Origin of the sequence: Streptomyces sp. NPDC000348 (assembly GCF_042898795.1) — a bacterium.
Lineage (GTDB): Bacteria > Actinomycetota > Actinomycetes > Streptomycetales > Streptomycetaceae > Streptomyces.
Genome location: NZ_JBIAZD010000002.1, coordinates 226,485 through 656,417 on the forward strand (window position 1 = coordinate 226,485; position 429,933 = coordinate 656,417).

Below are 429,933 nucleotides of genomic sequence, written 5' to 3' on the forward strand. Positions count from 1 at the left end.
GGTGTGGGCGACCAGCGCGGCGATGTCGGAGGCGACGAACATCTCCTTCTCGCCGATGCCGAGCACGACCGGGGAGCCGTTGCGGGCCACCACGATGCGGTCCGGGAAGTCGGCGTGCAGCACGGCGATGCCGTAGGTGCCCTCGATGAGGCGCACGGTCTCGCGGACCTTGTCCTCCAGCTTCTCGGCCGTCGAGCGGGCGATGAGGTGGACGAGGACCTCGGTGTCCGTCTCGGAGAGGAACTCGACCCCGTCCGCCTCCAGCTTGCGGCGCAGGTCGGAGGCGTTGTCGATGATGCCGTTGTGGACGACGGCGACCCTGCCCCCGGCGTCCAGGTGCGGGTGGGCGTTCACGTCGGAGGGGGCGCCGTGGGTGGCCCAGCGGGTGTGGGCGATGCCGGTGGTGCCCTTGAAGCGCGCCGGAACCTTCGCCTCGAGGTCGCGCACCCGGCCCTTGGCCTTGACCGTCTTCAGGCCGGACGCCTTCGGCGACGTGACGGCGATGCCCGCCGAGTCGTAGCCGCGGTACTCCAGGCGCTGCAGGCCCTCGAGCAGCAGGGGGGCGACCTCACGCCTGCCGATGTATCCGACGATTCCGCACATATGTGTAGTTCCTAGCCGTAGACGATGCGGCGCAGTTGCCGGAGCGAGAGCTCGGGCGGGGCCACCGCGCGGTATCTGAGGTCCGCCTCGATCCGTTCGAAGATCGTCGCGTTCACCAGGCCCTGGGCCTGGAGCTCACGGTGGCGGCGACGGACGTACTCCTCGGTCGTCTCGTCGAAGTAGGCGAGCACGTCCTGGACCACGCGCAGCGCCTCGCCCCGGCTGAGGGGCGTGGACCGCGTCAGATGATCAACGAGTTCGTCGTGCACCCGATGATCCTGAGGTACCGGCCGCGGTTTCGCAAGAAACGTGCCCGATTTCGGGCAGGACTCACAGTCGGGGCCCAGGTTCGGCTCACAGGCGCTTGAGGATCGCCTGTTTGGCGAGGGTGAACTCCTCGTCCGTCAGCACCCCGGACCGGTGCAGCCCGCCCAGCTCCCGCAGCCGGCGCAGCAGGGCGTCGTGGCCGTCCTCGGCCGGGGCGGGGGCCGCCTGCGCCGGTGCGGCCCCGAGCTCCCGCGGGCGCTCGTCGGCGGGTGCGGCCGGGTGCGGCAGACGGGCCTGGACGGCGGCGGCGACGAGCGCCATCAGCGGGTCCTTCCTGAAGCCCCACAGCTCCACCGCGTGGGGGTCGTACTTGGCGGGCGCCTTGGCGGGGGAGTGCCGCACGAAGAAGCGGAGGTGGCCGTTCTCCAGGCCGACCGCCGGCTGCCACTCCACACCGGTCAGGTCCGCCACCGCGAGGGTGCGGGCGCCGGCGGCGGCCTTGGCGTCCTCCGTCTTCCAGTTCCACTCCAGCCGGAGGCGCTCGCCGTCGAAGCTCACCGTGCCGTCCCCGGCGGAGACGGACAGCGGCACGGACGGGCCGGGCAGCAGGTACCCGGTGACCGGGTCGGCGGGGACCTGGTCCAGCAGCAGGGCGGTGCGGACCTCCTCCGCGAAGTACTCGGCGACGCCGTAGCGGTCGGCGTCGACGATCAGCTGGTAGGGGTCGTGCGGCTCGGTGAGCCGGCCGCCGGCCGCGTGCAGCAGGGGGTCGGCGCCGTCGCGCAGCCGCAGCCTGAGCCGTCCCGACTTCTTGCCCTGCTCCAGGGAGATGCCCGCCAACGCCTTCAGCGGCACCACCAGCTCACCCAGGGTCCTGCGGAGCAGTCCGACGCTCTTGTCCCGGCCGGGGGTCAGCCGCAGGGCTTCCCCGTCGAAGGTCCAGGTGCCGTCCTTCTGGATGATTTCCGCCATGGGGGGATTGTTCCACCACGGCTGCGGGGGAGTGGCCCGTACCGCGTCCGGATTCCCTTGCGGGGCAGCGGAGTTCGCGGGTGTTCATGCGGACGGGCGCCCCGGAGGACCGTACTCCGGGACGCCCGTCGGCAGGTGGGGGGCGGTCACCGCCCCGCGATCGGGTTCCTCAGGGTGCCCACCAGCTGGAGCGCGCCCGACGGGTCCGCGAGGTCCACCATCTGCCTGTTGTTGCGGAGCTGGAGGCGGTTGAGGCAGGACAGGGCGAACTCGGGGGCGAACATGTCGTACCGGGCGAACTTGTCGGCGAGTTCGGGCACCGACGCCTGGTACTCGCGGGTGACCCCGGCGACCGTGCCCCAGAAGGCGTCCTCGTCCAGGACGCCCTCCTCGGCGAGGTTCGCCGCGAGGAAGCGGAAGAAGCAGTCGAAGACGTCCGTGAAGATCGACAGCAGCTTGGTGTCGTCCGGGACCTCCACCCGGATGCGGGAGACCTCAGGCGGCAGCACCGCGTCCGGGTCCATCACCGCGATCTCCTCGGCGATGTCCTTGTAGACCGCCCGCTTCACCACCCCGTCCTCCAGCACGAGGATCACGTTCTCGCCGTGCGGCATGTACACCAGGTCGTAGGCGTAGAAGCTGTGCAGCAGCGGGACGTAGTACGCCCGCAGGTAGCGCCGCAGCCACTCGGCCGGAGCGAGCCCCGACCGCTCGATCAGCGCGCCCGCGAAGGACCTCCCCTCGTGGTCGACGTGGACCAGGGAGGCCATGGTGGCGAGCGACTCCCCGCCCTCCAGGGACGGCACCGGGCTCTCCCGCCACAGCGCGGCCAGCATCTTGCGGTACGGCGAGTAGCGGTCCGTGGCCTGCTCGTACTCCAGGTGCCGGTAGCCCACGGCGGCCCGCTCCCGGATGATCGTCAGCCCCGTGGCCCGCAGCACCGGGTCGCTGTCGACGAGCCGGGCCAGCCAGTCGTTGATCGCCGGGGTCGCCTCCATGTAGGCGGCGGACAGTCCGCGCATGAACCCCATGTTGAGGACGGACAGGGCCGTCTTCACGTAGTGCTTCCCGGGGTGCGAGGTGTTGAAGAAGGTACGGATGGACTGCTGGGCCAGGTACTCGTCGTCGCCCTCGCCCAGGCAGACCAGGTGCCCGCGCGCCACCTCGGCGGCGAAGGTGACGGACAGCTTGTTCCACCACTGCCAGGGGTGGACCGGGACCAGGAGGTAGTCGTCGGGGTCGAGTCCCCGGTCGCGCAGGACGCCGTGGAAGCCCTCGACGGTCTCCTCGCCCAGCTCCTGCCGGATGAACGACTCGTACTCGATCCCCACCCCCGCCGTGAACGCGGCCCGCGAGCGGTGGGCGGCCAGCCACACCAGCTTCACCGGGTTCGCGGTCTCCGGCGCGTACGCCAGGTACTCGTGGACGCCGAAGCCGAGCCGCCCGTTGTTGGCGACGAAGCAGGGGTGGCCCTCGGTCATGCCGGTCTCGATCGCCTGGAAGCCGGCGTCGACCAGCTCGGCGACCGGGACCTGCGGCTTGGTGAGCTTGTAGCAGGTGCCGGAGAGGGTGGAGGAGACCTCCTCCAGGTACACCGGCAGGATCTCCTCGCTCAGGCCCAGCGACTTCTGCAGCTCGATGAAGAAGTCCAGGGCCGCGAGCTCGAGTTCGGTGTCACCGCGGTGGCGGGTGATCGAGTCGGCGTCGACCTGCCAGTGGTCCAGCGCGCGGAGCGTGGCCGTGAAGGCGTACCGGGTCAGGCCGTCGTCGCTGCGGACGACGTACCCGCCGTCGCCGGTGGCCTCCGGCGTGAGGAGCCGCTCGTGCGCGAACTCGGCTAGTGCCTTGCGGACCAAGAGGCGGTTGGCCCGCGCCCAGCGGTGGGGGGACAGGTGCGCCACGGCGTCGGACGGGGTCATACGGATGCTCCTCGGGCGGCCTCGAACTGTTCGCGGGTGCAGAAGCTCAGCAGCGCGCGCTTCTCCGGCTTGTCGATCTCACGCTCGGGGACGAAGCCGACGGCCTCGTTCAGGGCGTGCACGGCCTTGTTGGACACGTCCGGCTCGACCACGACCCGCCGGGTGTCCGGGTCGGCGAACAGCTCCTCCATCACGGCGGTGATGACGGCCCGGGTGAAGCCGTGGACCGGCCGGTCGGTGGGGGCGACCAGGAAGTGCATGCCGACGTCGCCGGGCTCGGGTTCGTACAGGCCGACGAGTTCGACGTACCGGGGGTCGTACTTCTCCATCAGGAAGGCCGGTTCCCCGTCGTGCAGACCCAGGTAGGCGTGGTGGTGCTCGTGGGCGGCGATCCGCATGTACTCCCGCTCGACGTCCTGGAGCGCGGCGTCCTGCATCATCCAGAAGGCCGCCTTGGGGTCGGTGACCCAGCGGTGCAGCAGCTCGGCGTCCTTCAGCGGGTCCAGCGGGCGGACGGTGAACGTACCGATGCTCGTCCTGCTCGTCCTGCTCATACGGCGAACTCCTGGAACGCGATGGTCTTCTCGACCGGGTAGTACTCGGTGCCCAGCAGCTCGCGGATGATGGTCGCGTTCCGGTACGGGCCCATGCCCAGGTCGGGGCTGGTGACGCTGTGCGTGTGGACGCCGGCGTTCTGCAGGAAGATGCCGCGGCCGGTGACGTCGATGGCGTAGTCACGGCTCACGTCGAAGCGGCCGTGCCCGTCGAAGCGGATCCGGTCGCGGACCGGGTCGAGGAAGGCCGGCGGCTCGTAGTGGTAGCCGGTGGCCAGCACCAGGCCCTCGGTGCGGATCTCGAAGTCCTTGTCCTGCTCGTCCTGGTGGAAGCCGAGCGTGTAACCGCCGTTCTCGTACCGGGCGGTGGTGAGCGAGGAGTTGGTGAGCAGCCGGGTGGGGACCGGCCGGTCGCCGCTCTCGACGCCCTTCTGGTACAGCAGGTCGAAGATCGCGTCGATCAGCTCCGAGTTGATGCCCTTGAACAGGCCCTTCTGCTGCTTCTCCAGCCGGTAGCGGGTCTCCTCGGGCAGCGCGCGGAAGTAGTCGATGTAGTCGGGGGAGGTCATCTCCAGGGTCAGCTTGGTGTACTCCAGCGGGAAGAACCGCGGGGAGCGGGTGACCCAGTTGAGCCGGTAGCCGTGGACGTCGATCTCGGAGAGCAGCTCGTAGTAGATCTCGGCGGCGCTCTGCCCGCTGCCGACGACCGTGACCGACTCCTTCTCCAGCAGCTCCGCCTTGCGGTGCACGTACTGCGAGGTGTGGAAGAGGCCGCCGTCCAGCCCGCGGCACGGCTCGGGGACGAACGGCACGGTCCCGGTGCCGAGCACCAGGTGCCGGGCGCGGTACGTCCCACCGGCCGCCGTCGCCACGGCGTACAGCCCGTCGCCCTCGTCGTACGTCACCTCGGTGACCGTCGTGCCGAAGCGGATGCTGCTCAGCTTGGCGGCGGCCCAGCGGCAGTAGTCGTCGTACTCGACCCGCAGCGGGTAGAAGTTCTCGCGTATGTAGAACGAGTACAGCCGCCCCTTCTCCTTCAGGTAGTTGAGGAAGGAGTACGGGGACGTCGGATCGGCCAGGGTGACCAGGTCCGACATGAACGGGGTCTGCAGGTGGGCGCCGTCGAGGAACATCCCGGCGTGCCACTCGAAGTCCGGCTTGGACTCCAGGAAGACGCCGTTCAGTTCGGCGATGGGCTCGGTGAGGCAGGCGAGGCCGAGGTTGAAGGGGCCCAGCCCGATCCCCACGAAGTCGTAGGTCGTGTCCGTGGTGCTCGTCGGGTCAGGAAGCGCGGTCAAGGGACTCTCCCAGGTACTGCTCGGCGTGGCCGGCGATCAGATCGAGGACGGCGGCGATGTCGGACGTGGTGGTCTCGGGGTTCAGCAGGGTGAACTTCAGGTAGTGGCGCCCCGCCACCTTGGTGCCCGCGACCACCGCGTCACCGGAGGCGAACAGGGCCTTGCGGGCGTAGAGGTTGGCCCGGTCGATCTCGGCGGGGTCGGTGACGGCGGCCGGGACGTAGCGGAAGACCAGGGTGGACAGGCTCGGCTCGACCACGACGTCGAAGCGGGGGTCGGCGGCGAGCAGTTTCCAGCCCTCGGCGGCCAGGTCGCACACCTCGTCGAAGAGCTGCCCAATGCCGTCGGCACCCATCACGCGCAGCGTCATCCAGAGCTTGAGCGCGTCGAAGCGGCGGGTGGTCTGCAGGGACTTGTCCACCTGGTTGGGGATGCGCTCGGTCACCATGCGGCGCGGGTTGAGGTACTCGGCGTGGTAGGTGGCGTGCCGCAGCGTGGCCGCGTCGCGGACCAGCACGGCCGACGAACTGACCGGCTGGAAGAAGGACTTGTGGTAGTCGACGGTGACGGAGTCGGCGTGCTCGATGCCGGCGACGCGGCCGCGGTACTTCAGCGAGGCGAGCAGGCCGCAGCCGTAGGCGGCGTCGACGTGCATCCAGGTGCCGTACTGCGCGCACAGTTCGGCGATCTCCGGCAGCGGGTCGATGGAGCCGAAGTCGGTGGTGCCGGCGGTGGCGACGACGGCCATGGGGATCAGGCCGGCCGCGGCGCAGCGCTCCAGCTCGTGGGCGAGGGCGACGGTCTGCATGCGCTTGTCGTGGTCGACGGGTATCGCCACCACGGCGTCCTGGCCGAGACCGAGGAGTTTCGCGGACTTCTTCACGCTGAAGTGGCTGGCCTCGGAGGCGAAGATCCGCAGTTTCGCCAGGTCGGCTCCCCCCTCCCACCCGTCCCGTCCCGGCTTGGCCTCCTCGCGGGCCAGCAGCAGCGCCTGGAGGTTGGACTGGGTGCCGCCGGAGGTGAACACGCCGTCGGCGGCCGGGCCGAGGCCGATGCGGCCCGCCGTCCAGTCGATGAGCTTCCGCTCGATGAGGGTGCCGCCGGCCGACTGGTCCCAGGTGTCCAGGGAGGAGTTGACGGCGGAGAGCACGGCCTCGCCGAGCACGGCCGGGATGACGACCGGGCAGTTGAGGTGGGCGAGGTAGCGGGGGTGGTGGAAGTAGACGGCGTCCCGGAGGTAGACGTCCTCCAGTTCGTCCAGCACGGCGGTGGTGTCGTGCAGCGGCTGGTCGAGGTCGATGCCGTCGATGCGGGGGGAGAGCGCGTCGACGGTGACGCCGGTGAACGGCCGGTCGGTGGTGGCGAGTTTGGCCGCCACCCGCTCGACTCCTTCGGTCACGGAGCGGCGGTAGTGCTCCGCGGTGGTGTCGTTGAGCAGGTGCGAGCGCATGTGGGGGTCCTCCGGTGGGGACGATCCGGTGCGGGAAGGGGCCGGTGGTGAAAACTTAGGTGAGCCTAACCTAAGTTTTTCGGGCTTAAACCTGCCTCGGCCGTGACTGTTGTCACTTTCATGTCAGGAGTAATCGGGGTCATGTCCCTTTTGGCGCGGCCCTGTTCGCGCTGCTGCTCCTGTGCCGGTCCGCGGCGCCGGCGGCCCATGGCGCCGGTGGCCCGTGGCACCGGCGGCCCACGGGCGTCACCCGCCCGCGGTCGGTGCCCCGACCGCCCGCGAAGTGCCGCCGCGGCTCCGCCTCGCCCGGCCCGCCTCCTCGGCGAACCGGACGTACGGCCGCCCGGCGGACGGGAGCCCGGCGGCGCGGAGGGTGTCCGGGGCCGTGGGGGAGCCCCGGTCGTGCGCGCCCCGGACGGACCGCGTGATCTCGGCGCCGGTCGCCGGGTCCTGGTCCTCCCCGGAGTGCGGCACCTCCAGTCGGGCCCGGGTGCGGGGGCCGGCCGGTGGGGTCTCCGGGACGGCCTCGGTGGCCGGCGGGGCGGTTCCGTCGGCCCGGAGGGGGCGGGCCGGTGTCCTCCGGCGGGCGGAACCGGATCGCGCGGTCGCCTGCGATCGCGGGGCCGGGCGGCGGCACCCGGTCGCCGACGGCGGCGCGGGCGGCCCGGCGGGCGACCGGGCCCGTCCCGGCGGACGCACGGCCTTCCCGGTGGACGCACGGCCTTCCCGGTGGCGCCGTGCGGCCTCCCTGGTGGCGCCACGCGGCACGACGGCGACGCGGCGGGAACGGCGACCGGGGCCGGTCACGCCCGTCGGAGCGGAGGTCCCGTGGACCGGGGCCCGTGAAGGCGACCCGGACCGGGGACGGGCCGAGCCGCCCCCGCCGGCACGCCCCGGAGGGCGGGGAGACGGGACGGGGCGGCTGCGGCGCGGGGCGCGTACGGGTCGGGGAGGGCTTCCGGCGGGTGCGGTCAGCCGACCTTCTCGGCCTTCTCGATGGCCTCGGCGAGGTTGTCGAGCAGCGGCGTGCACTTGTCGTAGGACAGGATCGGCTCGGGCGAGCGGGCGATGACCTGGCCGGCCTTGACCGCGGGGAGCTTCTTCCAGGTCGCCTCGGTGATGTCGGCGGGCTGGATGGTCGAGGCGCGGTCGTCCATGATGATGACATCGGCCGGGTACTTGTCGACGTTCTCCCAGCTCAGCGTCTCGAACCAGCCGCCGGTCGCCTTCTTGGCCTCCTCCGGGGGCTCCACGATGTTCACGCCGAGGGCCTTGAAGTACTCCAGGTCGATGGAGAAGTTCGAGCCGGAGACGTAGAAGACGTCCTGCGCGGCGGAACCCGCCAGCACCCTGATCTCCGGGCGGGCCTTGGCGGCCTTGCGCAGCCGCTCGGCGGCGGCCTCGAACTTCTTCTTCGCCTCGACGACCTTGGCGGCCTTCATGTCGGCGCCCAGCGACTCGGCCAGCTCGGCCATGCGCTGCAGCGGCTCCGGCATCTGGCGGTCGTAGACGGAGACGGCCACGCTCGGGGCGAGCTTGGCGATCTTGTCCTTGGAGGCCTCGGGCACGTACCAGAGCGTCCCGGCGTCGTCGAACGTCGTGCTGAGGAGCACCTCGGGCCGGAAGGCCGCGTACTGCTCGACGTTGAAGCTGTCGAACTTGTTGCCGAAGACCGTCAGCTTGCTGACGTCCATGTCGCCGGCCTGGACGTCGGCCTTGCCGTCCGTCGTCGTGGTCGGCCCGAAGACGCCCTCGACCTCGATGCCGTAGTCGTACAGCGCGGCGGCGACGCCGGTGAACGCCACGATCCTCGTCGGGACCTTGTCGAGCTTCACGGTGGTGCCGCGGTCGTCCTTGAAGGACCACGGGCCGGACGCGGAGTCGCCGGCCCCCGTCGCGTCCGAGCCGCCGCTCTTCGCGTCGTCGTCCCCGCAGGCGGTGAGCACGGCGCCGAGTCCGAGGGCGCCACCGGCGGCGAGCAGTCCCCGACGGGAGAAGCGGGCGGTACTGGCGTTCGACATGGGTGGGTCTGCTTTCGTGCGTGAGGAGCCGGCCGTGACTGGAAACAGGCTTAGGTTAGCCTAACCTCATGATCTGTCCAGAGGGTGCCCGGTGTCCATCACCTCACGTCCGGCCGGCATGCCGTTCCCGCACCGCGATCCGGTCCGCCTGAGCGATCCGGTCCGCCCGAGCGATCCGGCCCGCCCGAGCGATCCGGGCCGCCCGAGCGATCCGGGCCGCCCGAGCGATCCGGGCCGCCTGAGTGGACCGGTCCGCCCGAGCCGGACCGACGGCCCGCGTCACGGCCGACGCGGGCCGGTTGACGGCGTTTCGGGGCTCAGCCCGCCAGCCCCAGCTCCCGGGCGATCAGCATCCGCTGGACCTCGCTCGTGCCCTCGCCGATCTCCAGGATCTTGGAGTCGCGCCACATGCGGGCCACCGGGTACTCGTTCATGAAGCCGTAGCCGCCGTGGATCTGGGTGGCGTCGCGGGCGTTGTCCACGGCGACCGTGGACGAGTACAGCTTGGCCAGGGCCGCCTCCTTCTTGAACGGCTCGCCGGCCACCAGACGGCTGGCCGCGTCGCGCCAGGCGAGGCGGGCCGTGTGGGCCTTCATCTCCATGTCGGCGATCTTGAACTGGATCGCCTGGTTGGCGCCGATCGGCCGGCCGAAGGCGTGCCGCTCCCGGGCGTACTTCACCGACTCGTCCACACAGCCCTGCGCCAGTCCCGTGCCCAGCGCCGCGATGGCGATGCGGCCCTCGTCCAGGATGCGCAGGAACTGCGCGTAGCCGCGGCCCTCTTCGCCCAGGAGGTTCGCCGCCGGGACGCGCACGTCCTGGAAGGACAGCTCACGCGTGTCCGAGGCGTTCCAGCCGACCTTCGAGTACGGGGCCGCCACCGTGAAGCCCGGCGTGCCCGACGGGACGACGATCGCCGAGATCAGCGGCCTGCCGTCGGGCCCCCGGCCCGTCACCGCCGTGACCGTGACCAGGCCCGTGATGTCCGTGCCCGAGTTGGTGATGAAGCACTTGGTGCCGTTGACGACCCACTCGCCCGTCGACTCGTCCAGCCGGGCCGTCGTACGGGTCGCGCCGGCGTCGCTGCCGCCGTCCGGCTCCGTCAGGCCGAACGCGCCCAGTATCTCGCCCGAGCACAGCCGGGGCAGCCACGTGCGCTTCTGCTCCTCCGTGCCGAAGAGGTGGATCGGCATCGCGCCCAGGGAGACGCCCGCCTCCAGGGTGATGGCCACCGACGAGTCGACCCGCGCCAGCTCCTCCAGGGCCACGCCCAGCGCGAAGTAGTCGCCGCCCATGCCGCCGTACTCCTCCGGGAACGGCAGCCCGAACAGGCCCATCCGCCCCATCTCCCGCACGATCTCGTACGGGAACTCGTGCCGCTCGTAGAAGTCGCCGATCTTCGGCGCCACCACGTCGTGTGCGAACTCCTCGACCGTACGGCGGAGTTCTTCCAGTTCGGGGGAGAGCTTGTGGTCCATGTCGTTCACTGCTCCTGGTGGGAGAGGGCTCGTACGGTGCGGGACGGGCTGGGTCGGCCCAGGTGGGCGGCCATCCAGACGCTTGTGGCGACCAGACGGTCGAGATCGACTCCGGTGTCGATGCCGAGGCCCCGCAGCATCCACACGAGGTCTTCGGTGGCGAGATTGCCGGTGGCGGACTTCGCGTACGGGCAGCCGCCCAGTCCGCCGGCGGAGGCGTCGACCGTGCCGACGCCCCGCTGGAGCGCGGCCAGCGTGTTGGACAGGGCCTGGCCGTAGGTGTCGTGGAAGTGCACGCCGAGCGCGGACACGGGGACGTCCGCCTCGGCGAGGGCGGTGAGCAGGGCCGTCACATGCCCCGGGGTCGCCACCCCGATGGTGTCGCCCAGGCTCAGCTCGTCGCAGCCCATGCCGAGCAGGGCCTTGCAGACCCGCACCACCCGGGGGACCGGGACCGCGCCCTCCCAGGGGTCGCCGAAGCACATCGAGAGGTAGCCGCGGACGTGGACGCCCTCCGCCTTCGCCCGCCGCACCACCGGCTCGAACATCGCCAGCGCCTCGTCCACCGTGCGGTTGAGATTGGCCTTGGCGAAGGACTCCGTGGCGCTGGCGAACACCGCGACCCGCCGGGCGCCCAGCGCCAGCGCGCGGTCCAGTCCGCGCTCGTTCGGCACCAGGACCGGCAGGGAGACGGGCAGGTCGGACACCGCCTGGTACAGGTCCTCGGCGTCCGCCAGCTGGGGGACCCACCGGGGGTGGACGAAGCTCGTCGCCTCGATCGTGGTCAGACCGGCCCCGGCCAGGCGGCGGACGAACTCCGCCTTGACGGCCGTCGGGACGGTCGCCTTCTCGTTCTGCAGTCCGTCGCGCGCGCCGACCTCGTGGATGCGTACCCGCGCGGGCAGGCCCTCGGCCGGCACGGCCATGGGCAGGCCCAGGTCCAGGTCGTTCATGCCGTCTCCTCCTCCACGGGCTCCACGGGGGCGATGACCGCCAGCACCTGGTCCATCGCGACCGTGGTGCCCGGGGCCACGTCCAGTTCGGTGACCGTGCCGGCGTGCGGGGCGGAGACGACGTGCTCCATCTTCATCGCCTCCACCACCAGCAGGCTCTGGCCCGCGCTCACCTCGTCGCCGACGGCGACCTTCACCACTGTCACCGTGCCCGGCATCGGCGCGGTCAGCGAGTCGGCGCCCGCCCGGCCGGCGCGGGTGAGGGACGCGGCGACCGGGTCGTGGTCCCGCACGTGCCAGGCGTCACCGTCCCGGCCCAGCCAGGTGCCGTCCGGCAGGGCGGCGAAGGTGTGGGTGACACCGTCGAGCGCGAGGGTGAACCGGTGCCCGCCCACCGGGCCCGCGGACGCCCGCAGCGGGGTGTCGGATCCGGGGAGCAGCAGTTCCGTACCGCCGTCCGGTGTGCTGCGCACGCGCACGGTCACCGGGTCGTGGCCCGCCACCCGGAGGTGGTGCGCCGTCCACGCCCGCGTGCCGCCCAGACGCCATCCGTCGGCCGCGTCGAAGGGGTCCGCCCAGCCGGACGCGCCGACGGGCGTGAGGGAGGCCTGCCGCAGCAGCGCCGCCGCCGCGTACGTCTCCGCCGGCACCCCGTCCGGTACGAGCCCGGCCGCCTCGCGCTCCACCAGCCCGGTGTCCAGGTCGCCGTCGACCACCGCCGGATGCGCCAGCAGCCGGCGCAGGAACCCGGCGTTGGTCTGCACGCCCAGCGTCACCGTCTCCGCGAGCGCCGCCCGGAGCCTGCGCAGCGCGGTCGCCCGGTCGGGGCCGTACGCGATCACCTTGGACAGCATCGGGTCGTAGAGGCTGCCGACCTCCGTGCCCTCGCTCAGCCCGGAGTCCGTGCGGACGCCGTCGCCCTGCGGCTCGCGCAGCGTCAGCACCGTGCCGCCGGAGGGGAGGAAGCCGCGTGCGGGGTCCTCGGCGCAGAGGCGGGCCTCCACCGCGTGACCGGTCAGCGTGAGGTCGTCCTGCCCGAAGCCGAGCGGCTCGCCCGCCGCCACCCGCAGCTGCCACTCCACCAGGTCCAGTCCGGTGACCAGCTCGGTGACCGGGTGCTCCACCTGGAGGCGGGTGTTCATCTCCATGAAGTAGTACGACGAGGGGTCGTCGCCCGGGACGATGAACTCCACCGTGCCCGCGCCCCGGTAGCCGCACGAGCGGGCCGCCTGGACCGCCGCCTCGCCCATCGCCGCCCGGGTCGCCTCGTCGAGGAGCACACTGGGCGCCTCCTCGATGATCTTCTGGTGGCGCCGCTGGAGCGAGCACTCGCGCTCGCCCAGGTGGACGACGCCCCCGTGGCCGTCGGCCAGCACCTGGATCTCGATGTGCCGGGGACGGTCGATCCACCGCTCGACCAGCAGCGTGTCGTCACCGAAGGAGGCGCGGGCCTCGCGCCGCGCGGCGGCGATCCCGTCGGCCAGCTCCGCCGCGTCCCGCACCAGGCGCATGCCCTTGCCGCCGCCGCCCGCCGACGGCTTCAGCAGCACCGGCATGCCGATCTCCCGGGCCGCGTCGGCGAGCTGCTCGTCGGTGAGGCCGCTGCCGCTGGAGCCGGGGACCACCGGGACCCCGGCCGCCCGCACCGTCTCCTTCGCCCGGATCTTGTCGCCCATCAGGGCGATCGCGTCCGCCGGGGGCCCGATGAACACCAGCCCCGCCTCGGCGCACGCCCGCGCGAAGCCGGCGTTCTCGGCGAGGAAGCCGTACCCCGGGTGGACCGCCCGGGCGCCGGTGCGGGCGGCGGCCTCCAGCAGCCGCTCCACCGACAGATAGCTCTCCGAGGCCGCCGCCGGGCCGATCCGCACCGCCGTGTCGGCCTCCCGGACGTGCCGGGCGCCGGCGTCCGCGTCGGAGTGCACGGCCACCGAGCGCACCCCCATCGACCGCAGGGTGCGGATCACCCGGACGGCGATCTCGCCCCGGTTGGCCACCAGTACCGTCTCGAACATCTTCGTCCGTCCCCTCACATCCGGAAGACGCCGAACTGAGGGTCACTCAGTGGCGCGTTGGCGCACGCGGTCAGGGCCAGGCCCAGGACCTGCCGGGTCTCCATCGGGTCGATCACGCCGTCGTCCCAGAGGCGGGCCGTCGCGTAGTAGGCGTTCCCCTGACGCTCGTACTGGGCGCGGATCGGGGCCTTGAAGGCGTCCTCGTCCTCCGCCGGCCACTCCTCGCCGCGCGCCTGGAGCTGGTCCCGCTTCACGGTCGCGAGGACCGAGGCGGCCTGCTCGCCGCCCATCACCGAGATCTTGGCGCCCGGCCACATCCACAGGAAGCGGGGGGAGTACGCCCGCCCGCACATCGAGTAGTTGCCCGCGCCGTACGACCCGCCGACCACCACGGTCAGCTTCGGCACGCGCGTGCAGGCGACCGCGGTGACCATCTTGGCGCCGTGCTTGGCGATGCCGCCCGCCTCGTAGTCCCGGCCCACCATGAAGCCCGAGATGTTCTGCAGGAACACCAGCGGGACGCCGCGCTGGTCGCACAGCTCGATGAAGTGGGCGCCCTTCTGCGCCGACTCGGAGAACAGGATGCCGTTGTTGGCGACGACGCCCACCGGGTGGCCGTGGATCCGGGCGAAGCCGGTGACCAGGGTCTGCCCGAACTCCGACTTGAACTCCGCGAAACGGGAGCCGTCCACGACCCGCGCGATGATCTCCCGCACGTCGTAGGGGGTGCGGGGGTCCACCGGCACCGCGCCGTACAGCCCCGCCGGGTCCACCTTGGGCTCGACGGCCGGCTCGACCCGCCAGGGGAGGGGGCCCCGCGCGGGGAGCGTGGAGACGATGGTGCGCACGATCCGCAGCGCGTGCGCGTCGTCCTCCGCGAGGTGGTCGGTCACGCCCGACACCCGGGAGTGGAGCTCACCGCCGCCCAGCTCCTCCGCCGTGACCACCTCACCGGTGGCCGCCTTCACCAGCGGCGGGCCGCCCAGGAAGATCGTGCCCTGATTCCGGACGATCACCGCCTCGTCGCTCATCGCCGGGACGTACGCCCCGCCCGCCGTGCACGAGCCGAGCACCGCCGCGATCTGCGGGATGCCGGCGCCGGACATCCGGGCCTGGTTGTAGAAGATCCGCCCGAAGTGGTCCCGGTCCGGGAACACCTCGTCCTGCATCGGCAGGAAGGCGCCGCCGGAGTCCACCAGGTAGACGCAGGGGAGCCGGTTGTCGAGGGCCACCTCCTGCGCGCGCAGGTGCTTCTTCACCGTCATCGGGTAGTACGTGCCGCCCTTGACGGTGGCGTCGTTGGCCACGACCACGCACTCCCGGCCGGTGATCCGCCCGATCCCGGCGATCACACCGGCCGCCGGGGCCTGCCCCTCGTACATCCCGTCGGCCGCCAGCGGGGCCAGCTCCAGGAAGGGGGAGCCGGGGTCGAGGAGGGTGTCCACCCGGTCGCGCGGGAGCAGCTTCCCGCGCGCGGTGTGGCGGGCCCGCGCCCTTTCGCCGCCGCCGAGCGCCGCCGCGGACAGCTTGCCGCGCAGCTCCTCGACGAGCGCGCGGTGCGCCTCCTCGTTGGCCCGAAAGGCCTCCGACGCGGGATCGGCCGCGCTGTGAAGCTCCGGTGCCTCATGCATCCTGCGGGTCCCCTCACCTTGTTAATGAGCGTTAACGCATTTCCTCCAGGTTAACGACCGCTAACCTCCCTGTCTAGAATCGTCTTCATGGCCACCAGAACCGACGCCCCCACCCGCCGCGAGCAGATCCTCAAGGAGGCCGCGCGGCTCTTCGCCGAACGCGGCTTCCACGGCGTCGGGGTCGACGAGATAGGCGCCGCGGTCGGCATCAGCGGGCCCGGGCTCTACCGGCACTTCGCGGGCAAGGACGCGATGCTCGCGGAGTTGCTGGTGGGGATCAGCGGCTCGCTGCTGACCGGCGCGAAGCGGCGCCTGGAGGAGGCCGACGGGGTGACCCCCGAGGCGGTCCTCGACTCGCTGATCGAGGGGCACATCGACTTCGCGCTCGACGACCGCCCCCTCATCACCCTGCACGACCGTGAGCTGGACCGCCTCCGGGACACCGACCGCAAGCTGGTCCGCCAGCTCCAGCGGCAGTACGTCGAGCTGTGGGTGGGAGTGGTGCGCGAGCTGTACCCGGAGCTGGCCGAACCGGCCGCCCGCTCGGCGGTCCACTCGGTGTTCGGCCTGCTCAACTCCACCCCGCACCTGACCCGCCCCGGCTCCCTGCCCGGCCGCGCGGGCACCGCCGAACTGCTGCACCGGATGGCCCGGGGCGCGTTCGCGGCGGCGGGCTCGCCGTGACCCCGGCGGAGTGACGAGCGTTACGGGACCTCCGCTCTGGACGGCTGTGGATACTCGCCGGTACCTTTGCTCTGAGCAAGCGCTTAGACATGCCCAGGTACTGGAGGTGGCGGACAGTGCGCCGTACGGTTTTCAACGAGGATCACGAGGCGTTCCGGGAGACCATCCGCGCCTTCATCGAGGCCGAGGTCGTCCCCGTCTACGACGAGTGGTTCGCGGCGGGCCAGGCGCCCCGCGACTTCTACTACAAGCTCGGTGAGCTGGGCATCTTCGGCATCAGCGTGCCCGAGGAGTTCGGCGGCGCGGGCATGGACACCCACAAGTTCGAGGCCGTCCTCTACGAGGAGACCGCCCGCGCGGGCGTCCAGTTCGGCGGCTCCGGCGTGCACGTGCTGCTCGCCCTGCCCTACCTCAAGATGCTGGCCACCGACGAGCAGAAGAAGCGCTACCTGCCGAAGTTCGTCACCGGCGAGGAGATGTGGGCCATCGCGATGACGGAGCCGGGCACCGGCTCCGACCTCGCGGGCATGAAGACCACCGCCAAGCTCAGCGAGGACGGCACGCACTACGTCCTCAACGGCGCCAAGACCTTCATCACCGGCGGCGTCCACGCCGACAAGGTGATCGTCTGCGCCCGCACCGCCGCCCCCACGGCCGAGGACCGCCGCCACGGCATCTCCCTCTTCGCCGTCGACACCAAGTCCGAGGGCTACTCGGTGGGCCGCAAGCTCGACAAGCTCGGCCTGAAGACCTCCGACACCGCCGAGCTGGCGTTCGTCGACGTCAAGGTCCCCGTCGAGGACCTGCTCGGCGAGGAGAACAAGGGCTTCTACTACCTCGGCCACAACCTGGCCTCCGAGCGCTGGGGCATCGCCTTCGGCGCCTACGCGCAGGCCAAGGCCGCCGTCCGGTTCGCCAAGCAGTACGTGCAGGAGCGCACCGTCTTCGGCAAGCCGGTCGCCCACTTCCAGAACACCAAGTTCGAGCTGGCCGCCTGCCAGGCCGAGGTGGACGCCGCCGAGGCCGTCGCCGACCGCGCCACCGAGGCCCTGGACGCCGGGGAGCTCACCCCCGCCGAGGCCGCCAGCGCCAAGCTGTTCTGCACCGAGGTCGCGCACCGCGTCATCGACCGCTGCCTCCAGCTGCACGGCGGCTACGGCTACATGAACGAGTACCCGATCGCCCGCCTGTACGCGGACAACCGCGTCAACCGCATCTACGGCGGCACCAGCGAGATCATGAAGACGATCATCGCCAAGGACATGGGCCTGTAAGCCCCGCGAAATCCCTGCCGTATACAACTGACCCCATGAGTCAGGCACTACAGGACCTCCTCGATCTGCTCGACCTCGAGCAGATCGAGGAGGACATCTTCCGCGGTCACTCCCGCAGCGCCGTCGTCCCCCGTGTCTTCGGCGGGCAGGTCGCGGCGCAGGCGCTGGTCGCCGCCGGGCGGACCGTCCCCGAGGACCGGCCCGCCCATTCCCTGCACGCGTACTTCCTGCGCCCCGGCGACCCCGGCGCCCCGATCGTCTACACCGTCGACCGGATCCGCGACGGCCGCTCCTTCACCACCCGGCGGGTGGTCGCGGTCCAGCACGGAAAGCCGATCTTCCACCTCTCGGCGTCCTTCCAGACGTACGAGGAAGGCCTGGACCACCAGGCCCCGATGCCGCCGTCCCCCGACCCGGCCACGCTGCCCACGTCGCAGGAGCGCCTGCGCGGGTACGCCCACCTCGCGCCCGAGGTGGTGGAGCGCTTCCTGGAGGCCCGCGCCGCCGTCGACCTGCGCTACGTCGACGAGCCGCCCTACGGCCGCTTCGGCGAGCCGCGCGAACCCCACTCCCAGGTGTGGTTCCGCACCAACGGCAAGCTGGCGGACGACCCCCTGCTGCACGTCGTCCTCGCCACGTACGTCTCCGACATGACGCTGCTGGACTCCGTCCTCCTCGCCCACGGCCGCGGCGGCTGGGCCGTCGGCGACGTCGTCGGAGCGTCCCTGGACCACGCGATGTGGTTCCACCGCCCGTTCCGCGCCGACGAGTGGCTGCTGTACGACCAGCAGTCCCCCTCGGCCCACGGCGGCCGCGGCCTCGGCCAGGCCCGCATCCACACCCAGGACGGCCGCCTCGCGGTCTCGGTCGTCCAGGAGGGCGTCGTCCGGGTCCCGCGCTCCTGAGCCGGCTCCGGACGTCCTCGCTCCTCCCCTCCGCGACGCACGGAAGCGGCGCCCGCACGTGTCCCGCGTGCGGGCCGGCCGGCTGTCCGCGTCCCCTCACGTGTCCCGCGTGCGGGCCGGACACGACTGTCCGCGTCCCAGTGGACCGTTCCATGCGGTTGGTATCCGTGCTGGTCAGCGGCCATTCCAGCGTTCCGGCGTCCCATGATGGGCGTCCGATGTGGCGGGTGGGACGGATCACGGCACACGCTGCGGTCATGCCGGCAGCCCGCCGGCCGAACCACCACGCCACACCAGGGAGACCCCTCATGCGTTCACGCTTCACCACCCGCTCCGCCCGCCTGGCCCTGGCCGCCGTCGCCGCGCTCGCCCTCGGCGGCGCCGCCACCGCCACGGCCACCGCCGACAGCGGCCGCTCCACCACCCGGCCCTGTGCGACCGGCGACCTGAACTTCAAGGTCACGTCCAAGACGCAGGCGGGCGGCTACTACCTGATCACCGCCAAGGCCAAGTCCGGCGTCGTCTGCCACCTGGAGGGCGTGTTCCCCTCCGCCTCCTTCGGCTCCTCCCCCGACACCGAGGTCTCGCCCGCCGAGCAGAGCGTCAGCGACGACGTCGTCCTCTCCGGCTCCACCGCCGCCTACGCCGGCATCAGCCCCAAGAGCACCGACAACGACCACGGCATCCAGTTCGACCGGCTCCACCTCTCGGTCGCCGGCGACGAGGAGAACTCCGTCACGCTCCGCCTCCCCGACACCGCCACGGTCGACCGGCCCATCGCCACCAACTGGCACGCCGACCCCGCCGACGCCGTCCCGTTCACCAGCTGACCCCCGCCTCCACCGGCCGCCCCGTCGGCCGGGCGCGTTCCCCGCGCCCGGCCGACGGGGCGCCTCACCGCGCCAGACCGGCCTCCGCCAGCAGGTACGCCGTCATCGGGTCGTAGTGGCGGGGGCTGGTGACGTGGTCGTCGAGAGGGACCGTGACCTGGACGGTGCCCTCGGACTCGGCGACGAACAGGGCCGGGTCGTTGCAGTCGGCGTAGCCGACGCTGTCCACGCCGTACTGCCCCGCGGCACCCGCCCAGCCGTGGTCGGCGACGACCAGGTCGGGCAGCGGGCGGCCCGCGCGCTCCAGGGCGGTCAGAATGGCCTTCATCGGCTCACCGGAATGGGTGTGCCACAGCGTGGCGCCGTGCTCCAGCACCGCCACGTCCGCGAACTGCATCACGTACCCCTCGTCCGTGGTCAGCCCGTCCGGGATGACCACGATCTCGCAGCCGGCGGCCCGCAGCGCGGCGGCCGTCGCACGGTGCACGTCCAGCAGCCCGCCCGGGTGACCGGTCGCGAACAGCACCCGCTGCCGCCCGTCCGCCGCCTTGCGCAGCCGCCCGGCCATGCGCTCGAGCCCGGCCACGGTCAGCTCCGGGTCGATGGTGTCCTGCCCGTACCGGTACTCGGGGTCGTCGTTGACGCCGACCCGCTCCGCCATCACCGCCAGCACGTCCTGCTCGTCGGTCCAGCGGTCGCCGAGCTCCAGGCCGAGCCAGAAGTGGCGGTCGCCGTTCGCCAGTTTGCGGTAGTGGGAGAGGTTGTTCTCGCGCGGCGTGGCGACATCGCCCGCGATGCGCGTGGCGACCAGGTGTTCGACGAGTTCGGCGCGGCTGGGTGTCCCGGATATCGGCATGCCCCCCATTGTGGAGCAGCGCCCTGTGGGCGTCCCTGGCGTATCGCGCGCTGGGACGTGCGTCACGTACTCGGCCGACTCCGTACGGCTACTCCCGTACGGCTGCTCAGGCCTTCATGTGCGCCGCAGCGCGAACCACAGTTCCATCCGTACGTCCGGGTCGTCCAGGTCCGCCTCCAGCAGCGCCGCGCACCGCGCGATCCGCTGCCGCACGGTGTTGCGGTGCACGGACAGCGCCACCGCCGTACGGTCCCAACTGCCGTGCAGGGAGAGCCAGGTGCGCAGGGTGTCGGTGAGGGCGGGGGTGGCCGCCAGCGGTGCGAGCAGCGTCCGGGCGTGGGCGTCCGCGTCGCGCGGCGGGACGAGGTCGGCGAGGGCCGGGCGGTCGCCGTGCCGGAGCAGCGGGGCGCGGGTGGCGCGGGCCCGGGCCAGGGCGCGGGCGGCCTGGGTGTCGGCGTCCGGCCAGTCGGGCGGGGCGGCGGCGGTGCTGACGCCGAGGGTCCAGCCCGGCAGCGGCTCCACGGGCCGGTCGGCCGGCACCAGGACCCGTACGACCTCGCCCGCCGGGTCGACCAGGGACGACCCGAGCGCGGTGCCGAGCGCGGAGGCGGCCAGGGGGTCCGGTGCGGTGTGGCCGTCCGGCCGGGCGTGCACCACTCGCCACCGCTCTCCGCCGAGCAGCGGGGCCACGTCCTCGGGCGGGCCGCCCAGGAGGAGCCGTACGAGCGCGGAGGTATGGGCCGCGGTGGTGCCGCTCTGTCGGCGGCCGGTGAGGAGGGTGAGCAGCGCGGCTGCGACGGAGGCGATGGTGTGGTCGCCCGGGGTGCGGTGGGGGGAGGCGACGCCGAGTACGAAGCCGTGTCCTGGGCCCAGCGCGTAGGCGGCGAGGTGGGTGCCGCCGACGGTGTCGCTGGCGGAGGTGGGGGAGGCACGACTGCCCGCAGCCGGGTCGGCTGGGGTGGCACGACTGCCTGCGGCCGGGTCGGCTGTGGGGGGTCGTACCACCTCGGCCAGGGCGGTCAGGGCCTGCCTTGCCTCGGGGGGCGGGGTGGGGCCCGCGGTGGCGAGTTCGGTGGTGTCCGGGGCGAACAGGACGGCCCAGCCCCCGATCCGCTGGGCCAGTTGGTGGAGCACCGGCCGGAGCGGATCCGGGCGGGCGGCGGCGGTGGCGAGGCTCTGCTGGGCCTCCGTGACCCGGCGCAGCTCCGCCAGGCGGGCCTGCGCCATCAGCTGCCAGACCGCCCGCGCCACCGCCGAGAACGTGGTCCGCGGCGGCACCTCCAGCAGCGGCAGCCCGTGCATCTCACACGCCTCCACCAGCTCCTTGGGCACCGCCTCGTGCACCGGCGCCACGCCGAACCCGAGCGCCGCCCCGCCCGCCGCCACGATCCGCGAGACGTACGCGTCGAAGTACCCCGCGCCCGCCCCCTCCGGGACGTGCACCCCCGCCGACAGCAGCAGCTCCCCGCCCAGCAGGTACGGGTACGGGTCCGCCATCTCCGAGGCGTGCGCCCAGTGGACGACGGTGCCGGGATCGTCGGGCCCGGCGATCCGGCGCAGGCCCAGGTCCTCGCGCGCCAGGAGCGCGTCCAGGCGTACGGGCGGCGTGGGTGGCGTGGGCGGAACCATGGGATCCGGCATGCTGGACACTTCCTCCATTCCGTGTCGCGGGAATGGATGAAACGTACACTTCGCAGATGCTTTCCGCCCCTCTATGGTCGGGGACGGACCGGCAGCCCGCGGGTGCGGGCGGACGTACGGGCCGACGCATGAGCCAAGGCGAAGAGCAGGAAAGAAGGCAGTCCCCATGAGCAGCAACGAGACGCCCCGCGGCCCCGTCGACTCGTCCCGCGTCCCGCGGTACGCCGGTCCCGCGACCTTCGCCCGGCTGCCCCGTCTCGACGAGGTCGGCCGCGCCGACGTCGCCGTGGTGGGCGTGCCGTTCGACTCGGGCGTCTCCTACCGGCCGGGCGCACGCTTCGGCGGCAACGCCATCCGGGAGGCGTCCCGGCTGCTGCGCCCCTACAACCCCGCGCAGGACGCCTCCCCCTTCGCCCTCGCCCAGGTCGCGGACGGCGGTGACATCGCCGTGAACCCCTTCGACATCAACGAGGCCGTGGAGACGGTCGAGGCCGCCGCCGACGACCTCCTCGGCACCGGCGCCCGCCTGATGACCCTGGGCGGCGACCACACCATCGCCCTGCCGCTGCTCCGTTCGGTCGCCAGGAAGCACGGCCCGGTCGCGCTGCTCCACTTCGACGCCCACCTGGACACCTGGGACACCTACTTCGGCGCCGAGTACACCCACGGCACCCCGTTCCGCCGCGCGGTGGAGGAGGGCATCCTCGACACCTCGGCCCTCTCCCACGTCGGCACCCGCGGCCCGCTCTACGGCAAGCAGGACCTCACCGACGACGAGAAGATGGGCTTCGGCATCGTCACCTCCGCGGACGTCTACCGCCGGGGCGCCGACGAGGTCGCCGACCAGCTCCGCCAGCGCATCGGCGACCGGCCGCTGTACATCTCCATCGACATCGACTGCCTCGACCCGGCCCACGCCCCCGGCACCGGCACCCCCGAGGCCGGCGGCATGACCTCCCGCGAGCTCCTGGAGATCCTGCGCGGACTGGCGTCCTGCAACCTGGTCTCGGCGGACGTCGTCGAGGTGGCCCCCGCGTACGATCACGCCGAGATCACCTCGGTGGCCGCGTCCCACACGGCGTACGAGCTGACCACGATCATGTCCCGCCAGATTGCAGAGGCCCGCGCGAAGTGACCCACGACCACGACCTGGTGCTCCGCCCGACCGCCGCCCAGACGGAGGCCGCGCTGAATCCTCCCCCCGGCCGCAACGGCGGGGACCTGGTCGTGGAGACCCTGGCCGGGCTCGGCGCGACCACCGTCTTCGGCCTGCCCGGCCGGGACGCCCCCGGCGTGTTCGACGCCCTGCACCGCTCCGACCTGCGGTACGTCGGCCTGCGGATGGAGAACAACGCCGCCTTCGCGGCGGACGCGTACGGCCGGATCACCGGCGAGGCGGCCCCGCTGCTGCTGTCCGCGGGCCCGGGCGCCCTCACCTCCCTGGCCGCGCTCCAGGAGGCGGCGGCGGCCTCCGCCCCCGTACTGGCGATCTGCGCCCAGGTCCCGACGGCGGGCCTGGACGGCGGCCGCCACGGCTACCTGCACGAACTCCCCGACCAGTCGGCCTCGTTCCGCGGCGTCGTCAAGTCCGTCCACACGGCCCGTACGCAGTCCCAGATCCCGTCGGCGATCGCGGAGGCCTGGAAGTCGGCGCTGACCGTCCCGCACGGACCGGTGTGGGTGGAGATCCCGCAGGACGTGCTCCTCGCGGAGACGGCCCTGCCCGTGGTGACGGCGATGGACGCCACCCCCGACGAGCTGCCCCCGCGCCCGGAACTCACCGCCCTCGCCGCCCACCTGCTGGCCAACGCCTCCCGGCCGGCGATCATCGCGGGCGGGGGAGTGGTCCGCGCGGACGCCTCCGGCAAGCTGCGGCAGCTCGCCGAGCGGATCCAGGCCCCGGTCGTCACCACCCCCGGCGGCAAGGGCGCCTTCCCCTGGACGCACTCGCTGTCGCTCCAGTCCTGGCCTGCGGACCGCCACACCACCGACTTCCTGGAGGACGCGGACGTCCTGCTGGTCGTCGGCTCCGGTCTGGGCGAACTCTCCTCGAACCAGCACACGTTCGAGCCGCGCGGCCGGGTCGTCCAGATCGAGGCCGACCTCGGCAAACTGGAGTCCAACCACCCGGGCCTCGGCATCCACGCCGACGCCCGCCTCGCGCTCCAGGCGCTCCTCGAGACGGTGGAACGGCGCGAGGACGCGACCGCGCCCGAGCGCGTACGGGGTGTGCTGGACCGCGTCCGCGAGCGCCTCGCGTCCCGGGAACCCGCCCTGGAACAGCAGGTGCTGACGGCCGTTCGCCGCGCACTCCCCACGCGGGCGCCGTCCTTCTGGGACATGACGGTCCTGACCCACTGGGCCTGGTGCGCTTTCGACGCCATGGGCCCCAACCACCTGCACTCCGCGCAGGGCGCCGGCGGCCCCGGCTACGGCTTCCCGGCCGCCCTGGGCGCGGCGGTCGCCGACCCCACCCGCCCGGTGCTGGCGGTCTCGGGAGACGGCGGCGCCCTGTACTCCGTCGCCGAGCTGGCCACGGCCCGCCAGTACGACCTCGACGTCACCTGGCTGATCGTCGACGACGGCGGCCACGGCGTCCTGCGCGCGTCCAGGACCGACGCCTCCGGTGAACCCGCGGCGACGGCACTGATCCGCCCCGACTACGTGGCCCTGGCGGAGTCCTTCGGCGTCCCCGGCCTGCGGACCACTCCGGAAAACCTGGAACGGGACCTCGCGAGGGCCCTGACGACACCGGGCCCGGCGGTGGTCGTGCTCCCCGCCGTGCTGCGGATGTTTGCCCCGGCCCCCGTGAAGTGATCCTCGCGCCGAGCGACCGGCGAGGGCCCGCCCCGGGTTCGGACGTGCGCCGGGTCCCCGTGCCTACCAGGGGTACATGATCACGTGGTTGCCTTCCCGCACGCAGCTGAAGCCCGTCAGCAGCCCCTGCTGCGCGGCCTGGTTGCCGAGGGTCTGGCACTCCAGGAAGGAGTCGGTTATGTGCGGGAGCAGGTTCGTCTCGGCGGCGGCCGAACCGGCCAGCGGAAGCGCGAGTGCCGCGGAGGCCATGGCCCCGATGAGTGCGACCTTGCCGGTGTGCGGTTTCCTCACGGTTCTACCCCTTCATGTGTCCGGTGACGGGGGAAACCCCCGATGACCAGTACAGCGGCGTCTCCGCGAGGAAGGATCACGAACCACTGATCGTTAAGGGTTCCGCCGCCGGGACGTCGCCGGCGCGTCGCCCGGTGACGCCCGGGTGTCCGCGGCCCCTCGTCGCCGCCGTCACCGCCGCCCTCCGGACCGGCGATGGGCCACGGCCGTCGTCGGCGGGACCGGCCGTCGGGACCGGCCGGCGGGGACGCGCGGTGACCCCGGCGTGCGGCCGCTCGCCCGCTCCCGGTCCGGTTCCGCCGGTCAGCAGCCGCCCGGGCCCACCCCGTCGATGCGCCCGCCGAAGTCGCCGAGGTAGCGGGAGCGCCAGTCGCCGTTGAAGACGTCCCGCTTCTCGGTCGACTGCCAGTTCACGAAGCAGGCCCGGGTGCCGGAGACGAACGAGCCGACGTGGTCGTGGAGGCGGGGCGGCATGTCGCGGTAGCCGCTGCGCGCGGTCCACTCCCAGGAGTCGCCGCCGAAGCCCTCCTTGCTCCAGAAGCACACCGAACCGTCGGGACAGGACGGGGGTGCGGCCGGGGCGGCGGACGCCGCGTGGGCCGGAAGCAGGAGCGCGGTCAGGGCGAGGACGGCGGCGAGGGACCAGGAACGAGTCTTCACGGCACTCTCCATCAAGGCGTCGTCGAAGCACGGAATCGCCCCGGCGTCCGTGCCGGGGCGATTCCATGCTTGCCGGTGGCGCGGGGCCGGTCGGCCCGGGCCACCGTCCACACCACCTGATGGAGCGAACCGGAGGCTCGGCGAGGGTGCTTCCCGCCGGGCGGCGGGCTCCGCACGCGCGGGGCGTGCGGGGCGCGGTGCCCCTGGGGGTGACGCGCCGTCCCGCGGGCGCCGCACGCGGGACCACGGGTCCGGGACACCGGCGCCCCGCGCCATCCGGATCGGCTCTCCTGGGTCCTCGGGCGGGGACGGCTCGTCCACGGCTGTCCTGCGCGACCTCGCCGGCACCGGCCGGCCGGCCACTGGCGGTCCGGGACGGACGCCCGAGCCTCCGCTGAGCGATGTGGACACGGTGAGGGCCCACATGCCCACGCTTTTCACATGGGTGGGTCAGTTCCTGAGCGCGGCGACGAACGGCATCCACCCGGCCACGGAGGAAACCACCGCCGGCCCGTCCGCCGCCTTCAAGTCCCGAACCGCCGCACCGGCCCGGTGGTCATCGACCACTTCGAGGCGACGGCCCGCCTCGTTGCCGCTGTACGACGACGGCCGGGGCGTCATGGATCCTGACCACCCGCACACCCTCCGAATAAACCACGGGGGTCGGTCCTCGAACTGCACCAGGCTCACCATGCCCCGCATGACGGGGCAGGCGACCGTTGCGCGAGGCATCACATGAACGCGGATCCGACCCCGCCCGACCATGCGCACAAGGCGCACGAGCTGCTCCGCCACGACATCGGGACCGCCCACCGGACGATGCGGCAGGCCTTCGTCCCACAAGGGCCGGAGGCGGGCGCCGTGGGATCGGCGGCACCTTCTTCGAGAGGAACTCCCCGGGGTCGGGAGGTGACCCCTCCGACGTGGCGAGGAGCCGTAACGTCCAGACCGCGGCGAGCAGCCGTCCCGAAAGTGTGTGATCGCCCGGTGTCGCGTCAGCCATGAGGAAGTCTGCCCCGGTTCCGGCACCGGCCACCGCGGCAGCCGGTGCCGGTGTTCGGTCTACCAGATCGACTCGACCCACTCCGGGTGGTCGATGAACGGGTTGCGGTTGTGCTGGTAGGAGGTGTAGATGACGTCGTTGCGGCGCTCCTCGAACGCGCTCGGCGGGTCCTCCTGGTGCCACTGCTTCAGGACCGAGAGGCGGCCGTGGTACGGGTTGCCGCCGTTGGTGACGGAGTCGTTGGGCTCCAGGTCGGGCCAGCCGTCGGTGCCCTCGTAGCGGACGGCCATGTAGAGGATCATGCGGGCCACGTCGCCCTTGACCGCGTCGCGCGGCTCGAAGGAGTTGGAGTCGGTCAGGCTGCCGCCGCTGTTGGTGAACGAGCTGCCGCCGTTGTCGAAGTCCTTGTTGCCGCGGATCGAGTTGACCTGGACGTCCTCGGGGCGCAGGTGGTGCAGGTCGGTGCCGGGGCCGGTGGAGGTGCCGAAGTCGCCGTGCGACTGGGCCCACACGTGCTCGCGGTTCCAGTCGCCCGTGTCGCCGCCGTTGAGGGACTTGCCGCGGGAGATGCCCGAGTACAGCAGGATCACGTTGCCGCTGTTGTTCGGGTCCTGGTCGGTGACCTTTAGCGCCTCCCAGACCGCCGAGTACGAGATCTTCGTCTGGTCGCTGATGATCGTGTTCAGGGAGTCCTTCAGCGCGGTGCCGGACTTGCCGATCGCGGCGGCGTAGTACGTGTCGTCGTACGCGGTGGTCGTGGCGCCGGCGGGCGGTGCGGTCAGGGCGGGGACGGTGAGCCCGACCAGGACGGCCGAGGTGGCCAGGGCGAGGCTCTTCCAGTGGCGGCGTATGGGTGTCACGGGCATGGGGGACGTCCGATCTACGCGGGTTGATTGAGCGGCCGAGGGGAAGCGTGACATGGACATGCGTACATGGGGGTGAAGGAGAGGTGTCGGTCATGTGTCGGTAAGCGGTGACCGGCCGTCACCCGGCCGCCCTACGGTGGCGGCATGCGCCTGAGAACCCTCCTCGCCACCGCCACCGCGGCCCTCGCCGCCGCGACCTGCCTGACCGCCGCCGGGCCGGCCGGCGCCCGGCCGAACGGGACGCCCCACGCCTGCTCCCCGTCCGTCTCCGTCGACCGCTTCTCCGACGCGCTCGACAAGACGACGTACGAGGGCACCTACGTCGGCAACCTCTCCGCCCTCGCCCCGGACCGCCACCGCACGCTCGCCGCGCTCTCCGACCGGTCCGCCCTGTTCCGGCTGGACGCGCGGACCCTGCGGCCCGAGGGCGTGACGCCGCTCGCCGACGAGAACGGGGCCGCGCTCGACGCGGAGGGACTGGTCGTCGACCGGGACGGGACCTACCTCGTCTCCTCCGAGACCGAGCCCTCCGTGCGCCGGTACTCCCGCGACGGCGAGATCCTCGGCCGGCTCCCCGTGCCGGACGCGCTGCGCCCCGCCCCCGCCGGCCCCGCGCGGGCCAACGGCACCTTCGAAGGGCTGACCCTCCTCCCCGGCGGCCGCACCCTGCTCGCGTCCATGGAGTACCCCGTCGCCGGCGACCCCGCCGACCAGGTGCGCCTCCAGACCTGGCGGCGCACCGCCCGCGGTGACTTCCGGCTCGGCGCCCAGTACACCTACCGGACCGACCCGGGCCTCGGCGTCTCCGAGGTCACCGCCACCCCCGGCGGACGGCTGCTCGTCCTGGAACGCGGCTTCACCTCCGGCGTCGGCAACACCGTCCGGCTCTACCTGGCCGACCGGCACCGCACCGCGTACGACAAGACCCTGCTCGCCGACCTCGCCGACTGCCCCTCCCTCGGCGCCACCGCCAAGCAGCCCCAGCCCAACCCGCTCCTCGACAACATCGAGGGCATGGTGGTCACGGGCCGTGACCGCGGCCGGCTGAAGGTGCTCCTGGTCAGCGACGACAACCAGAGCCAGAACCAGACGACCCGCCTCTACGCTCTGCGCGTACGCCCCTGAATGTTGCGGAGGGATGAAATCCGCCGCTGACCGCGTTGGTGCCTTCCGGTAGATCAGGACGATCGGAGGGCACCGCGTGACACCGCAACGGGGATGGGCACGGCGACTGGCCGGATACGCGTGGCGTCATCCCAAGGACGTCGTCCTCGCACTGGGCTCCTCCCTCGGCGGCATGGCCGTGATGGCGCTGGCCCCGCTGATCACCAAGGTGATCATCGACGACGTCATCGGCGCCGGGACCAGGTCCATGACCACCTGGGTCGGTCTGCTCGTCGCGGCCGCGCTCGTCGTCTACGTCCTCACCTACATACGCCGCTACTACGGCGGCCGGCTCGCCCTCGACGTCCAGCACGACCTGCGGACCGAGATGTACGGGACGATCACCCGGCTCGACGGCAGACGCCAGGACGAGCTGTCCACCGGTCAGGTCGTCGGACGCGCCACCAGCGACCTCCAGCTCATCCAGGGCCTGCTCTTCATGCTGCCGATGACCATCGGCAACCTCCTGCTGTTCCTGATCTCCCTGGTGATCATGGCGTGGCTGTCGCTGCCGCTCACCGCCGTCGCCCTCGCCGTCGCCCCCGCCGTGTGGTGGATCGCCCGGCGCAGCCGCGCCCGGCTGCACCCCGCCACCTGGTACGCCCAGGCGCAGGCGGGAGCCGTGGCCGGGGTGGTCGACGGCGCGGTCAGCGGCGTCCGCGTGGTGAAGGGCTTCGGACAGGAGGAGCAGGAGACCGGCAAGCTGCGCGAGGTGGGACGGCGGCTCTACGCCGGGCGGCTGCGCACCATCCGGCTGAACTCCCGGTACACCCCGGCCCTCCAGGCCGTACCCGCCCTCGGCCAGGTGGCGATGCTGGCGCTCGGCGGCTGGCTCGCGGTGCGCGGGCACATCACGCTGGGCACGTTCGTCGCCTTCTCCACCTACCTGGCCCAGCTCGTCGGGCCGGTCCGGATGCTCGCGATGGTCCTCACCGTCGGCCAGCAGGCCCGCGCCGGCACCGAACGCGTCCTGGAGCTGATCGACACCGAGCCGTCCCTGACCGACGGCACCAGGGAACTGCCCGCCGACGCCCCGGCGACCGTCGAGTTCGACGACGTCTCCTTCGGCTACGACCCCGGCCGGCCGGTCCTGGACGGCCTCTCCTTCGAGATCCGCCCCGGAGAGACCCTCGCCGTCGTCGGCGCCTCCGGCTCCGGCAAGTCCACCGTCTCCCTGCTCCTGCCGCGCTTCTACGACGTGACGGGCGGCGCCGTCCTCGTCGGTGGCCACGACGTGCGCGAGCTGACCACCGAGTCCCTGCGGGCCGCGATCGGGCTGGTCCCCGAGGACTCCTTCCTCTTCTCCGACACCGTGCGCAACAACATCGCGTACGGCCGCCCGGACGCCACCGACGAGCAGATCACCGCCGCCGCCCGCGCGGCCCAGGCGGACCGCTTCATCAGCGAGCTGCCCGACGGCTACGACACCACGGTCGGCGAGCACGGCCTGACCCTCTCCGGCGGCCAGCGCCAGCGCGTCGCCCTGGCCCGCGCCATCCTCACCGACCCGCGCCTGCTGGTCCTGGACGACGCGACCTCCGCCGTGGACGCCCGCGTCGAGCACGAGATCCACGAGGCGCTCAAGGGCGTCATGCGCGGCCGTACGACGCTGCTGATCGCCCACCGCCGCTCCACCCTCAACCTCGCCGACCGCATCGCCGTCCTCGACGCCGGCCGGCTCGCCGACATCGGCACCCACGAGGAGCTCCAGCGGCGCTCCGCGCTCTACCGCAGGCTGCTCACCGACCCCGACGAGCTCGGCGCCGTCTCCCCGGGCCACACCCCGCCCGCCGGACCGCGGGAGGAGGACACCTCGGTCCGCGCGGAGCTGGACGCCGAATTCGACGCCGAGCGCGGGGTCACCCCCCGGCTGTGGACCGGCGACCGCGAGCCCAAGGACACCGCCCTGGCCGGCACCCCGGCCACCCCCGAACTCCTCGCCCTGGTCGAGGCGCTGCCCCCGGCGGACGACGTCCCCGACGTCGACGAGGCCCAGGCCGTCCGCCCCGAGGAGTCCTACGGCCTGCGCCGCCTCCTGCGCGGCTTCCGCACCCCCCTCCTCATCAGCCTCGGCCTGGTCGCCGTGGACGCCGGCATGGGCCTGCTGCTGCCGGTGCTGATCCGGCACGGCATCGACCGGGGCGTGACGCAGACCGCCCTCGGCGCGGTCTGGGCGGCCGCCCTGCTGGGCCTGCTCGCGGTGTTCGCCCAGTGGGCGGCGCAGACCGGCGAGATCCGGATGACCGGACGCACCGGCGAACGCGTCCTGTACGCGCTGCGGCTGAAGATCTTCGCCCAGCTGCAGCGGCTCGGCCTCGACTACTACGAGCGCGAGCTGACCGGCCGGATCATGACCCGGATGACGACGGACGTCGACGCGCTGTCGACGTTCCTGCAGACGGGACTGGTGACGGCGTTCGTCTCGGTGGTCACCTTCTTCGGCATCATGACCGCCCTGCTGGTCCTCGACGTCGGGCTCGCCCTGGTCGTCTTCGCCACCCTGCCCCCGCTGGTCGTCGCCACCTACTTCTTCCGCCGGGCCAGCGTGAAGGCGTACGAGCTGGCGCGGGAACGGGTGTCGGTGGTCAACGCCGATCTGCAGGAGTCGGTGGCGGGACTGCGGATCGTCCAGGCGTTCCGCCGCGAGCGGGACGGCGGACGCCGCTTCGCCGGGCGCAGCGCCGACTACCGCGAGGCGCGGATACGGGGCCAGTGGCTGATCTCGGTGTACTTCCCGTTCGTGCAGTTCCTGTCCTCGGTCGCGGCCGCGGCCGTGCTGGTGGTGGGCGGGGGCCGGGTCGACGACGGGACGCTGGCGATCGGCTCGCTGGTGGCGTACCTGCTCTACATCGACCTGTTCTTCGCGCCGGTGCAGCAGCTCTCCCAGGTCTTCGACGGCTACCAGCAGGCGTCCGTCTCGCTGGGCCGCATCCAGGAGCTGCTGCGCGAGCCGGCCTCCACGGGGGCCGCCGACAAGCCGCTCGACGTGCCGTCCCTGCGCGGCGAGATCGCCTTCGAGGGCGTGCACTTCGCCTACGGCGACGGCGAGGAGGCGCTCGACGGCATCGACCTCACCGTCCCCGCCGGGCAGACCGTCGCCTTCGTCGGCGAGACCGGCGCCGGGAAGTCCACCCTGGTGAAGCTGGTCGCCCGGTTCTACGACCCGACGGGCGGACGGGTCACCGTCGACGGCACGGACCTGAGGGACCTGGACCTCACCGCGTACCGGCACCGGCTCGGGGTCGTACCGCAGGAGGCGTACCTCTTCCCGGGCACCGTCCGCGACGCCATCGCCTACGGCCGCCCGGACGCCACCGACGCCGAGGTGGAGGCGGCGGCCCGCGCGGTCGGCGCACACGAGACGATCGCCACGCTGGACGGCGGCTACCTCCACGAGGTCGCCGAACGCGGCCGCAACCTCTCCGCCGGACAGCGCCAGCTGATCGCGCTGGCGCGTGCCGAACTGGTCGACCCGGACGTGCTGCTGCTCGACGAGGCGACGGCCGCGCTCGACCTGGCGACCGAGGCCCAGGTCAACCAGGCGACGGACCGGCTGGCCGGCCGCCGTACGACGCTGGTCGTCGCCCACCGGCTGACCACCGCCGCCCGCGCCGACCGGGTGATCGTGATGGACCACGGCAAGATCGCGGAGGACGGCACGCACGAGGAACTGCTCCGGCGCGGCGGCACGTACGCCCGGCTGTGGCGGACCTTCGTCGGGGAGGACGTGCCGGCGCCGGCGTGAGGCGCGCCCCGGGCGCAACCAACCGGCCCACGTCGTGCGTCCGTACACGCGTACGCCGCCCGGCGCGGCAGGCGCGGTACGGGAGGACGACTGTGGGCAGTGGAGCGGTACGCCGGCGACTCGCGCCGGTCCTTGCGGTGTTGACCGCCTCGGGACTGCTCGCCGTCGCCGCGCCGGCCGACGCGCACGCCGCCGCGTACTGCGCCGGGCGCAAGGTGCGCACGCTGCCGTTCTCCACCGGCTCGGTGGTCGTCTACAAGCGGGGCGGCTACGTCTGCGCCGTCACCCTCGCCGAGAAGCCCGGCACCAGGCGGAAGATGTCGGTGAGCGTGCGGGCGCGCGGGGGCCGACCGGTCGTCGACGAGGGCAAGTTCAAGCACCACGCCGGACCGGTGACCGTGCACGCCGGCCGCCGCTGCGTGTGGGTGAAGGGCAGGGTCGGCGGCGGGTCCGTCAGCTCCGGCTGGATCCTGTGCTGACCCCCGGCCGACCGAGGGTTATCCCCATGTCCCCTGGTGCTGGGTGGAGTTGGTCCAGTAGCTTCCGGCGCACATCTGTCTCACAGGGGAGTGCGCATGCGCAAGGCGCTCAGATGGCTGCTGGCGCTCACGGTGCTCATAGGCACACTGAGTACGGCCGGGGCGGCCACCGCCGCCGAGCCGGAGGCCACCGGCACCACTGACATCAAGGAGAGACTGCTCTCCGTACCGGGCATGAGCCTGATCGAGGAGAAGCCGTACACCGGGTACCGCTTCTTCGTCCTCAACTACACCCAGCCGGTCGACCACCGCAGGCCCTCCGAGGGCACGTTCCAGCAGCGGATCACCGTGCTGCACAAGGACACCGCGCGGCCGACCGTCTTCTACACCAGCGGCTACAGCGTCTCCACGACGCCCCGCCGCGCCGAGCCGACCCAGATCGTGGACGGCAACCAGGTCTCCCTGGAGTACCGCTTCTTCACCCCGTCCCGGCCCGCGCCGGCCGACTGGTCCAAGCTGGACATCTGGCAGGCCGCCAGCGACCAGCACCGCGTCTTCGAGGCGCTGAAGGGGATCTACTCCGAGAACTGGATCTCCACCGGCGGCTCCAAGGGCGGCATGACCGCCACCTACTACGAGCGCTTCTACCCGCGTGACATGGACGGCGTGGTCGCCTACGTCGCCCCCAACGACGTGGTGAACAAGGAGGACTCGGCCTACGACCGCTTCTTCGCGGGCGTCGGCACCGAGGAGTGCCGCGACCGGCTCGACGCGGTGCAGCGCGAGGCGCTGGTGCGCCGGGCGCCGCTGGAGGAGCGGTACGAGGCGGTCGCCGCCGAGAACGGCTACACCTTCGACACCATCGGCAGCCTGGACCGGGCGTACGAGGCCGTGGTCCTCGACTACGTGTGGGGCTTCTGGCAGTACAGCACGCTCGCCGACTGCGAGCAGATCCCGGCGGACGCCAAGAACGCCACCGACGAGGAGATCTGGACCTCGATCGACACCGTCTCCGGCTTCTCGTTCTACACGGACCAGGGCCTGAGCCCGTACACGCCGTACTACTACCAGGCCGGCACGCAGCTGGGCGCGCCGACCATCCGGTTCCCGCACATCGAGAAGAAGTACATCCGCTACGGCTACCAGCCGCCGCGCAACTTCGTGCCCCGCTCGATCGACATGGAGTTCGAGCCGTGGGTCATGCGGGACGTCGACACCTGGGTCCGCCACCACGCCCGGCACATGCTGTTCGTGTACGGCGAGAACGACCCGTGGGGCGCCGAGCCGTTCCGGGTCGGGCGCGGCGCGCGTGACGCGTACGTGTTCACCGCGCCCGGCATGAACCACGGGGCGAACGTGGCCGGGCTGGTCGCCGAGGAGAAGGCGCTGGCCACGGCCCGCATCCTGGACTGGGCCGGCGTCGCGCCGAGCACGGTCCAGGAGAACCCGGCGGCGGCGAAGCCGCTGGCGAAGTTCGACGCCGGGCTGGACAAGCGGGACGTCGAGCGGCAGCGGACGCTGCGGCCGTGAGGGCCGCGCGGGACTACACCGGGCGGGCGCAGCCCACCGGTGACGTCCCGCCGAGCCTGACGTAGAGGGCCGTGGACGCCGGGCACTTCGACCGGGCGTCCACGGCCTTCGTCACCTCGAACTCCGGTGCCCGCTCGCCGCTGCCGTCGCACGCCGTCTCGCGGACCTCGCCGCCGCCCAGGTCGTAGACGCAGTCGCCGACGATGGTGCGCGGCCCGCCCCCGCCGCCCGGGTCCCCGGGGTGCGGCGGCTGGAGGTGGCGCATGCAGGCGTAGCCGCGCGGCACCCTCCCGTCGCCGTCCTCGTCGAGGGAGGGGCGCTGCTCGCTGATGTGCAGCACGAAGTCCGTGGTCGCCGGGCAGCGCGGTCCGTCGCGCACGGTCCCTTCGTGGCGGGCGACGACCCGGGCCGCCGCCCGTTCGCTCCCGCACGACACCTCGGTGAAGTCGGCCCGGCCGAAGGAGCTGCACTCGTCGACCGCGAGGAACACCGCCCCGTACCCGGAGGGCGGGGCCGCCGTCGGCGTGCGGGACCCGGCCGGCCGGCCGTCCTCCCCGGCGCCGCCCGGCGCGCCCCGGCAGCCGGTGAGCAGCACCGCGACCGCCGCCGCGCACCCGGCGAGCGCCCCCCACCCACTTCTCACGTGCATCGTCATCCCCCGGACATCCCCGTCCAGCGTGGCCCGGTCCGCCGGGCCACGCCAGGAATGTGCGGTGCTTTCACCGTATCGGGGAGGGTGCGCCGGGTGTGTGACGTACGGGCGCTACGTCCGGCACGGTAGGAGTGGCGCGCCTGTGCGACCTGCTAGTACGTCAGTCCGTGTCCGACCGGGTACAGCACCGTCGCCGGGTCGTCCGCCCGCTGCACCGGCACCGGCAGCGTGCCGCGCGGGGCCGCCTTCCCCGCGATCACCCGTGCCGCCGCGCGCAGTTCGACGTCGGTCCAGGAGTACGTCGCCAGGCACGCCGGCACGCCGGGGAGGTGGGCCACGTCGTAGGGGTTGCGGAGCGCCACCGCGACCACCGGCCTCCCGGTCGCCAGCAGCTGCTCGACCAGCGTCTTCTGACTGCTGGTCGCCCCGACGTTGTACGTCCCGACGACCACCGCGTCGGCGTCCCGGGCCGCCGTGACCGCCTTGGCGACGGTGGCGGCGGACGGCGCCGTGCCGGTGGACAGGGCGGTGGCGGTGAAGCCCAGCCCGGTCAGGGCGTCCGCGAGCACCCCGGTCGGCGGTCCCGTCGTACCGGACGGGGAGGCCGGGTCGGCACCGACGACCAGCAGCTTCGGCCGGCTGCGCCGGGACAGCGGCAGCAGGCCGCCCTCGTTGACCAGCAGGGTGGTGGTGCGCTCGGCGATCCGGTCGGCGGCGGCCAGGTGGGCACGGGTGCCGACGGTGCGGTCGACTCCGGCGTGCGAGACGTAGGGGTCCTCGAACAGGCCCAGCTTCGCCTTCAGCCGCAGCACCCGCAGGACCGACTCGTCGAGCCGGGACTCGGTCAGCTCGCCGTCGCGCACGGCGTTCAGGACCGCGTTCCAGGCGACGTCCAGGGACGGGGGGTTGAGCAGCTGGTCCACGCCCGCCTTCAGCGCCAGCACCGGCACCCGGTCGTCGCCGTACTTCGTGCGGACGCCCTCCATGCCGAGCGAGTCGGTGACCACCACCCCGTCGTAGCCCAGCTCCTCGCGCAGGATGCCGGTGAGGACGGGCCGGGAGAGGGTGGCCGGGTCCTCGGCGGGGTCGAGCGCCGGGACGACGATGTGCGCGGTCATGAGGGAGTCGATGCCCGCGTCGATCGCGGCCCGGAACGGCGGCGCGTCCAGCTCCTCCCACTGCTCGCGGGTGTGGTGGATGTACGGCAGCTCGGCGTGGCTGTCGGTGATGGTGTCGCCGTGTCCCGGGAAGTGCTTGGCGGTCGCGGCGACGCGGGACGCCCGGTAGCCCTCCACCTCCGCCGCGACGAGACCCGCGACCGCCTCCGGGTCGGAACCGAAGGAGCGGACGCCGATGACGGGGTTGGCCGGGTCGACGTTGACGTCGGCCACCGGGGAGTAGTTCTGACGGATGCCCAGCGCGCGCAGTTCGCGGCCCGCGATCCGGCCGAGGGTCCGCGCGTCGGACCGGGAGCCACCCGCTCCGAGGGCCATCGCGCCGGGGAACAGGGTGGCCGGCTCGCCCACGCGGGCCACGACGCCGTGCTCCTGGTCGGTGGAGATGAGCACGGGCAGTCCGCGCTCCAGCCCGAGGGACGCCTTCTGGATGCCGTTGGACAGGTCCGCGATCTGGTGCGGGTCGCGGGTGTTGTGCGCCCAGGCGAAGTAGATGATGCCGCCGACCCGGTACCGGGCGAGCAGTTCGGCGGCCGTGCGGACGCCGATCTCCTCGAGGTTGGCGTCGATGTCGGCCTGGTCCGGGTCGGTGGCGGAGTGGCCGTGGACCCGCATCACGAACAGCTGGCCGACCTTCTCCTCCAGCGTCATACGGGAGATGAGGGCGCGCAGTGCTCTGTCGTCGTGCGTGGACGGGCCGGTGGCCGCGTGGACGGCGCCGCCGGCCGCGAGGGCGGTGGTGACCCCCGCCGTGGCGGCGAGGACGGCGCGTCTGGACGGACGTGCGGTGCTTCCCGTGCTTCCGGTGCTGCTGTCGGGCACGTGCGCTCCTTTGGGAGGTGATCCGCGGGGACCGGGGATCCGCTGAAGGAAACTGCCGGGAAGTCACCAATATCCGGGAAGTTTCTGCCAGTCAAGGGAGTGCGCGGCAACCGGTCGGGGGCCGTCACCGGCGCGACGGGAGGGGGACGCGCCGATGACGGCGCGCTGCCGGCCACGACGCGGCGGAGGGGAGCGGAGGGGACCGGTCGGCGCTCGCGGCCGGCCGCGAGCGCCGGCGCCGCACCACGGGGACCCGTCCGGCGGCCTGTCCACGGGACGGGCGGAGGCGGAGACGGGGTTCCCGCCCGGACCGGGTTTCCCGCCCGGACCGGGTTTCCCGAAGCCGGGACCGGCGGTTCGGGCAGGATCAGCGGGGCGAGTGCGCCGACACCTCGGGCCAGTGCCCGCACAGCGTACGGACGGTCTCCGCGATCGCCGGGCGGCGGGCCGCCCCGGTGCGCCACAGCGCGTACAGCCGTCGTACGGGCACGGGGTCGAGCGGCACCTCCACCACGCCGGCGGGCAGCGGCCCGCGCCCCAGCCGGGGGATCAGCGCGATACCGAGCCCGGCGGCGACCAGGGCGACCAGGGTCGGGTTCTCGTCGGCCTGGTGGACGATCTCCGGCTCGTGCCCGGCCGTGCGCAGGGTGCGCACCAGCCACTCGTGGCAGACCCGCCCCGGCGGCTGGCAGATCCACCGCTCACCGCCCAGCTCCTCCCGCCGCACCGCGCCGCGCCCCGCGAAGGGATGGTCCCGCGGCACCAGCAGATCGCACAGGTCGTCGCCGATGACCGCCTGCTCCACCCCCACCGGGGCCGGCAGCGGCGCGATGTCCCAGTCGTGCGCGACGACGAGATCGACCGCGCCCTTGGCGACCAGGTCCACGGAGAGGTGCGGGTCGACCTCGGTGAGCCGGGTGTCGAGCGCGGGGTGCCGGCGCGCCAGGTCGGCCAGCACCGGCGGCAGCAGCCCGCGGGCCGCGGAGGCGAACGCGGCGATCGTCAGCCGCCCGGCCGGCACCCCGCGCCGCTCCTCCAGCTCGGTCTCCGCCCGCTCCACGATGGCGATCAGCTCCCGGGCGGCACGCACCAGCTGGTGCGCCTCGTCGGTCAGCCGCACGCCCCGGCCCTCCCGCTCCAGCAGCACGGTCCGCGTCTCCCGCTCCAGCTTGGCGATCTGCTGGGAGACGGCGGACGAGGTGTATCCGAGCGCCGCGGCGGCGGCGCCGACGGTGCCGTGGACGGAGACGGCGTGCAGGGCGCGCAGCCGCTGGAGGTCGAGCATGACGGCTCCCCGATCGATTAGCGGTGCTTCATCCAACCATGCAGGAATCATCGCTGGTGCTGAAGTGTGGCGGGCGGTGATCCTCGACGCATGCGACCTTCCCACCTGTTCCTCGCCGTCCTCGTCACCGCCGTGTGGGGGGTGAACTTCACCGTCATCGAGATCGGGCTCGGCCACTTCCCGCCGCTGCTCTTCTCCGCCCTGCGCTTCCTGGTGGCGGCGCTGCCCGCGGTGTTCCTCGTGGGGCGGCCCAAGGTGGCGTGGAAGTGGATCGTGGGGGTGGGACTCGCGCTGGGGGTGGCCAAGTTCGGGCTGCTGTTCGTCGGCATGGACGCGGGGATGCCGGGCGGACTCTCCTCGCTGGTGCTCCAGGTCCAGGCGGTGTTCACGGCCCTGTTCGCCTTCGTGCTCCTCGGCGAACGCCCCTCCCGGGTGCGGCTGGTGGGCATGGCGGTGGCGCTGGCCGGGATCGGCGTGGCCGCCGTCGACGAGGGCGCCTCGGGCCCGATGGGCGGCTTCGCCCTGGTCGTCGCGGCGGCGGCCTGCTGGGGCGTCTCCAACATCCTCACCCGCAAGGCGGCGCCCCCGGACGCCCTGAACTTCATGATCTGGGTGAGCACGGTGCCGGTGCTGCCGCTGCTGGGCCTGTCGCTGCTGCTGGAGGGCCCGGCGCGGGACCTGGACGCGCTGCGCGGCCTGGACTGGCAGGGCGCGGGCACGGTGCTCTTCGTCGCCTGGGTCGCCACGGTGTTCGGCTTCGGCGCCTGGGGGTGGCTGCTGCGCCGCCACCCCGCCTCCACGGTCGCGCCCTTCTCCCTGCTGGTCCCGGTCTTCGGGATGTCCTCGGCCGCGCTGTTCCTGGGCGAGTCGGTGACCCCGCTGCGGTGGTGCGCGGCGGCCCTGCTGGTGGGCGGGGTGGCACTGGCCTCGGTGACGCCGCGGCGGCCGGCTGCGGGGGCGGTGGAACCCGCCCCACGGGCGGGGGCGCTCGCGGAGGACTCCCCGGCCGTCCGGTGAGGGAGACCGCCTCCGGGAGCGCGGAGCCGTGACGTGTGCGGCTCCGCCGCGCGGGCACACACGACCACGACGCCCCCGCCACCCGGTGTCACGCCCCCGGATCCCGCGGCGCGCCCGTACGAGCCGCTCGGTGTCACGGTCCTGGATCCTGCGACGCCCCCGCCACCCGGCGTCACGCCCCCGGATCCCGCGGCGCCCCGCCCCCGCCACCCGGTGTCACGCCCCCGGATCCCGCGGCGCGCCCCCCGGAGGGTCACGGTGCAGCTCCGGCGTGCTCGCGCCGACGTACACCACCGCCAGCAGGCACAGCAGCCCGCCGGTCACCAGGGCCGCCGCACCGGAGGTCGCGCCCGCCACCAGCCCCGCGCGCATGTTGCCGAGGTGCGGGCCGGCCTGCCCGACGATCTGCTCGGCGGCCGTGACCCGGCCCAGCAGGGCGTCGGGCGTACGGGTCTGCACGATCGTGGTGCGGGAGAGCACCGACAGGGCGTCGGCCCCGCCGGCCACCACCAGCAGCCCCAGCCCGGTCCAGGGGCTGCTCATGAGCCCGAACGAGGCCAGCGCGGCACCCCACACGCCGGCCCCGCACAGCATCACGAGGCCGGGACGGCCCAGGTGGGTCACCGCCCCGGACAGCGCGGACGCCAGCACCCCGCCGATCGCGACCGCCGACAGGAACAGCCCCAGCGTGCGCGGATCACCCCCGAACCGCTCGTCGTTGATCAGCGGGAACAGGCTGACCGGCATCGCCAGGACGGTGGCGGCGAGGTCGGTGACGAGCGCGCCGCGCACCACCCGGTGGCCGGCCAGGAAGCGCAGCCCGTCCAGCACCCCGTGCAGCCCGGCGCGGGACGGCTCGCCCTCGGGCGGCAGCGCGGGCAGCCCGAACGCGCCGTAGAAGGACAGCAGGAAGCTCAGCGCGTCGAGCAGGTAGCAGACGCCGATGCCGAACCAGCCGAGCAGCAGGCCCCCGAGCGCGGGTCCGAGGAGCATCATCGCCTGACCGGTGACCTGGTAGAGCGCGAGCCCGGAGGCCACCTGCTCCTTGGGCAGCAGCCGGGGGACGAACACCCCGGCCGCCGGACCGCCGACCGCCCCGCAGGCGGACTGGGCGGCCACCAGGGCGAGCACCCCGGCCACCGGTACGTTCCCGGCGAACCCCTGGACCGCCAGCAGCAGCGAGCACAGCGCCTGGCCCACCGTCGCCGCCAGGAAGATCCGGCGCCGGTCGCCCCGGTCGGCCCACGCACCGGCGAACAGGCCGAAGCACACCAGCGGCAGCGCCTGCACGAGACCCACCGCGCCGCTCCAGGCCGCGCTGTGCGTCATCTCCCAGACCTGGTACATGACGGTGACCATGGTCATGAAGCCGCCGAGCGTGGACACCGTCCGCCCGATCAGCAGACGCCGGAAGACCGGCGAGGTACGCAGTGGACGCACGTCGATGAACGTGCGCGACAGGCTCATGAGGGCATGGCGGGGGAGCGGCGGGCGTACGGGGGCACGGCGGGGACGCTATCCGGCCGCCGGCCGCCCCGGCCAGTGAATTTCCCGTGCGGTCAGGCCGACTCGGCGAGCAGCCGGGCCAGGTGCTCGCGGCCCGGGGTGAGGAGGCCGGGCAGCGGGGCGGCGTCGGCGTACCAGCGCTTCTCGTACTCCCAGCAGAGCCAGCCGTCCCAGCCGTGCCGGGAGAGGACCTCCACGACGTCGGCCAGCGGCAGGACGCCGTCACCGAGCGGGAGCGGGGTCGTGTCGTCGGCGGAGGCGATGTCCTTGACCTGGACGTAACCGAGGTGGGGGGAGAGCGCCGCGAAACTCTCCACGGGCTGTTCGCCGCCGAGCCAGGTGTGCATCACGTCCCACAGCGCGCCCACCTGGCGGTGGCCGACCAGACCGAGGACCCGCATCGCGTCCGCGCCGGTGCGGTGCGAGTCGTGGGTCTCCAGCAGGATGCGCACGCCCAGGTCGGCGGCGTACTCGGCGGCCGTGCCCAGCCGGCGGGCGGCCGTCGCGTCCGCCTCCTCGGGGCTCTGCCCGGTGCCGCCGCCGGGGAAGACCCGGACGAAGGGGGCGCCGAGGTCCCGGGCGAGGCCGAGGAGGGCACGGATCTCGTCGACCACGGGTCCGTCCTCACCCGGCGCGGCGACCCGGGCGTACCCGGCGAGGCCCAGGATCTCGACGCCGGCGGCCTCGAACCCGGCGGCCACGTCGGCGCGTTGCGCGGGAGTGAGACCGGGGTGGACGGGTTCCTCGGGGTGGGCGCGCAGCTCGACGCCGTGGTAGCCGTGCGCGGTCGCGAGGGCCCGCACGTCGGCGAGGGGCAGGCCGGGGACGCCGAGGGTGGAGAACGCCAGCTTCATGTCATCGGACCCTACCCGCGACCCCCGGTGTCACTCCCCCTCGTCACTCGGGTGTCGCGGCCCGGCGGTAGACGCAGACCTGCGCGCCCGTCTTGGCGGCGGTCGTCGACACCAGCTCGAACGCACGCCTCGCACCGTCCGCGGGGAAGACGGACTTGCCGCCGCCCAGCAGCACCGGCATGACGATCAGCCGCAGCTCGTCCACCAGGTCCTCGCCCAGCAGGGTGCGGACGAGGCCGGTGCTGCCCATCATCGCGAGGTCGCCGCCCTCGGCCGCCTTCAGCTCCCGGATGCGGGCGGCGGCCTCCCCGGCGGGGATCAGCCGGCTGTTGTTCCAGGTCAGGTCGGACTCGCCCAGCGTCCCGGAGACGACGTACTTCGGCAGGCCGTTCATCCGGTCGGCGAAGGGGTCCCCCGCCCGCTGGGTCCAGGCCCCGGCCATGGTCTGCCAGGTCCGCCGCCCGAACAGCAGCGCCTCGGCCTCGGCCAACCCCGCGTCGAAGGCACCGCCGAGCACCTCCGGGTCGAAGTACGGCTGCGACCACCCGCCGTGCGCGAACCCTCCGTCGGTGTCCTCCTCGGGCCCGCCGGGCGCCTGCGACACGCCGTCAAGACTGATGAACTCGGTGACCACGATCCGCATGACCGCTGCTCCTGTTGCCTCACTGGATACCTGACGCGACTACAGACGGTCCCCGCACCCCGAACTCATCGATGACCCCCTCCGAAACTTGGGCACGGACACCCCAGGGGCGCGGGGCCGTAGGGAGGTGCGGCTCCGCCGCGCGGGCGCGGACAGCCCCCACGACCCCGCACCCGGCAACGCACCTCTCAGGGGCACGGGCCCGCGTCGACGTGCGGCCTGCATCGATATGCGGCCCGCGTCGACGTGCGGCTCCGCCGCGTGGGCGCGAAAACCCACCGACCACCCGCACCGGCGGTGCAGGCCCCGGACCCCCGGTCCGGTCAATCCCGCGGCGCCGCGGTGGAGCCCCGCACCATCAGCTCCCCCCGCACCGAGGCGATCCCGCCGGGCGGGGCCTCCTCCCGCCCCCTCGCGATCCGTCCCGCCCGGGCCCCCGCCTCCGCCAGCGGCAACCGCACCGTCGTCAGCGCCGGCACCGCGTCGATGCTGAACGGCAGGTCGTCGAACCCGGCCACCGAGACGTCCTCCGGAATCCGCAGCCCCGCCTCCCGCAGCGCCGCGCACGCCCCCAGCGCGACGGAGTCGTTCGCGGCGACGATGGCCGTCAACGACGGGTCCCTGCGCAGGAGTTCGAGCGTCGCCTCGTACCCCGACCGCCGGTCGTACCGGCCGTGGACGGTCCAGCGCGGGTCCTCCTCGATGCCGTGCGCGGCCAGCGCGTCCCGGTGCCCCTCGAGCCGGTGACGGGTGGTGGTGCGTTCCTGGGGACCCGCGATGTACCCCAGCCGCCGGTGCCCCAGTCCGATGAGGTGCTCGGTGAGTTCCCGCCCGCCGCCGCGGTTGTCGAAGGTCAGCGCGATCGCCCCGGTCTCCGGCGCCGGCGGCCGGCCGCACAGCACCACCCGGGTCCCGGCGTCCGCCAGTTTCCGCAGCTTCGCGTCCATGGCCGCCTTGTGCGGAGCGTCCTCGATCGCGCCACCGGTCAGCACCACGGCCGCCGCCCGCTGCCGCTGGAGCAGCGTGAGATAGGTCAGTTCACGTTCGGGCGAGCCGCCCGTGTTGCACACGACCGCGAGTCTCTCCCCGCCCGCGCGCCCGCCCGGCCCCCCGATCTCCGCCTGGATCGCGCTCGCCATGATCCCGAAGAACGGGTCGGCGATGTCGTTCACCAGGATGCCCACCAGGTCGGAGGTGGCGGCGGCCAGGGCGCTCGCGGGGCCGTTGAGGACGTAGTCCAGCTCGTCCACGGCCTTCAGCACCCGTTCACGGGTGGACGCGGCCACGGGGTAGTTCCCGTTGAGCACCCGCGACACCGTCGCGGGGGAGACCTGCGCGCGAGCCGCCACGTCCGCCAGGGTCACCGTCATGTCTCGTCCTCCGCCTCGCGCGTCCCGCCGTACGCCGTCGTCCACACCCACACACGTGCCCGTGGTTCCGAGCAGACCCTATGGCCATCCGCGCGGCCGTTCGCCCGCTCGAACAACTCGGGGTCCGCCGCGGTCTTGTCCGCACCCCCGTTCAGAGGCTAGCTTCTACATACATAGAAAGCGCTTGCTGTCACGCTCACCAGTGGGGCGTACGCGGCGCGAACCGCGTACGAAGGGAATGACGTGACACGCAAGACGGTGCGTATCGCCATGAACGGTGTGACCGGGCGCATGGGCTACCGCCAGCACCTCGTCCGCTCCATCCTGGCCCTGCGCGAGCAGGGCGGCCTCGACCTCGGTGACGGCACCGTGCTGTGGCCGGAGCCGATCCTGGTCGGCCGCCGCGAGCACGCGCTGAAGGCGCTTGCCGAGCGGCACGGACTCGAGCACGTCTCGACGGACGTGGACGCGGTCCTCGCCGACGAGAGCGTCGACATCTACTTCGACGCACAGGTGACCTCGGCCCGCGAGGAGGCGATCAGGAAGGCGATCGCCGCGGGCAAGCACATCTACACCGAGAAGCCCACCGCCACCGGCCTCGACGGCGCCCTGGAACTCGCCCGCCTGGCGAACGCGGCCGGCGTCAAGCACGGCGTCGTCCAGGACAAGCTGTTCCTCCCCGGCCTGCTCAAGCTGAAGCGCCTCATCGACGGCGGCTTCTTCGGCCGCATCCTCTCGGTGCGCGGCGAGTTCGGCTACTGGGTCTTCGAGGGCGACTGGCAGGAGGCCCAGCGCCCGTCCTGGAACTACCGTTCCGAGGACGGCGGCGGCATCGTCGTCGACATGTTCCCGCACTGGGAGTACGTGCTGCACGAGCTGTTCGGCCGCGTAAGGTCCGTCCAGGCCCTCACCGCCACCCACATCCCGCAGCGCTGGGACGAGAACGGCAAGCCCTACGACGCCACCGCCGACGACGCCGCCTACGGCGTCTTCGAACTCGACGGCGGCGCCATCGCCCAGATCAACTCCTCCTGGACGGTCCGCGTCAACCGCGACGAACTGGTCGAGTTCCAGGTCGACGGCACCGAGGGCTCCGCCGTCGCCGGACTGCGCAACTGCCGCGTCCAGCACCGCTCCGCCACCCCCAAGCCGGTCTGGAACCCGGACATCCCCGCCACCGAGGTCTTCCGCGACCAGTGGCAGGAGGTCCCCGACAACGGCGAGTTCGACAACGGCTTCAAGGCCCAGTGGGAGCTCTTCCTCAAGCACGTCTACGCCGGCGCCCCCTACCACTGGGACCTGCTGGCCGGCGCCCGCGGCGTCCAGCTCGCCGAGCTGGGCCTGAGGTCCTCGGCCGAGGGCCGCCGCCTCGACGTGCCGGAGATCGCGCTGTGACCCTCCACCTGCCCGACGCGAACGGCGCCCTGCGGGCCTACGAGCCCCGCACCGAACCCCGCGCCGTCACCCCCGGAAGCGCTTTCACCTCCCGTACCGTCTTCTCGGCCGCGCACGTGGTCGCCGACCCGTACGCGGACGTGTCGCCCGACTCGCCGGCGGCCGTCGACTGGGACGCCACCCTCGCCTTCCGCCGCCACCTGTGGTCGCACGGCCTGGGCGTCGCCGAGGCCATGGACACCGCGCAGCGCGGCATGGGCCTGGACTGGGCGGGCGCGGCCGAGCTGATCCGCCGCTCCGCCGCCGAGGCGAAGGCCGTCGGCGGCCGCATCGCCTGCGGCGTCGGCACGGACCAGCTCACCGGCGGCACCCTCGCCGAGGTCCGGGCGGCGTACGAGGAACAGCTCGCGGTCGTCGAGGAGTCCGGCGCGCAGGCCATCCTGATGGCCTCCCGCGCCCTCGCCGCGACGGCGCAGGGCCCGGACGACTACCTGGAGGTCTACGGCCACCTGCTCCGCCAGGCCGCCGAGCCCGTGGTCCTGCACTGGCTGGGCCCGATGTTCGACCCGGCGCTGGAGGGCTACTGGGGCTCGTCCGACCTCGACGCGGCCACCGACACCTTCCTGGAGGTCATCGCCGCCCACCCCGACAAGGTCGACGGCATCAAGGTCTCCCTCCTGGACGCCCAGCGCGAGATCGACCTGCGCCGCCGCCTGCCGCAGGGCGTGCGCTGCTACACCGGCGACGACTTCAACTACCCCGAGCTGATCGCCGGCGACGAGCAGGGCTTCAGCCACGCCCTGCTCGGCATCTTCGACCCGCTCGGCCCGCTGGCGGCGGAGGCGGTCCGGGTGCTCGACACCGGGGACACGGAGGGCTTCCGCGCCCTCCTCGACCCCACCGTCGAACTCTCCCGCCACCTCTTCCAGGCCCCGACCCGCTTCTACAAGACGGGCGTGGTCTTCCTGGCCTGGCTGGCCGGCCACCAGTCCCACTTCACGATGGTCGGCGGCCTGCAGTCGGCGCGTTCCCTGCCGCACTTCGCCCGCGCCTACGAACTCGCCGACGGCCTCGGCCTGTTCCCCGACCCCAAGCTCGCCGAGGAACGCATGAGGACCCTGCTGCACCTGTACGGAGTGACCCCATGACCGCCGACCTCGCGCGTTTCAGCATCAACCAGATGACGGTCAGGCAGCTGTCGCTGCCGGAACTCGTCGACGCCTGCCGGGAGCTGGGCGTGCCGGGCGTGGGCCTGTGGCGCGAACCCGTCCAGGCGTACGGCGTCGAGGCGGCGGCCAAGCTGGTGCGCGACGCGGGCCTGGCGGTGACGACGCTGTGCCGGGGCGGCTTCCTCACCGCGACCGACCCCGGCGAGCGGGCCGCCGCCCTGGCGGACAACCGCCGCGCCGTCGACGAGGCGGCCACGCTCGGCACCGACACCCTGGTCCTGGTCTCGGGCGGCCTGCCGGCCGGCTCCAAGGACCTGCGCGGCGCCCGGGAACGCATCGCGGACGCGCTCGCCGAACTCGGCCCCTACGCCGAGGAGCACGGGGTGAGACTGGCCATCGAGCCGCTGCACCCCATGTTCGCCTCCGACCGGTGCGTGGTATCGACGCTCGCCCAGGCCCTGGACATCGCGGAACGCTTCCCCGCCCACCAGGTCGGCGTCACGGTCGACACGTACCACATCTGGTGGGACGACCAGGCCCCCGCGCAGATCGCCCGCGCGGGCGCCCAGGGCCGCATCCACACCTTCCAGCTCGCCGACTGGACCACCCCGCTGCCCGAGGGCGTCCTCAACGGCCGCGGCCAGATCGGCGACGGCGCGATCGACATGCGGGAGTGGAAGGGCTACGTGGAGGCGGCCGGCTACACCGGCCCCATCGAGGTCGAGCTGTTCAACGACGGACTCTGGGCCCGCGACGGCCGCGAGGTCCTCGCCGAGACGGCGGCACGGTTCGTGGAGCACGCGGGGTGACGAACCGGACGGGCTGCTCGTACCGGAGCAGCCCGTCCGTGCCCCGTCCGCCGAGGCACCCGTGCCGGACGGCGGTCCCGGCGGGGACGCCCTCCCCGGCCGTGCCGGCGAGCCCTTCGCGGAGCGCCGCGTGACCGGCGCGCGACCGCGCCGGCCGCCCCGGCGGCGCGGCGGGTCCCGCGGGACGAGAGGGCGGGGCGCGAGGAGCGGGGCACGGCCGCCCCGGCCCGGGCGTGGCGTGTGGTGCGGCCGGCCCGTCACCTGCCGGCGGGGCAGCTGGTCCTGAACGGCACCCCCGACGCGTACCTCGCCCACTCGTCCCGGCTGAGTCCTCCGTTCGCCAGTCCGCACGCGGTGCCGACAGGGTCGGCGCTGAGGGCGGGGAGGGACGCCAGGTCCCAGATCTGGAACGTTCCGTCGCTGCGGGCGGTGACCGCGAGGCGGCCGTCGGGGCTGAAAGTCAGCATCGTCAGTGTCTCGGTGGGGAAGGTGAGCCTGGCGGGGAGGTGGATCCGGCGGAGGTCGCCGATGTCCGCGAACACGACGTCGCCGGAGTCGGTGACGGCCGTGAGCAGGTTCCCGCCGGGATGGAAGACGGGGGCGGTGGTGGAATCCCACTCCTCGCCGGTCACCTTGCCGACCTCGCGCCGCCTGCCCGGGGAGCCGATGTCCGTGAGGCTTATCCCGTCGGCTGTCAGGGACACGTCGGCCACCAGGCGGCCGTCTCCGGAGAGGCCGGCGCCGAGGGGGACGCCCACCAGTTCTCCGTCGGGGGTGAACGCCGCTCTTCCCGCCGACGAGAAGCCTTTGGTCATGCGCAGTCGCTTCGGGTGCCTGCGGTCCGCCAGGTCCCATGTCGCGAGCCACCCTTCGGACCAGAGGGTCTCGCCGCCGTTGGCGACCAGAGTGGTGCCGTCGGGACTGAAACCGATGTGCATCACGTAGCCCGCTTCCCCGCGGTCGATGACGGACAGCTCGCGGGGCCGGGCCGGTACGGTGATGTCCCAGAGTGTGATCCTGCCCCTCCTGTCCGCGCAGGCCAGGGTGGTTCCGTCGGCACTGAGGGCCAGGTCCTGGACGAACGTCCCCATGTCCATGGACGCGAGACGCCTCGGACGGCCCGGTTCCCCGGTGCTCCACAGGTTGACGGTCTGGCCGGAACCGGCGGTGGCCAGCGCCGTGCCGTCGGGTGTGAAGACGGCGGACTGGACGGCGCCGCCTTCGACGAGGGTCGCCAGCAGCCGGGGGCGGCCGCGGGGCGTCAGGCGCCAGCGCATGGTCGCCTGTCCGTCGGCGGACGTGAGGGTGTCGTCGCCGCGGCCGAAGACCAGGTCCTCGGGGGCGCGTTTGTGCCCGCCCAGCGTCGACTGCTTCTTCGGTCTCGCGGGGTCGCGGACGTCCCACACCGTGATCAGTTCGTCGAACGACGCCATGGCGAGCCTGGTCCCCGCCCGGTCGAAGGCGAAGGCGGTGATGAAATCCTTGTGGCCGACCCAGGCTGCCCGCCGCCTGGGCCGGGAGGGGTCGGCGACGTCCCACAGGACGACCTCGTCGGCGCTGCTCTCGGTGGCGAGCAGCCGACCGTCGGGGCTGAACGCGACCTCCTCCTTGACCTCGTCCAGGCGCGCCAGCCGTCGTGGACGCGTGGGCGCGGAGACGTCCCACAAGGTGGCCCCCGAACTGTGGGTGCGGGAGTCGCGGTCGACGGGTTCTTCCTTGTACTGGACCATGCCGGTCGAGCTGACCAGGGTCCGGCCGTCCGGACTGAACGTCACCGCGTGGCCGTCGTACACGCCCCGTTCCACCGCGATCTGCCGGGGAGCCTTTCCGGCGGAGAGCCGCCAGAGCACCATGGACCGCTGGGAGACGGGATCGCCGGCGAACCCCCATCCGACGGCCGCCAGAAGGTCACCACGGGGGCTGAACGCCACCGCGGCGGGATCGTTCTCGAGCCCTTCCGCACGCAGGACGGCCGTGCGACGCGGACGCTCACGGTCGGCGAGTGACCACAGCATCACGGCTCCGGTGTCGCAGGCGGCGGCCAGGGAGCGGCCGTCGGCGCTGAACGCCAGGCCGTTCGGGTACTTCCCGCATCCCGACAGCGAGGCGATCGGCCTGCGGCGGTTGGCGTCCGACACGTCCCACAGCAGGACCCGGCCGTCATGCTCGGCGGCCTGCGTCCGGCCGTCCTGGCTCAGCACGACGTGGTCGGCATCGGTGTCGCCGAGGGAGCCGCCGTTGTACCGGGTGTGTGCCAGCGTCCCGAACACCGCTGCCCGCGACACGGCGGACGGGCGCAACCGGTGCGCGGCGAGCCCCAGCCGCAGGGACAGCCGGGGATCCTCCTCGCGCAGGTTCGCGGCCTCGGCCTCCAGCGCCCGGACCGTGCTGTGCAGCCGTTGCTGCTCGGCGCTCTTCCGCTGCCGGTCGGCGACGGTGCGCTGCCGGTCGGCGACGGTCCGCTGCTCGTCGGCTTCCGTGGACTGCTGGAAGGCGTAGCCCGTCGCCATCAGCGCCAGGCACAGTGCCAGCAGCGCGGTCCGCAGGCGCCAGGTGAGACGCCGGTTCAGCCGTACCTGCCGCTCCCGCCGCGCCAGGTCCGCCGCGAGGCCGGCGTCCACGAACTCCTGCTCGACCGTGGGGAGCCGGCGTTTGCGGCGCAGCTCCTGGGCGGCGTCCAGCTTGATGCCGGTCAGCAGCAGATCCGGGTGGCGTCCCCGGGCGTCCCACTCGCCGGCGTCGTCCGCCAGCCGCTGCCGCTGGACGAGCAGGTCCCCGTCCTCCCTGATCCACTGGCGCAGTTGGGGCCATGCCCGCAGCAGCGCCTCGTGGGAGATGTGCACGTGGTCCCGGTCGGCGCTGATCAGACGGGCCGCGGCAAGCCGCTCGCGTACGGATTCGGTGGCTTCCCGCTGTGTGTCCGACAGGCCGTCCAGCAGACTGTGGACGGGAACCCGCCGCCGTACCACCACTCCGTCCTCGGTCAGGTGAACCAGGCGGAAGAGCAGTTCGCGCAGCGCCTCCCGCTCGGCCGGGGCGAGTCCGTCGTGCAGCCGGTCGGTCGTCGTCGTGACCGCTTGCCAGATGCCGCCCGTCGACTCGTATCCGGCGAGGGTGAGCGTCGTCCCGCTGCGCCGCAGCCAGGTCTCGCGCAGGGCGTGGGCCAGGAAGGGAAGCGCGGCGTCGCGGTCGTGGCCGGTGTCACCGTGGTGCAGATCGTGCAGCAGACGGTCGGTCAGCCCCTCCTCCAGGGTGAGGCCGGCGGCCCGTGCGGGATGTTCGACGCAGACGCGCAGCGCTTCGTCGTCCATCGGACGCACGTTGAACTGTCCGTGCTCCAGGGCGCGGGCGAGTCCGGGGTGGGTCAGGCAGTTGCCGTAGTGGTCGGCCCGCAGGCCGAGCACCACCCGCGGTGGGTCCGCGGTGCCCCGGGGGGACGTCAGGACGTCGATGAAACGGGAGCGTTCCGTCACGTCCGTACAACGGGTGAAGACCTCCTCGAACTGGTCCACGATGAGCAGTCGGTGGCGTTCCCGGCCGGGCAGCGGCTCCGGCAGGCGCCCCTCGGACACGGCCGCGTGCACCTCGTCGGCCGGACGCCCGGTGGCCCTGCCCCAGGCTTCGGCCAGGGCGTGCAGGGGACGGGGTCCGGGCGCGGGCAGCAGCACGGCAGGCCACGGCGGACGGCCGGGCCCGGACCGTTCCGCGCGCCGCCGCTCCAACCCGGCCAGCAGCCCCGCGGTGAGCAGCGACGTCTTGCCCACGCCTGATCCGCCGACGAGGACGACCGGGCCGGTGGCGTCACCGGCGCACACGGTGTCCAGCAAGCGCCGGGTGAGGTCCTCCCGGCCGAAGAAGTGACGGGCGTCCGTGGTGGCGAAGGGCTCCATGCCGGGGTAGGGGCAGGGCACGTCGGTGGGTGGGTCGGCGGCACGGGGCGGCTCGGTGTAGGCCCGGTTGCGGACCAGCCGCAGTGAACCGAGCGTGCCCTCGCTCTGCCTCCAGGGGCGGATCGGACCTCCCTGGAAGGCACGGTCCACCGCGGCGTACAGCCCGTCCAGGGTGAGCCACGGGGAGCCCGCCGGGTCGCCCTCGGTCAACACGTCGAGCAGCCGCCCGCCGAACAGGGTGTGTCTGCGCCCCTCGGGCGCGTACGACAGGTCGTACCAGGAGGCCGAACTGAGGAGATGGCTCCCGCCGGGGCGGGTGACGACGAACGGCGGGGGTCCCGCCGCCCGTCCGCCGGGCGCCTTCGCCCGGCCCGAGTAGCAGCAGTCGAGGATGACGACGCTGCCCCCGGGCGCTTCGGTGAGCAGGTTCCTGACGGTGCTGTAGGGGACCGCGTCGGCGACCGACTCCGGCGACCGGCTGGCCCGGGTGGCGAGGTACAGCTCGTCCGAGGGGCCCAGGATGCCGTGGCCCACGTAGCACAGCAGGATCGGCCCGGCCGCCTCGCGGACGGCGCCTTCCACCGCCGCGACGACGGCTCCCTGAGTGGCGTCGGCGGGCAGGCGGTGCACGCGCCCGCGCAGGCCGCAGGCGTCTTCCAGGACCGTCGCCCAGTCGTCGAGGGTGGTGGCGACCGCCGGGAGGGCGGGCAGTGTGGAGCCGGGAGCGTGATCCGGCGTGCCGACGAGGATCGCGTGCGCGCCCAGTGCCGCGAGGTCACCGGTGTCGTCGTCGGCACCGCTCCTGCCCGGTGCGGGATCCGGCGTCGGCACGGTCTACTCCCGCTCCGGGCCGTTCTCGTCGAGGGACGCCGTGATCTCGCGGACGAGGTCCGCCCGTTGCCGGGGCGTGAGGTTCCTGGCCCGCGTCGAGGTGACGGTGACCTGGGTGCCGTCGGGGCGGGTCACGGTGACCGTGCACTCGGTCCGGCGGGCCGCCAGCCAGGTGACCAGGCCCGCGGCGAACGTGGTGAGGACTCCGCCCGGTTCGAGGAGGGCGAGCAGGGCCTCGCCGGGCAGTCCCATGGCACCCGGCGGCAGCGGTGCCGAGCCGTCGGTACGGACCCGGCCGCGCAGCTCCGGCTCCGTCGCGAGGTGTCTTCGCAACTCGTGCACGCCGCCCTCCGCCGCCGTGCCGCCGACGCTGATTCCCACCCGCACTTCCGTCACCCCCGTACCCTGCCCACCGGGGCAGTCCCTCGTCCTCCGCGGACGGCGCGAGCCGTGCGGTGCCGGGCCGGACGCCGACATCCGCCGGCACCGCACGCCGCTTCCCCCCGTTCCCCCGTGCGTGCGCAGCCCCCACTGCGCACAGGCACCAGCATGCGTCCGCCGGACGCCCGGATCCTTGACCGTCCGTGCAGGGATCTTGTCGATTCCGGCAGGGACGGGACGGCGCCCTACCGGCTCGCGTGGTGTCGGTGGTCCGTCGGCGTCATGCCGTACGCGCGGCGGAAGGCGCGGCTGAAGGTGGCCGCGTCGGTGAAGCCCCACCGCGCGGCGATCGCGTGGACGGAGCGGCCCCGCAGCCGGGGGTCGGCCAGGTCACGGCGGCACCGCTCCAGCCGGCGGTGGCGGATCCAGGCCGCCGGGGCCTCGCCCTCCGCCGCGAACAGCTGGTGCAGGTGCCGTACCGAGATGCCGTGGGCCGCCGCGACGGTCGCCGGGGACAGCGACGGATCGCCCAGGTTCCGGTCGATGAAGTCCCGGATCCGGGTGCGCAGGGCGCGCCGGCGGGACTCCGGCGGCAGCGCGTCCTCGGAGTCCACGCAGTGGCCGAGCACGGAGGCGAGCAGATCCGTGGTCACCGAGGCCAGCGCCGGCACGTCCGCCTCGGTGAACTCGTCGGCCCGCCGGGCGACATCGGCCAGCCAGCGCCGCAGCGCGCCGCCCATGCCCCGGTCCACCGGCACCGGCACCGCCAGCAGGCGGCGCATCGCGCGCGGCGGCAGCGGGAGCCGGGACCGGGGCATGCTGACGACCACCGTCGTGGACCGCTGCGACGTCCTGTTGATGCGGACGTCGTACGGCAGGCTGGTGTCGGCCATGATGAGCTGCCCCACCCCGAACACCGCCTCGGTGCCGTCCTGCGCCATACCGCCGTCGCCGGCGAGCTGGCAGTTGATCTGCAGGGACTCGGGGTCGAAGCGCCGGATGGTGCGGGGCGTGCGCACGGTGTCCAGGTGCGGCAGGCTCAGCTCGGCGATCTGCAGGTCCCCGAGCGGCAGGACCCGCATCGTGGCCCGGAAGTCGTCGCTGCGCTCACTGCGCAGCAGGTTCGGCACGTGCGTCCGGGTGGCGACGTCCTGCCACAGATCCCACCGCTCGGCGGGAGGCACCACCTCGGTCCGGAACTCCTGTACCAGCATCCCCACACGCCCCCACCGCGTACCGGACGACCGCGTCCTGCCCAGGGGGACATCGTAGGGAACCGGGCCGGAAAAATTCCGGGGAGACCGTGCAACCCTCCCCGCACCTCGCGGGTCGTACTCGGCGTCAGGACTTCTGGGAGGGGACCCGGGGGGGATCGAGGGGTTCTGACGGGGGAGGGACGAGGGGGCCCGGTCGACGGACCGGGCCCCCTCGAAGTGTCCGCGCCCCCGTGCGTACGGCCGGCCTCAGAAGAACACGCCGCAGCGCAGCAGCACGTTCGCGTACGGCCGCGCCTCGCCGGTGCGGACGACGAGCCGCGTGCCGGCGCTCAGCTCCTTGAGCCGCTCGTGCGGGACCAGCGCGAGACCGGGGAAGCGGTCCGCCAGCAGCCCGGCGGCCGCCGGATTGGCGTCCCGCACCTCGGCGGCGGCCGTGGCGCCCTCGACGACCAGCTCCTCCAGCAGCCCCTCCAGCACCTCGGCGAACGACGGCACCCCCGCGCGGAACGCCAGGTCCACCACGCGCGGCCCGTCGGGTATCGGCATCCCGGCGTCGCACACCAGCACCCCGTCCCCGTGCCCGAGCTCGGCCAGGGCGCCGGCCAGGTGCCGGTTCAGGATTCCGTGCCTCTTCACCGGACGCCTCCTTCCGGGCCCACGCAGGACGCGCCGTCCGGTCCCGGGCCGGGGGTCCGGGGGCCGTCCCCCGGGCCAGCACCGCACAGCGCCGCGACCTCCGCCGCCGTCGGGAAGGACACCTGCGCGCCCTCCCTGGTGACCGTCGCCGCCCCCACCCGGGCCGCGTACGCCGCCGCCCGCGCGAGCGGCTCGCCCGCGCCCAGCCGCCAGGCCAGCGCGGCGGTGAACGCGTCACCCGCCCCGGTGGTGTCCACGGCGTGCACCGTGACGGACGGGACGCGGTGGACGCCCTCCGCGGAGGCCACCAGCGCGCCCTCGCCGCCCAGCGTCACCACCACCGAACGCGGGCCCTCCGCCAGCAGCAGCCGCGCCCAGTCCTCGGGCCCGTCGCCCACCCCGGCGGTGTCGCCCAGGATCACCTTCGCCTCGTGCTCGTTGACGATCAGCGGGTCGCAGGCCGCCAGCACCTCCGCCGGGAGCGGGCGCGGCGGGGACGGGTTCAGCACGAACCGGCTGCCCGGCGCCAGGCTCCGCACCGCCTCCACCACCGTCTCCAGCGGGATCTCCAGCTGCGCGGAGACCACCCGGGAGGCGTGGAACAGGCTCCCGGCCGCCCGCACGTCCGCCGGCGTCAGCCGGCCGTTGGCGCCCGGGGAGACGACGATGCTGTTGTCCCCCGACGGGTCCACCGTGATCAGCGCGACCCCGGTGGGCGCCCCGCCCACCAGCACGCCCGCCGTGTCCACCCCGGCCGTCCGCTGCGAGTCCAGCAGCAGCCGCCCGTGCCCGTCGTCGCCGACCCGCGCCAGCAGGGCCGTACGGGCGCCGAGCCGGGCGGCCGCGACCGCCTGGTTCGCGCCCTTGCCGCCCGGGTGGACGGCCAGGTCGGAGCCGAGCACCGTCTCCCCGGCGCCCGGCCGGCGCTCGACCCCGACCACCAGGTCGGCGTTGGCCGATCCCACGACCAGGAGGTCGTAGTCGTACATGAATCGCTCCCCGATCCGAGTGAATCCGAGTAGTCCGAGTAGTCCGAGTAGTCCGTGTAACGCGAGTGGTCCGGGTGGACCCGAGTGGGGGCGGGCGGTCGACGTGACCGCCCGCCCGTGTGCCCCGGGGCCCGGGGACCGGCGTCAGCCCTCGAAGCCGGCCACGTTCTCCCTGGTGACCACCTTCACCGGAACCTTCACCGTGTCCTCCACCTTCTTGTCCTCGGCGGCCCGCAGCGCGTTCCGTACCGCGATCCTGCCGAGTTCCGACGGCTGCTGCGCGACGGAGGCGTACAGCGTGCCCGCCCCGACCGCCTTCAGCCCGTCCGGCGTGCCGTCGAAGCCGACGACCTGGACCGACTTCCCGGCCTTGGAGCCGAGCGCCTTGATCGCGCCGAGCGCCATCTCGTCGTTCTCCGCGAAGACGCCGTCGACGTCGGGGTGCGCCTGGAGCAGGTTCGTCATCACGTCCAGGCCCTTGGTGCGGTCGAAGTCCGCGGGCTGCTTGGCGACGACCTTGATGCCCGGGTAGTCCTTCAGGCCCTCGGCGAAGCCCGCGCCGCGCTCGCGGCTGGCGGAGGTACCGGCCTGCCCCTGCAGGATCACGATCGTGCCCTTGCCGCCGAGCTTCTCGGCGAGCGCCCTGGCGCCCAGCGCGCCGCCCTCGACGTTGTCGGAGGCGACCAGCGCGGCCGTGTCCGCCCCGTTGACCCCGCGGTCCACGGCGACGACCGGGATGCCGGCCTTGTTGGCGCCGCGCACCGAGGGACCGGCCGCGTCGGAGTCCACCGGGTTGACGACGACCGCGGAGAGCGAGCCGCTGGTGAAGTTCTGCAGCTGGTTGGCCTGCTGGGAGGCGTCGTTCTGCGCGTCGGTGACGGTCAGGTCGACGCCCAGCTTCTCCGCCTCCTCCTCGGCCCCGGCGCGGATCTGCACGAAGAACGGGTTGTTGAGCGTCGACAGCGACAGGCCGATCCTCTGCGTCTTCGCGGCCGAGGAGTCGTTGTGCAGCAGCGAGGTCGCGCCGACGACGGCCACCGCGACGACCGCGGCGATGACGTACGTCAGTGCCTGCCTGCCCCTGTTCCCGCCCCCGGACGCCCCGGCCGCCGGGGTGGCCGCGCCCGCCTTGCGGCGCAGCGTGTCGAACAGCACCGCCAGCGCGATCACGACGCCGATGACGACCTGCTGCCAGAACGCGGAGACGGAGAGCAGGTTGAGGCCGTTGCGCAGCACCGCGAGGATCAGCGCGCCGATCAGCGTGCCCGACGCCTTGCCGGTGCCGCCCGCGAGGGAGGCGCCGCCGATGACGACGGCGGCGATCGCGTCCAGCTCGTAGCCCTGCGCGGCCTGCGGCTGCGCGGAGGAGAGCCGGGAGGCGAGCACGATGCCCGCGGCGGCGGCGAACAGGCCGGAGAACGCGTAGATGGCGAGCTTCTGCCGCTTCACCCGCAGGCCCGACAGCCGCGCGGCCTCCTCGTTGCCGCCGATGGCGTACATGGAACGGCCGATGTACGTCCGTCCGAGCACGAAGGCGGTCAGCAGCCCCATGACGACCATCACGAGCACCGGCACCGGCAGCCAGCCGCCCAGCGTGTCGCCCAGGTGGGAGACGGAGTCCGGGAAGGGGATCGGGGAGCCCTGCGAGATCACGAGCGACAGACCGCGCCCCACCGACAGCATGGCCAGCGTCGCGATGAACGGCGGCAGCTTCCCGTACGAGATGAGGAAACCGTTCACCAGACCGCAGGCGATGCCCGTCGCGACGGCCAGGAGGACCGCCAGGGCGACCGGGATCCCGGCCTCGGTCGCGCTCCACGCCAGCACGGTGGCGGAGAGCGCGGCGACCGAGCCGACCGACAGGTCGATGCCCGCCGAGACGATCACGAAGGTGACGCCGAAGGCGAGGATCGCGGTCACGGCGGCCTGGACGCCGACGTTGAGGAGGTTGTCGGCGGTCAGGAAGTCCCCGGACAGCGCCGACATGGCGATCACGAGGACGATCAGCGCGGTCAGCGCGCCGTTGTCGAGGAGCAGGCGGCGCAGGCCGGCCGTGGCGCCGCCCTGCGCGCCCGGCGTGCCCTTGAGCGTGTCAGTGGCCACGGGAGGCCTCCGTTCCGTTGGTGTGAGTGCTGACGGCGAGGGCCATCACGGCGTCCTGGGTGGCCTGTTCGGCGGTGAGTTCGCCCGCGACGCGCCCCTGCGCCATGACCACCACCCGGTCGCTCATGCCGAGCACCTCCGGCAGATCGCTGGAGATCATGAGCACGGCGGCTCCGGCGGCCGTCAGTTCGTTGATGAGCTGGTAGATCTCGACCTTGGCGCCGACGTCGATGCCGCGCGTCGGCTCGTCGAGGATCAGCACCTTGGTGTCCGCCAGCAGCCACTTGCCGATGACGACCTTCTGCTGATTGCCGCCGGAGAGCGTCCGCACGTGCTGCCCGAGCCCGGCCATCCGCACGCCGAGCTGCCCGGCGATCCGCTCGGCGGCCTCGTGCTGCCCCTTGAGGTCGACGAGCCCCGCGCGGGAGGCGGACCGCAGGGTGACCAGGCCGAGGTTCTCCTCGACGGAGGCGTCGAGCACCAGCCCCTGCCCCTTGCGGTCCTCGGGCACCAGCCCGATCCCGGCCGCCATGGCGGCGTTCACGTCGTGGCGCCGCAGCGGCGCCCCCGCGACGTGCACGGCCCCGGCGTCGTACGGGTCGGCCCCGAACACCGCCCGGACCACCTCCGTCCGCCCGGCCCCGACGAGCCCCGCGATGCCGACGACCTCACCGGCCCGCACCTCGAAGCCCACGTCGTGGAAGACGCCGTCGCGCGTCAGCCCTTCGACCCTGAGCAGCGCGTCACCGGCCTCGGCGCGCTCGCGCGGGTACTGCTGCTCGATCGACCGCCCGACCATGAGCCGTACCAGCTCGTCCTCGGGCGTGGACGCGGGCACCTGGCCGACGCTGCGGCCGTCCCGGATGACGGTGACCCGGTCGCCGAGGGCGGCGATCTCCTCCAGGTGGTGGGTGATGAAGACGATCCCGACGCCGTCCTCGCGCAGCCGCCGCACGATCGCGAACAGCTTCTCGACCTCCTCGGAGGTCAGCACGGCGGTCGGCTCGTCCATGACGAGCACGCGCGCGTCCAGGCTGAGCGCCTTGGCGATCTCGACCATCTGCAGGCGCGCGATGCCGAGTTCACGCACCCGCGCGCGGGGCGGGACGTCCACCCCGACCCGCTTCAGCAGCACCTCGGCGTCCGCGTCCATCCGCTTCCGGTCGATCATCCCGAACCGGCGCGGCTGCCGCCCGAGGAAGATGTTCTCGGCGACCGTCAGATCGGGGACCAGGTTGAACTCCTGGTAGATGGTGGCGATCCCGAGCCGCTCGGAGTCCTGCGCACCGTGGATGCGCACCTCCTCGCCGCCGACCACGATGCGGCCGGCGTCGGGCGTGTAGGCGCCGGAGAGCATCTTGATCAGCGTGCTCTTGCCGGCGCCGTTCTCGCCGAGGAGCACGTGCACCTCGCCCCGGCGCAGGTCGAAGTCGACGCCGTCGAGCGCGACCACGCCGGGGAAGGTCTTGCGGATGCCCTCGATGCGCAGCAACTCGTCCGGGTTGCTCACGACGTACTCCTTCGTACGGGGGACGGGGACGGGGTGGGGGCCGGCTCGCCGCACGAGCGGCGTACGACGAGCCGGGCGGGCAGGGTCACGGACTCGCCGGGCCGGCCCTCGACACGGTCGACCAGCGCGCGCACGGCGGCCCGCCCCAGTGCGCCCGTGGGCTGGGCGATCGCGGTGACCGGCGGGTCGGTGTGCACGAACCAGGGGATGTCGTCGAACGCGGCCAGCGCGAGGTCGTCGGGCACCCGCAGCCCGCGCGCGCGTACGGCGTCCAGCGCGCCGAGCGCCATCAGGTTGTCGGCGGCGAACACGACCTCGGGCGGCTCGGCCAGGTCGAGGAAGCCCTCGGTGACCCGGCGCCCGCTGGCGGCCTGGAAGTCGCCCTGGCCGATGTAGGCGTCGGGGAGGGCGAGCCCGTACGCGCCGAGCGCCTCCCGGAAGGCGTCCACGCGCTCGCGGCCGGTCGTGGTGGCGGCCGGCCCGGCGATGATCGCGAGCCGCCGGTGCCCGAGCCCGTACAGGTGCGCGACCAGGTCCCGCACCGCGCCGCGCCCGTCCGACCTGACGACGGGCACGTCCACACCGGGGATCCACCGGTCGACGAAGACCATGGGCGTGCCCGCGCGGGCGGCGTCCAGCATGCGCGGCGAGCCGCCGTCGGTGGGGGAGACGAGCAGACCGTCGATGCGGCGGTCCAGCAGGGTGGTGACGTGGTGGTCCTGGAGGTCGGGCCGCTCGTCGGCGTTGCCGATGATCACGCTGTACCCGAGCGCGCGGGCCTCCTCCTCCACGGAGCGGGCCAGCTCGGTGAAGTACGGGTTCATCACGTCGCTGATGACCAGCCCGAGGGTGCGGGTCTGATCGGTGCGCAGGGACCGGGCGACGGCGTTCGGACGGTAGCCCAGCGCCTCGACGGCGGCCAGCACGCGCCTGCGGGCGTCCGCGCTGACCGACGGATGGTCGTTCAGGACGCGCGACACCGTGGCGACGGACACCCCGGCCTGCGCGGCGACGTCCTTGATACTCGCCATCGCCGCTCCACCTCCTCGTGGAATCGATTACACGGAGGATTGGAATCGATTACACGAGGGGCTGACAAGGGGGTGGGGGGTGGCCGAAATCGAATCGTGATCGGGGTGGGGGAGTGCCGCGGGGGTCGGCCGTGGGGGGCGCCCGCTGGAACTGTGGCCGTTGGGCCACTCGCTTCTTTGCCAGTGTCGTGCTTCCGCGAGCCGCGTCAAGGGCGCTGCGTTCCGCTGCGCTCCACTCCGCGTCGGCTGCGCCGATGGCCCTGCGGGCCACCCTTGACCCGGCTCGCTCCAGCACGGGGGAGAAGCGAGCGAGCGGCCCGGAAGAACGGGTGGCCGACGCGTGCCTGCGATCCGAGGCCCGCCGGTCGGTCACCCGGGGCCGGCGGTACGCGGTCGCGCCTCGCCCGCACGCCGGGCCGTCTCGGCGGTGAGCGGCGGGTGGGAGGCGGGCCGTTTCGGCGGTGAGCGGCGGGTGGGAGGCGGGCCGTTTCGGCGGTGAGCGGCGGGTGGGAGGCGGGCCGTTTGGGCAGTGAGCGGCGGGTGGGCGGAGCGGATGTCGCACCGGGTGTGGTGGCGGGTGTCGCACCGGGTGTGGTGGCGGCACGCCGGCCGGCTTGGCGGCCATCGCCCAGTCGCACGGCCATGCCGGACGACTGACGACCTGCCGATCGGCTCGGCAGCCACCGCTGAGTGGAGAAACGCTCCAATCACCTGACCGCACACCGGACTGGGCCCAGTAACTGCCGGTCAGCGAGCGCCTGTCGAGTGCTGATGAGGTACTGATTGGAGCGAATCTCCACCGCCGAGCCGCCAGAAGCCAGAAGGCAGGGGTCTGGAGTGGTGGCGAAAAGCGTGAACACTTGGGCCCGAAGTGTTCACGCCTTCAGAGGCGGGGTCCGGACCCCGCATTATCGCGCTGCCGGTCGCCGGTCGCCCGTCATCCGTACAGCTCACGCGCCATTGCACCGCCAGTCCGCCACGCCCCACCGACCGTAAGTCGCTGAGCCTGCCCGGCGTGCAGGCGAGGCGCGAGCGCGCATCCCGCACGCCGGGTGACCGACCGGCCGACCGAAGGGCCGACGCGGGCAGGCCACCCGTTCTTCCGGGCCGCTCGCTCGCTTCTCCCCCGTGCTGGAGCGGGCCGGGTCAAGGGTGGCCCGAAGGGCCATCGGCGGAGCCGACGCGGAGTGGAGCGCAGCGGAACGCAGCGCCCTTGACGCGGGTCGCGGAAGCACGACACTGGCAAAGAAGCGAGTGGCCCAACGGCCACTTGCACAGGCTCCGGCCCCGTCAGGCCGCGGACAGCTCGCACCACACGTACCTGCCCCGGCTGCCCCGGCTGCCCCGGCTGCCCCGGCTGCCCCGGCTGCCCCGGCTGCCCTGTCTGGCCAGCGGTTGCCACCCCCACACGTCGGCGCAGGCCCGCACCAGCGCCAGCCCTCGCCCGTCCTCCGCCTCACCTTCGAACGGCCTCGGCGGCTCCGGAGGTTGGGGATCCGCGTCCCACGCCCCGATCCGCAACGTCCCCGGCGGCGACCAGTGCACGCGCAGGCCGGCGGGGCCCTTGGTGTGCCGTACGGCGTTGGAGACCAGCTCGGTGGCGAGCAGTTCGGCGACGTCGACGAGGCGGATCAGCCCGTGCATGGTCAGGATCAGGCGCAGGGTACGGCGGCTGACGGTGACGGCGCGCAGGTCGTTGGGGATGTACAGGGAGTACTCCCACGGTTCGTTTTCGGACATGCGGGACTCCGTTTCGAGTGCGGGGGGTTGGGGGCGGCTCCGGTGTCATTGCCGCAGCCGCCATGGCAGGACGGAGCGGTGCGCTTCCGGCGGACCGGTGTCGCACGGTGTGCGTCGCGTCACTGACGGTAGGGGTTAATCTTTCGGTTCAGCAAGCCCGTCCCGTAATCTGACGTCGAACGAGTCATGTTTCCCTGCCCGTTCAACGAGGAGTGGTCGATGACGACCAGGCGTGAACCAACGGCCCGTCAGTTGCGCCTGGCGGTGGAACTCAGACGACTGCGCGACGCGGCAGGTCTGAGCGCACGACAGGCGGCAACACTGCTCGGGGTGAGTCCGGTACAGGTCAGTCACATCGAGTCCGGCCTCTCGGGAGTGAGCGAAGAGCGGTTGCGCCGCCTCGCCTCCCACTACGCCTGCACGGACGCCGAGTTCGTGGACGCCTTGGTGGCGATGGCGACCGACCGGACACGTGGGTGGTGGGAGCAGTACCGATCTCTGCTGCCGACCCCTTTTCTCGACCTCGCCGAGTTGGAACATCACGCCACGTTTCTGCAGGAGGTCCAGTTCCTGTACATCCCCGGCCCGATCCAGACAGAGGACTACGCCCGCTCCGTCTTCGCCTACCGTGTACCCGAGTTGCCCGCCCAAGAGCTTGAGCTACGTGTTCGGCACCGCATGCAGCGCAAGGTGATCCTGGAGGGGCCCGAGCCCACTCCGTACGAGGCGGTCATTCACGAATCAGCGCTCCGGATCATGGTCGGAGACCGCACTGCCTCGCGAGCGCAACTGTCTCGCCTTCTGGAGGTGTCCGAGGAGGACCACATCACCGTGCGCGTGATCCCTTTCGACCTCGAAGGGTTCGCGGGTGCTGCAAGCGCCATGGTGTACGTCGGAGGCATGGTGCCGAAACTCGACACCGTGGTACGTGACACACCTGTCGGTACCGCATTCATTGACGCGGAGGCCCAACTCGGTTCTTTTCGAACTCTCTTCCGTAAAGTGGAGGCTGTGTCGCTCGACCCCGTGCGGTCACGTGACTTCATCCGCAGGCTGACGAAAGAGTTGTGAGGCATCCCATGGGCACCCCCCGCGTTTGGCGAAAGTCCTCCTACTCGGGCCCCGGTGACGGCAACTCGTGTCTTGAGATCGCACACACCCGCACCCTGGTGGCCATACGTGACTCCAAGGCTCCCGCGCACGGAACACTCGCCTTCCCCACGGAAGCCTTCGGTGCTTTCGTGCGAGCGATCAAGGGGACGGCAGGAAGGCTGTGAGGGACCCCCATGGAGAACTGGCGTAAGTCGTCCTACTCCGGTGGCGGCGACGGCAACAACTGCGTGGAGATAGCGACCTCACCCACCCACACAGCCGTCCGCGACTCCAAGGCCCCCGCCCGGGCCACCCTCACCTTCCCAACCGCCGCCTTCACGCGCTTCCTTGAGGGGCTGAAGGAACCCGGACCGGCGGGAACCGGCATGATGTCCCCCGGCTGACATCCCTGCCGGACACGATCCCGTGGATCGGACCGGACCGGACCGCTCCGGAACGGCACGGACAGCCGTCCCGCCCGGCCCTCATCCTGGAGCCCGCTTTGCCTTTACGGACAAGTACCACCCGCCCCGTGCTCCTGCTCCTGTCGACCGTGCTCGCGGCCGGAACGCTCACCGGTTGCGCGCTGCAGGAGCTCACCATGGACTGTGAGGGGACCGACGGCCGGGTGAAGGAGATGGCCGGGCTCGGCATCCTCGACTCCCGGCCCGCCGGGGCCACCGTCGCCCGGGGCTTCGAGGAGGTCGACGCCGGCTGCTGGGCGGACAGCGGCGACGTCTCGGTGTACGCCGGCCGGACCTACGCCTTCCCCGGCACGGAGGCCGAGGTAGCCGCCCACTACCGGACGGCGGCGGTACGGGACGGGTGGGACCCGGACCCCGAAGCCCCGTCCGGTGACCTGTGCTTCGTCAAGGAGGACATGACCCTGCGGGTCGTCTTCCTCACCGCCGAGGGCCTAGCGGAGGACGGCCACGAGAACCGCCCCGACCTCACCACCGGGGCCGGCTACTCGATCGACGTCGACTCGTTCATGAACAGCGGCGTCGAGCCGGGCTGCTAGAGGCGGCCGGCCCGCGCGCACCACCAGCCGGTGTCCACGCACGGGCGGCGCGGCGCACCGGGGGCGGCCATGACCGTCACGGTCGCCGGAGCCGGGCCGGCCGGACGGGGCACCCCCTGTCACACCCCACGGGTACCGTCGGACCATGCCCAACCAGTCCGCCCCGTCCGCAGCCGCCGCCCCCGGTGAACGCCGGCTCGCCACCCTCGAAGGCGTCCTGGAGCGGATCACGTACGCCAACGAGGAGAACGGCTACACGGTCGCCCGCGTCGACACCGGCAGAGGCGCCGGCGATCTGCTCACCGTCGTCGGCGCGCTGCTCGGCGCCCAGGTCGGGGAGTCCCTGCGGATGGAGGGGCGCTGGGGGTCGCACCCGCAGTACGGGAAGCAGTTCCACGTCGAGAACTACACGACCGTCCTCCCCGCCACGGTGCAGGGCATCCGCCGTTACCTCGGCTCCGGCCTGGTCAAGGGCATCGGCCCGGTCTTCGCCGACCGCATCACGCAGCACTTCGGCGTCGACACCCTCACCATCATCGAGGAGGAGCCCAAGCGCCTCATCGAGGTCCCCGGGCTCGGCCCCAAGCGGACCAAGAAGATCGCCGACGCCTGGGAGGAGCAGAAGGCGATCAAGGAGGTGATGCTCTTCCTCCAGACCGTCGAGGTCTCCACCTCCATCGCCGTCCGCATCTACAAGAAGTACGGCGACGCCTCGATCTCCGTCGTGAAGAACCAGCCCTACCGCCTCGCCTCCGACGTCTGGGGCATCGGCTTCCTCACCGCCGACAGGATCGCCCAGTCCGTCGGCATCCCGCACGACAGCCCGGACCGGGTGAAGGCCGGCCTGCAGTACGCCCTCTCGCAGGCCACCGACCAGGGCCACTGCTACCTCCCCGAGGAGAAGCTGATCGCCGACGCGGTGAAGCTGCTCCAGGTGGACACCGGACTCGTCATCGAGTGCCTCGCCGAGCTCGCCGCCGAGCCGGAGAACCCCGACGAGGACCCCGGTGTCGTACGGGAGAAGGTGCCCGCCCCCGACGGCGGCGACCCCGTCACCGCCGTCTACCTCGTCCCCTTCCACCGTGCCGAACTCGCCCTCTCCGCCCAGGTGCAGCGCCTGCTCCGCACCGACGAGGACCGGATGCCGGCCTTCCGGGACGTGGCCTGGGACAAGGCGCTCGGCTGGCTGAAGGACCGTACCGGCACCGACCTCGCCCCCGAACAGGAAGCCGCCGTCAAGCTGGCGCTGAGCGAGAAGGTCGCCGTCCTCACCGGCGGCCCCGGCTGCGGCAAGTCCTTCACCGTCCGCTCGATCGTGGAGCTGGCCCGCGCCAAGAAGGCCAAGGTCGTCCTCGCCGCCCCGACCGGCCGCGCCGCCAAGCGGCTCGCCGAGCTGACCGGCGCCGAGGCCTCCACCGTCCACCGCCTGCTGGAGCTCAAGCCCGGCGGCGACGCGGCCTACGACCGGGACCGCCCGCTCGACGCCGACCTGGTGGTGGTCGACGAGGCGTCCATGCTGGACCTGCTGCTCGCCAACAAGCTGGTCAAGGCGGTGCCCCCGGGCGCCCACCTCCTCTTCGTCGGCGACGTCGACCAGCTCCCCAGCGTCGGCGCGGGGGAGGTGCTCCGGGACCTCCTGGCGGAGGACGGCCCCGTCCCCGCCGTCCGGCTCACCCGCGTCTTCCGCCAGGCCCAGCAGTCGGGCGTGGTGACCAACGCGCACCGGATCAACGCGGGGCAGCACCCCGTCACCGACGGCATGAAGGACTTCTTCCTCTTCGTCGAGGACGACACCGAGGAGGCCGGCCGGCTCACCGTCGACGTCGCGGCCCGGCGCATCCCGGCGAAGTTCGGCCTCGACCCCCGCCGGGACGTGCAGGTCCTCGCCCCCATGCACCGGGGCCCGGCCGGCGCGGGCACGCTCAACGGGCTGCTCCAGCAGGCCATCACCCCCGGCCGCCCCGACCTCGCCGAGAAGCGGTTCGGCGGCCGGGTCTTCCGCGTCGGCGACAAGGTCACCCAGATCCGCAACAACTACGAGAAGGGGGAGAACGGGGTCTTCAACGGCACCGTGGGCGTGGTCACCGCACTCGACCCGGTCGACCAGCGCCTGACGGTGCTGACCGACGAGGACGAGGAGGTGCCGTACGACTTCGACGAACTGGACGAGCTGGCGCACGCCTACGCCGTGACCATCCACCGTTCCCAGGGCAGCGAGTACCCGGCGGTCGTCATCCCGGTGACCACGGGCGCCTGGATGATGCTCCAGCGCAACCTGCTCTACACGGCGGTCACCCGGGCCAAGCGGCTGGTCGTCCTCGTCGGCTCCCGCAAGGCGATCGACCAGGCGGTGCGCACGGTCTCGGCGGGCCGCCGGTGCACGGCGCTGGACTTCCGCCTCGCCGGCTCCCGCCTCCCGGGGGTCTGAACCACCGGGCGCGCGTCACCGCCATCACCGGGCGCGCGGCACCACTGTGAGCGGCCCGTCACCAAAAAATGATCGATCAAATGAGTCACGAAGGTCACAGAACCCTTCCGGATGGGGAACGCAAGGGGCAGGATGGGCAAGTTGGCGGCACTCAGTGCCGCCGATAGGCCCGATGGTCGACCCCGAGTGCACTCTCCTGCGCCGAGTGGGGGATGGTGGAGACAGTCAGGGCACCTCGAAGATGAGGCACTAGGTCGGTGAGGGAAGACGTGAGCGACAACTCTGTAGTACTGCGGTACGGCGGCAGCGAGTACACCTACCCGGTGATCGACAGCACCGTCGGCGACAAGGGCTTCGACATCGGGAAGCTCAGGGCCCAGACCGGTCTGGTGACACTGGACAGCGGCTACGGCAACACCGCCGCCTACAAATCCGGGATCACCTACCTGGACGGCGAGGCCGGCATCCTCCGGTACCGCGGCTACCCGATCGAGCAGCTGGCCGAGCGCTCCACCTTCCTGGAGGTCGCCTACCTGCTGATCAACGGCGAGCTGCCGACCGTCGACCAGCTCTCCGCGTTCAAGGGCGAGATCACCCAGCACACCCTGCTGCACGAGGACGTCAAGAACTTCTACCGGGGCTTCCCGCGTGACGCCCACCCGATGGCCATGCTGTCGTCGGTCGTCTCCGCGCTGTCGACGTTCTACCAGGACAGCCACAACCCGTTCGACGAGGAGCAGCGCAACCTCTCCACCATCCGCCTGCTCGCCAAGCTCCCGACGATCGCGGCGTACGCGTACAAGAAGTCGGTCGGCCACCCGTTCGTCTACCCGCGCAACGACCTCGGCTACGTCGAGAACTTCCTGCGCATGACGTTCTCGGTCCCCGCGCAGGACTACGAGCTCGACCCGGTCGTCGTGGCCGCCCTGGACAAGCTGCTCATCCTGCACGCGGACCACGAGCAGAACTGTTCGACCTCCACCGTCCGCCTGGTCGGCTCCTCGCAGGCGAACATGTTCGCCTCGATCTCCGCGGGCATCTCCGCCCTGTGGGGCCCGCTGCACGGTGGCGCCAACCAGTCGGTGCTGGAGATGCTCGAGGGCATCCAGGCCGCCGGCGGCGACGTCGACTCCTTCATCCGCAAGGTGAAGAACAAGGAGGACGGCGTCCGCCTGATGGGCTTCGGCCACCGGGTCTACAAGAACTTCGACCCGCGCGCCAAGATCATCAAGGCCGCCGCGCACGACGTGCTGTCCGCCCTCGGCAAGTCCGACGAGCTGCTGGACATCGCGCTGAAGCTGGAGGAGCACGCGCTCTCCGACGACTACTTCGTCTCGCGCAGCCTCTACCCGAACGTCGACTTCTACACCGGTCTGATCTACCGGGCCATGGGCTTCCCGACCGAGATGTTCACGGTCCTGTTCGCCCTCGGCCGCCTTCCGGGCTGGATCGCCCAGTGGCACGAGATGATCAAGGAGCCGGGTTCCCGCATCGGCCGCCCGCGCCAGATCTACACGGGCGTCGTCGAGCGCGACTTCGTCCCGGTCGAGGAGCGCTGACCGCCGCTCCGAGCCGCGCACGCGCCGGGCCCCGCACACGCTGGTCGTGTGCGGGGCCCGGCTGTCGTGCGCGGGAGAACGGCGCGGGAGAACGGCGCGGGAGAACGGGGTGAGGGAAAAGGCGCCCCGGCCGCCGGTCCCCCCACGGGCCGACGAACCAGGGCGCCTTCCCATGTCCCGGTGCGGATTCCCCCCACGGGATCCGGCCGGGCGTCTGTGAGGACAGCGCCTGAATCGCTGTGCGAGCGCGGACGGGCCTGAATCCGCCGCACTCGTCGGTGTGCGGTCTGCCGGGACAGCGCACGTGCGGGAGGGCCGCTCAAAGCTCCCCGCTGGGTACGTGCCCCGGCAACGCAATCTCCGGAGAAGGTCCCCCAAGACGTTCTCCAGATGTCAGGAAGCGCCCCCCAAGACGCTGCCCGACATCGCCAACTTAGACCTTCGAACCCCTTCGATGGTTACGTTCAGATCACTGTGATCCGCGTCTCTTGCATATCTCCCCAAGGTACGCAAGCGTCCGCAAACCACTCACGGGACCCAAGCGTAAGGATGATGCGCGAGCCTTGTGAAGAGCTTATGTGAGGGTCGTACCGGACGACAGGGGTACACCCCAACTCGAGACCTCAGCGGAACGCCCTCAGGCGCAGGCTGTTCGTCACCACGAAGACCGAGGAGAACGCCATCGCCGCACCGGCGATCATCGGGTTCAGCAGCCCGGCCGCGGCCAGCGGCAGCGCGGCCACGTTGTAGCCGAAGGCCCACACCAGATTGCCCTTGATGGTGCCGAGCGTCCTGCGGGAGAGCCGTATCGCGTCCGCCGCCACCCGCAGGTCGCCGCGGACCAGGGTCAGGTCGCCCGCTTCGATCGCCGCGTCCGTGCCGGTGCCCATGGCGAGACCCAGATCGGCGACGGCCAGCGCGGCCGCGTCGTTGACGCCGTCGCCGACCATGGCGACGCTGCGCCCCTCGTCCTGCAGCCGGCGCACGACGTCGGCCTTGTCCTCGGGCAGCACCTCGGCGATCACCCGGTCGATGCCCACGGTCCGCGCCACCGCCTCGGCCACGGTCCGGTTGTCACCGGTCAGCAGCACCGGCGTGAGCCCCAGGGCGCGCAGCTCGCGCACCGCCTCGGCACTGGTCTCCTTCACGGCGTCGGCGACCGCGAGGACACCGCGCGCCACCCCGTCCCAGCCGGCCACGACCGCCGTGCGCCCGTCCCGCTCGGCCTCGTCCTTCGCCCGGGCCAGCTCCGGCGGCAGTTCCTCGAAGAGGCGTCCCACGGCCACCTCGTGGCCCTCCACGCGCCCGCGTACGCCCCGGCCGGGCACGTTCTCGAAGTGCTCGGCGCCGGGCAGCGCGCCCACGCGCTCCTCGGCGCCCGCGGCGATCGCCCGCGCGACGGGGTGCTCGGAGGCGTGCTCCAGGGCGCCCGCCAGCCGCAGCAGCCGCTGCTCGTCGGTGCCCTCGGCGGCGTACACCTCCTGGAGGGTCATCCGTCCGGTGGTGACGGTGCCGGTCTTGTCCAGGACGACGGTGTCGACGCGGCGGGTGGACTCCAGGACCTCGGGGCCCTTGATGAGGATGCCGAGCTGGGCGCCCCGCCCGGTGCCGACCATCAGCGCGGTCGGCGTGGCCAGTCCGAGGGCGCAGGGGCAGGCGATGATCAGTACGGCGACGGCGGCGGTGAACGCGGCGACGGTGTCCCCCGTGGAACCGAGCCACATCCCGAAGGTGCCGATCGCGATCAGCAGCACCACGGGGACGAAGATCCCGGAGATCCGGTCGGCGAGGCGCTGCACCTGCGCCTTGCCGTTCTGCGCCTCCTCGACCATCCGCGCCATCCGCGCGAGCCGGGTGTCGGCGCCGATCCGGGTCGCCTCGACGACGAGCCGTCCGCCCGCGTTGACCGTGGCGCCGGTGACGGGGTCGCCGACGGTGACGTCCACCGGGACGGACTCGCCGGTCAGCATGGACGCGTCCACGGCGGAGAAGCCCTCCAGGACCGTGCCGTCGGTGGCGATCTTCTCCCCGGGCCGTACGACGAACCGGTCGCCGACGGCCAGCCGCTCCGCCGGTATCCGTACCTCGCGCCCGTCGCGCAGCACGGCGACGTCCTTGGCGCCCAGCTCCATCAGCGCCCGCAGGGCCGCTCCCGCGCGACGCTTGGAGCGGGCCTCCAGATAGCGGCCGAGCAGGATGAAGGCGGTGACGCCGGCGGCGACCTCCAGGTAGATGGTGGAGGCGCCGTCGGTGCGGGCGACGGTGAGTTCGAAGGGGTGCCGCATGCCGGGCATGCCCGCGTGGCCGAGGAACAGCGCCCACAGGGACCAGCCGAACGCGGCGAGCGTACCGACGGAGACCAGCGTGTCCATGGTGGCCGCGCCGTGCCGGATGTTGGTCCAGGCGGCCCGGTGGAAGGGGGCGGCGCCCCAGACCACGACCGGCGCGGCCAGGGTGAGCGAGAGCCACTGCCAGTTGTCGAACTGCAGGGGCGGGACCATCGCCAGCAGGACGACGGGGAGGGCGAGGAGCGCGGAGACGGTGAGGCGCCCGCGCAGGGCGGCCAGCTCCGGGTCGGCCTCCGCGGCGGGCGTCCCCTCGCTCTCGCCCCGCGGGGGAGCGGGTTCCTCGGCGGTGTAGCCGGTCCGCACCACCGTGCCGATCAGGTCGGCGACCTCGATGCCCGGCGGGTAGGTGATCCGGGCCTTCTCCGTCGCGTAGTTCACCGTGGCGGTGACGCCGTCCATGCGGTTGAGCTTCTTCTCGACACGGGCCGCGCAGGAGGCGCAGGTCATCCCGCCGATGAGCAGCTCGACCTCCGAGCGGGCCGCCTCTTCGGCGGCCGGTGCCTCGGTGGTGGTGGTGCTGGTCATGTCCGTACTCCAGGGACGTCCGGGGCTGCGGGAACGGTGGCGTGTCGGGCCGACGGTGCCGGACCCACGGTGGCGGACCCACGGTGGCGGACCGCGGGGAACGGGTGGCCGGTGCGGCCCGGTTCACGCCGTGCGGAAGCGGGAACTCCCGGCTCAGGCCTTGCCGACCAGCTCGAAGCCGGCCTCGTCGACGGCGGCGCGGACGGCCTCCTCGTCCAGCGGGGCCGCGGAGACGACGGTCACCTCGCCGGAGGAGGCGACCGCCCGCACCGAGCCGACACCGGAGAGCCGGGAGATCTCGCCGGAGACGGCGCCCTCGCAGTGCCCGCAGCTCATCCCGCTCACCTTGTAGACGGCGGTGACGGAACCCTGGGTGTCGGTCTGGGAGGTCATGTCGTTGCTCCTCGTCGAGGCGTGTGGGGTGCGTGTGGCCATGGCCACGACTCCAGGTTATACCCCTAGGGGGTATGAATCCAAGTAGGGCGGCCGGGGTGGCGCGGGACGGGACCGGGGACGCCGCGACAGGACGGGACCCGGGGGATAACGTTCCGCCGGAAGCGACGATCGCCGGAGGGCGGGACCAGACATGCGGGCAGTGGTGTTCGAGCGGTACGGGGAGCCGGCCGAGGTGCGGGAGGTCGCGGACCCGGAGCCCGCGGACCACGGGGTCGTGGTCCGCGTCGAGGCCACCGGCCTGTGCCGCAGCGACTGGCACGGCTGGCAGGGCCACGACCCGGACATCACCCTGCCGCACGTCCCCGGGCACGAACTCGCCGGGACCGTCGAGGCGGTCGGGGACCGGGTGACCGGCTGGCGCGCCGGGGACCGGGTCACCGTCCCCTTCGTCTGCGCCTGCGGTTCCTGCCCCGCCTGCGCGGCCGGCGACCAGCAGGTGTGCGAACGCCAGACCCAGCCCGGCTTCACCCACTGGGGCTCCTTCGCCCAGTACGTGGCGCTGGACCACGCGGACGTCAACCTCGTCGCGGTCCCCGACGGGATGTCCTTCGCGACGGCCGCCTCGCTCGGCTGCCGTTTCGCCACGGCCTACCGGGCGGTGGTGCAGCGGGGCCGGGTGGCGGCGGGGGAGTGGGTGGCCGTGCACGGCTGCGGCGGGGTGGGGCTGTCGGCGGTGATGATCGCCGCGGCGGCCGGCGCGCGCGTCGTCGCCGTCGACGTGTCGCCGGGGGCCCTCGACCTGGCGCGGAGGTTCGGCGCGGCGGAGTGCGTGGACGCGGCGGCCGTACAGGACCCCGCCGAGGCGGTCCGCGACCTCACCGGCGGCGGCGCCCACCTCTCCCTGGACGCCCTCGGCGCACCCGCCACCTGCGCCGCCTCGGTCGACGGCCTGCGCCGCCAGGGCCGTCACGTCCAGGTCGGCCTGCTGCCCTCCCCGACGGGCACCACGCCCGTCCCCATGGCCCGCGCCATCGCCCTCGAACTCGAACTCCTCGGCAGCCACGGCATGGCCGCGCACACCTATCCCCCGATGCTGGAACTGGTCCGCGCCGGCGTGCTCCGCCCCGATCTGCTGGTGACCTCCACCATCGCCCTGGACGCCGCCCCGCCCGCCCTCGCGGCCATGGGCGGGGCGGCGGCGGGGGCGGGCGTGACCGTCATCGAGCCCTGGAGCTGACCGGGCTCCCGCCCGGAGGGGCGACGGAGGGTCAGCCGTCCCTGCGGCCCCGGTTGCCCGGGCGGGAGGCGACCCACCTCCGGACGGTGTCGGCGTACCAGTAGGGCTTGCCCGCCTCCACGAGGTCGGGCGGGGGCAGCAGTCCGTGTTTGCGATAGGAGCGGACGGTGTCCGGCTGCACCTTGATGTGGGCCGCGATGTCCTTGTAGGACCACAGCGATCGGTCGGTCATGGTGGCACCTCCCCGTGCGCACCGCGGCGACGGCCGGGGGCGGCCGTCAGGGGGAGCCGGGTGCGCGCTGGTGATCGGGCATGCGTTGTGCCCGGTCAACGAGCCCTGCCGGCGGCAGGGCAGGGGCTGTGCGCCGGGTGTGACGGAAGGCCCGCGCAGGTGTGACGCCCGTGACGCCACGGGAGTGTTTGTGACAGGGATGCCACACAGGCGCACGCCGGTCCGTCGGCGGGGCGCGTTGACTTCTCCCGCGACTTCCCCCGCGACTTCTCCCGCGGCGGCGGGCCCGGGTAAGACCCCGGCAAGATCTGGTCCGAATGTCCGGACAAAACATTGACAGGGCTTCACGCGCAGGGCTAGAACCGGGGGGAGCCGTGGAGGCGAAGACGCCCCGCAGCCGTACGAAGGGGACGCGATGGCGTACGACGTGATCACCGTGAGGCGGACCGGGGTGGACCTCCACCCGCTCCGGGCGGGCGTACCGCTGCCGCGGGTCACGTCCTCCGGCGAGTTCCCCGGCGGCTCGCTCCGCCACGGCCGGCCGGGACCCGGAGCGGACCGTGCGGCACGCCGACGCCGCCGGGGCCGTCGTCGCCTCCCGCCCGGAGTGCTCCTCCGCGATGCCCACCCCCGGCGAGACCGCCGCGGCCCTCACCGCGGGGGCCGCCACATGACCGAGCCGCACGTCCCCCGGGGTGCCGCCACCGGCGCCCCACCGATCGCCTCCGGCGCGGGAGGCCGCTTCGCTTTGGCAGGAGCGAAGCGCGAGCGACGACTCCCCGCCCGCCGCGGCCCCGCGCCGGAGGTCCCACCGAAGTCCCATGTGTCCACTCGCGGACCCGAACGGCCGACACTGTGTCGGGCCCGTCCGGCGGCCCGGTCCTGGTGGGATGGAGCCGTGGCCGGGGCCGCGGCGCGTCCGCCCGCGGCCGGGGCACACGAGCTGTACGAACGGCACGTCTCCACCCGTCGCCGCCATCTGTGAAGGAGTTCTCGGTCATGACGAAGATCGTCAACCACTGGATCGGCGGCAGGACCGCCGAAGGCGCCTCGGGTACGTACGGCCCGGTGACGGACCCGGCGACCGGCGAGGTCACCACGAAGGTCGCGTTCGCGTCCGTCGAGGAGGTCGACGCCGCGGTCGCCGCCGCCAAGGAGGCGTACCTGAGCTGGGGCCAGTCCTCCCTGGCCACCCGCACCTCGATCCTCTTCAGGTTCCGCGCGCTGCTCGACGCCCACCGCGACGAGATCGCCGAGCTGATCACCGCCGAGCACGGCAAGGTGCACTCCGACGCGCTCGGCGAGGTGGCGCGCGGCCTGGAGATCGTCGACCTGGCCTGCGGGATCACCGTGCAGCTGAAGGGCGAGCTGTCCACCCAGGTCGCCAGCCGCGTCGACGTGTCCTCCATCCGCCAGCCGCTGGGCGTGGTCGCCGGCATCACGCCGTTCAACTTCCCGGCGATGGTGCCGATGTGGATGTTCCCCATCGCCATCGCCTGCGGCAACACGTTCGTGCTGAAGCCGTCCGAGAAGGACCCGTCGGCCTCGGTCCGCCTCGCCGAACTGCTCTCCGAGGCCGGCCTGCCCGACGGCGTGTTCAACGTCGTGCACGGCGACAAGGTGGCCGTCGACCGTCTCCTCGCCCACCCCGACGTCAAGGCGGTCTCCTTCGTCGGCTCCACCCCGATCGCCCGCTACATCCACACCACCGCCTCGGCGCACGGCAAGCGCGTCCAGGCCCTCGGCGGCGCCAAGAACCACATGCTGGTCCTGCCCGACGCCGACCTCGACGCGGCGGCCGACGCGGCCGTCTCCGCGGCCTACGGCTCGGCGGGCGAGCGCTGCATGGCGATCTCCGCGGTCGTCGCCGTCGGCGCGATCGGCGACACGCTGGTGGAGAAGATCCGCGAGCGCGCCGAGAAGATCAGGATCGGCCCCGGCAGCGACCCCGCCTCCGAGATGGGCCCCCTGATCACCAAGGTCCACCGCGACAAGGTGGCCTCCTACGTGGCCGGCGCGGCGGACGAGGGCGCCGAGGTCGTCCTGGACGGCACCGGCCACACCGTCGACGGTTACGAGAACGGCCACTGGATCGGCATCTCCCTCCTCGACAAGGTGCCGGTCACGGCGAAGGCCTACCAGGACGAGATCTTCGGCCCCGTCCTGTGCGTCCTGCGTACGGAGACCTACGAGGAGGCCATCGACCTCATCAACGCCTCCCCGTTCGGCAACGGCACCGCGATCTTCACCCGGGACGGCGGCGCCGCCCGCCGCTTCCAGCTGGAGGTCGAGGCCGGCATGGTCGGCGTGAACGTCCCGATCCCGGTCCCCGTCGGCTACCACTCCTTCGGCGGCTGGAAGGACTCCCTCTTCGGCGACCACCACATCTACGGCAACGACGGCACGCACTTCTACACCCGCGGCAAGGTCGTCACCACCCGCTGGCCCGACCCGGCCGACGCCCCCACCGGCGTCGACCTGGGCTTCCCGCGCAACCACTGACGGCGCGGGCCGTCATCCCGGCCGGCCGGGACCGTGCCCACCACCACGGTCCCGGCCCGCAGGGCCATCGGCCGGACGCAACCGCTCCGGGGGAACGGCCCACTCCCGGCCCCCGCCGACGGGACGCACGAACGCGGTCGAGCGCGGGCGCTGATCGCCCTGCCAGGGAGGGACGTACGCGGTGACGTCCTGGAGGATCCCCACACGTCCGGATTCCGGGTCCTCGACCAGGCTGCCGCGCGGGAGGTCTTCCGTACCCTGCGGCGGTCCGAGCCAGTCCACGTCCGACGGCCGCCCGGTCACCGCAGCCCGCCCTGGTGACTGCTCCAGCGGTTGAGCTCCCGAACCCGCGTGCTCAACGCCCGCGCGGACGACGGTGACGCCTCGTCATCCGGCCGCCGCTGCTCGCCGTCGCGCACCAGACCGTCCCTCAGACAGGCCAGCACCCGCAGCATCAACAACCACTCCTCAGCCGCGAGCGGCCGCGCCCGCTCGCTCACCGCGCCGTTCCGGCGGCCCGCAGCACGGCCGCGAGCTCCCGGGATCTCAGGAGCCTTCCACGAAGCGCGCGCCCGGTCCGGGGGTGCGGCACACGTCTTCCGGGGCGAGGTGGCTGTGCCCCGCAGCGCACTCGAGGACGACCTTGACCGGCTCGTCGCAGGAGCTCGCATCGTCGACGGGCCGGTGCCGGACGATGACCGACGGGCCCTGCGGGTCGGCGAGGTACGTGTCGCCCCATTCCAGGAGCGCCACGAGCGTGGGCCGCAATGCCCGGCCCTGCTCGGTGAGTTCGTAGGCGAAGCGCTGCCGATCGCCGGGCTCCTGATAGGGCACGCGGCGCATCACTCCCGCGGTCACCAAGGTCTCCAGCCGAGTCGCCAGGAGATTTCTGGCGATCCCGAGGCGGGAGTGGAACTCTCCGAACCGGCGTGCGCCGTCCAGCGCTTCACGGACGATCAGCAGCGACCAGCGCTCCCCCACCACCGAGAGGGCGCGCGCCACCGAGCAGTTCACCGGGTCGATTCGCCGCGTCTCCATGGGACGAGTGTACCCGCCTGGGTTTACAAGCTGAACTCAGTCCTCGTAGGCTCCGGCCTGAGTTGAAGAACTAAACTCACAAAGGAGATCGGCCATGCCCATGCTCGACGTGTACATTCCCGACGGCGCGCTCCAGCCGGACGCCGAGGCGGCGCTGCTGAACCGCATCACCGAGATCCTCGTCCGCAACGAGGGATTCGACCCCGCCGACCCGGTGAGCCGTTCCGTCTCCTGGCTCTGGCTGCACCGGCCGGCCGGCGTCTACGTCGGCGGAGAACCCGCGGACGCGCCTCGCTACAAGGTCGTCCCGTCCGTCCCCGAGGGCCAGCTCGACGAGCAGAAGCGTGCGAGCGTCATCGCCGAGGTCACCGAGGCGATCCTCGACGCGGAGAACGGCGCCTGGCCGCGTGACGCCAGCCGGATCTGGGTGTTCCCCACCGAGATCCCCGAGGGCCACTGGGGCGGCCGGGGCCAGATCAGGCCGCTCGCGGCGATCCTCGCCCGGCTCACCGGCGGCGACACCAGGCAGGCCCGTACGCTCGCGCGTGAGCGGATCGCTGCCAGCCGAGCCGAACACGCCCGCCTGCCCTGATGAGCGGCGAACGAAGTGGGGATCGACGCGGCCGGTGACACGGTCGTCAGGATCACTCCGATTCGGGCGACGTCGGCCTCGGCCACGGGTGGAGACCGCGCAGACAGCGGCAGCATTCCAGGAACCTGGTCCGGTGCCTCCTCGGCTTGATGTGGCCGTAGAGCTTGTCCTTGCCCAGGTCGCAGGCGGCGAACAGGTGCCTGACCCCGTGCGGGCGGGTGCAGGTCGCCCCGTAGGCGTCGCCGTGGTCGGCGCACATGATGACCAGCCACCGGCCCCGGGGGCGGAGCCCATCGAGCAGTCGGCCCACGTACTTATCGGCGTAGGCGAGTGCTGCGGCCTGCGAGGCGGTGCTGTCCTTGCTGCTGCCGAGGTGGTGTGCGGGAGCTGTTCGGCCGGGTGCGTGAGGTCGCGGTGGCCAAGGCCTGAGAGCGGTGGCGCCTCCGGGGAGCTGTCGGCAACCCCGGAGGCACCACCCGAGATACGGACGTCCCGACCCGGCCGACGCCCCCACCGGCGTCGACCTGGGCTTCCCGCGCAACCACTGAGCGTCACCGAACGCCCCCGGGGGCCGTCCGCTTATGCGGGCGGCCCCATTTTTTTGCGGTGCCTCCCTGCGGTTACCGCAGGGAGGCAAAGCCGCCCCCTCAGCGCCCTGTTGTGTCCGGATGGCCATGAACAGGACCCGAAGGCAACGGATTCCGTAGGCAAACACCCATTGACGTCACGGTTTCCGTCGGATTCCATTCTGCGCAACCGGGAGCGGACACACGACGTACGACCTGATCCGCCGGAGGCGATAGCGCTCCCGGCCCTCACTCCTCGTCGCACGAGTCGATCGGAACCGCCGCATGACCGACACGCTCCGCCCCGCCGAGACCGCCGTCCCCCCGGCGGTCCCGGACAGCCCCCAGAAGCTCAAGCGCTCCATCGGGGTCGTCGGCGGCACACTGCTGACCCTCTCGTGCGTGACACCGGCCTCGACGCTGTTCGTGGTCGTCCCCGACCTGTTCGGCTCCCTGGGCACCGCCACCGCCCTCACCATCGCCATCGGCTCGCTGCTCTGCGTCGCCGTGGCGTTCTGCTACTCGGAACTGGGCACCCTCGTCCCCAGCGCGGGCGGCGAGTACGCGATGGTCTCCACGCTCGCCGGACGGCTGGCGGGCTGGCTGGTCTTCGTGCTGTCCCTGCTGGTGGTGATGATCGTGCCACCGGTGATCGCGATGGGCACCGCCGACTACCTCGAACCGGTCGTGCGCCTCGACCCGTCCCTGGCGGGCGCCGCCGTCATGCTGCTCGCCACCCTCGCCGGCCTGCTGGACCTGCGCGCCAACGCCTGGATCACCGGCGTCTTCCTGGTCCTGGAGGTCGTCGCGGCGGCCGTGGTCGCGGTGCTGGGCTTCGCGCACGGCCGGCGCGGCCTCGACAGCCTGGCCTCCCTGGAGGTCGCCGGCGCCGACGGCGGCCCGGACGCCGTGACCGCCCTGCTGGTCGTCTCCGGCCTCGCCATCGCCCTGTTCATCACCCAGGGCTTCTCCACGGCCGTCTACCTCTCCGAGGAACTGGAGAACCCGCGCCGCAACGTGGCCCGCACGGTGCTGGCCACCCTCGGCATCTCCACCGTCGTCATCCTGGTCCCGGTCGTCGCGATCACCCTCGGCGCCTCCGACCTCGCCGAGCTGACCGGCGGCGACATCTCCGCCATGGTCACCGCCTGGTCCGACTCCGCCGTCGGCACCTTCGTCAGCCTCTGCGTGGCGCTCGCGATCGTCAACGCCGGCATCGTCATGGTCATCCAGAACTCGCGCGTCCTGTTCGCCTCCGCCCGCGACCGGGCCTGGCCCGCGCCGGTGAACGCCGTCTTCTCCCGGCTCGGCCGCTTCGGCTCCCCCTGGGTCGCCACCCTCGCGGTCGGCGTCCCCGGCGCGGCCCTGTGCTTCGTGGACCTGGACACCCTGTACGGGGTCACGGGCGTCTCCGTCACCGGCATGTACCTGCTCGTCGCCGTCGCCGCCCTGCTCTCCCGCCGCGGCGCCCACCGCCACGCCCGCGCCTGGCGCATGCCGCTGTGGCCCGCCGTACCGGTCCTCCTGATCGTGGTCCTGGGCTACATCCTCACCCAGCAGGAGCCCGGCCACCTCCTGTGGACCGGCGGCATCACGGCGGCCGCCACCCTCTACTGGGCCCTCTACCTGCGTCCCCGCCCCACCACCCGCTGGCTGGTGACCCTCCCGGAGGACGCCCGGTCCTGAGCCGCCCGCGTACCACGGACGCGGTACGCGGCGGCGGCCCCGTACGCCCGCGGGAGGTCCCCGGTCTCGGTCCGCGGTCGACATCGCGGCGACAGGTTGACGCCGTACGGTTGACGCATGGATCTTCGACTGCCCGGATCGCGGTGGCTGCGGTCACGGCGGCCGCGACGGATCACCGCCGCCGCGGCCGCCGTCGTCGTGCTCGCCGGTGCCGGTACGTGGACCGCCGTCGCCGCCGACGACGCGCCCGCGGTCCGCCGCGCCGACCGGGTCATGAACGTGGACGACGGGGTGCGGATCGACACCTCGTACTTCACCGCCGGACCCGGCGGCCGCCGCCCCGCCGTCCTGCTCGGGCACGGCTTCGGCGGCAGCAAGGACGACGTGCGGGAGCAGGCCGAGGACCTCGCGCGCGACGGATACGCGGTCCTCACCTGGTCCGCGCGCGGCTTCGGCGGGTCGACCGGGAGGATCGGGCTGAACGACCCGCAGGGCGAGGTCGCCGACGTCTCCCGGCTGATCGACTGGCTGGCGGACCGGCCCGAGGTGCGGCTCGACAAGGACGGCGACCCGCGGGTGGGCATGGCCGGCGGCTCGTACGGCGGCGCCATCGCCCTGCTCGGCGCCGGGTACGACGACCGGGTCGACGCCATCGCCCCGGCGATCACCTACTTCGACCTCGCCGACGCGTTCTTCCCGAACGGCGTCCTCAAGAAGCTGTGGGCCGGCGTCTTCGTCAACTCCGGCGGCGGCTGCGAGAAGTTCCAGCCCGCCCTGTGCGAGATGTACCAGCGGGTCGCCGAGTCCGGCGTCCCGGACGCCGCGGCGCGCGAACTGCTCCAGGCGCGCTCGCCGTCCGCCGTCGCCGACCGCATCGACGTGCCCACGCTCCTGGTGCAGGGCCAGACCGACTCCCTCTTCCCGCTCGGCCAGGCCGACGCCGCCGCGAAGGCGATCCGCGCCAACGGCGCCCCGGTCGACGTCGACTGGATCGCGGGCGGCCACGACGGCGGTGACCTGGAGAGCGCCCGGGTGCAGGGACGGGTCGAGGCGTGGTTCGACCGGTACCTCAAGGGCGACGAGAGCGCCGACACCGGCCCCGCCTTCCGCGTCACCCGCACCGGAGGCGTCGACTCCACCGACGGACAGGCCGTGCTGAGCGGCGCGAGCGCCGACGCCTACCCGGGCCTGACGAACGGCGGCCGGTCCCTCCCCCTCACCGGACGCGAACAGAGCTTCGCCAACCCGGCCGGCGCCAGTCCGCCCGCCGTCTCCTCCCTGCCCGGCCTCGGCGGCTCCGGCGGACTCGCCCAGCTCTCCTCGCTCGGCGTCGGCGTCTCCCTGGACTTCCCGGGCCAGTACGCCCGCTTCGAGTCCGCCCCGGTCGGCAACGACCTGCGGATCACCGGATCGCCGACCGCCACCGTGCACGTGAGGTCGACCAGTGACGACGCCGTCCTCTTCGGCAAGGTGTACGACGTCGGCCCGGACGGACGGCAGCAGGTGCTCCCCTCGCAGCTGGTCGCGCCCGTCCGCGTCGAGGGCGCCAGGTCCGGCAAGGACGTGACGCTCACCCTCCCGGCCGTCGACCACGAGGTCCAGAAGGGCCACCGGCTGCGCCTGGTCCTCGCCTCCACCGACCTCGGCTACGCCTCCCCGGCCGCCCCGGCGACGTACACCGTCTCCCTGAAGAGCGACCTCACGGTGCCCACCGCACCCGGCGTGACCACCGCCGCGGCCCCGCTGCCCGGGTGGGTGGTGTGGCTGCCGGTCGCCGGCGCCCTGATCGCCCTCGCCCTGCTGCTCACCGGCCGCCGCCGCACCACCGCACCGGCGCCCGACCCCGCACTGGCCGAGGTGCCGCTCCAGATCACCGGCCTGAGCAAGCGGTACGCCCGCTCCTCGGACCGGTACGCCGTGCGGGAGCTCTCCTTCCGGGTCGAGAAGGGCCAGGTGCTCGGCCTCCTCGGCCCGAACGGCGCGGGCAAGACGACCACCCTGCGCATGCTGATGGGCCTGATCAAGCCCGACGGCGGCGAGATCCGCGTCTTCGGCCACGCCATCCGCCCCGGCGCCCCCGTGCTCTCCCGGGTCGGCGCCTTCGTCGAGGGCGCGGGCTTCCTGCCGCACCTGTCCGGCCGGGAGAACCTGGAGCTGTACTGGCGGGCCACCGGACGCCCGCCCGGGGACGCCCACCTGGAGGAGGCCCTGGAGATCGCGGGCCTCGGCGACGCGCTCGCCCGCGCGGTGCGCACCTACTCCCAGGGCATGCGCCAGCGCCTCGCCATCGCCCAGGCCATGCTCGGCCTCCCGGACCTGCTCATCCTCGACGAGCCGACCAACGGACTCGACCCGCCGCAGATCCGCGAGATGCGCGAGGTGATGATCCGGTACGCGGCCGCCGGACGCACCGTGATCGTCTCCAGCCACCTGCTGTCCGAGGTCGAGCAGTCCTGCACCCACCTCGTCGTCATGGACCGCGGGCGGCTGGTCCAGGCGGGCCCGGTGCACGAGATCGTCGGCTCCGGCGACACCCTGCTCGTCGGCACCGTCACGCCCGTGGACGAGCCGGTCGCCGGGAAGATCGCCGCGCTGCCGGGCGTCGCCTCCGCCGTCCGCACCGACGAGGGGCTGCTGGTCCGGCTCGACGCCGACGGCACCGCCCCGCGCCTGGTGGCCGAGCTGGTCCGGCTGGAGGTGCCCGTGGCGTCCGTGGGCCCGCACCGCCGTCTCGAAGACGCCTTCCTCACCCTGATCGGAGGTTCCGCATGAGCACGCTCACCGAGCGAGGCGGGCAGACCGGGCCGGCCGGCCCGGCCGGACCCGTGGAGGTCGCCGCCGGCTACCGCGCGGGCCGGACCCTGCCGCTGCGGGTGGAGCTGGTCCGCCAGCTCAAGCGCCGCCGCACCCTCGTGATGGGCGCGGTCCTCGCCGTCCTGCCGTTCGTGCTGGTGGTCGCCTTCGCGATCGGCGGCGAACCGGACGGCCGGGGCGACCGCGTCAACCTGATGGACACGGCCACCGCGTCCGGCGCCAACTTCGCCGCCGTGAACCTCTTCGTGTCCGCGGGCTTCCTGCTGGTCATCCCGGTCGCCCTGTTCTGCGGGGACACGGTCGCCTCGGAGGCCGGCTGGTCCTCCCTGCGCTATCTGCTCGCCGCGCCGGTGCCCCGGATGCGGCTGCTGTGGTCCAAGCTGATCGTCGGACTGGGGCTGAGCCTGGCCGCGATGGTGCTGCTGCCGGTGGTGGCGCTCGCCGTCGGCACGGCCGCCTACGGCTGGGGTCCGCTGCAGATCCCCACCGGCGGCGCGCTCGACCCCGGCACGGCGGCGCAGCGGCTCGTGGTGGTCGTGGCATACCTGTTCGTGTCGCAGCTGGTCACCGCCGGGCTCGCGTTCTGGCTGTCGACCCGCACCGACGCCCCGCTGGGCGCGGTCGGCGGCGCGGTCGGCCTGACCATCGTCGGCAACGTCCTGGACGCCGTCACCGCCCTCGGCGACTGGCGGCACTTCCTGCCCGCGCACTGGCAGTTCGCCTGGGCGGACGCCGTCCAGCCGGACCCCGAGTGGTCCGGCATGATCCAGGGCGCCTCGGTGTCCGTGACGTACGCGCTGGTGCTGTTCGCGCTGGCGTTCCGCGGGTTCGTCCGCAAGGACGTGGTGTCGTAGCCGGTGGTCCCTCCCGGCCGCAGAGCGGGCCAATCGGGTGAAACCGCGCAACCGATCCTCCCGCGCCGGGTTGATGAAGCAGTAGGGCAGGGCGTGAACCGGAGCTCTTGCAGCAGCCTTTCCGGCCATGTCCCGGCCGGCCCTGGGGTGTCGATCTCCGTGTCACGGCCGGCCTTCCCAGTACTGCAAGCAGGAAGATGACCACATTGCGACAGACCATGACCAGGGGAGTGTTCGCGGCGGCCGCCGCCACGGGCATTCTGTCCCTGTACGGCACCCCCGCCGTCGCCGACTCGTTCGGGGCGGGCGCCGCGGACGAGCTTCCGAGCGTGCTGACCAAGAACAGCGCCGAGGCACCGGTCGAGGCCCCGGTGAACGCGTGCAACAACGCCTTCGGCGCCGTCGCGGTGCTCGACGAGGCGTACGGCAACTCCTGCGGCACCGCCTCGCACCAGGCCGAGGGCCGGTCGTCCGAGGCCGGGCGCGGCGGCTCCGCCGGCCACGACGGGAACAAGGCCGACGGCGGCGAGCGCTCCTCCGAGTTGCTGAGCGGGAACAAGGTCGAGGCACCGGTCACGGCGCCGGTGAACGTGTGCCACAACTCGGTCAGTGCCGTCACGGCGCTCGACGAGACGTACGGCAACGCCTGCGGCACCGCCTCGCACCGGACCGAGGGCTCCGGGTCCGCGCACGGGGGCTCCGCCGGCCACGACGACGAGAAGGCGGGCGAAGGCTTCGAGGACTCCTACGGAGCGCTGGGCGGGAACGAGGTCCGTGTCCCGCTCCACGTGCCGGTGAACCTGTGCGACAACGAGATCGACCTGATCTCGCTGTTCAACGACTCCTACGGCAACTCCTGCGCGGGCGGTTACGGCGAGGAGGACGAGCCCGAGAAGGAGAAGCCGACTCCGCCCACCAAGATCAAGACGCCTCCCACGTACGAGGTCGAGAAGCCCCCGGCCGAGGAGGAGGAAGTGCCCGGCAACCCGCCGCACCTGGCCGAGACCGGAAGCGACGGCCTGATCGCCGCCTCGGCGGCCGGCGCCGTCCTGATCACCGGCGGCGCGATGCTCTACCGCCGCGGCCGCCTCGCCTCCCGCCGCTGAGCAGCCGGCTGCCGGGCCCGCCCCACCCGGCAGCCGGACCCGTACGACGACGCGTCCCCCGGACCGGCCCGGTCCGGGGGACGCGTCGTCGTACGGGGTCCGTCAGCCGCTCACCGGCGACGGCGCCCCGCTGCGGCTGCCGCCGCCCGGGACGGGAACCGTCCCGCGCACCGGCGTCGACCTCAGCCGCCGGCGCACCCCCTGGACCAGCGTCGGCGCCGTGAACGTCGCGCCGTGCACGAAGCGCATCGCCGGACCGAAGCCGGACGCGGTCACCAGGCCCGCCAGGAACAGCCCGGAGTGCGACGACTCGAAGCCGTGGCCGAGCACCGGGGAACCGTCCGGCAGCGCCGCCATCGCCCCGCGCAGCTCGGCGGAGAGCAGGCCGAGCCGGTCGCGGTGCGCCTTGAACCCGGTGGCGGCGATGACGTGCTCGGTCTCCAGGGAGCGCCGGGACCCGTCACGGCCGGTCAGGTCCAGGCGCAGCCCGCCCGGCACCGCGGCGGCCGCGGTGACCTCCTGGCCCGGCAGCAGGTCCACCGCCCGCTCCACCCGGTCCCGCACCCACCACGCGCCCGCCGGACCCAGTGCCGTGGCCGCGATCCGCGACCGGGTCGACTGGGGCAGCCGCCGGTACAGACCGGGGCGCTCGGAGTAGAACCAGTTCCGCCAGCCGGGCCCGAGACCGCTGTGCGGCGAGCGGACCGACTGCCACCACGGACGCTCCCAGGGCGGCGGCACGTCGTTCCACCGCAGCCGCTCCGCCCGCGCCAGCACCCGCACCCGGGTGCCCTGTTCGGCGAGGAGCGCGGCCGTCTCCAGGGCCGCCTGGCCACCGCCGATCACCGTGACGTCCTTGCCCTGGAAGTGACCCAGGTCGCTGTGGTGGCTGCTGTGCGTCACCAGCGTGGGGTGCAGCCCGCGCAGCGCGGCCGGCACCTCGATGAACGGCATCACCCCGACCGCCAGCGCCACCGTCCGCGCGTGCAGCGCCTGCCCGTCCTCGGTGACCGCCGTGAAACCGCCGGGACCGGACGCCACCCGGGTGATGGTGCGCTCGTCCACCTCCGGCACCGCGTTGCGGGCGAACCACAGACCGTACGAGGCGAACGCCTCCACCGGGATCGGGTGCGCATGACGCGCCGTCAGCCCCTGTTCGGCGCAGTACGCGTCCAGCCGCCAGCGCCCGCCCGGGTCGGACAGGTTGGACGCCCACGGCTCCGACTTCAGGAACATGCCGCCGGGCATGTGGTCCCGCCAGGACGCCATGGGCCGGCCGAACACCCGCAGGTTCAGTCCGGCGGCCGCGGCGTGGGCCGCGATCGACAGACCGTACGGACCGGCGCCCACCACCAGGAGGTCGTACATCATCAGCTGCTCGCTTTCTCGTTGTCGGTCGGGCAGGTCGGGGAGGGCGTGGCCGCCCGGGGGGCCGGGCGGGGCGCCGGCACGGAGGCCGCCGTGCCCAGCCGCTGCCGCAGCCGGCCGGAGACGTGGCGGGCCCACAGGGCCCACATCGCCCATCCGGGGACGCGGTCGTCCCTGGCGTACCAGGCCAGTTCGCGTCCGCCGGACGCCGTGCGCAGCGCGGCGAACGGCGCGTAGTTCTCCACCACGAACGACCGTCCGGCCACCGGATCCCCGTCCGGCAGCGGCCGTCCGGTCAGATCCAGGTGCAGGGCGCGTACGACGTCCAGTCCCGCGCTGTCCGCGAAGAGCCGGAACTGGGCGCCGGGGCGCGGGTTGAAGTCGAGGAGGTGGTAGCGGCCACTCGTGCCGCAGCGGCGGAAGTCGAGGTCGAAGACGCCGCGGTAGCCGAGTTCGCCGGTGAGCCGTTCGGCGAGCGCCCGGACCTCGGGGTTGGGCGTCCAGCGGCCCACCGCGGTCAGTCCCGCGCCGCGCGGCCAGGACAGCTGCTTGCGGCCCGGGCCGCCGGCGCGCACGGCGCCCGCGCGGTCGGCGTACCCGTGGAAGAACCAGTCCCGGTCCTCGCCCGGCGGCAGGTACTCCTGGAGCAGCAGCGGGCTGCCCGCCTCCCCGGTGCGCGCGTGCAGCTCCCGGGCCTGCTGTTCGGTGTGCACCAGCTGGGTGCTGCGCAGTCCGCCGCCGGCCGGCAGCAGCCAGGGCCGGCTCCACTTCGCGACCAGCGGAAGTCCGAGCCGGCGGGCGTCCTCGGCGGCCCGCCGCGGGCTGTCCGGGACGAGCGTGAGCGGGTGCGGAACGTCCGCGCCGGCGCACACGGCGGCCAGTTCCGCCTTGTCGGCGACGCGTTCGGGCAGGGTGGCCGGCATCTCGGGCAGCAGGTAGGAGGGCGCGAGGTCGTCCCGCAGCCGGCCCGCGGCGATCGCGGTCGCGTCGTCCAGCGGGATCAGCACGGCCGGGCGGCCCACCCGGCCGGCCACCCGGCGCAGCACGGCGAGGATCTGCTCCGTGGATGCTCCCGGTGGCGGCGGGGCATGCATGCGGTGGACATAACGCGAGCGACGGACGGGACTTCCCGTGGAATCGGCGACGACATGCACCTCCGCCCCCGCCCTGCCGAGCGACCGCACGGCCCCCAGCGTTCCGTGGTGAAAGGGATTCCGGTCGGTCCGCAGCAATACGGCGGGGACACGGGTGTCGAGCAGCGACACGAATACTCACTTTCCTCTGGTGCCGGCTCACCCGCACGGGCGAGTACGGCACTCGAAAGCCGCAGTGGCATTGGCACCGTCGTATGTCCTGTGCCTGAATTCATATGACTGTTCGTCAAAAGCAGGTAATTCAGGCGGAAGGCGAACGCGAATGAGAAGAGGAGCAGCCAATGGCCCCACAGCACAGGCGGGTCCGGGCCCGCGCGATGGCCGTGGGCGCGGCGGCGGTCGTCGTGTCCGCCGCCCTGGCGGCCGGTCCCGTGGCGGGGACGGGAGGGACCGACGACTCCCGTCCGGCGGCACCGGCCCCGGGTGATCCCGCGGCCACCCCCGCCGTCCCCCCGGTCCCCTCGGTCCCGGCCGTCGCCGTCCCCCCGGTCCCGGCCGTCGGTGTTCCGTCGGTCCCCGTGCCGGCCCTGCCGGTGCCGCGCCGCGACGTCCCGGCCTTCGGTGCCTTCCTCGCCTCCGACGAGCGCGGAGTGGCCCGCATGGAGCAGTTCAGCCGCTGGCTGGGCGGCGCCGAGCTGCGCGTCGGCCACACCTACCTGCCCGGCAACCACTGGAGCGACATCGAGGGGGACATCGGCTTCCTCGAGTCCTGGGCGCGCTGGCGCAACGCCGAGGACGACCGGATGCTCGTCCTCAACGTCCCCCTGCAGGAGCGCAACGAGGAGGGCGTCCCCGACGACGAGGTCCGCCGGCTGCTGCGCCGGGGCGCGGCCGGGGAGTTCGACCATCACTTCCGTGCCCTCGCCGAGCGGCTGGTCGAGCTGAAGGTGCCGGACACGGTCCTGGTGCTCGGCTGGGAGATGAACGGCGTCACCTACACCCACCGCTGCGGTCCCGACCCGGAATCCTGGAAGAGGTACTGGAACCGGATCGTGAGAACCATGCGCGCGGTGCCGGGCCAGGAATTCCGGTTCGACTTCACACCGAGCCGCGGCCGGGACGCCGTTCCCTGGACCCGGTGCTACCCCGGGGACGACACGGTCGACATCGTCGGCATGGATTCCTACGACCAGCCGGCCGGGCGTTCCTTCGACGAACAGGTGAAGGAGCCGTACGGACTCCAGGCGCACGTGGATTTCGCGAAGGCCCACGGAAAACCGATCTCCTATCCCGAATGGGGGCTCTTCCGCAACGGCGACAATCCCGCGTACATGCGGCGCATGCTCGCGTGGATCGACCGGCACAAGCCGCTCTACAACACGATCACCGACTACTGCCCGCACGGCGTGTGGCAGTGCGACGACAACCCGGACGCCTCCCGCGTCTACCGGAACGTGCTGCACGGCCGCACCCACGAGGAGGAGCCGGACACCACGCCGGGGACCCCGACGCCCACTCCCGCACCGACCACGCCCGACGCGCCGCCGCCGGAGGACTGCTCGCCGCTGGACCTGGGCCGGTGGGTGGAGTACTGGCTCGGCGGGAAACTCTGCCTCCGCTTCGACTGGTGGTCGCGCACCCGCTAGCGCCACCCCGGCCGGGTCACCGCTGCACATCGGCGGCGGTGGCCGGGCCGGGCACCGAGGCGGCGGGGGCGGGGCCGTCGCCCCGGCCGGTCCGCCTCGGCCGGGCGAGCAGCACCAGGCCGCCCAGCAGGCCGCCCGCGCTCGCCCCCACCAGCGCGGTCACCTCCGGCGCCGCGGACGACGGCTTGCCCGGCCGCACCGCGCGCGAGAACCGCACGAGCCTGACCTGGGTGCTGCCCTTGGTGTGCTCGGCGTGCCGGGTCAGCGCGCGCGCGACCGCGTCGGCCATGTCGACGGCCAGCCCGGGCTGCGCGGAGGTGGCCGTGACGGCGACCATCGGCGCGTCCGGCGAGGTCGCCGTGCGGACGCTGTCCCGCAGGGTGCGCACCGGCACCCCGGCCCACACCTGCGCGTCGCCGAGCACCGCGAGCTGGGTGGCGACCCGGCCGTACGCCTGCGCGAAACCGCGGGCCGCGTCCGGGGACGCCTTGTCGGTCGGTACGGCGACGACGTAACTGGTGGCCGTGTACGCCGGGGGCGTGAGCAGGCCGTACGCGCCGCCGAGCAGACCGCCGAGGAGCGTGCCCGCCACCAGCGCGGACCAGGCCGGCAGCTTTCTGGCACGGTCCAGGAACGGACGGAGCCGACGGATCGGGGTGTCGGTCATGACGGGCTTGCTCCCTCGGAGGTACGGCGGACGGCTCACGGCGCGGCGGACGACGACGAGCCGGTGACGGCCGCCGTGTACACGTCCATGAGGCGGGCTGTGCTGCGGGTGATGCTGTAGTGGTGCGCGGCCCGGCCGGCCGTGCGCGGTCCGGGGCCCGCCGTACGGACCTCGGCGATCGCGCGGGCGTACGCCCCGGGGCCGCCGCGCACCCGCCGGGCGTCGGCGCAGGTCTCGGGGGGCAGGTCCTCGATGGCCGGGCAGGAGGCGTAGAGCACGGGCAGTCCGGACGCCAGCGCCTCCACGGCGGCCAGACCGAAGGCCTCCTCCGGGGACGGGGAGGCGAACAGGTCCATCGCCGAGGTCAGCGAGGGCAGGTCGGGGCCGGGGGTGCCGTCGGGGACCACGGGACGCTCGCCGGTGAACAGGACCCGTCCGGCCACCCCGGCCTCGTGCGCGGTGCGGCGCAGCACGTGCTCCTCGGGGCCGCCGCCCACCAGCAGCAGCCAGTGGTCCTCCGGCAGCAGGGCCAGCGCGCGGACGAGGACGTCGAACCGCTTGCCCCGGGCGAGCCGGCCGACGCCGCCGACGACGAACGCGTCCCCGGGCAGGCCGAGGCGCCGGCGGGTGCGCTCCCGCCGCTCCGGGTCGAAGCGGAAACGGTCCAGGTCGATGCCGTTGGGGACGACCTCGATGCGGGGGGCGGGCACGCCCCAGCGCTTCAGCCGGTCGGCCACCGTCGGGGAGACGGCGACCGTCGCCGACCCGAGCCGCTCGCTGGCCAGGTACAGCGCGCGCACCCCGGCCGTCAGCCTGCGGCCCTCCATCTGGGTGTCGCCCAGCGAGTGCTCGGTCGCCACGACCGCACGGACCCCGGCGACCCGGGCGGCGAGCCGGCCGTAGACACAGGCCCGGTACAGATGCGTGTGCACGAGGTCGTAGCCGCCGGCGCGGATCAACCGGACCAGGCGCGGCAGCGCGGCCAGGTCGCGGTTGCCGCCCATGCCCAGGTGCACGACCCGCACCCCGTCGGCGCCGAGCCCGTCGGCGACCGGGCCGGGGTTGGTGAGCGTCACCACGTCGCAGTCGACCGGCAGATGGCGCAGCAGCAGCCGCAACTGCTGTTCGGCACCGCCGACACCGAGCCCGGTGATGATGTGCAGCGCCCTCATCACACGCCCTCCACCGGAAGCCGGCGCCACCGGTGCAGCCGGAGCTTGAGGTGCAGGCGCCACGCCGTGTCGTTCTGCCCGACGTGCGCGCGCGGCAGGGCGTGCGGGCCGGTCAGCGGGCCGGGGTCGATGGCGCAGGCGTAGGTGTAGCCCGCCTTCCGTACGGCCTCGACGGCGCGCGCGTCGACCGTGCCGTACGGGTAGCAGAACCCGTCGACCGGGGCGCCGGTCAACTCGGCGAGCAGGGCGCGGCTCTCGGCGACCTCGGCGGTGAGCGTGGCGTCGTCCGCGCGGGTCAGGTCGACGTGGGTGAGCCCGTGCGAGCCGATCTCCACGCCCCCGTCGGCGGCGCGCCGGATGCCGTCCGCGGTCAGCAGCGGCTTGCGCGGGCCGAGCGGGTCCCAGGCGTTGTCGCCGCCGAGCCGTCCGGGCAGGACGAAGAGCGTGGCGCCGCAGCGGAAGCGCCGCAGCAGCGGCAGGGCGCCGGTGAGGAAGTCGGTGTAACCGTCGTCGAAGGTGAGGCCGACCAGGTCCCGGCCCCCGCCGCGGGCGCGCGCGGCGAGGAGTTCGGCGACGGACACGCCGCGCAGCCCGCGCCGGCGCAGCCAGGCCAGCTGCCGCTCCAGCCGCCCGGGGGTGACGGTGATGCGGTACGGATCGTCCGAGCAGTCGCCCACCGAGTGGTACATCGCCACCCAGGGGACGGGGCCCGGACGGGGCGCGGAGGGTCTGCCGGTGGCGGCGGAATCAACGGGAGCGGCCATGTGTGAGCCTTCGTGTGACGGTGCGTACGGAGCGCAGTGCGGATGCGGAGCGCCGGGCGCCCAGGACGGACAGGGCGAGCGGCACGAAGACGGCGGCCACGGCCGTGCAGCCGGCCGTGAGGGCGGCCACCGGGGAGCCGAAGCGGCTCGCGGCGAACGCCCCGGCGGCGACGGCGAGGACCGAGACGAGCACGGGCCGGCCCAGCCGGGCCAGGACCTCGCGGACGCCGACCGTGACGCCTGCCGTGCCGCCGTGGCCGGCCGTGCGCAGGCCGGTCAGCAGCAGGACGGCCGTGAGGGTGATGCCGAAGGCGTTGGCGGCGGCGATCCCCGCCACCCCCCAGCGGCCCACGGTCGCGGCGCCGATCAGGGACGTGACGACGATGCCGGCCGCCATCACGCCGAGGGGGTACCAGCGGGGGCGGCCCGTCGAGAAGTAGCAGCGGACGAGGGTGCCCACGAGTGTCTGGCCGAGCAGGCCGAGGGCGTACACGCGCATGACGTTCGCCGTCGCGGCGGTGTCGGCGGCGGTGAACGCGCCCCGCTGGAAAAGCAGTTCGATCATCTGCGGGGCACAGGCGATCACCGCGCACATGCCCAGCAGCACCACGCAGGAGGCCAGCACCAGGTCCCGCTCCACCCGGGCGCGGGCCCGGCGGGTGTCGCCGTCGGCGAGCGCCCGCGCCACCACGGGGAAGGTGACGGTGCACACCATCAGCGACAGCGTCATCGGGATCTGGGCGACCTTCTGCGCGTAGTTGAGGTGCGAGATGGACCCGGCGGGCAGGGAGGACGCCAGGAACCGTTCGACGAGGACCTGCGACTGGCGGCACAGCGCGAACAGCAGCACGGCGGCGATCAGGGCGAGGCGCACCGGCCGCTCCTCGTCCGCCGGCCCGGTCGCGGCGGGCGCGGGCCCGCGCGACGCCAGCTGCCGCCACAGGGAGGGCAGTTGCACCGCCACCATCAGACAGCCGCCCACCGCGACCCCGACGGCCGCCGAGCGCACCCCCCACTCCCCGCCGAGCAGGAACATCGCCGCCACGATGCCGGTGTTGTACGCGACGTAGATCGCCGCCGGCGCGAAGAAGCGGCGGTGCGCCCGCAGGGCGGCGCTGCAGTACCCGGCGAGCCCGAAGGCCAGCAGGCTGAGCGCGGTGAGCCGGGTGCAGTCGACGGCGAGACGGGAATCGGACAGCCCCGGCGCGAGGGCGCGGACCAGGTACGGGGCCCCGGCGGCGACCAGCGCCGTCACCGCGGCGAAGGCCAGGCAGAGCCGGGGCAGGGTGGCCCTGACCAGATCGCGCACCGGGTCGCCGGGCACGCCCCGGGCCCGGCGCGCCAGCGCCATGCTGAACGCCGGGATCAGCGCGATCGCCAGCCCGTCCTCGATCAGCAGCGTCGCGGCGATCTCCGGCACGGTCCACGCGACCAGGAAGGCGTCCGTGTCGCTCCCGGCCCCGAACAGCCGGGCCAGCGACTGGTCCCGCACCAGCCCGAGCAGCGACCCGGCGATCGACAGCACCGCCGTCCCCAGCGCGGCCCGGGCGAGGAACCTCCGCGACGCGCCGCCGTCCGCCGCCGGCCCGGCGGGTCCCTCGCGCGGGGGGCCGGCCGGTGCGGGGACCTTCGTGCCGGGGCCGGCGGAAGGGGTCATGGTCATCGGGTCGCGGCCTCCTCGAGGCGGGCGGGCGCTCCGTCGCGCGGTGCGGTGTCCGTCCGGTCGTCGCGGGACAGGGCCCACCACGCCGTCAGGCCCAGGGCCACGCCGGTCAGGACGGTCGAGGGGCCGCCGATGTCGCCGTACACGAAGTCGGTGAGCAGCCAGAGCAGGAGGCCGACGGCGGTGAGCGCGCAGTCGAGGCCGGGGCCGCGGCGGCGGACCCGCAGCAGGCGCCGCAGCGCGCACACCAGCAGCGCCAGCCAGCCCCCGGCGAGCGCCAGCAGTCCGATCAGGCCCTGCTCGCTCAGGACCAGCAGGTACATGCTGTGCGGCGACAGCAGCGCCTGCTTGTGGAACTCCTCGCCCGCGCCCTCGATGTCGCTGCCCGAGGACAGCGCCAGCGTGGAGTGCCCGTCGCGGTACTCGGGGAAGCTCTTCAGCCCCACACCGGTCCACGGGTGTTCGCGCCACATGCCGGTCGCCGCCGCCCACAGGGTGTACCGGTCGACGACGGACTGGTCGGGCGCGTCGGCGACCTGCGTGATGCTGTCGATCCGCTCCTGCAGCATCGCCGTGCCCACCCCGAACCCGCCCGTCAGGACGACGCCCGCCGCGACCACGGCCGCCGCCACCTTCAGCGCGCGCCGCAGTCCCGCCAGCGCCAGCTGCACCGCGCACGCCAGCGCGGTCGCGATCCAGGCGCCCCGGCTGAAGGACAGCGCCAGCGGCAGCAGCAGGACCAGGGCGCACCCGGCGGCGGCCGCCCGCTGCTGCACCGGGGCCCGGCCCAGCGCGACCCCCGCCGCGCACACCAGGCCCAGCGACACCACCGTCGCCATGCCCATCACGTCGGTGGCCCCGAAGGTGCCCACCGCCCGGACGGTCTCGCCCTGGTAGGAGGCGCCGGTCCCGGTGACGTACTGGTGCACCCCGACGGCCCCCTGCCACAGGGCGAGTCCCACGAACGACCAGGCCACCGCCCGGAAGCCGGCCCGGCCGCGGAGCAGCACCAGCACGGCGGCCGGGACGAGCACGAAGACCTGCAGGTAGCGGAACAGGCCGCCGAACGCCGCCTGGGGCGAGGCCGCCCCCATGGCGGAGAGCGCCACCCCCACGACCGGCAGCCCCAGCACCACGGCCGCGCGGGGCGACAGCGGGCGCCGCCCCTCCCGCACCAGCAGGATCACGCAGTACCCGACCACCAGCGCGGACGCCGCGTCGGCGGGCCCCGCGCCGTCCCCCGTCGGCGGCAGGCCCGCCAGGGCGACCACCGCCACCGGCGGCAGGGCCGGCGCCAGGGCGGCGGCCCGGCGCGGCAGCGGGACGAGGGCGTGGCTCACGTGACGTCAGCTCCCCGTCGGACGGACCAGCGTGCCCGCGGTGCGCAGCAGGATGCAGACGTCCCCCCACAGCGACCAGTCGTCGATGTAGGCGTTGTCGAACCGGCACCGGTCCTCGATCGAGGTGTCGCCGCGCAGCCCGTGGACCTGCGCCAGACCGGTGATACCGGTGCGCATCCGGTGCCGGGCCGCGTACCCGGGGTACGTCTGGCTGAACTGCGCCACGAAGTAGGGCCGTTCGGGCCGGGGGCCGACCAGGCTCATGTCGCCGCGGAGCACGTTCCACAGCTGGAGCAGCTCGTCCAGCGAGGTGCGCCGCAGCATGCGGCAGAACCAGCGCATCTCGTGCTCGCCCGCCACGCTCCACCGGGTCGCCGACTCGTGCTCGTCGACCGGGCGGTGGGTGCGGAACTTCAGCAGCGTGAACGGCCGCCCGTTCCGGCCGATGCGCTCCTGCCGGAACACCACCCCCGGTCCCTCGGAGAGCCGCAGCGTCACGGCGCACACCAGCAGCAGCGGGCTGACCAGCAGCAGCAGCGTCCCCGAGACCAGGACGTCGAGCATCCGCTTGCCGAGGCCGCCGCCGCGCGCCGGGGCGAAGTCCAGCCGCCGGCAGGAGAACCCGGCCAGCCGCTCCCGCGTCGGGTACGGCGCGGGGTCGGCGTCGACCTCCCAGACCACGCAGCCCGACTCGGCCAGCGTCCGCAGCAGCGGCCCCTGTTCGGCCCGTACCGAGGGATGGACGGCGAGCACCGCCCGCACCCCGTTCTGGATGACGGCCCGCTCCACCTCCTCGTCCGTGCGCAGCACCGGCACGCCCTCGGCGCCGTCCGGCTGACCGGCGACGATCCCCACCGGCCGCACCCCGCAGCGCGGGTGGCGCAGCACGGCGGCGGCCACCCGCTGCGCGGTCGCGACCGGCCCGACGACGAGCGCGGCGTGCGGGTGGCGCAACAGCGCGGCCCGGCGCCGGCCGTGCACGGCCGCGCGCAGCGCGCAGGCCGCCGCCGCCTGCACGGCGAGGCCCGCCAGCACGGTGCCGGCGGACAGCGGCTGTTCCGGCCGGTACGCGGCCCACAGCACCGCGCCGGCCGACCAGGCCACCGCGATCCGGCCGCACACGGCGGGCAGTTCCTCCAGCAGCCCCGGCACCAGCGGCCGGGTGTCACGCGGGCGCAGCAGCAGCGACACCGCGATCAGCAGGGCGACGAACAGCGGATGGCGCTGGCCCCCGGACAGCACCAGCGCGGCGGGCAGGACGGCGGCACCGTCCGCGACGAGCAGCGGCAGCGGTGAGGCCGGCCGGGGCCGCGCGGCGGGCAGCCGGGGGCGGGTGTCGGTGCCGCGCGGCGGCATGACGGAGACGGACGAGGAGAATCCGTGCTCCCTCGGCGGTACGCCGGGGGAGGGCACGGTGCGTTCGGCGGTCACGAGTGGATGGACTCCCTGTGCTCGAAGGGCTCGACACGCGATGCCGTCCGGTCGCCCCCGGCCGTCCGGCGCGGGCGCGCCCCGGTCGCGGCGGACCGGGTGCCGAGCAGGTCGTGGTAGACGTCGGCGACCGCCCGCGCGGTGTGCCGCACGTCGTGGAGGGACAGCACGTGCCGGCGGCCCCGGTCGCCGAGGGACGCGCGCAGCGCCGGGTCGAGCAGCAGCGCGCCGACCGCCTCCGCCAGGGCCCGGGGGTCCTCCGGGGGCACCACGCACGGGGCGGCGAAGGAGCGCGGCAGGCTCTCGCGGGCGCCGTCGACGTCCGTGACGACCACGGGCCGCCCGCAGGCCATCGCCTCCAGCGGGGCCAGCGCCATGCCCTCCCAGCGGGACGGCAGGACGACGAGATCGGCGGCCTGGTACCAGGGGGAGGGGTCCGCGACGGCCCCCGCGAACAGCACGGACCCGGGCGCGGCCGCGCGCAGCCGGTCACGGTCCGGCCCGTCGCCGACCAGCACGAGACGGGCGTCGGGCACCCGGCGCAGCACGGCGCTCCAGGCCCGCAGCAGGACGTCCTGCCCCTTCTGCCGGCACAGCCGGCCGACACACACGGCGAGCGGCGCCCCGGCGCGCAGCCCGGCCAGCGGCGCGAGTTCGGCCCGTACGGGGCCGGCGGGCGCCGGGCGGAAACGGTCGGGGTCGATGCCGTTGGGCACGACGGTCCAGCGGCCGGCGATCCCGGCGTGCACGCCGGTGGCGCGTTCCGCCTCGCTCACGCACACCACCCGCGCGGTCCAGCGGACCGCCCACCGCTCCCAGCGCAGCGCGAGGGCCGCCGTGCTCCCGTCCACCGCCTCGAACGACCAGGCGTGCGGCTGGAACACCGTGGGGATGCGCCCGCGCACCGCGAGCCGCCCGGCGAGCCCGGCCTTCGCGCTGTGCGCGTGCACCAGATCGGGGCGCACCTCGTCGATCAGCCCGGCCAGGTGCCGTACCTCCCGCGCCAGCGAGGCCCCCGGCGAGCGCGTCGCCCTCCAGTGCCGCACGTGCGCGCCGAGCGACCGCAGCCGGCCGGAGAGCGCGCTGTCGGGGCAGATCACGGTGACGTCCAGGCCGTCCGCGAGCTGGGCCCGGGCCAGGTCCGTCACGACCCGCGCCACCCCGCCGTCCACCGGCTGGGTGAGGTGCAGGACCCGTGGCCGGCGGCCGGCGGACGACGGGTCCGCGGGCACGGCTTCCTCGCTGCCGAGGACACTCGGCGTGGACGCGTTCACCGCCGGGCGTCGACGGCGGCGAAGAGCACGCCCGCCCATGCCGCGTCCCGCTGGGACGTGAGCCGGAAGGACGCCCGGTCACCGGCGTGCGTCAGACCCCCGGAGAGGTCGAACACGTCGGAGTCGTAGCCGAGGGTGTTGGCGTACGCCGGCACCCGCGCGGGGGGCGCGCCCCCGGGGTCGGCGATGGTGGAGTTCAGGACGTCGTCGAAGGGGTTGGCCCGGTCGGTGAACGCGGTGGGGGTGGGCCCGTCGGCGGTGAGGACGAGCGAGTCGCCGGTGGTGCCGCGGTCGCCGTTGTACGCCACCAGCCCCGCCCGGCCCCCGGCGCCCGCCGCGAACGGCAGGTCGCGCAGCGGCATGTCGACCCCCGCGCGGCCGCCCAGGGGGGCGAAGCCGTCCCAGAGGGCGAGGTGCCGCAGCGGTTCCGCCGGGTTCTCGTACGCCACCACCAGCGTCCAGCCGCCCCAGGTGCCGGCCGCCGACCTGCCCATGGCGACATTGACCTGCGCCACCGTGTACAGACCCGGCGCGCTGTCCCGCACCAGTGCCGTCACGTCCGCCGAGGCCTGGAAGGCGTCCGCGCCGTCCGCCACCCGGTGCCCCACCACCGTGTCGGCGAGCAGCTCCTTGTACTCCCCGCCGGGCTCGGCGATCAGCACCCGCCCGTTGTCCTGCCAGGGCTTCTGCTCACCGGCGAGCAGGTTGCCGCCCCAGTACAGCCGGGCGTACGTCACCCGGGAGCCGGCGGGCAGACGGACCTCCGCGCGGGAGGAGTTGTAGGTGTTCGGGTCGCTGTCGACGTCGACGTAGAACATGTCGAAGTCGCCGTTCACCCCCTGCGCGCCGGCCTGCACGTCCCGGCACGAGGAGGCCTGGGCGCGGCAGGTGGCGGAGGCGTTGGCGGCCCGCACGATGCCGCCGTGCTGGACCGCGCGGTACCGCTCGGAGAAGGCGAGGCCGTCGGCCTCCGGGGCCGGCGCGGCGGCCGCGAGGCCGCAGGGTGCCCACATCGCTGCGAGGGAGAGGACGCCCACCGCCGCGTGGCGAAGCATCTGACCCGGGGATTGACGCATGACCGTCGGAGCCTTTCGGAGCGGGGTGGCGGTGGCCGGCAGCGGGGGACGAGTGCGGTGCGGCCGCCCATGAAGGTGCTTCGGGGTTCGCAACTCTAGCCATCAAACGGACAAACTCATTGAAATTCAGTGAAACCAGGCAAGTGTGTTGGAATCGTGAAACCTTCCGGGAGCGGCCGGTCCGGCCCACCGCCTCGCCGGGGATCCTCCGGGCGGGACGCACGACGGGGGTGAGGGGCGGGGAACTGAATGGCGTACGTCCGGTTGCCGGGGCTCCCGGGTGCTCCCACGGTGGGTTCCAAGATCCGAAGCCCGCGAAAGGAACCTCCATGCGCGCTCTGCCCGCCCGGCGCATCGCACTCGGCGCCCTGTGCGCCGCCCTTCTGGCCGGCCTCACCGGACCGGCCGCCGTGGCGGCCGACACGGCCCCCGAGCGCCACCGCGCGACGTCCTCCGCCGCGCTGCTCGCGCAGGTCAGGACCGTCGACGCGGACGAGCACGGACTCACCCCGGTCGTCGACCTGCTGAAGGCCGCGCTCGAGGCGGACGGCGGCCGGCTGCCCGCCGCCGAGACCAGGAAGCTCGGTGACGCGGCGAAGAAGGCCCTGGCGAAGGCGGCCGACGACGACCCGGTGGTCACGACCGGGTCGTCGGTCACGGTCACGGTGACGGGCGACACGGAGCCGACCGTCCTCGAGGACGGCCTCACGGGCGAGGAACTGACCGCCCTTCAGGAGGCCGTCGACAGCCTCCTGGACCTGCTCCTGAACGGCCCCGGGGCGAACGAGGACACGGACGCCGACGCGGACGCCGAAACCGGGGCGACGGAGGAAACGGACGAGGCCGAGGAGACCGACGCGGACGAGGCCGAGGAGACCGACGCGGACGAGACCGAGGAGACCGAGGAGACCGACGCGGACGCGGACGACACCCAGGTGTCCTCGCTGGTCGACGAGTTGCTGGCCCGCGTGGACGAGCTCGTCGACGCGCTGCTCGGCACCGAGCCCCAGACGGTGACGCTGCCCGCGCCGGCCGACCCCGCCCGGACGCCGCTGCTCCCGGGCGTCCTGCTCCCCGGGTTCGCGCCGCTGACATCGGTGCTGGTGCCGTCGTGATCCCCGAAAGGCCCTGACGTCCTCGAAAAACTCTCATATGAGGACTTGCCGATTTCTGGCTTCACGGTTTCCGCTCCGGCCGGGGATCGTTAGGCACGGCGACAGAATTCCCCTCCGGTGACCGCCCCCGCGTTGCCGAAGAAAGGAACACGATGAAGTCCCTGAAGGCTGCCGCCCTCCTCGCCGGAACCCTGATCGCCGCCGGTGCCGCCACACCCGCGTCCGCCCAGGAGTCCACCGACCTGGCGTCCACCGGCCTCGACACCGGCCTGCGCACCGCGGTCCCCTTCGATGTGATGCCGGTGCACGAGTCGAAGGTGCTCAACACCGACAAGGCCACGGTGCTCGAGACGACGAAGGAAGCGGCGGCCGTGGTGAACGAGGCCAAGCCGGTCCACGGCGACCTGGGGCTGCACGCCTGAAAAGCACCCCTGAGAAATCCGGCCCCCAGTTTCCACTGGGGGCCGGATTTCGTTCGTTTCCATGGACAACCGTACGGACAAGGGAGCTGGACCGATGGCCATCGGAATCGACGGAACCCCCGAAGGCGCGCAGCCGCCGCCCGCACCGGGGGGCAGAACGCGGCGGGAGGTGACACGCGGCCTGCGCGCCGGGGCGCTCGCCGCGGCCCTGGCGCCCCTGCTCGGCGCCTTCCACGCACCGCGCTCCGCACCCGGACGGGCCCCGGAGAGCCCCTCCTTCGACCGGACGCACCGCGGTCGCCACATCCGGGGGGAGCGGACCGCGGACGGCCACTGGCACGTCACCCTCGACGGCCGTCCCCTGCACCTGATGCGCCGGGCCGACGGCACCTGGCTGAGCATGGTCGACCACTACTGCTCCCACCCGACGCCGCTCGCCGCCGCCCGCGCCGCCGCGGACGCCCTCGCCCCCGGCGAGCGACTGCGCGCGGCGGGCACGGAACCGCGGCACGACCACCGGGGAGGCCGGCATGGCGTACGTGCGTAAGGACGCCGCCACGCTCACGGCGGCCGAGAAGCGCCGCTTCGTGAACGCGCTGCTCGAGGTCAAACGGCGCGGTGAGTACGACGAGTTCGTGCGCACGCACATCGCGTACTACGCCGCCGACGGCGAACGAGGGCTGCGCACCGCCCACATGACGCCCTCCTTCCTGCCCTGGCACCGCCGGTTCCTGCTCGACCTGGAGGAGGCCCTGCGCCGGACGGACGACTCGGTGACCCTTCCGTACTGGGACTGGACCCGCGACCGCACGGCCCGCTCCGCACCGTGGACCGCGGACCTGCTCGGCGGCAACGGGCGCCGTTCCGACCACCGGGTGATGACCGGCCCGTTCGCCCATCGGGAGGGCAACTGGGCCATCAGGGTGGGCGTGACCGACAGGGAGTTCCTCACCCGGGACCTCGGCCGCCGGAGCGCCCCGATCGACCTGCCCACCAGGAGTGATGTGGAGTGGGCGCTGAAGGACCCTGCCTACGACGCGGCGCCCTGGGACTCGACGGTCACGAAAGGCTTCCGCAACAAGCTGGAGGGCTGGGGCACCGGCCGGGGCAGCGCTTCGTGGCGCAATCACAATCGGGTGCACCGCTGGATCGGCGGCGTCATGCTCACCGCCGCCTCCGTCAACGATCCCGCCTTCTGGCTGCACCATGCCTTCGTCGACCTGCAGTGGTCCCGCTGGCAGCGCCGGCACGGCGGGGCCCGGTACCTCCCCGCGGCACCGCCGGGCCGAGGCGACGAACAGCGCGGCCGGATCGTGGCACGGCACGAGAAGCTGCCGCCGTGGGACGTGACACCGGACGAACTGGAGGATGTCGGAGACATCTACCGGTACGCGTGAGGGGTTGCGGCTCACGATCCACGGGGGAGAACCCGGCGCTCGCACGCGCCGAGGCTCTCGGCCGGTCGTCACGCGGGACGTCGGTGGCCTTACCCCTTCGCGGCGATGCGGTTCACCGGGATCGGCGCGCCGTCCAGGATGACGCGGTCACCCTGGCCCCGCCCCGGCCAGGGCCTCGTGCAGACCGGGCGCCCACGAGGTGAGGCCGTGCACGACCTCGTCGGCGTAGCGCCGGGTGGTTGCCTCCGGGACACCGAAGCCGGCACCGAGCCGGACGAACGCCTCGTCCTTCCGCGGGCCCGCCGGGGCGAGCAGGGACCGCTCGAATCGACCCGGCTCGCACTACGGCGCGTTCGGTTCACGCCTTCGTGCGCGGATCAGCCGGGAGACACGCCCGACCGGCTCGTGCGGGGTGTCGAGCACGGCGGGACACGGAACCGGCAGGGCCCCTCCGGCCGCCGGTGTGCCGAGTGGAATCACCCTGCGGACGACGAGCCGCCCCGCCGTGTCGTCGCCCCTGCCGACCGGGCCCCTTCACCTCCCCGGCGCAGGAGGGAGGGGGCCACCGACTGGTGACCGGACGGCGCGACGCGCGACCCGTTCGACACCTGGGCGGTGCACCGGCCGAGGCACGCGTCTCGGGATCGCCCGCTGAAGAAGGGGCCGCTGCCGGACGAGCGGCGGTTCTCGTCCGGCAGCGGCCGAAGCGGCGCGCCCCGCTCCGGCTCGGGCGGAGCGGGGCGCCTGACGCGCGCACCTGATGCCCGGGTGACCCCCACGACATGCGACTTCAGAAGAAACCACCACATATGGGCGTTTCTCCCGTCCAAAGTCGCAAAACTCACTTACATTTGCCACTGAAAGTGACCAGCCCGTCGCGGACTGTGTCCACTCGAGAAACGGAGAGGTAATGCGTAAGTACCAGAAGGCTGCCGTCGTCATGGCCATGCTCGGCAGCGTCGGCTTCCTCGGTGCCGGCGTCAGCCACGCCGGTGACAAGCCCGAGTTCGACCTGAACAACAAGCAGTCCACCGTCTGCGCCCAGGACAACTCGACCGAGGGTCTCGTCAACGTCGACGACGTCAACGTGGGCATCAGCGCCCTGCTCGGCTTCACCAAGAACGAGGCCAACGACGCCAACACCGTGGCCTGCGCCACCGGCTTCAACATCGGCGGCAAGCACTGATCACTGACAAGTGATCCGGGTGGGTTCCGGGGCTCGGAACCGCGTATTCGGGCCCCGGGCCCGCCCGGCCGAAGCGGCCGGTTCGGCCGGTCCGGTCATGTGGAACGGCTTCGCCGCTCGGCGGCGGGCCGACCGTCAAGGAAACAGGTAGATGTTCAAGTCGAAGAAGATCGCAGCGGTGGCGGGAGTCCTGGGAGGCTTCGCCCTGATCGGTGTCGGCGCCGTCCAGGCCGTCGGCGCCGAGGGTCCGGGTGACTGCGTCAAGGACGGCAAGGGCAACATCCGCTGCGAGCAGGTGAGGCAATACCAGCTCCCGTCCGACCGGAACGGAAAGGTCCGCCTCGTCAACGAGTCGGCCCTGGCCTGCTCCGGTTCGGCGCCCCGGCTCTCCTGTGTGAACGGCGTCGACGGGTGACGGGAAGCCCTGACGCCTCCACCTGCCATGCACGGTGACCCTTTTCCACAAAAAGGCGCATTTCGGCGTTTCACCTAACAACTGCCGCAAAATGTCGCCTAGATTCGCGACTGTCGGTGATGCGGTCAATGCAGACCGTGTCCAGATGAATGGAGAAAAGATGCGCAAGTACCAGAAGGCCGCCGTCGTCATGGCCATGCTCGGCAGCGTCGGCTTCCTCGGTGCCGGTGTCAGCCACGCCGGCGACAAGCCGGAGGTGGAGCTGAACAACAAGCAGAGCACGACCTGCGCCCAGGACAACTCCACCAAGGGGCTCATCAACATCGAGGACCTCAACGTCGGCGTCTCCATCCTGGGTATCACCCAGAACGAGGCCAACGACCTCAACTCCGTGTCCTGCGCCACCGGCTTCAACATCGGCGGTAAGTGATCACCGCTAGGTGATCCGGGCAGGTCCCGGGGCTCGGACCAGGTGTTCGAGCCCCGGGCCTGCCCCGTTCGTCGACCGGGGTGACCGGTTCGGGCAGCAGGAGCGACTCCGTCGTTCGGTCGCGGGGTCGACCGTCAAGGAAACAGGTAGATGTTCAAGTCGAAGAAGATCGCAGCGGTGGCGGGAGTCCTGGGAGGCTTCGCCCTGATCGGCGTTGGCGCCGTCCAGGCCGTCGGCGCCGAGGGTCCGGGTGGCTGCGTCAAGGACAGCAAGGGCACTGTTCGCTGCGCGCAGGTGACCGAGTACGAGGTCACCTCGGATGAGCACGGAAGGATGCGCGTCGTCAACGACTCGACGCAGACGTGCTCCGGCGGGAACGAAGTGTCCTGCACGAGCAGCTTCGTCGTCCCGGGCGAGAAGTCCTGACGTCCCGTACGGCGGAACTCCCCCTGTACCACCGGAGAGTGGCCGGAACCCGATACCGGGTTCCGGCCACTTTTCGTATGCCGGTCATCGGCCCGGCGCCGCGCCGGCGAGTTCGGCCGCCGGCGACTCCACGGGGCCGCAGTACGGCAGGCCGTCGACGGGAAGGTCGGTGCAGAACCGGGCGATCAGGTCCGCCGACTCCTCCCTGCGCTCGACCGTGACCAGGTGGTCCGCCTCCTTGACGGTGGTGAACAGTGCTCCTGGCATCGTCGCCGCGAGTTCGCGGCCCATCCGGGGGGTGCACAGGGTGTCGTACTCCCCGGTGAACACCAGGGACGGCACGGCGGGAACCGGCAGCGGCCGGTAGCAGCCGTGTGTCACCAGCCTGGTGTTGTGCTCGACGGCCTTACGGATGTCGTCCGGGGTCTGGTTCATGAACTGGCGCTGGAGCAGCCGTGCCACGGCCGCGTGCCTGCGGACCCTGCCGGCTCCCGGGCCGGACATGAACAGCCGCACGAGTCCGTCGGCGGCCTGTTCGATGTCGCCCCGCTCCAGGGTCCGCGAAAGCCGCGGGACGGCCTCGCTGTACAGCTCGGGGAGCCGGATCGCCGCCGCCGCGAAGACGATGCGCTTGACGGACTCCGGGTGGCGCTGCGCGAACCGGAGGCCGACGACCTCACCGAAGCAGCCGCCGAACAGATTCACCCCCGGCACACCGATCTCCGTCAGCATGTGCTGGACCGCGTCGGCGAGGAAGTCGATGTCGTAGCGGGCCGGGAGGAAATCCGAGCTGCCGTAACCGGGAAGGTCCACGGTGATCAGCGTGCATAGCCGACCCAGCCGCTTCTCGTGGCCCTGCCAGGAGTACCGGTCCTGGGACGAGCCCCCGAGCAGCAGCAACGGAGCCGTCCGCGGGGCACTTTGATGAACGATCCGGCAGGTGTACGCGAAACCTCCGAAAGCGAGCCTCCGTTCCTCCACCTGCCCCGGCGCCGGAGGGAGGGGCGCGGACCTGGTGCGGGGTGACTCCTGGGCGGCGATGACGGCGGTGCGCATGAGCGGCTCCGGGGAAGGTGGAAGACGGAGAACCGCTCCATGATTACCAGAAACCCCTTTATTTAGGGCGTAATCACTCAGACATGGGCGATGCGTCAAAAGTGGGACATTCGACGGAAAAGGGATATCCCGCAGCGGTGGGTGGGTGTGCGGCCGTACCGGCCCACCCTTCCGGGCCGGCCTGTGGCCGTGGCCTTCCGCCCCGTCCGTCGGGGCCGCGGCGCGCCCGGTGCGGCGGCGGCGCTTGACGCCGGCTCCGACCGGCGGAAGCCCTCCCCGTGGGAAGGGGAGGACTGGCGCCCCCGGCAGGACTCGAACCTGCGGCCAAGCGCTTAGAAGGCGCCTGCTCTATCCACTGAGCTACGGGGGCCGGTGTGGTGGCCTGTCGTCGGGGCCCGGGTCCGGGCCGGTCCGTGACGTCGCCGGGGACAAGGATAGGGCTCCCGCATCCTTGCCCCTGCCGCCTCGCCTCCGTGGCTCGATGTGGAGGTTCGGTGAAGCGGTCCTGATAATCGCAGGCAGGTACGAATCGTGCACCGCTTTTGGTCTCTCGCGCACCGGGTGTTGTGCACTCGTTATGCCTGGGGCGCCCACGCGCCGCGGTCGTCCCTTCCGTCCCTTGTGCCGTGTCGGCGCGCAGGCATGCTCATATGCTTCAGAATTCCCCCAAAATTGGGCATTCTTCGCATGTGGTGACCTTGGACGTACGGCCCCAGCTGCTCGACGCACTCTCCGCCCTGCGCGACCGTGTCGCCGCCGCACGCTTTCCGCTGCCCCTGGCGGGGGCCGCACGCGCGCGTGCCAACCGCGACGAACTGCTCGCGCAGCTCGACGACTATCTGGTGCCCCGGCTGAGAGATCCCGAAGCGCCCCTGCTGGCCGTCGTCGGAGGGTCCACCGGAGCCGGGAAGTCCACCCTGGTGAACTCCCTGGTGGGCCGCCGGGTCAGCGAGGCGGGCGTGCTGCGGCCCACGACCCGGACACCGGTGCTCGTCTGCCACCCCGAGGACCACCACTGGTTCAGCGGGATGAGGGTGCTGCCCGACCTCACGCGCGTGTGGGTGCCCCACCACCGGGACCCCGCGGACGACCTGCTCCTCCCCGGCGAGAACCCCGCACGGGTGCTGCGTGTCGAGACCGCCGACACCCTGCCGCCCGGCCTCGCCCTCCTGGACGCGCCCGACGTCGACAGCCTCGTCTCCGACAACCGGGTCCTCGCCGCCGAACTCATCAGCGCCGCGGACATCTGGGTCATGGTCACCACCGCCGCCCGCTACGCCGACGCCGTGCCCTGGCACATGCTGCGCACCGCCAAGGAGTACGACGTCACCCTGGTGACCGTCCTGGACCGCGTGCCCCACCAGGTCGTCTCCGAGGTGTCGCGGCAGTACGGCGCCCTGCTCACCAAGGCCGGACTCGGCCACGTACCGCGCTTCACCGTGCCCGAGCTGCCCGAGTCGGCCTGGGGCGGCGGCCTGCTGCCCGCCACCGCCGTGGCCTCGCTGCGGACCTGGCTGGTCCACCAGACGCTGGATCCCGCGGCCCGGCAGCACGTGATGGCCCGCACCGCGTACGGCGTCCTCGACTCCCTCGACACCCGCATGCCCGAACTGGCCGGTGCCGCCGCCGCGCAGTACGCGGCCGCGCTGCGGCTCACCGCCGCCGTCGACGGGGCGTACGACGGCGAGCACGCGCGCGTGCGGGGCCGGCTGCAGGCCGGGGCCGTACTCGCCGGCGACGCGCTCAAGCGGTGGCGCGCCTTCCCCCTGGACTGCACCCCGGGCGAACTCCTCGACGCCCTGGTGGAGAGCCTGAGCGCGCTGCTGCTGTGCGCCGTCGCCGCCGCCGACGAGCGCGTCGACGACGCCTGGCGGCGCGAGCCCGCGGCGGCCGCCCCCGAGCTCGCCGGCCGCGGCACCGCGCCCGAGAGCGCCGAGCACCGCATCGGGCTGGCCGTACGGCGCTGGCGGCGCGAGCTCGAGGAGTACGCCGAGGACGAGGTGCGGGAGCTGGACCGCAGCACCGCGCCCGACCCCGAGACGGTCGCCGCGCTGGTCGCCACGGCCCTGCTCGGCGGCCGCCGGGCCCGGACCGCCGGGGAGGGGCTCGCCGAGCGGATCGGCGCGCACGGCGCGCTGCGGCTGCGGGACCGGGGCGGACGGCTGCTCGTCGCGCACGTGGACCACGTCATGCACGCCGAACGCGAACGCCGGCTCGCCCCGCTCGACGCGCTCGAGGTGCACGCGGAGCCCCAGGCCGAACTCATCGCCGCGTTGTCCGTACTGCAGAAGGAGAGGTGACCGGTGACCGCCGTCACTGACCAGGACCACACCGAGCACCCCGAGCACCCCGACCGCGACCCCGGAGGGCCGCCCCGTACGGACACCGCGGGCCCCTGGGGCGACGGGCTGATCGCGCGCCGGGCGAACGGGGGCGCCGGCGAGGAGCAGTGCGGTGCGGCGGCGGCCCGCACACCCGCGCAGCAGACCGTGGCCCCGCTCGCGTACGACCCGTGGCTGCGGTCGCGGCTCGACGCGCTGCGCGAGCTGGTGGGGCTCTCCCGCGCCCGGCTCGACAACCGGACCCTCGCACAGGCGGGCCGGGTCCTCGAAGAGTCCACCGCGCGGCGCCGGCTCTCCGGACAGCACACCGTCGTCGCCATCGCGGGCGCCACCGGCAGCGGCAAGTCACAGCTGTTCAACGCACTGGCCGGGGTGCCCGTCTCGGAGACCGGCGTACGGCGGCCGACCACCGCCGCGCCCATCGCGTGCAGCTGGAGCGACGGCGCGGCCGGTCTCATCGAACGCCTCGGCATCCCGCCCAGGCTCAGACGGCGCCCCCTCCAGGCGACCGCGGACGCCGACGAGCGGCTGCGCGGGCTGGTCCTGGTCGACCTGCCCGACCACGACTCGGCGGCCGTCCAGCACCGGGAGCAGGTGGACCGCGTGCTGGGGCTGGTCGACGCGGTCATCTGGGTCGTCGACCCCGAGAAGTACGCCGACGCCATGCTGCACGAGCGCTATCTGCGGCCCATGGCGGCCCACGCGGAGGTCATGTTCGTCGTCCTCAACCAGATCGACCGGCTGCCCGGGGAGGCCGCCGAGCAGGTCCTGGACGATCTGCGGCGGCTGCTCGACGAGGACGGCATCGTCCTGGGGGAGTACGGCGAACCCGGCACGACCGTGCAGGCGCTGTCCGCGCTCACCGGGGACGGGGTCGGCGAGCTGCGGGAATCGCTCGCCCGGTTCGTGGCCGAGCGCGGGGCCCCGGCCCGGCGGATCTCCGCGGACGTGGACATCGCGGCGGCCCGGCTGTGGCCCGTGTACGCCACCCGGCAGCGCACCGGGCTCAGCGAGGAGGCGCGCGAGGAGTTCGCCGACCGGCTCGCGGACGCCGTGGGGGCCACCGCCACGGGCGAGGCGGCCGAACGCGCGTGGCTGCGCAACGCGAACCGCGCGTGCGGCACGCCCTGGCTGCGGCTGTGGCGCTGGTGCCAGGAGCGGAGCGAGCCGCCCACCGGCCGGGTCGTCCCGCGCGGTCAGCCCGACGAGGAGACGACGGCCCGGCAGCGCGTGGAACAGGCGGTGCGCACGGTGGCCGACCGCGCCTGTGCCGGACTGCCGGCGCCGTGGGCGCAGGCGGTGCGGGAGGCGGCCGTGCGCGGCTCCCAGGGCCTGCCGGAGGCGCTGGACGAGCTGGCCGTACGCGCGGGACTGCCGCCGGGGCGGCCGCCGCGGCCCGGGTGGTGGCCGCTGGCCGTGTTCGCCCAGGTGTCGATGACGGTCCTTCAGTTCGTCGGCGGGCTCTGGCTGCTGGCGCAGATCATCGGGGTCATGGCGCCGAACCTGGGGGTGCCGGTGCTGCTCATGGTGATCGGCATCGTCGGCGGCCCGATCGTCGAGTGGAGCTGCCGCATGGCGGCCCGGGGGCCCGCCCGGCGGTACGGGCAGGAGGCGGAGAGACGGCTGCGGGAGGCGGCCGCGGGGTGCGGCCGGGCCCGCGTCCTGGATCCCGTGGCGGCGGAGCTGCTGCGGTACCGGGAGGTGCGGGAGCAGTACGGGCGGGTGGTGGGGGCGGGGGCCGGCCGCGCTTGACGGCGAGGCGGGGAGGGCGAGGGCCGGGAAGAACGGGGCCGGGGAGGGCGACGGCCGGGAAGAGCGGGCGGTCTTGGGGCGGAGCGCCTCGTTCGGGTGGCGGGGATGTCCACAGGCCGGAGGTGGTCCACAGCGCTCAGCGGGCCCGGCCCGACGGAGGCAGTCTGGCTTCACGGCGATCGCGGGACGGTCCGCGGTCGCCCTGCCGGACGGCAGCCGTACGGGACGGGCCCGTACGCGTACCAGCCCGGCGCCGGCGTCGTGGCCGGCGGGCGGGCGAGGGAGGGAAACACGATGAACGAGACGATGGTGTGCGTGGTGGGCAACGTGGCGACGCGGCCGGTGTACCGGGAGACGGCGTCCGGCCCCGCGGCCAGGTTCCGGATCGCGGTCACGTCCCGGTACTGGGACCGGGAGAAGAGCGCCTGGGCGGACGGGCACACCAACTTCTTCACGGTGTGGGCGAACCGGCAGCTCGCCACCAACGCGGCGGCGTCGCTGTCGGTGGGCGAACCGGTGATCGTGCAGGGCCGGCTGAAGGTGCGCACGGAGACGCGCGAGGGGCAGCAGGGGTGGATGTCGGCGGACATCGACGCGGTGTCGATCGGCCACGACCTCGCCCGGGGCACGACCGCCTTCCGGCGCGCGCAGCGCCCGGAGCAGGCCTCGGTGCCGGAGCGCCCCGAACCCAACTGGGAAAGCGAACCCGCGAGTTCGGTGACCGCGGACGGAGCCGAGCACCAACGGCATCCGGAAGCGGCGGCGGTGACATGAGGTCAGCGATCCGGCCTCGGCGCCGGAGCCGGCCGAACTGAGGCTTGTCAGTGGATACCTACCGAACCGTCCCGGTTGGATTTGTCGACAAGCCCCGCGCGCAACGGCTTCCGCGATAACGATTCCGATTCGGATCACTCCTCCGACGCGATCACCGGCAAGCGCGCATCGCCGTCTCCTTAGGATGCCGGGCATGGCTCCCGGCACTCTCGGGGCCGGTGATTCTGCTGGTGGGACCGTAAACCCCCCACGTCAACGGGTCCCGCCCGGGAAGGATTTCGGTGTTTGTTTCGTTCTCCGCGGGGCCCGCGCGCGGACGCGGGCCGGCCCGCCTCGCCGCAGGGGCGCTGGTGTCCGGACTCGTCACCACAGCCGTACTGGCCGGTGCCGGGACGGCAGCCGCCGCCGACGAGGAGACGGCACCGGAACACAGCGGGGCGGCCGCGACCATAGGCGGACTCAAGACCTACGGCACCGCCGTGATGCACGGCGCCGCCGGGGACCAGCAGGTGTCGGCGGGACTGTTCGAGATGTCCGTCGAGGGCGGCGGCATGCTGCAGACGTACTGCGTCGACATCCAGACGCCCACGCAGAAGGACGCCAAGTACCACGAGACCGACTGGAGCGGGACCTCGCTCGGCACCAACAAGGACGCCGGCCGGATCCGCTGGATCCTGCGGAACTCCTACCCACAGGTGAACGACCTCGCGGCCCTCGCGAAGAAGGCCGGCGTGCGCGGCCGGCTCACCGAGCAGGACGCGGCGGCCGGCACGCAGGTGGCCATCTGGCGGTACTCCGACGACGTCTCCGTGGACGCCGTCGACCCCCAGGCCGAGCAGCTCGCCGACTACCTGCAGAAGAACGCCCGCGGCCAGGCGGAGCCGGAGGCGTCGCTGACCCTGGACCCGCCGGCGGTCTCCGGCCGCCCGGGTGAGCTGGTCGGTCCGGTGACGGTGCGCACCGACGCGCGCAGCGTGACCGTCTCCCCGCCGACGGACGCCGCCACGAGCGGGGTGCGGATCGTGGACAAGGACGGCGAGCCCGTCACCACCGCGGCCGACGGCAGCCGGATCTTCTTCCAGGTGCCCGAGGACGCGGCGGCGGACACCGTCGAGCTGACCGCGCAGGCCTCGACGACGGTGCCGGTCGGCCGCGCCTTCGTCTCCGAGAGCCGGAGCCAGACGCAGATCCTGGCCGGGTCCAGCGAGTCGACCGTCTCGGCGACGGCGAGCGCCACCTGGGCGCTCAAGGGCGCGATACCCGCGCTGTCCGCCCGCGAGAACTGCGCCAAGGGCGGTGTGGACGTCACCGTCACCAACCAGGACGACGAGCCGTTCACCTTCGAACTGGCGGGTGCGGAGCACACCGTCGCGGGCGGCGCCTCCCGGACGGTGACGGTCCCGCTGAGCGAGGACCGGCCGTACGACTTCACGGTCAAGGGCCCGGGCGGCTTCGAGCAGCGGTTCACCGGCATGCTCGACTGCCTGACCCGAGCCGCCGAGATCGGCACCACCACCCACACCCTCACCGGTCCGGGCCCCACTCCCGTCACCGACACCCCCACCGACACCAACCTCGCCGAGACCGGAGCCTCCGGCGCCACCCCGTGGCTGGCCGGCACCGCCATCGCCCTGGTCGTCCTCGGCGGCGCGGGCCTGGTCATCACCCGCCGCAGGAACACCTCCGCCGGCGACTGAGCGTCCCCCGATCCACCCGGCGTGGAGGGCCCGGACGACGGCCTTCTCCACGTGGAGATCGTCGCGGACCACGCGAAGTCGCAGTGGTGCCGAACACCGGCGACGGCGGACACCGCCACGGGCCGCCGTTCCCGGTCAGCCGCTGACCGCCCGCACGATCGCCGCGACGTCCTGGCGGCTCATGGGTTCGGTGTCCATGGAGTTGTGGATGCTGAGCCCTTCCACCAGCGCGTCCAGGGCCCGGGCCGTCCTGGCGTCGAAGTGACGGCTCAACGACGTGCGGCCGGCCTTCGTCCAGGACCGTATGACGTCGAGCAGCGCCGGGTTGCGGGAGGCGAAGGCGTACAGCTCGTAGCTGAGCACCAGCTCCCGGGGACTGCTCCGGAGCGTGCCGCAGATGATCTCCACCACGGCGGCGCGCGCCTCCTCCACGGTTTCAGCCGCCTCCAGCGGCTCACGGCAGCGGGCGGACATGGATTCCGCGAGCCGGGTGAAAGCCTCGACGAGCAGCTGCTGCCTGCCCTCGAAGTAGTACGTCATCGATCCCAGGGAGACCCCCGCGGCTTCGGCGATGCGCCGGTGCGTGGCGCCCGTGACCCCGTGCTCGGCGATCACGTCGAGGGCCGCCTCGACGATGCGGTCCCGACGCCCCGGGTCATTGGGTCCGCGCGAGCTGCCCGACATGGGTATCCCTTCCTTCATCGCCCCGCAGACATGTACGTTCGTACATACTCACTCCGTGGGCGGCCACGTCCTCGGCCGCCTCACGTCCGGATCGGGCCCCGCAGTGACAGACCTGGCCACACGCCGCCGCCGCACGGCATTGTTCCTCTTCTTCCTCATGCCCGGCCTGTCGATCTCCTCCTGGGTGACCCGCACCCCCGACATCAGGGACCGGCTCGGCGCCTCGACCGCGGAAATGGGGATCGTCCTGTTCGGTCTTTCCGTCGGTTCGATGCTCGGCGTCCTCGGCTCCGGAGCGCTGGTGGCGAGGTTCGGGACCCGCCCGGTCATGGGTGTGGGAACCGCGCTCGTCATCCTCAGCATGGCCGTGATCGGCTGCGGAGCGATGTGGTCGTCCGCGCCGGCCGTCATGGCGGGGCTCTTCCTCTTCGGTGCCGGGATGGGCGGCGGCGAGGTCGCGGTCAACATCGACGGCGCCGAGGTCGAACAGATCACCGGCCGCACGGTCCTGCCCACGCTGCACGGATTCTTCAGCCTCGGAACCGTCGTGGGGGCCTCGCTCGGCATCCTGTGCACCGCCGTCGGCTTCCCCGTGCACGGGCACCTGGCAGCCGTCGCCGTCGTCACCGCCGCCACCTTCGCCCACGCCCTGCGGGCCATCCCCCACGGCGTCGGCCGGACCCGCGACCACCAGCAGACCCGCGGGGAGGGAAAGCCCCGGCGGCCCGCGGTCCGGAAGGACCGTCGCCTGCTGCTGATCGGCGGCATCGTCCTGACCATGGCCCTGGCCGAGGGGGCGGCCAACGACTGGCTGCCCCTGCTCATGGTCGACGGGCACGACATGGACCCGGCCCTGGGATCAGCCGTCTACGCGGGCTTCGCCGCCGCCATGGCGATCGGCCGCTTCGGCGGCGGATTCTTCATCGACCGCTTCGGCCGCGCCCCCGTCGTCCGCGCCAGCGCGGTCTCCGCCGCACTCGGCCTCGCCGTCGTCATCTTCGCCGACAACGCCTTCCTCGCCGGAGCGGCCGTGCTCCTGTGGGGACTGGGAGCGTCGCTCGGATTCCCCCTCGCCCTCTCCGCGGCCGGGGACTCCGGGCCCGACCCGGCCGCCCGCGTCAGCCTCGTCGCGATGATCGGCTACGTCGCCTTCCTCGTGGGGCCTCCCGGCCTGGGCTTCCTCGGCGACCACTACGGCCTGCGCACCGCGATGACCGTCGTCCTGTCCTTCGTGGCCGTGGCGATCCTCCTCGCCCCCGCCGTCAGCACCCGCCGCGCGACCCTGACGACCTCCGCTCCGGGCTCCGAGCCGTCAACGGCCGAAGAGCACCTCGACCGCCCCGGCCGCTGACCACCCGCCCACGCCCGCGGCGACCGACGGTGACGGGCGACGTGCGGTCGCCGTCCGTGAAACCCCAGGTCGGCGCCCCCGGGCCGGACGCGTTTCCGCGCAGGGGTGGCGGTACGGCAAGATGGGGTGTATCTGCCCACTGCCAGATTTCAAGCTGCCGGACGGTTTCTCTTGGCTGAGTACATCTACACCATGCGCAAGGCGCGCAAAGCGCACGGCGACAAGGTGATCCTCGACGACGTCACCCTGAGCTTCCTGCCGGGGGCGAAGATCGGTGTCGTCGGTCCGAACGGCGCCGGTAAGTCGACGGTTCTGAAGATCATGGCGGGGCTGGAACAGCCGTCGAACGGTGACGCCTTCCTCACTCCCGGTTACACCGTGGGCATCCTGCTCCAGGAGCCCCCGCTGAACGAGGACAAGACCGTCCTGGAGAACGTCCAGGAGGGTGTCGCCGAGGTCAAGGGCAAGCTCGACCGGTTCAACGAGATCGCCGAGCAGATGGCGACCGAGTACACCGACGAACTCATGGACGAGATGGGCAAGCTGCAGGAGCAGCTCGACCACGCCAATGCCTGGGACCTCGACGCCCAGCTGGAACAGGCCATGGACGCCCTGGGCTGCCCGCCCGGCGACTGGCCGGTCGCCAACCTCTCCGGCGGCGAGAAGCGCCGCGTGGCGCTGTGCAAGCTGCTCCTCGAGGCGCCCGACCTGCTGCTCCTCGACGAGCCCACCAACCACCTCGACGCCGAGTCGGTGAACTGGCTGGAGCAGCACCTCGCCAAGTACGAGGGCACCGTCGTGGCCGTCACCCACGACCGGTACTTCCTGGACAACGTCGCCGGGTGGATCTGCGAGGTCGACCGCGGCCGGCTGCACGGCTACGAGGGCAACTACTCCAAGTACCTGGAGACCAAGGCCACCCGTCTCAAGGTCGAGGGCCAGAAGGACGCCAAGCGGCAGAAGCGGCTCAAGGAAGAGCTGGAGTGGGTGCGTTCCAACGCCAAGGGGCGGCAGGCCAAGTCCAAGGCGCGTCTGGCCCGCTACGAGGAGATGGCCGCCGAGGCCGACAAGATGCGGAAGCTGGACTTCGAGGAGATCCAGATCCCGCCGGGCCCGCGCCTGGGCAACGTGGTCGTCGAGGTCAACAACCTCACCAAGGGCTTCGGCGAGAAGCTCCTCATCGACGACCTGTCGTTCACGCTGCCGCGCAACGGCATCGTCGGCATCATCGGACCGAACGGCGCGGGCAAGACCACGCTGTTCAAGATGATCCAGGGGATCGAGGAGCCCGACTCCGGGTCCATCAAGGTCGGTGACACCGTCAAGATCTCCTACGTCGACCAGAGCCGCGAGAACATCGACCCGAAGAAGACCCTGTGGGCGGTCGTCTCCGACGAGCTCGACTACATCAACGTCGGCCAGGTCGAGATGCCCTCGCGGGCCTACGTCTCCGCCTTCGGGTTCAAGGGCCCGGACCAGCAGAAGCCGGCCGGCGTGCTCTCCGGCGGCGAGCGCAACCGGCTGAACCTCGCGCTCACCCTCAAGCAGGGCGGCAACCTGCTGCTCCTCGACGAGCCGACCAACGACCTCGACGTCGAGACCCTCTCCAGCCTCGAGAACGCCCTCCTCGAGTTCCCCGGGTGCGCCGTGGTCGTCTCCCACGACCGGTGGTTCCTGGACCGGGTCGCCACGCACATCCTCGCCTACGAGGGCGACTCCAAGTGGTTCTGGTTCGAGGGCAACTTCGAGTCGTACGAGAAGAACAAGGTCGAGCGGCTCGGGCCGGACGCCGCGCGTCCGCACCGCGCCACCTACAAGAAGCTGACCCGGGGCTGATCTCTTGCGGCATATCTACCGCTGCCCGCTGCGCTGGGCGGACATGGACGCGTACGGCCACGTCAACAACGTGGTGTTCCTCCGCTACCTGGAGGAAGCCCGTATCGACTTCCTGTTCCGCCCGGAGAAGGACTTCCAGCAGGGGTCCGTGGTGGCGCGCCACGAGATCGACTACAAGCGGCAGCTCGTCCACCGCCACCACCCGGTCGACATCGAGCTGTGGGTCACGGAGATCAGGGCGGCGTCCTTCACCCTCACCTACGAGGTGAAGGACGACGACCTCGTCTACGTCCGCGCGTCGACGGTGATCGTGCCGTTCGACTTCGAGGCGCAGCGTCCGCGCCGCATCACCGCTCAGGAGCGCGAGTTCCTCCGGGAGTACACGGACGACGCCGAGGAGGAGGCCGTCGCCGCATGACGGTGCTCCACCTCGCCGACGAGGGGGAGGCCGCGGATCTCGCGGCCTTCCTCACCCGGCTGCTGCGCTACGACCGTTCCGCCGCGGTGCGGTTGCAGGCGGCCGGCACGGCGCTCGCCGTCTTCGGCCGGCCCCCCTCCTTCGAGGTGCTCGCCATCCGCGCCGTACGGCTGGCGAAGCCCTACGAGAACGGGCTGGACGTCACCCTGGACGTGACCGTGTCCGCCGGTGAGCTGCTGGAGTCGGTGGAAGAGTCCGCCGCCACGGCCGTCGTGCCGGGCGCGGTGACCGGGCCGCCGTGGGCCGGGGTGCTGCCGCCGCGCGGCGGCTGGCGGGCCGAGCCCGGGCTGCCGGCGCCGCAGGAGCTGCGCGGACTCGTCGCCGCCTCGGTCGCGGAGTTCCGGTCCCGTACGGAGGAGCTGGCGCCCGAGCGGCGCACCCGCGCCGAACTCGACCGGATCGGGCGGGAGATCTGGTCCCGCACGGTCGCGGAGACCGGGCTTCCGGTGCGGGCGGTGCACGCCGCCCAGTCGTTCGGATTCCTGCGGGGCGGTGACCAGGGACTGTTCTCCTCGGGGGCCTGGCTCCGGCTGCGCACGCCGTACGGATCGGTCGCCGTGCGCCGGGCGGGCCTCGGGGCGCTGGGCCTCAGCGTGCGCTGAGACCGGCCGCTCACCGTCCTTCGCCGTCGTCCGGGCGGACGGCGATGTGGTCGGGTTCCAGCTCCAGCGCGACCCGGTCGCGCATGTGCAGCGCCTTCGTGTACTCCGCGGGCGGCTGGAGGCGTCCGGCGCGGGCCGGCATGGCGTACTCGCGGGCCACCACGGTCTCGCGGCCGGTGGCCGCGTCGACCTCGCTGCGGCGCAGCACCTCGGTGGAGGTACGGCCGTCGCGGATGGCGACCGTGCGGCGGACCTCGTCCGCCACCGCCCGGTCGTGGGTGGGTTTTCCCCGCCCCGCCGCTCCTTCCCGTCCGTTCCCAGGGGGCCCTGGACCCCCGCTCCCCGAACGCCGAAGGGACTGTCGGGGGAAGGGCGGTTCTCAGTCCGGGGAGTTGATCATCGACGCCGCCGCGTAGGTCAGGTACTTCCACAGGGTCTGTTCGTGTTCCTCGGACAGGCCCAGTTCGTCGACGGCGTCGCGCATGTGCTTCAGCCACGCGTCGTGCGCCGCCCGGTCGACCTTGAACGGGACGTGGCGCATCCGCAGCCGCGGGTGGCCGCGGTTCTGGCTGTAGGTGGTCGGACCGCCCCAGTACTGCATGAGGAACAGCACGAGCCGCTCCTCGGCCGGGCCCAGGTCCTCCTCGGGATACATGGGCCGCAGCAGTGGATCGTCGGCCACCCCCACGTAGAAACGGTGGACGAGCCGGCGGAAGGTCTCCTCCCCGCCGACCTGCTCGTAGAAGGTCTGCTCCTGAAGCGTGCCGCGCCGAATCTCTGTCACGCCGTCCATGGTCTCAGACGCGACGGCGTAGGACTCGGGGCCTAGGACCGCCCTACCGTGGAGACATGGGCGGACAGGACCGTGAGGCGCGGGCCGCGCTCGTGCGGGAGATCGGTGCGAGCGGGGCGTTCGACGCCGACCCGGTGTGGCGGGAGGCGTTCGCCGCCGTGCCGCGCCACCTGTTCGTGCCGTCCTACCACGTGGGCGTCGTCGGCGGCTACGAACGCCGGTGGGGCGAGGACCCCGACCCCGGGGCGCGCGAGCGGTGGCTGCGCGGCGCGTACGAGGACACTCCGCTGGCGATCCGGCTGCGCGACGGCGAGCTGCTCTCCTCCAGCAGCCAGCCCTCCCTCATGGCGCTGATGCTGGCCGGCCTGGACCTCCGGGACGGACAGAAGGTCCTGGAGATCGGCACGGGCAGCGGCTACAACGCCGCCCTGCTCGCCCACCGGCTCGGCGACGACGACCTGGTCACCACGGTCGACCTCGACCCGGACATCACCGAGTCGGCCCGCCGGCACCTCGACGCGGCCGGGCATCACCCGGTCGTCGTCACCGGTGACGGCGCGCGCGGAGTGCCCGCACGCGCCCCCTTCGACCGGATCATCGCGACCTGCGCCGTGCCGTTCGTCCCGCGCGCCTGGCTCGCCCAGTGCCGCCCGGGCGGCCGGATCCTCGCCCCGTTCGCCACCGGCCTGGTCGCGCTCACCGTGCGCGACGCCGGGCACGCCGAGGGGCGCTTCCTGCACACGCCCGCCTACTTCGTCCCGCTGCGCGGCGCGAGCCGGTCGTGGCAGGAGCGGCCCGACCTGGAAGGGCTGCCGGCCACGGCCCGGGGAAGCGATCTGTTCCGGTTCCTGCTGGCGCTGACCGCCGGCGCCCTCGGCCCGTGGGAGGCGTACCGCCTCTGGGAGCGCGAGGGCAGGCCGCAGCGCGAACGCTACGGCCTCACGGCCGGCGCCGAGGGCGACCGCGCCTGGCTGGACGACCCCGGGGGGCCGCACGTCTGGCCGGTGCCCGCCGCCTAGGGCCGCGGCTCAGCCCCGGCGGATGGTGATCGTCGTCCAGGCGCCCACGTGGACCCGGTCGCCGTCCTGGAGCGGGACCGGGACGAACGGCTGGATCGGCTCGTCCGAACCGTTGACCGTCGTGCCGTTCGTCGAGTTCTGGTCGACGACCGCCCAGGTGCCGTCCGGCTGCTGCACCAGCACCGCGTGCTGGTGGGAGACGCCCGGGTCCTCCGGCGGGGTGGACAGATCGATGTCGGGGGTGTCGCCGGTGGAGTGGCGACGGCGCCCGATGGTGATCTGGTTGCCGGTGAGCGTGCGCTGCTGCTCGGGCGAGTACGCGGGCAGGTTCAGGCCCGCGGCCTCGGGGCCGGAGCGCTGCATCATCGCCATGAAGTACTCGCGGTCCGGACCGATGGTCGCGGTCCAGGTGGCCGGGCCCTGCGGCGGACGGGGCTGCTGCGGGAAGCCGCCGGGTCCGGGCGGCGCCTGGGTCGCACCGGGCTGCGGGTAGCCGTAACCGCCGCGCGCACCGGGTCCGTTCGGACCGCCGGGACCGGGACCGGGGCCGGGGCCGGGGCCGTTCGGGCCGCCGGGTCCACCGGCCGGCGGGGTGATCACCCAGTCGTCGTCACCGCCGCCGAAGGGCTGCCCGCCCTGCTGGGGGTGGCCGGTCTCCTGCGGGTATCCGGGCGGGGCCGTCGGCCCGGCCCGGAACGCCTGCGCGGCACCGGGTCCGTTCGGACCGCCGGGACCTCCCGGTCCGCCGGGTCCGTTCGGACCGCCGAAGCCGCCGGGGCCACCAGGTCGGCCGGGGCCGTTGTTGGGCCCACCAGGGTTGCCGAAGCCGCCGGGACCGCCGGGACCGCCGGGATCGTTCGGACCGCCGGGTCCGCCGAAGCCGCCGGGGCCATCAGAACCGCCGGGACCGCTGGGGCCGCCCGGCTCACCGGGTCCGCCGAAGCCGCCGGGTCCGCCGGGTCCGTTCGGGCCGCCAGGCCCACCGAAGCCGCCGGGACCGTTGGGCCCGCCGGGGCCTCCCGGTCCGCCAGGCCCGCCGAAGCCGCCGGGACCGCCAGGCCCGTTCGGGCCGCCGGGACCACCCGGTCCACCGGGGCCGTTCGGGCCGCCGGGTCCGCCGAAGCCGCCGGGGCCACCAGAGCCGCCGGGTCCGCCGGGACCGTTGGCCCCGCCAGGTCCGCCAGGTCCGCCAGGTCCGCCGGATCCGCCAGGGCCACCGGATCCGCCCGGGCCGGGCGGGGGCGGTACGGGGCGTGAGGGGTCGCCGCCGAAGCCGGGCGGGCCCGGCGGGATCGGCTCGGCGGGGCGGTTCACCTGCGAGGGACGCGAGCCCTGGTAGTCGTACGAGTCACCGCCGTACGACGGCCCGCCGGGCGGCTGCTGGAAGGGCCCGCCCGGGCCGGGGGCCGACGGACGCGGGGCGGCCGGGGTGTACGAGGTCGCCGTGTTCGTCAGGAAGTTCCACCGGCACTCCTCGCAGAACGGCGCCGCGCCCTCGCGCGGCGTACGGCACTGCGGGCACAGCTCCGGCGGCCGGCCGCCGCCGAAACCACCAGGGCCGCCAGGGCCGCCGCCGGGACCGCCGGCCGGGCCGCCGGGCGGCGGGAAGCCGTAGCCGCCGCCGGGTGCGGGCGGTGGGGGAGGAGGTGGGGGCACGGCACCCGCCATGCGGTGACCGCACACCTCGCACCAGTCGTCGGAACCCGACTGGTGTCCGTTCGGGCAGGTCGGCATGTCGGCGCTTCCCCCTCTCCTTGTCCGGCCGGTTCCGGCCGGTTTCTCCCACCCCGAGGGGTCGGGCTCGACTACTTACGGATCACTTCTTTACACGAACAGTCTTTGTCGACCGAGTCTCGAGCGTCATCTCGTCGGCCTCCTCGACCTTCGCCTTCAGTCGCACAGTACCTGTCGCGGCGTCGACCACGTCCACCACCTTCGCAAGCAGTTTCGCAGTGTCCGCGTTGCCGGACGCGTTCGCGAGCTGCACGGCCCGGCCCAGTTTGGCCGTGGCTCCGCCGACATCCCCCTCCTTGCGGAGATCCAGACCCTTTTGGATGACTTCCGCCAGTTCCGCCTGCCCGGTGTAGTGGGCGACCTGGGGGTTGATCGACGTCGAGGCGGTCATGTCGTCCGTCCACACGGCCCGGACCAGGCCCTGCGCCCCGAGGTTGCGCACGCCGCCGTCGGACGGCCGGGGAATCACCAGCGACAGCCGGGCCGCCAGCATCTCCTGCCCGATGCCCGCGGGCGGGACCTCGACGCAGACGTGGTAGTCGCGGGACTCGTCGCCCCAGGAGCCCAGCGGGTAGTCGCCGGCGCGCGGACCCGCCTGCGTGCGGCGGCCGGTCAGCTCCTCGACCGTCGGCGCGACCTGCTTGACGAACCTCACCGTCGTGCCGACCGGGGTCCACAGCCGCAGCGAGACGTCCGCGACCTCCTTGCCCATCGCCGTCTCCATCATCCGCGTGAAGTCGGCGGCGAGACCGGCCGGGTCGGCGACGATGTCGGCGGTGCCGAGGAGGGCGGAGGCGATGGCTGTGACTTCTTTCACTTCCCAGTCGGTGCCCACGCCGCGGGCGTCACAGGTGAAACGTCCGGCGCAGGCGTCCAGGGCCGCCCTCAGGTCCTCGGGCGACTCGTGCTCGTTGCGGCCGTCGGTGAGCAGGATGCCGTGCCGGATCGCCACGTCCGCCGACGCCAGCAGCCGGTCGGCCAGCCGCAGCCAGGTGCCGATCGCCGTGCCGCCGCCCGCGCTCAGCCTCCGCAGCGCCTGCTTGGCCTGCTCACGGGTGCCGGCGTCGGCGACCGCCAGACCGCCGTCGCCCGGATACACCTCCTTGGCCACGTGCGTGCCGCCGATCACCGCGAAGTCCACGCCGTCGCGCAGGGCGTCGATCGCGGCGGCCGTCGCGTCGCGGGCGTTGCGCATCTTGGTCGGCGGGTAGTCCATCGAGCCCGAGCAGTCGACCATGAGGACCACGGCCGCCGACGGGCCCTCACCGGGCGAGTAGAGGTGGGGCGCCGCCACCGCGCTGCCGATGGTGCCGCCGCCGGTCGCGGTCACCGTGACGATGGCGTTGACCTCGCGGCCGCCCTCCGGCAGGTACTCGTTCTGGTACACGTCCACCGAGAACTGCGGCACGTTCGATTTCGAGAAATTGGCCATGCCTGTTTCGCTCCCCCTTGGACGCCCCGGCGACGCGGGGCGACGACGGATGACGGACCGGTCCCCTCCGGTCCGTCGGCTTCCCCGCGAGAGGCTCCCCGTGAGCGGCCCCTCAGGCCGATCCTGCCCCCTGCGGGACGGCCGGGAACGGCACGAGGGCCACTGTTACGTTGTCGTGGCCCCCGCCGTCGAGGGCGTGACCGACGAGGACCCGGGCACCGTGCAGCGGTCGTACGGCCGCGTCCACGGGCACGACCCGGGCCATCTCGTCGGCCGACTCCGCGTAGTTCCACAGGCCGTCCGTGCAGACCACGACCACACCGGGCCGGTCCGGCTTGAACGACGCGGTGTGCGGCTCCAGTTCGTACGCGTCGGCGCCGAGCCAGCCGGTGATCGCGTGCGCGCGCTGGTCGGCGTACGCCTCGGCCTCGCCCATCAGGCCCGCGGCGACCATCTGCGCGGCCCACGAGTCGTCCTCGGTGAGCCGGGCCGCCGGGGCGGAGCGGTCGACCGGCACCCAGTAGACGCGGCTGTCGCCGACCCAGCCGACGACCAGCAGACCGGCCGTCACCACGGCACCGACGATCGTGCACGCCGGGGCGTTCTGGTGCGGGGCGTGCTCACGGGCCGCCGCGGGCTCGTCGGCCAGCGCGTTGACCGCCTCGGCGGCGGCGACGATCGCGTCGTGCATCGCCTGCTGCGGGTGCGTGCCGCGCGGCAGGGCCGCGAGCAGGGACTCGTTCGCCGCACGGGAGGCGGCGAGTGACGCCTCGTCGGGGCGGGTCGCGGAGGAGACGCCGTCGCAGACGATCGCCACCGAGGCGGGGGAGCCGTCGGGCAGCGCCGTGGTGCTCACGGCGAAGGCGTCCTCGTTGCGGTGGTGGCGCAGGCCGCGGTCGCTGACCGCGGCCACGGGGCCGCGTTCCTGTTCCATGTGGTCCCGTTCGCGCGGCTGGGCGTGGCCGCAGTTCTCGCAGTAGCCGTCGTCGTCGACCCGGCCCGCACGGCAGGCCACGCACACCGCGGCGCCACCGGTGGCCGTCCCCCGCTCCGCCGCCACCCGCGGGTCCGGCGCCTGGAGCGGGTACTCGTCGGGCTGCGCGGGCGACGGAACGGCGGCGGCCGGCGACTCCGGCTGCGCACGCCGGTCGAAGCGCACCCCGGACGACGGCGCGGGGGACGCCGAGGGCGGCGGCTGCGGTACGGCACCCTGCGCCGAGGCCGGTGACACGGGGGTGCCTTCGGCCCCGGACGGGGGCGCCGCGGTGTCGGGCGGCGGTGCCGGGGTGCCCTGAGGGGCGGGCGGCGGCAGGTGGGCGGCGGCTGCCGGAGACGGGGGTGCGGGGGGCATCTCGGCCGGGGGCGGGGGAACTTGGGTGCCGGGCGGGGATGCCGGGGTGTCCTGGGCCGGTGTTCCGCGGCCGGCCGAAGCGTCGGGCAGGGGGGAGCCGTCCGCGTGCGTGCCGGGCAGGTCGGCCGGGTGGTGGACCGGCGGGGCGGCGGGGCCGTCCGGCGCGGGCCAGGCCGGGGCGGCGGGCGGGGCCGAAGGCGGCCGGGGCCGGTCACGCTCCGCCGGGGCCTGCGACGGCACCGCGCCGTTCATGGCGATCGTCGGCTCGTCCCGCGGCCGTGCGGGGACCACGGACAGGTCGTATCCGCACGCACCACAGAAACGGTCACCCGACTCGAGGGGTTCCTCGCAGCTCGGGCACTTCGACAGAGCGGCCTGCTGAGGCATCTGCGACATCAACTACACCCATGTCCGGGGGCGGTAACGATTGGCACGTTCCACCAGGTCGATCCTCTCCTCGCCGCTGCGCGCCAGCCGGGCCAGCGTGCGGTACGAACGCTCCAGGCCGAAACGGAGGCCCCGCTCGTCCAGGCCGCTGCCGAGCAGCGTCCGCCCCCCGGCGGCGGGAGGGACGGAACCCCGGCCCCCGGAGAGTACCCAGTCCAGCCCGCAGCCGAGGACTTCGGCCGACAACGACTCGCGCCGCGCCGGGTCCAGACCGTACGCCTCCAGGGCCTCGACCTGCCCGGCGGCGGCGGTCAGGTCGTCCAGGAACGGTACGTCACCGGCGGCGGCCGCACGCCCGCGCAGCCGCGCCCGGACGGACGCCACCCGCGCGGCCGTGTAGTGGATGGAGGACTCCGGCACCGACAGCAGCGTCCGTACGGCGCCGCCGCGGTCCCCGGCCGCCAACTGCACCCGGGCCAGCCCGAACGCGGCGCTCACATGGCTCGGGTCGGTCGACCACACCAGGCGGTAGTACTCGGCGGCGTTGTCCAGCTGGCCCAGCACCTCCGCGCACACGCCGAGCGCCAGCTTCGGCGCGCTCTCTCCGGGGAACGCGTCGTAGACCGCGTCGAAGGCGAGCGCGGCGCCCTCGTGGTCGCCGGTGACGAGCGCGGCCACCCCCCGGTACCAGACCACCCGCCAGTCGTCGGGGTCCCGCTCCTCCAGTGCGGCCAGCGCCGCCAGCGCGGTGGACCACTCGCCGGTCTCCAGCCGGGCGCGGATCCCGCGCAGCCGGGTCTCCGTCGAGGGGGCGGGCGCGGCGGCGAGCGCGTTGATCAGCTCACCGGGCGCGGACGTCAGCAGGCCCGCGAGGAAACCGGCGTTGGGGTCCGAGGGGTCCACGTGCGGCACGGGCAGGGCGAGCGCGGCGGCGGCGCAGTCGACGGGCTCGACCAGGGCGGCGCCGGCGGGTGGGAGCGGGTGCGGCCTCCCCTTGCGGGAGCGGCCCGGGCGGGAGCCCAGCCGGGACACGTCCCCGTTCAGCGCGGGGAACAACTCCGTGTCCGTCACGCGCAGTTCCGGGCCGAAGAGCGTGGACAGCGCGGGGCGGGCACGGCCCGACTGCAGGGAGACCACCTCGCGCAGCACGCCCGTCAGCTGCTCGGTCATCTCCTGCGCGGAGGCGAACCGGCGGGCCGGGTCCGGGTCGGTGGCGCGCACCAGGAGGCGGTAGAAGGACTCGTACCGCCGGAAGACCTCGATGGTGTCCGGGTCGGGCAGCGAGTCCGCGTAGACGTTCGTGTAGCCCTGGAAGTCGAACGTGAGGACGGCGAGCGTACGGGCCACCGTGTACAGGTCCGACGCCACCGACGGCCCGACGTCGGCGACCTCGGGCGCCTGGTAGCCGACCGTGCCGTAGATGGCCGACTCCTCGTCGTCCATCCGGCGCACCGCGCCCATGTCGATCAGCTTCAGCTGGTCCTCGGTCTGGATCGCGTTGTCGACCTTGAAGTCGCAGTACAGCAGGTTCCGGCTGTGCAGGTGGCCGAGCGCCTCGAGGGCCTCGATGCCGTAGGCGCAGGCCTGCTCCACCGGCAGCGGATCGCGTCTGCCCTCCGGTGTGCGGCGGCCGTTGGCGATCTCCTTCAGCGACCTGCCGCCCAGGTACTCCATGACGATGTAGCCGTCGAGGGAGCCGGTGCGCTGGTCGAGGTGCTCCACGAAGTTGTAGATCCGCACGATGTTGGCGTGCTCGATCTCCGCGAGGAAGCGCCGCTCGGAGATCGCCGCCGCCATGGCGTCCTGGTCGCCCGTGTCCAGCAGGCCCTTCAGCACCACCCAGCGGTCCGAGACCGCCCGGTCCACGGCGAGGTAGATCCAGCCCAGACCGCCGTGCGCCAGACAGCCGGCCACCTCGTACTGGCCGTGCACGACGTCGCCGCCCCGCAGCTTCGGGACGAACGAGTACGGGTGGCCGCACTTGGTGCAGAAGCCCTCCGTGCGCCCCGGCCGGCCGCTGCGGGCCCGGCCCACCGGCGCCCCGCAGTCCGAGCGCGAGCAGAACCGCTTCCGCTCGGGCACCTCGGGGCCGTCCAGCACCATCGCGCGCGGATCGGGGCGCGGGATCGGCGGCACCTCGACCAGCCCGGCACCGAGGCGGCCCCGGCCGGACGAACCGGCGCCCGCGCCGGAACTGCGCACCGACAGCGAACGGCCCGTGGCCCGGCCCGACAACGTGCGGGAGAGCCGTCCGGAGACCGAACGGCGGGACTTCGACGACTGGGACGACGTGCGGGAACTGCGGCCGCCGGAGCGCCCGCCGCCCGCCGGGCCGCCCGAGCCGCGGCCGCCCGCCGTGATGCCGGTCGGGGCCGAGCCGACCATGCCGCTCGGCGACACCACCGGGGCCAGGCCGCAGGTGTCGCAGTACAGCTCGCCGCCGCCGACGTCCTCGTACGCGCCGCCGCACGCGGGGCGCTGGCACCCGGTCCCGGCCGCCCGGTTCTCCGGTTCGCTCATGCCGCGGCCTCCCCCTCGTCGCTCATGCGCCGGACCCCCTCCGGTCGTCGGGCACGCCCTGGCCCGGGAGCCGCGGCGCCGTGCCGAGGACTTCCGCGGCCGCCTGCTGGTAGCGCAGCACCGCCCGGTCGGCGGCGCGCAGGTCGCAGGGCGCGCTCCACAGCATGCGGCGCGCCTTCTCGTACCGCTCCACCAGGACGGGGTCCTCCGCCAGGCCGTGCCGGGCCACCTTCGCCCTGTACGCGTCCAGCCGCCCGCGCAGCTCGGCGCGGACCGCCAGCGGCGCCGTCACCGCGGTCAACGACTCGCGGGCGCGCAGCAGTTCGTCCTCCGCCTGCTGCTCCAGCGACTCCAGGAGCGGGGACAGGCGGTGCCACTGGGCGTGTCTGCGGTACTCCGCGGCCGTCGACAGCTGCTCCTGCAGCGCGGTCGGCGGTCCGCTGACCACCGGCACCTCCGTCGCGGCGATCTTCGCCAGCACCTCGCCGCGCGCGGTGCGGGCCTCGGCGAGCGTGCGGTCGGCACGGGACAGCAGGTCCCGCAGTCTGATGATGCGCTTCTCCGCGTCCTGGCGGACCGTCAGCACCGCGTCGATCTCCCGGCGCACGTCCTCCAGCGCGCGCGCCTCACGGTCGTAGACCGTGGTGTCGGGCCGTCCGCCGCCGGGCGCCGAACTCCCCTCCGCCCGCTTCCAGTACGCCAGCGGGTCGGACACCACCCGCTCGCGCAGCCGGGTCAGCGTACGGGTGATCCGCTCCAGGTCGTCGCCCGCCGGATGCTCGCCCGGGCGCACGCCGACCGAGTGCGCGAGCCGGCCGGTGCGCTGGAGCTCGGCGGCGAGCAGATCGATCCGGGCGGGCAGCGCCGACCACACCGCGTCGGCGGCGACCACCATGTCCAGCGAGGTCGCGTACAGCTCGTTCATACGGTCGACGAGGGTGGCCAGCGAGTGGCGTTCGCTGAGTTTCCCGGAGGCGGCGTCGGCCGTCGCCGCGCCCGCCACCGTCACCGCGTCGCCGCGCAGCAGCTCCGTCAGCTCCACCAGGTCCTCACGGCTGGACCAGCGGCGGCGGGACCGGATCTCCCGGGCCGTGCGCAGCGCGTCCGTGTACGCGTCGAAGTACGTCCACAGCAGCGTGATCGACGCCTCCGTGGCCGTCCAGCGCTCGGCGGTGACGCCGGTGAGCCGCGCGCCCTCCAGGAGTCTTCGGCCCGCGTGGTCCTGCAGGGCGAGGAGCGAGGTCTCGATCGCCTCGTGCTCCGCGCCGAGCCGCGCCAGCGCACGGTCCACCTCGTCCCGGTCCATCACCGGCCCGGTGGGATCCGTGTCGGCCATCGATCACCTCTCGCTGGGGGGTTGTTGACGGTTGGGGTCGGGGTCAGCTCGCGCGCAGGTACTCCGGGGCCGGGGGCTCCGACTCGGAGGAGTCGTCGCCCAGCGTGGCCGAGAGCCACTTGGCGTAGGAGTCCTGCCAGCCGTCCGTGGTGTCCCCGCGGAAGTCCACCAGGATCCGGTTGACCCGGCGCACCAGGTCGTCCGCGTCCTTCTTCATCGCCACGCCGTAGTACTCGGTCGTGAAGGCCCCGCCCTTGAGCCGGACCGTCGGGTCCTGCGCGGCCTGGCTGGCCGCGAGCGCGCCGTCGGTGACCACGGCGTCGACCTCGCCGAGCTGCAGCCGCACCAGGCAGTCCAGCTGGTTGGGGACGGTGGTGCGGATGTCGGTGGAGGCCGGCAGCCTGCCCGCCTCCTTGTCCGCCGCCAGCTTCGCGTACGCGGTCGAGCCCGCCGCCGTGCAGACCTCCTGGCCCGCGAGCGTCCCGTCGTACCCCTCGACCGGTGAGGACTTCGGGGCCAGGACCTGCTGGCCCGTCTTGAAGTACGGCGCGGAGAACGCCACGTCCCGGATGCGGTCGCAGGTGATCGTCATCGTGCGGACGACCATGTCGACCCGGCCCGCCTTGATCGCCGGGATGCGCTGGTCGGTCGGGATCGCCTTGAACTGGACCGCGTCCCGGTCGCCGAGTATGTCCTCGGCGATGCGGTGCACCAGATCGATGTCGAAGCCCTCGAGGGTGCCGCCCTCCCCGCTGTTGGGGTCGCGGTAGCCCCAGCGATAGCTGTTCTGGTCGACTCCCACGACCAGCTTGCGCTTCTCGCCCCGACGGTTCTTGATCGCCTCGATGGTGGGGCCGTCGGCGGCGGAGGGGGAGAGGGTCTGCTTCTCCGGGGCCGTGCAGTCCTCGTCCGCCCGGGCCCCCGCGGCGTGGGACACGGTCTGGCCGGTGGTCCCCGAGGGGGCGCCGGCCGGGGCGCCGGCGCAGGTCAGTAGCAGCGCGAAGACCAGTGCCAGGGCGCAGGCGGTCGCCATCGCGCCCACTCCGCCCCAGCCCTTCAGGCGGGCCCGCAGGTGTCGTGCGATCATCGTCATGGCCCCCTTCGGCTCTTCCACGCGACCGTTCATCGGTACTCCGACAGCCTGCGGCCGATGCCCAGCACCGCGCCGGCCGCGCCCAGTACGGCGAGGACGGCCGCGCCGGCCGGCAGGCCCGTCAGCGCGTCCCGGCCGGCGCCGGCCGCCCGTTCGAACTCGAGTTCCTCGTGCGTGAGCGCCGTGGCCAGGTTCCTGTCGACGCCGTCGAAGCACTCGCCGGTCGCGCCCTTCGCGCCGATCACCATGTCCAGCGCCTGCTGGTAGTTGCCGTTCTCGTCCTGCTCACGGGCCGCCGTGTGGCGCTTCTTCCACTCCGTCATGGCGCCCACCGCCGAGGAGACCGGCTCGGTGCCGCTGTCGTCGTCCGCGAGGCGCTCCGCCCGGGCCAGGCCCTCGGCGAGGGCGTCCATGTCGCGGCCGAAGTCGTGGTCGTAGGCGTCGAACGTCGTGTCGCCGACCTTCGTCGTCTCGGCGCCGCGGGCCACCAGCGTCAGGTTCTCGTTGCCCCTCGCCCTCAGGGAGGCGATGCGGGCGTCGTGCAGCACGTCGAGCGAGCGGACGCCGTGGTCGTAGGAGTCGTCGAGGTGCGAACGGGCGAGGGTGTGACCGGCCGTCAGCCACAGGAGGGCGAACGCGGCCGCCGCCGTCGCCGCCACCAGGCCGTGGTTGAGGACCCTGTTGGTGTGCAGGTAGGTGCGGCGCATGGCCCAGGCGAGGGCGGCGAGGGCGAGGACGCCGAGGGCCATGGCGGGCCAGGGGTAGGGGGTCGCGTCCGCGTAGTCGTCGCGCAGGCGCTGGTTCTCCTCGGTGTAGAGGTCCTCCGCCGCCGGGAGCATCTCCTTCTGCATCTTCTCGTTCGCGTACCGCAGGTAGGCGCCGCCCACGGGGAAACCCTGGCGGTTGTAGGTGCGGGCGCGTTCGACCAGGCCCTTGTACTCGGGGAGCAGGCGGTTGAGTTCGGTGATCGTCTTGGCGGAGGGGGAGTCGGGTTCCGAGTTGGCCGCGGCGTTGACGAGCTTCGCGGCGGCGGTGCGGATGTCGTTCTCGTAGCGGTCCCGGGAGGCGGCGGTCTCCTGACCGCCGGCCAGGAAACCGCTGGAGGCGGCGGTGTTGGCGTCGGCGAGGGAGCGGTAGATGTCGGCGGCGTCCGAGCTGAGGGGCTGGCTGCGGGTGAGGACGTCGTCGGCGGCCGCGGCCCGGCCGGTCATCTGCCAGGCGGTCACCGCGCCGAAGGCGACGACGAGGGCGGCGAGGACCGCGCCGATGATGCGGAGGCGGCCGGGTTCGGTGGTGGCGGCCCTGCGGAGGCGGTCGGCGCCCTCGGCGAAGGCGGTGCGGCGGGCCTCCGGCGGGGGCGCGGTGCGGGCGGGGGTGGGCTGGGGCGGTACCGCCGGCAGCGTGGGCGGGGGCGTGGTGGTGCCGGGCGGCGCCGTGCTGCGCGGTATGTGTGTCATGTGACCTCCCCCGTGGTCATCCCCGGCGGCAAGTATCGCCGCCGGGGCCGCCCTGTGCACCGGCCTTGGCGCGATCTTGATCCGATCGCAGCGCGATCGCCGGGGATCCCGCTCCCACCCTGCCCACGAACACGTCCGGGAAATCAGTTCGGTTCCCGAGCGGCCTCCGGTCCGGCGGGGGCCACCGCGCCGTCCAGGGCGTCGGCGGCCTGCCGGACGACCGGGGAGCGTCAAGGGGCGGAGACGGGAAGGGGCGGCACCCGGGAGTTCCGGATGCCGCCCGTGGTCCTCTCACTTCATGGTGCTCGGCGGGGACAGCGGGGACGCCGTCACCGACTGAGGGGAGGCCGTGTTCGAGTAGACCGACGGAGGCGCCATGCCCGCCGTCGGGTCGGCGGTCTCCACGTCCTCCACGGCCGTGGCGCCGCCGACGATGCGGATGCCCCTCGCGTCGAGGGCGCGCTTGATGCGCCAGCGCAGCTCCCGCTCCACGGTCAGGGACTTGCCCGGCATGGTCTTCGCGGAGACGCGGACCACCATCGAGTCCAGCAGCACCGAGTCCAGGCCGAGCACCTCGATCGGGCTCCACAGGAGCTCGTTCCAGGGCTCCTCCTTGCCCATCTTCTCGGCGACCTCGCTCAGCGTGGCCTTCACCCGGTCCAGGTCCTCGTCGGAACGGACCGTGACGTCGACGCCCGCGGTCGCCCAGCCCTGGGAGAGGTTGCCTATGCGCTTGACCTCGCCGTTGCGGACGTACCAGATCTCGCCGCCGTCACCGCGCAGCTTGGTCACCCGCAGGCCGACCTCGATCACCTCGCCGGACGCCACCCCCGCGTCGACGGTGTCGCCCACGCCGTACTGGTCCTCCAGGATCATGAAGACACCGGAGAGGAAGTCCGTCACCAGGTTGCGGGCGCCGAAACCGATCGCCACACCCGCGACACCCGCCGAGGCCAGCAGCGGGGCCAGGTTGATCTGGAAGGTGCCGAGGATCATCAGCGCGGCCGTGCCCAGGATCAGGAACGACGCCACCGAGCGCAGCACCGAGCCGATCGCCTGCGAGCGCTGCCGGCGCCGCTCGACGTTGACCAGCAGACCGCCGAGCGCGGTGCCGTCCACCGACTGGCCGGTCCGGGACATCCGGTCGACCAGCTTGGTGATCGCCCGCCGCACCATGACTCTCAGCACCATCGCGATCACCAGGATCAGCAGGACCCTGAGCCCGATCGCGAGCCACGTCGACCAGTTCTCCTCGACCCAGCCGGCGGCGTTGCCGGCGGTCTCCTGGGCGTCCTGGAGCGAGGGCACCCGTGGTGTCCCGGACTCCGAGGGCGTCGGTGACGGGTCGGCGGCCGACAGGACGGCGGACAAGGACACGGCAGGTACCTCCAGGTGCATGTCTGCCCCCGGTGCGGCGGTCAATATCTTCAAGGTCACGAAAGGATCACCGGTACGGGCAGAACCACCACACTAACGGGGCATTGTGAGCGGATCGGCGGCATGTGTGAAGAAGAGACCGTCCTCACCTGCGCTTGAACCGGCCATGATCCTGGGGATGAATCGGGATGTGGTCGAAAACACTCCCAGCCCGTTACCGGCACATGGTGGCGCGTCCACCAGGCATGAGGAGAGACTGACTACGGATCGTCCCGGCGCGAGCCACGCGCCGCCGGCGTACAAGGAGGCCGTCCGTGCCGCATGTCCTGGTCCTCAACGCGTCGTACGAGCCGCTCGGCGTCGTACCGCTCCGCCGCGCGCTCGTGCTCGTCCTCGAGAACAAGGCAGTCTGCCTCGAGGAGACCGGCGCCCATCTGCACAGCGCGACCGTCACAGTCCCCGCACCCAGCGTGGTCCGGCTCAAGCGTTTCGTGCGGGTCCCCTACCGGGGGCCCGTTCCGCTCACCCGCCGGGCGCTGTTCGCCCGTGACGGGGGCCGGTGCATGTACTGCGGTGGCGTCGCAACCAGCGTCGACCACGTCATCCCGCGCAGTCGCGGGGGCAAGCACGTCTGGGACAACGTGGTGGCCTCGTGCCGCCGCTGCAACCACGTGAAGGCCGACCGCCATCTGTTCGAGCTGGGCTGGCGCCTGCGCCACAAACCCGCCCCGCCCACCGGCCTGGCCTGGCGCATCATCGGCACCGGGCACCGGGACCCGCGCTGGCTGCCGTACCTGCAGCCGTACGGCGCGGACGACGCGCTGGCCCGGATCGACGGCATCTCCGCCTGACGCCGCCACTCCGGGTTTTTACGCGGTGAGGGCTCCGCTCCGGGATGCCCCGCGAAGGCGCGAACACGTCGGCATCGCGTGTTCACGCCTTCTCCGGCGGGTCCCGGGGCGCGGGCGTGCCTTCCGCTGCCCCGGTGCCGTACCGGGTGAGTCCTTGGGCCTCGATGGCGAACATCGGGGACGGACCGGCAGTCACGGGCTTCGGCGTGGACGACCTCCGGCCGGGGAGGTCCCACTCGGCGTACACCGTCTCACCGACGGTCCGCGGCTCCCGGCCCCACCGCGCGGCGATGGCCTCGACCCGTAGGAGTCCCCGTCCGAACCGATCGTCGGCGCCGCCCCCGGCCGGGCGCGGCCTCGGCGGCGGCTCACCGCGCGGGTCGGTCACCTCGACCCGCAGGGTGCGGTGACTGAGGGTGACGTGGACGCGGATGAGCCGTCCCCGGACGCTGCCGTGCAGCAGGGCGTTGGTCATCAACTCCGACACGACCAGGGCGACGTCCCCGGCGAGTCCCGGCTGCCCCCCCTCGGCGACGAGCCGCGCGGCCCGGCGCCGGACGAGGGGGAGGCATCACGGGCCCGTTCGCCACCTTGTCGTTCAATGAGGACGAGGCGGTGGACGTGGTCCGGGCCGACACCATCGCGTCCAGCGTGTGGGTGGAGAACGAGGCGACGAGCAGCGCCTACGGCGACCTCTTCGATCGCACGGCACGACGGAGCCTTGCTCGGCGTGACTCCATCCGACTCATCGAGGCCGTCCGACACCGGCTGAACCACCCGGCGGGACATGACCCCCCGAGGGCTCGTGACACCTCCCCCTGCCGAAAGGAGTGAGCATCTGGCGGGCGAATGCAACTCGCGTACTCAAATGAGCGGAACATGGACATCGGAGGCCGAGATGCTCCCGCTTTTCAGAGGGGTGCATGCCTTCCGGCGGGGCGGCGAGGGATCGGGCCCACGAGGTGGTGCAGGCGGTCAAGGCCTTCGCGTCCCCGGTACCGGGGACGTGGCGGCCTCCGGGGAAGCGGCGGTCCGCGAAGCCTCCCGTGCTGCCGGGCCGGATGCCCGACCCGGCAGCACCGACCGTCCCACCTGTGCGTTCCGACGCCGTGAACCGCCGCGCCATGTGACGGAACGCCGTCCCGAGGAGCCTGTCGTGCGCGAACAAGAGGATCCGACGCCCGCTCAGGACGACGAAACAGCCCGGTCCCGGGGGAACCCCCGTTCCCCCGGGACCGCGGCGAGCACCTCGCGCGGCTCGTCAGTCGCGCCGTCCCTCGGGCCGCGCCCCGTGCACGGCGTACAGCGCCGAGCCCGCCACCAGGAGCACGGCTGCGGTCACCCAGGCGATGTGCTGCGCGGCGGGCTGCACCGGCCACGCCCACACCGGGACCAGACGGCCGCGTGCACCCGCCGACCCCACGTACACGGCACTGACGTAGCCGAAGACCGGCAGCCAGCTCAGCCGGGCCCCCAGCAGGGCGGCCGCGCCCGCGGTGAGGCCCGCACACCCCAGGGTGTTGCGGATCATGGCCGCAGGGCCGAACGGGGAAGGATGCCCGTACACGGTCGCCGCCAGCAGCAGCGCGGCGCAGCCGGTCAGCGCCAGCAGATGGGCCAGGCGCCGGCGCCACCAGGGACGTACGGCGGTGCGGTCCAGTGCGTCGGACGCGCTGTGCAGACCGGTGCCGATCGCCGCCGCCGCGAACAGGGGGGCCAGCGCGACGACCGGGACCTGCCGGGACGGGTCCAGATACGCGTCCAGGTTCCGCGCGCCCGCAACGGTGACCGCGGCGGTCGCGGCGAGCACCAGCACGGTGCGGGGCAGAACGCGCGAACGGGCGTACAGGAGGAAGCCGTACGTCACAGTGCCGGCACCCCGTCCCGGCCGCACTCGTCCCGCGTCGCGAAGTACGCCGACAGCCACGCGCGGCGCTCCTCGTCACCCATCGACGCCAGCCGCTCGCGCGCCGCGAGCCGTGCCCTGAGCTCGGCGCGTTCGGCCTTGCCGCCCCGCGCGTACTGCTCGTCGAACTGCCGCCGCAGCGGGCTGGGGGCCAGGTAGTGCTCGACGGCGTCGTCCACCGTGACCACCCGCGGCGCCGTCTCGTCGCAGTCCCCGCGGCCCTGCAACGCCATCCCCGCCGCCCACGCGTACTCTTCGGGATCGGCGAGCCGCCCTCGTACGACGGACCAGCCGATCGGTGTGATCATCGGCAGCTCCACCTCGTCCGGTCCCGGCCGGCCCGGCAGGTCCTCGAAGCGCACCGGCAGGTTCTCCACGCCCTCCAGACGGCCCGTCATCCCGGACAAGGCCTCGGTGATCCGGGGGAGCAGATCCTTGTAGCGGGCGTTCACGCAGATCTGCGGGGTGGTGGAGGCCTCGCACACCTGACGCCGCGTGAGCGGATCGGTGTGCCACAGACCGTCGCCGGTCTGGACGAGCAGCGTCCCGGAGGTGGCCGCGGCCACCAGCGGCAGCAGGGCGACCGTGCGGCGGCGCCCGGTGTACGCGAGGACCGCGGCGGCCGTGAGCCCGCCCGTCCACGCCACCGACACCAGGGGCTGCCACCACACCGGTACCGAGGTGGACGAGGTGTCGACGAAGGGCGACAGGTGACGGACGGAGCCGTGGTGGGCGTACCCGGCGACGCCGAGCACGGCGTACCCGGCCGCCGCCAGCAGCGGCGCCGCCAGCCGCCAGGCAACCAGGCGGCCCACGACCTGGCCCGTCAGCGCGGCGCACGCCAGGACGGCGGCGTCCGCGAGCGGTGTGCCCAGGTGGGGCCGGTCCCCCATAGGGCGGTACCAGGTCGCGAGCAGTGCGAGCGCGGTCGCGACGGCGTACCCGGCGACCAGCCACACCACGACCGGCAGGGCCGACGCGAGGAACGCCGCCGTCCGGCCGCGTACGGCCGTCGCCAGCAACTCGTCCGTGCCGCGCCTGCGTTCCCGGCCGCCCTGCCAGCAGCCGGCCGCCAGGGCCAGCGGGACGCCGAGCAGCATCGCCGCCGCGTGCACCCGGTCACGGGTCTCCGCCCAGCCGCCCTGCCACCGCTCCGACCCGGCGGCCAGCGCCACCACGAGCGTGAGCAGCATCGCTGCCCCGGCCCAGGGGGCGAAACCGCGCACGGCCTCCGCCCGCAGGGGGTGCCGGGCGAGGGGCGGGCGCGGCGGCGCACCGCGCTCCTCGGGCATCCGTTCCGTCAGGAGGGTCATCGGGCCGCCCCTCCGGGAGCCGACGGCCGGTCCGCCCGCGCCGCGGACGCGCGGTGCGCCCGCAGCGCCGCCGTGTAGCCGCGCTCGATCGGGTGGTCGCCGGGACCGCCCGCCGACTCGCCGAGAGCGGCGAGCGCCGGGGGCGTCCCGCGGTAAGCGACCCGGCCCGCGTCGACGAGGGTGACCTCCGTGCAGGCCGCCGCCACGTCCTCCACCAGGTGTGTGGAGACGACGACGGTGGACGAGGCGCCCAGTTCGCGCAGCAGTTCACGGAACTCCACGCGCTGTTCCGGGTCCAGGCCGGCGGTCGGCTCGTCGAGGAGCAGCACCCGGGGATCGTTCACGACGGCCTGGGCGATGCCGACGCGGCGGATCATGCCGCCGGACAGTCTGCGCACCTTCGCGTCGATGCGGTCGGCCAGGCCGACGCGGGCGACTGCCCGTTCGACCGCGGCCGGGATGCCGCTCGCCGGCATCTCCTTCAGCCAGGCCACGTAGGCGACGAACTCCCGCACCGTGAAGCCCGGGTAGTAGCCGAAGTCCTGCGGCAGATAGCCCAGGTGCCGACGGACCTCGCCGCGCCGCCGGTGGTCGCGGGTGTCGTGGCCGAGGATCTCCACCCGGCCGCCGGACGGTTCGGCGACCGTGGCGAGGACGCGGATCAGCGAGGTCTTGCCGGCACCGTTGGGACCGAGCAGACCGTGCACGCCGGGGCCGAACTCCAGGTCCACCGAGTCCAGGGCGACGGTTCTGCGGTGCCGCACGCGCAGGCCGGTGGTCCGGACGATGGCGGCCGGTGCCTCGGGCACGGGGCGGGAAGCGGTGTGCGGAGACGTACTCAACTCTTCTCCAGGGAGTGGAAGGCGGAGCGGCGCGCGGCCAGCAGGGCGGCGGACAGGAGGGCCGCGGCCGCCCAGCCTCCCTGCGCCGGGGCGCCGCCGAGGTACGAGGACAGCAGCAGGCCCAGCTCGTCGGTGGGCCCGCCAGGCGCGACGAGCACCGGACCGAGGACGGCGCACAGCCAGCCGCCGCCGGTCACGGTGGTGGCTGCACGCAGGCCGACGTATCCGGCGAGGGCCAGTGAGGCCAGGGTCAGCGCGAGACCGGGCAGCAGCCAGGCGACGGCGCTCGGTGCGTCCGTGGACGGCAGCAGCGCCCCGGAGAGGGTCAGCAGCGGCAGACTCACCGCCAGCACGGCGGCCGTGCGCATCAGGACCAGTCGCAGCCCGGCCGAGGGCGTGGCCGCGGTGATCTCGTGCATCGGGTCGGCGTGCGGCCCGTAGGACAGGGCGACCCCGGCGACCGGTACGACCGGGGCGAGGGCCAGCAGCCAGGGCCGCGCGTTCGCGATGCCGCCCCCCTGGGCGAGCGCGACGGCGCCGACGGCGACGAGCAGCACGGCCGGCAGCCAGGCACCGCGCACGGCCGGCCCCAGGGCCCACAGCACGCGCACGGCTCCCGAGCCGGCGGACGGCCACCGGTGCGCCCTCGGCCGGGCCCGGACCGGGAATCCGGCGGAGCGCGCGGGAACCGGCGCCCCGGAGACCGGGCCGTGCGCCGGCGAGACCGCCGGTACGGTCTCCGGGGCTGCTCCGGGCGCACCGGCCGGCGTCGCCTCGTGCGCCTCGGCGCGGGCCACCGTGCCGAGGCCGGCCCGCGCCGCCTCGTGGACGTCGGCCAGGACTGCCTCACGGATGCCGGCCAGAACCGCTTCCGCCGCCGTCGCGCGCACCGCCCGCGAGACCCGCAGCGCGCAGTCGCCGCAGCACTCCAGGTGTTTCTCCAGCGACCAGGCGTCCGACTCCGGCAGGGAGCCGTCGGCGTAACGGGTCACGAGGTGGTCGGACGCGTGCCAGCCGGTCATGCCGGACCTCCCAACGGCGACGGGTTCATCTGGGCGAGGACCGCGCGGAGCTCGGCGCGGGCGCGCATCGCACGGGATTTGACGGTCCCCTCGGGGATGCCGAGCAGCCGCGCGGTCTCACGGGTGCTCAGCCCGTCGACGACCGTGGCGCGCAGCACCTCCCGCAACTCGGGCGAGATCCGGTCGAGGGCGGTGCCCACATCCCCGTACTCCAGCCCCGCCAGCACCCGGTCCTCGGCGGACGGCGACGCGGCCCCGGCCGGCGTGCCGCCGTCCCACGCCTCCTCCATCGGCGCCGTGCGCAGCCGCGCGGCCCGCTCCTGCGCCCGGTACGCGTCGACCAGTCGCCGCGCGGCGATGGTCCACAGCCAGCCGCCGGCCTGCTCGCCGCGGTGCGCGTCCGCCGACCGCCACACCGTGACGAACGTGTCCTGGAGCACCTCCCGGACGGTCTCGGGATCGGCGCAGCGCCTGCTCAGCCGCGCGTACAGCCACCCCGCGTGCCGGTCGTACAACGCGGCCATCGCCGCCGGGTCTCCGCCCGCGACCGCCCTCAGCAGCGCCGCGTCGGAGTCCCCCTCGTCCTTCTCCCGATGGCCCCCCACGGGGCGGAACAGTCTCACGCCCCGTCTATCGACGGCCGTGGGGACGCCGGTTCACGGCACCGGCCGGTCCGATCACCGGGCGACCGCGTACGCCTCCACCGACCACAGCGAGTAGCCGTACCGCGTGGCGCGCTGCTCGCCCTGGACGCGGATGTGGCGCACGCCGGGCTCGTCCATGCGGACCGTCTCCCGGCCGCCCCGGCTGTCCCGGACCTCCGCCGCCGTGCGCCAGGTGCGGCCGTCCGCCGACACCTCCACGCGGTACGCCGACGGGTGCGCCTCCTGCCAGTGCAGCGCGACCCTCCCCAGCCGCACCGGGCGCTCCAGCTCCACCTGCCACCAGGCGTCGTCGTCGACCGGGGACGACCAGCGCGTCTCCGGGTCGCCGTCGTTCGCCGCCGGGGCCGGGAAGTCGGGCGTCTCGTCGGCCGAGGAGGCCGCCCGTCCGGTACGGGCCAGGTCGGGTCCCGCGGTGCGCGGAACGGCGTGGACCGTCAGCGTGCGGGTCGCCCCGCCGAAGCCGAGCCGTACGCCGTACGACCCGGTCGGCGTGCCCGGCTCCACGGTCACCTCGACCGGCACCTCCACCGGGGTGCCGCGCGGGACGGTCAGCGCGTCCTTCGGCACCCGGACCTCGATCCCCTCCGGCGCCGTCGCGGTCAGCCTGCCGCGCACCTCGTCGGGGCGCGGCGAGCCGACCCGGACCGTCAGCCGCCGGGTGCCGCCGATGTCGGTGTCCGCGCGGTCCTCGGGCAGCTCCAGGGAGGCGGCGGGCGCGTCCGCGTACCAGGGGACCAGGTGCCGCACCCGGGAGGCGTCCGCGCCGGTGACCCGGACGGCGTCCACCGGGGCGTCGCCGGGCGGCAGCTCGGTGGCGCCCGTGGCGGACAGCGCGCCCAGGCGGCGCCACCCCTCGCCCGGTACACGGACCTCCACGGTCCCCCGCGTGCCCGGCTCGGTGAGCACCGTCACGGCGTGCATCGCGCGGGCGCGCGGAAGCAGGAGCGTGCGGTCGCCGCCGGGGCGCGCCGGCGGCTCGTGGTCGATGCCCGCCCAGCTCTCGTACGCCTTCTGCGCCCGGCTCAGGAACGGATCCAGCACGCCCTCGCCGACCGTCACCCGGGAGGAGTCCAGCCGCGCCCGCTGCCCGCCCAGCCGCCGGTACGCCGTCCAGGCGGCGCCCGCGTCCCCGTCCCGCTGCGCGCGGAGCAGGTCCAGGGCCGTGGCGCCCGCCTCGCCGTAACGGGCCAGCCGCTGGGACCACGGGCCGGTCTCGGCGGCGAGCCCGGTCCCGGACAGCCGCTCCGGCAGCTCGCGCAGGACGGTGAAGGCCGCCCGCAGCCGTTCGGCCTCCTGCCTCCCGTCCGTGTCGCGGGCGGCCGTGCGGGTCCGCCAGAACGCCTCCATCAGCGGTCGCAGGTACGCCGACTCCTCGCCGCCCAGCACCGAGGACGCGGTGTTCCCGGCGAGCGCGGTCAGGGCCTCCCGGCGCCGGGCGTCACCGGCGGCGAGGTCGGCGATCGCGGCCCGCCAGGACTCCTGGGGGCGGTAGCCGCGCGGGTTCCAGGCGAAGTCGGCGGCGGTGAACAGCGGGATGCGGGACGCCTCGGGCTGCTCCATCGCGTTGGCGAGCAGCGCGGCCGAGCCCGCGGCGACGGCCGGTTCGCGGCCCTGGTAGGGGCCGAGGAAGATCCGGCCGGGGGCGTAGTCGTTCACCGGGTAGTTGTCCATGGTCACCAGCGGATGCCCGAACACCTTCCGCGTCTGGGTGAGTTGGCCGCCCGTGATGGTGCTCGGCACCACCCCGACCCCGGTCCACGCGACCTCGACGCCCGCGTCCAGTTCCCTCGCCAGCGCCCGCCGGTACGCCGTCGAGCCCTCCTCGTAGAACTCGGTGGGCATCAGGGACAGGGCGACGGAGTCCGGGTGGCGCTCCGTCAGGTGCCGGGCCACCGCGTTCGCCACGCGCGCCTGGGCGCGGGCGGCGGCACCGGGGCCGGAACCGAACCGTTCGGCGTCCGCCCCGCAGTGCCACTCGCTGTAGCTGACGTCCTGGAACTGCAGCTGGAAGGCGCGGAAGCCCAGCGCCCACATCGCGTCCAGCTTGCGGGTCAGCGCCCGCAGGTCGTCGTCCGAGGCGAAGCACATCGCCTGCCCCGGCGCCACCGCCCAGCCGAGCGTGACGTGGTTGCGCCGCGCCCGCTCGGCCAGCTCCCGGAACTCCGCCCGCCGCCCGGCCGGGTACGGCTCGCGCCAGCGGGCCTGCCGGTAGAGGTCCTCGCCGGGTGCGTAGAGGTACCGGTTCTGCTTGGTGCGGCCCATGAAGTCCAGCTGCGCCAGCCGCTGCCGGTGCGTCCACGGGGTGCCGTAGAAGCCCTCGGTGACGCCGCGCACGGCGGTGCCGGGCCAGTCGCGCACGACGGCCGCGGTGATCGTGGTGCCGTCCGGGCGCAGCAGTTGGCGTAGCGTCTGCACCGCGTGGAACAGGCCGTCGCCGTCCGCGCCGGAGAGGGAGACGGTCCCCTTGCCGACGGTCAGCGCGTAGCCGCCGGCGGGCAGGGCGTGCAAGGGGTCGGCCGAGGCGCGTTCCCTCCCCACGCGCACTACGAGCGCTCCCTCGGGCACCTGTGCGCCGGGGGCGGTGAACCGGCGTGCGCCCGCTTCCCGCAGCAGCGCGCGAAGCGCGTCGAGGGCGTACGCGTCGGCCGTCGCGTCCGCGGTCAGGGCGACCTCCTCGGTCACCGCGACCGGGGCGCCGTTCGCGCGCAGGGAGTGGGGCCGCGGCCACACGGACGCCTCCGCCGCGCGAGCCGTGCCGATGGCCGGGGAGGCGGTGGCGTCCGGGGAGGCGGTGGCGCCCGGCGCGGGCGGCGCGGCCACGGCGGCGGGCGCGGCGCCCAGGGTTCCGGTGAGGACGGCGAGGACGAGAGCGGCCCTCCCGGCGTTCGCAGTCCTCCCGCGCCGCAGTCGCACAGGTCCCCCTGGTTGTTCGACGGGCCGTCCGGCCCGGTGGCCGGTGCGGCCGTGTCCATTCCGTTATCGAGCGATCCGAGCCCACCACTTCTGCGGTGAACGTGTCAATGAGGGTGGACGTTGTGGCGGGTTTGTCCCACTGCACGAGGAGGGGGCGGGAGGAGAATGTGAGCAGGAACACGCGGGAACGCTTTGTGCGTCTGGCCCCGCGCCCACGGGGTAGGGCTGCGAGATAACCCGCACGACCCGCACGACCCGCACGACCCGCACGACCCGCACGACCCGCACGTCCCGCGTGATCCGCGCGCCGTGCCCGACGAGGAGGCCATCCGTGACTGCACCCGCCTGCGTTCCTTCCCCCGCCCTGTCCAAACCCGCGGCGGAGCCCTCCGCCGACTTCGAGGAGCCCCACCTCTGCGTCTTCAGCGCGGAGGGCCCCTGCGCCGAGGTCCCGCTGACCAGCGAACCCCCGCTGCCCGACGCCGAACCCCTCACCAGCGAACCGCCGCTCGCCGACGCCGCCCCCCTGACCAGCGAGTCCGACGCCTTCCTGGACTCCTCGGACTCCTCCGGACTCGACTCCTTCCCGGCCCAGTACCGCCCGGAGCCCTGAGGTGACCGCGCCACGGCCGGCCGAGCCCCCTTCCGAGGACCTGTCCCGGCTCGCCGCCCTGCACGGCGTCGCCACCTCCTACCAGCCCTCCCCGGACCGCACGGTCGCGGCCTCGGCCACCGCCGTCACCCTCGCGCTGGCCGCCCTCGGCGTGGACGCGGCCACTCCGCGGGCCGTCCGCGCCGCCCTCACCGCCCGCGAACGGGAACTCGGCGAGCGGCTGCTGCCCCCCACCGTGGTCGGCTGGGACACCCGCACCCCCGCCGCCCTGGCCGCCCTCCCCGAGGGCACCCGGCTGCACGTGGTCACCGAACAGGGCGAGACCCGCGCGTCCGCCGCGCACCTCCCGCCCGGCGTGCACCAGGTGACCGCCACCGCCCCCGACGGCCGCACCGGCCGCGCCCACCTGATCGTCGCCCCGCCCCGGCTGCCCGCGCCGCCGGGACGCTCGTACGGGCTCCTGGTCCAGCTCTACTCCCTGCTCTCCCGCCGCTCCTGGGGCATGGGCGACCTCGCCGACCTCGGTGAGCTCGCTGGCTGGGCCGGACGCGCCCTCGGCGCCGGATTCGTCCAGGTCAACCCCCTGCACGCGGCCGTCCCCGGCCCGCCGACCGACCCCTCCCCCTACCGCCCCTCCTCCCGCCGCTTCCCCGACCCCGTCCACCTGCGGATCGAGGACGTCCCCGAGTTCGCGTACGTCGGCGACCGGGACCGCGTCCACGCCCTGCTGGAGCGGGCCGGACGGCTGCGCGAGGCGGTGCTGGGCGAGGGCGCGCTGATCGACCGGGACGCGGTCTGGGAGGCCAAGCGGGAGGCGCTGGAACTGGTGCACGAGGTCCCGCTCGGGCCCGGCCGCCGCGCCGCCTACGAGGACTTCCGCGCCGGACAGGGCCGGGCGCTGGAGGACCACGCCACCTGGTGCGCGCTCGCCGAGGTCCACGGCGCCGACTGGCACCGCTGGCCCGCCCCGCTGCGCGACCCGCGCTCACCCGACACCGCCCGCGCCCGGCGCGAGCTGGCGCACCGCGTCGACCTCCACTCCCGGCTCGTCTGGCTCACCGACGCCCAGCTCGCCGCCGCCCAGCGCGCGGCGCGCGAGGCCGGGATGCCGGTCGGGATCGTCCACGACCTCGCCGTCGGCGTCCACCCCGGCGGCGCCGACGCCTGGGCGCAGCAGGAGTACTTCGCGGCCGGCATGTCCGTCGGCGCGCCCCCGGACGCCTTCAACGCGCGCGGCCAGGACTGGGGCCTGCCGCCCTGGCGCCCCGACCGGCTCGCCGACTCCGGGTACGCCCCGTTCCGCGCCCTGCTCCGAGGTCTGTTCCGGTACGCGGGCGCCCTGCGCATCGACCACGTCATGGGTCTGTTCCGGCTCTGGTGGGTCCCGGAGGGCCATCCGCCCACGGAGGGCACGTACGTCCGCTACGACGCCGAGGCGATGCTCGCCGTGCTCGTCCTGGAGGCGTCCCGGGCCGGGGCGACGGTGATCGGCGAGGACCTGGGCACCGTCGAGCCCGGCGTACGCGAGGCGCTGCGCGAACGGGGCGTGTACGGCACGTCGGTGCTGTGGTTCGAGCGGGACTGGGACGGCGACCGGCGCCCGCTCCCGCCGGACGCCTGGCGCGCGGACTGCCTGGCGACCGCGACCACTCATGATCTGCCGCCCACGGCCGCCCGGCTCGGCGGGGAACACGTGGAGCTCCGGGACAGCCTGGGGCTGCTCACGCGCCCGGTGGCGGAGGAGCGGGCGGAGGCGGCGGCCGACACGGCGGAGTGGCGGGAGCTGTTCGGGCGGCTGGGGCTGATGGGGGCTGGCGCCTCCGAGGAGGCCGAGATCCAGGCCGTCCACCGGTACCTGCTGCGGACGCCGGCGCGGATGATCGGGGTCTGGCTGCCCGACGGGGTCGGGGACCGGCGCCCGCAGAACCTGCCCGGGACGTGGGACCAGTACCCGAACTGGCGGCTGCCGGTCGCCGACGCGCGGGGGAGGCCGGTGACGCTGGAGGAGCTGGCGGGATCGGCGAGGCTCAGGGCACTGATGGACGTGCTGAGGGAACGTTCGTAACCGCGGGCAGTCGTGCCGCAGGGCGGCACGGGTGGGCGCGACGGCACCCCGCAAGCGCCGGGCCGCGCGACCACCCCCGGCCGGCACCGACCGAGCCCCTTAGGACACCCCGCGCGAGCCGACCCCGACCGCGTTGGATACTTTGGGACCGTGGACAAGAAGAACGCCCTGCGCGCCGGCGCCCTGGCAGCCGGTACGACGCTGATGATGCTGCTCATGTCGTCCCCCGCGCTCGCGCTCACCCGCGACGATGGTGACGACCCCGGCACGGGCCTGAGCGTCATCGAGACGCTGGGCCTCTACGTCGTGGCCCCGATCGCGCTGTTCGTGGTCATCGCCGGTCTGGTGATGATCGGCGACAAGTCGCACAAGAAGAAGGACACGACCAGCTCCAACATCGCCACCAAGGCCGAAGCCAAGGCCTGACCCGGGGCAGGCCGCTCACGAGCGGCCCCGCGCACTCCCACGAGGGCGCCGACCCTCCCGTACGTACGGGCATCCGCCGTACGGGACGAGGGCGGCGCCCTCGGTGTGTTCACCGGGCGGTGAGGCGGCGGGCCCGGGCGACGCTCACCGCGGGTACGGCGCCGTCAGACAGCGCTGCACGGCGGGCGCCAGCCACGCCACGGCCTCCTCGGTGTCCAGCGCCACGGCCGGCGGGAACCGCAGGACGTAACGCGTCAGCGCCAGCCCGAGCAGGTGCGACGAGACCAGCGCGGCGCGCACCGGTACCTGCTCGGGGTCGGGGCAGAACCGGCGGGCGAGCGGGAGGACCTGGTCCCGGAAGACGCCCCGCATGCGTTCGGCCCCGGCCTCGTTGGTCGCGCCGGCCCGGAGCAGGGCCGTGAGCACGTCACTCTCCTCCCACATGGCGAGGAAGTGCGTCACGAGTGCCCGGCCGACCTCCTCCCGGGACAGCGACGACGGGTCCGGCAGCCTCAGGTCGATGGTGACGGCCGCCGCGAACAGGCCTTCCTTGCTGCCGTAGTAGCGCATGACCATCGACGGATCGATGTTCGCGTCCCGGGCGATGGCGCGGATGGTGGCGCGCTCGTAGCCGTCGGCCGCGAAGCGCTCGCGGGCGGCGTCGAGGATCGCCGTGCGCGTGGCCTCGGAGCGGCGTCGCGGTGCGGAGGGCTTGCTCGATGTCATGCCGGCCACCGTATGCCAACGTCCGTAGGCCAACAAGTGTTGACGTTTCGGGCGGGGCCGTCCTACGGTTGCCCACAGATGTTGGCCAACATGTGTGGGCCAACGATCGTTGGCACCCAGGAGGCCCCCATGAGCGGCACCGGCACCAACCCCACCCACCCCGGCTCCGAGCACTCCGGCTCCACACCTCCCGTGATCGTCGTCGGCTCCGGCCCCACCGGCCTGCTCCTGGCCGGTGACGTCGCGGCCGCAGGCGTCCCCGTCACCCTCGTCGAGAAGCGCCCGCACGGAATCAGCAATCTCTCCCGCGCCTTCGGCGTACACGCCCGCACCCTGGAACAGCTCGACGCCCGCGGCCTCGCCGACCGGCTGCTCGCCACCGGCACCACCATCACCGAGCTGCGCCTCTTCCGCCGTCTCACCCTCGATCTGGGCACGCTCCCGTCCCGCTTCCCGTTCCTCCTCATCACCCCGCAGTACGAGGTCGAGCGGCTCCTGGAGGAAAGGGCGCGCGCGCTCGGCGTCGAGTTCCTCTTCGGGCACGAGGTCGTGGGCCTGCGGCAGGACGGCGGCGGCGTCGACCTCGACATGCGGGGCCCGGACGGCGCGGCCGTCACCCGCCGCGCGGCCTACGTGGCCGGAGCCGATGGCCACCGCAGCGCCGTCCGCCGGGCGGTCGGCCTGCCCTTCCCCGGCGCCTCCGTCATCAAGTCCCTGTTCCTGGCGGACGTCCGGCTCGCCGAACGGCCCGGGAGCGTGCTCACCGTCAACGGCACGGGTGACTCCTTCGCGATGATCGCGTCCTTCGGCGACGGCTGGTACCGGGTCATGGGCTGGAACCGCCGCCACGAGGTGCCCGACGACGCCCCGCTCGACCTCGACGAGGTCAAGGAGGTCACCCGTCGCGCCCTCGGAACCGACTACGGCATGCACGACGCCCGCTGGCTCTCCCGCTTCCACAGCGACGAACGGCAGGCCCCCGAGTACCGGGTCGGACGGGTCTTCCTGGCCGGTGACGCCGCGCACGTCCACTCACCGGCCGGCGGTCAGGGGATGAACACCGGTCTGCAGGACGCGGCCAACCTCGGCTGGAAGCTCGCCGCGGTCGTCGGGGGCCGGGTGCCCGAGGACCTCCTGGACACCTACCGGGCCGAGCGTCACCCGGTCGGCAGGGCCGTGCTGCGCAGCAGCGGCGGGCTGGTCCGGCTGGCGCGGGCGCGGCACCCGGCGGTGCGTGCCGTGCGCGCCCTGGTCTCCGCGTTCGTCAACGCCTCCCGGCCCGCCCGGGCCAAGGCCCTGGCGCACATCTCGGGCATCGGTTACGCGTACGCCGCCCCGCGCGGTGCCCACCGCCTGGTCGGCACCCGGGTCCCCGACGTGGCGCTGGAGGGCGGCCGCCTTCACGAGGCCCTGCGCGGCGGCCGTTTCGCGCTGATCACCCCGGAGCCGTACGACGACGGGGGCGCGCGCGAGCAGCGGCTGGCGGTGGAACGCTGGGCGTCCGGGAGCCGCCGTACGACCGTGCTGGTGCGCCCCGACGGATATGTGGCCTGGGCGTCGGACTCCGCCGGCGCGGCCGACGTCGAGGCCGCGCTCGCCGCGTACGTCGGCTGAGGAGGTGAGGAGGTGAGGAGGAGGGCGGTCCCTACCTCTCGGTCGCGGACAGCAGTTCTCGCAGCAGGCCGGCCAACTGCCCCGCCCGTTCCCCGTCCAGGGTGGACAGGGCCTCCGTCTGGACGGCGAGGCCCGCGCCGACCGCCGCGTCGATCAGGCGCAGCCCCTCCTCGGTGAGCGTGACCTGGAGCCCGCGCCGGTCGTGCGGGTCGGGGGAGCGGCGGAGCAGTCCCGCGCGCTCCAGTTTGTCGAGGCGGCCGGTCATCCCGCCGGTGGTGAGCATCAGCGTGGCCGAGAGCTGGCGGGGGGAGAGGGCGTAGGGCTCCCCGGAGCGCCGCAGGGTGGCGAGGACGTCGAACTCGCCGCGTGAGATCCCGTACGGGGCGTACGCCTGCTCCATCCGGTCGCCCATGGCGCGCGCGAGCCGGAAGACGCGCCCGAAGACCTCCATGCCGGCGGTGTCGAGATCGGGCCTCACCCGGGCCCACTGCTCGATGATCGCGTCGACGGGATCCTGGGCGCGCTGTTCTGCGGTCATGGCAGGAGTATCCGCCGCGAGTGGGTCACCCGCAAGAAAGTAGCTTGACGAAAAGTAACTTGCGACTAAGCTACTTGTTATTGACCTATTCGGAAGAGGTGCGCCCGTCATGGCCGCGAACCGCGCCACCCTCATCGCGCTCACCGCCCTCGCCCCCGTCTCCTGGGGCACCACCTACGCCGTGACCACGGAGTTCCTCCCGGCCGACCGCCCCCTGTTCACCGGTCTGGTGCGCGCCCTGCCGGCCGGCCTGGTGCTGCTCGCGGTCGTCCGGGTGCTGCCGCGCGGGGCCTGGTGGTGGAAGGCCGCGGTGCTCGGCGCGCTCAACATCGGCGCCTTCTTCCCGCTGCTGTTCCTCTCCGCCTACCGGCTGCCCGGGGGCATGGCGGCGGTGGTCGGCTCGGTCGGGCCGCTGTTCGTGGTCGGCCTCTCGGCGCTCCTGCTGGGGCAGCGGCCGACGGCACGGAACGTCCTCACCGGGATCGTGGCCGCGTTCGGCGTCGGCCTGGTGGTCCTGAAGGCAGCCGGCGCGCTGGATCCACCGGGTGTGCTCGCGGCCCTCGCCTCCACCGCCTCGATGTCCGCCGGCACCGTCCTCACCAAGCGCTGGGGCCGCCCGGAGGGCGTCGGCCCGCTCGCCCTGACCGGCTGGCAGCTGACGGCCGGGGGCCTGCTGATCGCGCCCGTCGCCGTCCTGGCCGAGGGCGCGCCCCCCGCCCTGGACGCCCCGGCGCTCGGCGGCTACCTCTACCTCGCCCTGGCGAACACGGCGATCGCCTACTGGCTCTGGTTCCGGGGCATCGGCCGCCTCACCGCCACCCAGGTCACCTTCCTCGGCCCGCTCTCCCCGCTCACGGCGGCGCTGGTCGGCCGGGCGGCCCTCGGCGAGACGCTGACCCCGCTGCAACTGGCGGGCATGGCGCTGGCGTTCGGGGCGACGGTGGCGGGGCAGACCGGCCCGCTCGCCCGGACGGCCCGCACCGCGGGATCATCGGGGAGACCCGGCGGAACGGTCACGCTCCCCTGCCCGGCCCCGGCGAACGCCCCTTCGCGGCGGGGGAGCGCGTGACGGTCCGCCGCCCCGGACGAGGAGAGGCACGACATGCGGTGGACGGTGCACGGCGAACGCACGCTCCATGACACTTCCTGGGTGCGGCTGCGCTCGCTCGACGTGGAGCAGCCGGACGGCACCCGGACCGACTACCACGTCGTACGGCTGCGGGACCTCGCCGTGGTGGCGGCCGTGGACGACCGGCGGCGCGTGCTGATGATGTGGCGGCACCGCTTCGTCACGGACACCTGGGCCTGGGAACTGCCCATGGGACTGGTCGAGGACGGCGAGACGCCGGCCACCGCCGCCGCCCGGGAACTGGAGGAGGAGACCGGATGGCGCCCGGCGTCGGTGCGGGAGCTGGTCTACGCGCAGCCGGCGGCCGGGATCACCGACTCCCAGCACTTCGTGTTCCGCGCGGACGGGGCGCGGCGCGTCGCCGAGCCCACCGAACGCAACGAGTCCGACCGGCTGGAGTGGATCCCCCTGGACGAGGTGCGCGGCATGATCGCCCGCCGGGAGATCGTCAGCGGCGCCACGCTCGTCGGTGTGATGGCGCTGCTGCTGGACCCGGCACGGGGCTGACGCGAGCGGCCGGGTCCGGGGCGGTGCCTCAACCGCGGTCGACGGAGCCCTCGATGAGGGCGACGGTGGCGCGGGGGTCGTCGACCTCGACGACGAGGCGGTCGTAGGTCTCGGCGTCGGCGAGCTCGATGACGACCGCCTTGTCCGGGTTCTTCACGTCCCAGAAGAGGCGCTCCCCGTCACGCCGGAAGCGGCCGGCGGTGATGACGCCCGGGACGTGCGTGCCGGCGACCCGTATGCCCTTCGGCTCGCGCGCCATCCCGGGGTCGTGGGTGGCGCCGCGGACATGCGCGAGGGGGATCTCCAGGCGGCTCTTGAGCGTCCAGAGCTTGTCGAGGCCCTGGAACTCGACGGTCAGCATGCCGCGTTCGCGGTCGACGGAGATCAGGGCCATGGTCAGTGCTCCTTGGGGGCGGTCGGCGGCAAGGCGCGCAGCCGCAGGCGGGCGCCGAGGACGGTGGAGGCGAGCCGGGGGGCGGCGTCGCCGTGGGAGGGGCGCAGGGCGTCCTCCAGCGCGGTGATGCCCTCCGCGACCAGCGCGGCGACCTCCGGATCGAGGGGTGCGCGCTCGGCGGCTGCGAGCAGGAGCAGCCCGGCGGCCGGCCCGTTGTCGTACGAGGCGATGGCCGTCGTCAGTGCCTGCTCGGGGTCGGTGAGGGCGGCGATGACGGCGGTGGCCGGACGGATCTCGTGGTCGAGGTGGTTGCGGAGCGCGGTCAGGTGCAGGCTCCGCTTCGACCCGAACACCTTGTAGAGACTGCCCCGGTGGACGCCGGTGGCGGTGACCAGGTCGTCCACGGAGGTGCCCTCGTAGCCGTGGGTGGCGAAGAGGGCGGCCGCGGCGCCGATCGCCCGGTCGGTGTCGAAGGTGCGTGGTCGTCCCATGGCCATGACGGTACGCGATACAAGAACGATCGGTCAAGAACGACCGTTCTTTTACGGCTCGGGGAGGCGCCCGGACACCCCCGGGGAACGCCGAGGGCGCCCGGCGGTGACACCGCCGGGCGCCCTTCTGCGTACCGGGGGCTACCGCGCGGCCGTACCCGCCGCCGCGTCCGCCGCCTGGGCGCGCAGCGCGCGCTCCACTCCCGCCCGGGACTCCGAGACCAGGCGGCGCAGGGCCGCGCCCGGTTCGGCGGAGGTCAGCCAGGCGTCCGTCTTGTCGAGGGTCTCGCCGGAGACCTGGACGGTCGGGTAGAGGCCGACCGCGATCTGCTGGGCGATCTCGTGCGAACGGGACGCCCAGACGTCCGCCAGCACCTCGAAGTACCGGTCCGTGTACGGCGCCAGCAGCTCGCGCTGGTCGGTCTGGACGAAGCCGGCGATGACCGCCTCCTGGACGGCGTTCGGCAGCTTGTCGGACTCGACGACCGAGGCCCACGCCTCCGCCTTGGCCTCCGGGGTCGGGCGGGCCGCGCGGGCGGTCGCGGCGTGCCGCTCCCCGGCCGCCGTCCTGTCCCGCTCGTACTCGTCCGCGATCTCCGCCTCGTCGAACCGGCCCACCGCCGCCAGCCGCTGCACGAACGACCAGCGCAGCTCCGTGTCCACGGCCAGCCCCTCGACGGTCTGCGTACCGGCCAGCAGGCCCTCCAGCAGGTCCAGCTGCTCCGGCGTGCGGGCCGTCGCCGCGAACGCCCGCGCCCACGCCAGCTGGTGGTCACCGGCCGGCTCGGCGGACCGCAGGTGGGCCAGCGTGGCGTCGGTCCAGCGGGCCAGCAGGGTCTCGCGGGCGCCGGGGTCGGCGTACAGGTCGATCGCCAGCTTCACCTGGCGGTGCAGCGACTGCACGACGCCGATGTCGGACTCCTTGCCGATGCCCGACAGCACCAGGGACAGGTAGTCGCGGGCGGCGAGTTCCGCGTCCCGGGTCATGTCCCAGGCGGAGGCCCAGCACAGGGCGCGGGGGAGGGACTCCGCGAAGTCGCCGAGGTGCTCGGTGACGACGGCGAGCGACTGCTCGTCCAGGCGGACCTTGGCGTAGGAGAGGTCGTCGTCGTTCAGCAGGACGACCGCCGGGCGGCGCTTGCCGACCAGCTGCGGCACGGCCGTCAGCTCACCGTCCACGTCCAGTTCGACGCGCTCGCCGCGCACCAGCCTGCCGTCCGCGTCGAGGTCATAGGCGCCGATCGCGATGCGGTGCGGGCGCAGCGTCGGCTCGCCCTTCGCGCCCGCCGGGAGCGCCGGGGCCTCCTGACGGACGGCGAAGGAGGTGACGACACCCTCGGCGTCCGTCTCGATCTCCGGGCGCAGCACGTTGATGCCGGCCGTCTCCAGCCACTGCTTCGACCACGCCTTCAGATCGCGCCCGGAGGTCTCCTCCAGCGCGCCCAGCAGGTCGGACAGCCGGGTGTTGCCGTACGCGTGGCGCTTGAAGTACGCCTGCACGCCCCGGAAGAACTCGTCCTCACCGACGTACGCGACGAGCTGCTTCAGCACGGACGCGCCCTTGGCGTACGTGATGCCGTCGAAGTTGACGAGTACGTCGTCCAGGTCGCGGATGTCCGCCATGATCGGGTGCGTGGACGGCAGCTGGTCCTGGCGGTAGGCCCAGGTCTTCATGGAGTTGGCGAAGGTCGTCCACGAGTGCGGCCACTTCGAGCCGGGCGCCGCCGCCTGGCAGGCGATGGACGTGTACGTGGCGAACGACTCGTTCAGCCACAGGTCGTTCCACCACTCCATGGTGACCAGGTCGCCGAACCACATGTGGGCCAGCTCGTGCAGGATGGTCTCCGCGCGCACCTCGTACGCCGCGTCCGTCACCTTCGACCGGAAGACGTACTGGTCGCGGATGGTCACCGCGCCCGCGTTCTCCATCGCGCCCGCGTTGAACTCCGGCACGAAGAGCTGGTCGTACTTCTCGAACGGGTAGGCGTAGTCGAACTTCTCCTGGAACCAGTCGAAGCCCTGCCGGGTGACCTCGAAGATCGCGTCCGAGTCGAGGTACTCGGCCAGCGACGGACGGCAGTAGATGCCGAGCGGGACGGACTGGCCGTCCTTCTCGTAGACGCTGTGCACGGAGTGGTACGGGCCGACGATCAGCGCCGTGATGTACGACGAGATGCGCGGGGTCGGCTCGAACGTCCAGACGTTCTCCCGCGGTTCGGGCGTGGGCGAGTTGGAGATGACGGTCCACCCCTCCGGCGCCTTCACGGTGAACTGGAAGGTCGCCTTCAGGTCCGGCTGCTCGAAGCTCGCGAAGACGCGGCGGGCGTCCGGCACCTCGAACTGGGTGTAGAGGTACGCCTGGTCGTCGACCGGGTCGACGAACCGGTGCAGGCCCTCACCGGTGTTGGTGTACGCGCAGTCGGCGCTCACCCGGAGGATGTTGCGGCCCCTCAGCAGGCCGGGCAGGGCGATGCGGGAGTCGGCGAAGACCTCGGCGGGGTCGAGGGAGTCCCCGTTGAGGGTCACCTCGTGCACGGTGGGGGCCACCAGGTCGATGAAGGACTCCGCGCCGCCGCCGTCCTCGGCGACGTCGAAGCGCACCGTGGTCACGGACCGGTAGGTGCCGCCCTCCTGCGCGCCGGAGAGGTCGAGATCGATCTCGTACGAGTCAACGGTCAGCAGCTTCGCCCGCTGCCGCGCCTCTTCGCGAGTCAGGTTTGTGCCAGGCACGCGGTCATCTCCTCGATATGTGTGGGTTGCGCCATCCTTCCACGCGACATCGGGATGAGGCGATGACCGAGCCGGATCATGGGGATACCCCTGTGTCGGTCCGGGCCTCGGGGTCCGGAGAGAGGGCGGAGCGGGTGGCCGTGGTGTTCCCGGACCCGCCGCACGCGGGGGACCGCGCGGGCCGCGGCGTGCCCGCGGTGGTGCCGGTGACGTCCGGCGCGGTTCACGTACGGACGTTCCCGGACCTGCCGCACGCGGGGGACCGGGCCCCGGAGCGCGGCTCCGGGGCCCGGTGCGGGCGGGCCCGGTCGCTCGGCCCCTCCCGGCCCGGGCACCGCGTCGGGACGCTGCCGCCGCAGGCGGGGAGGGGCACCGGCCGGGTGCCGAGGCGGCGGCCCGGCACGGTGGACGCGGCGCGGGGGGGGGGGGCGCGGGGGGGGGGCGGGGGGCGGGGGGCCCCCCCCGGGGGGGGCCCCCCCCCCCCCCCCGCGTCCGCTGCCGGCCGGCTCAGCCCTTGAGCTCCGCCGCCACCAGCTCCGCGATCTGCACGGCGTTCAGCGCCGCGCCCTTGCGGAGGTTGTCGTTGGAGACGAACAGCGCGAGGCCGTTCTCCACCGTCTCGTCGGGGCGGATCCGGCCGACGTACGACGGGTCCTGGCCGGCGGCCTGGAGCGGGGTGGGGATGTCGGTGAGGACGACACCGGGGGCGTCCGCCAGCAGCTCGGTCGCGCGCTCGGCGCTGATCGGGCGGGCGAAGCGGGCGTTGATCTGGAGGGAGTGCCCGGAGAACACCGGGACGCGCACGCACGTGCCGGAGACCTTGAGCCCGGGGATCTCCAGGATCTTGCGGGACTCGTTGCGCAGCTTCTGCTCCTCGTCGGTCTCGTTCAGACCGTCGTCGACGAGGTTGCCGGCGAAGGGCAGCACGTTGAAGGCGATGGGGCGCTTGTAGACGCCGGGCTCGGGGAAGTCGACCGCCGCGCCGTCGTGGGTCAGCCGGTCGGCCTCGTCGATCACCTTCTGCGCCTGGCCGTGCAGCTCCGCTACGCCCGCGAGGCCGGAGCCCGACACCGCCTGGTACGTGGCGACGACCAGCGCCTCGAGGCCCGCCTCCGCGTGCAGCGGACGCAGCACCGGCATCGCGGCCATCGTGGTGCAGTTCGGGTTGGCGATGATGCCCTTGGGGCGGTCCGCGATCGCGTGCGGGTTCACCTCGGAGACGACGAGGGGGACCTCGGGGTCCTTGCGCCAGGCGGAGGAGTTGTCGATCACGACCGCACCCTGCGCGGCGACCTTCTCGGCCAGCGCCTTCGAGGTCGCGCCGCCCGCGGAGAACAGCACGATGTCCAGGCCGGTGTAGTCGGCGGCCGACGCGTCCTCCACCGTCACGCCGTCCAGCTCCGTGCCCGCCGACCGGGCCGAGGCGAACAGGCGCAGCTCCGTGACCGGGAAGTTCCGCTCCTTGAGGATCCTGCGCATGACCGTGCCCACCTGACCGGTGGCTCCGACGATTCCGACCCTCACGGCGACTCCCTACTGTGTCCTGGTTTGTTCCTGAATGCCTGGCCGAGGCTCTTCCATCATGCGGCCGACCACGGCCCGCCTGTCCAATTCTTTGCGGACCCTGCCCGCGGAGTGGGACGACCCGGCGGCGACCACCGGTTGCGGACCTTCGGCCGTCACGCCCCTGAGCTGCAGAAATTCAGCCTCCGGGGGCCCTGGACCGCAAGGTCCCCTGCCCGGTCGGGTCCCGGCCACACGGAGGTGTGACGTACGCCTCGGCCGGATCCGGAGGACCCCGCCGAACGTTCCGGGCGGGAGCGGCGTCGTAGGGGAAACAGCGTGAGGGGGGTGGCCGGTGCTGCGCGGAAGGATCCGGCGCGGCCGGGGGGCGTCGTACGTCGTGACGGACGACGACCCGCTGGACGCGGCGCAGGAACGCCGGGTGCGGGCGGTGCTCGCCCTGGGCGGGGTACCGCAGGCGGACCTGCCGGACGGGGTGCAGCAGGTCCGCCTGCGGCTGCTGGAACGCGCCGCGAGCGGGCGGGAGGCGCCGCGGGACGTCTCGGCGTGGGCGGCGGTCGTCGCCTCCAACCTCGCCATGGACTGGCACCGGGCCAAGCGCCGCCAGGAACGGCTCGGCGAGCGACTCGCGTCGCTCCGTCCGGCACAGGCCCCGTCCGGCGAGGAGACCAGCCTGCTCTCCCTCGCCGTCGCCCGGGGCCTGGAGGAGCTGCCCGACGCGCAGCGCCAGGTGGTGGTGCTGCGCTTCTACGCCGACCTGCCGGTGCGGTCCATCGCCGAGCAGCTCGGCGTCCCGGAGGGCACGGTCAAGAGCAGGCTGCACACGGCGGTACGCGCCCTGCGCGCCCGCCTGCACGAGGACGAGGTGGTGTGACATGCCCGCCCACGACGAGCACCGGGACCCCGAAAACGCCGGGAACCCCGGGAGCACGGAGTACGACGGTACCGAGTACGACGGCATGGACGCCCTGATGGCCGCCATCCTCGACGAGCCCCTGCCCGGGCCCGCCCGGCAGGACCCGGAGTTCCTGGCCGCGCGTGGTGCCGCCGTCGCCGACCTGGCCGTCCTGCGGGAGCAGCTGGTGGTGATCGGGGACGCGCTCGCGGCCCCGGCCGGTGAGGGCGTCCCCGCCGGCGCGGAGGACGGCGCCCCGGCGGGGCGAGGCGGGGCCGCCCGGTCCGGGGAACGGCCGGAGTCCGGCGACGGGCCCGGGCGGACCACGGGGGCGCGCTCCCCGGGCGGCGCGCTCCCCGGGACCGGGACCGGCCACCCGCCGGCCGCCCCCGCCCGGCTGAGGGCGCTGCCCTCCCGTGGCCCGCACCGCGCCCGCCGCCGTCCCCTGAAGGTCGCTCTGGGCGCCCTCGCCGCCGCGGCCGCCGCCACCGTCGTCGTCGGCACGGGATGGCTCGTGACGCAGCCGGGCGGAGTGTCCGACTCGGCCGGGGGGAGCGCCGCCGCGCAGGCGGACTCCAAGGAGGCGGGCGGGGCCGCCTTCGGCAGCCCCCGCTACCTCGCCTGCGCCCGCCTCGTCGCCGAGGGCACGGTGCTGGCGGTGGACCCGGTGCCGGAGGACGGGACGGAACGCGTCACGCTGGGGGCGAGCCGCTACTACAAGGGCGAGGGCGAGGTCGCCTTCCTCCGGGACCCCGCCGGCGACCCCCCGCTGCGCGAGGGCGACCACGTGCTGGTCGGCATGCCCCCCGACGGCGTCCACCCGGACACGGTGATCGTCGGAGAGGCGGACATCGCCCCCGAGCGGGCCCGGATCACCGCCTCGCTCCCCGAGTCGCGCACCCTCGCCTGCGGCTGAGCACGACGAAGGGGCGGGCGCCCGTAACGGACGCCCGCCCCTCGGGTACCGCCGGTGCCTACGGGACGACCTTCCCGATCGCCACGCTGCCGACGCCCGCGACCGTGCCGCGCGCGTTGACGAGCTGGACGCGCCCGAAGAACGCGCGTCCCTCGGGGGCCGCCGCCGCGACGGTGACGTCGCCGGAGACGGTGGCCGAGTCGCCCGTGCCGAGCTTCACCGACGCGGAGCCGTCGACGCCGACGGACCCGAGCGAGGCGGAGAAGAACACGTCCCGGTAGTCGTAGTCCGTGGAACCGGCCGGGACCGAGTAGCCCACGACCTCCACGGTGTACGTGCCGGCCGCCGGGGAGGCGAGGGAGACCGACTCCTCCGAGTCGCCGTCGGCGGACTGGCCGACCTGGTTGCCGTCCTCGTCGTAGACCGTCAGGTCCAGGTCGGCGGCGGCGTCCGAGACGTTGCCGATGGCCACGTCGAGCGAGGTGGCGCCCTCGGGCACCTCGACCGTGGTCGTCCGCGTGTCACCGGTCCCGATGGCCGGCCGGTCCGTCTTCGAGGAGCCGAGCGGGCCGCCCACCAGCTTGCCGTCCAGCGCGGCGAACTCGTTGGTCACCGTCCACGAGGCGGCGGCCGGCGTGCCCACCTTCGCCTCGGGCACGGTCACGGTCTCCGGGGCGAAGACCGCGCCGAGGACGGCGACGTCCAGCTGGTACGGGTTGTCGAGCAGCGGCGAGGTGCGGCGCGACTCGACCTCGATCTCCCAGACGCCCGGCTGCGGGTTCGCGTACGAACGCACGTCGGGGCGGCAGGTGTTGGCCGGGTTGGTGTAGTTCGGGTAGCAGTTGACCGTCGACGTCGGGTCGGCCGGCACGCCGTACGGGTGGATGGCGATGAACCGGGTCTGGCTCTTCTCCTTCAGCCCGCTCATCGCGATCTCCAGCGTCTTCGCGCCCTCGGGCACGGTGACGAAGTAGGAGGTGGCGCTGTTGCGCTGGGCCGTGCCGGACGCGGAGAAGGTGTGCGCCAGCGGCGCGGAGACGACCACGGTGCTGAGGATCTGCTGGTCGACGCCCTCGGTGCGCGGGTCGTCGACCTCCAGGATCGCGCTCTTGATGCCGGCCGAGCCGGGCGCCGCCTGGACCTTCACGGTCACCGGCTCGTTCAGCGGCAGCGCGATGTCGTCGTCGCCGAGGACGCGGAAGGTGCGGCCGGCGTTGTTCTCGATGTCGAGCTCGTGCCGGACCGCGCGGTCCGGGCCGGACGTACGGGTGATCGTGATGTCGTACGTCTTCTTCTGCCCGGCCTTCAGGCCGCCCTCGCGGTCGTAGAGACCGGTGCCGGAGCCCGGGGTCTCCAGGAACTGGTCGATCGCCGTGTCGACCGGCGCCTTCACCGTGTAGGTGTGCGCGGTGGCGCCGTCGCGGATGGCGTCCCAGGCGTCCTCGACGTCGATGAGGCCGGCGCCCTCCTCGTAGGCCTGCACACCGCTGATGTGCTCGGCGGTGGAGGTGAGGGCGGTGCGCAGCTTCGCGGGCGTGAGCTCGATGCGCTTCTGCTTCGCGGCGGACAGCAGCAGCGCGGAGGCACCGGCGGCCTGCGGGGAGGCCATCGAGGTGCCCTGGAGCATGCCGTAGCCGGCCGGGAGGCCGTAGCCCGCCTCGGCGACCGGGGCGCCCGGCAGCCAGGTCTGGATGGTGTTGATCGCCGCGCCGGGCGCGACCAGCGTCGGGGTGAAGCCGCCGTCCTCACGCGGACCGCGCGAGGAGAACGGCATCATGGCGTACTTCTTCTCCACCACGGAGCCGTAGTTGGCCGCCCAGGTCTCCTTGGAGGCGGACGCGCCGACCGAGATGACCTTGTCGGCGAGCGACGGGTCGCCGATGGTGTTGGCGCCGGGGCCGGAGTTGCCCGCGGAGATCACCAGCTGGACGCCGTAGGTGTCGATCAGGCGGGTGTACAGCTCGGCGCGGGCGTTGTTGCCGTCGTTGAGCGCGGGCAGGCCGCCGATGGACATGTTGACGATGTCGACACCGCGGTTGGTGACGAGGTCGATCATGCCCTCGGTGAGCGCGACGTTGGTGCAGCCGCCGGACCAGGTGCAGGCACGCGAGGAGACGATCTTCGCGCCGGGGGCGGCGCCGTCCATCCGCCCGCCGAACAGGCCGTTGGCGGCGGTGATGCCGGCGACGTGGGTGCCGTGTTCGGACTCGATGACACCGATGTTGACGAAGTCGGTCTTGGCGCCGGCCGCGTTGTAGACGACGTCCTTGCGGATCTCCACGACGAACGGCTGGCGCTCGGCGACGTCGGTGGACGGGTCGTCGGTGCCGAAGTACCCGATCTGGAAACCGTCCTTGTACGGCTTCATCGGGGTGTCGTCGCCGAAGTCCTGGTTGTTGTTCAGGTCGACGCGGACCGTGCCGGCCGCCGCGTCGTAGAGGACGCCCCAGGAGTCGGTGGTGTCGCCGTCGCGGTTGGCGTCACCGGCCGCGTCGCCGCCGGTGGTGTACGACTCCAGGAACGTGCTGATCCGGTAGGAACCCGCCGGGGCCCGCCAGGTCCTGTCTCCGTAGGAGAAGGACGGCCCGGAGACGGAATCGATCATCGGTCGCCAGGTCTCGTCGCCGTCGACGAGCGGGTCGGTCGCCGTCACCCAGTCGACGATCTTGCGCTCGCCGGTGGTGGTCCTCTGCAGCGCCGGGTGGCCGAGGTCGACTCCCGAGTCGAGGATGCCGATGGTGACCCCGCGGCCGTCCGCCGTCGGGTGGTCCTCGACGAAGTCGACGGCACCGGTCTCGAAGGACGGGTTGTACGGGTTCTTCGCGGGCGTCCGCTTCCCCGGCGCCGGGTACGTGGCGGTGCCCGTGCTCCCGGCCTTCCCGGCGGTGTCCGCGCTGGGCGTCGGGTCGTCCAGCGGGATCTCCTCGCGCAGGTCGACGCCGTGCACGGAGGAGAGCTTGACGGTGGCGGCGATCGCCGCGTCCGCCTTGCCGGTGGGGACGGTGGCGCGGACGTAGCCGAGCTCGTCGTGGGTCCGGCCGACCGAACCGCCCTTGACCGCGTCCAGCTGCCCGGCGACCTGCTCGGTCTTCCCGGGAGCGGTGGCGATCATCATCGTGACGTTCTTGGCGCCGTCGGCCTTGGCCTCGGCGAGCAGGTCCGCGTCGTCCGCGCCGAGCTTGTCGTGCGCGGACTTGACGTCCGCGTCGGCGGGGGCGGCGGGCGGCGCGTCGGCGGCCATGGCCAGGGGGATCGGCCCGGCCGCGGAGAGCGCGGCGACGAGCCCGGCGGCCACGGCGATACGGGCCGCGCGTCTCGCACCCGGTATGGGTTCGCGCTGGGGGGAGTGGGTCATCGGCATCCCTTGTAAGTAAAGGAACGATCGTGGAGCGACCGGAGCCGATCGACCCTGGCCGCGACGGTCCGGAATGCGATTCCGGATGATCGCTGAGCCTTACGCAAGAGGCACGCGTTTGGGGAGAGTTGACCGAGCCGAAACAGATGTATGGGGAAAACCCCCGATGTCCTTATGGGTGGATGAGGGTCGGAAGGCGACAAGTCGCCCCTGCGCGACCCGTGGTACCGGACGCCGGGTTAACGTCCCCGGATGCGAAGGAATCTGAGGGTGGCGGCCTACGCCGTGGTGGTGCGCGACGGACAGTTCCTGCTCGCCCGGTCGCCGGGCCCGGGCGGTGTCCCCGAGTGGGTGCTGCCGGGCGGGGGCATGGAGCACGGCGAGGACCCCTACGACACCGTGCGGCGGGAGGTCGAGGAGGAGACCGGCTACCGCATCGAGGTCACCGGACTGCTCGGCGTGCACTCCACCCGCCGTACCTTCCCCGCCCGCTTCGGACGCTCCGTCGACCACCACGGCGTACGGCTGGTCTACGAGGGCCGGATCACCGGCGGCGAACTCCGCGACGAGATCGGCGGTTCCACCGACCTCGCCGCCTGGCAGCCCCTGGACGCCGTCCCGGACCTGGTCCGCGTCCGCATGGTCGACATCGGGCTGCGGCTGTGGCGGGAACGCCCGGCGGCCGGACGGGTGGAGACGCTCTGAAGCCGGCCGCTGCCCCGTGAGATGAACGCGGAGTGACCGCTCCCCGGCCGGCGCGGGAGCGGTCGTCGACGCCCGCGGCGGTGCGGGAGCGGTCCGCGGCCGACGTACGGCGATCGGCGTCGCGCGTTGCCGTCTCGTTCACGCACAGGCCATCCCCGGTGCCAAGCATCCAGTACGAGCGGGACGTTCGCCCGGCGGGCGCCCCGCGACCACTGCCGACGCGTTCGCACCCGGGGAGACAAGCGCCATGTCGCGCATACGCTCAGCCGCCGGCTCCACTGGACCCCACCGTCGTTCCCTCCTCGCCGCCACCGGAGCGGTGGCCCTCTCCGCCGGCGCCGGCTACGCGCTGTGGCCCGGCGAGGGCCGGGCCGCCGCGGCGGGCCCCGGTCCGGGCGCGGAGGAGGCCGTGCTCGCCTCCTCCCGCCGGGCGCCGGCCGCCCCGCTCGCCCCGTACACCCGCGGCACCACCGTCGCCGCCGCGGCGGCCCCGCGCCGCGGCCCGCACTACCGGCGGCTCGCCGAAGGGCCGGGCTGGGGCCGGACGGTGCGCGGCGAGCTGGCCGGGCCGCGGTCCGGGCGGGACGGCCGCCGGACCGCGCTCGCCGCGTTCGTGCACCTCACCGACCTGCACATCATCGACACCCAGCATCCGCTGCGCCTGGAGTACCTGCGCTCGGCGGACGTCCACGCCTGGCGGCCCCAGGAGGCCCTGACCGTCCAGGGCGCGGTCGCCCTCGTGGAGCGGGTCAACGCGCTGCGCGGCGCCCCCGTCACCGGATCGCCGCTGCACTTCGCGATGACCACCGGCGACAACACGGACAACAACTGCCGCTCGGAGCTGGAGTGGTTCCTGACGGTGATGAGCGGCGGCCGCGTCACCCCGAACACGGGGGACCCGCGCCACTACGAGGGCGTCCAGAACAGCGGCCTGGAGCACTACTGGCACCCCGACACCACGCTCCGCGACGCCGACAAGCGGCTCGGCTTCCCGCACCTGGACGGCTTCCTCGCGGCGGCCGTCCGCGAGGTGAACAGCCCCGGCCTCAACCTGCCCTGGTACTCCACCGTCGGCAACCACGACTCGATGCCGCTCGGCTGCTACGCCTCCCACGGCGACTCCCGCCTCACCGAACTCGCCGTCGGCGGGCGGAAGCTGATGGACCTGCCGGCCACCGAGGCGCACCGGCTCCAGCAGACCATCAAGAAGGCCACGGACCCCAGGGGCGTGCGGTACGGCGACTTCCTGGCGGCCCACGCCCGCTCCATGCGCCCCGTCACCCCCGACGGGAAACGCGCCCCCTTCACCCCCGCCGAGTACCTCCGGGCGCACCTGGACCCGGCGTACCGCGGTGCCGGCCCGGTGGGCCACGGCTACTCCGCCGAGAACCTCGACGCGGGCACCCAGTACTACGCCTTCCGCATCGCCGACGACGTCCTCGGCGTCAGCCTCGACACCACCGACCCGGGCGGCCACTACAACGGCTCCCTCGGCACGGCCCAGCTGCGCTGGCTGGAGCGGACGCTGAAGGAGAACCGGGACTCCCACACGATCGTGTTCAGCCACCACACGAGCACGTCGATGAACAACACCCACCGCGACCCGGCCCGCCCCGACGAACGGCGCCACACCGGGGAGGAGCTCGTCGCGCTCCTCGGCCGGCACCGGAACGTGGTCGCGTGGGTCAACGGGCACATCCACCGCAACGCGATCACCCCGCACACCGGGTCCGGCGGCGCCTTCTGGGAGATCTCCACCGCCTCCCACGTCGACTTCCCCCAACTGGCCCGCGTCATCGAGCTGGTGGACAACAAGGACGGCACGCTCTCGCTCTTCACCACCCTCGTCGAGTCGGCGGCCCCGCACCGCACGGACTTCACCGACCTCTCCCAGACCGGCCTGGCCGCCCTCTACCGCGAACTCTCCTTCAACGCCCCCGGCGCCCGCACGGACCTGGCCGGCGACCCGGAGGACCGCAACACCGAGCTGGTGCTCAGGAAACGCTGATCCGGCGCACGCGCGGGGAGGGGCCGCCCGGCGGCCCCTCCCCTCCCCTCCCGTCCCGGCGGCGCCGCCCCGGCCCCCTTACCGCGGCAGCACCACGACGTACGCCGACGGGTCACGGTCGGCCGAGGCCACCAGCGCCGTACGGACCACCGCCGCCTGCTGCTCCATCGCGTCCCGGAGCCCCCGCGGGGTGAGGTGGACGACCGTGATGCCGAGGCGCTCCAGGTGCTCGCGCTTGCGGGCGTACCGCGACCACTCGGCCTCGTCGTCGGGCCGCCGGCCCGGGCGCGGCGCGCGGGTGTCCAGTTCCACCGCCACCGCGTGCTCCGGCCAGTACGCGTCCAGGCCGCCGAGGTGGGGGCCGCCCGGCAGCCGCAGGTCGACGTTCCAGCACGGGTCGGGCAGGCCGTGGTCGCGCACCATCCGGTACAGCCGGGCCTCCGCCAGCGTCCGTCCCTCGGCCAGCAGCGAGTCCACCGCGTCCACCACGTGCGGGCGGTTCAGCAGCTTCGCGGCGGTCAGCTCGCGCACCACCGCCGCCGGGTCGCAGAAGCCGCCGCGTACCGCCTCCGTGAGCAGCCGGCGCACCGTGTCCGCCTCCTGGAGGCCCGCCACGGCGTCGGCCAGCGCGCGCGGGACCGGGGCCACCGGCAGGCCCGTGACCTGCTCCGGGACGGGCAGGTCGGCGGTGCGGACGATACGGGCGCAGCCCGTCGAGCGCAGCCGGCGCAGCCGCGGGACCAGGACGTCGAAGGCCTCCAGGGACGGCAGCGGGGGAGCGGACGGGAAGCCGTGCAGGGTCAGCGCGGCCAACCCGGTGATCATCGCCTCCCCGTAGGGGGACGCGGGTGGACCCTCCGTGCCGGGCTGGACGGGGACGCCCCCGGTCCGCTCCCGTGCCGCGTACATCAGCACCGCGTGCAGCCGCTCCTCGCTGGTCGGCGGGCCGGGGTGGAGCAGGACGACGCCCGGGAGCAGCTGCTGCCAGGGTCCGCCGGGGCGGCACTGCTCGCCGGCCTTCGCGGCCGGGACGCCGTGGGCGCGCAGCTGCGCGTGGGTCAGCACCCGGCGCCCGGCACCGGCGGCGAGGTGGTGCAGGGGGCGGGGGGAGAGCGGGGTGTTGTGGTTCATGTCCGGCAATTTCCCGCCTCCGGCCCGGCTCCGAACCCCTGTTACACGTCCGTCGACAAACGAGGACAAGCCGGTACTGAAGGACATGTGTTCGGATACCGGAAACCCCTGGTCCGTCCGGAGGCGGACCAGGGGTCACGGGTGCGGTGTAACGACGGCGGAACGCCCGGCCGGGGGCCGCCGGCCGCCCCTCAGCGGCCGGCGGCGGCCGCGTCGCAGGCCTGCCCGCGCAGCGCCCGGGCCAGGTCGTCACGGGACTCCAGGACCAGGCGGCGCAGGGCCGGGGCCGCGTCCTGGTGGGACGCCAGCCACGCGTCCGTCGCGTCCAGCGTCGCCCGCGAGTCCTGGAGGGAGGGGAACAGGCCCCGCACCACGTCCATGCCGATCTGGATCGACCGCTCGGTCCACACCCGCTCGATCGCCGCGAAGTACTTCTCCGCGTACGGCGCGAGCAGCTCCCGCTGGGACGCCTGCGCGAAGCCCGAGATGGTGGCCTCCACCAGCGCGTTGGAGAGCGCGTCCGACTCCACGACCTGCGCCCAGCACTGCGCCTTGACCGCCGCCGACGGGCGGGCGGCCAGACAGCGCACGTGGTGCCGCTTGCCGGACGCGGTGTCGTCCCGGGCCAGTTCCTCGTCCAGCCGCTTCTCGTCCGCCGCCCCGTGCGCGGCCAGCGGCTCCAGGAACGCCCAGCGCAGCTCCTGGTCCACCTCCAGGCCCGGCAGGGTCACGGTGCCGTCCAGCAGCGAGGTCAGCAGCTCGACGTCGGCCGGCGCGTCGGCCACGTGGGCGAAGAACCTCGCCCACGCCAGCTGGTGCTCGCTGCCCGCCTCGGCGGCGTACAGCAGCTCGCAGGCGCCTTCGGCGAGCCTGCGGCCGGCCTGCTCCCGCCGCTCGGGCGCGGTGTAGTGCACCGCGGCGGACCCGGCCCACGCGTGCAGCATCTGCAGTACGCCGATGTCGGACTCCCGGCCCGCGAACCGCAGCACCAGCTCGATGAACTCCCGGGCCGGCAGCAGCGCGTCGCGGGTCATGTTCCACAGCGCCGACCAGCACAGGGCGCGGGCGAGCGGGTCGGTCAGCGAGCCCAGGTGCTCGCGCAGCGTGGCCAGCGACGTCTCGTCGAAGCGGGTCTTGCAGTACGTCAGGTCGTCGTCGTTGACCAGCACCAGCTCCGGCGCGTCCGCGCCCGCCAGCTCCGTCACGACCGCGCGCGCCCCCTCGACGTCCGTCTCGGCCTGCGCGTACCGCTCCAGCGTGCCGGCGTCCGTGCGCCGGTACAGGCCCACCGCCACCCGGTGCGGGCGCAGCTCGGGGTGCGACTCGGCGGCCTCCTGCACGATCGCCAGCTCGTCGATCCGGCCGTCCTCACGCAACAGCACCTGCGGGGTGAGGGAGTTGACCCCGGCCGTCTGCAGCCAGGACCGCGACCACGCGGCCATGTCCCGGCCGCTGGTCTCCTCCAGCACCGACAGCAGATCACCCAGCCGGGTGTTGCCGTACGCGTGCCGCTTGAAGTAGCGCCTGGCGCCCTCCAGGAACGCGTCCTGACCGGCGTACGCCACCAGCTGCTTCAGCACGGAGGCGCCCTTGGCGTACGTGATGCCGTCGAAGTTGAGCTTGGCGTCCTGCAGGTCGCGGATGTCCGCGGTGATCGGGTGCGTGGACGGCAGCTGGTCCGCGCGGTACGCCCAGGCCTTGCGGCGGTTGGCGAAGGTGATCCAGCCGTCGGTGAAGCGGGTCGCGCCGACCAGCGAGAACGCGCCCATGAAGTCCGCGAAGGACTCCTTCAGCCACAGGTCGTCCCACCACTCCATGGTGACCAGGTCGCCGAACCACATGTGCGCCATCTCGTGCAGGATGACGTTCGCCCGGCCCTCGTACGACGCCCGTGTCACCTTGCCCCGGAAGATGAACTCCTCCCGGAAGGTGACCATCCCCGGGTTCTCCATCGCGCCCAGGTTGTACTCGGGCACGAAGGCCTGGTCGTACTTGCCGAACGGGTACGGGTAGTCGAAGTGGTCGTGGAAGAAGTCCAGGCCCTGCTTGGTCACCAGGAACACGTCGTCGGCGTCGAAGTGCGGCGCGAGACCCTTGCGGCACATCGCGCCGAGCGGGATCTCCAGGCGCGTGCCGTCCTCGAGGACCCGCTCGTAGGAGTCGGTCACGTAGTGGTACGGGCCGGCCACCACGCACGTGATGTACGTGGAGATCGGCTTGGTCTCCGCGAACCGCCACACCCCGTCGGCGAGTTCACCGGACCCGTTGCTCCACACCGTCCAGCCCTCGGGGGCGCGCACCTCGAAGCGGTAGGGCGCCTTGAGGTCGGGCTGCTCGAAGCCCGCGAAGACGCGACGGGAGTCGGCCGGCTCGTACTGGGTGTAGAGGTACACCTCGCCGTCCTCGGGGTCGACGAAGCGGTGCAGGCCCTCGCCGGTGCGGGAGTAGGCGCACTGCGCGTCGACGACGAGTTCGTTCTCGGCGGCCAGGTCCTCCAGCGCGATCCGCGCGCCGTCGAAGACCTGGCCGGGGTCGAGGTCCCGCCCGTTGAGGGAGACGGCCGTCACGCCCGGCGCGATCAGGTCCGCGAAGCTGCTCGCGCCCGGCTCGGCGCAGCGGAACCGGACGGTGGTGACGGAGCGGAAGGTGCGCGGCCCCTCGCCGCTGTGCTCGCCGACCGCCGAACGCAGGTCCAGGGACACCTCGTACCCGTCGACGGACAGCAGGGCTGCCCGCTCCCGGGCCTCGTCGCGGGTCAGATTCTCACCGGGCACGGGCGGCACTCCTCAAGGCGTCGTCGACAGGGATGAACAGGACCGATCCTGCCATGCGCTCCTGACACGGGGCAGCCGGGAATGGCCGGGGCCGGCCACGTTGTTCCCACGGACACACTTTCCCCTCTCGAGGAGCGACATGTCGGACAAGTCTCCCGCCACGCCCGTCGACTTCTGGTTCGACCCCCTGTGCCCCTGGGCCTGGATGACCTCCCGCTGGGTGCGGGAGGTGGAGAAGGTGCGGGACATCGAGGTCCGCTGGCACCTGATGAGCCTCGCCGTCCTCAACGAGGACAAGCTCGACGAGCTCCCCGCGGAGTACCGCGAGATGCTCGAGGTCAAGGCCTGGGGTCCGGTCCGGGTGGTCATCGCGGCCCAGCAGGAGCACGGCGCCGAGGTGCTCGGCGACCTCTACACCGCGCTCGGCACCCGCATCCACAACCGGGACGAGGGCCCGGGCCGGGAGACGGTCGCCGCCGCCCTGAAGGACGTCGGCCTGCCCGAGTCCCTCATGGAGCACTGGGACTCCACCCCGTACGAGCCCGAGCTGCGCGCCTCCCACAAGGAGGGCATCGAGAAGGTCGGCCAGGAGGTCGGCACCCCGGTCATCGCGGTCCCCGGTCCCGACGGCGAGGAGATCGCCTTCTTCGGCCCGGTCGTCACCCCGGCGCCCCGGGGCGAGGAGGCCGCCCGCCTGTGGGACGGCACCCTCGCGGTGGCCTCCGTCCCCGGCTTCTACGAGATCAAGCGCACCCGGACGAAGGGGCCGGACTTCAGCAACCTGTGACGGTCACTCGATCACGGGTACCTTGATCGGCGCGGCGAACGGCTTCTTGTTGAAGCCCGTGCGCAGGTTGCGGCACTGCTTCCCGGTGTCGGGGTCGAGCACGTTCACGCAGAGCCAGAACTCGCCGACCCCGGACCGGCCCAGCCGTTCCTTGAGCCAGTCCTCCTCCTTCTCGTCCAGCCTGCGGTGCTGCTGGTCCCCGCCGCAGGTCCAGCAGTAGTCCTTCATCGTCCGCTGTGTCGCCATTGCGCAACCATGGCCCGGATTGCCGCATACCGGAAGCCCCCGCGAGCCGCGTCCTCGCGGGGGCTTCCCTCTTTCCGCCTCCCGGGTGAACGGTGAGAAGGCGATCACGGGGCGGAACTCTTGTTGCGAACCACTTGCACCTGCACGCCAACAGCGGAAAGGGCTGTCCATGAGCCCCGGGCGCGGGACACGGTCCCCGTGTGTTCACGCGGGGACCGCCGGGGGCGGGCGTCAGCCCCGGGCGCGCGCCCGCTGCCGGGCGTATCCCCAGGCCGCCAGGAGCAGCGTCATCGCGCCCGTCGAGTACAGCTGCACCCGTGTGCCCGGCTCCCGCGCCATGAGGACGAGGACCGCCGCCATGCCGGCCAGCGCCACCCCGGTCAGCCACGGGAACGCCCACATCCGCACCGCGAGCCGCTCCGGCGCCTCGCGCTCCAGCCGGCGGCGCAGCCGCAGCTGGGAGACGGCGATGAAGATCCAGACCACCAGGATCACCGCGCCGATGGTGTTCAGCAGCCAGGCGAAGACGTCGTCCGGCCGCCAGCGGCTCAGCAGCACGCACAGGAAGCCGAAGACCGAGGAGGCCAGTACGGCGGTCCGCGGCACCCCGCCCGACACCCGGCCGAGCGCCTTCGGGCCCTGCCCGCGCTCCACCAGCGAGTAGCCGATGCGCGAGGCGCCGTAGACGTTGGCGTTCATCGCGGACAGCAGCGCGACCAGGATCACGGCGTTCATCACCTGGTCGGCGCCCGGGATGCCGAGGCGGTCCAGGGCGGCGACGTACGGGCCGTCCTCGACCACCGCCGGGGAGTCCCACGGGACCAGGGTGACGACGACCGCCATCGAGCCGATGTAGAACAGCGCGATCCGCCACATCGCCGTGCGGACCGCGCCCGCCACGCCCCGGACCGGGTCCCGTGACTCGGCCGCCGCGATGGTCACCGTCTCCAGGCCGCCGTACGCGAAGACGGAGGCGAGCACTCCGATCACCAGGCCCTCCGCGCCGTTGGGGAGGAAGTCGGTGAGGTGGGAGGCGCCCGGGGAGTCCGTGCCGGGCAGCACGCCCGCGACGGCCAGCGCGCCGAGCACCAGGAACAGGGAGATCGCGCCGACCTTGAGGGCCGCGAACCAGAACTCGAACTCGCCGAACCTCTTCACCGCCGCGAGGTTCGTCCCGCAGAACACCACCATGAACAGCGCCACCCACGCCCACTCGGGCGTGCCCGGCAGCCAGCCGGTGACGATCTCCGCGGCGCCGAGGGCCTCCAGGCCGACCGCCGTGCACAGCAGCACCCAGAACGACCAGCCGACGGTGAACCCCGCCCAGGGCCCGAACGCCCGCTCGGCGTGCGCCGAGAAGGAGCCCGACGACGGGTGCGCGGCGGACATCTCGCCCAGCATCCGCATCACCAGCATCACCAGGAGACCGGAGAGGGCGTAGGCGACGACGACGGACGGGCCGGCGGCGGCGACGGCCTCCCCGGAGCCGACGAACAGCCCGGCGCCGATCACCCCGCCGAGGGCGATCATCGACAGATGGCGTTGCTCCAGACCGTGCGAGAGGGAGACGCCGTCCGCCTCGGGAGGCGTCCCGGCCGGGGACGCCCCCTGGCCGGGTGAAGCCGGGAGCTCGGGGGAGGTGCGGGGCATGGGCGCGGCTCGTCCAATGCGGGAGACGGCAAAAACGCCACCCAGTCTGCGTGGCCTCCCCGGGTGCGGGGACGGCCGCCCGGCATGTGGACGCGCGTCATGCGGAGGGTGATGTTCCGGTTACCTGGCGGTCGTCGCACGGTGCGGGACGTCGCCCGGCCCGTTTGGTGGATCCCCACAGCCGCCGTTCCCGGACCGCGTGTCGGCGAAACCACGTCACCTCAGTGACCGGTGTCACCTCGCGCCCCTCGTCACCCCGTCCTTTGTCCGGAGCCCACCAAGTCCGCGGCGGCGCCTTTGTCGACCGCTGACGGTGATCGGCGCGCGGACGCCGGTATAGCGTCGCGGTGTCCCCCACTGTCCCCAACCCCGCGGAGACCCCATGAGCACCGCTACCGTCACGTCCGCCCGATCCGGACAGGTCCTCGCGGACCTCATCCCGGCCTCCCGTGTCCGGGACGCCGCGCTCGTGCTCGGCGGCGCCGCGCTCACCGGCCTCGCCGCCCAGATCGCGGTGCCCGTCCCCGGCTCCCCGGTGCCGGTGACCGGCCAGACCTTCGCGGCGCTCCTCGTCGGCACCGCCCTCGGCGCCCGCCGCGGCTTCGCCTCCCTCGCGGTGTACGCGCTGGTGGGCGCGGCCGGCGTGCCGTGGTTCGCGGAGGGCGGGTCGGGCCTGGGCATGCCGTCCTTCGGCTACGTCCTCGGCATGCTGCTGGCCTCCGTCGTCGTGGGCGCCCTGGCCCGCCGCGGCGCCGACCGTTCCGTCTGGCGGACGGCGGGCACGATGGTGCTCGGCTCGGCGGTCGTCTACGCCGTCGGCGTGCCCTACCTGGCCCTCGCCACCGGCATGTCCGCCTCCGCCGCGATCGCGGCCGGACTCACCCCGTTCCTCCTCGGCGACGCCCTGAAGGCGGCCCTGGCGATGGGGGTCCTGCCCACCGCCTGGAAGTTCGTCGACAAGCGGTAACCGCCCGGGTGCTGCGGCAGGAGGCCCGGTGGGCGCCCCATGGCGCCCACCGGGCCTCCTGCCGTGGGGACGAGTGCCTCAGCCGGCCGGGATCCCGTCCCGGTCCTCCGCGCGGCGCCCGGCCACCCGCTGCTTGACGAAGGCGATGACGAGCACGATCGCGGCGACCAGCAGCGACAGCAGCATCGTCGTACGCCCGTCGTGCTCGGTGTCGGTCAGCATGTAACCGAGCACGAACACGATCAGCGCGGCGCTGGCCCACGTCAGGTACGGGTACAGCCACATCCGCACGACCAGCTTCTCCGGCGCCTCGGCCTGGATGATCTTCCGCATGCGCAGCTGCGAGAAGCAGATCACCAGCCAGACGAACAGCGCGACCGCTCCGGAGGAGTTGACGAGGAAGAGGAAGACGGAGTCCGGGAACTTGTAGTTGAAGAAGACGGCGACGAACCCGAAGACCACCGACGCGATGATCGCGGTCTGCGGCACGCCCCGGCGCGTGGTCCGGGCGAACGCCTTCGGCGCGTCCCCGCGCCGCCCCAGCGAGAAGGCCATCCGGGAGGCGGTGTAGAGGCCGGAGTTGAGGCAGGACAGCACGGACGTCAGCACGATGAAGTTCATGATCTGACCGGCGTGCGCGATGCCGAGGGAGTCCAGCGCGGCGACGTAGGAGCCGTCCTCGGTGATGGACTCGCTGTCCCACGGCAGCAGACAGACCACGACGAAGATCGAGCCGAGGTAGAAGACGCCGATCCGCCAGATGATGCTGTTGGTGGCCTTGGTGACGGCCCGCTGCGGGTCCTCCGACTCGCCGGCGGCCAGCGTGGCGATCTCGCTGCCCATGAAGGAGAAGACGACGAGCAGGATGCCGGTGAGGATCGCGCCGGCGCCGTTCGGCAGGAAGCCGCCGTGGTCGGTGAGGTTGGCGAGCCCCGCCCGGTCGCTGTCGACTCCGGGCAGCACCCCGAAGACGGCCAGCCCGCCGACGACGATGAACGCGGCGATCGCGACGACCTTGATCCCGGCGAACCAGAACTCGAACTCGCCGTAGGAGCCGACGGACACCAGGTTGGTGGCGGTCAGCACCACCATCACGATGAGCGCCCAGCCCCACTGCGGAACGGCCGGTATCCACCCTTCGAGGATCGCCGCGCCGGCGGTCGCCTCGACCGCGAGGACGACGACCCAGAAGAACCAGTAGAGCCAGCCGATCGTGAACCCGGCCCACGGCCCGAGCGCCCGGTCGGCGTGCGCGGAGAAGGACCCGGACGTCGGGTTGGCCGCGGACATCTCACCGAGCATCCGCATCACCAGCACCACGAGCGTGCCGACGAGGGCGTACGACAGCAGGATGCCGGGGCCGGCGGTCGCGATGCCGGAGCTGGAACCGACGAAGAGGCCGGCGCCGATCACGCCGCCGATGGCGATCATCGACAGATGGCGGTTCTTGAGCCCGGCCTGGAGCCCGGCGTCGTGCTCCGGGGGGCCGCCGCCGGACTCCTCGGGGCCTCCGGGCCCGCTTCCGGCTGTCTTCAGGGTCGGCTGCGAGGTCATGGAACAGATTTCCTTTGTGCCGTGAGGGGAGCCGCACTTCGTACGGGTCTCCAGGTCGGACCAGTGAAACGGAGGCCGAAGGATCGAGGAACCTTTGAATTCAAATCTTTACTCGAGCTTTTCCTGAGGTTCTGTAATCCTGCTCACAGTTTCGGCAGCGGCACCCCACGCGCCTTCCCGTGAACCCCCGTGTCACACTCGGACCATGCGCGTGTATCTCGGCTCGGACCATGCGGGCTACGAACTCAAGAACCACCTCGTCGAGTGGCTCGAGGCGGCGGGCCACGAGGCCGTCGACTGCGGCCCGCACATCTACGACGCCCAGGACGACTACCCGCCCTTCTGCCTCCGCGCCGCCGAGCGGACCGCCGCGGACCGGGGCGCCCTCGGCATCGTGATCGGCGGCTCCGGCAACGGCGAGCAGATCGCCGCGAACAAGGTCGAGGGCGTACGGGCGGCCCTGGCGTGGAGCGAGGAGACGGCGGCACTGGGCCGCCAGCACAACGACGCCAACGTGATCGCGGTGGGCGCGCGCATGCACACCCGGGACGAGGCGACGAAGTTCGTCGAGACCTTCCTGAGCACCCCGTTCTCCGGCGACGAGCGCCACATCCGCCGGATCGACATGCTCGCCGCCTACGAGACGACGGGCGACCTCCCGCCCGTCCCCGCACACCACCCGCAGCAGTAGCACCGCCAGGCCTTCCCCCGGGGCACGGGCCCCGGGGGAGCGAACCGGGCCGCCCGGCCGGCCGGGCGGTGGGCGCACGCTTGGAAGGACACCCCGTGCCGGAAGGCCACACCATCCACCGGCTGGCCGAGGACTACGCCGCCGCCTTCGCCGCCGGCACCCTCCTCCGCGTCACCAGCCCCCAGGGCAAGTTCGCCGACGCCGCCGCCCTCCTCGACCGCACACCGCTGCACACCACCGACGCGCACGGCAAGCACCTGTTCCTCGGCTTCGGCGACCCCGAGCCCGCCGAGTGGGTCCACATCCACCTCGGCCTCTTCGGCAAGGTCACCTTCGGCCCGGCCCCGGCGCCCCCGCCCACGGACACCGTCCGCCTGCGCGTGGCCGACGACCTGTCGTACGTCGACCTGCGCGGCCCCACCACCTGCGCCCTGATCACCGACCCCGAGAAGCGGGCGGTCCACGACCGCCTCGGCCCCGACCCGCTCCGCCCGGACGCCGACCCCGCCCTCGCGTACCGCAGGATCAGCCGCAGCCGTACGACGATCGCCGCCCTCCTCATGGACCAGAAGGTCATCGCGGGCGTGGGCAACGTCTACCGCGCCGAGGTCCTCTTCCGGCACGGCATCGACCCGTACCGCGCGGGCCGGGACATCACCCCGGCCGAGTGGGACGCCGTCTGGGCCGACCTCGTCGCGCTGATGCGCGAGGGCGTCCGGAACAACCGCATCGACACCGTCCGCCCCGCACACACCCCGGAGGCCATGGGCCGCCCGCCGCGCGTCGACGACCACGGCGGCGAGGTGTACGTCTACCGCAGGGCCGGCCTGCCCTGCCACGTCTGCGGCGGCGAGATCCGCACCGCCGGTCTCGCCGCCCGCAACCTGTTCTGGTGCCCGGCCTGTCAGCGCCGCTGAGGCTCAGAACCCGTGCGGCAGCCACGGCGCCGGGTCGCTCCCGAACGCCAGGGACGCCTCCGCCAGCGCGCCCCGCCGCAGCTCGTCCACCCGCCCGGCCGCCGCGAGCGCCGTGAGGCTCACCCCGCCCAGATACGCCGCGCCCAGCTCCCTGACGGAGAGGGCGAGATCGGCCGCATCCTCCGTACGCTCGCAGGAGGCGCCCTTCGCGTCCCCGCTCAGCCGCCAACGCCCCGTGTTCCAGGGGCAGAAGCCGTCCTCCACCGCGAACACGACGTCCACCGGCGCCCGGTACGTCCGCGCCCGGAGCGCCGCCCCGACGTCGACCAGCCGTACGTACAGCGAGTCCCGTATCTCCGGACGGCACCGGCGGATGTCGGACACCATGTACTGCCACGCCTCGTCGACCGGCCGGCCCCGCACCACCAGCGTCGACGTGAGGTCGACGCCGAACAGGAACCGCCACAGCGCGGCGTCCGCCGCCGGGTCCAGCGCGGCCAGGGCGCTCAGGACCACCGAGCCCTCGTGCCCCGCCGGACCGTACTCCGTCTTCACCCGGAACCACGCGTACCCGACGGTCTCCCCGTCCCGTTCGGCGACGACGCCCTGCAGCGGCGACGCCCCGCCCCGGCCGCTCGCCGGATCCAGCGTCCCCAGCCGCTCCCAGCCGGGCCGGCGCGCGAGCATCCCCGGCCGGCCCGGCACGAGCCGGGCGTACACCGCCTCGCACGCGTCGAGCACGTCGGCGGGCGCCGCGTACCGCACCCGTACGCCGTCCGTGCCGGGCGGGACCGACAGAACCGTACGGCTCGTGTCGATCTCGGCGTTCAGCTGGAACGCGGCCGCCCCGTACCCGAACCGGCCGTAGATCGCCGGCTCGGACGCGGTGAGCACCGCCAGCGGCTCGCCCCAGGACCGGACGTCGTCCAGCTGGCGCCGCATCATCGCCCGCAGCAGGCCGCGCCGCCGGTGCGTGGCGGCCACGCCGACGCCCGTGATGCCCGCGGCCGGCACCGGGTCACCGCCGGGCACGGTCAGCCGGAACGAGAACGCGCCCGCCGTCCCCACGCACTCGTCGCCGTCCCAGGCCCCCAGGAAACGGTCGTGCTCGGTGAGCGCGTTCCACAGCTCGCGTTCCTCGTCCGCCTCCTCGCCGCCGCCGAACGCACGGATCAGGTTCGCGTACCACTTGTCCCAATCATCCGGTCGCAGCACTCGAAGTCCGATTGCGGGGCCCGCTTGTTCGTTCGCCATGGGTCATGCCTACCAGGGCCGTTCGGGACGGGCGAGGAAATTTCTCCCGCGCGGCCCCACGACGGCGTCCGGTGAAGTTCACTGTGAAGTCCGTCCCCGACAAGGGGACAACCAGGACCTCCCGTGCCAAGTGGCCGGTCCGATGGATAGGGTCCCGAACTAATGGCAGCAGGACGAGAGCGGCGCGCGGAAGCCGACACGTTCACGGCCCGGTTGAAGAAGCAGTGGCACCGGGCCCGCGTCGGCATGCGCCGGAGCGCGGTCGACTACTTCCGCGGGGACGGCTCCGACTGGGTCGCGCTCGCCGGACTGCTCCTCACCGTCCCGCTGATCGCGGCCGGGACACTCGCCAACTCCGTGTGGTGCGCGCCGTCCGCGCTGGTCGTCCCGATCGTCGCCGGCGGCCTGCTGCTGCGCCCGGCGAGCCTGCTCGGCCTGTACGCCGCCGCGGCGACCGCGCTGATCGTGGAGTCGGTGTGGCTCGGCCCCTACACCGAGGGCGCGGCCCGGGTCACCCCGGGGGTGGTCCTCACCGTCGCCGCCTGCGGCTTCTTCGGGCTGCTCGTCGCCCAGTTCCGCAGCCGGGTGGGCGTGCCCTGGCGGCGCGGCGGCACCATGCTGTTCGACCTGCGCGAACGCATCCGGGTGCAGAGCAAGCTGCCGAAGCTCCCCGACGGCTGGCACCGCGAGATGGCCCTGCGCCCGGCGGGCGGACAGTCCTTCTCGGGCGACTTCGTGGTCGCGGCCCGCACCAACGGCGGACGCACGCTGGAGGTCGTGCTCACCGACGTCTCCGGCAAGGGCATGGACGCCGCTTCGCGCGCCCTGCTGCTCTCCGGTGCCTTCGGCGGTCTCCTCGGCAGCCTCCCGCCGCACGCCTTCCTCCCCGCCGCCAACGGCTACCTGCTGCGCCAGGACTGGGACGAGGGCTTCGCCACCTCCATCCACCTGGTGCTCGACCTGGACTCCGGCGACTACGAGCTCTACTCCGCCGGGCACCCGCCGGGCCTCCAGCTCAGCGCGGGCAGCGGCCGCTGGGAGGAGAAGGCGGCCGACGGCCCGCTGCTGGGCGTGTACGACGGCGCCCAGTTCGACTCGGTGAAGGGCTCACTGCGCCCCGGGGACGTGCTGATGCTGTTCACGGACGGTCTGGTGGAGACCTCCGACCGGGACATCGTGGAGGGCATCGACCGCCTCACCGGCGAGGCCGACCGCTATGTCGCCGGCGGCTTCCACGGCGCCGCCTGGCACCTCATCGAGGCGGTCGCCAAGGACGTCAACGACGACCGGGCGCTGCTGCTCATCTGCCGGGAGGGTCCGACGGCCGCGGCGGCCCGCTGACCCCTGCACACTGGACGGGTGACCGAGACGACACCGCTGACCCCGGACCGGGTCGAGGCCACCGCCCGCGCCGCGCACGCCGGCCAGACCGACAAGGCGGGCCGGCCCTACGCCGAGCACCTCCGGGCCGTCGCCGAGGGGGTGCGGGCGCGCGGCGGCGACGAGGAGCAGATCGCGGCGGCCTGGCTGCACGACGCCGTCGAGGACGACAGGCTCACGGAGCAGTGGCTCGAGGGGGCCGCGCTGACCCGGCGGACCAAGGACATCGTCCTCGCGCTGACCAAACGGTCCGGGGAGCCCTCCGAGGCGTACGCGGCCCGGATCCTCGCCACCCCCGGAGCGCTGCTGGTGAAGGAGGCGGACCTGGCGCACAACGCCGACCCGGCCCGCCTCGCCGTGCTGGACGGGCCCACCCGCGCACGGCTGACCGAGAAGTACGCGCGGATGCGCGCCCTTCTCGGTCTGGTGGGGGACGGGAGCTAGGCGGAGACCTTCTCGCGGGTCTCCCGCCGCTCCGCCCGCTCGCGTGCGCGGGCCGCCTCGGCGGCGTCCCGCTTGAACGCCCACTCCATCCTCGGTTCCATCACGCACCGGAAGACCCGCCGCACGGGGGCGGTGCACAGCAGCGTCACCATGGCCGCCGCCAGGACGCTCACGGCGATCTCGCCGAGCGGCCGGTGCAGCACGGAGTGATCGAACCAGCCCCGGTAGTCGCCGGCCTTCACCACGAAGCCGTGCAGCAGATAGCCGTACAGCGTGCCCGCGCCGAGCGCCGTGAACCACATGCGGCGGCCCGGCACCCAGGCGAAGAAGCAGGCGGTCAGCAGCAGCGAGCAGCCGAACATGGCGAACACCATGACCGGGCCGGTCCACCAGGGCGCGCCCAGCTCCTGCGCGGCGTCACGGTGGTAGAACCACGCGGTGTTCATCCGCGGCACCGCCCACCAGCCGAAGGCCAGCGCCGCCGCGAACACCGGCACCGCCGCGATCCGTACCGACCGGCGGCGCACCCGGTGGAAGTGCTCCGGCTTCATGCACAGACCGAGCACGAAGTACGGCAGGAACTGCAGCACGCGCTGCAGGTCGAGGTCGTCGCCGATCCCGGGGGTGACACTGGCCAGCACGGCGATGCCGAGGGCCAGCGGCAGCGGGTGCCGCACCGCGTTCCAGATCGGCGTGGTCAGCCGCCACACGAACAGCGCGACCAGGAACCAGGTCAGGTACCAGGGGTCGAGCAGGCTGATCTCCTGCTCGGGGGCGTTGTCGACGACCCGCCTGAACAGGGGGTAGGCGGTCTCGAACACGAGGTACGGCACGGCGACGCCGGTGATCAGCCGGCGCAGCCGGTCGGGCCGCATGTCGAAGCTGCGCGAGAAGAAGCCGGAGATGATGATGAAGGCCGGCATGTGGAACGAGTACACGACCGTGTACGCCGCCTCCAGGACCCGGCTGTCGCCCTTGAGGGGCTCCCAGGCGTGGCCGACCGCCACCAGCACGATCGCCAGGTACTTGGCGTTGTCGAAGAACGCGTCGCGCTGCCTTCCGGACGGCGCCGGCCGGTCGCCGCCCGGGCTCTTCGTGCGCGGACTCGGCACCCCGGGTGCCGGTGACCGTGCCGGGGGGAGGGGCGTCCTGCGGTTGCCGTACGGTCGCTGCGAGTCCGTCACTGACCCTCCCGGCGGGAACTCGGGGAGTCGATCGGTGAGCTCGCTGCGCTTGCGGGGGACGAGGCAGCGTGGAACATCTGAGGCACCCTAGCGTTGTCCGCGGGATTTCGTAAAACGCCCGACGTCGTTCCTGGTATTCGGCTCGGGTACCCCGGATCGGGGAAAGCGTGCGACGCGGCCGGCGTGATGGTCAACACGCTCCGCGGGCGAGCGGCTTGGCCGTCGTGCGGGCCGCTCTTGTCATGATTGTTCCGGACTGATCCCCGCATGGGACCGGCAGGCGACTCCGGTGATATGTCCGGCTTCGGCACGTCTTTCCCGTCTTGCTCCCGGGCCCGTTGGGACACCTGCGACGGCAATTCGAATGAGCTGCGAACGCGTTGTGTGAAGACGGAAATGATCCGGTTGAATTCCCTGTGCGGGTGTTCTTTCGAATTGCCGTGCGGCGCAATGCCGTTGGCCCGCCCGGACGGCCGCGTGCGCGCGGGGCCGGCCGCGCCGGGACGGATAATGCGTCAGCCGTCGCATAGGGCGGCCGTGTTGGTGGCACGATGGTTCTGGCGGGGTGCGCGGGGTCGCGTCGCCCGGGCCGGGGAAGCGGAACCGACCGAGGGTGTGATCAGTTGTGGCCATTTCACTGTCCGTGGTGCTCCTGTTGGCGATCATCCTGGTGGTGCTGATGAGGAGCGGCTCCATCAAGGCCGGGCCGGCGATCGTCGCGATCCTCTTCGGCTTCTTCCTCGCCTCCACCGGCATGGCCGACGACATCCAGCGGTTCCTGGACTCGATAGCGGAGACGATCAACTCCATCAGCTTCTGACCCCGCCCGCCCCGCGCGGAGACGATCCGCGGAAACGCCTCAGGGCCGGACCGGAGAGAGGTCTCCGGTCCGGCCCTGAGCCGTATGGAGCGGGCGACGGGAATCGAACCCGCGTAGCTAGTTTGGAAGACTAGGGCTCTACCATTGAGCTACGCCCGCACGGAACGCGCCGCACGTCGGCGACCGCGGCACTGACAGGCATCGTAGCGGGTCGTGCGCCCTCGTCGCACACCCCGTTTCCGGGCCGCCCCCGGCGCCGCACCGCGCCCGTGGAATACGGCGGCCGTTTCGCCCGGGTGCATGTACCCTACGTGTCGCACCAGACGGGGTGTGGCGCAGCTTGGTAGCGCGTCCGCTTTGGGAGCGGAAGGCCGTGGGTTCAAATCCCGCCACCCCGACCAGCCACCTGCTCACGCACCGGTGATCGCCTTTTGGGTGCCGTAGCCGCTGCCGTTACTATGCAAGCTGCACGCCCGTGTGTCTCTGAAGTCCTCCGGGCGGCGAATCGGCCGGGCCGCTCTGGTCCCGGCAGAACCCGAGAAGTCAGCCACAAGGAGACCGAACCGTGAAGAGCGCCGTGGAGACCCTGAACCCGACCCGGGTTCGGCTCACTGTCGAGGTGCCCTTCGAGGAGCTCAAGGACAGCCTCGACGCGGCGTACAAGAAGATCAACCAGCAGGTCACGGTGAAGGGCTTCCGCAAGGGCAAGGTCCCGGCCCGGGTCATCGACCAGCGCTTCGGCCGCGGTGCGGTGCTGGAGGAGGCCGTCAACGACGCCCTCCCGAAGTTCTACACCGACGCGGTCAACGAGGCCGAGCTGAGCCCGCTGGGCCAGCCCGAGGTCGACATCACGGAGCTGAAGGACGGCGAGACGCTGAACTTCACCGCCGAGGTCGACATCCGCCCGGCCATCGAGATCCCGGACTACTCCGGCATCGAGGTCGAGGTCGACGCCGTCGAGGTCACCGACGAGGACGTCGAGAAGTCGGTCGAGCAGCTCCGCGAGCGCTTCGCCTCCACCTCCCCGGTGGAGCGCGCCGCCGAGGAGGGCGACGTCGTCACCATCGACCTGGAGGCCAAGGTCGACGGCGAGGTCCTCGAGGACGGCGTCGCCAACGGCGTGTCGTACACCATCGGCTCCGGCGAGCTGCTGGACGGCATCGACGACGCCGTGAAGGGCCTGGAGGCCGGTGGCGAGGCCACCTTCACCTCCGAGCTCAAGGGCGGCTCGGCGGCCGGCAAGGAGGCCGAGGTCACCGTCAAGGTGTCCCAGGTCGCCGCCCGTGAGCTGCCGGAGCTGGACGACGAGTTCGCGCAGCTCGCGTCCGAGTTCGACACCCTCGAGGAGCTGAAGGCGGACAGCCGCAAGCGCCTGGAGAACATGAAGCAGTACGACCAGGCCACGCAGGCCCAGGAGCGCGTCCTGGAGAAGCTGCTCGAGCTGGTCGAGGTCCCGGTCCCCGAGAAGCTGCTCGAGGACGAGATCAACACCCGCAAGCACAACCTCGAGCACCACCAGCTCGGCCAGATGGGCCTCGACCTCGCGAAGTACCTGGAGATCCAGGGCAAGACCGAGGAGGAGTTCGAGACCGAGACCCGCGAGGCCGCGGTCAAGGGCATCAAGACCCAGTTCGTGCTCGACGAGCTCGTCAAGCAGGAGAAGCTCAACGTCAACCAGGAGGAGCTCACCGAGCACCTCATGCGGCGCGCCGCCTCCTCCGGCATGTCCCCCGACCAGTTCGCCCAGGCCGTCGTCGAGCAGGGCCAGGTCCCGCTCCTCGTCGGCGAGGTCGCCCGCGGCAAGGCCCTGGCCTCCGTGGTCGAGAAGGCCACGGTCAAGGACACCAACGGCGAGATCGTCGACCTCGAGGACGAGGAGGAGGACGAGGCCGCCGAGGCTGCCGAGACCACCGAGCCGGCCGAGGCCGAGGCCGCCCAGGCCCCCGCCGAGGAGAAGACCGAGGGCTGACCCTCGCGTCACGCACGACCGACGTACGAAGGGCCCCGGAGGATCGCACCGGGGCCCTTCGCCGTCCGGCGGGACGGCCCCCGGGGGGCGCGGGGAACCGCGCGGGGGACCACGGACGGCCCGCGGCCGCCCGACGCGCACGGGCCGCCACGGCGGGAAGGCCCCCGGCGCTCCCGCGGAGCCCGCCGCCGAGTACACCCCTCTACGCCCCCGGCGAACACCCCGGTTACCGGGATTCCCCGGCGGAGCCACCGCGTTAGGGTCCATGAATACGGGGCCGGAATACCACGGCGAAACCGCCGGAGGCCCCCCGCAGGGAAACGTGAGACGGCCCGGCGCCGTCGTAAGACGAGCAGGTGGATACGTGACGAATCTGATGCCCTCCGCCGCCGGCGAGCCCTCCATCGGTGGTGGCCTCGGCGACCAGGTCTACAACCGGCTGCTCGGCGAGCGGATCATCTTCCTCGGCCAGCCGGTCGACGACGACATTGCCAACAAGATCACCGCACAGCTGCTGCTCCTTGCCTCCGACCCGGAGAAGGACATCTACCTGTACATCAACAGCCCCGGCGGCTCCATCACGGCCGGCATGGCGATCTACGACACCATGCAGTACATCAAGAACGACGTGGTGACGATCGCCATGGGCCTGGCGGCCTCCATGGGCCAGTTCCTGCTGAGCGCCGGCACCCCCGGCAAGCGGTTCGCGCTGCCGAACGCCGAGATCCTGATCCACCAGCCGTCCGCCGGCCTCGCCGGCTCGGCCTCGGACATCAAGATCCACGCCGAGCGGCTGCTGCACACCAAGAAGCGCATGGCCGAGCTGACGTCCCAGCACACCGGCCAGACGGTCGAGCAGATCACCCGCGACTCCGACCGTGACCGCTGGTTCGACGCCTTCGAGGCCAAGGAGTACGGCCTCATCGACGACGTGATCGCCACGGCCGCCGGTATGCCGGGCGGCGGCGGCACCGGGGCCTGAGCGGCCGCACGGAGCCCTTGCGGCCCCGTGCGCGCCCCCGGGCCCCCGGGCCCGGCCGAACAAGCCCCAGCAGCCCCAGCCGACCGCCTCAGCCCCTTTCAGGAGACACCGTGAACAGCTTCCCCGGCAGCGGCCTGTACGACCGCACGCCCGCCGCCTCCGAAGGCCGGTACACCGGCCCCTCGGCCGAGTCCCGCTACGTCATCCCGCGCTTCGTGGAGCGCACCTCCCAGGGCATCCGCGAGTACGACCCGTACGCGAAGCTCTTCGAGGAGCGCGTGATCTTCCTCGGCGTCCAGATCGACGACGCCTCCGCCAACGACGTCATGGCGCAGCTGCTGTGCCTGGAGTCGATGGACCCCGACCGGGACATCTCGGTCTACATCAACAGCCCCGGCGGCTCCTTCACCGCGCTCACGGCGATCTACGACACGATGCAGTACGTGAAGCCGGACATCCAGACGGTCTGCATGGGCCAGGCGGCCTCCGCCGCCGCCGTCCTGCTGGCCGCCGGCACGCCCGGCAAGCGCATGGCGCTGCCGAACGCGCGCGTGCTGATCCACCAGCCGTACAGCGAGACCGGCCGCGGTCAGGTCTCCGACCTGGAGATCGCCGCCAACGAGATCCTCCGGATGCGGAGCCAGCTCGAGGAGATGCTGGCCAAGCACTCCACCCGGCCCCTCGACAAGATCCGCGAGGACATCGAGCGCGACAAGATCCTCACGGCCGAGGACGCGCTGGAGTACGGCCTGATCGACCAGATCATCACCACCCGGAAGATGGACAACTCCAGCCTGCGCTGAGGCGGGGCGGGGGTGTAACGTCTGCCGCCCCTTGGCACGGTTTGGCACGGTCCACGTCAAAGTGAACCGTGCCAAGGGGGGCCCGGACGGGGGGCTCGGCAAGGTACCGTCGGACATAAGGCAGCACCAGGAGCCGCCGGACGCCTGCGTCCGCGTCTCCCAGGCGAAGGGGAAGCACACCGTGGCACGCATCGGTGACGGCGGCGATCTGCTCAAGTGCTCGTTCTGCGGCAAGAGCCAGAAGCAGGTCAAGAAGCTCATCGCAGGGCCCGGTGTGTACATCTGCGACGAGTGCATCGATCTCTGCAACGAGATCATCGAGGAAGAGCTCGCGGAGACCAGCGAGGTCCGCTGGGAGGAGCTCCCGAAGCCCCGCGAGATCTACGAGTTCCTCGAGGGGTACGTGGTGGGGCAGGAGGCGGCCAAGAAGGCCCTCTCCGTCGCCGTGTACAACCACTACAAGCGCGTCCAGGCCGGCGAGAACGGCGGCGCGCAGGGCCGTGACGACGCCATCGAGCTGGCGAAGTCCAACATCCTCCTGCTGGGCCCCACGGGCTCCGGCAAGACCCTGCTGGCGCAGACCCTGGCCCGCATGCTGAACGTCCCGTTCGCGATCGCCGACGCCACGGCGCTCACCGAGGCGGGCTACGTCGGCGAGGACGTCGAGAACATCCTGCTGAAGCTGATCCAGGCGGCCGACTACGACGTCAAGAAGGCCGAGACCGGGATCATCTACATCGACGAGATCGACAAGGTCGCCCGCAAGAGCGAGAACCCGTCGATCACCCGTGACGTCAGCGGCGAGGGCGTGCAGCAGGCCCTGCTGAAGATCCTCGAGGGCACCACGGCCTCGGTCCCGCCGCAGGGCGGCCGCAAGCACCCGCACCAGGAGTTCATCCAGATCGACACGACGAACGTGCTGTTCATCGTGGGCGGCGCCTTCGCCGGACTGGAGAAGATCATCGAGGGCCGGGCCGGCGCCAAGGGCATCGGCTTCGGCGCGACGATCCGCTCCAAGCGGGAGAGGGAGTCCAAGGACCAGTTCGAGGAGGTCATGCCGGAGGACCTGGTCAAGTTCGGCATGATCCCCGAGTTCATCGGCCGGCTCCCGGTCATCACGAGCGTCCACAACCTCGACCGCGAGGCCCTGCTCCAGATCCTCGTCGAGCCGCGCAACGCGCTGGTGAAGCAGTACCAGCGCCTCTTCGAACTCGACGGCGTGGAGCTGGACTTCGAGCGCGAGGCGCTGGAGGCCATCGCCGACCAGGCCATCCTCCGCCAGACCGGCGCGCGCGGCCTGCGCGCCATCATGGAGGAGGTCCTCCAGGGCGTGATGTACGAGGTCCCGTCCCGCAAGGACGTCGCCCGCGTGGTCATCACGGCCGACGTGGTCCTCTCCAACGTCAACCCCACCCTCATCCCGCGCGACGCCCGCGGCCGGGGGCCGGGGGAGCAGAAGACGGCCTGACGACGGCGGACGCACGGAGAAGGGGCCCGGTCACCGGGCCCCTTCTCCGTGTGCGGTGCCGGCGTCAGAGCTTGACGCGGACCTCCTTGCGGAACTTGGCGGTGATCTCGGCCGCCTCGGCGGGGTCGGCCTTCTTGCCGCCCGCGATGTCCAGGAGGTTCATCGGCATGACGAAGCCGAGCGTGCTGTAGTCGCTCCAGATGCAGTACGTCATGGTCATCGACTTCGGCTCGTTCGCGCCGCCGTCGGAGTTGTCCACCTTGGCTTCCTGGCACTTGATGACGGCGCCTTCCAAGGACTTGGGCTTGTACTCCTTCGGGTCGCCGACGAAGCTGACGTCCTCGTCGCTGCCGCCCTCCTGGCTCTCCTTCTCCATGTGGGCGAACATCGCGTCGATGACCTTCTCGGGGTCGTCGATCGTGCCGTAGACGCCGCCGAACGACAGCATCTTCCCGGCCAGCGGGTTCTGCTCGTCCTTCAACTGGTACCCGGCGCTGACGTCCTTGGGGTTCTTGACCCCCCACGCCTCGGCGTCCTTCATGTCGCTGTCGGTCATGGTGTTGCTGTCGCTCTCGGACTTCTCGTACCCGCCGAGAACCGTCGCCGGGGTCGTCAGCTTGTGCGGTCCGTCGTCCTCCAGGGCGCCCGCGCCGCCGCCCCCGCCGATCACGAAGTAGGCGCCCACGCCGATCGCCGCGACGACCGCGACCGCGCCGACGATGATCGCGGCCTTCTTGCCGCCGCCGCCCGGGGCGGGGGGCTGGGGCGGCATGCCGTACGGGGCCTGGCCGTAGGGCGGCTGCTGGCCGTAGGGGGCCTGCTGCGGCGGGACGCCGGGCTGCCCGGGCTGCTGCGGGTAGCCGTAGCCGGGCTGGCCGGGCGGGGGAGCCTGCTGGGGGTAGCCGTAGCCGGGCTGCGGAGCCTGCGGCGGCTGGCCGTAAGGACCCGGCTGGCCGTACGGTCCGGGCTGCTGGGGCTGCCCGCCGTACGGGCCCGGCTGGTTGTAGCTCATTACGGGATTCCCCCTCCAGATGTTTATGCGTTGCCGACATCCTGACTCAGGGGTGGCGCGTTCAGGTCGGCGGGGGCCGCACCGTTACAAAGGAAACGCGTTTCGGGACAGGCCCGTGACGCCTCTAAACTGAGCCCCGTGACCGAGAACGCTCAGCAGCAGCCACCAGCGCCCACGACCGAACTGCCGACCCAGTACGCGCCGGCCGATGTAGAGGGCCCGCTGTACGAGCGCTGGGTAGAGCGCGGTTACTTCGAGGCGGACGCGGGGAGCGGGAAGCCGCCGTTCACCGTCGTCATCCCGCCGCCGAACGTCACCGGCAGTCTGCACCTCGGGCACGCCTTCGAGCACACGCTCATCGACGCCCTCACCCGCCGCAAGCGCATGCAGGGCTTCGAGACGCTGTGGCAGCCCGGCATGGACCACGCCGGCATCGCCACGCAGAACGTCGTCGAGCGGGAGCTCGCCAAGGAGGGCAAGTCCCGGCACGACCTCGGCCGCGAGGCGTTCATCGAGCGGGTCTGGCAGTGGAAGGGCGAGTCCGGCGGCCAGATCAGCGGCCAGATGCGCCGTCTCGGTGACGGCGTCGCCTGGACCCGTGAGCGCTTCACGATGGACGAGGGCCTGTCGAAGGCCGTCCAGACCATCTTCAAGCGGCTCTACGACGACGAGCTGATCTACCGCGCCGAGCGCATCATCAACTGGTGCCCGCGCTGTCTGACCGCGATCTCCGACATCGAGGTCGATTACCAGGACGACGACGGCGAGCTCGTCTCCATGAAGTACGGCGACGGGGACGAGACGATCGTCGTCGCCACCACCCGCGCGGAGACGATGCTCGGTGACACGGCCGTCGCCGTCCACCCCGAGGACGAGCGCTACAAGCACCTCGTCGGCAAGCTCGTCAAGCTGCCGCTGACCGACCGCTCCATCCCGGTCGTCGCCGACGAGCACGTCGACCCCGAGTTCGGCACGGGCGCCGTCAAGGTGACGCCCGCGCACGACCCGAACGACTTCGAGATCGGCCGGCGGCACGACCTGCCGTCCCTCACCGTGATGGACGAGCACGCGGTCATCACCGCCCACGGCCCCTTCCAGGGCCTGGACCGGCTGGAGGCCCGCTCCGCCATCGTCGCCGCGCTGCGCGCCGAGGGCCGGATCGTCGCCGAGAAGCGGCCGTACGTCCACTCGGTCGGCCACTGCTCGCGCTGCAAGACCACCATCGAGCCGCGGCTGTCCATGCAGTGGTGGGTCAAGGTCGGCCCGCTGGCGAAGGCGGCGGGCGACGCGGTCCGCGACGGCCGCGTCAGGATCCACCCGCAGGAGATGGAGAAGCGGTACTTCGACTGGGTCGACAACCTCCACGACTGGTGCATCTCGCGGCAGTTGTGGTGGGGCCACCGCATCCCGGTCTGGTACGGGCCCGGCGGCGAGGTCGTCTGCGTCGGCCCCGGCGAGGAACCGCCGGCCGGCGAGGGCTGGCACCAGGACACCGACGTCCTCGACACCTGGTTCTCCTCGGGCCTGTGGCCGTTCTCCACGCTCGGCTGGCCCGAACGGACCGAGTCGCTCGCGAAGTTCTACCCGAACTCCGTCCTGGTCACCGGCTACGACATCCTCTTCTTCTGGGTCGCCCGGATGATGATGTTCGGCCTGTACGCGATGGACGGCACCCCGCCGTTCCACACCATCGCCCTGCACGGCATGGTCCGCGACCAGTTCGGCAAGAAGATGTCGAAGTCCTTCGGCAACGCGGTCAACCCGCTGGACTGGATGGACAAGTACGGCTCCGACGCGCTCCGCTTCACCCTCGCGCGCGGCGCCAACCCGGGCGTCGACGTGCCGATCGGCGAGGACTGGGTCCAGGGCTCGCGCAACTTCGCCAACAAGATCTGGAACGCGACGCGTTTCGCGCTGATGAACGGCGCGACGGTCGAGGGTCCGCTGCCGGACGCCTCGGAGATGTCGCCGACCGACCGCTGGATCCTGTCCCGGCTGAACTCGGTGGTCGCCGAAGTCGACGCGCACTACGACGACTTCCAGTTCGCCAAGCTGTCGGACGCGCTGTTCCACTTCGCCTGGGACGAGGTCTTCGACTGGTACGTCGAGCTCTCCAAGACGACGTTCCAGGCGGGCGGCGAGCCGGCCGAGGTCAGCAAGAGGGTCCTCGGTGAGGTCCTCGACGTCACGCTCAGGCTCCTCCACCCGATCGTCCCGTTCGTCACCGAGACGCTGTGGACGACGCTGACGGGGGGCGAGTCGGTCGTCATCGCCGAGTGGCCGTCCGACAGCGGCTTCCGGGACGCGGACGCCGAGCGGGAGATCGGGACGCTCCAGTCGGTGATCACCGAGGTCCGGCGGTTCCGCGCGGACCAGGGGCTGCAGCCCGGGCAGCGGGTCCCGGCCCGGCTGACGCTGGACGGTACGGCGCTGGCGCGGCACGAGGCCGCGATCCGGCAGCTGCTGCGGCTGCAGCCGGAGGGGGAGCCCTTCACGGCCACGGCGACGCTGCCGGTCGCGGGCGTGGAGGTCGCGCTGGACCTGTCCGGTGTGATCGACGTCGCGGCGGAGCGGAAGCGGCTGGCCAAGGACCTCGCGGCGGCGGAGAAGGAGAAGGCCCAGGCGACGGCGAAGCTCGGCAACGAGGCGTTCCTGTCGAAGGCGCCGGACCACGTGGTCGACAAGATCCGCACCCGTCTGGCCAAGGCGGAGGAGGACATCACCCGTATTCAGTCCCAACTGGACCGCCTCCCTCCGGCGTAACCGCGGTCAGCCGCAGGTCCGGGGCGGCGTCCCGCAAGCGCGGGTGAATGGAACAACCGACCGAAGGCCCCCCGAGCCGAACAGCTCCGGGGGTCTTCGGCTGCCGGGGGTGGGGGCGCCGGCGAGGTGCCGCCGGCGCCCACCCGTGCCGCCCTGGGGACACCTCCCAGGCCCTCGAGGCACTGGGGGAGGCACGACTGCCCGCAGGCCGCGGCGGCACGAGGGGTGCGGGCCGCGGGGTACGTAGACTGGTCCGCGTGAGTGAGCTCCCCCCGAACGACAGCGACTCCTTCGACGAGATCGTCGAGGCCGAGACCGACCGCGACCCCGACCTCGCGGTGATCGAGGCCGGCAGCCGCACCCTGCGCACCCAGGGCGGCCCGCCCCAGGCGGACGTGCCCGCCCGCCCCGAGGACCCCGAGGTCGACAAGGCCCTGCGCGAGGTCGAGGCGGAGCTCGCCACCCGCTGGGGCGAGACCAAGCTCGAGCCCTCGGTCGCCCGGATCGCCGCGCTGATGGACGTCCTGGGCGAGCCCCAGCGCTCGTACCCCTCGATCCACATCACCGGCACCAACGGCAAGACCTCCACCGCCCGCATGATCGAGGCCCTGCTCGGCGCCTTCGAGCTGCGCACCGGCCGCTACACCTCCCCGCACGTCCAGTCGATCACCGAGCGGATCAGCCTCGACGGCGCCCCGGTCTCCGCCGAGCGGTTCATCGAGACGTACCGGGACGTCAAGCCGTACGTCGAGATGGTCGACTCCCGGCAGGAGTACCGGCTGTCCTTCTTCGAGGTGCTCACCGGCATGGCGTACGCCGCCTTCGCCGACGCACCCGTGGACGTGGCGGTCGTCGAGGTCGGCATGGGCGGCAGCTGGGACGCGACCAACGTGATCGACGCCGGCGTCGCCGTGGTGACGCCCATCGACCTCGACCACACCGACCGGCTCGGCACCACGCCCGCCGAGATCGCCGGCGAGAAGGCCGGCATCGTCAAGCGGGACGCGACGGTGATCATGGCGCAGCAGCCGGTGGACGCGGCGCAGGTGCTGCTGAAGAAGGCCGTCGAGGCGGACGCGACGGTGGCCCGGGAGGGCCTGGAGTTCGGGGTCGTCGCCCGGCAGGTCGCCGTCGGCGGCCAGCTGGTGACGCTGCGCGGGCTCGGCGGCGAGTACCCCGAGGTGTACCTCCCGCTGCACGGTGAGCACCAGGCCCACAACGCGGCCGTGGCGCTCGCCGCCGTGGAGGCGTTCTTCGGCGTCGGCGCCCAGCACGCCCAGCCGCTCGACATCGACACCGTGCGCAAGGCGTTCGCCGCCGTCGCCTCCCCGGGCCGGCTGGAGGTCGTACGGCGTTCGCCGACCGTCGTCCTGGACGCCGCCCACAACCCGGCGGGCGCGCGGGCGGCGGCCGCGGCGATCGGGGAGGCGTTCCAGTTCAGCCGGCTCATCGGGGTGGTCGGCGCCAGCGGCGACAAGAACGTGCGCGGGCTGCTGGAGGCGTTCGAGCCGGTGTTCGCCGAGGTCGTCGTCACGCAGAACTCCAGCCACCGCGCGATGGACGCCGACGAGCTGGCGGGTATCGCCGTCGAGGTGTTCGGCGAGGACCGCGTCCAGGTCGAGCCCCGGCTGCCCGACGCCCTGGAGGCCGCGATCACGCTGGCCGAGGAGGAGGGCGAGTTCGCGGGCGGCGGTGTCCTCGTCACCGGTTCCGTCATCACCGTCGGCGAGGCCCGACTGCTGCTGGGGAGGGGCTGAGATCCCGTGCGTACGCTCTGTGCCTCGACGCTGATCGGCGAGTTCTTCATCATCGGTTTCGCCGGACTGGTCGCGATGAAGGACGCGGACCTGTCCACCGGCACGGTGTGGACGGTCTGCGGCATCGCGATGTTCCTGTGCGTGGCCCTGTGCGGGGTGATCACCCGGCCCGGCGGGGTGGCCCTCGGCTGGGCGCTGCAGGTCGCCCTCGTCGCCTCCGGCGTCTTCGTCCCGATGATGTTCTTCATGGGCGCGCTCTTCGCGCTGCTGTGGTGGGCATCGGTGCACTTCGGCCGAAAGGTGGACGAAGCCAAGGCCCGGTTCGCCGCGCAGGCGGGCCGGCCTGACGCTGCGTGACAGGCGTCCCGACACGCCCGGTAACCTCGTCCTCCCGCACAACCTCACGCACAAGGAGCTCCGTCGTGACCCAGCGCACCCTCGTCCTCCTCAAGCCCGACGCGGTCCGTCGTGGCCTGACCGGCGAGATCATCAGCCGTATCGAGCGCAAGGCCGGCTGGCGGATCACCGCGCTGGAGCTGCGCACCCTGGACCAGGACACGCTGGAGCAGCACTACGGCGAGCACAAGGGCAAGCCGTTCTACGAGCCGCTGGTGGAGTTCATGGCCTCCGGGCCGGTCGTGGCGATGATCGTCGAGGGTGAGCGGGTCATCGAGGGGCTGCGCCAACTGGCCGGTCCCACCGACCCGATCGCCGCCGCGCCGGGTTCGATCCGCGGCGACTTCGGTGTGATCGTCCGGGAGAACCTGATCCACGCCTCCGACTCCGAGGAGTCCGCCGAGCGCGAGGTGAAGATCTTCTTCCCGGGTCGCGCGTAACCTCGCGCATAACGATCACGTCGCGGCCACGTCCAGCGCGTTTGGCCGCCTCTCGGACGGTCTGGGGGCTTTGCCCCCGGACCTTTTCTGGCATATGCGCGGCGTTCGGGGGAACGGATGCCCCCGATGGCCCGTCTCCAGGAGCAGGGCGACGCGCCGTCTGATGACATTGGCGAAGACCCTCGCGCGGTGTTCGCGAAGGCGCGTCTACGATGGAAGCATTCACGTCACCGCACCCACCTCGCCGACCTGAAAAGCCCTCAAAAGCTCGTGGGAAGGCCAGACGAATCCTGATGGGGAACTCAATGTCGTTCATCGGCCGTGACATGGCTGTCGACCTCGGGACCGCCAACACGCTGGTGTACGTCAGGGGTCGTGGGATCGTACTCAACGAGCCGTCCGTCGTCGCGATCAACACCAACACCGGTGGCATCCTCGCGGTCGGCGCCGAAGCGAAGAAGATGATCGGGCGCACGCCCGGCAACATCGTTGCCGTACGTCCGCTGAAGGACGGTGTCATCGCGGACTTCGAGATCACCGAGCGGATGCTCCGCTACTTCATCCTGAAGATCCACAAGCGGCGCTACCTGGCTCGTCCGCGGGTCGTCGTCTGTGTGCCCTCGGGCATCACCGGCGTCGAGCGCCGCGCCGTCATCGAGGCGTCGTCCCAGGCCGGTGCCCGCCAGGTGCACATCATCGAGGAGCCCATGGCCGCCGCCATCGGCTCCGGGCTGCCGGTCCACGAGGCCACCGGCAACATGGTGGTGGACATCGGCGGCGGCACCACGGAGGTCGCGGTCATCTCCCTCGGCGGCATCGTCACCGCCCAGTCCATCCGCGTCGCGGGCGACGAGCTGGACAACGCGATCATCCAGCACATCAAGAAGGAGTACTCCCTCCTGCTGGGTGAGCGGACGGCCGAGCAGATCAAGATCACGATCGGTTCGGCGTACGACCTGGACACCGACGAGCACACCGAAATCCGCGGCCGGGACCTCGTCTCCGGACTGCCGAAGACCGTGGTGATCTCCGCCACCGAAGTGCGCAAGGCGATCGAGGAGCCGGTCAACGCCATCGTGGACGCCGTCAAGACGACCCTCGACAAGTGCCCGCCCGAGCTGTCGGGCGACATCATGGACCGGGGAATCGTTCTGACCGGCGGCGGAGCCCTGCTGCGCGGCCTCGACGAGCGGCTGCGCCGGGAGACCGGCATGCCGATCCACATCGCCGAGGACCCGCTGGACAGCGTGGCGCTCGGTTCCGGCAAGTGCGTCGAGGAGTTCGAGGCGCTTCAGCAGGTGCTCGACGCCCAGCCGCGCAGATGACCCACCTCTTCGATTCCGCCGTACGGGACGACCCTTCCGTACGGCGGATCGTTGATATAGAGGCATGAAATCCCCCATAACGCCTCGAAACGGCTCTGACGCACCCCCGACACACCTGAACAGACCCCCACCTCATACCCGTTCTCGACGAGGAAGGCACGGCCGCCGCACGTGAGGGACACACGAGAGAGCCGGCTGCTCCTGGTGCTGCTGATCGCCATCGCGTTCGCGCTGATCACGGTGGACATCCGCGGCGGGGAGGATTCACCGGTCGACGGTGCCCGGCAGGCCGCGGCGACCGTCTTCGGCCCGATCGAGAACGGCGTGTCCGGCGCGGTCGACCCGATCGGCAACGCCGTCTCCGCCGTCCGCGAGTCCGGCGACCGGCACGACCGGATCGCCGAACTGGAGCGGGAGAACGCCGCGCTCAAGGCCGAACTCGGCAGCGACGACCGCGGCCGCAGCCGCCTCGAGCAGCTCGACAAGCTGCTGAAGATCTCCGGCCAGGGCCAGTACGGCATCAAGGGCGCCCAGGTCATCGCCATAGGGGCGGCCCAGGGCTTCTCCTGGACCATCACCATCGACGCCGGCGCCGACGACGGCATCGAGCGCGACATGACCGTCCTCAACGGCGACGGACTCGTCGGCCGCGTCACCACCGTCGGCCCGGACACCGCCACCGTGCTGCTCGCCAGCGACCCCGACTTCACCGTCGGCACCCGGATGGAGGCCAGCGACGAACTCGGCTTCGCCTCCGGCCAGGGCGACCGCCCGCTGCGCGTCGAACTCCTCAACGGCAAGGCCGAGATCAAGAAGGGCGACCGTCTGGTCACCTTCGGCTCCCAGGCCGACAAGCCGTTCGTGCCCGGCGTTCCCGTCGGTGTCGTCTCCCGCGTCGACCCCTCCGGCGGCGACCTCACCCGCACCCTCTACGTCACGCCGTTCGTCAGCTTCAGCAAGCTCGACGTCGTCGGCGTCGTCGTCCAGGCCCCCGAGAAGGACCCGCGCGACACGGTGCTGCCCAAGAAGCCGAAGCCGACCCCCACGCCGACCGTGACGGTGACCGTCACCCCCTCGGCCCCTGCCGACGGCCTGAACCAGCAAGAGCAGTAGGAGCTGTCACCCCATGCGCGTCAACCGGATCCTGCTCTCCAGCTCGCTGATCGTCGTCGCCCTGGTGATCCAGGTGAGCGTCCTCGCCCGCCTCCACCTGCCCGGCGCCGTCCCGGACCTGCTGCTGCTGGTCGTCCTCGGCCTCGCCCTGGTCTACGGCCACGTCGGCGGCGCCCTCGTCGGCTTCGCCGCCGGACTCCTCGCCGACCTCGCCCCGCCCGCCGACCACGCCGCCGGGCGCTACGCCCTCGTGCTGTGCGTCATCGGCTACCTCGCCGGACTCGTCAAACCCGAGAGCGGCCAGGTCAGGTCGGCCACCGGCCCGATGGTCGTGGTCGTCGCCGCCGCCGTCGGCTCCACCCTGCTCTACGCCGGTGTCGGCGCCCTCGTCGGCGACACCGCCGCCCGCCATGTCGGCCTGAGCGGGCTGCTGTTCACCGCCGCCCTGTACGACCTGCTGCTCGCGCCGTTCGTCGTCCCCGGCATCATGGCCCTGGCCCGGCGCGCCGAGAACGACCCGCTCGCCGAGACCAACCCCGCCAAGTCCGGCGACATCGCCTCCGGCTGGCTCTCCGGCGGCACCGGACTGCGCATCGGCGGGCAGCGGGGCGGACTGCGGGTCAAGGCGGCCCGCGCCCGGGTGGCCCGCGCCGGACGCATCAAGGGGGTCAAGCGCCTGTGACCTCCCACAACTTCACCGGAACGAGTGAATGGCGACGGAACGCGGGCCCACGGCCCGGTCGTTCACCACTCGTACCCGCACACGCGTACGCACTGTGAGAGAGGAGGAAGCCGCGTGACCAACATCCCCGAGACCGGCCGCAGCCCGCGGGTCCAGATCCGGCTCGTCGTCATCCAGGTCCTCGTCATCTCCCTCCTCGGCACCCTCGGCGGGCGCCTGTGGTACCTCCAGATCCGCGAGGGCGACCAGTACGCCAAGGAGGCCTCCGGCAACCACGTCCAGCAGGTCGTCCAGCCCGCGGTCCGCGGCTCCATCCTGGACGCCCGCGGAGTGCCCCTCGCCGACAACGAGACCCGCCTGGTCGTCTCCGCCTCCCGCACCGACCTGCTGAAGATGAAGGACGACGGCAGGGCGGTCCTCACCAAACTCGCCGGCGTCCTCGGCATGGACGCCGAGGAGGTCCTCCGGAAGGTCCGCCTCTGCGACGCCGAGACCCCCCAGCCCTGCTGGAACGGCTCGCCGTACCAGCCCATCCCCATCACCGACGAGGCCACCGCCAAACAGGCCCTGCAGATCCGCGAGCGCGCCGAGGACTTCCCCGGCATCACCGCCGAGCCGCAGGCCCTGCGCCGCTACCCGAGCCCCGGCAAGGCCAACACCGCCCAGGTCCTCGGCTACCTCTCGCCCGTCACCGACGAGGAGATCCAGCAGGCCGAGGACACCAGTTCGCCCTACCTGCGCTCCGACATGGTCGGCCGCTCCGGCCTGGAGCGCCAGTACGACAAGCAGCTGCGCGGCAAGGCCGGCGTCACCCGCTACGAGGTCGACAACCTCGGCCGCGTCATCGGCGAGGCCGAGGCCGACCCCGCCCAGGCCGGCGCCAACCTCGTCACCAGCATCGACTCCCGCGTCCAGCGCATCGCCGAGTACGAGCTCAACGAGGCGATGAAGGCCGCCCGCAAGGAGATGGACCGCAACACCAACCGCACCTACGAGGCCGACTCCGGCGCCGTCGTCGTCATGGAGGCCAAGACCGGCCGCGTCGTCGCCATGGCCTCCAACCCCACCTACGACCCCAACGCCTGGGTCGGCGGCATCTCCGCCAAGGACTACGCCGCGCTCACCGGCAAGAAGTCCAACTACCCCCTGCTCAACCGCGCCATCCAGGGCCAGTCGGCACCCGGCTCCATCTTCAAGGTCATCCCCACGGCCGCCGCGATCAACGCCGGCTACTCCTTCGAAGGCCCCTACAACTGCTCCAGCTCGTACTCCATCGGCGGACAGGTCTTCAAGAACTTCGAGTCCCAGAACCACGGCCCGATCAGCCTCGGCCGCGCCCTGGAGGTGTCCTGCGACACCGTCTTCTACGCCCTCTCCCACGAGGAGTGGAAGCGCGACGGCGGCAACAAGCCGAAGAAGAACGCCGACGACTGGTTCTACAAGACCGCCCACCAGTTCGGCCTCGGCGAGGAGACCGGCATCGACCTGCCCAACGAGGTCACCGGCCGCGTCCCCGACCGCCAGTGGAAGCTGGACTACTGGAAGGCCAACAAGGACGCCTGGTGCAAGTACGGGAAGAAGGACGGCAGCTACGCCGAGAAGATCGCCTACGAGAACTGCCTCGAAGGCAACCGGCTGCGCGCGGGTGACTCCGTCAACTACTCCATCGGCCAGGGCGACACGCTCGTCACCCCCATCCAGATGGCCACCATCTACGCGGCCATCTCCAACGGCGGCACCCTCTACGACCCCACCGTCGGCAAGGCCGTCATCAGCCCCGACGGCAAGACGGTCACGGAGATCGAGCCCCGGGCGGACGGCAAGCTGCCCATGTCGAAAAAGACCCTCGCCCAGATAGACGAAGCCCTCGAGGGAGTCGCCACCCGCGGTACGGCCGCGTGGCGATTCGGGGGCTGGCCGCAGGACGAGATCCCGATGCACGCCAAGACCGGTACCGCCGAGGTCTACGGCAAGCAGACCACCTCGTGGTTCGCCACGTACACCAAGGACTACTCGATCGTCATGACGATCTCCCAGGGCGGTACCGGCTCCGGCGCCTCGGGCCCCGCCGTGCGCAACATCTACAACGCCCTGTACGGCGTCTCCGAGGACGGCGAGATCGACAAGAAGAAGGCGCTGCTGTCCACACCGCAGAAGGACCTCCCGAAGGTCCGCACGGACGGCACCATCACCTCCCCGAAGATCTCCAAGGACCCCGCCAAGGACCGGGCGACCCCCTCGCCCGGCGCACAGGCCACCACACCGCAGCAGGACCCGGCCGACCCGCAGCAGGCGGGCACCGTCCCCTCGCCGGAGAACACCAACCGCGACACCCGCCGCCGCCACCGACGACGACGCGGCGGCACCGGCACCGGAAAGGGACCGCGGAGGGCAGCGTCATGACCGGCGGAGTCAACAGCTTCCAGGTCTCCGGATACGGACCGGAGCGGGCCGGCTGGACACGGGTCTTCGCCCGTGACTCCCTGGCCCGGCGCCTCGACTGGCCGATACTGTTCTCGGCGCTCGCCCTCTCCCTGCTGGGCTCGCTCCTGGTCTACTCGGCCACCCGCAACCGCACCGAACTCAACCAGGGCGACCCCTACTACTTCCTCGTCCGGCACTGGCTCAACACCGGCATCGGACTGGCCCTGATGATCGGCGTCCTCTGGCTCGGCCACCGCACCCTGCGCACGGCCGTGCCCCTGCTGTACGGCGCCTCGGTCTTCCTGATCCTGCTCGTGCTCACCCCGCTGGGCTCCACCATCAACGGCGCCCACTCCTGGATCAAGCTCCCCGGCGGCTTCTCCCTCCAGCCCTCCGAGTTCGTCAAGATCACGATCATCCTGGGCATGGCGATGCTGCTCGCCGCCCGCGTCGACGCCGGCGACAAGCCGTACCCCGATCACCGCACGGTCCTCCAGGCCCTCGGACTGGCCGTCGTCCCCATGCTGATCGTGATGCTCATGCCCGACCTCGGGTCGGTCATGGTCATGGTCGTCATCGTGCTCGGCGTACTGCTCGCCTCCGGCGCCTCCAACCGCTGGATCTTCGGCCTGCTCGGCGCGGGCGCGACCGGCGCGGTCACCGTCTGGCAGCTCGGGATCCTCGACGAGTACCAGATCAACCGCTTCGCCGCCTTCGCCAACCCCGAGCTCGACCCCGCCGGCGTCGGCTACAACACCAACCAGGCCCGCATCGCCATCGGCTCCGGCGGACTGACCGGCTCCGGCCTCTTCCACGGCTCCCAGACCACCGGCCAGTTCGTCCCCGAACAGCAGACCGACTTCGTCTTCACCGTCGCCGGCGAGGAACTCGGCTTCGTCGGCGGCGCACTGATCATCGGCCTGCTCGGCGTCATCCTCTGGCGCGCCTGCCGCATCGCCCGCGACACCACCGACCTGTACGGCACCGTCGTCGCCGCCGGCATCGTCGCCTGGTTCGCCTTCCAGGCCTTCGAGAACATCGGCATGACCCTCGGCATCATGCCCGTCACCGGCCTGCCCCTGCCGTTCGTCTCCTACGGCGGCTCCTCCATGTTCGCCGTCTGGCTGGCCGTGGGCCTGCTCCAGTCCATCCGGATACAACGGCCGATGTCCGCGTGAACCGCCGTGGGCGCGGAGCGGCGGGACCCACGGCCGCTCCGCGCCCACGACGACTAGATTCACCCACGGCGGATAGAGGCATCTCATGGCGGACACCAAGCGCGAGATCGAGCGAAAGTACGAGTCCGACGACGGCGGACTGCCCGACCTGACCCGCGTCCCCGGCGTGGCGACCGTACTCGACCAGGGCGTCACCCACCTCGACGCCACCTACCACGACACCGCCGACGGACGCCTCGCCGCGTCCTCCGTCACCCTGCGCCGCCGCACCGGCGGCTCCGACGCGGGCTGGCACCTGAAGTTCCCCGTCGCCCCCGGAGTGCGCGACGAGATCCGCGCCCCGCTCTCCGACACCCTCCCCGACGAGCTCGCCGCCCTCGTCCGCTCCCGCGTCCGCGACAGCGCGCTGCTGCCCGTCGTCCGGCTCCGCTCCGACCGCGACGTGCGCCACCTGGTCGACGCCGACGGCCGGCTGCTCGCCGAGGTCGGCGTCGACACCGTCCACGCCGAACGCCTCACCGGCGACGGCGGCACCGCCCGGTGGACCGAGATCGAGGTCGAACTCGCCGACGACGGCGACCCCGCCTTCCTCGACAAGGTCGAGAAACGCCTGCGCAAGGCCGGCGTACGCCCCTCGGCCTCGGCCTCGAAACTGGCCAGGGCACTGGCCGACACGGCACCGCACGCCACCCCGGCCGCAGCGACGGCACCCGCGCCCGCCACGGCACCGGAGGCGGCCCCGCGGCGGAAACACCGGCCACGGACGACCGGGAAACCCGTCACCGCCGGCGACCACGTCCTCGCCTACGTCCGCGCCCAGCGCGACGCCCTCGTCGAACTCGACCCCGCCGTGCGCCAGGACGTCCCCGACTCCGTGCACCGCATGAGGGTCGCCACCCGCCGCCTGCGCAGCACCTTCCGCTCCTTCCGCACCGTCCTCGACCGCGAGGTGACCGACCCCGTCGGCGCCGACCTGAAGCGGCTGGCCGCCGAGCTGGGCCGGGACCGCGACCAGGAAGTGCTCGCCGAACGCCTCCGGTCCTCCCTCGCCGACCTGCCCGACACCCTCGTCACCGGCCCCGTCGGCCACCGGCTCACCACCTGGGCCGAGGTCCGCCACTCCAAGGCCCACGGCCACCTCACCGGCATCCTCGACTCCCGCCGCCACCTCGCCCTCCTCGACACCCTGGACGCCCTGCTCGCCGACCCGCCCCTGCGCAAGAAGGCCGGAGCCCGGCCGGACAAGGTCCTCACCCAGGCCGTACGCAAGGACCTCGGCAAACTCACCGGCCTCATCACCCGCGCCCTGGACCTCCCGCCCGGCCCCGACCGCGACGTCGCCCTGCACGAGGCCCGCAAGAAGACCAAGCGCACCCGCTACGCCGCCGAGGCCGCCGCCCCCGCACTCGGCAAACCGGCGGACGACCTCGTCAAGGCCATGAAGTCGCTCCAGGGCCTGCTCGGCGACCACCAGGACAGCGTCATGGCCCGCCAGACCCTCCGCGAGCTCGCCGCCGTCGCCCACGCGGCGGGCGAGAGCGCCTTCACCTACGGCGTCCTCCACGCCCGCGAGGAACGCCGCGCGGAGCTCGCCGAGGCCGCCCTCCCCGAAGCCTGGGCGTCGATCACCAAGGACCTCCGGCCCTGGACAACGTAGGGAACACCCCTCCGGCCGCGTTACGCTGAATGGTCACCCCACTCAGCACACAAAGGTTCGCGAGATGCCTGCCGAAGCCGCCGAGTCTGTGTTCCCACAGCTCGAAGCTCTGCTCCCGCATGTGCAGAAGCCGATCCAGTACGTCGGCGGAGAGCTCAACTCCACGGTCAAGCCGTGGGACAGCTGCGACGTCCGCTGGGCGCTCATGTACCCCGACGCCTACGAGGTCGGACTGCCCAACCAGGGCGTCATGATCCTCTACGAGGTCCTCAACGAACAGGACGGCGTCCTCGCCGAGCGCACCTACAGCGTCTGGCCGGACCTCGAGGCGCTGATGCGGGAGCACCACGTTCCGCAGTTCACCGTCGACAGCCACCGCCCGGTGAAGGCCTTCGACGTATTCGGCCTGAGCTTCTCCACCGAGCTCGGCTACACCAACATGCTCACCGCCCTGGACCTGGCCGGCATCCCGCTGGAGGCCAAGGACCGAGGCCTCGACGACCCGATCGTCATGGCCGGCGGCCACGCCGCCTTCAACCCCGAGCCGATCGCCGACTTCATCGACTGCGCGGTCATCGGCGACGGCGAGCAGGCCGTCCTGGAGGTCACGCGGATCGTCCGCGCCTGGAAGGAGGAGGGCCGCCCCGGCGGCCGCGAGGAACTCCTCCTCCGCCTGGCGAAGACCGGCGGGGTGTACGTCCCCGGCTTCTACGACGTCGAGTACCTCCCCGACGGCCGCATCGCCCGCGTCGTACCGAACCGGTCGGGCGTCCCGTGGCGCGTCTCCAAGCACACGGTCATGGACCTCGACGAGTGGCCCTACCCCAAGCAGCCCCTCGTCCCGCTCGCCGAGACCGTCCACGAGCGCATGTCCGTGGAGATCTTCCGCGGCTGCACCCGCGGCTGCCGCTTCTGCCAGGCCGGCATGATCACCCGCCCGGTCCGGGAGCGCTCGATCACCGGCATCGGCGAGATGGTCGACAAGGGCCTGAAGGCCACGGGCTTCGAAGAGGTGGGCCTGCTCTCCCTCTCCTCCGCCGACCACTCGGAGATCGGCGACATCGCCAAGGGCCTCGCCGACCGCTACGAGGAAGACAAGATCGGCCTCTCCCTCCCCTCCACCCGCGTCGACGCCTTCAACATCGACCTGGCGAACGAGCTGACCCGCAACGGCCGCCGTTCGGGCCTCACCTTCGCCCCCGAGGGCGGCTCGGAGCGCATCCGCAAGGTCATCAACAAGATGGTCTCCGAGGACGACCTCATCCGGACCGTCGCCACGGCCTACGGCAACGGCTGGCGCCAGGTGAAGCTGTACTTCATGTGCGGCCTGCCCACCGAGACCGACGACGACGTCCTCCAGATCGCCGACATGGCCACCCGCGTGATCGCCAAGGGCCGGGAGGTCTCCGGCTCCAACGACATCCGCTGCACGGTCTCCATCGGCGGCTTCGTCCCCAAGCCGCACACCCCGTTCCAGTGGGCCCCGCAGCTCTCCGCCGAGCAGACGGACGAGCGCCTCGCCAAGCTCCGTGACAAGATCCGCGGCGACAAGAAGTACGGCCGCTCGATCGGCTTCCGCTACCACGACGGCAAGCCCGGCATCGTCGAGGGCCTGCTCTCCCGCGGCGACCGCCGCATCGGCGCGGTCATCCGCGCGGTCTACGAGGACGGCGGCCGCTTCGACGGCTGGCGCGAGCACTTCTCGTACGACCGCTGGATGGACTGCGCCGACAAGGCCCTCGCGCAGTTCGGCGTGGACGTCGACTGGTACACCACCCGCGAGCGCACCTACGAGGAGGTCCTCCCCTGGGACCACCTCGACTCCGGCCTGGACAAGGACTGGCTCTGGGAGGACTGGCAGGACGCCCTCGACGAAACCGAGGTCGAGGACTGCCGCTGGACCCCGTGCTTCGACTGCGGCGTGTGTCCTCAGATGGACACGGCCATACAAATCGGCCCCACCGGCAAGAAGCTGTTGCCGCTGACGGTCAAGAAGCCGGCTCCGGCCGGCTGAGACGGGCGGGGGAGCGGAGAGTGACCGGGCCACTGCGGCGTACCGCTGAGGCTGTGGCGGACGCACCACGGAGGACGAGGTGGTCGCGGTGCTCGGTCCACTCCGGTCCCCGAAGGCACGGCGGGCGGCCCGGGACGTTCCACGGACGCTCCTGGCGCGCATGCGGGCATCCGGTCCGAGGCGGAGTGGGGCCAACCGTCATGTGAGAGCCTGGGCGCCATGGGGGACGCGTCGGTGGATCCGGTCCTCAGGAGCTTTCTGACACCGATCCAGGCCGGTGACCGCTGTAGTGGCATGGTGGCGGCCGTCACCCGGTCCGAGGTGACCGTGACCCTGGACGGGTGCACCGCTCGTCCGCACGGGGTGGTGGGGCCGCTGGACGTCTCCTGGCAGCGGCGCAGGGCGGATGCCGCTGTGGTCGGACAGCGGGTCACCGCCGAGGTGCTCGCGGTGGACTTGGAGGAGGGCCGAGTACGGCTGTCGATGGCGGCCACGGAGAACCCGGAACTCCAGGCGTTCCTCAAGCGGCTCCGCCTTGGCCGACGCCTGACCGGCACGGTGGCGGCGATCGAGCGGTTCGGCGTGTTCGTGGCGCTTGACGAGGGCCCCGACCACCCGGTCCATCCCGGTGTCGGCCGTCCCTTTCTCGGCGACAGGTCTGAGCGTTTGAGGGACGGGCGATGCCCTCGGGTATCGGCCGCGCGGTCGCCGGCTCAAGCAGATCCGGTACCGTCCCGATCCGGTGGATGCCTGCCTCGCCGCCACCGGACCGATCCCGGACGGCTGATGCGCAGTGGGTCACCCGGACGCTCCCGGGCGGGAGTATTCGATGGCAGACCGCGACTCCTGGTTGACAGGCTGTGGCCATGAGTCCCGAGTCCCACGGCATGTCCGGCACTTCCTGGCTGGGTGACCCGATCGACGCGCGTGCGCTGTTCGGTCCGGAACTCAGGTCGCTGCTCGACACCCCGCGTGGTCTGACACCCTCCGACTGGAGCGGGACGGCAGCCGGGCACTGGACGGTGCACGACGTCGCCGCCCACCTCCTCGGCGACTACTACGGCCGCCTCGGCCACGACCACCGCAACGGCTTCGCCGATGGTGAGACGGTCGAGGCGTTCATCCACCGCACGAACCAGGAATGGGTCGACCTGCACGCGGACGACAGCCCTGCCTCGCTCATCGACGCCCTGGCGGCGGCAGGCACCCGGCTTGTCCGGCGATTCGCCACAGCCGACCTTGACGCGGTCGCCCTGGGCGTGTCGTGGACGGCGACCGCCACCGCGGACCGGTGGTCGTTGGCCGAAGCGCCGAGCGGCCGACCGACCGCGGCCGTGCTACTGGATACCGAAACCGTCTGGCGACTGTCCACGCGGAACATCGATCCTGCGGATGCCTTGTCCCGCGCCCAGGTGCGAGGGGACCGGCGGCTCGCCGAAGCAGCGTGCCGGATCGTGTCCATCGTCTACTGATCCGACGCCGGCCTCACCGGCTTCCACCGAGCCCGGCGCCTGCACCGACAGCGCCGGCGAGGGGCACCTGCATCACGCGTTCAACCGACGACGGGCTCATCCACGAGGCGTCCTCCGATGCCGGGAGCGTCCCTCCTGCGGGTGCGGACCCCCGGCCCGTGTGGTGGTGGCGCCGTGGTCGCCCCATGCCGTGAGAGGTGACCGCTCACGGGCGCAGCGCCCCGGTGCCGTTCTCCTGTGACGCACCGTTGTCAGGCGGGAAATGTCCGCGAGGGGTGCCGCGTTGGGCCCGCAAGGCCGTCGTCCGCCCGGACGGGAGAACCTGGCCGATCGGACGGGAAGCAATGGCCGACCGGCCGACGCGGAGCCGGAGGACGCGGTCTAGCGTCCTTCTCGGCAGGCGACACCACGGAGAGGAAGGCAGCACGATGGACCAGCGAACATCCGACCGCGGCGCCGGCGTGACCGCCGAGTTCGAGAGGGACGTCGTCAGGCTCTTGCTGGAGGCGATGCGCGCGGTGGACAAGCAGGAACGCGAGGACGTCGGTACGGAGAGCGTGCTGTACGCGCTCGTGTCGGGAGACTCGGCCGCGGGTTCCGCGATCGCACCCGGGATGAGGGCCTCCGGCTCGCTCGGCGGTTCGATCGGGTGCCGGGGGACGTCCGTGTGGGTCAGTGAGGACGCGGGTGACGGCATGGCGGGAAGCCCGGACGACGAGCGGGAGATCGACGCCTTCTGGCGGGAGGTCCGGCTGGAGGAGGCCAAGAGGCTGCGCTGGGCGAATCGGAAGCAGAAGGGAAAGCAGGGGCAGGAACGCCTTGAACTCCCGCCGATGACCGGCGCGTTGCGAACCTGTCTGCGCAAGGCGCTGGAGGCCGCGCGGGAGGAGGGCACCGTTTCCGTGCGCGTCCGGCATGTGGCGCGTGCACTGGTCGGGCTGCCCGATACGCGTGCCCGTGAGGCCATGGTGCTGGAGAAGGTGGACGTCCCGGCTGCCTCGATGGCGCTCGACGCGTTGCGGGGGAGTGACGAAGTTCCGGAGTCCGGCTCGGTGTTGATCCTGCGCAAGGCGGGGACGTTCGGGAAGAGCGGGAATCCGCTGACCCGGAGGTTCACCGCCTGGATGTTCGGGGGCGGCGCCGGGTTCGGTTCCGCAGTCGTGGGTGCGGTGCGCACGGAGGCGTCACGGGGGGCGGTGCGGCGCGGGGCGTCGGAGAAGGGACCGGTCGATGTGCTGCTGGGGATCCTGGCGCTGGAGCGGTCGTTGACCGTCGCGGGGCGTGAGCTGCCCGAGGAGCTGAGGGGAGCGAACCAGGGGGCCGCACTGCTGCGCCGGCACGGCGTACGGCAGGATGCCGTCACCCGGGTGCTGCTTCCCGCTACCGGGGTCGCGGAGGAGGAGCCCCGGGAGGTCCGCGGTGACGTCGACTTCGAACGGCGGCTCCTGCACGTCACCCAGTTCACCGCCGCCGCTCAGGGCTCGCCCACGGTCGGCACGACCCACCTGCTGGCCGCGCTGCTGGACGAGGGGACGGACGCGGAGTCCGCGGCGGAGATCGAGCGTGTGCTGACCGAGAGCGGGGCGGACGTCGCCGGGCTGCGGGCGGAGCCGGAGCTCCGGGTCCCGGGCGGAGCGGCACAGGCGTCCTGACGCGTCCGCAGCCGCAGTGGTCCGTCGACACACGGAACGAGAGCAGCCGTTGAGAACGGCGCCCACAGGGAGAAGACATGAGTCCGGCAGTGCGAGCGTGCGGACGGGCGCGCCGCGAGGCCGCCGCGATCCGGGAGGCGGTGCGCGCCGCGCCCCGGCGGACGGTCGTGACCGAGTCCGTACTCGCCGGCCTGGTCCTGCTGTGCTCGCTGGCGCCGGTTCCGCTGATTCCGCCGGCCCACCCGGTGGCGGTGGCCCTCCTGGGCGTGTGGGCGGCACTGCTCGTGCCCGCGCGGCGGATGTACCCGGCACTCACGGTGCTGGGCTGTGTGCCGGTGATCGCCGGGAACAACGTGTGGGCGATGGCGGTGGTGCCGTGCGTCGTGTGGTCCGCCGTGCGCCGCATCACCCCCGTACGGCGTGCCTGGGGAGTCGTCGGGGCGGGCAGTGCCGGTGCCGTGCTCATGTCGATCGCCGCCCCGTCCCTCAGCGGACTCCCGGCGATGCCGTACCTGGTCGCCGGCGCCGGCGTGGCCGCACTGTTCGTCCTGCTGCCCGCGCTGTCCGGCATGATGATGGGGCGGCGCCGTCCGCTGACGGGGCTGCTGCGGGAACGCAACGCCTACCTCGAGCAGACCCGTTTCCTCATCGACGAGGCGGCCCGCATGGAGGAACGGGCGCGCATCGCCGCCGAGATGCACGACCTGCTCGGCCACCGCATCAGCCTCATCTCGGTGCACGCCGGAGCTCTCCAGCTCGCCGCCGAACGACAGGCGCCCTCGCTGGCCTCCCAGGCCGAACTTCTGCGCACCACCGCCGGAACGGCCATGGACGAGCTGCGCGGCATCCTCGGCGTCCTCCGTCACCAGTCCGGCGAGGACAGCGGTGAACGGGGAACCCGCGAAGATCTCTCGGCTCTGGTCGCGGATTCCCGGAAGGCGGGGGCCGACGCCGAACTGCACTGGAACGCGACCGGGCCGACGGACGCGGACGCCCGCACCCGGCAGGCCGTCCACCGTGTGACCCGCGAAGGACTCACCAACGCGCTGAAGCACGCCTCCGGCGCACCGGTCCGTGTGACGTTTCAGGACGAAGGGGACACGGTGGTGGTCGCCGTCATCAACGATGCCCCGCCGGTGCCCTGTCCGCCCGGGGACGGGAACCGCAGTGGACTCGTCGGCCTCCAGGAGAGGATTGGCCTGCTCGGGGGTGCCCTCCACGCCGGACCGCGCCCGGAGGGCGGCTTCGTCCTCTCCGCCCGTATACCCGTCCGGCCCGACGCGCCGCCCGTGTACGCCACTTCACCCGGGCCGGTGTCCGGCGGGGCGGGCTCCCGGCCCCCGCTGTCCACGGAGGTCCTCACGTGGCCCCGCCTTCTGGGAGGCGGCTGCGCGGCTCTGCTGGTGTTGCTGCCGACGATCGGCGGCACCATCGCCCTGCTGATCACGGCGGTTCTACACTGAACCGATGATCCGAGTCCTGATCGCCGACGACGAGGCGTTGATGCGCGCCGGGATCCGCCTGATCCTGGAGAACGACGGCGGGATCCGCATCGTGGCCGAGGCGCAGAACGCCGCTGAGGCCGTCGAGGTCTGCCGCGCCCACCCCGTCGACGTCGCCCTCCTCGACATCCGCATGCCCGGGGACGGCATCACCGCCGTCGCCGGGATCGCCCGGCACTCGCCCCGTACCCGAGCGGTGATGCTGACGGCCTTCGGCGAGGAAGCGACCGTCACCAGCGCCCTGCGCGCCGGAGCCCACGGCTACCTCCTCAAGGACACCGGCCCCCACGGCCTCATCGACGCCGTACGCCGCGCCGCGGACGGAGAACCCGTCCTCGCCCCGCAGGTCACCCGCCAACTCGTCGACTTCCGGACCCGGTCGGGCCACGGCAGCGACGTCGCAGCACGTCGGACCGCGGACCTGACACCGGCTGAACGGGACGTCCTCCGGCTGCTGGGCACCGGCCTCTCCAACGCCGAGATCGCCGCACGGCTCCACCTGAGCTCCGGCACGGTCAAGGCCCACATCAGCAGCATCCTCACCCGCACCGACTGCACCAACCGGGTCCAGGCGGCGGTGCTGGCACAGGAGGCGGGCCTGCTCGACTGAGGCCCGGCAGGCCGCGCAGTCGCACACCCGTCCGCCACGAGAGCCGCCCGGCACGCTCCCGGACACGGTTGGCCGCCCCGGGGCGATGGCTTGCCACTCCCCGACGTCCTCTGTGCACCGGCGTGCCTCCGGACGGACACGTCCGTGCGGATCGGTCCCGCCGGCCACACGCCGAAGCCCCCTTCGCACGCGAAGGGGGCTTCGGCGTGTGGCCGGGGTTACGGGAGGCCGCGGCCGTACTGGCGTACGCGGTGGCGGGGGGCGGTGCGGCGGGGCGGGCGGGTCAGGGTGATCTGGCGGACGAGTTGCTGGAAACAGGCCAGGGCGGCCACGCCCGGGAGGGCCGCGGCGGCCGTGTCGGTGACCGTCCGGGGGGCCTGGGCCACGCAGAGCATGACGGCGACGGACGAGAAGAGGAGGACGACGAACCACGAGTGCAGGGCGCGCCGTTGGTGCAGCGCCGCGCGCAGGACCGACAACGAGCCCGCCAGCCAGGGGCCGTAGACCAGTACGGGCCACCAGGCCGAGGAACTGCCGCTGCTGTGGGCCGTGGTGACGAGGAGCAGGGGTTCGTAGGTGACGACGCCGCTGAAGACGCTCACCATCGACACGGTGACCGCGGTCAGGGCGGCGACGGCGTAGCTGGCGAGGCGCAGCGCGTCGGGGCGTCTGCGCGGGGGTTTGCGGTGGCCGCGCGGTGCCGCGCGCAGGGGCGGCAGTTCCGCCGTGATCTCCCGCAGGTTGTCCATGGGGCTGCCGGCCGGGGGAGCGGTGACCGAGGTCTCCTCGCGGGGCCCCGGGACGGTGGCCCTGGAGGACTCCTCGCTGCGGGCCTCCTGGAGCAGATAGGCGAGTTCCTCGGCCGGGTCCCAGTGCGGCACGGACGATTCCATGGGCTCCGCGTAGACGAGAGGGTCGTAGCGTTCGTCATTCATGTCAGCCGGCCTCGCCGATCCAGCGGCCGGCGAGATCGGATTCCCACGAATTCCCCCCGTCGGACCTGATGAGCCCGAACCTGCTTGCCTTCGTCATATAGCGACTAACGGCGGCTGTTTCACTTGGATGTGTGGCGAATGAGTGAACGGCCGTAGGGAAAATTGTTTTACATAAATCTCGGAATTCTTATGTCCGACCGGTGTTCAGCATATGAGGTCAACAGCATCACGGGCGTGGGATCCGGACGGGCGGCGCCTGCGTCCTGACGGGTATGGATCTCGAGAAGCCGGCCGGTCCGCCGGCCGCCGCGCCCGCGGGTGAGGGGTGTCTCGTCGTGGCGATCCGCGTCCCCCTGCGGATCGTGGTGCTGGTGCTGGTCGTGCCGGTGCGGATGGTGTGGGACGCGCTGGCCGCCGCCGGGCGGTTCCTGAACGGCACGCTGCTGCGGCCTCTCGGGAGGGCGCTGCTGTGGGTGGGGCGGGCGGTGTTCGTGTGGCCGTTCGTGGGGCTGTGGCGGTATGTCCTCGTGCCGTTCGGCAAGGGGCTGGCGTGGCTCGGGAGGGTGCTGGTGGTCCTTCCGGCCGTCGCGTTCCACCGCCATGTGCTGACTCCCCTCGGTCATGCGGCCGTGTGGCTGTACGCGCATGTGCTGACGCCGGTCGGTCACGTGCTCGCTGCGATCGGCGCCGGCGTGTGGGCGGGAGCGGTGTGGCTGGGGCGGTACCTCGTCGTCGTGCCCTCGGCGTGGCTGTACCGGTGGGTCCTGACGCCGGCGGGGCGGGCGGTCGCCTGGTGCGTGAAGGGCCTGCTGTGGCTGGTGACGACGGTCGTCACCGGGATCGGCACGGGGCTGTACTGGATCACCCGGATCCTGCTGGTGCTGCCCGCGCTCGCGGTGTGGCGCCGGGTGCTGGTGCCCGTCGGCCGTGTGCTCGCGGTCGTCGCGCGGGAGGCCGGGGACGCCCTCGGGCATGCCTGGCGCGTCGCCGGGCGCCTCTCGCTCGCCGTCGGACGGTGGCTGGGAACGCTCCTGCGGTGGGTGTTCGTGGAGCCGGTGCGGTGGGTGTACCGGAGCGTGCTGACTCCGGTGGGGCACGTGGTGCGCGACACGGTGCTGCGGCCGCTCGGGGACGCCGCCCGCGCGGCGGGCCGGGCCACCCGGCAGGCCCTCGCCGCCGCCCGCGCCTCGGTGCGGCGGGCACGCGCCGACTTCCGGCGGACGCTGTTCGGCGCACCGGCCGGTGCGCCGAGGAAACCGCAGCTCACGCACCGGCGGGAACCTACCGGCCCGGAGGCACGTACTCTTGGTGGTAGTACGACCGCTCTCACGAAGGACTGAACAACACTGGGCAAGCGACAGCCCGAAGGCCCGCCGCCCGCACCCGCGGTGCAGCGCATCCGACTGCGCTACACCAAGCGCGGCCGCCTCCGGTTCACCAGCCACCGTGACTTCCAGCGCGCCTTCGAGCGTGCGCTGCGCCGCGCCGAGGTGCCGATGGCGTATTCGGCGGGGTTCACACCGCACCCGAAGGTGTCGTACGCCAATGCCGCACCCACCGGCACGGGCAGCGAGGCGGAGTATCTGGAGATCGCGCTCACCGAGCCGCGTGACCCGGAGCGGCTCCGGGGCCTGCTCGACGAGTCGATGCCCGCCGGGCTCGACATCGTCGAGGCGGTCGAGGCCCGTACCCCGGGTCTCGCCGACCGGCTGACGGCCTCCGTGTGGGAGCTGCGACTGGACGGAGTAGGCCCCGAGGACGCCCGCCGCGCGGTGGACGCCTTCAACGCGGCCCCGGCCGTCGAGGTCCAGCGCCGGACCAAGAACGGCGTCCGCACCTTCGACGCCCGCTCGGCGGTCGTGGGGCTGGAGAGCGTAGAAGTGCACTCGTCGCATCCCGGCGCGGGTGCCGGCTCCACCGGAGAGGCTGTCGCCGCGCTCCTTACTGGGCCGACCGACCACCCCTGTGCGATACTGCGGCTGGTTGTTCGGCACGTGACGCCTGCCGTACGACCCGACGACGTCCTGTCCGGTCTCCGCGCCGTGGCCGACCTGGCGCCGCCGGTCCCCGCAGCGGTGACCAGGCTGGCGCAGGGGCTGCTCGATGAAGAGACCGGCACGGTGACCGACCCGCTCGCGCCCGACCGCGAGGCAGCAGCGACCGAGCCGCAACCGGCCGGCGCCACTGCCGCCGCGACGGCGCCGGCGTAAGGAAGGTCCTGCGAAGGGACGCACGTCGTAAGCGCCGCCCTCGACCTCGGGAGCCACCTGGGTCGGGCAGCGCACCGACCAGAAGACTTTCGCCAGGCCGTGCGCATTCGGCGTACGGAACCGGCGAGACAGGACACAGAGTGCTCCCGTGCGGCGCCCGCGCCCCGGACGGCGGCGATCGCGCACCGCGCGCGCCGCGGACGTCACCGGCATCGCCGGACCAGGTGCGGCGCCCGGGAGCCTGACGGGAGAAACGCCCGCATGCTCGAACCGATCGAGCCCGTCGAGGGCTCCGAACCGAACACTCCCAGCGACACCCTGCCGCCGAGGCGGCGGCGCCGTGCCGCCTCCCGCCCGGCGGGCCCGCCCGCCGGGGCGCCCGACACGACGGCGGAGACCGTCGCGCCGGCCATACCGGCCGTGGAGGCGCCCGAGCCCGACGGGCTCGTGGAACAGGAGGGCGCCGAGGCGGAGAAGGAGGCCGAGCCCGTCGAGGCCCCGGCCGCCGCGCCCCGGCGTCGTCGTGTGGTCCGCCGCGCGGCCGCGCCGGCCGGGGCACCCGAGTCGGCGGAGGCCGCCGAGACCGTCGTCCCGGTGACGCCCGCCGCACCCGAGACCGCTCCGGCTCCCGAGCAGCCCGCCGTCGCCGTGGACCCGGCCGAGGACGCGGCCCCGCGCCGTACCCGGCGTCGTGCGACCCGCAGCGTGACCTCGCCGACGGCGACCGCCGAAACCCCGGAGACGGCCCCCGCGGCCTCGGAGACCACTCCCGAGGCGGCTGCCGGCGCGGCTGAGGAGGCGGCTCCGCGCCGTACCCGGCGCCGGGCCACGCGCAGTGTGACCTCCCCGGAGGCCGCCGAGACCACCGCCGAAACCCCGGAGACGGCCCCCGCGATCCCGGAGACCACTCCCGAGGCGGCCGCCGGCGCGGCTGAGGAGGCGGCTCCGCGCCGTACCCGGCGCCGGGCCACGCGCAGTGTGACCTCCCCCGAGACCGCCGGGACCACCACCGAGGCCGCCCCCGAGGTCGCCGAGACGGTGGAGGCCGCCGCAGGCACGGCCGAGGACGCCGCTCCGCGCCGCACCCGGCGCCGGGCCACACGGCGCGCCGACGCGCCCGCCGCCGAGGAGGCCCCGGTGACCGAGACTCCCGAGCCCGCGCAGGCCCCCGAGCCCGCGCAGGCCCCCGAGCCCGCGCAGACCCCTGAGCCTGTGCAGACCCCTGAGGCCGTCGCCGACGAGGCCGCTCCGCGGCGCCGGCGCCGGGTGGTCCGCAAGGCCGCCGCCGGCTTCGCCGAGCCCGCCGAGTCCGGCGAGGCGGAGACCTCGCGGCGGCGCCCCGCGCGTCCGGCCGTCGCCGTGTTCCAGCCGCCGGTGTTCACCGAGCCCCGCTTCCAGACCCCGGAGCGGGCCGCCGCCGAGGCGGCCGCCGAGGTCGCCCAGCCGGTGGCGGAGCCCGAGCCGACCGAGGAGTTCCCGGAGGAGCAGCCCGCCGCCTCCCGCCGCCGTCGCCGGCGCCGGGGTGCGGGCGACGAGCCCGAGGCCGCTCCCGTGACCCGCGCCGAGGACGAGACCGAGGAGGCCGAGGAGCAGTCCGAGGACCACGCCGAGGCCGACGACCAGGACGACAGCGAGGCCGCCGGTTCGCGCCGTCGCCGCCGCCGTGGCGGCCGCCGCCGTCGGCGCGGTGACTCCGCCGAGGCCGACATCGAGGACGGCGAGTCCGCGGACGTCGGCGCCGAGCAGGCCGCCCAGGACGCCGAGGACACCGCCGAGCAGGTCGAGGAGGACGAGGAGGAGGACGCGGAGTCGGCCGAGGACCGCGAGGACTCCGGGTCCAGCAGCAGCCGGCGTCGTCGCCGCCGTCGTCGTCGCGCCGGTGACAGCGGCGGTGAGCCCGAGGCGGCCGCCGACGATCCCGAGCGCACCGTCGTCAAGGTCCGCGAGCCCCGTCCGAAGGCCGAGCCGTCGGACGAGGTGCAGTCCATCAAGGGCTCCACGCGTCTGGAGGCGAAGAAGCAGCGCCGCCGCGAAGGCCGTGAGCAGGGCCGCCGCCGGGTGCCGATCATCACCGAGGCCGAGTTCCTGGCCCGCCGCGAGGCCGTCGAGCGCGTCATGGTGGTGCGCCAGCACGGCGACCGGACGCAGATCGGCGTCCTGGAGGACGACGTGCTCGTCGAGCACTACGTCAACAAGGAGCAGGCGACCTCGTACGTCGGCAACGTCTACCTCGGCAAGGTGCAGAACGTGCTGCCGTCGATGGAGGCCGCCTTCATCGACATCGGCAAGGGCCGCAACGCCGTGCTGTACGCCGGTGAGGTCAACTTCGAGGCGCTCGGCATGTCGGGCGGCCCGCGCCGCATCGAGTCCGCGCTGAAGTCGGGGCAGTCGGTCCTGGTGCAGGTCACCAAGGACCCGATCGGGCACAAGGGCGCCCGCCTCACCAGCCAGGTCTCCCTCCCGGGCCGCTACCTCGTGTACGTCCCCGAGGGCTCGATGACCGGCATCAGCCGCAAGCTGCCCGACACCGAGCGGGCCCGGCTGAAGACCATCCTCAAGAAGATCGTCCCCGAGGACGCGGGCGTCATCGTGCGCACCGCGGCCGAGGGCGCGAGCGAGGACGAGCTGCGCCGGGACGTCGAGCGGCTGCAGGCGCAGTGGGAGGAGATCAAGAAGAAGTCCAAGAACGGCGGCAGCGCGCCGACGCTGCTGTACGGCGAGCCGGACATGACCGTCCGGGTCGTGCGGGACATCTTCAACGAGGACTTCTCCAAGGTGATCGTCAGTGGTGACGAGGCCTGGGAGACCGTCCACGGGTACGTGTCGCACGTGGCACCGGACCTGGCCGGGCGGCTGTCCAAGTGGACCAGCGAGGTCGACGTCTTCGCCACGTACCGGATCGACGAGCAGCTCGCCAAGGCGCTGGACCGCAAGGTGTGGCTGCCCAGCGGCGGTTCGCTGGTGATCGACCGGACCGAGGCGATGGTCGTCGTCGACGTCAACACCGGCAAGTTCACCGGCCAGGGCGGCAACCTGGAGGAGACGGTCACCAGGAACAACCTGGAGGCGGCCGAGGAGATCGTGCGTCAGCTGCGGCTGCGCGACCTCGGCGGCATCATCGTCATCGACTTCATCGACATGGTGCTGGAATCCAACCGGGACCTGGTGCTGCGGCGCCTGCTGGAGTGCCTGGGCCGCGACCGTACGAAGCACCAGGTCGCCGAGGTGACCTCGCTGGGCCTGGTCCAGATGACCCGCAAGCGGGTCGGCCAGGGCCTGCTGGAGTCGTTCTCGGAGACCTGCGTCCACTGCAACGGGCGCGGTGTCATCGTGCACCTGGACCAGCCCGCCGCCGCCGGTGGCGGTGGCAAGCGCCGGAAGCGGGCGCGGGCCGGTGCGGCGGAGCAGCCGCACGAGCACGAGGCGGTCGCGGGCGTCGAGACGGCCGAGCAGGAGGCGGAGACGGAGACGGCGGCCGAGGTCGCCGCCGAGGCCGCCGAGCCGGTCGCGCTCCCGGCGCCGGAGTTCGTGCCGGACGAGGAGCTGTACAGCAGCGCCGCCGAGGCGGAGGCCGCGGCCACCCGTGGGCGTACGCGCCGCCGGGCGAGCCGGCGGGTGTCGGCCCCGGCGGGCGCGCCGAGGCGGGAGACCGCCAGGGCCGCCCGGCACAGGGCCGGGGAGAGCGAGCGGGCGGAGGCCGAGGCCCCGACGGCGCAGGACGTGACGGCCGCCGAGGAGGCCGCGCGTCCGGTGCGGCCGGAGCCGGCCGCCGAGGCGCTGGCCGAGCCCGCGGCCGTCGAGGACGCGGTGGTCCCGGGACCGGTCGCCGAGCCGGCCGCCGGACCCGCCGAGGAGGCCGCGCCCAAGGGCCGTACGCGTCGCCGGGCCACCCGCAAGGTGTCCGCGCCGGCCGGTTCCCCGGCGGGGGCGGAGGCCGCGGTGGTGACGGTCGCGGAGCCCGCGGCCCCGGTCGCCGAGGCGCCTGGGCCGAAGCCCGAGGAGGTCCCGGCCGAGGCACCCGCCGAGGCACCCGCCGGGACCGAGGCCCCGGCCCGCCCGCGCCGCCGCGCGGTGCGCAAGCCGAGCACGCCGACCGCGTCCGAGGAGGCGGCCGTCGTGGTCGTCCCGTCGACGGCGGCGGAGACGGCGCCTGCCGGGGAGCCGGCCGAGGCGGCCGAAGCCGCCGAGGAAGCCGGAGCGGCCGAAGCCGCCGAAGCCGCCGAAGCAGCCCCGGCCAAGAAGACCGCCCGCAAGGCGGCCAAGAAGGCCACGGTGAAGAAGGCCGCCACGAAGAAGACGGCGGCCAAGAAGACCGCCGCCAAGAAGACGACGGCCAAGAAGGCGGCGGCGAAGACCACCAAGTCGGCCGCCACCAAGACGACCGCGAAGAAGACGGCGTCGAAGAAGACCGCGGCGGCGGCCCAGCAGCCGTCGTCATCGGTGACCGCGTCCACGGAGGACTGACCTCCGGATCGTTCGGTGATCTCGATCCGCCCCCGGTTCCACCGGGGGCGGATCATTTTTTGGCCATTAGGGGGCCACTCGGGGGTCGAATGTGTGAATGGCCGGTGAATCGTTGTTCCTGACGGGTGGTTATGATGTGCCCAAAGATCTACTGCGAAGTCAGACGAACGGGGGCTTTCTGCCCCTATCAAGGTCCACAGTATTGGGGCGCCACACGTGAAGGCTCTCGTGCTTTCCGGGGGAGCGGGGACCCGTCTCCGTCCGATCACCCACACCTCCGCCAAACAGCTCGTGCCGGTCGCCAACAAGCCCGTGCTCTTCTACGGCCTGGAGGCGATCGCCGACGCCGGGATCACCGAGGTCGGCATCATCGTCGGTGACACCGCGGAGGAGATCCGCGAGGCGGTGGGCGACGGTTCCCGGTTCGGCATCGAGGTCACGTACATCCCGCAGGAAGCGCCCCTGGGACTCGCGCACGCCGTGCTCATCGCCCAGGACTTCCTCGGCGACGACGACTTCGTCATGTACCTCGGCGACAACTTCATCGTCGGCGGCATCACCGGCCTGGTGGAGGAGTTCCGCACCGAGCGGCCCGACGCGCAGATCCTGCTGACCAAGGTCCCCAACCCCACCTCCTTCGGCGTCGCCGAACTCGGCGCCGACGGACGCGTGGTGGGCCTGGAGGAGAAGCCGAAGCAGCCGAAGAGCGATCTGGCCCTCGTCGGCGTCTACCTGTTCACCCCGGCCATACACGAGGCCGTCCGCTCCATCGAGCCCTCCTGGCGCGGCGAGTTGGAGATCACGCACGCCATCCAGTGGCTGATCGACGAGAAGCGGGACGTCCGCTCCACCACGATCTCCGGCTACTGGAAGGACACCGGCAACGTCACCGACATGCTGGAGGTCAACCGGTCCGTCCTGGAGACCCTCGAGCCCCACGACGCGGGCACGGTGGACGAGGCCAGCGAGATCATCGGCCGGGTGCGCATCGAGGAGGGCGCCCGCATCAGCGGCAGCCGGATCGTCGGGCCCGCGGTCATCGGCGCCGGTACGGTGGTCAACGACGCGTACATCGGCCCCTTCACCTCGGTGTCCGAGGGCTGCCGGATCGAGGACAGCGAAATCGAGTACTCCATCGTCCTGCGGGGTGCGTCCGTGACCGGCGTGCGCCGGGTGGAGGCCTCGCTCATCGGGCGCGACGTCGAGGTCACGCCCGCCCCCCGTAACCCCAAGGCCCACCGGCTCGTGCTCGGTGATCACAGCAAGGTGCAGATCTCCTCATGACGACCAGGATCCTGGTGACCGGCGGCGCCGGCTTCATCGGCTCGCACTACGTCCGTACGGTGCTCGGCCCCCAGGGCCCCGGTGACGTCGCGGTCACCGTCCTGGACAAGCTGACGTACGCGGGCAACCCGGCCAACCTCGACGAGGTGCGCGAGCACCCCGGGTTCGCCTTCGTGCAGGGCGACATCTGCGACCCGGAACTGGTCGCCGAGCTGATGGCCGAGCACGACCAGGTGGTGCACTTCGCCGCCGAGTCCCACGTCGACCGGTCCATCGACGGCGGCGCGGAGTTCGTCCGCACGAACGTGGTCGGCACCCACACGCTCGTCGACGCCGCGCACCGGGCCGGCGTCCAGACCTTCGTGCACATCTCCACCGACGAGGTCTACGGCTCGATCGACGAGGGCTCCTGGCCCGAGACCCACCCGCTGGAGCCCAACTCGCCCTACTCCTCGGCGAAGGCGTCCAGCGACCTGATCGCGCTGTCCTACCACCGCACCCACGGCCTGGACGTCCGCGTCACCCGCTGCTCCAACAACTACGGGCACCACCACTTCCCCGAGAAGGTCATCCCCCTCTTCGTCACCAACCTCCTCGACGGCAAGAAGGTCCCGCTGTACGGCGACGGCGGCAACGTCCGCGACTGGCTGCACATCGACGACCACGTCCAGGGCATCGAGCTGGTCCGCACCAAGGGCCGCGCGGGCGAGATCTACAACATCGGCGGCGGCACCGAGCTCTCCAACAAGGAGCTCACCGGGCTGCTCCTCGAGGCGTGCGGCGCCGACTGGGAGACCAGCGTCGAGTACGTCGAGGACCGCAAGGGCCACGACCGCCGCTACTCCGTCGACTGCACCAAGATCCGCGAGGAACTGGGCTACGAGCCCCGCAAGGACTTCCGCGAGGGCCTGGCCGAAACCGTCCAGTGGTACCGCGACAACCGCGGCTGGTGGGAGCCGCTGAAGGAGCGCGCGGCGCTGAGCTGACGCGCCACCCGTCTCGCGCGGGCCCGGGACCGTCCCGGGCCCGTTCAGGCATTTCCGGCGCGTCCCGGACTCCGCCCGGGGCCCGCGCCGTCCGGCACGGAGGACAGGAAGAGGGATGAACCCGACAGAGGAACAGGTGGACACGCCGGCCGGCTGGCTGGTCACCGGGGCGGGCGGGATGCTCGGCCGGGACGTGCTGGCCCGGCTGGCCGAGGCGGGCGAGCGGGCCGCCGCCCTGGACCGGGCGGCGCTGGACCTCACGGACGCCGACGCCGTGCGGCGGGCGCTCGAACACCACCGGCCGGCCGTGGTCGTCAACTGCGCGGCCTGGACCGCCGTGGACGACGCCGAGACCCGGGAGGCCGAGGCGCTCGCGGTCAACGGCGACGGCCCCGCCCACCTCGCGGCCGCCTGCGCCCGCACCGGCGCCGTCCTGCTCCACGTCTCCACCGACTACGTCTTCGCGGGCGACGCCACGACGCCGTACGCCGAGGACGCCCCCACCGCGCCGCGCAGCGCCTACGGCCGCACCAAGCTGGCCGGCGAGCGGGCCGTCCTGAAGACCCTCCCCGACAGCGGCTACGTCGTGCGCACCGCCTGGCTGTACGGAGCGGGCGGAGGCAATTTCGTCCGTACGATGATCAAGTTGGAGGGGCTCAAGGACACCCTCGACGTCGTCGACGACCAGCGCGGCCAGCCCACCTGGAGCGCCGACCTGGCCGGCCTGCTGGTCGAGCTGGGGCGCGGAGCCCTGGCCGGCACCGCCCCGGCGGGCGTCTACCACGGCACCAGCTCCGGCGAGACCACCTGGTACGGCTTCACCCGCGAGATCTTCCGCCTGCTCGGCGCCGACCCGGACCGCGTCCGCCCCACCACCAGCGAGGCGTTCGTCCGCCCCGCCCCCCGCCCGGCCTACAGCGTGCTCGGCCACGAGCGCTTCGCCGCGGCCGGCATCGAGCCGCTGCGCGACTGGCGCGCGGCCCTCACCGAGGCGTTCCCGGAGATCCACCGGGTCCACGAGAAGGAGAACCCGGCGTGACAGTCAAGGTCAGCGTCGTCATCGCGGTCTACAACCCGGGCAAGTACGTCGAGGACTGCGTCAACGGTCTGCTCCGGCAGAGTCTCTCCCCCGACGAGTTCGAGGTCTTCTTCGTCGACGACGGCTCGACCGACGAGACCCCCGCCCTGCTGGACCGGCTGGCGGCCGAGCACCCCCACTTCCACGTCGTCCACCAGGAGTCCTCCGGCTGGTCCGGCAAGCCCCGCAACACCGGCATCGACGCCGCCCGGGGCGAGTACGTCATGTTCGTCGACCACGACGACTGGCTCGGCGACGAAGCCCTCGAGCGGATGTACGACTACGGCAAGGCGAACGACGCCGACGTGGTCGTGGGCAAGATGGCGGGCATCGGCCGCCCGGTCCCGCAGGAGCTGTTCCGGGTCAACCGGCCGCGCGCGACGGTGGAGAACGCGCCGCTGATCGACAGCCTCACCCCGCACAAGATGTTCCGGCGGGAGTTCCTCCGGCAGCACAACATGCGCTTCAAGGAGGGCCGCCGCCGGCTGGAGGACCACGTCTTCGTCGTCGAGGCGTACCTGCGGGCCAGGAGCGTCGCCGTCCTCGGCGACTACCTGTGCTACTACCACATCACCCGCGACGACGGCTCCAACGCAGGCTTCCAGCGCTTCGACCCGGTCGGCTACTTCGCCAACCTCCGCGAGGCCCTCGACGTGGTCGAGGAGCTCACCGAGCCCGGCCCGCTGCGCGACAAGCTGTTCAGCCGCTGGCTGCGCAACGAGATGGTCGAGCGGCTGCGCGGCAACCGGCTGCTCAGCCTCCCCGAGGACTACGCCGAGGAGCTGTACCGCGAGATCCGCGGCGTGATCACCGAGCGTTTCGGGCCGGGCGTGTTCGCGAAGGTCGCCCCCACCCAGCAGGTGGTGGCCGGACTGGTCGCCGCCGACCTCTACGAGGACGTCCGCGCCCTCGCCCGCTGGGAGGCCGGGATCCGGCCCACCGGCACCCTGGATTCCCTGACCTGGGAGGACGGCGTCCTGAACATCGGCTTCACCTCCGAGTACCAGGTCGACGGCGAGCCGATGACCTTCCGCCGGGACGGCGGGCGCGACCTGCTCGGCCTGCCGCTGTCCGACGAGGCGCTCAAGGCGCTGGACGACCAGGGCATCACCCTGGAGGCCCCGGTCGACAGGAGCGACGTGGACCTGGTGGTCCGTCACCGGGAGGACGCCAGGCAGTTCTACCTCCCGGTCGAGTGCGAGCCGCACCGCCTGGACGCGGGGGACGGCTCCTTCCGCCAGCGGATCACCGCGCGCGCCGTCCTCGACCCGGAGACGGCGGCCGCGGGCAAACCCCTGGAGAAGGGCCTCTGGGACCTGCACATGCGCATCAAGTCCTGCGGCTGGAGCAAGGAGACCCGGCTCGGCGCGGTGCGCGGCGAGGACGTGGACGCCGGACGGCTGGCCGCGCTCACCGGTGAGCCGAGGCGGCTGGTCCTGCCGTACTGGACCGACGGACCGGGCAACCTCTCCCTCGACGTCGACCAGCACACGAACAAGCTGGAGCGCGAGGCGGTGGCCCTGATGGACCCGGCCCGCGCCGTGGTCGAGGGCTCCACCGTACGGCTCCCGCTGCCGCTGCACGGCGCGGCGCACGCCGGGGACCCGGTGCGGCTCCGCTTCGAGCGCAAGAACGTGGGCAAGTACCCGGCCGACGCCGTGACCGACGGCCGCACCGTGACCGCCGCGCTGCCGCTGGACGAGCTCACCGGGAAGCGCTGGGCGGTCCGGATCGGCGTGCCGTCGGCCGGCCGCGGCGAGGCCAAGTGGACCCGCCTCCCGGTCGACGTGGTGGTCGCCGAGGACGGCACCGCCCGGGTGATCGACCGGCACACCCCACCGGCCAAGCCCGCCGGGCAGAAGCCGGCGCCGAAGAAGCCCGCCCCGCCCCGCCCCCTGTGGCGCCGGGCCGCCGGCCGGGTCAAGCGCGCACTGACGAACCAGAAGAAGAGCTGAGGACGGACCCTTCCATGCGACCCCTTTCCCTCTCCGGTGCCTGGGTGCACGAGCCGAAGATCTTCCCCGACGGCCGGGGCAGCTTCCACGAGTGGTTCAAGGCCCCGGTCTTCACCGAGGCGGCGGGCCACCCGCTCACGCTCGCCCAGGCCAACATGTCCGTCTCCAGCCGGGGCACCCTGCGCGGCATCCACTTCGCCGACGTGCCGCCCGGCCAGGCCAAGTACGTCAAGTGCGTGCGCGGCGCGGTCCTCGACGTGATCGTGGACATCCGGACCGGCTCGCCCACCTTCGGCCAGTGGGAGGCGGTCCGCCTGGACGACCGGGACCACCACGCGGTCTACCTCTCCGAGGGCCTGGGCCACGGCTTCATGGCGCTCACCGACGACGCCACCGTGGTCTACCTCTGCTCCGAGGGCTACGCCCCCGAGCGCGAGCACGGCATCCACCCCCTCGACCCGGCCCTCGGCATCGACTGGCCCGACGGCCTCACCCCGCTCCTGTCCGCCAAGGACGAGCAGGCCCCCACCCTGGCCGAAGCCCGGGACCAGGGCCTCCTCCCCTCCTACGAGGCGTGCGTGGCCTACCGGGAGAGCCTCGGCGGCTGAGCCGGGCGTCCGGGTCGGGCCGGCTCTCCCGCGGGGCCGGTTTGACCCGTTCGGCCACGGCCCCGTAACCTTGACCGTCGGCGTGTCCATCGGGGCCGCCACATCCCCGTAAACCTCTTCCTTCCGGGTGCTCCGGCGGCCGGGAGAGGTCGTCCGTGTTCTTGGCCGGGCGGCTGGCCTGCGGGGGTGCCGTTCTTCGAGTGAGAGTGAGATCCGCGTGTACGCCATCGTGCGCAGCGGTGGTCGCCAGCACAAGGTTGCTGTCGGCGACATCGTTGAGGTTGACAAGATTTCCACCGCCAAGGTGGGCGACACGGTCGAGCTCTCGACCCTGCTCGTCGTCGACGGCGACGCTGTGACCAGCGACCCGTGGGTGCTGGCCGGCATCAAGGTCCAGGCCGAGGTCGTGGACCACCACAAGGGCCAGAAGATCGACATTCTGCGCTACAAGAACAAGACCGGCTACCGCCGTCGTCAGGGCCACCGCCAGCAGTACACGGCGATCAAGGTCACTGAGATCCCCGCGGCTGCGAAGTAAGGGACTGAGGAGACATGGCACACAAGAAGGGCGCATCGTCCACCCGGAACGGTCGCGACTCGAACGCCCAGCGGCTCGGTGTGAAGCGCTTCGGCGGTCAGGCCGTCAACGCGGGTGAGATCCTGGTCCGCCAGCGTGGCACCCACTTCCACCCGGGCGCCGGCGTCGGCCGTGGCGGCGACGACACGCTGTTCGCCCTGCAGGCCGGTGCGGTGCAGTTCGGCACCCACCGTGGCCGCAAGGTCGTGAACATCGTTCCGGTCGCCTGACCGGACACTTTCGCGAGGCGGACCTCACTTCCCCCCACGGGAAGCGGGTCCGCCTTTCGCATGTTGGACAAGAGACAACCCCGTAGTAACTGGAGGCACATCCCATGACCACCTTCGTGGACCGCGTCGAGCTGCACGTCGCCGCGGGTAACGGAGGCCACGGCTGTGCCTCCGTCCACCGTGAGAAGTTCAAGCCGCTCGGCGGGCCCGACGGCGGCAACGGCGGACGCGGCGGCGACGTGATCCTCACCGTCGACCAGTCCGTGACGACCCTCCTCGACTACCACCACTCCCCGCACCGCAAGGCCACCAACGGCAAGCCCGGCGAGGGCGGCAACCGCAGCGGCAAGGACGGCCAGGACCTGGTCCTCCCCGTGCCGGACGGGACCGTCGTCCTGGACCGGGCGGGCAACGTGCTCGCGGACCTGGTCGGGCACGGCACGTCGTACGTCGCCGCCCAGGGCGGACGCGGCGGGCTCGGCAACGCCGCCCTCGCCTCCGCGCGGCGCAAGGCGCCCGGGTTCGCGCTGCTCGGTGAGCCGGGGGACCTGCGGGACGTCGTCCTGGAGCTCAAGACCGTCGCCGACGTGGCGCTGGTCGGGTACCCGAGCGCCGGCAAGTCGTCGCTGATCTCCGTGCTCAGCGCCGCCAAGCCGAAGATCGCCGACTACCCCTTCACCACCCTCGTCCCGAACCTCGGCGTCGTCACCGCCGGGTCGACCGTCTACACCATCGCCGACGTGCCCGGCCTCATCCCCGGCGCCAGCCAGGGCAGGGGCCTCGGGCTCGAGTTCCTGCGGCACGTCGAGCGGTGCAGCGTGCTCGTGCACGTGCTGGACACCGCCACGCTGGAGTCCGACCGCGACCCCCTCTCCGACCTCGACATCATCGAGGAGGAGCTGCGGCAGTACGGCGGTCTCGGCGACCGTCCCCGCGTCGTCGTCCTCAACAAGATCGACGTCCCCGACGGCAAGGACCTCGCCGAGATGGTCCGTCCCGACCTGGAGGCGCGCGGCTACCGCGTCCTCGAGGTGTCGGCCGTCGCGCACACGGGGCTGAAGGAACTGTCCTACGCGCTCGCCGAGCTGGTGGCCCGGGCGCGGGCCGCCAGGCCGAAGGAGGAGGCGACGCGGATCGTCATCCGGCCCAAGGCCGTGGACGACGCCGGCTTCACCGTCACCCGCGAGGACGTCGACGGGGAGCTGCTGTTCCGCGTGCGCGGCGAGAAGCCCGAACGCTGGGTCCGCCAGACCGACTTCAACAACGACGAGGCCGTCGGCTACCTCGCCGACCGGCTCAACCGCCTCGGCGTCGAGGCGGAGCTGATGAAGGCCGGTGCCCGGTCCGGTGACGGCGTCGCCATCGGCCCCGAGGACAACGCGGTCGTCTTCGACTGGGAGCCGACCGTCACCGCCGGCGCGGAGATGCTCGGCCGGCGCGGCGAGGACCACCGCTTCGAGGCACCCCGCCCGGCCGCCCAGCGCCGCCGTGACAAGCAGGCCGAACGGGACGAGTCCGAGCAGGAGTACGACGGCTTCGAGCCGTTCCAGTCGGAGTGACTCCGGGTGAAGTCGTGGTGAACACCCGGGCAACCAACGGGTGTTCCGGCCAGTCGTACTGAACGGCAAACCGACCGGTTCTACGACAGGACGCCCGCCATGGCCGCGCCTTCCCCGCACCACAGGAACCTCACCCGCACCACCCGGATCGCGCTCGCGACCGGTGTGGCCCTCGTCGTCGCCGGGACCCTCGCGGTGCCCGGCGCGCACGCCGCGCCCGATCGGAAGCCGGCCGCCGGCACCGCGCAGCCGCGCGACGACTTCAACGGCGACGGCTACGCCGACCTCGCCGTGGCCGCGCCCGGCGCGACCGTCGCCGGCAAGGAGGGCGCCGGGTACGTCGCCGTGCTGTACGGGTCGGCGAACGGGCTGCGTCCCGCGAGCAAGCAGGTGTTCCACCAGAACACCGCCGGTGTCCCCGGCAGCGCCGAGACGGACGACGAGTTCGGCAGCGCGCTCACCACCGCCGACCTCGACCGGGACGGCTACGCCGACCTCGTCGTCGGCGTCGCCCGCGAGGACACCGAGGACGGAGGGGAGAACGCCGGGCTGGTCGAGGTGCTGTGGGGCGGACCCCAGGGGCTCTCCGGCGGCACCGCGCTCGCCTCGGGACGCAGCGCCCACGACGCGCTCGGCGCCGCCGGCCACCTGACCGCCGGCGACGTCAACGGCGACGGCGGCCCGGACGTGGTGACCGTCGAGAACCTGCACGACCTGCGGATCCTGAGGGGCCCCTTCGGCCGGGACGGCGCCGGCCCGGGCGGCGAGCAGGTGGTGAAGGACGTGTACGACAGCCGCGTCCTCGACCTCGCCGCCGGCGACGTCAACGGCGACGGCCTCACCGACGTCGTCGCCACCGAGAACGACGGCGACGAGTACGACGCCCGCCGGGTTGTGTACTGGCTGGGCGACCGCACCGCGCTCAACCCCTTCACCCTCGTCTACGACATCGACGGCGCCGGCCTCCAGGGCGGCGAGAACCTCGACGTGGGGGACGTGAACGCCGACGGGTACGACGACATCGTGGTCGGCCGGGCCGTGGACGGATACGACAGCGACCTCGACAACCCGTACGTCAAGGGCGGCCGGGTCGCCTGGATCCCCGGCACGCCGGAGGGCCCCGACGGGGTGAGGGCCGTCTTCCTCAACCAGGACCGCCCCGGCGTGCCCGGCACCGCCGAGGCCGGCGACGCCTTCGGCACCGACGTCCACATCGGCGACGTCGACGGCGACGGCTACCAGGACGTCGTCACCGGAGTGCCCGGCGAGGACCTCGGCGGCGTGTCCGCGGCCGGCGCCGTCGTCGTGCTGCGCGGCACCGCGAACGGGCTCACCGGCGCCGGCGCCCTGACGGTCACCCAGGACACCGCGGATGTGCCGGGCACCGCCGAGAAGAACGACAGGTTCGGCCGGGCCGTCCACCTCGCCGACACCGACGGCGACGGACGCGCCGACCTCGCCGCCGGCGCGCCGGGGGAGAACTCCGGTGCCGGGTCGGTGTGGTACTTCCGCTCCTCCCCGACGGCCGTCGCGGGCGGCGCCGGGACCTTCGGCGCGGGCACCCTCGGCACGGTGGCCACCGGGGCGCAGCTGGGCATCGCCTTCACCGACTGACGACCGCGGGCCGCGTCGCCCGCCGCTCACCCGACGGACCCGTCGTGGCAACGGGGCGTTCCCGTGCCGCGACGGGTTTCCCGTTGTCCCCCTGCTTGTCATGAACGCGAACCGCGGTGTTCAGCGGACGGACCGACCGGACCGCGAGCTTCCCAGTGTCCGAGTGCCACACGAGGCAGGGGAGTTCGCCGATGACCGGAGCAGTTCAGCCCGACCGCCGCCGTGTCCTGACCGCCGGCGCCGCCGTACTCGGCGCCGCCGCCTCCGCCCAGCTGTGGCTGCCGGCCACCGCGCACGCGGCCGAAGTGAAGCTGCCCGACGGCGTGTTCAGCCTGGGCGTGGCCTCCGGCGACCCGCTGCCCGACGGGGTCGTCCTGTGGACCCGGCTCGCCCCGGACCCGCTGAACGGCGGCGGCATGCCCGACCGCACCGTGGCCGTGGAGTGGCAGATCGCCCGGGATGCCCGCTTCAAGAAGGTCGTCCGCCGGGGCGTCGCCCCGGCCCGGCGCGCGTACGGGCACAGCGTCCACGTGGACGTCCGCGGGCTGAGCCCGGACACCACGTACTGGTTCCGCTTCCGCGCCGGCGGACAGCTCTCGCGCGTCGGCCGCACCCGCACCGCGCCCGCCGCGCACAGCTCCGGCGGCCGGCTGAAGGTCGCGCTCGCCTCCTGCCAGAACTGGCAGCACGGCTACTTCACCCCGTACGCCGACATGCTGGACCAGGACCCGGACGTCGTGGTGTTCGTCGGCGACTACATCTACGAGTCCACCCCCTCGGCGACCGGCGTACGGCGCCACGAGGGCACCGGTGAGCCGTACGACCTCACCCAGTACCGCAACCGGTACGCCCAGTACCGCTCCGACCCGGACCTCGCGGAGATGCACGCCAACGCCCCCTTCGTGGTCACCTTCGACGACCACGAGGTCGACAACGACTTCGCCGGCGAGATCCCGCAGGACCCCGACAAGCAGGCGCACGACCCGTTCGTCGCCCGGCTCACCGCCGCCTACCAGGCGTACTACGAGCACATGCCGGTCCGCGCCACCGCCGTGCCGAACGGGCCGCACATCCGGATGTACCGCCGGCTCGAGTTCGGCCGGCTGGCCCGGCTCAACGTGCTGGACACCCGCCAGTACCGCAGCGACCAGGCCACCACCCAGGAGGGCGCCCAGGACCCGTCGCTGACCATGCTCGGGGCCGCGCAGAAGCGCTGGCTGGTCGACGGGCTGCGCCACTCGCCCGCCCGCTGGAACCTGATCGCCTCCCAGATCATGATGGCCGAGACCGACCTCCGGATCGGCGAGGGCAAGCTCTGGTACTACGACGCCTGGGACGGCTACCAGGTCGAACGAAACGCGCTGCTCCGGGAGTTCCGGCGGGTGAGCAACCCCGTCGTGCTCACCGGCGACCGCCATCTGACGATGGTCAGCGACCTCAAGGCGGACTTCGCCGACCCGAAGTCCGCGGTCGTGGGCGCCGAGTTCGTCGGTACGTCCATCTCCAGCAACGGCGACCAGGACCAGGCCGCGTTCCGCGCGCAGTGGGACCCGCGGCGCGCGGACAACCCGCACTGGAAGCTGCTCGACGCCCACCGCGGCTACCACCTGTTCGACATCCGCCCGGGCGGCATCGACGCCCGCGTGCGGGTGGTGGACACCGTGCTGAAGCCGCGGGCCACGCCGAGCACGCTGGCCAGGCTGCGGGTGGAGGCCGGCCGGCCGGGCGTCCACCTGGTCTGAGCCGGCAGCCCGGGGGTGTCGCGCAGCCCGGCGCTTGCAGGGTGCCGTCGCGCCCACCCGTGCCGCCCTGCGGCACGATTGCCCGCGGGGAGGGGCGGGCGGCACTCAGGCGGGTCCCAGGCTCCTCTCACGGCATCCTCAGCGAGCCGTCCTACCGTGCCTCGGCATGGACACCGACTGTACGAGAGAAGAACTCCCGGCCACCGGCGCCGCGATCCCCCCGCTGCCCGCCGGCACCCGGCTGCTGCACATCGGCCCCCACAAAACCGGCACCACCGCCGTCCAGGGCGCGCTGTTCGCCGCGAAGGAGGAGATGGCGCGGCACGGCGTCGACTTCCCGGCGCACAGCCGGCACCCGATCGAGGCCGTCCTCGCCGCCTGCGCCCGGCCCGCGATGATGGGGGACACCGTCCCCACCGAGCGGCACTGGCAGCGGCTGCTGGACCGGGTGCGGGCCACCGGGCGGCGCACCTCCGTGATCAGCAGCGAGTTCTTCGCGGACGCCGAGGACGGGGCGACGATCGCCCGGATCGTCGAGCAGCTCGGCGGTGACCGCGTGCACGTCCTGGTCACCCTGCGGCCCCTGGCCCGGATCATGCCCTCGCAGTGGCAGCAGTACGTGCAGAACGGGCTGCGGCTGGGCTACGAGCCGTGGCTGGAGCACATGCTCCGCCGGCCCCCGTACGACCGGCCCACCCCCAGCTTCTGGCGCCGGCACCGGCACGACCGGCTGGTCGAGCGGTGGGCCGGGGTGACCGGTCCCGGCCGGGTGACCGTCGTCGTGGTCGACGACCGCGACCGGGACGCGCTGATGCGCACCTTCGAGGCGCTCCTCGGACTGCCCGGGGGGCTGCTGCGGCCGGTCCCGGAGACCGCGAACCGTTCCCTCACCCTCGCCGAGACCGAAATGCTGCGGAATCTTAACAAGGAATTCCGCGGCAATGAGCTCCCGGAAGAGCTGTATTCGCGGCTGGTGCGGCACGGCGCGATCGCGCATATGAAGAACGCGTGCAGCCCCACCCCGCAGGACGTGAGGATCAGCACCCCGCAATGGGCCCTGGAGGCCGCCGCCGGGATCGGCGCCGAGGCGGCCGCGCGGATCGCCGGCACGGGCGTACGGGTCCTCGGCGACCTGGAGTCGCTGTCCCGCGTGCCGGCGTCCGGGGGGCCGGCGGGTGAGCCGCGGCTCGCTCCCGAGGCGGCCGCGCAGGCCCTGTTCGGGATGCTCGCCACGGTCGCCGCGACGAACGGCACCGGCAAAGGGCGTACCGTTCACCGGACATCGTCGAAGGAGCTCGTGAAGGTCCTCGGTCACCGCTGCCTGAAACGGCTGCGCCTGCGCTGAGCCGACCGGGTGGTGTCACGCCTGTCACGCACGGCAATGACATAACTCCTGTGGAGTTACTCACAAGAATTCACCGTGCGTCCCGGGAACCCTCACCGGGCGCCAGGAGTCCTGGGTGAATGACAGGTTGCGCGCACATATGCGGCCGTGGTCGCTCACCTTGCACTGCGGTAACCACAAGTGGGACCATTTCGAAGTTCCCTGTCGCCCCAAGGTAGGTCACCTGTGTCCCAGCACATAGCCAAGCCCCGTACCACCGCAGTGATCCTGGCCGGCGGCACCGGTCAGCGGGTGGGTCTGTCGATCCCCAAGCAGCTGCTGAAGATCGCCGGCAAGGCAGTCATCGAGCACACCCTGACCACCTTCGAGAAGGCCGACTCGATCGACGACATCATCGTGCTGATGGCGCCGGGGTACGTGCCCGACATCGAGAAGATCGTCGCCAAGGCCGGGTTCACGAAGGTCGCCAAGGTCATCGAGGGCGGCTCGACCCGGAACGAGACCACCGAGCGGGCCATCGCCGCGCTCGGCGAGGGCCTGGCCGAGGGCGAGGACCGCAACGTCCTCTTCCACGACGCCGTGCGCCCCCTGCTGTCGCAGCGCGTCATCGACGACTGCGTGACCGCGCTGGAGCGCTACCAGGCCGTCGACGTGGCCATCCCGTCCGCCGACACCATCATCGTCACGCGCACGCACGGCGAGGACGGCGAGTTCATCACGGAGATCCCGGACCGCTCCCGGCTGCGCCGCGGCCAGACCCCGCAGGCCTTCAAGCTGTCCACCATCCGCCGCGCCTACGAGGTCGCCGCCGGCGACCCCAACTTCCAGGCCACGGACGACTGCTCGGTCGTGCTCAAGTACCTGCCGGACGTGCCGATCCACGTCGTGGCGGGCGACGAGTACAACATGAAGGTCACCCAGCCGGTCGACGTCTTCATCGCCGACAAGCTCTTCCAGCTCGCCTCCACCGCCGCCCCCGAGCAGGTCTCCGAGGAGGCCTACCGGCAGTTGCTCACCGGCAAGACCGTGGTGGTCTTCGGCGGTTCGTACGGCATCGGCAAGGACATCGCCGAACTCGCCGAGTCCTACGGCGCCACCGTCTACGCGCTGGGCCGCTCCACCACCGGCACCCACGTGGAGAACCCGGAGGAGGTCGACGACGCGCTGTCCAAGGCGTACGGCGAGACCGGCCGCATCGACTACGTCGTCAACACCGCGGGCGTGCTGCGCATCGGCAAGCTCGCCGAGACCGACAACGCCACCATCGAGGAGGCGCTGAAGGTCAACTACCTGGCCCCGGTGCAGATCGCCCGCTCGGCCTACAAGTACCTCGCCGAGACCAAGGGACAGCTGCTGCTGTACACCTCCAGCAGCTACACCCGCGGGCGCGCCGAGTACAGCCTCTACTCCTCGACCAAGGCCGCGATGGTGAACCTCACCCAGGCCCTGTCCGACGAATGGGCCGGTGACGGCGTCCGGGTGAACTGCATCAACCCGGAGCGCACCGCCACGCCGATGCGCACCAAGGCTTTCGGGCAGGAGCCCTCGGGCAGCCTGCTGTCCTCCGAGGCGGTGGCCCGGACCTCGCTGGACGTGCTGTTGTCCGAGCTCACCGGCCATGTCATCGACGTGCGGCAGCAGGACCCGACGGCGGGTGCGGCGCGGGCCACCGGGTTCGAGCAGGCGCTGGCCGCGGTGCTGGACCGTCAGGACGGCGTGTAATAATTGCCGTCAAATAGTCTTCCGTAATTCAGGCCTCTGCGGCCTCCTGTTCACGCGGTTAGTCGACGGGAGTTCGCGGGGGCCTGAATCCGTACCTCCCGAATTGCGCACAGGCACAAAACCGGCACCCCCTCCAAGAGCAGGTTATCCGTGATATCCACCGCTATTCGCGTCGCCCGGGTGGGCAGCGCGGCCGAGCTGGCCGCGGCGGTCCTCATGTTGCTGGGCTTCCCCTGCCTCATGCTGGCCGCGCTCGTCCCGAGCATCCCCGCCTTCGCGGCAGCGGCCGCCGTGACGTACCTGGCGGACCACTATCTGCACCGCAAGGGCAGCTACCTGGTCAGCCGCCTCAGCAAGGTGCGGGCCGGCCTGTCGATCCGCTTCCTGATCCGACAGCTGCTGCTGATCCTGCTGCTGGCCCGCCTGTCCCTCGCGGACAACCTGATCTACTACGGGGCGATCGCCTGCTTCATCGCCTTCTACGGTCTTCAGGCCCCGCACGGCGCGCTCACCACGCTGATCCGCAACCGCCGCCGGATGCCGGTCGCCACCCGCAACGTCGACCTGGCCGCCCGCATCCGCATCCCGGACGCGCCGCCGCGCGCGCTGCTGAACCGGTCCGCGGAGAAGATGCTCCACCTCGACCTCGCGGCGGTCTTCGGCATAATCGCCGGCGCCTCCCTGGAGTCGGCCGCCATCGGTTACACCGGCATCGGCCTCACGGTGGCCGCGGGCACCCTGTACGTCCTCGCCCTGCTGCCCTATGCGCGCGGCCGGAAGACCCCGCCGCGTCCGGAGAAGGTGCTGGAAGCGATCGACGACTGGCTGCGCGAGTACCGCCCGGAGACCGTGCTGTACTTCTCCGGCTCCCGGGACTCCGCCTACCAGGTCAACATGTGGCTGGAGACCATGGAGCAGCTGGACACCCGTCCGCTGGTCGTCCTGCGCGAGCGGGTCATCCTGCAGAACCTGGCGCCCACCACGGTCCCCGTCGTCTGCGTGCCCGGAGGGGTGCACCTGATGAACATGGACCTGTCCACGGTGCGGGTCGCGCTCTACGCGGCGAACGTCGGCAAGAACATCCACATGCTGCGCGTGCCCACCATGAAGCACGTCTTCATCGGCCACGGCGACAGCGACAAGCTCGCCAGCGTCAACCCGTTCAGCAAGGTCTACGACGAGGTGTGGACGGCGGGCCGCGCGGGCCGCGACCGCTACGCCATCGCCGACGTCGGCGTCCGCGACGACGACATCGTCGAGGTCGGCCGCCCGCAGCTGGCCCCGATCCAGACCTGGCGGGGCGTCCCCGGCGACCGCATGCCCACGGTCCTGTACGCCCCCACCTGGGAGGGCTGGGACGACAACCCCGGCAACACCTCGATCCTGCTGGCCGGCGAGAACATCGTGAAGAAGCTGGTCGAGGCCGAGCCGGCGGTGCGGGTGCTGTACAAGCCGCACCCCTTCACCGGCACCCGCAGCGCGCAGGCGAAGGCCGCCCACCAGCGGATCACCGCGCTGATCGAGAAGGCCGCCGCCCGGCGCGCCGCCGACCCGCGCTTCACCGCCGACAGCGCCGCCCAGTCCGAGGCCCGGGCCGAACTGGCGCGCATCGAGGCCCGGCTGGCCGAACTGACCGGCGGCACCGAGAAGGGCGACGAGGCCGAGGCCTCCCGCGACGGGGTGCTCGACGCGGCCCGGCACGAGGAGACCGCCCGGCTGCGCGCCGAGTGGAACACCGCGTACTGGCGCTCCTTCCCCGACTGGGAGCACCGCGTCATCACGGGCGCCGAGCCGCGGCTGTACGACTGCTTCAACGTCTCCGACGCGATGGTCTCCGACATCTCCAGCGTGGTCTCCGACTTCATCGCCAGCGGCAAGCCGTACGCCGTCACGGACTCCGCCGAGCTGGGCGTGGAGGAGTTCAAGCGGCAGAACACGGCCGTGCGTGCCGCGGTGATCCTGTCCAACGGCGCCGAGGAGCTCGGCGGGCTGCTCGACGCGGTCCGCGACCCGGCCGGCGACCCGCTGGCCGGGGACCGGAGCGAGCTCAAGCGCTACCTGCTCGGCCCGGACGAGCCGAAGTCCATCGACCAGTTCAACACCGCGGTCGGGCAGCTCGCGCTGAAGGCCGAGACCCGCAACCTCGGCCAGGAGTCCCGGATCACCACCGGCGGCCCCGACGTGGAGCTGGCGGACGCGGTGCCCGTGCCGCGGACGTCGGCGGCCGGTGAGACGGACGGCGTCGACGCCGGCTGACCGGCCCGGCGCACCCGACAGGGCCCGGCCCCCCGAGGATCAACTCCGCGGGGGACCGGGCCCTTTCGCGTGCCCGACACGGCGGCGACGACCCTGTGACGTGAACCACGGAAAGAGGCGTCCGAGGCAACCCCTCGCCTCGAACTGCCGTCTAACAAATAAAGAATGAGGCGATACGGGGGAAACGCCCCGTAGCGAGGGGGAAAGTGACCGTGGCGCAGCCTGATGTCACCGTGGTCATCGGGGCGTACGAGGCGATGCCGTATCTGGTCGAGTGCCTCGCCTCCGTCGAGGCGCAGACCATCGGCCCGGAGCGCGTCGAGGTCGTCGCGGTCGACGACGGCTCGACCGACGGCACGGGGGAGTACCTGGAGGAGTTCGCGGCCCGCGCGCCCATGCGGGTCACCGTGGTGAGGCAGGAGAACTCGGGCGGCCCCAGCGGCCCGCGCAACGTGGGCCTGGGCAGGGCCGCCGGGCGCTACGTCTTCTTCCTGGACGCCGACGACCGGCTGGGCCCCGAGGCCCTCGAACGGATGGTCGACATGGCCGACCGGGCCGGCACCGACGTCGTGCTGGGCCGGGTCGAGGGCGTCAACCGGGGCGCGCCGAAGTCCATGTGGGGCAGGACGCTGGAGCGCACCGACGTCTACTCGTCCAACATCAAGTACACGCTCAGCGCGCAGAAGCTGTTCCGCCGCTCGTTGCTCGACCGGCACGGCATGCGGTTCGACGAGTCCCTGTTCACCGGCGAGGACGCGCTGTTCACCATGGAGGCCTATCTGCGGGCCGACGGCGTCTCCGTGATCGCCGACCACACCTGCTACTACCTGGTGGGCCGCGACGACGGCAAGCACGTCACCAGGAGCGGAAGTTACACCCTGCGGTTCGACTCCGCCCGCGCCCTGATGAACCTGATCGCCGGCCTCGTCCCCGAGGGGCCCCGCCGCGACCTGCTCATGGTGCGGCCCTTCACCGTCACCCTGCTGCCCCAGTTCGGCCCCCGGTTCCTCAAGGACACCGACGACGTCCGGCGGCGCAAGCTGGAGCTGGCACGGCCGCTGATGGACGTCCACTGGACCGAGGGCGTCGCCCGGCGGCTGAAGGTCGAGGAGCGGCTGCGGCTGCACCTGGTGGCCGGGCAGCGGCTGGAACCCCTCCTGGACGTCCTGCGGTTCGTCCAGGAGAAGAAGCGGCCGTCGGCCCTGCTGGAGCGGCGGGGCCGCCGCGTCTACCTCGCCTACCCGCACTTCCGCGACCGCGCGGCCGGCATCCCCGACTCCGTGTACCTGGCCTCCCCGCGCGAGGCCCGCACCGTCCCCGGCCACCGCGCGGACGGCACGGACTCCCTGCTGCGCCGAGTCGCCCGCAAAGCCCGCCGCCTCCTGCCCCCGGCGGCGGCCTGAACCCTCCTCGCCCCCGCCGCCCCCTCCCTTCCCGAACCTGGGGTTCCGCCCCGGACCCCGCTCCTCAACCGAAACTCAGCCCCTCCGGCGTTTGAGGAGCGGGGGTCCGGGGGCAGCGCCCCCGGGGGACGGGAACGGGAAGGGGTGGCGGGGGCGAAAACCCTCCTGTGCCTCGCCCGTGGTGTTACGCGGGGCGGGACGGCCGGTGCGGGAGGAGTGTGACGGGCGCCGGCGCGCCGGCGGTCTGATGGCGCTGACCGGGAAGTTCCGCGGCGAGGCGGCGGGTCGCACGGCTGCGATGGGCCTGCGCCGCCGTGCACAGGGCCCGGACGGCCGCGGCGAAGCGCCGCTGGGACGGCGGATCGGCCGGGCCCAGCAGGCGGAGCTTCAACTCCGCCCGCGCCACCGCGAGGTGGTCCTTCTCCGGGTCGCGGACCGACTCCAGCAGGGCCGGCACCCCGGCCGCGTCCGGCGTCAGCACCGTCGCCGCCGCCACCGTCGGGAACGCCGCGCGGAACGCCTCCTCGGGCAGCCCGCCGGTGTTCGCCACCGCGTACGGCTTCCCGCTCGCCAGGAAGTCGCTGATCACGCTCGACACATCACTGATCAGCAGGTCGGCGACGTTGAAGCAGGCGTACAGCTCGGGCCGGGCGTCCGTGACGACCTGGTGCTCCCACTCCGGCAGCGACGCCCAGTACGCCTCCTCCCAGGCCGCCGTCGCCCGCGCCACCGCCCGCGCCCGGCCCGGCTCCGGCGCGGACTGCACCAGCATCCGCTCGACCTGGTCGGCGCCCGCCCGGAACGCGGCCGCGGTGAGCCGGTCCAACTCCGCCGTGCACCGGGCCAGTTCCCCCGACGGCGCGGGACGCGGCCCGGACCGCTCCCGGTTCGCCGCCCGGATCAGCTCCCGCACGCGCCGGTCGGCGGCGCCCGCCCGCGGGTCCACCGAGCCGGTCAGCGGATGTGGCTTGTACAGCAGCCGCACCCCCGGGTCGGCGAGCAGCGCCCGCACCAGGTTCTCACCGGCCGCGACCACCGACGTGTTGCCCGGGTTGCCGTCCCAGCCCTCCCAGGTCGGCGCGTACAGCACGGTCACCCGGGCCCCGGCGGGCGGACCCGCGTACGGGCGTACGGCGTCCAGCTGCGGGCGGCCGATCTCCACCACGTCCTTGTCCTCGACCCCGACCTCGGCCAGCGCGTACCGCTCGCGCGCCGCCGGACCGGCCACCCACACCTCGTCGTACGCCTTCGCGTACGGGTTGCAGGACGACAGCTTGTCGCTCTCGCCGTGGTTGACGAAGGCGTGCTTGATCGTGGGGATCCGCAGCACCTGGGAGGTCTTGCCGGAGTTCGACGGGTGGATGAGCACCTGGAGCGTGGACTGCTCGAGACGCATCAGCGTGGACACCTTCGGCAGGCACACGACGGGGATGTCGGTCGGCGCGATCCTCGGCACCATGAACCGCTCCCGCAGCACGATCACCGGCCGCCCGCCGAGCCCGGCCAGCGGCTCCAGCCACATGTTGGCCTGGTAGACGGAGGACGGACCGCCGGAGAAGTACAGGCCGACCGTCGGCCGGTACTCGGCCAGCCACGCGTCGAACCAGTCGAGCACCTCCCGCTCGCCCGCCGGACGCCGCCCCGGCAGCAGCCGCAGCAGCAGCGCGCACAGGCCCGCGGCGGTGAGCAGCAGCGCCAGCGCGACACCGGCCGCCGCGTACCGGGCGTCGCCGGTGACCGCCGTCGCCGTCAGCCCGGCCGTGGCGGGCAGGCCGAACACCAGCAGCCGGTGACCGGGCCGGCGCAGCAGCGCGGCCGGCGCGGGGGACAGGCGCAGCGCCGAGGCGTCGATGTTGCGGGTCAGCACCGGCAGCGTGCGGGTGCGGCGGACCAGCACCGACACCGCCTGGACCGCGCAGTGCAGTGCGTAGAAGGCGAGCAGCCCGGCGACCAGCGGGGCGTACTGCGTCTCCCGGTGCTGCTCGCCGAGCCGCAGCAGCCCCACCACCAGCAGCAGATCGCGCAGCACGTGGCGGACGGTGACGTCCGCGTGGGACTTGGCGAACAGCGACACCATGCCGGGCTGCCACCGGTACAGCACGCCCTCGACCGCCAGGGACACGGCGGTCGAGACGAGCAGCAGCGGTACGTGGGGGCGCAGCGCGGCGACGGCCTGCGCGACGAAGGCGGCCGACGCGGCGGCGAGGACGAGCAACTGGGCGGCGGTCCGCCGCCGGGGGGACGAGGGTTCGGGCACTGCGGTCACTCCAGGGTCGACGCAGAACGGGCGCCCGGGTTAACGCGCGCCCACCTCCGGACGACACGCGGGTGTCCTCGCCGTGTGGAGTGACCAGGGGGGCGTGCCCCCCGGAACCCTAGTTACGGCCTCCCTGCAGTGCCCGGCGCAGGGGAGCGCCCACCACGCGGCGGGCCCGGCGGTACACCGACGTGGTCGCCGGCGCGGCCGCGGACTTGCGCGCACCGGCCTTCGCCCGGGCCAGGTCCCGCCGCAACCGGGTGTTCTCCTCGGTCAGTTCGCCCACCCGGCTGTTCAGCCAGCCCATGCGGGAGGTGAGGGAGGCGAGGTCGGTGTCGTTCCAGGGGCGCACTCCCGCGGGGAAGTCCAGCGAGCGCAGCTTCTTCTCGAAGGCCGCGCCGCCGTCGCCGTGCGAGAACGTGTTCTCCAGGCCGTTGCGGTCCAGGAACGCGGTGAACCGCTCGAACCGCTCGTGGTGGTTGCCCGTCAGCGCGCCGAGGTCCGTCTCCTCGTACAGCCGCGCCGGGTCGACGTCCTCGGGCAGCTCGTCGATCCGGCGGTGCGGGATCTCGAAGTAGCGGCACAGCTCCAGCGTCCGCGAGTCCGCGCACAGCACGGTCGCGGGCGTGCCGGCCAGCAGCGCGGCGATGTTGCCGTGGATGCGCGAGCCGAAGGAGTAGTCGAAGTCCCTCAGGTCGTCGATCCAGGTGACCGGGTCGACGTAGACGCGGGCCTTGCCCTCCCGGTACATCGGGTGGTCGGGATGCGTCGGCATCGCGGTGACCTTCCCGTTCGGGTCGGACAGGTCCCGCCAGTGCAACTGCCTGGCGTCGCTGAGGTTCTGGCCTATGAACCGCAGGTTCGGGTACCGCGCGTGGGTGCGCGAGATGATCCGCCCCATGCCCGACTTGCGCACGGCGCTGTGCGAGCCGTTGATCGCTATGCGCGAGTCGGCGGTCAGCGCCTGCGTCCGCTTCCGCACGTCGAGTTCCTTGCCGTACATGAACAGCGACGGGCAGCCGATCACCTCGACGTCGCGGAAGCCCATGTCGTTGAGGTACTTCTCGGTGAACTCGCCCCGCACGCCGATCGAGGCGCTGTGGTCGAGCACCGCGGAGACGAACGCGCGCACGGACGCCTCCATCGGCTTCAGCCGGTCCGGGTTGTAGCTCAGTCCGGTCTGCGCGCCGACCCCGAGGACGACCACGGGGATCCGCAGCCGGCCGATCAGCCGGGTGAGCCGCTTCAGGCCCGGTTCGAAGGACGGGCGGAAGGCGTTGGCGAGCGGGACGACGAAGGCGTCGTACTCCTCGTTGATCCGTGCCGCCTCGGCCACCTCGGTGCGCATCTCGTTCGAGATCACCTCGGTGCCGGGCGTCTCGAGGATCTTGTGCGCGGCGTCGCTGAAGATCAGGTTGCCGGAGTTGGTGGCGATGACGTCGCGGTGGAGGGCTTCCTCCACGGACAGGACGTCGTAGGGGCTCTTCCCCGATCTGAGGAGAATGCGCTTCGTGCGGCGAACGTTGTGTGACACACCGTTCAAAATACGTTTGCGGAACGTTTGATTTCTATAGGTGCCGGGCGCAACCTTTTCGCTGGGTGCGGTGCGTGAGTGAACGGTCACGGTGCGCGTGTCCGGGGGCTGGAACGAACGAGCGCCGTGCGACCCGCTTCGCGTAGATTGCCTGACGGGCGGTCGATCGACGTGAGGGGACGGGCGGCAAGGTGGCAGGGGCAAGGCGGGCCGTGGGCGAGGCACGCAGGATCGTCGTCAAGGTCGGCTCCTCGTCGCTGACCACCGCGGCGGGCGGTCTGGACGCGGATCGCGTGGACGCGCTCGTCGATGTGCTGGCCAAGACCCGCAGTGGCGGGGAGCGGGAGATCGTCCTCGTCTCGTCCGGCGCCATCGCCGCCGGTCTGGCCCCGCTCGGGCTGCGCCGCCGCCCCAGGGACCTGGCCCGGCAGCAGGCCGCCGCCAGCGTCGGCCAGGGGCTGCTGGTCGCCCGCTACACCGCCTCCTTCGCGCGCTACGGCGTCCGGGTCGGCCAGGTGCTGCTGACCAGCGACGACATGAGCCGCCGCGCCCACCACCGCAACGCCTCCCGCACCCTCGACAAGCTGCTGGCGATGGGCGCGTTCCCGGTCGTCAACGAGAACGACACCGTCGCCACCGACGAGATCCGCTTCGGCGACAACGACCGGCTCGCCGCCCTCGTCGCCCACCTGGTCCGCGCCGACCTGCTGGTCCTGCTCTCCGACGTGGACGGCGTCTACGACGGCGACCCCGCCCGTCCCGGCACCTCGCGGATCGCCGAGGTCAGGGGCCCCGGGGACCTCGCCCACGTCGAGATCGGCAGCGCCGGCAAGGCGGGCGTCGGCACCGGCGGCATGGTCACCAAGGTGGAGGCCGCCTCGATCGCCGCCGCCGCCGGCATCCAGGTGGTGCTGACCAGTGCGGTGCACGCCGCCGACGCCCTCACCGGCGGCGACACCGGCACCTGGTTCCACCCCACCGGCCGCCGCTCCGCCGACCGGCTGCTGTGGCTCCAGCACGCCTCCGCCCCGCAGGGCTCGATCACCCTGGACGACGGCGCGGTCCGCGCCGTCGTCCAGGGCCGCAAGTCGCTGCTGCCGGCCGGGATCGCGGGCGTCGAGGGCGAGTTCAGCGCGGGCGACCCGGTGGAGCTGCGGGACCGCGAGGGGCGGGCGGTGGCCCGGGGGCTGGTCAACTTCGACGCCAAGGAGATCCCCCTCCTGATCGGCCGCTCGACCCATGAACTCGCCCGGGATCTCGGACCGGAGTACGAACGTGAGGTCGTACACAGGGACGATCTGGTGGTCCTGCATCCGTAATGTGCCGAAACATCCGCCCTCGGTGGTGGACGTTCCGTAAAACCGCTCCGTGAGCCCCGGCGGCCTGCTCAACTTTGTTGCGAGGACACATCCGCCCGACCACCGGGTGGGTCCGCGCCTGAAGGAGGCCGTCGTGAGACGAGTGCGCCCGGGGACGACGTCGTCTCGCGGTGCCGGCTCCCGTGCGGCCGGCGACGAGCGCGCCCTGAGCAGCGTCGCGGCCGGTGACCGGTTCCGGGGCGGCGGCGACCCCGGGGACCTGCCGCGCCTGTGGCACGTCACCCTCAGCGTCTCCGGCGAACCGGCCCCGGTCGCGGAGGTCCGGCGGGCGCTGGAACAGCTCGCCCACGACCACCCCTTCCTGCTGACCAGCCGCTACGCCGACGACCACGCGGAGATCCGGTACTGGGAGGAGGCCCGCGACCTGCACGACGCGGCCGCCGTGGCGCTGCGGCTGTGGGGCGAGCACCGTCGGACCGCCGGCCTGCCGCCCTGGGAGATCGTCGGCCTGGAGGTCATCGACCGGGCCACCTACCACCAGCGCGTCGCGGCGGGGTACGGGCCGGTCCTGGCGACGCCCGTCGGCGTGCATCCCTTCTAGCGCGCCCGAACGCGCCCGGACCGGCGCGGCTCCCGCGGACCCGCTCACGCCCTGTCGGAGTCCCTTGGCCGACGGCCGCGGCGCACGGGGGCAAAAGCGGCGAGCGGCGCATGTCGATTCCGTCTCGGGAGGTGGGACGACGGCCGGGCGCCGGGGGCCGGCGCACTACCCTTTCCCCATGACCACGCTCTCGCCGTACGACTCGATGTCCCCGGTCAGCCAGGCCGCCTACCGCGCCAAGGGGGCCGCCGCCACCCTCGCGCCGCTGCCGCGGGCCGCCAAGGACGACGCGCTGCTCGCCATCGCGGACGCGCTGGAGGTCCGGACGAGTGAAATCGTCGAGGCCAACGCCCAGGACGTGGCCAGGGCCCGCGAGGCCGGCACCGGCGAGGGCATGATCGACCGGCTCACCCTCACCCCCGAGCGGGTGCGCGCGATCGCCGCCGACGTGCGGGACGTGGCCGCGTTGCCCGACCCGGTCGGCGAGGTGGTCCGCGGCTCCACGCTGCCCAACGGCATCGACCTGCGCCAGGTCCGGGTGCCGCTCGGCGTCGTCGGGATCATCTACGAGGGCCGGCCGAACGTGACGGTCGACGCCGCCGCCCTCTGCCTGAAGTCCGGCAACGCGGTCCTGCTGCGCGGCTCCTCCTCCGCCTACCGGTCCAACACCGCCCTCGTGCGCGTCCTGCGCGACGCCGTGCACGGCGCCGGACTGCCCGCCGACGCCGTCCAGCTGGTGCCCGGCGAGAGCCGGGACAGCGTGCGCGAGCTGATGCGCGCCCGCGGCCTGGTCGACGTGCTCATCCCGCGCGGCGGCGCCTCGCTGATCAACACGGTCGTCCAGGAGTCGGTCGTCCCGGTCATCGAGACCGGCACCGGCAACTGCCACGTCTACGTCGACGCGGCCGCCGACCTCGACATGGCCGTCGAGATCCTGGTCAACTCCAAGGCTCAGCGGGTCGGCGTCTGCAACGCCGCCGAGACCCTCCTGGTGCACCAGGACATCGCCGCCGAGTTCCTGCCGCGCGCCCTGGACGCCCTCGCCGACGCCGGGGTCACCGTGCACGCCGACGAGCGCGTGATGGCGTACGCCAAGGACTCCCGCGCCACCGTCGTGGAGGCCACCACGGAGGACTGGGAGACCGAATACCTCTCCCACGACATCGCCGCGGCCGTCGTCGACTCCCTCGACCGGGCCGTCGAGCACATCCGGCTGTGGACCTCCGGCCACACCGAGGCCATCGTCACCACCTCCCAGCAGGCCGCCCGCCGCTTCACCCAGCTGGTGGACTCCACCACGGTCGCGGTGAACGCCTCCACCCGGTTCACCGACGGCGGCCAGTTCGGCTTCGGCGCGGAGATCGGCATCTCCACGCAGAAGCTGCACGCCCGGGGGCCGATGGGCCTGCCCGAGCTGACCAGCACCAAGTACATCGTCACCGGCGACGGTCACGTACGGCGCTGACCCGCACGGGGAGGGGACCGTCTCGGCAGACGGATGAATTTCCCCGCCGTCTGCCCAAAACGACCACCCAGGTCTACTCTGGATCCGTGCCGGAGGACGTGGGGGGCACGCCGTTCCCTGACGGCTGGGAGCCCGACGACGACCACGACCGCGGGGTGTCGGACGAAGAGTTCGCCTCCGTGGTCTTCGACGAGGCCTTCGTACGGGCGGCCGCGGTGCACGAGCCGACCGCCGTCGAACGCCTCCTGGCCGCCGCGCGGGCCAGAGCCGAGGCGTCCGAGGCCGAGGCCCACCGGGCCCGTGCGCGCGGCGAGCGGTACGACGACGGGTACGGCGGCTACCGCGGCGGTTCCGGCTACGACGACCCGGACGACGACGAGGACGCCCTGGAGGACGACCACGGCTCCCCGGGCCCGTACGGCAGGCAGGTGCGCTGGCACCGTCCCGTCGCCTGGATGCTCGCCCTGGTGATGGGCGTCGGCATGGTCGCGCTCGCCTTCTCGGCCGTCTACCGGGGCGCCTCCTCCGGCCGCCAGGACCCGGCCCCGCCGCACAGCACCACCGGCGTGGAGCAGGGCGGCGCGGCGGCGCCCTCCGCCTCGGCCGAGTACTCCCAGCCGACCGTCCCGGTGATCCCGCACGGCGGCCCCTGAGACCGGCCGCCGGCCTGGCGGGAACCTGTCAGAACTTCTGTCCCGGCAAGGCGTTTACCGGGACCTCCCCGGACCTACCCTTGAAGATATGGGAGGGCCTTCGGACCCGCCCGAGGGGACGCCCGAAGGAGCCCCCGGAGGCGGAGAGGACGAGTACAGGTCCGTCGTCTTCGACGAGTCCTTCGTCCGTGCTGCCCGGCTCCAGGAGTACTCCGCCGAGCAGCGCCTCACCGACCACGCGCCCGCCGTGCGCCGCCGTCCGCCGCCGCGCCGGAGCGGCCTGTCCCGGCAGGCGCTGATCCTGGTCATGCTGATCGCCGTGGCCTTCGGCACCGCCGTCTACATGGGCCTGCGCCACCCCTACCGGAACCCCGCCGCGGAGCACCCCGCCGAGCCGCTGCGGATGACCGTCGTCCCGCTCGCCCCGCAGGGCGAGGTCCCCGGCACCGCCGACGTCGAACGGCTGTACGCGCACAGCCCGGCGGCGCAGTTCCGGCCCGGTGCCGAGGGCGTGCCGCTCCCGGCGTCCCGGAGCACCGCGCACTTCTCCGACGGCCAGGTGGTGACCGCGCTGCTCACCGCCAAGGACTACATCGTGCGGTCCGCCCTCGACCCGGGCGTGCTCACCGGCGGTGAGACCCGGCCCGTGCGGGTGCTCCTCGACTCCGGCCAGCTGGACCAGTTCGACCAGAGCTTCGACCGGCCCGCCGCCGACGGACGGCACGCGCCCACCGGATGGCTGGTCCGCTTCGACCCCGCCCGGGTGCGGCTGGCGGACCGCGGGATCCGGGTCCAGGGCACCATGCAGGCCGCCGAGACCGACTCCGCCACCCTCGAGGTCACCACGGACCACACGTTCGTCTACGCGCTGCGCCCGGCCGGCGCCGGCCGGGACGCCGAGGCCTCCCTGTTCACCGTCCGGCGCGAGCTGCACTTCCGCTTCGACCGCGACGACCTGCGCCTGCACCGGGCGGAACTCGTCGTCGCCCACGTCCAGGCCGGCCCCCTGTCCTGCGCCGAGGACTCCGCCGCCCGGCTGCGCCCGCTGCTGGCGGGGCAGACGGTGAAGGGGACCGCCCCCACCGGCACCGACCCGTACGCCACGGGCAGCACCCCGGCCCTGTGCGGCTCCCTCGCCCCGGGCGCCCAGCCGAAGCTCTGAGCGCGGGCGGCGCCGCGTCGTTCCGGCGGGGCGCCGCCGCTCGGCCTTCGGCGGGCGGCGCCGTGCCCGTCACGCACCGCCCGCGCCCGTGCGGTTCCCACCCGCCGCCTTCGCCGGGGGCACCACGCGCGGGGACGGCGGGACACCCCGCGGGGCCGGCCCGGGCCGGGCGGAAAACGCGAATCCCGCCCGGCCGTCCGCCGGCCCACGGCCCCCACGGCCCACGCGGCCCTACGCGCCGTCGCGCGGCGGCGCTTCGTCCTCCGCGCCCGACGGCGTTCCCGGCCCCCCGGGCCCCGGCTTCGGCGGCCTCGGCTCCGAGGACGTGAAACCGCCGAAGCCCCGGCGGACCCGGCCGCCCAGGTCTCCGGCGCCCCCCGCGATGTCGCTGACCAGCTTCATCAGCGGGTCCTTGGAGGTGCGCACCTCGTCCGCGTAGCTGCTCGCCGACTCCCGCCAGGAGTCCCGCACCGAGGTGTCCTTGTCCTCGTCGCGGCGCGGGTAGTGGCCGTCCATGATCCGCTGGTAGTCGCGGGAGGCCTCCCACCTCCTCAGCTCGGCCGCCCGCACGGTGGTGAACGGGTGCGAGCGGGGCAGCACGTTGAGGATCTTCAGCACGGAGTCGCGCAGATCGCCCCCGGCCTCGTACTCCTCGGCCTGCTCCAGGAACGCGTCCACGTTCATCTCGTGCAGGTGGTTGCCGCCCGCGATCTTCATCAGGCCGCGCATCGAGGCCTGCGGATCCTGGCCGACCAGCAGCCCCGCGCGGTCCGCGGACAGCTCCGACTTGCGGAACCACTCCCGCAGCGCCGTCACGAGCGCCATGATCGCGACGTTGCCGAGCGGGATCCACGCGACCCGGACCGCGAGCGAGGTCAGGAACAGCAGGATCGTCCGGTACACCGCGTGCCCGGACAGCGCGTGCCCGACCTCGTGCCCGACGACCGCCCGCATCTCCTCCTCGTCGAGCAGCTCCACCAGACCCGTGGTCACCACGATGATCGGCTCGTCCAGGCCGATGCACATCGCGTTCGGGTTCGGGTCCTGCTTGACGTACATCGGCGGGACCTTCTCCAGGTCCAGGATGTGGCAGGCGTCCCGCAGCATGTCGTTGAGGTGCGCGAACTGCCGGTCCGAGACCCGCACCGAGTCGGACAGGAACAGCAGCCGCAGGCTGCGCTCGGGCAGCAGGCCGCTCAGCGTCTTGAAGACCGTGTCGAAGCCGCTCAGTCTCCGCAGCGCCACCAGCGCCGAGCGGTCGGCCGGATGCTCGTACGCCCGCGAGGAGATCCCGGGGAAGCGCCTGCGCTGCCTGCTCGGCACGCTCTCGCGTCCGTTGTGCTGATGGCCGTCGGACATGTGTCCCCCAGGTGCGTCTGAGCGACCCTTGTGCGGCCCTTCGCTCCCCCGGGGCGGCCGGGGAGGTGCGGGGGTTCCGCTCCGGGTGCTTCCGATCGTGGTGGTGGCGGGCTCCGTGCTCACCGCGTGGTTCCTGTCGCGCGGCTCCAGTCGGAAGGACGACCGGGAGGCGGGGAAGGTTCCTTCCGCCCGTCCCCGCGCCCGCAACGGCGGAGTCGGCGTGATCGTCGCGAAGGCGCCCGCTTACGATGAGCCGACGTCTTTGTCCCGCCCACACGCGATAGGTCCTGCCGAAGATGAGCATCCCCAGCACCGCTGCCCAGTTCGCCACCCTTGCCGCCGAGGGGTCGGAGCACGGCGGCAACCACGAGAGCCTCAGCCCCTACCTCACCGGCGGCGGCGCGCTGTTCGTCCTGCTGCTCCTGCTGTGGATCACCACCCGTTTCAACCGCGACCGCTGAGCCTCCCGCCGGCCGCCCTGGCGGACGGGGTCCTCAGGCCGGGCCGGTAGGGTCTGCACGCATGGGAGAGCAGGACATGCCTACCGGTCCCGGCAACGGCCCGGCGCGGCAGGGCAGGCGCCGTCTCGGCGTGATGGGCGGCACCTTCGACCCGATCCACCACGGGCACCTGGTGGCCGCCAGTGAGGTCGCCGCGCGGTTCCACCTCGACGAGGTGGTATTCGTCCCCGCCGGCCAGCCGTGGCAGAAGAGCCACCGCGCGGTCTCCGCCGCCGAGGACCGCTATCTGATGACGGTCATCGCGACGGCCGAGAACCCGCAGTTCTCGGTGAGCCGCATCGACATCGACCGCGGCGGCCCCACCTACACCGTGGACACCCTGCGCGACCTGCGCGCGCTCAACCCGGACACGGACCTGTTCTTCATCACCGGCGCCGACGCCCTCGCCCAGATCCTCACCTGGCGCGACACCGAGGAACTGTTCTCCCTGGCGCACTTCATCGGCGTGACCCGGCCCGGCCACCACCTGACCGACGCGGGCCTCCCCGAGGGCGGTGTCTCGCTCGTCGAGGTTCCCGCCCTCGCCATCTCCTCGACGGACTGCCGTGCGAGGGTCGCCAAGGGGGAACCCGTCTGGTATCTGGTGCCGGACGGGGTCGTGCGCTACATCGACAAGCGCGAGCTGTACCGCGGCGAGTGAGCCGAGAGGGGCACCGGTGAACGACCGATACGACGCGGGGTACGGGGCCGACGGAGGCGCTCCGTACGAACTCGTCGGCTACGACGAGTACGGCCGGCCTGTCTACCGCCAGGCCACGGACCAGCAGGCCCAGCAGTACGACGGATACCAGCAGCAGGGCTACGGCTACGACCCGTACGGCACGGGCGGACACCAGCAGCCCGCGTACGACCCCTACGGGACCGGGACCGGGACCGGGGCCGGGGCCGGGGCCCCGCAGCAGCCGCAGGCGCCGTCCTACGACTCCTACGACCCCTACGGCGCCCAGCAGGGCGGCCAGGACACCCCGTACGACCCCTACGGGCGGACCGCGCACACCGGGCAGCAGCCCCGCGTCGCCGAGCAGACCGCGCACATCCCGCAGCAGCCCGGCCCGGCCGACGACGAGCCGGGCACCGACGGGACCGCACCGGAGTACCGCACCGAGCAGTTCGCCTTCGTCGAGGAGCCCGACGGCGACTCCGAGGACGTCATCGACTGGATGAAGTTCACCGAGAACCGCACCGAGCGCCGGGAGGAGGCCAAGCGCCGCGCCCGCAGCCGGATCGTCGCCCTCGTCGTGGTGCTCGCCCTGGTCGCGGCCGGTGGCGTCGGCTACCTCTGGTACGCCGGGAAACTGCCGGGCCTCTCCGACTCCGGTTCCGGCACGGGCACCACGACGGCCGCGGGCGCCCAGAAGCGGGACGTGATCGTCGTCCACCTGCACGACACCGCCAACGGCGGCACCGCCACCGCCCTGCTCGTCGACAACACCACCACCGAGCAGGGCACCACCGTCCTGCTGCCCAACTCGCTCACCCTCACCGCCGACGACGGCGCCACCACCACGCTCGCCAAGTCGGTCGAGGACGACGGTTCCGAGGGCACCAGGACCGCCCTCGACACCGTCCTCGGCACCGACATCGAGGGCACCTGGCGGCTGGACACCCCGTTCCTGCTGACCCTCGTCGACCTCGTCGGCAACATCGAGGTCGACACCGACACCGACGTGCCCGACCCGGACGCCGAGAAGAAGGGCCAGGCGCCCCTGGTCAAGAAGGGCAAGGGCCAGACCCTCAGCGGCAGGATGGCCGTCGCCTACGCCACCCACCGCGGTTCCGGCGAGTCCCAGAACGCCCAGCTGGAGCGGTTCGGGCAGGTCCTGCACGGCGTCCTGCGCAAGATGACCTCCGACCCGGACGCCGCCACGACCACCGTCCAGACCCTCGGGCAGATCATCGAGCCGCCGCTCACCGACAAGGACCTCGGCTCCTTCCTCGCCCGGCTCTCCGACCGTGCCAAGGGCGGCGACCACAAGAGCGCGCTGCTGCCCGTGCAGGACGACGGCACGCTCACCGCGGAGGCGAGCGACAGCGTGGTCAAGGACGTCCTCGGCGGCACCGCCAAGAGCCCCGACCCGGACGCCGCCGTCAGCGTCTCCGTGCGCAACGCCACCGGGGTGGCGGACCGCACCGAGAAGGCCCGGGTGGTCCTCCTCAACGGCGGCTTCACCTTCCGGGAGGCCGGCACCGCCGCCGCCACGGAGGCGGCCTCGAAGGTCGTCTACGCGGACGCCGCCGACAAGGAGAACGCCACCGAGGTCGCCAAGACCCTGGGGCTGCCCGCCGGCTCCGTCACCAAGGGCGAGGTCTCCGCGAACGCCCGGGTCTCGGTCGTCCTCGGCCAGGACTACGAACCCGGCTCGTAGCGCGTTCCGGGCGCACCCCCGGTCATCACGTGGGGTGCGCCCGGCGGTCCGTGAGACCCTTGAGGGCAAGTGCCCACCGACCGAAAGCCTCGCAGTGACCGCAACCGACCGTTCCCTCGAGCTCGTCACCGCCGCCGCCCAGGCGGCCGCCGACAAGCTCGCGCACGACATCGTCGCCTACGACGTCAGTGACGTGCTGTCCATCACCGACGCCTTCCTGCTGGCCTCCGCGCCCAACGACCGTCAGGTCAAATCGATCGTCGACGAGATCGAGGAGCGGCTCAGCAAGGAGCTCGGCGCCAAGCCGGTCCGCCGCGAGGGCGACCGCGAGGCCCGCTGGGTGCTGCTCGACTACGTCGACATCGTCGTCCACGTCCAGCACAGCGAGGAGCGCGTCTTCTACGCTCTGGAGCGGCTGTGGAAGGACTGCCCCGAGCTGGAACTGCCCGAGGACGCCAAGGCCACCCGCGGCAAGGCCGCCGAGCACGCCAAGCTGCAGGAGACCGAGGAGGCGGCGGAGCCGGGCGGTGACTGGCGGTGAGCGCCACCGGTGAGGTGAGCGGGCCCGCGCGCCGGGGCCGCCGCGTCATCCTGTGGCGGCACGGCCAGACGTCCTGGAACGTGGAGCGCCGCTTCCAGGGCTCCACGGACGTGGACCTCACCGAGACCGGCGTCGCCCAGGCCCGCCGGTCCGCCCGTCTCCTCGCGGGGCTGAAGCCCGACGCGATCGTCGCCTCCGACCTGAGGCGGGCCGCGGCCACCGCCGCCGAGCTCGCCGCGCTCACCGGCCTGGACGTCACCCTCGACGAGGCCCTGCGGGAGACCTACGCGGGCGTCTGGCAGGGCCTGACGCACGACGAGATCATCGCCAGGTACGGCGACGAGTACACCGCGTGGAAGCGCGGCGAGCCGGTCCGCCGGGGCGGTGGCGAACTGGAGACCGAGGTCGCCGACCGCGCCGCCCCCGTGGTGCTGCGGCACGTCGAGAAGCTCCCGGAGGACGGCACGCTCGTCGTGGTCAGCCACGGCGGCACCATCCGCACCACCATCGGCCGGCTGCTCGGACTCGACCCGCACAACTGGGAGAGCCTGGGCGGTCTCACCAACTGCTGCTGGTCCGTCCTCGGCGAGGGCGTCCGGGGCTGGCGGCTGCTTGAGCACAACGCCGGCACCCTGCCGGAACCGGTGCTCGGCGACGACGACTGAGAGCGCTCCGATCCGGCCCCGGGACGTCCCGGGACCCGGATTTCACTTTCCGGCAGGTCGCAGGCTAAAGTTCTTCTTGTTCGCCCCGCCGAGCGGGACGGAACACCAGGAGGTCACCTCGTGTGGCAACCAGGGGCTATAGCTCAGTTGGTAGAGCGCCTGCATGGCATGCAGGAGGTCAGGAGTTCAATTCTCCTTAGCTCCACATGACGAAGATCCCGCCTCCCTCAGGGGAGGCGGGATCTTTCGTTGTCCGCCGGTGAGCGGCGCGGTCCTGGCACGCGTATAGCTCTGCGAGGCGTCGAGCCGTGTCCCGACCGGTACCACGGCGTCGCTGACCGTGTCGGCCCGGCCGTGGCAGAATCAAACGGCCGGAAGGGGGCGTGGCCCGACGGGAGGGAGTTGTGATGCCTGCGAGCATCCTCGAGGAGGTCGACCACCTCCTCGGAGCGGTGTCGACGCGACGGACCTCGACCCGCCTCGGCCGCCCTTCCCGCGGCTCCGCGCACGTCGCCCGGATGCTCGGCGACGACGGCGGGACCTCCTCCGCGTGCACGGCCTGCGGCCACAGCCGGAGCTGAGCGATGGGTGCACACAGGCGGAAGTGCGACTGGTGCGGCAGCGGGACGCCGATCGTCCGGGACATGGAACCGCTCAATCCCGACTACCAGTACTGGTGCGAGGAATGCGCGCGGGCGCTGATCATAAAAGGCGACCCCATCGAGACGTACCGCGAACTCGAGGGGGAGCCGATCTACGGCCGGCTGCTGGAGGAGCACTGCACGCTCAAGCGCTTCTACTCGTTCGTGACCGCGTAGCCCCCGGCGGGGGCAATTCGGGACACGGACGGGCGAAGCGAAACCGATTTGGTGTTGGCCCGGGTGGACCGTGTAAAGTTGGCGTCGCCGCCGGGGAAACCGGGCGGACAAAGCAAGGGGCTATAGCTCAGTTGGTAGAGCGCCTGCATGGCATGCAGGAGGTCAGGAGTTCAATTCTCCTTAGCTCCACAGAAGTAGAGGGCGGATCATCCGAACGGATGGTCCGCCCTCGCTGGTTGTGTCCGGCCTCGCTCGGTCGTGTCCGGTGGGGTCCGCCGGTGTCCGGTGGGGTCCGCCCCCGCCGGTCGCGGGGGCGGACCCGTGTCAGCGGCCCAGGGCGCGCCGGCCGCGCCCTGGGGAGAGCACCGGCAGATTGCGGGACGGCGCCTTGGCCTGGGGCGCCTCGTCCTCGATGCGCAGGGCCAGGGCCGGGCAGCGGCGCACCGCCCGCAGCGCCTTCGCCTCCGCGAAACGCGGCACCTGGGCCTGAGCCACCGTCGGGAAGCCGTCCGCGCCGAGCTGGAAGACCTCCGGGAGGATGTCCGCGCACAGGCCGTGGCCCCGGCACAGCGTCCAGTCGACGTAGATCTTCTGGCGGCTGGGCCCGTTCTCCTCCCCGCCGCCGCCCGGGATGCCCGTGGGGGCCCTGCCCCCCTCGAAGAGCGGCAGGACGCCCGCCACCGGCCGTCCGCAGCCGTTGCCGAGGACGTGCGCGGCGAGGTCGTCGGTGAACGCCTTGACGGTCGACTCCAGGAACATCGCGGAGCCGTCCGGGTGCGAACACGCGCCGCGCCGCTTCACGTTCTTGGCGACCTGCTTGACCGCCTCCAGGGCGGCGGGACCGCCGCCCTGGAGGATGTCCTCGAGCCCGCGCGCCGCGGCCGGCAGCCCCAGGTAGCAGGGGCCGCACTGGCCCGCGCTCTCCTCGGCCAGCCACTGCGCCACCCGCAGCGACTCACCCAGCGGGCAGGTGTCCTGACTGATCGGCAGGATCGCCCCCGCGCCCAGCGAACCGCCCACCGCGTCCAGGGAGTTGCGGGAGACGATCGCCTCGTTGACGGTCGCCGCGTCGATCCACTTGCCGTGGTAGCCGCCCGTCAGTACCCCCTGCGGCACCGGCGGCGCGCCGGCGAGCTGCAGGACGTAGCGCAGTGGCACGCCCGTCGGGACCTCGATCACCATGGGGCGGGCCACCGCGCCGGACACCGTGAGCATCACGGTGCCCGGCTCGTCGTACAGGCCGGTGTTGCCGTAGCGCTCCGGGCCGATGCGGGCGGCGATGGCGAGCTGGGCGAAGGTCTCGGCGTTGGACAGCAGCGTGGGCGCGCCGCCGACACCGCTCCTGGAGGCGCTGACCTTGCGGCCCGGCGGGACGGCCGGGCCGCCGTCGATGGAGCGGATCAGGGAGGCCGCCGCGCCGGTGACCATGCGGACCGGGTTGCGCTGCACGCGGGCGCGCAGCGCGGAGCGGCGTCCGTTGTTCAGGCCGCGTTCGGCGAGCGCGGCCTCCATGGAGCGCTGGGTGGACTCCCGGGTGACCCCCACCACGAGCGTGCGGGCGCCCATGGCCTCGGCGCACAGCAGCGCGCCGTCCAGGATGAGGTGCGGGGCACGGTTGATCAGTACCGTGTCCTTGCGGCAGGCCGGCTCGTCCTCGCTGCCGTTGACGACGACGACCGGCCGCACGCCGCGCTTGATCGCCGATTCGGCGACCGAGCGCAGCTTCTTGTGGAAGGGGAACCCCGCGCCGCCTCGGCCCCTGAGGTTGATGCGTTCGGCGAGCTGCGCGAGCTGCTCACCGCCCAGGGGTTCGAGCGGCCCGTGCACCTTGAGGTGCATGGGCAGATCGAGCCGGTCGACAAGGTCGAAGCCCGACGTGAGCTGGGGAAGCCCGACCACGCGGACTTCGGGTACGTCGGGCAGGGCCTCGTTCACTTAAAGCCTCCGGAAGGCGCGTTCCAAGGTTCGCCCGAACCCGGTGCGCCGAAGTCGTGGGACGACGGGGGCGACGCACCGGGGAGTGGTTCATTGGCGGGACCGCTGTTGTACGTGTCACCCGGGTTGTACGTGGCGTGGAGGCCGTTCGTCTCACCGGTGTCGTACACATCACGTGAACCGAACCCGGAGCCGGCCGAATTGTCATAGGCCGGGATGGTGTATCCGGTGTCGTTGAGCGGGTCGTACGCCGACGGCGGGGCCTCGCCGACCGGCGGTGGGGACGGGATCGGCCAGCTGCCCGAGGTGCCGGAGGAGCCGTCCACGCGCGGGACGGCCTCCGTGGGCCGCATGTCCGGCGGCAGTTCCATGCGGGCGGTCGCGTCGGTGAGGGGCGTCTGCCCGGCGGGCGGGCGGCCGGGCGTCGACACCGCGCGGTAGGCGGCCGCGAAGCCGTTCGCCGGTTCCGGGGCGGGGGCGCGTTCGGCGGTCTCGTACAGCGGGCGTTCGCCGCGCGGGCGCTCGCCCCGCGGGCGCTCGCCCCGCCACTCGGCGTCCCCGCGCGGGCGCTCGCCCCGCGCGGAGCCGCGCCCGCCGCCGTATCCCGGCAGGGGGGACCCGGCCGCCCGGGACCTGCTCTCCTTCAGCTGCTCCCCGCGGCCCCGCTGCTGGTCGGCGGTGCCGAGCAGCGCGGTGATCCGGTCGGCGATCCTGCGCTTCACGCGGGGCGGGGAGGCGCGCACGGCGAGGGCCGCCGTGACGCCGACCACCGACAGCCCGTAGAGGACCAGGAAGACCGGCTTCGCCGCCCGACCCGCGTAGAGGCCGTGCACCAGCGCGGCGCACCAGGCCGGATAGGCCAGCATGTGCATCGCCCGCCAGCGGGCCGCGACCGGCGCCGGGGAGGCGAAGCGGTTGCGCAGCACACCGGTGACGCCCACGAAGGACATCAGCAGGCCGGCGAGGGTGCCGAGCCCGATGAGGAAGGACCTGCCGGTGACGGCCTCGTCGTCGGTGAGGAGCAGCCCGAAGGGGATCACCGCGGCGATCCACGTGGTGTGCTCCTGCAGCAGCTTGACGACGATGTGCACCAGCAGGAAGGCGACCGAGGCGACCGCGGTCGTCCGGTGCACCGCCTGCGCCAGGATCCGCTGGCGGGGGCCGAGCAGGATGCGGTCCTGGGCGACGAGTCCCCAGATCACCGAGCAGCTCAGACAGACCAGGGACAGGACACCCGCACCGAAGCTGAGGAACTCGACGAGCCAGTCGTCCGCCGTGCTGTCGTCCGGCCTCACGACCTGCCTCCCGGCGTCACGGCGCGCAGCGGGCACGGCGGAGCCGCAGCCGACCGGCCCCGGGCGGGGGGTGGGCTGCTGTCTGGGCGAGGGTTCATGGGGCAACTCCGAAGGTTCGGTAAAGCGGTCCCGCTGCCGAACTCTAGGGCTCGTCATACCGATGAGTACGAGGTTTGAGTTATTGCGCTGTTACCAAAGGGCGACGAGACCGGTGTGATGCCCCCTTAGCGGTCGTTACGCGAAGTAACCTTTGGCCTTGGGTCAGTGTGCCGGGGAAGCGCGTCGCGGCCGGATCGGCGGCTGCGGTACCCTGGCGCCATGCGTGCCGTACGCCTTCTGCTTAGCGAGCCGCGCTGATCAGTCCCGACCACCGGTGACCGGCAGGTCGGAATCGGCGCGGCGTCCCCTCCTGTGCGAGGGGATTTTTCATTTCCAGGAAGCCGCAGCAGCAGGCAGAGACGATCGATGGAGCATTGAGGACCATGAGCGAGACGAACCCCGCAGCCGCGGAGGCCGCGCCGCACCGCTACACGGCCGCCCTGGCGGCCGAGATCGAGGCACGCTGGCAGGACTTCTGGGACGCCGACGGCACCTACGCCGCCCCGAACCCATGGGGGTCCCCCCGCTCGAGCGAAGCCGGGAGTGGGGGAGGCGACCTGTCGGGTGATCCGGAGACGGTCGCCAGGCCCAAGAAGTTCATCATGGACATGTTCCCGTACCCCTCCGGTGCGGGACTCCACGTGGGACACCCGCTGGGCTACATCGCCACCGACGTCTTCGCCCGCTTCCAGCGCATGACCGGGCACAACGTCCTGCACACCCTGGGCTTCGACGCCTTCGGCCTGCCCGCAGAGCAGTACGCGGTGCAGACCGGCACGCACCCGCGCGTGTCCACCGAGGCCAACATGGAGAACATGAAGTCCCAGCTGCGCCGGCTGGGCCTGGGCCACGACAAGCGCCGCTCGTTCGCCACGATCGACCCGGACTACTACAAGTGGACCCAGTGGATCTTCCTGCAAATCTTCAACTCCTGGTACGACGACGAGGCCAGGCGGGCCCGCCCGATCTCCGAGCTGGTCGAGCGGTTCGAGTCCGGTGAGCGCGCGCTGCCCGGAGGCCGTTCCTGGGCCGAGCTGACCGAGGCCGAGCGCGCCGACGTCCTGGGCGAGCACCGTCTGGCCTACGCCTCCGACGCGCCGGTCAACTGGTGCCCCGGCCTGGGCACCGTGCTGGCCAACGAGGAGGTCACCGCCGAGGGCCGCTCCGAGCGCGGCAACTTCCCCGTCTTCAAGGCCAAGCTGCGCCAGTGGAACATGCGCATCACGGCTTATGCCGACCGTCTGCTCGACGACCTGGACGCGCTGGACTGGCCCGAGGCCATCAAGCTGCAGCAGCGCAACTGGATCGGCCGCTCCGAGGGCGCCCGCGTCCACTTCCCGATCGACGGCGAGAACATCACCGTCTTCACCACCCGCCCCGACACCCTGTTCGGCGCGACCTACATGGTGCTGGCGCCCGAGCACCCGCTGGTCGAGAAGTTCACGCCGCGGGAGTGGCCCGAGGGCACCCACGGGGTGTGGACCGGCGGGCACGCCACGCCCGCGGAGGCCGTCGCCGCCTACCGCGCGCAGGCCGCCGCCAAGTCCGACGTGGAGCGGCAGGCCGAGGCCAAGGACAAGACCGGCGTCTTCATCGGCGCGTACGCCACCAACCCGGTCAACGGCGAGCGGGTCCCCGTCTTCATCGCCGACTACGTCCTGATGGGCTACGGCACCGGCGCGATCATGGCCGTCCCGGCGGGCGACCAGCGCGACTTCGAGTTCGCGCGCGCCTTCGAGCTGCCGATCCGCTGCATCGTCGAGCCGACCGACGGCCGCGGCACCGACACCGGCACCTGGGAGAACGCCTTCGCCTCGTACGACGCGAGGATCATCGCCTCCTCGAACGACGAGGTCTCCCTGGACGGCCTGGGCGTCGCCGAGGCCAAGACGCGCATCATCGAGTGGCTGGAGCGCACGGGCCACGGCGAGGGCACCGTCAACTTCCGCCTGCGCGACTGGCTGTTCAGCCGTCAGCGCTACTGGGGCGAGCCCTTCCCGATCGTCTACGACGAGGACGGCGTCGCCCACGCCCTGCCCGAGTCGATGCTGCCGCTGGAACTGCCCGAGGTCGAGGACTACAGCCCCCGCACCTTCGACCCGGACGACGCCGACACCCAGCCCGAGACGCCGCTGTCCCGCAACGAGGACTGGGTCAACGTCACCCTGGACCTGGGCGACGGGCCGAAGAAGTACCGCCGCGAGACCAACACCATGCCCAACTGGGCGGGTTCCTGCTGGTACGAGCTGCGCTACCTGGACCCGCACAACGACGAGAAGCTGGTCGACCCGGCGATCGAGCGGTACTGGATGGGCCCGCGCGAGGGCATGCCGCACGGCGGCGTCGACCTGTACGTCGGCGGCGCCGAGCACGCCGTGCTGCACCTGCTGTACGCGCGCTTCTGGTCCAAGGTGCTGTACGACCTGGGGCACGTGTCCTCGGCGGAGCCGTTCCACAAGCTGTTCAACCAGGGCATGATCCAGGCCTACGTCTACCGTGACAGCCGGGGCATCGCCGTGCCGGCCGCCGAGGTGGAGGAGCGCGACGGCGGCTACTGGTACCGGGGCGAGAAGGTCTCCCGGCTGCTGGGCAAGATGGGCAAGTCCCTGAAGAACGCGGTCACCCCGGACGAGATCTGCGCCGAGTACGGGGCCGACACGCTGCGCCTGTACGAGATGGCCATGGGTCCGCTGGACGTGTCCCGGCCGTGGGACACCCGTGCGGTGGTCGGTCAGTTCCGGCTGCTGCAGCGGCTGTGGCGCAACATCGTCGACGAGGCGAGCGGTGACGTCACCGTCGTCGACACCACCACCGCCGACATCGACGAGGAGACCCTGCGCGCCCTGCACAAGGCGATCGACGGCGTGCGCGGCGACCTGGAGGGCATGCGCTTCAACACCGCCATCGCCAAGGTCACCGAGCTGAACAACCACCTGACCAAGCGGGGGGGTGCGCTGCCGCGCCCCGTCGCGGAGTCCCTGGTGCTGCTGGTCGCTCCGCTGGCCCCGCACATCGCCGAGGAGCTGTGGCGCAGGCTGGGGCACACGGACTCGGTGGTGCACCAGGACTTCCCGGTGGCCGACCCGGCGTACGTGGTGGACGAGACCGTCACCTGCGTCGTGCAGATCAAGGGCAAGGTCAAGGCGCGGCTGGAGGTGTCCCCGGGCATCGCCGAGGACGAGCTGGAGAAGGCCGCGCTGGCCGACGAACGGGTCGTCGCGGCGCTGGACGGCGCCGGGATCCGCAAGGTGATCGTCCGGGCGCCGAAGCTGGTGAACATCGTCCCGGCGTGAGGTGAGCGTTCCGGGGTCCGGCCGGTGTGATCCGCCGGACGGGCTTCGGGCTTCAGGACGCCCGGTGGTCCGGGTGGTCCCCTAAGGGCAGGTTCGGGGTTTTCCAGGAACTCCGGACCTGCCCGCTGCGTTTACCGTTGAAGAGCGGCGCGAAGTGCGCCGGGACAGGCCGGAAGGGCCCGGAGGAGGAGCTTCGTGGAGACGGTGTTCGCAGTGGTCGCCCTGCTCTTCGTGCTCTTCGTCGTGCTCGGCGCCTACGCCACGGTGAAGGTCGTCGGCGCCGCCAAGCGCAGCGCGGACCGCCACATCACCCAGGCCCGCCGCACGGTCGAGGACCACACTCTGAGGGCCAAGGCCTTCGCACAGCCCGGTCCGGCCGGCGAGATCGCCCAGCTCCGGCTGGGGCTGCGCACCTCCGTGCGGGCCACCCAGGACGCCCTGGAGGCCGCCGTCGCCGAGGACGAGTCCCTCAAGGAGTCCCTCGGCCTCTTCCAGCGGCTCAGCGCGCACGGCCACGAACTGGACGGCGAACTCAGGCGCCTGGAGTCCGAACCGGACCGCACCACCCTCGCCGCCCGGCTGCCCGAGCTGCGCGAGCGCACCGAGCGCATCACGAGCGCCGCGGACTCCCTGCGCTGGGCGGCCCGCGACCGCGCCCGCCGTTTCGCCTCCGACGACCTGGACTCGCTGAGCGAGCAGATCGACATGGAGGCCGGGGCCCTGCGCCACTGGACCACCACGGAGCAGCACCCGGCACCCCCGCCCTGGCCCGAGGCCCCCGCCGCCGACGCCCCGGCCGCCGGGCGGACCCGGCCGGGCACCCCCGGTCCCGCCCCGGCGAAGGAATCGGAACAGCGGTCCGACCGCCCCGCCATCACCCCGCCGTCGCCGCGTCCCGCCTACCCCTGGCAGAAGAAGGCCCGCCCCGAGAGCACCACGTGAGCACCCCCTGATCCGGCCACCGTCGAACCCGCCCCGCGAGGCCGGGCTGCCGCACGGGCACTACGGCAGGTAACCTCCAGCTCATGTCCCGCCATGTCGCGATCGTCACCGATTCAACGGCCTACCTGCCGGCCCGGACGATGGAGCGGCACCGCATCACGGCGGTCCCCCTGACCGTGGTCCTCGGCGACCGCGCGCTCGAAGAGGGCACCGAGATCTCCACCCGCTCCCTCGCGCAGGCCCTGCAGAAGCGGCGCCCGGTCACGACCTCGCGGCCCGGCCCCGAGGTGTTCGCCGAGACCTACCGCAGGGCCGCCGGGGCCGGTGCGACCGGCATCGTCTCCCTCCACCTCTCCGCCGAGCTCTCCGGCACCTACGACGCGGCGGTCGTCGCCGCCCGCGAGGCGCCCGTGCCGGTACGGGTGGTGGACACCGGCATGATCGCGATGGCGCTCGGGTTCTGCGCGCTGACGGCGGCCAGGACCGCGGAGGCGGGCGGCACGGTGGACGAGGCGGTCACGGCCGCGGAGAAGCGCGCGGCGGACACGTCCGCCTACTTCTACGTCGACACGCTCGACTATCTGCGCCGGGGCGGCCGGATCGGCGCCGCGCAGGCCCTGCTGGGCTCGGCCCTCGCGGTCAAGCCACTGCTGCAGCTGGCGGGCGGCCGCATCGAACCGCTGGAGAAGGTGCGCACGGCGTCGAAGGCGATCGCCCGCCTGGAGGAGATCGCGGCCGAGCGGGCGGGCGGGGCGGAGGTCGACGTCGCCGTCCACCACCTCGCCGCGCAGGAGCGCGCGTCGGCCCTCGCGGACCGGCTGCGGAACCGGCTGCCGGGACTGGCCGACCTGCACGTCAGCGAGGTGGGCGCGGTGATCGGGGCGCACACGGGGCCCGGACTGCTGGGGGTCGTGGTCTCGGCCCGGTGAGGCCGGTGCGCCCTACGGGTGACGGAGTTGTCCACAATCGAGCGGTGATCCACGGAAATCGAGCAAGATCATCGCGGATGTGGTGATGTGCCGGATCCTCCTCGCATGGCACTTCGATCACGTTCACGCACAGCGACGGCGACCAGCGGCCCGGGCCGCCCACCCGCCTCCGACGGCCGCGCCCGCCACCGCCGGCCGGCCGGGCCCCGCGGCCGGACCCCGCACCGGCACCGCCGGGCGGCGGCGGAGGAGCTCCGCCGCCGGGCGGAGTCCCTGTTCGACGACGACCACTTCGCGCACAGCAGGCGACCACCGGCCTGGGCCATGACCGGCACCCGCCGCATCAGGCGGGCCGGCCCCCCGGCGACCGTGGACGGGCCGACGGCCGTGGACCGGCAGGCCGCGCGGGGGCGGGAAGCGGCCGCGGGCCCTCCCACGGCGGGGCCCGGTGGTGGTGCGGGCGCGGTGGACGACGAGGGCTGTGCCGCGGGCCCGCAGGAAGCCGGCGACGGGTCCGTACGGGGATGGCGGCGGGAGAGGGCCGGGCTCGCGCTGCGGGAGCGCCTGCCGTTGTGGGTGCGGGCGCGGTGCGGGATGGAGCGGCGGAGCGTGGCCGCGCTGTCGGTGCTGCTCGTGGTCGCCGTGGGATTCGCCGTCCAGCACTTCTGGGCCGGGCGGACCCAGCCGGTGCGGGCGCCGGAGGTGGTGCGGGCGGCGGCCGTTCCGCACGGGGAGCACGTCAGGGACGCGGCGAAGGGGGAGGCCGCGCCGGGCGGTGCGGTGAAGCCCGGCGGCTCGGCGGGGCCCGTGATCGTGGTCGACGTCAGCGGCAAGGTGCGCGACCCGGGAATCCACCACCTGCCCGCCGGTTCACGCGTCGAGGACGCGCTGCGGGCAGCCGGCGGAGTACGGCCCGGCACCCGGACCGACACCCTGAACCGCGCCCGGTTCCTCGTCGACGGCGAACAGGTGGTCGTAGGCGGCCCGGCACCGGCCGGAACAGCCCCCGGCGGCGCTCCCGGTACGGCGGGGGCCGGCCCCACCGCACCGGTCTCCCTCAACACCGCCACCCCGGACCAGCTCGACACCCTGCCCGGAGTCGGCCCCGTGCTCGCCCAGCACATCGTCGACCACCGCACCCGGCACGGCGGTTTCCGCTCGGTGGACGAACTCCGCGAGGTGAACGGCATCGGCGACCGCCGTTTCGCGGAGCTGCGGAACCTCGTACGGCCATGAGGACGGAGGCGACGGACACGGCGGCACCACCGCCCGCGGAGCCCACCGCCCGGCGGCACGTCCACGCCGCCTCCGGGAAGCGGCTCGGCGCCGCGCACCCGAGACAGGAGGGACCGGCGGACCTGCGCCTGGTCCCGCCCGCCCTGGCCGCCTGGGCCACCGCCGCCCTGCTGCTGCACGCCCCGCCCGGCCGGGCGGCGGGCACGGTGATCGTCGCCCTGCTGACAGCCGGCGCCCTCCTCGCGGCGCGCAGCAGCCCGACCGGCCGGGGACGGGCCACCGCCCACGCCGGCGCCGCCGCGCTGCTCTGCGTCGCCGCGGCCGCCGGATCGGCGGGACTGCACGGCGCGGACCTGCGACGGGGCCCCGTGCCCGCACTGGCGCGGGAGTACGCCCCGGTGACCGCCGAGGTCGAGACCACCTCCGACCCCCGGCTCACCCGGCCCAGGGTCAGCGGCAACCACATGGCCCCGACGTCCGTACTGATCGAGGCGGACGTGCGGCGGGTGGAGCGGGCCGGCGGCGCGGCGGAGACGACCCGCGCGCCCGTACTGCTGATCGTCGACCCGCGCCGGGGCGGCCGAACCGCGCCCGGCCGCCCCGGGGACTCCCCCTGGCTCGCCCTCCTGCCCTCCACCCGCATCCGCGTCGAGGCCCGGCTCGCCCCGGCGTCCGCGGGCGGCGACCGGTTCGCCGCCGTGCTGCGGGTGAAGGGCCGAGGCGGCCCGGAGACCGTCGGCCGGCCGTCGGGTCCCCAGCGGCTGGCGGGACGGCTGCGGGCCGGACTGCGGGAGGCGACCGACGGACTGCCGGCGGACGCGCGGGCGCTGCTGCCCGGCCTGGTCGTGGGCGACACCGCCAGGATCACCCCCGAACTGGACGAGGCGTTCAGGGAGACCGACCTCACCCACACGCTCGCCGTCTCCGGCGCCAACTTCACCATCCTCCTCGCCCTGCTCCTCGGCCCGCCCGGCCTGGCGCAGCAGGCCGAGCGACGCGGACTCGCGCCCCGCCTCGGCATCCCCCTGCGGGCCACCGCACTCCTCGGCGCGGCGCTCTCCCTCGGGTTCGTCGTCGTGTGCCGGCCCGATCCCAGCGTGCTGCGGGCCGCCGCCTGCGGATCCGTCGCCCTGCTCGCGCTCGCCACCGGCCGCCGCAGATCACTGGTCCCGGCGCTGGCGACGGCCGTCCTGCTCCTGGTGCTCTACGACCCGTGGCTGGCCCGCAGTTACGGCTTCCTGCTCTCCGTGCTGGCCACCGGCGCGCTGCTCACGCTCGCGCCGCGCTGGAGCGCGGGACTGCGGCGGCGCGGGGTGCCGCCCCGGCTCGCGGAGGCGCTGGCCGCCGCGGGCGCCGCGCAGGCGGTGTGCGCGCCGGTGGTCGCCGTGCTGGCGGCGCGGGTGAGCCTGGTGGCGATCCCGTGCAACCTGCTCGCGGAGTTCGCACTCGCGCCGGCCACGGTGCTGGGCTTCCTGGCCCTGGCGACGGCGCCGGTGGCGATGCCGGCGGCGGAGGCACTGGCCTGGTGCGCGAGCTGGCCGGCCCGGTGGCTCGCGGGGGTCGCCAGGACCGGGGCGGCGCTGCCCGGCGCGGGAGTGGACTGGCCCGGCGGCTGGGCCGGCGCGGCGGCACTGGGCGCCGTCACCCTCACCGTCCTGTTCGTGGGGCGGCGGCTGCTGGGACACCCCTGGTGGTGCGCCGCCTGCGCGCTGCTGCTGGTGCTCCTGGTGGTGCAGCCGGCGCCGCTGACCCGGGTGGTCACGGGCTGGCCGCCGCCGGGCTGGCGCATGGTGATGTGCGACGTGGGCCAGGGCGACGCGCTGGTGCTGGCGGCGGGCGAGGGCGCCGGCGTGGTCGTGGACGCCGGCCCCGACCCGGCCCTCGTCGACCACTGCCTGCGCTCCCTCGGCATCAGCAGGGTCCCGCTCGTCGTCCTGACCCACTTCCACGCCGACCACGTGGCGGGCCTGCCCGGCGTACTGCGCGGACGCGCGGTGGGCGCCGTCGAGACGACGTCCTTCGAGGAACCCGCCGACCAGGCCGCGTTCGTCCGGAGACTCGCCGCCGCCCGGCACATCCCGGTGACGCACGCCGCAGCCGGTGAGGCGCGGCGCACGGGGCAGCTGTCCTGGGAGGTGGTCTGGCCGCCCCCGAGCACCCCGCCGGCCGCGGGCTCCCCGTCCTCGGGCCCGGTGCCGGAGGGCCCGAACGACGCCAGCGTGGCCATGCTGGTCCGCACGGGCGGCCTGCGCCTGCTGCTCCTGGGCGACCTGGAACCCCCGGCCCAGCGGGCCCTGGCGCGATCCCCCGCCGCCCGGCGGCTGGCCGGCGTGGACGTCCTCAAGGTCGCCCACCACGGCTCCGCGTACCAGGACCCGGACCTCGTACGCCGCGCGGCCCCGCGGCTGGCGCTGATCAGCACGGGGGAGGACAACACCTACGGGCACCCGGCACCGGGCACGGTCGCCGCCCTGCGCGCCGGGGGAGCGACGGTACTGCGCACGGACCGGGACGGGGCGCTGGCGGTGACCGGAGGGGAGGACGGGGGCGGGGAACTGCGGGTGTCGCGACACTGAGAGGTGGTGGAACGGAGGGCAACGAGCCCGGGGCGGCGCCACACTGGGGGACATGACTGACCGCATGAACCCCGCGGCGATCGACGCCTACCTGCGCCGCCTGGGCGTCGAACAGCCCGCCTGGCCCACCGTGGACGCGCTGCGCGAGCTGCACCTGCGGCACCTGCGGGCCGTGCCGTTCGAGAACCTCTCCGTCCACCTCGGCGAGGAGATCGTGCTGGACGAGAAGCGGCTGCTGGACAAGGTGGTGGAGGCGCGGCGGGGCGGGTTCTGCTACGAACTCAACGGCCTCTTCGGGGCGTTGCTCGCCGCCCTCGGCTACGACGTCCAGCTGCTCGCGGCGCGGGTGTACGGCGACGGCGGCCGGCTCGGCATCCCGTACGACCATCTGGCGCTGCGGGTACGGACGGTGGACGGCGGCGACTGGCTGGCCGACGTCGGCTTCGGCGCGCACTGCCACCTGCCGCTCGCCTTCGGGGAGCGCGGGGAGCAGGAGGACCCCGGGGGCACGTTCCGGATCACCGAGGCGGGCGCCGACGCGGCCGGGGTGCGCGGCGGGCACGACCGGGTGGAGGCGGCGGACCTGGACGTGAGCCGGAACGGGCGGCCGGTGTACCGGCTGGAGGTCCGGCCGAGGGTGCTCGGCGACTTCACGGCCGGGGCGTGGTGGCACAGCACCTCGCCGGCCTCCCACTTCACGCGGTCGCCGGTGTGCTCGCGGGTCACCGGGGACGGGGGCAGGATCACGCTGAGCGGCCGGCGGTTCACGGTCACCGCGCCGGACGGGACGCGCCGGGAGCACGAGGCGGGAACGGACGAGGAGGTGCTCGCGCTCTACCGGGACCGGTTCGGGATCGCGCTGGACACGGTGCCGGCGGTGCGCGGCACCGGGGAGAGCCGCTGACCCCGGTACCGGGAGAGCCGCTGACCCCGGTACCGGACAATGGCCCGTGTGAGTGATGTGCGACATGTGCTGGTGCTGCCCGACCGTGATGCCGCGGAGGAGGTGGCCGAGGCCCTCGGGGAGCGGTTCGGCGTGGACGAGGAGCCCCGGCTGGTGCGGGACGCGCTCGCCGGTGAGGACGACGCGGAGGACGCGCAGTGGCTCGTCGTGCTGCGGGACGAACCGGGCCGGCTGGACCCCGCGGAGCTGAACGAGTTCGTGGCCGGGTGGGACGGCTGGCGGGAGGAGCCGTAGGGGGATCGCGGCCGGCGCGGCGTTGTCGGTGGCGCGTGGGATGCTTGTCGCGATGGCCAGGAAGACCGCATCCGACGACCCTCTCGCCCCGGTGACGCTCGCCGTGGGCCAGGAGGACCTGCTGCTCGACCGTGCCGTGCGGGAGGTGGTGGCCGCCGCGAGGGCCGCCGACGCCGACACGGACGTGCGCGACCTGACACCGGACCGGCTCCAGCCCGGCACCCTCGCCGAGCTGACCAGCCCGTCGCTCTTCGCGGAGCGCAAGGTCGTCGTCGTGCGCGACGCGCAGGACCTCTCCGCCGACACCGTCAAGGACGTGAAGGCGTATCTCGGCGCGCCCGCCGAGGAGATCACACTGGTCCTGCTGCACGCGGGCGGTGCCAAGGGCAAGGGGCTGCTCGACGCGGCGCGCAAGGCGGGGGCGCGCGAGGTGGCGTGCCCGAAGATGACGAAGCCGGCGGACCGGCTGGCCTTCGTGCGGGGCGAGTTCCGGACCACCGGCCGGTCGGCCACGCCGGAGGCGTGCCAGGCGCTGGTCGACGCCATCGGCAGCGATCTGCGGGAGCTGGCCTCGGCGGTGTCCCAGCTGGTCGCGGACGTCGAGGGCACGATCGACGAGGCGGTCGTCGGCCGGTACTACACCGGGCGGGCCGAGGCGTCGAGCTTCACGGTCGCCGACCGCGCGGTCGAGGGACGGGCGGCGGAGGCCCTGGAGGCCCTGCGCTGGTCGCTGTCGACCGGAGTGGCCCCGGTCCTGATCACCAGCGCGCTGGCCCAGGGCGTACGGGCGATCGGCAAGCTGTCGTCGGCGCGCGGCGGCAGACCCGCCGATCTCGCCCGCGAGCTGGGGATGCCGCCCTGGAAGATCGACCGGGTCCGGCAGCAGATGCGCGGCTGGACCCCGGACGGCGTGGCCGTCGCGCTGCGTGCGGTCGCCGAGGCGGACGCGGGCGTGAAGGGCGGCGGGGACGACCCGGAGTACGCCCTGGAGAAGGCGGTCGTCACCATCGCCCGCGCGGCGCGGTCGAGGGGACGGGCGTAGCGGAGCGGGAAAGCCGGAAGGCCCCGCCCCACCCGGGGAAGGGTGGGGGCGGGGCCTTCGGCTGAAGCGTGTGAGCCCGTACCCGCGTGGCGAACGCAGGCCGCGTACGGGCTCGGGGTGCCGGCCGGGGGCGGATGAGAGAGGGCCCGCCCTGAGTCCCGCCGACGGTCAGATCAAAGGGTGGTTCAGCCCTTGACGGCCGCGACCTTCTGAGCCAGCGCCGACTTCTTGTTGGCGGCCTGGTTCTTGTGGATGACGCCCTTGGAGACGGCCTTGTCGAGCTGGCGCGCGGCGGCGCGCTGGTACTCGGTGGCCTTCTCGACGTCACCCGCGGCGGCGGCCTCACGGGCCTTGCGGATCGCGGTCTTCAGAGAGGACTTGACGGCCTTGTTGCGCAGCCGGGCCTTCTCGTTGGTCTTGTTCCGCTTGATCTGGGACTTGATGTTCGCCACGAATGAGCCTCTACAGGTTCTGGCACGGGCCGCTCGGGTCCCGTGCCGGTGATTTCTTGGGGTGTGCCTCGCGCTGAGAGGGCATGAGACACAGCCCCCCACACTACCAGCGGCCCATTCGCTGGCCCAAACCCGTCTCCGGTCGCCGCCCGTGGGACCATGGAGGCTACGTATCGATCCGACCCGAGACCGCAGACGCACAAGCACACGTATGCGGACGCCTCAAGAATCAGGACCCTGCGTGCCCGCGATCCCCAGCCATGTGCCCGAGCCGAGCCGTACCGACCCCGCGCTGATCCGCAATTTCTGCATCATCGCGCACATCGACCACGGCAAGTCCACGCTCGCCGACCGGATGCTCCAGCTGACCGGAGTGGTCGAGCAGCGGCAGATGCGCGCTCAGTACCTCGACCGCATGGACATCGAGCGTGAGCGCGGCATCACGATCAAGTCCCAGGCGGTGCGGTTGCCGTGGGCGCCCACCCACGACCAGGGCAACACGCACATCCTCAACATGATCGACACGCCGGGGCACGTCGACTTCACGTACGAGGTCTCCCGCTCGCTCGCCGCCTGCGAGGGCACGATCCTGCTGGTCGACGCCGCCCAGGGCATCGAGGCCCAGACCCTCGCCAACCTCTACCTGGCGATGGAGAACGACCTCACGATCATCCCGGTGCTCAACAAGATCGACCTGCCGGCCGCGCAGCCGGAGAAGTTCGCCGAGGAACTGGCGAACCTGGTCGGCTGCGACCCCGACGACGTGCTCAAGGTGTCCGCGAAGACCGGTCTGGGCGTCGAGGCGCTGCTGGACAAGGTGGTCGCCGAGATCCCGGCCCCGGTCGGCGTCAAGGACGCCCCCGCCCGCGCGATGATCTTCGACTCGGTCTACGACTCCTACCGCGGTGTCGTGACGTACGTCCGTGTCATCGACGGCCAGCTCAACAAGCGCGAGCGGATCCGGATGATGTCCACCGGCGCCACCCACGAGCTGCTGGAGATCGGCACCAACTCGCCGGAGATGCTGCCCGCCGACGGGCTCGGCGTCGGCGAGGTGGGCTACCTGATCACCGGTGTGAAGGACGTCCGCCAGTCCAAGGTCGGTGACACCGTCACCAGCCAGCACAAGGGCGCCGAGGAGGCGCTCGGCGGCTACAAGGACCCCAAGCCGATGGTGTTCTCGGGCCTCTACCCCCTGGACGGCTCCGACTACCCGGAGCTGCGCGAGGCCCTGGACAAGCTCCAGCTCAACGACGCCGCCCTGGTGTACGAGCCGGAGACCTCCGCCGCCCTCGGCTTCGGCTTCCGCGTCGGCTTCCTCGGCCTGCTGCACCTCGACGTGATCCGCGAGCGGCTGGAGCGGGAGTTCGGGCTCGACCTGATCGCGACCGCGCCGAACGTGGTCTACCGCGTGGTGATGGAGGACGGCAGCGAGCACACCGTCACCAACCCGAGCGAGTTCCCCGAGGGGAAGATCGGCGAGGTGTACGAGCCGGTCGTGCGCGCCACCATCCTGGCGCCCAGCGAGTTCATCGGCTCGATCATGGAGCTGTGCCAGACCCGGCGCGGTGTCCTGCTCGGCATGGACTACCTCTCCGAGGACCGGGTGGAGATCCGCTACACCCTCCCGCTCGCCGAGATCGTCTTCGACTTCTTCGACCAGCTGAAGTCCAAGACCCGCGGCTACGCCTCCCTCGACTACGAGCCCACCGGCGAGCAGACCTCCAGCCTGGTGAAGGTCGACATCCTGCTGCACGGCGACAAGGTCGACGCGTTCTCCGCGATCACCCACAAGGACCAGGCGTACGCGTACGGCGTACGGCTCGTCGCCAAGCTCAAGGAGCTCATCCCGCGGCAGGCCTTCGAGGTGCCGGTGCAGGCCGCCATCGGCTCCCGGGTCATCGCCCGCGAGACCATCCGCGCCATCCGCAAGGACGTCCTCGCCAAGTGCTACGGCGGTGACATCTCCCGCAAGCGGAAGCTGCTGGAGAAGCAGAAGGAGGGCAAGAAGCGGATGAAGATGGTGGGTTCCGTGGAGGTCCCGCAGGAGGCCTTCATCGCCGTCCTCTCCAGCGACGACAGCGCGGGATCGGGCAAGGGCAAGAAGTAACCGGGGGAGCACCCCGGGGTTACCGCGGGTCACTCTGCAAATCGGGCGGAACGGGGGCCCGTCGCGCGAAAGCGCGGCGGGCCCCGCGCGTTCACCGGGTAGCCGTCTGTACGAAGTGACAGGCCGCAGGCCCTTACGCCATCGCCGGTCGGCCTCTACTCTGATCTCTGCTCGATAGTTACTCGCCAGTTAAACAACGGCGCGAGGAAACCCCAGCCGCAACTGAGCCGGCCGCACCGTCGCGGGCCCCGGAGGATGTCGTGAGCGACACACAGACACTGATCGAGAACCGTCCGCCGAGCGTGGCGACCCTCTTCCTGGAGCGTGTGGCGGCCACACCGGACGCCGAGGCCTACCGCTACCCGGTCCCGGCGGCCTCCGGCGAGGGCCCGGACCACTGGAAGTCCCTCACCTGGGCGGGCACCGCCGAGCGGGTCCACGCCATCGCGGCCGGCCTGATCGAGCTGGGCGTACAGCCGGAGGAGCGGGTCGCGCTGGCCTCCTCGACCCGGGTCGAGTGGATCCTCGCCGACCTCGGCATCCTCTGCGCCGGCGCCGCCACCACCACGGTCTACCCGCAGACCAACGCCGACGAGTCCGCCTACATCCTCTCCGACTCCCAGAGCCGGGTGCTCATCGCGGAGGACGCCGAGCAGGCGGCCAAGGCGGTCGGGAAGCGCGCCGAACTGCCCGAGCTCACCCACGTCGTGGTCGTCGACACGGCCGGCGTCGAGACCGACGACTTCGTGATCACCCTCACCGAACTGGAGAAGCGCGGCGCCGCCCGGCTCCGGAAGGAACCGGAGCTGATCAAGGAGCGGGTCGCCGCGATCACCAGGGACCAGCTCGCCACCCTGATCTACACCTCCGGCACCACCGGCCGCCCCAAGGGCGTCCGCCTGCCGCACGACTGCTGGTCGTACATGGCGAAGGCGATCGCCGCGACCGGGCTGGTCAGCGCCGGGGACGTGCAGTATTTGTGGCTGCCGCTCGCGCACGTCTTCGGCAAGGTGCTCACCTCCGGGCAGATCGAGGTCGGTCACGTCACCGCCGTCGACGGCCGCGTCGACAAGATCATCGAAAACCTTCCGGTGGTCCGGCCGACCTACATGGCGGCCGTGCCCCGCATCTTCGAGAAGGTCTACAACGGCGTCGCCGCCAAGGCGAAGGCCGGCGGCGCCGCCAAGTACAGGATCTTCCAGTGGGCGGCGGGGGTCGCCCGCGAGTACGCCAAGGTCACCCAGGACAACTTCCGCCGCACCGGCACCGCGAGCGCCCCCTTCGGCCTCTCGGCGAAGCACGCCGTCGCCGACAGGCTCGTCTACGCCAAGATCCGCGAGGCCTTCGGGGGTAACCTCCGCGCCTGCGTCTCCGGCTCCGCGGCCCTCGCGCCCGAGATCGGCTACTTCTTCTCCGGCGCCGGCATCCACATCCTGGAGGGCTACGGCCTCACCGAGTCCTCCGCCGCCTCCTTCGTCAACCCGGGCGAGGCCTACCGCACCGGCACCGTCGGCAAGCCGCTGCCCGGCACCGAGGTGCGCATCGCCGACGACGGCGAGATCCTGCTGCGCGGCCCCGGCATCATGCAGGGCTACCACAACCTGCCCGAGAAGACCGCCGAGGTCCTGGAGGAGGACGGCTGGTTCCACACCGGCGACATCGGCGAACTCTCGCCCGACGGCTACCTCCGCATCACCGACCGCAAGAAGGACCTGATCAAGACGTCCGGCGGCAAGTACATCGCCCCCGCCGAGGTCGAGGGCCAGTTCAAGGCGGTCTGCCCCTACGTCTCCAACATCCTGGTGCACGGCGCCGACCGGAACTACTGCACCGCCCTCATCGCCCTCGACGAGGCCGCCCTCACGGCCTGGGCGGCCGAGAACGGCATGGCGGGCAAGCCGTACGCGGACGTCGTCGCCGCGCCCGCCACGGTCGAGATGGTCGACGGCTACGTCAGGCAGCTCAACGAGGGACTCCAGCGCTGGCAGACCATCAAGAAGTTCCGCCTCCTGCCGCGCGACCTCGACGTCGAGCACGGCGAGATCACCCCGAGCCTGAAGCTGAAGCGCCCGGTGGTGGAGCGCGAGTACAAGCACCTCATCGAGGAGATGTACGAGGGCACGCGCGAGGCGTGACCACCACGGTGTGACCGCGGGGGCGGGTTCCCGGGCCGGTGCGGCCCGGGAACCCGCCCTTCTTTTCACGATGACCGGAACAAAACGGCTTTCTGTTCGTTCCTGACCACCCATGGAGCACTGTTCTCACCCCTGGCGGTTCACTTCGGTGACTCGGTGCTTATGACCGGGTCCGGTCTGTCACCCTGTCGGCAGCGATCGAGTTCTCTTCGTACGAACTGCCCGGGGAGCCGCCCATGAGGGCCATTCCGACCCAACGGGAGACCGCCTCGTGCGCCCCCGGCGCGCGGGAGCGCACGTGGGTGGACGCGACCCTGCCCGGGAGCCCCCTCGCGCCGGGCGCCGCACGCGCCGTCCTGCGCAAGGCGCTCACCGAGTGGGCGGAGCTCGCCCTGCCCGGCGCCGAACACCTCACCGGCCGCGTCGGCGACGACGCCACGCTGATCGCCAGCGAACTCGTCACCAACGCCGTCGTGCACGCCGGCACCGAGGTGCGCGTGGCGTGCAGACTGGAGGAGGAGACCGGCGCGCTCGTCGTCGAGGTCGCCGACCGGCACCCCTCCCGCGCGCCGCGCGGCAACGAGCCGGAGGGGTCGCCGTACGACACCCCCGAGTACGGGCGCGGCCTGCGCCTCGTCGCCACGCTCTCCGAGGCCTGGGGGATCACCTACCGTCCGGGCACCAAGACGGTGTGGGCGCGGCTGGCCGCCGGGGGATGCGCGGCGGGCGACCAGGCCGAGGCGTACGCGGAGGAGCGCACGCTGGCGCGCGATCTGCGGGTGGCGGAGATCCTCGCGCCGGAGCCGCCCCGGGCGGAGCAGGGCGTCCCCGATCCGCTGGACGCACTCGACCCGCCGGCCCCCCGGCGCCCGCCCGGCCACCGGGAGGCACCCGGTCCCACCCGTGACACCTCGCGCGGCGGCTCGTACGGCGACGACTGGCTGGCCCGCCGGCACGGGCGGGACGGGACCTGGCTGGGGCGCGGCGCGCTGTCCTTCCTCGCCGAGGCCTCCGACCTGCTCGCCGGGCAGCTCGACGAGGACCTGGTCACCTCGCTCACCGGGCAGCTGATCGTGCCGCGGCTGGCCGACTGGTGCGCGGTCTGGCTGGAGGACGAGGCCACCGGCCACGGCGGCGGCTGGAGCGAGGAGAACCGGGCCGGCGGTCCCCGCCTCGCCCGGGTCTGGCACGCCGGTGAGGACCGCATCGAGGAACTGAGCCGGGCCCTGGAGCAGAACCCGCCCCGCCCCGGCGACCCGTTGTGCCCGGGGCCCGCCCCCTACCGGTGGCCGGCCGGGGCGCCCGGCGTCCCGGCCGACGGCGCCCGCGGCACCGCCCTCGCCTACCGCCTCGTCGCGGGCGGCCGGCCGCTCGGGACGCTGGTGATCGGACGGGGCGGGATCGACCGATTCCCCGACGAGGTCACCGGCCTCGTGGAGGACCTCGGCCGCCGGGTCGCGCTCGCCATCGGGGCCGCCCGGCAGTACTCCCGCCAGGCCACCATCAGCGCCGTGCTGCAGCGCGGGCTGCTGCCCGGCGCCGTCGCCGAGATCCCCGGCGTGCGCAGCGCCCTCGTCTACGAGCCCTGCGACAAGGGCGGACCGAGCGGTGACTTCTACGACCTCTTCCCGGCCGGCCGGGGCCGCTGGTGCTTCGCCGTCGGCGACGTCCAGGGCAAGGGGCCGGAGGCCGCCGTCGTCATCGGCCTGGTCCGGCCCTGGCTGCGGCTGCTCGCCCGCGAGGGCTACCACGTCGCCGACGTCCTGGACCGCCTCAACCAGCTCCTCCTCGACGACGCCACCGAGGCCGCCGACGCCGCCGCCCGCGCGCTGGTGGCCGCCGGTGCCCGCCCCACCGCCCCCGGCGACGGTCCCCAGACCCGCTTCCTCTCCCTCCTCTACGGCGAACTCGTCCCCTTCGACGGCGGCGTCCGCTGCACCCTCGCCTCCGCCGGACACCCGCTGCCCCTGCTGCTCGCCCCCGACGGCTCGGTCCGTGCCGTCGCCCAGCCGCAGACCCTGCTCGGCGTCGTCGAGGACGCCACCTACACCAGCGAGACCTTCGAGATGTACTCCGGCGACACCCTGCTCTGCGTCACCGACGGGGTCACCGAGCGGCGCTCGGGCTCCCGCCAGTTCGACGACGGGGACGGGCTCGCCACGGCCCTGTCGGGGTGCGCGGGGATGGACGCGGAGCCGATAGCGGAGCGGATCACGCAGCTCGTGCACGCGTTCGGGGCCCGGCCGCCCGCGGACGATCTCGCCCTGCTGGTTCTCCAGGCGGAGTGACCCGGCCGGTGCGGGACAATGGAGCACATGCCTTCCGCACTCCCCGACGGCGAGCCCGTCCCCGCCGACGGCGCGCTGCCCGCGTCCGCGCTCGCCGGGGCCACGGACCGCCCCCTCGGGTTCTACCTGCACGTCCCGTACTGCGCGACCCGCTGCGGCTACTGCGACTTCAACACCTACACCGCGACCGAGCTGCGCGGCAGCGGCGGCGTACTGGCCTCCCGCGACAACTACGCCGGGACCCTGACCGACGAGATCCGCCTGGCCCGCAAGGTGCTGGGCGACGACCCGCGCGAGGTCCGCACGGTGTTCGTCGGCGGGGGCACGCCGACGCTGCTGGCCGCCGACGACCTCGTACGGATGCTGGGGGCGATCCGGGAGGAGTTCGGGCTGGCGGCGGACGCCGAGGTGACCACGGAGGCGAACCCGGAGTCGGTCGACCCGGCCTACCTGGCGGCCCTGCGGGCCGGCGGCTTCAACCGGATCTCCTTCGGCATGCAGAGCGCCCGGCGGCACGTGCTGAAGGTCCTCGACCGCACCCACACCCCCGGCCGCCCCGAGGCCTGCGTCGCCGAGGCCCGCGCGGCCGGATTCGAGCACGTCAACCTCGACCTGATCTACGGCACGCCGGGGGAGTCCGACGACGACTGGCGGGCCTCCCTGGACGCGGCGATCGGCGCCGGCCCCGACCACGTCTCGGCGTACGCGCTGATCGTCGAGGAGGGCACGCAGCTCGCCCGCCGCATCCGGCGGGGCGAGGTCCCGACGACCGACGACGACGTGCACGCGGACCGGTACCTGATCGCCGAGGAGATGCTGTCGGCGGCGGGCTTCGACTGGTACGAGGTGTCGAACTGGGCCACCTCGGAAGCCGGCCGCTGCCTGCACAACGAGCTGTACTGGCGCGGCGCCGACTGGTGGGGCGCGGGCCCCGGCGCCCACTCGCACGTGGGCGGGGTGCGCTGGTGGAACGTCAAGCACCCGGGCGCGTACGCGGCGGCGCTGGCGCAGGGGCGGTCGCCGGGGGCGGGGCGGGAGGTCCTGACGGACGAGGACCGGCGGGTGGAGCGGATCCTGCTGGAGCTCCGGCTCGAGGAGGGCGTGCCGCTGTCCCTGCTGAGGGAGGCGGGGCTGGGGGCGTCGCGGCGGGCCCTGACGGACGGGCTGCTCCGGCGGGGCCCGTACGAGGAGGGCCGTGCGGCCCTCACCCTGCGGGGGCGGCTGCTCGCCGACGCGGTGGTGCGGGATCTGGTCGACTGACCTTTCCTCGCCCCCGCCGCCCCTTCCCGTCCCGTCCCCTGGGGGCTGCGCCCCCAGACCCCCCTTCGGCCCTTCGGGCCTCGTCCTCAAACGCCGGACGGGCTGTCTCCAGCCCGTCCGGCGTTTGAGGAGCGGGGTCCGGGGCGGAGCCCCGGGGTCAGGCCGGTGCGGTCACGAAGTCGATCAGTTCCTCCACGCGGCCCAGGAGCTGGGGCTCCAGGTCCTTGTACGAGCGCACCGAGCCGAGGATCCGCTGCCACGCCTCCCCGGTGTTCGCCACGCGCCAGCCCAGCGCCGCGCACACCCCCGTCTTCCAGTCCTGCCCCCGCGGCACCCGCGGCCACCCGGCGATCCCCACGGACGCCGGCTTCACCGCCTCCCAGATGTCGATGTACGGGTGGCCCACCACCAGCGCGTGCTCACTCGTCACCGCCTCCGCGATCCGCCACTCCTTCGATCCCGGCACCAGGTGGTCCACCAGGACGCCCAGCCGCGCGTCCGGCCCCGGCGCGAAGGACTCGACGACCGACGGCAGGTCGTCGACGCCCTCCAGGTACTCCACGACCACGCCCTCGACGCGCAGGTCGTCGCCCCACACCTTCTCGACCAGCTCCGCGTCGTGCCGCCCCTCGACGTAGATGCGCCCCGCGCGGGCCACCCGCGCCCGCGCGCCGGGAACGGCCACCGAACCGGACGCCGTACGGGTGGGCCGCGCCGGACCGGCGGCCGGCCGCACCAGCGTCACCGCACGGCCCTCCAGCAGGAAGCCCCGCGGCTCCAGCGGGAACACCCGGTGCTTGCCGAAGCGGTCCTCCAGCGTCACGGTGCCCGCCTCGCAGCGGATCACCGCGCCGCAGAAGCCGGTGCCGGGTTCCTCCACCACCAGGCCGGGCTCGGCCGCGACCTCGGGGACCGGCTGCGGTTTCTTCCACGGAGGGGTCAGATCGGCGGAGTACTGGCGCATTCCGATGACGATACGAGGATCCCGCCCGCCGCGATCAGTCCGACACGCCGAAGCGGGCCGCCAGGGCGTCGCGCTGGGCCCGTACGAACGCCGCGTCCACCACCGCGCCGTGGCCGGGGACGTACCGCGCGTCCTCGCCGCCCCAGTCCAGCAGCCGGTCCAGGGCGGCCGGCCAGTGCGACGGCACGGCGTCGGGGCCGGCCTGCGGCTCGCCCGACTCCTCGACCAGGTCGCCGCAGAAGACCACCTCCGGGTCGCCGGGGACCAGGACCGCGAGGTCGTGGGCGGTGTGCCCCGGTCCCACGTTCGCCAGCAGCACCTGCCGGCCGCCGCCCAGGTCGAGCGTCCACTCGCCGGACACCGCGTGCCGCGGCGGGACCAGCGCGTCCACGGCCTCCCGGGCCACGCGCGCGTCCAGCCCGTGGCGCACCGCGTCCGCGCGCAGCTCCTCGCGCCCGCGGCCCGTCAGCACCGTCTCCATGCCCACCGCGCCAAACACCTCCGCGTCCGCGAACGCCGCCGCCCCGAGGACGTGGTCGAAGTGGGGATGGGTGAGCGCGAGATGCGTCACACGGCGACCGGTGAGCGCCCGCGCCTCCGCCCGCAGCCGCGCGCCCTCGCCCGGGCCGGAACCCGCGTCGACGAGCAGGACGCCGTCCGCGCCCACGACCAGCCCCGCCGTGCAGTCCCACACCGGCAGCCGGCACCGCCCCACCCCGGCGGCCACGTGCTCCCATCCCGGCTCTTCCCAAGTCACGGTCATACCGGGACGCTATCGGGGACGACGCCGCCCGGCGCGGGGGGCGCGGGGACCGGCCTTGCCCGGGGTGCACCCCCCGGCCGTACACTGGGCGGGGAAGTCTGGCACTCGCGTACGAAGAGTGCCAGGCGGACAGGGAAGGTACCGCGCGGAAGGCTTCTGGAGGTGTGCGCGATGCTCAGTGAACGCAGGCTCCAGGTGCTGCGCGCCATCGTCCAGGACTACGTGGGCACCGAGGAGCCCGTCGGCTCCAAGGCCCTCACCGAGCGGCACAACCTCGGCGTCTCCCCGGCCACCGTGCGCAACGACATGGCGGCCCTGGAGGACGAGGGCTTCATCGCCCAGCCGCACACCAGCGCCGGGCGCATCCCCACCGACAAGGGCTACCGCCTGTTCGTCGACAAGCTCGCCGGCGTCAAGCCCATGAGCCCGCCCGAGCGGCGGGCCATCCAGAACTTCCTCGACGGCGCGGTCGACCTCGACGACGTGGTGGCCAGGACCGTGCGGCTGCTCGCGCAGCTGACCCGGCAGGTCGCCGTCGTGCAGTACCCGTCGCTGACCCGCTCCACCGTGCGGCACGTGGAACTGCTGTCCCTCGCCCCCGCGCGGCTGATGCTGGTGCTGATCACGGACACCGGCCGGGTCGAGCAGCGCATGGTCGACTGCCCGGCGCCGTTCGGCGAGTCCTCCCTGGCGGATCTGCGGGCCCGCCTGAACAGCCGGGTCGCCGGCCGCCGGTTCGCCGATGTGCCGAGCCTGGTGGAGGACCTCCCCGAGGCGTTCGAGGCCGAGGACCGCGGTACGGTCTCGACGGTGCTCTCCACCCTCCTGGAGACGCTCGTCGAGGAGAACGAGGAGCGGCTGATGATCGGCGGCACCGCCAATCTCACCCGCTTCGGACATGACTTCCCCCTCACCATCCGGCCCGTCCTGGAGGCGCTGGAGGAGCAGGTCGTGCTCCTCAAGCTCCTCGGCGAGGCGGGGGATTCGGGCATGACCGTGCGCATCGGGCACGAGAACGCCTACGAGGGACTCAACTCCACGTCCGTCGTGTCGGTGGGCTACGGTTCGGGCGGCGAGGCAGTCGCCAAGCTCGGCGTGGTCGGACCGACCCGCATGGACTACCCGGGAACGATGGGAGCGGTACGCGCAGTGGCACGGTACGTCGGACAGATCCTGGCGGAGTCGTAGTGGCCACGGACTACTACGCCGTACTCGGCGTGCGCCGCGACGCGTCGCAGGAGGAGATCAAGAAGGCCTTCCGGCGGCTCGCCCGCGAGCTGCATCCGGACGTCAATCCTGATCCCAAGACGCAGGAGCGGTTCAAGGAGATCAACGCCGCCTACGAGGTGCTGTCGGACCCGCAGAAGAAGCAGGTCTACGACCTCGGCGGAGACCCTCTCTCGCAGTCCGGCGGCGCCGGCGCGGGCGGCTTCGGGGCCGGTGGCTTCGGCAACTTCTCCGACATCATGGACGCGTTCTTCGGCACGGCGTCGCAGCGCGGGCCGCGCTCGCGCACCCGCCGGGGCCAGGACGCGATGATCCGCATCGACGTCGAACTCGACGAGGCCGCGTTCGGCACGACCAAGGACATCCAGGTCGACACGGCCGTCGTCTGCACGACGTGCAGCGGCGAGGGCGCCGCTCCGGGCACCACCGCGCAGACCTGTGACATGTGCCGGGGCCGCGGTGAGGTCTCGCAGGTCACGCGGTCCTTCCTGGGCCAGGTCATGACCTCCCGCCCCTGCCCGCAGTGCCAGGGCTTCGGCACCGTCGTCCCCACCCCGTGCCCGGAGTGCGCGGGCGACGGCCGGATCCGTTCCCGGCGCACCCTCACGGTCAAGATCCCGGCCGGTGTCGACAACGGCACCCGGATCCAGCTGGCCGGCGAGGGCGAGGTCGGGCCCGGCGGCGGCCCCGCCGGTGACCTGTACGTGGAGATCCACGAGCTCCCGCACGCGCAGTTCCAGCGGCGCGGCGACGACCTGCACTGCACGGTCACCCTCCCGATGACGGCGGCGGCCCTCGGCACCAAGGTGCCGCTGGAGACGCTGGACGGCATGGAGGAGGTCGACATCAGGCCCGGCACCCAGTCCGGCCAGTCGATCCCGCTGCACGGCCGGGGCGTCACGCACCTGCGCGGCGGCGGCCGGGGCGACCTCATCGTCCACGTCGAGGTCCAGACCCCGACCAAGCTCGACCCCGAGCAGGAACGCCTGCTCCGGGAACTGGCCAAGCTCCGCGGCGAGGAACGGCCCACGGGCCAGTTCCAGCCCGGTCAGCAGGGTCTGTTCTCACGGCTGAAGGACGCCTTCAACGGGCGCTGACCGGTTGGCGCCGCTCGGGCGGTGGTCTGCTGCCGGGGGTCCGGGGGTCGTCCCCCGGGCGAGCACGGTCAGCCCGGTCAGCAGGGTCTGTTCTCACGGCTGAAGGACGCCTTCAACGGGCGCTGACCGGTTGGCGCCGCTCGGGCGGTGGTCTGCTGCCGGGGGTCCGGGGGTCGTCCCCCGGACGAGCACGGTCAGCCGGGTCGGCAGGGTCTGTTCTCACGCCTGAAGGACGCCTTCAACGGGCGCTGACGTCCGTGCCCCCGCCCCGCCGAAAAGTGGCTTATGCCAAGAGGAAGGGCGGATTCGGAGTTGGTCGGAGGACGTGACAACATGCCGTCATGTCCTCCGTACTGACCGACATCTGCCCGCACCCGATCGTGCAGGCACCCATGGCGGGCGGTGTCGCCGTGCCACAGCTCGCCGCCGCCGTGTCCGAGGCGGGCGGACTCGGTTTCCTGGCCGCCGGGTACAAGACCGCGGACGGGATGTACCAGGAGATCAAGCAGCTGCGGGGACTGACCTCCCGGCCCTTCGGCGTCAACCTCTTCCTGCCGCAGCCGGAGACGGCCGACCCGGCCGCCGTCGGCGTCTACGCCCACCAGCTGGCCGGTGAGGCCTCCTGGTACGAGACCGCGCTCGGCGACCCCGACGGCGGCCGCGACGACGGCTACGACGCCAAACTCGCCGTGCTGCTGGACAACCCGGTGCCGGTGGTGTCGTTCCACTTCGGCGTGCCGGCCCGCGAGGTCCTGGAGTCCCTGCGCCGCGTCGGTACGTTCACGCTGGTCACCGCCACCACCGCGGAGGAGGCCCGGGCCGTGGAGCGGGCCGGCGCGGACGCGGTGGTCGCGCAGGGCGTGGAGGCCGGCGGCCACCAGGGCACCCACCGCGACGTCCCGGAGGCGGACGGCTCCGGTGTCGGACTGCTGTCCCTCGTCGCCCAGGTCCGGGAGTCCGTCGGCATCCCGGTCGTCGCCGCCGGCGGCATCATGCGCGGCGGCCAGATCGCCGCCGTCCTCGCGGCCGGTGCCGCCGCGGCCCAGCTCGGCACGGCCTTCGTCGCCGCCCACGAGTCCGGCGCGCACGCCCTGTACAAGCAGGCCCTCACCAACCCCCTGTACGTCCGCACCGAGCTGACCCGCGCCTTCTCCGGCCGCCCGGCCCGCGCCCTGGTCAACCGCTTCCTGCGCGAGCACGGCCCGTACGCGCCCGCCGCCTACCCGGACGTCCACCACCTCACCGCGCCCCTGCGCAAGGCCGCCGCCAAGGCCGGCGACGCGCAGGGCCTGGCGCTGTGGGCGGGGCAGGGCCACCGGATGGCCCGCGAGCTGCCCGCCGGGCAGCTGGTGGAGGTGCTGGCCGCCGAACTGGCCGCCGCCCGGACGGCGTTGTCGGCGGGAGGTGCCCGATGACCGCGCCGGTGTTCGTCGTCGACCACTTCGACGCGGGCGGCGGGGGCCGTTACGTGCTCGACGGCCCCGAGGGGCGGCACGCCGTCTCCGTGAAGCGGCTGCGGGCGGGTGAGGACGTCGTCCTCACCGACGGCGCGGGCCGCTGGGCGGACTGCGTGGTGCTCGGCACCGAGGGCAAGGACCGTCTGATCGTCCGACTGGACTCGGTGTCCGAGGAGCCGCCGGAGGAACCCCGGATCACCGTCGTCCAGGCCCTGCCCAAGGGCGACCGGGGCGAGGTGGCCGTGGAGACGATGACCGAGGTCGGCGTCGACGTGATCGTGCCGTGGTCGGCGTCCCGCTGCATCACGCAGTGGAAGGGCGAGCGCGGGGCGAAGTCCCTCGGCAAGTGGCGGGCGACGGCCCGGGAGGCCGGCAAGCAGTCCCGCCGGGTGCGCTTCCCGCGGGTCGCGGACGCGGCGACGAGCAGGCAGGTTGCGTCACTTCTCGCCGAAGCGGACTTCGCGGCCGTGCTGCACGAGAGCGGTACGGAGTTCCTGGCGACCGCCGAACTCCCCGCTTCCGGGGACATCGTGCTGGTCGTCGGACCCGAGGGCGGTGTCTCCCCCGAGGAGTTGGCGCTCTTCGAGGAGGCCGGCGCGCGTGCGGTGCGGCTGGGGCCCAGTGTGCTGCGCACGTCCACGGCGGGTACGGCCGCGGCGGCGCTGCTGCTCGGCCGTACCGGGCGCTGGTCCTGACCCGAGGGTTTTTCGCCCCCGCCGCCCCTTCCCGTCCCGACCCGGGGCTCCGCCCCAGACCCCGCTCCTTAAACGCCGGAGGGGCTGAAGATCAGCCCCTCCGGCGTCTGAGGAGCGGGGACGGGAAGGGGGGCGGCGGAAACCCAAGTGGCCGTATGCGCCCTACCGTCCCGCCTGTGACGGTGGCAGTCTGCCGTCCATGGGGGCGATGAGAAAGGTTCCGCAAGGGGCGCGCCGGTGGCGGCGGCAGGCGCTCGCCGTCGGATTCGCCGTGGCCGCCGTGGCCGGTGCCACCGCGTGCGAGGGCGGCGGACTGAGCTCCGCGGCCGTCGCGTTCACGACCGACGAGACCGTGACCAAGGAGCTCAACCGGCAGAAGGCCGAGGTGCGCTGGCTCAGCTGCACCGCGTCCTTCGGGGACGAGGACCGCTCACCGTCCGCGGCCGAGGACACCGTCGCCTCCGTCGACTGCCAGGGCGAGACCCAGGACGGCAAGGAGATCACCGTCACCGGGAGGATCACCCACGCCGTCAACGGCGCCTGCGTACGCGGGGACCTCACCGCGAAGGTCGGCGGAAAGCGGGTGCTCCGGGTCGACGGCCTGGGCGACTGCGACTCCACCAGCCCGCCGCGCGTGGGCGAACCGACGCGACGCGGCCCGGATCCCACCGTCACCGTGACCGTCACGACGACCGTGTGGTGCGAGCGGTACCCGTCGTGTCGCCCCGTCGAGGGCAAGTGATCCAAACCCCTGTCCAGGCCGCTTCCTCGTGCATAGGGTGATCGGGTGACACAGCCCGCATCGGTCGCATCCGCCGCTTATCTCCGGTTTCCGCATCTGCACGGCGAGTTGGTCGCCTTCACCGCCGAGGACGACGTGTGGCTCGCCCCGCTCGACGGCGGCCGGGCCTGGCGGGTCAGTGCCGACAACGTGCCCGTGACCCGGCCCCGGATCTCGCCCGACGGCACCACCGTCGCCTGGACCTCCACCCGCGACGGCGCCCCCGAGGTGTACATCGCGCCCGTCGACGGCGGCCCCGCCAGACGCCTGACCCACTGGGGCAGCCCCACCACCCAGACGCGCGGCTGGACGGCGGACGGCCGGGTCCTGGTGACCAGCGCCCAGGGCCAGGCCAGTTTCCGCCGCACCTGGGCCCGCGCCGTCCCCCTGGACGGCGGCCCCGCCGAGACCCTGCCCTACGGCCCCGTCGGCGACGTCGCCCAGGGACCGCACACCGTGCTGCTGTCCGCGCCGATGAGCCGTGAGGCCGCCTGGTGGAAGCGGTACCGGGGCGGTACGGCGGGCAAGCTGTGGATCGACCGGGAGGGCGACGGCGAGTTCGTACGGCTGCACGAGGACCTCGACGGGAACATCGAGTGCCCGCTGTGGGTGGGGACGGGGGTCCCCCCGCTCGAGCGGAGCCAAGAGCGGGGGAGGATCGGGTTCCTCTCCGACCACGAGGGCACCGGCGCGCTGTACTCCTCCCTCGCCGACGGCTCCGACCTGCGCCGGCACACCCCGCTCGAGGGCTTCTACGCCCGGCACGCCGCCACCGACGGCACCCGCGTCGTCTACTCCAGCGCCGGTGAACTGTGGCTGCTGGACGACCTCGACGGGGACGGGCCGCGCCGGCTCGACATCCGGCTCGGCGGGCAGCGCGTCGACCTCCAGCCGTTCCCGGTGAACGCCGCCCGCTGGTTCGGCTCCGCGTCCCCCGACCACACCGCGCGCGGCAGCGCCGTCTGCGTCCGCGGCGCCGTCCACTGGATCACCCACCGCGCCGGCCCCGCCCGCGCGCTCGCCGCGACCCCGGGCGTACGGGCCCGGCGGCCCCGCACCTTCCGCGTGGACGGCGAGGAGTGGGTGGTGTGGGTGACCGACGCCGAGGGCGACGACGCCCTGGAGTTCGCCCCCGCCACCGGACTCGCCCCGGGCGCCACCCCGCGCCGGATCGCCGCCGGGCGGCTGGGCCGCGTCGTGGGACTCGCCGTGGCCCCCGACGGCGGTCGTGCCGCGGTCGCCTCGCACGACGGCCGGGTCCTCCTCGTCGAGCGGGAGACCGGTGAGGTCCGGGAGGTCGACCGCAGCGAGGACGGCGACGTCTCCGGGCTGGTCTTCTCGCCCGACTCCTCCTGGCTCGCCTGGTCCCACCCAGGCCCGCGCCCGCTCAGCCAGCTCAAGCTCGCCAACACCACCGACCTGTCGGTCACCGAGGCGACCCCGCTGCGCTTCCAGGACTACGCGCCCGCCTTCACCCTCGACGGCAAGCACCTCGCGTTCCTGTCGACCCGCTCCTTCGACCCGGTCTACGACGAACACGTCTTCGACCTGGCCTTCGTCGAGGGCGTACGCCCGTACCTGATCACCCTCGCGGCGACCACCCCGTCGCCGTTCGGCCCGCAGCGGCACGGCCGTCCCTTCGAGACACCGGACCGCGACGAGACCCCCGACAGCGAGGGCACCCCCGCCACCCGCATCGACCTCGACGGCCTCGCCGACCGCATCGTGCCGTTCCCGGTGGAGGCCGCCCGCTACACCAACCTGCGCGCCGCCAAGGACGGCGTGCTGTGGCTGCGGCACCCGGTGCGCGGCGTGCTCGGCGCGTCCAGGGCCACCCCGGACGACCCCGACCCCAAGACCGACCTGGAGCGCTACGACCTCGACCGGCAGCGCGTCGAGCACCTGGCCGTGGACGCCGACCACTTCGAGGTCAGCGGCGACGGCAAACGGGTGCTGCTGTGGACGGACGGGCGGCTGAAGGTCGTCCCCAGCGACCGGCGCGCCTCCGGCGACGACGACAGCGACACCAACATCACCGTCGACCTGGACCGGATCCGTCAGTTCGTCGACCCGGCCGTCGAGTGGCGCCAGATGTTCGACGAGAACGGCCGCATCATGCGGGACAACTTCTGGCGCCCCGACATGAACGGCGTGGACTGGGACGCGGTCCTGGACCGGTACCGGCCCGTGCTCGACCGGCTCGCCACCCACGACGACCTGGTGGACCTGTTGTGGGAGGTGCACGGCGAGCTCGGCACCTCGCACGCCTACGTCATCCCGCGCGGCGGCCACGGCGACGGCGCGCGGCAGGGGCTGCTCGGCGCGGACGTCTCCCGGCACGAGGACGGCAGCTGGCGGGTCGACCGCATCCTGCCCACGGAGACGTCCGATCCGGACGCCCGGTCGCCGCTCGCCGCGCCGGGGGTCGCCGTCCGGCCCGGTGACGCGATCGTCGCCGTCGCCGGGCAGCCGGTCGACACGGTGACCGGACCGGCGCCGCTGCTGGTCGGGACGGCCGGGAAGCCGGTGGAGCTGACGGTGTCGCCGGCGGGGGGCGGTGAGCCGCGGCACGCGGTGGTGGTGCCGCTCGCCGACGAGGAACCGCTGCGGTACCACGCGTGGGTCGCGGACCGGCGGGCGTACGTGCTGGAGAAGTCCGGCGGGCGGCTGGGGTACATCCACGTCCCCGACATGCAGGCGCCCGGGTGGGCGCAGATCCATCGCGACCTGCGGATGGAGGTGCTGCGGGAGGGGCTGGTCGTGGACGTGCGGGAGAACCGGGGCGGGCACACGTCGCAGCTCGTGGTGGAGAAGCTGGCGCGACGGGTCGTGGGGTGGGACCTGCCGCGGGGGATGCGGGCGGAGAGCTATCCGCGGGACGCGCCGCGGGGCCCGGTCGTCGCCGTGGCCAACGAGTTCTCCGGGTCCGACGGGGACATCGTCAACGCGGCGATCCGCGCGCTCGGCATCGGACCCGTGGTGGGCACCCGTACGTGGGGAGGCGTGATCGGCATCGACAGCCGGTACCGCCTGGTCGACGGAACGCTCGTCACCCAGCCCAAGTACGCCTTCTGGCTGGAGGGTTACGGGTGGGACGTGGAGAACCACGGGGTCGATCCCGATGTGGAGGTCGTGCAGCGGCCGCAGGATCACGCGGCGGGGCGGGACGTGCAGCTGGACGAGGCGGTGCGGCTGGCGCTGGCGGCGCTGGAGTCGACGCCGGCGAAGGTGCCGCCGGTGCTGTCCTGAGCGGGGTCCGTCGTCCCGGGGGTACCTCCCGGGCCTTCAAGGCAGCGGGGGAGGCACGACTGCCCGCGGGTACGATGATCCGTACGTGATCGGCTGGCTTGAGGAGGGTTCATGGCTGGGGAGCCTCAGGACGACTGTCTCTTCTGCAAGATCGTCGACGGGAGCATTCCGGCGACGATCGTCCGGGAGACCGACACCACCATCGCGTTCCGTGACATAAACCCCCAGGCGCCCACCCACGTGCTGGTGATCCCGAAGGCGCACCACCGGGACGCCGCCGCCCTCGCCGCCGCCGCGCCCGGACTCGCCGCGGACGTGCTGCGGGAGACGCAGGCCGTCGCCGACGAGGAAAAGCTGGAGAGCTACCGCATCGTCTTCAACACCGGCAGCGGCGCCGGCCAGACCGTCTGGCACGCGCACGCCCACGTCCTGGGCGGTCGCGGTCTCGAGTGGCCCCCCGGATAAGCCGCCTTGTCCGCACGCGAACTGGTGGTCCTCGGCACCGCCAGCCAGGTCCCCACCCGGCACCGCAACCACAACGGCTACCTGCTGCGCTGGGACGGCGAGGGCATCCTGTTCGACCCCGGCGAGGGCACCCAGCGCCAGATGCTGCGCGCCGGGGTCGCCGCCCACGACCTGAACCGGATCTGCGTCACCCACTTCCACGGCGACCACTCCCTCGGTCTCGCCGGGGTGATCCAGCGCGTCAACCTCGACAAGGTGCCGCACGAGGTCACCGCCCACTACCCGCGCTCCGGGCAGCGCTTCTTCGACCGCCTGCGCTACGCCACCGCCTACCGCGAGACCGTCGCCCTCACCGAGGCCCCGGTCGACACGGACGGTCCCCTCGCCCGCACCCCCGGATACACGCTGGAGGCGCGGAAGCTGTCCCATCCGGTCGAGGCGTACGGCTACCGCCTGGTCGAGCCCGACGGCCGGCGCATGCTGCCCGAGCGGCTGGCCGCGCACGGCATCAAGGGCCCGGACGTCGGCCGCCTCCAGCGCGAGGGCACGCTCGGCGGGGTTTCGCTGGAGGAGGTCAGCGAGGTGCGGCGCGGGCAGCGGTTCGCGTTCGTCATGGACACCCGGCTCTGCGACGGGGTCCACGCGCTCGCCGAGGGCTGCGACATGCTGGTCATCGAGTCCACGTTCCTCGACGAGGACGAGGAACTCGCCGTCGACTTCGGCCATCTGACCGCCGGTCAGGCGGCCCGGGTGGCGCGGGAGGCGGGCGTACGGCACCTCGTCCTCACCCACTTCAGCCAGCGCTACACCGACCCGGAGGAGTTCGAGCGGCAGGCGCGGGCGGCCGGATACGAGGGCGAGCTGACCGTGGCACGCGATCTGCAACGGGTGGCGCTTCCGAAGCGTCGGTGAAACCGCCGTACGATATTTCGATGCCCGTACCGAAAGCCGAACTGCACCTTCATATCGAAGGCACCCTTGAGCCCGAGCTGGCCTTCGCCCTTGCCGCGCGCAACGGTGTCGAGCTGCCCTACGCCGACACCGACGCGCTCCGTGAGGCGTACCGCTTCGAGGACCTGCAGTCCTTCCTGAACCTGTACTACGAGCTCATGGCCGTCCTGCGCACCGAGCGGGACTTCGAGGACCTCGCCGACGCCTACCTCGCCCGCGCCGCCGCGCAGGGCGTGCGGCACGCGGAGATCTTCTTCGATCCGCAGGCGCACCTGGCGCGCGGTGTCGGCATGGGCACGGTGGTCGAGGGGCTGTGGCGGGCGCTGGGCCGGAGCGAGCGCACGCACGGGGTCTCCACCCGGCTGATCATGTGCTTCCTGCGGGACGAGTCCGCCGAGTCGGCCCTGGCCACCCTGGACGCCGCGAAGCCGTACCTGGACCGGATCACCGGCGTCGGGCTCGACTCGGCCGAGGTCGGGCACCCGCCGGTGAAGTTCCGCGAGGTGTACGAGGCGGCCGCCGCGCTGGGCCTGCGGCGCGTGGCGCACGCCGGTGAGGAGGGGCCGCCGGAGTACATCACCGAGGCGCTGGACGTCCTCGGCGTGGAGCGGGTCGACCACGGGCTGCGCTGCGTCGAGGACCCGGCGCTGGTGGAGCGGCTGGTGCGCGAGCGCGTGCCGCTGACGCTGTGCCCGCTGTCCAACGTGCGGCTGCGCACCGTGGACACCCTCGCCGACCACCCGCTGCCGGTGATGCTCGAGGCGGGGCTGATGTGCACGGTCAACTCCGACGACCCGGCGTACTTCGGCGGCTACGCCGGGGACAACTTCGACGCGGTGCGCGAGGCGCTGGGCCTGGACGCGGAGCGTCTGCGCGAGCTCGCCCGCAACTCCTTCCTCGCCTCGTTCCTGGAGGACGACGAGGAGCGGCGGGCGCGGTACCTGGCCGAGGTGGAGGCGTACGACTTCGGCTGACCGGGGTGTTGTGCTTGCCGGTGCTTGCCGGGTGGCGCAGCCGTCCCGCTCACGCGGGCAGTCGTGCCGCAGGGCGGCACGGGTGTGGGCGCGCCGGCACCCCGCAGACGCCGGGCTGCGCGACACCCCCGCTCAGGCCGAAGCCGCGCGCTCGCGTCGCTTCAGCCGGCACCCGGTGCCCGGGTCGCCGCCGCCGTGCCGTAGGCGCGCCGGGCCGGGGCCGGGGTGCCGTCGAGGGGGATCTCCACCACCGGCTGTTCCGGGGCGCCGACCTCGGGGACCGCGCCCGTCGGGGTGCCCGTGGCCGCGGCGACCACGGCCGCCGGGTGGCCGCCGCGGCGGCGGACCGCACCCGGCAGCAGCGGACGTCCGCCGGTGTGCAGGGCGACGGCGGTCATCGGCAGCGCGACCAGCAGCAGACCGGTGCCGAGGACCGCGCCCATCACCGGGAACCCGGCCTGCGCGGACAGCACGCTGCCGGTCAGCGGCCCCGCGGCGGTCCCCAGGGACGACGCCGAGCCGACCAGCACGGCCCAGCGCCCCCGCGGATCGAGCGAGGCCGCCAGCCCGATCAGGTACGACAGCACGACCGGGTAGATCGTGTTCCAGGCGATCTCACCGGCGGCGAAGCTGCCCAGACCGGTCGCGGAGGCGCTGAGCGCGATGCAGCCGGCGATGAGGACCGTGCCGCCGCCGATGGGCAGCGCCCGCCCCAGCCGCGACCCCAGCGCGCCCGCGCCCAGGACGCCCAGCAGCCCGGCGCCCAGCGCCAGCGCGAAGACGACGCCCACGGTCGGCTCGGAGAGGTGTGCCTGGCCGACCCCGATGCGTCCGCTCACGCCCCACAGCGCGTTCTGGGCGAGCGACCACAGCAGCATGGTGCCGGCGAGGACCGCGCCCGAACGCCGGTGCGGCAGACGGGCGGCGCCCTCGGGTCCGGTGCGGCGCGGACCGGGCGTGCCGGCCGGCAGCCGGGACGTCAGCGGCCACACGGCCAGCGCGGTGAGGGCGATGGCGGCCAGGGTCAGTCCGTGCCCCGGCAGGTGGGGCACCGTCAGGTACACCACGCCCGCGAGCGCGGAGACGCTGAGCAGTCCGAGGGTGGAGGCCCGGTGCGGGTCGGGTGCGGCGGCGATCCGGGTGGCGGCGACCGTCGTGGCCGTGCCCGAGCCGAATCCGCCGATCATCGCGCCGGCGACGACGGCCGGTACGGCGGTGGTGAGGGCGGCCCCGCCGTAGCCGACGGCGGCCAGCAGCAGGCCCAGCCGGGCCAGGGTCCGTGCCCCGACCCGCTCCACGCGCGACGCCAGCAGGAACCCGGCGGTCGCGGAACTCAGCAGCAGCGCGCTGCCGACGGCTCCCGCCTGGGTGGCGGAGAGGCCGAGGCCGCGTTCCAGCCGGCCGACGGTGGTCGGCAGCAGGTACGGGGCCAGGTACCCGGCCGTGAAAAGGGCGACGAGGGGCCAGGGGGCGGTGCGAGGGGCGAACACGGGCGTTCCCGGGGCGTGCGGAAGGGACGGTGCGAGGACCGTGGGAGAGGGAGGGGGCGACGACCGTCGACGGACAGGAACGCGCGGGCAATTTGTATCAAGTGAGGGGACGGCAACGGGAGCGCGCAAGGTGTGATCTGGACCACTCTCGCGTTTGAGGTCCCAGAGGTCGGGAAGAAGGGTTCGCCACCGTCGGTGGATGGCCGTGCCACCTGCGGGAATCGTCGTCGCCGACGACCTCCCCCGGTGGCGACATGGAGTGACGTCCGTCACTCTGTCAGGGGTGTGGTGCACACTGGCCTGAACCGCACCACGTCAGGGAGCGCACCGTGATCGCGTCCACCGGGAAGGCACGCGTCGAGGGATCGCACTGCTCGCCCCAGGTCGATCCCCTCGCCGCCCTGCGCACACCGGACGACCCGCCCTGGGACGTCTACCTCACCGGCACCGTCTTCCTCGACATCGTCTTCACCGGGCTCGACTCCGCCCCGGTGCGCGGGACGGAGTCCTGGGCGCGCGGGATGGGGTCGAGCCCCGGCGGCGTCGCCAACATGGCCACCGCCCTGGCCCGCCTCGGCCTGCGCACCTCCCTCGCGGCGGCCTTCGGCGACGACCACTACGGCGAGTACTGCTGGGACGTGCTGGAGCAGGGCGAGGGCATCGACCTCTCCCCGTCGCGCACCGTGCCCGGCTGGCACTCCCCGGTCACCGTCTCCATGGCCTACGACGGCGAGCGCACGATGGTCTCCCACGGCCACGAACCGCCCCCCGAGCAACCGGCCCGCCCGTCGCCCACCACCACCCTCAAACGGCATCCCCCGGGCGCGGACCTGCCCCCGTGCCCGCCCCGCGCGCGGGCCGCCGTCGCCTCCCTCACGCCCGGCCGCGGCGCGCCCTGGATCGAGCGGGCCGCGCGCGAGGGCGCCCGCATCTTCGGTGACGTCGGCTGGGACGACACCGGGGCGTGGGACCTGGCCGCGCTGCCCGACCTGCGGCACTGCGAGGCGTTCCTGCCGAACGCGCAGGAGGCGATGCGGTACACCCGCACCGACTGCCCCCGCGCGGCGGCGCACGCCCTCACCGAACACGTGCCGGTCGCCGTGGTCACCCTCGGCGCGGAGGGCGCGTACGCGGTGGACCGGCGTACGGGGGAGACCGCGTCGGTGCCGGCGATCGAGGTGGAGGCGCTCGACCCGACCGGGGCGGGGGACGTGTTCGTCGCCGGGTTCGTCACCGGGACGCTGGCGGGGTGGCCGCTGGCCGACCGGCTCGCCTTCGCGGGGCTCACGGCGGCGCTCTCCGTCCAGGAGTTCGGGGGGTCGCTGTCGGCGCCGGGGTGGGCGGAGATCGGGGCGTGGTGGCGGCGGGTGCAGTGCGCCGAGGGGCAGGACCCCTCGGCGCTGCGGCGGTACGAGTTCCTGGCGGGGCTGGTTCCGGGGGAACTGGTGCGGCCGTGGCCGCTGCGGCGGGCGGTGCCGACGATCGGCTTCCGCCGGTCCGCCTGACACGGGGGCCCACCCCCGTATCCCCGGGTGGGGGCCCGTCCCCGCACTCCCGCAGCAGGGGCTCCGCCCCCGCCCCCGCCAAGGGGCTCCCGCCCCCTGGACCCCCGGCCTATGCCCACCCACCACCCGACCCGGTCGGCTGGAAAGCGGACCACGGGCCCGGGTGTCGTTCCGACTCGGTGGGCCGGGGCGCGGGTCACCGAGCCCGGGGTGTGGGGTCGGCTCGGTGGATGAGAGGCCCCGTAAAAGTCCTACGGGCTTGTCACCCCTCCGTCGTACCCTGGGAATCGTGAGGCCGCCCTCCGCTGAGCGGCCGTGACGAGGAGGATCCGCAGGCCTTCAGAGCCGGCCCATGACTCAGACACCCACAGCTCACACCCCCGCGCAGGGGCAGGCGAGAGTGCAGCTCACCGTCCCCGCCCAGCACCCCATGGTGACCGTGCTGGGTTCCGGGGACTCCCTCCTGCGCGTGATCGAGAAGGCCTTCCCGGGGGCCGACATCCACGTCCGGGGCAATGAGATCAGCGCGGTCGGCGACGCCACGGAGGTCGCCCTCATTTCGCGCGTGTTCGACGAGATGATGCTGGTGCTCCGCACCGGGCAGCCGATGACGGAGGACGCAGTGGAACGCTCGATCGCCATGCTCAAGGCGAGCGAGAACGGGGAGAGCGACGGCCAGGAGACCCCGGCCCAGGTGCTCACGCAGAACATCCTGTCCTCGCGCGGCCGCACGATCCGTCCCAAGACGCTCAACCAGAAGCGCTACGTGGACGCGATCGACAAGCACACCATCGTCTTCGGCATCGGCCCGGCGGGCACCGGCAAGACGTACCTCGCCATGGCCAAGGCGGTGCAGGCCCTGCAGTCCAAGCAGGTCAACCGCATCATCCTGACCCGCCCCGCGGTCGAGGCCGGCGAGCGGCTCGGCTTCCTCCCGGGCACGCTCTACGAGAAGATCGACCCGTACCTGCGCCCGCTCTACGACGCCCTGCACGACATGCTGGACCCGGACTCGATCCCCCGGCTGATGGCGGCCGGGACCATCGAGGTCGCGCCGCTGGCGTACATGCGCGGCCGCACGCTGAACGACGCGTTCATCATTCTCGACGAGGCCCAGAACACCAGCCCCGAACAGATGAAGATGTTCCTCACCCGCCTCGGCTTCGACTCGAAGATAGTGATCACCGGTGACGTCACGCAGGTCGACCTGCCCGACGGCACCAAGTCCGGACTGCGGCAGGTCCAGGACATCCTGGAGGGCCTGGACGACGTCCACTTCTCCCGGCTGTCGTCCCACGATGTCGTCCGGCACAAGCTGGTGGGCCGTATCGTCGACGCGTACGAGCAGTACGACAGCCGGCACGGCACCCAGAACGGCACCCACAAGGGCGGCCGGGGCAAGTCCGGGCACAAGGGGAAGTAGACCGAGCACCAGATGTCGATCGACGTCAACAACGAGTCCGGAACCGAGGTCGACGAGCAGGCGATCCTCGACATCGCCCGCTACGCGCTCGCGCGGATGCGCATCCACCCGCTCTCCGAACTCTCGGTGATCGTCGTGGACGCCGGCGCCATGGAGCAGCTGCACATCCAGTGGATGGACCTGCCCGGGCCGACGGACGTCATGTCGTTCCCGATGGACGAGCTGCGGCCCCCGTCCAAGGACGACGACGAGCCCCCGCAGGGGCTGCTCGGCGACATCGTGCTCTGCCCCGAGGTCGCCGCCAGGCAGGGCGAGGAAGCGCCGACGCGGCACACCATGGACGAGGAGCTCCAGCTGCTCACCGTCCACGGTGTGCTGCACCTGCTCGGCTACGACCACGAGGAACCGGACGAGAAGGCCGAGATGTTCGGTCTGCAGGCCGCCATCGTGGACGGCTGGCGCGCGGAGAAGGGCCTCACCGGCCCGTCCCCGGCCCCGACCGTGTCATGAGTCCGACACTCGTGCTCGGGGCGATCGCCCTGGTCGTCGTCGCCTGGCTGGCCGCCTGCGCGGAGGCCGGCATCGCCCGCGTCTCCAGCTTCCGCGCCGAGGAGGCCGTGCGCTCCGGCCGCCGGGGCAGCGCCAGGCTCGCGCAGATCTCCGCCGACCCCACCCGCTACCTCAACGTCGCGCTGCTGGTCCGCGTCGTCTGCGAGATGGCCGCCGCCTCACTGATCACCTACGGCTCCCTCCGGGAGTTCGACGGGACCGCCGAGGCGCTGCTGATCGCCATCGCGGTCATGGTCCTCGTGTCGTACGTCGCCGTCGGGGTCTCCCCGCGCACCATCGGCCGCCAGCACCCGCTGAACACGGCCACGGCCGCCGCGTACGTCCTGGTGCCGCTCGCGCGGATCATGGGCCCGATCCCCTCGCTCCTCATCCTCATCGGCAACGCGCTCACCCCCGGCAAGGGCTTCCCGCGCGGCCCCTTCGCCTCCGAGGCGGAGCTGCGCGCGCTGGTGGACCTGGCGGAGGCGGAGTCGCTGATCGAGGACGAGGAGCGCCGCATGGTGCACTCGGTCTTCGAACTGGGCGACACGCTCGTGCGCGAGGTCATGGTGCCGCGCACCGACCTCGTGGTGATCGAGCGGTACAAGACCATCCGCCAGGCCCTCACCCTCGCCCTGCGCTCCGGTTTCTCCCGGATCCCGGTGACCGGCGAGAGCGAGGACGACATCGTCGGGATCGTCTACCTCAAGGACCTGGCCCGCAAGACGCACATCAGCCGGGACGCCGAGAGCGAACTGGTCTCCACGGCGATGCGCCCGGCGTTCTTCGTGCCGGACACCAAGAACGCCGGCGACCTGCTGCGCGAGATGCAGAAGGAGCGCAACCACGTCGCCGTCGCCGTCGACGAGTACGGCGGCACCGCGGGCATCGTCACCATCGAGGACATCCTCGAGGAGATCGTCGGCGAGATCACCGACGAGTACGACCGTGAACTGCCGCCCGTGGAGGAGCTCGGCGAGGACCGCTACCGGGTCACCGCCCGCCTCGACATCGGCGACCTGGGAGAGCTCTACGGCCTGGAGGAGTTCGACGACGAGGACGTGGAGACCGTCGGCGGACTGCTCGCCAAGCACCTCGGCCGGGTGCCGATCGCGGGCGCCTCGTCCGTGGTCGCCCTCCCCGACGCCCGCGAGGTGCGGCTCACGGCCGAGGCGGCGGCCGGACGCCGGAACAAGATCGTGACGGTGCTGGTGGAGCCGGTGGGCCCGGCGGACCCGCCCGCCGACGAGGAGGAGAAGCCGGAGTGACCCCGCGGGAGCTGCGCGCCCTGTGCCTGTCCTTCGACGCGGCCGTCGAGGAGTTCCCCTTCAACCCGGAGACCTCGGTCTTCAAGGTCGGGGGCAGGCTCTTCGCGCTGACCGCACTGGACGCGCGGCCCCTGAAGGTCAACCTCAAGTGCGACCCCGAGGACGCCGTCCGCCTCCGCGCCGGACACCCGGACCTGATCGCCCCCGGCTACCACATGAACAAGCGCCACTGGAACACGGTGACGGTGGACGGCGCCCTCCCGGACCGCCTGGTCCGGGAGCTGGTCGAGGACTCCTACGACCTGGTCGTGGCCGGTCTGCCGCGAGCGGACCGCCTCCGCCTCGACCGCCCCTGAACTCCCTCTATGCTCGGATCATGACCGACAGCAGCGCGCTCGACCCCGAGGACCGCAAGATCGTCACCCTGGCCCGCTCCGCGCGGGCCCGCAACGGCGTGCCCGAGGGGGCCGCCGTGCGCGACGAGACCGGGCGGACGTACGTCGCCGGGACCGTCGCGCTGGACTCCCTGAAGCTCAGCGCCCTGCAGACGGCGGTGGCGATGGCCGTGGCGTCCGGCGCGAAGTCGCTGGAGGCGGCGGCCGTGGTGACGGAGGCGGAGTCGGCGTCGCCCGAGGACCGCGCGGCCGTGCGGGACCTCGGCGGCCCCACGACACCCGTGCTGGTGGCCGGTACGGACGGGACGGTCCGCGAGACGGTCACCGCGGGCTGAGACCGCGGCGGTCACCTGTCCGTCACCGGTGGTGAGTAGGCCGGATTCCCACCTTGTCGCGCACTGCCTCCCGCGCATCAATGGAAACGCCGGACCGACGGGACGCCGGCCGGCGTGACACCCGGCCCGTTCGTCCTCGACCGATCCGGCCGTGCGCACGGCCGGGCGGGACCCGCACGGGCGCCCCGCCCGGCCCGTTCCGGACGGTGGTGCGGCGAGGTCTCCCGCATCAGGGAGAATGGGCGGCATGAGCGTTCGTACCCAGTCATCCGAGCAGCCCGCCGAAGCTGTCCACCGGGCCGGCTTCGCCTGCTTCGTGGGCCGCCCCAACGCGGGCAAGTCCACCCTCACGAACGCTCTGGTCGGGCAGAAGGTGGCGATCACCTCGAACCGGCCGCAGACCACCCGGCACACCGTGCGCGGGATCGTGCACCGCGAGGACGCGCAGCTGATCCTGGTGGACACCCCCGGACTGCACAAGCCGCGCACCCTGCTCGGCGAGCGGCTGAACGACGTGGTCCGCACCACCTGGGCCGAGGTCGACGCGATCGGCTTCTGCATCCCCGCGGACCAGAAGATCGGCCCCGGCGACCGCTTCATCGCCAAGGAACTGGCCGGGATCAAGAAGACCCCGAAGATCGCGATCGTCACCAAGACCGACCTGGTGGACGGCAAGGCGCTGGCCGAACAGCTGATCGCCGTCGACCAGCTGGGCCGGGAGCTGGGCATCACCTGGGCCGAGATCATCCCGGTCTCGGCGACCGCGAACCAGCAGGTCGACCTGCTGGCGGACCTGCTGATCCCCCTGATGCCCGAGGGCCCGGCGCTCTACCCCGAGGGCGACCTCACCGACGAACCCGAGCAGGTCATGGTCGCGGAACTGATCCGCGAGGCGGCCCTGGAGGGCGTCCGCGACGAGCTGCCGCACTCCATCGCCGTGGTCGTCGAGGAGATGCTCCCGCGCGAGGACCGCCCCGCCGACAAGCCCCTCCTCGACATCCACGCCAACCTGTTCATCGAGCGCCCCAGCCAGAAGGGCATCGTCATCGGCCCCAAGGGCAAGCGCCTGAAGGACGTCGGCATCAAGTCCCGCAAGCAGATCGAGGCCCTCCTCGGCACGCCCGTGTTCCTGGACCTGCACGTGAAGGTCGCCAAGGACTGGCAGCGCGACCCGAAGCAGTTGCGGCGTCTGGGCTTCTGATGGGGGTGGGCGTCGGCATCGAGTTCCGCGAGCGGATCGAGGTGCTGCGCGGAACGCCCGCCACGCGGCGGTAGCCGCATGTCGGTACAGCCTGGACCTGCACGTGAAGGTCGCCAAGGACTGGCAGCGCGACCCGAAGCAGTTGCGGCGTCTGGGCTTCTGAGCTCACCGGCGCTGTTCGCGCAGCAGCTTCCTGAACCAGCCGTACGACGCCTTCGGGGTCCGCACCTGCGTGCCGAAGTCGACGTGGACCAGCCCGAAGCGGCGGGCGTAGCCCTCCGCCCACTCGAAGTTGTCCATCAGCGACCACACGAAGTAGCCGCGCACGTCCACGCCCGCCTCCACCGCCCGGTACAGCGCGCGGATGTGGCCGTCGAGGTAGGCGATGCGGTCCCGGTCGTCCAGACCGTCGTACGCGCAGCCGTTCTCGGTGATGAGCACCGGCGGGAGGCGGTCGCCGTACCGGGCGCGGAAGGTGGTGAGGACCTCCGTCAGGGCCTCGGGGACCACCGGCCAGCCGAAGTCCGTCACCGGGTGGCCCTCGGTCTCCCGCACCGAGAAGGGGAGGCCGGCCGGCATCCGGACACCGCCGAAGTCGATCTCCGTGCCCTGCGGGGCGCCCACGCTCGTCGGCGCGTAGTAGTTGATCCCGTACCAGTCCAGCGGTTCGGCGACGATCTCCAGGTCCGCCTCGACGTCACCCGGCATCAGCTCGCCGATGCCCTCCGGGTAGCGGCCGAGCAGCAGCGGGTCGGCGAAGAGGCGGTTCAGCAGGAGGTCGTAGAGACCGGCCGCCGCCACGTCCGCCTCGTCCTCGGAGGCGGGCCAGACCGGACCGTGGGAGTTCGCGATCCCGATGTCGCCGGCCCCCGACGCCCGCAGCGCCCTCACCGCCAGGCCGTGCGCGAGGAGCTGGTGGTGGGCCACGGGAAGCGCGTCGAACAGCAGTCTCCGGCCGGGGGCGTGCACGCCCAGCGCATGCCCCAGCAAGGTGTGCTCGGCGGGCTCGTTGAGGGTGATCCACTTCGTCACCCGGTCGCCGAGCCGCCCCGCGACCTCCGACGCGTACGCGGCGAACCGCTCGGCCGTGTCCCGCTCCAGCCAGTCCAGCCCGGCCGGCAGATCCCAGTGGAACAGCGTCGGCACCGGCCGTACGCCCGCCGCGCACAGCTCGTCGACCAGCCGGTCGTAGAAGTCCAGGCCGCCGCGCGACCGCACCCTCGGCCAGGAGACCGAGAAGCGGTACGCGTCCACGCCCAGGCCGGCCAGCAGCGCCACGTCCTCGCGGTGGCGGTTCACGTGGTCGCAGGCCACCGCCGCCGTCGAGCCGTCCCGCACCCGCCCCGGCCCGTCCGTGAACACGTCCCACACGGACGCCTCACGCGTGTCCACCGCCCCCTCGATCTGGTGCGCCGAGGTCGACACGCCCCACAGGAAACCGGCCGGGAAACGGGGGATCGGGTTCGTCGTCGCCATGGCCCGGATCATCGGCACCCGAACCGGACCACGTCAACGCCCCTGCCGCAACGGCCTGTTACGCGCCCTCCTTCAGCACCCTCCTGATCAACTCCCGCTGCTCCTCGGTCAGCCGGGGATCCGCGCAGTACACCGACCTCCCGTCCACCGTGATCCGGTAGCCGAAACCGTCCGGCACCCCGGCCGGAGGCGTGCCCCGGCCGGAGGCCATCACCCGCTCGGCCAGGGCGTGCCACTCGTGGGCGTCGGCGCGGCCCGAGGTGTCCACCTCGGCCCGCCGCTCGATCCCCGCGAACCCGCCCGTGCGCCGCACCTGAATACGCATGGGTCCGTGTCTAGTACGGAACTACAGCGTCCGCACCCCCACCCGCTCCCAGGCCTTCGACACCGCCTGGAGCTCCCCGCCCTCCCCGTACCGGGCGCGCGCCGCCTTCACCGTCAGCGTCGCGAAGTCCGTGAACCGCGCGTCCTGTTCCAGCTCCCCGCCGGTCAGCACGTCGTACCAGACCTGCCCCGCCCGCTCCCAGGCGTGCCCGCCGAGGGTGGTGGCCGCCAGGTAGAAGGCGTGGTTAGGGATGCCCGAGTTGATGTGCACGCCGCCGTTGTCCCGGCCGGTGTGGACGTAGTCGTCCATCGTCGCGGGCTGCGGGTCCTTGCCGAGGACGTCGTCGTCGTACGCCGTGCCCGGCTCCTTCATGGAGCGCAGCGCCTTGCCCGTGACGCGCGGGGCGAGCAGCCCGGCCCCGATCAGCCAGTCGGCCTCGTCGGCGGTCTGGCCGAGCGAGTACTGCTTGATGAGCGCGCCGAAGACGTCCGACACCGACTCGTTGAGCGCGCCGGACTGGCCGAAGTAGTCCAGGTTCGCGGTGTACTGCGTGACGCCGTGGGCGAGTTCGTGGCCGATGACGTCGATGGGGATGGTGAAGTCGAGGAAGATCTCCCCGTCCCCGTCGCCGAACACCATCTGCTCGCCGTTCCAGAAGGCGTTGCTGTAGTCCTCGTCGTAGTGCACGGTCGCGTCCATCGGCAGCCCGTCGCCGTCGATCGAGTCGCGGGAGTACGCCTTCAGGAACAGCTCGAACGTGGCGCCGAGACCGGCGTAGGCGCGGTTGACGGAGGCGTCCCGGCCGGGCGCGTCGCCCTCGCCGCGCACCTTCGTCCCCGGCAGGCGGGTGCCGTGCCGGGCGTCGTACACGGTGCGCCGCGGCTTGCCGGGCTCGGCCTCGGCGAGCGCGGCGACGGCCGGCGCGCCGACGACCGTGGTCAGCCGGCGCCGGGTGCGCTCGTAGGCGTCGCGCCGCAGGGTCCGGCGCGCGGGTCCGTGGAGCACGGGGTCCTCGGCCTGCGCGAGCCGGTCGAGGACGTGTGGCGGGACGATGGTGCAGAAGACGGGCTCGAAGCCCCCGTTCTCGGTCATGTCCGGCACCATCGCACCGTGTTGCCCCGATGTCACTAGGAGCGATATTGATCGGATGAAATGTCGGGAATCAACTGTCGTGGGGGTGGCGGTGTGTTATCAGTGCGAGTGGTTTGTGACCGATTGCGCAGTTCCCCAAGCCCCTTTCGAGTGGCGCGGTCCCGCATACTGATACACGCGGCCCGCGTCCGGGAAAGCTCGGCTAGCATGCTCTGCATCATGCGTTTCGGGCTGCTTCTCCTTAGCTGCCGCGGTGAGGGTCTGCAGTAGAGGCCGACCCCCTCCCCGCGGAGTTCGGCGCTGCGCCGTCGGCCGTCCATCAGGACACACCGAGGAGCCCTCGCACCATGGCGAACCGCCAGCAGCCCAGTCCCATGCCGATCCACAAGTACGGCCGCTACGAGCAGGTCGACATCCCCGACCGCACCTGGCCGCAGCAGCGGATCACCACCGCCCCCCGCTGGCTCTCCACCGACCTGCGCGACGGCAACCAGGCCCTGATCGACCCCATGTCGCCCGCCCGCAAGCGCGCCATGTTCGACCTGCTGGTCAAGATGGGCTACAAGGAGATCGAGGTCGGCTTCCCGGCCTCCGGCCAGACCGACTTCGACTTCGTCCGCTCGATCATCGAGGACCCGGACGCCATCCCGGACGACGTCACCATCTCCGTACTGACCCAGGCCCGCGAGGACCTGATCGAGCGCACGGTGGAGTCCCTGAAGGGCGCCAAGCGCGCCACCGTCCACCTGTACAACGCCACCGCCCCGGTCTTCCGCCGCGTGGTCTTCCGCGGCTCCAGGGACGACATCAAGCAGATCGCCGTCGACGGCACCCGGCTGGTGATGGAGTACGCCGAGAAGCTGCTGGGCGACGAGACGGAGTTCGGTTACCAGTACAGCCCGGAGATCTTCACCGACACCGAGCTGGACTTCGCGCTGGAGGTCTGCGAGGCGGTGATGGACGTCTACCGGCCGGGACCGGGCCGCGAGATCATCCTCAACCTGCCCGCCACCGTAGAGCGCTCCACCCCGTCCACCCACGCCGACCGCTTCGAGTGGATGGGCCGCCACCTGTCCCGCCGCGAGTACGTCTGCCTGTCCGTCCACCCGCACAACGACCGCGGCACGGCGGTGGCGGCGGCCGAGCTGGCGCTGATGGCCGGCGCCGACCGCGTCGAGGGCTGCCTGTTCGGGCAGGGCGAGCGCACCGGCAACGTCGACCTGGTCACCCTGGGCATGAACCTGTTCTCCCAGGGCGTCGACCCGCAGATCGACTTCTCCGACATCGACGAGATCCGTCGCACGTGGGAGTACTGCAACCAGATGGAGGTCCACCCGCGCCACCCGTACGTGGGCGACCTGGTCTACACGTCCTTCTCCGGCTCCCACCAGGACGCCATCAAGAAGGGCTTCGACGCCATGGAGGCCGACGCGAAGGCCAAGGGCGTCACCGTCGACGACATCGAGTGGGCGGTCCCGTACCTGCCCATCGACCCCAAGGACGTCGGCCGCTCCTACGAGGCCGTCATCCGCGTCAACTCGCAGTCCGGCAAGGGCGGCATCGCGTACGTCCTGAAGAACGACCACAAGCTGGACCTGCCGCGCCGGATGCAGATCGAGTTCTCGAAGATCATCCAGGCGAAGACGGACGCCGAGGGCGGCGAGATCACCCCGGCCGACATCTGGGCGGTCTTCCAGGACGAGTACCTGCCCAACCCGGAGAACCCCTGGGGCCGCATCCAGGTCGCCAACGGGCAGTCCACCACCGACCGCGACGGCGTGGACACCCTCACCGTCGAGGCCACGGTCGACGGCGCGGAGACCACCCTGGTCGGCAGCGGCAACGGTCCGATCTCGGCGTTCTTCCACGCGCTGCAGGGCATCGGCATCGACGTGCGGCTGCTGGACTACCAGGAGCACACCATGAGCGAGGGCGCCTCCGCGCAGGCCGCCTCCTACATCGAGTGCGCGATCGGCGACAAGGTGCTGTGGGGCATCGGAATCGACGCGAACACCACGCGGGCCTCGCTGAAGGCGGTCGTCTCGGCCGTCAACCGCGCGGCGCGCTGACCAGCCGAATCAGCGGTTCGGGGCCCCGCTCGCCGGAAATCGGCGGGCGGGGCCCCGTCGTATACCGGCCATCTCCGTGTGCGGGTCACGGAAAGGTCTCGTCCCGGGTGCTGACTCCGCCTCGTGGATGTGGCTAACATCACGCAAGTGCGGCGATGACGCCGTGGCGGTTATGGAGGTGCGACGTGCTGCCAGGACGGGGACCCAACGGCCGTGCCGCTGCCGCCAGACTGTCGCGCCTGCTGGGCACCCGGACCGCGTGGACGGCCGTCGGCGACGGGGAGTTCTTCTGCCCCGGCTGCGGCGGCGACCGCAACTACCAGCGGCTGACCGGACACCGCCGCTTCGCCCTCCTCGGCGTGCCCGTGCTGCCGCGCGGCGAGACCGGGCCGGTCGTCGAGTGCGCGGCCTGCCGCCGCCGCTTCGGCACCGACGTCCTGGACCACCCCACCACCACCCGCTTCTCCGCGATGCTCCGCGACGCCGTCCACACCGTCGCCCTCGCGGTGCTGGCCGCCGGCGGCACCGGCTCGCGCGCCTCCCTGGAGACGGCCGCGGCCGGGGTGCGCGCCGCCGGCTTCGACGACTGCACCGAGGAACAGCTGGCCGCGCTCGTCGAGGCGCTGGAGGCGGACACCGGCCGCTTCACCGGCGAGCCCTGCACGGCGGGTCTGGCGATCGAGCTGCACGAGGCACTGGACCCGCTGGCCCCGCACCTCGCCGCGCCGGGCCGTGAGTCGATCCTCCTGCAGGGCGCCCGCATCGCCCTCGCCGACGGCCCCTACACCCCCGCCGAGCGCGATGCCCTGGCCACCGTGGGCGCGGCCCTCACCATCTGCTCGGACGACGTCACCCGTCTGCTGACGGCGGCACGCACCCCCTCCTGATGCGGCGGCGGGCCGGCCGCTCCGGGACGGCCCGGTGCGCCTCACAGCACGAGGCACATCACCTTGCGGTCCTCACCCGGACCGAAGTAGTCCCGGCGCAGTCCCCCGTCGGGCGGCTCCGGACGGAACCCCAGGGAGTCGTAGAGCAGGATCGCGGCGTCGTTGGCGGGCTCCACGGTCAGCCGGACCCGTTCGGTCCCGCTGCGGCGCAGGCGCGCCAGGACCTCCACCATCAGCTCCCGGCCCAGCCCGTGCCGGCGCCGGTCCTCGGCCACGCACAGACCGAGGATCCAGCTGTCCCGGCCGATCGCCGTGGTGGCCGCCAGGACGTAGCCGCGCAGACGGCCGTCGCCGTCGTCGAGGACGAGCAGATGACCGGCGTGACCGGCGTACAGGTCGAAGAGCTGCCGCAGCAGGAACGCCGGATAGGCGACCTTCTGGAAGACCTCCTCGTCGAGCCGCTGCAGCTCGGGCAGGTCGGACTCCCGTGCCGTCCGCAGCAGCGGGGGCCGTGATTCCGGTAGAGGTGTCGGCCGGGTGAGGCGCTTCTCGTGGTCCAGGGCGCGCTCAAGCGGTTCGGCGGTCATGCCACCCCCAGTCGGGACGTGAGACGTCAACGCGGCAGCCGTGGCCGCCGTTCACACGAAGGGGGGAACGGGGCCCCGGTGGCGGCCGGTGGCTGCTCCTGGCTAGAGTGAGCGTCCAACTCGCCGTGTGCAAGGGCGAGTTCAGGTGTGACAGGACTGTGCTGGCGTGCGCCCGACGTGCGCCCGGGCACGGAGGACTGGCGTGTTCCTGGCTGTCTCCGGGTGCCGGGCGGGCTTACCGTGCGAGCACCGGAGCCGCCTCTTCGTCCGCCGGCGGCCACCGCTGACTCGTGCGCTGGGCACACGGTCTTGTCCGACACCGAATGGAACCTGGCAGGGTGATGATGGATCGCAACGCCGACGCACCATGGTCGAAGTTCGATCCGGAGGTGTACGTCGACCTCAATTACCGCACCCCGCTCGAGGTCGATCTGCTGATCGTGGGCCTCATGCGCGACTATTTCAGCCGCTGCTACGAGCGGGGGGTCCCGGCCTCGGTCCGCGGGGTCGACGTGGGCGCCGGCGCGAATCTCTATCCGGCCCTGTCGATGCTGCCCTGGTGCGAGAAGATCCTCCTTCTGGAATATGCGACTCCGAATGTCGAGTACCTGGAGAAACAGGCGTCCGGCGGGGGGTACGACACCGCGTGGGACGCGTTCTGGGACGTACTGGGCCAGGCTCCCGCCTACCGGGACGTCGATCCGAGGAACCGGTTCGGCGAGATCGTCCGGGTGGAGCGCGCCAACCTGCTGGACCTCGACGGACAGCGGCGCTGGGACATCGGCACGATGTTCTTCGTCGCCGACTCGATGTCCGAGTGCCCCGACGAGTTCCAGCGGGGAGTGGAGTGCTTCATGGACGCGCTGAACGGGGGAGCCCCCTTCGCCGCGGCGTTCATGAAGGAATCCCGCGGATACCAGGTCGGCGCACACAGATATCCCGCCTGCCGGGTGAACGCGGACCGGGTCCGGGAGAGCCTGGAACCCTTTGCCGCAGAGCTGGAAATCCACGACATGGACCACATGGTGCGGCCGGGTCACGAGGGAATGATTCTCGCGCTGGGGCGGCGGAATCCGGCGATTGCCACCCGTTAGGAACGGGGACCATGCCTGAACACAGGGCAACGAGATCTGTACGAGGGGTGCGGGGATGCAGATCAAGCCACGGCAGCACATGCTGGAGATCTGGCGGGCCATGGCCCGCCATTCGTTCGACGGCGGAAAGCTCGTCTGGGAGGACACCGACGGGCTGAGCAGCGTCGCCGACGCCGAGCGGCTGCTCTGCCTGCTGTACCCCGCCACCGAGGTCCCCGCCTTCCGCCTCGACCAGCCGGACACCACCGAACGGGACGTGCTGCGCGCGCTGGAGGGGGTCGGCAGCCGGCTGGAGATCCCGCCCAACCTGATCACCGCGCTCTCCCAGTTCATGCGCAGCCACACCGGACCCGACGACAGCCCCACCTTCGCCGGCGGACACTACTTCAGACCGGCCGAACCCCAGCAGAAACTCACCCACGAGCAGTACCAGCTGGGCGTGGTCGACTCCTACTCCATGTCCGTCACGCTCTGCCTCGCCACGCTCGGATTCCTCAAGGTCTACGAGCCCAGCACCACCCGCCCCGACGTGCGCAAGGCCCTCGGCGAGCTGAGGGAGGCCACGAACACCCGGCTGACCGCCGCGATGATCAGCCTCCTGCGCTCCTTCACCGTCAACGTCTTCGACGCCGAGTCCGAACAGGGCCGGCGGCTCATCCAGGTCATCGGCCAGGACCGGCAGTCCGACCGGGCCGTCCTCCAGCAGTTCTCCCGCCGGTTCCGCCCGCTGCGCGCCACGATCATCGAAAGCCTCAGCCGCGGCATCCAGGTCGACGAGAGCATCCGCGACGAGAGCCAGCTCTTCGAGTGCGGCTGGGCCTGGGGCGTGGTCAAGGACGCGCCGACCATCACCGACCTGGACGGCCGGATCCCCGGCCAGCCCGACGGCATCGCCGACCGGCTGCCGTACGTGTACTTCACCGTCATCGCCCTGGACGGCATCCAGGACCTGTTCTCCGACCGCACCCTCACCCTGGGGCTGCTCGACGCCGACCAGCAGAAACTCGCCGAGGCGTTACGCCTGCGCTGGGAGCTCAGCCAGCAGTACTGGTCGGCCGTCGCCCGGTTCGGCAGCGAGCGCTGGCCCCTGGAGGACCTGCCCTGGCAGACCACCGGACTGCGGCTGGAGTCGGAGTACTTCTCCCTGACCGTCGCGGCCATCCTCGTCCACGACCTGGTCCGCCGGAAGGCCACCGACGACGACCTCACCCGCACCGTCGCCATCATGGAGCGCCTGGCCGACCGGGGCCGCGTCACCAGCCGCATGACCAGGAACGACCCCGTCATCGAGCTGCACAACCCGGGCGTCACCATGCCGCTCGCCGGATCCGAGCGCTCCGGCGGACCCCTGCTGTGGCGGATGACCGACTTCTCGGCCCAGCTGCTCAAACGGATCATCCAGCTCGCGGAACTCTCCCGGAACATCGAGGCACAGGACCGGCTGCTCCGCCTGGGCGAGCAGGCGTTCGAGCACCTGTGGAACCGGCGCATCGAGGACGGCGAGGGAGCCGGCCTCTGGGACAACGCACGCGCCGTCTACCCGGACACCCGCGTCGGCCGGCGCCTCTCCTGGAGCATCACCGAACGCGTCACCGAGTGCCTGGTCGCCGCCCGCAACCTCTACGAACAACAGCCCATCCGCAGCCCCGAACTCGCCCAGCTGGCCCGGGACCTGCTCAGCGAGGCCACCCACCTCTTCGGCAAGGAACAGCTGGAGGCCTCCGCCGGCGCCGACGGAAGCCGGGGCCGGGCCATGCGGAGCATGGAAAGCCGGCTGGACCACGCCCGCAGCCTGGTCGACGAGCGGCCCGCGACCGCGTTCGCCCTGGCCCTGCCGGTGCTCCAGGAACTCGACACCCTGGCCCAGGCCCGAGGCGCCGCCACGCAGGAGGTGTGAGCCGTGCTCGTCTTCGCCGCCTCCGACAAAGGAGGCACCGGCCGCTCGGTGACCAGCGCCAACCTGGCCTACCAGCGCGCCCTCACCGGCGACCACGTGGCCTACGTGGACTTCGACTTCGGCTCGCCCACCGCCGCCGCCGTCTTCGACGTGCCCGGCGCGATGCGCGGCACCGAGGAACGCGGCCTGCACTCCTACCTGGAGGGCACGGTCACCGAACCGGCCAGGATCGACGTCTGGCGGCAGACCGAGCACCCCCAGCTGCGCGCCCGGCCCAACCAGGCCGGCCGTCTGGTGCTGCTCCCCGGCGACGCCGGCGGCGGCGAGTTCGCCACCGGCGAGGACTCCCTCGAACGGTGCGTCGACCTCCTGCTGCGGCTGCACGGCGAGTTCGACCTGATCGTCGTCGACCTCAGCGCCGGCCGCAGCTACGCCGTCGACATGGTCCTCGCCGCGACCGCCCACCCCCGGATGCGCTACGTCCCCTTCCGCTGGCTGGTCTTCCACCGCTGGACCCGGCAGCACGTGATCGCCGCCGCCGGACTCGTCCACAAGGACCACGGCATCATCAGGGGCGGCGTCGAACGCGGCCACGACGAGGAGGCGCTGCTGGGCGCCCTCCGCCTCGTCCGGGCCGCCGTACCCGATCCGGACTCGCCGCTGTGGTCCCAGGGGACGCCCGCCCAGGCCGCCTGGATGCAGTCCTGCGACGAGACGCTGCGCCGGCTCGCCGCCGAACACCGCATCGGCGACAGCGTGGTGCTCGGCGTCATCCCCCTGGAACCCATCCTGCAGTGGCGCGAACAGCTCATCACCGAAGAGGACGTCCTCTCCACACAGATCGCCAACAAGGAGACACTGGAGGCGCTGGAGGAGATCGCGCGACGTCTCACCGACGACGACTGCTGGGGGCGGCCATGACGGAAGCGGTGTTCCGCGAGACGGCCGCCGAACCACGCACCCGGGCGGTGCCCCTGTCCCACCTCTCCCTGGAGCTCGGCCACCTCTACATGGAGGACTTCGAGGCCGGGCCGGAACACCTGCGGCGGCACTTCGAGCGGGTACGCCCCTGGGCGGAGGCGGCCCGCGCCGGCGCGGCCGCCGCCACCGGCGGCACACGCCCCCGGATCAGCACCTGCTTCCTCGTCGACGACTACTTCACCCGCTTCTCCGGTCCCGCCGACGTCGTCCCCATGCTGCTCCGGGAGGCCGACCGGGCGGGACTCGTCGTCGACTACCTGGCCCGCGAGTCCGGCTGCGCCGTCGCCGGCAAGGTACCGGTCGCCGAGGCCGTGGCCGGACGCATCGTCGAGGAACCGCCCCCCGGCAGCCACGGCCTGCGCCCGCCGGCCGCGCAGACCGGCTGGCTGGCCAACGGCGAGCGCAGCCCCGTCGCGCGCGCCCCGCAGGCCATGAAGCCGGCCACCGCCTGGCAGCCGCCGAAGGAGACCGCCGCCCGCCGCCACTCCGTCTTCCTGGACGTCGAACTCTGGGACGACGGCCCCGACGGACACCGCACCTGGTCCTGCCCCTTCCTCGCCGCGGTGTGGCAGCTCGCCCGCCTCGGACTGCTGCGCAACGACGGCGAGGCCGTCCTGGTGCCCCAGCCGCACACCGCCCCCGCCTTCCCCGAGGACTGGGACGAACTGCCCCCGCTGCTCCGGCTGAACCCGCGGGCGGACCCGTTCGCCGCCTACCGGACCTGCTCGGTGCTGCCCAACCGGTTCTTACCCGTCGAGCACGCCGTCCGCGTGATCCTCGACCAGATCGAGGTCGACCCCGGAGCACTGGACCAGGCCGCCGGACGCGCCGCCCGCGAGAACGCGGCCGTCCCCGACTCGGTGGCCGACCGCGTCTCCTACGTCTTCTACGCGGGGCAGTGACATGACGCCGCAGGAGACCCCGCCCCCCGTCGTGCTCGCCTGCGGCGAGGTCCGCACCTGCCTGCTGCCGGCCCTCCAGGCCCTCGACAGCCGCGCCGCCGCCCAACTCCTCGGACTACGCGCCGACGAACGCGTCCTGCTCTCCGAGCGCCCCAACCTCTACGGCCGCTCCCCGGACACCCTCACCGGCGTCGACTGCCCCCTGCCCAGCGCCAACGGCGCCAGGATCCGCGCCGTCGGCACCGTCGCCGCCCGGGCCTCGCTCACCGAGGGGCGTGTCCTGCAGAGCTCCGCCTACTTCCGGGTGCCCGCCGCGGGCCCCGACCACCGACGCCCCTGGGGCCACTACCTCGTACGGCCCGGAACCCTCGAGCCGTTCGGGAGACTGCCCTGCGAGGCGGTCGCCCAGGGCCTGCTGAACGGCGGGCGGCACGGCGAACTCGACGTCGGCCTGATCGCCGACGGACTCCTCACCCGCCTGCTGCGCCACCCCCTGCTCGACCAGCGCCCGCCCCTGAAGTCCCGCCCCACCCGGCTCCGCTGGGTGGCCCTGCCCACCGGGCGCGACGAGGAGCCGTCGATCGAGCGGTTCACCCTCGCCGAGGACGAGCTGCGCACCGTACGGCTCCGCGTCCCCGCCGGCACGCCCGCCGGCGAGATCGCCGGGCTCTGCGACGACCTCGCCCTGCACGACTGGCTGCTCACCACCGTCGTCCGCATCCTGGACGGCATCCGGCTGGGCGCCGTGGAACCGTCCGCCCGGCCGCGGTCCCGGGCCGGCGAGGACCGCCCCGCCGTCGTCACGGCACTGCGGCCCGCCGTCGACCACCTGCTGCACCTGTGGATGCCCCGGGCCCGCGTCGCGCACGGACTCGCCCCGCTCTGGGAGGCGCTGGAGGACCGTCCCGGCTTCACCCGGCAGTGGCGGACGCTGGTGCAGCGCATCCGGGACCAGCTCGCCCTGCACGCGATTCCCCCGCCCCACCGGGAGGCCGAGCTAACTCCCTGACCGCGGGCCCGGCCCCGCACCACCCCGACGCACATCCCCGCACCTCGATCCGACGCGCATCCCAACGGGGGGAGAAGCGAGATGAGCACGGCACAGTCACCCCAGCCCGAGAACACGGCACCCCTGCCCGGCGCGGGGGGCGCGCCCGGACGCGAGGGCGGTCCGGCGATCCCCGGCCCGGCCCGGTCCCGGCCGCCCGGCGTCCCGGACGGCACACCCCCACGCCCCTGGACCCGCTTACCCGACCGGACCGAGTGGACGCGCGGACTCCTGACCGGCCTCACCGCCGGCCTCGCCGTCTGGGGCGTCGCCGCCCTGCTGAGCCCGGAGGCCGGAGCGCTCCGGCAGCTCGCCGCCGCCGCGCTCTGCGCCGCCGCCACGGTGGCCGCCCGCCTCCTCCTCGCCCGGGACCGGGGACCCGACGAACAGGCCCTGCGGACCCAGAGCGTCCTCACCGAGACCGCCGCCACCGTGCGGGACGGGCTGCGGCGGCACGACGACGACCTGCGGACCGGCCTGGCCCGGCACACCGAGGACATCCGGCAACTCGTCGAGAACCGCCTCGCCCAGCAGGCCCAGGCCCCCGAGTCCTACCCGCCGCTCGACCGCGTCCGCACCGACGGCGTACCGGAACTGGCCAAGCGCTTCGCCGAGGCCCTCGCGCCCGGACCGTCCATCCTCTACACGTTCGTCCGCCTGGAGATGCAGCGGGTGGTCGGGCACATGGCGGCGCTCACCAGCATGAGCGTGGAGTGCCACGGCGAGAACCACGACTGGATGCTCAGTCTCACCCACGCCGCGGAGCAGTCCATCTGCGCCATCAGCACCTCCGTCGACCGCGAGTTCTGGAACAGCGAGCCCGCCAGCCGCTACCTCGACGCCCAGCGGGAGGCGATCGAGGAACACGGGGTGCCGGTGCGGCGGCTGTTCCTGCTGGCGAGCGCGCGCGAACTCGACGACCGGCTGCTGCGGCTGTGCGACGAGCAGAAGGCGCTGCACATCGAGGTCCGGGTGGCGGTGCTGCCCGAACTGCCGCCGCACCTCCAGCGCGGCACCACCGACGACTTCATCGTCTACGACGAGGAGGTCTCCTTCGAGATCGAGCAGGACCTGCGCGACGTCAACGTCAGGACCCGGCTCATCGCACGACGGGACCACGTCCAGGACCGGATGAAGCGCTTCAGGGAACTGTGGGAGGCGGGCATGAGCATCCGCGAGCTGGAGGTGCGGGTCGACGACGAGGAGGACGGCACCTGGATGGTCGACCGGGCGTAGCGTCCTTGTCCTCGGCGCCTACGACACCGACGAGAACACCTTGACATCCTCCCCTTCCTCGAGGGAGGGGGGATGTCAACCTGGGTGGGTCGGGGTTCACGGGCGTTCGAGCGGCTGGTGGCCGCCTTCCTGGTGAAGGACACCCGGCCCGCCGAACTCCTGGACGCCATCCGCACGGTCGCGGCCGGCGAGGCCCTGCTCTCACCGGGCCCCGCGGCCCGGCTCGTCGAACGTTTCCTGCGCGGCCCGTCCGCGCCGGTCGCCGCCGGTCCCGGTGCCTCTCCGACCGCGAGCGCGAGGTGCTCACGCTCGTCGCGCGCGGCCTGAACAACGCCGAGATCGCCGAGTCGCTGGGGCTGAGCCCGCTCACCGCGAAGACCCACGTCAGCCGGACCATGGGCAAACTCGCGGTGCGGGACCGGGCGCAACTGGTGATCGTGGCGTACGAGCCGGGGCTGGTGGCGCCGGGGGCGCCGTGAGGCCGCCGTCTCAGAGGGTGTGGTGCAGCCAGCGCTGGATGGTGCTGTTGATGCTGCCGGACAGGGCGCTCAGGCTCTCGATGGCCTCACGGTCCTCGGGCCGGGGCGGGATGCCGGCGGCGGTCAGGGCGGCGTGCAGCTCCAGCCGGCGGCGGTCGCGCGGGCCGATGGCGGTGTCGAGGCGGTCGGCCGGGTGGGGCGGGGCCAGCAGGTAGTCGCCCTCCAGCGTGAACGCGGTCGCGGTCATAGCGGTCTCCTCACCAAGAGGTGTCGGTACTGCAGGACAGGAGGCCGACTGCGGGAGCCCCGGTTGCGCACGGGGCGAAACCTCACGCCAACGGCGTCATCGACAGCTCATCGTCCGGTCGGACGAACGGCCCGGAGAGCGCTTGAACACCTGTCGTCAGCGGCAGTACACGTCCCGGCCGGGGCGCTCGCCGGTGGCGAGGAAGCGGGAGACCGTGCGGTCGCCGCACTCGTTGCCGTTGGCGAGATAGGCGTCATGGCCGGTGGAGTTCACGGTGACCATGACCGCCCGCCGGCCCAACGCCTCTCGCAGCTTCAGCGCGCCGCTGAGCGGGGTCGCGACGTCCCGTTCGTTCTGGACCAGGAGGATGTCGGACGGTCCCCGGCCGGTGATCCGTACAGGTGCCTCGCGGGGCGGGTACGGCCAGGCGGCACACGGCATCGCGTTGCGCGGCATCCCTGCGGTGAGCGGGTACGCGGCCCGGCTCTCCGCGACGCCCTTCTCGTACACGGCGGCCGACTTGGGCCAGGCCACGTCGTTGCAGAGCGTCCCCACGCCGACAGCGGTCACGTTCTGCAGCACCGACTCCGGCGGGGCGGACGGCGCGGGCGGTACGGTGCCCTGCCGGGCGGCCAGCATCAGCTTGGCGAGGGCCGGGTAACCGCTCGGCCGGTAGAGGCTGTCCAGCAGGGTCTGGCGCAGGACGTTGCCGTTCAGCTCGTCCGGGTTGGCGCCGGGCCAGGGGAGCGGCTCACGGTCGAGACGGGCGGCGAGCCGCAGGAACAGCGGACGCACCTCGGCGGCCGTGTCCGCGATGCGGTCCGGGTTGCCGGGCGCCGACGCCCACGCCGCGAAGTGCGGGAACGTGTCCTCGACACCCCGCTCGTGCCCGGCGAGCCAGGCGCGGGCCACCCGGGTGGGGTCGGGGTCGTCGTTGCTGTCCAGCACGATCCGGTCCGTCCGGTGCGGGAACATCTGGCTGTACACGGCACCGACGTACGTCCCGTACGAGACACCCCACGCGGAGATCTTCCGCTCGCCCAGCGCGGCCCGGAGGCGGTCGAGGTCGCGGGCGTTGTCGCGTGTGCTGATGTGGCGGATCAGCTCACTGGCGTTGCGGACGCAGGTGGTCGAGATGCGCTCGGCGGTGGCGATGTTCCCGTCGATCGAGCCGTCCGGCGCGGGCCAGGGGCGCAGCTTGGAGGTGGCGAGGTCGGCGCGGTCCAGCCCGCAGCCGACGGAGGTGGAGGGGGCGACACCGCGGGGTGCGAAGCCGATCAGGTCGTACTGGTCGCGTACGTCCTGCGGCAGCTTCTGTCCCTTGCCGGAAGGGTCGTTGAGGCTGGAGCCACCCGGTCCGCCGGGGATGAGGAAGAGGGCGCCACGGCGGGATGCGGGGCTCTCGGCGGGGACACGGGAGACGGCGAGGGAGATCTGCGGGCCGCCGGGGTCGGCGTGGTCCATGGGGACCTGCAGGGTGGCGCACTCCTGGCGGGGGTCGGCGCCGGCCGTGCCCGCGCAGGGGCCCCAGTCGAGGGACGCGGGTACGGCCTGGGCGGTCAGGGGTGGGAGCAGGGCGACGAGGAGGGCGGCGGGTACGGCGGTGAGGGCGAGGGTGCGTGTGGTTGACGGCATACGTACGAGCTTTGCTGCACCGCGGCCTTGCTCACATCCGGGCAACGCCCCTGTTCTTGCTGGGGTTTACCCCTGGGGGTCGTGGTGGACGCCTGCTTCCACGTGGCCGTGGGGCCGCCCGCTTCTTCGTCAGTGTCGTGCTTCCGCGGTCCGCGTCAAGGGCGCTGCGTTCCGCTGCGCTCCACTCCGCGTCGGCTCCGCCGATGGGCCTGCGGCCCACCCTTGACCCGGCCCGCTCCAGCACGGGGGAGAAGCGTGCGGGCGGCCGGAGAGGAACGGGTGGCCAGGCATGTCGGCGGCCTGCCGTCGGCTGCGGGGTGAGCGGGGTCCGCGGGCGCGCTCGCGCCTCGCCCGCACGCCGGGTCGGTTCAGCGGCGAACGGTGAGTGGGTGGGGCGCACTCGCGCCTCGCCTGCACGCCGGGTGGGCTTGGCGGCGAATGGTGGGTGGCGGGATGATTGGAGCAGTTCTCCCGTGGCGGGCAGGCAAGACGGAGGTCAGGGGCCATGAGGAGGGGCGGGGGATTGGAGAATTGCTCCAATCTCCCCCTTTCCCCTTGTTCCGCCACCGGCAAGACACACTCCGCCAACGCCACCACCGCCCTCCTCCTCTCCCCCCCACTCGGCGCTCGCCGCTGAGCCGACCCGGCGTGCAGGCGAGGTGCTGGTGCGCGCCCCCCACCACCCACTCACCGCTCGCCGCCAAGCCCACCCGGCGTGCCGGTGGGGTGCGAGTGCGTCCGTGAACACCGTCGGCCTGGCAGCGGACGGCAGGCCGCAGGCGTGCCCGGGCCCCCGCTTTTCTCCGGGCCACTCGCTCGCTTCTCCCTCGTGCTGGAGCGGGCCGGGTCAAGGGTGGCCCGCAGGGCCATCGCCGAAGGCGACGCGGAGTGGAGCGCAGCGGAACGCAGCGCCCTTGACCCGGGTCGCGGAAGCACGACACTGGCAAAGAAGCGAGTGGCCCAACGGTGGGGGTGAACTCCGTCCAGGTACACGCTCCGGCCGACGGTCACGCCTCGACGGGCTTCCCGTACGGTCCCTCGGTCACCTTCAGCCGCTCCAGGGCCGCCAGCCGTACCGCGAACACCACGGCGGCCCCGGCGGTGGCGGCGTACAGGAGGTCGACCGCCAGGTACAGCGTCACGGCGTCGTCGATCCCGCCGAGCGAGTCGGCCGTGTCGAAGCGCGTGGCGGTGTACCGGCCGAGCAGGGTCGTCCCGGCGAACAGGCCCCACCACAGGTTCACCGGCCACATCGGCACCCGGCGCTGCTGCCCCTCGGTCGGCAGGGGAGAGCAGGCCCCCCACATGTCGACGGCGACGCGGTAGGGCAGCCACAGGTTGGCCACGGGGACGAACCACGCGCCGATCGCCCACCCGGCCCCCATGCGGAACCGGTCCGGTGCCAGGAGCCCGGTGCGGCGGCGCGTCAGGAAGAACCAGGTGATGAAGAGCACCGCGCAGAGCAGGCTTGTGGCCACCTGGACCTGCCCCGCCCTCTCGTACAGCGAGTACGCGGACTCCAGGCTCGACGCGGTCGTGACGGTCACGTCGCCGTCGACCACCGAGCGGAGCCGGACACCGGTGTACACGGCGAACAGGTCGCCGAGCGCGGCGGCGGCGAACGCCGCCACCACGGCGATGAGGAGGCCGCGCGAGGCGAGCGACGGCACGCTGCCGGGCAGCGGGGAAGGCGGGCGGAGCCCACTCTTGGATGCGAACATGACGACGGCCCCCCACGGGCGGTAAGACGATGATCACCCGCGGAAGATCGCGCGCGGACGCACGATATGCCGGACGGTGAAAGCCCGTCCAGAACAATTCGCCGTCAGACGGTGCGGATGAAGTCCGCCCAGGCGACCGACCCGACGACGATCACCGGCCCGTCGGTCAGCTTGCTGTCCCGGACGGGCACGACGCCCGCGACTGTACCTGCACCAACACCGCTCGCTTCGGCGCGAGCGCCGCCAGGTGTTCCAGCTGCCGCGTCGTCGCAGCGGCTCCGCCGACCGGGACATGCAGCACGTGCTCATGGAGGACGACCCAATGGACGGGCCGTGTCGCGTCGCCGGGGATGCGCCGGCGCTCCATTCGGCCGGACACCTTGTCCTCTTGTCCTCGATGTACGCGTCCGAGGCGAATGGGTTCATCGCAAGCGTCACCGCCCGCGCGTACTCCGGAGTCTGCAACAGGCCGGGTACAAGTGCGGGCGCGAAGTCGCAGATCTTCGTCGCCGGCTCTTCCGGATCCGCCGCCTTCGCGAAGCAATCCGCGTACCGCCGATCGTCAATCAGCTTCCTGCACAGCCGCTCGAAAATACCGTCGGTTTGCAGCGCATCGTCGATCCGCTGCGCCACATCCCATTGCGGCTTGCGAATCGCCTGTTCGAACTGGCCGATGCAACCGCCGGACACGAACACCCGTGCACCCGGCTCCACCTGCGTGAACCCCGCGTCCTCGCGCCGCTGCTTCAGTTCCGCGCCGAAGAAATCCCACACCGCTTGACGCGAACCATTGGCCATAACCAATCCCCTTGTGCTGACTCGCACTTGTAGTGCACAGCCTCCTGTCGAGTGCAGGCAGGGCACGGCATTCTGGAGGCGCGAAGAGTGAAACCGGAAAAGCGAGGGGATCACCGTGGAGGCACGACACCCGGCGCTCTGCGCCGAAGAAGCGGAGGAAGTGGTGAAGGAATTGCGGGCGGCACTAGCGAAGGCAGGAATTTCCCTGCCGTCACTGGGGCTGGACCCGGTGAGTCTTGCGCGGGAGGCGCCCTGTCCACTCGTCGAACTGGGGCGGTGTTCCGTGGAGACCGCGCGGCGGATCGCGGCGGCGGTGGTGCGGTGAAGCCGCCCGTCGGCGCGCATGTCGTGGACACCCGGACCGAGCGGATCGGCGTGGTCATGGGGCATGAGGGGCCCTACGTCCAGCTGAGGCCGTACGGCGGAGGCCGGGAGTGGGACGCCGACCCCGGTGTCGTACGGAACGCCACGCCCGCCGAGCGGCTGCGCGCGGCGACGGCGTACGCCAATGCCCGGAGCCGGGGGGAGGTGCCGTGAACGTGGGCGACAATGGATGCCATGAGTCTGTTCCGCGACGACGGCATCGTGCTGCGCACCCAGAAGCTGGGTGAGGCGGACCGGATCATCACACTGCTCACGCGCGGTCACGGACGGGTACGCGCGGTGGCGAGGGGCGTGCGCCGGACGAAGTCGAAGTTCGGTGCGCGTCTCGAACCGTTCTCGCACGTGGACGTGCAGTTCTTCTCCCGGGGGAGCGAGCTGGTCGGCCGCGGTCTGCCCCTGTGCACGCAGAGCGAGACGATAGCCCCGTACGGGGGCGGGATCGTCACCGACTACGCGCGCTACACCGCGGGCACCGCCATGCTGGAGACCGCGGAGCGGTTCACCGACCACGAGGGCGAGCCGGCGGTGCAGCAGTACCTGCTGCTGGTCGGGGCCCTGCGGACGCTGGCGCGGGGCGAGCACGCGCCGCACCTCGTGCTCGACGCGTTCCTGCTGCGCTCCCTCGCCGTCAACGGGTACGCGCCCAGCTTCACCGACTGCGCGAAGTGCGGCATGCCCGGGCCGAACCGGTTCTTCTCGGTCGCGTCGGGCGGTTCCGTCTGCGTCGACTGCCGGGTGCCCGGCAGCGTCGTACCCTCACCGCAGGCCCTGGGACTCCTCGGAGCGCTGCTTACGGGAGACTGGGAGACCGCGGACGCGTGCGAGGCACGGTACGTCCGGGAGGGGAGCGGGCTGGTGTCCGCCTACCTGCACTGGCACCTGGAGCGCGGTCTGCGCTCACTGAGGTACGTCGAGAAGTAGGCACGAGGAGACGAGAGACACATGGTGGTACGCGGGTTCCTGGGGCGTCAGCGCCGGGAGTACAGGACGCCGGAACCGCACCCGTCCGGCGCGCGGCCTCCGAAGATCCCCGGGGAACTGGTCCCGAAGCATGTGGCGATCGTCATGGACGGCAACGGGCGGTGGGCGAAGGAGCGGGGGCTGCCGCGCACCGAGGGGCACAAGGTCGGGGCCGAGCGGGTGCTGGACGTGCTCCAGGGCGGGATCGAGATGGGGGTCGGCGCGATCTCGCTGTACGCCTTCTCCACCGAGAACTGGAAGCGGTCGCCGGACGAGGTGCGCTTCCTGATGAACTTCAACCGGGACTTCATCCGCAAGACGCGTGACACGCTCGACGAGCTGGGTGTGCGGGTGCGGTGGGTCGGACGGATGCCCAGGCTGTGGAAGTCGGTGGCCAAGGAGCTGCAGGTCGCCCAGGAGCAGACGAAGGACAACGACCGGCTGACGCTGTACTTCTGCATGAACTACGGCGGGCGGGCGGAGATCGCGGACGCCGCGCAGGCGCTGGCGGAGGACGTGCGGGCGGGGCGGCTCGACCCGTCGAAGGTCAACGAGAAGACCCTCCAGAAGTACATGTACTACCCGGACATGCCGGACGTGGACCTGTTCCTGCGGCCGAGCGGTGAGCAGCGCACGTCGAACTACCTGCTCTGGCAGAGCGCGTACGCCGAGATGGTGTTCCAGGACGTCCTGTGGCCGGACTTCGACCGGCGTGACCTGTGGCGGGCGTGCCTGGAATTCGCCTCCCGGGACCGGCGGTTCGGCGGGGCGATCCCGAACGAGGAACTGCTGGCCATGGAGGGCACGCAGCCCGACGGCTGACGCCGGGCCGCGGGACGCCGGGTTCCGCCCCATGGACCACCAGGGGCGGGACATCGCTCAGGACGGCGGCACCGACGCCGTCGAGCCGGCCCACCGGCCGACGGCACCGACGTCCTCCGGGGCGTCCGGGTCCCGGAGGACGGACCCGAGCGCGGCCCGCGCGGCGAGGAGGACCTCCAGCGGCTGCGGGACCCGCTCGACCGGCACCTGTCCCGGGTGTGGCGGGCGAGCGCGGTTACGCCGCCGCCGCGCAGTCCGCGCAGGTGCCGAAGATCTCCACCGTGTGCGCCACGTTGACGTAGCCGTGTTCCGCCGCGATGGCCTCCGCCCACTTCTCCACCGCCGGGCCCTCCACCTCCACCGCCTTGCCGCAGTTGCGGCAGACCAGGTGGTGGTGGTGGTCGCCGGTGGAGCAGCGGCGGTAGACGGACTCGCCGTCCGCGGTGCGCAGGACGTCGACCTCGCCGGCGTCGGCGAGGGACTGGAGCGTGCGATAGACCGTGGTGAGCCCGACGGAGTCGCCCTTGTGCTTGAGCATGTCGTGGAGTTCCTGCGCGCTGCGGAACTCGTCGACCTCCTGGAGGCAAGCCGCCACGGCGGCACGCTGCCGGGTGGAGCGGCCCTTCACGGGCGGTCCTGCGGTCGTCACCGGATTGCCTCCTCACATCTGGCCTCTGCCGGGGCCATTGTGCCAGTCCGGGCACGGGACGGTCAGGCGCCGACCGTGCCGCCGGTCGTGCGACTGGCCGGAATGGTGCACTCGGCGGGGTCGCCGCCGGGCTGCGCGGCGGCCAGCGCCCGGGCGCGGCGGCGGGCCAGCGGGGCGGCCAGCGCGGTCAGCGCGATGAACGCGGCGATGGTCAGCAGCACGATCGTCGCGCCGGGCGGCACGTCCTGGTAGTACGAGGTGACCGTGCCGCCGATGGTCACGCTCACGCCGATCGCGACGGCGATGGCGAAGGTCGCGGCGAAGCTGCGGGTGAGCTGCTGGGCCGCCGCGACGGGCACCACCATGAGCGCGCTCACCAGCAGCAGGCCGACCACGCGCATCGCGACGGAGACGGTCACCGCGGCGGTGACCGCCGTGAGCAGGTTCAAAAACCGCACCGGCAGGCCCGTCACCCGGGCGAACTCCTCGTCCTGGCTGACCGCGAACAGCTGCCGGCGCAGTCCGACGGTGGTCACGACCACGAAGGCGGCCAGCAGGCAGATCGCGGTGACGTCGGACTCGGAGACCGTGGACAGGGAGCCGAAGAGGAACGAGGAGAGGTTCGTGGTGGAGCCGCCGGGAGCGAGGTTGATGAACATCACGCCGCCGGCCATACCGCCGTAGAAGAGCATCGCGAGGGCGATGTCGCCCCGGGTCCTGGCGTACCAGCGGACCAGTTCCATGAAGACGGCGCCGAGGACGGAGACGAGCGTCGCCATCCACACCGGGGACCAGCTGAGCAGGAAGCCGAGGCCGACGCCGGTCATGGCGACGTGGCCGATGCCGTCGCCCATCAGGGCCTGGCGGCGCTGGACCAGGTAGATGCCCACGGCGGGGGCGGTGACGCCGACCAGGACGGCGGCGAGCAGCGCCCGCTGCATGAAGGCGTAGTCGAGGATTTCCATCAGCTGAGCAGTCCCGTGCGGATCGGTTCGGTGCCCGCCGGCGCGTGCGGGTGTACGTGGTCGTGGCCGGGCAGCGCGTGCTGGCCGACGGCCTTCGGGGGCGGGCCGTCGTGCAGGACGCAGCCGTCGCGGAGGACGACCGCCCGGTCGATCAGGGGCTCCAGGGGGCCCAGCTCGTGCAGGACGAGGAGGACCGTGGCGCCCTCGGAGACCTGGTGCCTCAGGGTCTCGGCGAGGACCTCCTGGCTGGCCAGGTCGACGCCCGCCATCGGCTCGTCCATGATCAGCAGTTCGGGGGCGGCGGCGAGCGCGCGGGCGATCAGGACCCGCTGGTGCTGGCCGCCGGAGAGGGCGTCGACGGAGTCCTTCGCCCGGTCCGCCATGCCGACCAGGTCCAGGGCGTGGCGCACGGCCTCGCGGTCGGCCTTGCGGAACAGGCCGAAACGGGTGCGGGCCAGGCGGCCGGAGGAGACCACCTCGGTCACCGTGGCCGGGACGCCGCCCGCGGCGGTGGTGCGCTGCGGGACGTAGCCCACGCGCGCCCAGTCGCGGAACCGGTGCCGCGGGGTGCCGAACAGCTCGATCTCGCCGGCGCCGACCGGCACCTGGCCGATGACGCTGCGCACGGCCGTCGACTTGCCGGAGCCGTTGGCCCCGAGCAGGGCGACGACCTCACCGCGGTGCACGGTGAGGTCGATGCCGCGCAGGACGGGGCGCGAGCCCAGCTCGGCGCGGACGCCGCGCAGGGATATGACGGGCTCGGTCATGCCGTCCTCCGGTGGTTCGTCGGTCACTTGGCTCCCAGAGCCGTCTGCAGGGCCCCGAGGTTGGCCTCCATGACCTGGAAGTAGTCGTCGCCGCGGGACTTGTCCGTGATGCCCTCGATCGGGTCGAGGACGTCCGTCTTCAGTCCGGCGTCGCCGGCGAGGGTCTTGGCGGTCTTGTCGCTGACGAGCGTCTCGTAGAACACGGTGGTGACGCCGTCGGCCTTGGCCATCTTCTCAAGTTCCTTCACGCGTGCCCCACTGGGCTCGGACTCGGGGTCCAGGCCGCTGATGGCCTCCTCGGTCAGTCCGTAGCGCTCGGCGAGGTAGCCGAAGGCGGCGTGCGTGGTGATGAAGACGTCGGTCTTCCTGTCCTTCAGGCCGGTCTCGAAGGCGGTGTCGAGGTCGTTCAGCTTCTCGACCAGGGCCTCGGTGTTCTTCCTGTAGTCGGCGGCGTGGTCCGGGTCGGCCTTCTCGAAGGCCTTGCCGACGCCCTCGGCGACCTCGGCGTACTTGACCGGGTCGAGCCAGACGTGGGGGTCCTTGCCGCCCTCGTGCTCGTGGGCGTGCTCCTCCTCCGCGGCGTGCTCGTCCTCCGCGGCGTGCTCCTCCTCCTCGGCGTGCTCGTCCTCGGCGTGCTCGTCCTCGTGGCCGCCGGCCTCGGTGCCGTGCTCCTCCAGCGTGGTCAGGGTGGCCGCGTCGATCTTCGTCTTGACCTCGGACTGGCCGATGGCCTCGTCGACGGTGGGCTGGAGGCCCTTGAGGTAGAGGGCCGCGTCGGACTCCTGGAGCTGCGCGGTCTGCTTGGCGCTGATCTCCAGGTCGTGCGGCTCCTGGCCGGGCTCGGTGAGACTGGTGACGTTGACGTGCTCGCCGCCGATCCGCTCGGCGAGGAAGGCCATCGGGTAGAACGACGCGACGACGTCGAACTTGTCGGTGTTGCCCGCGGCGGCGCTGTCGGAGGAGCAGGCGGTCAGGGTGCCGAGACCGAGGGCGGTGACCGCGGCCAGGGCGGCCGCGGATATGTGATGTCGTCGTACGTTCATGACAGTCATTTTCAACAAATATGGAAACCGTTGTCAACAAAGCACGTGAGAGGGCTGTAGGGGACACCGAATTGGTCGCGGGGCAGGCCGCGCCGGTAGCCTGAGGGCTTCGCTGGAAGCAATCTCGCTTCGTCGCCCGTCGTCGTAATGAAGAGAGCACCGTGGCCGCCGACAAGATCGACACCATCGTCAGCCTGAGCAAGCGCCGTGGCTTCGTATTCCCCTGCAGTGAGATCTACGGTGGCCAGCGGGCCGCCTGGGACTACGGACCGCTGGGTGTCGAGCTCAAGGAGAACCTGAAGCGCCAGTGGTGGCGCTACATGGTGACGTCGCGCGAGGACGTGGTCGGTATCGACTCGTCCGTGATCCTGGCCCCCGAGGTCTGGGTGGCCTCCGGTCACGTCGCCACGTTCACGGACCCGCTGACCGAGTGCACCTCCTGCCACAAGCGGTTCCGCGCGGACCACCTGGAGGAGGCGTACGAGGAGAAGAAGGGGCACGCCCCGGAGAACGGCCTCGCCGACCTCAACTGCCCCAACTGCGGCAACAAGGGCACCTTCACCGAGCCCAAGCAGTTCTCGGGTCTGCTCTCCACCCACCTCGGCCCGACGCAGGACTCCGGCTCCATCGCCTACCTGCGCCCCGAGACCGCCCAGGGCATCTTCACCAACTTCGCCCAGGTGCAGACCACTTCGCGCCGCAAGCCGCCGTTCGGCATCGCCCAGATGGGCAAGTCCTTCCGCAACGAGATCACGCCCGGCAACTTCATCTTCCGCACCCGCGAGTTCGAGCAGATGGAGATGGAGTTCTTCGTCAAGCCGGGCGAGGACGAGAAGTGGCAGGAGTACTGGATGGAGCAGCGCTGGAACTGGTACACCGGCCTCGGCATGCGCGAGGAGAACATGCGGTGGTACGAGCACCCGAAGGAGAAGCTCTCCCACTACTCCAAGCGCACCGCTGACATCGAGTACCGCTTCCAGTTCGGCGGCAGCGAGTGGGGCGAGCTGGAGGGCGTCGCCAACCGCACCGACTACGACCTCGGCGCCCACTCCAAGGCCTCCGGCCAGGACCTGTCCTTCTTCGACCAGGAGGCCGGCGAGCGCTGGACGCCGTACGTCATCGAGCCGGCGGCCGGTGTCGGCCGGGCCATGCTCGCCTTCCTGCTCGACGCCTACGTCGAGGACGAGGCGCCCAACGCCAAGGGCAAGATGGAGAAGCGGACCGTGCTGCGGCTCGACCACCGCCTCGCGCCGGTGAAGGTCGCGGTGCTCCCGCTGTCCCGCAACCCGGAGCTGTCGCCGAAGGCCAAGGGCCTGGCGCAGTCGCTGCGGCAGAACTGGAACATCGAGTTCGACGACGCCGGCGCCATCGGCCGCCGCTACCGCCGCCAGGACGAGATCGGTACGCCGTTCTGCGTGACCGTCGACTTCGACACGCTGGACGACAACGCGGTGACCGTGCGCGAGCGCGACACCATGAAGCAGGAGCGCGTCTCGCTCGACCAGATCGAGGGGTACCTGGCGGCCCGTCTGATCGGCGCCTAGCCGCTTCGCGGACCGTCCCGGGCCCCCGGTACCGGATCACTCAGTGGTCCGGTACCGGGGGCCTCGCCGTGGACGCCCGCCGGTTCGCCGGGTCCACCGTCGCCTGGTGCGCCTCCGTCAGGTGCTCCTGCGCCCTGAGCCACGGCAGGAAGGGGGCGCCCCTGTGCCAGCCGCAGGTGTCGCACCGGAGCGTCCGCTGCAGGCCGGTGCGTTGGACGCGCACGACGTGTGCGCGGCCGTGCAGGTCCCAGCGGCTGATCTTGCTCGTGTCGATCTGCGGCATGACGCCTCCGGCGGTCCGCGAGTGGGTGTCGCCGTTTCTACTGCCCCTCGCTCCCGCGGGCAGTCGTGCCTCCCCCAGTGCCTTGAAGGCCTGGGAGGTACCCCCAGGGCGGCACGGGTGGGCGCTGGGGGTACCCCTCTGGGGGAGGCACCCCGCAAGCGCCGGGCCGCGCAACCCCACCCCCGGCCCACACCGGCACCGGGCCCTGTGAAGCCTCGCTGAACCGCTCAGGCGCTGACGCCCGTGCTCCTGCGCATCTCCGGCGACTCCAGCCGCTCCGCCGTCCGCTCGGCGGTCCCGCGGGCCCAGCGGCCCGAGGTCAGCGCGCCCACGGCCAGCACCGAGAGGCCGCACCCCACGAGGATCCACCAGGCCGGCCGCGCCGCCGCCACGAACGTGTCCGCGTACGACGACGAGCCCACCCCCGCCGCCAGCACCGCGCCGATCACCGCGACGCCCAGCGCCTGGCCCAGCTGACGGCTGGTGGACGCGACCGCCGAGGCCACTCCCGCCTGCGCGGTCGGCATGCCGGAGACGGCGGTGTTGGTGATCGGGGCGTTGACGAAGCCGAAGCCGACGCCGAAGAGGACGTACCCGGTGAAGAGCGTGGCGTTGGACGTCTCGGCCTCGAAGAGGGCGAAGAGGAGCCCGCTGACCGTCATCGCGCCGCCGGCGACCAGCAGCGGCAGACGCGGGCCCCGGCTGCCGACCAGCCGGCCGGAGAGCGGGGCGCACAGGAAGGTCGGGACGGCCATCGGGAGCATCCACAGGCCCGCGTGCAGGGCGCTCAGGCCCCGTACGTTCTGCAGGTACAGCGTGGACAGGAACAGGAAGCCGCCGAGCGCGGCGAACGCGCCCACGGCTATCACCGTGGCCCCGCTGAACGGAGCGGAGCGGAAGAAGCGCAGGTCGATGAGGGGTTCGCGGCGGCGGGGCTCGTACCACAGGAGGGCGAGCAGGGCGATCAGGGCGACGACGGCGAAGGGCGCGGTCACCGGGAGGGAGGCGTGCGGGGCCTCGATGATCGCGTACGTCAGGGAGCCGAACAGCACGATCACCAGGAGCTGGCCGACCGGGTCCGGGCGGCGGGCCCTCGGGGCGCGGGACTCCGGGACGAAACGCCAGGTGAGCAGCAGCGCGGCCAGGCCCACCGGCAGGTTGATCCAGAAGATGGAGCGCCAGCCGACCGACTCCACCAGCAGCCCGCCGACCAGCGGTCCCGCGGCCATCGAGATGCCGACGACCGCGCCCCACGCGCCGATCGCGCGGGCCCGCTCGCGGGGGTCGGTGAAGGTGTTGGTGATGATCGACATGGCGACCGGGTTGAGCATCGAGCCGCCGACCGCCTGCACCATCCGGAACACGACCAGCCAGGACAGGTCCGGTGCCAGTGAGCACAGCACCGAGCCGAGGGTGAAGACCACCAGGCCCGCCATGAACACCCGTCTGCGGCCGATCCGGTCGGCCGTGGAGCCCGCGAGCATCAGCAGGGAGGCCAGGACGAGCGTGTACGCGTCGATGGTCCACTGCAGACCGGAGGTGCTCGCGTCGAAGTCCCTCTGCAGGGCGGGCAGGGCGACGTTGAGGACCGTGTTGTCCAGGCTCACGATCAGCAGGCTCATGCAGCAGATCGCGAGCACCAGCATGCGTCGGCCGTGGCTGAGCTCGGGCATGGGTGCCATCGTACGCGCATGTCGATAGTGCGGTTAACTAATGACCGTTACACGGTCTCCGGACGCCGACGTACCGGGTACCCCTCGGCATGCGGGACAATGAGGGAATGTCCACGACCACGCCCACCGTGAACACGACCCTGAGCATCGGCCCGCACGCGGTGCGGCCGCCCGTCGTGCTCGCCCCCATGGCCGGGATCACCAACGCGCCCTTCCGCACCCTGTGCCGGGAGTTCAGCGGCGGCAAGGGCCTCTTCGTCAGCGAGATGATCACCACCCGGGCGCTGGTCGAGCGCAACGACAAGACCATGCAGCTGATCCGGTTCGACGAGAGCGAGAAGCCGCGCTCCATCCAGCTGTACGGCGTCGACCCGGCGACCGTCGGCAAGGCCGTCCGCATGATCGCGGAGGAGGACCTCGCCGACCACATCGACCTCAACTTCGGCTGCCCGGTCCCCAAGGTGACCCGCAAGGGCGGCGGCTCGGCCCTCCCGTACAAGCGGAACCTACTGCGGTCCATCCTGCGCGAGGCCGTGAGCGGCGCGGGCGACCTGCCGGTGACGATGAAGATGCGCAAGGGCATCGACGACGACCACCTGACCTACCTGGACGCCGGCCGGATCGCCGTCGAGGAGGGCGTGACGGCCATCGCGCTGCACGGCCGCACCGCCGCCCAGCACTACGGCGGCACCGCCGACTGGGACGCCATCGCCCGGCTGAAGGAGCACGTCCCGGAGATCCCGGTGCTCGGCAACGGCGACATCTGGTCGGCCGAGGACGCGCTCAGGATGGTGCGCGAGACCGGCTGCGACGGGGTGGTCGTGGGCCGCGGCTGCCTGGGGCGGCCGTGGCTGTTCGCGGACCTGGTCGCGGCCTTCGAGGGGCGCACGGACTCCTTCGTACGGCCCACGCTGCGCGAGGTCGCCGACGTCATGGTCCGGCACGCCGCGCTGCTGGGGGAGTGGATCGGCGACGAGTCGCGCGGGGTGATCGACTTCCGCAAGCACGTGGCCTGGTACCTGAAGGGCTTCGCGGTCGGCTCCGGGATGCGGAGGCGGCTCGCGGTCACCTCCTCGCTGGAGGAGCTGCGGGCCGGGCTCGACGAGCTGGACCTCGGCCAGCCCTGGCCGTCCGGCGCCGACGGCCCCCGCGGCCGTACGTCCGGCAACAACCGGGTGGTGCTGCCGGACGGCTGGCTGAAGGACCCGTACGACTGCGCGGGCGTCGGCGAGGACGCGGAACTGGACACCTCCGGCGGCTGATCAGCCCCTGGTGGGGCGCGGGACGGAGCCGTAGGCCGTCAGGAAGCGGTCGCGGAACGAGCTCATCCGCCACACGGGCGCGTCCTCGGCGGGGGTGAGCCCCTCGGTCCAGTTCCAGGCGTCGGTCCGCTCCAGCACCTCCGGGTCCTTGGCGACGATCGACACCGGCACGTCCCGGCTCGCGCGGTCGCCGCTGACGCGGGCGATGGGCTGGTGGTCGCCGAGGAAGACCAGGACGGTGTCGTCGGTGCCGTAGCGCTCCAGCCACTGGGTGAGGGCGGTGACCGAGTACTGGATCGATCTCCCGTACTCCCGCCGGGACTCGGTGGAGTCGGCGACGACGTCGGCGGGTTTCCTCCCCGCCCGCCGGATCGCGTCGAAGACCGAGCCGTCGCCGAGTTCGTCCCAGTCGACCAGTTCCGGGACCGGGGCCCAGGGCTGGTGGCTGGAGGTGAGGATGATCTCCGCCATCAGCGGCCGGTCGCGCCCGCGGCCGTGCTCCAGGCGCTGGAAGGCCTCCAGGGCGTACTGGTCCGGCATGGTCGACCAGCTGAACTTCGGCCCCCGGTAGCCGAGGTCGAAGGCGTCGTAGACCTTGTCGAGGCCGTACCACTCCGCCTCCGGCCAGGCCTTCCGCACCCCGGGCATGATCCCGACGGTGTCCCAGGCGCCGGTCTCGCGGAACGCCCCGGTGAGGGTGAGGCGGTCGCCGGAGGTGACGGTGCGGTAGCGCTGCTGGTTGTCGACCCAGAGGCCGGACAGGGCCGTGGAGTGGCCGAGCCAGCTGCTGCCGCCGTACGTCGCCGAGGTGAGCCAGCCGCTGCGGGCGTGGTAGCCGGCCCGCGCGAGCGCGGCGGTGCGCGCGTCGAGGGTGCGGGTGACGCCGGGGGCGATCAGCGGGTCCTCGACGGCCGTGCGGCCGTAGCTCTCGATGAAGGCGAGGACGACGTCCTTGCCGCGCAGGTCCGGGACGAGCCGGCCGGGGGGAGTGGCGCCGAAGGCGTCCGCCCGTGCCTCCCGCGCGAAGGCCGCCTCGTCGCGCAGGGTGTCCACCACGCGCCGCGTCTGTCCCTTCAGGGCGCCCGCGGCACGGTCGGAGGCGACCGGCACGCCGGAGACCTGGATACCGAGCGCGGCGCAGGCGACCCACGCCGTCCCCGCGATCAGCGCGCCCCGGGTGGCGCGGACGCGGTGCCGGGCCAGCAGGTTGCCGAGCCGGACGGTGGCCAGCGCCGTGACGGCCACGAGGAGCAGGGCGAGGACGACCGCGCCGACGGCGGCGGCGGTCGCGGCCGTGGAGCCCGTCGAGTCCGCGACATAGCTCTGCGCGTCGTCGAGCAGCCCCCAGTCCAGCAGGACGTTGAAGCCGCGGCCCAGATACGCGGTGAACCCGATGTCCAGCAGGTTCAGCACGGTCAGGACGCCGATGCCCGCCCCGTACAGCGCCGCCACGACGATCCGCGGCCGGCGCGGCAGGGCGAGCAGCAGGACGGCCCCGATGATCGCCTCCGCCGGTATCCGGGTGAACCGGCCGGGCCGGAGCCCGGGGGCGGTGTTCGGCATCAGGAGGGCGCCGACGACGAGGGCGGCGGCGAGGACGTGCAGCGTCCGGTGGAGCACGCGGGCGGCTGCGGGGTGGGCGTCGCGCGCGTCGCGCAGGCGTGTGAAGACAGGCAACCCGGAGGTCCCTTCCGTACCGAGCCCGGTGGGAGGCGGACCCGGCGTGGGGGTCCGGGTCCGCCGCCGTTCCGTACGGGTGGAGCGGCGGGTGTGTTCATCTGACCGGGGATTTTGGATGCCGGGGCCGGGTCCGGGGCCGGGTCCGGGGGAGCGGGGCGCCGGATGTAGTCCGGATGGTGGAATCCGGCTCGCCACGGCAGCGTGATTCTCGCCACCCTTGATAAGGGTTGCGCTCAGATGAGCGAATCGTGGGCGCTTGCACTTCTCAAAGGACGGCACTCAGTGCCATCTCTTGATCGTTCATCGAGCGAAATCAAACGTGGTAATTGCCGCTCAGGTGAGCACTCAAGGGGTCGATCGGGAGGCTGGTGCGTTCAAGAGGTGAAAACATTCGGCCGCCATGACTTGCCAAGCTTTGACTTTCGATCCGCTGGCGGACGAGTGGTTACAGGCGCATGACGCACAAGTGGACGTACCCAGACGCCTTTGATCTGGGTACATTCCTCGCCGTCAGGGCAGCCACCGCGTCCTCGAGGAGTCGAGACCCGTGTCGGAAAACAAAGATCCCCACGTAGCTCAGTCGGGCACGAGCGTTGAGGGCGTGAAGTTCGTCTACGACTTCACCGAGGGCAACAAGGACCTGAAGGACCTGCTCGGCGGCAAGGGCGCCAACCTCGCCGAGATGACCAACCTGGGCCTTCCCGTCCCGCCCGGCTTCACCATCACCACCGAGGCCTGCAAGACCTACCTCGACAGCGGCGAGGAGCCGGCGGCACTGCGTGACGAGGTGAGTGCGCACCTCGACGCCCTCGAAGCGACCATGGGCAAGAAGCTCGGCCAGGCCGACAACCCCCTCCTCGTGTCGGTCCGCTCGGGCGCCAAGTTCTCCATGCCCGGCATGATGGACACGGTCCTCAACATCGGCCTCTCCGACAAGTCCGTGCAGGGCCTGGCCGAGCAGGCCGGCGACGACCGGTTCGCGTGGGACTCCTACCGGCGCCTCATCCAGATGTTCGGCAAGACCGTCCTCGGCGTCGACGGCGAGCTGTTCGAGGACGCGCTGGAGGCGGCGAAGGCGGCCAAGAAGGTCACCGTCGACACCGAGCTGGAGGCCGCCGACCTCAAGAAGCTCGTCACCAGGTTCAAGAAGATCGTCAAGGCCGAGGCCGGCCGGGACTTCCCGCAGGACCCGCGCGAGCAGATGGACCTCGCCATCAAGGCCGTCTTCGACTCGTGGAACGGCGACCGCGCCAAGCTCTACCGCCGCCAGGAACGCATCCCGCACGACCTCGGCACGGCCGTCAACGTCTGCTCCATGGTCTTCGGCAACCTCGGCCCGGACTCCGGCACCGGCGTCGCCTTCACCCGCGACCCCGCCTCCGGCCACCAGGGCGTCTACGGCGACTACCTGCAGAACGCGCAGGGCGAGGACGTGGTCGCGGGCATCCGCAACACCGTGCCGCTCGCGGAGCTGGAGTCGATCGACAAGAAGTCGTACGACCAGCTGATGCAGATCATGGAGACGCTGGAGAACCACTACAGGGACCTCTGCGACATCGAGTTCACCATCGAGCGCGGCCAGCTGTGGATGCTCCAGACCCGGGTCGGCAAGCGCACGGCGGGCGCGGCCTTCCGGATCGCCACGCAGCTGGTGGACCAGGGCCTGATCGACGAGGCCGAGGCGCTCACCCGCGTCAACGGCGCCCAGCTCGCCCAGCTGATGTTCCCGCGCTTCGACGAGGACGCCCAGGTCGAGCAGGTCGGACGCGGTATCGCGGCCTCGCCGGGCGCGGCGGTCGGCAAGGCGGTCTTCGACTCGTACACCGCCGTCAAGTGGTCGCGTTCCGGCGAGAAGGTCATCCTGATCCGCCGCGAGACCAACCCCGACGACCTGGACGGCATGATCGCGGCCGAGGGCATCCTCACCTCGCGCGGCGGCAAGACCTCCCACGCGGCCGTGGTCGCCCGCGGCATGGGCAAGACCTGTGTCTGCGGCGCGGAGGAGCTGGAGGTCGACACCAAGCGCCGCCGGATGACCGTGCCCGGCGGGCACGTGGTGGAGGAGGGCGACGTCGTCTCCATCGACGGCTCGTCCGGCAAGGTCTACCTGGGCGAGGTCCCGGTCGTCCCCTCCCCGGTCGTGGAGTACTTCGAGGGCCGGATGCACCCGGGCGCCGACGACGCCGACGAACTGGTCGAGGCCGTGCACCGGATGATGGCCTTCGCCGACCGCAAGCGCCGGCTGCGGGTGCGGGCCAACGCCGACAACGCCGAGGACGCGCTGCGCGCCCGCCGCTTCGGCGCCCAGGGCATCGGCCTGTGCCGTACCGAGCACATGTTCCTCGGCGACCGCCGCGAGCTGGTCGAGCGCCTGATCCTGGCCGACACCGAGGCCGAGCGCGAGGAGTCCCTGAAGGCCCTGCTGCCGCTGCAGAAGCAGGACTTCGTGGAACTCTTCGAGGCGATGGACGGCCTCCCGGTCACCATCCGCCTGCTCGACCCGCCGCTGCACGAGTTCCTGCCCGACATCACCGAGCTGTCGGTCCGCGTCGCCCTCGCCGAGTCCCGGCAGGAGCCGCACGAGAACGAGCTGCGCCTGCTCCAGGCCGTGCACCGGCTGCACGAGCAGAACCCGATGCTGGGCCTGCGCGGCGTCCGTCTCGGCCTCGTCATCCCGGGCCTGTTCACCATGCAGGTGCGGGCCATCGCGGAGGCGGCGGCCGAGCGCCGGGCGGCCAAGTGCGACCCGCGCGCGGAGATCATGATCCCGCTGGTCGGCACGGTCCAGGAACTGGAGATCGTCCGCGAGGAGGCCGACCAGGTCATCGCCGAGGTCGAGCGGACCACCGGCACCTCGCTCAAGCTCGCCATCGGCACGATGATCGAGCTGCCGCGCGCCGCGCTGACCGCCGGCCAGATCGCGGAGGCGGCGGAGTTCTTCTCCTTCGGCACCAACGACCTCACCCAGACGGTGTGGGGCTTCTCCCGGGACGACGTGGAGGCCTCGTTCTTCACGGCCTACCTGGAGAAGGGCATCTTCGGGGTGTCGCCGTTCGAGACGATCGACAAGGACGGCGTGGGCTCGCTGGTCGCCGCCGCCGCGAAGGCCGGCCGCGCCACCCGCCCCGACCTGAAGCTCGGCGTCTGCGGCGAGCACGGCGGCGACCCGGAGTCGGTCCACTTCTTCCACGAGGCCGGCCTGGACTACGTCTCCTGCTCCCCGTTCCGCATCCCGGTCGCCCGCCTGGAGGCCGGCCGCGCGGCCGTCACGTCGACGGGCAGCGACCACCGGTAGGGGCACGCGAAGCCCCGGAGCCGTTGCCTGTCACCCGACCACCCTCACCGATCGGCAGCGGCTCCGGACCACGAGAAGAGGGCGGCACCCGTGCGGGGGTGCCGCCCTCCCGCGTGTGCGGGGGCCGGTCCCGGAACGTACGGACCACCACGACGGGGAGGGCGGGGACCCGGTGCCACTCGGTGTGCGCGGGAGCGGCATCGGGCCGCTGAGCGGTCCGGCCGGTGCCCTCGCGGCCCGGGCGCTCCCGGCGGTCCTCGCCGGTCGGCGCGGGGGCGGGAAGACCGGCTCCCTGCTGCTGTCCTGGTGAGCCGGGAGCCGGTCTCCGTACGGGGGCGGCAGCGGGCGGAACCGGTGTGGCCCGCCGGACCCGCCCATCGGCCGGCGCGCGACCCGGACGCGCGCCGGCCGATGGGCGGCTATGCCGCCTTCACCTCGTACGCCGTCACCCGTACCGTCTCGTCGTCCAGGCACTGGCCCGACTCCAGGTCGAAGCGCTGCTTCAGGAGCGGGGAGGCGACGAAGGGGCGGCCCCGGTGGGTGCCGGTCAGGCCGCGGGAGAGGACGGCCGCGCCGGTGAAGGGGTCGCGGTTGTCGATGGCGTACAGGCGGCCGGTGCGGTCGGCGAAGACGGCGACCTGGCGGCCGTCGGGCAGCAGGGCGGCCACCCCGCGGCCGGGGAGCAGCGTGCTCAGGTCGCAGACCGTGAACCAGTCGTCGGCGAGGCGGAGCCGGACCTTCAGATCGGTGGTCTCGAGTGCCAGGGTCATCGCGTGGCGCTTCCTTCCAGGATCTCGTCGGCGGGGCGGAGGCCGATGTTCAGCAGCGGCAGGTCGGGCTTCATCTGGTCGCGCTCGGGGACGAAGGCGACCACCGGGTCGGGGGTGTCGGGGGCGTTCACGAAGGACACGAAGCGGGCCAGCTTCTCCGGGTCGTTGATGGTCTCGGCCCACTCGTCGCGGTAGTGCGAGACGTGGGCGGCCATCAGGGCCTCCAGCTCGTCGCAGATGCCGAGCGAGTCGTGGACGACGACGTCCCGCACGTGGTCCAGGCCGCCGGGGATGCGGTCCAGCCAGACGCTGGTGCGCTCCAGACGGTCGGCGGTGCGGATGTAGAACATCAGGAACCGGTCGATCAGGCGGATCAGTTCGGCGTCCGAGAGGTCCTGCGCGAGCAGGTCGGCGTGGCGCGGGGTGGCGCCGCCGTTGCCGCCGACGTAGAGGTTCCAGCCGCCCGCGGTGGCGATGACGCCGAAGTCCTTCGACTGGGCCTCGGCGCACTCGCGCTGGCAGCCGGAGACCGCGGACTTGAGCTTGTGCGGGGAGCGCAGGCCCCGGTAGCGCAGCTCCAGGTCGATCGCCATGCGCACGGAGTCCTGGACGCCGTAGCGGCACCAGGTCTGCCCGACGCAGGACTTCACCGTGCGCAGCGACTTGCCGTAGGCGTGGCCGGACTCGAAGCCGGCGTCGACCAGGCGGGCCCAGATGACGGGCAGCTGCTCCACCCGCGCGCCGAACATGTCGATGCGCTGGCCGCCGGTGATCTTCGTGTAGAGGCCGAAGTCGCGGGCGATCTCGCCGATCACGATCAGCTTCTCCGGGGCGATCTCACCGCCGGGGATGCGCGGCACGACCGAGTACGAGCCGTTCTTCTGCAGGTTGGCCAGGAAGTGGTCGTTGGTGTCCTGGAGCGCCGCCTGCTCGCCGTCCAGGACGTGCGTGCTGGCGCCGATCGTCGGGGCGAGGGAGGCGATGATCGAGCCGACCGTCGGCTTGCAGACCTCGCAGCCGTCGCCGCCCCGGGCGGACTCCCGGCCGTGCCGGTCGAGCAGGTCCCGGTAGGAGGTGATGCGCAGGGCGAGGACGATCTCGTACAGCTCCTCGCGGGTCTGGGAGAAGCAGCCGCACAGGCCCTTGTCGACCTCGACGCCGCTCGCCTCCAGCTCGGCGTTGATCAGCTGGCCGAGGACCTTGACGCAACTGCCGCACGTGGTACCGGCCTTGGTGCACTTCTTCACCTCGGGCACGGTGGTGCACCTGTGTTCGGTGACCGCTTCGCGGATCGTGCCCTTGCGGACGTTGTTGCAGGAGCAGATGATCGCGTCGTCCGGCAGCGCGGACGGGCCGAGCTGGACGGGAGCCCCCGCGCCGGCCGGCAGCACCAGCGACTCGGGCGGGACCGGCGGGACGGAGCCGGTGAAGGCCTTCAGCGTGCCGTACGCCTCCGCGTCGCCGACCAGGATGCCGCCGAGCAGCGTGCCGTCCCGGCCGATGACCAGCTTCTTGTACAGGCCGGCGCGGGAGTCGGAGTAGACGACGTCCAGGCAGTCGCCGGCGGTGCCGTGCGCGTCGCCGAAGGACGCCACGTCCACGCCGAGCAGCTTCAGCTTGGTGGACAGGTCGGCGCCGGTGAACGCGGACTCGTCCTCGGCGATCGTCGCGGCGGCCGTCTCGGCCTGCTCGTAACCGGGCGCGACCAGGCCGTACACCCGGCCGTCGGCGGCCAGCGCGCACTCGCCGATCGCGAACACGTGCGGGTCGGTGACCGTGCGGCACTGCTCGTCGACCGCGATGCCGCCGCGCTCGCCGACGGTGAGCCCGCAGTCGCGGGCCAGCTGGTCGCGGGGGCGGACACCGGCCGAGAACACCACCAGGTCGGTGGTGAGTTCGGAGCCGTCCGACAGCTTCATCCCGGTGACCGCGCCGTCCTCGCCGACCACGATCTCCTGGGTGCCGACGCCGGTGTGGACGGACAGGCCCATGTCCTCGATGGTGCGCAGCAGCGCCGCGCCGCCGCCCTCGTCGACCTGGACGGGCATCAGCCGGGGCGCGAACTCCACGATGTGGGAGGTGAGTCCGAGGCCCTTGAGCGCACCCGCCGCCTCCAGGCCGAGCAGACCGCCGCCGACCACGGCACCGGTCGTCGACTTCCTCGCGTACTCCTCGATCGCGAGCAGGTCCTCGATGGTGCGGTAGACGAAACAGCCCTCGGCGTCCTTGTTCGGCACCGGCGGCACGAACGGGTAGGAGCCGGTGGCCAGGACCAGGACGTCGTAGCCGACGACCAGCCCCGAGCGGGCCGTCACCGTGCGCGCCGCACGGTCGACCGTCTCCGCCGGGTCACCGACGTGCAGCTCGATGCCGTGCTCCTCGATGAACGCCATGTCCGTCATGGACAGGTCCTCGGGCGTCCTCCCCGAGAAGTACGAGGTGAGCTGGACCCGGTCGTACGCGGGGCGCGGCTCCTCGCACAGCACGACCACGCGGTGCGTGGCGGTCAGGCCGCGTCCGGCGAGGGCCTCCAGGAAACGCTGGCCGACCATGCCGTGGCCGACGAGCACGATCGTGGGGGATGCCCCGGGAGTGGCGGTCATCAGGAGCCTCCATCGTTGGTGAGCAGGTGGAGCAGGGGCCCGCCGTCGGAGGGGAGCGGCTCTGCTCCCTCCCAGGCGCGCGCGAGGGCGCCGACGGTGCCGAGTTCGCCGACGAGGACCCCGCCGACCAGGCGGTCGTCGCGGACGACGACCTTGCGGTAGGTGCCCCGGGTGGCATCGGCGAGCTGGACGACGTCGTCGCCCGGCAGCGCCTCGGTCTCGCCGAAGGCGGCCAGGTCGAAGGGGCTGTCCGGCCCGGTGAGGGTGAGCCGGGTCAGGGAACGGGTGCCCGTGTAGCGGGAGTCCGCGTCGCCGGCGAGCAGCGCGGCGAGCGCGTCGGCCTGTTCCAGCGCCGGGGTGGCCAGCCCGTACACCGTGCCGGCGTGCTGGACGCAGTCGCCGACGGCGTGGACGTACGGGTCGGAGGTGCGCAGCTCGTCGTCGACGACGATGCCCTTGCGGACCTCGATTCCGGCGGCCTGCGCCAGCCCGACGCGCGGGTGCACCCCGCAGGCCAGGACCACGAGGTCGGCGTCGAGGGCGTACCCGTCGGCCATCTCCACCGAGCGGACCGCGCCGTGGACGCAGCGCACGTCCCGCACCCGGCACTCGGTGTGCACCTCCACGCCGAGGCCGGTCAGGTGCCGCTCGACGAGCTTGGAGGCGGCCGGGTCCAGCTGGCGTTCCATGAGCCGCTCGGACTGCTGGGCGAGGACGACCTGCGCGCCGCGCACGGCGAGCGCGCGGGCCGCGGAGACCCCGAGCAGCCCGCCGCCGATCACCACCGCCCGCACCCCCGGCCGCACCGCCTTGGCCAGGCCCAGGCAGTCGTCCAGGGTGCGGAACGCGTGCACGCCCTCGGGCAGCTCGTGGTCCTCGGTGAACAGGCCGCGCAGCGGCGGCAGTACGGGGTTGGAACCGGTGGCCAGGACCAGCCTGTCGTATGCGATCACCGAGCCGTCCGCGCAGGCGACGGTCCGCCCGGCGCGGTCGATGCCGGTGACCCGGGCCCGGATCAGCTCCGCGGGCGCCGGCAGGGCGATCACCTCGGGGCTGTAGCGTCCGGCCAGCACCTCGGCGAGCAGCACCCTGTTGTACGGGCGGTGCTCCTCCTCGCCGACCAGCGTCACGGGCGTGCCGAGCTCGCCGAGCCGCCGAGCGAGTCGTACGCCCGCGAGGCCGGAGCCGATCACCACCACACGCTTATTCGAGGTCATGTCCTTGAGCGTGCGGTGCGGGTGTTACCCGGTGGCATCACCTCTGTTTCCCGCACGGAACGCTGCCCTCAGCGGTGGACGGGGAGGGATGTGAGGGTTCCGGGCACCGGCCGGGCGGGCGTGTGAGGGGGCCAACCTCAATAAACGCTCATCTCGATGGACGCAGCATCTACCCCGTCCCTAGGCTCGCGGCCATGCCCGACATCCCCCTGACCACGGTCGTCCTGCTCTGTCTGGCCGCCCTCGCCGCCGGCTGGATCGACGCCGTGGTCGGCGGCGGCGGGCTGCTGCTCCTGCCCGCCCTGCTGCTCGGCCTGCCCTCCGGCACCCCCGCCGCGCACGCGCTGGGCACCAACAAGGCGGTCGCGATCGTGGGCACCACGGGCGCGGCGGTGACGTACGCCCGCAAGGCGCCGGTCGACGTGAGGACCGCCGTGCGCATCGGCCTCGCGGCCCTCGCCGGATCGTCGGCCGGGGCCTTCTTCGCGGCCGGGATGAGCACCGAGGTCCTCAAACCGGTGATCATGGTGGTGCTGCTCGCCGTCGCCGCCTTCGTGATCCTGCGCCCCGCCTTCGGCACGGCCCCCGCCACCGGCCCGGCCACCCGCCGCCAGATCCTCGCCGCGATCGGCCTGGCCGGACTCGGCATCGGCTTCTACGACGGTCTCGTCGGCCCCGGCACCGGCACGTTCCTCGTCCTGGCGCTCACCGCCGTGCTCCACCTCGACCTGGTCACCGCCTCCGCCACCGCCAAGATCGTCAACTGCTGCACCAACGCCGGCGCCCTCGCCACCTTCGCCTGGCAGGGCGCGGTGCTGTGGCAACTGGCGGCGCTGATGGCGGTGTTCAACCTGGCGGGCGGCACGCTCGGCGCGCACACGGCCCTGAAGAAGGGCAGCGGCTTCGTCCGCGTCGTCCTGCTGACGGTCGTCTTCGCACTGGTGGCGAACCTGGCGTACGAGCAGTGGCTGGCCTGAGCGGCACACGGTGGTCGACCCGGCTGACGTGATCCGCCCGCGGGAGTTCGGGCGGCGCGGCCCCGCTCAGCGGCTGTCCGTCAGGTGGGCGTACACGACGACGTTCCCCCGGTACCCGGTCGTCCGGGAGTAGCCCCCGCCGCAGGTGATGACCCGCAGCTCGGGGCGGTGCGCCGCGCCGTACACCTTCGCGTCGGGGAAGGCCCGCGCGTCGTGCACCTCGACGGCGTCCACCACGAACACGGCGACGGTGCCGTCGCGGCGGTCCACCTCGATGGTGCTGCCCTTGCGCAGGGCGCCGAGGGAGTAGAAGACGGCGGGCCCGTCGGCGTTGTCGACATGGCCGGCGACGATCGCGGTGCCCGTCTCGCCCGGGGTGGCGCCGGCCTCGTACCAGCCGGCCAGGTTCGCGCGGTCGGCCGGGGGGACGTCGAGGCTGCCGGTGTCCGTCAGGCCGAGGCCGGTCAGGGGCGCGTCCACGTGGATCGCGGGGATGCGGACGCGGGCGGGAGGGGAGGGCGGCAGGGCGGGGGCCGGGGCGGGGGCCCGGCCCGCGCTGCGGTCGTCGTCCGTGTGCGCCTGGGCGGCGGACGGCTGCGGCGGCGCCTGCGTCCGGATCCCGTCGCGCAGCAGCCAGGTTCCCGCACACAGGGCGCACACCGTGACGGCGGCTATCGCTGCGTTGCCCGGACCCCCGGTCCGGTGGAACCTGTGGAGCATGGCGGACTGACCTCATCTCGAGTCGGCCCCGTACCCCCCTCCGGGCCGCGAGGGGCGTCGGACCCGGAGGGGGAGGGGACATGCGGTACCGGCGGGACGGGCAGCGGAGGGTGCCCGTCAGATCCCGTCGCCTCTCGCCCGGCGATGCAGGAGCCAGGTACCGCCCGCGGCGGCGACGGCGAGAGCCGTCACACCGCCCGCGGTCTGCACGGGGTCGGGGCCCAGCGCGCCCCCGACCCCCGTCTTCACACTTCCCCGGGGAACCGTCCGCCGCGCGTCGGGCGTCAGCGTGACCACCAGGTCGCCGGCCACCCGCCGGCCGCTCCCGTCGCACGCCGCGACGATCTCGTACGTCCCCGGCTGCGCGCTCGGCGGCACCCTGAACTGTCCGATCGCGTCCCGTTCGTGCGCGCTCGGCGCCAGCGTGAACCGGCCGGAGCCCACGGCGGTGGCGTCGCCCGCCGCGGTCCCGTCGTCGCCGCACCCCGCGGTGTTCACCGTGACGTGCGATCCGGGGACGACCGAGGACGGGTACACCTCCAGGCTCCCGGCCGGCTCCCCGGCGTACGCGGGCGTGGCGAGCGGCCCCGCGGCGGCCACGGCGAGCACGGTACCGGTCAGCAGCCGGACGGTACGTCGCATCGATGCTCCCTAGAGCGGTCCACGGCCCGCGGCACCTCCATGTGCCGCCGTCGGACGCGTCCCTGCCCCTTTGAGGTAAGTGCCACCGGGCCGCCGCCGCTTCCTGAGGGAGCGTCAGGAGACTGGCTGAACGGGTATCAGGCACACCCGAACGGCCCTCCTCTTCACGGCGTTTCAGCAGGTCACCGGTGCCGCGACGATCCGCTCGCGGTAAAGCGTCCGAAGGGGGCGGCGCATGGGGTGAACGGGTGACCGGCGCGTCGGCGAGGACCGCCCGCGGGGCCGCGTCCAGGGCGTTACCCCCGCCACTCCCCGCCCTCGACCGGCTTCCCCCGCGCCCGCAGCCGGGCGGTCACGGCGGGGGCGGCGACGTACACCCAGGCCCGCACCGCCGTGCCGTCGCCGGTCCGGACGACGTCCCGCGCCACCCGCTCGTAGAGGTTGCGCGGGTCGCCCGGCACGTACTCCTCCAGCCGGTCCAGCTCGGCGAGCAGCCCCGGGTACGCCTCCGGCAGCGCGGTCACCAGCTCCCCGCTCACCACACCGCCCGGCTCCTCGACGGCGTACGGGTACCCGGGCCCCTCGTACAGCACCGCGCCCCGGAGCCGGCCGGGTTCCTCGCGCAGGGTGCGGCCGCGCAGGAAGAGGTCGTGGTTGCGCTCGCCGGGGCGCAGCGTGCCGTAGACGAAGAAGGGGAGGACCACTGGTTCACCTGCGCGGACGGTCGGGGGAGCCTGGCGGGGACGATTCTCGCCCGCGCGCACCCGTGGCCCCTCGACCGGCCCCGCTACGCCGAGGCGGGCGCGGGCCGGCCGGCCTCCACCGTCTCCAGGCGCACCGCGCACGCCTTGAATTCCGGCATCCGGGAGGTCGGGTCGAGGGCGGGGTTGGTGAGGGTGTTGGCGCGGCCCTCACCGGCCCAGTGGAACGGCATGAAGACCGTGTCCGGCCGGATCGCGGACGTGATCCTGGCCGGCGCCACCGCCCGCCCCCGCCGGGACACCACGGCCACCGGATCGCCCTCGGCCGCGCCGAGCCGCTCCGCCAGCCGGGGGTGCAGCTCCACGAACGGGCCGGGCGCGGCGGCGTTCAGCTCGTCCACGCGCCGGGTCTGGGCACCGGACTGGTACTGCGCCACGACCCGCCCGGTGGTCAGCAGCACCGGGTACTCGTCGTCGGGTTCCTCGGCGACCGCCCGGTGCGAGACCGGCGCGAAGCGCGCCCGCCCGTCCTCGGTGGCGAACCGGTCGAGGAAGAGCCGGGGGGTGCCGGGGTGGACGCCGGCCGCCGGGTCCCCGGGCGCCGGGCACGGCCAGAACACGCCGTTCTCCTCCGCCAGCCTGCGGTAGGTGATCCCCGAGTAGTCCGCGGGGCCGCCCGCGCTGGCCCGGCGCAGCTCCTCGAAGACCTCCTCGGGATCGGTCGGGAACCTCTTCTCCGGGCTCCCCTCCCCACCCAGCCGCGCGGCCAGCTCGTGCATGACCTCCAGATCGCTGCGGACGCCCTCCGGCGGGGTGATCGCGCGCCGCCGCAGCAGCACCCGCCCCTCCAGGTTGGTCGTCGTCCCCGTCTCCTCCGCCCACTGCGTCACCGGCAGGACGACATCGGCGAGCGCGGCCGTCTCCGACAGCACGACGTCGCACACCGCCAGGAAGTCCAGCGAGCGGATCCGCTCCTCGACGTGCGCGGCGCGCGGCGCCGACACCACCGGGTTGGAGCCCATCAGCAGCAGCGAGCGGATGTCCGTGCCGAGCGCGTCCAGCAGCTCGTACGCGCTGCGCCCCGGGCCGGGAAGGCTGTCCGGGTCCACGCCCCACACCCCGGCGACGTGCGCCCGCGCCGCCGGATCGGTCAGCTTGCGGTAGCCGGGCAACTGGTCGGCCTTCTGGCCGTGTTCGCGCCCGCCCTGCCCGTTGCCCTGCCCGGTCAGGCACCCGTACCCGGACAGCGGCCGGCCCGCCCGCCCCGTCGCCAGGCACAGGTTGATCCACGCGCCCACCGTGTCCGTGCCCTTGGACTGCTGCTCGGGCCCGCGCGCGGTGAGCACCATCGCGGCCTCGGGCTCGCAGAACAGCCGCACCGCCTCCCGCAGCCGGGGGACGGGCACGCCGGTGATGCGCTCCACGTACTCCGGCCAGTGCGCCATCGCGGCGGCCCGGGTCTCCTCCCAGCCGCTGGTGCGCTCCCGGATGTACGCCTCGTCGGTGCGCCCCTCGGCGACGATCAGGTGCAGCAGGCCCAGCGCCAGCGCGAGATCGGTGCCGGGACGCGGCGCCAGGTGCAGATCGGCCTGCTCGGCGGTCTTCGTGCGGCGCGGGTCGACGACGATCAGCGTGCCGCCGTTCTCCCTCAGCTCGGTGAAGTACCGCAGCGACGGCGGCATGGTCTCCGCCGGGTTCGACCCGACGAGGATCACGCAGCCGGTCCTCGGGATGTCCTCGAGCGGGAACGGCAGCCCCCGGTCAAGACCGAACGCCCTGCCGCCCGCCGCCGCGGCCGACGACATGCAGAACCGCCCGTTGTAGTCGATCTGGGAGGTCCCCAGCACCACCCGCGCGAACTTGCCGAGGCTGTACGCCTTCTCGTTGGTCAGCCCGCCCCCGCCGAACACCCCGACCGCGTCCGCCCCGTACTCCGCACGCGTCCGCCCCAGCCCCGCGGCGACCCGCTCCAGCGCCTCCTCCCAGGAGGCCGGCACCAGCGCGCCCCCCTCGGACCGCACCAGCGGCGAGGTCAGCCGCACGCTCGACGACAGCACGGCGGGCGCCGTGCGCCCCTTCCCGCACAGCGCCCCCCGGTTCACCGGGAAGTCCGCGCGCTCACTGACCTCGACGGCTCTCCCGTCGGGGGCCGGCGTCAGATTCATCCCGCACTGCAGGGCGCAGTAGGGGCAGTGCGTGGGCGTCACGGTGTCTCGCATACGGCCCAGGCTGCGCCGCCGGTGTTACACACCGCGCCGGCCGCTGTTACACCCCGGGTACGGCGACCTCCCCGCCGGCCGGGGCCCGCGGTGAGGCGTCGGCGGAGTCCCGTTCAGACGCCGACGAGCCGGATACGGTCACCGCACAGCCGGGACATGCCATCGATGTCGGACGTCAGTATGACCACCGGGCCCGGCTGGCGCAGCGCCATCTCGGCCACCGTCGCGTCGATCGCGTACGTGTGCCCGTGCAGGCCGGCGGCCTTGAGCAGCTCCGCCGCCGCTTTCGCCGCCTGCTCGGTCACCGGCTCGACCTTGACGCGGGACAGCGCCCACCGCAGCCGGGCCGTGTTCACCCGCGCGTGACTCACTTCCACGATGGTGTTGGCTCCGACGACGAAATCGGCACCCATCGCATGGAACACCTGGAACATCGCGGCGATCTTGCGATCCTGGGCGATCCAGGCGGAGAGGCCCTCGGAGTCCAGGACGACGGTCTCGACGTGCCCGCTCACGCCGCGCCCGCCGACCCGTCGGCATCGGTGTTCCCGAAGATCCGGGAGCGGGCCTTTGCGAGCTCCTCCTCGGTGAAGGCTCCGTACTCCTCCTGGTGGTGCAGCAGATCGGCCCCGAGCAGCTGGTGCCGCAACTGACGCGCCACCGCTTCGGCGACGTAGCCGGAGACGTTGTCGGTGAGCTTCTTCAGTTCGGCGACCTGCTCCGTCGGGAGCGTCACCGTGATCCGCGTCGTGTCCGCCACGGAAGCGAGCATGCTGGAGTATGCGTGACACGTCAGTCCGGCGTCCCCGGGCCGTGGACGCCGGCCAGCGCCCGCTCCACCCCCCGCTCCCGCGGCCCGAGGAAGCGCGGATCCGGGCGGAACACCGCGTCCAGCGCCGCCTTCCCCGCCGCGAAGAGCTCACGGACGCCCCCGTAGTACCAGGTCACGTCGTGGCGGTCGGCGACGCCGACGCCGTACGAGGCGACCCCGGCCGTCCGGCACAGGGCCACCGCGCGGCGGATGTGGAAGCCCTGGCTGATCAGCACCGCGCGGTCCACGCCGAAGACCTTCTTCGCTCGGACGCAGGAGTCCCAGGTGTCGAAGCCCGCGTAGTCGCTGACGATCCGCGCGTCGGGGACGCCGTGCCGGATCAGGTACGCGCGCATCGCGTCCGGCTCGTCGTACTCCTCGCGGCTGTTGTCGCCGGTGACCAGGACCACCTCGATCCGTCCCGCGTGGTACAGCTCCGCCGCCGCGTCCAGCCGGTGCGCGAGGTACGGCGACGGCTCCCCGTCCCACAGCCCCGCGCCGAAGACCACGGCGACGTCGGTGCGCGGCACGTCGGCGGTGGTGCGCAGCCGGTCGTCCGTCGTCAGGCGCAGCCAGGTCGCCGGCAGCAGCGCCAGCACGCACACCGCGACCACCCCCCGCACCAGCCGCCGCCACCCCGTACGGGTGCGCGGCAGACGCGGACGGCGGACTCTGAGACGGCGCATCGGACGGGTCCTCCCCGGTCGGTCCTCGACCGGGAGAGACGCCCCGCCGAGCCCTCCGGTTCGCCTCACGCTCCGTGACCGGCTTCACGCGCGGGGCGGAACGCCAGGTCGACCCGCCTCACATCCACCGCCGCCCCCATGGTGAACCGCTGGAAAACACCCGTCACGCCCGCGCAACGGGAAGGCAACGTGCCGCCTTCACGATCGGTGCATGACGGCGTACCCCCCGAACGACCACGACACCCGGCCCGCCCTCGTCGTCGTGGCCCACGGCAGCCGCGACCCGCGAGCGCTGAGCACCGTACGGCGGCTCCTGGACCGCGTCCGCGCGCTGCGGCCGGACCTGCCCGTGCACCTGGGGCACATCGAGCTGAACGCGCCCCTGCTCCCCGACACCCTCTCCGAGCTGGACGCGCGGGGCACCGGGGCCGCCGTCCTCGTGCCGCTGCTGCTCAGCCGGGGTTACCACGTCAAGCGGGACATCCCCGAGATGGCCGCCGAGGCGCGGCTGCACGCACGCGTGGCCGCCCCGCTCGGCCCGCACCCCCTGCTCGTGGACGCCCTGCACGCCCGCCTCACCGAGGCCGGCTGGCGCACCCCGGCGGACGCGGCGGCCCGCCGCGCGAGCGGGATCGTGCTCGCCGCCGCGGGCTCCCGCGACCCCGAGTCGGGCATCGACACCGGCCGCACCGCGCGGCTGCTCGCCGAACGCCTCGGCGTCCCCGTGGTCCCCGCGTACGCCTCCGCCGCCGCCCCCACGGTCCCGGACGCCCTGCGCGCCCTGGCCGCCCGGGGCCGCCACCGCGTGGCCGTCGCCTCCTACTTCACCGCCCCCGGCCGCTTCGCCACGGAGTGCGCGGCGGCCGCGCCGGGCATCGCGTCCGCCCCCCTGGGCATCCACCCCGCCATGGCCCACCTCGTCCTCCACCGCTACGACCAGGCCCTGAGGACCCCGTCCACCGCACCGCTGGAGATGGCGTCGGCCGTCTGAAGGGGTGCGGGGCACCCAAGGGGCGCAGGGGCACCCGAGGGGCACGGGGAACTGCGCAAAAAAGGAGTCCGGGGGCGCAGCCCCCGGGGAAGGGACGGCAGGGGCGAGGAAGACCGGACGCGTAAGTCACCCCCGCTGTCACACCTCCCCCGTACTGTCATGGCATGGAAGGCACCGCACCCCCCGCCGCATACGACCCGACGTCGGTCGCCCGCTGGGCCCCCGAACCCGACAAACGCCCCGGCCGCACCGCCTTCCAACGCGACCGCGCCCGCGTCCTGCACTCGGCCGCCCTGCGCCGCCTCGCCGGAAAGACCCAGGTCGTCACCCCGGGGGAGCACAGCCAGGTCTGGGACGCCAGCCCCCGCACCCGCCTCACCCACTCCCTCGAATGCGCCCAGGTCGGCCGCGAACTCGGCGCGGCCCTCGGCTGCGACCCCGACCTCGTGGAGGCCGCCTGCCTCTCCCACGACCTGGGGCACCCGCCCTTCGGCCACAACGGCGAACAGGCGCTGAACGAGTTCGCCGAGGACTGCGGCGGCTTCGAGGGCAACGCCCAGTCGCTCCGCCTCCTCACCCGCATCGAACCCAAGCGGTTCACCCCCGAGGGCTCCGTCGGCCTCAACCTCACCCGCGCCGTCCTCGACGCCGCCACCAAGTACCCCTGGCCCCGCGGCGCCCACCCCACCGACCCGGCCTCCCCGAAGTTCGGGGTCTACGAGGACGACCGCCCCGTCTTCGACTGGATCCGCGAGGGCGCCCCCGGCACCCGCACCTGCTTCGAGGCCCAGGTCATGGACTGGTCCGACGACGTGGCCTACTCGGTGCACGACGTGGAGGACGGCCTGCACGCCGGGCACATCGACCCCAGCTGCCTGCACGCCGAACCCGAGCGCCGGGCGGTCTTCGCCGTCGCCGTCGGCCGGTACGTCCCCGCCGGCACCGACCCCGCCGAACTCGAGGAGGCCCTCGACCGCCTCCTCGACCAGGAGTGGTGGCCGCACGGCTACGACGGCACCGCCGTCGCCCAGGCCCGCCTCAAGGACGCCACCAGCCAGCTCATCGGCCGCTTCTGCCTCGCCGCCGAGGGCGCCACCCGCCAGGCATGGGGGTACCGCCCAGGCCGTTCAGGCACTGGGGGAGGGGGCGGGCGGCTCACCCGGTACGGCGCCGAGCTGGTCGTACCGCGCGGCATCCGCATGGAGTGCGCGGTCCTCAAGGCGGTCGCCGACCGGTACGTCATGCAGCGCGCCGAGCAGGAGCTGCTCCGCGCCGACCAGCGGATCGTCGTGCTGGAACTGGCGGAGGCGCTCACCTCCCGCGCCCCCGACGGCCTGGACCCCCAGTTCCGCACCCTGTTCGACCGGGCCCCGGACGACCGAGCCCGCAAGCGCGTGATCGTCGACCAGATCGCGTCGCTCACCGACGCCTCGGCCCGCTCGCTCCACGCCCGTCTCACCGGGCAGGCGTGAGCCGTATGGCCTGATCGGCTCACTCCCCCTTCCGGCAGCACCCTGCGTGCGGGACGCTCGCAGGTGGCGACACCCTTACGAGGAGGCAACGACGTGGTCGACGCGGATCAGACATTCGTCATCGTCGGAGGCGGCCTGGCCGGCGCGAAGGCGGCCGAGACGCTGAGAGCGGAGGGCTTCACCGGCCGCGTGATACTGATCTGCGACGAGCGCGACCACCCCTACGAGCGTCCGCCCCTCTCCAAGGGCTACCTCCTCGGCAAGGACGAGCGCGACAGCGTCTTCGTCCACGAGCCCGCCTGGTACGCGCGCCACGCCATCGAACTGCACCTCGGCCAGACCGTCGACGCCGTCGACCGCGGCGCGAGGACCGTCCGCTTCGGCGAGGACGGCACCGTCGTCCGCTACGACAAACTGCTGCTCGCCACCGGCGCCGAGCCCCGCCGCCTGGACATCCCCGGCACGGACCTCGTCGGCGTCCACCACCTGCGCCGCCTCGCCCACGCCGACCGCCTCAAGGGCACCCTGACCTCCCTCGGCCGGGACAACGGCCATCTGGTGATCGCCGGCGCCGGCTGGATCGGCCTGGAGATCGCGGCGGCGGCCCGCGGGTACGGCGCGGAGGTCACCGTCGTCCACCGCGGCGAGACCCCGCTGCACTCGGTCCTCGGCCCCGAGCTCGGCCAGCTCTTCGCCGAACTCCACCGCGAGCACGGCGTCCGCTTCCACTTCGGCGCCACGCTCACCGAGATCACCGGCCAGGACGGCATGGTCCTCGCCGCCCGCACCGACGACGGCGAGGAACACCCGGCGCACGCCGTCCTCGCGGCGATCGGAGCTGCCCCGCGCACCGCGCTCGCCGAGGCGGCGGGACTGGAGCTCGCCGACCCCGCGGACGGCGGCGGCGTCCTCGTCGACGAGCGGCTGCGCACCTCCGATCCCGACGTCTACGCGGCCGGCGACGTCGCGTCCTTCCCGCACGCCCTCTTCCGCACGCGGCTGCGGGTGGAGCACTGGGCCAACGCCCTCAACGGCGGCCCGGCGGCCGCCCGCTCCATGCTGGGCCGGGAGGAGATCCACGACCGCGTCCCCTACTTCTTCACCGACCAGTACGACCTGGGGATGGAGTACTCCGGATGGGCGCCGCCCGGCTCGTACGACCAGGTGGTCATCCGTGGTGACGCGGGCAAGCGGGAGTTCATCGCGTTCTGGGTGAAGGAGGGGCGCGTGCTCGCGGGCATGAACGTGAATGTGTGGGACGTCACGGAGCCCGTCCAGGGGCTGATCCGGAGCGGGGCCCCGGTGGACACGGAGGCCCTGGCGGACCCGCACGTGCCGCTGGAGAGCCTCGTCGCCTAGGCGTCCGCCGGGTTCTGCCGCGCGGCGCGTGCGGGAAGCGCCGGGCTTTCCCGCGCCCACGCGGCCGAGCCGCACACGTCACGGCCCGGCGCCCCTCCGGCTCCCCGGGGTGTCGGTCCGCACCCGTAGAATTCACGCGTGGCTGGGCGGATCAACGATGAGGACGTGAAGGCGGTTCGGGACGCGGTTCCGATCGACGCCGTCGTGTCCGAGTACCTCCAGCTGCGGAACGCGGGCGGCGGGAACCTCAAGGGGCTCTGCCCCTTCCACGACGAGAAGTCGCCCTCCTTCCAGGTCAGCCCGGGCAAGGGACTCTTCCACTGCTTCGGCTGCCAGGAGGGCGGCGACACCATCACGTTCGTGATGAAGATCGACCACCTCTCCTTCTCGGAGGCGGTCGAGCGCCTCGCCGGACAGGCCGGCATCACCCTGCGCTACGAGGAGGGCGGGTACAACCCCACCCACCAGCGCGGCGAGCGCATCCGCCTGGTCGAGGCCCACAAGATCGCCGCCGAGTGGTACGCGGAGCAGCTCGCGACCTCCCCCGAGGCGGACACCGGCCGGGTCTTCCTCGCCGACCGCGGCTTCGACCAGGCCGCCGCCGTCCACTTCGGCGTCGGCTACAGCCCCCAGGGCTGGGACCACCTCACCCGCTTCCTGCGCGGCAAGGGCTTCAGCGACAAGGAACTGATCCTCTCCGGCCTCTCCCAGGAGGGCCGCCGCGGCCCCATCGACCGCTTCCGCGGCCGGCTGATGTGGCCCATCCGCGACATCGGCGGCGACGTCGTCGGCTTCGGCGCCCGCAAGCTCTACGAGGCGGACACCGGCCCGAAGTACCTCAACACGCCCGACACCGCGATCTACAAGAAGTCCCAGGTCCTCTACGGCATCGACCTGGCGAAGAAGGACATCGCGAAGTCCTCCCGCGCGGTCGTCGTCGAGGGCTACACCGACGTCATGGCCTGCCACCTCGCGGGCGTGACGACCGCCATCGCCACCTGCGGCACCGCCTTCGGCGGCGACCACATCAAGATCCTGCGCCGGCTGCTCATGGACAACGGCAGCGCACGCGTGATCTTCACCTTCGACGGTGACGCGGCCGGCCAGAAGGCGGCCCTGCGCGCCTTCGAGGACGACCAGAAGTTCGCCGCCGAGACCTACATCGCCATCGCCCCCGACGGCATGGACCCCTGCGACCTGCGCCTCGCCAAGGGCGACCAGGCCGTCGCCGACCTGGCCGAACCCCGCACCCCGCTCTTCGAGTTCGCCCTCCGCCAGATCGTCCGCCGCTACGACCTCGACACCCCGGCCGGCCGCGCCGCCGCCCTCGACGAGGCCGCCCCGATCGTCGCCCGCATCAAGAACAGCGGAGCCCAGCACGAGGTCGCGGTGCAGCTCGCCGGGATGCTCGGCATCCTCGACACCCAGTTCGTCGTCAAGCGGGTGGCGCAACTGGCCCGCTGGGCCCGCGAACGCGGCGGCAAGGGCCCCGCCCCCGACCGCCGGCAGCACGGCGGCGGCCCCCAGCAGTACGCCCCCGCCCAGGCCGCCCCGCGCGGTCCCGCCCTCAACCTCCGCAACCCGGTCTTCGCCACCGAACGCGAACTGCTCAAGCTCGCCCTCCAGCGCCCGGAGCTGGTCTCCCCGGCCTTCGACGCGTACGGCGTCGACGAGTTCACCGCCCCGCCCTACGCGGCCGTACGGCAGGCGATCCTGGACGCGGGCGGCGCGGAGTACGGCACCCAGGACCCGCAGGAGTACCTGATCCGGGTCCGCGAGGCCGCCCCCGACGACACCGTCCGCGCCATGGTCACCGAACTCGCCGTCGAGGCGATCATGCTGCACCGGGGCGTCAAGGAGGTCGACGAGACCTACGCGGGCGCCCAGCTGGTCACCGTCCGGCGCCGCGCGGTCGAGCGCCGCATCCGTGACGTCGCCAGCCGCCTCACCCGCCTGAGCACCCACGGCGACCCGGGGGAACTGGCCGCCGTGCAGAACGAGTTGTGGGTGCTCCAGCAGTACGACCAGGCCCTGCGGGAGCACGGCGCGGCCGCGCTGTGAGGGCGGCCGGGGGCGGGCCCGGGTAAGCGGCCGGTCACCGGCCGGACGCAAAAAGTCATCGCACGCCCCTCGTGGGGACGATGTGTCGTACCCCACACTGGACCCGGTGCCCGAGTCCTCGGAGCGCGGCCGATCCGTCACCGACGGATCCCGGACATCCGCGGTTCCGCTCATCGCGTACGGGACGGACAGCGGCGAGGCCGCCGGCTCCGTCCCCGAAGTACCGCTGCCCCACCCCCCCGGCAGCGATCATCCTGGAGGTCGCCCCCGTGCAGACCCAGACCCTCACCCAGCCCGACGCCGACGTCCTCGTCGCCCTGCCCGCGCAGAGCCGCGTCGCGCACCACCCCGAGACACCGCCCGAGCCGTCCGAGCCGACCGAACCCGTCGAGCCGGCCGCGCCCGTCCGCACCGAGACCGGGGGGCCCTCCTCGGACCTGTTCCGGCAGTACCTGCGCGAGATCGGGCGCATCCCGCTGCTGACCGCCGCGGAGGAGGTCGAACTCGCCCGCCGTGTCGAGGCCGGGCTGTTCGCCGAGGAGAAACTGCGGCTGGCTCCCGATCTGGACAGCCGGCTCGCCGTCGACCTGGACCGGCTCGTCGTCATGGGCCGGATGGCCAAACGGCGGCTGATCGAGGCGAACCTGCGGCTCGTCGTCTCCGTCGCCAAGCGGTACGTGGGCCGGGGGCTGACCATGCTGGACCTGGTCCAGGAGGGGAACCTCGGGCTGATCCGGGCGGTGGAGAAGTTCGACTACGCGCGGGGGTACAAGTTCTCCACGTACGCCACGTGGTGGATACGCCAGGCCATGTCGCGGGCGCTGGCCGACCAGGCCCGGACCATCCGCGTGCCCGTGCACGTGGTGGAGCTCATCAACCGGGTGGTGCGGGTGCAGCGGCGGATGCTGCAGGAGCGCGGGTACGAGCCGACGCCGGAGGAGGTCGCCGCGCACCTGGACCTGCCGCCCGAGCGGGTGGGGGAGGTGCTGCGGCTGGCGCAGGAGCCGGTCTCCCTCCACGCGCCGGTGGGCGAGGAGGAGGACGTGGCGCTCGGTGACCTCATCGAGGACGGGGATGCCGCCAGCCCCGTCGAGTCGGCCGCGTTCCTGCTGCTGCGGGAGCACCTGGAGGCGGTGCTGTCGACACTGGGGGAGCGGGAACGGAAGGTCGTGCAGCTCCGGTACGGCTTGGCCGACGGGCGGCCCCGTACGTTGGAGGAGATCGGCCGCCTCTTCGGCGTCACCCGTGAGCGCATCCGCCAGATCGAGTCCAAGACGCTGAACAAGCTCCGCGACCACGCCTTCGCCGATCAGCTGCGGGGGTACCTGGACTGAGTCTCCTCGCCCCCCGCCGCCCCTGCCCGTTCCCATCCCCCGGGGGCGCTGCCCCCGGAGCCCCCGCTCCTCAAACGCCGGAGGGGGTGACTCCAGCCCCTCCGGCGTTTGAGGAGCGGGGTCCGGGGCGGAGCTCCAGGTTCGGGACGGGTAGGGGCGGCGGGGGCGGAGAAATCTAGTCGACCTCCGCCACCGCCTCCGCGAACTGGGCCTTGTAGAGGCGGGCGTACGCGCCGTCCGACGCCAGGAGCTTCTCGTGGGCGCCCTGTTCGACGATCGAGCCGTTCTCCATGACCAGGATCGTGTCCGCGTCCCGGATCGTGGACAGCCGGTGCGCGATCACGAACGACGTACGCCCGTGGGCCAGTTGCGCCATCGCCTTCTGGATCAGCACCTCCGTACGCGTGTCCACGGAACTCGTCGCCTCGTCCAGCACCAGGATCACCGGGTCGGACAGGAACGCCCGCGCGATGGTGATGAGCTGCTTCTCGCCGGCGCTGACCCCGCTGCCCTCGTCGTCGATCACCGTGTCGTACCCGTCGGGCAGCGTCCGGACGAACCGGTCGGCGTGCGCCGCGCGGGCCGCCTCCTCGATCTCCTCCCGGGTGACCTCGCGCGCCGCGCCGTAGGCGATGTTCTCCGCGATCGTGCCGCCGAACAGCCAGGTGTCCTGCAGCACCATGCCGATCTGGGCGCGCAGTTCGTCCCGGGACATCCGGGCGATGTCCACCCCGTCGAGCGTGATCCGCCCGCCGGACACCTCGTAGAACCGCATCAGCAGGTTCACCAGCGTCGTCTTGCCGGCGCCCGTCGGGCCGACGATCGCCACCGTGTGGCCCGGCTCGACCGTCAGCGACAGGTCCTCGATCAGCGGCTTCTCGGGGTCGTACCGGAACGACACGTGCTCCAGCGCCACCCGCCCGCGCGGCTCGGCCGGCCGCTCGGCCGGCGAGGCGTCGGCCCCCTGCTCCTCGGCGTCGAGCAGTTCGAAGACCCGCTCCGCCGAGGCGACCCCCGACTGCACCAGGTTCGCCATCGAGGCGACCTGCGTCAGCGGCATGGAGAACTGCCGCGAGTACTGGATGAACGCCTGTACGTCACCGATGGACAGCGAGCCCGACGCGACCCGCAGGCCCCCGACGACCGCCACCAGCACGTAGTTGATGTTCGAGACGAAGAACATCAGCGGCTGCATGACGCCGCTGTTGAACTGCGCCTTGAACCCGGCCTCGTACAGCGCCTCGTTCTCCTCGGCGAACGTGCGCGCCGACTCCTCCTGACGCCCGAACACCTTCACCAGGGCGTGCCCGGTGTACATCTCCTCGATGTGCGCGTTGAGGGTGCCGGTGCTGCGCCACTGCTGCACGAAGTGCGGCTGCGACCGCTTGCCGACGCGCGTGGCGACGACGAACGACAGCGGCACCGTCACCAGCGCGACCAGCGCCAGGATCCAGGAGACGTAGAACATCATCGCGAGCACGCCGATGATGGTGAGCAGCGAGTTGATCAGCTGGCCCATCGACTGCTGGAGCGTCTGCCCGATGTTGTCGATGTCGTTGGTGGCGCGGCTCAGCACCTCACCGCGCTGCCGCTTGTCGAAGTACGACAGCGGCAGCCGCGACAGCTTGGTCTGCACGTCCTCGCGCATCCGGAACATGGTGCGGTTGACCGCCCGGTTCACCAGCCGGGTCGCGACCGCCATCAGCAGACCGGCGACCAGGAACACCGCCAGCGCGAGCAGCAGGACGTGGCCCACCGCCGTGAAGTCGATGCCCTCGCCGGGGGTGAAGTCGGTGCTGCGGAGCATGTCGGCGACATCGCCCTCGCCGCGCTCCCGCATCGAGTCGAGCACCTGTTCCTTGGTGGCGCCCTCCGGCATGTCGCGTCCGACGATGCCCGCGAAGACCAGGTCGGTCGCCGCGCCGAGGATCTTCGGCCCGATCACGCTGAGCCCGACGCTCAGTACGACACAGGCCAGCAGCCCGTGGATCGTCACGCGTTCCGGCCGGAACCGCGCGATCAGCCGTCTGCTCGACCCCTTGAAGTCGATCGTCCGCTGGTCGGGGCCGCCCCCGGCCATCATCCGTCCTCCGGGCCCCGCCATCAGGCAGCCTCCGCTTCCGTCAGCTGGGAGAGCACGATCTCCCGGTAGGTCTCGTTGTCCGCCATCAGTTCGTGGTGCCGGCCGGTGCCGACGACCCGGCCCTCGTCCAGGACCACGATCCGGTCGGCGTCGCGGATGGTCGCCACCCGCTGGGCGACGATCACCACGGTCGCCTCGGCCGTCTCCCGTCCGAGAGCCGCCCGCAGGGCCGCGTCGGTGGCGTAGTCGAGCGCGGAGAAGGAGTCGTCGAAGAGGTAGATCTCCGGGCGCTGCACCAGCGTCCGGGCGATCGCGAGCCGCTGCCGCTGACCGCCGGAGACGTTCGTCCCGCCCTGGGCGATCGGCGCGTCGAGACCGCCCTCGAGCCGCTCCACGAACTCCTTGCCCTGCGCCACCTCCAGCGCGTGCCACAGCTCCTCGTCGGTGGCGTCCGGATTGCCGTAGCGCAGGTTCGTCGCCACCGTGCCCGCGAAGAGGTACGGCTTCTGCGGCACGAGTCCGACCGTCCTCGCCAGCAGCGCCGGATCCACGTCCGCCACGGGCACCCCGTCCACCAGCACCTCGCCCTCGGTCGCGTCGAACAGCCGGGGCACAAGGCCGAGCAGCGTGGACTTGCCGCTGCCGGTGGAACCGATCACGGCCGTGACCTCGCCGGGCCGCGCCACCAGGTCGACGGCCTTCAGTACCGGCTCCTCGGCACCCGGATAGCGGAAGCCCGCGCCCCGGATCTCCAGATGCCCGTGCCGGCGCAGCTCGGTGACCGGCGCGAGAGGCGGCACCACGCTGGAGGAGGTGTCCAGCACCTCGTGGATGCGCTCGGCGCACACCTCGGCGCGCGGCACCATCATGAACATGAAGGTGGCCATCATCACGGACATGACGATCTGCATCAGATAGGCGAGGAAAGCGGTCAGGTCGCCGATCTGCATCCCGCCGCCGTCGATGCGGTGCGCGCCGAACCACACCACCGCGATCGACGACAGGTTCACCACCGTCATGACCACCGGGAACATCAGCGCGAGCAGATTGCCCGTGCGCAGCGACATGTCGGTCAGTTCGGTGTTGGACTTCCGGAACCGCCCCTGCTCGTACGCGTCCCGCACGAAGGCGCGGATCACCCGGTTGCCGGTGATCTGCTCGCGCAGCACCCGGTTCACCGTGTCGAGCCGCTCCTGCATGGTCCGGAACAGCGGACGCAGCCGCCGTACGATCAGCGTCACGCAGACGCCCAGCACCGGCACCACGGCGACCAGCACCCCGGAGAGCGGGACGTCCAGGCCGAGCGCCATCACGATGCCGCCCACACACATGATGGGCGCCGACACCATCAGGGTGAACGTCATCAGGGCCAGCATCTGCACCTGCTGGACGTCGTTCGTCGTACGGGTGATCAGCGAGGGCGCGCCGAAGTGACCCACCTCACGCGCGGAGAACGACTGCACCCGGTCGAACACGGCGGCGCGCACGTCCCGCCCCAGGGCCGACGCGGTCCGGGCGCCGTAGTACACGGCGCCGATGTTGCACACGACCTGGACCAGCGAGATGCCGATCATCAGGGCGCCGTGGCCCAGGATGTAACCGCTGTCACCTTCGACGACGCCCCGGTCGATGATGTCCGCGTTGAGCGTGGGCAGGTAGAGCGAGGCGCAGGTCTGCAGGAACTGCAGCAGCACCAGCAGGGTGATGGGTCTCTTGTAGGGCCTCAGATGGGTCCGCAGGAGTCGTATGAGCACGCTGAATCTCTCGAAGTGGTCGGCGGGGGGCGTTGGTTGCCCGTGGCCCCTATCGTCGAACACTCCACCCGCGTTACCTCAACCGAATTAATCGGTCCGGTCCCCGCTGTCGCGCTACGGGCGGAACGCCCCCGGATGTGTCTGCTCGCGCACCGACACGTACTGCTGGCGCACCGCCTGGCCCACCGCCAGCTCCTCCCCGGGATCCAGCACCTGCGCCACCGGGCCCGGCCAGACCGGCGGGGTGCGCGGATCGAGGGCGCTCTGCGACACGCCGAGCGCCCACGCCGCCTGCCGGGCCGCGCCGATCGCCGCGTAGTCCGCGGGCTGCGGCACCACCACCTGCGCCCCGAACAGCGCGGGCGCCGCCGACTGCACGGCCGGCAGCTCCGCGGCCGGGCCCAGCAGGAAGACCCGCCGCACCTCCACGCCCCGGCCGCGCAGCACGTCCAGCGCGTCCCCGAGCCCGCACAGCATCCCCTCGAACGCCGCCCGCGCCAGGTGTTCCGGCCTCATCGACTCGCGCCGCAGCCCCGCCAGCGTCCCGGCGGTGTGCGGCAGGTTCGGGGTGCGCTCACCCTCCAGGTACGGCAGCAGCACCAGTCCGTGCGCCCCCGGCGTCGACTTCATCGCCAGGTCGGACAGGCTCTCCAGATCGGGCACCCCGAGCAGCTCGGCGGTCCCGCGCAGGGCGCGCACCGCATTCAGGGTGGTGACGACGGGCAGGTGCATGCCGGTCGCGTCCGCCAGGGAGGTGATCATCCCGTACTGGTCGACGAGCGCCTCGGGGTGCACGGCCATCACGGACCCGGACGCGCCCAGCGACACCACCGCGTCACCCAGCCCGATCCCCAGCCCGAACGCCGCCGCCATCGTCTCGCCCGTACCGGCGGAGATCAGCAGCCCCTCCGGCGTCGTGCCGGCCGCGTCCGCCGGGCCGATCACCTCGGGCAGCATCGCCTGGTGGCCGAGCGCCAGCTCCACCAGGTCGGGCCGGTAACCGCCGGTCGCGGCGGCCCAGTAGCCGGTGCCGGACGCGCCGCCCCGGTCGGTGGTGCGCCGCACCGGCCGGCCGAGGAGCTGCCACACCAGCCAGTCGTGCGCCTGGAGCAGTACGGCGGTGCGCGCCGCGTTCTCCGGTTCAGTGCGGGCCATCCAGCGCAGCTTGGTCACCGGCTGCGCGGCCCCCGGCACACAGCCCACGGCCTGCGCCCATGCCTCGCGTCCGCCGAGCGCGTCGACCAGATCCGCCGCCGCGACCTGCGCCCGCTTGTCGCCACCGGTCATCGCCGGCCGCACGGTGTTGCCCTGCGCGTCCAGCGGCACCAGCGCGTTCGCCTGCGCGGAGACGCCGATGGCCTGCACGCCCTCCAGCAGGCCGCCGCCCGCCGCCTCGCCGAGGGACAGCAGCCAGGCCTGCGGGTCGACGTCGGAGGGACGGCCGCCGCCGTCGGCGCCCTGCACCGGATGCCGGGCGTATCCCTGCCTGAGCACGGCTCCGGTGTCCGTGTCACAGACGACGATGCGAGTGAAATCCGGTGCGCTGTCCAGTCCGGCGACTATCCCCATGCGGCCGATTTTGCCGCATGGGGAGGGGTGGGTGGGGCGTGGGCGCCCTGGAGCGGAACAACCATCAGGTGTTGCTCGTGCCCCAGTCGTCCTCCGCCGGGCCGTGGGCGGTGCGTTCACGGAGGGTGCGGACCCGCTGGGCGACCGAGTCGGGCATCCGGTCGCCGACCTTGTCGCTGACCGCGTGGTACGCCTTGTCCGCGAACTCGCGGCCCTGCTGCGCCGCGCTCTCCGCGGTGTTGCGCACGGCGGGGTTCCGCGTGAACTGCTGCGCGGACCTCTTCAGCTGCTCGTAGCGCTCGCGTCCGGCTCTCGTGCCCAGCACGTAACCCAGGACGACTCCGGTGACGAACGTGAGCCGGTAACGCATGGCGGCCACCCTTCCCGTTGTTCCAGTCTGCGTAGGCATCACGGCGCCGCGACAGCGCCGGGGAGTACTGATTGGCGGAGCACCCCCCTGCTTGCGCTAATGTATGTGTCGCAGCGAGCGCGCGCCCCCTGGCGAATACCCAGGCGGATGCGTTCGATGCAGCGAGTCATTCCTCCGTAGCTCAATTGGCAGAGCAGCCGGCTGTTAACCGGCAGGTTACTGGTTCGAGTCCAGTCGGGGGAGCTCGGTCCTCCGTAGCTCAATTGGCAGAGCAGCCGGCTGTTAACCGGCAGGTTACTGGTTCGAGTCCAGTCGGGGGAGCACGCTGAACAAGGACCCCGTAGGGGTCCTTTTTCATGTCCGGGGGAACCGTACGGGGCTCGGCGAGGTCTCCATGGTCACGAAGACCGTACGCGGCCGACCATCCGAAGCAGGAGATCGTATGAGCGGCTATGCTGCGGCAGACGGCGCGCACACATGTACGCGACACGCCGTTATGGGGCGGTAGCTCAGCCGGTTAGAGCAGCGGACTCATAATCCGTCGGCCGTGGGTTCGAGTCCCACCCGCCCCACCACCGACCGCGGCGGAGCACGCCGCGGGAAGGCGTGTCCGGCCCGCCCCCTCGGGACGGGCCGGCGGAGTCGGCCGCGGCGGCCGGGGCTCAGCCGCCCCCGCCGTCGTCGGACGGGCCGGGGGTGTCCGACGGTTCGCGTTCGCCCTCCGCCTGTGACGGGGTGGAGTGCGGGACGTCGGGGGTGGTCCATTCGTCGTCGTCCCGGTCGCCCTCTGCCTGGGACGGAGTGTGTTCGATCGGCTCGCTCATGGTGCTGCCTCCCGATCGCGGGGCCGGTGGTCGTCCGTCGCCGGGTACCCCGTGCGGGCCGGACTCACCGCGACGAACGGCGGGCGAGGGCCCGGGACAGGGCGGCGCGGACCTCCTCGGGCGGGGGAGCGCCCTCCGCCTCCGCGGAGACGGTGAGCGCCTCCGCCACCGCGCGGAGCTTGGTGTTGGACAGCTGGGACGCCTCCCGCAGGATGTGCCAGGCCTCGTCCGGGGTGCAGCCGTACGTGGCCATCAGGACGCCGCGGGCCTGGTCTATCACCGGGCGGGAGACGATCGCCCGCCGCAGCTGCTCGATCTCCTCCTGGAGCATGTGCAGCCGCTCCTCCCGCTCCAGCGCCACCGCCGAGACGGCCCCCGGCGGCGCGCCCTCCGGCGCCGGGGAGCGCAGCGGGTCCGTGGTGTCGAGGCCGGCGAGTTCCAGGATGCGGCGCGGCTGGCCGTTCCAGCGGGTGGCCGTGACCGGCACCGACCGCCGCCGGCCGTGGTCGCGCAGCACCTCCAGGAACTCCAGCCCCGCCGTGTCCATGAAGTACACGCCGCTCATGTCCACGTCGACGCGGGCCGTGCCGGCGGGCAGCCGCGCCAGCTTCTCGGCCAGGGCCTGGGCGCACCCGCGGACCAGCTCGCCGCGTGGGGCGAGCAGCGCCCGGTCCGCCTCCGTGCGACCGCCGATGACCAGGGTGGCCGGCCTTCCGGGGGGAGGGAGGGATGCCGCGGAGGTCATGTCACCGCCTTGTCGTCCTCATGGGGGTCGGGGCGTTCGGGTGGGGCCCGGCCGCCGCCGGCACCGGAGCGGTAGGCTGCGCAGGGTCCCGGCCGCGCTGGGGGTGCGCCTGCCCACCCTGCGGCGTACTACACACCGTGCCGGGGAATGGCGGGGAGCCGACGGGGTACTCAGGGGCTCGGGAGCGTGGGGAGACGGGTGTTGGGCGATCACCACCGTACGCCGTGCGGGCCCGGGACTCCGGCGCCGTGTCTGACGGTGCGCCCGCTGGAGGACGGCCGTGGGGTCCGGGCGGCCGGGGAGATCGGCCTGGCCACGCATACGATCTGGGAGCGCGTACTGGAGCAGGCGGTGCGCGAGGGTGAAGCCGTGTACTACCTGGAACTGTCCGAGGTGACGTTCGTCGACGTCGCGGGCGCCGGAGCGCTCGCGGCGGCCGCCGGGCGCCTCGGGGACGGCCGCCGGTTCGTGGTACGCCGTCCACCGCCCGCCCTGTGCCGGGTACTGGACATGTTCTGGCCCGGCCTGCCGGCGATCGAGGTGTCGAGGTGAGTGCCGCGGCCGAACCCCTGGGCGGCTCCCCCGGTCCCTTCGTCCACCCCGCCCTCTTCTACCGGGACGACCAGGAGTACCTGGAGGGCACCGTCCCCTTCGTGCGCGAGGGGCTCGCGGCCGGCGAACCCGTGGCGGTCGCCGTACCCGGTGACCGGCTGCGGCTGGTCCGGGACGCGCTCGGCGACGACGCGGACGCCGTCCGCCTCCTCGACATGCGCGAGGCCGGACGCAACCCCGGCCGGATCATCCCCGGCGTGCTGGGCGCCTTCGCCGACGCCCAGCCGGCCGGGCGGCGGGTGCGGATCATCGGCGAGCCCGTCTGGGCCGGCCGCTCCGCGACCGAGTACCCCGCCTGCGTCCAGCACGAGGCGCTGATCAACACCGCCTTCCGGGACCGCGCGATGACGATCCTGTGCCCCTACGACGCCGTACGCCTGCCCGCGCACGTCCTCGCCGACGCCCACGCCACCCACCCCACCGTCATCCCCGCCGGGTCCCGCCCGGTGCGGGGCAGCGAGGCGTACGCCCCCGACGCGGTCGTCGCCCGCTACAACGAGCCGCTCCCCCTGGTGACGGACGCGATGACCTTCCCGTTCGTCGCCGAGTCGCTGACCCCGGCCCGGCACGCCGCGTCCGACGAGGCACGGCGGCTCGGCCTCACCGGCGTCACCCTGGGGGACCTGGCGATCGCCACGGCCGAGCTGACCACGAACAGCGTGGTGCACGGCGGCGGTTCGGGGGTGCTGCGGATCTGGGCCGAGGACGGCCACGTGCTGTGCGAGGTGCGCGACGGGGGCCGGATGACCGACCCCCTCGCGGGGCGCCGCCCCTCGTCCCGCGACCAGCGCGGCGGGCGCGGCCTGCTCATGGTCAATCTGATCGCCGACCTGGTCCGCGTGCACACCGGGGACGAGGGCACGACGATCAGGTGCTGGTTCCCCCGCTGACGGACCCCCGGCCGCCCGCGGGCGCGCACCGGGGACGGGGCGCGCCGGCCCGTCCGCCGACGCCCGCCCGGCTCAGGCGCGCAGCGGGTCCAGCACGATCGGTGCGATCCTGCCCTCCAGCATCTCGCCCAGCCCCTGCACGGCGCAGAGTTCCGGCCGCTCGGCGATGTGCACCGGCATGCCCGTCGCCTGACGCAGCATCTGGTCCAGGCCCGGCAGCAGGGCGCTCCCGCCGACCATCATGATCCCCCGGTCGACCAGGTCGGCGACCAGATCCGGCGGGCACTCCCGCAGCACCTTGCCGATGCCGTCGAGGACGGCGGTGAGCGGCGTCTGGATGGCCCGGCGCACGGCGGCCGTGTCGACCTTCACGGACCGGGCCAGACCGGTGGCCACGTCCCGCCCGTGGATCTCCGTCGACGCCGGGCCCTGTGGGGTGAGCCCGTTGCCGTGCAGGGCGAGCTGCAGGGGCCGTACGGACTGGCTCGGCAGCATCAGCTCGTGCTGGTGGCGCAGGTGCTGCACGATCGCGTTGTCCACGGCCTCGCCGCCGACGGGGACGCGTTCCGCCGTCACGATCGCCCCGAGGGAGAGCACGGCCACCTGCGTGGCCGCCGCACCGCACACCATGATCATGGTGGCCTCGGGCCGCTCCACCGGCAGACCGCAGCCGACGGCGGCGGCGATGAGCGTGTCGACCAGCTCCACCCGGCGGGCGCCGAGACCGACCAGGGTCTCGATGGCGGCGCGCCGGGCGAGCGGATCGGCGTCGTGCGGGACGCAGGCCGCGGCCCGCAGCCGGGGCCTGCGGCGCAGCGTGCGGCGCGTCTTGTCGCCGATCAGGTGCCGCAGCATGCGCTGGGCCATCTCGATGTCGACGACCGTGCCGCCGGAGACGGGCCGTACGACGTGGATGTAATCCGGCGTGCGGCCCGTCATCTTCTCCGCGAACTCACCGACCGCGATCAGCGCTCCGGTGCGGGTGTTCACGGCGGCGGTGGACGGCTGGTCGACGACGAGTCCGGCGCCCTTGACGTACACCCGGGTGCGGGCCGCCCCCAGGTCGACGGCGAAGTGGCAGCGGCGCAGCTGCTCCAGACTGGCGGTCACGGCAGATCCTCCCGAGTGCGCGCCCAGCGGCCCGCCGGGCGGCGGACCTCTCAGGCATCGTGCGCGGCGGGCGGGGGCGGGCGCCTTTCCTGGGGGGCCGGGTGGGGGGCCGCCGAACGGGGCCTCTCAGGCACGGGGGGTGCGGTCCGCCGGTCCCACGACCCCCCGGACCACCCCCAGTTCCACCAGGTCCTGCGGGCGGAGACGGAGTCGGTCGGCCGTCTGCTCCGTCTCCTCGGGCGGGCGCTTGAGGATGGCCGCCGCGAGTTCCGGGGCGATCACCGAGAAGTAGCTGTCGGGGGTGGCCCAGGTGTTGCCGGGGGCGGCGAGGGCCAGCGCGCCGCCGGAGCCGCCCTCGCCGACGACCAGCGTGGTGACCGGCGTACGGGCGGCGGCCACGGCGCCGAACAGGTCGGCGATGGCGGGCCCCGCGCCCTGCCGCTCCGCCTCCGCGTCGTTCGCCGCGCCCGGCGTGTCCACCAGCGTCAGCACCGGGATGCCGAGCCGGTCCGCGAGCCGGACCAGCCGGGCGGCGGTGCGGTACCCGGCGGGACGGGTGGCCGTCCCGGTCTGCGCCGCGTAGGCGACCGTACGGCCCCCGTGCTCGCCGAAGCCGCAGAGCATGCCGTCCGGGTCCGTGCCGCCGCAGCGGTCGCCGCCGAGGGTGACGCGGGAGGTGAGGAAGGCGTCCAGGTACGCGGCGGCGCGCGGGCGTTCGCGTGAGCGGGCGCGGCGGACGGCGTCCCAGCCGGTGGCCGGGAGGTCCTCCGCGCCCAGCGGGGGCGGCGGCGGGAGCGGCGCGGTGGAGGGACGGGTCAGCAGCCGCAGCCAGCGGCCCAGCGTCCCCCGCAGTTCCTCCGGCCGTACCAGCGCGTCCGCCGAGCCCGCCGCCACCTGCGCCTCGGCCGTGTAGGCCGCCGGGTCCGCGTCCGCGGGCCGCACCCGTGAGCCGGCGAAGCCGACCTGCGCGCCGGGCAGGGCGAGGACGACGTCGGCGCCCGCGCCCAGGGTGGCCCATCCGCCGCCGGTCGTCGGGTCCCGCACCACCGCTATCTGCGGCAGCCCGGCCTCCCGGGTGAGCGCCGACGCGCGGGCCACCCGCTGGAGCTGGGTGAGGGCGAGCATGCCCTCCTGCATCCGGCTGCCCCCGGTGGCGACCAGCGGCACCACCGGCAGCCGGTGCGCGCGGGCGTGGGCGTACGCCGCCACCAGCCGGTCGCCGGTGCGTTCGCCGAGCGAGCCGCCGAGGAAGCCGAACTCGAACGCGACGAGGACCGCCCGGGTGCCCCCGACGCCCGCGGTACCGCAGACCACGGACTCCTGCTCGCCGGTGCGCTCGGCGGCGCGGGCGCGGGCGGCGCCGTAACCGGGCCAGCCGAGCGGACCGTCGGGGGAGGGCTCCCCGGCCGGGTGGCCGAGTTCGGTGAAGTCGTCCGCGACGAGGGCGACGGCCTGCCGGGCGGACAGCCGGTCAGCCACGCGACAGCGCCCGCTTCATGATCTTCCCCATGTCGTTGCGCGGCAGGGAGCCGAGGTGGTGGACCACGCGCGGGCGCTTGTGCGGGGCGAGGCGCCCGGCGACATGACCGGCCAGCTCCTCCAGACCGGGCGGCGACTGCGGATCCGCCGGCACCACCCACGCCACGATCCGCTCGCCCAGATCGGCGTCCGGCTCCCCGGTGACCGCGGCCTCCCGCACCCCCGGGTGCTCCAGCAGCGCGTTCTCGATCTCACCCGCGCCGATCTTGTACCCCCCGCTCTTGATCAGGTCGGTGGCCTTGCGGCCGACGATCCGGACGTGGCCGTCGGCGTCGCGCACCGCCACGTCCCCGGTGCGGAACCAGCCGTCGGCCGTGAACGCGGCGGCCGTCGCGTCCGGCCGGTTCAGGTACTCCGTGAACAGGTTCGGCCCGCGCACCTGGATCTCACCGACCGTCTCGCCGTCGTACGACGTCACCGGCGACCCGTCCTCCTCCACCAGCCGCAGCTCCACGCCCGGCAGCGGCACGCCCACCGTGCCGGGGCGGGCCTCGCCGTCCGCGCGGACGGCGGTGTTCATCAGCGTCTCCGTCATGCCGTACCGCTCGACGACCCGGCGCCCGGTCGCCGCCGCGATCCGCTCGTGGTCGTGCACGGGCAGCGCGGCGGAACCCGACACCAGCAGCCGCGCCCCGGCCAGCGCCCGGGCCAGCTCCGGCGCGCCGGGCAGCGCCTGAGCGAGGCGGTGGTACATCGTCGGCACGCCGAACAGCACGGTCGCGCCGTCGTTCAGCTCACGTGCCACGCCCTCGGCGGTGAACCCGCCCAGGTGGCGCAGGGAGCCGCCGAGGCGCAGCGGGCCGAGGGTGCCGAGGACGAGGCCGTGCACGTGGAACAGCGGCAGCCCGTGCACCAGCACGTCGTCGGCGGTCCACCGCCAGGCGTCGGCGAGGGCGTCCAGGGTGGCGGCGATCGCGCGGCGGGGGATGACGGCGCCCTTGGGCGGGCCGGTGGTGCCGGAGGTGTAGACGATCAGGGCGGGGTCCTCCGCGTCCCGTTCCCGGTCGTCCGGGAGCACACCCCGTGCCGCCGGGTCCACGTCGAGGCGGGGCAGGTCTCCCAGCGGGGCCGGGAGCCGCTCACCGGGCGCGGTGAGCAGCAGGTCGGGGGCGCTGTCGGTGAGGATGTGGCCGAGTTCCTTCTCACCCGACCTCGGGTTGAGCGGCACCACGGTCACCCCGGCGAGCAGCGCCCCGGTGACCGCGACCGCGGTCTCCAGTGTCGGCGTGGCCCACACGGCGGCCCGCCGCGCCCGTGCCAGGCCCCCGGCCACCGCTCCGGCCGCCGGGGCGAGTTCCCCGTACGTCAGTGAGCGCTCGCCGAAGCGCAGGGCGGCCCGGCCGGCCGGGCCGTCGGTCAGGGCCGGGAAGAGAGAGGACACGTGTCGTACTCCTTGATTCGCGGGCGTGCGAAGACCGCCGGTGCTCGTGCCACCCGGAACCTACCTCCGCCGGACGGCCACCGCCACGGGCCCCCGCGTCCGCACGCCGGCCGGGGCGCGCCCCTGGACCGGGGCCCGGAGGGGAGCGCCGGCCGCCTCCCGGCCGCCGAGCGGCCTGTCGCGGTACCCGGCGCGGTTGCTAGCCTGCCCGTCGATCAGCTGTTCGTACGAGGAGGGAATCGCCGTGCCCCGTATCGCGCTCGTGACCTGCCGGCCCGGCCCCGAGGTCGCCGAGGACCGGGACCTGCCGGGACTGGTGCGGGCGCTGGAGGAGGCGGGGGCCGAGGCGTCCGCGGAGGCGTGGGACGACGACTCCGTCGACTGGTCCGGCTTCGACCTCGCCGTGATCCGCTCCACCTGGGACTACAGCTGGCGGACGGCGGAGTTCACCGCGTGGGCCGAGCGGTGCGGCGGGGCGACCCGGCTGGCCAATCCGGCGGACGTGGTGCGGTGGAACACCGACAAGCGGTACCTCGGGGACCTCGCCGGAGCCGGGGTGCCGGTGGTGGACACCCGGTACCTGGCGCCCGGGGACGCCCTCGACCTCCCCGACGGCCACGAATACGTGGTCAAGCCCACCTCCGGCGCCGGCGCCCGGTTCGCCGCCCGCTACACGCCCGAGGAGCACGACACGGCCGTACGGCATGTGCGGCGGATGCACGCCGAGGGGTTCACCGCGATGGTGCAGCCGTATGTGCGCGGCATCGACACCGCCGGCGAGCGGGCGCTGCAGTTCTTCGGGGGGAACCTGCTGCACGTGAGCCGCAAGGGGCCCGTACTCGCCCCCGGCACGCCCTACGACCGGCGCAAGGTGGCCCACCCCGGACTGACCGGCTGGACCCCGAGTCTCGTCGACACCGCCCTCGCCAGGAAGGCGCTGGCCGCCGTGCCGGGCGCGCCCGAGCTGCTGTACGCGCGGGTCGACGTCGTGGACGGGGAGGACGGCCAGCCCCGTGTGATGGAGCTGGAGCTGGTCGAGCCGAACCTGTTCCTGTGGCTGCACCCGCAGTCGGAGCCGCGCGTGGTGGAGGAGATCCTCAAGGCCGCGGCCCGCTGACCGCCGTACGCTGCGGCAGGCCCCGGGTGAACTCCGCGACCACCTCACGCCGTGCGCCGGCCGCCGGCGCCAGTACCTCGAAGCGCAGACCGGGCCGGAGCGGGACCGGTCACCGCCACGCCTCGCACTCCGGGGCGCCGACCCTGCGCGGGGTCCGGGACTCCGGTCCGCCGAGCACGGAGCGGTACCGGGAGAGGGCCGGGCGGGAGCGCGGCGAGCGGGTCACCGCCGGCCGGCGCCCGCTGGCCTCGCGCCGGTCCGCGGGGGAAACGCCCGGGTCGCGCCGCGCGTCCTGCACCGGGCCAGGATGGTGGCCGGCCGTGCGGCGCGGCGGCACGAGCGGGAAGCCGAGCGGGGTGAACGGACCGGTGGGGCGTTCTCCGGTGGGCGTGCGCACGATCGCCCCCCCCACCGGCGGCGCTCCGGGGCGGCGCCGTCCGGCAGGAACGGCAACGGCACCGGGCCGGCGTGGCGCGGGCCCCCGAGCGGCCGGACGGCGGCACCCGGCGCAACGGTCCGTACGGGACGGCGTACTCCGCGGGGGACGGCGTCCGTGGCGCGGGCCCGGCGGCTTCGCGGTGGGCCGGGGGTTCCCCGCATGCGACGGTGATCGTGACCGTCCCATTGCCCGGATACGCCCGGCTGGCTAGCCTGTGTGTTCGCCATTCCGATCGCCTGTTGAAATCTCGAACGACCGCAGGCGCCTGAGACACATAGGGAGGGGGCCGGTCGTGGGACGCCTCGTACCAGCCGTGACCCGGGCTCTCGACATTCTCGAGCTCTTCCTCGACGGGGACGGGACGCTCTCCGCCCCCGACATCGTGCGCAGGCTGCAACTGCCGCGCACCACCGTGCACGAGCTGGTGACCACGCTCGCCGCCCGGAAGTACATCGTCCCGGTGGCGGGCCAGCCCGGCCGCTACCGGCTGGGCGTGCGCCCGTACCAGCTCGGCGCCCGCTACGCCGAGCACCTCGACCTCGCCGCCGAGGGCCAGCAGGTCGCCCGCTCGGTCGCGGAGACCTGCGACGAGACGGTGCACGTGGCGATCCTGGAGGACACCGACGTCATCTACATCGCCAAGGTGGACTCCACCCACGCGGTGCGGATGGTGTCCGCGGCCGGCCGCCGGCTGCCCGCCCACTGCACCTCCGTCGGCAAGATGCTGCTGGCCTCCCTCCCCGAGCACGAACTCGCCGCGCGCGTCCCCGACGACGCCGGGCTGTCCGCGATGACCCCCAACAGCATCACCGACGTGGCCGCCCTGCGCGAGACCCTCGCGGAGATCCGCGCCCGGGGCGTCGCCGTGGAGAACCGCGAGTCCAACCCGGACGTCTCCTGCGTCGCCGCCCCGGTGCGCGACCGCACGGGGCAGGTGGTCGCCGCGCTGTCCATCTCCGTACCGATGATCCGCTGGAGCGACGAGCGGCTCGGCGAGCTGGAGCGGCTCGCCGTGAAGGGCGCCGCCGAACTGTCCGAGCGACTGGGCCACCGGAGCATGCCATGACCCGCACCCACGACACCTATGACATCGCCGTCCGCGCGGAGGCGGCCCTGGGCGAGGGCCCCACCTGGGACCCGGCCACCGGCCGCCTGCTGTGGATCGACATCCTCGGCTCCCGCGTCCACACCTACGACCCGGCCACCGGCCGGCGCACCCTGCGCCGCACCGACCAGCACGTGGGCGCCGTCAAGCCGCGCGCGGGCGGCGGCCTCGTCCTCAACCTGCGGGACGGCGTCGGCCTGCTCGACCCCGACGGCGCCTTCCGCTGGCTGCACCGCGAGGTCGTCCCCGGCCGCCGCGCCAACGACGCCGCCGTCGCCCCCGACGGCAGCCTCTTCACGGGCACCATGCGCTACGACGAGGCGCCCGGCGGCGGCACGCTCTCCCGCGTCACCGGCGACGGCACGGTCAAGCTCCTCCTCGACGACGTGGCGGTGAGCAACGGCACCGGCTGGAGCCCCGACGGCCGGCTGATGTACTACATCGACTCGCCCACCCGCCGCATCGACGTCTTCGACGTCGGCGAGGCGGACGGCAGGATCACGAACCGCCGCTCCCTGGCCACGGTCGAGGACGGCGCCGGCTTCCCCGACGGCCTCGCCGTCGACGCCGACGGCTGTGTGTGGGTCGCCCTGTGGGGCGGCGGCGCGGTACGCCGCTACACCCCCTCCGGCGACCTGGACCGGGTCGTCCCGCTCCCCGTCCCCCTCGTCACGGCCTGCGCCTTCGGCGGCCCCGACCTGAGGGACCTCTACATCACCACGGCCCGAGTGGGCCTGACGGCCCCGCACCCCCTGGCGGGCTCCCTGCTGGTGGTGCCGGACGCGGGCCAGGGGCTTGCGCAGCCTCCGTTCGCGGGCTGACGCCGCACTCCCCGGAGGGGCTGCACATCAGCCCCTCCGGCGTTTGAGGAGCGGGGGTCCGGGGCAGCGCCCCCGGGGACGGGACGGGAAAGGGCGGCGGGGGCGGGAACCCCTTCGGCTCACACCCCCGTACGGTCGAGCCCCCGCAGCACCTCGCGTTCACCCGGGGTCAGCGGAGGCTCGACCGACGGGGGGAGCGGGGAGCCGGCCAGGGCCGCCAGCACCGCGGAGGGACGGAACATCCGCGTCGGCGGTGTGCGCAGGCTGGTGACGTCCCAGAGTGCCGAGGCCGCCGCGTAGGAGCCCGTCGCCGCCCTCGTCATGCGCCGCGTGTACGCCGTCAGCACCCGGTCGGCGACCCCCGGCGCCCCGCCCCGCACGCCCGGACAGAGCACGTCCTGGCCGACGGCCATGGACCACGCCGGGTCCGCCGCGCGCGCCGCGCCCCGCACCACCCGCCGCGCCAGACCGGGCGCGCCGAGACCGCCGGACCGGCCCAGCTCGCGGCCGAGGACCCGCGCGCCGAACGCGGCCACCGACATCCCGTGCCCGTACGCCGGATTGAACGTGGCCAGCGCGTCCCCGAGGACCACGAACCCCTCCGGCCACCGCGGCATCCGCTCCAGGTACCGCCGCACATTGCTCGTCGACCGGCTCAGACGCACGTCCGTGAGCGGCTGCGCGCCGGAGATCAGCCGCCCCACGATCGGGTCCGGCAGATCGAGCGCGTACCGCAGGAACCCCTCCGGATCCGCCGGCGGCTCACCGCCCCGCGAGCCGCCGCAGCTCACCAGCCAGCGGCCCCCCTCGATCGGCAGCACCATCGCGCTCCGCGCCGGCCGCGAAGCGTACGGGTCGGCCTGCACGATCGTCAGCGGGAACCGTTCCGCGCCGTCCGGCACCCGGTACACGCGCGACGCGTTGACCAGCCCGGAGTCCACCGCCCGCTCCTCCACGCCGGTCAGCCCGAGCCCCTCCAGCCAGCTGACGACCCGCGTCCCGCGTCCGCTCGCGTCGACCACCAGGTCCGCCTCGAGGTCGGTGTCCCCGCCGGGCGCCGCGATCCGCACCCCGCGCACCCGCCCAGCGGAGCCCGTCAGCCCCACCACCGCCGCCCTGCGGATCTCCACCGGCACCTGTTCCCGTACCGTCGTGCGCACCACCCAGTCCACCAGGGCCCGGCTGCACGTCACCATCGCCGGGCTCGCGCGCCGCCACCGCCGCAGCCAGCCCTCGGACGTGAGCGCCAGCATGCCCGAGCCGAGCGGGATCTCGTGCGCCCCGGCGGCGAGCAGCCGCCCCCGCAGCCCCGCGCCCGGCAGCAGTTCCTCCATGGCGTCCATGCCGCCCGCCATCAGCAGATGCGCGTGCCGCCCCTGCGGCAGCCCCTTGCGGTGCTCCGGGCCGTCCGGCAGTTCGTCGCGGTCCAGGACGATCACCTCGTCCGCTCCCGCACGGGACAGCACCGCCGCGGCCAGCGTGCCGGCCAGGCCGGCACCGATGACGACAGCTCTACGCGACATGGGGCTCCTCGGGTTCGGTCACGGTTCCGGGCGTGGCGGGCGGCACCGCGCCCCCGCGCGCGGCGGGCGGGCGGTGCAGCGCCTGCGCCAGCTCCACCAGTCCACCGGTGCCGGAGACCTCGGTGGCGTGCAGCCGGTACGTACCGGCGGTCGCGGGCGGTTCCTCGCGGGCGGCGGCCCGGCGCGCCGCGTCGGCGAGCATGGCCGCCTCCGCCGCGAGCCGCGCCTCGTGGGGGGAGCGGCCCGCGCGCAGGGCGGTGTCCCGGACCCGCTCACGGACCCGGTGGTCGAAGTAGGGCGCCAGTGCGAGCAGGGCGTCGTGGATCGACACCTCACGCCACTGCAGCCGCGCCTGCGGCAGCTGCCACCAGGCGGTCTGCGGCTTCGGTGCGGTCGACGCCGACCGCACCAGCGACCACAGCGGGCCCAGCCGCCGGTAGTCACCGAGCCCCCGCCACTGCGCGAGGGCGGACGGCAGCAGCCTCGGCAGCGCGAACCCGGCCGAACACAGCAGCGCGGCCAGCGAGGCCATCGGCGGGGCGACCGTGGTGGACAGGAAGTCCAGGTCGTGCCCCGACCAACGGGCAGCCACCGCCGTGTACTTGGCCAGCTGGAACCCCACCACGTCCAGCAGCGCCCCCAGGAGGATCAGCCGCAGCCCGGTCCGCAGCAGCCCGCCGACCTCGCGCCCCCACTTGACGCAGACGGCGCACATCACCAGCATCGCCGCGCTGTGCCCGACCAGGTACAGCAGGATCATCTCCCGCATGAACGGGGTGTTGGCGTAGTACGTGTCGAGGTCCCTCAGCCGCTCGGTGTCCGCCTCGGCGAGCGCGAACAGCACGACGATGGCGACCACCAGCAGACCGTAGGCGGCCACGCTGCGCAGCACCATGCGCCGCACCCGCTCCCGCGACCCGCCCCGCCAGTTGATCAGCAGCACCAGCACCGCGCAGCTGTACGCGGAGAGCATCCCGTAGGTCAGCGGGGCCCCGAAGTTGGGGACGCCGGTGAGGGAGTTGACGGCGGCCAGGCTGGCCGGGGCGGCGCACGCGAGGACCAGGGCGCCCAGGACGATCGCCGCGCAGGTGGACAGCGTCAGCGGGTTGCGCGGGGCCGCCGCGCGCGGGCGGCGGAACAGCAGCACGGACGTCATCCCGAACACGAGGGCCGCCAGGTAGACGACGAGACTCATACCGGCCGGCTCCTCTCGTCCGGGGCCCGTCTCACGCGGTCCCCGCCGTGGTCGTACCGCTCGGCACCGCGGCCGCCGGCGGCGGAGCCGCACCGGCCAGCGCGTCGGCGATCCGCACCAGGGCGGCCGGGTCCGGCACCCGGTCCAGGAGCCGGGTCCCGCCGCCGGCGCGCGGCGGGACCCGGCGCCCCGGTTCCGCCTCGTCGCGCACCGCGGCGCCGATCACCGCCGCCCACGCGGCGGCCTCCGCGCGCTCCGCCTCCCCCGTCGCCACCAGCACACCGGCGCGGGTCCGGTCGTACAGCTCCCGGTTGAAGTAGGCGTCCAGGTGGCCCAGCGCGTTGTGGATGCTGGTCTGCCGCCACACCAGCCGCGTCGTGGGGGAGGCGAACCTGGGCCGGGGCAGCCGCAGCGTCCGGCGGGTGAGCAGGTCCTCCAGCGCCCGCTCCAGCGGTTCCAGCCGGGCGTACGTCCGCCGCGCCCGCCGCCACTCGGTGACGCGGGGCGCCGCCAGCGGCACCAGCACCCCGACCACCGTCAGCAGGGCGCCGAGCCCGGCGGCGGCCGGGGAGACGGTGGTGCCGAGCTCCGACCAGTCCCGCCCGGACCAGCGGGCGCCCACCGCCACCAGCTTGGCCACGCTGTACCCGGCCCCGCACAGCGAACCGGTCCCCAGCAGGACCAGCCCCGCCCGCAGCCCGCCCCCCACCCGGCGCGCCCAGCGCAGCGACGACACCGTGGTGACGGTCACCGCGGTGAGGTGCGCGACCAGGTACAGCACGATCATCTGGGCGATGAACGGCGTCGTCGCGTAGTAGGTGTCCAGGTCGGTGCGGCGCTCCACGGGCGCCTCGCCGAGTGCGAACGTCACCGCGATGCCGAGGACGACGACGGCGTAGGCGAGCAGCCAGCGGCGGGCGGTGCGGCGCACCCGGGGTCCGCCGCGCCAGTGCACGATGAGGACCTGGGACGCGGCGCAGTACCCGGTGATCACCACGTAGGTGACCGGTGCCGCGAGGTTCGGCACGCCGCCGATCCGGTTGACGGCGCCGACCGTCGGCGGCGCCCCCAGGAAGAAGCACAGCCCCGCGAGGCCCAGCACCGCGCAGATCGACCGCAGATACGGATCGCGCCGGTGCCGCAGCAGATCGGGGGCCTTCACCAGCAGGCCGAGCCAGAGCACCCCGCAGCTGACGTAGTTGATCAGGCCGTTCATCCCCTGGTCCCGCGGTAGTTGAGCGCGGCCCCGATGCGTCCGGCGAGGTCCCGCGGGTTCTCCGGGTCCCCGCCCCGCGCGGCGTACACCGAGTCGGTGGAGGCCTCCAGCCAGGCCCGCAGCCGACGGCCCATCAGCATGCCGAACCGGTCGGCCTCCTGCTCCTCCGCCAGGCTGAAGTCGGTGCGCGCGGCGACCGGTCCGGGACGCCCGCCGGCGTCCGCCGGGCGGCGGCTCATGTGCCACACCTCGTGGCAGAGGATCACGATCTGGTGCCACACGGCGGCCCGCTCGTCGACCACCACGTCGTCGTGGTCCTCGCGCTCCAGCCACAGCCCGCTCGCCGTGTGCGGGGGGAAGGCCGCCCGGTGGACGACCACGTCACGTCCCCGCCAGGCGCTGACGGAGGCGACCAGCGCCTCGAACAGGACCTCGGGGTCCGCCGGGACCGGCACCCGGATGGGGTCGGTGAGGGCGTCAGCGAGCCGACGCATCTCCTTCCTGGTACGCACCGCTGTCTCCCCGCTCCCCTGGGTGTCGCCCGGTCACCTGTGCAATATGCCAAGTCGGGTGCCCTCCCGGCCAGTTCCGCGGGTGACGCGGTCACCCGGTGACCGCCGCGGTGTCCCCGGGTGCCACGGCGGGCGCGCGGACCCCGTCCCCCCGCTCCCGTGCGCCGCCGGACCCGGAGCCGTTCGAGCCTACGCGGCCGGACGTGTCCGCGTCATGCGAGGGACGTCCGCGGAAAGTCCCGTCACGAGTTCTTGTCCGGGTCATTGACGCGCCGGTCCATCACCTCTACGGTCCGTTCGAAGTTGCGGGCGTCATTCGATATCTCGAACGATCCATGAACGGATGGGGCAGGGAATGGGACGACCTGGCCTGAATCGCAGGCAACTCCTCTCCGGAATAGGCGGGTTGACCGTCGCCGGAAGCTTCGGCTTCGCGGCGCTCGGGACCGGGGCCGACGCGCTCGCCTCCGGGGCGGACACCCGTGTGCGCTACTGGAACCTCTTCAGCGGCGGCGACGGATACAACATGATCGCGATGCTGGACTCCTTCCGCGAGGAGACGCCCGGCATCGAGGTGAAGGACTCCACCCTCCAATGGGGCAGCCCCTTCTACACCAAGCTCGCCATGGCGGCCGCGGGCAACCGCGCACCCGACCTCGGCGTCATGCACCTGGGCCGCGTCACCGGCTTCTCGCCCGGCCGCCTCCTCGACCCCTGGGACGTCGGCCTGCTCGCCGAGTACGGCGTCAGGGAAGCCGACTTCAACCCCGAGCTGTGGAAGCGCGCCGTCATCGACGGCAAGCTCTACGCCCTCCCGCTCGACATCCACGTCCAGCTCTGCTTCTACCGCAAGGACGTGCTGAAGAAGGCGGGCCTGCTCGGCGCCGACGGCCGCATCGTGCCCGTGACCTCGGTCGACGCATGGTTCGACGTGCTCAAGGAGGCCAAGGGGGCCGCCGGGAAGGGCCTGCAGACCCTCGGCATGTGGTCCGCCGACCAGAACTTCCAGTGGTGGTTCTTCGTCGCCTTCTACACCCAGCTCGGCGGCACCTGGTTCGACGACGCCAACACCGAGGTCACCTTCGACACCGACAAGGCCACCCAGGTCCTGGAGTTCCTGCGCCGGCACGTCACCGAGGGGTACGCGAACCCGGACTTCGCGGGCGGCGCGGGCGCCGAACAGTTCGTCAACGGCGGCCCCTTCGTCTGGGAGGGCAACTGGTCGGTCCCGGTCTTCGACAGCGCGGAGATCGACTACGGCGCGACCCCGCTGCCGCCCGTCTTCGGCAGACAGGCCACCCACGCCGAGTCGCACGCCTTCGTCCTGCCGCACCAGTCCGGCCGCGGCGGCGCCGCCAACGAGGGCGCGCACCGGCTCGCCGCCTACATCGTCCAGCACGCCGGGCAGTGGGCCGCCGGCGGGCACATCCCCGCCCACACGCCCACCCTGTCCACCGCCGAGTACCGCGCGCTCGACCCGCAGAGCGAGTACGTGTCGGCGATGGACCACCAGGCCACCGAGCCGAAGGTGTGGTTCGCCGGCTCCACCGGCATCCTCGCCCAGCGCGTCGGCCCCGTCGTCGTCTCCTCGACGATGGGCTCCGCCAGGCCGGACGCCGCCGCCCGCAGCATGAAGAGCACGCTCACCCGGCTGCTCGCCTCGAAGAACCCCATGGACGGCCGCACCGCCGCGCAGGGAGGTGCGGCCGCATGACGACGACCGGCGCAGAGACCGTCATCGCGCCCACGCGTGCGCGGACCGCCGTGGACAGCGCCACCGTCCGCCGCAAGCAGGGCTTCCAGCACGGCGGCTGGTTCGTCGCCCCGTTCCTGGCGCTGTTCGCGCTCTTCGTGATCTGGCCGCTGCTGCGCGGCCTCTACCTCAGCTTCACCGACGCCAACATCTCCGGCGACGGCGCGAACCTCATCGGCCTCGACAACTACCGCGAGGCCCTCGACGACCCGCTGGTGTGGGAATCGCTCGGCCACAGCGCGTACTTCACGCTCCTCGTCGTGCCCTGCATCACGGTCCTCGCCTTCCTCCTCGCGATGCTCGCCCACCACATCGAGCGCGCCACCTGGCTGTGGCGGCTGTGCTTCTTCGCCCCGTTCCTGCTGCCGTCCACCGTCGCCGCCAACCTGTGGCAGTGGCTGTTCAACCCCGGCACCGGCATGATCAACCACGTCTTCGGCGTCGAGACGCCGTGGCTGAACGACACGTCGTACGCGATGCTCGCCGTCGTCATCTGCACCCTGTGGTGGACGGTCGGCTTCAGCTTCCTGCTCTACCTCGCGGCCCTCCAGGGCATCCCCGCACACCTCTACGAGGCCGCCGAGCTGGACGGCGCGAACGCCTGGCACCGGATGGTCCACATCACCCTGCCGATGCTGCGGCACATCACCGGCCTCGTCGTCGCCCTGCAGGTCCTCGCCTCGCTCCAGGTCTTCGACCAGGCCGTCGTGATGATGGACTTCCTGCCCGGTCCGGAGGGATCCACCAGGACGTTCGTGCAGTACACCCTCGAAGAGGGCTTCACCGGCTACCGCGTGGGCTACGCCTCCGCGATCTCCATCATCTTCTTCGTGATCATCGCGGCCGTCGCCCTCGCCCGGATGTGGCTGCTGCGCAACCGTGAGGAGGGCGGCCGATGACCACCGCCGCACAGCAGACACGGGCCGGGTCCCGCCGGAGCCGGACACCCGGCCAGATCGTCCTCACCCTGCTCGGCGCCGCCGTCTCCGTGGTGTTCCTCGCCCCGCTCGTCTGGGCCCTGTTCACCTCGTGGAAGTCGGAGACCGAGGCCGTCGAGGTACCGCCGCACTGGCTGCCGGAGGAGTGGACCGGCCAGGCGTGGACGGCCATCTTCGAGACCGGCAACATCACCAACTGGTTCGTGAACTCCCTGGTGGTGTCCGTGTGCGTGACGACGGTCGTGCTGGTGGTCGGCGCACTCGCCGGGTACGGCTTCGCCCGCACCGAGTTCCGCGGCAAGAACGTCCTGATGGGCGTGGTCATGGCCGGCCTGATGGTCTCCCCGGCCGTACTCGGCGTCCCCCTGTTCACCACCGTTCAGCAGATGGGCATGGTCGACACCTACTGGGGCATGATCCTGCCGCAGTGCGCGCCCGCCGCGATGGTCTACATCCTCTACAAGTTCTTCCAGGGCATCCCGCGCGAACTGGAGGAGGCCGCCTTCATCGACGGCGCCGGCCGCTGGCGCGTCTTCCTCACGATCATCGTGCCGCTGTCCCGCCCCTCCCTCGCGGCGGTCGGCATCTTCACCTTCATCAGCTCGTGGAACAACTTCCTCTGGCCCTACATGGTCACCAACAACCCCGACCTGATGACCATGCCGAACGGCATCGCGACCGTCATGAACTCCTACGGCATCCAGTGGGCCCAGCTCATGGCCGGCGGCCTCATGGCCGGCCTGCCGCTGATCGTCGTCTTCGTCTTCTTCCAGCGCCAGATCGTGGCGGGCGTCGCCCACACGGGTCTGGCTGGCCAGTGACCGTGCCGGGAGGCGGGCCGCTCCACGCCGGCCACCGGCCCGTGCGCCGACCGCACGGGCGGACCGACGCCGGGGCCGGGCCGGCGGAGAAACGGCCGGCCCGCCGTCCTCCGGGAGCGCGGGGGACCGCGCGACCGGCACCCCCCGCGAACCGCAGCCGCGATGACACACCAACCCCCTCTTCGGAAGGCGCACATGCGAACCGCCCGTTTCACCCTGGACCCCGCCTTCACCGTAGGTGAAGTGAACCCCCGCCTCTTCGGATCGTTCGTAGAACACCTGGGCCGCTGCGTGTACACCGGCATCTTCGAACCCGGCCACCCCACCGCGGACGAGGCCGGCCTCCGCCAGGACGTCCTGGACCTCGTCAGGGAACTGGGCGTCACCGCCATCCGCTACCCCGGCGGCAACTTCGTCTCCGGCTACAAGTGGGAGGACTCCGTGGGCCCGGTGGAGGACCGCCCCCGCCGCCTCGACCTCGCCTGGCGCTCGACCGAGACCAACCGCTTCGGCCTCTCCGAGTACATCGCCTTCCTGAAGAAGGTCGGCCCCCAGGCCGAGCCCATGATGGCCGTCAACCTCGGCACCCGGGGCGTCGCCGAGGCCCTGGAGCTCCAGGAGTACTCCAACCACCCCTCCGGCACGGCCCTGTCGGACCTGCGCGTCGAGCACGGCGACAAGGACCCGTTCGGCATCCGCCTGTGGTGCCTGGGCAACGAGATGGACGGCCCCTGGCAGACCGGCCACAAGACCGCCGAGGAGTACGGCCGCGTCGCCGCCGAGACCGCCCGCGCCATGCGCCAGATCGACCCCGGCGTCGAACTCGTCGCCTGCGGCTCCTCCGGCCAGTCCATGGAGACCTTCGCCGCGTGGGAGGCGACGGTCCTCGAGGAGACGTACGACCTGGTCGACTACATCTCCCTGCACGCCTACTACGAGCCGCTCGACGGCGACGTCGACTCCTTCCTCGCCTCCGCCGTCGACATGGAGTCCTTCATCGAGAACGTGGTCGCCACCTGCGACCACGTCGGCGCCCGCCTCAAGTCCGGGAAGAAGATCGACCTCTCCTTCGACGAGTGGAACGTCTGGTACCTGTCCCGGACCGAGGCCCAGGTCAGCGCCCTGGACTGGCCCGAGGCCCCCCGCCTGCTCGAGGACAACTACAGCGTCACCGACGCCGTCGTCTTCGGCTCGCTCCTCATCGCCCTGCTCCGGCACGCGGACCGCGTCACCGTCGCCTGCCTCGCCCAGCTCGTCAACGTGATCGCCCCGATCATGACCGAGCCCGGCGGCCCGGCCTGGCGGCAGACGACGTTCTTCCCGTTCGCCCAGGCCTCGAAGCACGGCCGGGGCGAGGTGCTCGACGTCCGGGTGGACTCACCGACGTACGAGACGAAGAAGTACGGCGAGGCCGACCTGCTGCACGCCACCGCCGTGCGCGCCGAGGACGGCACGGTCACCGTCTTCGCCGTCAACCGCAGCCGCACCGAGCCCCTGCCGCTGGAGGTCGCCCTGAGCGGCCTCGGCCTCACCTCGGTCGTCGAGCACAGCGCCCTCGCGGACGCCGACCCCGACGCCCGCAACACCCTCGCCGAGCCCGAGCGGGTCACCCCGCACCCGGTCGACGGCACGACCCTGGACGACGGGCGGCTCTCCGCCGTGCTGGAGCCGCTGTCCTGGAACGTGATCCGGCTGGCGTGAGCCGCCGGGGCGGTGGGCTCACCTCCCCGGTGAGTCCACCGCCTCCACCGGAACCCCGCCCCGCGCCGCGCCCAGCAGCGTCAGCCGTACCTCGCGCGGACCCGAGGGTGTGGTCCCGTCGGACAGCACCGCCAGGGCCAGTGTGTTGGTCCCCCGTGTGCGCAGGATCCCGTTCGGCAGGACGAAGGTGTGCTGCGGGCCCACATCGTTGATGTACTGGCCCATGTTCCAGCCGTTGAGGAAGATCTGGACCCGGTAGGCACGCCCGGGGTCGTCGTCGATCGTGAGTCCGACCGAGGCGTCCACGTCGGTGGGCACGTCCAGCCGGAACCCCGTCCGGTACCAGGCCACCCCCTGCCGCCGCTCCTCCCGCGGGAACCCGGCCTTTGGCCACTCCCGGTCGTCGAACCCGGGCAGGTGCCAGCCCTCCCGCTCCCCGTACAGCCCGCCGTTGTTCAGCGGCCCGCGCACCCGGTCCGGTGCCGCGGCGCCCTGGATCCGCCACTCCACCTCCCGGGACGCGCCCCCGAACCGGGCCGACACGAGCCCGCGCGCGGCCCCGTGCGCGTCCGCCCGCTCGCCCCCGTCGTGCTGCATCGGCCGTACCAGCACGGACAGCACGTGCCGGCCCTTCCCGCGCCGCTTCCCCGGCACGGCGAAGGAGGCCGTCGCCGTCCACGTGCCCCGCTCCACGGTGTCCCCGTCCGGCACCGGCATCCGGTGCGTGCCCAGCGGGCGGCCGTCCAGCCAGGCCATCAGCAGTCCCTGCGTACCGGTGCGGTAGGACAGCGACACGGACTCGACGCCGCGCGCGTCCTCGAACCGCCCCCGGTACCAGACGTCGCCGTAGTGGAAGCCGTAGTCGTCCGCGAGGAGGACGGGACCGCCCCCGGGCACGGGCGTGGTGCCGTGCGACGGGGTCCGGTCGGCGGCCGGCCACGCCGAGTCGTCGAAACCGGCCTCGGACTCCGGGTTCTCCGTCCGCCCGCGCCAGCCCTCCAGGGCGGGCAGCCGCACCTCGGGCGCGCCCGGCATCAGCCCCTCCATCAGCAGGCTCCCGGCCCGGCTGACCTGGGTGCGCACCGGCCGCCCGTTCCAGGTCACGGCGGTGATCCCGCGCGGTACCCACACCTCCAGGCCGGTCTCGCCGACGAGGTCGCCGACGAGGTGGGCGGTGGAGCCGCGCAGGGTGACCGAGCGCAGCAGCGCCGGGCCGTAGACCAGCAGCGAGCCGGACGGGGTCTCGTACGGCCACAGGCGCAGCGCCGTCGCGTCGTCGGCGAACAGCAGCACCATGGGCGTCTCGGAGTCCCCGCCCTCGACCAGCACCCGGCTCAGCCCGCCCACGCCCAGCGGCACCACGACGTTCAGCCTGCCCCGGTCGTAGGACCACCCGGGCTCGTCGTCCAGCCGGGAGGTGAGCGGCTCGCTGTCGCAGTCCAGCGCGACCTGCGCCGTCTCACCGCGGCGGCCCGCGAACACGGCGATGTCCTGCCGCCCGACGGCCGTGCTCAGCAGGGGCTGCGCGGTGGTGTACGCCAGTTTCCGCCGGCCCAGTCCCAGCCCGGTGACGAGCAGCTTGGCGTCCCGCGCGCCGACGGTGACCGGTACGTCGATGCCGGAACCCGGCAGCATCGAGTCGACCGGCTCCCCGGAGTCGTTGCGCAGGACGTACACCCGGGCGCCGGTGTCGGGATTGACCAGGCGGCGCACCTCCAGCCGGCCGTCCTCGGCCCGCACCTCCTCCGCCGGGTCCAGCCGGGCGAGGTCGGGCACGGTCCGCAGCAGATGGCCGAGCTGCTGGAGCGCGGCCGTCTTCGGCGTCGGCCGGCGGCCCTCGTCGATCGCCGCCCCGTAGTCGTACGAGGTGTAGACGCCCGGCGCGGGCAGCCAGCCCCAGGAGGTCCCGCCGAACGCCATGCGGACGCTGTGCGCCGTGACGCCGTCGGCGAGGCTCCTGAGGTGGTCGCGCCGTTCGTGGGCCGCGTCGTGCGTGCGCCGCACCTCCGCGTACCCCTTGCCGCCGGAGGCGGCCCCGCCCCACGGATCGGCCGCCCCGCCTGCCACCGTGGCGACGAACGCGGGCGTCGGCCGGCCGGTCCCGCGCCCGCCGGGGTGCCCGTCCGCGTGGAACAGCGGCACGTCGATGCGGTCGGCGCGCGCCTTGTCGTACAGGTGGGTCAGGTAGGCGCGCCCGGCCGCATCGCCGAGGGAGATCCCGGGCCCGGCCTCGAACTGGTACAGCAGCACGGTGCCGCCGCCCGCGGTGAACAGGTGCCGGACGGCGATGCGATTGACGGCGCTCAGCCACTCGTCGAGGTGCCGCAGGTACTCCGGGTCGGCGGTGCGGGCGCCGTTCCCGGTGGCCGCCAGCCACCCGGGGAGGCCGCCGGCGTCGAGGTCGGCGGACCCGAGGTACGGGCCGGGACGCAGCACGACGTACAGCCGCTCCTCGGCGGCCATGGTCAGGAAGAGGTCCAGGTCCCGCACCCCGGTGAAGTCGTACTCCCCGGGCGCGGGGGAGTGGTGGTTCCACGGCACGGGGACGCCGACCGCGTTGCAGCCGTGGGCGCGCAGCTTCTGCAGCACGTCCCGCCACAGGGACGGGCTGGGCAGCCGGAAGGGGTGCATCTCGCCGGACCACAGCACCAGGCGCCGGCCGTCGACCAGCAGCGAGTACCGGTCGTGGCCGATCCGGTGCCGCTTGCCGTCCGCGCTCGGGGGAGGGGGCGGCGGGCCCGTCGGCACGCCGCGCGGCCCGTGCGCGCCGGTCGCCGCCCCGCCGCTGCCGGCCAGCGCGAGACCGAGCGCCGCCGTACCGGCCAGGGCGGTGAAGGTACGCCTGCTGAGCTCCAAGGGAGCGCCTCCTGTTGTGCTGCCACACGGGGTGCCGGTGGGCCATTGTCCACGAACCGGTACTCCTGTGTTCACGGAGGGTTCCGTTAAGTCTGTTGTCTCCCGTTTTGGAATGGTGAAAGCGAATGGCCGGAGTTCGCCCCGTCCGCCGGTGGGGCGGCCGGCCCGGCCGGGGGCACCGGTCCGGGCGGCGGGGGCGGAGGGCGCCTTCCCGGCCGTCGGTTCCGGAACGCGCGCCGCTCACGGGGCGGGCCCGCGGCGGGGATCACTCCCCGCCGTCGTGGTCGCGCAGGTGGAGCGAGCGCAGGGCCACCTCGAGGGCGAAGCGGTGGTCGGGGTCGGTGAGCCGGTCGCCCAGGTGGGCGTCCAGGTTCCGCAGACGGTAGCGGACGGTCTGGGCGTGCACGCCGAGTATCTCGCCGACCTGCTCGGCGGGCGCCCGGGTGGAGACGTGCACCCGGAGCGTCTCGACGAGCCGGTGGCGCCGGCTGGCGGGCAGCCCGTCGAGCGGGGCCAGTTCACGGGCCGCGAGGTGGTCGACGAGGGCGGGGTCGGACAGCAGCCACAGCGTGATCAGGTGGTCCTCGCAGCGGACCAGCGGGGCGTCGGGCACCACGCCGTCGTCGACGAACTGGAGCACGCGGCGCGCCCAGCGGACGGAGTCGGCGGCCTGCGCGAGCGGTACGGTCAGGCCCACCGCGGCGCGGGTGCCGGACAGGGCCCGGCCGAGCACCGCGAGGCGTTGCGGGGTGAGGTCCCCGGGGACGAGCAGGTGCGGCTGCGGGATGTCGAGGTCGGCGAGGACGTCGCCGTCGAGGGCCGCCTGGATGTGGTCCGGCACCGGGGGGCGCAGCGCGACGAGGGTGCACGTGCGGGGCAGTTCCCAGGCGGCGGCCTCGCACAGTTCGGAGACGGCCGTCTGGGGCAGCGGTGACGCGGCCAGGATCAGGTGGAGTAATCGTCTCCGTAACGCGGACACTTCGGAGGCGGCCCGCTCGCGCACCTCCGCGTACCCCTCGCGGGTGACCGCCTCCAGTTCCTCGACGTACGCGAAGAGGGCGTCGGCGAAGGCGAGGATGAGGGTGGGGGAGAGGTTGTACTGTCGCCCCACCGTCCTGGCGCGGCGCAGCGCGATGCGGGCGCCGAGCCGGTAGGCGCCCTGCAGGGTCTCCAGGTCGCGGCCCTCGTAGGCCTCCACCCGGCCGAACCTGCGCAGCAGTTCGTCCCGCAGTTCCGAGCTCCTGCCCGGATCGGCCACCCGGTCCACGAAGGCGGTCAGCGTCTGTTCCACGCCCTGGCGGATCGCGTCCCCGTCCGGGCCGTTGAGCAGCCGGCCGTAGACCGGGTAGGCGCGGGTGACCTCGGCCCGTATCTCGTTCAGGAGCCCCGGCAGCTCCGGCCGTATGAAGGCCGCGAACTTCCTGGGCAGGGGCTCGAGCGGTTCACCGACCTCCGGGGGCCGTGTGATCGAGGGCATCAGTCACCCCTTGCTCTCCGACGTGTCCGGCGCGGCGGCCGGGCGGGCGTCCGGCCGGGTGGCGGACGCCCACCCGGACCGGTCCACCAGGTCATGCCGGTCTGAGAAGCTGAAGCTAAATCAACTTCCTTTTCTTGTACACGGGTTGAGTGAAATTTCTTCACCGGTGCACGGGCCGGCCGCCGCAACGGCCGGGAACCGCTGCCGCGTGGCCGTTACCTGACGGCGGAGTGCCAGTTCTCCGCGAGCACCTTGCCGGCCTCGGGGGCCACGGTGCCGGGCGCGTTGAGGCCGGTGAGGTGGGTCCGGGTGTCGTCGAGGGTGAGGCTGTTGTTGCCGGAGGCGGAGGGCAGCCCGCTCTTCGCGTTGACCGCGGCGTTGATCAGGCCGATGTTCAGACCGCAGCCGGTGGCGGCGGGGACCGCGAAGGTGCTGTCGTTCTGGGTGGCGCCGGTGAGGTTGATCCGGCTCATGTCGCCGGCCTCGTCCGGGGTGCCGTCGCCCTTGAAGAAACTCATCCCGAAGTCGGGGTTGTTGCGGTTCTCCGGGCGCAGCAGGATCGGGTTCGACTTCGATCCGATGTAGCAGTTGCCGCCCAGGAGCGGGTTCTCCAGGTGGATCCGGACCGGCAGGGCGACGATGGGCAGGTCCGTGAGGACGCCCGCGGTCTGGTCGAAGGCGTAGGGCGAGCCGACGGACTCCATGGTGGCGGTGATCCTGTTGAGGGTGGAGTTGTCGAGCGTCTCGCAGATGGCCGTGATCACCGGCATGTTGCTCGGGCACATCAGGCCGAGCAGACCGCCGGGCACGGTGGCGGAGTCGGCGACGAGCGCGCCGGAGGGCGGGGCGACGACGCTGCTGGTGCCGTCCGCGTTCTGGACGACGCCGATCTGGAGGTTGGTCCTCCCCGTGACCACGGTGGTCTTGCCCAGCTTGATGGAGCCGCTGGCGGAGGTGGAGACCACGCACTGCGGGGTCTTGTCGAAGCCGTCGGCGGCCAGCATCGCCGGGGCGTCCACGGGGCAGCGGGTGAAGGGGGCCCACTCGCCGTTCAGCGCGGGCTCGGCGGCGGTCGCGGTGCCCAGGGAGGCGAAGGCGCCGAGCGCGGTCAGGGCGGAGACGGTGGCGATCCTGGCGCGGGTGGTGAGCAGGGGCATGGGTGGTGGCCTTCCGTGGAGGAGGGGGTACGGCTCAGCGCTCGGGTACGGGGATCTTCAGGGGCTGCAGGTCCTCGGTGCACTCGTCGGGGTTGAAGACCTGCACCGCGCACGTCTGGCCCTGGATCTGCTTGACGTAGTTGCCGGGGCCGGAGACGGAGGCGGTGAGGAGGCGGTCGAGGTTCTCGCCGCCGGTCCCGCAGCCGGTGAAGGCGGGGACGGTCACCTCTCCGGTCAGGGGACCGCCGGAACTGAGCAGGTAGCCGACGGGCATCTCGGGGGGCTGGTGCGTACTGCTCCCGAACAGCACCATGTGGTCGCCGGGATACGCCGAGGGATCCGGTTCGGGGGAGCGCAGGGGGCTCTTCGTCCTGCAGCCGGCCCCGACGTCCAGGGGGGTCCCGTTGACCTCGAGAGCGGTCACCCGGAGCACCAGCGGGACCCGGGCACGGGTCTCGAAGGTGGTGTATCCGGTCTCGAACACGGTCTCGCCGGCGACGTCCAGGGTGAGGGGACCGGTCTGCTCCAGCACCATCGTGGCCCTCGTCGGCACGAAGCCGAAGCTCAGGAAGTCGGCCTGGAACGGCGGGGTCCGCGCGCGTCCCTGGTGGTGGAGCCTGCCCTCCGAGTGCTGTTTCAGGTAGGCGCCGGAGAAGTCCGGGAAGAAGTCGACGATGTCCAGGGGACCTTGCTCGACGAGGACGCAGGACAGGGGGATGAGCGAGGCCCCCCGCAGCTTCCGCACGTTCGAGTAGCCGGTGATGTAGGCGTTCAGCGACGCCGACGTGGACGGATTCCCGTCGTCGTAGCGGCAGGGCGGCGCGTCGCGCCCCGCGGCGGTGCCGGGCGGGTTCTCCGCCACCCCCGGCGCACGGTCCCCCCGACCGTCCCCCTCCCCGTCCCCGGGCGTCCCGGAGGACGGGTCCGGTGCTGCGGGGGAGGAGCCGGGCGCGGACGGCGAACCGCTCGGCTCCGGCGTGTCCGTGCCGACCGGCACGGTGGCCAGCAGCCCGTTCTCCGGGGTGTCCCCGGCGGGGGAGCAGTCGAGGGTCGGCGCGCCGGGGCCGGCGGCGGTCCCGTCCGCCGTGCCGGGCTCCAGGTCGACGGCGAGGTTCCCGGCGGAGAACGTCAGGTCGCCCTCGCCCTGTCCGGTCACCGAGGGGACGTCGCCCGTCGTGGTCAGCGCCAGCGGTCCGGAACCGGGCAGGGGGACCGGCTCCGCGGTGCCGCGCCAGGTCGCCTCGGCGGCGGCCTCGCCCTGGGCGACGCCGACGGTGAGACGGGTGGCGGCCCGGACCGTGGCGGCGTCGGACGCGGTGAGGTCCGCGACCGCCTCCGCCGGGAGTTCCACGGTGGTGGTGACGTCGGCGGGGGAGAACGCCCCGCCCGGCTCCGCCCGGTCCGGGAACGTCGCCGAGACCCGGACCGTCACGGGCTGCCGTCCGGACGGCAGCGCGCAGACGTAGGGGAGTTCGGCGTCCACCTCCTGGGTGCCCGCGGCGGACGCCGCGGCCGGGACCGTGGCGGCGAGCACGACGAACGCACCGATCGCCGCGCTCCTGGCACGGACACGGGGTGGCCGCGGCGCGGTGGCACGATGGCCTCTCATACAGCTCCACTCGGGTCGTTCGGCAGCGGGTTACGGAGGGCTCGGCCGGGCAGTCCGCGTCCGCCCGGCCGGGGACGCCGGCCGGGCGGACGCGGACGGGCGGCGCCTTACGGGTTGGAGCCGACGATCTTCGGGATGGTGCCGTTCGACGCCTTGATGGCGTAGTTGCCCTTGAAGACGGGCTTGGTGGCGGTCGTGACCACCGAGCCGCAGTTGACGGGGGCGGGACTGGAGCTGACGACCAGGTCACCGGAGACGCTGTTGACGGCCAGGATGCCGGTGGAGTTGGTGTAGGTGGCCGAGGCCTTGCCCGTCACCGTGAACTTGCAGGCGCCGGCGGTCACGTTGGCCGTGACGTTGCCGACGTAGCCCTTGGTGACGCCGGTCGAGGCGGTGTAGTCCTGCGCGACGACGGTCCAAGGAGTGACCGCCACGGTGGTGACGTTGCCCAGGACGCTGGTGCACGGCGAGGCGGAGGTGCCGAAGTTGATGGCGTTGATGGTGGCGACCGTGGCCGGGTTGCCCGTGGTGCTCGCCATGCCGCCCGAGGCGCCCGAGGTCGTGCACGTCATCGGGATGGTGGCGGTCAGCACGATGTTGCCGCTGTTGGTCGCCGTGTAGCTGCCCGTCGGGGTGACCGTCCACACGGTGGAGGGCACCGCCGAGGCGGGCGCGACGGCGAGGCCGAAGGCGGCCGCGGCCGCACCCGCCACGACAGCGGTCGTTCTGAGGGTTTTCTTCATGGCTCTGGGACTCTCCTTGTATTGACCGGCAGAGATGGGCCGTGGCCGGGGTGATCGATGGGGAGGCCGTACGGCCCGCGGCTCGATGGTCCCTGTCCGCGAGCAACGACGTTACTTGCGGGAAACTTGGCCGAACAATGGCACCGTTCATGATTCTTTGAAAAGGGCAACCATCTGTTTCCGGAGTGAGCGGATCGCGAGCCCGCTTAGTCATCGGGTGTCAATGTCGAGGTTTCCGTCCGATGGTGCGGACGTTCCCCTTTCCTCGCCCGGTATCGGGCCGGAATGCTCACGCGGTGACAAGTTCCCGACCGGGTTTTGTCTGCTCCCTGACAGCTTCCGGATGGCTGAACCGGAGGTCCTGGAAAACTCGGATTCCGCTCTTGCCCGCCGAGGTTACTCGGCCGTAACGTGCCGGTGTGGTGCTCGGTTCCAGGTCGGTGGCCCCCGTCGGCCGGAGCCATGACGGATGCTTTCCGGCCGCGCCCTTCCACCGGGGCCGGACGTCCGTCGGCAGGGTCCCGCGGATCCACACCCCCCAGAGCCGCGGGACCCTGCCTGTCTCCCCGGAGACAAGTTCGGGTGCGCCATGTTGTCTGCACGGTGACAAAGTCCACGAGGGCGGCGGGAAACCGGCGCCGCACCCGTTGTCAGTGCGTTCCGCGCCGACTTAACGTGCGCCCGCGGCGCGCGTCCGACACACGTCCGCTGGAGGTGACATGGGAATCGAAGTGGTGGTCGAGGGCTTGACCAAGTCCTTCGGTAGGCAGAGCATCTGGCGGGACGTGACACTCACCCTTCCTGCCGGAGAGGTGAGCGTGATGCTGGGCCCGTCCGGCACCGGGAAGACCGTTTTCCTGAAGTCGCTCATAGGGTTGCTCAAACCCGAGAAGGGCCGTGTTCTCATCAACGGGGTGGACATGGTGAACAGTCCCGAGAGGGACATATACGAGACCCGGAAATTGTTCGGGCTCATGTTCCAGGACGGAGCCCTCTTCGGGTCCATGTCCCTCTTCGACAACATCGCCTTCCCGCTGCGCGAGCACACCCGCAAGAAGGAGTCCGAGATCCGCCGCATCGTCATGGAGCGGATCGAGGTCGTCGGGCTGCTGGGCGCGGAGGGCAAGCTCCCGGGGGAGATCAGCGGCGGCATGCGCAAACGGGCCGGCCTGGCCCGCGCGCTGGTGCTGGACCCCCAGATCATCCTCTGCGACGAACCGGACTCCGGGCTCGACCCGGTCCGCACCGCCTACCTCTCCCAGCTGCTGATCGACCTGAACGCGCAGATCGACGCGACGATGCTGATCGTCACCCACAACCTCGACATCGCCGCCACCGTGCCCGACAACATGGGGATGCTCTTCCGGGGCGAGCTCGTCACCTTCGGTCCGCGCGAGGTGCTGCTCACCAGCGAGGAGCCGGTCGTGGCCCAGTTCCTCGACGGCCGGCGCGAGGGACCCATCGGGATGTCCGAGGAGAAGGACGCCGCCACCCTCGCCGCCGAGGCGGACGCCGCCGGCGCCGCCGGGGCCCGGCCCCGGGCCATCGTCCCGCAGCTGGAGCCGTCGTCCGGCCTCCCGCCGCGCCGGGCCGTCACCCGGCGGCGCGAGCGTGTCATGGGCATGATCGACCAGTTGCCGCCCGCCGCGCGCTCCGCCATCCGCAGGACCTACGCCGAGAGCGCCGGGGCACCCACCCTGCCGATGCCCGCCGCCGGGAGCGGCGCATGATCACCGGTGCGCTGCGGCAGACCGGCCGGCTGTTCGCGCTCGCCGCCGAAGTGAGCCGCGCCGTCTTCCGAAGGCCCTTCCAGTTCCGCGAGTTCATCGAGCAGTTCTGGTTCGTCGCGGGCGTCACCATCCTGCCCGCCGCCCTCGTCTCCATCCCCTTCGGCGCCGTCATCGCGCTCCAGGTCGGCTCCCTGACCCAGCAGTTGGGCGCCCAGTCGTTCACCGGGGGCGCCAGCGTCCTCGCCGTCGTCCAGCAGGCGAGCCCGCTCATCGTGGCCCTGCTGATCGCCGGCGCCGGCGGCTCCGCCATCTGCGCCGACCTCGGCTCCCGCAAGATCCGCGAGGAGCTCGACGCCATGGAGGTCATGGGCGTCTCGCCCGTGCAGCGCCTCGTCGTGCCCCGGGTCCTGGCCACCATGGGTGTGGCGGTCCTGCTCAACGGCCTGGTCTCCGTCGTCGGCACGCTCGGCGGCTACTTCTTCAACGTCGTCATGCAGGGCGGCACCCCCGGCGCCTACCTGTCCAGCTTCTCCGCCCTGGCCCAGCCGGCCGACCTGTACATCAGCGAACTCAAGGCGCTGGTCTTCGGGTTCATCGCGGGCATCGTCGCCGCCTACCGGGGCCTCAACCCGCGCGGCGGCCCCAAAGGCGTCGGCGACGCCGTCAACCAGTCCGTCGTCATCACCTTCCTCCTGCTCTTCTTCGTGAACATGGTGATGACGGGCATCTACCTCCAGATCGTCCCGCCGAAGGGAGGCTGAGGCCCGATGGCCTCCCCGCTCGCCCTGCTCGACCGCTCCGGCGACCACCTGCTCTTCTACGCCCGGGCGCTGCTGTGGGTCCCGCGGACCCTGCACCGCTACCTCAAGGAGGTGCAGCGCCTCCTCGCCGAGGTCGCCTTCGGCTCCGGCGGGCTCGGTGTCATCGGCGGCACCATCGGCGTGATGACCGCGATGACGCTCTTCACCGGAACCGTCGTCGGACTCCAGGGCTACGCGGCCCTCGACCAGATCGGCACGGCCGCGTTCACCGGATTCGTCTCCGCCTACTTCAACACCCGCGAGATCGCCCCCCTCGTCGCCGGCCTCGCCCTCTCGGCGACCGTCGGCGCCGGCTTCACCGCCCAGCTCGGCGCCATGCGCATCAACGAGGAGGTCGACGCCCTCGAGGGGATGGGGATCCGCTCCATGCCCTACCTGGTCACCACGCGCATCATCGCCGGGGTCGTCGCCATCGTCCCGCTCTACGCCATCGGGCTGCTCTCCTCCTACCTGGCGTCCCGCTACGTGACCGTCCTGTTCAACGGCCAGTCCCGGGGCACGTACGACCACTACTTCAACCTCTTCCTCTCCCCGACGGACGTCCTGCTCTCGGTGCTGAAGGTGCTGATCTTCAGCGTGATGGTGATCCTCGCCCACTGCTACTACGGCTACCGCGCCACGGGCGGCCCCGCCGGCGTCGGCGTGGCCGTCGGCCGGTCCGTGCGCAACGCCATCGTGCTGATCAGCGTCACCGACTTCTTCCTGTCGCTCGCCCTGTGGGGCGCGACCACGACCGTGAAGGTGGCGGGGTGAGATGAGCGGAGCACGAGGCGAGACGCTGCGCCACCGGTGCGCCGGGGTGGTGTTCCTGCTGGTGCCCGTCCTGCTGGTGTGGCTGGCCGTCGCCGTCTACGACAAGGAGTTCACCGACTCCGACCCGGTGGTCGTCGAGACCGGCAGCGTCGGCAACGAGATGCACCTGGGCGCCGAGGTCAAACTGCGCGGCGTCGTCGTCGGCGAGGTCCGCGCCGTCGACGCCACCGGCGACGGGGCCCGGCTCACCCTCGCCATGAAGCCCGGCGCCCTCGACGACGTACCCTCCGACGTCCGCGCGCAGATGCTGCCCACCACCCTGTTCGGCGAGCGGTTCGTGGCCCTCGTGCCGCCGGAGGACCCCTCGGACCGGCCACTGGCCGCCGGAGCCGTCATCCCGCAGGACCGCTCCGAGAACGCCGTCGAACTCCAGCAGGTCCTCGACGACGTCCTGCCGATGCTCACCGCGGTCCAGCCGCAGAAGCTCTCCGCGACCCTGTCGGCCGTCTCGCGCGCCCTGGAGGGACGCGGCGACCGGCTCGGCGACACGCTCGTCCGGCTGGACGCGCACCTCAAGGAGTTCAATCCCCACCTGCCCGCCCTCAACCGGGACCTCAAGCACCTGGTGAAGGTCGGCCACGTCTACGCGGACGCCGCGCCCGACATCATCACGGCGCTCACCGACTTCACCACCACCAGCGGCACCCTCGCCGAGGAGGAGGCCGCCTACGCCCGCACCCTCGGCGCCACCACCCGGACGGCCGAGGACATGACGGCCTTCCTGCGGAAGAACGAGGACACCGTCATCCGGCTCAGTGCCGCCGGCCGCCCCACCCTGGAACTGCTCGCCGAGTACTCCCCCTCCTTCCCCTGCACCCTGCGCACCCTCGCCGAGTTCGTGCCCGCCATGGACAAGGCGCTCGGCAAGGGCACCGGCCGGCCCGGCATCCACGTCGACGTCACCACCGTGCCCTCGCGCGGCGCCTACCTGCCCGGCCGCGACACCCCGGTGTACGACTCCGGCGGCGGCCCCCGCTGCCCCTCCGTGCCCTACCTCGGCACACTCGCCCGGCCCGCCGCGCAGGCCTCCGCGGCGGCCGGCCAGGACCTCGGGCCCGCCAACTCCCCGCAGGAGAACGACCTCGTCAACGAACTGCTCGCACCCGCCACCGGCCGGCCGCCCGGTGAACTGCCCGACTGGAGCAGCCTGCTCGTCGGCCCGGCCTACCGCGGCACGGAGGTGACCCTCGGATGACCGCCCCGGACAACGCGCACACCCGCCGCCGCCCGCTGACCGGGCCGCTGCTCAAGTCCCTGGTCTTCGTGGTGGTCACCGGCATCGCCACGACCGTGCTCGGCCTCAGCGTCGCCAGCACCGGCGTCAGCACCGGCACCACCACCTACCGGGCCCTGTTCACCGACGTCACCGGACTCGTCGACGGCGACAGCGTACGGATCTCCGGGGTGAAGGTCGGCGAGGTGACCGACGTCCGCGTCGTGCAACGGCGCACCGCGCAGGTCACCTTCACCGTCCGCGACGACCGCCGGCTGCCCCGCTCGGCGACCGCCGCCGTGAAGTACCTCAACATGGTCGGCCAGCGCTACGTCGCCCTCGACCGCGGCACCGGCAACCTCACCGGCACGCTCGAGGCGGGCGACACCATCCCGCTCGACCGCACCACGCCCGCCCTCGACCTGACCCTGCTCTTCAACGGGTTCAAGCCGCTGTTCGAAGGGCTGTCCCCGAAGGACGTCAACGAACTCGCCGGCTCGATCGTGCAGGTGCTCCAGGGCGAGGGCGCCACCGTCGACGGCCTGATCCGCCACGTCGGCTCGCTCAGCACGACCGTCGCCGCCAAGGACGAGGTGATCGGTCAGGTCGTCGACAACCTCACCACCGTCCTGGACACCCTCAACGACCGCGAGGACGGCTTCGACGACCTCGTCGTCACCCTGCGGGACCTCGTCACCGGCTTCAACGACGACCGCGAACCCCTCGGCGAGGCGGTCGAGGCCATGGGCGAGCTGACCACCGTCACCGCGGGGCTCCTCGAGGACGGCCGCGCCCCCCTGAAGCGGGACATCCGCGAACTGGGCCGGCTCTCGACGGGCCTGGGCGAACACACGCCCCGGATCGAGGACTTCCTCGACCGCACCCCCGCCAAGATGACCGCCCTGGCCCGCCTGTCCTCCTACGGATCGTGGTTCAACCTCTACCTCTGCGAGGCACGTGTGAGCGGAGTGACCACCTCCGACGGCTCGAAGCCGCCGACCGGCATCGCGATCACCGAACCGAGGTGCCGCGCATGAGGCCCTTCGCACGGCGCGACCGGACCGACGGGGCACGGGCCGCCGGGGCCGGGAGGGCGGCCGGACTCCGGCGCCCGCGCATCCGGCCGGTCAAGGAACGCGACCCCGTCGCCGTCGCCGTCGTCGGGCTGGCCGCCCTCGCCCTGCTCGCCGCCCTCGTCTACCACGTGGACCGGCTGCCGTTCGGCGGCGGTACGCACTACAGCGCCGACTTCTCCGAGGCCGCCGGCCTCGACGAGGGCGACGAGGTGCGCATCGCCGGCGTCAAGGCCGGAGAGGTCACCGGCGTCGCCCTCGACGGCGCCAAGGTGAAGGTCACCTTCGAGGTCGAGGACGCCTGGATCGGGGACCGGACGACCGCCGCCATCGCCATCAAGACCCTCCTCGGCGACAAGTACCTGGCGCTCGACCCGCTCGGCTCCGGCCGGCAGGATCCCGGCAGCCGCATCCCGCTGTCCCGCACCACCTCGCCCTACGACGTGACGCAGGCGTTCCAGGACCTCGGCTCCACCGTCGAGGACATCGACACCCGGCGGCTCGCGGAGAGCTTCGCGACCATCTCCGACACCTTCGAGAACTCCCCGCCCCATGTGCGCAAGGCCGCCGACGGCCTGTCGGCCCTGTCGAAGTCGGTCTCCGAGCGCGACGCGAAGCTCTCCGAACTCCTCAAGGGCAGCGCCCGGTTCACCAAGACGCTGCAGAACAGGAAGTCCAGCTTCGAGACCCTCCTGGAGGACGGCGGCTCCCTGCTCGGCGAACTCCGGGACCGCCGCGACGCCATCCGCTCCCTGCTCAAGGGAAGCAGGAAGCTCGGCGCCGAACTCGGCGGCCTCGTCGACGACAACGAGAAGCAGCTCGGCCCCACCCTCGAGGCCCTCGGCCGGGTCACCGGCGTCCTGGAGAAGAACAACACCCAGCTCGGCAGGACCCTCGCGCTGGTCGGCCCGTACTACCGCCTCGTCGGCAACACCCTGGGCAACGGCCGCTGGTTCGACAGCTACCTGTGCGGCGTCGTCCCCCGCGACTACCTGCCCGAGACGTCCCTGCCCGAGACCGGCTGCATGCCGCCACGACAGACGGCGGCCCAGGGGAACGGTGAGCGATGAGCAGACGCAGAAGAGTCCTCACCGGCGTGCTCGCCCTCGCGGTGCTCGTCGCCGGCGGCCTGACCACCGCCCGGGTCCTCGACTCCGACGGCACCCGCATCACCGCCTACTTCGACCGCGCCGTCGGCATCTACGCCGGTTCCGACCTGCGCATCCTCGGTGTGCGGGTCGGCGAGGTGGAGTCGGTGCGGCCCCAGGGCACCACGGTGCGCGTCGGCCTCCTGCTGGACGAGGGCGTGAAGGTCCCCGAGGACGCGCGGGCCGTCGTCGTCGCGCCGAGCGTCGTCGCCGACCGCTATGTGCAGCTCACCCCCGCCCACAGCACGGGCCCCGCCCTCGCCGAGGGCGCCGTGCTGCCCGCCGCGCGCAACCGCACCCCCGTCGAGATCGACCGGCTCTACGACTCGATCACCGAACTCGGCGAGGCACTCGGCCCGGACGGCGCCAACGCCGACGGCGCCCTGTCCGAACTGCTGAGCACCGGCGCCGCCAACCTTGACGGCAACGGCGAGGCCATCGGCGACGGCATCGAGGAGTTCGGCAAGGCGGCCAGGACCCTCGACGGCAGCAGCGGCGACCTGTTCAGGACGCTGCGCAGGCTCCAGACCTTCACCACCATGCTGAAGGAGAAGGACACCGACGTGCGCACCGCGCAGGAACGCCTGGACGAGGTCGTCGGCTTCTTCGCCGACAACAAGGACGACCTCGCCGGCGCGCTCGAGGAACTCGGCACCGCCCTCGGCCGGGTCAAGACCTTCGTCGAGGACAACCGGGGCGAGCTGAAGGAGAACGTCGACCGGCTCGTCCCCCTCACCCGGACCCTCGTCGAGCAGCGGGCCTCGCTCGCCGAGGCGCTGGACGTGGCGCCGCTGGCCGCGGGCAACGTCGTGAACGCCTACAACCCCGACACCCGCACCCTCGACGGCCGCGCCGACCTCAACGAGATCAGCATGGGCGGACCGCTGCTGCCGCTGCCCGCGTCGGGCGGCTCCGCCCCGAGCGGCGACGGGCCCGCGGCCACCGGGAAGGGGGAGCGATGAGGCGCCGCACCCGGCACTCCGGTCCCAAGGCCGCGGCGGTGCGGCGCGGCGCGCTCACCACGGGCGGCGCCGCCGGCCTCACCCTGGGCGGGCTGGTCGCCCTCGGCCTCGGCTTCACCCTGGCCCTCGGCGCGGTCACCGTCGAGCTGCCGCGCTTCGACGGCATCGAGGACCTGCCGCTGCCCGGCGGCGCCGACCTCGGCGACCACCCCTACACCGTCACCGCGGAACTCCGGGACGTGCTCAGCCTGGTCCCGCAGTCCGCGGTGAAGGTCAACGACGTCGCCGTCGGCCGGGTCACCGCCGTGGAACTCGGCCGCGACGACTGGTCGGCCCGCGTCACCATGGAGATCAACGGCGATGTGCGGCTGCCCGCCGACGCCGCCGCCCGGCTCGAACAGTCCAGCCTGCTGGGCGAGAAGTACGTCCAGCTCGTCGCGCCCGAGCGGGCGGCCGGAACCGGGAGGCTCGAGGACGGGAGCGTCATCCCGGCCTCCCGCACCAGCCGCAGCACCGAGGTCGAGGAGGTGTTCGGCGCGCTGTCCCTGCTCCTCAACGGCGGCGGGGTCAACCAGCTCAGGACCGTCAACCGGGAACTCAACGCGGCGCTCGGCGGACGCGAACCCGAGGTCCGCTCCATGCTGAAGCGGGTCAACACCCTGGTGACCGACCTCGACGACCACCGGGGCGACATCACCGACGCCCTCGACGCCGTCAACCGGCTCTCCACGACCCTCGCCACCCGCAAGGACGACGTCGGCACCGTGCTCACCGACCTCTCGCCCGGACTGAAGACGCTCGAGAAGCAGCGCGGCTCACTGCTGACCATGCTGCGCTCCCTCGACACGCTCTCCGGCGTCGCCGTCGCCACCATCGACGCGAGCAAGGACGACATGATCGCCGACCTCGAGGCCATCGCGCCGACCCTGAAGGCGCTCGCGGACGCGGGCACGGACCTGCCCGACTCGCTGGAGGTGCTGCTGACGTACCCGTTCACCGACGAGGTGCTGCGCGGGGTGAGGGGCGACTACCTCAACGTGTACCTGGACATGGTCGCCACGCCCGGGACCCAGGTGATCCCGCCGCTGGTGCCCCGGGGCACCGCGTCGCCCTCCGCCCCCGCGGACGGCGGGCCGGACGCGGCCGGCCGGGAGCGGTCCGCGGGGAGGACCGGCGGGGAGGGCGGGTCCGGCGGGGAGGGCGGGGCCGCCCCGCCGCCGTCCCCCTCGCGGCGGCCCACGCCGTCGGGGTCCTCCCCCCTGCCCCTGCCCTCCGTCCCCGCCACCGGGACGGCGGCCGGCCCGGCGGTCACGGGGGGAGGTGAACCGGGTTGATCACCCTCGCCGTACGGCTGAAGAACCTCGCCTTCCTCGTCGTCGCCGTCCTCGCCCTCTCCTTCCTCGGCATCCGCTACGCCGACCTGGGGCGGTACGCCGGCATCGCCGACTACTACACGGTCGACGTGCGACTCCCGCGCACGGGAGGCCTGTTCACCCACTCCGACGTCACCTACCGGGGCGTCTCGGTGGGACGCGTCGGCCCGATCGGCCTCACCGCCGACGGCGTCGTCGCCGAACTCCGCATCAAGAAGTCCGCCCCGCGCATCCCCGCCGACACCCGCGCCGTGGTCGCCGGGCTCTCCGCCGTGGGCGAGCAGTACATCGACCTGCGGCCCGAGAGCGACGGCGGCCCCTACCTCGCCGAGGGCACCCGCATCGAACAGACCGACACCCAGGTGCCCAGACCCGTCACCGACGTGCTCGCGAGCGTGGACGACCTCGCCCGCTCCGTCCCGCTCGACGACCTGCGCACGGTCGTGGACGAGTTCGGCAAGGCCTTCGAGGGCCACGGCGACGACCTCCAGGTCCTGCTCGACAGCGGCAGCGACTTCGTGGAGGCCGCCGACCGCGCCCTGCCGTCCACCGTCCGGCTCATCACCGACGGCGAGACCGTCCTGCGCACCCAGGCCGAGGAGGAGCGGGCCATCCGCGACTTCGCCGTCGGGGCGAAGGAACTGGCCCGCACCCTCAAGGGCTCCGACGCCGACCTGCGCCGCCTCCTCGCCGTCACGCCCGAGGCCGCCACCCAGGTCAGCGGCGTCCTGCGGGACCTCGACCCGAGCCTCGGCGTCGTCCTCGCCAATCTGCTCACCACCTCGGAGATCGCCGTCACCCGGCAGCGCGGTACGGAGGAACTCCTCGTGAAGCTCCCGGCGGCGGTCGCCGCCGGCGCCACCGCCGTCGACGGAGGGAAGCTGAACCTCGGCATGGCCGTCACCTTCTTCAAGCCCCTGCCCTGCACCGCCGGATACGGCGCCACCCGCTACCGCAACGGGCTCGACCTCGGCACCACGCCCGCCCTCAACACCGGCGCGGCCTGCACCGCCTCCGCCGCGGAGGGGTTCAACGTGCGCGGCGCGGCGAACGCCCCGAAGGGCGGCGCGGTGCCCGAGCCGGCCAGACCCGGGACCCTGCCCTCCGGCAGCGGCGGGGCACGGACGGGCGGACCGGCCGCGCTCCCCGGCGCCCTCGCCCTGCCCGGCCAGGCAGGTGAGGCACCCGGGGACATGGCGGGCCTCCTCGCCCCGGCCGGCGGGAGCACGCGATGAGGCGGGCCCGGGCGCTCACCGGCGCGGGGCTCGCCCTGGCGCTCGGCTTCTGCGGCACCGGCGCGTGGACGTACGCGCAGGCGCGCACCGACGACGCGCTGGTCCACGGCCGGGAGCGCGACCGGGCGCTCGCCGACGGACGGGAGGGCATCGCCGTGCTCACCACGCTGGACGCCACCACCCGGCAGCGGGCGGAGCAGGGCGTCCGGGCCTGGCGCGACGTCTCCACCGGGCCGCTGCGCGAGGAACTGGGCCGTACCGAGGCCGAGGCGGGCGCCTCGGCGCGCGGCACGGTCACGGAGGCCGCCGTCACCGTCCTCGACACGCGGGCCGGTACGGCCAAGCTCATCACCACCGTCCGCGTCGAGGTCACGCCCGCCGGGGCGAAGAAGCCGGCCACCGACCGCAAACGCCTGGAGGCGGTCCTGGCCCGCACGGGCGAGGGGGAGTGGAAGGTGAGGGCGCTGAGCGCGGTACCGCTCTCGGGGGAGCGGGAGGACGGGGACCGATGACACCGGCACGGCTGTCGCACGGCGGCGGGGCGCGGGACTCCGCGCGGGACGCCACCCCGGGAACGGTCCCCGCGGCCCCGCCCACCGAAGAGGGAACGCCCGGGGACGGGCCACCCGGGAACGGACTCTCCGCCGGTGGGCCCTCCGAGGACCGGCGTTCCGGCAACGGGCCCTCTGGGGACCGGCGTTCCGGCAACGGGCCCTCTGGGGACCGGCGTTCCGGGAGCGGGCCCTCCGGGGACCGGCGTTCCGGCAACGGGCCCTCTGGGGACCGGCGTTCCGGCAACGGGCCCTCCGGTGACCGGCGTTCCGGGAGCGGGCCCTCGGGGGAGGGAGCCTCCGGCGACGGGCCCACCGGGGACGGGGCGTCCGGCGTGGAGGACCCGGACGGCGGGCTCTCCGCGGAGCAGCCCTCCGCGGACCCGGTGGAGGGTGTCCGGGCCGGTCGGCCGTCGGGCGGCCGGCTGCGGCGGGCCGCTCTCGCCGGGATCGCCGCGGCGCTCGTCCTCGGCGGCTGCGGTTTCCTCTACGGCGCCCACCGGCTGGAGTCGACCGAGTCCGCCCGGAACCGCGCGCTCACCGACACCGAGGCCACCGACCGCGTCGCGGGCGAGGTCGGCAACGCCCTCGCCCGTGTCTTCTCCTACACCCCGGACGGCACCGCGGCCGCCGCGCGCTCCGCGGACTCCGTCCTCGGCGGTCGCGCCGCCCGCCAGTACCGGGAGCTCTTCGACCGGGTCCGCGGGGACCTCGCCGAGCAGCGCGTCACCCTGAGCACCCGCGCCGTCCGCACCGGGGTGATCGAACTCGACGGCGGAAGGGCCCGCCTGCTGGTCTTCCTCGACCAGACCTCCCGCCGCGGCAAGGGCGAGGCCACCACCGTGGCGGCCCAGCTCACCGTCACGGCCCGGCTGGAGAACGACCGTTGGCGGATCGTCGACCTCAAGGCCCGCTGACACGTGCGCGGGAGACTGGAGCACCCCATGGAACGCGCGGTCCGCGCCCTCGCCGCACACCGCCCCCGGACCCTGCCGTCCCTGGTCCTCGCCCTCACCCTCGTCGCGGGCGGCTTCGCGGCGTGGACGGGGCAGGACTGGTACCGCGCGGCCCACGACGACCGGGCCGCGTACGCCGCGCAACGGGACGAGGCACTCGCCGCCGGGGAGCAGGCCGTACAGAACCTCAACACGCTCGACCACCGGGACCTGAACCAGGGCCTCGACCTGTGGGAGTCGTCGACCACCGGTGAACTGCACGAGCAACTGGCCGCGGGGCGCGACGAGTTCGCCGAGCAGGTGAAGGCGGCGAAGACGGTCACCACGGCCCGGGTGCTGTCGGGCGCCGTCACCGAACTCGACGACCGCGCGGGCCGCGCCCGGGTGCTGATCGCCCTGCGCGTCACCGTCAGGGCGTCCGACGGCGCGAAGACGGACAAGGACAGCCGCATGCTCGGCGAACTCACCCGCACCGGGGGCCGGTGGAAGCTGAGCGCCCTGGGCCAGGCCCCCGTGGGCGGCGCACCGACCGGCTGAGCCGGTTCCGCACCGCGCAAGCCGCCGCACCGAGAGGACAGCACGATGTCGACGACCCGCCACCACATCAACCGCCAGCGGCGCCGCCAGGCCCGCGAGACCCGGTCCACCCCCTCCGCCGGGGCCCCGGAAAGCGCCGGCGGCCGGACCCGTACGGGCGGCACGGCCGTCCTGCCTCCTCCCGGTTCCCCGTCCTCCGCGCGGACGACCGGGACGACCGGGGCGACCGGGACGGTCGGGACGACCGGGACGACCGGGACGGTCGGGGAGGCCGGGACGGCCGGGGAGGGAAAGGCGTCCGGGGCCGTGGTCGGCGAGAAGGCCGTCCGGACCCGGTCGCGCCGCCCGTGGGTCCTTGCGGCGCTCTGCGCGCTGACCGTGCTCCTCGGCGGCTTCGCCGGCTGGGCGCACGCGGAGGCCGAAGCGCTCCGGGACGACCCCGCGCGGCGCAACACCGCCCTGACCGACCTCGCCCGCACCGGCGAGATCAAGGGACAGGCGTCCAAGGCCGTCGACCGGCTCTTCTCCTACGACCACACCGACCCCGGCGCCTTCGAGCAGGCCGCGCGGGACCTCCTCACGGGAAAGGCCGTCGACCAGCACCGCACCCTGCTCGCCGACGTCCGCGAGCGGGCCGACGAGCAGAAGGCGGTGATCACCACGACGGTCACCGAGAGCGCGGTCGAACGGATCGACGGCCACCGGGCCCGGGTCCTGGTCTACGCCGACCAGAGCAGCGTCGGCACCGCCGGGGACAAGGCCGCCACGGACAAGGCGAACAAAACGAACAAGACGGACGGGGCGAGCAAGGAGGACAAGGCGGACGGCGGGGACGAGGGCGTGTACGCGGGCGCCATGCTCGCCGTCGACGTCGTGCACCGCGACGGACGGTGGCTCGTCTCCGGCATCGACACCTTCGGCCGCTGAGGGCCGCGCGACCGACAGGACCCACAGGCCCACAGGCTCACACGCCCCCGCATCCGACAGGAGTGACAGCCATGCCCGTACGCCGCGCACGACGTCCGCGCACCGGCCGGAGCCGCAGGGGACTGCGGACGACCGCCGTCACCGTGGCGGCCATGGCGGCCCTCACCGCCTCCCGGGCGCCCGGACTCGCCGGGGACATGGAGGACGCCCGCACCGCTCCGTCCGCCGACGACGCACGCGGGACGGCGGCGGACGGCCCGTACGCCGAGCCCGCTCCGCCGGGCGACGGTTCCTACCACACCGAACTCCCGCCCCTGACCACCCGGGACGCCGCCCCGGCCACGCCGGCGCTCGCGCGGGACCTCCGCTCCCAGTCCGGCATCCCGGCCACCGTGCTGCGCGCCTACCGCGCCGCCGAGACCTCCGTCGGCAGGACGGACCCCGGCTGCCGGCTGCCCTGGGAGTTGCTCGCGGCGATCGGCAAGGTCGAGTCCGGCCAGGCGCGGGGCGGCGCGGTCGACCGCAGTGGCACCACCCTGGGCCGGATCACCGGGCCACCGCTCGACGGCCGGGGGTTCGCCCTGATCCGGGACACGGACGGGGGCGCCCACGACGGTGACACGGTCTACGACCGCGCGGTGGGGCCGATGCAGTTCCTGCCGTCCACCTGGGCCCGCTGGGGCGCGGACGGCAACGGCGACGGCCGCGCCGACCCGAACAACGTCTTCGACGCGGCCCTGGCGGCCGGGCACTACCTGTGCGCGGGCGACCGGGACCTGGGCCGGGCCGCGGACCTGGACCGGGCGATCCTCGGCTACAACCACTCGCACGCCTACCTGAGGCTGGTCAGGTACTGGCTGGACTTCTACCGCCGGGGGGTCCACACCGTCCCCGACGGCGAGGGCGTCGTCCCGAGGAGTCCCGGCGCGGGCGGCGACACCCCGGCGACCGAGCCCGTGGACCGGGGCGGTGGCGGGGCCGGGAACGGCGGTGGCGTCATCATCGGCCCGGACCCGAGCGCTCCGGGCAGCCCCGAGCCGTCCCCGGGCCCTTCCTCGTCCTCCCCGCAGCCCTCCTCCTCCCCGTCTCCCGGCCCCAGCGCCTCCCCGACGGCGCCTCCGACGAGCCAGGAGCCCACGGAGCCGCCCGGCGAGTCCCCCACGCAGAGCCCGTCGCCGTCACCGGACCCGACCGACCCGGACCCCTCGCCCACCGACCCGGACCCCTCGCCCACCGGCCCGGGCGACTGCCCCACCGAGTCCGAGGCCCCGTCCCCCGACCCCGCCGCCTCCTCGCCCTGCCCGACCCCGTCGGCCACCTCGTCCGGGTGAAAGAGGGCCCCGGAGGCCCGTGACCACCCGGCGGCACGGTGGTCACGGTCCTCCGGGGCCGACGTTCGGAAGAGGCTGCGCGGACCATTGACGCGCACGTGGTTCGATTCTACGGTCCGTTCGAACTTGCGATCGCTGTTCGGTATTCCGAACACAAGCCGACCCCCACCGCAAGGAGAACCCCGCATGGGCCGCACCCTCCGCACACGCACCGCACTGCTCGCCCTCCCCGCCGCCGCCCTCCTGGCACTGATGCCGACCACCGCCTCGGCGTACCCCAACCCCGGCCGCGTCACCGGTTCCGTCGTCACGCACGACCCGTCGATGATCCGGACCTCCTCCGGGCAGTACCTCCTCTACGCCACCGGCGGCGGCATCTCCCACAAGACCTCCACCGACCGCACCGCCTTCTCCGCCGGCGCCGACGCGTTCTCGTCCCGCCCGAGCTGGTGGCGGAACTACTCCTCCGTGCCGGAGGCCTGGGCGCCGGACATCTCGTACCACGGCGGCAAGTACCTGATGTACTACTCCGTCTCGTCGTTCGGGTCGAACACCTCCGCCATCGGGCTCGCCGGCTCGACCACCGGGCAGCCGGGCAGCTGGAGCGACTACGGCATCGTCTACACCTCGAACTCCTCCAGCGACTACAACGCCATCGACCCCAACCTCTTCGTCGACGACGACGGGAAGTGGTGGCTCTCCTTCGGCAGCTGGTGGACCGGGATCAAGATGATCCAGATCAACCCGTCCACCGGGAAGCAGCTCTCCTCCCACACCACCCGCTACTCCCTCGCCTCCCGCCCCTCCGGGACGAAGGCCGTCGAGGCGCCGTTCATCGTCAAGCGGGGCGGCTACTACTACCTCTTCGCCTCGTACGACACCTGCTGCGCCGGCACCGGCTCCACCTACAAGGTCAAGGTGGGCCGCGCCACCGCCGTCACCGGGCCGTACCGCGACAAGAACGGCGTCGCGATGATGAGCAACGGCGGCACGCCCGTACTCGAGTCGCACGGCAGCGTCATCGGCCCCGGCGGCCAGTCGATCATGAACGACGTCGACGGGGACCTGATCGTCTACCACTACTACGACGGCAACGACAACGGCACCCCCAAGCTCGGCATCAACCTCCTGAACTGGAGCAGCGGATGGCCCGTCGCCTACTGACCCTGCCGGCCGCGCTGCTGCTCGCCCTCCCGCTGGGCCGGCCGTCCGCGCAGGCGGCCTCCTTCGGCAACCCCGTCAAGGCCCAGAAGGGCGCCGACCCCTGGATCGTCCGCCACGCCAACGACTCCGCCTCCGAGGGATGCGACAACGGGCGCACGACACGGGCCCAGAGGTTCACCTGGAACTCCGACGGGTCACCGAACCTCGGTACGCCCGTCCGCCTCGGGGCGAGCCAGGCCGGGCCCTCCGGCGAACCGTCCACCGTCTCCACCACCTACACCCTCACCAACCGCGACAGCGGCAAGTGCCTCGACTTGGCCGGGAGTTCCTCCGCCGACGGCGCCCAGGTGCAGCAGTACGCCTGCAACGGCGGCGCCAACCAGCGCCGGCGGCTGGAGGACCTCGGGGACGACACCCACCGGCTGGTCAACGTCGCCACCGGCAAGGTGCTGGACACCGAGAACCGCTCGTCCGCCGACGGCGCCGACCTGCGGCAGTGGTCGTGGCTGAACAACGCCTGCCGGCAGTGGAGGCCGAACCCGGCCTGGACGTGTCGTCCGGTCTACGCCGTCCCCGCCGCGTCGGGCCAGCTCCGGCTGTGGGGCCACCCGGCCGCCGGGGCGGGCGCCGGCCCCGGTTCGGTGACTCCCCGCACCTGTGCCGCCGTGAGCCCACCCTGAGCCGGTACTCCCGGCGGGGTGGGCCCGGACATCGCCGCCGCGGCCGGTGCCTGCGCCACGGGAGCCGTGGGGGGCATGGGAGCCACGGGGACCACGGGGGGCATGGGAGCCACGGGGGCCGCCGGGGCGGTCACGGAGGCGGCGGGGGCCATGGCGGCCACGGGGGCCAGGGACTGCGGCAGGGGTTCCGGCTGGGGCACGTGCCGCGGAACCCCCGCCGAAGCCGCGGCCGGCACCGGCATCCCGCCGCCCGCGCCCACCGCGGGGGTGGACGCGGCGGCGGGGAGCGGCATGCCGGTGCCGGCGGACGGAGCGGCGGCGAGCCCCGGGGCGCCGGCACCGGCGGCTTGGGCGGCGAGCCCCCGCACACCCGACCCGTTGGTCCGGCTCACCAGGCGGTCCACGGCCGCCGTGCCCGAGCTGTAACCGGTCCCTGTGGCCTGCTCGGGCACGGCGGATCCCCTCCTGGACGTCCCGTAGAGCACCTGTTCCAGTCCGGACACCAGGCGCCGCACGTCCACCTGGGGACGCACCACGAGACGCAGGAAGCGGCTGGACGAGCCGATCTTGTTGCCGCACTCCCGGACCAGGATCCGGTGCTCGGTGAGCATCCGGTCACGGACCACGGTTCCCTCGGCGCCCACGGGGAGGCGCACGAAGAGGAAGTTGCCCTGGGAGGGGTAGACCGTCAGCCCGGGCAGCGAGGAGAGCTGGCCGGACATGTCCATCCGGTCGCGGCGGACCTGGTGCAGGCTCTGGGCGTACTCCGCGCCGTGCTCCCTCAGCATGAACACCACGTGCTCGGCGAAGGAGTTGAGGTTCCACTTGGGGAGCATGGACCTCACCCGCCCGGCGAGGGCCGGGTTGGCGACCAGGTAGCCGAAGCGGATGCCGTGCAGGCCGAAGTTCTTGCCGAGGCTGCGCAGCACGACGACGTTGGGGCGCAGCATCGCCTCCTGCACCACGCTCGGTTCGTTCTCCGCGTCGGCGAACTCCAGGAAGGACTCGTCGATCACCACCAGGTCCAGGTCGGCCATGGCGTCCATGAACTGCACGATCGCGTGCTTGTGCAGGAAGCCGCCGTCGGGGTTGTTGGGGTTGCAGATCACCGCCACCCGGGTGCCCCTGGCCCGGATGAACTCCGCGTACTGCGCCAGGTCGAGGGCGAAGCCGCCGGCCTCCTGGAGCGGGAACATGTCGACCCGTTTGCCGGTCTCCATGGGCTGGTCGGTCCAGCGGCCGAAGGTGGGGACGGGGACGGCGAGGGACTCACGGACCAGGAGGTGGTCGATCCAGGTGATCAGCTCCGTGGAGCCGTTGCCCATCGCCACGCACTGCGGCGGCAGCCGGAGCAGGCTGCACAGCTCGGCCGTGATGGTGTCGGCGCTGCTCGGGTAGTACGTGATGATGTCGCGCAGCCGGGCCGCCATGTCCTCGAACATGGCGGGGGTGGGGAAGTACGGGTTGCAGGGGATGCAGAAGTCCACCGGGCCGGCCCCGTCGCTCTCCCGTGTCAGCGCCGCCATCGACGGGCTGTGCGCCGCGGTGCTGCGGAACAACGAGGTGACGTTGTCGGCCATGGAACCTCCGTGTACGGCGGGCCCGCCGGGGAGGTGACGGGCCCGTCATGCCTGGGTGGCCCGCGCGGGGGAACACGGGCCACCCAGGAGTACGGAGCGGGACGCGCCGCCGTTCAGCTCATGTGAGGAAAATGTGACGACGGCGGTCCCCGGGGCTCACGTCCCGAACGAATGGACCGTCGTCGTCCGGTACGTCTGCCCCGGCCGCAGCACGGTCGACGGGAACGACGGCTGGTTCGGCGAGTCCGGGAAGTGCTGGGTCTCCAGGCACAGCCCGTCGCCCTGCCGGTAGACCCGGCCGCCGGTGCCCACGAGGGTGCCGTCGAGGAAGTTGCCGGAGTAGAACTGCAGGCCCGGCTCGTTCGTCGCGATCCTCAGCGTGCGGCCGGAGGACGGGTCACGCAGCAGCGCGACCTGTTCGGGACGGCTGGTGAGGCCCTTGTCGAGCACCCAGTTGTGGTCGAAGCCCTGCCCGTACAGCACCTGCTGGTGCGCGGTGCGGATGTCCCGGCCGACCGGCTTGGCCCGGCGGAAGTCGAAGGGGGTGGCCGCGACCCGCGCCAGCTCGCCCGTGGGGATCAGCCCCGAGTCGACCGGCGTGTAGCGGGAGGCGGCGATGGACAGCTCGTGGTCGTGGATCGAGCCGCTGCCCTCGCCGGCGAGGTTCCAGTAGACGTGGCTGGTGAGGTTGACGACGGTGGCCCGGTCGGTGGTGGCCTCGTAGTCGACGCGCCAGTCGCCGTCGCGGGTGAGGGTGTAGGTCACCTTCACGCGCAGGGTGCCCGGGTAGCCCATCTCGCCGTCGGCGCTCGTGTGGTACAGGTACAGGCCGACGTCGGAGTCCCGGGTGAACGGCTCGACGTCCCAGACCCGCTTGTCGAAGCCCTGGGATCCGCCGTGCAGGCTGTTCTCGCCGTCGTTGACGGAGAGCTGGTACTGCGTGCCGTCGAGGGTGAAGCGGCCCTTGCCGATGCGGTTGCCGTAGCGGCCGATCAGGGCGCCGAAGTAGGGGCTGGAGGCGACGTACTCCTCGATCGTGCCGAAGCCGAGGGAGACGTTGGTGTACCGGCCGCGGCGGTCGGGGATCTCCAGGGACTGGACGATGCCGCCGTAGGAGAGGACCTTCATCCGGGTGCCGCCGTTCTCCAGCGACCAGCTGTGCACCTTGGTGCCGTCCGCGAGCCTGCCGAAGAGCGACTTCACCGGCTTCCCCCTGCCCGACGCGGCGTGTGCCGTGCCGCCGAACGCGGTGGTGGTGGCGGCGACACCGGCCGCCGCGGCCCCTGCGATGACCGTGCGTCTGTTCAGTTCCATCCGTGCGGCTCCCGAAAAGGAAGGGGCCCCGCCTTCCGGCGGGGCCCGAGCTGACTTACGAACCGGACTTGCGCTTGTTCCACACGTCGAAGCCGACCGCGGCCAGCAGGGCGAGCCCCTTGATGACCTGCTGCCAGTCGGTGCCGACGCTGAGGAGGTTCATGCCGTTGTTCAGCACGCCGAGGACGAGACCGCCGATGATCGCGCCGAGCACGGTGCCGACACCGCCGCTCATGGACGCGCCACCGATGAACGCCGAGGCGATCGCCTCGAGTTCGTAGTTCAGGCCCGCCTTCGGAGAGGCCGCGTTCAGACGGGCGGCGATCGCCAGACCCGCCAGGGCCGCGAGCACGCCCATGTTCAGGAAGACCAGGAAGGTGACCTTCTTGTCCTTCACGCCGGACAGCTTCGCCGCCGGCAGGTTGCCGCCGATCGCGTAGATGTGCCGGCCGAAGACCGAGTTCCGCATGAGGTAGCCGTAGCCGACCACCAGCGCGCCCAGGATCAGCAGGATGATCGGGGCGCCCTTGTAGCTGGCGAGCAGCAGGGTGACCGTGAGGAGCGCGGCGGTGATGGCGACGAGCTTCAGCAGGAAGAGGTTGAGCGGCACCACGTCCAGCGCGAACTCCTGCTGGCGCTTGCGGTCGCGGAGCTCCTGGAGGACCACGAAGGCGATCATCGCGAAGCCCAGCAGCAGGGTGATGTTGTGGTAGTTGGTCTCCGGGCCGACCTCGGGGAGGAAGCCGTTGCCCATCTTCTGCAGGCCGCCCGGGAACGGGCCGAGGGTCTGGCCCTCCAGGAGGATCTCCGTCACACCGCGGAAGACCAGCATGCCGGCGAGGGTGACGATGAACGACGGTATGCCGAGATAGGCGATGAAGAAGCCCTGTGCCGCGCCCGCGACGGCGCCGGCCAGCAGGCACAGCACCACGGCGATCGGCCAGGAGAGGTCGTGCTGCACCGTCAGCACGGCCGCGAACGCGCCCACGAACGCCGTGAGCGAACCGACCGACAGGTCGATGTGGCCCGCGATGATCACCAGCATCATGCCGATCGCGAGGATCAGGATGTAGCTGTTCTGCAGGACCAGGTTGGAGACGTTGCGCGGCAGCAGCAGGTCGCCTTCGGTCCACACGGCGAAAAGCGCCACGATCAGGCCGAGGGCGAGCAGCATGCCGTACTGGCGCATGTTGCGGCGCAGGCCGTCCAGCACCAGGTGGAGCAGGCCTTGGCCGGAGGCCGATCCGGTGCCGCCCGGCGGCGCCGGGGCCGGGCTCTTGGCGGTCACATCCGTGCTCATCGGGTTACCTCTTTGTCCTTCGTCATCTGGCGCATCAGCGATTCCTGCGAGGCCTCGGCCCGCGAGAACTCACCCGTGAGCCGCCCGGCGGCCATGGTGTAGATGCGGTCGCACATACCGAGCAGCTCCGGCAGCTCGGAGGAGATGAAGACGACCGCCTTGCCCTCGGCGGCCAGCTTGTCGATGACCGTGTAGATCTCGTACTTGGCGCCGACGTCGATGCCGCGCGTCGGCTCGTCGAGGATCAGCACGTCCGGCCCGGCGAAGATCCACTTGCTGAGGACGACCTTCTGCTGGTTGCCGCCGGACAGCTTGCCCACCGGCTCGAACACCGTCGGGGCCTTGATGTTCATCGACTTCCGGAAGCCCTCGGAGACCTGCCGCTCCTCGTGCTCGTCGACGACGCCCCGCTTGGCGACCTTGCCGAGGGCGGTCAGCGAGATGTTCCGGTTGATGGTGTCGAGCAGGTTCAGGCCGTAGTGCTTGCGGTCCTCGGTGACGTACGCGATGCCGTGGCCGACCGCCTCGGGGACGGTCTTCGTACGGATCTCCCGGCCGTCCTTCAGGACGGTGCCGCCCGCGTGGCGCCCGTAGGACCGGCCGAAGACGCTCATCGCCAGCTCGGTGCGGCCGGCGCCCATCAGGCCCGCGATGCCGACGATCTCACCGCGCCGGACGTTGATCGACACGTCGTCGACGACCTTGCGCTGCTGGTCGATCGGGTGGTGCACGGTCCAGTTGCGGATCTCCAGCGCGGGGGCCGTGCCCTCCTCCGGCTGGTGCGGGGTGCGTTCGGGGAAACGGTGGTCGAGGTCACGGCCGACCATGCCGCTGATGATCCGGTCCTCGGTGGTTCCCGGGTCCTTCACGTCGAGCGTCTCGATCGACCGGCCGTCCCGGATGATCGTCACCGAGTCGGCGACCTTGCGGATCTCGTTCAGTTTGTGGGAGATGATGATCGAGGTGATGCCCTGCTTCTTCAACTCCAGGATGAGATCGAGGAGTTTGTCGCTGTCCTCGTCGTTTAGGGCCGCGGTCGGCTCGTCGAGGATGAGCAGCTTCACCTTCTTGGAGAGGGCCTTGGCGATCTCCACGAGCTGCTGCTTGCCCACGCCGATGTCGGCGACGCGGGTCTCCGGGTGGTCGGTGAGACCGACCCGGCGCAGCAGCTCGGTGGCGTGCCGCAGGGTCTCGTTCCAGTTGATCAGCCCGCGGGTGGCGTGCTCGTTGCCGAGGAAGATGTTCTCCGCGATGGACAGGAACGGCACCAGCGCCAGCTCCTGGTGGATGATCACGATGCCGTGCTGCTCGCTCGCCCGGATGTCCTTGAACCGGCAGGGCTCCCCCTCGAAGAGGATCTCGCCCTCGTAACTGCCGTGCGGATGGACGCCGGAGAGCACCTTCATCAGGGTGGACTTCCCGGCGCCGTTCTCGCCGCAGATGGCGTGGACCTCGCCCTGCCGGACGGTCAGCGTGACGTCCGACAGCGCCTTGACGCCGGGAAAGGTCTTGACGATCGAGCGCATTTCCAGGACGGGTCCCGCCATGGTCGTGCCTTCCAATCAGTGTGGGCCGGCGGTTACTTGAGGTCGCTTTCCTTGACGTAGCCGGAGTCGACGACCGTCTCCTGGTAGTTCGCCTTGTCGACCGCGACCGGCTCCAGCAGGTACGCCGGCACGACCTTCGCGCCGTTGTCGTAGGTCTCGGTGTCGTTGGTCTCGGGCTTCTTGTCATTGAGCAGCGCGTCGACCATGTTGGTGGCCACCTTGGCGAGTTCGCGGGTGTCCTTGTAGACGGTCATCGACTGGTCGTCGGCGATGATCGACTTCACCGAGGCGACCTCGGCGTCCTGGCCGGTGACGACCGGCAGCGGCTTGCTCTTGGTGCCGTAGCCGTCGGACTTCAGCGCCGAGATGATGCCGATGGAGATGCCGTCGTACGGAGAGAGGACCGCGTCGACCTTGCCGCTCTTGTAGGACTTGGTGAGGATGTCGTCCATGCGGCGCTGGGCGGTGGCGCCGTCCCAGCGGAGCGTGGTGACCTGGGTCAGCTCCGTCTGGCCGGACTTGACGACGAGCTGCTTCTTGTCGATGTACGGCTGCAGGACGTTCATCGCGCCCTGGAAGAAGTAGCGGGTGTTGTTGTCGTCGTTGGAGCCGGCGAACAGCTCGAGGTTGAAGGGGCCCTTCTCGCCGCCGTCCTTCAGGCCGAGCTTCTCGACGATGTAGGTGCCCTGGAGCTCGCCGACCTTCTCGTTGTCGAAGGAGGCGTAGTAGTCGACGTTCTCGGTGCCGAGGATGAGCCGGTCGTAGGAGATCACCGGGATGTCCGCGTCGGCGGCCTGCTGGAGCACGTTGTTCAGCGACTTGTTGTCGATGGCCGCCACGATCAGCGCGTCCACGCCCTGCGTGATCATGTTCTCGATCTGCGAGACCTGCTGGTCGGGCTCGTCCTCGCCGTAGACCAGCTTGGTCTTGAAGCCCTTGGACTCCAGGTTCTTGACGACGTTGTTGCCGTCGGCGATCCAGCGCTCGGAGGACTTGGTCGGCATCGCGATGCCGACGGTGGCCCCCTCCGCGCCGCCCTTCTTCTCCTCACTGCCGCCCTCGCCGCTCTGGCCGCAGGCGGACAGGGTGAGGGCGAGGGAGGCGGCCGAGGCGACGGCGGCGAGTGCGGCTCTGCGGTTACGCATGATCATCATCCTTGATGTGTGTGCGGGGTCGGTCCGGACGGGCGAGGCGCTTCCGGGGGAGTGGTCAGGAGACCGAGAAAGAGGTGCGTGCGATTCTGCGCGGCTGTGTCTGCTTCTGTGAAGCCGAGTTTCCGGAACGTTATGACGAAATTTCGAACCGGCTCAGATCACCCGGAAGCCGCGAACCGAGCGGCGCCATGTCGCCGTCCGCGCCGTGCCGGGCCAGCAGGTCCAGGGCCAGCCGGCCGCGCCGCACGCGCTCCTTCGCGGTCGCCAGGGTCAGCTCCCGCATGTGGTGCCCGTACGGGTAGATCCCGGGCGCCTTGGACAGGCCGAACTTCAGGTACAGCGGGGCGCCGCGCCGGATGAGTTCGGCGACCTCGTACATCCGCACGTAGCCGCCGAGGTCGTCGGGGGCCTCGATGTACATGTCCATCGGCGTGGCCGAAACCCGCCGTATCTCGGTGAGGTGGTCGAGGGTCAGGTCGCTGGGGACGTTGATCGAGTCGGCGCCGAGCCGCTCGTAGACCGCGAACGAGGCCGGGTTGACCGGCCCGACGAGCGCCGAGAGCTTCAGCGTGGTGTCGGCGGGCAGCAGCCCGGCCGCACGCGCCCGGTGCAGCGTCCACAGCACGCCCTCGTCGGCGACGAGCAGGCACTTCACGCCCAGCTCCGTGGCGCGCACGGCGTCCTCGACGCAGCCGGCGACCGCGTCGTGGCCCCGGGCGCGCAGTCCGGCGCCGCCCGAGTCGGTCCGGGTGGAGCCGCCGATGTCCCAGGTGCCGCGCGGGCCGGTGAACAGGCAGAGCTCGATGTCGCGCTCCGCGGTCGCCTCGGCCATCTCGGTGATCTCGGCGTCGGTCAGCATCCAGACGCCGCTGCCCTGGCTGATCCGGTGGATCGGCACATCGAGGCGCGAGGCCTCCTTCAGGACCACGGCCAGCGCCTCGGGACCCTCGCACGAGGGGATCTCGGTGCGCCAGCGGCCACCGCCGGGGAAGGTGTGCGGCGAGGCGTCGGCGGGGTCGAGGGCGGGCGCGCTCAGGCCGAGCGCGGTGAGGGTCTCCTCACCGGGCCTGCGGGGAGCCGTGGCGGAAGCGTCGGTCACAGGGTGTCCTTTGGTTCGGTATGTCGGACGAAGTTCGCGGCCCGGGGTGCGAGTCGGGCGGGAAGGGAGGGGCGTACGCCGGTACGGGGACCGTCAGGTCGCCCCCGTACCGGCGTACGGGCTAGGGACGCAGCAGGACCTTGCCCACCTTCGGGTCGCCGGACCCCACCAGCTCGATGGCCTGCGGGAACTCGGCGAGCGGCAGCTCATGGCTGACCAGCGGCAGCGGATCGAGCAGCCCGGCGCCGAACACCCGCACGGTGTGCGCCCAGGCGTCCGGCGGCGCACCGAAGACGGTGTGCACCTCCAGCTGCCGGACGACCAGGTCCGTGGGGTCGAGTCCGTCGGCCCCCGGCGCCGGGATGCCGGTGAGGACCAGCCGTCCGCCGCGCCGCAGCAGCGAGGCCGCGATGCGGGCCGCGTCCGCGGACCCGGCGGTCTCGATCACCACGTCGAAGTCGTCCGGGAGCGCCTGGTCCTTGGTCCGGAAGTCGGTGGCCCCGTACTGCCGGGACAGCGCCTCGCGGTCGCCCCGGGAGCCCACCACCAGCAGCTCGGAAGGGGAACCCGCCCGCAGGAACTGCACGGCGAACATTCCGAGCGTGCCGGTGCCGACCACCGCCACCCGCTCACCGGGCACGGCGTTCGCCTTCAGCGCGGCGGCGGCGATGCAGGCGGCCGGCTCCAGCAGCGCGGCGGCGCTCAGGTCGGCGTCGTCGGGGAGGACGTGCAGCAGCCGGGCCGGGAGGGTCAGCGTGGCGGCCATGGCGCCCGGCTGGGTGAACCCGGTCTCCTCGTAGCCCGCCGAGCACAGCGTCGTCTCACCGGCGTGGCAGCGGTCGCAGACCTGGCAGTTGCGGAAGCCCTCGCCGACGACCTTGCGGCCGACCAGCGCCGGGGGCACCCCCGCGCCCACGCGCTCCACCGTCCCGGACCACTCGTGGCCCGGAGTGAGCGGGTACCGCACGTATCCCTCGGGCCGGTTGCCCTGGTACACCTCGCGGTCACTGCCGCAGATGCCCGCGGCGTGGACCCGGACCAGGGCCTCGCCGGCCCCGGGCTCGCGCGGCTCGTGCGGGACCAGACGGTGCTCGCCGGGTCCCTCGACGACGACCTGGGTGCTCATCGCGTCCCTCCGGGGCGACGGCCGGCGGCGGTCACTTCGTGCCCTTGGGCTTGCGTGTCTCCCAGCCCTCGGCCCACAGGTCGAACCGGGCCTGCTGCTGCGGGAACTCGGCCGCCGCGTCGACGTCCAGCTCCACGCCGAGACCGGGGGCGTCGGAGAGGTGGAAGCAGCCGTCCTCCGGGTTCACCTGGGGCGCGCCCTTGACGACCTTCTTGATCTCCGCGTCCGCGAAGTCGTTGAAGTGCTCCAGGATCTTGAAGTTCGGGGAGGTGAAGCCGACCTGGAGGGACGCTGCGGTGAGCACGGGACCGCCGACGTTGTGCGGGGCGACCAGCATGTAGTGGGTCTCGGCGGTCGCGGCGAGCTTGCGGGTCTCCCAGATGCCGCCGATGTGGCCGACGTCCGGCTGCAGGATGTCCACGGCCTGGCTCTCGAACAGCTCGCGGAACTCGATGCGGTCGTGGATGCGCTCACCGGTGGCGACCGGCATGTCGACCTTCGCGGCGACCTTCTCCAGCGCCTTGAGGTTCTCCGGCGGAACCGGCTCCTCCAGCCAGGCCGGCTTGAACGGCGCCAGCTCGTGCGCGAGGCGCACGGCGGTGGCGGGGGAGAAGCGGCCGTGCATCTCCAGCATCAGCTCGGCGTCGGGGCCGATGGCGTCACGGACCGCCTCGATCAGGGAGACCGCGTACAGCGTCTGCTGGTGGTCGAGCTCGAAGTGGCCGGTGCCGAAGGGGTCGATCTTGAGTGCCCGGTAGCCGCGCTCCATCACGCCCTGCGCGGCCTTGTGGTACGCCTCGGGGGTGCGCTCGGTGGTGTACCAGCCGTTGGCGTACGCCTTGACCTTGTCGGTGACCTTGCCGCCCAGCAGCTGCCAGACGGGCACGCCGAGGGCCTTGCCCTTGATGTCCCAGCAGGCCATCTCGACGACGGCGATGCCGGACATCACGATCTCGCCGGCGCGGCCGTAGTCGCCGTACTTCATCCGGCGGACCAGGTCCTCGACAGCGAACGGGTCGGAGCCGAGAATGTGGTTGACCTCGGCTTCCTTCAGGTAACCCAGGAGGGCGTCGGTGTGGCCCAGCATCCGGGTCTCGCCGACTCCGGTGATTCCCTCGTCGGTGTGCACCTGGACGTACGTCAGGTTGCGCCACGGCGTCCCGACCACGTGTGTGCTGATTCCGGTGATGCGCACGGCAGTTAGCCCCTCGCTGTGGTGGTGGACCTTTTCGTCGGTGTTCACAGTTCGACGTGTTCGATATTTCGTCACCCGTTCGAAATGCTGGCGTGACAGTAAGGAGGGGACGGCGGGGGTGTCAATGGGTCGCGCGCATAACGGTTTCGACAGTTTCGAAACCATTGGGTAATGGTCCGCACCGAACCTTCACAACAAGGCCTATGAATCGGGCCCGAACGGAACCTAACCTTCCCGCGTCATGGACTTTTGCCACCCGTGCCGACGGCACCTCAACGGCGCCCTGGCCTGCCCCGGCTGCGGCACGCCCGTCGAGGCGCTCCGCGCCCGGCAACAGGAGCCCGCGGGGCACGAGGACGGGGCGTACGGGACCGTCCGGGCCGGGGAGGCACCCGGCGAGTACGACGACGAGCCGCGGGGCGAGGAGCCGCGCGGGCGCCGGGCGGACCGGGGCCGGAAGCCGGACCCGGACCCGGGCCCGGACGGGGCTCCCGCGGCGGGCGGGAGCCGCCGGGACCGCAAGGCCGCGGCGCACCGCCGCCGGCGCAACCGCAGCCTGCTGGTCGCGGCCGGGTTCATGCTCGCGGCGGGCGGGCTGAGCCTCGCGGAACTCGGCCTGGACGCGTCCGGCTCGGCCCCGGAACCGGCGTCCGCCGGGCAGGAGGCCGCGGCCGGCGGCGCGACGGAGGTGGAACCGGCGGAGTCCGCGGAGTCGGCGGGCGGCGGCGTCACGGACACGGCGGCGCCCGGAAAGTCCGCCGGTGCGGAGGCATCTGAGTCCCCGTCGGCTTCCGGCTCCGCGGAGGAGACGGGGTCCGCCGACGCGGAGAAGGAGACGGAGAAGGAGGCGGAGCCGGAGGACGGGACCGACGGGGACGCGTCGTCCGCCCCCGCGGATCCGTCCGCGCCCGACCCGACGGCGCCTGCGCCGTCGGAGCCCCCGGCGGACCCGGGGACCCCGGAGCCGGACCCGACGACGGAGGAGCCCGAACCGGAGCCCGAGCCCACGGAGACCTGCGACCGTTTCCTGTGGTGGTGCACCTGACCCGGCGCTTCTGCGGGCAGTCGTGCCGCAGGGCGACGGGGGTACCTCCCGCTCATGGGGGTCCCCCGCTCATGGGGTCCCCCCGATCGAGCGAAGCCGAGAGCGGGTGAGAAGCCGAGAGTGGGTGAGGCACCCCGCAGGCGCCGGGCCGCGCGAACACCCCCGGCCCGCACCCGCGCAGGGCGCCTGACGCGGCGCCGGACCGCGCGGACCCGCCCCCCGGCCGGTACCGACGCGGGGCACCGGGCCGCGCGCCCCGCCCACCGGCCGTAGGCGGCTACCGCAGCATCCTGCGCAGCGCGTCCCGCAGGGCCACCCGCTCCGCCTCCGAGAGCCCCGCCAGCGGCTCGCGCGCGAACCGCAGCGACTCCCGCAGGCTCCGCGCCACCCGCCGCCCCTCGGCCGTCGCCGCCGCCAGCTTCACGCGCCGGTCCGCCGGGTCCGGCCGGCGCTCCACCAGGCCCCGTGACTCCAGCCGGTCGACGATGCCCGTGACGTTCGACGGCTCGCACTTCAGCCGCTGCGCCAGCTTCCGCATCGGCAGCGGTTCCAGGGACAGCAGACTGAGCAGCTTCGCCTGGGCACCCGTGAGGGCATGACCGGCGGCGGCTTCCTCGTACTCCTCGTGGTAGCGGGCCACCACCGAGCCGATGAGCTCGACGACCTCCAGGGTGAGGGCGTCGGGACGGCGCGAGGTGGTGTCGGGTGTGGCCATGCGCTCCAGGGTACCCGCTTGCTTGACATCCTGAAATATTCAGTCGCATGGTTGTTTCAGGTAATGAACTATTCGACGAAAGGTGCCGGGCCATGACCTCTCCCGCACTCCCCACCACCGGCCGCGAGTGGCATCTGCTGAGCCGCCCCGTCGGCTGGCCGAAGCCCGAGGACTTCGCCCTCGTCGAGGCGGAGGTCCCCGCCCCGGCCGAGGGACAGGTGCTCGTACGGAACACGTACCTCTCCGTCGACCCGTACATGCGCGGCAGGATGTCGGCCGCCAAGTCCTACGTCGCCCCGTACGAGCTGGGCAAGGCCATGCAGGGCGGCGCCGTCGGCGAGGTCGTCGCGTCGGCCGCCGAGGGGATCGCCGTCGGCGACCACGTCCTGCACTTCTTCGGCTGGCGCGAGTACGCCGTCGTGGACGCGAAGAACGCCGTCAAGGTGGACCCGGAGGCGGCGCCCCTCTCGGCCTACCTGGGCGTGCTGGGCATGACCGGCCTCACCGCCTACGCCGGCCTGCTGCGCACCGCAGCCTTCAAGGAGGGCGACTCCGTCTTCGTGTCCGGCGCCGCGGGCGCCGTGGGCAGCCAGGTCGGGCAGATCGCGAAGCTCAAGGGGGCCTCGCGGGTGATCGGCTCGGCCGGCTCCGACGAGAAGGTGAAACTCCTCGTCGAGGAGTACGGCTTCGACGCCGCCTTCAACTACAAGGACGGCCCCGTGAGCGAGCAGCTGCGCGCCGCCGCCCCGGACGGGATCGACGTCTACTTCGACAACGTCGGCGGCGACCACCTGGAGGCCGCCGTCGGCTCCCTCAACCGGGACGGCCGGATCGCCGTCTGCGGCATGATCTCGGTCTACAACAACACCGAGCCCGCCCCCGGCCCGCGCAACCTCGCCCGGCTGATCCAGACCCGCGGCCGTATCGAGGGCTTCCTCGTCGGCGACCACTACGACCTCCAGCCGCAGTTCGTCCAGGAGGTCGGCCCCTGGGTCCGCTCGGGCGAGCTGAAGTACCGCGAGACGGTCGTCGAGGGCATCGAGAACAACCTCGAGGCGTTCCTCGGCGTCCTGCGCGGCGACAACACCGGAAAGATGATCGTCAAGCTCTGACCCGGCCGTGACGCCGCCCGCCGACGGTCGTTGCGCACGACGGGGGCCGCACCCTTGGACGTGGGGTGCGGCCCTCGCCCGTACCAGGGAGGAGGGCGCCCCGATAGGGTCTCCCCATGCGCGATCTTGGGGCGGGTTTCCGGTATCTCCTGAAGGGCCAGCGGTGGGTGGTCCGGCACGGCAGGCAGTTCGGGTTCGGACTGCTGCCGGGGCTGATCACCCTCGTGCTGTACGCGGCGGCGCTGGTGGCGCTGGCGCTCTGGGGGGAGGACTTCGTCACGTGGGCGACCCCGTTCGCCGACGACTGGTCCAGCCCCTGGGCCGGACTGTTCCGCGGCTTCCTCACCGCCGTGCTGTTCGCGCTCGGACTGCTGCTGTCCGTGCTCACCTTCACCGCGGTGACCCTGCTGGTCGGGCAGCCGTTCTACGAGAACCTCTCCGAGAAGGTCGACCGTGACGTCTCGCCCGACGGTACCGCGCCCGAGTCGGGGCTGCCGCTGTGGCGGGAGCTGTGGATCTCGGCCCGCGACAGCCTCCGCATCGTCGTACGGGCCCTCCTGTGGGGCGTGCTCCTCTTCGGGCTCGGCTTCGTCCCGGTGGCCGGGCAGACCGTCGTACCGGTGATCGGGTTCTTCGTCACCGGGTTCTTCCTGACCGAGGAGCTCACCGCCGTCGCGCTCCAGCGGCGCGGGGTCGAGGTGCGCGAGCGGCTCGGCCTGCTGCGGTCCCGCAAGACCCTGGTGTGGGGCTTCGGCACCCCCCTGGCGGTGGCCTTCCTCGTCCCGTTCGTCGCCGTGTTCCTGATGCCCGGCGCGGTCGCCGGCGCCACCCTCATGGCACGCGACCTGCTCGGTGAGGAGACCGCCGGGGACGGCGGCGAGGAGGCCGAGGAGGAGGGCGTTCCGTCGTGACCGAGCTGCTCGCCGTCGCCGTCATCACCGTCCTGGCCGTGATCGCCCCCGGCGCCGACTTCGCCATGGTGGTCCGCAACAGCTACCTCTACGGCCGCCGCACCGGCGTGCTCGGCGCGCTCGGCGTCGCCGCCGGCGTCCTGGTGCACGTCACCTACACGATGCTCGGCGTCGGGCTGCTGATCGCCTCCTCGGCCTTCCTGTTCACGGTCGTCAAACTGGTCGGCGCCGCCTACCTCGTGTACATCGGCGTCCGCACCTTCCGCACCCGCGGCGAGGTCACCGTCGACCTGGCGAACGGGACGGGGCTGACCCCGTTCGCGGCGCTGCGCACCGGCTTCCTGACCAACGTCCTCAACCCCAAGACGACCCTCTTCGTCGTCTCGACCTTCGCCCAGGTCGTCAGCCCCGGCACCCCGGTCCTCCAGCAGGCGGGCTACGGCCTGTTCATGTCGCTGGCCCACCTGCTGTGGTTCGGCGTCGTCGCGGTGTTCTTCTCCCACGACCGGATGCGCGCCCTGATGCTGCGCGGCCAGAGGGTCCTCAACAAGGTGATCGGGTCCGTCCTGGCCGGCCTCGGCGTCAGCCTCGCGTTCGCCCCGTCGCACTGACCGCCACGGTCACGATCGACCGCACCTGCGCGATGATGTCCAGCCGGTTCCGCACGAACCCGGGGTCGGTGACCTCGGTGGTGTTCCCGGCGCCGAACTGCAGGACGGGCGTGTGCACGTGCCCGCCCGGCAGCTCCTCGTGCAGCCCGAGCCGGTCCCGGAGCAGCGTCGCCCGGTAGGCGATCTCGTTGGAGAGGTAGTCCCCGCCGCCCCCGGCCCGCGCCGTCGAGCCGGGCGTCGGCCCCTGGGGCCGTACGACCGGCTCGGTGCCGCCCGCCGGGATCTCCGTCACGCCCGTGTTGTCGTACACCGGGAACCGCCCGGTCTCCGCGGCGACGATCCGCGCGTACGGCAGCGTCGTGGACGTCCACTGCGGCTGCGAGGCCGGGTCGGTGACCGGGATCGTCTCCGTGCGGCCGGTGTTCTCGTTGTCCCCGAAGCCGCCCCGCCACGCCCCGTTGGTCCGCTCGACGTCGAAACGGCCCACCCGGCCCTGGCTGACGGTGGTGAACAGGTCGATCCCCGGCAGGTGCGGCCGCAGCGCCCGTTCCACCGTTCCCCGCGCGAAGTCCCGCCAGCGCACCGGGAACACGGCCGTCTCGATGCGCGCCGGGCCGTCCGCGGTCTCGATCACCGTGCCGTCCAGGGCGAGCGCCGCGGCACCGGACGGGTTGGAGATACGGATGTCCCGGTCCAGGGTGAACGGGTCGAAACCGGTCACCAGGATCCGCTTCACGCCCCTGCCGTGCGGATAGCGGATCGCGGTCTGCCCGCGCGAGGTCCGCTCCAACTCGTCGAGCAGCCGCGCCCGCCGCTCCTCGTCCAGCCGGAACCCCGGCTCCCAGGTGCGCAGTTCACGGGTCATCCCGAGCCGCGCCCAGTACAGCGGCCGGTCGTCGTCCCGGCTGAGGTCACCACCCGCCGGACCGCGCCCCTGCGCCCGGTCGACGGCCCTGCGCCACAGCTCCGCCCCCTCGCGCACGACGGCACGGCGGGCCTGGGCGTAGGTGTGCGCGCGGTCGAGCGCACGGGCGAAGTCCGGTGCCACGTCGGCGAATCCGGAGCGGCGGAGTATCTCCTGCGGGACGGCCCCGTCCAGGCGGCGCTCCTCGACGGTGGGGGAGGGGGCCGGCTCGGCGGCGGTCGCGGTCGTGGGGGCGGCGAGGCCGGTCAGCAGGGCCAGACCGAGGACACCGATGCGAACACGTACGGATCTCAAGGGGGTTGGGCCTTCCGTCGTCGTGGGGGTACGGGATGCCGGAAGGCCGCAGTATCGCCTGACCGCGGTGGATCACGCCACGGTGCGGGTGTTCGGGCGCGGCCGCGGTGGGGCCGTGACGGGGCCGGCCCGGAAAAAGAGATGTGAAAGGTTCGTACGGGATTGAAGCGGGCAGTCTGATGGAGGGCCGCCGGAGCACGACGGGGATTAACGTCGGATCCGGGAAGCACCCGCATGAGCAGCCCCGGTCCGGGACCCTGACCCCGGACCGGGGCTTGTGCGTGCGCGGGCCGGCCGGGTCAGCGCACGCCGAAGCCGTACACCGTCTCGGAGCGGAACACCTCGCCCGGCCTCAGGACCGTGCTCGGGAACTCCGGACGGTTCGGGGAGTCGGGGAAGTGCTGGGTCTCCAGCGCGATGCCGTCACCGGGGGCGAAGGGCTCCCCGATGTGGTCCGCGGTGTACAGCTGCATCCCGGGCTCGGTGGTCGCCACCGTCAGGACCCGGCCCGACGCCGGGTCGTACAGCTCGGCGACCTCCTCGGGAGCCGCCGTCACCCCCTTGTCGAGCACGAAGTTGTCGTCGTACCCGGTGCCGGCCCTGCGCGCCTCGCGGAAGTCGAAGCGGGTGCCGGTGACGTCGGCGAGCTCACCGCTCGGGATCAGGTCCGCGTCGGACGGGGTGTGGCGGGAGGCCGCCAGCCGCAGCTCGTGCCCGGCCGCGCTGCCCGAGCCGGCCAGGTTCCAGTACGAGTGGTTCGTCAGGTTCACGTGCGTCGGCGCGTCCGTCACCGCCTCGTACGCGATCCCCAGCGCGCCCCGCTCGTCCAGCGTGTACGTCACGGAGACCTCCAGGCGGCCCGGGAAGCCCTCCTCGCCGTCCGCGCTGACCAGGGACAGCCGCAGGCCGTGCGCCACCGGGCGGACGTCCCACACCCGCTTGTCGAAGCCCCGCTCACCGCCGTGCAGCGAGTTCGGCCCGTTGTTCGCGGCGAGCGTGTGCTCGCGCCCCTCCAGGGAGAAGCGGGCGCCCCCGATCCGGTTGGCGTACCGGCCGATCAGGGCGCCCAGGAAGGGGTCCGGATGCCGGAGGTAGCCGTCCAGGTCGGAGAACCCCAGCACCACGCTCCCGGTCCGTCCGTCCCGGTCCGGCACCTCGACGTCCTGCACGATGCCGCCGTAGGACAGGATCCGGACCCGTACGCCCGCCCGCTCCAAGGTCCAGCGGTGCACCGGCGTGCCGTCGGAAAGTGTGCCGAAGAGTTCGTTCATGTGCGAAACAATAGGTCACGGCCGCTTCGCCGTGACCGTCCGGTACGCGATCTCGGCCAGCTCGGCCTGTCCGTCGACACTGGGGTGGAACCAGTCCCAGCGGCTCAGCTCGCCGGTGCCGAAGCGGTACTCGTACACCGCGCCGCCGTCGGAGCGGCAGCGGCGGTCCTCGGCGCAGACCTCCGCGAGCACCTCGTTGTAGTCCTCCACCCGGTCCTGCACCGTCTCGCGCCGCAGCGTCGCCGCCGCGTCCAGGGCGTCCGCGTCGCCCAGCATCGACGGGCAGATGCCCAGCTTCCACACCTGCTTGCCCAGCGGATTGGTCCGCCCCTGCGACCAGAGCCGCATCAGGTCCGGCACGCTCGCCACGTACACCTGCGCCTTGGGCAGTGCCCGGCGCAGCGTGCGCATCGCCTCCTCGAAGTCGGCGCGGAAGTCCGCCACCGGCGTCATCGCCGACGTGGTCTCCCGGCAGGCGTCGTTCGCCCCGGCCATCACCGCCACCAGCTCCGGGCTCCGCCGCACCGCCCGCGCCATCTGCCCCGGCAGATCCGCCATCCGGGCCCCGGTCACCGAGTGGTTCCAGCTCCGCTCGGCCGCCCCCGCCCGCCCCAGCAGCCGCACGGCGAGGCTGTCGACCTCCGCGCTGTCCCCCGTCGCCCACGACACCTCGGGGCAGTCCGTCAGCACCGCGCACGCGTCGAAGCCGCGTGTGATGGAGTCCCCCACGGCGGCGACCGAGTCCGGGCGGGTGTCCCACACGGGCGTGGGCTTCGGGGACGGCCGCCCCTTCCGGGCCCCCATCCCCGACGGGGCGGGGGAGTCACCGCCGACGGCGTCGCAGCCGGCCACGCCCAGCACGGCGGCCGTCACCACGGCGAGCACGGCCCGTGCACGGCGCCCGCGCCTCCGTGTCGCCTGCTCCATCCGTGGCCTCCCCGCGCGTCGTGACCGGTCCGTCCCCCGCCCATGACAACGTACGGGGGTTCCCACCCCCACCCGTACAGGCGTCCTGCCGGGTGAATGAGGCAGGTTTCCCGGCACCGGGACCGACGGTACGTCACACTCCTTGCGCCGTCGCACGGTAGCCTCGCCATCAACGTGGTCCGCCCGGGCCGCGGCCGTTCCGTCCGTTCCAAGACGACCCGCTCAGCCCGGAGGTTCCGGTGACGACCCGTGGAGTTCTGTACGTGCACTCCGCGCCGCGCGCGTTGTGCCCGCACGTCGAGTGGGCCATCGCCGGGGTGCTCGGCACGCGCGTCAGCCTGGACTGGATCCGCCAGCCCGCCGCCCCCGGCACCTGGCGCTCGGAGTTCTCCTGGCAGGGCCAGGCCGGCACCGCCTCCCAACTCGCCTCGGCGCTGCGCGGCTGGCAGATGCTGCGCTTCGAGGTCACCTCGGAACCCTGCCCCGCCGCCGAGGGCGAGCGCTACAGCTGCACCCCCGACCTGGGCATCTTCCACGCCGTCACCGGCATCCACGGCGACATCCTCATCCCCGAGGACCGCCTCCGCGCCGCCCTGGTCCGTTCCCGGACCGAGGAGACCGACCTCGAATCGGAGATCGCCCGACTCCTCGGCAAGCCCTGGGACGACGAACTGGAACCCTTCCGCTACGCGGGCGAGGGCGCCCCGGTCCGCTGGCTCCACCAGGTGGTCTAGCGAAAACGCGCCCCGAAAGGGGCGCGGGGCTGTGCCGGCATGCGGCTCCGCCGCGCGGGCGCGACCAGCCCCCACGGACCCGCACCCGACCGATCCCCCCGGGGTCGAAGGGGCGGAGCCCCTTGAGGACGGGACGGGTGAGGGCGGAGGGGGCGAAGAAACTCCCGGCACACCCACCCCGGCGGCGACGCACGGAAAAGGGCCCCCACCCGAAGGTGGAAGCCCTTCATCCCGCCGACGCCCGTGTCACACGGACCGGAACGCCAGCACCACGTTGTGCCCACCGAACCCGAACGAGTCGTTCAGCGCGGCGATCCGCCCGTCCACGGGCAGCTTCCGCGCCTCACCCCGGACCACGTCCGCGTTCGCCTCGGCCTCGGGGTCGAGGTTCTCGACATTGATGGTCGGCGGAGCCACCCGGTGGTACAGCGCGAGCACGGTGGCCACCGACTCCACACCACCCGCCCCGCCGAGCAGGTGCCCGGTCATCGACTTCGTCGCGGAGACCGCGAAGTGGTCCGCGTGGTCCCCGAACACCTTCCGCAGCGCCTTCAGCTCCGCGACGTCCCCCGCAGGGGTGGACGTCGCGTGCGCGTTGACGTGCACGATCTCGGCCGGATCCAGGTCCGTCCGCTCCAGCAGGTTCTGCAGGGCGTGCGAGATGCCCCGCCCCTCCGGCTCGGGCTGCACGATGTCGTGCGCGTCGGCCGAGATGCCCTGACCGACCGCCTCCGCGTACACGCGGGCGCCGCGCGCGGCGGCGTGCTCGGCGGACTCCAGGACGACGACGCCCGCGCCCTCGCCCATGACGAAGCCGTCACGGGCCATGTCGTAGGGGCGCGAGGCGCCCTCGGGGTCGTCGTTGTTCTTGGACATCGCCATCATGTTGCCGAACGCGGCGATCGGCAGCGGGTGGATCGCCGCCTCCGTGCCGCCCGCGACGACGACGTCGGCACGGCCGGTGCGGATCATCTCGATGCCGTAACCGATGGCCTCGGCACCCGACGCGCACGCGGAGACCGGGGTGTGCACACCGGCGCGGGCGCCCACCGCGAGACCCACGTTCGCGGACGGGCCGTTCGGCATCAGCATGGGGACGGTGTGCGGGGAGACGCGGCGTACGCCCTTCTCCTTCAGCACGTCGTGCTGGTCCAGCAGGGTCGTCACACCGCCGATGCCGGAGGCGATGACCGCGCCGAGCCGGTCCGGGTCGACGTTCGGGTCCTCGCCGGCCCTGGCTTCGAAGCCGGCGTCGGCCCACGCCTCCTTGGCCGCGATCAGCGCGAACTGCGCCGAGCGGTCCAGACGGCGGGCCTGCGGCCGGGGGATGACCTCGGTGGGCTCCACGGCCACCCGGGCCGCGATACGGACCGCCTGCTCGGCGGCCCACTCCTCCGTGAGGGCCTTGACGCCGGAACGTCCGGCGACCAGTCCCTCCCAGGTCGAGGCTGCGTCGCCACCCAGCGGTGTGGTTGCGCCGATACCGGTGACGACCACGGTGCGATTGGTCGGGCTCATCGGAATTCTTTCTCCAACGGATTACGAGGATTCGTACGGCGCCACCGCCGGGTGGCGGGGCCGGGGCTCCCGGCCCCCGGGCCTTCCGTACGGACGGAAGGCCCGGCAGGGCTCAGGCCTGGTGCTTGAGGATGTAGTCGGTCGCGTCGCCGACCGTCTTGAGGTTCTTGACGTCGTCGTCCGGGATCTTGACGTCGAAGCGCTCTTCGGCGGCGACGACGACCTCGACCATGGACAGCGAGTCGACGTCCAGGTCGTCGGTGAAGGACTTGTCCAGCTGGACGTCCTCAACCGGGATGCCGGCGATCTCGTTCACGATCTCCGCGAGACCGGCGACGATCTCTTCCTGAGTGGCGGCCATGATGGCGCTCCTTCGTTGTGTTTCCAGAGGATGTGGTGGTGGTTCCCCGCGTACCGGACGCATGATCCGGCACGGAGTGCCTAGGGGAGGGTAACGACCGTAGCGGCGTAGACGAGACCCGCCCCGAAGCCGATGACGAGCGCGGTGTCGCCGCTCTTCGCCTCGCCGGTCGCCAGGAGCCGCTCCATCGCGAGCGGGATCGAGGCGGCCGAGGTGTTGCCGGTGGTGCGGATGTCACGGGCGACCGTGACGTGCTCCGGCAGTTTCAGGGTCTTCACCATCGAGTCGATGATCCGCACGTTGGCCTGGTGCGGGATGAAGACGTCCAGTTCGTCCGCGGTGATCCCGGCCGCGTCCAGCGCCTGCTGGGCGACCTTCGCCATCTCGAACACGGCCCAGCGGAAGACCGCCTGGCCTTCCTGCGTGATCGCGGGGAACTTCTCGACGGTCCCGTCGCGGTAGTCCGTCCACGGCACGGTCTGCTTGATGGTCTCGGACTTGTCGCCCTCCGAGCCCCACACGGTCGGGCCGATCGCGGGCTCCCGGGAGGGGCCCACGATCACCGCGCCCGCGCCGTCGCCGAACAGGAAGGCCGTGGCCCGGTCCTCCAGGTCGGTCAGGTCGCTCAGCCGCTCCACGCCGATGACGAGCACGTACTCCGCCGAGCCCTCGACGACCATGCCCTTGGCCAGCGTCAGCCCGTAGCCGAAGCCCGCGCAGCCGGCCGAGATGTCGAAGGCGGCGGCCTTGTCCGTGCCCAGCTTGTCGGCGATCTCGGTCGCGATGGCCGGGGTCTGGCTGAAGTGCGAGACGGTCGAGACGACGACGGCGCCGATCCGCGAGGCGTCGATCCCGGCGTCCGCGATCGCCTTGCCGGACGCCTCGACGGACATCGCCGCGACGGTCTCCTCGGGAGACGCCCAGTGCCGGGTCTCGATCCCGGAGCGCGAGCGGATCCACTCGTCGGACGAGTCGATCGTCTCCAGGATCACCTCGTTCGGCACGACCCGCGTGGGCCGGTAGCCGCCCACGCCGAGGATGCGCGCGTACGGGGCGCCCTTGCTGGGCTTGATCTTCGCCATGCGGGTCGGCTCCTTAGGGGACGTCAGGCGTGCTCGGCGACGAGCTCGCGGGCCGCGTCGAGGTCGGCGGGGGTCTTCAGCGCCAGCGTCTTGACGCCGGGCAGGGCGCGCTTGGCCAGGCCGGTCAGCGTGCCTCCGGGGCAGACCTCCAGGAGGGCGGTGACGCCGAGCTCCTTGAAGGTCTCCATGCACAGGTCCCAGCGGACCGGGTTGGCGACCTGACCGACCAGGCGCTGCAGCACCTCGGCGCCGGTCGCGACCGCCCTGCCGTCCTTGTTCGACACGTAGGTGACCCGCGGGTCGCCCGGCGTCAGGGCCTCGGCGGCCTTCGCCAGCGTGTCGACCGCGGGGCCCATGTGGTGGGTGTGGAAGGCGCCGGCGACCTGGAGCATGACGACCCGGCGCACGCCCTCGGGCTTGTCCGCCTCCAGCGCGGCGAGCTGCTCCTTGGTGCCGGCCGCGACGATCTGGCCCGCCCCGTTGATGTTCGCCGGGGTCAGGCCCAGCTTCTCCAGGTGCGCCACGGTCGCCTCGGGGTCGCCGCCGAGCAGCGCCGCCATACCGGTCTCGGTGATCGCGGCGGCGTCGGCCATGGCCAGACCCCGCTTGCGGACCAGCGAGAGCGCGGCGGTGTCGTCGAGGACGCCCGCGAGGGCGGCGGCGGTGATCTCACCGACGCTGTGGCCGGCGACCGCGCCCGGCCGGATGTCACCGAGTGCCGCGGCGGACAGCAGCCCGGCCGCGACCAGCAGCGGCTGGGCGACGGCCGTGTCGCGGATCGCGTCCGCGTCGGCCTTCGTGCCGTAGTGGACGAGGTCGAGCCCGATGGCGTCGGACCACGCGGCGACGCGGTCCCCGGCACCGGGAAGGTCGAGCCATTCAGTCAGAAAGCCGGGAGTCTGGGCACCCTGGCCAGGAGCGACGAGTACGAGCACTCTCACACTCTCTCTTGGGGACGGCCACGGCCGCCCGTGGGGACAAGGACGAAGAACAGCAGGCGGTTTTGTGGGGCCCCGACAAAAGGTCAAGGATGAGGATCGCCATCAGCCAGACGCCCCAGGATCAGTGCGATCCGCAGCGTGAACGCAGAGCGTACATCGGAGGGTGACCATCCGGTGACGTCAGTCACACGTCGGAGCCGGTAACGCACGGTGTTGGGGTGAACGAACAGCATCCGCGCCGCGCCCTCCAGGCTGCTCGCCTGCTCCAGGTAGACACTGAGCGTCTCCAGCAGTGCGGCCCCGGCCTCCTCCAGCGGTCTGTAGATCTCCTCCACCAACTGCTCACGGGCCGAGGGGTCCGAGGCGATCGCCCGCTCCGGCAGCAGGTCGTCCGCCAGCACCGGGCGCGGGGCGTCCTGCCAGGCGGAACACGCCTTGAGGCCCGCCGCGGCGGCCTGCGCGGACCTGGTCGCGGCCAGCAGGTCCGGCACCACCGGGCCCGCCACCACCGGCCCCGCCGCGTACGGTCCGATCAGCGACTTGGCGACGGCCAGCGGGTTGTCGCTGCCGCCCGCGATCACCACCAGCCGGTTGCCGAGCACCCCGGTCAGCACCTGGAGCTTGGCGTGCCGGGCGGCCCGCCGGATGGCCTCCACGGTCAGCTCGGAGTCCCCGTCGGGCGCGGTGCCCAGCACCACGCACACGTGCTCGGGCGAGTTCCACCCCAGGGCGGCGGCCCGCGACACGGCCCCCTCGTCGGCCTCGCCGCTGAGCACCGCGTTCACCACCAGTGACTCCAGCCGCGCGTCCCAGGCACCCCGTGCCTCCGCGGCCTGGGCGTACACCTGGGCCGTGGCGAAGGCGATCTCCCGCGCGTACACCAGCAGCGCCTCGCGCAGCACGCTCTCGTCGCCGGGCGCCGCCACCTCGTCGATGGCGGACTCCATGACCTCGATGGTGGTGCGCACCATCTCCACGGTCTGCCGCAGCGTGATGGCCCGGGTCAGCTCGCGCGGTGCGGTGCCGAAGACATCGGTGGAGATGGCCTGCGGGGCGTCGGGGTGCCGGAACCACTCGGTGAAGGCGGCGATGCCCGCCTGGGCGACCAGACCGATCCAGGAACGGTTCTCCGGGGGCATGGCCCGGTACCAGGGCAGCGTCTCGTCCATCCGCGTGATCGCCTGCGCGGCGAGGCTGCCGGACGACTTCTCCAGCCGTCGCAACGTCGCGGTGTGCGGATGGGCGGGGCGCGCTGCGGATTCGGGGGTGCTGGTTTCGGGTTCGGGCACGGGCACAAGACTGCCTTATCGGTACGGCCGCGCGTGTCGCCGGGTCTACGGTGGACCGTGTGACGGACGTACGGCGCGCGCACGAGCGCTACCAGGGCGGTGATCCGGCGGCCGGGATCGAGACCCGGCACGCCTTCTCCTTCGGCCCCCACTACGACCCGGACAACCTCCGCTTCGGCGCGCTGATCGCCTGCAACGAGGAGCGGCTGGCCCCCGGCGCCGGCTTCGACGAGCATCCGCACAGCCACACCGAGATCGTGACCTGGGTGGTGGAGGGCGAGCTGACCCACCGGGACTCCACGGGCCGGGAGACGGTGATCCGCCCCGGCGACGTCCAGCGCCTGAGCGCCGCGTCGGGCGTCCGCCACGTGGAACGCAACGCGGGCTCCGCCCCCCTCACCTTCCTCCAGATGTGGCTGGCCCCGCTGGAGTCCGGCGGCGACCCGTCCTACGAGGTCGTCCGCGGCGTGGCCGACTCCACCCCGTACGCCCTCCCGGAGGCGGGCGCGACGCTCCACGTACGCCGGCTGGGGGCGGGGGAGCGGACGGCCGTACCCGACGCCGCGTACGTGTACGTCCACGTCGTCCGCGGCGCCGTCCGCCTGGCCGGCGAGGAACTGCGCCCGGGCGACGCGGCCCGCCTCACGGACCCGAAGGACGTGGAGGCGGCCGCCGCGACCGCACCGGCGGAGCTGCTGCTGTGGGAGATGCGGGCCGTTTAGCGGGGGCCCGCCCGGCGGGTCGCCGGGGCCTCAACGGGTCGAGTTCTGCGGGGCGTTCCGTCTGAGGACCTTGGGACGCGGCTGGTGGACGCCGGGCGGGGCGAAAGTACGGAGGCCAGGTGGACTTCGGCGCAGGAGGCGTTGCGTTCGGCCCGGCTCAGGGCCATGAGGGTGAAGGTTGCCGGCGGCGGATGGAGAGAGACCGTCTTGGCCGGAAGACCGGTGACGTCGATCGGTCCGGTTCCTTTCCATCGCGGTTCCCCCAGGCCGTGTTTTAGGTAGCGGGTGAGTCTTGGGCGGATAGTTCTTCCGCCAGTTCCATACAGCGCAGGCGGGCCGGGGAGAAGTCGTAGGGCATCTTGCCGGTGGCTTCGAACACGCTCATGGAGTCGGCCTCCCGCCTGCCAGAGCCGAGGTCGGCCTCGCTCTCGCCGTCATCGGCGGTGGCAGGGTGCAAAGTGTCCCAGGCGTCGAAGAGGGCATCGTCGTCCTTACCCAGGCCGGATTCCTCGATGACGGCCTGCAGGGCGCTTTCGAAGGCGTGCCGTTCGAAGGCCACTTGAGCCACCCGTGGATCATCGACGGCGACACCGTCATCGAGTGCCTCCTCGGCGTCATCGATGCGGTCGGAATCCTCCCGCAGAGTGGGATGCGTGGCCAGAACGACGAAGCGGGTGGCCTGGACGGCCGCGCCGAGCGGGCCGAAGATCCGCTCAGTGACCAGCAGGTCGAGCGGGGAAGCGGTGGGGTCGAGTGACTGAATGTGGACCACGGCGGCACCTCACTTGAACGCCCCACGGCGTTCGTTTCGTTCCGTGGTCGAGCGTGAGCGCAGCGTTGCGGCATCGTGGTGTGAATCACATAACCGGTCCGCGGGCGGCGGACATCCCCAGCGAGTATCACGCCGAGTTCGCCATGGGGGAGCACTCGGCCCGGCATCTGCGCCGCATCCTGCGGCTGTACCTCGTCGGCTCGGGGCTGGCCGACGTGACCGACGCCGCCGAGCTGGCCCTCACCGAGCTGGTCGCCAACGTCGTACGGCACGTCCCCGGACGCCGCTGTCGCATCTGCTTCCTGCTCCGGCCCGGCGGAGTGCGGGTGGAGGTCGCGGACGACTGCCCCGAGCTGCCCGCGCCGGCCGTCGGCGGAGGGCTCGGCGAGGGAGGGCGCGGGCTGGTGATCGTGGACGCGGTCACCGACCGGTGGGGCGTCACCGTCCGCCCCGACGGACGGGGCAAGACGGTGTGGTTCGAGGCCGGACTCAGCCGCGCAGCTCCGCCAGCACCGCGTCCGTGAGCGGCGGCCACGCCTCGATCGCCCAGGGGCCGAAGGCGCGGTCCGTCAGGGCCGCGCAGGCCGCGCCCGCGTCCGGGTCGATCCACAGGAACGTGCCCGACTGGCCGAAGTGGCCGAAGGTGCGCGGGGAGGACGACGCGCCCGTCCAGTGCGGGGACTTGGAGGTGCGGATCTCGAAGCCGAGGCCCCAGTCGTTGGGGTTCTGGTGGCCGTAGCCCGGCAGGACGCCCTTGGTGCCGGGGTACTGGACCGTCATCGCCGCGGCGACCGTGCGGGGGTCGAGGAGGCGCGGGGCCTGCACCTCGGCGGCGAACCGCAGCAGGTCGTCCACCGTGGAGACGGCGTCCTTCGCCGGGGAGCCCTCCAGCGAGGTCGACGTCATCCCCAGCGGCTCCAGCACCGCCTGCCGCAGGTACTCCGCGAACGGGATCTCCGTCGCCTTCGCGACGTGGTCCCCGAGCTGCTCGAACCCGGCGTTCGAGTACAGCCGCCGCTCACCCGGCGCCGAGGTCGCCCGGTGCTCGTCGAAGGCCAGCCCCGAGGTGTGCGCGAGCAGGTGCCGGACCGTCGAGCCCTCCGGGCCCGCCGGTTCGTCCAGCTCGATCGCGCCCTCCTCGTACGCCACGAGCACCGCGTACGCCGCGAGCGGCTTGGTGACCGAGGCCAGCGGGAAGCGGTGGCCGGCCGGGCCGTGCGTGCCCAGGACGGTGCCGTCCGCCCGTACGACACCCGCCGCGGCGGTGGGAACCGGCCAGTTCTCGATCAGCGCGAGGCTCTTCAGCGACATGCCGTCGAGCCTAAGCGCTCGGCGGGCCGGCTCCGGCAGGGGGTCCTCCGCGCCTTCGGCGTCGCCCGGCGTACAGAGGTCGTCATGCCCGCACGCCAATCGGCCGCGGGCTCCCACGTCCCGCTCATTTCTTGCGGCGCCGCTTGCCTGGAGTGCGCTCCAGGGATCTAGCGTGGAGGTCATGACGGTGATGGAGACCACGGGTACCACAACCGACACCTGCGCCGGACCGCCGCAGGGGAACCGTCGGCCGGACGGCGAGGACACGTACACGATCAGCGAGGTCGTCGCCCTCACCGGGCTGACGGCGCACACCCTGCGCTGGTACGAGCGCATCGGGCTGATGCCGCACATCGACCGGTCCCACACCGGGCAGCGGCGCTACAGTAACCGCGACCTCGACTGGCTCGCCCTCGTCGGCAAGCTCCGCCTGACCGGGATGCCGGTCGCGGACATGGTGCGGTACGCGGAGCTGGTCCGCGCGGGCGACCACACGTACACCGAGCGTTTCGAGCTGCTCCGGCGGACCCGCGAGGACGTACTGTCCCGGATCGCCGAACTCCAGGGCACGCTCGCCGTGCTCGACCGCAAGATCGGTTTCTACGCGGACGCCGGGCGCGCCCTGGCGTCGGAGAGGACACGATGACCGACACCAGCAGGATCGGCACGGCCGCGCTGGGCGAGGGCGGCCCCCCGGTGGGCGTGCAGGGCCTCGGCTGCATGGGCATGAGCTTCGCCTACGGCCCCGTGGACGCGGACGCCTCCCGGGCGACCCTGGAGCGGGCCCTGGAACTCGGCGTCACGCTGTACGACACGGCGGACGCGTACGGCGCGGGCGACAACGAGCGGTTCCTCGCTCCGTTCTTCAAGGCGCACCGGGACGAGGTGACCATCGCCACCAAGTTCGCCCTGTCGATCCCGCCGGACGACCCGACCCGGCGGATCATCCGCAACGACGCGCCGTACGTCCGTGAGGCCGTCGAGGCGAGCCTGAAGCGCCTGGACGTCGACGTGATCGACCTCTACTACATGCACCGGCGCGACGTGAACGTGCCGATCGAGGAGACCGTCGGCGTCATGGCCGAGCTGGTGCGCGAGGGGAAGGTCAAGCAGCTGGGCCTGAGCGAGGTCACGGCCGGCGAACTGCGCGCCGCGCACGCCGTGCACCCGATCGCCGCCGTGCAGTCGGAGTGGTCGCTGTTCAGCCGGGACATCGAGGCGAGGGTGGTACCGGCCGCGCGCGAACTGGGCGTGACCGTGGTGCCGTACTCGCCGCTCGGCCGCGGCTTCCTCACGGGTTCCTTCGTCGACGCCGACCAGGACCTCACGGCCGACGACTTCCGCCGCCAACAACCCCGTTTCACGGGCGGCAACGCGGCGGCCAACGCGGCCCTCCTGGAGCCGGTCCGCTCCGTGGCCGAGGCCCACGGCGCCACCCCCGGCCAGATCGCCCTGGCCTGGGTCCACCAGCGGTCCGCGGTCCACGGCCTCCCGGTCGTCCCCATCCCGGGCACCCGCAGGCCGGCCAGGGTGGAGGAGAACACGGCGGCGACCCGCATCACCCTGACCGACGGGGAACTGGCCCTGCTGGACCCGATCGCGGCCCAGGTGGCGGGCACCCGCTACGCGGACATGACGTTCACCTCCGCGGGCAGGGAGTAGGACGACCCACCCAGGGGCGCGGGGCCGTATCACCATGCGGCTCCGCCGCGCGGGCGCGACCGGCCCCGGACGGCCCGCGGCCGGACGGCGACCGCCCCCGGCGGACGCTAGAGCTCCGCGAGCAACTCCGCCTTCTTCACGGAGAACTCCTCGTCCGTCACCAGCCCCGCCTGATGCAGCTCCCCGAGATGCCGGATCCGGTCGGCGATGTCCGCGGGGTCACGGCGCGCACGCGCCGTGGACACCGCCGGCACCGGCGCACAGCTGCGCACCGCCGCCAGCACGGCGGCGGCGAACGGCAGGGACTCGTGCACGGGCCCGTACCCCAGCCCGAACACCACGGCGGCCGGATCCTGGTCCGGCTGCACCGTCGGCCCCGCCTCCCGCCGCAGCAGCCGCAGATGCCCCTCGAACACCTCCGGCGACCGCCACTCCACCCCGCTCAACTCACCGACCGGGAAACGCTGGTCACCGGCCTTCCACTTCGCCGACGAGGCCCCCGTCCAGAACCACCGGAACGACACCGCCGTACCGTCGAAGGTCGCCTTCCCGTCGTACGCCTTGAACTGCAGCGGCACCTCGGGGGCGGCCACCAGGTGGCGTTCGGCGGGCCCGGACTCGGTGAGCTGCGCGCGCAGTTCGTCGGCGTAGTACTCGGCGAGCGTCTCGCGTTCGGCGGGCAGCACCAGCCGGTAGGGGTCGCTGCTCTCCTTCAACTGCCCGGAGGCGGCCTCCATCAGCGGATCGGCTCCGGGCCGGGGCTCGATCCGCAGGACCACGGTCCCGCGCTTCCCGGGCGTGAGGGTCACCCCCTCGATCGCCTCCAGCGGAACGCGCCGCTCCCCGAGTGCCTGGAACAGCTTGGGTGTTCGAATCCCCCGTTCGTAACGGATGAGCACGGAGTCGGACTCGAACTCCCAGGCGGCATGAAATCCGGCCAGTACATCACCCATGCGGCTCATCGTATGCGGCACGAGCTCCTCAGTCCCCTCCCCACGCATACCGCAGTATCTCCGCCTCTACGCGCGTCCGGTAGTGGTCGTACCGGACAAACCCGCCCGGCACACGTCGTCCTCGTCCGCGCAGGACACCGCGCGGTATGCGCCAACACCGATCTCGGCGAAGTTCCGCAGACTCTCCGTGCCCGGTTCGAAGTACCCGGCGTGGCCCTTCGCCTCCCGCGCCGACAGCACCCGCGCGCCGAATCCCGCCGCCACCGGGTCGGCCCCGTGCCCCAGACCGCCGAGCTCCAGGTACGGCACGTCCTGGATCCAGTCGTCGGCGTCCCGCATCGCCCACACCCGGGCGGTGGTGCGCAGGTGGGACGCCTTGTCCGCCCGCATGCCGGGGCTGCCGGCCACCGCGATGTCGGCCACCCGGTCCGGCAGCCTGTGCGCGGCGACGCCGCACACCACGGAGCCGTAGCTGTGGCAGAACAGCGAGACCGGGGCGATCCCGGGCAGCCCGCGCACCAGCGCGTCCAGCCGCAGCGCGCCGTCCTCGGCGCGCATCGCCGTGGCCGCGTCCATGCCGACCCCGCTGGGGGCGGTGTAGTCGGCCCAGGCGATCACGGCGGTCCGGGTCGAGGGGGCGGCGTCGCGTTCGGCCGCGTACAGGGACTTCGCCATGCCGACGGGGGCCGCGTACGTGCGCCGGGTGCGCTGGAAGGTGAGCAGGTCGGTGTCGACGCCGGGGACGACGACCGAGATCCGCTCGGCCCCGCGCAGGTCGCCGAAGACCTCGGCGACCCGCCCTGAGCCCGACGGGTCGAAGGCGAGGATGTGCCGGCCGGGGCGCATCAGCGCCTCGAAGCGGTCCATCCGGCGCGTCGCCTGCCGCTGGCCCGAGGCGGTGAGGCGTTCGTCGTGCACGCGCTCGAGTTCGACCTCGCGGGCCTGCCCCAGCGCGATGCGGTTGGCGCGGTAGCGGAGCTGGACCGGTGCGCCGTTCATGTTGCCGACCGCGAGCGGATAGCGGCGGGCGAGACCCGCGCGCTGCCCCTCGGTGAGGGAGGCGAAGAACCGGGCCAGCCGCGTCGGCGCCGACTGCGGGTCCGGCAGCCGGTGGCCGGCGATCCGGCCGTGCTCCCAGGCGTCGAGCGACGCCTCGAGCGGGGCGGGATGGCGCTGATGGCGCAGAGCCGTCCAGCCCGTGGTCGCCAGCATCACGAAGACGACGGCGAGCGCGAGCAACGCGCGCCAGACGTTCGATTGCGGGGAGGTGTCGAAGGAAGTCACTGAAAGGACACACTAGGAGAACGGGAGTGTCTCGCGTGAATCAAGTGACCGGTATCACGTTTCGTTGTGCCGATTCGGGGATCGATCCGTACGCCAGTTCCCCGCGAGCGCCGGACCCACCTGGTCCAGACAGGCCGCCATCAGGTCCCGCATGGCCGCCGAGCTGACGTCGTCCCCGGCGGACCAGCGCCGCTCCGCCACCCGGACCACCCCGCCGAAGGCGGCCACCAGGATCCTCGGCCGGGGGTCGGCGTCCACGTCGAGCCCCTCGCGGTCGGCGATGACGCGCGCCAGCTCCTCCTCCAGCTCCGTCGCACGGCGCAGATGGGCGGCGAGCAGGGCGGGCGTCGACTCGATCACCCGGTAGACGCGCAGGTGCAGCTCCAGCGGGACGAGCTGCTCGACGGCCGCGTCGATGTCGTCCCAGCTGTCCAGCACGCCCCGGCGCAGCGCCTCCAGCGGCGCCTCGCCCGGCGGACGTGCGCGCACGGCCCCGACGACGCGCGACTCCGCGAGCCGGGGGACGAAGAACGCCACCTCCTCCTTGCTGGCGAAGTAACGGAAGAAGGTGCGCTGCGAGACGTCGACGGCCGCGGCGATGTCGTCGACGGTCGTCCCCTCGTACCCGCGCGCGGCGATCAGCTCCAGCGCGGCCCGGACCAGCGCGTCCCGGGTGCGCCGCTTCTTGCGCTCCCGCAGGCCCGGCCGCGGCGCTGCGCCCACGGCGGTCCCGACCGTCTCCATCGCTCCTCCTCGAACCGTTCCCCCAGTTCAGGCTATATGCGCATGTCGTGTCAGTTACCGACTGGTGAATTGGTTTGTCAATTGTCAGTGGCTGTCACTAGCCTCGAACGCATGACTAGTCAGACCACCATCGACACGACGGGGCCGGGGGACGGCACGCCGGCCGCCCCGTCGGACGGGACCCCGGGCAAGGGGCTGCGCGGGCACCCCTGGTTCACCCTCATCACCGTCGCCGTGGGCGTCATGATGGTGGCCCTCGACGGCACCATCGTGGCCATCGCCAACCCGGCCATCGGCGACGACCTGGGCGCCTCGCTGTCGGAGCTCCAGTGGATCACCAACGCCTACTTCCTCGCCCTCGCGGTCTGCCTGATCACCGCGGGCAAGCTCGGTGACCGCTTCGGCCACCGCCAGACCTTCCTCATCGGTGTCGTCGGCTTCGCCGCCGCGTCGGGGGCCATCGGCCTGTCCGACAGCATCGCGCTGGTCGTCACCTTCCGGGTCTTCCAGGGTCTGTTCGGCGCGCTGCTGATGCCGGCCGCGCTGGGTCTGCTGCGGGCCACGTTCCCGGCCGAGAAGCTCAACATGGCCATCGGCATCTGGGGCATGGTCATCGGCGCCTCCACCGCGGGCGGCCCGATCCTCGGCGGCGTCCTCGTCGAGCACGTCAACTGGCAGTCGGTGTTCTTCATCAACGTGCCGGTCGGCGTCCTCGCCGTCGCGCTCGGTGTGTGGATCCTGCTCGACCACCGCGCGGAGAACGCCCCGCGCTCCTTCGACCTGCTCGGCATAGCCCTGCTGTCGGCCGCGATGTTCTGCCTCGTCTGGGCGCTGATCAAGGCTCCGGAGTGGGGCTGGGGCGACGGCAAGACCTGGGGGTTCATCGCCGCCTCGGTGCTCGGCTTCCTGCTCTTCGCCTTCTGGGAGACGAAGGTCAAGGAGCCCTTGATCCCGCTGGCCCTGTTCCGCTCCGTCCCGCTCTCCGCGGGTGTCGTGCTGATGGTCCTGATGGCCATCGCCTTCATGGGCGGCCTGTTCTTCGTCACCTTCTACCTGCAGAACGTGCACGGCATGAGCCCGATCGACGCCGGCCTGCACCTGCTCCCGCTCACCGGCATGATGATCGTCGGCTCGCCGCTGGCCGGAGTGATGATCACCAAGGTCGGCCCGCGCATCCCGCTCGCCGGCGGCATGGCGTTCACCGCGCTCGCCATGTACGGCATGTCGACGCTGGAGACGGACACCGGCAGCGCCGCGATGTCGCTCTGGTTCGCCCTCCTCGGTTTCGGCCTCGCTCCGGTCATGGTCGGCGCCACCGAGGTCATCGTGGGCAACGCGCCGCTCGAACTCTCCGGTGTCGCCGGTGGTCTCCAGCAGGCCGCCATGCAGATCGGCGGCAGCCTCGGCACGGCCGTGCTCGGCGCCGTGATGGCCTCCAAGGTCGACGGCGACCTCGAGGGCAACTGGACGAAGGCCGGACTCCCGCCGCTCACCCCGGAACAGGCCGGACAGGCATCCGAGGCCGTGCAGGTCGGTGTGGCCCCGGTGGCCGAGGGCACCCCGCCGGAGATCGCCGCGAAGATCACCGACGTCGCGCACGACACCTTCATCTCCGGCATGAGCCTGGCGTCCCTGGTCGCCGCCGGAGTCGCCGCCGTGGCGGTGCTGGTCGCCTTCCTCACCAAGCGCGGTGAGAACGCGGAGGCGGGCGCGGGCGTCGGTCACATCTGACGGACCGTGGGACCGGGGTCGCTCCGCACGCGCGCCGCTGGAGGGGAGCGGCGCGCGTACGGCGGCCCCTTCCGCGTTCCGTACGGGGTGAATTCACCGCCGAAGCGGGGGTACCCGCCACAACAACCAATCCCTTGAGGGAGTTGATGATGGCGAGCTTCGGACACGGAACGCGCAGGCACCCCCGCACGCGTGGCCGGACGTGGTCACGGTCCGGGCCGGATCGCGCGACGCTCGGAGTCGTCGGAGTCATCTGCGCGGTCGCCGGTTTCTTCGTGCTGGGGATCATCCTCGGCCCGGTGGCGATCGTCTGCGGCTGGCTCGCCATGGGCGGCACCTGGGCGGGCTCCCGCCCGGTACCGGCCTTGGTCGCCCTGGTCCTGGGCGCCATCGACACGCTCCTGGCCCTCATCTGGCTGGCCGGGGCGGCCCCCGGGTACGGCATGTTCTGACCCGGGCACCGGCGAGGGTCCCCGGTGGGGCGCCGGGGGCCCTCGCTCATGCCGGTCCGCGCGGTACCCCGGTCACCTGATCCCGGTCCGCCGCGGACCCCCGCAGCGCCGCGACCTCCCCGCGCAGGGCCCGCACCTCCTCCGTCAGCGCCCGGATGGCCGCCGTCTGCCGGCGCTCCTCCTCGTCGTCCATCTCGAACCGGGAGATGAACCAGGCCGCGATGTTGGCGGTGACGACACCGAGCAGCGCGATGCCGGAGAGCATCAGCCCGATCGCGAGCATCCGCCCCCATCCGGTGGTCGGCGCCATGTCGCCGTACCCCACGGTGGTCATCGTCGTGAACGCCCACCACACCGCGTCCTCGAGCGTGTGGATGGACGCCCCCGGCCGGCCCCGCTCCACCTCCAGCACGGCCAGCGCGCCGAACACCAGCAGCCCCAGACAGCAGCCGGCGACGTACGTCGTGACCCGGATCTGCGACGCCAGCCGCGCCCGCTGCCCGGCGAGCAGCAGCAGCGACACCAGGCGCAGCAGCCGCAGCGGCTGCACCAGGGGCAGGACGACCGCGAGCAGCGCCAGCGGGTTCGCCCGCACGAAGCGCGTCCTGTCCTCGCTCAGCCACAGCCGGACGGCGTAGTCGACGGCGAAGGCGCCCCAGACCCCCCAGTTCACGGCGTGGCAGGCGGTCAGCAGGGGCCGTGGGGCGTCCGGGTCCACGATGGGCAGCGCGTAGGCGACCGCGAAGAGGACGGCCAGTGCCATCAGGGGGGTCTGGGTGCGGCGCTCCCAGCGGTCCAGCGCAGTCGGTTCGGACATGGGGGCATCGTAGAGAACGCCGGCCGGCGGCCCGTGGGACCGCCGGCCGGCAGGGGGCCGTGACCGGTGACGCCCTACGCGTCGCCGCCCGCCACCCCCGGGTCCGCCGCGGCCACGTCCAGCAGCCGGTACCGGTCGATCGCCTGCTTCAGCACCGACCGGTCGAGGTGTCCCTCCCGGGCCAGTTCCGTCAGCACCGCCACCACGACCGACTGCGCGTCGATGTGGAAGAACCGCCGCGCTGCTCCCCGGGTGTCCGCGAACCCGAACCCGTCCGCGCCCAGCGACTGGTACGTCCCCGGCACCCAGCGCGCGATCTGGTCCGGCACCGACCGCATCCAGTCGGACACCGCCACCACCGGCCCCTGCGCCGCCGCGAGCTTCCGCGTCACGTAGGGCGTCCGCTGCTCCTCCTCCGGGTGCAGCAGGTTGTGCCGCTCGCAGTCCACCGCCTCGCGCCGCAGCTCGTTCCAGGAGGTCGCCGACCAGACGTCCGCCCTGACGTTCCACTCCTCGGCGAGGATCCTCTGCGCCTCGATCGCCCACGGCAGCGCGACCCCGGACGCCAGGATCTGCGCCGGGAGCGAACCCGCCGTGCCCTCGCTGAAGCGGTAGAGGCCCTTGACGATGCCCTCCGCGTCGACGTTCTCGGGCTCGGCCGGGTGCTGGATCGGCTCGTTGTAGACGGTCAGGTAGTAGAAGACGTCCTCGCCGTGCGGGTGCTCCTCGTCGGAGCCGTACATCCGGCGCAGCCCGTCCTGCACGATGTGCGCGATCTCGTAGCCGAACGCCGGGTCGTAGGCGACGCACGCCGGGTTGGTGGACGCCAGCAACTGCGAGTGGCCGTCCGCGTGCTGGAGGCCCTCACCGGTCAGCGTCGTGCGCCCCGCCGTCGCGCCCAGCACGAAACCGCGCGCCAACTGGTCGCCCATCTGCCAGAACTGGTCACCGGTGCGCTGGAAGCCGAACATCGAGTAGAAGACGTAGACCGGGATGAGCGGCTCGCCGTGCGTGGCGTACGCCGATCCCGCCGCGATCAGCGAGGCCGTGCAGCCGGCCTCGGAGATGCCGTCGTGCAGCATCTGCCCGTTCGGCGCCTCCTTGTAGGCGAGCAGCAGCTCCCGGTCCACGGACTCGTACTGCTGCCCGAGCGGATTGTAGATCTTCGCGCTCGGGAAGAACGAGTCCATGCCGAACGTGCGGTACTCGTCCGGCGCGATCAGCACGAACCGCTTGCCGATCTCCTTGTCCCGCATGAGGTCCTTGAGGAGGCGGACGAAGGCCATGGTCGTCGCGATGGACTGCTGACCGGAGCCCTTCTTCACGGTCGCGTACGTCTTTTCCTCGGGCAGCCGCAGCGGCTTCGACCGCACCACCCGCGTCGGCACGTACCCGCCGAGCGACTTGCGGCGGTCGTGCATGTACTGCATCTCCTCCGTGTCCGGCCCCGGGTGGTAGTAGGGCGGCAGACCGGATTCGAGGTCCTTGTCGGAGATCGGCAGGTGCAGCCGGTCCCGGAAGTGCTTGAGGTCGTCGACCGTCAGCTTCTTCATCTGGTGCGTGGCGTTGCGGCCCTCGAAGTTCGGGCCCAGCGTCCAGCCCTTGACCGTCTTCGCGAGGATCACCGTCGGCTGGCCCTTGTGCTCGACCGCCGCCTTGTACGCCGCGTAGATCTTGCGGTGGTCGTGACCGCCGCGCCCCAGGTGCAGGATCTGGTCGTCGGTCATGCCCTCGACCATCGCGCGCAGCCGGTGGTCGTCGCCGAAGAAGTGGTCGCGGATGTACGCGCCCGACTCGGTGGCGTAGGTCTGGAACTGCCCGTCCGGTGTGGTGTTCATCTTGTTGACCAGCACGCCGTCGCGGTCCTGCGCGAGCAGCGGGTCCCAGGTGCGGTCCCAGATCAGCTTGATCACGTTCCAGCCGGCGCCCCGGAAGACCGACTCCAGCTCCTGGATGATCTTTCCGTTGCCGCGCACCGGGCCGTCGAGCCGCTGCAGGTTGCAGTTGACCACGAAGGTCAGGTTGTCCAGCCCCTCCCGCGCGGCGAGGGTCAGCTGGCCCAGCGACTCCGGCTCGTCCATCTCGCCGTCGCCGAGGAACGCCCACACGTGCGAGCGCGAGGTGTCCGCGATGCCGCGCGCGTGCATGTAGCGGTTCATCCGCGCCTGGTAGATAGCGCCGATCGGGCCGAGCCCCATCGACACGGTCGGGAACTCCCAGAAGTCCGGCATCAGCCGCGGGTGCGGGTACGACGAGAGCGCGTACGGGGCCTTCGACCTCTCCTGGCGGAAGCCGTCCAGGTGCCGCTCGCTCAGCCGGTCCAGCAGGTACGCGCGGGCGTAGATGCCGGGGGAGGCGTGCCCCTGGAAGAAGACCTGGTCGCCGCCGTCGCCCTCGTCCTTGCCGCGGAAGAAGTGGTTGAAGCCCACGTCGTACAGCGACGCGGAGGAGGCGAAGGTGGCGATGTGGCCGCCGACCCCGATGCCCGGCCGCTGCGCGCGGGAGACCATCACCGCCGCGTTCCAGCGGGTGGCGTTGAGGATCTTGCGCTCGATCTCCTCGTTGCCCGGGAAGAACGGCTCGGCCCGGGTCGGGATCGTGTTGACGTAGTCCGTGCTGCGCATCTCGGGCACGGCCACGCGCTTCTCGCGGGCACGCTCGATCAGTCGCAGCATCAGATAGCGGGCCCGCTCCCGGCCGCGCTCGTCGACCGCGGCGTCGAGGGAGTCGAGCCACTCCTGGGTTTCCTCGGGATCGAAGTCAGGAACCTGACTCGGAAGGCCGCCAATGATGATCGGGTTGCGATCGGATGCGGAAGCCACGCTGTTCCTTACCTGTCAGAGGGCCGTGAGACGGGCCGCGGTTTCGCCGGTACGGCCCGGATTGCGCCGATCCCCATGGTCCACCTCGGGGCCGTCGGCGTCATCTCTACCGGGAGGTAATCCGGAGTCGCGACCAGTACGGTGTGCACAGGGCTCGTCCATTCGAGTCTTCGTACACATGGACGGTTCCCAAAGGGCCAAACGGGGCACAAAGGTGTGGTGTACGTCACTTCGGGTCATGATGGTGTGCCTGGAGTTGCGGTGACCCGGCCAGGATCGTCACCGTTTCGGCGGTCTGTACGGCCGGGTACTTGCGCGATCCGTCCCGCCCGTGTGGACTACGGCCAATGCTTCGCGCACGCGCGTGGCTGAGTTATTTCCCAAGACATGATCAGGAGGCAACCCGTGAGCGCGACCGCGGACCACGCGGAGGAGCGGACGAACCCTGCCGCCAGGCTGGGTTTCCAGCCCGGGCAGGTGGTCCAGGAGATCGGCTACGACGACGACGTCGACCAGGAGCTCCGCGAGGCCATTGAGGGCGTCATCGAGAGCGACCTCGTCGATGAGGACTACGACGACGTGGCTGACGCCGTTGTGCTGTGGTTCCGCGACGACGACGGCGACCTGACGGATGCGCTGGTGGATGCCACCACGTACATCGAAGAAGGCGGCGCGATCCTGCTCCTCACGCCGAAGACAGGCCGTTCGGGCTACGTGGAGCCGAGCGACATCTCGGAGGCGGCCACCACGGCGGGCCTGACGGCGGCCAAGAGCGTCAGTGTGGGCAAGGACTGGAGCGGCAGCCGGCTGGCGACGCCGAAGGCGGCCAAGTCCAAGCGGTGAACCACCTCCGGACGGGCCGGCCGCGTCCTGCGTCGGCCCGTCCCCCGGCCCGTCGTGCTCCCTGCGTAGGGTGGTCGGAGCGAACCACCCCGAAGGGATGAACACGACGATGGCGATCCAGGTCGGCGACAAGGCCCCCGACTTCGAGCTCAAGGACAACCACGGGGCGACCGTGCGGCTGTCCGACTTCCGTGGGCACAAGAACGTGGTGGTGCTCTTCTACCCGTTCGCCTTCACCGGCGTGTGCACCGGCGAGCTGTGCGAGGTCCGCGACCGGCTGCCGCAGTTCTCCGACCGCGACACCCAGGTGCTCGCCGTCTCCAACGACTCCATCCACACCCTGCGCGTCTTCGCCGAGCAGGAGGGTCTGGAGTACCCCCTGCTCAGCGATTTCTGGCCGCACGGCAACGTCTCGCGCGCGTACGGCGTCTTCGACGAGGACAAGGGGTGCGCCGTGCGCGGGACGTTCATCATCGACAAGGAGGGCGTCGTGCGCTGGACCGTCGTCAACGCCCTGCCGGACGCCCGTGACCTGAACGAGTACGTCGAGGCGCTCGACACCCTGTGATTCTTCGGTTGCGGGGCCTGCGGCGGCGGGGAACCCGTCACTAGGATCGACTCGTTGATCCGACATCCACCGCACTACGGGGCACCCGCCCCAGGACACCAATGGAGGACTCGTGGGAGTCAGCCTCAGCAAGGGCGGCAACGTATCGCTGACCAAGGAGGCGCCAGGCCTGACCGCGGTCATCGTCGGTCTGGGGTGGGACATCCGCACCACGACCGGTACCGACTTCGACCTCGACGCCAGCGCGCTGCTGCTGAACAGCAGCGGCAAGGTCGCCAGTGACGCGCACTTCATCTTCTTCAACAACCTGAAGAGCCCGGACGGCTCGGTCGAGCACACCGGTGACAACCTCACCGGTGAGGGCGAGGGCGACGACGAGCAGATCAAGATCAACCTCGCCGGGGTCCCCGCCGACGTCGAGAAGATCGTCTTCCCGGTCTCCATCTACGACGCCGAGAACCGCCAGCAGTCCTTCGGCCAGGTGCGCAACGCGTTCATCCGCGTCGTCAACCAGGCCGGCGAGGCCGAGATCGCCCGCTACGACCTGAGCGAGGACGCCTCGACCGAGACCGCCATGGTCTTCGGCGAGCTGTACCGGCACGGCGCGGAGTGGAAGTTCCGCGCCATCGGCCAGGGCTACGCCTCCGGCCTGCGCGGCATCGCGCAGGACTTCGGTGTGAACGTCTGAGACGGCCACGCCCGAGCCCGGCCGCGCCTTCCGCGGCCACACCGCCAGGCGCCGCACGGTTCACGTGCGGCGCCTGGGGGCGCCCCCTCCGGGGGAGCGCAGGACCACCTGAGGAACATCACCAGGGGAGGGACCATCATGGGCGTCACGCTCGCCAAGGGGGGCAATGTCTCCCTGTCCAAGGCCGCACCCGATCTCACGCAGGTCATGATCGGGCTCGGCTGGGACGCGCGCTCCACCACCGGAGCCGACTTCGACCTCGACGCCAGCGCGCTGATGTGCAGCGGCGGCCGGGTCATGGGGGACGAGTGGTTCGTCTTCTACAACCAGCTCACGAGCCCGGACGGCTCGGTGGAGCACACCGGTGACAACCTCACCGGCGAGGGCGACGGGGACGACGAGTCCCTGCTGGTCGACCTCCCCAAGGTGCCGGCCCAGTGCGACAAGATCGTCTTTCCGGTCTCCATCCACCTGGCCGACGAGCGCGGCCAGACCTTCGGCCAGGTCAGCAATGCCTTCATCCGCGTGGTGAACCGGGCGGACGGCCAGGAACTCGCCCGCTACGACCTGAGCGAGGACGCCTCGACCGAGACCGCGATGATCTTCGGCGAGCTCTACCGCTACCAGGGCGAGTGGAAGTTCCGTGCGGTGGGACAGGGGTACGCGTCGGGCTTGCGGGGCATCGCTCTAGACTTCGGAGTCAACGTTTCGTAAAGCCGATCACGGCAGCGGGGGAGACCCGTTAACACACCTGGGGTAGCCAGTGGTTCTGAAAACCTTCGGCTGGTCGTTCGCGGTCACCGCGCTCGGTCTGGTCGCAGCGATCCTCTTCGGGGGGTGGACCGCCTTCGGCATCGTGGCGATCCTCTCGATCCTGGAGATCTCGCTCTCCTTCGACAACGCGGTGGTCAACGCCGGCA

At 72.8% G+C, this 429,933-nt stretch carries 360 protein-coding genes, 8 tRNA genes and 12 pseudogenes (1 of these 380 cut by a window edge); 212 read left to right on the forward strand and 168 right to left on the reverse strand.

The window, feature by feature from the left end:
- The 13 genes from glmS to ACFY3N_RS04975 all read right to left on the reverse strand — a co-directional run.
- A protein-coding gene (gene glmS / locus ACFY3N_RS04915; RefSeq protein WP_390815219.1) for a glutamine--fructose-6-phosphate transaminase (isomerizing) crosses the window boundary here: on the reverse strand, positions 1-603 show its start. The gene continues 1,215 nt to the left of window position 1, outside the view; only the first 603 of its 1,818 coding nucleotides appear in the window; the start codon lies at positions 601-603; its stop codon lies beyond the left edge, outside the window.
- 11 nt (positions 604-614) lie between these two features.
- Positions 615-872 (reverse strand): hypothetical protein, encoded by a 258-nt coding sequence (locus tag ACFY3N_RS04920; protein WP_030217181.1) that lies wholly within the window; start codon positions 870-872, stop codon positions 615-617.
- Between the two features lie 85 nt (positions 873-957).
- Positions 958-1,842, reverse strand: a complete 885-nt coding sequence (locus ACFY3N_RS04925; protein ID WP_390815220.1) for a DUF4429 domain-containing protein — start codon at positions 1,840-1,842, stop codon at positions 958-960.
- A 146-nt stretch (positions 1,843-1,988) separates the two neighbouring features.
- Positions 1,989-3,761, reverse strand: coding sequence for an IucA/IucC family protein (locus ACFY3N_RS04930; RefSeq protein WP_390815221.1), 1,773 nt, complete (start codon positions 3,759-3,761; stop codon positions 1,989-1,991).
- On the reverse strand, positions 3,758-4,315 hold the full coding sequence (locus tag ACFY3N_RS04935) for a GNAT family N-acetyltransferase (RefSeq protein ID WP_390815222.1): 558 nt from the start codon (positions 4,313-4,315) through the stop codon (positions 3,758-3,760). The genes ACFY3N_RS04930 and ACFY3N_RS04935 overlap by 4 nt, the downstream gene beginning before the upstream one ends.
- Positions 4,312-5,613, reverse strand: coding sequence for a lysine N(6)-hydroxylase/L-ornithine N(5)-oxygenase family protein (locus ACFY3N_RS04940; protein ID WP_390815223.1), 1,302 nt, complete (start codon positions 5,611-5,613; stop codon positions 4,312-4,314). Before ACFY3N_RS04940 ends, ACFY3N_RS04935 begins: the two co-directional genes overlap by 4 nt.
- Positions 5,597-7,063, reverse strand: coding sequence for a lysine decarboxylase DesA (gene desA, locus ACFY3N_RS04945; RefSeq protein ID WP_390815224.1), 1,467 nt, complete (start codon positions 7,061-7,063; stop codon positions 5,597-5,599). Before desA ends, ACFY3N_RS04940 begins: the two co-directional genes overlap by 17 nt.
- A 246-nt stretch (positions 7,064-7,309) precedes the next feature.
- The gene (locus ACFY3N_RS04950; protein ID WP_390815225.1) at positions 7,310-8,095 is read right to left on the reverse strand and encodes an SIP domain-containing protein; all 786 of its coding nucleotides are present in this window, start codon (positions 8,093-8,095) and stop codon (positions 7,310-7,312) included.
- On the reverse strand, positions 8,035-9,084 hold the full coding sequence (locus ACFY3N_RS04955) for an ABC transporter substrate-binding protein (RefSeq protein WP_390815226.1): 1,050 nt from the start codon (positions 9,082-9,084) through the stop codon (positions 8,035-8,037). Before ACFY3N_RS04955 ends, ACFY3N_RS04950 begins: the two co-directional genes overlap by 61 nt.
- Before the next feature lie 317 nt (positions 9,085-9,401).
- Positions 9,402-10,562, reverse strand: coding sequence for an acyl-CoA dehydrogenase family protein (locus ACFY3N_RS04960; protein WP_390815227.1), 1,161 nt, complete (start codon positions 10,560-10,562; stop codon positions 9,402-9,404).
- Between the two features lie 5 nt (positions 10,563-10,567).
- Complete coding sequence (locus ACFY3N_RS04965) at positions 10,568-11,515, reverse strand: hydroxymethylglutaryl-CoA lyase (RefSeq protein WP_390815228.1); 948 nt, start codon at positions 11,513-11,515, stop codon at positions 10,568-10,570.
- On the reverse strand, positions 11,512-13,527 hold the full coding sequence (locus ACFY3N_RS04970; RefSeq protein WP_390815229.1) for an acetyl/propionyl/methylcrotonyl-CoA carboxylase subunit alpha: 2,016 nt from the start codon (positions 13,525-13,527) through the stop codon (positions 11,512-11,514). The genes ACFY3N_RS04965 and ACFY3N_RS04970 overlap by 4 nt, the downstream gene beginning before the upstream one ends.
- A 14-nt stretch (positions 13,528-13,541) precedes the next feature.
- Positions 13,542-15,158, reverse strand: coding sequence for a carboxyl transferase domain-containing protein (locus tag ACFY3N_RS04975; RefSeq protein ID WP_390815230.1), 1,617 nt, complete (start codon positions 15,156-15,158; stop codon positions 13,542-13,544).
- A gap of 87 nt (positions 15,159-15,245) precedes the next feature.
- Here ACFY3N_RS04975 and ACFY3N_RS04980 point away from each other — a divergent pair, with 87 nt between their 5' ends.
- The 4 genes from ACFY3N_RS04980 to ACFY3N_RS04995 all read left to right on the forward strand — a co-directional run bounded on the left by ACFY3N_RS04980 (position 15,246) and on the right by ACFY3N_RS04995 (position 18,851).
- Positions 15,246-15,842 (forward strand): TetR/AcrR family transcriptional regulator, encoded by a 597-nt coding sequence (locus ACFY3N_RS04980; RefSeq protein WP_390815231.1) that lies wholly within the window; start codon positions 15,246-15,248, stop codon positions 15,840-15,842.
- Between the two features lie 116 nt (positions 15,843-15,958).
- A complete protein-coding gene (locus ACFY3N_RS04985; protein WP_217127662.1) occupies positions 15,959-17,116 on the forward strand; it encodes an acyl-CoA dehydrogenase family protein in 1,158 nt (385 codons plus the stop codon).
- Between the two features lie 35 nt (positions 17,117-17,151).
- The gene (locus ACFY3N_RS04990; protein ID WP_390815232.1) at positions 17,152-18,021 is read left to right on the forward strand and encodes an acyl-CoA thioesterase; all 870 of its coding nucleotides are present in this window, start codon (positions 17,152-17,154) and stop codon (positions 18,019-18,021) included.
- 308 nt (positions 18,022-18,329) lie between these two features.
- Entirely contained in the window at positions 18,330-18,851 is a 522-nt protein-coding gene (locus tag ACFY3N_RS04995) for a DUF4232 domain-containing protein (protein WP_390815233.1), read from the forward strand.
- A 64-nt stretch (positions 18,852-18,915) separates the two neighbouring features.
- Here ACFY3N_RS04995 and ACFY3N_RS05000 read toward each other — a convergent pair whose 3' ends face one another.
- Both ACFY3N_RS05000 and ACFY3N_RS05005 read right to left on the reverse strand, forming a co-directional pair.
- On the reverse strand, positions 18,916-19,707 hold the full coding sequence (locus ACFY3N_RS05000) for a phosphatase (RefSeq protein WP_390815234.1): 792 nt from the start codon (positions 19,705-19,707) through the stop codon (positions 18,916-18,918).
- 114 nt (positions 19,708-19,821) lie between these two features.
- Positions 19,822-21,348, reverse strand: coding sequence for a PucR family transcriptional regulator ligand-binding domain-containing protein (locus tag ACFY3N_RS05005; RefSeq protein WP_390815235.1), 1,527 nt, complete (start codon positions 21,346-21,348; stop codon positions 19,822-19,824).
- Positions 21,349-21,514: 166 nt separating this feature from the next.
- On the opposite strand from ACFY3N_RS05005, the gene speB reads away from it, so the two are divergent.
- Both speB and ACFY3N_RS05015 read left to right on the forward strand, forming a co-directional pair.
- Positions 21,515-22,483: an agmatinase gene (gene speB / locus ACFY3N_RS05010; RefSeq protein WP_390815236.1), complete on the forward strand. Its 969-nt coding sequence runs from the start codon at positions 21,515-21,517 to the stop codon at positions 22,481-22,483.
- Complete coding sequence (locus ACFY3N_RS05015; RefSeq protein ID WP_390815237.1) at positions 22,480-24,165, forward strand: thiamine pyrophosphate-binding protein; 1,686 nt, start codon at positions 22,480-22,482, stop codon at positions 24,163-24,165. The genes speB and ACFY3N_RS05015 overlap by 4 nt, the downstream gene beginning before the upstream one ends.
- Positions 24,166-24,228: 63 nt before the next feature.
- Here ACFY3N_RS05015 and ACFY3N_RS05020 read toward each other — a convergent pair whose 3' ends face one another.
- From ACFY3N_RS05020 to ACFY3N_RS05040, 5 genes and pseudogenes are all read right to left on the reverse strand, one after another.
- Positions 24,229-24,456, reverse strand: a complete 228-nt coding sequence (locus tag ACFY3N_RS05020; protein WP_390815238.1) for a hypothetical protein — start codon at positions 24,454-24,456, stop codon at positions 24,229-24,231.
- A gap of 303 nt (positions 24,457-24,759) precedes the next feature.
- Entirely contained in the window at positions 24,760-25,116 is a 357-nt protein-coding gene (locus ACFY3N_RS05025) for a peptidase inhibitor family I36 protein (RefSeq protein WP_390815239.1), read from the reverse strand.
- A gap of 450 nt (positions 25,117-25,566) precedes the next feature.
- Complete coding sequence (locus tag ACFY3N_RS05030; protein WP_390815556.1) at positions 25,567-25,737, reverse strand: DUF397 domain-containing protein; 171 nt, start codon at positions 25,735-25,737, stop codon at positions 25,567-25,569.
- Between the two features lie 48 nt (positions 25,738-25,785).
- Positions 25,786-26,145: pseudogene (locus ACFY3N_RS05035) on the reverse strand (Scr1 family TA system antitoxin-like transcriptional regulator); the annotation flags it as partial.
- A gap of 33 nt (positions 26,146-26,178) precedes the next feature.
- Positions 26,179-26,985 (reverse strand): endonuclease I family protein, encoded by an 807-nt coding sequence (locus tag ACFY3N_RS05040; RefSeq protein ID WP_390815240.1) that lies wholly within the window; start codon positions 26,983-26,985, stop codon positions 26,179-26,181.
- Between the two features lie 144 nt (positions 26,986-27,129).
- Here ACFY3N_RS05040 and ACFY3N_RS05045 point away from each other — a divergent pair, with 144 nt between their 5' ends.
- The 4 genes from ACFY3N_RS05045 to ACFY3N_RS05060 all read left to right on the forward strand — a co-directional run bounded on the left by ACFY3N_RS05045 (position 27,130) and on the right by ACFY3N_RS05060 (position 33,903).
- Positions 27,130-28,110 carry an esterase-like activity of phytase family protein gene (locus tag ACFY3N_RS05045; RefSeq protein WP_390815241.1) on the forward strand — a complete coding sequence of 327 codons (981 nt, stop codon included), beginning with the start codon at positions 27,130-27,132 and terminating at the stop codon, positions 28,108-28,110.
- 76 nt (positions 28,111-28,186) lie between these two features.
- Positions 28,187-31,894: an ABC transporter ATP-binding protein gene (locus ACFY3N_RS05050; protein WP_390815242.1), complete on the forward strand. Its 3,708-nt coding sequence runs from the start codon at positions 28,187-28,189 to the stop codon at positions 31,892-31,894.
- A 92-nt stretch (positions 31,895-31,986) separates the two neighbouring features.
- Positions 31,987-32,373, forward strand: a complete 387-nt coding sequence (locus ACFY3N_RS05055; RefSeq protein ID WP_390815243.1) for a hypothetical protein — start codon at positions 31,987-31,989, stop codon at positions 32,371-32,373.
- Between the two features lie 96 nt (positions 32,374-32,469).
- Positions 32,470-33,903, forward strand: coding sequence for a S28 family serine protease (locus ACFY3N_RS05060; protein WP_390815244.1), 1,434 nt, complete (start codon positions 32,470-32,472; stop codon positions 33,901-33,903).
- A 13-nt stretch (positions 33,904-33,916) separates the two neighbouring features.
- Here ACFY3N_RS05060 and ACFY3N_RS05065 read toward each other — a convergent pair whose 3' ends face one another.
- The 3 genes from ACFY3N_RS05065 to ACFY3N_RS05075 all read right to left on the reverse strand — a co-directional run bounded on the left by ACFY3N_RS05065 (position 33,917) and on the right by ACFY3N_RS05075 (position 37,837).
- On the reverse strand, positions 33,917-34,552 hold the full coding sequence (locus ACFY3N_RS05065; RefSeq protein WP_390815557.1) for a hypothetical protein: 636 nt from the start codon (positions 34,550-34,552) through the stop codon (positions 33,917-33,919).
- A 155-nt stretch (positions 34,553-34,707) separates the two neighbouring features.
- Entirely contained in the window at positions 34,708-36,552 is a 1,845-nt protein-coding gene (locus ACFY3N_RS05070) for a glycoside hydrolase family 3 protein (RefSeq protein ID WP_390815245.1), read from the reverse strand.
- Between the two features lie 367 nt (positions 36,553-36,919).
- On the reverse strand, positions 36,920-37,837 hold the full coding sequence (locus tag ACFY3N_RS05075; RefSeq protein ID WP_390815246.1) for a LysR family transcriptional regulator: 918 nt from the start codon (positions 37,835-37,837) through the stop codon (positions 36,920-36,922).
- A gap of 90 nt (positions 37,838-37,927) precedes the next feature.
- Here ACFY3N_RS05075 and ACFY3N_RS05080 point away from each other — a divergent pair, with 90 nt between their 5' ends.
- Positions 37,928-38,854, forward strand: coding sequence for an EamA family transporter (locus ACFY3N_RS05080; RefSeq protein WP_390815247.1), 927 nt, complete (start codon positions 37,928-37,930; stop codon positions 38,852-38,854).
- A gap of 216 nt (positions 38,855-39,070) precedes the next feature.
- On the opposite strand, the gene ACFY3N_RS05085 is transcribed toward ACFY3N_RS05080, so the two are convergent.
- The 4 genes from ACFY3N_RS05085 to ACFY3N_RS05100 all read right to left on the reverse strand — a co-directional run bounded on the left by ACFY3N_RS05085 (position 39,071) and on the right by ACFY3N_RS05100 (position 43,227).
- Positions 39,071-40,321 (reverse strand): MFS transporter, encoded by a 1,251-nt coding sequence (locus ACFY3N_RS05085; protein WP_390815248.1) that lies wholly within the window; start codon positions 40,319-40,321, stop codon positions 39,071-39,073.
- A gap of 92 nt (positions 40,322-40,413) precedes the next feature.
- A complete protein-coding gene (locus tag ACFY3N_RS05090; protein ID WP_390815249.1) occupies positions 40,414-41,214 on the reverse strand; it encodes a sugar phosphate isomerase/epimerase family protein in 801 nt (266 codons plus the stop codon).
- A 43-nt stretch (positions 41,215-41,257) separates the two neighbouring features.
- Complete coding sequence (locus ACFY3N_RS05095; RefSeq protein WP_390815250.1) at positions 41,258-41,857, reverse strand: dihydrofolate reductase family protein; 600 nt, start codon at positions 41,855-41,857, stop codon at positions 41,258-41,260.
- Between the two features lie 323 nt (positions 41,858-42,180).
- Positions 42,181-43,227 (reverse strand): LacI family DNA-binding transcriptional regulator, encoded by a 1,047-nt coding sequence (locus tag ACFY3N_RS05100; RefSeq protein WP_390815251.1) that lies wholly within the window; start codon positions 43,225-43,227, stop codon positions 42,181-42,183.
- Positions 43,228-43,470: 243 nt separating this feature from the next.
- On the opposite strand from ACFY3N_RS05100, the gene ACFY3N_RS05105 reads away from it, so the two are divergent.
- From ACFY3N_RS05105 to ACFY3N_RS05115, 3 genes are read left to right on the forward strand one after another with little or no spacing between them, the layout of a single operon-like run.
- A complete protein-coding gene (locus ACFY3N_RS05105) occupies positions 43,471-44,622 on the forward strand; it encodes a Gfo/Idh/MocA family protein (RefSeq protein ID WP_390815252.1) in 1,152 nt (383 codons plus the stop codon).
- Entirely contained in the window at positions 44,619-45,770 is a 1,152-nt protein-coding gene (locus ACFY3N_RS05110; RefSeq protein WP_390815253.1) for a dihydrodipicolinate synthase family protein, read from the forward strand. Before ACFY3N_RS05105 ends, ACFY3N_RS05110 begins: the two co-directional genes overlap by 4 nt.
- Positions 45,767-46,600: a sugar phosphate isomerase/epimerase family protein gene (locus ACFY3N_RS05115; RefSeq protein ID WP_390815254.1), complete on the forward strand. Its 834-nt coding sequence runs from the start codon at positions 45,767-45,769 to the stop codon at positions 46,598-46,600. The genes ACFY3N_RS05110 and ACFY3N_RS05115 overlap by 4 nt, the downstream gene beginning before the upstream one ends.
- A gap of 257 nt (positions 46,601-46,857) precedes the next feature.
- Here ACFY3N_RS05115 and ACFY3N_RS05120 read toward each other — a convergent pair whose 3' ends face one another.
- The 9 genes from ACFY3N_RS05120 to ACFY3N_RS05160 form a co-directional block, all read right to left on the reverse strand.
- Positions 46,858-51,321, reverse strand: coding sequence for a hypothetical protein (locus ACFY3N_RS05120; protein WP_390815255.1), 4,464 nt, complete (start codon positions 51,319-51,321; stop codon positions 46,858-46,860).
- Between the two features lie 3 nt (positions 51,322-51,324).
- Complete coding sequence (locus ACFY3N_RS05125) at positions 51,325-51,717, reverse strand: hypothetical protein (RefSeq protein WP_390815256.1); 393 nt, start codon at positions 51,715-51,717, stop codon at positions 51,325-51,327.
- 230 nt (positions 51,718-51,947) lie between these two features.
- A complete protein-coding gene (locus tag ACFY3N_RS05130; protein ID WP_390815558.1) occupies positions 51,948-52,916 on the reverse strand; it encodes a helix-turn-helix domain-containing protein in 969 nt (322 codons plus the stop codon).
- A gap of 249 nt (positions 52,917-53,165) precedes the next feature.
- Positions 53,166-53,555, reverse strand: a complete 390-nt coding sequence (gene rbsD, locus ACFY3N_RS05135; RefSeq protein ID WP_390815257.1) for a D-ribose pyranase — start codon at positions 53,553-53,555, stop codon at positions 53,166-53,168.
- Positions 53,552-54,544 carry a ribokinase gene (locus ACFY3N_RS05140; RefSeq protein WP_390815258.1) on the reverse strand — a complete coding sequence of 331 codons (993 nt, stop codon included), beginning with the start codon at positions 54,542-54,544 and terminating at the stop codon, positions 53,552-53,554. Before ACFY3N_RS05140 ends, rbsD begins: the two co-directional genes overlap by 4 nt.
- A 144-nt stretch (positions 54,545-54,688) precedes the next feature.
- Positions 54,689-56,647 carry a substrate-binding domain-containing protein gene (locus ACFY3N_RS05145; protein ID WP_390815259.1) on the reverse strand — a complete coding sequence of 653 codons (1,959 nt, stop codon included), beginning with the start codon at positions 56,645-56,647 and terminating at the stop codon, positions 54,689-54,691.
- A complete protein-coding gene (locus ACFY3N_RS05150) occupies positions 56,637-58,157 on the reverse strand; it encodes a sugar ABC transporter ATP-binding protein (RefSeq protein WP_390815260.1) in 1,521 nt (506 codons plus the stop codon). Before ACFY3N_RS05150 ends, ACFY3N_RS05145 begins: the two co-directional genes overlap by 11 nt.
- Entirely contained in the window at positions 58,154-59,188 is a 1,035-nt protein-coding gene (locus ACFY3N_RS05155) for a LacI family DNA-binding transcriptional regulator (protein WP_390815261.1), read from the reverse strand. The genes ACFY3N_RS05150 and ACFY3N_RS05155 overlap by 4 nt, the downstream gene beginning before the upstream one ends.
- Before the next feature lie 1,290 nt (positions 59,189-60,478).
- Entirely contained in the window at positions 60,479-60,928 is a 450-nt protein-coding gene (locus ACFY3N_RS05160) for an ATP-binding protein (RefSeq protein WP_390815262.1), read from the reverse strand.
- A 219-nt stretch (positions 60,929-61,147) separates the two neighbouring features.
- On the opposite strand from ACFY3N_RS05160, the gene ACFY3N_RS05165 reads away from it, so the two are divergent.
- From ACFY3N_RS05165 to ACFY3N_RS05190, 6 genes are all read left to right on the forward strand, one after another.
- Positions 61,148-61,999 carry a helix-turn-helix domain-containing protein gene (locus tag ACFY3N_RS05165; RefSeq protein WP_390815263.1) on the forward strand — a complete coding sequence of 284 codons (852 nt, stop codon included), beginning with the start codon at positions 61,148-61,150 and terminating at the stop codon, positions 61,997-61,999.
- An 8-nt stretch (positions 62,000-62,007) separates the two neighbouring features.
- Positions 62,008-62,205, forward strand: a complete 198-nt coding sequence (locus ACFY3N_RS05170; protein ID WP_390815559.1) for a DUF397 domain-containing protein — start codon at positions 62,008-62,010, stop codon at positions 62,203-62,205.
- A gap of 9 nt (positions 62,206-62,214) precedes the next feature.
- Positions 62,215-62,424, forward strand: a complete 210-nt coding sequence (locus tag ACFY3N_RS05175) for a DUF397 domain-containing protein (RefSeq protein WP_390815264.1) — start codon at positions 62,215-62,217, stop codon at positions 62,422-62,424.
- A gap of 128 nt (positions 62,425-62,552) precedes the next feature.
- Positions 62,553-63,041: a hypothetical protein gene (locus ACFY3N_RS05180; RefSeq protein WP_390815265.1), complete on the forward strand. Its 489-nt coding sequence runs from the start codon at positions 62,553-62,555 to the stop codon at positions 63,039-63,041.
- Between the two features lie 145 nt (positions 63,042-63,186).
- On the forward strand, positions 63,187-65,469 hold the full coding sequence (locus ACFY3N_RS05185) for an ATP-dependent RecD-like DNA helicase (protein WP_390815266.1): 2,283 nt from the start codon (positions 63,187-63,189) through the stop codon (positions 65,467-65,469).
- 269 nt (positions 65,470-65,738) lie between these two features.
- The gene (locus tag ACFY3N_RS05190) at positions 65,739-67,028 is read left to right on the forward strand and encodes a citrate synthase (protein WP_390815267.1); all 1,290 of its coding nucleotides are present in this window, start codon (positions 65,739-65,741) and stop codon (positions 67,026-67,028) included.
- 623 nt (positions 67,029-67,651) lie between these two features.
- Here the strand turns inward: ACFY3N_RS05190 and ACFY3N_RS05195 are convergent.
- Together ACFY3N_RS05195 and ACFY3N_RS05200 are read right to left on the reverse strand one after the other, a co-directional pair.
- A complete protein-coding gene (locus tag ACFY3N_RS05195) occupies positions 67,652-69,901 on the reverse strand; it encodes a heavy metal translocating P-type ATPase (RefSeq protein WP_390815268.1) in 2,250 nt (749 codons plus the stop codon).
- 153 nt (positions 69,902-70,054) lie between these two features.
- Positions 70,055-70,294, reverse strand: coding sequence for a heavy-metal-associated domain-containing protein (locus ACFY3N_RS05200; protein WP_390815269.1), 240 nt, complete (start codon positions 70,292-70,294; stop codon positions 70,055-70,057).
- Positions 70,295-70,487: 193 nt separating this feature from the next.
- Here ACFY3N_RS05200 and ACFY3N_RS05205 point away from each other — a divergent pair, with 193 nt between their 5' ends.
- The gene (locus tag ACFY3N_RS05205) at positions 70,488-71,534 is read left to right on the forward strand and encodes a zinc-dependent alcohol dehydrogenase family protein (RefSeq protein WP_390815270.1); all 1,047 of its coding nucleotides are present in this window, start codon (positions 70,488-70,490) and stop codon (positions 71,532-71,534) included.
- A 31-nt stretch (positions 71,535-71,565) separates the two neighbouring features.
- Here ACFY3N_RS05205 and ACFY3N_RS05210 read toward each other — a convergent pair whose 3' ends face one another.
- A complete protein-coding gene (locus ACFY3N_RS05210) occupies positions 71,566-71,766 on the reverse strand; it encodes a helix-turn-helix transcriptional regulator (protein ID WP_390815271.1) in 201 nt (66 codons plus the stop codon).
- Positions 71,767-72,302: 536 nt separating this feature from the next.
- Between ACFY3N_RS05210 and ACFY3N_RS05215 the strand changes: the two are divergent.
- From ACFY3N_RS05215 to mmsA (ACFY3N_RS05225), 3 genes and pseudogenes are all read left to right on the forward strand, one after another.
- Positions 72,303-72,440 (forward strand): annotated as a pseudogene (locus tag ACFY3N_RS05215) (5-dehydro-2-deoxygluconokinase); the annotation flags it as partial.
- A gap of 41 nt (positions 72,441-72,481) precedes the next feature.
- Positions 72,482-72,577 (forward strand): annotated as a pseudogene (locus ACFY3N_RS05220) (5-deoxy-glucuronate isomerase); the annotation flags it as partial.
- Positions 72,578-72,765: 188 nt separating this feature from the next.
- Entirely contained in the window at positions 72,766-74,268 is a 1,503-nt protein-coding gene (gene mmsA, locus ACFY3N_RS05225) for a CoA-acylating methylmalonate-semialdehyde dehydrogenase (RefSeq protein WP_390815272.1), read from the forward strand.
- Between the two features lie 299 nt (positions 74,269-74,567).
- Here the strand turns inward: mmsA (ACFY3N_RS05225) and ACFY3N_RS05230 are convergent, their stop codons facing one another.
- Both ACFY3N_RS05230 and ACFY3N_RS05235 read right to left on the reverse strand, forming a co-directional pair.
- Entirely contained in the window at positions 74,568-74,768 is a 201-nt protein-coding gene (locus ACFY3N_RS05230) for a hypothetical protein (RefSeq protein WP_390815273.1), read from the reverse strand.
- 46 nt (positions 74,769-74,814) lie between these two features.
- Positions 74,815-75,306, reverse strand: coding sequence for a winged helix-turn-helix transcriptional regulator (locus ACFY3N_RS05235; protein ID WP_390815274.1), 492 nt, complete (start codon positions 75,304-75,306; stop codon positions 74,815-74,817).
- Between the two features lie 94 nt (positions 75,307-75,400).
- Between ACFY3N_RS05235 and ACFY3N_RS05240 the strand changes: the two genes are divergently transcribed.
- Complete coding sequence (locus ACFY3N_RS05240) at positions 75,401-75,898, forward strand: hypothetical protein (protein WP_390815275.1); 498 nt, start codon at positions 75,401-75,403, stop codon at positions 75,896-75,898.
- 52 nt (positions 75,899-75,950) lie between these two features.
- Here ACFY3N_RS05240 and ACFY3N_RS05245 read toward each other — a convergent pair whose 3' ends face one another.
- Entirely contained in the window at positions 75,951-76,157 is a 207-nt protein-coding gene (locus ACFY3N_RS05245) for a hypothetical protein (RefSeq protein ID WP_390815573.1), read from the reverse strand.
- Positions 76,158-76,749: 592 nt separating this feature from the next.
- Here ACFY3N_RS05245 and ACFY3N_RS05250 point away from each other — a divergent pair.
- From ACFY3N_RS05250 to ACFY3N_RS05265, 4 genes are all read left to right on the forward strand, one after another.
- Positions 76,750-78,150: an APC family permease gene (locus ACFY3N_RS05250; RefSeq protein ID WP_390815276.1), complete on the forward strand. Its 1,401-nt coding sequence runs from the start codon at positions 76,750-76,752 to the stop codon at positions 78,148-78,150.
- A 117-nt stretch (positions 78,151-78,267) separates the two neighbouring features.
- Positions 78,268-80,922 (forward strand): alpha/beta fold hydrolase, encoded by a 2,655-nt coding sequence (locus tag ACFY3N_RS05255; RefSeq protein WP_390815277.1) that lies wholly within the window; start codon positions 78,268-78,270, stop codon positions 80,920-80,922.
- Complete coding sequence (locus tag ACFY3N_RS05260) at positions 80,919-81,818, forward strand: ABC transporter permease (protein ID WP_390815278.1); 900 nt, start codon at positions 80,919-80,921, stop codon at positions 81,816-81,818. Before ACFY3N_RS05255 ends, ACFY3N_RS05260 begins: the two co-directional genes overlap by 4 nt.
- Before the next feature lie 197 nt (positions 81,819-82,015).
- The gene (locus ACFY3N_RS05265) at positions 82,016-82,924 is read left to right on the forward strand and encodes a chaplin (RefSeq protein WP_390815279.1); all 909 of its coding nucleotides are present in this window, start codon (positions 82,016-82,018) and stop codon (positions 82,922-82,924) included.
- 102 nt (positions 82,925-83,026) lie between these two features.
- Here ACFY3N_RS05265 and ACFY3N_RS05270 read toward each other — a convergent pair whose 3' ends face one another.
- Together ACFY3N_RS05270 and ACFY3N_RS05275 are read right to left on the reverse strand one after the other, a co-directional pair.
- The gene (locus tag ACFY3N_RS05270; protein WP_390815560.1) at positions 83,027-84,292 is read right to left on the reverse strand and encodes an NAD(P)-binding domain-containing protein; all 1,266 of its coding nucleotides are present in this window, start codon (positions 84,290-84,292) and stop codon (positions 83,027-83,029) included.
- Positions 84,293-84,294: 2 nt separating this feature from the next.
- Positions 84,295-85,557, reverse strand: a complete 1,263-nt coding sequence (locus ACFY3N_RS05275; protein ID WP_390815280.1) for an ATP-grasp domain-containing protein — start codon at positions 85,555-85,557, stop codon at positions 84,295-84,297.
- Between the two features lie 170 nt (positions 85,558-85,727).
- Between ACFY3N_RS05275 and ACFY3N_RS05280 the strand changes: the two genes are divergently transcribed.
- On the forward strand, positions 85,728-87,032 hold the full coding sequence (locus ACFY3N_RS05280) for a glycoside hydrolase family 26 protein (protein WP_390815281.1): 1,305 nt from the start codon (positions 85,728-85,730) through the stop codon (positions 87,030-87,032).
- A gap of 16 nt (positions 87,033-87,048) precedes the next feature.
- On the opposite strand, the gene ACFY3N_RS05285 is transcribed toward ACFY3N_RS05280, so the two are convergent.
- From ACFY3N_RS05285 to ACFY3N_RS05320, 8 genes are read right to left on the reverse strand one after another with little or no spacing between them, the layout of a single operon-like run.
- The gene (locus tag ACFY3N_RS05285; RefSeq protein ID WP_390815282.1) at positions 87,049-87,699 is read right to left on the reverse strand and encodes a lipopolysaccharide biosynthesis protein; all 651 of its coding nucleotides are present in this window, start codon (positions 87,697-87,699) and stop codon (positions 87,049-87,051) included.
- 35 nt (positions 87,700-87,734) lie between these two features.
- Positions 87,735-88,871: a glycosyltransferase gene (locus ACFY3N_RS05290; RefSeq protein WP_390815283.1), complete on the reverse strand. Its 1,137-nt coding sequence runs from the start codon at positions 88,869-88,871 to the stop codon at positions 87,735-87,737.
- Positions 88,871-89,635 (reverse strand): polysaccharide deacetylase family protein, encoded by a 765-nt coding sequence (locus tag ACFY3N_RS05295; RefSeq protein ID WP_390815284.1) that lies wholly within the window; start codon positions 89,633-89,635, stop codon positions 88,871-88,873. Before ACFY3N_RS05295 ends, ACFY3N_RS05290 begins: the two co-directional genes overlap by 1 nt.
- Positions 89,619-91,298: a murein biosynthesis integral membrane protein MurJ gene (murJ, locus tag ACFY3N_RS05300; RefSeq protein ID WP_390815285.1), complete on the reverse strand. Its 1,680-nt coding sequence runs from the start codon at positions 91,296-91,298 to the stop codon at positions 89,619-89,621. Before murJ ends, ACFY3N_RS05295 begins: the two co-directional genes overlap by 17 nt.
- Positions 91,295-92,638, reverse strand: a complete 1,344-nt coding sequence (locus tag ACFY3N_RS05305) for an O-antigen ligase family protein (RefSeq protein ID WP_390815286.1) — start codon at positions 92,636-92,638, stop codon at positions 91,295-91,297. Before ACFY3N_RS05305 ends, murJ begins: the two co-directional genes overlap by 4 nt.
- A 6-nt stretch (positions 92,639-92,644) precedes the next feature.
- Positions 92,645-94,069, reverse strand: a complete 1,425-nt coding sequence (locus ACFY3N_RS05310) for an exopolysaccharide biosynthesis polyprenyl glycosylphosphotransferase (RefSeq protein ID WP_390815287.1) — start codon at positions 94,067-94,069, stop codon at positions 92,645-92,647.
- Complete coding sequence (locus ACFY3N_RS05315; RefSeq protein WP_390815288.1) at positions 94,066-95,382, reverse strand: glycosyltransferase family 4 protein; 1,317 nt, start codon at positions 95,380-95,382, stop codon at positions 94,066-94,068. The genes ACFY3N_RS05310 and ACFY3N_RS05315 overlap by 4 nt, the downstream gene beginning before the upstream one ends.
- On the reverse strand, positions 95,340-96,419 hold the full coding sequence (locus ACFY3N_RS05320; RefSeq protein WP_390815289.1) for a DUF3344 domain-containing protein: 1,080 nt from the start codon (positions 96,417-96,419) through the stop codon (positions 95,340-95,342). The genes ACFY3N_RS05315 and ACFY3N_RS05320 overlap by 43 nt, the downstream gene beginning before the upstream one ends.
- A gap of 329 nt (positions 96,420-96,748) precedes the next feature.
- Between ACFY3N_RS05320 and ACFY3N_RS05325 the strand changes: the two genes are divergently transcribed.
- The 8 genes from ACFY3N_RS05325 (at position 96,749) to ACFY3N_RS05360 (ending at position 101,810) form a co-directional block, all read left to right on the forward strand.
- Positions 96,749-97,534, forward strand: a complete 786-nt coding sequence (locus ACFY3N_RS05325; RefSeq protein WP_390815290.1) for a hypothetical protein — start codon at positions 96,749-96,751, stop codon at positions 97,532-97,534.
- Between the two features lie 152 nt (positions 97,535-97,686).
- Positions 97,687-97,956 (forward strand): hypothetical protein, encoded by a 270-nt coding sequence (locus ACFY3N_RS05330; RefSeq protein WP_390815291.1) that lies wholly within the window; start codon positions 97,687-97,689, stop codon positions 97,954-97,956.
- Between the two features lie 94 nt (positions 97,957-98,050).
- Entirely contained in the window at positions 98,051-98,503 is a 453-nt protein-coding gene (locus ACFY3N_RS05335) for a tyrosinase family oxidase copper chaperone (protein WP_390815292.1), read from the forward strand.
- Positions 98,487-99,353: a tyrosinase family protein gene (locus tag ACFY3N_RS05340; RefSeq protein ID WP_390815293.1), complete on the forward strand. Its 867-nt coding sequence runs from the start codon at positions 98,487-98,489 to the stop codon at positions 99,351-99,353. The genes ACFY3N_RS05335 and ACFY3N_RS05340 overlap by 17 nt, the downstream gene beginning before the upstream one ends.
- 910 nt (positions 99,354-100,263) lie before the next feature.
- Positions 100,264-100,539 carry a hypothetical protein gene (locus ACFY3N_RS05345; RefSeq protein WP_390815294.1) on the forward strand — a complete coding sequence of 92 codons (276 nt, stop codon included), beginning with the start codon at positions 100,264-100,266 and terminating at the stop codon, positions 100,537-100,539.
- A 151-nt stretch (positions 100,540-100,690) separates the two neighbouring features.
- The gene (locus tag ACFY3N_RS05350; protein ID WP_390815295.1) at positions 100,691-100,954 is read left to right on the forward strand and encodes a hypothetical protein; all 264 of its coding nucleotides are present in this window, start codon (positions 100,691-100,693) and stop codon (positions 100,952-100,954) included.
- A 160-nt stretch (positions 100,955-101,114) separates the two neighbouring features.
- Positions 101,115-101,384, forward strand: coding sequence for a hypothetical protein (locus tag ACFY3N_RS05355; protein WP_390815296.1), 270 nt, complete (start codon positions 101,115-101,117; stop codon positions 101,382-101,384).
- 150 nt (positions 101,385-101,534) lie between these two features.
- Positions 101,535-101,810, forward strand: a complete 276-nt coding sequence (locus ACFY3N_RS05360; protein ID WP_390815297.1) for a hypothetical protein — start codon at positions 101,535-101,537, stop codon at positions 101,808-101,810.
- Positions 101,811-101,894: 84 nt separating this feature from the next.
- Here the strand turns inward: ACFY3N_RS05360 and ACFY3N_RS05365 are convergent, their stop codons facing one another.
- Positions 101,895-102,710 carry an alpha/beta fold hydrolase gene (locus ACFY3N_RS05365; RefSeq protein ID WP_390815298.1) on the reverse strand — a complete coding sequence of 272 codons (816 nt, stop codon included), beginning with the start codon at positions 102,708-102,710 and terminating at the stop codon, positions 101,895-101,897.
- Positions 102,711-103,160: 450 nt separating this feature from the next.
- Positions 103,161-103,236: transfer RNA gene (locus ACFY3N_RS05370), tRNA-Arg, on the reverse strand.
- A gap of 319 nt (positions 103,237-103,555) precedes the next feature.
- Here ACFY3N_RS05370 and ACFY3N_RS05375 point away from each other — a divergent pair.
- The 4 genes from ACFY3N_RS05375 (at position 103,556) to ACFY3N_RS05390 (ending at position 109,431) form a co-directional block, all read left to right on the forward strand.
- Positions 103,556-105,166 (forward strand): dynamin family protein, encoded by a 1,611-nt coding sequence (locus tag ACFY3N_RS05375; RefSeq protein ID WP_390815299.1) that lies wholly within the window; start codon positions 103,556-103,558, stop codon positions 105,164-105,166.
- Between the two features lie 3 nt (positions 105,167-105,169).
- Positions 105,170-106,960 carry a GTPase gene (locus tag ACFY3N_RS05380; RefSeq protein ID WP_390815300.1) on the forward strand — a complete coding sequence of 597 codons (1,791 nt, stop codon included), beginning with the start codon at positions 105,170-105,172 and terminating at the stop codon, positions 106,958-106,960.
- A gap of 294 nt (positions 106,961-107,254) precedes the next feature.
- A complete protein-coding gene (locus ACFY3N_RS05385) occupies positions 107,255-107,734 on the forward strand; it encodes a single-stranded DNA-binding protein (RefSeq protein WP_390815301.1) in 480 nt (159 codons plus the stop codon).
- Positions 107,735-108,015: 281 nt separating this feature from the next.
- Positions 108,016-109,431, forward strand: a complete 1,416-nt coding sequence (locus ACFY3N_RS05390; protein ID WP_390815302.1) for a Cys-Gln thioester bond-forming surface protein — start codon at positions 108,016-108,018, stop codon at positions 109,429-109,431.
- 135 nt (positions 109,432-109,566) lie between these two features.
- On the opposite strand, the gene ACFY3N_RS05395 is transcribed toward ACFY3N_RS05390, so the two are convergent.
- Positions 109,567-110,115 carry a TetR/AcrR family transcriptional regulator gene (locus ACFY3N_RS05395; protein ID WP_390815303.1) on the reverse strand — a complete coding sequence of 183 codons (549 nt, stop codon included), beginning with the start codon at positions 110,113-110,115 and terminating at the stop codon, positions 109,567-109,569.
- A gap of 103 nt (positions 110,116-110,218) precedes the next feature.
- On the opposite strand from ACFY3N_RS05395, the gene ACFY3N_RS05400 reads away from it, so the two are divergent.
- From ACFY3N_RS05400 to ACFY3N_RS05415, 4 genes are all read left to right on the forward strand, one after another.
- Positions 110,219-111,466: an MFS transporter gene (locus tag ACFY3N_RS05400; RefSeq protein ID WP_390815561.1), complete on the forward strand. Its 1,248-nt coding sequence runs from the start codon at positions 110,219-110,221 to the stop codon at positions 111,464-111,466.
- A 171-nt stretch (positions 111,467-111,637) separates the two neighbouring features.
- Positions 111,638-113,302, forward strand: a complete 1,665-nt coding sequence (gene ettA, locus ACFY3N_RS05405) for an energy-dependent translational throttle protein EttA (RefSeq protein ID WP_390815304.1) — start codon at positions 111,638-111,640, stop codon at positions 113,300-113,302.
- A 4-nt stretch (positions 113,303-113,306) separates the two neighbouring features.
- Positions 113,307-113,720 (forward strand): acyl-CoA thioesterase, encoded by a 414-nt coding sequence (locus ACFY3N_RS05410; RefSeq protein WP_390815305.1) that lies wholly within the window; start codon positions 113,307-113,309, stop codon positions 113,718-113,720.
- The gene (locus ACFY3N_RS05415) at positions 113,717-114,382 is read left to right on the forward strand and encodes a hypothetical protein (protein ID WP_390815306.1); all 666 of its coding nucleotides are present in this window, start codon (positions 113,717-113,719) and stop codon (positions 114,380-114,382) included. The genes ACFY3N_RS05410 and ACFY3N_RS05415 overlap by 4 nt, the downstream gene beginning before the upstream one ends.
- A 10-nt stretch (positions 114,383-114,392) precedes the next feature.
- Here the strand turns inward: ACFY3N_RS05415 and ACFY3N_RS05420 are convergent.
- Both ACFY3N_RS05420 and ACFY3N_RS05425 read right to left on the reverse strand, forming a co-directional pair.
- A pseudogene (locus tag ACFY3N_RS05420) lies at positions 114,393-114,662 on the reverse strand (ABC transporter ATP-binding protein); the annotation flags it as partial.
- A 99-nt stretch (positions 114,663-114,761) separates the two neighbouring features.
- A complete protein-coding gene (locus ACFY3N_RS05425; RefSeq protein ID WP_390815307.1) occupies positions 114,762-115,175 on the reverse strand; it encodes a globin in 414 nt (137 codons plus the stop codon).
- Between the two features lie 56 nt (positions 115,176-115,231).
- Here ACFY3N_RS05425 and ACFY3N_RS05430 point away from each other — a divergent pair, with 56 nt between their 5' ends.
- Positions 115,232-116,194 (forward strand): methyltransferase domain-containing protein, encoded by a 963-nt coding sequence (locus tag ACFY3N_RS05430; protein ID WP_390815308.1) that lies wholly within the window; start codon positions 115,232-115,234, stop codon positions 116,192-116,194.
- Positions 116,195-116,203: 9 nt separating this feature from the next.
- Here ACFY3N_RS05430 and ACFY3N_RS05435 read toward each other — a convergent pair whose 3' ends face one another.
- From ACFY3N_RS05435 to ACFY3N_RS05470, 8 genes are all read right to left on the reverse strand, one after another.
- Entirely contained in the window at positions 116,204-117,928 is a 1,725-nt protein-coding gene (locus ACFY3N_RS05435) for an FHA domain-containing protein (RefSeq protein ID WP_390815309.1), read from the reverse strand.
- An 82-nt stretch (positions 117,929-118,010) separates the two neighbouring features.
- Positions 118,011-119,360 carry a VWA domain-containing protein gene (locus tag ACFY3N_RS05440; RefSeq protein WP_390815310.1) on the reverse strand — a complete coding sequence of 450 codons (1,350 nt, stop codon included), beginning with the start codon at positions 119,358-119,360 and terminating at the stop codon, positions 118,011-118,013.
- A gap of 112 nt (positions 119,361-119,472) precedes the next feature.
- Positions 119,473-121,107: a PP2C family serine/threonine-protein phosphatase gene (locus ACFY3N_RS05445; RefSeq protein ID WP_390815311.1), complete on the reverse strand. Its 1,635-nt coding sequence runs from the start codon at positions 121,105-121,107 to the stop codon at positions 119,473-119,475.
- A gap of 3 nt (positions 121,108-121,110) precedes the next feature.
- Positions 121,111-123,618: a tetratricopeptide repeat protein gene (locus ACFY3N_RS05450; RefSeq protein ID WP_390815312.1), complete on the reverse strand. Its 2,508-nt coding sequence runs from the start codon at positions 123,616-123,618 to the stop codon at positions 121,111-121,113.
- A 22-nt stretch (positions 123,619-123,640) separates the two neighbouring features.
- Positions 123,641-124,954 carry a hypothetical protein gene (locus ACFY3N_RS05455; RefSeq protein WP_390815313.1) on the reverse strand — a complete coding sequence of 438 codons (1,314 nt, stop codon included), beginning with the start codon at positions 124,952-124,954 and terminating at the stop codon, positions 123,641-123,643.
- 43 nt (positions 124,955-124,997) lie between these two features.
- Positions 124,998-126,041: a glutamate ABC transporter substrate-binding protein gene (locus ACFY3N_RS05460; RefSeq protein WP_390815314.1), complete on the reverse strand. Its 1,044-nt coding sequence runs from the start codon at positions 126,039-126,041 to the stop codon at positions 124,998-125,000.
- 35 nt (positions 126,042-126,076) lie between these two features.
- Positions 126,077-127,504, reverse strand: a complete 1,428-nt coding sequence (locus ACFY3N_RS05465; RefSeq protein ID WP_390815315.1) for a hypothetical protein — start codon at positions 127,502-127,504, stop codon at positions 126,077-126,079.
- Between the two features lie 291 nt (positions 127,505-127,795).
- A complete protein-coding gene (locus ACFY3N_RS05470) occupies positions 127,796-128,902 on the reverse strand; it encodes a mechanosensitive ion channel family protein (protein WP_390815316.1) in 1,107 nt (368 codons plus the stop codon).
- A 293-nt stretch (positions 128,903-129,195) separates the two neighbouring features.
- On the opposite strand from ACFY3N_RS05470, the gene ACFY3N_RS05475 reads away from it, so the two are divergent.
- Complete coding sequence (locus ACFY3N_RS05475; RefSeq protein ID WP_217127748.1) at positions 129,196-129,732, forward strand: HNH endonuclease; 537 nt, start codon at positions 129,196-129,198, stop codon at positions 129,730-129,732.
- A gap of 82 nt (positions 129,733-129,814) precedes the next feature.
- Here ACFY3N_RS05475 and ACFY3N_RS05480 read toward each other — a convergent pair.
- Positions 129,815-130,282, reverse strand: a pseudogene (locus ACFY3N_RS05480) (ATP-binding protein); the annotation flags it as partial.
- 41 nt (positions 130,283-130,323) lie between these two features.
- Here ACFY3N_RS05480 and ACFY3N_RS05485 point away from each other — a divergent pair.
- Complete coding sequence (locus tag ACFY3N_RS05485) at positions 130,324-130,566, forward strand: Scr1 family TA system antitoxin-like transcriptional regulator (RefSeq protein ID WP_390815317.1); 243 nt, start codon at positions 130,324-130,326, stop codon at positions 130,564-130,566.
- Positions 130,567-130,993: 427 nt separating this feature from the next.
- Here ACFY3N_RS05485 and ACFY3N_RS05490 read toward each other — a convergent pair whose 3' ends face one another.
- From ACFY3N_RS05490 to ACFY3N_RS05515, 6 genes are read right to left on the reverse strand one after another with little or no spacing between them, the layout of a single operon-like run.
- Positions 130,994-131,599 carry a hypothetical protein gene (locus tag ACFY3N_RS05490; RefSeq protein ID WP_390815318.1) on the reverse strand — a complete coding sequence of 202 codons (606 nt, stop codon included), beginning with the start codon at positions 131,597-131,599 and terminating at the stop codon, positions 130,994-130,996.
- Positions 131,596-132,951 carry a hypothetical protein gene (locus ACFY3N_RS05495; protein WP_390815319.1) on the reverse strand — a complete coding sequence of 452 codons (1,356 nt, stop codon included), beginning with the start codon at positions 132,949-132,951 and terminating at the stop codon, positions 131,596-131,598. The genes ACFY3N_RS05490 and ACFY3N_RS05495 overlap by 4 nt, the downstream gene beginning before the upstream one ends.
- A complete protein-coding gene (locus ACFY3N_RS05500; RefSeq protein ID WP_390815562.1) occupies positions 132,948-133,760 on the reverse strand; it encodes an ABC transporter ATP-binding protein in 813 nt (270 codons plus the stop codon). The genes ACFY3N_RS05495 and ACFY3N_RS05500 overlap by 4 nt, the downstream gene beginning before the upstream one ends.
- A gap of 29 nt (positions 133,761-133,789) precedes the next feature.
- Positions 133,790-134,815 carry a zf-HC2 domain-containing protein gene (locus ACFY3N_RS05505; protein ID WP_390815320.1) on the reverse strand — a complete coding sequence of 342 codons (1,026 nt, stop codon included), beginning with the start codon at positions 134,813-134,815 and terminating at the stop codon, positions 133,790-133,792.
- Positions 134,812-135,438, reverse strand: coding sequence for an RNA polymerase sigma factor (locus tag ACFY3N_RS05510; protein WP_390815321.1), 627 nt, complete (start codon positions 135,436-135,438; stop codon positions 134,812-134,814). Before ACFY3N_RS05510 ends, ACFY3N_RS05505 begins: the two co-directional genes overlap by 4 nt.
- A gap of 54 nt (positions 135,439-135,492) precedes the next feature.
- On the reverse strand, positions 135,493-138,393 hold the full coding sequence (locus tag ACFY3N_RS05515) for a beta-N-acetylglucosaminidase domain-containing protein (protein ID WP_390815322.1): 2,901 nt from the start codon (positions 138,391-138,393) through the stop codon (positions 135,493-135,495).
- 331 nt (positions 138,394-138,724) lie between these two features.
- Between ACFY3N_RS05515 and ACFY3N_RS05520 the strand changes: the two genes are divergently transcribed.
- The 3 genes from ACFY3N_RS05520 to ACFY3N_RS05530 all read left to right on the forward strand — a co-directional run bounded on the left by ACFY3N_RS05520 (position 138,725) and on the right by ACFY3N_RS05530 (position 141,497).
- Positions 138,725-139,006 carry a hypothetical protein gene (locus ACFY3N_RS05520; RefSeq protein ID WP_390815323.1) on the forward strand — a complete coding sequence of 94 codons (282 nt, stop codon included), beginning with the start codon at positions 138,725-138,727 and terminating at the stop codon, positions 139,004-139,006.
- 1 nt (position 139,007) lies between these two features.
- Complete coding sequence (gene malQ, locus ACFY3N_RS05525; RefSeq protein ID WP_390815324.1) at positions 139,008-141,071, forward strand: 4-alpha-glucanotransferase; 2,064 nt, start codon at positions 139,008-139,010, stop codon at positions 141,069-141,071.
- Positions 141,072-141,221: 150 nt separating this feature from the next.
- The gene (locus tag ACFY3N_RS05530) at positions 141,222-141,497 is read left to right on the forward strand and encodes a hypothetical protein (RefSeq protein ID WP_390815325.1); all 276 of its coding nucleotides are present in this window, start codon (positions 141,222-141,224) and stop codon (positions 141,495-141,497) included.
- Between the two features lie 144 nt (positions 141,498-141,641).
- Here the strand turns inward: ACFY3N_RS05530 and ACFY3N_RS05535 are convergent, their stop codons facing one another.
- A complete protein-coding gene (locus tag ACFY3N_RS05535) occupies positions 141,642-142,223 on the reverse strand; it encodes a TetR family transcriptional regulator (protein WP_390815326.1) in 582 nt (193 codons plus the stop codon).
- 129 nt (positions 142,224-142,352) lie between these two features.
- On the opposite strand from ACFY3N_RS05535, the gene ACFY3N_RS05540 reads away from it, so the two are divergent.
- On the forward strand, positions 142,353-143,837 hold the full coding sequence (locus ACFY3N_RS05540; protein ID WP_390815327.1) for an FAD-dependent monooxygenase: 1,485 nt from the start codon (positions 142,353-142,355) through the stop codon (positions 143,835-143,837).
- A 31-nt stretch (positions 143,838-143,868) separates the two neighbouring features.
- On the opposite strand, the gene ACFY3N_RS05545 is transcribed toward ACFY3N_RS05540, so the two are convergent.
- The gene (locus ACFY3N_RS05545) at positions 143,869-144,375 is read right to left on the reverse strand and encodes a MarR family winged helix-turn-helix transcriptional regulator (RefSeq protein ID WP_390815328.1); all 507 of its coding nucleotides are present in this window, start codon (positions 144,373-144,375) and stop codon (positions 143,869-143,871) included.
- Positions 144,376-144,484: 109 nt separating this feature from the next.
- On the opposite strand from ACFY3N_RS05545, the gene ACFY3N_RS05550 reads away from it, so the two are divergent.
- Both ACFY3N_RS05550 and ACFY3N_RS05555 read left to right on the forward strand, forming a co-directional pair.
- A complete protein-coding gene (locus ACFY3N_RS05550; RefSeq protein WP_390815329.1) occupies positions 144,485-145,444 on the forward strand; it encodes an EamA family transporter in 960 nt (319 codons plus the stop codon).
- A 33-nt stretch (positions 145,445-145,477) separates the two neighbouring features.
- Positions 145,478-146,011 carry an NUDIX hydrolase gene (locus tag ACFY3N_RS05555; protein WP_390815330.1) on the forward strand — a complete coding sequence of 178 codons (534 nt, stop codon included), beginning with the start codon at positions 145,478-145,480 and terminating at the stop codon, positions 146,009-146,011.
- Positions 146,012-146,039: 28 nt separating this feature from the next.
- Here the strand turns inward: ACFY3N_RS05555 and ACFY3N_RS05560 are convergent, their stop codons facing one another.
- From ACFY3N_RS05560 to ACFY3N_RS05575, 4 genes are all read right to left on the reverse strand, one after another.
- Positions 146,040-146,405, reverse strand: a complete 366-nt coding sequence (locus ACFY3N_RS05560; RefSeq protein ID WP_390815331.1) for a hypothetical protein — start codon at positions 146,403-146,405, stop codon at positions 146,040-146,042.
- A 2-nt stretch (positions 146,406-146,407) separates the two neighbouring features.
- Positions 146,408-146,896, reverse strand: a complete 489-nt coding sequence (locus ACFY3N_RS05565; RefSeq protein ID WP_390815332.1) for a TetR/AcrR family transcriptional regulator — start codon at positions 146,894-146,896, stop codon at positions 146,408-146,410.
- Positions 146,897-147,037: 141 nt separating this feature from the next.
- A complete protein-coding gene (pepN, locus tag ACFY3N_RS05570) occupies positions 147,038-149,626 on the reverse strand; it encodes an aminopeptidase N (RefSeq protein ID WP_390815333.1) in 2,589 nt (862 codons plus the stop codon).
- Positions 149,627-150,133: 507 nt separating this feature from the next.
- The gene (locus ACFY3N_RS05575) at positions 150,134-151,150 is read right to left on the reverse strand and encodes an aspartate-semialdehyde dehydrogenase (protein ID WP_390815334.1); all 1,017 of its coding nucleotides are present in this window, start codon (positions 151,148-151,150) and stop codon (positions 150,134-150,136) included.
- Between the two features lie 334 nt (positions 151,151-151,484).
- On the opposite strand from ACFY3N_RS05575, the gene ACFY3N_RS05580 reads away from it, so the two are divergent.
- Positions 151,485-152,024 carry an RNA polymerase sigma factor gene (locus ACFY3N_RS05580; RefSeq protein WP_390815335.1) on the forward strand — a complete coding sequence of 180 codons (540 nt, stop codon included), beginning with the start codon at positions 151,485-151,487 and terminating at the stop codon, positions 152,022-152,024.
- A gap of 1 nt (position 152,025) precedes the next feature.
- Positions 152,026-152,961 (forward strand): hypothetical protein, encoded by a 936-nt coding sequence (locus ACFY3N_RS05585; protein ID WP_390815336.1) that lies wholly within the window; start codon positions 152,026-152,028, stop codon positions 152,959-152,961.
- A 58-nt stretch (positions 152,962-153,019) separates the two neighbouring features.
- Here the strand turns inward: ACFY3N_RS05585 and ACFY3N_RS05590 are convergent, their stop codons facing one another.
- Positions 153,020-156,316, reverse strand: coding sequence for a S8 family serine peptidase (locus tag ACFY3N_RS05590; protein WP_390815337.1), 3,297 nt, complete (start codon positions 156,314-156,316; stop codon positions 153,020-153,022).
- Positions 156,317-156,568: 252 nt separating this feature from the next.
- Here ACFY3N_RS05590 and ACFY3N_RS05595 point away from each other — a divergent pair, with 252 nt between their 5' ends.
- Positions 156,569-157,021 carry an NUDIX hydrolase gene (locus ACFY3N_RS05595; RefSeq protein WP_390815338.1) on the forward strand — a complete coding sequence of 151 codons (453 nt, stop codon included), beginning with the start codon at positions 156,569-156,571 and terminating at the stop codon, positions 157,019-157,021.
- Between the two features lie 247 nt (positions 157,022-157,268).
- Positions 157,269-159,029, forward strand: a complete 1,761-nt coding sequence (locus ACFY3N_RS05600; RefSeq protein WP_390815339.1) for a TIGR03767 family metallophosphoesterase — start codon at positions 157,269-157,271, stop codon at positions 159,027-159,029.
- Positions 159,030-159,107: 78 nt separating this feature from the next.
- Here ACFY3N_RS05600 and ACFY3N_RS05605 read toward each other — a convergent pair whose 3' ends face one another.
- Positions 159,108-160,160 carry a hypothetical protein gene (locus tag ACFY3N_RS05605; RefSeq protein ID WP_390815340.1) on the reverse strand — a complete coding sequence of 351 codons (1,053 nt, stop codon included), beginning with the start codon at positions 160,158-160,160 and terminating at the stop codon, positions 159,108-159,110.
- A 191-nt stretch (positions 160,161-160,351) separates the two neighbouring features.
- Positions 160,352-162,934 carry an aminopeptidase N gene (gene pepN / locus ACFY3N_RS05610; protein ID WP_390815341.1) on the reverse strand — a complete coding sequence of 861 codons (2,583 nt, stop codon included), beginning with the start codon at positions 162,932-162,934 and terminating at the stop codon, positions 160,352-160,354.
- Positions 162,935-163,073: 139 nt separating this feature from the next.
- On the opposite strand from pepN (ACFY3N_RS05610), the gene ACFY3N_RS05615 reads away from it, so the two are divergent.
- Complete coding sequence (locus ACFY3N_RS05615; RefSeq protein WP_390815342.1) at positions 163,074-163,721, forward strand: DsbA family protein; 648 nt, start codon at positions 163,074-163,076, stop codon at positions 163,719-163,721.
- A 3-nt stretch (positions 163,722-163,724) separates the two neighbouring features.
- Here ACFY3N_RS05615 and ACFY3N_RS05620 read toward each other — a convergent pair whose 3' ends face one another.
- On the reverse strand, positions 163,725-163,967 hold the full coding sequence (locus ACFY3N_RS05620; RefSeq protein WP_390815343.1) for a hypothetical protein: 243 nt from the start codon (positions 163,965-163,967) through the stop codon (positions 163,725-163,727).
- 231 nt (positions 163,968-164,198) lie between these two features.
- On the reverse strand, positions 164,199-165,617 hold the full coding sequence (locus ACFY3N_RS05625) for an amino acid permease (protein WP_390815344.1): 1,419 nt from the start codon (positions 165,615-165,617) through the stop codon (positions 164,199-164,201).
- A 382-nt stretch (positions 165,618-165,999) separates the two neighbouring features.
- Between ACFY3N_RS05625 and ACFY3N_RS05630 the strand changes: the two genes are divergently transcribed.
- Positions 166,000-166,584, forward strand: a complete 585-nt coding sequence (locus ACFY3N_RS05630; RefSeq protein WP_390815345.1) for a biotin transporter BioY — start codon at positions 166,000-166,002, stop codon at positions 166,582-166,584.
- A 78-nt stretch (positions 166,585-166,662) separates the two neighbouring features.
- Here ACFY3N_RS05630 and ACFY3N_RS05635 read toward each other — a convergent pair whose 3' ends face one another.
- Entirely contained in the window at positions 166,663-168,138 is a 1,476-nt protein-coding gene (locus tag ACFY3N_RS05635) for an amino acid permease (protein ID WP_390815346.1), read from the reverse strand.
- Between the two features lie 205 nt (positions 168,139-168,343).
- Here ACFY3N_RS05635 and ACFY3N_RS05640 point away from each other — a divergent pair, with 205 nt between their 5' ends.
- Positions 168,344-168,829, forward strand: coding sequence for a ribose-5-phosphate isomerase (locus ACFY3N_RS05640; RefSeq protein ID WP_390815347.1), 486 nt, complete (start codon positions 168,344-168,346; stop codon positions 168,827-168,829).
- A 95-nt stretch (positions 168,830-168,924) separates the two neighbouring features.
- A complete protein-coding gene (locus ACFY3N_RS05645) occupies positions 168,925-169,746 on the forward strand; it encodes an Fpg/Nei family DNA glycosylase (RefSeq protein ID WP_390815348.1) in 822 nt (273 codons plus the stop codon).
- 3 nt (positions 169,747-169,749) lie between these two features.
- Here the strand turns inward: ACFY3N_RS05645 and ACFY3N_RS05650 are convergent, their stop codons facing one another.
- Positions 169,750-171,000, reverse strand: coding sequence for a GNAT family N-acetyltransferase (locus ACFY3N_RS05650; RefSeq protein WP_390815349.1), 1,251 nt, complete (start codon positions 170,998-171,000; stop codon positions 169,750-169,752).
- A 162-nt stretch (positions 171,001-171,162) separates the two neighbouring features.
- Here ACFY3N_RS05650 and ACFY3N_RS05655 point away from each other — a divergent pair, with 162 nt between their 5' ends.
- Positions 171,163-172,341, forward strand: coding sequence for a PP2C family protein-serine/threonine phosphatase (locus ACFY3N_RS05655; protein WP_390815350.1), 1,179 nt, complete (start codon positions 171,163-171,165; stop codon positions 172,339-172,341).
- A gap of 18 nt (positions 172,342-172,359) precedes the next feature.
- Positions 172,360-172,824 (forward strand): HD domain-containing protein, encoded by a 465-nt coding sequence (locus tag ACFY3N_RS05660; protein ID WP_390815351.1) that lies wholly within the window; start codon positions 172,360-172,362, stop codon positions 172,822-172,824.
- On the opposite strand, the gene ACFY3N_RS05665 is transcribed toward ACFY3N_RS05660, so the two are convergent.
- Positions 172,821-174,008, reverse strand: coding sequence for an acyltransferase family protein (locus tag ACFY3N_RS05665; RefSeq protein ID WP_390815352.1), 1,188 nt, complete (start codon positions 174,006-174,008; stop codon positions 172,821-172,823). The two genes, ACFY3N_RS05660 and ACFY3N_RS05665, sit on opposite strands and share 4 nt — an antisense overlap.
- 625 nt (positions 174,009-174,633) lie before the next feature.
- Between ACFY3N_RS05665 and ACFY3N_RS05670 the strand changes: the two genes are divergently transcribed.
- Entirely contained in the window at positions 174,634-174,828 is a 195-nt protein-coding gene (locus tag ACFY3N_RS05670; protein ID WP_390815353.1) for a hypothetical protein, read from the forward strand.
- A gap of 85 nt (positions 174,829-174,913) precedes the next feature.
- Here ACFY3N_RS05670 and ACFY3N_RS05675 read toward each other — a convergent pair.
- Positions 174,914-174,987, reverse strand: a tRNA-Gly gene (locus ACFY3N_RS05675).
- A 165-nt stretch (positions 174,988-175,152) separates the two neighbouring features.
- Between ACFY3N_RS05675 and ACFY3N_RS05680 the strand changes: the two genes are divergently transcribed.
- From ACFY3N_RS05680 to clpX, 5 genes are all read left to right on the forward strand, one after another.
- Positions 175,153-175,229 (forward strand) — tRNA-Pro (locus tag ACFY3N_RS05680).
- A gap of 164 nt (positions 175,230-175,393) precedes the next feature.
- On the forward strand, positions 175,394-176,797 hold the full coding sequence (gene tig / locus ACFY3N_RS05685) for a trigger factor (protein WP_390815354.1): 1,404 nt from the start codon (positions 175,394-175,396) through the stop codon (positions 176,795-176,797).
- Between the two features lie 376 nt (positions 176,798-177,173).
- On the forward strand, positions 177,174-177,779 hold the full coding sequence (locus tag ACFY3N_RS05690; protein ID WP_390815563.1) for an ATP-dependent Clp protease proteolytic subunit: 606 nt from the start codon (positions 177,174-177,176) through the stop codon (positions 177,777-177,779).
- A 110-nt stretch (positions 177,780-177,889) separates the two neighbouring features.
- On the forward strand, positions 177,890-178,582 hold the full coding sequence (locus tag ACFY3N_RS05695; RefSeq protein WP_053635736.1) for an ATP-dependent Clp protease proteolytic subunit: 693 nt from the start codon (positions 177,890-177,892) through the stop codon (positions 178,580-178,582).
- A gap of 181 nt (positions 178,583-178,763) precedes the next feature.
- Positions 178,764-180,050: an ATP-dependent Clp protease ATP-binding subunit ClpX gene (gene clpX, locus ACFY3N_RS05700; RefSeq protein ID WP_390815355.1), complete on the forward strand. Its 1,287-nt coding sequence runs from the start codon at positions 178,764-178,766 to the stop codon at positions 180,048-180,050.
- A 64-nt stretch (positions 180,051-180,114) separates the two neighbouring features.
- Here clpX and ACFY3N_RS05705 read toward each other — a convergent pair whose 3' ends face one another.
- Positions 180,115-181,062 carry a hypothetical protein gene (locus tag ACFY3N_RS05705; RefSeq protein ID WP_390815356.1) on the reverse strand — a complete coding sequence of 316 codons (948 nt, stop codon included), beginning with the start codon at positions 181,060-181,062 and terminating at the stop codon, positions 180,115-180,117.
- 138 nt (positions 181,063-181,200) lie between these two features.
- Here ACFY3N_RS05705 and ACFY3N_RS05710 point away from each other — a divergent pair, with 138 nt between their 5' ends.
- The 16 genes and pseudogenes from ACFY3N_RS05710 to ACFY3N_RS05785 all read left to right on the forward strand — a co-directional run bounded on the left by ACFY3N_RS05710 (position 181,201) and on the right by ACFY3N_RS05785 (position 202,047).
- Positions 181,201-183,825, forward strand: coding sequence for a valine--tRNA ligase (locus tag ACFY3N_RS05710; RefSeq protein WP_390815357.1), 2,625 nt, complete (start codon positions 181,201-181,203; stop codon positions 183,823-183,825).
- Between the two features lie 257 nt (positions 183,826-184,082).
- On the forward strand, positions 184,083-185,582 hold the full coding sequence (locus ACFY3N_RS05715) for a bifunctional folylpolyglutamate synthase/dihydrofolate synthase (protein WP_390815358.1): 1,500 nt from the start codon (positions 184,083-184,085) through the stop codon (positions 185,580-185,582).
- 6 nt (positions 185,583-185,588) lie between these two features.
- Positions 185,589-185,939, forward strand: a complete 351-nt coding sequence (locus ACFY3N_RS05720) for a DUF4233 domain-containing protein (RefSeq protein WP_390815359.1) — start codon at positions 185,589-185,591, stop codon at positions 185,937-185,939.
- A gap of 65 nt (positions 185,940-186,004) precedes the next feature.
- Positions 186,005-186,418, forward strand: coding sequence for a nucleoside-diphosphate kinase (ndk, locus tag ACFY3N_RS05725; protein ID WP_309062245.1), 414 nt, complete (start codon positions 186,005-186,007; stop codon positions 186,416-186,418).
- Between the two features lie 305 nt (positions 186,419-186,723).
- Entirely contained in the window at positions 186,724-187,743 is a 1,020-nt protein-coding gene (locus ACFY3N_RS05730; protein WP_390815360.1) for a rod shape-determining protein, read from the forward strand.
- A gap of 171 nt (positions 187,744-187,914) precedes the next feature.
- On the forward strand, positions 187,915-188,856 hold the full coding sequence (gene mreC / locus ACFY3N_RS05735; RefSeq protein ID WP_390815361.1) for a rod shape-determining protein MreC: 942 nt from the start codon (positions 187,915-187,917) through the stop codon (positions 188,854-188,856).
- A 13-nt stretch (positions 188,857-188,869) separates the two neighbouring features.
- Positions 188,870-189,538, forward strand: a complete 669-nt coding sequence (mreD, locus tag ACFY3N_RS05740) for a rod shape-determining protein MreD (protein WP_390815362.1) — start codon at positions 188,870-188,872, stop codon at positions 189,536-189,538.
- A gap of 114 nt (positions 189,539-189,652) precedes the next feature.
- Positions 189,653-191,941: a penicillin-binding protein 2 gene (mrdA, locus tag ACFY3N_RS05745; protein WP_390815363.1), complete on the forward strand. Its 2,289-nt coding sequence runs from the start codon at positions 189,653-189,655 to the stop codon at positions 191,939-191,941.
- Positions 191,938-193,140, forward strand: a complete 1,203-nt coding sequence (gene rodA, locus ACFY3N_RS05750) for a rod shape-determining protein RodA (protein ID WP_390815364.1) — start codon at positions 191,938-191,940, stop codon at positions 193,138-193,140. The genes mrdA and rodA overlap by 4 nt, the downstream gene beginning before the upstream one ends.
- A gap of 85 nt (positions 193,141-193,225) precedes the next feature.
- A complete protein-coding gene (locus ACFY3N_RS05755; protein WP_390815365.1) occupies positions 193,226-194,797 on the forward strand; it encodes a CHAD domain-containing protein in 1,572 nt (523 codons plus the stop codon).
- A gap of 64 nt (positions 194,798-194,861) precedes the next feature.
- Positions 194,862-196,811, forward strand: coding sequence for a TIGR03960 family B12-binding radical SAM protein (locus ACFY3N_RS05760; RefSeq protein ID WP_390815366.1), 1,950 nt, complete (start codon positions 194,862-194,864; stop codon positions 196,809-196,811).
- Between the two features lie 219 nt (positions 196,812-197,030).
- A pseudogene (locus tag ACFY3N_RS05765) lies at positions 197,031-197,447 on the forward strand (30S ribosomal protein S1); the annotation flags it as partial.
- Positions 197,448-197,677: 230 nt separating this feature from the next.
- Positions 197,678-198,283: a maleylpyruvate isomerase N-terminal domain-containing protein gene (locus ACFY3N_RS05770; protein ID WP_390815367.1), complete on the forward strand. Its 606-nt coding sequence runs from the start codon at positions 197,678-197,680 to the stop codon at positions 198,281-198,283.
- A gap of 428 nt (positions 198,284-198,711) precedes the next feature.
- Positions 198,712-199,935 (forward strand): Clp protease N-terminal domain-containing protein, encoded by a 1,224-nt coding sequence (locus ACFY3N_RS05775; RefSeq protein WP_390815368.1) that lies wholly within the window; start codon positions 198,712-198,714, stop codon positions 199,933-199,935.
- A gap of 77 nt (positions 199,936-200,012) precedes the next feature.
- A complete protein-coding gene (locus ACFY3N_RS05780; protein ID WP_390815369.1) occupies positions 200,013-201,398 on the forward strand; it encodes a histidine kinase in 1,386 nt (461 codons plus the stop codon).
- 4 nt (positions 201,399-201,402) lie between these two features.
- The gene (locus tag ACFY3N_RS05785) at positions 201,403-202,047 is read left to right on the forward strand and encodes a response regulator (protein WP_390815370.1); all 645 of its coding nucleotides are present in this window, start codon (positions 201,403-201,405) and stop codon (positions 202,045-202,047) included.
- A gap of 218 nt (positions 202,048-202,265) precedes the next feature.
- Here the strand turns inward: ACFY3N_RS05785 and ACFY3N_RS05790 are convergent, their stop codons facing one another.
- Positions 202,266-202,982 carry a hypothetical protein gene (locus tag ACFY3N_RS05790; protein ID WP_390815371.1) on the reverse strand — a complete coding sequence of 239 codons (717 nt, stop codon included), beginning with the start codon at positions 202,980-202,982 and terminating at the stop codon, positions 202,266-202,268.
- Between the two features lie 272 nt (positions 202,983-203,254).
- Here ACFY3N_RS05790 and ACFY3N_RS05795 point away from each other — a divergent pair, with 272 nt between their 5' ends.
- From ACFY3N_RS05795 to ACFY3N_RS05875, 17 genes are all read left to right on the forward strand, one after another.
- On the forward strand, positions 203,255-204,322 hold the full coding sequence (locus tag ACFY3N_RS05795; protein WP_390815372.1) for a hypothetical protein: 1,068 nt from the start codon (positions 203,255-203,257) through the stop codon (positions 204,320-204,322).
- Between the two features lie 48 nt (positions 204,323-204,370).
- Entirely contained in the window at positions 204,371-205,192 is an 822-nt protein-coding gene (locus tag ACFY3N_RS05800) for a TIGR03936 family radical SAM-associated protein (protein ID WP_390815373.1), read from the forward strand.
- A 261-nt stretch (positions 205,193-205,453) separates the two neighbouring features.
- Positions 205,454-209,656 carry a ribonuclease E/G gene (locus ACFY3N_RS05805; RefSeq protein WP_390815374.1) on the forward strand — a complete coding sequence of 1,401 codons (4,203 nt, stop codon included), beginning with the start codon at positions 205,454-205,456 and terminating at the stop codon, positions 209,654-209,656.
- A 216-nt stretch (positions 209,657-209,872) separates the two neighbouring features.
- Entirely contained in the window at positions 209,873-210,940 is a 1,068-nt protein-coding gene (locus tag ACFY3N_RS05810) for a glucose-1-phosphate thymidylyltransferase (protein ID WP_390815375.1), read from the forward strand.
- A complete protein-coding gene (rfbB, locus tag ACFY3N_RS05815; protein ID WP_390815376.1) occupies positions 210,937-211,926 on the forward strand; it encodes a dTDP-glucose 4,6-dehydratase in 990 nt (329 codons plus the stop codon). Before ACFY3N_RS05810 ends, rfbB begins: the two co-directional genes overlap by 4 nt.
- A gap of 115 nt (positions 211,927-212,041) precedes the next feature.
- Positions 212,042-212,965, forward strand: a complete 924-nt coding sequence (gene rfbD / locus ACFY3N_RS05820) for a dTDP-4-dehydrorhamnose reductase (RefSeq protein WP_390815377.1) — start codon at positions 212,042-212,044, stop codon at positions 212,963-212,965.
- A complete protein-coding gene (locus ACFY3N_RS05825) occupies positions 212,962-214,959 on the forward strand; it encodes a glycosyltransferase family 2 protein (RefSeq protein ID WP_390815378.1) in 1,998 nt (665 codons plus the stop codon). Before rfbD ends, ACFY3N_RS05825 begins: the two co-directional genes overlap by 4 nt.
- A 14-nt stretch (positions 214,960-214,973) precedes the next feature.
- Positions 214,974-215,567 (forward strand): dTDP-4-dehydrorhamnose 3,5-epimerase, encoded by a 594-nt coding sequence (gene rfbC, locus ACFY3N_RS05830; RefSeq protein WP_390815379.1) that lies wholly within the window; start codon positions 214,974-214,976, stop codon positions 215,565-215,567.
- 217 nt (positions 215,568-215,784) lie between these two features.
- Positions 215,785-216,105 (forward strand): 50S ribosomal protein L21, encoded by a 321-nt coding sequence (gene rplU / locus ACFY3N_RS05835; RefSeq protein WP_004931419.1) that lies wholly within the window; start codon positions 215,785-215,787, stop codon positions 216,103-216,105.
- A 14-nt stretch (positions 216,106-216,119) separates the two neighbouring features.
- On the forward strand, positions 216,120-216,374 hold the full coding sequence (gene rpmA, locus ACFY3N_RS05840; protein ID WP_003976205.1) for a 50S ribosomal protein L27: 255 nt from the start codon (positions 216,120-216,122) through the stop codon (positions 216,372-216,374).
- Between the two features lie 104 nt (positions 216,375-216,478).
- Positions 216,479-217,933, forward strand: coding sequence for a GTPase ObgE (gene obgE, locus ACFY3N_RS05845; protein WP_390815380.1), 1,455 nt, complete (start codon positions 216,479-216,481; stop codon positions 217,931-217,933).
- A 99-nt stretch (positions 217,934-218,032) separates the two neighbouring features.
- On the forward strand, positions 218,033-219,547 hold the full coding sequence (locus ACFY3N_RS05850; protein ID WP_390815381.1) for an FG-GAP-like repeat-containing protein: 1,515 nt from the start codon (positions 218,033-218,035) through the stop codon (positions 219,545-219,547).
- Positions 219,548-219,738: 191 nt separating this feature from the next.
- Positions 219,739-221,289 (forward strand): alkaline phosphatase D family protein, encoded by a 1,551-nt coding sequence (locus tag ACFY3N_RS05855; protein WP_390815382.1) that lies wholly within the window; start codon positions 219,739-219,741, stop codon positions 221,287-221,289.
- A gap of 166 nt (positions 221,290-221,455) precedes the next feature.
- Positions 221,456-222,634 carry a hypothetical protein gene (locus ACFY3N_RS05860; RefSeq protein WP_390815383.1) on the forward strand — a complete coding sequence of 393 codons (1,179 nt, stop codon included), beginning with the start codon at positions 221,456-221,458 and terminating at the stop codon, positions 222,632-222,634.
- Positions 222,635-222,859: 225 nt separating this feature from the next.
- Complete coding sequence (locus ACFY3N_RS05865; protein WP_390815385.1) at positions 222,860-224,356, forward strand: D-ribitol-5-phosphate cytidylyltransferase; 1,497 nt, start codon at positions 222,860-222,862, stop codon at positions 224,354-224,356.
- Positions 224,357-224,536: 180 nt separating this feature from the next.
- Positions 224,537-226,612 carry a hypothetical protein gene (locus ACFY3N_RS05870; protein WP_390815564.1) on the forward strand — a complete coding sequence of 692 codons (2,076 nt, stop codon included), beginning with the start codon at positions 224,537-224,539 and terminating at the stop codon, positions 226,610-226,612.
- Positions 226,613-226,818: 206 nt separating this feature from the next.
- Entirely contained in the window at positions 226,819-228,015 is a 1,197-nt protein-coding gene (locus tag ACFY3N_RS05875; protein WP_390815386.1) for a glycosyltransferase family 2 protein, read from the forward strand.
- Between the two features lie 184 nt (positions 228,016-228,199).
- On the opposite strand, the gene ACFY3N_RS05880 is transcribed toward ACFY3N_RS05875, so the two are convergent.
- Together ACFY3N_RS05880 and ACFY3N_RS05885 are read right to left on the reverse strand one after the other, a co-directional pair.
- A complete protein-coding gene (locus tag ACFY3N_RS05880) occupies positions 228,200-230,230 on the reverse strand; it encodes a hypothetical protein (protein WP_390815565.1) in 2,031 nt (676 codons plus the stop codon).
- A gap of 160 nt (positions 230,231-230,390) precedes the next feature.
- Entirely contained in the window at positions 230,391-231,806 is a 1,416-nt protein-coding gene (locus ACFY3N_RS05885; RefSeq protein WP_390815387.1) for a polysaccharide pyruvyl transferase family protein, read from the reverse strand.
- A 191-nt stretch (positions 231,807-231,997) separates the two neighbouring features.
- Between ACFY3N_RS05885 and proB the strand changes: the two genes are divergently transcribed.
- The 5 genes from proB to ACFY3N_RS05910 all read left to right on the forward strand — a co-directional run bounded on the left by proB (position 231,998) and on the right by ACFY3N_RS05910 (position 237,006).
- Positions 231,998-233,125, forward strand: a complete 1,128-nt coding sequence (gene proB, locus ACFY3N_RS05890) for a glutamate 5-kinase (protein ID WP_390815388.1) — start codon at positions 231,998-232,000, stop codon at positions 233,123-233,125.
- Between the two features lie 133 nt (positions 233,126-233,258).
- Positions 233,259-233,726, forward strand: coding sequence for a hypothetical protein (locus tag ACFY3N_RS05895; protein WP_390815389.1), 468 nt, complete (start codon positions 233,259-233,261; stop codon positions 233,724-233,726).
- 178 nt (positions 233,727-233,904) lie between these two features.
- A complete protein-coding gene (locus ACFY3N_RS05900) occupies positions 233,905-235,191 on the forward strand; it encodes a glutamate-5-semialdehyde dehydrogenase (protein WP_390815390.1) in 1,287 nt (428 codons plus the stop codon).
- Positions 235,192-235,277: 86 nt separating this feature from the next.
- Positions 235,278-235,844 carry a hypothetical protein gene (locus ACFY3N_RS05905; protein ID WP_390815391.1) on the forward strand — a complete coding sequence of 189 codons (567 nt, stop codon included), beginning with the start codon at positions 235,278-235,280 and terminating at the stop codon, positions 235,842-235,844.
- An 88-nt stretch (positions 235,845-235,932) separates the two neighbouring features.
- Positions 235,933-237,006, forward strand: coding sequence for a hypothetical protein (locus tag ACFY3N_RS05910; RefSeq protein WP_390815392.1), 1,074 nt, complete (start codon positions 235,933-235,935; stop codon positions 237,004-237,006).
- 231 nt (positions 237,007-237,237) lie between these two features.
- Here the strand turns inward: ACFY3N_RS05910 and ACFY3N_RS05915 are convergent, their stop codons facing one another.
- Complete coding sequence (locus ACFY3N_RS05915) at positions 237,238-238,365, reverse strand: M48 family metallopeptidase (protein WP_390815393.1); 1,128 nt, start codon at positions 238,363-238,365, stop codon at positions 237,238-237,240.
- Positions 238,366-238,661: 296 nt separating this feature from the next.
- On the opposite strand from ACFY3N_RS05915, the gene ACFY3N_RS05920 reads away from it, so the two are divergent.
- The 9 genes from ACFY3N_RS05920 (at position 238,662) to ACFY3N_RS05960 (ending at position 243,465) form a co-directional block, all read left to right on the forward strand.
- Positions 238,662-238,826 (forward strand): hypothetical protein, encoded by a 165-nt coding sequence (locus ACFY3N_RS05920; protein WP_390815394.1) that lies wholly within the window; start codon positions 238,662-238,664, stop codon positions 238,824-238,826.
- Positions 238,827-238,887: 61 nt separating this feature from the next.
- Positions 238,888-239,526, forward strand: coding sequence for a nicotinate-nucleotide adenylyltransferase (nadD, locus tag ACFY3N_RS05925; protein WP_390815395.1), 639 nt, complete (start codon positions 238,888-238,890; stop codon positions 239,524-239,526).
- Positions 239,527-239,542: 16 nt separating this feature from the next.
- Positions 239,543-241,252 carry a LytR C-terminal domain-containing protein gene (locus tag ACFY3N_RS05930; RefSeq protein ID WP_390815396.1) on the forward strand — a complete coding sequence of 570 codons (1,710 nt, stop codon included), beginning with the start codon at positions 239,543-239,545 and terminating at the stop codon, positions 241,250-241,252.
- 94 nt (positions 241,253-241,346) lie between these two features.
- Entirely contained in the window at positions 241,347-241,793 is a 447-nt protein-coding gene (rsfS, locus tag ACFY3N_RS05935; RefSeq protein ID WP_390815397.1) for a ribosome silencing factor, read from the forward strand.
- Positions 241,790-242,458, forward strand: coding sequence for a histidine phosphatase family protein (locus tag ACFY3N_RS05940; RefSeq protein ID WP_390815398.1), 669 nt, complete (start codon positions 241,790-241,792; stop codon positions 242,456-242,458). The genes rsfS and ACFY3N_RS05940 overlap by 4 nt, the downstream gene beginning before the upstream one ends.
- Positions 242,459-242,590: 132 nt before the next feature.
- Positions 242,591-242,663, forward strand: a tRNA-Ala gene (locus tag ACFY3N_RS05945).
- Between the two features lie 202 nt (positions 242,664-242,865).
- Entirely contained in the window at positions 242,866-243,039 is a 174-nt protein-coding gene (locus ACFY3N_RS05950) for a hypothetical protein (protein ID WP_390815399.1), read from the forward strand.
- A gap of 3 nt (positions 243,040-243,042) precedes the next feature.
- A complete protein-coding gene (locus tag ACFY3N_RS05955) occupies positions 243,043-243,276 on the forward strand; it encodes a hypothetical protein (protein ID WP_019523121.1) in 234 nt (77 codons plus the stop codon).
- A 116-nt stretch (positions 243,277-243,392) separates the two neighbouring features.
- A tRNA-Ala gene (locus ACFY3N_RS05960) sits at positions 243,393-243,465 on the forward strand.
- Positions 243,466-243,600: 135 nt separating this feature from the next.
- On the opposite strand, the gene ACFY3N_RS05965 is transcribed toward ACFY3N_RS05960, so the two are convergent.
- Together ACFY3N_RS05965 and ACFY3N_RS05970 are read right to left on the reverse strand one after the other, a co-directional pair.
- Complete coding sequence (locus ACFY3N_RS05965; RefSeq protein WP_390815400.1) at positions 243,601-245,211, reverse strand: NADH-ubiquinone oxidoreductase-F iron-sulfur binding region domain-containing protein; 1,611 nt, start codon at positions 245,209-245,211, stop codon at positions 243,601-243,603.
- Positions 245,208-246,506, reverse strand: coding sequence for a cytochrome b/b6 domain-containing protein (locus ACFY3N_RS05970; protein WP_390815401.1), 1,299 nt, complete (start codon positions 246,504-246,506; stop codon positions 245,208-245,210). The genes ACFY3N_RS05965 and ACFY3N_RS05970 overlap by 4 nt, the downstream gene beginning before the upstream one ends.
- Before the next feature lie 482 nt (positions 246,507-246,988).
- On the opposite strand from ACFY3N_RS05970, the gene leuS reads away from it, so the two are divergent.
- The 8 genes from leuS (at position 246,989) to holA (ending at position 257,821) form a co-directional block, all read left to right on the forward strand.
- A complete protein-coding gene (leuS, locus tag ACFY3N_RS05975) occupies positions 246,989-249,898 on the forward strand; it encodes a leucine--tRNA ligase (RefSeq protein WP_390815402.1) in 2,910 nt (969 codons plus the stop codon).
- 195 nt (positions 249,899-250,093) lie between these two features.
- Complete coding sequence (locus tag ACFY3N_RS05980) at positions 250,094-250,840, forward strand: hypothetical protein (protein WP_390815403.1); 747 nt, start codon at positions 250,094-250,096, stop codon at positions 250,838-250,840.
- Positions 250,841-250,923: 83 nt separating this feature from the next.
- A complete protein-coding gene (locus ACFY3N_RS05985; protein ID WP_390815405.1) occupies positions 250,924-251,769 on the forward strand; it encodes a DegV family protein in 846 nt (281 codons plus the stop codon).
- 105 nt (positions 251,770-251,874) lie between these two features.
- Positions 251,875-253,005 carry a helix-hairpin-helix domain-containing protein gene (locus tag ACFY3N_RS05990; protein WP_390815407.1) on the forward strand — a complete coding sequence of 377 codons (1,131 nt, stop codon included), beginning with the start codon at positions 251,875-251,877 and terminating at the stop codon, positions 253,003-253,005.
- Positions 253,002-255,581: a ComEC/Rec2 family competence protein gene (locus ACFY3N_RS05995; protein ID WP_390815408.1), complete on the forward strand. Its 2,580-nt coding sequence runs from the start codon at positions 253,002-253,004 to the stop codon at positions 255,579-255,581. The genes ACFY3N_RS05990 and ACFY3N_RS05995 overlap by 4 nt, the downstream gene beginning before the upstream one ends.
- A gap of 64 nt (positions 255,582-255,645) precedes the next feature.
- Positions 255,646-256,485 carry an arylamine N-acetyltransferase gene (locus tag ACFY3N_RS06000; RefSeq protein WP_390815566.1) on the forward strand — a complete coding sequence of 280 codons (840 nt, stop codon included), beginning with the start codon at positions 255,646-255,648 and terminating at the stop codon, positions 256,483-256,485.
- A 39-nt stretch (positions 256,486-256,524) separates the two neighbouring features.
- Positions 256,525-256,779 carry a hypothetical protein gene (locus ACFY3N_RS06005; protein WP_390815409.1) on the forward strand — a complete coding sequence of 85 codons (255 nt, stop codon included), beginning with the start codon at positions 256,525-256,527 and terminating at the stop codon, positions 256,777-256,779.
- 52 nt (positions 256,780-256,831) lie between these two features.
- Positions 256,832-257,821 carry a DNA polymerase III subunit delta gene (gene holA / locus ACFY3N_RS06010; protein ID WP_390815410.1) on the forward strand — a complete coding sequence of 330 codons (990 nt, stop codon included), beginning with the start codon at positions 256,832-256,834 and terminating at the stop codon, positions 257,819-257,821.
- A gap of 185 nt (positions 257,822-258,006) precedes the next feature.
- Here the strand turns inward: holA and rpsT are convergent, their stop codons facing one another.
- Positions 258,007-258,273 carry a 30S ribosomal protein S20 gene (gene rpsT, locus ACFY3N_RS06015; RefSeq protein ID WP_030858234.1) on the reverse strand — a complete coding sequence of 89 codons (267 nt, stop codon included), beginning with the start codon at positions 258,271-258,273 and terminating at the stop codon, positions 258,007-258,009.
- A 241-nt stretch (positions 258,274-258,514) separates the two neighbouring features.
- On the opposite strand from rpsT, the gene lepA reads away from it, so the two are divergent.
- The 4 genes from lepA to hemW all read left to right on the forward strand — a co-directional run bounded on the left by lepA (position 258,515) and on the right by hemW (position 266,066).
- Positions 258,515-260,383, forward strand: a complete 1,869-nt coding sequence (gene lepA / locus ACFY3N_RS06020; protein ID WP_159532631.1) for a translation elongation factor 4 — start codon at positions 258,515-258,517, stop codon at positions 260,381-260,383.
- 260 nt (positions 260,384-260,643) lie between these two features.
- Positions 260,644-262,518 (forward strand): AMP-dependent synthetase/ligase, encoded by a 1,875-nt coding sequence (locus ACFY3N_RS06025; protein WP_390815411.1) that lies wholly within the window; start codon positions 260,644-260,646, stop codon positions 262,516-262,518.
- Positions 262,519-262,754: 236 nt separating this feature from the next.
- Positions 262,755-264,806 (forward strand): SpoIIE family protein phosphatase, encoded by a 2,052-nt coding sequence (locus ACFY3N_RS06030; protein ID WP_390815412.1) that lies wholly within the window; start codon positions 262,755-262,757, stop codon positions 264,804-264,806.
- Positions 264,807-264,833: 27 nt separating this feature from the next.
- Positions 264,834-266,066, forward strand: coding sequence for a radical SAM family heme chaperone HemW (gene hemW, locus ACFY3N_RS06035; RefSeq protein WP_390815413.1), 1,233 nt, complete (start codon positions 264,834-264,836; stop codon positions 266,064-266,066).
- A gap of 157 nt (positions 266,067-266,223) precedes the next feature.
- Here the strand turns inward: hemW and ACFY3N_RS06040 are convergent, their stop codons facing one another.
- Together ACFY3N_RS06040 and ACFY3N_RS06045 are read right to left on the reverse strand one after the other, a co-directional pair.
- Positions 266,224-267,030 carry a DUF3097 domain-containing protein gene (locus tag ACFY3N_RS06040; protein WP_390815414.1) on the reverse strand — a complete coding sequence of 269 codons (807 nt, stop codon included), beginning with the start codon at positions 267,028-267,030 and terminating at the stop codon, positions 266,224-266,226.
- 34 nt (positions 267,031-267,064) lie between these two features.
- On the reverse strand, positions 267,065-267,793 hold the full coding sequence (locus tag ACFY3N_RS06045) for an MBL fold metallo-hydrolase (protein ID WP_390815415.1): 729 nt from the start codon (positions 267,791-267,793) through the stop codon (positions 267,065-267,067).
- Between the two features lie 171 nt (positions 267,794-267,964).
- Between ACFY3N_RS06045 and hrcA the strand changes: the two genes are divergently transcribed.
- The 9 genes from hrcA (at position 267,965) to ACFY3N_RS06090 (ending at position 278,689) form a co-directional block, all read left to right on the forward strand.
- Positions 267,965-268,981 carry a heat-inducible transcriptional repressor HrcA gene (gene hrcA / locus ACFY3N_RS06050; RefSeq protein ID WP_217127857.1) on the forward strand — a complete coding sequence of 339 codons (1,017 nt, stop codon included), beginning with the start codon at positions 267,965-267,967 and terminating at the stop codon, positions 268,979-268,981.
- A complete protein-coding gene (dnaJ, locus tag ACFY3N_RS06055; protein WP_390815416.1) occupies positions 268,981-270,117 on the forward strand; it encodes a molecular chaperone DnaJ in 1,137 nt (378 codons plus the stop codon). The genes hrcA and dnaJ overlap by 1 nt, the downstream gene beginning before the upstream one ends.
- A 341-nt stretch (positions 270,118-270,458) precedes the next feature.
- Positions 270,459-271,532 carry a nitronate monooxygenase gene (locus ACFY3N_RS06060; protein ID WP_390815417.1) on the forward strand — a complete coding sequence of 358 codons (1,074 nt, stop codon included), beginning with the start codon at positions 270,459-270,461 and terminating at the stop codon, positions 271,530-271,532.
- Entirely contained in the window at positions 271,529-272,269 is a 741-nt protein-coding gene (locus tag ACFY3N_RS06065) for a 16S rRNA (uracil(1498)-N(3))-methyltransferase (RefSeq protein ID WP_390815418.1), read from the forward strand. Before ACFY3N_RS06060 ends, ACFY3N_RS06065 begins: the two co-directional genes overlap by 4 nt.
- A gap of 199 nt (positions 272,270-272,468) precedes the next feature.
- Positions 272,469-273,011 (forward strand): hypothetical protein, encoded by a 543-nt coding sequence (locus ACFY3N_RS06070; RefSeq protein ID WP_390815419.1) that lies wholly within the window; start codon positions 272,469-272,471, stop codon positions 273,009-273,011.
- 45 nt (positions 273,012-273,056) lie between these two features.
- A complete protein-coding gene (locus ACFY3N_RS06075) occupies positions 273,057-276,299 on the forward strand; it encodes a S41 family peptidase (RefSeq protein WP_390815420.1) in 3,243 nt (1,080 codons plus the stop codon).
- Positions 276,300-276,410: 111 nt separating this feature from the next.
- Entirely contained in the window at positions 276,411-276,764 is a 354-nt protein-coding gene (locus tag ACFY3N_RS06080; protein WP_390815421.1) for a histidine triad nucleotide-binding protein, read from the forward strand.
- A gap of 6 nt (positions 276,765-276,770) precedes the next feature.
- Positions 276,771-277,676 (forward strand): ribonuclease Z, encoded by a 906-nt coding sequence (locus tag ACFY3N_RS06085; RefSeq protein WP_390815422.1) that lies wholly within the window; start codon positions 276,771-276,773, stop codon positions 277,674-277,676.
- A 20-nt stretch (positions 277,677-277,696) separates the two neighbouring features.
- Complete coding sequence (locus ACFY3N_RS06090; RefSeq protein ID WP_390815423.1) at positions 277,697-278,689, forward strand: adenosine deaminase; 993 nt, start codon at positions 277,697-277,699, stop codon at positions 278,687-278,689.
- A gap of 161 nt (positions 278,690-278,850) precedes the next feature.
- Here the strand turns inward: ACFY3N_RS06090 and ACFY3N_RS06095 are convergent, their stop codons facing one another.
- Positions 278,851-280,179: an MFS transporter gene (locus ACFY3N_RS06095; protein WP_390815424.1), complete on the reverse strand. Its 1,329-nt coding sequence runs from the start codon at positions 280,177-280,179 to the stop codon at positions 278,851-278,853.
- A gap of 329 nt (positions 280,180-280,508) precedes the next feature.
- Here ACFY3N_RS06095 and ACFY3N_RS06100 point away from each other — a divergent pair, with 329 nt between their 5' ends.
- The 7 genes from ACFY3N_RS06100 to era all read left to right on the forward strand — a co-directional run bounded on the left by ACFY3N_RS06100 (position 280,509) and on the right by era (position 286,855).
- Positions 280,509-281,684: a carbohydrate kinase family protein gene (locus ACFY3N_RS06100; protein ID WP_390815425.1), complete on the forward strand. Its 1,176-nt coding sequence runs from the start codon at positions 280,509-280,511 to the stop codon at positions 281,682-281,684.
- A 352-nt stretch (positions 281,685-282,036) separates the two neighbouring features.
- The gene (locus ACFY3N_RS06105) at positions 282,037-283,107 is read left to right on the forward strand and encodes a PhoH family protein (RefSeq protein ID WP_390815426.1); all 1,071 of its coding nucleotides are present in this window, start codon (positions 282,037-282,039) and stop codon (positions 283,105-283,107) included.
- Between the two features lie 12 nt (positions 283,108-283,119).
- Entirely contained in the window at positions 283,120-283,617 is a 498-nt protein-coding gene (ybeY, locus tag ACFY3N_RS06110; RefSeq protein ID WP_390815427.1) for an rRNA maturation RNase YbeY, read from the forward strand.
- Positions 283,614-284,924 (forward strand): hemolysin family protein, encoded by a 1,311-nt coding sequence (locus ACFY3N_RS06115; RefSeq protein WP_390815428.1) that lies wholly within the window; start codon positions 283,614-283,616, stop codon positions 284,922-284,924. The genes ybeY and ACFY3N_RS06115 overlap by 4 nt, the downstream gene beginning before the upstream one ends.
- Positions 284,921-285,280: an MmcQ/YjbR family DNA-binding protein gene (locus ACFY3N_RS06120; RefSeq protein ID WP_390815429.1), complete on the forward strand. Its 360-nt coding sequence runs from the start codon at positions 284,921-284,923 to the stop codon at positions 285,278-285,280. The genes ACFY3N_RS06115 and ACFY3N_RS06120 overlap by 4 nt, the downstream gene beginning before the upstream one ends.
- A gap of 20 nt (positions 285,281-285,300) precedes the next feature.
- Positions 285,301-285,654: a cytidine deaminase gene (locus ACFY3N_RS06125; protein ID WP_390815430.1), complete on the forward strand. Its 354-nt coding sequence runs from the start codon at positions 285,301-285,303 to the stop codon at positions 285,652-285,654.
- A 247-nt stretch (positions 285,655-285,901) separates the two neighbouring features.
- Positions 285,902-286,855: a GTPase Era gene (gene era / locus ACFY3N_RS06130; RefSeq protein WP_390815431.1), complete on the forward strand. Its 954-nt coding sequence runs from the start codon at positions 285,902-285,904 to the stop codon at positions 286,853-286,855.
- A gap of 165 nt (positions 286,856-287,020) precedes the next feature.
- Here era and ACFY3N_RS06135 read toward each other — a convergent pair whose 3' ends face one another.
- From ACFY3N_RS06135 to ACFY3N_RS06145, 3 genes are read right to left on the reverse strand one after another with little or no spacing between them, the layout of a single operon-like run.
- Positions 287,021-288,331 carry a GH1 family beta-glucosidase gene (locus ACFY3N_RS06135; protein ID WP_390815432.1) on the reverse strand — a complete coding sequence of 437 codons (1,311 nt, stop codon included), beginning with the start codon at positions 288,329-288,331 and terminating at the stop codon, positions 287,021-287,023.
- Positions 288,332-288,389: 58 nt separating this feature from the next.
- The gene (locus ACFY3N_RS06140; protein WP_390815433.1) at positions 288,390-288,656 is read right to left on the reverse strand and encodes a protealysin inhibitor emfourin; all 267 of its coding nucleotides are present in this window, start codon (positions 288,654-288,656) and stop codon (positions 288,390-288,392) included.
- Between the two features lie 21 nt (positions 288,657-288,677).
- Complete coding sequence (locus tag ACFY3N_RS06145; protein WP_390815434.1) at positions 288,678-289,748, reverse strand: M4 family metallopeptidase; 1,071 nt, start codon at positions 289,746-289,748, stop codon at positions 288,678-288,680.
- Between the two features lie 347 nt (positions 289,749-290,095).
- Here ACFY3N_RS06145 and leuA point away from each other — a divergent pair, with 347 nt between their 5' ends.
- On the forward strand, positions 290,096-291,817 hold the full coding sequence (leuA, locus tag ACFY3N_RS06150) for a 2-isopropylmalate synthase (RefSeq protein WP_390815435.1): 1,722 nt from the start codon (positions 290,096-290,098) through the stop codon (positions 291,815-291,817).
- A 185-nt stretch (positions 291,818-292,002) separates the two neighbouring features.
- Positions 292,003-292,704 carry a TerB family tellurite resistance protein gene (locus ACFY3N_RS06155; RefSeq protein WP_390815436.1) on the forward strand — a complete coding sequence of 234 codons (702 nt, stop codon included), beginning with the start codon at positions 292,003-292,005 and terminating at the stop codon, positions 292,702-292,704.
- 41 nt (positions 292,705-292,745) lie between these two features.
- Here ACFY3N_RS06155 and ACFY3N_RS06160 read toward each other — a convergent pair whose 3' ends face one another.
- Complete coding sequence (locus tag ACFY3N_RS06160; RefSeq protein WP_390815437.1) at positions 292,746-293,291, reverse strand: GNAT family N-acetyltransferase; 546 nt, start codon at positions 293,289-293,291, stop codon at positions 292,746-292,748.
- A 341-nt stretch (positions 293,292-293,632) separates the two neighbouring features.
- On the opposite strand from ACFY3N_RS06160, the gene ACFY3N_RS06165 reads away from it, so the two are divergent.
- The 7 genes and pseudogenes from ACFY3N_RS06165 to ACFY3N_RS06195 form a co-directional block, all read left to right on the forward strand.
- Entirely contained in the window at positions 293,633-294,385 is a 753-nt protein-coding gene (locus ACFY3N_RS06165; protein ID WP_390815438.1) for an SCO2525 family SAM-dependent methyltransferase, read from the forward strand.
- 55 nt (positions 294,386-294,440) lie between these two features.
- Entirely contained in the window at positions 294,441-296,282 is a 1,842-nt protein-coding gene (locus ACFY3N_RS06170; protein ID WP_390815439.1) for an SCO2524 family protein, read from the forward strand.
- A gap of 3 nt (positions 296,283-296,285) precedes the next feature.
- A complete protein-coding gene (locus tag ACFY3N_RS06175; protein ID WP_390815440.1) occupies positions 296,286-297,203 on the forward strand; it encodes an SCO2523 family variant P-loop protein in 918 nt (305 codons plus the stop codon).
- Positions 297,200-298,165: an SCO2522 family protein gene (locus tag ACFY3N_RS06180; protein ID WP_390815441.1), complete on the forward strand. Its 966-nt coding sequence runs from the start codon at positions 297,200-297,202 to the stop codon at positions 298,163-298,165. The genes ACFY3N_RS06175 and ACFY3N_RS06180 overlap by 4 nt, the downstream gene beginning before the upstream one ends.
- Before the next feature lies 1 nt (position 298,166).
- Positions 298,167-299,174, forward strand: coding sequence for an SCO2521 family protein (locus ACFY3N_RS06185; RefSeq protein ID WP_390815442.1), 1,008 nt, complete (start codon positions 298,167-298,169; stop codon positions 299,172-299,174).
- Positions 299,175-299,255: 81 nt separating this feature from the next.
- Positions 299,256-300,449, forward strand: coding sequence for a hypothetical protein (locus ACFY3N_RS06190; protein ID WP_390815443.1), 1,194 nt, complete (start codon positions 299,256-299,258; stop codon positions 300,447-300,449).
- Between the two features lie 120 nt (positions 300,450-300,569).
- Positions 300,570-300,928: pseudogene (locus tag ACFY3N_RS06195) on the forward strand (response regulator transcription factor); the annotation flags it as partial.
- 10 nt (positions 300,929-300,938) lie between these two features.
- On the opposite strand, the gene ACFY3N_RS06200 reads toward ACFY3N_RS06195, so the two are convergent.
- The 5 genes and pseudogenes from ACFY3N_RS06200 to ACFY3N_RS06220 form a co-directional block, all read right to left on the reverse strand.
- Positions 300,939-301,175 (reverse strand): hypothetical protein, encoded by a 237-nt coding sequence (locus ACFY3N_RS06200; protein ID WP_390815444.1) that lies wholly within the window; start codon positions 301,173-301,175, stop codon positions 300,939-300,941.
- A 156-nt stretch (positions 301,176-301,331) separates the two neighbouring features.
- Entirely contained in the window at positions 301,332-302,810 is a 1,479-nt protein-coding gene (locus ACFY3N_RS06205; protein ID WP_390815445.1) for an alpha/beta hydrolase, read from the reverse strand.
- Positions 302,811-303,817: 1,007 nt separating this feature from the next.
- A complete protein-coding gene (locus ACFY3N_RS06210) occupies positions 303,818-304,531 on the reverse strand; it encodes a DUF4328 domain-containing protein (protein ID WP_390815446.1) in 714 nt (237 codons plus the stop codon).
- Positions 304,532-304,635: 104 nt separating this feature from the next.
- Positions 304,636-304,722 carry a DUF397 domain-containing protein gene (locus ACFY3N_RS06215; protein ID WP_390815567.1) on the reverse strand — a complete coding sequence of 29 codons (87 nt, stop codon included), beginning with the start codon at positions 304,720-304,722 and terminating at the stop codon, positions 304,636-304,638.
- 8 nt (positions 304,723-304,730) lie between these two features.
- Positions 304,731-305,329 (reverse strand): annotated as a pseudogene (locus ACFY3N_RS06220) (Scr1 family TA system antitoxin-like transcriptional regulator); the annotation flags it as partial.
- A 115-nt stretch (positions 305,330-305,444) separates the two neighbouring features.
- On the opposite strand from ACFY3N_RS06220, the gene ACFY3N_RS06225 reads away from it, so the two are divergent.
- The 4 genes from ACFY3N_RS06225 to ACFY3N_RS06240 are packed head-to-tail and all read left to right on the forward strand — an operon-like array spanning position 305,445 to position 307,495.
- Positions 305,445-305,654 carry a hypothetical protein gene (locus ACFY3N_RS06225; RefSeq protein WP_390815447.1) on the forward strand — a complete coding sequence of 70 codons (210 nt, stop codon included), beginning with the start codon at positions 305,445-305,447 and terminating at the stop codon, positions 305,652-305,654.
- Positions 305,651-305,866, forward strand: coding sequence for a hypothetical protein (locus tag ACFY3N_RS06230; RefSeq protein WP_390815448.1), 216 nt, complete (start codon positions 305,651-305,653; stop codon positions 305,864-305,866). Before ACFY3N_RS06225 ends, ACFY3N_RS06230 begins: the two co-directional genes overlap by 4 nt.
- 21 nt (positions 305,867-305,887) lie before the next feature.
- Positions 305,888-306,634: a DNA repair protein RecO gene (gene recO / locus ACFY3N_RS06235; protein WP_390815449.1), complete on the forward strand. Its 747-nt coding sequence runs from the start codon at positions 305,888-305,890 to the stop codon at positions 306,632-306,634.
- A gap of 21 nt (positions 306,635-306,655) precedes the next feature.
- Positions 306,656-307,495, forward strand: a complete 840-nt coding sequence (locus tag ACFY3N_RS06240; protein WP_390815450.1) for an isoprenyl transferase — start codon at positions 306,656-306,658, stop codon at positions 307,493-307,495.
- Positions 307,496-307,552: 57 nt separating this feature from the next.
- Here ACFY3N_RS06240 and ACFY3N_RS06245 read toward each other — a convergent pair whose 3' ends face one another.
- The 5 genes from ACFY3N_RS06245 to ACFY3N_RS06265 form a co-directional block, all read right to left on the reverse strand.
- Positions 307,553-307,702 carry a hypothetical protein gene (locus tag ACFY3N_RS06245; protein WP_390815451.1) on the reverse strand — a complete coding sequence of 50 codons (150 nt, stop codon included), beginning with the start codon at positions 307,700-307,702 and terminating at the stop codon, positions 307,553-307,555.
- 28 nt (positions 307,703-307,730) lie between these two features.
- Positions 307,731-308,144 carry a Fur family transcriptional regulator gene (locus ACFY3N_RS06250; protein WP_390815452.1) on the reverse strand — a complete coding sequence of 138 codons (414 nt, stop codon included), beginning with the start codon at positions 308,142-308,144 and terminating at the stop codon, positions 307,731-307,733.
- 62 nt (positions 308,145-308,206) lie between these two features.
- Positions 308,207-309,109: a metal ABC transporter permease gene (locus ACFY3N_RS06255; RefSeq protein ID WP_390815453.1), complete on the reverse strand. Its 903-nt coding sequence runs from the start codon at positions 309,107-309,109 to the stop codon at positions 308,207-308,209.
- Positions 309,109-309,876: a metal ABC transporter ATP-binding protein gene (locus ACFY3N_RS06260; RefSeq protein ID WP_390815568.1), complete on the reverse strand. Its 768-nt coding sequence runs from the start codon at positions 309,874-309,876 to the stop codon at positions 309,109-309,111. Before ACFY3N_RS06260 ends, ACFY3N_RS06255 begins: the two co-directional genes overlap by 1 nt.
- Before the next feature lie 23 nt (positions 309,877-309,899).
- Positions 309,900-310,919: a metal ABC transporter substrate-binding protein gene (locus tag ACFY3N_RS06265; protein ID WP_390815454.1), complete on the reverse strand. Its 1,020-nt coding sequence runs from the start codon at positions 310,917-310,919 to the stop codon at positions 309,900-309,902.
- 161 nt (positions 310,920-311,080) lie between these two features.
- On the opposite strand from ACFY3N_RS06265, the gene ACFY3N_RS06270 reads away from it, so the two are divergent.
- On the forward strand, positions 311,081-312,463 hold the full coding sequence (locus ACFY3N_RS06270; RefSeq protein ID WP_390815455.1) for a glycine--tRNA ligase: 1,383 nt from the start codon (positions 311,081-311,083) through the stop codon (positions 312,461-312,463).
- A 40-nt stretch (positions 312,464-312,503) separates the two neighbouring features.
- Here ACFY3N_RS06270 and ACFY3N_RS06275 read toward each other — a convergent pair whose 3' ends face one another.
- A complete protein-coding gene (locus tag ACFY3N_RS06275; protein ID WP_390815456.1) occupies positions 312,504-312,746 on the reverse strand; it encodes a hypothetical protein in 243 nt (80 codons plus the stop codon).
- 227 nt (positions 312,747-312,973) lie between these two features.
- A complete protein-coding gene (locus ACFY3N_RS06280; protein WP_390815457.1) occupies positions 312,974-314,419 on the reverse strand; it encodes an MFS transporter in 1,446 nt (481 codons plus the stop codon).
- A gap of 107 nt (positions 314,420-314,526) precedes the next feature.
- On the opposite strand from ACFY3N_RS06280, the gene dusB reads away from it, so the two are divergent.
- Positions 314,527-315,681 (forward strand): tRNA dihydrouridine synthase DusB, encoded by a 1,155-nt coding sequence (dusB, locus tag ACFY3N_RS06285; protein ID WP_390815458.1) that lies wholly within the window; start codon positions 314,527-314,529, stop codon positions 315,679-315,681.
- Here the strand turns inward: dusB and ACFY3N_RS06290 are convergent, their stop codons facing one another.
- Positions 315,682-317,244, reverse strand: a complete 1,563-nt coding sequence (locus ACFY3N_RS06290; RefSeq protein ID WP_390815569.1) for a CDP-alcohol phosphatidyltransferase — start codon at positions 317,242-317,244, stop codon at positions 315,682-315,684.
- Between the two features lie 664 nt (positions 317,245-317,908).
- Between ACFY3N_RS06290 and ppdK the strand changes: the two genes are divergently transcribed.
- The gene (gene ppdK / locus ACFY3N_RS06295) at positions 317,909-320,656 is read left to right on the forward strand and encodes a pyruvate, phosphate dikinase (protein WP_390815459.1); all 2,748 of its coding nucleotides are present in this window, start codon (positions 317,909-317,911) and stop codon (positions 320,654-320,656) included.
- Positions 320,657-320,828: 172 nt separating this feature from the next.
- Positions 320,829-320,966, forward strand: a complete 138-nt coding sequence (locus ACFY3N_RS06300; protein WP_390815460.1) for a hypothetical protein — start codon at positions 320,829-320,831, stop codon at positions 320,964-320,966.
- 109 nt (positions 320,967-321,075) lie between these two features.
- Here the strand turns inward: ACFY3N_RS06300 and nirD are convergent, their stop codons facing one another.
- From nirD to ACFY3N_RS06315, 3 genes are read right to left on the reverse strand one after another with little or no spacing between them, the layout of a single operon-like run.
- A complete protein-coding gene (gene nirD, locus ACFY3N_RS06305; RefSeq protein WP_390815461.1) occupies positions 321,076-321,426 on the reverse strand; it encodes a nitrite reductase small subunit NirD in 351 nt (116 codons plus the stop codon).
- Positions 321,423-324,029: a nitrite reductase large subunit NirB gene (gene nirB, locus ACFY3N_RS06310; protein WP_390815462.1), complete on the reverse strand. Its 2,607-nt coding sequence runs from the start codon at positions 324,027-324,029 to the stop codon at positions 321,423-321,425. Before nirB ends, nirD begins: the two co-directional genes overlap by 4 nt.
- The gene (locus tag ACFY3N_RS06315) at positions 324,029-325,246 is read right to left on the reverse strand and encodes an NAD(P)/FAD-dependent oxidoreductase (RefSeq protein WP_390815463.1); all 1,218 of its coding nucleotides are present in this window, start codon (positions 325,244-325,246) and stop codon (positions 324,029-324,031) included. The genes nirB and ACFY3N_RS06315 overlap by 1 nt, the downstream gene beginning before the upstream one ends.
- A gap of 194 nt (positions 325,247-325,440) precedes the next feature.
- Between ACFY3N_RS06315 and ACFY3N_RS06320 the strand changes: the two genes are divergently transcribed.
- Positions 325,441-326,223: a sulfite exporter TauE/SafE family protein gene (locus ACFY3N_RS06320; RefSeq protein ID WP_390815464.1), complete on the forward strand. Its 783-nt coding sequence runs from the start codon at positions 325,441-325,443 to the stop codon at positions 326,221-326,223.
- 66 nt (positions 326,224-326,289) lie between these two features.
- Here the strand turns inward: ACFY3N_RS06320 and ACFY3N_RS06325 are convergent, their stop codons facing one another.
- The 7 genes from ACFY3N_RS06325 to ACFY3N_RS06355 form a co-directional block, all read right to left on the reverse strand.
- Complete coding sequence (locus ACFY3N_RS06325) at positions 326,290-326,943, reverse strand: class F sortase (RefSeq protein ID WP_390815465.1); 654 nt, start codon at positions 326,941-326,943, stop codon at positions 326,290-326,292.
- 117 nt (positions 326,944-327,060) lie between these two features.
- Positions 327,061-327,585 (reverse strand): hypothetical protein, encoded by a 525-nt coding sequence (locus ACFY3N_RS06330; RefSeq protein WP_390815466.1) that lies wholly within the window; start codon positions 327,583-327,585, stop codon positions 327,061-327,063.
- A gap of 296 nt (positions 327,586-327,881) precedes the next feature.
- Positions 327,882-328,289, reverse strand: a complete 408-nt coding sequence (locus ACFY3N_RS06335; RefSeq protein WP_390815467.1) for a gamma-glutamylcyclotransferase family protein — start codon at positions 328,287-328,289, stop codon at positions 327,882-327,884.
- 83 nt (positions 328,290-328,372) lie between these two features.
- Positions 328,373-330,505, reverse strand: a complete 2,133-nt coding sequence (locus ACFY3N_RS06340) for a molybdopterin oxidoreductase family protein (protein ID WP_390815468.1) — start codon at positions 330,503-330,505, stop codon at positions 328,373-328,375.
- A 113-nt stretch (positions 330,506-330,618) separates the two neighbouring features.
- Positions 330,619-331,020 carry a DNA-binding protein gene (locus ACFY3N_RS06345; protein WP_390815469.1) on the reverse strand — a complete coding sequence of 134 codons (402 nt, stop codon included), beginning with the start codon at positions 331,018-331,020 and terminating at the stop codon, positions 330,619-330,621.
- A complete protein-coding gene (locus ACFY3N_RS06350) occupies positions 331,017-331,265 on the reverse strand; it encodes a hypothetical protein (RefSeq protein WP_390815470.1) in 249 nt (82 codons plus the stop codon). Before ACFY3N_RS06350 ends, ACFY3N_RS06345 begins: the two co-directional genes overlap by 4 nt.
- Before the next feature lie 32 nt (positions 331,266-331,297).
- On the reverse strand, positions 331,298-332,002 hold the full coding sequence (locus tag ACFY3N_RS06355; protein WP_390815471.1) for a vancomycin high temperature exclusion protein: 705 nt from the start codon (positions 332,000-332,002) through the stop codon (positions 331,298-331,300).
- Positions 332,003-332,213: 211 nt separating this feature from the next.
- Here ACFY3N_RS06355 and ACFY3N_RS06360 point away from each other — a divergent pair, with 211 nt between their 5' ends.
- From ACFY3N_RS06360 to ACFY3N_RS06380, 5 genes and pseudogenes are all read left to right on the forward strand, one after another.
- Positions 332,214-332,993 carry a sirohydrochlorin chelatase gene (locus tag ACFY3N_RS06360; RefSeq protein WP_390815472.1) on the forward strand — a complete coding sequence of 260 codons (780 nt, stop codon included), beginning with the start codon at positions 332,214-332,216 and terminating at the stop codon, positions 332,991-332,993.
- 164 nt (positions 332,994-333,157) lie between these two features.
- A complete protein-coding gene (locus ACFY3N_RS06365) occupies positions 333,158-334,465 on the forward strand; it encodes a deoxyguanosinetriphosphate triphosphohydrolase (protein WP_390815473.1) in 1,308 nt (435 codons plus the stop codon).
- A 93-nt stretch (positions 334,466-334,558) separates the two neighbouring features.
- Positions 334,559-335,824 carry an NAD(P)/FAD-dependent oxidoreductase gene (locus ACFY3N_RS06370; RefSeq protein ID WP_390815474.1) on the forward strand — a complete coding sequence of 422 codons (1,266 nt, stop codon included), beginning with the start codon at positions 334,559-334,561 and terminating at the stop codon, positions 335,822-335,824.
- A gap of 138 nt (positions 335,825-335,962) precedes the next feature.
- Positions 335,963-337,885 carry a DNA primase gene (gene dnaG, locus ACFY3N_RS06375; RefSeq protein ID WP_390815475.1) on the forward strand — a complete coding sequence of 641 codons (1,923 nt, stop codon included), beginning with the start codon at positions 335,963-335,965 and terminating at the stop codon, positions 337,883-337,885.
- A gap of 106 nt (positions 337,886-337,991) precedes the next feature.
- Positions 337,992-339,219: pseudogene (locus ACFY3N_RS06380) on the forward strand (RNA polymerase sigma factor).
- 175 nt (positions 339,220-339,394) lie between these two features.
- Here the strand turns inward: ACFY3N_RS06380 and ACFY3N_RS06385 are convergent.
- From ACFY3N_RS06385 to ACFY3N_RS06400, 4 genes are all read right to left on the reverse strand, one after another.
- On the reverse strand, positions 339,395-341,323 hold the full coding sequence (locus tag ACFY3N_RS06385) for an ABC transporter ATP-binding protein (RefSeq protein ID WP_390815476.1): 1,929 nt from the start codon (positions 341,321-341,323) through the stop codon (positions 339,395-339,397).
- The gene (locus ACFY3N_RS06390; RefSeq protein WP_390815477.1) at positions 341,323-343,056 is read right to left on the reverse strand and encodes an ABC transporter ATP-binding protein; all 1,734 of its coding nucleotides are present in this window, start codon (positions 343,054-343,056) and stop codon (positions 341,323-341,325) included. The genes ACFY3N_RS06385 and ACFY3N_RS06390 overlap by 1 nt, the downstream gene beginning before the upstream one ends.
- A gap of 114 nt (positions 343,057-343,170) precedes the next feature.
- On the reverse strand, positions 343,171-344,625 hold the full coding sequence (locus ACFY3N_RS06395; protein ID WP_390815478.1) for an FGGY family carbohydrate kinase: 1,455 nt from the start codon (positions 344,623-344,625) through the stop codon (positions 343,171-343,173).
- A gap of 64 nt (positions 344,626-344,689) precedes the next feature.
- On the reverse strand, positions 344,690-344,995 hold the full coding sequence (locus ACFY3N_RS06400; protein ID WP_390815479.1) for a YtxH domain-containing protein: 306 nt from the start codon (positions 344,993-344,995) through the stop codon (positions 344,690-344,692).
- Positions 344,996-345,165: 170 nt separating this feature from the next.
- Here ACFY3N_RS06400 and ACFY3N_RS06405 point away from each other — a divergent pair.
- The 3 genes from ACFY3N_RS06405 to ACFY3N_RS06415 all read left to right on the forward strand — a co-directional run bounded on the left by ACFY3N_RS06405 (position 345,166) and on the right by ACFY3N_RS06415 (position 345,570).
- Positions 345,166-345,238 (forward strand) — tRNA-Asn (locus ACFY3N_RS06405).
- Between the two features lie 5 nt (positions 345,239-345,243).
- Positions 345,244-345,316 (forward strand) — tRNA-Asn (locus ACFY3N_RS06410).
- A 177-nt stretch (positions 345,317-345,493) separates the two neighbouring features.
- Positions 345,494-345,570, forward strand: a tRNA-Ile gene (locus ACFY3N_RS06415).
- 87 nt (positions 345,571-345,657) lie between these two features.
- On the opposite strand, the gene ACFY3N_RS06420 is transcribed toward ACFY3N_RS06415, so the two are convergent.
- Positions 345,658-345,819: a hypothetical protein gene (locus tag ACFY3N_RS06420; RefSeq protein WP_390815480.1), complete on the reverse strand. Its 162-nt coding sequence runs from the start codon at positions 345,817-345,819 to the stop codon at positions 345,658-345,660.
- Positions 345,820-345,883: 64 nt separating this feature from the next.
- Positions 345,884-346,564 carry an ANTAR domain-containing response regulator gene (locus ACFY3N_RS06425; protein ID WP_390815481.1) on the reverse strand — a complete coding sequence of 227 codons (681 nt, stop codon included), beginning with the start codon at positions 346,562-346,564 and terminating at the stop codon, positions 345,884-345,886.
- Positions 346,565-346,822: 258 nt separating this feature from the next.
- Between ACFY3N_RS06425 and ACFY3N_RS06430 the strand changes: the two genes are divergently transcribed.
- Both ACFY3N_RS06430 and ACFY3N_RS06435 read left to right on the forward strand, forming a co-directional pair.
- On the forward strand, positions 346,823-347,116 hold the full coding sequence (locus ACFY3N_RS06430; RefSeq protein ID WP_390815482.1) for an STAS domain-containing protein: 294 nt from the start codon (positions 346,823-346,825) through the stop codon (positions 347,114-347,116).
- Positions 347,113-348,066: an anti-sigma factor RsbA family regulatory protein gene (locus ACFY3N_RS06435; RefSeq protein ID WP_390815483.1), complete on the forward strand. Its 954-nt coding sequence runs from the start codon at positions 347,113-347,115 to the stop codon at positions 348,064-348,066. The genes ACFY3N_RS06430 and ACFY3N_RS06435 overlap by 4 nt, the downstream gene beginning before the upstream one ends.
- A 72-nt stretch (positions 348,067-348,138) precedes the next feature.
- Here ACFY3N_RS06435 and ACFY3N_RS06440 read toward each other — a convergent pair whose 3' ends face one another.
- The 3 genes from ACFY3N_RS06440 to ACFY3N_RS06450 all read right to left on the reverse strand — a co-directional run bounded on the left by ACFY3N_RS06440 (position 348,139) and on the right by ACFY3N_RS06450 (position 352,096).
- On the reverse strand, positions 348,139-349,176 hold the full coding sequence (locus ACFY3N_RS06440) for a rod shape-determining protein (protein ID WP_390815484.1): 1,038 nt from the start codon (positions 349,174-349,176) through the stop codon (positions 348,139-348,141).
- Between the two features lie 126 nt (positions 349,177-349,302).
- A complete protein-coding gene (locus tag ACFY3N_RS06445; protein ID WP_390815485.1) occupies positions 349,303-350,655 on the reverse strand; it encodes a carboxyl transferase domain-containing protein in 1,353 nt (450 codons plus the stop codon).
- Complete coding sequence (locus ACFY3N_RS06450; protein ID WP_390815486.1) at positions 350,648-352,096, reverse strand: acyl-CoA synthetase; 1,449 nt, start codon at positions 352,094-352,096, stop codon at positions 350,648-350,650. Before ACFY3N_RS06450 ends, ACFY3N_RS06445 begins: the two co-directional genes overlap by 8 nt.
- Before the next feature lie 244 nt (positions 352,097-352,340).
- Between ACFY3N_RS06450 and ACFY3N_RS06455 the strand changes: the two genes are divergently transcribed.
- A complete protein-coding gene (locus ACFY3N_RS06455) occupies positions 352,341-353,213 on the forward strand; it encodes a RimK family alpha-L-glutamate ligase (protein ID WP_390815487.1) in 873 nt (290 codons plus the stop codon).
- 109 nt (positions 353,214-353,322) lie between these two features.
- Here ACFY3N_RS06455 and ACFY3N_RS06460 read toward each other — a convergent pair whose 3' ends face one another.
- Positions 353,323-353,610 (reverse strand): hypothetical protein, encoded by a 288-nt coding sequence (locus ACFY3N_RS06460; RefSeq protein WP_390815488.1) that lies wholly within the window; start codon positions 353,608-353,610, stop codon positions 353,323-353,325.
- A gap of 334 nt (positions 353,611-353,944) precedes the next feature.
- Here ACFY3N_RS06460 and ACFY3N_RS06465 point away from each other — a divergent pair, with 334 nt between their 5' ends.
- Positions 353,945-354,718 carry an IclR family transcriptional regulator gene (locus ACFY3N_RS06465; RefSeq protein WP_390815489.1) on the forward strand — a complete coding sequence of 258 codons (774 nt, stop codon included), beginning with the start codon at positions 353,945-353,947 and terminating at the stop codon, positions 354,716-354,718.
- The gene (locus ACFY3N_RS06470) at positions 354,715-355,578 is read left to right on the forward strand and encodes an SMP-30/gluconolactonase/LRE family protein (RefSeq protein ID WP_390815490.1); all 864 of its coding nucleotides are present in this window, start codon (positions 354,715-354,717) and stop codon (positions 355,576-355,578) included. Before ACFY3N_RS06465 ends, ACFY3N_RS06470 begins: the two co-directional genes overlap by 4 nt.
- A gap of 119 nt (positions 355,579-355,697) precedes the next feature.
- Here the strand turns inward: ACFY3N_RS06470 and ACFY3N_RS06475 are convergent, their stop codons facing one another.
- From ACFY3N_RS06475 to ACFY3N_RS06490, 4 genes are read right to left on the reverse strand one after another with little or no spacing between them, the layout of a single operon-like run.
- The gene (locus ACFY3N_RS06475; protein ID WP_390815491.1) at positions 355,698-357,101 is read right to left on the reverse strand and encodes an FAD-dependent monooxygenase; all 1,404 of its coding nucleotides are present in this window, start codon (positions 357,099-357,101) and stop codon (positions 355,698-355,700) included.
- On the reverse strand, positions 357,091-358,296 hold the full coding sequence (locus tag ACFY3N_RS06480) for an MAB_1171c family putative transporter (protein WP_390815492.1): 1,206 nt from the start codon (positions 358,294-358,296) through the stop codon (positions 357,091-357,093). Before ACFY3N_RS06480 ends, ACFY3N_RS06475 begins: the two co-directional genes overlap by 11 nt.
- A gap of 31 nt (positions 358,297-358,327) precedes the next feature.
- Complete coding sequence (locus ACFY3N_RS06485) at positions 358,328-359,512, reverse strand: MAB_1171c family putative transporter (protein ID WP_390815493.1); 1,185 nt, start codon at positions 359,510-359,512, stop codon at positions 358,328-358,330.
- A complete protein-coding gene (locus ACFY3N_RS06490; RefSeq protein ID WP_390815494.1) occupies positions 359,509-360,006 on the reverse strand; it encodes a toxin in 498 nt (165 codons plus the stop codon). The genes ACFY3N_RS06485 and ACFY3N_RS06490 overlap by 4 nt, the downstream gene beginning before the upstream one ends.
- Before the next feature lie 373 nt (positions 360,007-360,379).
- Here ACFY3N_RS06490 and ACFY3N_RS06495 point away from each other — a divergent pair, with 373 nt between their 5' ends.
- The 4 genes from ACFY3N_RS06495 to ACFY3N_RS06510 all read left to right on the forward strand — a co-directional run bounded on the left by ACFY3N_RS06495 (position 360,380) and on the right by ACFY3N_RS06510 (position 365,237).
- Positions 360,380-361,738, forward strand: a complete 1,359-nt coding sequence (locus ACFY3N_RS06495; protein ID WP_390815495.1) for an extracellular solute-binding protein — start codon at positions 360,380-360,382, stop codon at positions 361,736-361,738.
- Positions 361,735-362,676 (forward strand): carbohydrate ABC transporter permease, encoded by a 942-nt coding sequence (locus ACFY3N_RS06500; RefSeq protein WP_390815496.1) that lies wholly within the window; start codon positions 361,735-361,737, stop codon positions 362,674-362,676. The genes ACFY3N_RS06495 and ACFY3N_RS06500 overlap by 4 nt, the downstream gene beginning before the upstream one ends.
- Positions 362,673-363,536, forward strand: a complete 864-nt coding sequence (locus ACFY3N_RS06505) for a carbohydrate ABC transporter permease (RefSeq protein WP_390815497.1) — start codon at positions 362,673-362,675, stop codon at positions 363,534-363,536. Before ACFY3N_RS06500 ends, ACFY3N_RS06505 begins: the two co-directional genes overlap by 4 nt.
- Before the next feature lie 195 nt (positions 363,537-363,731).
- Complete coding sequence (locus ACFY3N_RS06510; RefSeq protein WP_390815498.1) at positions 363,732-365,237, forward strand: alpha-N-arabinofuranosidase; 1,506 nt, start codon at positions 363,732-363,734, stop codon at positions 365,235-365,237.
- Between the two features lie 18 nt (positions 365,238-365,255).
- Here ACFY3N_RS06510 and ACFY3N_RS06515 read toward each other — a convergent pair whose 3' ends face one another.
- From ACFY3N_RS06515 to ACFY3N_RS06535, 5 genes are all read right to left on the reverse strand, one after another.
- Positions 365,256-368,093, reverse strand: a complete 2,838-nt coding sequence (locus ACFY3N_RS06515; RefSeq protein WP_390815499.1) for a beta-galactosidase — start codon at positions 368,091-368,093, stop codon at positions 365,256-365,258.
- Between the two features lie 265 nt (positions 368,094-368,358).
- Positions 368,359-369,570, reverse strand: coding sequence for a helix-turn-helix domain-containing protein (locus ACFY3N_RS06520; protein WP_390815500.1), 1,212 nt, complete (start codon positions 369,568-369,570; stop codon positions 368,359-368,361).
- A 215-nt stretch (positions 369,571-369,785) separates the two neighbouring features.
- Positions 369,786-370,727 (reverse strand): hypothetical protein, encoded by a 942-nt coding sequence (locus tag ACFY3N_RS06525; protein WP_390815501.1) that lies wholly within the window; start codon positions 370,725-370,727, stop codon positions 369,786-369,788.
- 34 nt (positions 370,728-370,761) lie between these two features.
- Positions 370,762-372,336, reverse strand: coding sequence for a DUF6801 domain-containing protein (locus ACFY3N_RS06530; RefSeq protein WP_390815502.1), 1,575 nt, complete (start codon positions 372,334-372,336; stop codon positions 370,762-370,764).
- Between the two features lie 107 nt (positions 372,337-372,443).
- Positions 372,444-373,079: a hypothetical protein gene (locus ACFY3N_RS06535; protein ID WP_390815503.1), complete on the reverse strand. Its 636-nt coding sequence runs from the start codon at positions 373,077-373,079 to the stop codon at positions 372,444-372,446.
- A gap of 719 nt (positions 373,080-373,798) precedes the next feature.
- Here ACFY3N_RS06535 and ACFY3N_RS06540 point away from each other — a divergent pair.
- The 16 genes and pseudogenes from ACFY3N_RS06540 to ACFY3N_RS06615 form a co-directional block, all read left to right on the forward strand.
- The gene (locus ACFY3N_RS06540; protein WP_390815504.1) at positions 373,799-374,809 is read left to right on the forward strand and encodes an ABC transporter ATP-binding protein; all 1,011 of its coding nucleotides are present in this window, start codon (positions 373,799-373,801) and stop codon (positions 374,807-374,809) included.
- A gap of 11 nt (positions 374,810-374,820) precedes the next feature.
- Positions 374,821-375,570, forward strand: a pseudogene (locus ACFY3N_RS06545) (MlaE family ABC transporter permease); the annotation flags it as partial.
- Between the two features lie 6 nt (positions 375,571-375,576).
- Positions 375,577-376,383 carry an MlaE family ABC transporter permease gene (locus ACFY3N_RS06550; RefSeq protein ID WP_390815505.1) on the forward strand — a complete coding sequence of 269 codons (807 nt, stop codon included), beginning with the start codon at positions 375,577-375,579 and terminating at the stop codon, positions 376,381-376,383.
- Between the two features lies 1 nt (position 376,384).
- The gene (locus tag ACFY3N_RS06555) at positions 376,385-377,638 is read left to right on the forward strand and encodes an MCE family protein (protein WP_390815506.1); all 1,254 of its coding nucleotides are present in this window, start codon (positions 376,385-376,387) and stop codon (positions 377,636-377,638) included.
- A complete protein-coding gene (locus ACFY3N_RS06560) occupies positions 377,635-378,693 on the forward strand; it encodes an MCE family protein (protein ID WP_390815507.1) in 1,059 nt (352 codons plus the stop codon). The genes ACFY3N_RS06555 and ACFY3N_RS06560 overlap by 4 nt, the downstream gene beginning before the upstream one ends.
- Positions 378,690-379,799, forward strand: coding sequence for an MCE family protein (locus ACFY3N_RS06565; RefSeq protein WP_390815508.1), 1,110 nt, complete (start codon positions 378,690-378,692; stop codon positions 379,797-379,799). Before ACFY3N_RS06560 ends, ACFY3N_RS06565 begins: the two co-directional genes overlap by 4 nt.
- Positions 379,796-380,839 (forward strand): MCE family protein, encoded by a 1,044-nt coding sequence (locus tag ACFY3N_RS06570; RefSeq protein WP_390815509.1) that lies wholly within the window; start codon positions 379,796-379,798, stop codon positions 380,837-380,839. The genes ACFY3N_RS06565 and ACFY3N_RS06570 overlap by 4 nt, the downstream gene beginning before the upstream one ends.
- On the forward strand, positions 380,836-382,173 hold the full coding sequence (locus ACFY3N_RS06575; protein ID WP_390815510.1) for an MCE family protein: 1,338 nt from the start codon (positions 380,836-380,838) through the stop codon (positions 382,171-382,173). Before ACFY3N_RS06570 ends, ACFY3N_RS06575 begins: the two co-directional genes overlap by 4 nt.
- Positions 382,170-383,447, forward strand: a complete 1,278-nt coding sequence (locus tag ACFY3N_RS06580) for an MCE family protein (RefSeq protein ID WP_390815511.1) — start codon at positions 382,170-382,172, stop codon at positions 383,445-383,447. The genes ACFY3N_RS06575 and ACFY3N_RS06580 overlap by 4 nt, the downstream gene beginning before the upstream one ends.
- Positions 383,444-383,959: a hypothetical protein gene (locus ACFY3N_RS06585; protein ID WP_390815512.1), complete on the forward strand. Its 516-nt coding sequence runs from the start codon at positions 383,444-383,446 to the stop codon at positions 383,957-383,959. The genes ACFY3N_RS06580 and ACFY3N_RS06585 overlap by 4 nt, the downstream gene beginning before the upstream one ends.
- Positions 383,960-384,333: 374 nt before the next feature.
- A complete protein-coding gene (locus ACFY3N_RS06590) occupies positions 384,334-384,915 on the forward strand; it encodes a hypothetical protein (protein WP_390815513.1) in 582 nt (193 codons plus the stop codon).
- A gap of 27 nt (positions 384,916-384,942) precedes the next feature.
- On the forward strand, positions 384,943-385,491 hold the full coding sequence (locus ACFY3N_RS06595) for a nuclear transport factor 2 family protein (RefSeq protein ID WP_390815514.1): 549 nt from the start codon (positions 384,943-384,945) through the stop codon (positions 385,489-385,491).
- A gap of 45 nt (positions 385,492-385,536) precedes the next feature.
- The gene (locus tag ACFY3N_RS06600) at positions 385,537-386,418 is read left to right on the forward strand and encodes a hypothetical protein (RefSeq protein ID WP_390815515.1); all 882 of its coding nucleotides are present in this window, start codon (positions 385,537-385,539) and stop codon (positions 386,416-386,418) included.
- Between the two features lie 71 nt (positions 386,419-386,489).
- On the forward strand, positions 386,490-387,749 hold the full coding sequence (locus tag ACFY3N_RS06605; RefSeq protein WP_390815516.1) for a lytic transglycosylase domain-containing protein: 1,260 nt from the start codon (positions 386,490-386,492) through the stop codon (positions 387,747-387,749).
- 186 nt (positions 387,750-387,935) lie between these two features.
- Positions 387,936-388,913, forward strand: a complete 978-nt coding sequence (locus ACFY3N_RS06610) for an arabinan endo-1,5-alpha-L-arabinosidase (protein WP_390815517.1) — start codon at positions 387,936-387,938, stop codon at positions 388,911-388,913.
- 89 nt (positions 388,914-389,002) lie between these two features.
- Positions 389,003-389,446, forward strand: a pseudogene (locus tag ACFY3N_RS06615) (RICIN domain-containing protein); the annotation flags it as partial.
- 29 nt (positions 389,447-389,475) lie between these two features.
- Here the strand turns inward: ACFY3N_RS06615 and ACFY3N_RS06620 are convergent.
- The 8 genes from ACFY3N_RS06620 to ACFY3N_RS06655 all read right to left on the reverse strand — a co-directional run bounded on the left by ACFY3N_RS06620 (position 389,476) and on the right by ACFY3N_RS06655 (position 399,908).
- Entirely contained in the window at positions 389,476-391,173 is a 1,698-nt protein-coding gene (locus ACFY3N_RS06620; protein WP_390815518.1) for an aminotransferase class I/II-fold pyridoxal phosphate-dependent enzyme, read from the reverse strand.
- Between the two features lie 156 nt (positions 391,174-391,329).
- A complete protein-coding gene (locus tag ACFY3N_RS06625) occupies positions 391,330-392,487 on the reverse strand; it encodes an aldose epimerase family protein (protein WP_390815519.1) in 1,158 nt (385 codons plus the stop codon).
- 55 nt (positions 392,488-392,542) lie between these two features.
- Positions 392,543-393,787 carry a multiple monosaccharide ABC transporter permease gene (gene mmsB / locus ACFY3N_RS06630; protein ID WP_390815520.1) on the reverse strand — a complete coding sequence of 415 codons (1,245 nt, stop codon included), beginning with the start codon at positions 393,785-393,787 and terminating at the stop codon, positions 392,543-392,545.
- Positions 393,784-395,334: a multiple monosaccharide ABC transporter ATP-binding protein gene (gene mmsA / locus ACFY3N_RS06635; RefSeq protein WP_390815521.1), complete on the reverse strand. Its 1,551-nt coding sequence runs from the start codon at positions 395,332-395,334 to the stop codon at positions 393,784-393,786. The genes mmsB and mmsA (ACFY3N_RS06635) overlap by 4 nt, the downstream gene beginning before the upstream one ends.
- Before the next feature lie 32 nt (positions 395,335-395,366).
- Positions 395,367-396,479, reverse strand: a complete 1,113-nt coding sequence (gene chvE / locus ACFY3N_RS06640) for a multiple monosaccharide ABC transporter substrate-binding protein (RefSeq protein ID WP_390815522.1) — start codon at positions 396,477-396,479, stop codon at positions 395,367-395,369.
- 139 nt (positions 396,480-396,618) lie between these two features.
- Positions 396,619-397,587, reverse strand: a complete 969-nt coding sequence (locus ACFY3N_RS06645; RefSeq protein ID WP_390815523.1) for a hypothetical protein — start codon at positions 397,585-397,587, stop codon at positions 396,619-396,621.
- Positions 397,588-397,708: 121 nt separating this feature from the next.
- Complete coding sequence (locus ACFY3N_RS06650) at positions 397,709-398,713, reverse strand: zinc-binding dehydrogenase (protein ID WP_390815524.1); 1,005 nt, start codon at positions 398,711-398,713, stop codon at positions 397,709-397,711.
- Between the two features lie 31 nt (positions 398,714-398,744).
- Positions 398,745-399,908 (reverse strand): mandelate racemase/muconate lactonizing enzyme family protein, encoded by a 1,164-nt coding sequence (locus ACFY3N_RS06655; protein WP_390815570.1) that lies wholly within the window; start codon positions 399,906-399,908, stop codon positions 398,745-398,747.
- A gap of 241 nt (positions 399,909-400,149) precedes the next feature.
- On the opposite strand from ACFY3N_RS06655, the gene ACFY3N_RS06660 reads away from it, so the two are divergent.
- A complete protein-coding gene (locus ACFY3N_RS06660) occupies positions 400,150-400,953 on the forward strand; it encodes a hypothetical protein (protein ID WP_390815525.1) in 804 nt (267 codons plus the stop codon).
- Positions 400,954-401,230: 277 nt separating this feature from the next.
- On the opposite strand, the gene ACFY3N_RS06665 is transcribed toward ACFY3N_RS06660, so the two are convergent.
- Positions 401,231-401,668 carry a MarR family winged helix-turn-helix transcriptional regulator gene (locus ACFY3N_RS06665; protein ID WP_390815526.1) on the reverse strand — a complete coding sequence of 146 codons (438 nt, stop codon included), beginning with the start codon at positions 401,666-401,668 and terminating at the stop codon, positions 401,231-401,233.
- Positions 401,669-401,760: 92 nt separating this feature from the next.
- On the opposite strand from ACFY3N_RS06665, the gene ACFY3N_RS06670 reads away from it, so the two are divergent.
- The 3 genes from ACFY3N_RS06670 (at position 401,761) to ACFY3N_RS06680 (ending at position 404,302) form a co-directional block, all read left to right on the forward strand.
- A complete protein-coding gene (locus tag ACFY3N_RS06670; RefSeq protein ID WP_390815527.1) occupies positions 401,761-402,780 on the forward strand; it encodes an NADP-dependent oxidoreductase in 1,020 nt (339 codons plus the stop codon).
- A gap of 116 nt (positions 402,781-402,896) precedes the next feature.
- Positions 402,897-403,691: an EI24 domain-containing protein gene (locus tag ACFY3N_RS06675; protein ID WP_390815528.1), complete on the forward strand. Its 795-nt coding sequence runs from the start codon at positions 402,897-402,899 to the stop codon at positions 403,689-403,691.
- Positions 403,688-404,302: a LysE family transporter gene (locus ACFY3N_RS06680; RefSeq protein ID WP_390815529.1), complete on the forward strand. Its 615-nt coding sequence runs from the start codon at positions 403,688-403,690 to the stop codon at positions 404,300-404,302. Before ACFY3N_RS06675 ends, ACFY3N_RS06680 begins: the two co-directional genes overlap by 4 nt.
- Here ACFY3N_RS06680 and ACFY3N_RS06685 read toward each other — a convergent pair.
- From ACFY3N_RS06685 to ACFY3N_RS06695, 3 genes are all read right to left on the reverse strand, one after another.
- Entirely contained in the window at positions 404,274-405,521 is a 1,248-nt protein-coding gene (locus ACFY3N_RS06685; protein WP_390815530.1) for a pyroglutamyl peptidase, read from the reverse strand. The two genes, ACFY3N_RS06680 and ACFY3N_RS06685, sit on opposite strands and share 29 nt — an antisense overlap.
- Before the next feature lie 299 nt (positions 405,522-405,820).
- Positions 405,821-406,792 (reverse strand): aldose epimerase family protein, encoded by a 972-nt coding sequence (locus ACFY3N_RS06690; RefSeq protein ID WP_390815531.1) that lies wholly within the window; start codon positions 406,790-406,792, stop codon positions 405,821-405,823.
- Positions 406,793-406,807: 15 nt separating this feature from the next.
- Complete coding sequence (locus ACFY3N_RS06695; protein ID WP_390815532.1) at positions 406,808-407,719, reverse strand: SGNH/GDSL hydrolase family protein; 912 nt, start codon at positions 407,717-407,719, stop codon at positions 406,808-406,810.
- Between the two features lie 239 nt (positions 407,720-407,958).
- Between ACFY3N_RS06695 and ACFY3N_RS06700 the strand changes: the two genes are divergently transcribed.
- Entirely contained in the window at positions 407,959-408,453 is a 495-nt protein-coding gene (locus tag ACFY3N_RS06700) for a DUF3145 domain-containing protein (protein WP_390815533.1), read from the forward strand.
- 246 nt (positions 408,454-408,699) lie between these two features.
- Here the strand turns inward: ACFY3N_RS06700 and fabF are convergent, their stop codons facing one another.
- The 5 genes from fabF to fasR all read right to left on the reverse strand — a co-directional run bounded on the left by fabF (position 408,700) and on the right by fasR (position 413,644).
- Complete coding sequence (fabF, locus tag ACFY3N_RS06705; protein WP_390815534.1) at positions 408,700-409,971, reverse strand: beta-ketoacyl-ACP synthase II; 1,272 nt, start codon at positions 409,969-409,971, stop codon at positions 408,700-408,702.
- 112 nt (positions 409,972-410,083) lie between these two features.
- Positions 410,084-410,332, reverse strand: coding sequence for an acyl carrier protein (locus ACFY3N_RS06710; protein ID WP_004931691.1), 249 nt, complete (start codon positions 410,330-410,332; stop codon positions 410,084-410,086).
- Between the two features lie 80 nt (positions 410,333-410,412).
- Positions 410,413-411,414, reverse strand: coding sequence for a ketoacyl-ACP synthase III (locus ACFY3N_RS06715; protein ID WP_390815535.1), 1,002 nt, complete (start codon positions 411,412-411,414; stop codon positions 410,413-410,415).
- A 23-nt stretch (positions 411,415-411,437) separates the two neighbouring features.
- On the reverse strand, positions 411,438-412,349 hold the full coding sequence (locus tag ACFY3N_RS06720) for an ACP S-malonyltransferase (protein ID WP_390815536.1): 912 nt from the start codon (positions 412,347-412,349) through the stop codon (positions 411,438-411,440).
- A gap of 89 nt (positions 412,350-412,438) precedes the next feature.
- Positions 412,439-413,644 carry a fatty acid biosynthesis transcriptional regulator FasR gene (gene fasR / locus ACFY3N_RS06725; RefSeq protein WP_390815537.1) on the reverse strand — a complete coding sequence of 402 codons (1,206 nt, stop codon included), beginning with the start codon at positions 413,642-413,644 and terminating at the stop codon, positions 412,439-412,441.
- A gap of 50 nt (positions 413,645-413,694) precedes the next feature.
- Between fasR and ACFY3N_RS06730 the strand changes: the two genes are divergently transcribed.
- Entirely contained in the window at positions 413,695-414,366 is a 672-nt protein-coding gene (locus tag ACFY3N_RS06730) for a pirin family protein (protein ID WP_390815538.1), read from the forward strand.
- A gap of 274 nt (positions 414,367-414,640) precedes the next feature.
- Here the strand turns inward: ACFY3N_RS06730 and ACFY3N_RS06735 are convergent.
- Positions 414,641-415,093 (reverse strand): annotated as a pseudogene (locus ACFY3N_RS06735) (MerR family transcriptional regulator); the annotation flags it as partial.
- A 125-nt stretch (positions 415,094-415,218) separates the two neighbouring features.
- On the opposite strand from ACFY3N_RS06735, the gene ACFY3N_RS06740 reads away from it, so the two are divergent.
- Positions 415,219-415,662 (forward strand): ATP-binding protein, encoded by a 444-nt coding sequence (locus ACFY3N_RS06740; RefSeq protein ID WP_390815539.1) that lies wholly within the window; start codon positions 415,219-415,221, stop codon positions 415,660-415,662.
- Here ACFY3N_RS06740 and ACFY3N_RS06745 read toward each other — a convergent pair.
- Positions 415,628-416,449, reverse strand: a complete 822-nt coding sequence (locus ACFY3N_RS06745; RefSeq protein WP_390815540.1) for a serine hydrolase domain-containing protein — start codon at positions 416,447-416,449, stop codon at positions 415,628-415,630. The two genes, ACFY3N_RS06740 and ACFY3N_RS06745, sit on opposite strands and share 35 nt — an antisense overlap.
- Before the next feature lie 181 nt (positions 416,450-416,630).
- On the opposite strand from ACFY3N_RS06745, the gene ACFY3N_RS06750 reads away from it, so the two are divergent.
- Together ACFY3N_RS06750 and ACFY3N_RS06755 are read left to right on the forward strand one after the other, a co-directional pair.
- Positions 416,631-417,095: a MerR family transcriptional regulator gene (locus tag ACFY3N_RS06750; protein WP_390815541.1), complete on the forward strand. Its 465-nt coding sequence runs from the start codon at positions 416,631-416,633 to the stop codon at positions 417,093-417,095.
- On the forward strand, positions 417,092-418,111 hold the full coding sequence (locus tag ACFY3N_RS06755) for an aldo/keto reductase (protein WP_390815542.1): 1,020 nt from the start codon (positions 417,092-417,094) through the stop codon (positions 418,109-418,111). The genes ACFY3N_RS06750 and ACFY3N_RS06755 overlap by 4 nt, the downstream gene beginning before the upstream one ends.
- A 107-nt stretch (positions 418,112-418,218) precedes the next feature.
- Here the strand turns inward: ACFY3N_RS06755 and ACFY3N_RS06760 are convergent, their stop codons facing one another.
- From ACFY3N_RS06760 to ACFY3N_RS06770, 3 genes are all read right to left on the reverse strand, one after another.
- Positions 418,219-419,064: a DUF4429 domain-containing protein gene (locus ACFY3N_RS06760; protein ID WP_390815543.1), complete on the reverse strand. Its 846-nt coding sequence runs from the start codon at positions 419,062-419,064 to the stop codon at positions 418,219-418,221.
- A 66-nt stretch (positions 419,065-419,130) separates the two neighbouring features.
- Positions 419,131-420,348, reverse strand: coding sequence for an alpha/beta hydrolase (locus ACFY3N_RS06765; protein WP_390815544.1), 1,218 nt, complete (start codon positions 420,346-420,348; stop codon positions 419,131-419,133).
- Positions 420,349-420,402: 54 nt separating this feature from the next.
- Entirely contained in the window at positions 420,403-421,092 is a 690-nt protein-coding gene (locus ACFY3N_RS06770) for a TetR family transcriptional regulator (RefSeq protein WP_390815545.1), read from the reverse strand.
- 111 nt (positions 421,093-421,203) lie between these two features.
- Here ACFY3N_RS06770 and ACFY3N_RS06775 point away from each other — a divergent pair, with 111 nt between their 5' ends.
- Together ACFY3N_RS06775 and ACFY3N_RS06780 are read left to right on the forward strand one after the other, a co-directional pair.
- Positions 421,204-422,823, forward strand: coding sequence for an MFS transporter (locus ACFY3N_RS06775; RefSeq protein ID WP_390815546.1), 1,620 nt, complete (start codon positions 421,204-421,206; stop codon positions 422,821-422,823).
- Between the two features lie 146 nt (positions 422,824-422,969).
- Positions 422,970-423,275, forward strand: coding sequence for a small hydrophobic protein (locus ACFY3N_RS06780; protein WP_390815571.1), 306 nt, complete (start codon positions 422,970-422,972; stop codon positions 423,273-423,275).
- 46 nt (positions 423,276-423,321) lie between these two features.
- On the opposite strand, the gene ACFY3N_RS06785 is transcribed toward ACFY3N_RS06780, so the two are convergent.
- Both ACFY3N_RS06785 and aceE read right to left on the reverse strand, forming a co-directional pair.
- A complete protein-coding gene (locus tag ACFY3N_RS06785; protein ID WP_390815547.1) occupies positions 423,322-424,092 on the reverse strand; it encodes a potassium channel family protein in 771 nt (256 codons plus the stop codon).
- A gap of 74 nt (positions 424,093-424,166) precedes the next feature.
- Positions 424,167-426,914 carry a pyruvate dehydrogenase (acetyl-transferring), homodimeric type gene (aceE, locus tag ACFY3N_RS06790; RefSeq protein WP_390815548.1) on the reverse strand — a complete coding sequence of 916 codons (2,748 nt, stop codon included), beginning with the start codon at positions 426,912-426,914 and terminating at the stop codon, positions 424,167-424,169.
- Positions 426,915-427,319: 405 nt separating this feature from the next.
- Between aceE and ACFY3N_RS06795 the strand changes: the two genes are divergently transcribed.
- From ACFY3N_RS06795 to ACFY3N_RS06810, 4 genes are all read left to right on the forward strand, one after another.
- A complete protein-coding gene (locus tag ACFY3N_RS06795) occupies positions 427,320-427,757 on the forward strand; it encodes a DUF3052 domain-containing protein (protein WP_030218400.1) in 438 nt (145 codons plus the stop codon).
- A 109-nt stretch (positions 427,758-427,866) separates the two neighbouring features.
- On the forward strand, positions 427,867-428,325 hold the full coding sequence (locus ACFY3N_RS06800) for a peroxiredoxin (RefSeq protein WP_390815572.1): 459 nt from the start codon (positions 427,867-427,869) through the stop codon (positions 428,323-428,325).
- Between the two features lie 112 nt (positions 428,326-428,437).
- Entirely contained in the window at positions 428,438-429,013 is a 576-nt protein-coding gene (locus ACFY3N_RS06805; RefSeq protein WP_383348116.1) for a calcium homeostasis/redox stress adaptation protein, read from the forward strand.
- 138 nt (positions 429,014-429,151) lie between these two features.
- Positions 429,152-429,727, forward strand: a complete 576-nt coding sequence (locus tag ACFY3N_RS06810; RefSeq protein ID WP_390815549.1) for a TerD family protein — start codon at positions 429,152-429,154, stop codon at positions 429,725-429,727.
- Positions 429,728-429,933: the final 206 nt, after the last annotated feature.

Excerpts from the sequence above, each read along its gene's own strand:
- ACFY3N_RS04925 (WP_390815220.1), bottom strand. The coding sequence starts at position 1,842 with ATGGCGGAAATCATCCAGAAGGACGGCACCTGGACCTTCGACGGGGAA.
- ACFY3N_RS05360 (WP_390815297.1), top strand. The coding sequence starts at position 101,535 with ATGTTCAAGTCGAAGAAGATCGCAGCGGTGGCGGGAGTCCTGGGAGGC.
- ACFY3N_RS05545 (WP_390815328.1), bottom strand. The coding sequence starts at position 144,375 with ATGACCGCAGAACAGCGCGCCCAGGATCCCGTCGACGCGATCATCGAG.
- ACFY3N_RS05130 (WP_390815558.1), bottom strand. The coding sequence starts at position 52,916 with ATGCTGGTACAGGAGTTCCGGACCGAGGTGGTGCCTCCCGCCGAGCGG.
- ACFY3N_RS06115 (WP_390815428.1), top strand. The coding sequence starts at position 283,614 with ATGAGTCCGACACTCGTGCTCGGGGCGATCGCCCTGGTCGTCGTCGCC.
- ACFY3N_RS06280 (WP_390815457.1), bottom strand. The coding sequence starts at position 314,419 with ATGCCCGAGCTCAGCCACGGCCGACGCATGCTGGTGCTCGCGATCTGC.
- ACFY3N_RS06745 (WP_390815540.1), bottom strand. The coding sequence starts at position 416,449 with ATGTCGCTGAAGAGCCTCGCGCTGATCGAGAACTGGCCGGTTCCCACC.
- desA (WP_390815224.1), bottom strand. The coding sequence starts at position 7,063 with ATGCGCTCGCACCTGCTCAACGACACCACCGCGGAGCACTACCGCCGC.
- ACFY3N_RS05115 (WP_390815254.1), top strand. The coding sequence starts at position 45,767 with ATGACCGCCGACCTCGCGCGTTTCAGCATCAACCAGATGACGGTCAGG.
- ACFY3N_RS06165 (WP_390815438.1), top strand. The coding sequence starts at position 293,633 with ATGATGGATCGCAACGCCGACGCACCATGGTCGAAGTTCGATCCGGAG.
- ACFY3N_RS06265 (WP_390815454.1), bottom strand. The coding sequence starts at position 310,919 with ATGAACGTACGACGACATCACATATCCGCGGCCGCCCTGGCCGCGGTC.
- ACFY3N_RS04990 (WP_390815232.1), top strand. The coding sequence starts at position 17,152 with ATGAGTCAGGCACTACAGGACCTCCTCGATCTGCTCGACCTCGAGCAG.
- ACFY3N_RS06160 (WP_390815437.1), bottom strand. The coding sequence starts at position 293,291 with ATGACCGCCGAACCGCTTGAGCGCGCCCTGGACCACGAGAAGCGCCTC.
- ACFY3N_RS06595 (WP_390815514.1), top strand. The coding sequence starts at position 384,943 with ATGGAACGCGCGGTCCGCGCCCTCGCCGCACACCGCCCCCGGACCCTG.
- ACFY3N_RS06425 (WP_390815481.1), bottom strand. The coding sequence starts at position 346,564 with ATGACCTCCGCGGCATCCCTCCCTCCCCCCGGAAGGCCGGCCACCCTG.
- ACFY3N_RS06480 (WP_390815492.1), bottom strand. The coding sequence starts at position 358,296 with ATGAGTCTCGTCGTCTACCTGGCGGCCCTCGTGTTCGGGATGACGTCC.
- ACFY3N_RS05655 (WP_390815350.1), top strand. The coding sequence starts at position 171,163 with ATGGCAGCAGGACGAGAGCGGCGCGCGGAAGCCGACACGTTCACGGCC.
- ACFY3N_RS06665 (WP_390815526.1), bottom strand. The coding sequence starts at position 401,668 with ATGGCCACACCCGACACCACCTCGCGCCGTCCCGACGCCCTCACCCTG.
- obgE (WP_390815380.1), top strand. The coding sequence starts at position 216,479 with ATGACCACCTTCGTGGACCGCGTCGAGCTGCACGTCGCCGCGGGTAAC.
- ybeY (WP_390815427.1), top strand. The coding sequence starts at position 283,120 with ATGTCGATCGACGTCAACAACGAGTCCGGAACCGAGGTCGACGAGCAG.
- ACFY3N_RS06520 (WP_390815500.1), bottom strand. The coding sequence starts at position 369,570 with ATGCCCTCGATCACACGGCCCCCGGAGGTCGGTGAACCGCTCGAGCCC.
- ACFY3N_RS05350 (WP_390815295.1), top strand. The coding sequence starts at position 100,691 with ATGTTCAAGTCGAAGAAGATCGCAGCGGTGGCGGGAGTCCTGGGAGGC.
- ACFY3N_RS06780 (WP_390815571.1), top strand. The coding sequence starts at position 422,970 with ATGATGGCGAGCTTCGGACACGGAACGCGCAGGCACCCCCGCACGCGT.
- ACFY3N_RS05060 (WP_390815244.1), top strand. The coding sequence starts at position 32,470 with ATGCGCAAGGCGCTCAGATGGCTGCTGGCGCTCACGGTGCTCATAGGC.
- ACFY3N_RS05990 (WP_390815407.1), top strand. The coding sequence starts at position 251,875 with ATGGCACTTCGATCACGTTCACGCACAGCGACGGCGACCAGCGGCCCG.
- ACFY3N_RS06675 (WP_390815528.1), top strand. The coding sequence starts at position 402,897 with ATGCGCGATCTTGGGGCGGGTTTCCGGTATCTCCTGAAGGGCCAGCGG.
- ACFY3N_RS05335 (WP_390815292.1), top strand. The coding sequence starts at position 98,051 with ATGGCCATCGGAATCGACGGAACCCCCGAAGGCGCGCAGCCGCCGCCC.
- mreD (WP_390815362.1), top strand. The coding sequence starts at position 188,870 with ATGCGCGTCAACCGGATCCTGCTCTCCAGCTCGCTGATCGTCGTCGCC.
- ACFY3N_RS05205 (WP_390815270.1), top strand. The coding sequence starts at position 70,488 with ATGCGGGCAGTGGTGTTCGAGCGGTACGGGGAGCCGGCCGAGGTGCGG.
- leuA (WP_390815435.1), top strand. The coding sequence starts at position 290,096 with ATGGCGAACCGCCAGCAGCCCAGTCCCATGCCGATCCACAAGTACGGC.
- ACFY3N_RS05385 (WP_390815301.1), top strand. The coding sequence starts at position 107,255 with ATGAACGAGACGATGGTGTGCGTGGTGGGCAACGTGGCGACGCGGCCG.
- ACFY3N_RS05065 (WP_390815557.1), bottom strand. The coding sequence starts at position 34,552 with ATGCACGTGAGAAGTGGGTGGGGGGCGCTCGCCGGGTGCGCGGCGGCG.
- ACFY3N_RS06500 (WP_390815496.1), top strand. The coding sequence starts at position 361,735 with ATGACGACGACCGGCGCAGAGACCGTCATCGCGCCCACGCGTGCGCGG.
- ACFY3N_RS05640 (WP_390815347.1), top strand. The coding sequence starts at position 168,344 with ATGCGCGTGTATCTCGGCTCGGACCATGCGGGCTACGAACTCAAGAAC.
- mmsA (WP_390815272.1), top strand. The coding sequence starts at position 72,766 with ATGACGAAGATCGTCAACCACTGGATCGGCGGCAGGACCGCCGAAGGC.
- ACFY3N_RS06240 (WP_390815450.1), top strand. The coding sequence starts at position 306,656 with ATGGTGGTACGCGGGTTCCTGGGGCGTCAGCGCCGGGAGTACAGGACG.
- ACFY3N_RS06670 (WP_390815527.1), top strand. The coding sequence starts at position 401,761 with ATGACCTCTCCCGCACTCCCCACCACCGGCCGCGAGTGGCATCTGCTG.
- ACFY3N_RS05265 (WP_390815279.1), top strand. The coding sequence starts at position 82,016 with ATGACCACATTGCGACAGACCATGACCAGGGGAGTGTTCGCGGCGGCC.
- ACFY3N_RS05650 (WP_390815349.1), bottom strand. The coding sequence starts at position 171,000 with ATGGCGAACGAACAAGCGGGCCCCGCAATCGGACTTCGAGTGCTGCGA.
- ACFY3N_RS05080 (WP_390815247.1), top strand. The coding sequence starts at position 37,928 with ATGCGACCTTCCCACCTGTTCCTCGCCGTCCTCGTCACCGCCGTGTGG.
- ACFY3N_RS06505 (WP_390815497.1), top strand. The coding sequence starts at position 362,673 with ATGACCACCGCCGCACAGCAGACACGGGCCGGGTCCCGCCGGAGCCGG.
- ACFY3N_RS06555 (WP_390815506.1), top strand. The coding sequence starts at position 376,385 with ATGAGCGGAGCACGAGGCGAGACGCTGCGCCACCGGTGCGCCGGGGTG.
- ACFY3N_RS05920 (WP_390815394.1), top strand. The coding sequence starts at position 238,662 with ATGAGCATCCCCAGCACCGCTGCCCAGTTCGCCACCCTTGCCGCCGAG.
- ACFY3N_RS06070 (WP_390815419.1), top strand. The coding sequence starts at position 272,469 with ATGGGGGCGATGAGAAAGGTTCCGCAAGGGGCGCGCCGGTGGCGGCGG.
- ACFY3N_RS05165 (WP_390815263.1), top strand. The coding sequence starts at position 61,148 with ATGACGACCAGGCGTGAACCAACGGCCCGTCAGTTGCGCCTGGCGGTG.
- ACFY3N_RS06495 (WP_390815495.1), top strand. The coding sequence starts at position 360,380 with ATGGGACGACCTGGCCTGAATCGCAGGCAACTCCTCTCCGGAATAGGC.
- speB (WP_390815236.1), top strand. The coding sequence starts at position 21,515 with ATGAGCAGCAACGAGACGCCCCGCGGCCCCGTCGACTCGTCCCGCGTC.
- ACFY3N_RS06810 (WP_390815549.1), top strand. The coding sequence starts at position 429,152 with ATGGGCGTCACGCTCGCCAAGGGGGGCAATGTCTCCCTGTCCAAGGCC.
- ACFY3N_RS06525 (WP_390815501.1), bottom strand. The coding sequence starts at position 370,727 with ATGCCCCTGCTCACCACCCGCGCCAGGATCGCCACCGTCTCCGCCCTG.
- leuS (WP_390815402.1), top strand. The coding sequence starts at position 246,989 with ATGAGCGAGACGAACCCCGCAGCCGCGGAGGCCGCGCCGCACCGCTAC.
- rfbD (WP_390815377.1), top strand. The coding sequence starts at position 212,042 with ATGAACCCGACAGAGGAACAGGTGGACACGCCGGCCGGCTGGCTGGTC.
- ACFY3N_RS06575 (WP_390815510.1), top strand. The coding sequence starts at position 380,836 with ATGAGGCGCCGCACCCGGCACTCCGGTCCCAAGGCCGCGGCGGTGCGG.
- ACFY3N_RS05790 (WP_390815371.1), bottom strand. The coding sequence starts at position 202,982 with ATGAATGACGAACGCTACGACCCTCTCGTCTACGCGGAGCCCATGGAA.
- ACFY3N_RS06090 (WP_390815423.1), top strand. The coding sequence starts at position 277,697 with ATGCCCGTACCGAAAGCCGAACTGCACCTTCATATCGAAGGCACCCTT.
- ACFY3N_RS06385 (WP_390815476.1), bottom strand. The coding sequence starts at position 341,323 with ATGGCGGGGCCCGGAGGACGGATGATGGCCGGGGGCGGCCCCGACCAG.
- ACFY3N_RS05005 (WP_390815235.1), bottom strand. The coding sequence starts at position 21,348 with ATGCCGGATCCCATGGTTCCGCCCACGCCACCCACGCCGCCCGTACGC.
- ACFY3N_RS05235 (WP_390815274.1), bottom strand. The coding sequence starts at position 75,306 with ATGGAGACGCGGCGAATCGACCCGGTGAACTGCTCGGTGGCGCGCGCC.
- ACFY3N_RS05045 (WP_390815241.1), top strand. The coding sequence starts at position 27,130 with ATGCGCCTGAGAACCCTCCTCGCCACCGCCACCGCGGCCCTCGCCGCC.
- ACFY3N_RS06005 (WP_390815409.1), top strand. The coding sequence starts at position 256,525 with ATGGCCCGTGTGAGTGATGTGCGACATGTGCTGGTGCTGCCCGACCGT.
- ACFY3N_RS05200 (WP_390815269.1), bottom strand. The coding sequence starts at position 70,294 with ATGACCTCCCAGACCGACACCCAGGGTTCCGTCACCGCCGTCTACAAG.
- rpmA (WP_003976205.1), top strand. The coding sequence starts at position 216,120 with ATGGCACACAAGAAGGGCGCATCGTCCACCCGGAACGGTCGCGACTCG.
- ACFY3N_RS04935 (WP_390815222.1), bottom strand. The coding sequence starts at position 4,315 with ATGAGCAGGACGAGCAGGACGAGCATCGGTACGTTCACCGTCCGCCCG.
- ACFY3N_RS06620 (WP_390815518.1), bottom strand. The coding sequence starts at position 391,173 with ATGGCCGACAACGTCACCTCGTTGTTCCGCAGCACCGCGGCGCACAGC.
- ACFY3N_RS05600 (WP_390815339.1), top strand. The coding sequence starts at position 157,269 with ATGTCGCGCATACGCTCAGCCGCCGGCTCCACTGGACCCCACCGTCGT.
- ACFY3N_RS06755 (WP_390815542.1), top strand. The coding sequence starts at position 417,092 with ATGACCGACACCAGCAGGATCGGCACGGCCGCGCTGGGCGAGGGCGGC.
- ACFY3N_RS06315 (WP_390815463.1), bottom strand. The coding sequence starts at position 325,246 with ATGACCTCGAATAAGCGTGTGGTGGTGATCGGCTCCGGCCTCGCGGGC.
- ACFY3N_RS05260 (WP_390815278.1), top strand. The coding sequence starts at position 80,919 with ATGAGCACGCTCACCGAGCGAGGCGGGCAGACCGGGCCGGCCGGCCCG.
- ACFY3N_RS04975 (WP_390815230.1), bottom strand. The coding sequence starts at position 15,158 with ATGCATGAGGCACCGGAGCTTCACAGCGCGGCCGATCCCGCGTCGGAG.
- ACFY3N_RS05355 (WP_390815296.1), top strand. The coding sequence starts at position 101,115 with ATGCGCAAGTACCAGAAGGCCGCCGTCGTCATGGCCATGCTCGGCAGC.
- ACFY3N_RS05555 (WP_390815330.1), top strand. The coding sequence starts at position 145,478 with ATGCGGTGGACGGTGCACGGCGAACGCACGCTCCATGACACTTCCTGG.
- ACFY3N_RS06205 (WP_390815445.1), bottom strand. The coding sequence starts at position 302,810 with ATGCCGTCAACCACACGCACCCTCGCCCTCACCGCCGTACCCGCCGCC.
- ACFY3N_RS05100 (WP_390815251.1), bottom strand. The coding sequence starts at position 43,227 with ATGACGGTGACCCTGGCGGACGTGGCGGCTCGCGCGCAGGTCTCCCCC.
- ACFY3N_RS05585 (WP_390815336.1), top strand. The coding sequence starts at position 152,026 with ATGCCCGCCCACGACGAGCACCGGGACCCCGAAAACGCCGGGAACCCC.
- ACFY3N_RS05285 (WP_390815282.1), bottom strand. The coding sequence starts at position 87,699 with ATGACCGACACCCCGATCCGTCGGCTCCGTCCGTTCCTGGACCGTGCC.
- ACFY3N_RS06485 (WP_390815493.1), bottom strand. The coding sequence starts at position 359,512 with ATGAACGGCCTGATCAACTACGTCAGCTGCGGGGTGCTCTGGCTCGGC.
- ACFY3N_RS04995 (WP_390815233.1), top strand. The coding sequence starts at position 18,330 with ATGCGTTCACGCTTCACCACCCGCTCCGCCCGCCTGGCCCTGGCCGCC.
- ACFY3N_RS05075 (WP_390815246.1), bottom strand. The coding sequence starts at position 37,837 with ATGCTCGACCTCCAGCGGCTGCGCGCCCTGCACGCCGTCTCCGTCCAC.
- ACFY3N_RS04960 (WP_390815227.1), bottom strand. The coding sequence starts at position 10,562 with ATGGACCACAAGCTCTCCCCCGAACTGGAAGAACTCCGCCGTACGGTC.
- ACFY3N_RS06135 (WP_390815432.1), bottom strand. The coding sequence starts at position 288,331 with ATGGCGACGACGAACCCGATCCCCCGTTTCCCGGCCGGTTTCCTGTGG.
- ACFY3N_RS05085 (WP_390815248.1), bottom strand. The coding sequence starts at position 40,321 with ATGAGCCTGTCGCGCACGTTCATCGACGTGCGTCCACTGCGTACCTCG.
- ACFY3N_RS05730 (WP_390815360.1), top strand. The coding sequence starts at position 186,724 with ATGTCGTTCATCGGCCGTGACATGGCTGTCGACCTCGGGACCGCCAAC.
- ACFY3N_RS05780 (WP_390815369.1), top strand. The coding sequence starts at position 200,013 with ATGAGTCCGGCAGTGCGAGCGTGCGGACGGGCGCGCCGCGAGGCCGCC.
- ACFY3N_RS06125 (WP_390815430.1), top strand. The coding sequence starts at position 285,301 with ATGACCGACAGCAGCGCGCTCGACCCCGAGGACCGCAAGATCGTCACC.
- ACFY3N_RS06395 (WP_390815478.1), bottom strand. The coding sequence starts at position 344,625 with ATGGGGATAGTCGCCGGACTGGACAGCGCACCGGATTTCACTCGCATC.
- ACFY3N_RS05955 (WP_019523121.1), top strand. The coding sequence starts at position 243,043 with ATGGGTGCACACAGGCGGAAGTGCGACTGGTGCGGCAGCGGGACGCCG.
- ACFY3N_RS04965 (WP_390815228.1), bottom strand. The coding sequence starts at position 11,515 with ATGAACGACCTGGACCTGGGCCTGCCCATGGCCGTGCCGGCCGAGGGC.
- ACFY3N_RS05705 (WP_390815356.1), bottom strand. The coding sequence starts at position 181,062 with ATGAGCTACAACCAGCCGGGCCCGTACGGCGGGCAGCCCCAGCAGCCC.
- ACFY3N_RS06775 (WP_390815546.1), top strand. The coding sequence starts at position 421,204 with ATGACTAGTCAGACCACCATCGACACGACGGGGCCGGGGGACGGCACG.
- recO (WP_390815449.1), top strand. The coding sequence starts at position 305,888 with ATGAGTCTGTTCCGCGACGACGGCATCGTGCTGCGCACCCAGAAGCTG.
- ACFY3N_RS05770 (WP_390815367.1), top strand. The coding sequence starts at position 197,678 with ATGAGTCCCGAGTCCCACGGCATGTCCGGCACTTCCTGGCTGGGTGAC.
- ACFY3N_RS05240 (WP_390815275.1), top strand. The coding sequence starts at position 75,401 with ATGCCCATGCTCGACGTGTACATTCCCGACGGCGCGCTCCAGCCGGAC.
- nadD (WP_390815395.1), top strand. The coding sequence starts at position 238,888 with ATGGGAGAGCAGGACATGCCTACCGGTCCCGGCAACGGCCCGGCGCGG.
- ACFY3N_RS05540 (WP_390815327.1), top strand. The coding sequence starts at position 142,353 with ATGAGCGGCACCGGCACCAACCCCACCCACCCCGGCTCCGAGCACTCC.
- ACFY3N_RS06690 (WP_390815531.1), bottom strand. The coding sequence starts at position 406,792 with ATGAACGAACTCTTCGGCACACTTTCCGACGGCACGCCGGTGCACCGC.
- ACFY3N_RS05985 (WP_390815405.1), top strand. The coding sequence starts at position 250,924 with ATGTCCCGCCATGTCGCGATCGTCACCGATTCAACGGCCTACCTGCCG.
- ACFY3N_RS05290 (WP_390815283.1), bottom strand. The coding sequence starts at position 88,871 with ATGAGGGCGCTGCACATCATCACCGGGCTCGGTGTCGGCGGTGCCGAA.
- ACFY3N_RS06585 (WP_390815512.1), top strand. The coding sequence starts at position 383,444 with ATGAGGCGGGCCCGGGCGCTCACCGGCGCGGGGCTCGCCCTGGCGCTC.
- ACFY3N_RS05455 (WP_390815313.1), bottom strand. The coding sequence starts at position 124,954 with ATGGCCGACACGGATCCCACCGGGCCGGTGATGGACCGGGACGAGGTG.
- mmsB (WP_390815520.1), bottom strand. The coding sequence starts at position 393,787 with ATGAGCACGGATGTGACCGCCAAGAGCCCGGCCCCGGCGCCGCCGGGC.
- dusB (WP_390815458.1), top strand. The coding sequence starts at position 314,527 with ATGTCCACGACCACGCCCACCGTGAACACGACCCTGAGCATCGGCCCG.
- ACFY3N_RS06040 (WP_390815414.1), bottom strand. The coding sequence starts at position 267,030 with ATGCGCCAGTACTCCGCCGATCTGACCCCTCCGTGGAAGAAACCGCAG.
- ACFY3N_RS05620 (WP_390815343.1), bottom strand. The coding sequence starts at position 163,967 with ATGGCGACACAGCGGACGATGAAGGACTACTGCTGGACCTGCGGCGGG.
- ACFY3N_RS06660 (WP_390815525.1), top strand. The coding sequence starts at position 400,150 with ATGGACTTTTGCCACCCGTGCCGACGGCACCTCAACGGCGCCCTGGCC.
- ACFY3N_RS06200 (WP_390815444.1), bottom strand. The coding sequence starts at position 301,175 with ATGACCGCGACCGCGTTCACGCTGGAGGGCGACTACCTGCTGGCCCCG.
- ACFY3N_RS06785 (WP_390815547.1), bottom strand. The coding sequence starts at position 424,092 with ATGTCCGAACCGACTGCGCTGGACCGCTGGGAGCGCCGCACCCAGACC.
- fabF (WP_390815534.1), bottom strand. The coding sequence starts at position 409,971 with ATGAGCCCGACCAATCGCACCGTGGTCGTCACCGGTATCGGCGCAACC.
- ACFY3N_RS05465 (WP_390815315.1), bottom strand. The coding sequence starts at position 127,504 with ATGACACACATACCGCGCAGCACGGCGCCGCCCGGCACCACCACGCCC.
- hrcA (WP_217127857.1), top strand. The coding sequence starts at position 267,965 with ATGCTCAGTGAACGCAGGCTCCAGGTGCTGCGCGCCATCGTCCAGGAC.
- ACFY3N_RS05315 (WP_390815288.1), bottom strand. The coding sequence starts at position 95,382 with ATGGGCGGGCGTGCTCTTCGCCGCCGTCGACGCCCGGCGGTGAACGCG.
- ACFY3N_RS05625 (WP_390815344.1), bottom strand. The coding sequence starts at position 165,617 with ATGCCCCGCACCTCCCCCGAGCTCCCGGCTTCACCCGGCCAGGGGGCG.
- ACFY3N_RS06710 (WP_004931691.1), bottom strand. The coding sequence starts at position 410,332 with ATGGCCGCCACTCAGGAAGAGATCGTCGCCGGTCTCGCGGAGATCGTG.
- ACFY3N_RS05495 (WP_390815319.1), bottom strand. The coding sequence starts at position 132,951 with ATGACCCTCCTGACGGAACGGATGCCCGAGGAGCGCGGTGCGCCGCCG.
- ACFY3N_RS05505 (WP_390815320.1), bottom strand. The coding sequence starts at position 134,815 with ATGACCGGCTGGCACGCGTCCGACCACCTCGTGACCCGTTACGCCGAC.
- ACFY3N_RS06400 (WP_390815479.1), bottom strand. The coding sequence starts at position 344,995 with ATGCGTTACCGGCTCACGTTCGTCACCGGAGTCGTCCTGGGTTACGTG.
- ACFY3N_RS05760 (WP_390815366.1), top strand. The coding sequence starts at position 194,862 with ATGCCTGCCGAAGCCGCCGAGTCTGTGTTCCCACAGCTCGAAGCTCTG.
- ACFY3N_RS05565 (WP_390815332.1), bottom strand. The coding sequence starts at position 146,896 with ATGGGACGACCACGCACCTTCGACACCGACCGGGCGATCGGCGCCGCG.
- ACFY3N_RS05470 (WP_390815316.1), bottom strand. The coding sequence starts at position 128,902 with ATGCACCTGGAGGTACCTGCCGTGTCCTTGTCCGCCGTCCTGTCGGCC.
- ACFY3N_RS05040 (WP_390815240.1), bottom strand. The coding sequence starts at position 26,985 with ATGCCCGTGACACCCATACGCCGCCACTGGAAGAGCCTCGCCCTGGCC.
- ACFY3N_RS05785 (WP_390815370.1), top strand. The coding sequence starts at position 201,403 with ATGATCCGAGTCCTGATCGCCGACGACGAGGCGTTGATGCGCGCCGGG.
- nirB (WP_390815462.1), bottom strand. The coding sequence starts at position 324,029 with ATGACCGCCACTCCCGGGGCATCCCCCACGATCGTGCTCGTCGGCCAC.
- ACFY3N_RS06540 (WP_390815504.1), top strand. The coding sequence starts at position 373,799 with ATGGGAATCGAAGTGGTGGTCGAGGGCTTGACCAAGTCCTTCGGTAGG.
- ACFY3N_RS05295 (WP_390815284.1), bottom strand. The coding sequence starts at position 89,635 with ATGGCCGCTCCCGTTGATTCCGCCGCCACCGGCAGACCCTCCGCGCCC.
- ACFY3N_RS05320 (WP_390815289.1), bottom strand. The coding sequence starts at position 96,419 with ATGCGTCAATCCCCGGGTCAGATGCTTCGCCACGCGGCGGTGGGCGTC.
- ACFY3N_RS05605 (WP_390815340.1), bottom strand. The coding sequence starts at position 160,160 with ATGAACCACAACACCCCGCTCTCCCCCCGCCCCCTGCACCACCTCGCC.
- rfbC (WP_390815379.1), top strand. The coding sequence starts at position 214,974 with ATGCGACCCCTTTCCCTCTCCGGTGCCTGGGTGCACGAGCCGAAGATC.
- ACFY3N_RS05755 (WP_390815365.1), top strand. The coding sequence starts at position 193,226 with ATGGCGGACACCAAGCGCGAGATCGAGCGAAAGTACGAGTCCGACGAC.
- ACFY3N_RS06325 (WP_390815465.1), bottom strand. The coding sequence starts at position 326,943 with ATGCTCCACAGGTTCCACCGGACCGGGGGTCCGGGCAACGCAGCGATA.
- rfbB (WP_390815376.1), top strand. The coding sequence starts at position 210,937 with ATGACGACCAGGATCCTGGTGACCGGCGGCGCCGGCTTCATCGGCTCG.
- ACFY3N_RS06535 (WP_390815503.1), bottom strand. The coding sequence starts at position 373,079 with ATGAAGAAAACCCTCAGAACGACCGCTGTCGTGGCGGGTGCGGCCGCG.
- ACFY3N_RS04970 (WP_390815229.1), bottom strand. The coding sequence starts at position 13,527 with ATGTTCGAGACGGTACTGGTGGCCAACCGGGGCGAGATCGCCGTCCGG.
- ACFY3N_RS06600 (WP_390815515.1), top strand. The coding sequence starts at position 385,537 with ATGTCGACGACCCGCCACCACATCAACCGCCAGCGGCGCCGCCAGGCC.
- ACFY3N_RS06045 (WP_390815415.1), bottom strand. The coding sequence starts at position 267,793 with ATGACCGTGACTTGGGAAGAGCCGGGATGGGAGCACGTGGCCGCCGGG.
- murJ (WP_390815285.1), bottom strand. The coding sequence starts at position 91,298 with ATGACCATGACCCCTTCCGCCGGCCCCGGCACGAAGGTCCCCGCACCG.
- ACFY3N_RS05690 (WP_390815563.1), top strand. The coding sequence starts at position 177,174 with ATGCCCTCCGCCGCCGGCGAGCCCTCCATCGGTGGTGGCCTCGGCGAC.
- ACFY3N_RS06695 (WP_390815532.1), bottom strand. The coding sequence starts at position 407,719 with ATGGAGCAGGCGACACGGAGGCGCGGGCGCCGTGCACGGGCCGTGCTC.
- ACFY3N_RS06140 (WP_390815433.1), bottom strand. The coding sequence starts at position 288,656 with ATGCGTATTCAGGTGCGGCGCACGGGCGGGTTCGCGGGGATCGAGCGG.
- ACFY3N_RS06510 (WP_390815498.1), top strand. The coding sequence starts at position 363,732 with ATGCGAACCGCCCGTTTCACCCTGGACCCCGCCTTCACCGTAGGTGAA.
- ACFY3N_RS05560 (WP_390815331.1), bottom strand. The coding sequence starts at position 146,405 with ATGGCCCTGATCTCCGTCGACCGCGAACGCGGCATGCTGACCGTCGAG.
- ACFY3N_RS05775 (WP_390815368.1), top strand. The coding sequence starts at position 198,712 with ATGGACCAGCGAACATCCGACCGCGGCGCCGGCGTGACCGCCGAGTTC.
- ACFY3N_RS05630 (WP_390815345.1), top strand. The coding sequence starts at position 166,000 with ATGAGCACCGCTACCGTCACGTCCGCCCGATCCGGACAGGTCCTCGCG.
- ACFY3N_RS05435 (WP_390815309.1), bottom strand. The coding sequence starts at position 117,928 with ATGCCGACCTGCCCGAACGGACACCAGTCGGGTTCCGACGACTGGTGC.
- ACFY3N_RS05185 (WP_390815266.1), top strand. The coding sequence starts at position 63,187 with ATGCCCAACCAGTCCGCCCCGTCCGCAGCCGCCGCCCCCGGTGAACGC.
- ACFY3N_RS05395 (WP_390815303.1), bottom strand. The coding sequence starts at position 110,115 with ATGTCGGGCAGCTCGCGCGGACCCAATGACCCGGGGCGTCGGGACCGC.
- ACFY3N_RS05855 (WP_390815382.1), top strand. The coding sequence starts at position 219,739 with ATGACCGGAGCAGTTCAGCCCGACCGCCGCCGTGTCCTGACCGCCGGC.
- ACFY3N_RS05795 (WP_390815372.1), top strand. The coding sequence starts at position 203,255 with ATGGATCTCGAGAAGCCGGCCGGTCCGCCGGCCGCCGCGCCCGCGGGT.
- ACFY3N_RS06260 (WP_390815568.1), bottom strand. The coding sequence starts at position 309,876 with ATGACCGAGCCCGTCATATCCCTGCGCGGCGTCCGCGCCGAGCTGGGC.
- ACFY3N_RS05345 (WP_390815294.1), top strand. The coding sequence starts at position 100,264 with ATGCGTAAGTACCAGAAGGCTGCCGTCGTCATGGCCATGCTCGGCAGC.
- ACFY3N_RS05535 (WP_390815326.1), bottom strand. The coding sequence starts at position 142,223 with ATGACATCGAGCAAGCCCTCCGCACCGCGACGCCGCTCCGAGGCCACG.
- ACFY3N_RS05440 (WP_390815310.1), bottom strand. The coding sequence starts at position 119,360 with ATGGCCAATTTCTCGAAATCGAACGTGCCGCAGTTCTCGGTGGACGTG.
- ACFY3N_RS05140 (WP_390815258.1), bottom strand. The coding sequence starts at position 54,544 with ATGTACGACTACGACCTCCTGGTCGTGGGATCGGCCAACGCCGACCTG.
- ACFY3N_RS05090 (WP_390815249.1), bottom strand. The coding sequence starts at position 41,214 with ATGAAGCTGGCGTTCTCCACCCTCGGCGTCCCCGGCCTGCCCCTCGCC.
- ACFY3N_RS06610 (WP_390815517.1), top strand. The coding sequence starts at position 387,936 with ATGGGCCGCACCCTCCGCACACGCACCGCACTGCTCGCCCTCCCCGCC.
- ACFY3N_RS06715 (WP_390815535.1), bottom strand. The coding sequence starts at position 411,414 with ATGGCGAAGATCAAGCCCAGCAAGGGCGCCCCGTACGCGCGCATCCTC.
- ACFY3N_RS06290 (WP_390815569.1), bottom strand. The coding sequence starts at position 317,244 with ATGCCGAACACCGCCCCCGGGCTCCGGCCCGGCCGGTTCACCCGGATA.
- ACFY3N_RS06750 (WP_390815541.1), top strand. The coding sequence starts at position 416,631 with ATGACGGTGATGGAGACCACGGGTACCACAACCGACACCTGCGCCGGA.
- ACFY3N_RS05210 (WP_390815271.1), bottom strand. The coding sequence starts at position 71,766 with ATGACCGACCGATCGCTGTGGTCCTACAAGGACATCGCGGCCCACATC.
- ACFY3N_RS05330 (WP_390815291.1), top strand. The coding sequence starts at position 97,687 with ATGAAGTCCCTGAAGGCTGCCGCCCTCCTCGCCGGAACCCTGATCGCC.
- ACFY3N_RS06105 (WP_390815426.1), top strand. The coding sequence starts at position 282,037 with ATGACTCAGACACCCACAGCTCACACCCCCGCGCAGGGGCAGGCGAGA.
- ACFY3N_RS05030 (WP_390815556.1), bottom strand. The coding sequence starts at position 25,737 with ATGACGCCCCGGCCGTCGTCGTACAGCGGCAACGAGGCGGGCCGTCGC.
- ACFY3N_RS05415 (WP_390815306.1), top strand. The coding sequence starts at position 113,717 with ATGACGGTGCTCCACCTCGCCGACGAGGGGGAGGCCGCGGATCTCGCG.
- ACFY3N_RS05160 (WP_390815262.1), bottom strand. The coding sequence starts at position 60,928 with ATGTCCGAAAACGAACCGTGGGAGTACTCCCTGTACATCCCCAACGAC.
- ACFY3N_RS05460 (WP_390815314.1), bottom strand. The coding sequence starts at position 126,041 with ATGATCGCACGACACCTGCGGGCCCGCCTGAAGGGCTGGGGCGGAGTG.
- ACFY3N_RS05615 (WP_390815342.1), top strand. The coding sequence starts at position 163,074 with ATGTCGGACAAGTCTCCCGCCACGCCCGTCGACTTCTGGTTCGACCCC.
- ACFY3N_RS06255 (WP_390815453.1), bottom strand. The coding sequence starts at position 309,109 with ATGGAAATCCTCGACTACGCCTTCATGCAGCGGGCGCTGCTCGCCGCC.
- ACFY3N_RS05255 (WP_390815277.1), top strand. The coding sequence starts at position 78,268 with ATGGATCTTCGACTGCCCGGATCGCGGTGGCTGCGGTCACGGCGGCCG.
- ACFY3N_RS06560 (WP_390815507.1), top strand. The coding sequence starts at position 377,635 with ATGACCGCCCCGGACAACGCGCACACCCGCCGCCGCCCGCTGACCGGG.
- ACFY3N_RS06060 (WP_390815417.1), top strand. The coding sequence starts at position 270,459 with ATGTCCTCCGTACTGACCGACATCTGCCCGCACCCGATCGTGCAGGCA.
- ACFY3N_RS06065 (WP_390815418.1), top strand. The coding sequence starts at position 271,529 with ATGACCGCGCCGGTGTTCGTCGTCGACCACTTCGACGCGGGCGGCGGG.
- ACFY3N_RS06470 (WP_390815490.1), top strand. The coding sequence starts at position 354,715 with ATGACCCGCACCCACGACACCTATGACATCGCCGTCCGCGCGGAGGCG.
- ACFY3N_RS06145 (WP_390815434.1), bottom strand. The coding sequence starts at position 289,748 with ATGACCGAGAACGGGGGCTTCGAGCCCGTCTTCTGCACCATCGTCCCG.
- ACFY3N_RS06275 (WP_390815456.1), bottom strand. The coding sequence starts at position 312,746 with ATGCCGCAGATCGACACGAGCAAGATCAGCCGCTGGGACCTGCACGGC.
- ACFY3N_RS05425 (WP_390815307.1), bottom strand. The coding sequence starts at position 115,175 with ATGGACGGCGTGACAGAGATTCGGCGCGGCACGCTTCAGGAGCAGACC.
- ACFY3N_RS05550 (WP_390815329.1), top strand. The coding sequence starts at position 144,485 with ATGGCCGCGAACCGCGCCACCCTCATCGCGCTCACCGCCCTCGCCCCC.
- ACFY3N_RS06550 (WP_390815505.1), top strand. The coding sequence starts at position 375,577 with ATGGCCTCCCCGCTCGCCCTGCTCGACCGCTCCGGCGACCACCTGCTC.
- ACFY3N_RS06170 (WP_390815439.1), top strand. The coding sequence starts at position 294,441 with ATGCAGATCAAGCCACGGCAGCACATGCTGGAGATCTGGCGGGCCATG.
- ACFY3N_RS05195 (WP_390815268.1), bottom strand. The coding sequence starts at position 69,901 with ATGACCAGCACCACCACCACCGAGGCACCGGCCGCCGAAGAGGCGGCC.
- ACFY3N_RS06570 (WP_390815509.1), top strand. The coding sequence starts at position 379,796 with ATGAGCAGACGCAGAAGAGTCCTCACCGGCGTGCTCGCCCTCGCGGTG.
- ACFY3N_RS05915 (WP_390815393.1), bottom strand. The coding sequence starts at position 238,365 with ATGTCCGACGGCCATCAGCACAACGGACGCGAGAGCGTGCCGAGCAGG.
- ACFY3N_RS06180 (WP_390815441.1), top strand. The coding sequence starts at position 297,200 with ATGACGGAAGCGGTGTTCCGCGAGACGGCCGCCGAACCACGCACCCGG.
- ACFY3N_RS06030 (WP_390815412.1), top strand. The coding sequence starts at position 262,755 with ATGAGGGCCATTCCGACCCAACGGGAGACCGCCTCGTGCGCCCCCGGC.
- ACFY3N_RS05595 (WP_390815338.1), top strand. The coding sequence starts at position 156,569 with ATGCGAAGGAATCTGAGGGTGGCGGCCTACGCCGTGGTGGTGCGCGAC.
- ACFY3N_RS05805 (WP_390815374.1), top strand. The coding sequence starts at position 205,454 with ATGCTCGAACCGATCGAGCCCGTCGAGGGCTCCGAACCGAACACTCCC.
- ACFY3N_RS05000 (WP_390815234.1), bottom strand. The coding sequence starts at position 19,707 with ATGCCGATATCCGGGACACCCAGCCGCGCCGAACTCGTCGAACACCTG.
- ACFY3N_RS05325 (WP_390815290.1), top strand. The coding sequence starts at position 96,749 with ATGCGCGCTCTGCCCGCCCGGCGCATCGCACTCGGCGCCCTGTGCGCC.
- ACFY3N_RS06360 (WP_390815472.1), top strand. The coding sequence starts at position 332,214 with ATGACGGCGTACCCCCCGAACGACCACGACACCCGGCCCGCCCTCGTC.
- ACFY3N_RS05860 (WP_390815383.1), top strand. The coding sequence starts at position 221,456 with ATGGACACCGACTGTACGAGAGAAGAACTCCCGGCCACCGGCGCCGCG.
- ACFY3N_RS05950 (WP_390815399.1), top strand. The coding sequence starts at position 242,866 with ATGCCTGCGAGCATCCTCGAGGAGGTCGACCACCTCCTCGGAGCGGTG.
- ACFY3N_RS05280 (WP_390815281.1), top strand. The coding sequence starts at position 85,728 with ATGGCCCCACAGCACAGGCGGGTCCGGGCCCGCGCGATGGCCGTGGGC.
- ACFY3N_RS05155 (WP_390815261.1), bottom strand. The coding sequence starts at position 59,188 with ATGGCGAGTATCAAGGACGTCGCCGCGCAGGCCGGGGTGTCCGTCGCC.
- ACFY3N_RS05590 (WP_390815337.1), bottom strand. The coding sequence starts at position 156,316 with ATGACCCACTCCCCCCAGCGCGAACCCATACCGGGTGCGAGACGCGCG.
- ACFY3N_RS05850 (WP_390815381.1), top strand. The coding sequence starts at position 218,033 with ATGGCCGCGCCTTCCCCGCACCACAGGAACCTCACCCGCACCACCCGG.
- ACFY3N_RS06475 (WP_390815491.1), bottom strand. The coding sequence starts at position 357,101 with ATGTCGCGTAGAGCTGTCGTCATCGGTGCCGGCCTGGCCGGCACGCTG.
- ACFY3N_RS06320 (WP_390815464.1), top strand. The coding sequence starts at position 325,441 with ATGCCCGACATCCCCCTGACCACGGTCGTCCTGCTCTGTCTGGCCGCC.
- ACFY3N_RS06185 (WP_390815442.1), top strand. The coding sequence starts at position 298,167 with ATGACGCCGCAGGAGACCCCGCCCCCCGTCGTGCTCGCCTGCGGCGAG.
- hemW (WP_390815413.1), top strand. The coding sequence starts at position 264,834 with ATGCCTTCCGCACTCCCCGACGGCGAGCCCGTCCCCGCCGACGGCGCG.
- ACFY3N_RS06210 (WP_390815446.1), bottom strand. The coding sequence starts at position 304,531 with ATGTTCGCATCCAAGAGTGGGCTCCGCCCGCCTTCCCCGCTGCCCGGC.
- holA (WP_390815410.1), top strand. The coding sequence starts at position 256,832 with ATGGCCAGGAAGACCGCATCCGACGACCCTCTCGCCCCGGTGACGCTC.
- ACFY3N_RS04955 (WP_390815226.1), bottom strand. The coding sequence starts at position 9,084 with ATGTCGAACGCCAGTACCGCCCGCTTCTCCCGTCGGGGACTGCTCGCC.
- ACFY3N_RS05095 (WP_390815250.1), bottom strand. The coding sequence starts at position 41,857 with ATGCGGATCGTGGTCACCGAGTTCATCAGTCTTGACGGCGTGTCGCAG.
- ACFY3N_RS05245 (WP_390815573.1), bottom strand. The coding sequence starts at position 76,157 with ATGTGCGCCGACCACGGCGACGCCTACGGGGCGACCTGCACCCGCCCG.
- ACFY3N_RS06420 (WP_390815480.1), bottom strand. The coding sequence starts at position 345,819 with ATGAGCGAGCCGATCGAACACACTCCGTCCCAGGCAGAGGGCGACCGG.
- ACFY3N_RS06565 (WP_390815508.1), top strand. The coding sequence starts at position 378,690 with ATGAGGCCCTTCGCACGGCGCGACCGGACCGACGGGGCACGGGCCGCC.
- ACFY3N_RS05170 (WP_390815559.1), top strand. The coding sequence starts at position 62,008 with ATGGGCACCCCCCGCGTTTGGCGAAAGTCCTCCTACTCGGGCCCCGGT.
- ACFY3N_RS06340 (WP_390815468.1), bottom strand. The coding sequence starts at position 330,505 with ATGCGAGACACCGTGACGCCCACGCACTGCCCCTACTGCGCCCTGCAG.
- ACFY3N_RS06080 (WP_390815421.1), top strand. The coding sequence starts at position 276,411 with ATGGCTGGGGAGCCTCAGGACGACTGTCTCTTCTGCAAGATCGTCGAC.
- ACFY3N_RS06490 (WP_390815494.1), bottom strand. The coding sequence starts at position 360,006 with ATGCGTCGGCTCGCTGACGCCCTCACCGACCCCATCCGGGTGCCGGTC.
- ACFY3N_RS05995 (WP_390815408.1), top strand. The coding sequence starts at position 253,002 with ATGAGGACGGAGGCGACGGACACGGCGGCACCACCGCCCGCGGAGCCC.
- ACFY3N_RS05900 (WP_390815390.1), top strand. The coding sequence starts at position 233,905 with ATGACCACGCTCTCGCCGTACGACTCGATGTCCCCGGTCAGCCAGGCC.
- ACFY3N_RS06000 (WP_390815566.1), top strand. The coding sequence starts at position 255,646 with ATGAACCCCGCGGCGATCGACGCCTACCTGCGCCGCCTGGGCGTCGAA.
- era (WP_390815431.1), top strand. The coding sequence starts at position 285,902 with ATGAGCGTTCGTACCCAGTCATCCGAGCAGCCCGCCGAAGCTGTCCAC.
- ACFY3N_RS06605 (WP_390815516.1), top strand. The coding sequence starts at position 386,490 with ATGCCCGTACGCCGCGCACGACGTCCGCGCACCGGCCGGAGCCGCAGG.
- ACFY3N_RS06800 (WP_390815572.1), top strand. The coding sequence starts at position 427,867 with ATGGCGATCCAGGTCGGCGACAAGGCCCCCGACTTCGAGCTCAAGGAC.
- ACFY3N_RS05450 (WP_390815312.1), bottom strand. The coding sequence starts at position 123,618 with ATGAGCGAACCGGAGAACCGGGCGGCCGGGACCGGGTGCCAGCGCCCC.
- nirD (WP_390815461.1), bottom strand. The coding sequence starts at position 321,426 with ATGACCCTGGCACTCGAGACCACCGATCTGAAGGTCCGGCTCCGCCTC.
- ACFY3N_RS06770 (WP_390815545.1), bottom strand. The coding sequence starts at position 421,092 with ATGGAGACGGTCGGGACCGCCGTGGGCGCAGCGCCGCGGCCGGGCCTG.
- ACFY3N_RS05250 (WP_390815276.1), top strand. The coding sequence starts at position 76,750 with ATGACCGACACGCTCCGCCCCGCCGAGACCGCCGTCCCCCCGGCGGTC.
- ACFY3N_RS06365 (WP_390815473.1), top strand. The coding sequence starts at position 333,158 with ATGGAAGGCACCGCACCCCCCGCCGCATACGACCCGACGTCGGTCGCC.
- ACFY3N_RS06190 (WP_390815443.1), top strand. The coding sequence starts at position 299,256 with ATGAGCACGGCACAGTCACCCCAGCCCGAGAACACGGCACCCCTGCCC.
- rodA (WP_390815364.1), top strand. The coding sequence starts at position 191,938 with ATGACCGGCGGAGTCAACAGCTTCCAGGTCTCCGGATACGGACCGGAG.
- ACFY3N_RS06625 (WP_390815519.1), bottom strand. The coding sequence starts at position 392,487 with ATGGAACTGAACAGACGCACGGTCATCGCAGGGGCCGCGGCGGCCGGT.
- ACFY3N_RS06355 (WP_390815471.1), bottom strand. The coding sequence starts at position 332,002 with ATGCGCCGTCTCAGAGTCCGCCGTCCGCGTCTGCCGCGCACCCGTACG.
- ACFY3N_RS05635 (WP_390815346.1), bottom strand. The coding sequence starts at position 168,138 with ATGACCTCGCAGCCGACCCTGAAGACAGCCGGAAGCGGGCCCGGAGGC.
- ACFY3N_RS04930 (WP_390815221.1), bottom strand. The coding sequence starts at position 3,761 with ATGACCCCGTCCGACGCCGTGGCGCACCTGTCCCCCCACCGCTGGGCG.
- ACFY3N_RS05445 (WP_390815311.1), bottom strand. The coding sequence starts at position 121,107 with ATGTCGCAGATGCCTCAGCAGGCCGCTCTGTCGAAGTGCCCGAGCTGC.
- ACFY3N_RS06330 (WP_390815466.1), bottom strand. The coding sequence starts at position 327,585 with ATGCGACGTACCGTCCGGCTGCTGACCGGTACCGTGCTCGCCGTGGCC.
- ACFY3N_RS05430 (WP_390815308.1), top strand. The coding sequence starts at position 115,232 with ATGGGCGGACAGGACCGTGAGGCGCGGGCCGCGCTCGTGCGGGAGATC.
- ACFY3N_RS04980 (WP_390815231.1), top strand. The coding sequence starts at position 15,246 with ATGGCCACCAGAACCGACGCCCCCACCCGCCGCGAGCAGATCCTCAAG.
- ACFY3N_RS06650 (WP_390815524.1), bottom strand. The coding sequence starts at position 398,713 with ATGAGCACCCAGGTCGTCGTCGAGGGACCCGGCGAGCACCGTCTGGTC.
- ACFY3N_RS06530 (WP_390815502.1), bottom strand. The coding sequence starts at position 372,336 with ATGAGAGGCCATCGTGCCACCGCGCCGCGGCCACCCCGTGTCCGTGCC.
- chvE (WP_390815522.1), bottom strand. The coding sequence starts at position 396,479 with ATGCGTAACCGCAGAGCCGCACTCGCCGCCGTCGCCTCGGCCGCCTCC.
- ACFY3N_RS06760 (WP_390815543.1), bottom strand. The coding sequence starts at position 419,064 with ATGGGTGATGTACTGGCCGGATTTCATGCCGCCTGGGAGTTCGAGTCC.
- mmsA (WP_390815521.1), bottom strand. The coding sequence starts at position 395,334 with ATGGCGGGACCCGTCCTGGAAATGCGCTCGATCGTCAAGACCTTTCCC.
- ACFY3N_RS05910 (WP_390815392.1), top strand. The coding sequence starts at position 235,933 with ATGGGAGGGCCTTCGGACCCGCCCGAGGGGACGCCCGAAGGAGCCCCC.
- ACFY3N_RS05340 (WP_390815293.1), top strand. The coding sequence starts at position 98,487 with ATGGCGTACGTGCGTAAGGACGCCGCCACGCTCACGGCGGCCGAGAAG.
- ACFY3N_RS05175 (WP_390815264.1), top strand. The coding sequence starts at position 62,215 with ATGGAGAACTGGCGTAAGTCGTCCTACTCCGGTGGCGGCGACGGCAAC.
- ACFY3N_RS05270 (WP_390815560.1), bottom strand. The coding sequence starts at position 84,292 with ATGTACGACCTCCTGGTGGTGGGCGCCGGTCCGTACGGTCTGTCGATC.